333 protein-coding genes, 6 tRNA genes and 3 pseudogenes (1 of these 342 only partly in view) are annotated in these 364,954 nt (G+C 39.4%); 123 read left to right on the top strand and 219 right to left on the bottom strand.

Translation table 11 applies throughout. The annotated features are described in order from the left end of the window. Positions 1–79: 79 nt before the first annotated feature. Entirely contained in the window at positions 80–940 is an 861-nt protein-coding gene (locus EHQ47_RS07310) for a flagellar hook-basal body protein (RefSeq protein WP_135569832.1), read from the bottom strand. Positions 941–1,052: 112 nt separating this feature from the next. Here EHQ47_RS07310 and EHQ47_RS07305 point away from each other — a divergent pair, with 112 nt between their 5' ends. The 5 genes from EHQ47_RS07305 to EHQ47_RS07285 are packed head-to-tail and all read left to right on the top strand — an operon-like array spanning position 1,053 to position 6,474. Then, positions 1,053–1,421 (top strand): RNA recognition motif domain-containing protein, encoded by a 369-nt coding sequence (locus EHQ47_RS07305; RefSeq protein WP_135600463.1) that lies wholly within the window; start codon positions 1,053–1,055, stop codon positions 1,419–1,421. After that, the gene (locus EHQ47_RS07300) at positions 1,422–2,624 is read left to right on the top strand and encodes an ATP-grasp domain-containing protein (RefSeq protein WP_135776876.1); all 1,203 of its coding nucleotides are present in this window, start codon (positions 1,422–1,424) and stop codon (positions 2,622–2,624) included. Next, on the top strand, positions 2,621–3,229 hold the full coding sequence (locus tag EHQ47_RS07295) for a class I SAM-dependent methyltransferase (protein WP_135776875.1): 609 nt from the start codon (positions 2,621–2,623) through the stop codon (positions 3,227–3,229). The genes EHQ47_RS07300 and EHQ47_RS07295 overlap by 4 nt, the downstream gene beginning before the upstream one ends. Further along, positions 3,229–4,110: a class I SAM-dependent methyltransferase gene (locus tag EHQ47_RS07290; protein ID WP_135776874.1), complete on the top strand. Its 882-nt coding sequence runs from the start codon at positions 3,229–3,231 to the stop codon at positions 4,108–4,110. The genes EHQ47_RS07295 and EHQ47_RS07290 overlap by 1 nt, the downstream gene beginning before the upstream one ends. A gap of 9 nt (positions 4,111–4,119) precedes the next feature. Beyond that, positions 4,120–6,474, top strand: a complete 2,355-nt coding sequence (locus EHQ47_RS07285) for a YhjD/YihY/BrkB family envelope integrity protein (protein ID WP_135776873.1) — start codon at positions 4,120–4,122, stop codon at positions 6,472–6,474. 82 nt (positions 6,475–6,556) lie between these two features. On the opposite strand, the gene EHQ47_RS07280 is transcribed toward EHQ47_RS07285, so the two are convergent. The 14 genes from EHQ47_RS07280 to rimP all read right to left on the bottom strand — a co-directional run bounded on the left by EHQ47_RS07280 (position 6,557) and on the right by rimP (position 21,076). Continuing rightward, positions 6,557–7,039: a rod-binding protein gene (locus EHQ47_RS07280; RefSeq protein ID WP_135749693.1), complete on the bottom strand. Its 483-nt coding sequence runs from the start codon at positions 7,037–7,039 to the stop codon at positions 6,557–6,559. Positions 7,040–7,074: 35 nt separating this feature from the next. Continuing rightward, entirely contained in the window at positions 7,075–8,211 is a 1,137-nt protein-coding gene (locus EHQ47_RS07275) for a flagellar basal body P-ring protein FlgI (protein WP_244290249.1), read from the bottom strand. A gap of 14 nt (positions 8,212–8,225) precedes the next feature. Then, positions 8,226–8,984 carry a flagellar basal body L-ring protein FlgH gene (locus EHQ47_RS07270; RefSeq protein ID WP_244290248.1) on the bottom strand — a complete coding sequence of 253 codons (759 nt, stop codon included), beginning with the start codon at positions 8,982–8,984 and terminating at the stop codon, positions 8,226–8,228. 6 nt (positions 8,985–8,990) lie between these two features. After that, positions 8,991–9,941, bottom strand: coding sequence for a flagellar basal body P-ring formation chaperone FlgA (gene flgA, locus EHQ47_RS07265; protein WP_135776871.1), 951 nt, complete (start codon positions 9,939–9,941; stop codon positions 8,991–8,993). Then, positions 9,941–10,738: a flagellar basal-body rod protein FlgG gene (flgG, locus tag EHQ47_RS07260; RefSeq protein WP_100790205.1), complete on the bottom strand. Its 798-nt coding sequence runs from the start codon at positions 10,736–10,738 to the stop codon at positions 9,941–9,943. Before flgG ends, flgA begins: the two co-directional genes overlap by 1 nt. 72 nt (positions 10,739–10,810) lie before the next feature. Continuing rightward, entirely contained in the window at positions 10,811–11,254 is a 444-nt protein-coding gene (gene dut / locus EHQ47_RS07255; RefSeq protein WP_135749696.1) for a dUTP diphosphatase, read from the bottom strand. Between the two features lie 142 nt (positions 11,255–11,396). Continuing rightward, the gene (locus EHQ47_RS07250) at positions 11,397–12,683 is read right to left on the bottom strand and encodes a M16 family metallopeptidase (protein WP_135749697.1); all 1,287 of its coding nucleotides are present in this window, start codon (positions 12,681–12,683) and stop codon (positions 11,397–11,399) included. A gap of 37 nt (positions 12,684–12,720) precedes the next feature. After that, the gene (gene pnp / locus EHQ47_RS07245; protein ID WP_135749698.1) at positions 12,721–14,811 is read right to left on the bottom strand and encodes a polyribonucleotide nucleotidyltransferase; all 2,091 of its coding nucleotides are present in this window, start codon (positions 14,809–14,811) and stop codon (positions 12,721–12,723) included. 5 nt (positions 14,812–14,816) lie between these two features. Beyond that, positions 14,817–15,083 (bottom strand): 30S ribosomal protein S15, encoded by a 267-nt coding sequence (gene rpsO / locus EHQ47_RS07240; protein ID WP_100742754.1) that lies wholly within the window; start codon positions 15,081–15,083, stop codon positions 14,817–14,819. A gap of 26 nt (positions 15,084–15,109) precedes the next feature. Continuing rightward, positions 15,110–16,039 (bottom strand): tRNA pseudouridine(55) synthase TruB, encoded by a 930-nt coding sequence (gene truB, locus EHQ47_RS07235; protein ID WP_135776870.1) that lies wholly within the window; start codon positions 16,037–16,039, stop codon positions 15,110–15,112. A gap of 22 nt (positions 16,040–16,061) precedes the next feature. Continuing rightward, positions 16,062–16,493, bottom strand: a complete 432-nt coding sequence (rbfA, locus tag EHQ47_RS07230; RefSeq protein ID WP_135749700.1) for a 30S ribosome-binding factor RbfA — start codon at positions 16,491–16,493, stop codon at positions 16,062–16,064. A 10-nt stretch (positions 16,494–16,503) separates the two neighbouring features. After that, positions 16,504–19,170 (bottom strand): translation initiation factor IF-2, encoded by a 2,667-nt coding sequence (infB, locus tag EHQ47_RS07225; protein ID WP_135776869.1) that lies wholly within the window; start codon positions 19,168–19,170, stop codon positions 16,504–16,506. Positions 19,171–19,185: 15 nt separating this feature from the next. After that, a complete protein-coding gene (gene nusA / locus EHQ47_RS07220) occupies positions 19,186–20,583 on the bottom strand; it encodes a transcription termination factor NusA (protein ID WP_135749702.1) in 1,398 nt (465 codons plus the stop codon). Between the two features lie 4 nt (positions 20,584–20,587). Next, complete coding sequence (gene rimP / locus EHQ47_RS07215; protein WP_243401270.1) at positions 20,588–21,076, bottom strand: ribosome maturation factor RimP; 489 nt, start codon at positions 21,074–21,076, stop codon at positions 20,588–20,590. 48 nt (positions 21,077–21,124) lie between these two features. Here rimP and EHQ47_RS07210 point away from each other — a divergent pair, with 48 nt between their 5' ends. The 3 genes from EHQ47_RS07210 to EHQ47_RS07200 are packed head-to-tail and all read left to right on the top strand — an operon-like array spanning position 21,125 to position 24,418. Beyond that, positions 21,125–22,315, top strand: a complete 1,191-nt coding sequence (locus tag EHQ47_RS07210; protein ID WP_244290247.1) for an LIC_12708 family protein — start codon at positions 21,125–21,127, stop codon at positions 22,313–22,315. Continuing rightward, positions 22,316–23,806: an NAD(P)H-hydrate epimerase gene (locus tag EHQ47_RS07205; RefSeq protein ID WP_135776868.1), complete on the top strand. Its 1,491-nt coding sequence runs from the start codon at positions 22,316–22,318 to the stop codon at positions 23,804–23,806. Then, positions 23,807–24,418 (top strand): hypothetical protein, encoded by a 612-nt coding sequence (locus EHQ47_RS07200; protein WP_135749704.1) that lies wholly within the window; start codon positions 23,807–23,809, stop codon positions 24,416–24,418. Positions 24,419–24,515: 97 nt separating this feature from the next. Here EHQ47_RS07200 and EHQ47_RS07195 read toward each other — a convergent pair whose 3' ends face one another. The 5 genes from EHQ47_RS07195 to EHQ47_RS07175 all read right to left on the bottom strand — a co-directional run bounded on the left by EHQ47_RS07195 (position 24,516) and on the right by EHQ47_RS07175 (position 27,969). Then, complete coding sequence (locus EHQ47_RS07195; RefSeq protein ID WP_135749705.1) at positions 24,516–24,935, bottom strand: DUF1398 domain-containing protein; 420 nt, start codon at positions 24,933–24,935, stop codon at positions 24,516–24,518. 10 nt (positions 24,936–24,945) lie between these two features. Next, the gene (locus tag EHQ47_RS07190; RefSeq protein WP_135749996.1) at positions 24,946–25,416 is read right to left on the bottom strand and encodes a MarR family winged helix-turn-helix transcriptional regulator; all 471 of its coding nucleotides are present in this window, start codon (positions 25,414–25,416) and stop codon (positions 24,946–24,948) included. 649 nt (positions 25,417–26,065) lie between these two features. Beyond that, positions 26,066–26,806, bottom strand: coding sequence for a UDP-galactose-lipid carrier transferase (locus tag EHQ47_RS07185; protein WP_135748514.1), 741 nt, complete (start codon positions 26,804–26,806; stop codon positions 26,066–26,068). Beyond that, entirely contained in the window at positions 26,803–27,564 is a 762-nt protein-coding gene (locus EHQ47_RS07180; protein WP_135776867.1) for a polyphosphate kinase 2 family protein, read from the bottom strand. Before EHQ47_RS07180 ends, EHQ47_RS07185 begins: the two co-directional genes overlap by 4 nt. Positions 27,565–27,612: 48 nt before the next feature. Next, a complete protein-coding gene (locus EHQ47_RS07175) occupies positions 27,613–27,969 on the bottom strand; it encodes an HIT family protein (protein ID WP_135748526.1) in 357 nt (118 codons plus the stop codon). A 32-nt stretch (positions 27,970–28,001) separates the two neighbouring features. Here EHQ47_RS07175 and EHQ47_RS07170 point away from each other — a divergent pair, with 32 nt between their 5' ends. Together EHQ47_RS07170 and EHQ47_RS07165 are read left to right on the top strand one after the other, a co-directional pair. Beyond that, on the top strand, positions 28,002–28,844 hold the full coding sequence (locus EHQ47_RS07170) for a hypothetical protein (protein WP_135776866.1): 843 nt from the start codon (positions 28,002–28,004) through the stop codon (positions 28,842–28,844). Between the two features lie 19 nt (positions 28,845–28,863). Further along, positions 28,864–28,938, top strand: a tRNA-Arg gene (locus EHQ47_RS07165). Positions 28,939–29,691: 753 nt separating this feature from the next. Here EHQ47_RS07165 and EHQ47_RS07160 read toward each other — a convergent pair. Next, positions 29,692–30,864 (bottom strand): Kelch repeat-containing protein, encoded by a 1,173-nt coding sequence (locus EHQ47_RS07160; RefSeq protein WP_135776865.1) that lies wholly within the window; start codon positions 30,862–30,864, stop codon positions 29,692–29,694. Positions 30,865–31,190: 326 nt separating this feature from the next. Here EHQ47_RS07160 and EHQ47_RS07155 point away from each other — a divergent pair, with 326 nt between their 5' ends. Together EHQ47_RS07155 and EHQ47_RS07150 are read left to right on the top strand one after the other, a co-directional pair. Next, positions 31,191–32,180 carry a PAS domain-containing protein gene (locus EHQ47_RS07155; RefSeq protein ID WP_135776864.1) on the top strand — a complete coding sequence of 330 codons (990 nt, stop codon included), beginning with the start codon at positions 31,191–31,193 and terminating at the stop codon, positions 32,178–32,180. Between the two features lie 100 nt (positions 32,181–32,280). After that, a complete protein-coding gene (locus EHQ47_RS07150) occupies positions 32,281–33,096 on the top strand; it encodes a PhzF family phenazine biosynthesis protein (RefSeq protein WP_135776863.1) in 816 nt (271 codons plus the stop codon). Between the two features lie 96 nt (positions 33,097–33,192). Here EHQ47_RS07150 and EHQ47_RS07145 read toward each other — a convergent pair whose 3' ends face one another. From EHQ47_RS07145 to EHQ47_RS07135, 3 genes are all read right to left on the bottom strand, one after another. Next, positions 33,193–34,995, bottom strand: a complete 1,803-nt coding sequence (locus tag EHQ47_RS07145; protein WP_135776862.1) for a methyl-accepting chemotaxis protein — start codon at positions 34,993–34,995, stop codon at positions 33,193–33,195. A gap of 75 nt (positions 34,996–35,070) precedes the next feature. After that, on the bottom strand, positions 35,071–37,239 hold the full coding sequence (locus EHQ47_RS07140; protein ID WP_135776861.1) for a CHASE2 domain-containing protein: 2,169 nt from the start codon (positions 37,237–37,239) through the stop codon (positions 35,071–35,073). Continuing rightward, on the bottom strand, positions 37,236–38,462 hold the full coding sequence (locus EHQ47_RS07135) for a M48 family metalloprotease (protein WP_135748522.1): 1,227 nt from the start codon (positions 38,460–38,462) through the stop codon (positions 37,236–37,238). The genes EHQ47_RS07140 and EHQ47_RS07135 overlap by 4 nt, the downstream gene beginning before the upstream one ends. A 100-nt stretch (positions 38,463–38,562) precedes the next feature. Between EHQ47_RS07135 and EHQ47_RS07130 the strand changes: the two genes are divergently transcribed. Genes EHQ47_RS07130 through EHQ47_RS07120 form a run of 3 tightly spaced genes read left to right on the top strand, consistent with a single transcriptional unit; the run spans position 38,563 to position 44,241 of the window. Next, positions 38,563–40,098, top strand: coding sequence for a hypothetical protein (locus EHQ47_RS07130; RefSeq protein WP_135776860.1), 1,536 nt, complete (start codon positions 38,563–38,565; stop codon positions 40,096–40,098). A gap of 19 nt (positions 40,099–40,117) precedes the next feature. Next, positions 40,118–41,584 carry an OmpP1/FadL family transporter gene (locus tag EHQ47_RS07125; RefSeq protein WP_135776859.1) on the top strand — a complete coding sequence of 489 codons (1,467 nt, stop codon included), beginning with the start codon at positions 40,118–40,120 and terminating at the stop codon, positions 41,582–41,584. 47 nt (positions 41,585–41,631) lie between these two features. Beyond that, positions 41,632–44,241, top strand: coding sequence for a PAS domain-containing sensor histidine kinase (locus EHQ47_RS07120; RefSeq protein WP_135776858.1), 2,610 nt, complete (start codon positions 41,632–41,634; stop codon positions 44,239–44,241). Position 44,242: 1 nt separating this feature from the next. Here the strand turns inward: EHQ47_RS07120 and EHQ47_RS07115 are convergent, their stop codons facing one another. From EHQ47_RS07115 to EHQ47_RS07105, 3 genes are read right to left on the bottom strand one after another with little or no spacing between them, the layout of a single operon-like run. After that, a complete protein-coding gene (locus EHQ47_RS07115; RefSeq protein ID WP_135748406.1) occupies positions 44,243–45,133 on the bottom strand; it encodes a patatin-like phospholipase family protein in 891 nt (296 codons plus the stop codon). 1 nt (position 45,134) lies between these two features. Continuing rightward, positions 45,135–46,385 (bottom strand): C40 family peptidase, encoded by a 1,251-nt coding sequence (locus EHQ47_RS07110; RefSeq protein WP_135776857.1) that lies wholly within the window; start codon positions 46,383–46,385, stop codon positions 45,135–45,137. 15 nt (positions 46,386–46,400) lie between these two features. Further along, entirely contained in the window at positions 46,401–48,311 is a 1,911-nt protein-coding gene (locus tag EHQ47_RS07105; RefSeq protein ID WP_244290244.1) for a patatin-like phospholipase family protein, read from the bottom strand. A 139-nt stretch (positions 48,312–48,450) separates the two neighbouring features. On the opposite strand from EHQ47_RS07105, the gene ruvA reads away from it, so the two are divergent. After that, the gene (ruvA, locus tag EHQ47_RS07100) at positions 48,451–49,050 is read left to right on the top strand and encodes a Holliday junction branch migration protein RuvA (RefSeq protein ID WP_135748408.1); all 600 of its coding nucleotides are present in this window, start codon (positions 48,451–48,453) and stop codon (positions 49,048–49,050) included. Between the two features lies 1 nt (position 49,051). On the opposite strand, the gene EHQ47_RS07095 is transcribed toward ruvA, so the two are convergent. Further along, entirely contained in the window at positions 49,052–49,684 is a 633-nt protein-coding gene (locus EHQ47_RS07095; RefSeq protein ID WP_135748409.1) for a hypothetical protein, read from the bottom strand. After that, entirely contained in the window at positions 49,684–51,228 is a 1,545-nt protein-coding gene (locus EHQ47_RS07090) for a restriction endonuclease (RefSeq protein ID WP_135748410.1), read from the bottom strand. Before EHQ47_RS07090 ends, EHQ47_RS07095 begins: the two co-directional genes overlap by 1 nt. On the opposite strand from EHQ47_RS07090, the gene EHQ47_RS07085 reads away from it, so the two are divergent. Genes EHQ47_RS07085 through EHQ47_RS07065 form a run of 5 tightly spaced genes read left to right on the top strand, consistent with a single transcriptional unit; the run spans position 51,222 to position 54,710 of the window. Further along, complete coding sequence (locus EHQ47_RS07085; RefSeq protein ID WP_135748411.1) at positions 51,222–51,830, top strand: ABC transporter permease; 609 nt, start codon at positions 51,222–51,224, stop codon at positions 51,828–51,830. The two genes, EHQ47_RS07090 and EHQ47_RS07085, sit on opposite strands and share 7 nt — an antisense overlap. Then, positions 51,830–52,501, top strand: a complete 672-nt coding sequence (locus tag EHQ47_RS07080) for an ABC transporter ATP-binding protein (RefSeq protein ID WP_004789028.1) — start codon at positions 51,830–51,832, stop codon at positions 52,499–52,501. Before EHQ47_RS07085 ends, EHQ47_RS07080 begins: the two co-directional genes overlap by 1 nt. Before the next feature lie 2 nt (positions 52,502–52,503). After that, positions 52,504–53,400 carry an ROK family protein gene (locus EHQ47_RS07075; RefSeq protein ID WP_135776888.1) on the top strand — a complete coding sequence of 299 codons (897 nt, stop codon included), beginning with the start codon at positions 52,504–52,506 and terminating at the stop codon, positions 53,398–53,400. 1 nt (position 53,401) lies between these two features. Beyond that, the gene (locus EHQ47_RS07070) at positions 53,402–53,746 is read left to right on the top strand and encodes a histidine triad nucleotide-binding protein (protein WP_135776856.1); all 345 of its coding nucleotides are present in this window, start codon (positions 53,402–53,404) and stop codon (positions 53,744–53,746) included. A 10-nt stretch (positions 53,747–53,756) separates the two neighbouring features. Beyond that, entirely contained in the window at positions 53,757–54,710 is a 954-nt protein-coding gene (locus EHQ47_RS07065; protein ID WP_135776855.1) for a lysylphosphatidylglycerol synthase transmembrane domain-containing protein, read from the top strand. A 68-nt stretch (positions 54,711–54,778) separates the two neighbouring features. Here the strand turns inward: EHQ47_RS07065 and EHQ47_RS07060 are convergent, their stop codons facing one another. Both EHQ47_RS07060 and EHQ47_RS19815 read right to left on the bottom strand, forming a co-directional pair. Then, positions 54,779–55,240 carry a VOC family protein gene (locus EHQ47_RS07060; protein WP_004788496.1) on the bottom strand — a complete coding sequence of 154 codons (462 nt, stop codon included), beginning with the start codon at positions 55,238–55,240 and terminating at the stop codon, positions 54,779–54,781. A 172-nt stretch (positions 55,241–55,412) separates the two neighbouring features. Beyond that, positions 55,413–55,646, bottom strand: coding sequence for a YbjN domain-containing protein (locus EHQ47_RS19815; RefSeq protein WP_279638201.1), 234 nt, complete (start codon positions 55,644–55,646; stop codon positions 55,413–55,415). 150 nt (positions 55,647–55,796) lie between these two features. Between EHQ47_RS19815 and EHQ47_RS07050 the strand changes: the two genes are divergently transcribed. Then, positions 55,797–56,117 carry a YkvA family protein gene (locus EHQ47_RS07050; protein ID WP_135747884.1) on the top strand — a complete coding sequence of 107 codons (321 nt, stop codon included), beginning with the start codon at positions 55,797–55,799 and terminating at the stop codon, positions 56,115–56,117. Between the two features lie 21 nt (positions 56,118–56,138). Here the strand turns inward: EHQ47_RS07050 and EHQ47_RS07045 are convergent, their stop codons facing one another. The 5 genes from EHQ47_RS07045 to EHQ47_RS19805 all read right to left on the bottom strand — a co-directional run bounded on the left by EHQ47_RS07045 (position 56,139) and on the right by EHQ47_RS19805 (position 63,689). Continuing rightward, positions 56,139–59,300 carry an efflux RND transporter permease subunit gene (locus EHQ47_RS07045; protein ID WP_135776854.1) on the bottom strand — a complete coding sequence of 1,054 codons (3,162 nt, stop codon included), beginning with the start codon at positions 59,298–59,300 and terminating at the stop codon, positions 56,139–56,141. Positions 59,301–59,534: 234 nt separating this feature from the next. Next, positions 59,535–62,255 carry a PAS domain S-box protein gene (locus EHQ47_RS07040; RefSeq protein WP_135747882.1) on the bottom strand — a complete coding sequence of 907 codons (2,721 nt, stop codon included), beginning with the start codon at positions 62,253–62,255 and terminating at the stop codon, positions 59,535–59,537. Between the two features lie 21 nt (positions 62,256–62,276). Then, on the bottom strand, positions 62,277–62,846 hold the full coding sequence (locus tag EHQ47_RS07035) for a Tll0287-like domain-containing protein (RefSeq protein ID WP_167483271.1): 570 nt from the start codon (positions 62,844–62,846) through the stop codon (positions 62,277–62,279). Positions 62,847–62,873: 27 nt separating this feature from the next. Next, complete coding sequence (locus EHQ47_RS19810) at positions 62,874–63,134, bottom strand: sensor histidine kinase (protein WP_279638202.1); 261 nt, start codon at positions 63,132–63,134, stop codon at positions 62,874–62,876. 132 nt (positions 63,135–63,266) lie between these two features. Next, positions 63,267–63,689 (bottom strand): hypothetical protein, encoded by a 423-nt coding sequence (locus EHQ47_RS19805; protein ID WP_244290242.1) that lies wholly within the window; start codon positions 63,687–63,689, stop codon positions 63,267–63,269. Between the two features lie 109 nt (positions 63,690–63,798). Here EHQ47_RS19805 and argC point away from each other — a divergent pair, with 109 nt between their 5' ends. After that, a complete protein-coding gene (gene argC, locus EHQ47_RS07025) occupies positions 63,799–64,821 on the top strand; it encodes an N-acetyl-gamma-glutamyl-phosphate reductase (protein WP_135747881.1) in 1,023 nt (340 codons plus the stop codon). After that, complete coding sequence (locus EHQ47_RS07020) at positions 64,808–65,404, top strand: phosphorylase family protein (RefSeq protein ID WP_135747880.1); 597 nt, start codon at positions 64,808–64,810, stop codon at positions 65,402–65,404. Before argC ends, EHQ47_RS07020 begins: the two co-directional genes overlap by 14 nt. Here EHQ47_RS07020 and EHQ47_RS07015 read toward each other — a convergent pair. Further along, positions 65,390–66,001, bottom strand: coding sequence for a glutathione S-transferase family protein (locus tag EHQ47_RS07015; protein ID WP_135747879.1), 612 nt, complete (start codon positions 65,999–66,001; stop codon positions 65,390–65,392). The genes EHQ47_RS07020 and EHQ47_RS07015 overlap by 15 nt on opposite strands. A gap of 53 nt (positions 66,002–66,054) precedes the next feature. Then, on the bottom strand, positions 66,055–67,215 hold the full coding sequence (locus EHQ47_RS07010; protein WP_135747878.1) for a deoxyguanosinetriphosphate triphosphohydrolase: 1,161 nt from the start codon (positions 67,213–67,215) through the stop codon (positions 66,055–66,057). Positions 67,216–67,264: 49 nt separating this feature from the next. Between EHQ47_RS07010 and EHQ47_RS07005 the strand changes: the two genes are divergently transcribed. The 6 genes from EHQ47_RS07005 (at position 67,265) to EHQ47_RS06980 (ending at position 72,490) form a co-directional block, all read left to right on the top strand. Continuing rightward, positions 67,265–67,885, top strand: coding sequence for a DedA family protein (locus tag EHQ47_RS07005; RefSeq protein WP_135747877.1), 621 nt, complete (start codon positions 67,265–67,267; stop codon positions 67,883–67,885). Then, positions 67,886–68,368 carry an LIC11661 family lipoprotein gene (locus EHQ47_RS07000; RefSeq protein WP_135776853.1) on the top strand — a complete coding sequence of 161 codons (483 nt, stop codon included), beginning with the start codon at positions 67,886–67,888 and terminating at the stop codon, positions 68,366–68,368. Between the two features lie 171 nt (positions 68,369–68,539). Then, entirely contained in the window at positions 68,540–69,442 is a 903-nt protein-coding gene (locus EHQ47_RS06995) for a TRAP transporter TatT component family protein (RefSeq protein WP_135747875.1), read from the top strand. A 22-nt stretch (positions 69,443–69,464) separates the two neighbouring features. Next, positions 69,465–70,472 (top strand): TRAP transporter substrate-binding protein DctP, encoded by a 1,008-nt coding sequence (gene dctP / locus EHQ47_RS06990; RefSeq protein WP_135747874.1) that lies wholly within the window; start codon positions 69,465–69,467, stop codon positions 70,470–70,472. 21 nt (positions 70,473–70,493) lie between these two features. Further along, positions 70,494–71,189: a TRAP transporter small permease gene (locus EHQ47_RS06985; protein WP_135747873.1), complete on the top strand. Its 696-nt coding sequence runs from the start codon at positions 70,494–70,496 to the stop codon at positions 71,187–71,189. Beyond that, positions 71,189–72,490: a TRAP transporter large permease gene (locus EHQ47_RS06980; protein ID WP_135747872.1), complete on the top strand. Its 1,302-nt coding sequence runs from the start codon at positions 71,189–71,191 to the stop codon at positions 72,488–72,490. The genes EHQ47_RS06985 and EHQ47_RS06980 overlap by 1 nt, the downstream gene beginning before the upstream one ends. Positions 72,491–72,599: 109 nt before the next feature. Here EHQ47_RS06980 and EHQ47_RS06975 read toward each other — a convergent pair whose 3' ends face one another. From EHQ47_RS06975 to fliS, 3 genes are read right to left on the bottom strand one after another with little or no spacing between them, the layout of a single operon-like run. Beyond that, the gene (locus EHQ47_RS06975) at positions 72,600–73,127 is read right to left on the bottom strand and encodes a DnaJ domain-containing protein (RefSeq protein ID WP_135776852.1); all 528 of its coding nucleotides are present in this window, start codon (positions 73,125–73,127) and stop codon (positions 72,600–72,602) included. Beyond that, the gene (locus EHQ47_RS06970; protein ID WP_135747870.1) at positions 73,106–73,519 is read right to left on the bottom strand and encodes a flagellar protein FlgN; all 414 of its coding nucleotides are present in this window, start codon (positions 73,517–73,519) and stop codon (positions 73,106–73,108) included. The genes EHQ47_RS06975 and EHQ47_RS06970 overlap by 22 nt, the downstream gene beginning before the upstream one ends. 18 nt (positions 73,520–73,537) lie before the next feature. After that, the gene (gene fliS, locus EHQ47_RS06965) at positions 73,538–73,984 is read right to left on the bottom strand and encodes a flagellar export chaperone FliS (protein WP_135747869.1); all 447 of its coding nucleotides are present in this window, start codon (positions 73,982–73,984) and stop codon (positions 73,538–73,540) included. 77 nt (positions 73,985–74,061) lie between these two features. Between fliS and purN the strand changes: the two genes are divergently transcribed. From purN to fsa, 5 genes are read left to right on the top strand one after another with little or no spacing between them, the layout of a single operon-like run. Further along, positions 74,062–74,676 (top strand): phosphoribosylglycinamide formyltransferase, encoded by a 615-nt coding sequence (gene purN, locus EHQ47_RS06960; RefSeq protein WP_135747868.1) that lies wholly within the window; start codon positions 74,062–74,064, stop codon positions 74,674–74,676. Then, a complete protein-coding gene (purH, locus tag EHQ47_RS06955) occupies positions 74,673–76,214 on the top strand; it encodes a bifunctional phosphoribosylaminoimidazolecarboxamide formyltransferase/IMP cyclohydrolase (RefSeq protein WP_135776851.1) in 1,542 nt (513 codons plus the stop codon). Before purN ends, purH begins: the two co-directional genes overlap by 4 nt. Further along, a complete protein-coding gene (locus EHQ47_RS06950; protein WP_135776850.1) occupies positions 76,214–76,930 on the top strand; it encodes a hypothetical protein in 717 nt (238 codons plus the stop codon). The genes purH and EHQ47_RS06950 overlap by 1 nt, the downstream gene beginning before the upstream one ends. Before the next feature lie 43 nt (positions 76,931–76,973). Beyond that, positions 76,974–77,645 (top strand): hypothetical protein, encoded by a 672-nt coding sequence (locus EHQ47_RS06945; protein WP_208727401.1) that lies wholly within the window; start codon positions 76,974–76,976, stop codon positions 77,643–77,645. A 51-nt stretch (positions 77,646–77,696) separates the two neighbouring features. Next, a complete protein-coding gene (gene fsa / locus EHQ47_RS06940; RefSeq protein ID WP_100742700.1) occupies positions 77,697–78,341 on the top strand; it encodes a fructose-6-phosphate aldolase in 645 nt (214 codons plus the stop codon). A gap of 4 nt (positions 78,342–78,345) precedes the next feature. Here fsa and EHQ47_RS06935 read toward each other — a convergent pair whose 3' ends face one another. Genes EHQ47_RS06935 through EHQ47_RS06925 form a run of 3 tightly spaced genes read right to left on the bottom strand, consistent with a single transcriptional unit; the run spans position 78,346 to position 80,685 of the window. Continuing rightward, positions 78,346–78,837 carry an HPP family protein gene (locus EHQ47_RS06935; protein ID WP_425269565.1) on the bottom strand — a complete coding sequence of 164 codons (492 nt, stop codon included), beginning with the start codon at positions 78,835–78,837 and terminating at the stop codon, positions 78,346–78,348. A 22-nt stretch (positions 78,838–78,859) separates the two neighbouring features. Further along, complete coding sequence (locus EHQ47_RS06930; protein WP_135776849.1) at positions 78,860–79,885, bottom strand: DUF1574 domain-containing protein; 1,026 nt, start codon at positions 79,883–79,885, stop codon at positions 78,860–78,862. Positions 79,886–79,941: 56 nt separating this feature from the next. Next, entirely contained in the window at positions 79,942–80,685 is a 744-nt protein-coding gene (locus tag EHQ47_RS06925) for a pseudouridine synthase (protein ID WP_135693075.1), read from the bottom strand. 49 nt (positions 80,686–80,734) lie between these two features. Between EHQ47_RS06925 and lipA the strand changes: the two genes are divergently transcribed. Both lipA and EHQ47_RS06915 read left to right on the top strand, forming a co-directional pair. Further along, a complete protein-coding gene (gene lipA, locus EHQ47_RS06920; RefSeq protein ID WP_208727400.1) occupies positions 80,735–81,640 on the top strand; it encodes a lipoyl synthase in 906 nt (301 codons plus the stop codon). 19 nt (positions 81,641–81,659) lie between these two features. Then, positions 81,660–81,956, top strand: coding sequence for a hypothetical protein (locus EHQ47_RS06915; protein ID WP_135776847.1), 297 nt, complete (start codon positions 81,660–81,662; stop codon positions 81,954–81,956). Positions 81,957–82,045: 89 nt separating this feature from the next. On the opposite strand, the gene EHQ47_RS06910 is transcribed toward EHQ47_RS06915, so the two are convergent. Then, positions 82,046–83,227 carry a lipoprotein LipL45 gene (locus EHQ47_RS06910; protein WP_135693072.1) on the bottom strand — a complete coding sequence of 394 codons (1,182 nt, stop codon included), beginning with the start codon at positions 83,225–83,227 and terminating at the stop codon, positions 82,046–82,048. A 257-nt stretch (positions 83,228–83,484) separates the two neighbouring features. On the opposite strand from EHQ47_RS06910, the gene EHQ47_RS06905 reads away from it, so the two are divergent. Together EHQ47_RS06905 and EHQ47_RS06900 are read left to right on the top strand one after the other, a co-directional pair. Further along, complete coding sequence (locus EHQ47_RS06905; RefSeq protein ID WP_135776846.1) at positions 83,485–84,807, top strand: radical SAM protein; 1,323 nt, start codon at positions 83,485–83,487, stop codon at positions 84,805–84,807. 36 nt (positions 84,808–84,843) lie between these two features. After that, complete coding sequence (locus EHQ47_RS06900; RefSeq protein ID WP_135776845.1) at positions 84,844–86,919, top strand: PP2C family protein-serine/threonine phosphatase; 2,076 nt, start codon at positions 84,844–84,846, stop codon at positions 86,917–86,919. Positions 86,920–86,939: 20 nt separating this feature from the next. Here the strand turns inward: EHQ47_RS06900 and EHQ47_RS06895 are convergent, their stop codons facing one another. The 3 genes from EHQ47_RS06895 to EHQ47_RS06890 are packed head-to-tail and all read right to left on the bottom strand — an operon-like array spanning position 86,940 to position 88,818. Beyond that, positions 86,940–87,365: a hypothetical protein gene (locus tag EHQ47_RS06895; protein ID WP_135746684.1), complete on the bottom strand. Its 426-nt coding sequence runs from the start codon at positions 87,363–87,365 to the stop codon at positions 86,940–86,942. 49 nt (positions 87,366–87,414) lie between these two features. Continuing rightward, entirely contained in the window at positions 87,415–87,570 is a 156-nt protein-coding gene (locus tag EHQ47_RS19680; protein ID WP_020777551.1) for a hypothetical protein, read from the bottom strand. 54 nt (positions 87,571–87,624) lie between these two features. Further along, the gene (locus tag EHQ47_RS06890; RefSeq protein ID WP_135776844.1) at positions 87,625–88,818 is read right to left on the bottom strand and encodes an aminotransferase-like domain-containing protein; all 1,194 of its coding nucleotides are present in this window, start codon (positions 88,816–88,818) and stop codon (positions 87,625–87,627) included. Between the two features lie 70 nt (positions 88,819–88,888). Between EHQ47_RS06890 and EHQ47_RS06885 the strand changes: the two genes are divergently transcribed. Both EHQ47_RS06885 and EHQ47_RS06880 read left to right on the top strand, forming a co-directional pair. Beyond that, entirely contained in the window at positions 88,889–90,295 is a 1,407-nt protein-coding gene (locus tag EHQ47_RS06885; protein WP_135776843.1) for an aminotransferase-like domain-containing protein, read from the top strand. Positions 90,296–90,346: 51 nt separating this feature from the next. Continuing rightward, positions 90,347–90,604, top strand: coding sequence for a hypothetical protein (locus EHQ47_RS06880; protein WP_004788896.1), 258 nt, complete (start codon positions 90,347–90,349; stop codon positions 90,602–90,604). Between the two features lie 7 nt (positions 90,605–90,611). Here EHQ47_RS06880 and EHQ47_RS06875 read toward each other — a convergent pair. Next, positions 90,612–90,684: transfer RNA gene (locus EHQ47_RS06875), tRNA-Phe, on the bottom strand. Positions 90,685–90,754: 70 nt separating this feature from the next. Between EHQ47_RS06875 and EHQ47_RS06870 the strand changes: the two genes are divergently transcribed. The 6 genes from EHQ47_RS06870 (at position 90,755) to EHQ47_RS06845 (ending at position 95,890) form a co-directional block, all read left to right on the top strand. After that, positions 90,755–91,693 carry an alpha/beta fold hydrolase gene (locus EHQ47_RS06870; protein WP_135776842.1) on the top strand — a complete coding sequence of 313 codons (939 nt, stop codon included), beginning with the start codon at positions 90,755–90,757 and terminating at the stop codon, positions 91,691–91,693. Positions 91,694–91,776: 83 nt separating this feature from the next. Beyond that, positions 91,777–92,397 (top strand): dephospho-CoA kinase, encoded by a 621-nt coding sequence (gene coaE, locus EHQ47_RS06865; protein WP_135776841.1) that lies wholly within the window; start codon positions 91,777–91,779, stop codon positions 92,395–92,397. Next, positions 92,394–93,176: an SPOR domain-containing protein gene (locus tag EHQ47_RS06860; protein WP_135776840.1), complete on the top strand. Its 783-nt coding sequence runs from the start codon at positions 92,394–92,396 to the stop codon at positions 93,174–93,176. The genes coaE and EHQ47_RS06860 overlap by 4 nt, the downstream gene beginning before the upstream one ends. Positions 93,177–93,309: 133 nt before the next feature. Next, positions 93,310–93,717 (top strand): DUF2452 domain-containing protein, encoded by a 408-nt coding sequence (locus EHQ47_RS06855; RefSeq protein ID WP_135776839.1) that lies wholly within the window; start codon positions 93,310–93,312, stop codon positions 93,715–93,717. 12 nt (positions 93,718–93,729) lie between these two features. Further along, positions 93,730–94,440 carry a VanW family protein gene (locus tag EHQ47_RS06850; RefSeq protein ID WP_135776838.1) on the top strand — a complete coding sequence of 237 codons (711 nt, stop codon included), beginning with the start codon at positions 93,730–93,732 and terminating at the stop codon, positions 94,438–94,440. Further along, on the top strand, positions 94,397–95,890 hold the full coding sequence (locus tag EHQ47_RS06845; protein WP_135776837.1) for a hypothetical protein: 1,494 nt from the start codon (positions 94,397–94,399) through the stop codon (positions 95,888–95,890). The genes EHQ47_RS06850 and EHQ47_RS06845 overlap by 44 nt, the downstream gene beginning before the upstream one ends. On the opposite strand, the gene EHQ47_RS06840 is transcribed toward EHQ47_RS06845, so the two are convergent. Then, a complete protein-coding gene (locus tag EHQ47_RS06840; protein ID WP_135776836.1) occupies positions 95,865–96,623 on the bottom strand; it encodes an SH3 domain-containing protein in 759 nt (252 codons plus the stop codon). The genes EHQ47_RS06845 and EHQ47_RS06840 overlap by 26 nt on opposite strands. Before the next feature lie 107 nt (positions 96,624–96,730). Beyond that, on the bottom strand, positions 96,731–97,132 hold the full coding sequence (locus EHQ47_RS06835) for a YidB family protein (RefSeq protein ID WP_135776835.1): 402 nt from the start codon (positions 97,130–97,132) through the stop codon (positions 96,731–96,733). Between the two features lie 281 nt (positions 97,133–97,413). Here EHQ47_RS06835 and EHQ47_RS06830 point away from each other — a divergent pair, with 281 nt between their 5' ends. Then, positions 97,414–99,189 carry an FG-GAP and VCBS repeat-containing protein gene (locus EHQ47_RS06830; protein WP_331254009.1) on the top strand — a complete coding sequence of 592 codons (1,776 nt, stop codon included), beginning with the start codon at positions 97,414–97,416 and terminating at the stop codon, positions 99,187–99,189. A 123-nt stretch (positions 99,190–99,312) separates the two neighbouring features. On the opposite strand, the gene EHQ47_RS06825 is transcribed toward EHQ47_RS06830, so the two are convergent. The 3 genes from EHQ47_RS06825 to EHQ47_RS06815 form a co-directional block, all read right to left on the bottom strand. Continuing rightward, on the bottom strand, positions 99,313–99,774 hold the full coding sequence (locus tag EHQ47_RS06825; protein WP_135776833.1) for a VOC family protein: 462 nt from the start codon (positions 99,772–99,774) through the stop codon (positions 99,313–99,315). Positions 99,775–99,863: 89 nt separating this feature from the next. Then, entirely contained in the window at positions 99,864–100,685 is an 822-nt protein-coding gene (locus EHQ47_RS06820) for an AraC family transcriptional regulator (protein WP_135776832.1), read from the bottom strand. Between the two features lie 58 nt (positions 100,686–100,743). Next, on the bottom strand, positions 100,744–100,968 hold the full coding sequence (locus EHQ47_RS06815; RefSeq protein WP_167483270.1) for a hypothetical protein: 225 nt from the start codon (positions 100,966–100,968) through the stop codon (positions 100,744–100,746). Positions 100,969–101,168: 200 nt separating this feature from the next. Between EHQ47_RS06815 and EHQ47_RS06810 the strand changes: the two genes are divergently transcribed. The 4 genes and pseudogenes from EHQ47_RS06810 (at position 101,169) to EHQ47_RS06795 (ending at position 103,908) form a co-directional block, all read left to right on the top strand. Continuing rightward, positions 101,169–101,603, top strand: coding sequence for a hypothetical protein (locus EHQ47_RS06810; protein WP_135776830.1), 435 nt, complete (start codon positions 101,169–101,171; stop codon positions 101,601–101,603). Continuing rightward, positions 101,603–102,550 (top strand): hypothetical protein, encoded by a 948-nt coding sequence (locus EHQ47_RS06805; RefSeq protein WP_135776829.1) that lies wholly within the window; start codon positions 101,603–101,605, stop codon positions 102,548–102,550. The genes EHQ47_RS06810 and EHQ47_RS06805 overlap by 1 nt, the downstream gene beginning before the upstream one ends. 95 nt (positions 102,551–102,645) lie before the next feature. Continuing rightward, positions 102,646–102,959, top strand: a pseudogene (gene len / locus EHQ47_RS06800) (Len family endostatin-like outer membrane lipoprotein); the annotation flags it as partial. 106 nt (positions 102,960–103,065) lie between these two features. Then, positions 103,066–103,908, top strand: coding sequence for a hypothetical protein (locus EHQ47_RS06795; protein ID WP_135776828.1), 843 nt, complete (start codon positions 103,066–103,068; stop codon positions 103,906–103,908). A gap of 54 nt (positions 103,909–103,962) precedes the next feature. On the opposite strand, the gene EHQ47_RS06790 is transcribed toward EHQ47_RS06795, so the two are convergent. From EHQ47_RS06790 to EHQ47_RS06755, 8 genes are all read right to left on the bottom strand, one after another. Further along, complete coding sequence (locus tag EHQ47_RS06790) at positions 103,963–104,700, bottom strand: hypothetical protein (RefSeq protein ID WP_135776827.1); 738 nt, start codon at positions 104,698–104,700, stop codon at positions 103,963–103,965. 2 nt (positions 104,701–104,702) lie between these two features. Then, a complete protein-coding gene (locus tag EHQ47_RS06785; protein WP_135776826.1) occupies positions 104,703–105,431 on the bottom strand; it encodes a hypothetical protein in 729 nt (242 codons plus the stop codon). A gap of 143 nt (positions 105,432–105,574) precedes the next feature. Continuing rightward, positions 105,575–106,060: an Lcl C-terminal domain-containing protein gene (locus tag EHQ47_RS06780; protein ID WP_167483269.1), complete on the bottom strand. Its 486-nt coding sequence runs from the start codon at positions 106,058–106,060 to the stop codon at positions 105,575–105,577. A gap of 147 nt (positions 106,061–106,207) precedes the next feature. After that, complete coding sequence (locus tag EHQ47_RS06775; RefSeq protein WP_167483268.1) at positions 106,208–106,861, bottom strand: hypothetical protein; 654 nt, start codon at positions 106,859–106,861, stop codon at positions 106,208–106,210. A 92-nt stretch (positions 106,862–106,953) separates the two neighbouring features. Continuing rightward, entirely contained in the window at positions 106,954–107,562 is a 609-nt protein-coding gene (locus EHQ47_RS06770) for a hypothetical protein (protein ID WP_135776823.1), read from the bottom strand. A 230-nt stretch (positions 107,563–107,792) separates the two neighbouring features. Next, on the bottom strand, positions 107,793–108,167 hold the full coding sequence (locus EHQ47_RS06765; RefSeq protein ID WP_135776822.1) for a hypothetical protein: 375 nt from the start codon (positions 108,165–108,167) through the stop codon (positions 107,793–107,795). Continuing rightward, a complete protein-coding gene (locus EHQ47_RS06760) occupies positions 108,160–108,378 on the bottom strand; it encodes a hypothetical protein (protein ID WP_135776821.1) in 219 nt (72 codons plus the stop codon). The genes EHQ47_RS06765 and EHQ47_RS06760 overlap by 8 nt, the downstream gene beginning before the upstream one ends. A gap of 352 nt (positions 108,379–108,730) precedes the next feature. Continuing rightward, positions 108,731–108,812: transfer RNA gene (locus EHQ47_RS06755), tRNA-Leu, on the bottom strand. A 118-nt stretch (positions 108,813–108,930) separates the two neighbouring features. On the opposite strand from EHQ47_RS06755, the gene EHQ47_RS06750 reads away from it, so the two are divergent. The 3 genes from EHQ47_RS06750 to EHQ47_RS06740 all read left to right on the top strand — a co-directional run bounded on the left by EHQ47_RS06750 (position 108,931) and on the right by EHQ47_RS06740 (position 111,037). After that, a complete protein-coding gene (locus EHQ47_RS06750) occupies positions 108,931–109,353 on the top strand; it encodes a cyclic nucleotide-binding domain-containing protein (protein ID WP_135747998.1) in 423 nt (140 codons plus the stop codon). Beyond that, positions 109,350–109,853, top strand: coding sequence for a Crp/Fnr family transcriptional regulator (locus EHQ47_RS06745; protein ID WP_135747997.1), 504 nt, complete (start codon positions 109,350–109,352; stop codon positions 109,851–109,853). Before EHQ47_RS06750 ends, EHQ47_RS06745 begins: the two co-directional genes overlap by 4 nt. Positions 109,854–109,942: 89 nt before the next feature. Beyond that, on the top strand, positions 109,943–111,037 hold the full coding sequence (locus tag EHQ47_RS06740) for a PilZ domain-containing protein (RefSeq protein WP_135776820.1): 1,095 nt from the start codon (positions 109,943–109,945) through the stop codon (positions 111,035–111,037). On the opposite strand, the gene EHQ47_RS06735 is transcribed toward EHQ47_RS06740, so the two are convergent. Both EHQ47_RS06735 and EHQ47_RS06730 read right to left on the bottom strand, forming a co-directional pair. Continuing rightward, positions 111,020–111,724 carry an IspD/TarI family cytidylyltransferase gene (locus EHQ47_RS06735; protein WP_135776819.1) on the bottom strand — a complete coding sequence of 235 codons (705 nt, stop codon included), beginning with the start codon at positions 111,722–111,724 and terminating at the stop codon, positions 111,020–111,022. The genes EHQ47_RS06740 and EHQ47_RS06735 overlap by 18 nt on opposite strands. A 4-nt stretch (positions 111,725–111,728) precedes the next feature. After that, positions 111,729–112,997, bottom strand: a complete 1,269-nt coding sequence (locus EHQ47_RS06730; protein ID WP_135776818.1) for a diaminopimelate decarboxylase — start codon at positions 112,995–112,997, stop codon at positions 111,729–111,731. A gap of 57 nt (positions 112,998–113,054) precedes the next feature. On the opposite strand from EHQ47_RS06730, the gene EHQ47_RS06725 reads away from it, so the two are divergent. The 5 genes from EHQ47_RS06725 to EHQ47_RS06705 are packed head-to-tail and all read left to right on the top strand — an operon-like array spanning position 113,055 to position 119,435. After that, positions 113,055–114,125 carry a zinc dependent phospholipase C family protein gene (locus EHQ47_RS06725; RefSeq protein ID WP_135693051.1) on the top strand — a complete coding sequence of 357 codons (1,071 nt, stop codon included), beginning with the start codon at positions 113,055–113,057 and terminating at the stop codon, positions 114,123–114,125. A 26-nt stretch (positions 114,126–114,151) separates the two neighbouring features. Next, the gene (locus EHQ47_RS06720; RefSeq protein WP_135776817.1) at positions 114,152–116,704 is read left to right on the top strand and encodes a penicillin-binding protein 1A; all 2,553 of its coding nucleotides are present in this window, start codon (positions 114,152–114,154) and stop codon (positions 116,702–116,704) included. Positions 116,705–116,763: 59 nt separating this feature from the next. Continuing rightward, the gene (locus EHQ47_RS06715) at positions 116,764–117,168 is read left to right on the top strand and encodes a bactofilin family protein (protein WP_002974102.1); all 405 of its coding nucleotides are present in this window, start codon (positions 116,764–116,766) and stop codon (positions 117,166–117,168) included. Between the two features lie 17 nt (positions 117,169–117,185). Further along, positions 117,186–118,310, top strand: coding sequence for a M23 family metallopeptidase (locus EHQ47_RS06710; RefSeq protein WP_167482918.1), 1,125 nt, complete (start codon positions 117,186–117,188; stop codon positions 118,308–118,310). A gap of 15 nt (positions 118,311–118,325) precedes the next feature. Further along, positions 118,326–119,435, top strand: coding sequence for an alpha/beta hydrolase (locus EHQ47_RS06705; protein ID WP_135747991.1), 1,110 nt, complete (start codon positions 118,326–118,328; stop codon positions 119,433–119,435). Position 119,436: 1 nt separating this feature from the next. Here EHQ47_RS06705 and EHQ47_RS06700 read toward each other — a convergent pair whose 3' ends face one another. After that, the gene (locus tag EHQ47_RS06700) at positions 119,437–121,191 is read right to left on the bottom strand and encodes a transglutaminase-like domain-containing protein (RefSeq protein WP_135747990.1); all 1,755 of its coding nucleotides are present in this window, start codon (positions 121,189–121,191) and stop codon (positions 119,437–119,439) included. 49 nt (positions 121,192–121,240) lie between these two features. Between EHQ47_RS06700 and EHQ47_RS06695 the strand changes: the two genes are divergently transcribed. Then, a complete protein-coding gene (locus EHQ47_RS06695) occupies positions 121,241–122,014 on the top strand; it encodes a helix-turn-helix transcriptional regulator (RefSeq protein ID WP_135747989.1) in 774 nt (257 codons plus the stop codon). Positions 122,015–122,091: 77 nt separating this feature from the next. Here EHQ47_RS06695 and EHQ47_RS06690 read toward each other — a convergent pair whose 3' ends face one another. From EHQ47_RS06690 to EHQ47_RS06680, 3 genes are all read right to left on the bottom strand, one after another. Then, positions 122,092–122,631 (bottom strand): Mpo1 family 2-hydroxy fatty acid dioxygenase, encoded by a 540-nt coding sequence (locus tag EHQ47_RS06690; RefSeq protein WP_135747988.1) that lies wholly within the window; start codon positions 122,629–122,631, stop codon positions 122,092–122,094. A 90-nt stretch (positions 122,632–122,721) separates the two neighbouring features. Next, a complete protein-coding gene (locus EHQ47_RS06685) occupies positions 122,722–124,446 on the bottom strand; it encodes a 4-alpha-glucanotransferase (RefSeq protein ID WP_135776816.1) in 1,725 nt (574 codons plus the stop codon). Positions 124,447–124,450: 4 nt separating this feature from the next. Next, positions 124,451–125,515 (bottom strand): class I fructose-bisphosphate aldolase, encoded by a 1,065-nt coding sequence (locus tag EHQ47_RS06680; protein WP_135570025.1) that lies wholly within the window; start codon positions 125,513–125,515, stop codon positions 124,451–124,453. A 128-nt stretch (positions 125,516–125,643) separates the two neighbouring features. Here EHQ47_RS06680 and EHQ47_RS06675 point away from each other — a divergent pair, with 128 nt between their 5' ends. From EHQ47_RS06675 to EHQ47_RS06665, 3 genes are all read left to right on the top strand, one after another. Continuing rightward, the gene (locus tag EHQ47_RS06675) at positions 125,644–126,507 is read left to right on the top strand and encodes a sensor histidine kinase (RefSeq protein ID WP_135747986.1); all 864 of its coding nucleotides are present in this window, start codon (positions 125,644–125,646) and stop codon (positions 126,505–126,507) included. Then, positions 126,504–127,187: a response regulator transcription factor gene (locus EHQ47_RS06670; protein ID WP_135747985.1), complete on the top strand. Its 684-nt coding sequence runs from the start codon at positions 126,504–126,506 to the stop codon at positions 127,185–127,187. Before EHQ47_RS06675 ends, EHQ47_RS06670 begins: the two co-directional genes overlap by 4 nt. Positions 127,188–127,248: 61 nt before the next feature. Next, positions 127,249–127,962, top strand: a complete 714-nt coding sequence (locus EHQ47_RS06665) for a hypothetical protein (protein ID WP_244290252.1) — start codon at positions 127,249–127,251, stop codon at positions 127,960–127,962. On the opposite strand, the gene EHQ47_RS06660 is transcribed toward EHQ47_RS06665, so the two are convergent. After that, entirely contained in the window at positions 127,959–129,698 is a 1,740-nt protein-coding gene (locus EHQ47_RS06660) for a PP2C family protein-serine/threonine phosphatase (protein ID WP_135747983.1), read from the bottom strand. The genes EHQ47_RS06665 and EHQ47_RS06660 overlap by 4 nt on opposite strands. Before the next feature lie 361 nt (positions 129,699–130,059). Here EHQ47_RS06660 and glnA point away from each other — a divergent pair, with 361 nt between their 5' ends. The 3 genes from glnA (at position 130,060) to EHQ47_RS06645 (ending at position 132,020) form a co-directional block, all read left to right on the top strand. Beyond that, positions 130,060–131,520 carry a type I glutamate--ammonia ligase gene (glnA, locus tag EHQ47_RS06655; RefSeq protein ID WP_004789053.1) on the top strand — a complete coding sequence of 487 codons (1,461 nt, stop codon included), beginning with the start codon at positions 130,060–130,062 and terminating at the stop codon, positions 131,518–131,520. Positions 131,521–131,633: 113 nt separating this feature from the next. Then, a tRNA-Met gene (locus tag EHQ47_RS06650) sits at positions 131,634–131,710 on the top strand. Positions 131,711–131,729: 19 nt separating this feature from the next. After that, positions 131,730–132,020 carry a Cys-rich protein gene (locus EHQ47_RS06645; RefSeq protein WP_135747982.1) on the top strand — a complete coding sequence of 97 codons (291 nt, stop codon included), beginning with the start codon at positions 131,730–131,732 and terminating at the stop codon, positions 132,018–132,020. A 117-nt stretch (positions 132,021–132,137) separates the two neighbouring features. On the opposite strand, the gene EHQ47_RS06640 is transcribed toward EHQ47_RS06645, so the two are convergent. Continuing rightward, on the bottom strand, positions 132,138–134,921 hold the full coding sequence (locus EHQ47_RS06640) for a chromosome segregation SMC family protein (protein WP_135776814.1): 2,784 nt from the start codon (positions 134,919–134,921) through the stop codon (positions 132,138–132,140). Positions 134,922–135,000: 79 nt separating this feature from the next. Here EHQ47_RS06640 and EHQ47_RS06635 point away from each other — a divergent pair, with 79 nt between their 5' ends. Then, positions 135,001–136,932: a motility associated factor glycosyltransferase family protein gene (locus tag EHQ47_RS06635; RefSeq protein ID WP_135776813.1), complete on the top strand. Its 1,932-nt coding sequence runs from the start codon at positions 135,001–135,003 to the stop codon at positions 136,930–136,932. Here the strand turns inward: EHQ47_RS06635 and EHQ47_RS06630 are convergent. Genes EHQ47_RS06630 through EHQ47_RS06610 form a run of 5 tightly spaced genes read right to left on the bottom strand, consistent with a single transcriptional unit; the run spans position 136,896 to position 142,992 of the window. Then, positions 136,896–137,525: a hypothetical protein gene (locus tag EHQ47_RS06630; RefSeq protein ID WP_135776812.1), complete on the bottom strand. Its 630-nt coding sequence runs from the start codon at positions 137,523–137,525 to the stop codon at positions 136,896–136,898. The genes EHQ47_RS06635 and EHQ47_RS06630 overlap by 37 nt on opposite strands. Next, positions 137,515–138,135: a glycerol-3-phosphate 1-O-acyltransferase PlsY gene (gene plsY / locus EHQ47_RS06625; protein ID WP_135747978.1), complete on the bottom strand. Its 621-nt coding sequence runs from the start codon at positions 138,133–138,135 to the stop codon at positions 137,515–137,517. The genes EHQ47_RS06630 and plsY overlap by 11 nt, the downstream gene beginning before the upstream one ends. Further along, positions 138,132–139,484, bottom strand: a complete 1,353-nt coding sequence (der, locus tag EHQ47_RS06620) for a ribosome biogenesis GTPase Der (protein ID WP_135747977.1) — start codon at positions 139,482–139,484, stop codon at positions 138,132–138,134. The genes plsY and der overlap by 4 nt, the downstream gene beginning before the upstream one ends. Beyond that, positions 139,481–139,969 (bottom strand): SsrA-binding protein SmpB, encoded by a 489-nt coding sequence (gene smpB / locus EHQ47_RS06615; protein ID WP_002974168.1) that lies wholly within the window; start codon positions 139,967–139,969, stop codon positions 139,481–139,483. The genes der and smpB overlap by 4 nt, the downstream gene beginning before the upstream one ends. Positions 139,970–139,974: 5 nt before the next feature. Next, positions 139,975–142,992: an AAA family ATPase gene (locus EHQ47_RS06610; RefSeq protein WP_135776887.1), complete on the bottom strand. Its 3,018-nt coding sequence runs from the start codon at positions 142,990–142,992 to the stop codon at positions 139,975–139,977. An 81-nt stretch (positions 142,993–143,073) separates the two neighbouring features. On the opposite strand from EHQ47_RS06610, the gene EHQ47_RS06605 reads away from it, so the two are divergent. From EHQ47_RS06605 to pdxH, 3 genes are read left to right on the top strand one after another with little or no spacing between them, the layout of a single operon-like run. Further along, the gene (locus EHQ47_RS06605; RefSeq protein ID WP_208727399.1) at positions 143,074–144,171 is read left to right on the top strand and encodes a pyridoxal phosphate-dependent aminotransferase; all 1,098 of its coding nucleotides are present in this window, start codon (positions 143,074–143,076) and stop codon (positions 144,169–144,171) included. 43 nt (positions 144,172–144,214) lie between these two features. After that, positions 144,215–145,063 (top strand): prepilin peptidase, encoded by an 849-nt coding sequence (locus tag EHQ47_RS06600; RefSeq protein ID WP_135776811.1) that lies wholly within the window; start codon positions 144,215–144,217, stop codon positions 145,061–145,063. Continuing rightward, positions 145,056–145,694 carry a pyridoxamine 5'-phosphate oxidase gene (gene pdxH, locus EHQ47_RS06595; RefSeq protein ID WP_208727407.1) on the top strand — a complete coding sequence of 213 codons (639 nt, stop codon included), beginning with the start codon at positions 145,056–145,058 and terminating at the stop codon, positions 145,692–145,694. The genes EHQ47_RS06600 and pdxH overlap by 8 nt, the downstream gene beginning before the upstream one ends. 158 nt (positions 145,695–145,852) lie before the next feature. Here pdxH and EHQ47_RS06590 read toward each other — a convergent pair whose 3' ends face one another. Then, complete coding sequence (locus tag EHQ47_RS06590) at positions 145,853–147,061, bottom strand: bifunctional 3,4-dihydroxy-2-butanone-4-phosphate synthase/GTP cyclohydrolase II (RefSeq protein ID WP_135693030.1); 1,209 nt, start codon at positions 147,059–147,061, stop codon at positions 145,853–145,855. 118 nt (positions 147,062–147,179) lie between these two features. Here EHQ47_RS06590 and EHQ47_RS06585 point away from each other — a divergent pair, with 118 nt between their 5' ends. Continuing rightward, positions 147,180–147,560 carry an STAS domain-containing protein gene (locus tag EHQ47_RS06585; protein ID WP_135693029.1) on the top strand — a complete coding sequence of 127 codons (381 nt, stop codon included), beginning with the start codon at positions 147,180–147,182 and terminating at the stop codon, positions 147,558–147,560. On the opposite strand, the gene EHQ47_RS06580 is transcribed toward EHQ47_RS06585, so the two are convergent. From EHQ47_RS06580 to rplM, 18 genes and pseudogenes are all read right to left on the bottom strand, one after another. Continuing rightward, positions 147,557–148,165 (bottom strand): riboflavin synthase, encoded by a 609-nt coding sequence (locus EHQ47_RS06580; protein WP_135747974.1) that lies wholly within the window; start codon positions 148,163–148,165, stop codon positions 147,557–147,559. The genes EHQ47_RS06585 and EHQ47_RS06580 overlap by 4 nt on opposite strands. Positions 148,166–148,168: 3 nt before the next feature. Beyond that, positions 148,169–149,410: a dihydrofolate reductase family protein gene (locus tag EHQ47_RS06575; RefSeq protein WP_135776810.1), complete on the bottom strand. Its 1,242-nt coding sequence runs from the start codon at positions 149,408–149,410 to the stop codon at positions 148,169–148,171. 10 nt (positions 149,411–149,420) lie between these two features. After that, positions 149,421–150,359, bottom strand: a complete 939-nt coding sequence (gene secF, locus EHQ47_RS06570) for a protein translocase subunit SecF (protein ID WP_135776809.1) — start codon at positions 150,357–150,359, stop codon at positions 149,421–149,423. After that, positions 150,352–152,286: a protein translocase subunit SecD gene (gene secD, locus EHQ47_RS06565; RefSeq protein ID WP_135776808.1), complete on the bottom strand. Its 1,935-nt coding sequence runs from the start codon at positions 152,284–152,286 to the stop codon at positions 150,352–150,354. Before secD ends, secF begins: the two co-directional genes overlap by 8 nt. Positions 152,287–152,307: 21 nt before the next feature. Then, the gene (locus EHQ47_RS06560) at positions 152,308–152,946 is read right to left on the bottom strand and encodes an SRP-less Sec system protein (protein WP_135776807.1); all 639 of its coding nucleotides are present in this window, start codon (positions 152,944–152,946) and stop codon (positions 152,308–152,310) included. A 1-nt stretch (position 152,947) separates the two neighbouring features. Continuing rightward, positions 152,948–153,271 (bottom strand): preprotein translocase subunit YajC, encoded by a 324-nt coding sequence (gene yajC / locus EHQ47_RS06555; protein WP_004789187.1) that lies wholly within the window; start codon positions 153,269–153,271, stop codon positions 152,948–152,950. 26 nt (positions 153,272–153,297) lie between these two features. Then, the gene (trpD, locus tag EHQ47_RS06550; RefSeq protein WP_135776806.1) at positions 153,298–154,326 is read right to left on the bottom strand and encodes an anthranilate phosphoribosyltransferase; all 1,029 of its coding nucleotides are present in this window, start codon (positions 154,324–154,326) and stop codon (positions 153,298–153,300) included. Then, positions 154,307–155,053, bottom strand: a complete 747-nt coding sequence (gene pgsA / locus EHQ47_RS06545) for a CDP-diacylglycerol--glycerol-3-phosphate 3-phosphatidyltransferase (RefSeq protein WP_135776805.1) — start codon at positions 155,051–155,053, stop codon at positions 154,307–154,309. The genes trpD and pgsA overlap by 20 nt, the downstream gene beginning before the upstream one ends. After that, positions 155,053–156,399 (bottom strand): MiaB/RimO family radical SAM methylthiotransferase, encoded by a 1,347-nt coding sequence (locus tag EHQ47_RS06540; RefSeq protein ID WP_135776804.1) that lies wholly within the window; start codon positions 156,397–156,399, stop codon positions 155,053–155,055. The genes pgsA and EHQ47_RS06540 overlap by 1 nt, the downstream gene beginning before the upstream one ends. Beyond that, positions 156,399–157,499, bottom strand: a complete 1,101-nt coding sequence (locus tag EHQ47_RS06535) for a helix-turn-helix domain-containing protein (RefSeq protein WP_135693020.1) — start codon at positions 157,497–157,499, stop codon at positions 156,399–156,401. The genes EHQ47_RS06540 and EHQ47_RS06535 overlap by 1 nt, the downstream gene beginning before the upstream one ends. A gap of 18 nt (positions 157,500–157,517) precedes the next feature. After that, entirely contained in the window at positions 157,518–158,219 is a 702-nt protein-coding gene (locus EHQ47_RS06530; protein WP_135693019.1) for a LolA family protein, read from the bottom strand. 40 nt (positions 158,220–158,259) lie between these two features. After that, positions 158,260–160,086: pseudogene (locus EHQ47_RS19960) on the bottom strand (DNA translocase FtsK); the annotation flags it as partial. Between the two features lie 26 nt (positions 160,087–160,112). Further along, positions 160,113–161,250 (bottom strand): annotated as a pseudogene (locus EHQ47_RS19955) (DNA translocase FtsK 4TM domain-containing protein); the annotation flags it as partial. Between the two features lie 76 nt (positions 161,251–161,326). Next, positions 161,327–161,824: a YajQ family cyclic di-GMP-binding protein gene (locus EHQ47_RS06520; protein ID WP_135747965.1), complete on the bottom strand. Its 498-nt coding sequence runs from the start codon at positions 161,822–161,824 to the stop codon at positions 161,327–161,329. A 29-nt stretch (positions 161,825–161,853) separates the two neighbouring features. Next, positions 161,854–164,613, bottom strand: a complete 2,760-nt coding sequence (gene alaS / locus EHQ47_RS06515) for an alanine--tRNA ligase (RefSeq protein ID WP_167483267.1) — start codon at positions 164,611–164,613, stop codon at positions 161,854–161,856. Between the two features lie 49 nt (positions 164,614–164,662). Continuing rightward, entirely contained in the window at positions 164,663–165,868 is a 1,206-nt protein-coding gene (locus tag EHQ47_RS06510; protein ID WP_135776801.1) for an MFS transporter, read from the bottom strand. Between the two features lie 69 nt (positions 165,869–165,937). Beyond that, complete coding sequence (gene rpsI, locus EHQ47_RS06505; protein WP_135747963.1) at positions 165,938–166,333, bottom strand: 30S ribosomal protein S9; 396 nt, start codon at positions 166,331–166,333, stop codon at positions 165,938–165,940. A 1-nt stretch (position 166,334) separates the two neighbouring features. Further along, on the bottom strand, positions 166,335–166,787 hold the full coding sequence (rplM, locus tag EHQ47_RS06500; RefSeq protein WP_002973943.1) for a 50S ribosomal protein L13: 453 nt from the start codon (positions 166,785–166,787) through the stop codon (positions 166,335–166,337). A gap of 77 nt (positions 166,788–166,864) precedes the next feature. Between rplM and thiL the strand changes: the two genes are divergently transcribed. Beyond that, entirely contained in the window at positions 166,865–167,773 is a 909-nt protein-coding gene (thiL, locus tag EHQ47_RS06495; protein WP_135776800.1) for a thiamine-phosphate kinase, read from the top strand. Here the strand turns inward: thiL and EHQ47_RS06490 are convergent. Beyond that, positions 167,752–169,026 carry a response regulator gene (locus tag EHQ47_RS06490; protein WP_135776799.1) on the bottom strand — a complete coding sequence of 425 codons (1,275 nt, stop codon included), beginning with the start codon at positions 169,024–169,026 and terminating at the stop codon, positions 167,752–167,754. The two genes, thiL and EHQ47_RS06490, sit on opposite strands and share 22 nt — an antisense overlap. 64 nt (positions 169,027–169,090) lie before the next feature. Next, on the bottom strand, positions 169,091–170,572 hold the full coding sequence (gene pcnB, locus EHQ47_RS06485) for a polynucleotide adenylyltransferase PcnB (RefSeq protein ID WP_135747960.1): 1,482 nt from the start codon (positions 170,570–170,572) through the stop codon (positions 169,091–169,093). 67 nt (positions 170,573–170,639) lie between these two features. On the opposite strand from pcnB, the gene EHQ47_RS06480 reads away from it, so the two are divergent. Further along, positions 170,640–171,641: a M23 family metallopeptidase gene (locus EHQ47_RS06480; protein WP_135747959.1), complete on the top strand. Its 1,002-nt coding sequence runs from the start codon at positions 170,640–170,642 to the stop codon at positions 171,639–171,641. Positions 171,642–171,718: 77 nt separating this feature from the next. Here the strand turns inward: EHQ47_RS06480 and EHQ47_RS06475 are convergent, their stop codons facing one another. Continuing rightward, complete coding sequence (locus EHQ47_RS06475) at positions 171,719–172,165, bottom strand: DoxX family protein (RefSeq protein WP_135747958.1); 447 nt, start codon at positions 172,163–172,165, stop codon at positions 171,719–171,721. Positions 172,166–172,302: 137 nt separating this feature from the next. Here EHQ47_RS06475 and EHQ47_RS06470 point away from each other — a divergent pair, with 137 nt between their 5' ends. Both EHQ47_RS06470 and EHQ47_RS06465 read left to right on the top strand, forming a co-directional pair. Next, positions 172,303–173,229 carry a prolipoprotein diacylglyceryl transferase gene (locus tag EHQ47_RS06470; protein ID WP_135776798.1) on the top strand — a complete coding sequence of 309 codons (927 nt, stop codon included), beginning with the start codon at positions 172,303–172,305 and terminating at the stop codon, positions 173,227–173,229. Continuing rightward, positions 173,226–174,056, top strand: a complete 831-nt coding sequence (locus EHQ47_RS06465) for a crotonase/enoyl-CoA hydratase family protein (RefSeq protein ID WP_135776797.1) — start codon at positions 173,226–173,228, stop codon at positions 174,054–174,056. The genes EHQ47_RS06470 and EHQ47_RS06465 overlap by 4 nt, the downstream gene beginning before the upstream one ends. Before the next feature lie 7 nt (positions 174,057–174,063). Here the strand turns inward: EHQ47_RS06465 and EHQ47_RS19675 are convergent, their stop codons facing one another. Beyond that, positions 174,064–174,219 carry a hypothetical protein gene (locus tag EHQ47_RS19675; protein ID WP_167483266.1) on the bottom strand — a complete coding sequence of 52 codons (156 nt, stop codon included), beginning with the start codon at positions 174,217–174,219 and terminating at the stop codon, positions 174,064–174,066. 79 nt (positions 174,220–174,298) lie between these two features. On the opposite strand from EHQ47_RS19675, the gene EHQ47_RS06460 reads away from it, so the two are divergent. Both EHQ47_RS06460 and EHQ47_RS06455 read left to right on the top strand, forming a co-directional pair. After that, the gene (locus EHQ47_RS06460) at positions 174,299–175,150 is read left to right on the top strand and encodes a tetratricopeptide repeat protein (protein ID WP_135747955.1); all 852 of its coding nucleotides are present in this window, start codon (positions 174,299–174,301) and stop codon (positions 175,148–175,150) included. Then, on the top strand, positions 175,135–176,961 hold the full coding sequence (locus tag EHQ47_RS06455) for an AAA domain-containing protein (protein WP_135776796.1): 1,827 nt from the start codon (positions 175,135–175,137) through the stop codon (positions 176,959–176,961). Before EHQ47_RS06460 ends, EHQ47_RS06455 begins: the two co-directional genes overlap by 16 nt. A gap of 77 nt (positions 176,962–177,038) precedes the next feature. Here the strand turns inward: EHQ47_RS06455 and EHQ47_RS06450 are convergent, their stop codons facing one another. Both EHQ47_RS06450 and EHQ47_RS06445 read right to left on the bottom strand, forming a co-directional pair. After that, positions 177,039–177,692: an adenylate/guanylate cyclase domain-containing protein gene (locus EHQ47_RS06450; protein ID WP_135776795.1), complete on the bottom strand. Its 654-nt coding sequence runs from the start codon at positions 177,690–177,692 to the stop codon at positions 177,039–177,041. A gap of 31 nt (positions 177,693–177,723) precedes the next feature. Then, a complete protein-coding gene (locus EHQ47_RS06445) occupies positions 177,724–178,317 on the bottom strand; it encodes a TetR/AcrR family transcriptional regulator (protein WP_135747952.1) in 594 nt (197 codons plus the stop codon). A gap of 184 nt (positions 178,318–178,501) precedes the next feature. Here EHQ47_RS06445 and EHQ47_RS06440 point away from each other — a divergent pair, with 184 nt between their 5' ends. Beyond that, positions 178,502–178,891 carry a DoxX family protein gene (locus EHQ47_RS06440; protein ID WP_135747582.1) on the top strand — a complete coding sequence of 130 codons (390 nt, stop codon included), beginning with the start codon at positions 178,502–178,504 and terminating at the stop codon, positions 178,889–178,891. Positions 178,892–179,055: 164 nt separating this feature from the next. Here EHQ47_RS06440 and EHQ47_RS06435 read toward each other — a convergent pair whose 3' ends face one another. The 13 genes from EHQ47_RS06435 to rlmN all read right to left on the bottom strand — a co-directional run bounded on the left by EHQ47_RS06435 (position 179,056) and on the right by rlmN (position 193,851). Then, a complete protein-coding gene (locus tag EHQ47_RS06435) occupies positions 179,056–179,625 on the bottom strand; it encodes a hypothetical protein (protein ID WP_135747581.1) in 570 nt (189 codons plus the stop codon). Further along, positions 179,622–180,077: a MarR family winged helix-turn-helix transcriptional regulator gene (locus tag EHQ47_RS06430; protein WP_244290241.1), complete on the bottom strand. Its 456-nt coding sequence runs from the start codon at positions 180,075–180,077 to the stop codon at positions 179,622–179,624. Before EHQ47_RS06430 ends, EHQ47_RS06435 begins: the two co-directional genes overlap by 4 nt. A 256-nt stretch (positions 180,078–180,333) precedes the next feature. Then, a complete protein-coding gene (locus tag EHQ47_RS06425) occupies positions 180,334–180,849 on the bottom strand; it encodes an Lsa16 family lipoprotein adhesin (protein ID WP_135747587.1) in 516 nt (171 codons plus the stop codon). A 10-nt stretch (positions 180,850–180,859) separates the two neighbouring features. Beyond that, positions 180,860–182,110, bottom strand: a complete 1,251-nt coding sequence (locus EHQ47_RS06420) for a hypothetical protein (protein WP_135747579.1) — start codon at positions 182,108–182,110, stop codon at positions 180,860–180,862. Between the two features lie 8 nt (positions 182,111–182,118). Further along, entirely contained in the window at positions 182,119–182,706 is a 588-nt protein-coding gene (locus EHQ47_RS06415) for a c-type cytochrome (RefSeq protein WP_135743962.1), read from the bottom strand. After that, positions 182,703–183,269, bottom strand: a complete 567-nt coding sequence (locus EHQ47_RS06410; protein ID WP_135776793.1) for a DUF3341 domain-containing protein — start codon at positions 183,267–183,269, stop codon at positions 182,703–182,705. The genes EHQ47_RS06415 and EHQ47_RS06410 overlap by 4 nt, the downstream gene beginning before the upstream one ends. 1 nt (position 183,270) lies before the next feature. Further along, positions 183,271–184,644, bottom strand: a complete 1,374-nt coding sequence (gene nrfD, locus EHQ47_RS06405) for an NrfD/PsrC family molybdoenzyme membrane anchor subunit (RefSeq protein ID WP_002974485.1) — start codon at positions 184,642–184,644, stop codon at positions 183,271–183,273. A gap of 20 nt (positions 184,645–184,664) precedes the next feature. Then, complete coding sequence (locus EHQ47_RS06400) at positions 184,665–187,793, bottom strand: TAT-variant-translocated molybdopterin oxidoreductase (protein ID WP_208727404.1); 3,129 nt, start codon at positions 187,791–187,793, stop codon at positions 184,665–184,667. A gap of 24 nt (positions 187,794–187,817) precedes the next feature. Then, positions 187,818–188,330, bottom strand: coding sequence for a cytochrome c3 family protein (locus EHQ47_RS06395; protein ID WP_081581578.1), 513 nt, complete (start codon positions 188,328–188,330; stop codon positions 187,818–187,820). A gap of 261 nt (positions 188,331–188,591) precedes the next feature. After that, on the bottom strand, positions 188,592–190,592 hold the full coding sequence (locus tag EHQ47_RS06390; RefSeq protein ID WP_135776791.1) for a methyl-accepting chemotaxis protein: 2,001 nt from the start codon (positions 190,590–190,592) through the stop codon (positions 188,592–188,594). A gap of 226 nt (positions 190,593–190,818) precedes the next feature. After that, the gene (locus EHQ47_RS06385; protein WP_135776790.1) at positions 190,819–192,525 is read right to left on the bottom strand and encodes an ArnT family glycosyltransferase; all 1,707 of its coding nucleotides are present in this window, start codon (positions 192,523–192,525) and stop codon (positions 190,819–190,821) included. Further along, positions 192,522–192,806 (bottom strand): Cys-rich protein, encoded by a 285-nt coding sequence (locus tag EHQ47_RS06380; RefSeq protein WP_135747574.1) that lies wholly within the window; start codon positions 192,804–192,806, stop codon positions 192,522–192,524. The genes EHQ47_RS06385 and EHQ47_RS06380 overlap by 4 nt, the downstream gene beginning before the upstream one ends. Further along, on the bottom strand, positions 192,793–193,851 hold the full coding sequence (gene rlmN, locus EHQ47_RS06375) for a 23S rRNA (adenine(2503)-C(2))-methyltransferase RlmN (protein WP_135747573.1): 1,059 nt from the start codon (positions 193,849–193,851) through the stop codon (positions 192,793–192,795). Before rlmN ends, EHQ47_RS06380 begins: the two co-directional genes overlap by 14 nt. Before the next feature lie 214 nt (positions 193,852–194,065). Between rlmN and EHQ47_RS06370 the strand changes: the two genes are divergently transcribed. Continuing rightward, positions 194,066–195,385, top strand: a complete 1,320-nt coding sequence (locus EHQ47_RS06370) for a sterol desaturase family protein (protein ID WP_135747572.1) — start codon at positions 194,066–194,068, stop codon at positions 195,383–195,385. Here the strand turns inward: EHQ47_RS06370 and EHQ47_RS06365 are convergent. Both EHQ47_RS06365 and EHQ47_RS06360 read right to left on the bottom strand, forming a co-directional pair. Continuing rightward, entirely contained in the window at positions 195,382–197,364 is a 1,983-nt protein-coding gene (locus EHQ47_RS06365; RefSeq protein ID WP_135747571.1) for an LTA synthase family protein, read from the bottom strand. The two genes, EHQ47_RS06370 and EHQ47_RS06365, sit on opposite strands and share 4 nt — an antisense overlap. Positions 197,365–197,435: 71 nt before the next feature. Continuing rightward, positions 197,436–198,671, bottom strand: coding sequence for a PQQ-dependent sugar dehydrogenase (locus tag EHQ47_RS06360; RefSeq protein ID WP_135747570.1), 1,236 nt, complete (start codon positions 198,669–198,671; stop codon positions 197,436–197,438). A gap of 72 nt (positions 198,672–198,743) precedes the next feature. On the opposite strand from EHQ47_RS06360, the gene EHQ47_RS06355 reads away from it, so the two are divergent. Further along, positions 198,744–199,046, top strand: coding sequence for a transmembrane 220 family protein (locus tag EHQ47_RS06355; RefSeq protein ID WP_167483265.1), 303 nt, complete (start codon positions 198,744–198,746; stop codon positions 199,044–199,046). A 99-nt stretch (positions 199,047–199,145) separates the two neighbouring features. On the opposite strand, the gene sufB is transcribed toward EHQ47_RS06355, so the two are convergent. The 4 genes from sufB to EHQ47_RS06335 all read right to left on the bottom strand — a co-directional run bounded on the left by sufB (position 199,146) and on the right by EHQ47_RS06335 (position 205,473). Next, the gene (sufB, locus tag EHQ47_RS06350; protein WP_135747568.1) at positions 199,146–200,540 is read right to left on the bottom strand and encodes a Fe-S cluster assembly protein SufB; all 1,395 of its coding nucleotides are present in this window, start codon (positions 200,538–200,540) and stop codon (positions 199,146–199,148) included. A gap of 35 nt (positions 200,541–200,575) precedes the next feature. Beyond that, positions 200,576–201,169, bottom strand: a complete 594-nt coding sequence (locus tag EHQ47_RS06345; RefSeq protein ID WP_002973954.1) for a peroxiredoxin — start codon at positions 201,167–201,169, stop codon at positions 200,576–200,578. A gap of 35 nt (positions 201,170–201,204) precedes the next feature. Further along, positions 201,205–202,713: an ATP-binding cassette domain-containing protein gene (locus EHQ47_RS06340; RefSeq protein ID WP_135747567.1), complete on the bottom strand. Its 1,509-nt coding sequence runs from the start codon at positions 202,711–202,713 to the stop codon at positions 201,205–201,207. Positions 202,714–202,890: 177 nt separating this feature from the next. After that, positions 202,891–205,473, bottom strand: coding sequence for a hypothetical protein (locus EHQ47_RS06335; protein WP_135747566.1), 2,583 nt, complete (start codon positions 205,471–205,473; stop codon positions 202,891–202,893). Between the two features lie 162 nt (positions 205,474–205,635). Between EHQ47_RS06335 and EHQ47_RS06330 the strand changes: the two genes are divergently transcribed. Continuing rightward, on the top strand, positions 205,636–206,040 hold the full coding sequence (locus EHQ47_RS06330; RefSeq protein ID WP_002973585.1) for a PaaI family thioesterase: 405 nt from the start codon (positions 205,636–205,638) through the stop codon (positions 206,038–206,040). A gap of 4 nt (positions 206,041–206,044) precedes the next feature. Then, a tRNA-Leu gene (locus EHQ47_RS06325) sits at positions 206,045–206,131 on the top strand. 8 nt (positions 206,132–206,139) lie between these two features. Here EHQ47_RS06325 and EHQ47_RS06320 read toward each other — a convergent pair. Genes EHQ47_RS06320 through EHQ47_RS06290 form a run of 7 tightly spaced genes read right to left on the bottom strand, consistent with a single transcriptional unit; the run spans position 206,140 to position 213,577 of the window. Next, positions 206,140–206,913: a hypothetical protein gene (locus EHQ47_RS06320; protein ID WP_135747565.1), complete on the bottom strand. Its 774-nt coding sequence runs from the start codon at positions 206,911–206,913 to the stop codon at positions 206,140–206,142. Positions 206,914–206,928: 15 nt separating this feature from the next. Next, a complete protein-coding gene (locus EHQ47_RS06315; RefSeq protein ID WP_425269560.1) occupies positions 206,929–208,278 on the bottom strand; it encodes an N-acetylmuramoyl-L-alanine amidase in 1,350 nt (449 codons plus the stop codon). Positions 208,279–208,320: 42 nt separating this feature from the next. Beyond that, entirely contained in the window at positions 208,321–209,073 is a 753-nt protein-coding gene (locus EHQ47_RS06310) for a hypothetical protein (protein WP_135747564.1), read from the bottom strand. Positions 209,074–209,131: 58 nt separating this feature from the next. Beyond that, a complete protein-coding gene (locus tag EHQ47_RS06305) occupies positions 209,132–209,791 on the bottom strand; it encodes an O-methyltransferase (protein ID WP_135776789.1) in 660 nt (219 codons plus the stop codon). After that, positions 209,788–210,627: an MBL fold metallo-hydrolase gene (locus EHQ47_RS06300; protein WP_135692985.1), complete on the bottom strand. Its 840-nt coding sequence runs from the start codon at positions 210,625–210,627 to the stop codon at positions 209,788–209,790. Before EHQ47_RS06300 ends, EHQ47_RS06305 begins: the two co-directional genes overlap by 4 nt. Further along, positions 210,627–212,030: a M16 family metallopeptidase gene (locus tag EHQ47_RS06295; RefSeq protein ID WP_135747561.1), complete on the bottom strand. Its 1,404-nt coding sequence runs from the start codon at positions 212,028–212,030 to the stop codon at positions 210,627–210,629. The genes EHQ47_RS06300 and EHQ47_RS06295 overlap by 1 nt, the downstream gene beginning before the upstream one ends. Beyond that, positions 212,027–213,577 (bottom strand): M16 family metallopeptidase, encoded by a 1,551-nt coding sequence (locus EHQ47_RS06290; RefSeq protein WP_135776788.1) that lies wholly within the window; start codon positions 213,575–213,577, stop codon positions 212,027–212,029. Before EHQ47_RS06290 ends, EHQ47_RS06295 begins: the two co-directional genes overlap by 4 nt. Positions 213,578–213,598: 21 nt before the next feature. Between EHQ47_RS06290 and EHQ47_RS06285 the strand changes: the two genes are divergently transcribed. Further along, positions 213,599–214,282, top strand: a complete 684-nt coding sequence (locus EHQ47_RS06285; RefSeq protein WP_135747559.1) for a hypothetical protein — start codon at positions 213,599–213,601, stop codon at positions 214,280–214,282. Continuing rightward, positions 214,283–214,711 (top strand): lipoprotein, encoded by a 429-nt coding sequence (locus EHQ47_RS06280; protein WP_135747558.1) that lies wholly within the window; start codon positions 214,283–214,285, stop codon positions 214,709–214,711. A gap of 14 nt (positions 214,712–214,725) precedes the next feature. Here the strand turns inward: EHQ47_RS06280 and mpl17 are convergent, their stop codons facing one another. The 9 genes from mpl17 to EHQ47_RS06235 form a co-directional block, all read right to left on the bottom strand. Continuing rightward, positions 214,726–215,154: a cell surface protein MPL17 gene (gene mpl17 / locus EHQ47_RS06275; RefSeq protein WP_135776787.1), complete on the bottom strand. Its 429-nt coding sequence runs from the start codon at positions 215,152–215,154 to the stop codon at positions 214,726–214,728. Between the two features lie 13 nt (positions 215,155–215,167). Continuing rightward, a complete protein-coding gene (locus EHQ47_RS06270) occupies positions 215,168–216,325 on the bottom strand; it encodes a DNA methyltransferase (RefSeq protein WP_135747556.1) in 1,158 nt (385 codons plus the stop codon). 77 nt (positions 216,326–216,402) lie between these two features. After that, positions 216,403–217,359 carry an RluA family pseudouridine synthase gene (locus tag EHQ47_RS06265; RefSeq protein WP_135776883.1) on the bottom strand — a complete coding sequence of 319 codons (957 nt, stop codon included), beginning with the start codon at positions 217,357–217,359 and terminating at the stop codon, positions 216,403–216,405. Position 217,360: 1 nt separating this feature from the next. Further along, positions 217,361–218,587, bottom strand: a complete 1,227-nt coding sequence (locus EHQ47_RS06260) for a PilZ domain-containing protein (RefSeq protein WP_135776786.1) — start codon at positions 218,585–218,587, stop codon at positions 217,361–217,363. A 2-nt stretch (positions 218,588–218,589) separates the two neighbouring features. After that, positions 218,590–220,842, bottom strand: a complete 2,253-nt coding sequence (locus EHQ47_RS06255) for an alpha-hydroxy-acid oxidizing protein (protein WP_135776785.1) — start codon at positions 220,840–220,842, stop codon at positions 218,590–218,592. Then, positions 220,839–221,981 carry a tRNA 2-thiouridine(34) synthase MnmA gene (gene mnmA / locus EHQ47_RS06250; RefSeq protein WP_135776784.1) on the bottom strand — a complete coding sequence of 381 codons (1,143 nt, stop codon included), beginning with the start codon at positions 221,979–221,981 and terminating at the stop codon, positions 220,839–220,841. Before mnmA ends, EHQ47_RS06255 begins: the two co-directional genes overlap by 4 nt. Before the next feature lies 1 nt (position 221,982). After that, the gene (locus EHQ47_RS06245) at positions 221,983–222,864 is read right to left on the bottom strand and encodes a hypothetical protein (protein ID WP_135747552.1); all 882 of its coding nucleotides are present in this window, start codon (positions 222,862–222,864) and stop codon (positions 221,983–221,985) included. After that, complete coding sequence (locus EHQ47_RS06240; protein ID WP_135692974.1) at positions 222,828–223,055, bottom strand: hypothetical protein; 228 nt, start codon at positions 223,053–223,055, stop codon at positions 222,828–222,830. Before EHQ47_RS06240 ends, EHQ47_RS06245 begins: the two co-directional genes overlap by 37 nt. A 22-nt stretch (positions 223,056–223,077) precedes the next feature. Beyond that, positions 223,078–224,139 (bottom strand): sensor domain-containing diguanylate cyclase, encoded by a 1,062-nt coding sequence (locus EHQ47_RS06235; RefSeq protein ID WP_004789018.1) that lies wholly within the window; start codon positions 224,137–224,139, stop codon positions 223,078–223,080. Between the two features lie 167 nt (positions 224,140–224,306). On the opposite strand from EHQ47_RS06235, the gene EHQ47_RS06230 reads away from it, so the two are divergent. Further along, a tRNA-Met gene (locus tag EHQ47_RS06230) sits at positions 224,307–224,379 on the top strand. Between the two features lie 6 nt (positions 224,380–224,385). Here the strand turns inward: EHQ47_RS06230 and EHQ47_RS06225 are convergent. The 3 genes from EHQ47_RS06225 to EHQ47_RS06215 are packed head-to-tail and all read right to left on the bottom strand — an operon-like array spanning position 224,386 to position 226,662. Beyond that, on the bottom strand, positions 224,386–225,177 hold the full coding sequence (locus tag EHQ47_RS06225) for a pyrroline-5-carboxylate reductase family protein (RefSeq protein ID WP_135747551.1): 792 nt from the start codon (positions 225,175–225,177) through the stop codon (positions 224,386–224,388). Further along, positions 225,158–225,856: a YggS family pyridoxal phosphate-dependent enzyme gene (locus EHQ47_RS06220; RefSeq protein ID WP_135747550.1), complete on the bottom strand. Its 699-nt coding sequence runs from the start codon at positions 225,854–225,856 to the stop codon at positions 225,158–225,160. Before EHQ47_RS06220 ends, EHQ47_RS06225 begins: the two co-directional genes overlap by 20 nt. A gap of 2 nt (positions 225,857–225,858) precedes the next feature. Further along, on the bottom strand, positions 225,859–226,662 hold the full coding sequence (locus EHQ47_RS06215) for a hypothetical protein (protein ID WP_135747549.1): 804 nt from the start codon (positions 226,660–226,662) through the stop codon (positions 225,859–225,861). A 69-nt stretch (positions 226,663–226,731) separates the two neighbouring features. On the opposite strand from EHQ47_RS06215, the gene EHQ47_RS06210 reads away from it, so the two are divergent. The 3 genes from EHQ47_RS06210 to nadE are packed head-to-tail and all read left to right on the top strand — an operon-like array spanning position 226,732 to position 230,689. Then, positions 226,732–227,481, top strand: a complete 750-nt coding sequence (locus EHQ47_RS06210) for a flagellar filament outer layer protein FlaA (RefSeq protein WP_135747548.1) — start codon at positions 226,732–226,734, stop codon at positions 227,479–227,481. Continuing rightward, positions 227,482–228,759: a 3-deoxy-D-manno-octulosonic acid transferase gene (locus EHQ47_RS06205; protein WP_135747547.1), complete on the top strand. Its 1,278-nt coding sequence runs from the start codon at positions 227,482–227,484 to the stop codon at positions 228,757–228,759. Continuing rightward, on the top strand, positions 228,746–230,689 hold the full coding sequence (gene nadE / locus EHQ47_RS06200; protein ID WP_135747546.1) for an NAD(+) synthase: 1,944 nt from the start codon (positions 228,746–228,748) through the stop codon (positions 230,687–230,689). Before EHQ47_RS06205 ends, nadE begins: the two co-directional genes overlap by 14 nt. On the opposite strand, the gene EHQ47_RS06195 is transcribed toward nadE, so the two are convergent. Then, entirely contained in the window at positions 230,686–231,381 is a 696-nt protein-coding gene (locus EHQ47_RS06195; RefSeq protein ID WP_135747545.1) for an LIC_20245 family lipoprotein, read from the bottom strand. The two genes, nadE and EHQ47_RS06195, sit on opposite strands and share 4 nt — an antisense overlap. 42 nt (positions 231,382–231,423) lie before the next feature. Here EHQ47_RS06195 and EHQ47_RS06190 point away from each other — a divergent pair, with 42 nt between their 5' ends. The 7 genes from EHQ47_RS06190 (at position 231,424) to EHQ47_RS06160 (ending at position 236,595) form a co-directional block, all read left to right on the top strand. Then, positions 231,424–232,164: an LIC11073 family putative lipoprotein gene (locus EHQ47_RS06190; RefSeq protein WP_135747544.1), complete on the top strand. Its 741-nt coding sequence runs from the start codon at positions 231,424–231,426 to the stop codon at positions 232,162–232,164. Then, positions 232,154–232,876, top strand: coding sequence for a 16S rRNA (cytidine(1402)-2'-O)-methyltransferase (gene rsmI / locus EHQ47_RS06185; RefSeq protein ID WP_135747543.1), 723 nt, complete (start codon positions 232,154–232,156; stop codon positions 232,874–232,876). Before EHQ47_RS06190 ends, rsmI begins: the two co-directional genes overlap by 11 nt. Positions 232,877–232,897: 21 nt before the next feature. Continuing rightward, positions 232,898–233,224, top strand: coding sequence for a flagellar biosynthesis anti-sigma factor FlgM (locus EHQ47_RS06180; RefSeq protein ID WP_135692963.1), 327 nt, complete (start codon positions 232,898–232,900; stop codon positions 233,222–233,224). Between the two features lie 83 nt (positions 233,225–233,307). Next, positions 233,308–234,474 (top strand): iron-containing alcohol dehydrogenase, encoded by a 1,167-nt coding sequence (locus tag EHQ47_RS06175; protein ID WP_004789281.1) that lies wholly within the window; start codon positions 233,308–233,310, stop codon positions 234,472–234,474. A 6-nt stretch (positions 234,475–234,480) separates the two neighbouring features. Then, complete coding sequence (locus EHQ47_RS06170) at positions 234,481–234,726, top strand: hypothetical protein (protein WP_020777849.1); 246 nt, start codon at positions 234,481–234,483, stop codon at positions 234,724–234,726. Then, positions 234,723–235,901, top strand: a complete 1,179-nt coding sequence (locus EHQ47_RS06165) for a FliG C-terminal domain-containing protein (RefSeq protein ID WP_208727398.1) — start codon at positions 234,723–234,725, stop codon at positions 235,899–235,901. The genes EHQ47_RS06170 and EHQ47_RS06165 overlap by 4 nt, the downstream gene beginning before the upstream one ends. Positions 235,902–235,965: 64 nt before the next feature. Then, positions 235,966–236,595 (top strand): hypothetical protein, encoded by a 630-nt coding sequence (locus EHQ47_RS06160; protein ID WP_244290238.1) that lies wholly within the window; start codon positions 235,966–235,968, stop codon positions 236,593–236,595. Positions 236,596–236,806: 211 nt separating this feature from the next. Here the strand turns inward: EHQ47_RS06160 and glpK are convergent, their stop codons facing one another. Beyond that, positions 236,807–238,303, bottom strand: a complete 1,497-nt coding sequence (glpK, locus tag EHQ47_RS06155; RefSeq protein ID WP_135776782.1) for a glycerol kinase GlpK — start codon at positions 238,301–238,303, stop codon at positions 236,807–236,809. 1 nt (position 238,304) lies between these two features. Further along, positions 238,305–239,261 carry an MBL fold metallo-hydrolase gene (locus EHQ47_RS06150; RefSeq protein WP_135747273.1) on the bottom strand — a complete coding sequence of 319 codons (957 nt, stop codon included), beginning with the start codon at positions 239,259–239,261 and terminating at the stop codon, positions 238,305–238,307. An 85-nt stretch (positions 239,262–239,346) separates the two neighbouring features. On the opposite strand from EHQ47_RS06150, the gene EHQ47_RS06145 reads away from it, so the two are divergent. Then, complete coding sequence (locus tag EHQ47_RS06145) at positions 239,347–239,664, top strand: STAS domain-containing protein (protein ID WP_135747272.1); 318 nt, start codon at positions 239,347–239,349, stop codon at positions 239,662–239,664. Between the two features lie 2 nt (positions 239,665–239,666). Here EHQ47_RS06145 and EHQ47_RS06140 read toward each other — a convergent pair whose 3' ends face one another. From EHQ47_RS06140 to EHQ47_RS06095, 10 genes are all read right to left on the bottom strand, one after another. Next, on the bottom strand, positions 239,667–240,422 hold the full coding sequence (locus EHQ47_RS06140; RefSeq protein WP_135747271.1) for a CDP-alcohol phosphatidyltransferase family protein: 756 nt from the start codon (positions 240,420–240,422) through the stop codon (positions 239,667–239,669). Beyond that, complete coding sequence (gene tsaD, locus EHQ47_RS06135; protein ID WP_135747270.1) at positions 240,419–241,444, bottom strand: tRNA (adenosine(37)-N6)-threonylcarbamoyltransferase complex transferase subunit TsaD; 1,026 nt, start codon at positions 241,442–241,444, stop codon at positions 240,419–240,421. The genes EHQ47_RS06140 and tsaD overlap by 4 nt, the downstream gene beginning before the upstream one ends. Beyond that, positions 241,444–242,808 carry a S41 family peptidase gene (locus EHQ47_RS06130; protein ID WP_208727403.1) on the bottom strand — a complete coding sequence of 455 codons (1,365 nt, stop codon included), beginning with the start codon at positions 242,806–242,808 and terminating at the stop codon, positions 241,444–241,446. Before EHQ47_RS06130 ends, tsaD begins: the two co-directional genes overlap by 1 nt. A gap of 1 nt (position 242,809) precedes the next feature. Further along, positions 242,810–243,100 carry an LA_1448 family UV-C exposure upregulated protein gene (locus EHQ47_RS06125; protein ID WP_208721724.1) on the bottom strand — a complete coding sequence of 97 codons (291 nt, stop codon included), beginning with the start codon at positions 243,098–243,100 and terminating at the stop codon, positions 242,810–242,812. A gap of 36 nt (positions 243,101–243,136) precedes the next feature. Continuing rightward, the gene (gene lexA, locus EHQ47_RS06120) at positions 243,137–243,745 is read right to left on the bottom strand and encodes a transcriptional repressor LexA (protein WP_135776781.1); all 609 of its coding nucleotides are present in this window, start codon (positions 243,743–243,745) and stop codon (positions 243,137–243,139) included. Between the two features lie 50 nt (positions 243,746–243,795). Next, on the bottom strand, positions 243,796–244,977 hold the full coding sequence (locus EHQ47_RS06115) for an efflux RND transporter periplasmic adaptor subunit (RefSeq protein WP_135747267.1): 1,182 nt from the start codon (positions 244,975–244,977) through the stop codon (positions 243,796–243,798). Between the two features lie 6 nt (positions 244,978–244,983). Then, positions 244,984–246,309 carry a TolC family protein gene (locus EHQ47_RS06110; RefSeq protein WP_135747266.1) on the bottom strand — a complete coding sequence of 442 codons (1,326 nt, stop codon included), beginning with the start codon at positions 246,307–246,309 and terminating at the stop codon, positions 244,984–244,986. Further along, entirely contained in the window at positions 246,306–246,929 is a 624-nt protein-coding gene (locus EHQ47_RS06105; protein WP_135692950.1) for an inorganic pyrophosphatase, read from the bottom strand. Before EHQ47_RS06105 ends, EHQ47_RS06110 begins: the two co-directional genes overlap by 4 nt. Next, complete coding sequence (locus tag EHQ47_RS06100) at positions 246,930–250,226, bottom strand: efflux RND transporter permease subunit (protein WP_135747265.1); 3,297 nt, start codon at positions 250,224–250,226, stop codon at positions 246,930–246,932. 76 nt (positions 250,227–250,302) lie between these two features. Then, positions 250,303–250,629, bottom strand: coding sequence for a hypothetical protein (locus EHQ47_RS06095; RefSeq protein WP_135692948.1), 327 nt, complete (start codon positions 250,627–250,629; stop codon positions 250,303–250,305). A 152-nt stretch (positions 250,630–250,781) separates the two neighbouring features. On the opposite strand from EHQ47_RS06095, the gene EHQ47_RS06090 reads away from it, so the two are divergent. Together EHQ47_RS06090 and recJ are read left to right on the top strand one after the other, a co-directional pair. Next, entirely contained in the window at positions 250,782–251,102 is a 321-nt protein-coding gene (locus EHQ47_RS06090) for a bactofilin family protein (RefSeq protein WP_135692947.1), read from the top strand. Next, positions 251,090–253,060, top strand: a complete 1,971-nt coding sequence (gene recJ, locus EHQ47_RS06085; RefSeq protein WP_135776780.1) for a single-stranded-DNA-specific exonuclease RecJ — start codon at positions 251,090–251,092, stop codon at positions 253,058–253,060. The genes EHQ47_RS06090 and recJ overlap by 13 nt, the downstream gene beginning before the upstream one ends. Positions 253,061–253,152: 92 nt before the next feature. Here the strand turns inward: recJ and EHQ47_RS06080 are convergent, their stop codons facing one another. The 23 genes from EHQ47_RS06080 to EHQ47_RS05970 all read right to left on the bottom strand — a co-directional run bounded on the left by EHQ47_RS06080 (position 253,153) and on the right by EHQ47_RS05970 (position 274,493). After that, positions 253,153–253,686, bottom strand: a complete 534-nt coding sequence (locus tag EHQ47_RS06080; RefSeq protein WP_135776779.1) for a cupin domain-containing protein — start codon at positions 253,684–253,686, stop codon at positions 253,153–253,155. Positions 253,687–253,786: 100 nt separating this feature from the next. Continuing rightward, on the bottom strand, positions 253,787–255,229 hold the full coding sequence (locus tag EHQ47_RS06075) for an NADH-quinone oxidoreductase subunit N (protein WP_135747262.1): 1,443 nt from the start codon (positions 255,227–255,229) through the stop codon (positions 253,787–253,789). Between the two features lie 3 nt (positions 255,230–255,232). Further along, positions 255,233–256,972, bottom strand: a complete 1,740-nt coding sequence (locus tag EHQ47_RS06070; protein WP_135747261.1) for a complex I subunit 4 family protein — start codon at positions 256,970–256,972, stop codon at positions 255,233–255,235. 1 nt (position 256,973) lies between these two features. After that, positions 256,974–258,902, bottom strand: coding sequence for an NADH-quinone oxidoreductase subunit L (nuoL, locus tag EHQ47_RS06065; protein WP_135776778.1), 1,929 nt, complete (start codon positions 258,900–258,902; stop codon positions 256,974–256,976). Positions 258,903–258,906: 4 nt separating this feature from the next. Continuing rightward, positions 258,907–259,227, bottom strand: coding sequence for an NADH-quinone oxidoreductase subunit NuoK (gene nuoK / locus EHQ47_RS06060; protein ID WP_100742534.1), 321 nt, complete (start codon positions 259,225–259,227; stop codon positions 258,907–258,909). Continuing rightward, a complete protein-coding gene (locus tag EHQ47_RS06055) occupies positions 259,224–259,841 on the bottom strand; it encodes an NADH-quinone oxidoreductase subunit J family protein (RefSeq protein WP_135776777.1) in 618 nt (205 codons plus the stop codon). The genes nuoK and EHQ47_RS06055 overlap by 4 nt, the downstream gene beginning before the upstream one ends. After that, complete coding sequence (gene nuoH / locus EHQ47_RS06050; protein WP_135692939.1) at positions 259,820–260,890, bottom strand: NADH-quinone oxidoreductase subunit NuoH; 1,071 nt, start codon at positions 260,888–260,890, stop codon at positions 259,820–259,822. The genes EHQ47_RS06055 and nuoH overlap by 22 nt, the downstream gene beginning before the upstream one ends. Before the next feature lie 16 nt (positions 260,891–260,906). Next, a complete protein-coding gene (gene nuoF / locus EHQ47_RS06045; protein ID WP_135747257.1) occupies positions 260,907–262,178 on the bottom strand; it encodes an NADH-quinone oxidoreductase subunit NuoF in 1,272 nt (423 codons plus the stop codon). Position 262,179: 1 nt separating this feature from the next. Continuing rightward, the gene (locus EHQ47_RS06040; protein ID WP_135692937.1) at positions 262,180–262,668 is read right to left on the bottom strand and encodes an NADH-quinone oxidoreductase subunit NuoE family protein; all 489 of its coding nucleotides are present in this window, start codon (positions 262,666–262,668) and stop codon (positions 262,180–262,182) included. After that, positions 262,668–263,888: an NADH-quinone oxidoreductase subunit D gene (locus EHQ47_RS06035; protein ID WP_196795764.1), complete on the bottom strand. Its 1,221-nt coding sequence runs from the start codon at positions 263,886–263,888 to the stop codon at positions 262,668–262,670. Before EHQ47_RS06035 ends, EHQ47_RS06040 begins: the two co-directional genes overlap by 1 nt. Positions 263,889–263,904: 16 nt before the next feature. Next, positions 263,905–264,426 carry an NADH-quinone oxidoreductase subunit C gene (locus EHQ47_RS06030; RefSeq protein ID WP_135747256.1) on the bottom strand — a complete coding sequence of 174 codons (522 nt, stop codon included), beginning with the start codon at positions 264,424–264,426 and terminating at the stop codon, positions 263,905–263,907. After that, on the bottom strand, positions 264,423–264,983 hold the full coding sequence (locus EHQ47_RS06025) for an NADH-quinone oxidoreductase subunit B (RefSeq protein WP_135692935.1): 561 nt from the start codon (positions 264,981–264,983) through the stop codon (positions 264,423–264,425). Before EHQ47_RS06025 ends, EHQ47_RS06030 begins: the two co-directional genes overlap by 4 nt. Continuing rightward, a complete protein-coding gene (locus tag EHQ47_RS06020; protein WP_002981657.1) occupies positions 264,974–265,351 on the bottom strand; it encodes an NADH-quinone oxidoreductase subunit A in 378 nt (125 codons plus the stop codon). The genes EHQ47_RS06025 and EHQ47_RS06020 overlap by 10 nt, the downstream gene beginning before the upstream one ends. A gap of 115 nt (positions 265,352–265,466) precedes the next feature. Beyond that, a complete protein-coding gene (locus tag EHQ47_RS06015; protein ID WP_135747255.1) occupies positions 265,467–266,726 on the bottom strand; it encodes a replication-associated recombination protein A in 1,260 nt (419 codons plus the stop codon). Position 266,727: 1 nt separating this feature from the next. Continuing rightward, on the bottom strand, positions 266,728–266,949 hold the full coding sequence (locus tag EHQ47_RS06010) for a hypothetical protein (protein ID WP_135747254.1): 222 nt from the start codon (positions 266,947–266,949) through the stop codon (positions 266,728–266,730). Beyond that, positions 266,950–267,555 (bottom strand): YqaA family protein, encoded by a 606-nt coding sequence (locus tag EHQ47_RS06005; protein WP_244290237.1) that lies wholly within the window; start codon positions 267,553–267,555, stop codon positions 266,950–266,952. Positions 267,556–267,583: 28 nt separating this feature from the next. Beyond that, entirely contained in the window at positions 267,584–268,150 is a 567-nt protein-coding gene (pth, locus tag EHQ47_RS06000) for an aminoacyl-tRNA hydrolase (protein WP_135747253.1), read from the bottom strand. Next, positions 268,147–269,682 carry a (R)-citramalate synthase CimA gene (gene cimA, locus EHQ47_RS05995; protein ID WP_135747252.1) on the bottom strand — a complete coding sequence of 512 codons (1,536 nt, stop codon included), beginning with the start codon at positions 269,680–269,682 and terminating at the stop codon, positions 268,147–268,149. Before cimA ends, pth begins: the two co-directional genes overlap by 4 nt. Then, positions 269,679–269,954, bottom strand: a complete 276-nt coding sequence (locus EHQ47_RS05990) for a Smr/MutS family protein (RefSeq protein ID WP_004788326.1) — start codon at positions 269,952–269,954, stop codon at positions 269,679–269,681. Before EHQ47_RS05990 ends, cimA begins: the two co-directional genes overlap by 4 nt. Positions 269,955–269,975: 21 nt before the next feature. Further along, complete coding sequence (locus tag EHQ47_RS05985; protein ID WP_100717340.1) at positions 269,976–270,392, bottom strand: response regulator; 417 nt, start codon at positions 270,390–270,392, stop codon at positions 269,976–269,978. Next, entirely contained in the window at positions 270,389–273,121 is a 2,733-nt protein-coding gene (locus tag EHQ47_RS05980) for a sensor histidine kinase (RefSeq protein ID WP_135776776.1), read from the bottom strand. The genes EHQ47_RS05985 and EHQ47_RS05980 overlap by 4 nt, the downstream gene beginning before the upstream one ends. 20 nt (positions 273,122–273,141) lie before the next feature. Further along, a complete protein-coding gene (mutY, locus tag EHQ47_RS05975) occupies positions 273,142–274,212 on the bottom strand; it encodes an A/G-specific adenine glycosylase (protein WP_135776775.1) in 1,071 nt (356 codons plus the stop codon). Beyond that, entirely contained in the window at positions 274,209–274,493 is a 285-nt protein-coding gene (locus EHQ47_RS05970) for a hypothetical protein (RefSeq protein WP_004788885.1), read from the bottom strand. The genes mutY and EHQ47_RS05970 overlap by 4 nt, the downstream gene beginning before the upstream one ends. Positions 274,494–274,632: 139 nt before the next feature. On the opposite strand from EHQ47_RS05970, the gene ispG reads away from it, so the two are divergent. The 3 genes from ispG to EHQ47_RS05955 are packed head-to-tail and all read left to right on the top strand — an operon-like array spanning position 274,633 to position 279,638. Then, complete coding sequence (gene ispG, locus EHQ47_RS05965) at positions 274,633–276,678, top strand: (E)-4-hydroxy-3-methylbut-2-enyl-diphosphate synthase (RefSeq protein ID WP_135776774.1); 2,046 nt, start codon at positions 274,633–274,635, stop codon at positions 276,676–276,678. A 42-nt stretch (positions 276,679–276,720) separates the two neighbouring features. Beyond that, on the top strand, positions 276,721–278,406 hold the full coding sequence (locus EHQ47_RS05960; RefSeq protein ID WP_135747248.1) for a DUF2339 domain-containing protein: 1,686 nt from the start codon (positions 276,721–276,723) through the stop codon (positions 278,404–278,406). Continuing rightward, positions 278,403–279,638: a hypothetical protein gene (locus EHQ47_RS05955; protein ID WP_135776773.1), complete on the top strand. Its 1,236-nt coding sequence runs from the start codon at positions 278,403–278,405 to the stop codon at positions 279,636–279,638. The genes EHQ47_RS05960 and EHQ47_RS05955 overlap by 4 nt, the downstream gene beginning before the upstream one ends. A 70-nt stretch (positions 279,639–279,708) precedes the next feature. On the opposite strand, the gene EHQ47_RS05950 is transcribed toward EHQ47_RS05955, so the two are convergent. Together EHQ47_RS05950 and EHQ47_RS05945 are read right to left on the bottom strand one after the other, a co-directional pair. Further along, positions 279,709–280,797, bottom strand: coding sequence for an alkane 1-monooxygenase (locus tag EHQ47_RS05950; RefSeq protein WP_135776772.1), 1,089 nt, complete (start codon positions 280,795–280,797; stop codon positions 279,709–279,711). Between the two features lie 12 nt (positions 280,798–280,809). Next, positions 280,810–281,313, bottom strand: coding sequence for a TetR/AcrR family transcriptional regulator (locus EHQ47_RS05945; RefSeq protein ID WP_135776881.1), 504 nt, complete (start codon positions 281,311–281,313; stop codon positions 280,810–280,812). A gap of 559 nt (positions 281,314–281,872) precedes the next feature. On the opposite strand from EHQ47_RS05945, the gene EHQ47_RS05940 reads away from it, so the two are divergent. After that, the gene (locus EHQ47_RS05940; protein WP_135776771.1) at positions 281,873–282,328 is read left to right on the top strand and encodes a DUF1499 domain-containing protein; all 456 of its coding nucleotides are present in this window, start codon (positions 281,873–281,875) and stop codon (positions 282,326–282,328) included. 44 nt (positions 282,329–282,372) lie between these two features. Here the strand turns inward: EHQ47_RS05940 and carB are convergent, their stop codons facing one another. The 12 genes from carB to EHQ47_RS05880 all read right to left on the bottom strand — a co-directional run bounded on the left by carB (position 282,373) and on the right by EHQ47_RS05880 (position 306,185). Next, positions 282,373–285,693 (bottom strand): carbamoyl-phosphate synthase large subunit, encoded by a 3,321-nt coding sequence (gene carB, locus EHQ47_RS05935; protein ID WP_135750002.1) that lies wholly within the window; start codon positions 285,691–285,693, stop codon positions 282,373–282,375. Positions 285,694–285,715: 22 nt separating this feature from the next. Then, complete coding sequence (locus EHQ47_RS05930) at positions 285,716–287,974, bottom strand: sulfatase family protein (protein WP_135776880.1); 2,259 nt, start codon at positions 287,972–287,974, stop codon at positions 285,716–285,718. A 41-nt stretch (positions 287,975–288,015) separates the two neighbouring features. After that, positions 288,016–293,616: an alpha-2-macroglobulin family protein gene (locus EHQ47_RS05925; protein ID WP_135776770.1), complete on the bottom strand. Its 5,601-nt coding sequence runs from the start codon at positions 293,614–293,616 to the stop codon at positions 288,016–288,018. A gap of 175 nt (positions 293,617–293,791) precedes the next feature. Beyond that, positions 293,792–295,051 carry a porin gene (locus EHQ47_RS05920; protein WP_135776769.1) on the bottom strand — a complete coding sequence of 420 codons (1,260 nt, stop codon included), beginning with the start codon at positions 295,049–295,051 and terminating at the stop codon, positions 293,792–293,794. 125 nt (positions 295,052–295,176) lie between these two features. Further along, complete coding sequence (locus tag EHQ47_RS05915) at positions 295,177–295,860, bottom strand: response regulator (protein ID WP_135776768.1); 684 nt, start codon at positions 295,858–295,860, stop codon at positions 295,177–295,179. A gap of 15 nt (positions 295,861–295,875) precedes the next feature. Continuing rightward, on the bottom strand, positions 295,876–298,449 hold the full coding sequence (locus EHQ47_RS05910; protein ID WP_135750003.1) for a sensor histidine kinase: 2,574 nt from the start codon (positions 298,447–298,449) through the stop codon (positions 295,876–295,878). After that, entirely contained in the window at positions 298,442–299,020 is a 579-nt protein-coding gene (locus EHQ47_RS05905; protein ID WP_135748580.1) for a potassium-transporting ATPase subunit C, read from the bottom strand. The genes EHQ47_RS05910 and EHQ47_RS05905 overlap by 8 nt, the downstream gene beginning before the upstream one ends. Continuing rightward, the gene (kdpB, locus tag EHQ47_RS05900; protein WP_135776767.1) at positions 299,017–301,071 is read right to left on the bottom strand and encodes a potassium-transporting ATPase subunit KdpB; all 2,055 of its coding nucleotides are present in this window, start codon (positions 301,069–301,071) and stop codon (positions 299,017–299,019) included. Before kdpB ends, EHQ47_RS05905 begins: the two co-directional genes overlap by 4 nt. Before the next feature lie 9 nt (positions 301,072–301,080). Continuing rightward, positions 301,081–302,718 carry a potassium-transporting ATPase subunit KdpA gene (gene kdpA / locus EHQ47_RS05895; protein ID WP_135776766.1) on the bottom strand — a complete coding sequence of 546 codons (1,638 nt, stop codon included), beginning with the start codon at positions 302,716–302,718 and terminating at the stop codon, positions 301,081–301,083. Positions 302,719–302,796: 78 nt separating this feature from the next. Next, positions 302,797–303,594, bottom strand: a complete 798-nt coding sequence (locus tag EHQ47_RS05890) for a hypothetical protein (protein WP_135776765.1) — start codon at positions 303,592–303,594, stop codon at positions 302,797–302,799. A gap of 3 nt (positions 303,595–303,597) precedes the next feature. Continuing rightward, on the bottom strand, positions 303,598–304,719 hold the full coding sequence (locus tag EHQ47_RS05885; protein ID WP_135776764.1) for an LIC10775 family protein: 1,122 nt from the start codon (positions 304,717–304,719) through the stop codon (positions 303,598–303,600). A gap of 2 nt (positions 304,720–304,721) precedes the next feature. Continuing rightward, positions 304,722–306,185 carry a hypothetical protein gene (locus EHQ47_RS05880; RefSeq protein ID WP_135776763.1) on the bottom strand — a complete coding sequence of 488 codons (1,464 nt, stop codon included), beginning with the start codon at positions 306,183–306,185 and terminating at the stop codon, positions 304,722–304,724. 92 nt (positions 306,186–306,277) lie between these two features. Between EHQ47_RS05880 and EHQ47_RS05875 the strand changes: the two genes are divergently transcribed. Continuing rightward, on the top strand, positions 306,278–306,547 hold the full coding sequence (locus EHQ47_RS05875) for a hypothetical protein (protein WP_135748574.1): 270 nt from the start codon (positions 306,278–306,280) through the stop codon (positions 306,545–306,547). A gap of 15 nt (positions 306,548–306,562) precedes the next feature. On the opposite strand, the gene EHQ47_RS05870 is transcribed toward EHQ47_RS05875, so the two are convergent. The 3 genes from EHQ47_RS05870 to guaB are packed head-to-tail and all read right to left on the bottom strand — an operon-like array spanning position 306,563 to position 309,557. Beyond that, a complete protein-coding gene (locus tag EHQ47_RS05870; RefSeq protein WP_135776762.1) occupies positions 306,563–307,243 on the bottom strand; it encodes a 16S rRNA (uracil(1498)-N(3))-methyltransferase in 681 nt (226 codons plus the stop codon). Between the two features lie 4 nt (positions 307,244–307,247). Next, positions 307,248–308,021 (bottom strand): outer membrane lipoprotein-sorting protein, encoded by a 774-nt coding sequence (locus EHQ47_RS05865; protein ID WP_135748572.1) that lies wholly within the window; start codon positions 308,019–308,021, stop codon positions 307,248–307,250. A gap of 9 nt (positions 308,022–308,030) precedes the next feature. Then, positions 308,031–309,557, bottom strand: coding sequence for an IMP dehydrogenase (guaB, locus tag EHQ47_RS05860; RefSeq protein WP_135748571.1), 1,527 nt, complete (start codon positions 309,555–309,557; stop codon positions 308,031–308,033). A 97-nt stretch (positions 309,558–309,654) separates the two neighbouring features. Here guaB and EHQ47_RS05855 point away from each other — a divergent pair, with 97 nt between their 5' ends. Then, complete coding sequence (locus tag EHQ47_RS05855) at positions 309,655–310,812, top strand: DUF1577 domain-containing protein (RefSeq protein ID WP_135748570.1); 1,158 nt, start codon at positions 309,655–309,657, stop codon at positions 310,810–310,812. 1 nt (position 310,813) lies between these two features. Here EHQ47_RS05855 and EHQ47_RS05850 read toward each other — a convergent pair whose 3' ends face one another. The 3 genes from EHQ47_RS05850 to EHQ47_RS19670 all read right to left on the bottom strand — a co-directional run bounded on the left by EHQ47_RS05850 (position 310,814) and on the right by EHQ47_RS19670 (position 314,412). After that, entirely contained in the window at positions 310,814–312,751 is a 1,938-nt protein-coding gene (locus EHQ47_RS05850; RefSeq protein WP_135748569.1) for a B12-binding domain-containing radical SAM protein, read from the bottom strand. A gap of 45 nt (positions 312,752–312,796) precedes the next feature. Next, positions 312,797–314,056, bottom strand: a complete 1,260-nt coding sequence (locus EHQ47_RS05845; RefSeq protein WP_135748568.1) for an EAL domain-containing protein — start codon at positions 314,054–314,056, stop codon at positions 312,797–312,799. Between the two features lie 191 nt (positions 314,057–314,247). After that, positions 314,248–314,412 carry a hypothetical protein gene (locus EHQ47_RS19670; protein ID WP_002981258.1) on the bottom strand — a complete coding sequence of 55 codons (165 nt, stop codon included), beginning with the start codon at positions 314,410–314,412 and terminating at the stop codon, positions 314,248–314,250. Between the two features lie 79 nt (positions 314,413–314,491). Between EHQ47_RS19670 and tmk the strand changes: the two genes are divergently transcribed. Beyond that, complete coding sequence (gene tmk / locus EHQ47_RS05840; RefSeq protein ID WP_135776761.1) at positions 314,492–315,097, top strand: dTMP kinase; 606 nt, start codon at positions 314,492–314,494, stop codon at positions 315,095–315,097. Here tmk and EHQ47_RS05835 read toward each other — a convergent pair. From EHQ47_RS05835 to EHQ47_RS05795, 9 genes are all read right to left on the bottom strand, one after another. Continuing rightward, positions 315,094–315,981, bottom strand: a complete 888-nt coding sequence (locus tag EHQ47_RS05835) for a class I SAM-dependent methyltransferase (protein ID WP_135748566.1) — start codon at positions 315,979–315,981, stop codon at positions 315,094–315,096. The two genes, tmk and EHQ47_RS05835, sit on opposite strands and share 4 nt — an antisense overlap. Positions 315,982–315,988: 7 nt before the next feature. Further along, positions 315,989–316,843 carry a metal ABC transporter permease gene (locus tag EHQ47_RS05830; protein WP_135748588.1) on the bottom strand — a complete coding sequence of 285 codons (855 nt, stop codon included), beginning with the start codon at positions 316,841–316,843 and terminating at the stop codon, positions 315,989–315,991. After that, positions 316,836–317,549 (bottom strand): metal ABC transporter ATP-binding protein, encoded by a 714-nt coding sequence (locus EHQ47_RS05825; RefSeq protein WP_135748565.1) that lies wholly within the window; start codon positions 317,547–317,549, stop codon positions 316,836–316,838. The genes EHQ47_RS05830 and EHQ47_RS05825 overlap by 8 nt, the downstream gene beginning before the upstream one ends. After that, positions 317,527–318,462, bottom strand: coding sequence for a metal ABC transporter substrate-binding protein (locus EHQ47_RS05820; RefSeq protein WP_135748564.1), 936 nt, complete (start codon positions 318,460–318,462; stop codon positions 317,527–317,529). Before EHQ47_RS05820 ends, EHQ47_RS05825 begins: the two co-directional genes overlap by 23 nt. Positions 318,463–318,488: 26 nt before the next feature. Beyond that, positions 318,489–319,844 (bottom strand): TonB-dependent receptor, encoded by a 1,356-nt coding sequence (locus EHQ47_RS05815; protein WP_135748563.1) that lies wholly within the window; start codon positions 319,842–319,844, stop codon positions 318,489–318,491. 22 nt (positions 319,845–319,866) lie between these two features. Next, the gene (locus EHQ47_RS05810) at positions 319,867–320,622 is read right to left on the bottom strand and encodes a hypothetical protein (RefSeq protein ID WP_135748562.1); all 756 of its coding nucleotides are present in this window, start codon (positions 320,620–320,622) and stop codon (positions 319,867–319,869) included. Positions 320,623–320,675: 53 nt separating this feature from the next. After that, positions 320,676–321,632, bottom strand: coding sequence for an amidohydrolase family protein (locus tag EHQ47_RS05805; protein WP_135748587.1), 957 nt, complete (start codon positions 321,630–321,632; stop codon positions 320,676–320,678). A gap of 43 nt (positions 321,633–321,675) precedes the next feature. Next, positions 321,676–323,433 carry an acyl-CoA dehydrogenase family protein gene (locus EHQ47_RS05800; RefSeq protein ID WP_135776760.1) on the bottom strand — a complete coding sequence of 586 codons (1,758 nt, stop codon included), beginning with the start codon at positions 323,431–323,433 and terminating at the stop codon, positions 321,676–321,678. 126 nt (positions 323,434–323,559) lie between these two features. After that, the gene (locus EHQ47_RS05795) at positions 323,560–325,098 is read right to left on the bottom strand and encodes a methyl-accepting chemotaxis protein (RefSeq protein WP_135776759.1); all 1,539 of its coding nucleotides are present in this window, start codon (positions 325,096–325,098) and stop codon (positions 323,560–323,562) included. Positions 325,099–325,266: 168 nt separating this feature from the next. Between EHQ47_RS05795 and zigA the strand changes: the two genes are divergently transcribed. Both zigA and EHQ47_RS05785 read left to right on the top strand, forming a co-directional pair. Continuing rightward, positions 325,267–326,508 carry a zinc metallochaperone GTPase ZigA gene (zigA, locus tag EHQ47_RS05790; RefSeq protein ID WP_135776758.1) on the top strand — a complete coding sequence of 414 codons (1,242 nt, stop codon included), beginning with the start codon at positions 325,267–325,269 and terminating at the stop codon, positions 326,506–326,508. Continuing rightward, entirely contained in the window at positions 326,505–327,056 is a 552-nt protein-coding gene (locus EHQ47_RS05785) for a hypothetical protein (protein ID WP_135748558.1), read from the top strand. The genes zigA and EHQ47_RS05785 overlap by 4 nt, the downstream gene beginning before the upstream one ends. Here the strand turns inward: EHQ47_RS05785 and EHQ47_RS05780 are convergent. The 6 genes from EHQ47_RS05780 to EHQ47_RS05755 form a co-directional block, all read right to left on the bottom strand. After that, a complete protein-coding gene (locus tag EHQ47_RS05780) occupies positions 327,046–327,852 on the bottom strand; it encodes a type II CAAX endopeptidase family protein (RefSeq protein WP_135776757.1) in 807 nt (268 codons plus the stop codon). The genes EHQ47_RS05785 and EHQ47_RS05780 overlap by 11 nt on opposite strands. A gap of 48 nt (positions 327,853–327,900) precedes the next feature. Next, positions 327,901–329,463: a HEAT repeat domain-containing protein gene (locus tag EHQ47_RS05775; protein WP_135776756.1), complete on the bottom strand. Its 1,563-nt coding sequence runs from the start codon at positions 329,461–329,463 to the stop codon at positions 327,901–327,903. A 110-nt stretch (positions 329,464–329,573) separates the two neighbouring features. Continuing rightward, a complete protein-coding gene (locus EHQ47_RS05770; protein ID WP_135776755.1) occupies positions 329,574–331,088 on the bottom strand; it encodes a di-heme oxidoreductase family protein in 1,515 nt (504 codons plus the stop codon). 26 nt (positions 331,089–331,114) lie between these two features. Then, positions 331,115–332,944 carry an RCC1 domain-containing protein gene (locus EHQ47_RS05765; RefSeq protein WP_135776754.1) on the bottom strand — a complete coding sequence of 610 codons (1,830 nt, stop codon included), beginning with the start codon at positions 332,942–332,944 and terminating at the stop codon, positions 331,115–331,117. 177 nt (positions 332,945–333,121) lie between these two features. Beyond that, a complete protein-coding gene (locus tag EHQ47_RS05760; RefSeq protein ID WP_135748554.1) occupies positions 333,122–333,799 on the bottom strand; it encodes a hypothetical protein in 678 nt (225 codons plus the stop codon). An 11-nt stretch (positions 333,800–333,810) separates the two neighbouring features. Then, positions 333,811–335,106, bottom strand: a complete 1,296-nt coding sequence (locus EHQ47_RS05755; protein WP_135748553.1) for a hypothetical protein — start codon at positions 335,104–335,106, stop codon at positions 333,811–333,813. Positions 335,107–335,334: 228 nt separating this feature from the next. On the opposite strand from EHQ47_RS05755, the gene EHQ47_RS05750 reads away from it, so the two are divergent. From EHQ47_RS05750 to EHQ47_RS05730, 5 genes are read left to right on the top strand one after another with little or no spacing between them, the layout of a single operon-like run. Continuing rightward, complete coding sequence (locus EHQ47_RS05750) at positions 335,335–336,627, top strand: imelysin family protein (protein WP_135776753.1); 1,293 nt, start codon at positions 335,335–335,337, stop codon at positions 336,625–336,627. Between the two features lie 14 nt (positions 336,628–336,641). Continuing rightward, positions 336,642–338,168, top strand: coding sequence for a di-heme oxidoreductase family protein (locus EHQ47_RS05745; protein ID WP_135776752.1), 1,527 nt, complete (start codon positions 336,642–336,644; stop codon positions 338,166–338,168). Next, complete coding sequence (locus EHQ47_RS05740) at positions 338,165–339,301, top strand: imelysin family protein (RefSeq protein WP_135748550.1); 1,137 nt, start codon at positions 338,165–338,167, stop codon at positions 339,299–339,301. The genes EHQ47_RS05745 and EHQ47_RS05740 overlap by 4 nt, the downstream gene beginning before the upstream one ends. After that, complete coding sequence (locus EHQ47_RS05735; protein WP_135776751.1) at positions 339,288–340,613, top strand: HTTM domain-containing protein; 1,326 nt, start codon at positions 339,288–339,290, stop codon at positions 340,611–340,613. The genes EHQ47_RS05740 and EHQ47_RS05735 overlap by 14 nt, the downstream gene beginning before the upstream one ends. Next, the gene (locus EHQ47_RS05730) at positions 340,610–342,991 is read left to right on the top strand and encodes a TonB-dependent receptor family protein (RefSeq protein WP_135776750.1); all 2,382 of its coding nucleotides are present in this window, start codon (positions 340,610–340,612) and stop codon (positions 342,989–342,991) included. The genes EHQ47_RS05735 and EHQ47_RS05730 overlap by 4 nt, the downstream gene beginning before the upstream one ends. On the opposite strand, the gene EHQ47_RS05725 is transcribed toward EHQ47_RS05730, so the two are convergent. The 3 genes from EHQ47_RS05725 to EHQ47_RS05715 form a co-directional block, all read right to left on the bottom strand. Further along, positions 342,958–343,941 (bottom strand): LBF_1199 family protein, encoded by a 984-nt coding sequence (locus EHQ47_RS05725; protein WP_135776749.1) that lies wholly within the window; start codon positions 343,939–343,941, stop codon positions 342,958–342,960. The two genes, EHQ47_RS05730 and EHQ47_RS05725, sit on opposite strands and share 34 nt — an antisense overlap. A gap of 154 nt (positions 343,942–344,095) precedes the next feature. Next, positions 344,096–344,986 carry an LBF_1199 family protein gene (locus EHQ47_RS05720; RefSeq protein WP_135750004.1) on the bottom strand — a complete coding sequence of 297 codons (891 nt, stop codon included), beginning with the start codon at positions 344,984–344,986 and terminating at the stop codon, positions 344,096–344,098. A gap of 65 nt (positions 344,987–345,051) precedes the next feature. After that, complete coding sequence (locus tag EHQ47_RS05715; protein WP_238838366.1) at positions 345,052–346,317, bottom strand: NHL repeat-containing protein; 1,266 nt, start codon at positions 346,315–346,317, stop codon at positions 345,052–345,054. A gap of 228 nt (positions 346,318–346,545) precedes the next feature. Here EHQ47_RS05715 and EHQ47_RS05710 point away from each other — a divergent pair, with 228 nt between their 5' ends. Continuing rightward, positions 346,546–347,319 carry a helix-turn-helix domain-containing protein gene (locus tag EHQ47_RS05710; protein WP_135776747.1) on the top strand — a complete coding sequence of 258 codons (774 nt, stop codon included), beginning with the start codon at positions 346,546–346,548 and terminating at the stop codon, positions 347,317–347,319. Between the two features lie 83 nt (positions 347,320–347,402). Beyond that, positions 347,403–347,711 (top strand): antibiotic biosynthesis monooxygenase, encoded by a 309-nt coding sequence (locus EHQ47_RS05705; RefSeq protein WP_135776746.1) that lies wholly within the window; start codon positions 347,403–347,405, stop codon positions 347,709–347,711. Positions 347,712–347,722: 11 nt separating this feature from the next. Here EHQ47_RS05705 and EHQ47_RS05700 read toward each other — a convergent pair whose 3' ends face one another. The 4 genes from EHQ47_RS05700 to EHQ47_RS05685 all read right to left on the bottom strand — a co-directional run bounded on the left by EHQ47_RS05700 (position 347,723) and on the right by EHQ47_RS05685 (position 352,309). Next, the gene (locus tag EHQ47_RS05700) at positions 347,723–348,430 is read right to left on the bottom strand and encodes a LytR/AlgR family response regulator transcription factor (RefSeq protein WP_135776745.1); all 708 of its coding nucleotides are present in this window, start codon (positions 348,428–348,430) and stop codon (positions 347,723–347,725) included. A gap of 16 nt (positions 348,431–348,446) precedes the next feature. Beyond that, on the bottom strand, positions 348,447–349,346 hold the full coding sequence (locus EHQ47_RS05695; protein WP_135747157.1) for a hypothetical protein: 900 nt from the start codon (positions 349,344–349,346) through the stop codon (positions 348,447–348,449). Between the two features lie 90 nt (positions 349,347–349,436). Further along, on the bottom strand, positions 349,437–351,248 hold the full coding sequence (locus tag EHQ47_RS05690; protein WP_135750005.1) for a 7TM diverse intracellular signaling domain-containing protein: 1,812 nt from the start codon (positions 351,246–351,248) through the stop codon (positions 349,437–349,439). Positions 351,249–351,373: 125 nt separating this feature from the next. Beyond that, positions 351,374–352,309 (bottom strand): MBL fold metallo-hydrolase, encoded by a 936-nt coding sequence (locus EHQ47_RS05685; protein ID WP_135776744.1) that lies wholly within the window; start codon positions 352,307–352,309, stop codon positions 351,374–351,376. A gap of 393 nt (positions 352,310–352,702) precedes the next feature. On the opposite strand from EHQ47_RS05685, the gene EHQ47_RS05680 reads away from it, so the two are divergent. After that, on the top strand, positions 352,703–355,183 hold the full coding sequence (locus EHQ47_RS05680) for a SpoIIE family protein phosphatase (RefSeq protein ID WP_135776743.1): 2,481 nt from the start codon (positions 352,703–352,705) through the stop codon (positions 355,181–355,183). A 114-nt stretch (positions 355,184–355,297) separates the two neighbouring features. Next, positions 355,298–355,711: an ester cyclase gene (locus tag EHQ47_RS05675; protein ID WP_135748940.1), complete on the top strand. Its 414-nt coding sequence runs from the start codon at positions 355,298–355,300 to the stop codon at positions 355,709–355,711. A gap of 437 nt (positions 355,712–356,148) precedes the next feature. Here EHQ47_RS05675 and leuD read toward each other — a convergent pair whose 3' ends face one another. Continuing rightward, positions 356,149–356,775 (bottom strand): 3-isopropylmalate dehydratase small subunit, encoded by a 627-nt coding sequence (gene leuD / locus EHQ47_RS05670; protein WP_135748939.1) that lies wholly within the window; start codon positions 356,773–356,775, stop codon positions 356,149–356,151. After that, positions 356,772–358,175 (bottom strand): 3-isopropylmalate dehydratase large subunit, encoded by a 1,404-nt coding sequence (gene leuC, locus EHQ47_RS05665; RefSeq protein WP_135748938.1) that lies wholly within the window; start codon positions 358,173–358,175, stop codon positions 356,772–356,774. The genes leuD and leuC overlap by 4 nt, the downstream gene beginning before the upstream one ends. A gap of 92 nt (positions 358,176–358,267) precedes the next feature. Here leuC and EHQ47_RS05660 point away from each other — a divergent pair, with 92 nt between their 5' ends. Continuing rightward, positions 358,268–359,167, top strand: a complete 900-nt coding sequence (locus EHQ47_RS05660; RefSeq protein WP_135750006.1) for a LysR family transcriptional regulator — start codon at positions 358,268–358,270, stop codon at positions 359,165–359,167. A gap of 112 nt (positions 359,168–359,279) precedes the next feature. On the opposite strand, the gene EHQ47_RS05655 is transcribed toward EHQ47_RS05660, so the two are convergent. Beyond that, positions 359,280–360,599 (bottom strand): LA_0442/LA_0875 N-terminal domain-containing protein, encoded by a 1,320-nt coding sequence (locus EHQ47_RS05655; protein ID WP_135747778.1) that lies wholly within the window; start codon positions 360,597–360,599, stop codon positions 359,280–359,282. A gap of 263 nt (positions 360,600–360,862) precedes the next feature. On the opposite strand from EHQ47_RS05655, the gene EHQ47_RS05650 reads away from it, so the two are divergent. The 5 genes from EHQ47_RS05650 to EHQ47_RS05630 form a co-directional block, all read left to right on the top strand. Further along, a complete protein-coding gene (locus EHQ47_RS05650; RefSeq protein ID WP_135747777.1) occupies positions 360,863–361,420 on the top strand; it encodes a hypothetical protein in 558 nt (185 codons plus the stop codon). 83 nt (positions 361,421–361,503) lie between these two features. Continuing rightward, the gene (locus tag EHQ47_RS05645) at positions 361,504–362,742 is read left to right on the top strand and encodes an adenylate/guanylate cyclase domain-containing protein (protein WP_135747776.1); all 1,239 of its coding nucleotides are present in this window, start codon (positions 361,504–361,506) and stop codon (positions 362,740–362,742) included. Between the two features lie 334 nt (positions 362,743–363,076). After that, positions 363,077–364,417 carry a hypothetical protein gene (locus tag EHQ47_RS05640; protein ID WP_135776742.1) on the top strand — a complete coding sequence of 447 codons (1,341 nt, stop codon included), beginning with the start codon at positions 363,077–363,079 and terminating at the stop codon, positions 364,415–364,417. 32 nt (positions 364,418–364,449) lie between these two features. Then, complete coding sequence (locus EHQ47_RS05635) at positions 364,450–364,653, top strand: hypothetical protein (protein WP_135776741.1); 204 nt, start codon at positions 364,450–364,452, stop codon at positions 364,651–364,653. Between the two features lie 14 nt (positions 364,654–364,667). After that, on the top strand, positions 364,668–364,954 hold the 5' portion of the coding sequence (locus EHQ47_RS05630) for a TfoX/Sxy family protein (protein ID WP_244290234.1). The gene runs 139 nt beyond the window's last position; 287 of the gene's 426 nt are visible here — the first part of the coding sequence; its start codon is at positions 364,668–364,670; the stop codon falls past the right edge of the window.

The raw sequence follows: 364,954 nt of genomic DNA, 5'->3' as shown, positions 1-364,954 counted from the left end.
CATAAAGGCAGTTGGGATGGATAGATTAGTGACAGCTCAGAGGGAAGGAGTTGTGCCGAATGTATCTAGGATATAAAAACTATCGCATAATTTCGAATAGGCGACCGAGCAAACTGTCTTGGGTTTGCATGGTTTTGGAGTTTGCTTCGTAAGCGCGGTTCACTTCAATCATGTCGACCATCTCTGTCACAACAGATACATTCGAAGCCTCTAAGTAACCTTGTAAGACTTGTGGGGCAAGAAGTTCTGGAAAGGCAGTGGGTTCGCCGGATTCAGGAGTGTCGGAATAAAACGAGTCCCCTTCTTTGTCTAGGTGGCGTGGGTTTTCGACCGTGCGGATTTTTAATTTATCGAGTAGGACTGGGTCTTCGAATCTGTTTTCACTAAAATTGGTTCCGTCTTTGGGAGCGGTTCCGAGTTTGGCATTGATATAAATTTCCCCATTTTCTTTCACAAGGAAATTTCCTTGGTTCACTTGGATGGGACCTTTTTCGCCGAGAAGAGGAAACCCTTGGGGAGTCACCACAAACCCGTTTTTATCCAAAACAAAACTCCCGCTCCGCGTGAGGCGTTCTCCCCGGTTGGTAAGGACGGAAAAGAAGGCAGGTTTTTCCATTCCGGGTTGGTCTTGTACCATAAGGTCAAAAATATTATCAGTTTTTTTCACAGCCCCTTGTTCGAAGCGAGTGTACACTTCGTTGACCTCGGCACCAAACCCCAGTTTACCGACAACTGGCGAAGTATCAAAGGAACCCATAGGAGTTTTTCCAATCCCATCTTCGGAATAACGATGGAGTAACATTTCGGGAAAGGTTTTGAAGACTGTGGTATCTTTTTTAAATGCAGTTTTATCCACATTGGCCAAATTGTTGGCGACCACATCCATTCTCACTTGTTGGGAAATCATCCCATTGGCACCAGTATAGAGTCCTCGTAACATAACGTTCCTACCTATATTTTCTTTCGACAAGATCCGCCAATTCCCCAAGAGAAAATGCGACATAGTCAAAAAAGAGTTGAAGTTTTCACGAAAATTCATAGAAAAGAAGGACATGAAGTTATCCATTGGAAACCTCCCCCAGTCGCTCACCGAAGAAGCCTTAGAAAAACTTCTTTCTGCTCATGGAAAAGTGGAACACCTCCAAATCAAACGAGACAAAATCACCAAGGTATCCTTGGGTTATGGAACGGCTGATATGGCGGATGCTGATGCAACCAAAGCAATTTCTGCTCTCAACGGAAAAGAAATCGAAGGTAAGGCCATTGTCCTCGTCAACCAGGAAGAACTGACCAAATCGCAAAATGAAGCCGCGAAAAAGAAAGGAAGTCCTGCCGTTTCCAAACCTACTTTTGGCAGAAACCAAACTTCAGGTGGTGGGAATACAGGAGTCCAAAGAAGAGGCGGGTCGCGCGGTTCATAGATGAGACAGCTGACCGGCAGTTATCTCTCTATTGGAGCCGGAGAGAACCAAATCCCACTCATCCGAGCGGCAAAAGCCAGGGGACTCAAAGTGATCTCTGTTGATACAAATCCAGAGGCCCCGGGTCTTGTGGAATCAGACATTCGCATATTAGAATCTACTCATGAGTATAGAAAAATCCTTCATGCCATGAGTCGTGTCCCTCTTCCTTTCAAACTGATGGGAGTGGGTTCCAGATCCTTTGGAAAAGCCGTTTATACAGTTTCTTATTTAGCAGAAAAATTAAAACTCCGAGGGAACCCTCGTGATACAGTGAATTTGTTTTTGGACAAAGAAAGGTTCAAAACTGCCGTTTCGAAATTTGGAATCCCTCTTCCCGCTTCTCTCCAATCCAGTTTACAAACGAAAGCCAAAGAAAAAAAAATAGAGCTCAAGTTTCCCCTCATCGCCAAACCCAAAGAAGGTTCTGGGAAAAAAGGAATTACTGTATTCGAATCGGAAGCAGAGTTTAAAAAATTCACTCGTTTGAAAACAAGTGAAGGTTATCTTTTGGAACCTCTGATTTCTGGGGATGAAGTTACCGTCCTTGGTTTTGTCATTGCCAGACGATTTTATTTGATCTCCCTCACAGACAAAATTACCACAGGGAAACCTAACTTTATTGAGGTGGCCCATGTGGCCCCCTCCCAACATATCGATTTGGCAGGGGAAATCAAAATGATCTGCCAAGCAGTTGTCACAGCAACAAAACTAAAAACGGGACCTTTCGTTGCTGAATTTAAAATCACAAAAAATAAAGAATGCCTTCTAATCGAATCGGCTCCTGAAGTGGGTGGAGAATTTTTGGCAGATGTTCTTATCCCCGAACACTACGGATATAAATACTTTAATGATTTACTTTCCGTGACCATTGGCGAAAAAACAAGGCCTGGTTTTTTAAAAAAAGCAAAAGATGGGTTCACCAAATCGGCATTAGTTTTTACCCTCCCCCCGGAACGCCAAAAAAAGATGGGAGAACCTTTGACCTTAGAACCAAACCCAGGTGAAACCATCTTTTTCCAAAAACAATTGGTCCCAACCGCTGCGACTCTCGATAAATTAGAAGGAAATCACAAACGAACCCAGGTGTTTGGAATCTCAACTAAACTACCTATTTCCACCAAAGATTGGTTAGATTCCATTTTCCAAAGAATCAATTCATGAAAAATGTCTGGGATGAACACTATGAAAGACCAAAGTCAAAATTGGCCTTTCCAGATGAAAATTTGGTCCGCCTTTTATCTAGGATCCAACCAAAAAATAGAAATGCACTGGACTTTGGCTGTGGATCCGGAAGGCATTCTTATCTTTTACAAAATGAATGTTATTTTGTCACTGGTTGCGACAATTCAAAAACCACCATTGATCTGTTAAATGAAGGGAATTCACCGATTCGTTTCCTCCACACTCCAGGCACAGACCTCCCATTTTCTCCAAAAGAATTTGGGCTCATCTTAAGTTGGGGAGTTTTCCATTACAACCAAAGAGAAGAGGCAAAAAAGCTTCTCTCCTCTTTATATGAATCCTTGGACACTGGGGGGTATCTATTGGGTTCGATCCGCGCGGATGGGGATACCCATCTGGGTCTAACACAAGGAAAAATGAATTTAACTGATTTAAGCGGCGGTTATGCGGAAACCTATTCCCTTGAAGATTTAAAATCATTTTTATCCATTTTTTCCAAAGTTTCAATTGGTTATTCGGAAAGAACGCCACTGGGAAAACTAGAAGAACGAATTTGTCACTGGTTTTTTCTCGCTGAAAAATAATGAATCCTCTCCCTTCTTTGACCGAAATATGCCCTCTTGACCAAACAAATGATTGGGAACCACTTTATACAACAACCGGTAAATATGCAGGTTTATCCATTGTAGAATGTAAACATTGCAAACTCCAAGCCCTTTACCCAAGACCCAACCAAAAAGAACTTTATACCAAAGACTACTACCAAGGCAAAGCAGAGTATACATACATCGATGAAAGGGATCATAAAAAATTCTTTCAGTATGTATGGAAAGCTAGGATTCGCAATATCAAAAGGTTCGTAAAGTCAGGAAACTTTTTAGACATTGGATCCTCATTTGGGGGATTTTTAGAATCGGCGAAGAAGGAAGGTTTTTCTGTGCAAGGTGTAGAAATTTCTGAGTATGCTTCCCGTTATGCGAATGAAAATGGAATCCCGACTTTCCAAGGGGATTTACTGGATGCACAATTTCCAAACGAATATTTCCATGTGATCACGATGGTAGAAGTGATCGAACATATAGAAAATCCAAATTTGTTTTTTAAAGAAATCACTCGGATTCTAAAACCGGGAGGACTTCTCCTCCTGCAAACTGCCAATTTTGATGGATGGCAAGCCAAAACAGAGGGCCCAAACTATCACTACTATATGCCTGGCCATGTTTTTTATTACTCCGATACCATCTTAAAAAAAATATTGACGAACCTTGGATTTAGTCGTTTTGTATCGTACTTCGGAGTGGATTTTCCCTTATATGCCAAACTACAAAAATCAAGAGGATCTTTTCAAAAATGGGAAGATTACTTCCAATGGTTTCGCATTACGTTCTACCATTTTAAGTCAAAATGGAAACGAAATGGATTTCCCATCACTTCCAGTTACGTTTTGTACGCTTTTAAAAAATAGGTAACCCCAATGAATGACACCACCCAACCATCTTTGTTTGTACGACTCACTACGATTCCAGAAGAAAAAGGTTGGAAAACAAAACTCATTTTAGGGATTCGAGTTCTCCTTGTCTCCATCCACCGGTTTATGAAAGATGATTGCCTCATCATTGGATCAAGTCTTGCTTATACAACCATAGTCACTCTGATCCCAACACTCACAGTAGCCCTTGCCCTCATCACTGTTGCTTCGGGAATTCAAACAAGACAAGGGGAAATGGTAGATGAAATCAATGCCTACCTACTCCGAAATAATATTCAGTTTGATATCACACCATATCTCGAAACTTTAACAGATATCATTTCCACCGCTTCTCAAATTGGAGCCGTTGGATTTGTTGTTTTTATTTTTTCCGCTACAGCAGTGTTGCGGTCTTTAGAAAAAGCCTTCCATATCATTTGGAAAATTGACCTTCACAGAAATTTTATTAATAAGTTTGTATTTTATTTCTTTTTAATTTCTTTTGGGCCTCTTCTATTTGTTGTCGGAAAAAATATCACAGATAAAATTTCTGATTCAGTTCGCCCTCCCCACCTCAAATCCATTGTTTCCACCAAACATGGAGTCCTATGGGTGGCAGGAGAAAAAGGAAATATTGGAAGTATCACAGAACTAAATAAATCCGTATCCTTTATTCCAAATTCCAGTATTGATTTTGAAAACATGCTATGTATTGATTTTGATACTGTGGAAACAGGAACCTGTAAAAGGCCAGAGATCTCAAAAGAAAATTTTTTCCGGATTCGCAGTGTGGGGAATGCCCTATTTTCCATATCGGAAGAAGGAAGTTTCCTTTATTCCAATGATTTAGGAAAAACATGGAAACTTCACTCACTCAAAGGAATCGCCGTCTCAGATTTTGGAGCCATTGATTATGATACTTTGTTTATCCTAACAAAGGATACACGAACCCTTCGTTATGAAATTGGAAAAACGTTAAAAGAAATCAAAAGATTCACAGATCCTGCCATCACTCCCATTCGGATTCGTTTTTTTTCTGACAAAGATGGATTCATTTTGGATCGAGAAGGAAGGCTTTGGAAAACCAGTGACGGAGGGATCACTTTTTTCCCACAGGAAATCTCGCCTAAACCTTTAAATGACATTGCCTTTCTCAATCGCAATGTTGGGTTTTTAGTGGGCGATAGTGGTGCTGTATTCAAAACCGTGGACGGAGGGTATACTTGGACAGACCTCAGTCATAGAAAGTATTCTTACGAACGCATTTGGGTATTTGCCTCTCCTAAAAAACAAGATTATGATGTTTATATCCTCACTTCCATTGGTGACATTCTTTTGTCGGAAGATGAGGGTGAAAACTGGTCCACGGCTTATAGAGGAAAAGCCGGGATGATTTTGGATATGGTCCTCCTTTCCAAAAAAACAAAAGAGGCGACAGAAACTGTAACAGAGGGATCAGAACCTCTGCTAGAAGAAACAGTGGAAATTGAAACCGAACCGGAAGTTAACTCCCAAAGCGAAAGTATGTTAGGTTTAGTCGGTGTTGGTGAATTCAATAAAATCATTCGAGTGGAAGAAGATTCGAAAGGCCAAACCATTTGGAAAAAATACCAAGGGGGAAAAAGATTCTTCTCTCTTTATTCCATTTTTCAAATTCTCCTACCTCTCCTTGCTCTTTGGCTTTTCTTTTTGTTAATTTTTAATATTATCCCCAACACAAAAGTTCCGATCAAAGCATCTTCCATTGGAGCGGCGGTGACAGGAATCATTCTCATCATTTTCTTTTGGGGGTTTATCAATATCTATCTAACCTCTTTCACGGAAAAAACGATGATTGTGTATAAGGCTCTAGCGGCAATCCCCATTGCCCTTCTTGCCATTTATTCCATCTCACTGATCATCCTGTATGGTGCAGAAGTTACTGCTACTTTACAATTCCCTGACAGGTACATCCTTCCCAAACATCCGTTCGATGACATAGATAGCAATTTGTCTTATGAATTTTACAAAACCATCCAGGTGTTGGCTCTTACCTATGACCACCAATCCAAACAGGGAGAACTCATCAAACTTTCTGGGATACGGAAAGCGCTTCTTATGCCAGAAAAAGATTTAACTACCATTTTAGAAAAGTTAAACGAGGCAAAACTAATAGAGACAACGGAAGACAAACGAGTTGCCCCAGTCAAACTAAAAGAACAGATTGATCTGGTTGCCTTATACGAACAAACTTCCAGTTTTAAAATTGGGGCACCGAAAGAACTCAATCAGATTTCACCGAAACTAAATGAAAGCCTAAATGTGTTGGAAGAGAAACTAAAAGAAGAACTTAAAAAAATCTCATTTAAAGATTTGGTTTAAATAAAACCAAATCAAACGAATGAATTTATTTTATTTAGTTATTTTCTGAGTTTTTGAGAAAGACTGACTTTAGAAATTCGCTTTAAAAATAAGGATTTTTTTTCACCGGTGGAAGAGATGCAGACATCTGTTTGTAGATCTCTTCTGCAAGTCCCATGGATTCGTTTTGGGAAATGTTTTTTGCATACTCATCGTATAACATGTCCTCAAAAATTTCTTCCGCATAACCACCATCAATGAGTTTTTCTTTGTGAATGGTGTTTTTCATTTCCTTTAACATCATCTTCACAAATACAGACTCAAATTCTACGGACGCATCATATAGTTTTTTTCTGTAAGGATCTTCTTTGATTTCCTCACGAATGTTTTGTGGGACTTTGAGCGAAGAAGAACTTACCTTACCCATAATTTCTTCGTGGTTTTCTAGTAGATTCTGAAAATCAGACACCCCATCCTTCTTAGATGGTTTCATCTCGTCCGCATAGGATTTCATCCGGGTGAGAATGGATTCATCTTGGGAGCGGCTCAAACGATTCGAATAGTCTTGGATTTTATGAATGTCCATATTATGTCTTCTAAACTTATCGGCAGATTTCCCAATTACTGAATCACAAGTTCTGCTTTTAAGGCCCCTTGTTTCTTTAAAGCTTCTAGAATCGAAATAATGTCCCGGGTGGAGGCTCCCACCTTGTTCAGAGCTCCCACCACATCCGAAACTTGGGTGGTTTCTTTGAGAACAAAAACAGACTCGCCTTTTCCTTCTTCTTGGATGGGAAAAAAATACCGAGCCTTGTCTCTACTGGCAATTTGAATGGTCAGGCCTTGTTGGGAAATGGCCACCTCATCAATGGCGATATTAGCTCCCATCACGATCGTCCCTGTTCTTTCGTTGATCACCACACGGGCCACAGGCGAAGAATTGATCGTTAGATTTTCTAACTTAGCAAGAAAGGCCAAATCCAGTTTGGGTTCCCCAGTTGCCATTTCTCCGGTGGAAGTTTGGCCAGATGTTTTTAGAGGAAGGGGAACAAGGACCTCAGTAGGAGAAACCACTTCCGGAACCACAGCAAGTTCGGCGGTAATGGCATCCACTATGGCACCCATCGTTGTATAATCTTTTTCGAGAAGTGTGAGTTTGACTGATTTTGTCACAGGGGCATTGGGAACCGATTTTTCCAAAATCGCACCCATAGGGACAAGAGCGGTATTGGATCCTGATTTTTTATCTGCCCCACCTCGTTTTTTCTCTTTTCCACCAAATGCGAGTACGCCGGATGCAACGGCAATGGTTTCTCCATTCCCTGCTTTCAATGGAGATTGCAGAAGCACTCCCCCTTCCAAAGAACGTGCATCCCCCAAAGAAGAAACTAAAACATCAATTTTATCCCCTTCTTTCAAGTTGACCGGAACATTGGCTGTAATGAGAACAGAAGCTGTATTTTTGGCATCTCTTAGGTTCTTTTTGGTATTCACACCAAGACCTGCCAGGTAATTTTGTAAGGCCTCTTCTGTGAGAGGATTTTTTGTATCTCCAGTTCCATTAAGACCAACCACAAGCCCAAACCCTGTGAGTTGGTTTTCGCGAACCGCATCAATTCGCACCAAATCTTTGAGTCTTGTTTCAACTGCAAAACTTGGAAGAGTTCCCAAAAGAAAAACGACAACTGCCACCAGTGGTTTTGAGAAAAATCGGAAAGTTTCTTTTTTAAACTCTAGGTAAGTTTGATTTTGATTCATGGATAACATTCTATTTACTCACTTTCACCTAAGAGTCGTTTGATATTTTTCAAAATGATTTCTTGTTTTTCTGGCTCCGATAGTTCTGCTTTTTCAGTGACAGTTCCATCGGGGTTTGTGATCCGTTTCATTTGGATGTTCGGATTTGTGAGTTCTTTAGGATTTAAGGTTCCTTGGTATTCCACTCTTAGGTTGGCAATCAGATCACTGGAAATAAACCGATTTTTGTCTAAATCTTCTGGAGAAATGGTTCCCGACAAACGAAGGTTAATTCTTTCTTCCGATAAATTAAATACCTTACTTCCCTCTAGTTCCAAATTTCCCGTTCCTGGATCAATCCCTGTGACAAGGACTGCCATCACACCCACCACTTTGCCTTGGGATTTGGACTTACCAACTTTGGAACGCATGTATGTGGAATTCGAGTTATAAGCAGGAAGGTCAGGAACTAACTTTTTATCGGGAACCGTTTTGATATCGTTATCAAAAGTCGCTTTGTATTCGGACTCATATTCGACTCGAAGCCCATTTTTCAAAACTACCTTTACCACTGTTCCTGGTTGGATGGTTTTGGGATAAGAATACGGATCTTTGTCTTTCCATAAGGAATCCGCGGCAAAAAGAGTGAGGCTCGTAAAAGTCAATATGCTAAGAATTGTGAACTCACTAGAGAAGATCAGGATTTTTTTACCAATTGATGACGTAATTAAGGAATTCACTTTAGCATCTCTCTTCCCAGTTAATTTTGAATTGGGATTTATCTTTACATTCATACAATCTTATATCTCTTCCAGAAGGCAGATCCCTTCATTTTGGACTCTAGCTTTAATGATTTTTTGGGAAGCTAGATTGAGAACAGGGATTTCATCTCCCTTATTTCCTGATGCCAATGCCCTTGTTTTGATTTTTAAGAATAAATTCCCAGTGGTATAAACAAGTTGTACTTCTTGTCCCCTTTCAATGGTATGTAAGGTTCTCACTTGTTTTTTTTCAATGGTAGTGTCACTGGCGAGTGCTCCAAGGGCGGTTTTTCCAACAGGACTTTCTTCCACATACTCGCGGTTATGATCAGCGGTAAAAAAAGAGCGAAGTTCTACATCTTCTTCTGTGAGCACAGTTTTTGCTGGGATTTCTTTTGTTGTAAAGTAAGCCTTTTTCTTTTCTTCAATCAAAAAAGGAACCGATTCCGAATGGATCAGCTTTCCCTCAAAATAATAATCCAATGGAAAAAGCCGTTTCCCCCCGTGGAGGGTGCGACCTGTATTTCGCCAAACGAGTTTCGTTCCTGAAATCGTAAGGATAGATTCTTTTTCGGAACTCAACCGAAACAAATCTCCTTCTTCACCAATTGTCTGTTCTACGGATTCTTTCAAATCCTTCCAAAGAGAACGTTCCAATTCTTTCTTTGGAACTGTAGCGGTTTTCGGAAGTAATATCCCCTCTTTTCCCATCACTTCAAAGGAAACAGATTCACCTGTTTCTTTTGTTTCTGAACGATAACGAGAATTCAAAACATCTACTAATTGTTCTGGTGTCAGAACTTTGGGTGATTGTAAATTTTGGAAGAGTACTGGGTTCCAATTTCCTTTCCAGTTGGTAAAATCAGAAAGACGAATCTCCCCTGCACCCACAATGGTTTTGGGTTTTAAGTAGAGTCGAAAGTCTTTCCCACTTGCCGAGGTGGGCAAAGTGAAACCTAAACTAAAAAGAAAAAGTACCCAAACTTTCATTAACGTTTTAATCCAATCGCCGTAGAAAGCATGTTATCCGAGGTTTGGATGGTTTTGGAATTGGATTCGTAAGCCCTTTGTGCCACAATCATATTCACCATCTCTTCTACGATCTTTACGTTACTCATCTCCAAAAACCCTTGTAAAACACTTCCGTATCCCTCTTGCGAAGGCATCCCTGGAATTTCTGGGCCGGATGCCACAGTTTCACGAAACAAGTTTTTCCCCACGGCTTGGAGACCTGCCGGGTTTACAAACCGGTAAAGTTCCAATTGGCCAATGGTGGTTGGTCGAATGTCGTTACCGATTTTTACTGTCACTTCTCCCTCTTCAGAAACCATTAGGGTATTGAGGATGGCATTTTCAGGTAAGATGATCGGTGGTTCGAGTAAGTAACCGTTAGAGGTGACCACTTGTTGGTTCGAATCAATTTTGAAAGATCCGTCTCTTGAGTAAGAGAAAGTGCCATCGGGCATTTGGATTTTGAAAAAAGCCATCTCTCCGGTTAGAGCAAGGTCTAGTTTATTTCCAGTGGCTTGGAAAGATCCAATTTCGAATAACTTCTGTGTGGCGGCGACTTTCACCCCGTGGCCCACATTCACACCAGTAGGAATTTCGGAAACAGAGGTGGCTGGAGTTCCCGCAAGCACTTGATGTTGGTACACTAAATCTTCGAAGTCCACACGATTCTTTTTAAAACCAGTGGTGTTTACGTTGGCAAGGTTATTGGCCACCGTATCAATATGGAATTGTTGGGCAATCATCCCGGTAGCACCGGTCCAAAGGGATCGCATCATAAAAAGGCACCTCTACAGCTTCCTATCGGTAGAGTTTAAAAAAAGCTAAGTGTCTTTTTTTCTAATTATGTCTTATTTTCCCGTGCTTCCAAACCCGCCGGCTCCCCTTTCTGTGGCTGAAAGTTCTGCCACAACCTGGATGGGAAGTTGGGCAACTGAGTGAAGGACCATTTGGGCCACCCGAGTACCCGGCTCCAAAACAAAGTCGGCACCACTTAAGTTTAAAAGTGGGATGAGAATTTCGCCCCGGTAGTCCGAGTCGATGGTTCCGGGACTATTCGGCATCACAATTCGGTTCTTGGTAGAAAATCCACTCCTTGGTCGAATCTGGCCTTCATATCCTTCGGGAATGGCCATCGCAAGACCTGTCGGAACAAAGACCACCTCGCCTTTGGGAAGGATGAGGTTATCTTTTAGACAAGCAGATAAATCCATCCCTGCGGCCCCTTGGGTTTTGTATTCAGGGATGACTGCTCCCTCTTTTAAAATCTGAATGTGGATTTCAGGTAATTTCATTTTGTCCTTTGTATGCGTCGTTTTCTTTCTATTGGTTCCAGGCCAGAAGGTTCCTTACGCAAGATCCTATCTGCTTCGCATCTTCTTTGCGAAGTTTGTTTTTTTCAAGTCTTCATTCTGGCTTCTTTCCGGCCTTTTTCACCTAACCGCCAAACTGGACGGGGATTTTGGCAAACTGAGATTCTGACATATCGCCTACACAAGACAGATGGACTTTTTTCAAATCAAACAACTGCTTGGCGGTTTCATTAATTTCCTCTAAGGTTACCGACTTGATGGATTTCATTCGGTCTTCCAAAGAAAAATACTTACCATAATAAATTTCTTGGAGACCAATATTATTCATTCGGTTCTCGGGAAGTTCGTATCCTATGGCAATCGAACCCATTTGGTTCGATTTTGCATCGGCAAGTTCCGATTTTGAAAAACCATTTTTTCTGATACTTTCGAGTTCCTTTAGAATGAGTTCCACACAACGTGCTGCCTTTTCTTTGGAAGTGGCAGAAGAGATGGAAAATAATCCCGTTGTTTTGTAATAGGAAGGAAAACTATAAATGCTATAACAAAGCCCTTCTTTTTCTCTGATGTTTTGGAAAAGACGAGATGCCATTCCCCCACCAAGAATGGTAGAGATGAGTTGGGTGACAGTCACGGTTCGGTAATCCCGTTTGTTTCCATTCACACCAAGCATGATATGGAACTGTTCGATTTTACGACGTTCCAAATGCTTCGAATAACTTTTTTTAGGTGCTGGAATGATAAGTTCTGTCGGATTTTTTCCCTTAGGGTTTTCAAAAGAAAAATATTTGTTGGTTAAGTCCAAAATTTTTTCCCAAGTGAAATTTCCAGAAACGGAAATCACCATATTTTTTGGAAAATAATGTTTTTCAAAAAAAGTGCGGATGGATTTTTCACTCACTCCAGTGACTGATTTTTTGGTTCCAATGATATCACGGCCGTAAGGTGACTTTCCAAAGATATTACGAAAATAATAATCATAAACAAAGTCATCGGGAGCGTCTTCGTAAGAACGCATTTCTTCCATAATGACACCCTTTTCCGTATGGATGTCTTCTTTGCGAAAGAGAGGACGAAATAACATGTCGGAAAGAATATCAAAAGCAAGTTCTGCTTGGTCTTTGATCGCGACCACGTAGTACTGTGTGTATTCACGACCAGTCGATCCATTTAGAATTCCACCGACTCGTTCAATTGACTCAGCAATTACTTTACTCGTTCTACGTTCAGTATCCTTAAAGAGCATATGCTCTAAAAAGTGAAAGTATCCATGTTCGGAATTGGTTTCGGCAAGACTGCCTTGTTTCAAAAAAACACCCACCCCCATAGAGGATGCGTGTTTCATAGGTTGAAAGAGAACCGTTAACCCATTGGGTAAAACGGTCCGTTTGCATTCGATGACGGATGCCATTGGTTTTACTCCCCCCAAACAGTCGTTTGGGGACTGTTTAGTTGTCTAAAAGGACATCCTTACGAGAAAGGTCGATTTTTCCCATTTTATCAACGGAAATCACCTTTACTTGAATTTTGTCCCCTTCGGAAACAATATCACGAACCGATTGCACTCGTTTCACATCTAGTTTAGAGATATGGCAGAGTCCTTCCTTGCCTGGAAGGATTTCCACAAAAGCACCAAAGTCTGCAATTCGTTTGATGACACCATCGTAGATTTTTCCTACTTCGATTTCTTCAAAGATACCATCGATCATGGCGATGGCTTTTGCTTTAGACTCTTCACTTGGTGAAGCAATGGTCACTTTACCCGTGTCATCCACAGAAATTTCTGATCCAGATTGTTCGATGATCGCACGGATCATTTTACCACCTGGGCCAATGAGTTCTCCAATTCGATCTTTTGGAATTTGTTTTTGAGTGATGCGCGGTGCATTTTGGCTCAAATTACCTTTCACAGAAGAAATGGATTTATTCATCTCACCAAGGATATGATCACGGCCTACTTCTGCTTGTTCGATGGCTTTTTGTAAAACTTCGAGTCCAAGTCCGTTGACTTTTAGATCCATTTGGAAAGCAGTGATCCCTTTTTTGGTTCCTGCGAGTTTGAAATCCATATCCCCAAAATGATCTTCGATACCAGCGATATCAGAAAGAACCGCAAAGCGACCTTTTTCATCACTGAAAAGACCCATCGCAATTCCTGATACGGGACCAGAAATCGGAACTCCCCCAGCCATAAGGGCTAAGGTTCCCGAACAAACGGAAGCCATTGAGGAAGATCCATTGGATTCTAAAATTTCAGAAACAAGTCGAATCACATAAGGAAAGTCAGTTTGCGTAGGAAGGACTTTTTTAATCGCACGTTCTGCTAGGTTTCCATGACCAATTTCACGTCGGCCAGGACCTGAATTACGTCGCACCTCTCCCACAGAGAAAGCTGGGAAATTGTAGTGCAACATAAAGTTCTTCTCTTTCGAACCTTCCAAAGTTTCGTATCTTTGGTTGTCGGAAGTGGTTCCAAGAGTCATGACCCCAAGAGATTGGGTTTGTCCTCTGGTAAACACTGCCGAACCATGAGGTCCAGGAAGCACATCAATCTCACATGAAATTTGACGAATTTCATCGGTTTTACGACCGTCAAAACGAATTCCTTCGCCTAGCACAAGTTCGCGGACCACTTCGTATTCTAATTCATGTAAAAAATGTTTGATGTCTTTTGATTTGTCTTCTGGAGCGAGTAGAGTTTTAAAATGTTCTACTGTTTCTTTGTTAATGGCTTTGATGTCATCGTTACGTTTTGCTTTGTCGGCATTTTTGTTAGCAGCAGTCAAACGGTCGAATGCGAACTCACGGATTTTTGCATGGAGTTCTTTATCAGGAGCTTTTAAAACAACTTCCTTTTTGACAGTTCCATTTTTCTTAGCCAACTCTTCTTGCATTGCCACAGCCACTTTCAACTGTTCTTGGGCAAAACGAAGGGCTGCCATCATATCTTCTTTGGAGATTTCGTTTGCTTCCCCTTCGATCATGACGATGGCATCTTTGGTTCCAGCAACTACCAAATCCAAATCGGATTTTGTGATTTCTTCGTTGGTTGGATTTAAGATAAACTCACCACCAATTCGACCAATACGAGCACCAGCAATGGGACCCGCAAAAGGAATCGAAGAAACAGAAAGTGCCGCCGAAGCTGCGTTAATCGCATGGCCTTGGACAGAAACTTGTTTGTCTGCTGATAATACTTGTACGAGAAGTTGTACTTCCGAGAAGTAACCTTCAGGGAACATTGGGCGAATCGGACGATCTAAAATTCGAGAAAGGAGAACTTCATGTTCTGCCGGTTTTGCTTCTCTTTTGAAGTAACCGCCTGGAAAACGACCTACTGAGTAAGCTTTCTCCGTGTATTCGCAAGTGAGAGGGAAAAAATCTTGTCCTTCTTTTGGTTCGTCAGCTGCACAAACAGTCGCAAGCAAGACCAAATTTCCGGTTTTGTATACAACCGACCCGTGAGCTTGTTTCGCCCACTTGCCGGTCTCAATGGTGATAGAGTCTCTACCCCAAGAACCAGTGAACTCTGTAGCCATAGGAATTACTTCCTAAGGCCGAGTTTTTCAATCAGCTTTTTATAACTTTCAACGTTGGATTTTTTCAAATATTCCAACAAACTCTTCCTCTGGTTCACCATTGCGATTAGACCGCGGCGAGAGTGAAAGTCCTTCTTATTCGCTTTGAAATGCTCAGTAAGGTCTTTGATTCGAGAGTCGAGAAGAGCGATTTGTACTTCTGCAGAACCTGTGTCGTTTGGTTTGCTACCGAATGTAGCAATGATCTGCTGTTTTTGTTCTTTTGTGATCATACTGGTGTCCAGATTTTAATACGGACTCATTTAGAAAACATAATTTTTGCAGCAGGGTCAAAAAATACTTTTCTGTACCGGTAAGGAATGTGGTCCGGTTTCCCTTCGTAATCACACCAAGCAAGGATGGTATCCTCGTCTGCGTCGAGAATGTAAAACCCGTTTTCGACGGGCTTCGGGAGTTTGTCCCAGATGTATCCCCCGTGGATGACTGCTTTTTTCTCTGCATCGTCCACAATGCGGGTGGGAAGTGGGAACACTTCTTTCCAATTTCTGAGGTCATGGGGGGAAATTTGGTCAAGAGTTTTCACATCTTTCAAATCGTAATCCCCGATGGATTCACGGACAAGTCTTTGGAGGGACAGTGGGATTCCCCACTTCTCTGAAAGGTCGAGGATGATTTTCCGAATGTAGGTTCCAGAACTCACATGGATTCGAAACGAAAATCCCAATTTGGTCTTTTGGACAGCTGCCACTTGGTGGATCGAGATTGGCCTTTCCTTTTCTTCTACCACCGAACCTTCCCGGACTAAATCCGACTGGCGTTTTCCTCCCACTTTCAGGGCGGAAATTTTCGGTGCTTTTTGCGAAGTGAGAGCGGTGAGTCGATTCAGTTCCTCTTCTAGACGACTAATCGGAAATTCGGATTCAAAACGAGGTAGGATCGTCTCCCTTTCATCCACTTCCACCACCCCATCCGGATCTCCCGAATCGGTTTTAAGGCCGACGATCACTTCAGCAAAATAAGATTTGTCTTTTCCTAAAAACACTTGGGAAAAGGCGGTGTAATCCCCACAAGGTAAAATGAGTAAACCTTCGGCAAACCGGTCCAAGGTTCCTGTATGGCCCACGGATCTTTGATTTAACAATCGTTTGGTTTTTAATACTAAATCAGAACTTGTGATCCCTGGTGGTTTGTAGACAAATAAAAATCCAGAACGATAGGGTTTCGACATAGGAATATCCACCTATACAATGTTACTTGCTATCTGGATTTGATTCAGAATCGTCCTCAGAACCAGTATCTTCTGCAGATTCTTCTGGATGGAGTTCTTCGAATAAAGTTTTGGGTTTGGATTCATCAATCAAACGATTCACTTCCAAACTTTTGATGTAGTTATTATCCCAGACAAATGTAAATCTTGGATTGGTATGAAGACGAAGATTTTTTCCCACAAAAGAGGAAAGAAAACCAGCACAAGAAACAAGTCCTTGTGTGAGTTTTTTTCTTTCATTGTTATTACAAAGAGCCGTGAAATACACTTTTGCGTATTGAAGGTCTTCACTGATCTCAATCCGATGGAAACTTGGTAAAAAGACCCGAGGGTCTTTTACCTTGCCTTCCAAAATCGCAGTGGAGATTTGGCGAATGATCTCCGATTCGAGTTTTTTCATTCGAATGGGATTCATTTAAGCCGCCTTACAGTTTACGAGCAATCTCTCGGATCTCGTATGCTTCGATTTCATCACCCACAGAAAAGTCGTTGAAACCATCGAGTAAGATACCGCACTCAAATCCAGTAAGAACATCAGCCACATCGTCTTTCATACGTTTGAGGTTTTTGATCTTACCTTCCCAAGTGATTTCACCAGACTCGCTCGAGATGACCCGAACATAAGCTTGTTTTGTGACCTTACCGGATTTCACCATACAACCTGCGATGTTACCCACTTTAGAAATTTTGAATACGTCTCGGATTTCAACTTTACCGATTACGTTTTCTACTTTTTCAGGTTCGAGCATTCCTTCCATGGAAGCTTTCACTTCGTTTACCACATCATAGATGATGCTGTAGTATTTGATTTCTACTTTCTCTTTCTCTGCAAGTGAAACTGTTTTTGGATTCGCACGAGTATGGAAACCAATCACAATTGCGTTCGATGCCGATGCCAAAATGATATCGGAATCTACAATGGCTCCCGTTCCCGCATGGATTACATTCAAACGAACATCAGCAGTCGAAAGTTTTTCGAGGGCTTCTTTGACCGCTTCTGTCGATCCACGAACGTCCGCTTTGATGATGACTTTGAGTTCTTTGAGAGCACCTTGTTTGATGATCTCACTCATGTTATCAAGAGTCACTCGCGTGGCCGCATTTTTCGATTGGCCAAGTCTCTCATAATCTTGACGGCTATGAGAAATAGTTCGTGCTTCTTTGTCGTCAATCACCACATCAAATGGCGCTCCTGCATCTGGAACCCCATCGAGACCTGTCACAAGGGCTGGAAAAGATGGACCCGCTTCACGGATGGAATGACCAAGATCGTCATACATAGCTCGGACACGACCGGCATGAACTCCAGCAACAAAAGCATCTCCTACACGAAGTGTTCCGTTTTGGATGAGAACCGTTGCGACAGCACCACGACCTGGATCGAGTTTTGCTTCGACAATGGTTCCTTTTGCTTTTCGTTTTGGATTGGCTTTATGATCCAAAAGTTCAGCTTGGATGATGAGCATCTCAAGTAATTTATCAATTCCAATATTACCCTTAGCAGAAATATCACAGAAGATAGTAGTTCCACCCCATTCTTCCGGTTGTAATCCGTAGTTGGAAAGTTCTTGTCTCACCTTTTCTGGGTTAGCCGCAGGTAAATCAATTTTGTTTACCGCAACAATGATAGGAACTTCCGCTTCTTTGGCGTGGTTGATGGCTTCAATCGTTTGAGGCATCACCCCATCGTCTGCAGCAACCACTAACACAACAATGTCGGTTACGGAAGCACCACGTGCTCTCATGGAAGTGAAGGCTTCGTGACCAGGAGTATCAAGGAAGGCAATTTTTCCGCGTTCCGTTTCTACTTGGTAAGCACCAATGTGCTGAGTGATTCCACCCGATTCTCCTTCTGCCACTCGAGAAGATCGAATGGTATCAAGAAGTTTTGTTTTACCGTGGTCAACGTGACCCATGATAGTCACCACTGGAGGACGAGTGATATAGTCTTCCGGTGCATCCTTTTCTTCTTCGATGACAGTTTCATCGTAAAGGGAAACAATCTTCACCTTACAACCGTAATCATCTGCAAGGATGGATGCCGTTTCTGCATCGATCACATTATTGATGGTCACCATCATCCCCATTTTCATGAGTTTACTGATGACTTCACCAGGTTTTAAATTCAGTTTTTTGGCAATTTCCCCAACTTGGATATTTTCCAAGATGGAGATTTCTTTAGGAACAGCAGCAAGGGCTGCAGCTTGCGCCTTTTGTTTGCGGAAGGATTGTTTGAAAAACTTAGTGTTTTCGTTTTCTACCCTACCGCCCTTTTCTTTATCGAATACTTTCTTTTTGGCGCCACCAGGACCGCCGGCTCCTGGAAGTCCACCCGGTGCACCAAAAGGAGCATCTCCAGGGGGTCTTCCCGCACCTGGGCCACCTTGACCAATGGGTCTTGCACCACGATTTCCTTGGTATCCACCACCTGAACCACCTTGGCCGGGACCACGATTTCCCTGATAACCGCCACCCTGTCCTGGGCCGCGATTTCCTTGGTATCCACCACCTGGGCCGCCTTGGCCGGGACCACGATTTCCCTGATAACCGCCACCCTGTCCTGGGCCGCGATTTCCTTGGTATCCACCACCTTGACCTTCGGGTCTTTGGGGGCGTGGTGTTGTCGGTCTGGAGACAATCGGGTTACGATCTTCTTTTCTAAAATAACCTTGGTTTCCTCCCCCTTGGCCAGAACCGCCGCCTTGACGATCTTGGCGGTAGTTAGGAGAAGAAGTATCCCCTGAGAGAATGGATTCCGGTTTGCGATCCATAGGAGGTCTCTCTCTTTCTGGTTGTGGCTCCGGTTTACGATCCGGACGAGACACAATGGGAGATGCTTGGGAAGGAGCTTGTGGACCGGAACCGAGTCCCTGTCTTTTGGCTTCCTCACGAATGAGTTCATTCAAATCCTTTTTTTTGTCCGAAGTTGATGCAGAAGGTTTTACTTCCTGTGCACCAGCTTGTGGGCCAGTAGTGGATTCTTTTTTCTCATCTGCAGGTGCCGCTTTTTTCTTGATGACAAGCTTTTTCTTGGTTTTGTCACCACTGGCTCCCTGCTGGAGGGTTTCTTTAATCGATTTTTGCTCTTCCATATTATGCCTTAAAACTTAACCCTCTTCTACCCATTCGATAGATTCACGAAGCAGACGCAAAATTTGTTCTGCTGTCGTTTTCCCGATTCCGGAAATTTTCGAAAGTTCCTCTTGGCTGAACTCGAGAAGGGTTTCCACGTTTTTGATCCCGCCGGCTTCGAGAAGGCCAACGATCCTTGGGGTGAGACCAGGAACTTCGGAAAGCGGAGTGTATCCGGAATCTTCTTCTTCCTCGTCCCCGGCTTCGCTGTATTGGTCGTCTGATTCTTCCATTGCTTCTTGTTGGGCGTTGAAAAGTCGATCCAGTTTTTCGCGAGCTTCCGGTGATGCTAGTTCTTGGTTGTATTGGGATACAGTTTTGATGTCGATTTTGAAACCGGAAAGTTGGGATACAAGTTTTACGTTGGATCCGTTGATTCCGATGGCTAGAGAAAGAGATTCATCGGGAACGATGACAAGAGCATCCCCTCTTTTTCTATCCACATGCACTTCTACTGGTTTTGCAGGAGAGATGGCATTGGCAATAAATACGCTTGGTTCATCCGAGTGAAGGACGATATCGATTCTTTCGTTTCCAAGTTCGCGAACGATGGCTTGGATCCGAACACCCTTCATCCCCACACAAGCTCCCACAGGGTCTACGTCAGACTTACTAGTGGTGACTACCACCTTCGTTCTGTAAGATGGGATACGAGCTACATCACGAATTTCGACAATTCCGTCATACACTTCCGGAATTTCCATTTCGAAGAGTTTTTTCACAAAGTCACCCGAAGCACGAGAGAGTGTGATGACAGGCATTGGTTCGCGAGGTCTAAGTTCCACACGAGAGATAATGGCTTTGAGACGATCCCCTTGGCGGTATTTTTCCCCAGGGTTTTGGTCCTTTTTCAACATGATCCCTTCTACCTTACCTAGGTCGATGGACATGATGTCTTTTTTCCAACGTTGGAAATACCCGTGAGTGAGTTCGCCTTCTTTGGATTTATACTCTTGGTAGAGTAATTCCTTTTCCATATCGCGAAGACGTTGGAACACCATTTGTTTGGCTTGGCTGGAAAGTACCCGAGAAAGGTCTTGTGGTTTTTCAAACACACGCATTTGGGTTCCCACTTGTGCAGCAGGATCCAATTTGAGAGCCTCTTCTAAAGAGATCTCTAGAGGGTTTGTTGTTTTCTCTTCTACCACGTCCCGTAAGACGGAGATGATGATTTCGTTTTTGTTGTCCGACCCAAAGTCTACTTGGCAACGGTCGTCAGTTTCAGCTTCTAAACCGACTTTTTTGCGATAGGCTGCGAGAAGGGAGTCTCGGATGACACCGAGTACGAGTTCTCTATCAAGAGATTTATCCTGACAGAATTGTTGGATGGCTTCGAATAGCCCAGTTTCTTTCGTTGCTTGTTTTGTCGCCATAGTCTTAAATTTCTAAATACAAATTTCCCTTTCGTATTTCTGCGATGGGCATAGATACCGATTTTTGGTTCTTTTTGTGTCGAGTTTTACGATCGTAAAGCGTAAGCTCAACTGAATCCCCCGAAACCGGTCCCAAACGATACAATCGTTTGTCCCATTTTCCTGCTTCCAGCGGCACTTCTAATTTGACTAGAAGTCCTTGGAAACGAATTAAATCCTCCGGCAGACGCAAAACACGTTCTGCTCCCGCTGAGGAGACTTGGAGAGTGAAATCAAATTCCTCTCCCCATAAATCCAGCTCCTCTTTGAGTCTCCTAGACACAGTCTCACAGTCTTCCAAACTAGCCGAGCCAGTTTTATCTGTGAGATGATCCAGTTCAATCTCAATGAGGGCGTGGTTCTTCCGATTCTGTACTTGGAGCGAAAAAAGCGCTAGAGGTGGAGCGAGAACACGTAAAGTAAGTTCTCTGATGTTTTCCTCGGTATATACCAAACCATTTCCAAAAGATCCCAAAAGGGATCTGTATAAGAGACCCAGCCCATGTTAAAATTTAACATGTCTACTGTCAAGTTAGGAAAAGCGAGTTGTCCTGTAAATAAAAAATTAGGGAATGGATGTTGCACCATGCGAATCCTTTATCTCATCCTCACCCTAGTCCTTTCTGTTTCCTGCCTTCGTTTCCGCGTGGAAAACTTAAAAGAGGAAATCCTCTTCCGCATCCCTCTTGGGCAAACCAACGAGAGTTTTGAAGGCGTTGTGGTGAACCAAGTACTCACCAACGTTCCCCTCACCATCCCTAACTCCTCCAATATTAGCGCAATGGCGGACAATAAACAAGCCGTAATCAAACTTTTTGACAGGAATGGAAGGCTTGATGCCACTCTTGGAAACCCTGATTTCAAACCCAATTCAGGAATCCCTCACTATCCGTTCCGATTTGGTGGGATTGGGATTGTTGCCATGAACGAAGATGGGGATCTGATTGTGCAAAATAGAATTTCGACAAAGGGAATGGAACTTCCCCAAGGCGGGGAAAATCTATACAAAACGTACAGTGGTGCCTTCTCCACACAAGGAGCAACGGTTCTACCCTCTTTTCTCGTACAAATCTCTCAAAAAGGTGTCGTGAAATTTATGTTAGGGGCATCGGGTAAAAATACAGAACCCTTCCGTTACATTGAATTCATCCTCCCCGGCGAAGGCGAAAAATTATTCGTTTACCACCGTATAGCAGAAGAAATGCGACTTTCTTATTTTGAAGAGGGAGAACTCAAAGGGAATTTAAAAGAATCAGGGCTTGATGTATTTGCAAGTAATGATGCAAAAGATTATGATATCACCCTCGACAAACTCCTCCCTCACCCAGAAGGAGAGTATGTTCTAGGATCATTTAGTTATTATTCCAAAAAAGACAAACGGTTTAAGTTCCGAAGGATCTTTCGGTTTGTATTTGATTCGAAAAGTTCTGAATTTTTAAAAGAAATCCAAGACCCTTCTGAGATTTTATTTTCCATCCGAAACAATGGAGAATTTTATATTTGGGAAACAGAAGACGGTGGGAATGCGGCAAGGCTTCAAGTCCATGACAAAGAAGGAAACCATATCAATAACAAACGAATTCCTTTTTCTAGCCCACGCGGACAGTGGAGAGAAACCTATACAGATGCTTTTGATAATATTTATTCGGTTCGGATTCGTGCAGGGGCCTTGGAAGTCTATCGTTGGATCTAAATGAAACACCAACCCTTATTCACAAATAAAGAATCCAAATCCTTAGATTCTCTTGCCATAAAAGAATTAGGGTTTCACGAAGAGACTCTAATGGGAATGGCTGCCCTTTCTGTTTTTCATGCCAATGAAGATTTATGGAAAACAGCAGAATCCATTTGGATCCTTTGTGGAACGGGAGGAAATGGAGGAGATGGGTATGCCCTCGCCCATATCCTTTACCAAGAAGGTTTTCCCGTTCGCTGTTTTTCCACAGCACCAAACAAATCAGAGGCGGGAAAGTTCTATGAAGCATTGGTTTCCAAATCACTCGGCGTCACCAGTAACTTAGAAGATTTTTATAAAGAATGGGAAGAGGCAAAAGAAGATTCCGTCCTTATTGTGGATGCCCTTCTAGGAACAGGATTTCAAGGGAAACTTTCCAAAGAACTAGTGGAACTCATTGAAACCATCAATGACTCCGAGGTATTTTTTTACAGGTTGTCGCTTGATACAGCGAGCGGGTGGGATCCAAATTCTCTTGGAAAACCAGGGGAGACGAATGTATTTGTTTATGCGGATTCCATTGAAGAACTAGGAACAAGGAAATGGGAGAACGTAGGTTTTATTTATGAAAAAGATTCGATTATTCCTAGATATTACGAATCCATTGGATTCCCCATCAAAACCCACCTAAACAAAGCTATATTTTCCAATCGTTATTATTTAGAACCGAACCCAGAATCGGCAATCCAAGCCCTAAAAAGAAAAAACAAGGACCATAAATACAGTGCTGGTTCTGCCATTTTTTATGGTGGAGAAACTGGAATGGAAGGCGCCATTTTACTTTCTGAAAATGCCTTTTTAAGGCTCGGTGGAGGGATTAGTAAAATATTTTCCCCGTCTCCGCAAATTTGCTCCCTTGTTTTAAAAGAAGATCTTTCCAAAATGACAAAAACTTCTTCCTTTTCGGATACCACCAGCGATCCCTTTTTTATCAAAACAAAAACTCTGGTTGTAGGCCCCGGACTCACAAAGTTTCCGAAAGATTTGGAAGGATGGACTCTCCCCGAAGATAAAAAACTGATTTTGGATGCCGGTGCCATTCCTAGTTTTGGAACCAAACTTCCCAAAGGGAATCAAATCTTACTCACTCCTCATGTAGGAGAACTGAATCGAATGACTGGTAAAACTCACAATTCTGTCCAGGCAGCCTACGATACGTTAGTCGATTATTGTCCACAAAACAATGTGTATGTGTTACTGAAATCCTTTGTGAGCCTTCTTGTTTGCCCCGATGGTTCCTCTTATATTTGGGAGTCACCCAATCCCAAACTTGCTACGATGGGAACGGGAGATTTATTATCCGGAATTTTGGCTAGATATCTCAGTTTGGATTTTGACATTCCCAACTCCGTTCACCTGGCTCTTTCCTTTTTGGATCACTCCAAACAATTGGAAGAACCTTATCCTTCTGCCCACCAAATTCTAAAGTCTCTTGTGGAGTTAGTATAAATGGGAAAAGGATACCATTCTCGTTCCCCGGAAGAATTCAGAGAATACCTCAAACAAATCGGGGATAAAAATAAAAAAACTAGATGGAGGCAGATTGTTCTCCTGATTGATTTAGTCCTTGTTGTTTTGATATTTTATATTGGGTTTCGGGCTTTAAATCCAGGCAGTTTCCAAAATCGCACCCAGTCCGACAAACAGGTTGTAGACGGATACCCAACGTATTTAAGTCTTTCCCGTGAAGAAGATGAAAAGTTCCAAGGTTATTTTTTATTCATCGAAAATAATACAAAAAACCAAATCCAGTTTCCAAACCCCAAGTGGAAATCAGAATTTCGAATCAAAACAAAACAAGGGGTTTTGTGTTTCCAAGAGGAAATCTTTTGGGAGAATCGAACCATTCCTCCCAATGCCAATGGTTTTTTATACCATTCTGTTTCCAAAGAAAAATGGAAGTCCCTTGTATCCGATTGTCGCAAAGAAATTTTTGATGAAGATGCTTCTATCTTTCGTTCCAAGTTTCGCTCTTTGGACTTAGGTTTTTATTCACAAGTGCTTCTCCATTCAGAGGACAGAACTTATACGTTTCAAATCAAACAGAAACCGTATCGGTGAAAATGAAATATATGAATTTCAAGATATTCTTAAGGAACTAGAAACGACAACTCCCCGCAGACAAGTATTGTTCGAAGCTCCATATCTTTTTAAATCATTATCTCTCGACTGTCACCGCAGGATATTCTTCCAGATAACTTTCACCGTTCACACCATAATAAACTACCTTACGACTTGCGAAATCAACATCGTAACCAATCACCCCTGCTTCCCAAGCTGATTTTAGAAATTCAGGGAAACTGCTTCGACCTTCCTGGTCAGTGCGAAGAGCGGTGATGAGTGCGTCCCGATCAAATTTTGCAATCTCAAAAACGCCACTAACAAGAGGAGTTCCTTGTTGGACCACAGAACCTTCTTTCATTTGGTAGACAGCTTGGCAAGCCGGTAGTGACCAACGGTTACTTTGAACACCTGCACTGCGAAGTACTTCTGCAAGTACAGGAAAGCCGCCGACTTTCGGACGAATGGACATGGCAAATTTTTGCGCTTCTGTTAATTTTGTTGTTAGGTTGGTCATTGAAATCTCCTCATTCGATTGGGTTTAAGTTTAGTTTATGTAATGCGGCAAGTTTCAAAAGAGACTTTCGAAGTTGGTCTTTCTCTGCCGCAGATAATAAAGAGAAAAAACTGGAATCGTTTTCATCTGCGATTTCTGAGAGTTTTGGAACTAGTCTTTTAGCCTTTGGGGTGAGTTTGATTTCTTGGTAACGCCTGTCTTCACTTGCTTCTTCGCGGATCACAAGGTCTTTGTTTAAAAGTCTATCGATGAGTTTGGAAACAGCACCCCGACTGAGGCCTGTGATTTCTGCGATGGTACTAGGCGAAGTGGTGGTTTTGTAAGAATACATTTCCCGAAGGATCACCCATTCGGCTACGGTCACATCCAAACTGGCAAGTTTCCTTGCAAACGAATGGGAAACCGCATTGGAAACCACACGCAAATGATATCCCAGGTGGGATTTTAAGTGGCTTGGTTCTAGATTTTGTTTTTTCAGCATAATCGCAATTTAGTTTCCTAGTAAACTATTGTCAAGGAAATTGATTTGGTTTTATTAAATTCAGAACCTTTTTTTGGTGTAAATATTGTGTTTTTTGCCGAGATATGGCAAATGGAATTTTAACTTTAATCGTTCTATAAAAATCTCCGAGTATTCATTCGAATACGAATATAACAATTGTTTTACAAATAAATTACGAAAGACTCAAGCACAACATTTCATTTAACTCATGTAAGTGGCACTTCGAACTAAAAATCCTTACCGATGAACAAATCGTTCAAACATAACAAATCAAAATCAACCAATTCTTTAAAAAAATATTGATAAGGTAACTAAAGTTATCAAATTTTGCTATAATGAAAAGGTTAACGGCCGCTTATCTCATCTTATTATTATTATTGAATTTGGTTTATTGCAATAAACCAAAAAAGGAAGACCAAACGCAGGAAAGACGAGGAGAATCCTTTCTTAATTGTTATTTAGTCAAAACGCGAGAATTTACCGATAAAACAGATGCAGATATTTTCCAAGAGTGTTTGATCTGTTATGCGAAAATTTGCAACATTCCACATCTCTTATAGTTTTTTAAAATAAGAATACAAGGATTCAATATAAAATTCAATTTCGATTACAACTACTTATATATCTATTATTCCAATTCCTCTTGCAAACGATAAGCCACCGTTTCTAAAACCATTTTCCGTGCGAAGTATTTATCATTTGCTGGAACCAAAAACCAAGGAGCTTTGGGAGCATCGGTTTTGGCAAACATTTGGTTGGCTGCTTCTTCATAGAGGGTCCATTTGTCACGATTACGCCAGTCTTCGTCTGTGAGTTTCCAACGTTTGAGTGGATCGTTTTTTCTGGTTTCGAATCGAAGTAATTGTTCTTCCGAATCAATGTGTAACCAAAATTTGATGACGATGGTTCCGAAACTCACCAGTTGTTCTTCGAAGAGTAAAATTTCTTCATAAGCCCTAGACCACTCCGATTCAGTTGCAAACCCTTCCACTCGTTCCACAAGAACTCGACCATAATAGGACCGGTCAAAAATTCCAACATGGCCCTTTTTTGGAATTCGATTCCAAAAACGCCAAAGGTAATGGTGTTGGATCTCTTCTGCGTTAGGTGCAGAAATGTTATGCACCTCAAATAATCGTGGGTCAATTTCTTGAGTGAGCCTTCGGATCGCCCCCCCCTTTCCTGCCGCATCCCAACCTTCGAAAACAAAAAGTATGGGTCTGTCTTTTGCCTTTGAAAGAAAAGTGAGTTCCCGAATTCTATTTTTCAAAACTTTCATCTTCGTTTGGTACTCGTCAGGTGATAGATTTTGTTTCATATCTAACTGTTGCAAGTGAAGGATACGATTTTGCAATGAATTTGATTTCATGGAATGAGCTCCATACCGTGATTGATAGACTGTAAGGCACTTCTTGAATCAAATTCTAAGATCCTCTCCAAACGTTCCAAAATTGCCTCAAAAACGAGAAGTTTTGTGTCGTCTTTTTTATCACAGGAAATGATTTGCCAAGGAGAATCAATGGTTCTGGAAGAACTTAAAATAGAATCAAAAATATCGAAGTAACGGTTGTAATGTTCCCCTTGGTCTTTGTCAAACCGAGACAATTCCCATTCCTTTTTTTTCTTTCTAGAATCTTCTAATCTTTTCTTTTGATCTTTTTTAGAAATATGCAAAAAGAATTTGTGAACGATAATTTTATCTTTCGAAAGAATTCTTTCCGTATTCAAAATGGATAACAATCGGTGATCATATTCGGCTAAGTTTATTTTTTTTTCAGAACGCAAATAAGCCAGACGACTGTAGTATGTATTGAGATAAAACAAAAACTCCCCATACCTGGGAACCACTCTCCAAAAATTCCAAAGAAAAGGATAACCTCTATCTTCAGATTGGTCTACATAAGGAGAGTATACTTTAAACTTCCTTGGATCCAAACGAATGGTCAATGATTGTAAAATCGAACCTTTGCCTGTGGAAGCAAAACCTTCGATGAGAAAGATATGAGCGATTTGTTGTTTGGCACTCTCTCTTTGTAAAAGAAAAAAACGTTCCTGTAAATCAGTCAGATCGCTAATCGAATATTTAGGAACTTGGTTGGTTGGATGTCTTTCTAAAACCACAACCAAGGATTGTAAGTAAGATTTGTAAAAAACCTATTCTTTTTTAGTAGTTTTTTACATGGGCCGAGGAAATCCAGGGCCTGTGGCTTTTGCGATATGATCGATTCCTTTCTCTTGGTTTTCATACCTAGGGATCAAATGTACGTGTAAGTGAGGAACTTTTTCCGCAATGGCCACAATGTACATTTTTTCAGGTTCCTGTTTCTTTAAGATCTCTGTGGCTTTGTAAAGAGCCCGTCCATAATTTTCAAACTCAGACAAAGACAATCCAAACCAAGATTCCAGATGTCTGCTATGTTCCATGTACAAATACCCTTCTAGGTTTTGGTCCGCTTTTCTTAGGATCCAATCTTCATTTTGAAAAAGGATTTGGCTTTCATTTTTATGGGCTTCACAGATAGGACAGGTCATCATTCTTCCCAAATTGGCCGATAGGTAAAGGGATGAGAATCTATTTTTTAATCTTCCTTGTCTTCGTCACAATGGGTGCCAGGTCCATTTTTGCCCAAACGAAGGGAGATTCGCAAGAGCCTTTCACTGACTTGGTATATTCTCTCTCTGAAGTTGTTTTTTCAAACCCATTCCGCAAAGAGGAAACAGAAATTCGCAAACGAATATTGGAAGCCAATGCTTCTGAGGTGAGAGAACTTCGCATCCAATTAAAAAACCTACTTCGTTCTGAATCCATAACGAAAACCGATGCCAAAGAAAAAACCAAAAAGTTGAATTCGTTTGTGACTTCCCTAGAAAGTCTCCCCAGTTTAGGCGGTTTTCTTTGGAAAGAAGAAACAGGAACAGTATACCAATGGGGGGATTGGTCGGATTTTTATGAAGATGGATTTACGAAAGACAAACTCAGACTCGAAGGACAGATCCCTTCCTTTGTCTACGACCGTGGCACTGTTTATTTTTTTGTCAAAAACCCTCCCGGCTCTCTTCCCGCTGAATTTGGATTTTTAGGTTGGGAATCCCACTTCTATGCTTTTGGTGACGAAGGTTCTTTGCGGTATACCAATGATTTTCACTTGGATCCTTCCGAACGTCTTGGTGATTTTCGAAAAGCCTTTGATTCCATTCGCAAAAAATTCCCCGGCTCGCAAATCATTACTGCCAATGACCTAACGATCTTTATCGTTCCTGGTGAACCCAAACCTATTTACTATGTATTTTTATTCCTGCGGTTGTTTCTGATTGGCTGGACCCTTCTCCTTTCCATCTACATCATTCGGATGAGCCTTTCTCATCCAAAAAATCATTTGCCCGAACACAGGGTCCCCCTATCCTGACATTACATCCCGTCACCATGCCCTGGTAGTTCAACGGATAGAACATCGGTCTTCGGAACCGACAGTGGGGGTTCGATTCCCTCCTGGGGCACCAGTTCAATCATCACTTCAAAATCCATCTAACAAAACAAAGCTGGGAATCGAACAGTTTTGCGATCAGAAATGAGAACGACCCATAGGGAGTGAAAATTTCTGTCCCGTAGCCAGGATGGCGAAGGGAGAGCAAAACCGTGCCTCGGAGCGCAGACAACACGGGATGTGTTGGCAGTGGAGAGGGCGATTCCCTCCTGGGGCACCAGTTCAATCATCACTTCAAAATCCATCTAACAGAACAAAGCTGGGAATCGAACAGAACGTGGGGGCGAGTCCCGAAGGCTAAAACTAGGAATTCTCGCTTCTCTTCCGGTTGGCGACCAATGTATCAGCGTTTGTCGGGACCAGGCTACTTCGGGGTCCGCTTACGCTCCCGTCCTTCCGACCAAGCCCGCCGTATCCTTCTCGCTTTGGGGAAGAGTAGCAGAAAAACTATTCCAAAGTCTTTACACATTTCATAAATTCAAATTTTGTTTTTATGAAACGATTCAAGAACTAATATCAATTTTCCATTGTCGGTAATTTAGAGAGGGAAACACCAATCGGATCTAAAAGTTCTGGAAGAGTATATTTAGTTCTATTCAAAACAAAATTGTATGCAGTCCAGGGAAAGAGCAAAATAAATGAGGCATGTTCAACTGGCAATAAGTATTCTTCTTTAGAAAAAAGCTGAGCATTTACAGAAACGCTAATTTCAGAAACAATCCCTGACTCATAAGATACTTATCATTTCCAATGGTTTTGAAAAACACCACTATAGTTGACCATTCAAATAAACAAAGGAACCATTTGTCTTTCCTTCACAACTTCGGATCTGCCCCGATTGATTTTCACCACCGCAAGCGATGATGGAATTTCCCAATGGCTCAAAAACAAATAAAACCCTTGGAATTTGTAGCTGGTAAGTTTCTTTGGTTACAACCCCTGAGTTTGAAACCTTATAACAATCCATTGGTTCTATGTAAGAACTGTTTTCAAATCTGCCACCACCGCAAATGATTACATTTGCATTTATCTTTACAGAACCATGCCCTCCGCGAGTTTCACCCATATTTCCAATGACAGTAAAGTTCCCTGTTCCAAAATCATAAATTTCCAGAGAATTGGAATAGGAATAAACTCCGTTTGCATCAAAGGAATATCCTCCCGTAAACAAAACCCGATTGTTCTCCAATAAATTTGCAGTATGATTGGAACGTCCAATAGACATTGATTGGCCCACAAGTGAAAAGGTGTTGGTGGTAGGATCGAAAAGTTCTGCAGATGACAAAGTTGTGTTTAGCCCATCGCCACCCACAATTAATACTTTTCCATTTTGCAACAAGGTAGCCGAATGCCTTCTCCGAGCTACATTCATATCACCAATTGATTCAAAAGAATTTGTATTTGGATGAAAAATTTCTACCGACTTCAACTTTTCAGATTGTTTTCCGAAACCACCTGTAACTAAAACTCTACCATCATTTAAAACTGTAGCAGTATGGTATGTTCTCGGTACATTCATTGGTGAAATCATCTGGAACGAAAGGTTCGAAGGATCAAATATTTCTGAGTCAGAAAGAATGAACCGACCGTCATAACCACCAACAATTAAAACCTTTCCATTTTGCAAAAGGACAACTTCATGTTGGACTCTCGGATGATTCATAACTCCCAGATAGGAAACTTGGTATTCTGTTAATCTGTAAACATTGGATGTTGCATACGATCTTTGACTGTTCCCACCAAATAAGAATGCTTCAGTTTCAGAATACTTTATGGATTGTTGTTGTTTTAAACCAAATGGAGAAAAGTAATCAAAAAGAAAAAATATCCCTAATAATTCTTTTCCAACCTCTCCTTCTTTTTCCTTTTCCAGAAACAAAACACATTGGTCCAAAAATACGAAACAAATGAAAAACAAAAAAACCAGTCTAAATCGCTTCATATTTTTTATCTAAAATCTTTTGAATCATAAAAAACAATTCTTCTATTCAAAAAAAATCTCAGGTATACTCCAAACACAAATCAAATATCATCACATAACTCTCGATTGGCGATCTTTTTTTTATAAAATCGAAAAGATATTTTCATCAAATTCAATCAGAAAGAAATTAGGACGGACCTATCCTTAGGCAAAATCAAAAAAATCAAATTTTCAGAAAACTGAATCATGAACGATTCATTTTAGAACCATATCCACTCACTTGCAGATGATACGATTAGCCATTTTCTGATTTACGTTCCCGACAGAACTGAAACTTTGTAATAAAAATGATTCCCAATCATCCAGTCAATTATGCGCAAATGGTATTAGATAATTCCACAGACGCCATATTACTAATGGGAACCAATTATTCTGTACTAGCCTTCAATCAAAATCTAGAAGAGACCATCCAAGCATACTCTGGAAAGATTCTAAAAACTGGAGATGACTATCGAAACTTTGTCACGAGATCCGACAAAGAAGTATTTTTTGATCTCTTCCAAACTGCTGTTCGTGGAGAAAGTGTTACCATTGAAAGACTTGCCAGTCTGAACCAAATTTCCATTTGGTATGAATACAAAATGACTCCCACTTATGATAAGGACAAAAATCTTTTAGGAGTCTGTTTACGTGCAAAGAACATTGATGCAAAAAAGAAAATGGAAATTGCACTTTCCGAAAGTGAACAGAAGTTTCGCAATCTAATAGAATCAGCACCAAATGCCATACTCATCGTCGACTCAAAAGGAAAAATCATTCACTGCAATCTAGAAACAGAAAATACCTTTGGTTATCCAAAAGAAGAACTCATCAACCAAACGGTAGAACTCCTCGTACCCTTTCAGCACAGAGGCGGTCATGACCGTATGATCGAAGGATATTTCCAATCGCCTAAACCGATGCGAATCGGTAAAGATCAGGTGACAACGGCACTGAAAAAAGATAGAACCGAAATTTTAGTGGAAGTGAGTTTAAATAGTTTTGTTGTCAACCAAACAAGTTACGTGTCCGCAATCATTGTGGACATCACAGAAAAAGTATTGGCAGAGAGAAAAATCAAAAAACAAATTCACGAATTAAAAGAAATTGCAAGAATCCAATCACATGAAATCAGAAGCCCTCTTTCGAATATCCTTGGTCTTGTGAATCTTTTGGAATCGGGAATGCCTGAGGAAACAACAAAAGAAATTTATTCACACTTAAAAAAGTCAGCAACAGATTTAGATACTTTCATTTGCGATATTGTCAAAAGAACTGCCATAAGCCTTTCCCAATAGACAAATTTCATAGTATTCAAAGAACAAATCGACAACTGTATACTTTCAAATTATGTAACTGTATACTTTTTTAATTTTGGCTTTCTGATAGAATCGATTCATGAACCAAAGCCTATTGATTGTAGATGCATTTACGAATTCTTTATTTTCAGGTAATCCTGCGGCAGTGTTAGTGCTTTCTGAGTGGCCCGAAGACAAGTGGATGCAAAATATCGCAAAGGAAAATAATCTTTCAGAAACCTCCTTTCTTGTTAAGGAAGGAAGTGATTATCGAATCCGTTGGTTCACACCTCTTGTCGAAGTTGATCTTTGTGGGCATGCAACTTTAGCAGCTGCTTATGTTTTGAAAAATCATTATGAAGAAAGACGAAATCAATTTCAGTTTTTATCAAAATCGGGGCCACTCCCCATAGTGATCAAAGAAAATTTGATTTATCTCAATTTTCCAACCTACCCAATATTCCATAAAAGCATAACGATCGATCCCAAAGAAATAAACTCCATCCTCGGAAAAGAACCCGATGAAATTTGGGAAGGAAAGGATACCATCTTTGTTTATCAATCAAAATCAGATTTGGAAAGTTTAGTTCCCGATTTTTCGAAATTAACCAAAATACAAACAAACAGAGGTTATATTGCAGTTTGGATCAATGATTCTGGTTTAGAAAACACAGATTATGAATTTCGATTTTTTGGGCCAGGCCTTGGAATACCGGAAGACCCTGCTACGGGTTCAGCCCATTGTAGCCTAGCTCCCTTTGTGGCCGAGAGGTTAAAAAAGAAAAATTTTAAGTCCTTACAAAAATCAAGCAGAGGAGCAGAATTTTTTATCGAACTCCAAAAGGAACGAGTTTTCATTGGTGGGTCTGCCGTTTTGTATCTTCAAGGTAAAATCAAAAGCCCATTTGACAAATAGAATGCGCAAGCGATTGCAGCGGAAATCCTTTTGCAGAGCAAAAGATTGGAGCGTAAAGCGCAGTCGCCGTTAGGCGATGCGCCCCCATTCGAAAATTTAAATTTGGAAAAAACCAATATCTCGTTTTAGATTGTTTGCTTGGTCCGAAAGGGTAGAACAAAGTTTGTCAATCTCACCCACAAATTGGTTCAGATACTCTGTTCCTTCCGATATGGATGCAATGCTATGGGACAACTCAAATGAAGTACGTGCCTGTTCTTCTGTATTTTGTTCTATCTCCAGTGCAGAGCGCGTTAAATTTCCAAAACCTTCCTTTACATCTTTTGCAATAAACATCTGTTTTTTGGTCATTTCAGAAGATACCTTGATGAGTTGGACTGTTGTTTCCACTGCCGTGCCGATTTGGGAAAATGTTTTTTCTGTATTGGAGACAGCGGACCTTCCCGACTTGGAGGCTTCGTATGCTTTTTCTACTGCTTCTAAAATGCGTTTTGTATTCTGAAGTGTTTGTTCACCAAGTTTTGAAATTTCGCTGGCCACTACAGCAAAGCCACGCCCAGCTTCACCTGCTCGGGCCGCTTCGATGGAAGCATTGAGAGATAAAAGTCCAATTTTATCGGAAATATCACTGATGACTTGGATCACATCTGCTGTATGTTCAACACTAGTTTCAATATCTTCCATAGCGGATAAAGTTGAGTGTAAGGCATTTTGACCAGAACGAATTTCTTCTTCCATTTTTTTAGTTTCCGCTTCTGTTCGTTCCATTGAAGAATGAACATCGACTAATACAGATTCCATTTCAATTAACGATTGGAGTGAAGCATGAGTGATTTCATTTTGTGTTTTTGCACTAGTTGCCGTGGAGCGAATGCTTGCCGACATTTCTTCGACTCCGGCTGACATCTGTTCTGTTGAGGATGCCTGTTCCATCATTGCCTGTGCCAACCCTTGTGTTTGAGATGCAATCACTTTTGAATCCTTACTCACTCGTTCTGCTTCACTGATAACACCTGCCGTGATCTTTCGAATACTTTCTATAAAAGAATTAAGGGACAAACTTCCTAATCCCAGTTCATCAGTAGAAATCATAGCGACAGTATTACGAAGGTCTCCTGTGGCAAGACCCTCATAACGTTTTACCATTTGGTCAGTATTAAACTTTAATGCCCGAACAAACAAAGATGTCAAAATATATATTGCGGTACAAATGAACAAAGCAAGTAAACCAATTGTAATACCTGTATTTTGTAATCGAATGATTCCAGTGACTTGGGTACCAAGTAAGTATCCAAGGGTAGTCACACTCATACTAAAAACAGCAAACATTGTGAAAAATACTCTCGGAAAAATTCCAATTTGAGGAATTTCTTTTAACGACAGAGGTAAATCTTTTAAAACAGGTTGTGATAAAACAGGGGCAAGCCTTAACTCAGTTAGAAAAAAATGAGAAACACCTAATACTGGATAAATGATAACAGGCAAAACTGCATAAGGAATTAGTTCAACAAGAGTTGGAGTAAAAAAAAGAAAAGTGATAAGGGCTGCAAAAGGAATTCCAAGAGACCACTGCACAAGAAAATAACCGGAATTATTTCTCGGAAATTTTAGGAGTCGAATTTTTATTTCCTGTTTTTCTTCGGTTGTCTTTTTTAAAAAATTTTCCGGAATGGTTTCGGTAATTAAATTTCGCAGACGAAAAAAACGAATGGTCGGAACAATATAGGAAATTGTAAGGGAAATCGAGGCACCGAGGACAACATACACCGCCTTCTCAAAGTTATACTCTCCGCCAGAAACAATAAACAAAACAGCAATTGGCACGGCTAAAATTGAAGTTAACAATTCTAAACCCAATGTCAATTTCCAACAAATCGATGTGATTTCCCTTTTCCCCATTTTGTTTTTTCCTTTTCATAACTAGTTCTATTCTTTGTATTTTTTTATTTATAGAATTTAAGTAAAAATAAATATTTATTTTGAAGTTCGAGTATACACACCATTCCAGTCGACAGGTGGCGGGTTTTTAAACAAAGACTGACAACGCTCAATCAGAAGTTGGCTTGGAACATCTTTTTTACCATAAATTTCGGAAACTTTTTCAAAAGAACGAATCGCATTTTCCCAATTTCGATTTAGGTAAAACTGAAAACCCTCTTCATATTTTTTTTCGGCTTCAAGAACTTGGGACGAAAGATCTGAAAGAAAACAAACTAAACTATAAATTTTTACAGGCGTTTCTTTTCCTTTGACACGAATCCAGTCCAAAAACCGAAAGTGGAATTCTTGATTGCAAACGGCTTCGATACTTTCTGAAACCAAAATGGAAACTCCGTAATCTTTTGCAGCTGCTTCTAAACGAGCACTAAGGTTTACCGTATCTCCCATCATAGTATAAGAAGCAAGGCTATCCGTTCCCATAAAACCAACCTTAGCTGGTCCACAGTTCAGTCCGATACGAAAGCTCATATTTCTGGCTGTTTCCGTATAATCCATTTTTTGTTTCCAAGTGGACCTGAGAATTTCTAATTCAGAAACCATTTCAAGAGCCGTTTTGCAAGCAAGCCTTGGGTGTTCTTTATTTTGAATGGGTGCACCGAATATTCCAACGATTGCATCTCCAATGTATTTATCCAGGGTTCCCGAATTGGATTTTAAGATTTTTGTCATTGCGGAAAGATATTCATTCAGTAATCTTGCGAGGTCACTGGCGCTTAACTCCTCACTGATTGAAGAAAACCCAGCAACATCAGAAAAAAAGGCAGTGATCTCCCACTCCCCTCCTTTTTTTAAAGAATCCATGTTTTCCAATGCTTCACTGACAACACCTGGATCGACTAAATTACGAAGGATACTGTTAAACTTTCTTTTTTCTTTTCCTTCTGTGTAAGTGAGATAAGCAAAACCTAACAAGTACGATACAGGAAATCCAATGACAAAAGAAGAAATTGGTAAAACCAAATCAATTCTATACAAAAAGTAAAATAAACCAAAAAAAACAGATATTGCAAGAATTGGATAAATATTTTTCAGCAAATGCCATTGGTTGATAAAAAGAACAAGAACTCCAATCATCAGTATAAACAAAGTAAAACCAATTCCAAAAACTTCCGGGAGTTCACCTAACATATGTCCTTCGATTAGATTGGAGGCAAAAACAGCCTGACCGATTACACCGGGGAAAAGTCCGTAGGGGGTGACAACATCATCATGAGTGGAAGCCGCAGAGGTTCCAATTAAAACTATTTTATTTTCGAATACGGAGGGAGGGACAAGGAGTTGGTTCGGATCTTCGACTTCACTTGTATTGAGTTGGTTTAAAGATTCAATGATCCCTGCTGCAGAATAACGCGGGATATTTCGAAGTTCCTCCTCAGTATAAAAATAAGCTCTGACCAAACCATCTTTTCCCAATGGAATTTTTCGTATTGTATCGGCTTTTTGGATCAAAAACCTGCCATTTTTCCATTCCGTATGATACGGTTCAAGTGAGGCAAATGCTTGTAAGGCGAGAGTTGGGAAAAAATAATTTTTCCAACGAATGAATGGAGTAAACCGGCGAAGGATTCCATCGCTATCGGGAATTACATTCACTACATGGATCATAGGCGAAGTTTCGCCGACTTGGCCAATGGGAAAAGATGCATTTTCATAACGGGGAAAAGGGGAATCATCTGGCAAAGGAACATTAAATTTTTGCACCAAAGTCTCTTCACCTAACCTTGGAATGACGATTCCGCCATCACGGAAATTGGCAGCATGCGAAATTTCTCCCAAGTTTATGTTAGCAGCAACCAAAGCTTCATCATAGTCAGACCTTTCCGTAAACAAAATATCGATGATGGTAACTTTTGGTGGAGTGATGAGTTTGGTATAACCAATGAGTGTGGGATAAATATTTCGTTTCCATGGCCACTGCCCTAACTCTGGGTGGTCTGCATACTTGGCGATACTTTGTTCATCAATGTCAATGATAACAATATCTTTGGAAAAACGATGATGCGAAGGAAGTAAATGAAATAATAAATCAGATAACTTTCTGTCTAAAATTTGCGAAATACCAATTAACGACAATAAGGCGATGATGATTGTAGGAACAATGACCATCAAAAAAAACGGCAACAGAATTTTTTTTTGTTTCATGGTTTTAGTTTGGACTTAAATTCACTCCAACGGTCTTTTGGAATCGATCCATTTTCAATCCCAATAGTGGATTCATAAAATACTAGTTTTGCAATTCGAATCGTGGTATCAGGGTGAGTTTTTTTGAAAGATTCGGTTCCTTCTGACTTGGACAAAGTGTTCAGATAATTGGATAACCCAACTGGTGAGTAACCAGACTGGCTTGTTAAACCAACGGCTGCTTCATCTGCTTCCAATTCCAATTTCATATCTCGCCCGGTTTCAAAAAATTGTTTTTCTAATTCATCCAAAACCTGGCTAGTGGTTGCATTCACAACCTCACCACCGGGCGGAGACAAAAGCCCAGAAAGAATATCCAAAAATACATTTGATTGTTTGAATTCTCCATTGTGAAAGAGTACAATGTGTCCCATTTCATGTGCGATGATTCCTGCAAGTTCCGATTCTGATTGGATTTTTTTTAAACTAGCAGTGGTGATAAAAATAAAACCCCCAGGACAGGCATAGGCATTGATTTGTGAGGATTCAATGACACCAACCCGAAAACTCAAATCTTTTCGAGAAGAAACTACTGCCAGTCTTTGGACCACTCCATTTAAGTATCCTGTTAATTCCGTATCCCGCACTAAGGGATATTTTTTGAGTAATCTAGCCGCAAGAGAACGTCCAAGTTTGACCTCAGCCTTTGTTTCTTTTGCCACTTCTAATTCAGAAGAAAAGAATAGATTCCCGAGCCCAGTGGAATTTTCAACTTTTGGATCAATTGGTAAAGAATGGAGTGTGGGAGATTCAGACGGAACCGATTCAAGCCAACGCAATGATTCAAAGTCATATAGATCCCCTTCTCCCCGCAGTCTCATCTTTTGTGTTTCAGAAAGTCCCCTGGCTGCCGCCGTCTTCGTAAAGTCAGACGCTCTTTGCCTTGCAACTACGGCCTCCGATGAATTGGATGTAATGCCCAATTTGATTTGGTTTCCTGGAGGGAGTGGAGAAACAAATAACTTTGATACCCAACCCAATTGGTCACGGGCCCGCACCTGAACAAAAAGTCCTTGTTCGCTGATAGGAGATAGTACTTCTCCCATCACCAACGCAGAACCCTCTGCACTTAGTTTGGGTTGAGAAAGAAGTTTCGCCTTTGTGCTTTGTACGTATACATTGCCCTTCGCGACAAGCGATTGTGCTAAAAAAAGAAACAAAACGGTTTGAGATAGTGCTCTCATTCAAGAAATTATCAATTTGGTTGAATCCTTTGGAAACTCTTTTTTTACTTGAAGACTTTAGAATTGACATTTCCTTTCCCACTCATGAAATGAATGCGTAATGAATCATCTATTTCTAATATTCTTTCTTCTTTTTTTTACTTTCGTTGGTTGTAAAAAAGAAAAAGATGAAAGTAATTCCTTGGAAGCTTTGGTGTCTCGCTTTCTTGTTAGAAACTTACTAAACTCCAATATCAATTCCGAGTTACCTTCCAATTTAAGTGTCGCAGTTCCAAGATCCATTCGCAAACCTTCCTCAGGTCTAGGAGCTTCCCTTCGAAAAGTACCAAAATCAATTCGTTCTATTTCAGCATCCAAAGGAATTGCCCAAGATACTTTTGATTATGGATTTACAGGCCAAGCCTTTCTGACAGAAGGCACGTCGATAGTTTCAGAAATTTTAAGAGATTCCAAAAGAGATTTAGTCCTTATCAGTGGTGCATACTCCATTGCAAAAGCAAGTCCAGGTGTTTGTTTACCTGGTGGTGCCTCTACCATCAGAATCACTCAATCAATGGAAGATGATTTTTTATCTGGAATCGAACGACTCGGACTAAGCCCTGACGAAGCACGAGGAGAACTTGTTAGTTTACAAAATGAAGGGATCCTCCCCTTTATTGGGCAAGCAGTTCCTAGCCCTGCCATGGTCTATCGAAACCTGTCGAATAACGAGTATGATATGGAGATTGAATATTCTTTTGCCGATTCCATTGGAACTCCCCAACCCTGCCCGGCAAACAATCAGTTTCAAAAAAGCATTAAATTTAAATCGGACAAATCAAAAATCTTTAGTTCGATCACCCGGTCTTTGAAAATTTTTGGAATATCACTGAGTGTGGAAGCATCCATCACATACATCACATTGGCAGGAAAAAAAGACAAAGCCATCCTCAATATCAAACAAGTGACAAGCGGCTCTGGTAGCACAGATAAATCTACCACAAGATTCACTTTCGAAGAATGTGACAATGATACAAATGCCAACGCAAACAATTGTGTAACCTTAAGTTATAGCAATGTTTATGATACAAGTTCCGGCGATAAAATTACAACTTCTGTCAAAGGGAAATCAAATGATTATGGGGGTTATGTAACCACCGAATACATAGACAATGCCAACCAAGAAGAATATTACCTAGAAGAAACCTACGATGCCAACGGAGATACTGCGTATTTTGCCGTTGATTATTACGATATTGGAAACGCCACCAATGATTACGAAGAGTTAGGTTACTTTGATTATGATCTTTATGGACAGTTTTATGAGATAGGGGCAAATGCTTATCAATTTGAATGGGATGCCTATGTCGATTTTTTCATTGCATTACCGGGTGGCAATATCGGAGTGGATGCTGGTTTTGTCGAATATGATGCTTACGTAATCATGCCTAATGGAATCAATCCGAATGTTTATCCTGACGAATACATTGGATGGGGAGAGTTCTTCAACAATGTCAATAGTGGCGGCCCAGTTTATTATATAGATTTTTATGGCACAGCAGACCAAATACCATCTGCGGATGTTTGGCGCTACTATATTGATGCTAGTGGCAATGAACAATACACTTTAGTGGCAAATACAGTAGTACAAATTTAAAAATAAATTAAAATCAAATATGTTAAAATTCAAACTCTTTAGAAATTCTATTCTCCCAATTTGTTTTTTGATTCTTTTCCCAAGTTTAGTTTTTGGGTCCGAACCATTTCATAATATCCAAGGATTTTATGGAGAAAGGGCAGCGGGACTTGGAGGAGCGTTTACAGCCATCGCCGATGATCCTTCCGGTGCCTATTATAATCCGGCTGGACTTGGATTTACTTATAATGATGGAATTTCCATCTCTGCCAGTAATTTTAAAGATGTAAAAAGAAGTTATATCAATATCGATACACCGGGACAAGTTTACAACCAAACCCACCAAGGATTTGATCCAAACTTCATAGGTTTATTAAAAAACTTTGATCGATGGAAATTTGCATTTTCCATTGTGAATACTTATAACTACTCATATAACCGAGTGGACCAAGTGAACTATCCTCTTGTTTCTCCATCTATCAACTCAACAAGAAACTATACAAAGGAAAAATACAACCAACTCCTAGTGGGCCCTAGTGCTGCTTATTTACTTTCCGACAAACTCTCGATTGGTGCCACTCTCTATTATATGAATGATACAAAAGAAGTATCAAGAACCCAATTCCAACAGTTTTCAGATTTAAGTTATGTAATGCGATCTTACGTAGATAACCGAAGGACTTCAGGAATTATGCCGGTTCTTGGAATCCAATACCAACCCATCCAAAAACTATCTTTGGGCCTAAGTTACAGAAGAATCTTTGTGATGGGAGGAAATCGACTTTACAACGAAGTGTATGCGGATTCTACAAGAAGGCCCGGTTCTTCTGCGATTGATTTCATTGAAGGAACTGGAGATGGTGCCTCTTCCATCGAAGCCGGAGTTCTCACTCAAAAACCAAAACTCACAACGTCAATCCCCCAAACATCTGAGTTACGATTTGGAATCGCCTTCTTCCCTACTTCTCGTTTTTTGGCTTCTTTTGATATGATTTATACAACTGGATACAAATCAAAACGAAACCAAGATGAAATCAGTGCCTTTGGTAGACGAGTCACATATACAATCAACGATACAGAAGTTAGAGAATTAACGAGAGCGTCCACCACCAACTTCGCTGCGGGAATGGAATACTACCTAGCTGACACATTTTCTGTGTTAGCCGGAATTTATACCAACGAACCAAACACCAAACCAATTTCTTGGACAGAATCAGCGGTTGACCTTTACCTTCAAAATACATACGGAAACCAATTACAAATGAATTCCGGAGATGCAAGTGTCATTTATAAAGTCGCAAGATCGGGAACGAACCCAAGAAACGAGTATTCCAGAAACAAAGGTTTAAGTTTAGGGTTTTCATGGGTTACTTCAAAATCATCAGTATCCGTCACATATATCAGAGAAGTTGGATATGGAAATTCTCGTATTGATCCAAATTCCCTATCACAATCTTTTGAATACAGTGCTCACTCTGTTTACATTATGGTTAGTTCAAGAAATTAATTTATATTTTACTTGTCCTTATCGATCCACATCCTATATTTCTGTAGATGGGATTGGAACTGACAGACCAAAGACTGATCAATACCATTTTAGAGCAGTCGGTAAATGCAATTGTCATTTCCGATTTAGAAGGAAACCTTCAATTTGTAAACCAGGCATTTCTTTCTCTATGGGGATATGACAATATAGACGAAATCCTCGGAAAAAATGCCCTCACATTCACCGATGACAAAGAAAAATCAGAACTCATTTTATCTGAAATCCTTACCAAATCCCAATGGACAGGAGAATTACGAGCCAAAAGAAAAGATGGATCAACTTTTGAAATCGCTGTCTCTGCTTATAGCTCCAAAGACAAACAGGGAAAAATTACTCATTTACTCGCTAGTTTTTCGGACCAAACCAAAACAAAAGAATTAGAACGTTATGCAAAAGAGAGAGAAATCTATTTTTCGCAAATTTTAGATTCAATTTCTGACTTAGTTTTTTGTAAGGACAAAAATTATACTGTCACTTATGTAAACAAAGCCTGTGCCGATTTTTATGGGGTCACAAAACAAACATTAATTGGGATCAAAGATGTTACCTATAACGATGAAGAATTTACAAAGGCATATCACCAAGAAGACAAAAAAGTATTTGAAACTGGAACCACTAGTTATGTAAGAAGAGAACCGAATGTTGGACCAGATGGTATCACTAGAATTCTGGAAACTGTTAAAAACCCTATCCTCGATGCAAAAGGAAACATAAATGAAATTGTTGGTGTATCCAGAGACATTACAGAAACTCAAGTTTTAGAAGATCGTTTGCAATTGGTAACAGAACTTACCTCAGATTATATTTATACAGCAAAAATTGAAAATGGCGAAGTGGTTGCGGAGTGGAGTTCAAAAGAACTACGGACAACTTCAGGTTATTCCATTGAAGAAATAACCAAATTAGGTGGTTGGTTCAATCTCATCTTAAAAGAAGACCTAACAAATATTGCAGAGAGAATGACAAAAATTTTGAAAGGAGAAACGGGTGTGGTGGAATACCGTATCCGTACAAAATCCGGAAAAATCAAATGGTTACGCGATTACACTCGCCCTATCAAAGATGAAACGGGGAAAGTCACTTCGATCATCGGTGCAGCAAAAGACATCACTTCAGAAAAAGAAACAGAATTAAAATATTTGGTCAGTAGCCAAAGATATCACGCGGCAATGGAATCCGCTTTAGAAGCCATTTACTTTTTAGAAACATCAAAAGACAAAGAAGGAGAAATCATTGATTTTATCATTTCTGATGTAAATCAGAAAGCAGAAGAACAACTGGGAAAAAAAAAAGAGGAATTGATTGGAAAGGGAATTTGCCAACTATTTCCGGTAAACAGAGAGAATGGATTCTTTGAAGATTATAAAAAAGTAGTTAAAACAAAAATTCCGATGGAACAAGAATTCCAAATTCCAGGAAACTATGCTGCCCCAGGTTATTACTTTCACCAGGTAATACCAACTAACGATGGAATTGTGATACAAACGAGAGATATTTCTGATAGAAAGAGAATGGAAGAGTTACTTCTTCGAACAAACCGTCTAGCCAAAGTAGGTAGTTTTGATTATGATTTAACCAATGGGCAGATTACCCTCTCAAAAGTTGCCACCGAAATTTTAGTCCAAACTTCAAACCATTTGTATTCTGTAGATTTAAGTTTTTTTGGAACCAAAGAATTTATAAAAATATTAAAAGAAAAAGAAATTCACTGCATCAAAACAAAAGAAACCTTTGATTTGGAATGTTTAGTCGAAGCAGGTTCTGGAAATGAATTCTGGATTCGAATCATTGCTACACCCAAATTCATAGAGGATCATTGTATTGGATTTTATGGAGCCATCCAAAACATCCAAGACCAAAAATTAGTCCAAAACTCTCTATTTGAAAAAGAAAACCTCCTTCTTACCAAAAACAGAGAACTTGAATCTTTAGTCCAGATTACAAAAAAACAAAATGAAAGATTGAAGGAATACACGTATATTACATCGCATAACTTGCGTGCACCGATCACCAATCTCATCAGTTTGACAGAAATGTTAAAGGAAAATCCTTCCAACCCAGAATTACTTGGGTTTATCGAATCCTCATCTTATCAATTGGATCAAATCATACGAAATCTTAATGAACTTTTGAATATTGAAAGGGATACTAAAGAACTTCCGAGATCAAAAATTTTAATAAAAGAAAGTATCGATGCACAAATTTTACTCTTAAAGAATGGAGCCAACCGAGAAATCGAATTTACCAACCAAGTTCCAGAGGGAATCCAACTTCTAGGATTCCAAGCTTATTTTGATAGTATTGTGAATAATATCCTCACCAACGCAATCAAATATGCCAATCCAAACCAAGTTTGTAAAATTAGAATTTCTTTTCAGGATACAAAAGAATTTTTAAGAATTGGAATTAGTGATAATGGTCCAGGAATTGACACCAAAAGACATGGCCAAAAATTATTCAATATGAACTTTCGATTGCGCCAAGACATAGAAGGAAAAGGAATGGGCCTATTTCTCTCTAAACACCAAATTGAAGCCATGAATGGGTCCATTGAATTAGAAAGTGAACTTGGGAATGGATCCACCTTCTATCTCAAATTTCCGAAACCACAAATTTGAATTAAGATTTTTTTGTAAAAAAATCTTTCGCATCTTCGTAACCTTGTTTTAACAAAAGTTCTGCCTGATCTTTTTTAAAATTCAAAATACTTACTAAACCTAACATTTGTTTTGGTGCGATTACAGAAATTTTTGCATTTTTAAATTCGGTTCGTAAACCTAATAAAAAATTTTCAATGGGAGTAAGTCCCTTCATGACTGCTTTTCTATACTCTAAACCTTGTTCGACACTTCTATATGAGCCAAGAAGATACAATTCAAATAATCTTTCCAAAGCTTCATCTTTTGTTTTGGGTGCATCCATCACTCGCATGCCACCAACTGGTGAAAGTAAAACCACGACAATTTCTGAAGCTTCATGTGTGAGGGCGGGTAGGATGGGAGTGTTCGCCATCACTCCTCCGTCCCAATAAGGTTCTCCATCAATGATCTGCCATGGAAATATCATCGGAATGGCAGAGGAGGCAAGTATATGTTCAATTTGTAAGTTAGGATTTTCAAAAAACTTAAGTTCGGAACTAAGAATATTGACCGCAGAAATAATCACTTTCGTTTTGGATTCATTGAGTTTTGTGAAATCTAAATTTTCATGAATGAATTTTTTTAAGGGATAGGTTTCCACGAGTGGATAGTATTTTTTTCGAAAAAAACCTTTTAACATATTCCAAATCGAATAACGCATGATATTTTTTTGGTTTAGCCGAAGCCATAATTCAGACAATCGACTAGAATTCATTCCGGATCCAATGGCACAGGCATTGATGGCACCAACGGAGGTTCCACAAATGATATCTGGTTTCCAGTGAATTTCTTCTAAATACCGCAAAACCCCTGCCTGGTAGGCTCCTCTTGCTCCTCCCCCAGACAATACGAGTGCTCTTTTTTTTCCCATCCTATTTCCCTACCGTAAAAATATCTCGACCTGTCACATACCTCTCCTTCCACCATTTTTCATTTAAGGATTGGATCACCACACCTCTGCTAGTTGATGCATGAATAAAATGATCATTGTCCAAAACCATTCCCACATGAGTAATTTTACTTGTGTTTGGTGATGCGGAGAAAAATACTAAATTTCCAATTTGTTGCCGATCCCTGGAAACAGACTTTCCAATCTGTGCTTGGTCTCTGGCAGACCTTGGGATCATCCTCTCATTCATTCCAATTTTTGGATCGGTAAGAATCGACTTGGTCAAACCAGAACAGTCAACACCTCTTTTCGAATACCCACCGTAAAGATAGGGTGTTCCAATCCACTGGCGACCCACTGGATCCACTAACTTACGTTTCTCCTTATCACCGCTGCCTACTTGTGGCAAAGTGACTGTTTGTTCTTCTAAAAAAATAAGATTGGGATCGAGTTTAGGACGTTCTTTTGTGACCCATTCTCCTTGTTCATTCCAAATGATTTCTGTTCGTCTTTCAGATGTTTGAAAGTTTTCTTTTGCCATTTGTTTGGAACTCAACTGAATGGAATCTGTTTTGACTGTCTCCCAATATGTTTCCTCAATCTTTCCTAAAGAAAGTGAATGCCAGTCTTTAAAAAACTTTGATTTTTTCTCTTCACTTAAATTTTCAAATTGTTTCGGAAGAATTGGTTCCAAACGTTTGAGAGTGAGAAAAGAATTAGATTCTTTTTTTTGTGATAAAACCACCAATCTTCCTGCTACAAGAACGGAGGCACCACTCCATTGTTTGGATTTAGCAAGTCTTAAGATTTCGAAAACTGTTTCTTCAGAAACTTTGGAAAGGGCCATCTCTTTAAAAAACTTACCCAAGTAAGGAATGTCTTTTTTGTTTGGTTTGGCTGTGATAAAGTAAGGAATCAATTCCTCTGTTTCTTCCCAATTCAAACCATAATCTTTTAAAATGACAAACCTTTCGACCTCGACTGCAAATTCAGAAGCGGGCATTGACTCAAATGCTGCCCAAACTCGTAAGGATTTTACTATTTCTTTGATGGAAGCTTCGTTGGCACGGTCTCCCAAACGTTTGCGTATTTCATTACGAATCAGAAGGGATTCTTGTTTATTATAAACGGATTCCACTAAGGAATCTAAGTTTTGAGCCCAAAGGGAAGGTCTTTGTCCAAAAATAAAAAAACAAAGAAGAAAAACCGTAAGAAAGTAACGATGCAAAGACATACTTTCTATGATAACCTAAAGAATTGATTGTAAAGTAGGATTTAAAAATTTCTCCCGACTCCTAATGATTTTATCAACGGAGGATACATATCCCAGTTCAATGAGACGTTCATAAGCAAACCAATCTAAAAGTCCAAAGTTATTCGTTGGAATTTGCAAAAACAAATCTGATATCTTTTCTGTTTGTCGGATCCGGTCCCTACTCGAAGCCAAGATTGATCGAATGATAATGTCCCCAATGGGTGGAAACTTGGGTCTTAAAATTTCATTAAAGTTGATTAAGTTTGTCATTTGGGTCAAAGGATTTGTCATCACACCAGGATTTGTTTTATCAAAATAAGCAGATAATTCCTTGTCTTGGTCAGGATAAATATCACCAAAAACATCTACAGAAATGATCTTTCCTACACCTCGTTCTTTCAGGGCAATTCCTGGAACATTGTCAAGCACTCCTCCATCGACATACACAACTCCCTCATCAATAAAAGGAGGGACCACTCCGGGAATGGATGTACTTGCTCGAATTGCCTTCCATAAATCACCTTTGTCAAAGACATGAATTTCTGAATGTGATAAATCAGTTGCGATGGCAAAATACGGAATCCATAAATCTTCTATTTGGATGGATCCAAAAAATTGCCGAATGGCTTCCGTATATTTTTTACCTGTGGTCAGTGATAAAACAGGAATTGTATATTCATTTAACAAGTCTTTGGAGATCCAAAAGGCCTTTGCTTTTTCTTCACTACCTTTACTTGTTTCACCCATCGCAATGAGAGCAGAAAAAATAGCTCCAGCGCTCGTACCGGAAACCATATCAATAGGAATTTTGTTTTCTTCTAAGGCCCGCAAAACACCTAAGTGGGCAAATCCTTTGGCACCCCCACCTCCCAATGCCAGACCAATGGATTTTCCAAGTAAACCCCTTCCCAATCTTTCCCAGGTATCCAAGCGGTCAAAATGCACATGGTAATGCCGTTGGAACTTTCTTTTTTGTAAATGTTTGATGGTCCCTGGAACCACATCCACTGCATTCGGTTGGAGAAGGACGAGAATTTGGTTTCTTTCTTTGATTTGTTTTTTATCGAGAAGAGATTCTAACTGAATGCAGTTTGGGTCAGCCGTTGCCTCTTTGATGAATAAAATGGAATCAGACTGACGAAGAGCCCTCTCCGACCAAGTCGTGAATTCTTTTTTGTCTTCTAAGAGGTAAAAAACAAAATCATATTCTGCTTCCATTTGAGAAAAAAAACGGATGATCCAAGGTTCTCTGTCTTTTTCATCTAACGACTGCAATTCGCTTGTTCGATCGAAAAAAACCTTTTCATCAATAACACAAAAAGATCCGTACCTTAGGAATACGAGACCAATTTTATGAATGATTTCATCTAAGTAATTTTTTGGAAGAGCTGTTAAAATAGAAAAGGTTCGAGAAAGCGGAACAAATTCCTGGTTTTCTTTTTTTGCATTCGCCAAACGTTCCGCGATGATTTTTGTGATTTGTAAAAGACTCTCTGGGTATTTGAGTAAAATGGACAAAGCCACATCTCTTGGAACTCGAAGGAGTTCAGAATCGCGAATTGCTTTCACTGTAGCGGATCGTCTTTCTCCAGTGAACAAACTCAGTTCTCCAATGATATCAAGTCGTTTGAATTCACCTACGTCGCGAATGGACCCGTCGACACCTCGTTTTTCATAACGAAGTTTGCCTGCAGCTAAAATATATAAATCATTCCCTTCTGAATTTTCTTCGAATAAGATCTCTCCCCCTACTAAAAATTCCCGAACTGTTTGGTCCTTCATTTCCCGAAGAACCGTATGCGGTAAATTTTTAAATAAATCTGCCAAAGTGAGATACTGTGCCAGACTAGGATTTTTTGATAACCGAATTCGTTTCACCTCATTGGTTTTACAAGATGGATGCAAAAATTCAACCTCCTTTTCTTTGTAAAACCAGGCAAAAGAGAATCTCTATAACCCGGATGTCCCTTGTATCTGGGATGGAAAACAAAAGAGTTGTCGCCAGAGAGATGGATTCCTAGAATTTGGAAGCGGAACCGATACGATGATTGCAAGTTTACGTGGGAAATTAATTCAATTAGAAATGGATCACCTGGTCCTTGATGTAGCAGGTGTCGGATATGAAATTCATATTCCCTTTCCCTTACATTTAGAATGTAAGGAAAAAATGAAAGAGGAGATTTTTTTACATATCTTTCATTCCATCACAGACAGAGGAGAACGTTTGTTTGGATTTTCCACAAGAAAAGACAGGGAACTTTTCCAACTCATCAAATCTTTGCATGGAATTGGAGAACTCACTGCCTTAAAAATTTTATCTTTTTTTCAAGCGGACGATTTGTACAAAATTGCCAAAGAAGATGACAGAAAAACTTTGGAAAAAATTCCGAAAGTGAAGGGAAAAACTTCTGAAAAAATTCTTTTCGAAATCAAACAGAACTTAAAAAAACTAGAAACTTTCCTGAGTGATGAATCAACAAAAACAGATCCAGAAGACAGAGAAACGGATCTGGCAACTCTTGCCCTCATTCAACTTGGATTTGATGAAAAAACGGCCACAAAACAAGTGTCCGATGTCAAAAAAGTAAATCCACTCGCAACCGCATCAGAGATAGTCAAACAAGTAATTACTGGAACCAGATAATTCAAAACATTCGGAGGAGATACCAATGTCCCTCCACTTTGATAAAACTTGGATTAATTAAATACCGTTCTAGTTTTGGATTTTCCTCAAACCGAAATTTAACCTCTACCTCTTCAATAGAACTTACATAAATATCAACTGTTACTTGTTTGGCGAAAGAAAATACATCACGGACAGTCAAATTTCCGAAACTTCCTTTTTTTTGATCCAACTTCTCTTGGTCAAAATAATAAACCTGAAAGTATCCGTATGGATCGTTTAGGTCATTTTTCACTTCCTCGACAGACCAATACCCTTTGGCATCAACATACAAACCTTTGGTCGGATGAATGAGAGAGATGAGGTGGTGGAATTTCCTTTCACAAAGATCAGAAAGTAAAATTCTTAATTCGGAAAAAACAACAGTTTGGTCAAATTTGGAAAACGAAGATCCATAAATTTTACCTAACACCATAGGTATGGGACAAATGAGTTCTTTCTTTTCTGGATTTGTAGAAACATTGAGATCTTTGGTTTCTTTTTGCGGATTGGATTTTCCATTACTTGGTTCGGATCCACTTGTTTGGATTTGGCAATGATTGAAAACAAATAAGAATAAAACAAAAAAAGAAATACGTAGGTTTTGAAATTTCATCACATTGTTTTGTTGAGAAGGTCCTCGAACAGATCCCCACTGTACATCTCAAGGGCACCGTTACTTGCTGCGATGATTTTTTTCCCACCTTCTGTGACATCAAAATTACCAATCACATAACCTTTGGTGGCACCCAACTCTTCCATTTGGTTTGTCATCTCTCGCAAAAAAACATCCGAAACTTTTGCATCTTTCCATTTGCGGACACGGAAAAGTGCTCTTTTGTTTACGTCTTCTTTGGAAGAGGCAAGTAAATTCACACCATCGGCTTCAGGGTTCGACATTTCTTTTGTGACTCGATACCCCATACTCATGACCATACGAGTGGCTTGGTTTTTAAAATTGGTCCCAGGAAGGCTAATGAACTTTTCAAATTTATCGAGACCGAGCATATCCAATTTGGATGTTAGTTTTTTTCCCGCATCATCCACCATCCCTTTGATATTGAAAGGTTTAGAAGAACGCATTCCACTTAGTTCAAAGTATCTAGAGTTAGGAAATAAGTTTACAGATAATAAATTGAGTTCCCGCGAAAGATCATATTCATGAGTTAATGATTCAACAGTTCCTGTTCCCCGCTCCAATCTATATTTTAAATTGGCAAGAGCCACAACGTCGGGATCATCCAACCGTTCTGCCTCCGCTTCAATCAAATATTCGGATGCATCATCAAGTCTTCCCATATACACAGTAATCATTGCAAAGTGAATGCTTGTTTCTATGATTTCACTTGGCCAAGCATTGAGCCTTGCCATTTCCAAACACAAACGACCATACTTCAATGCCTCTGGAAAGTTTTGCATGAGGATGGCTTCTGTCATTAAAAACTGAAAGAGGGTAAAACGCACAAACTCATCTTCGATCTGTTCGCTGATGGCCACAGCCGTTTTCACGGCATCTTTATGTTTGTTCTCCCGAGAAAGAGATAAGGCATATAAAAATCCCGAAACAGGAGACTTCTCTAGTTTGTATGCCTTTTCAAAGTATTCCCTTTCCTTTCCCCCACCTGTCACACCGGAGATCACACCACGTGCAATGAAGTAAGAGGAGAGATTGATTTTTTCTTCCGGGATTCTTGAGAAAAAATGGTCTGCAATTTTAAATTCTTTTTGTCCTAGGGCCATAAACCCCAACCGAAGGCAGGCAATGGGATTCGAACGGTCTGCCTGGAGGGTATCTAAATAATGAAAAAAAGCCTCTTCAAAAAAATCCTTGGTATAATAGATTTCAGCGATTCGGTTTGAAACCGTTACGGAATCGATTTCTTTTGTATACCGGTTGTTTTTTTTAATGATTTCGAGGTGTTTGGCTTCGTTTAAGGGGTCATTCTCCATGGCATAGATTTTTGCCATAACATAGTGGCCATAGGGGTTTTGGTGGTCCTCTTCCAGCTTTTCTCGAACGAGGGCCCGAGCATCCAAGAAATTCCCGAGAGTGGCAAGACTTAAGGCCTTGGCATAACTATCCCTTCTTTGCCCTACAATGAAGGTCAAAAGAAACCCGAGCATAATCACAGCTGCTCCCACAAAGATAAAAAATGCCAAATTCGCTTACTTCCTATTTTCCTATTTTAGTTGGTAAAAAAGAGTCTTACGTCAATTCTGTCCTGGAAGTGATACAACTCACCTACATTTCGTTTGCTCTTCGACTTCTCTTCCGGGATCGACTCTACTCGGCGGCCTATGGCCTCGTCGGTGCCCTCGTTTTTACATTCTTTTTACTCACTATCCGGATTCACTTCCATCTGTATGGAGGTGTGTCCCTTACTAGTATCGTTTCCTTTGACCAATCTCCGCAGATTCTTTTTTATTCCACGAGTTTTGCGCTGATGGCTCTCTTTTTCTTTCATTGCCTTCACGGTCTTGGTGACATTGGAGTGATGATGGCCATAGGAGGAAACCGATTGGGTTGTATCTGGCTCCACTCTTTGTCCTTATTTTTCCTATTTTTACCAAGTTTCCTAATGGCGATCCTGATAAATCTTGCTTACTTAAATCCACCAGCAGACTTCGGGTTCATTAACGAAATCAAATCCGTTTTTTCTTGTTTGGTTCTCTTTATCACATTAGGACTTCTTGTTTCTGTTCCCGCCATCGGGATCAGCTCTTTCATTGATCCTTACAAATCCATCCGGAGACAAAAATAATGTTACTCCGTGTTCACAATTTGACCAAACGATTTGGCAAAGAAGAAGCTGTCAGTTCCGTGAGTTTTGATGTGAACCAAGGAGACTATGTTGCCATCATTGGACCATCCGGTTCCGGCAAAACCACCTTACTCTCGATGCTCACTGGAATGCTCTCACCGACAGAAGGTGACATCCTGTATGACCAAATCAAACTTTCGCAAATATCAAAACAAGAACTGGCGGAAATCCGAGCTCGTGACCTAGGACTCGTTTTTCAATTTTCCGAACTTGTCGGAAACCTGACAATCAGGGAAAACATCCTTTTGCCAGCTCTCTTTACTCGTAAATTTTCGAATGATGACTATATTCGTAAATGCGATTATTTGATCGAACATTTAAAGTTAGGTGACATACAAAATTCCCTTCCTCGTACTTTGTCGGGAGGACAAATCCAAAAAGCGGCAATTGCTCGGTCACTCATCAACGATCCAGCCATCCTATTTGCGGACGAACCTTCTGGAGATTTGGATCCAGAAAATAGTTATTTGGTCCAACTCCTATTAAATGAATACAACAAACGAAATCATTCCATTATCCTTGTTACACATGATATGAAACTTGCCTTCGATGCCCAAACTGTTTATGAAATGAAACAAGGGAAATTCGACCAAGTCATTAAGGGAGAATGAGTTTGCGAAATGCCATCGGGGTGGATATCGGTGGAGGGAGTATCAAAGTAAGCCTCTTTGAAGAAACGGGAAAAGAACTAAAGTCCCTTGTTTCCCCCACACCAGAACATTTAGACAACCAAAGTTTTTTAGAAATTTTAAAAGATACCATTCGTCCGCTAATACCCGATGCAATTGGAATTGGTGTTGGATCTCCTGGCCCCATAAACAATGAACAAGGGATTATGATATCCAGTGCCAATCTGCAAGGCCTAAAAAACTTACCGATAGGAGAAGAACTCAAAAAAGAATTTTCCCTTCCTGTTTGGTATGAAAATGATGCGAACTGCGCAGCACTTGGTGAGGCCTACTTCGGTGTTTATAAAGATACAGAATCACAACTCATCATTACTCTTGGAACTGGCGTAGGTGGTGGTTTTGTAGATAAAGGAGTTCTTTATTCCGGTTATTTAGGCAACGGAATTGAAATTGGCCATACAACATCTGTCATCGGTGGTGCTCTTTGCGGTTGCGGGGTTCATGGATGTGTTGAAAGTTATTTTTCTACACGTGGTTTTTTAAACCGTTATGTAGAAAAGTCCAAGCAAACCTTGGAAAATGCAGAAACATTTTTCCGACTGGTTCGGGAGAAAAATCCAATTGCCCATGAAATTTTACATTTTGGAACCTTGGCACTAGCTCATGCGGTTCGTGGAGCGATTCATTTGCTTAACCCAGAAGCAGTGGTCTTTGTGGGTGGAATCACAAAATCCTATGATTTATTTGGTAAAGTGTTGGAATCCGAAATTAGATCCAATATCTTTCCCGTGTTAAACGATCGACTCAAAATTGGTGCCGGAGGAAGTTTATCCGGAGCTTTAGGCGCTGCATCGCTCGTGTTTTCAAAGGAGAAAGTATAATATGGAAAATTGTCTTTTCTGTAAAATTGCAAGTGGGGAAATCCCAACCAAAAAGGAATATGAATCAGAAAACATTTTAGTGTTTCATGATATTACTCCGCAAGCCCCCTTCCATGTACTCATCATCCCGAAAGTTCATATTTCTAGTATGAACCAAATTGGAGATTTGAATCCAGATATCATAAAAGAAATTTTTCTAACCATCCCCAAACTGGCCCACCAAAATGGAATTTCAGAAAAGGGATATCGTTTAGTAAACAACTGTGGAGATTTTGGCGGACAAACCGTCCAACATATCCACTTCCACATGTTAGGTGGTCGTCATATGCAGTGGCCACCGGGTTAATTAGGAGAATATGAGAAAATTATTATTTGGAATTTTAGTTTCAGGCATTGCGGTCTATTTTCTTTCTAAGAATTTTGACCTTGCTGAATTTGAACGTTTAGAAGGGAAAATCAACTGGTGGATTTTTCCATTGTTATTTTTATCCAATCTTTTGGCTTTTGTTCCCTTTTCGATTCGCTGGTATTATCTTTTAGAAAAAAAGATTAGTTTTGCGAAAGCATTTACCACTGCCATCATCGGTGTTGGCCTAAATATGGTTCTTCCTGCAAGAGGTGGAGATCTTGTTCGTCTCATTATGAACAAACGAGATACAGAACTTCCACTTACCCATCTATTCAGTCGTATCTTTTTAGAGAAGGTGATGGATTTGGGTTCTGTCGTTGTGATTGGTGCTGCTGCCCTCTTTTACATGGGACTTGGCCAATCCAAAAACTTAAGCCTTCTTTTGATTTCCGCACTTGTCATTTTTGGAATGATTGTTGGGCTCATCGTTGTTCGTTACTTTTTAGATCCCTTACGCAGTTTTATCAAAAAACTATTTGGCTTTGTCGGCAAACACGAGCTATACGAAGACAAACTAGACCATCATTTAGTCGAATTTTCATCATTTCTAAAAGGCGATAAATTACTGAAACCAGTCCTCTATTCAATTCCTACTTGGATATTTGGTTATGCTGTCTCCTATTTACTTGCCGGATTACTAATTGGTATGCCTCTAAGTTTTCCAGAAGCTCTACTCTTTATGTTTTTAGGAGGGATGGGTGTTGCCATTCCTTCGGCTCCATCAGGGATCGGAGTATTTCATGCCGCCATCATATCGGGATTTATTATTTTAGGAAGAGATCCGGGAGAAGGACTTGTGTATGCGACAGTGGTCCACCTAACACAATTTATCATCACAACTAGTCTTGCTCTTTTTGCATACTTGTATTGGAGATGGACTCACAAAAAAATCCAAAACTAAATTGGATTCCTTTTTTTGCTCTGGCAACCATTGAAGTTTGCACTTCACAATTGCCAGAGTGATATGAATTAACCTAATGCTTTGATCACATCTTCTGGAGCTTGGACGAGTTCAACAAGTACCCCTTCACTACAGAGTGGAAATTCTTCATTTCCCTTCGGGTGGATGAAACAAACATTGTATCCAGCTGCCCCTTTACGAATCCCACCGGGAGTGAATCGAACTCCTTGTTTTGTCAAATAATCAACACATTCTTCCAATTTATCAATCCAAAGACCGATATGATTGAGTTTTGGGTCGTGCACTTTTGGACTTTTGTTTGGGTCAATGGGTTGCATCAAATCAATCTCAACTTTGAAAGGACCATTTCCCATGGACAAAATATCCTCATCCACATTTTCTTTTTCACTTTTATAATCAGACACTTTTGTGAGTCCCATCACATCGACCCAAAACTTGGATAATTTTTCTTTTGACTCACCGCCAATGGCGACTTGTTGGATTCCTAATACTTTGAAAGGGCGGGACATACTTTACCTCAATTGTCTTAATTTATAAAAAATTCGTATTACCTTTCCATATTCTCTCAAAGACCATTCAGTGAAAATTATTTTTCTAGATAGTTTAGGTGATTTCTTTTACTTAAAAATCTTCCAATTTCCAATGATTTATCGGATCATGAATTATATGCAATCCAACAATTCATTCCGCAAGAATGAGCGAGGTGGTAAATTGCGAGTTAAGAATCTGAAATTTCTGCAAAAATTCACGAATTGCTTCTTCGCTAACTCCACCACTATAATCAAAATCACTTTCGATAATAAGTCTCACATCAGTATCTAGGTAACTACGGGAGTATCTCATTTTCTGATTCCAACGATTTGCTAAATTAATTTTGTTTGGTTTATCAGAATTGAATGATGAATCAATTTGCATTGAAGTATCATTAGAAAACATAAGACCAACCTTTTTTCAAGAAATCACTATGGTTTTTCTGCTTTGGATTATGCAATTTTAAGTAGAAACAAAAAAAAATCATAGATATTCTAAAAGAAAAAATGGGAAAATCAGTGGAATAATGTCGCTATGAAAGAAAACGAAAGAATAGAATTTATCAAAACCAATTTCTGGAAAAAAATAAAAGAAACAGGAAAAAAAATACCTTTTGTGAAAGATGTCATCGCAATGTATTACTGTTTATTGGATGACAATACTTCACTAACAGCCAAAGCTTCCATCGCTTTTGCTTTGTTATATTTTATTTCTCCAATTGATGCGATTCCAGATGTGATTTTGGCCTTAGGATATACCGATGATGCCGGAGTGATCGCAAGCACTCTTCTTCTCATCAAATCCCAACTAAAACCGGAGCATTATACAAAGGCAAATGAATCTTTATCAGACTAAATGCCTTTGTTTCATAACAAACTAACGTTTTCCCAAAAGCCGAGCAAATGATATCTTTGAAAAGATATGTTTAAAATCTTCTTTGATTCGGTATAAAACAGGAACAAATACCAATGTCACTCCAGTTGCAAAAAACAATCCCCATCCAAACGCAAGTGAAAGTGGTTGCACAAATGGATCCAAAGTAGGAATCCCGTAAGCACTTGGCACAAGCCCAATCACAGTACTGATTGTTGTTAAAAAGATAGGTCGCAAACGGATGGCACCACCGTTGATAATGGCATCCTCGATCGACATCCCTTGCAAACGGAGTTCCTCAATAAAGGTAATGAGGATTAATGTATTTGCAACAATCGATCCGCTGAGAGCCACTATTGCTAAAGTACTCATAAAACTTAATGGCATTCCATGTGTCATCAGTGCAAAAAGTACACCTACGATTCCGAAAGGAATGGACCCAATGATAACCGTTGTTGTTCCAATGGAATTAAAATATACAATAAAGATTCCAAAGATGACAGCAACAGCAAGTAACATCGATATACCTAAATCTCGAAAAGACTTTCCTGCATCTTCCTGTTCACCACCAAAGATAACTGAGTAACTATCTTTTGTATATTTATCAACATTTACTAAATTCTTAAGTTGTCTGTTCACAAATAAAGAAGTTGTTTTATCCGTATCAACCGAAGCTTCGAGTCGTACCACTCGTTGTAAGTCTTGCCTATTGATCATGGAGTAATCACGATCCTTTGCAAAATAGGCAACCTGGTTCAATGGGATCAGTCTCCGGTTCCTATTTTCAACCTTTACCAAATTCAAACTTGAAACTGACTGTCTTTCTGCTTCAGGAAAACGAACAAGGATATTAATTTTATCTTCTCCTTTGCTAATCGTAGAAGCAACCTCACCGTTAAATGCAGTACGAACGGATCTTGCGATGTCCCTAGCACTGACATCAGTTCGTCCAGCAATTTCATCTTTCACAAAAAAACGATATTCTTCCTTTCCTAATTCTAAATCGATTCGAATGTCAGAAACACCGTCCATTTGTTTCAATTCTTTAATATATAAATCTGCAATCTCTTGAATGACAGCAAAGTCAGCACCACGGATTTCCAAACTCACAGGTTTTCCAACAGGAGGGCCTTTAATCTTTGCATTTACATCATAAATCATTTCTTTTGGAAAATTGCCAGATACCTTATTTTCCTGAATGTATTCACGAATCTTTTTAACAAGGACCCTCGCATCTTCCCATTCGTTTCTATCCGCTGCAGTCACAAGTTTCATTGTTAGGTGTGATCTATGAACTTCCTGACCAGGTTTTGGATCGGTAATTGGATTTTCATGAATTCCAATTCGACTTCGTAAATGTACAAAATCTTTTCCAGCCATTTTCGTAACCACAGGTTCTATCTTTTCAATGGTTTCTAAGTTCTTTTGAAGAGTTGTTCCAATTGGCATCCAAATCTTAATTTCAATGTCCTCTTCACTTCCAGAAGGAAACATCACAAAAGGTAAAAATCTTCCAGCAAGAAACAATGTGAAGAAGAAGATAAAGGTAAATATGGATAGAACAAAAACCCTATGTTTTAATGCAAAAGTCATCGTTCGTTTGTATCCAGAAATCACATACCCAAAGATACCTTCTTTTTCTTCAATGGATTCATCCTTTTTAATTTGGTCCTTAAAGTTTTTTGGCAAAAATTTGTTCAACCAGTTCGGCAAAAATACAAGAGCAAAAAGAAGTGAACTTGCCAGTGTCACAAGGACCACCGCAGGAATTCCTAAAATAAATTTTCCAATGACCCCACTCATAAAGAGTAATGGAAAAAATGCGGCTGAAATCACAAGAAAGGATACTAGAAGTGGAACCAATACATCTTTAAAGGTTTGTAAGATGGCATCCCTTCTATCCAATCCTTCTTGCATCAATCGATATGTATTTTCCGCTACAACGATAGAGTTATCTACCATCATACCAAGAACCATTACCATTCCAAAAATGGTGATTGTATTGATCGTAAACCCAAATTGTTTTAAAAAGATAAAGGCAATAAGAAAGATAAAGATAATTGCCACACTAATCATAATACTTAAGCGCATACCTAAGATAAAGATAAGTGACAACAATACTAGGACAAGGCCCGTCTCAAAATTTAAAATCAAATCACCAAGTTGACGGCGAACGTCCCTGCTTTTATCATCATAGATTTTTGTTTCAATCTCAGGAAAGTCACCTTCCATGGAAGAAACTACTGTTTTTACAGTGTCAGCAGTAGTAATGATATCTGCTTGGTCAGTTTTCCAAACACGTAGGATGATACTGTTTTTACCGTTTAACTTTTCGTAGGTTTTTTCTTCTTCAAATCCATCAAAGACTTTTGCCACATCTTTTAAAACAGTCGCAAACCCAAATTCGTTTCCTAACATCGGAACAGAAAGCATATCCTTTGCTTCTTCAAAATCTCCACGAGTTCGAAGAAGGTATTCGGTTCCGTTCACTTTCAACCGACCAGATGGAATATTGATATTTCGTGAACCCAAAGCATTGAGAACGGTATTTAGCCCAACCTCTTTTGCATTGAGAGCTTTGGGATTTACTTCCACGAGAAATTCACGATTTCTATATCCAATTTTTTCGATCTCAGCAATTTCCTTAATTTGAAAAAAACGATCTTCAAAGGCTTTTGCAGTGTCACGTAACTTACGATAGTCGGAAGTCGAATCCTTGGATTCTTCTTTTACTGAAAGTGCTAAACTGATAACTTCTTGTTTTTCAGTTGTGATTTCTCGCACCTTGGGTTTTTGTGCGTTATCCGGCAATCGAACGGAATCAACGGCATCCTTGACATCATCTAAAACTTTTTTAGTATTCTTTGTCCCCTCTACGATGAAGATCATGATCACACTTACGTTTTCCAAGTTATAACTTCGAATTTTATCTATCTTGGCAACGGCTCGTAATTTTTTTTCGATCGGAATGGCTACTAAACGTTCAATTTCTTCCGGGGTGGCACCTGGAAGAGGAGCCTCGACAACGATTTTATCAAGTGCCACATTCGGAAAAGCTTCCCTGTGCATTGAGAGTAAACGTGAAAGTCCTATTAAAACGAAAAGGACTAATATAAACTGAATGATAAGTGTTTTATCGGTAATGAATTTAGCAATGTTTTGCATTCGTTACTTCCCAAAAATTAAAATACTGACAAAAAAGTTGACTAACTGGTCAGTTTTTTATCTGGCACGGGAAAAACAACAGATTTTGATTGGGGAAATGGAATTTCGAAACTTTCGTTTTAAACCTAAGGGATTAAATTCCGTCTAACCCTTGCCATTTGGCTGATGGAAAAAAATACTAAATCATAAAATATGTTTAAAAATTTTGCAGTTTTTTTCAAGATTTGGATTGGTTTAACGGTCTAACCACCTGAGTACTGTCTGTTTTAAATTTTCCTTTTGGACAGGTTTACTGATATAGTCATTCATCCCAACCTCAAGGCATTTGTCTTTTTCACCGGCAATGATCCCGGCAGTCACAGCAATGATCGGTAAAGTTTTTCCCTTCGGGAGTTTTCTGATTTCTTTTGTTGCGTCATATCCATTCATCACCGGCATTTGGATGTCCATCAAAATGAGGGATGGCATTTCTTCTTGGAACACTCGGACTGCTTCTTCCCCATTTTGCGCTTCCAAAATTTTTACTTCGGGGAGGATTCGTTTGATAAAGTTTTTCATCAAACCTAGGTTGACTGGATTGTCTTCCACAACAAGAATCTTGTTGGTCCCTGAAACCGAAGAAGGTCTGGTTCCCTGTCTCACGTTCAACTCTTTCGATTCTGTTTCGAGTGCACTTAGCTTCGGATCAAATTGCGGAATTCTTAACGCAATATCAAAATAAAATTCGCTGCCTTGGTTGAGTTTGCTTTTTAATTTTAGATCCGACTGCATCAGAGCTAACAATTGTTTGCAGATTGCAAGCCCAAGTCCTGTTCCACCAAATTTTCTCGTTGTAGAAAAATCTTCCTGCGTAAAGGAATCAAATATTTTTTCTTGGCTATCGTCAGCAATTCCAATCCCAGTATCCTTTACTGAAATTCTTAGTTTCACCAAATCGGAACTGGATTCTTCCAATCTTCTTACATTACATTCAACGACTCCAGTTTCGGTAAACTTAATTGCATTCCCAAGTAAGTTCAAAATCACTTGGCGCAAACGATTGGAATCAAACATCAAAACTTGCGGAATTTTTTCATCTATATGAAACTGAATGTCTAAACCTTTCATCATGGCTTGAATATTCACAATTTTGATTGCTTCCAAGACCATTTTTTTTAAGTTATTCGGTTCTTCTGCCAGTTGTAACTTCCCCGCTTCTGCTTTGGAAAAATCCAAAATATCATTTACAATATTAAGCAAAGCATTTGCGGACTGTTTCACTATTTGTGCATATTCATTATAAGATGAATTTTCCAATGTTTCCGCAAGTAAATCGGAATAACCAATAATCCCATTGAGAGGAGTTCTGATTTCGTGACTCATGTTTGCCAAAAATTCGGATTTGGCACTATAGGCTTTTTCAGCAAACTCTTTTGCGGCCTTTAACTCTAGTTTGGTTTCGTAAGCTTCTGTGATATCTCGAGTGAACATCAAAATTCCACCGATGCCACCACCCAATTGTTTCCAAGGCCGAATCTCCCATTGGATCACCTGGTCTTTTCCCCAACCTGGTGGCCTCCAAACATCTTCATCGCGTTTTAAAATTTCTCCACGTAGGCCGCGTGAGTGGATGTCTTTCCATTCCTGGCTAATATTTGGAAAAATTTCATAATGGCTTTTTCCGATGATTTCTTCCTTTGTCAGTGGGATTTTATAATCCTCTATCCACCTTTGGCTAAGAGCCACATAACGCATTTCTTGGTCTAACATGGCAACGGCGGCAGGTGCATGTTCTACAAAAGACCATAAAATTGCCGTTTGTGCCGCAAGAGCCATTTCCCATTTTTTTCGTTCATTGATGTCTTGGATGATTCCATAAATTTTGATAATTTTTCCGTTCTCATATTCGGCACGGCCAATGGTTCGAATCCAAGTATGGTTTCCTTTGGCAGTTACCATCTCAAGTTCTAAATCATATTCTTTTCCTTCTGCCAAAAGAGAAGACACTGCTTCCGAAATTTTTCGATTACTTTCTTCAGACTGGAAAAATTGAATTCCACCTTCTACACTAGGATTGTAATCATCCGGTACTTCATGAATTTTTTTAGTAACGTTTGTCCAACTCGCTTTATTGGTTTTTAAATCCAAATCCCAGCCACCGATTTTTGCAAGGCCCGCCACTTGGTCGAGTAATCGAGATACATTCTGCAAATCTGTTTCTGCCTGTAAAGACTCAGAGATATCTAAGATTTGAGAAAGATAATAAACAGGATTTCCTAAATGATCCCGAATGATGGATTTATTTAACACTGCCCAAATCAATCGTTTGTCTTTGGTAATATATCGTTTTTTAATTTGAAAACTTTGGATCGACCCACGATTGAGTTTTTCTAAATAAGAAAGTTCTAATTCTAAATCTTCTGGGTGGGTAATGTCTGAGATTGACTTTGTTTTTAGTTCTTCCGCAGGATAACCAAGCCATTGGCAAAAAATTGGATTCACCTCAATGAGTTCACCATGGGGATTTTCAATCTTCATTCCAATACTTGAGTTTCGAAAGGAAGAAGAAAATAAATCTCGAGATAATTCAGCAGATTGTAAAATATACGGATTCGGATTATTTGCCCCTTCTAAGGTCGTATCTAATACAAGAAGGATGTATTTTTTCCCTGATTCGCTAAATTCCTTGGGATAAATTCGAAAAGGAAAACCAGCACTATTATTAGGATCGAAACAAATACGACCGATGACCGATTCTTTTTTCCCAAGGACTGTGTCCAAACGAAATCCGGAATGAGTCAGAATGCATTCGGCAGGAAATGAATGGCCTTCCTCTATTCCCATTGACTTGGAAGCCACTGGACTTGGATAAACAATTCCCGTGGCACTGTCCCAAACCAAAAACCCATGCAAACCAAATTCTAAAACAAGTTCACATAACTCTTGCTTGTTGGCAATAAAGGTAATTGGGTTCATTTTATCTTTTATTGAATTCGTTTACTTAGGAAATTTCACAGAAAAAAGTCCTCTTAAATCCCCCAGTCGGTATCCTTTTGCAAGATCACCGGGGTATTCTTTTTCCAAAACATCCAAGGTTTCTTTTTTGATGTCTAAGTTTGGTTCCCCATGGCATTGAAGGCAAAGACCTCCAACGAGAACGGGAATGTATACCGTCACAGAAGTATCCGACGTGATGGTTTTCTTTGGAAATACACCTGCCGTTGTTTTTAATTTTTCTATTTCTAAAAAAATATCTTTTTCTTCTTTTGAGAGTGCATTGGAAGGATTTCTAGGTTTGTTTGTGATCCTTCGTAACTCAACTCCATGTTTTTTACCTAATTGGTTTGTAAATCCGACGGCATTTATTTTACAAAACGGGATGGCTTGTTTTGTCCCTCCTTCTGCAATCGCAGTCGTGAGTTTTTGAACCAAATTAGTTTTGGCTTCATCCGTAATGGCAATTGCTAAGTTTTCATAATCGATTGTCTTGGTTTGACAACTAAAACCAAAAAAGATAGCTCCCATCAAAAATGCGGTCCGAAGATTTAAGGATTTGATTGTAATCATATAAAGCAAAATTTTAATCAGTGCGTATCATTCTGCAACTGGTAAAATCACAGAGAAAGTTGTTTTCCCAGGTAGAGATTCAAATTGGATCCTTCCGTTTTGATTTTTAATGATTTCTTTTGATACAGAAAGTCCAAGTCCAAACCCCTCTCCCTGGTCTTTTGTTGTAAAGAATGGTTGGAAAATTTGGTTTTGGAGAGAATCGGGAATTCCCGGACCATTGTCGGTAATGGCAACTTCTACTTCCGAATCGCTATCAAACTGACTCTTACTTTGACTTCTCCCGATTGGGGACTTGTAGCTTGGATGGCATTCGATACCAACAAATTAGCTTTTTCCATAGTTTTAAATTTAAGCCATAAATATACAAAGTCCCATTCTTTAATGTCTTCTTTTCTTAGTCCTTCAAAACTTCTATAGTCAACTCCGATGTCGATGCACCGATCTGCTAAAAAAATGAGATCTGCTTTTGGTAAAAAAGAAAATGGAGAAAAAAATTGCATTTTGGATAGGAGTGGCAACCAGTTCTTTCGGATGACTCAGAATGGTTAAATAAAACCCAGAAAGAATGATCAAAAAATCTAAGATCAAAAAACTAATGACTGATAGGTTTCCTAATTCTGAGACCAGTTTGTTGCGTATTTTATACTTAGCAAAAAAAGAAGAAGATAAAAAGTAAACCCCAACAAAACAAACAACCCAAAACGGAGGTTTTGCCAAATTCAGAAAAGTAGCAATCACTCCTATCCAGCCAATCACCATCCGAATGGAAATCAGGATCAAAAGTCCCTTGGACTTCATCTGATTCGAAAATTGCAAAAGAAGAGCGGCCGATGTCAGCATAACTAGGGACAAATCAATAGATCCTATGTTTTGATAAAATCAAGCCAATTCTAAAAAGAGCCATTTGACAGCACGTACCAATCCTCAAATCTTGACCTTGGTTCCCTCTATGAAACAAACAAAGATTGCAATCATTGGTGCCGGTGGTCTTACCGGGAAAGAACTTACTAAACTTTTGGCCCACCATCCAGGTTTTGAGTTGGTGCATGTCACATCAAACCAAGTAAATGGCAAACACATCCGCGAAGTTTTCCCTGACTTAAGCCATTTGCCTAATTTAGAATTTCATAAACATGAAGCACCTGTTCCTAAAGATGCGGGAATTGTGCTTGCCACTCCTAATGAAGTTTCTTTAGAGAAGGCTCCAGAGTTTTTGGGAGAAGGAAGAAAGGTAATCGACCTTTCAGGAACCTTCCGTCTCCACAACCAAAGTAAATTTGAAAAAGCTTACCAATTCCCTCATACAAAATTCTCATTGATGGACCAAGTGGTCTTTGGTTTGCCGGAACTCTTCAGAGAAAAACTAAAAAACGCAAACTTTGTTTCGAATCCTGGTTGTTATGCGACTTCTGCGATTCTACCGATTGCCCTCCTTGGAAATCTTAGAAAGGAAATCCAAGGTCCTGTGATTGTGGATGCAAAATCGGGTGTCAGCGGTGCCGGTGGTCGAACTGAAGAAATCAAATTTGCTTATACCAATGTGTATGAAAATTTTCGAGCTTATAAAATTTTAACCCACCAACATGAACCAGAAATGGAAGAATATGGATTTGTCGGATCGGATGAAAAAGAAATTCATTTTACTCCCCACCTACTTCCCATTTACAGAGGAATTCTTTCTAGCATTTACCTTACCTTTCCAAAAGGAATCAGCATAGAACAGGTAAAAGAAAAATTCCAGACCGCAACAGAGAAAGAACCTTTTGTCAGATTGTACCAAACTCCAGAAGAAGTAGAAATTAGAAAGGTGCAAAATACAAACTTTTTAGATTTAGGTTTTCGTATCAAAGGGAACACTCTCGTCATCATCTCCGCACTCGACAACTTAGTCAAAGGGGCAGCAGGCCAAGCCTTACAAAATTTAAACTTGATGTATGGTTATCCTGAAACAGAGGGACTTGTTACCCTTTAATCCTAAACAAACACTTGTTACGGGAGCTTTTGTTGGAGAAATAGATCTCTTAAAAGCTTCTGGACAGTTCCCTCATTTAGATGTGATGGGCATTGGAAATTTAGAAGCGGCAGTCCAACTTTCAGAGTATCTTTCTAAAAACGGTAATATCCGTCATATGGTTTTTTTTGGATCTTGCGGGGCTTACGAATGGAGTGGAATCAGAATCGGATCCTTTATTTCACCAAACAGAGTGTATTCGAAAGAAATTTCCCATGCCCTGAAGATATCCAAACAAATTCCAGAATCTCCCGAGTTTTACGAGCTGACTCCAGACAAATCCTTACAAACCGCAGCATGCAATGCACCTACAACCATCACTCTAATCGATTTAAAACATCCACCCGAAGAATCGTGGAAAAATCTAGAAATTGAAAATCTAGAATTGTTTGGAATTTCTAAAGTTGCCAATAAATTTTCTGTAACCGTAACAGCCTATTTAGCCGTGACCAATCTTGTAGGGCCAAATGGATCTAGTGATTGGGCCAAAAATTGGAAACCTCTCTCCCACTCTTTACAAAATAAATTTCTATTCGTTTCCTAAAACTTCCCTGACGGTTTCATTCACTAACACTCGTTTGATCCAATTTTCAACGGGAGGCGGAAGTTTAGTTTCCATCATATCTATATTTTTGATAAAAGGAGCATAAAGAATCTCTAAAAATCCAAATTTGTTTTCGTGAAGATACTCGTTTGTTTCTAAAATCCCTTCTAAAATATCCAAATGCCTTCCGATTCGTTTGGAAGAATCTTTCATCCGATTTGTATCCCATTTTTCAGGTGGAACAAATTTTTTAGAAAAATATATTACACTTCCTGGAAAACAGAACTCTGACTCACAACGATTGATGGCTTGATTCAGAAGAGCTCTGGACTTCAAGTCTTCCGAAAAAAAAGGATTCGTAAATGAATGTTTTTCTTCTAAATAACGAATGATAGCCGATGATTCTGCGAGTAAAAAATCATCATCCTTCAATACGGGAACTTTCCCATAAGGATTAATCTGCAAAAATGGTCTTTTCCTATTTTCTAGTTTGTCCAAAGCAATCGTTATGGTTTCATAAGGAAGATTTCTATATCGCAAATAGATATGTACACGCATACTATAAGTGGAACGGGGATGAGCATATAACTGATACATTCAAATTTCTCCAAAATTTAAAAATTGAGAACAGATGCGATGATTCCACTCCATTAGTAAGGAAACCAGAGAATCCCTTCTCGTTTTAACTTCTCAATGGCGTACCGGTCCGTCATTCCAGCAATGTAGTCACAAATGACTCGTGCTCTTCCTTCTTCTTCTTCTCGGTTCCGATACGATTCGGGGATGGACTCAGGATGGGATTCAAAATGTTTAAATAACAAAAATATTGTTTCCTTTCCCCTTTCGCTCATTCGGGATACTTCTGGGTGACGGTACAGTTTGCGAAACAAAAAGGATTTGAGTTCTTTAAATTCATTTTGGAACTCCGGAGAAAATTGAACCAATTTTTTTTGCGTTTGAAATGCGATGGAAACGTCTTCCCTGGAAGAGATCGAAAACTTTTGTAATCGTTCTTCAATGTTATCAATCAAATCCGATACCATCAAGTTGAGTAAAACTCTTCCTGCCGACCTTGAAAAAGAATCAATATCGAAGGAACTAATTTTAGGAAGTGCGTCTTCCATTCGTTTCCAAATCTCCAGTTCCTTTACATCGGCAAGTTCCAAAAGTCCACTTTCTAATCCATCTTCTAAATCATGTGCACTGTATGTAATTTCATCAGAACTATCCACTACCATCGCTTCCAGAGAAGGCCCTAAGTCTCTCCGAACATCGAGTAGTTCAGAGGATTCGTAATCACCTCCGTGTTTCATAATCCCAAGTAGAGTTTCACCACAAAGATTGAGTCCAGGAAATTCAGGATACCGGCGTTCTAATTTCTGAACAACACGTAACGACTGTTTGTTGTGTTCAAACCCACCTTGCCCTCGCATAAGTTCTGAAAGTGCTTCTTGGCCGGCATGACCAAAAGGTGAATGCCCTAAATCATGAGCTAAGGCAATGGTTTCACTCAAATCTTCATTTAACCCAAGAACTTTGGAAATGGTTTTAGAAATCCCTGCCACTTCTAATGTATGGGTGAGTCGATTTCGAAAATGATCCCCTTCCGAGTAGACAAAAACTTGAGTTTTGTATTCCAATCGTTTGAACGCATGGGAATGAATGATACGATCTTTATCTCTTTGAAAAGGAAGTCTGTAAGGATGTTCCGGTTCGAAGTGCTCTCTTTCTCCCGGATTTTTACTCCGAACAGCATAAGGGGCAAGGATTTTTTCTTCTTCTTCTAGGAGCCAGTTTCTCCCTTTCTTCATAAATCTCTTTCCTTTTTCAACGAAACCATAAAATCAGTATAAATCCCTCATGGACTTTCTACAAACTCTAGTTTCCATTTTTATGCAATACGGTTATTTTGCCGTTTTTGGAATTCTGATCCTTTGTGGATTTGGACTTCCGGTTCCAGAAGACATTTCCCTGACTGCTGGTGGTGTCATCTCCGGTTTGGGTTATGCCAATGTACATATCATGTTCCTTGTGGGGATGGCGGGTGTTCTCCTGGGTGACGCCTTTGTCTTTTGGCTCGGGAGTTATTACGGTGAAAAGGCACTCACCCTTCCCATTTTGAGAACCGTCCTTCACCCCGAACGATTTGACAAAGTCCGCGAACAGTTCAAAAAATATGGACGTTGGGTGGTCTTTTTTGGGCGTTTTATGCCTGGACTTAGAATGCCGATTTTCTTCACCGCGGGTACTTCCAAACAAATTAGTTTCATTCGTTTTTTCCTAACGGATGGGTTTGCAGCCCTTATCTCGGTTCCTATTTGGGTCTATTTGGGGTATTACGGGGCCCATAATTTTGATGAATTGATGGGCTGGGTTCGCAATGGACAAACCATCATTTTGGTTCTCGTCGGTGTCAGCATTGCCGGACTGGCCTTCTATTGGTGGCGGAGGAAACACCGCGAATCCAGAGGCGAAAAATAGATGAACACTGCTCTCTTTTTATTTCGTTTTTCTACCTTTATTTTCTTTGGTTTATTTGTGTTTGGTTGCACAAATTACTCCACAACGGCCTCTGTTCAGGCCCCACCCACCTTGATTTCCATCACGAACAATGGAAATTCTAATTTTACCATCAAGGTAAGAGCCCAAAACCCGGAATTTATCTTCCAAGGTTATCGCATTTACTCAGGTGCCACGGAAAATTTGGCCCAAAACCCAGCTGATCTCAATCTGGGAGAGTCTTGCATCTTAGCCCAATCGACGATTGTCCAACCTGTCGATTATATCTTCGAAATCGATCCCTCCACAAATCCCAATACGGCGGGAGTATCTTGTCGCATTTTTGCCACCCTTACACCTGGAACTTACATCGCAATGCGGACCTTGGGGCTCTCTGTAAATTTACAGAATAGCACCAGTTCGTATAAGGTTTCCATGTCTTCCAACGCTCTTATTGTCCCTTAAAATAAAACTTTCTTGCATTTAAGTCAAATGCATGTATTTTTTTCCGGAATCATGGGAAATCTTTGTGCTTTTTTTAGAATTTTTCTAAAATTATGCTCCAAAGTCCAAACATGAGGATACAAATAGAAAGGGATGTCAAAATCCCAAATATCTTTTGGAGGATGATACAAAATGTACCAAACGAAACATTGGTCAAAATTCGCAGTGGCGGCACTCGTTTTCGTTTCCGTCGTTGCTTGCGGAAAATCAAGACAAGTAAAAATCTCTGACTCGAACGTAGAGCGAGCAACCAGCCCAGCAAAACTTCCGGCTGACCTCGAAAAACTCTGGAAAAACCGCCAAAACGAACAAGACCTGAGACAAGCTCTTGTTGGTTTAGAAAAGTTTGCTTTAGAGAACCCTCAATACTCTGACGTAAAGGTGTTACTCTGCCGAGGAAACTATCTTTTAAGTGACGGACATCTTTGGCTAAAACTTACAGGTGATGCCGATGCAGACGAAAAAGTAAAAGAGGAATCCATTCAGTATTACGATGCTGCCGTGACTTGGTGTGAAGCAGCTTTAGCAGCGAATCCAAAATTCCGAGATAAAGTAGTCAAAGAAAAATTAGAAATCGAAAAGGCTTTGGATGTTCTTGGACCACAAGATATCGATGCTCTCTATTGGAGATACGCATCCCTTGCTAAATGGTCAAGAATGGTAGGGTTTACAACGCTTCTTTCTAACCGTTCAAAATTCTCCGCAATGATCAACCGTGCGAAAGAAATTGAAAAAGCTATGGGCAAAGAATACTTCTACTCTGCAACACTCAGGTATGATGCAGCAAGTAACGCTCTTTCTCCCACTGGAGATAAAAAACTAGCGGACAAATTGTTCGAAGAAGCTATTGCAAAACACCCAAACTACTTTGCAGTTCGTGTATTGTATGCAGAAAGCCGCCTCAAAGGAAATGAAGACAAATTCAAAAAACAATTAGAATTTGTGCTTAAAGGCAAAGCTGCTTCTCTTCCAGAAATTGAAGCAGATCAAATTGTAGAACAACGTAAAGCTAAGAAATTACTCGACGAACTATAATCAAGTTTACTAGGAGAACTAGATGTTTTTAAGACAATTAAAGTATTTAGTTTGTGTAAGTATCACCCTCACCATCAGTGGGGGTTTATTTGCTCAAACAACCGTTAAATTAGCAACCGTTGCACCGGAAGGATCTCCATGGGCAAACGAACTTGCGAAAATCAAAAAGAAAATTGAGTCGGAATCACAAGGCCAAATTAAATTCAAAATTTACCCTGGTGGACAAATGGGTGGAGAAAACGAAATCCTCCAACAAGTGATCCGCGGGAAACTGCAAGGTGCTGGTCTCACAGCAGGGGCTCTTGCAAACACTGTCAAAGAATTAAACGTATTAGAAATCCCATACTTATTTAACTCTTATGCACAAGCGGACTGTGTTCTTGATGACCACTTACAAGAAGACTTTCGCAAACTCTTTGAAGCAAAAGGACTCATCTTTGTGACTTGGGCAGAAAATGGATACCGTTCTATTGGAACAAAATCCGCTCCGGTCAAAACACCAGATGACCTAAAAGGTATTAAAATCAGAATCCAAGAATCTCCAGTTCATATTGCGTATTGGAAACAATTGGGTGTGAGTGGAATTCCGATTGCCATCCCAGAAGTTCTTCCTTCCCTTCAAACAGGTGTGGTAGAAGGATTTGACAACACTCCTCTTTTTACTTTGGCAGCAGAATGGCAAACAGCGATTAAATATTTCACTTTAACGCGCCATATCTACCAACCAGCAGCCATCCTTTATTCCAAAAAGTTTTGGGACACTCTCAATGATGACCAAAAGAAAACTCTTATGGGAGAAGGTAACAAACTTGCTCCAGGGGCAAGACAAGCAGTTCGTTCCATTGAAAAGAACATGATTGCCACTTTGAAAAAAGCAGATGTTCAAGTTTACGAACCTTCTAACGCTGATTTGGCGGGATTTAAAGCAGCAGCAAATGCCGTTTCTGGCCAAGTAGTAGGTAAAATTGGAGGTCAGTCCAAAATGATCTTCGACAAAATCCAAAAAGCAAAAGCAGCTTGTGGCGGATAAGTTAAGGAAGGATATAGATACATGAAATTCGTCGAACGAATTCTAAATACTTTGAGTTTCGGCGAGAAATGGGCGGGAGGAATTTGTTTCCTTCTGCTCACTCTTCTCATGATTGCTGACGTTTCCAAACGAGAGGTAATCGATAAAGTTTTCAGTTGGGTAATGGATGTCACAGAAGCCTATCCCAATACCAGTGTTGCCGGTTTTGTTGGGGACTGGAGTGTTTACATCGCAGAATCCATTCATGGTGGAACTTCAGGGTTTTTAGAGTGGTTAGGCCTTGGTGGAATCATTTGGGCACAAAAACTGTCCCTCTATTTTATGTTATGGGGTGGTCTTTTCGGATCAGCACTTGCCAGTGCGAAGGGTTCGCACCTACGTCCAGAAATTGCAGATAAAGTACTACCAAAGGCGATTCTACATTACGTAAAAATCATCGAACAGTGGGTGATTGCCTTATTCTTTTTATTTCTAGCTTACTTATCAGTCATTTATGTTCTAGAAAGTATCAGCTTAGATGAAGTAAATCCTGTAACAGAAATTCATCTATGGAAAGTCCAAATGATATTTCCTTACATATTTCTCTCTATGGGTTTTAGACATCTCTGTTATGGAATTTTTCCGGCACTCATTCCTTCTGACATCAATGAAGCCACTGAGGCTTTGGAACTTGCGGAAAAAGAACTTTCCGAATCGAATTCACGGGGGAATCACTAATGGGTTCTTGGGGAATACTCCTACTCTTACTCGCTTTAATTTTACTCAGACAACCATTGATTGTACTGATGGGTGCCATCACGGTCTATTGTTATTACTTTTTACCAGATCCACCTCTTGAATCTTTACAAGAACTCAATAGCATCATTGGAGATTTGTTCTTTGCTGGTGATAAAGAAATTCTTCTAGCAATTCCTCTTTTCATCATCGCAGGAAATTTGATGACCCATGGAAGTATTGCTAGGCGACTCATTCGGATTGCCCAAGCGATGACTGCTCCCATTCCTGCAGGACTTGCCATTGCAGGGGTATTTTCTTGTGGGATCTTTGCAGCCATTTCTGGATCTTCACCGGTGACACTCATTGCCATTGGTGGGCTCATGTACCCTTCTCTTACCAAAGCCGGATACCCAACTCAGTTTTCTATGGGTCTACTTGCCTCAGGAGGAACTCTAGGGATCATCATTCCACCAAGTATTCCAATGATCGTATATGCGATTATGGTGGGAGTTTCTGTGACGGATCTTTTCATTGCAGGGATCGGACCTGGAATTTTACTCATGTCACTCCTCATGATCTACTCCGTGTTACGTGCGGGAAATGTGGGTCGAGGAAAATGGGACTGGGCAGAAATCCGAGTCGCATGGAAAGAAGGAGTTCTTGCCCTTCTTATGCCTGTGGTCATTCTCGGAGGAATTTATTCTGGATTCTTCACAGCAACAGAATCAGCTGCCATCGCAGTGTTTTATGCCATCCTTGTGGAAGTGTTCATTCATAAAGAACTGAGTTTTCCTAAGATTCCAAAAATTATGGCAGAAAGTGCAGAGATGTTAGGGATTCTATTCCTCATCTTAATCCTTGCAGTCAGTTTGAACAAGTTCATGATCGAAAACGAAATTCCACAAAACCTTGTGGCAACAATGTCTGAACTCATTTCAAGCCCTGTGACTTTCCTCATTGGTGTGAACGTTTTGTTACTCATCGTGGGAATGTTTATGGATATTATGAGTGCAATCCTCGTTCTTGCACCTCTACTGGCACCAATGGCAGTCAACTACGGAATCAATCCAGTTCACTTCGGAATCATTATGATTGTGAACTTGGAAATTGGTTACCTAACACCACCGGTGGGTGTAAACCTATTTGTGGCATCGGGAATCTTCAAACAACCGTTAGGGAAGGTCATCCAATCAGTAGCCCCTATTGTGGGACTATTTCTCATTGGTCTGATCCTTATTAGTTGGATTCCAGACATTTCTTTAGGATTATTGGGTAGTGAAGCGGCAGCACCGACACCTTAAGATTTTAAAAAAGATACAGAGGTAATTTGATTCAGCGAAGAAATGAACGATTCGCAATCAAAGAGGCCTTATTTCGAAAACGCCGGAGAGTATTTCTCTGGCTTTTTTTTTAACTCCACCAAACGCGAAGTCGATCTAAGGAATCTTTGGCATCATTTGCCCAAAGGCTAGATGGATGTTTTTTTACTATCTCTGCATAAACAGAAAGAACTGGTTCTAAGTCCTTTCGCAACTGCACAAGTTCTTTATTCAAACTTTCTGAAAGTTCAATGGGATGGAGATTCCGTTTTTCATAATAACGTAAAATGGCCTCCGTTTCTTTTTCTTTGGCCAATTTGTATTCATGAAAGACAGGGTCTTTGGAAGGTTTTGTTATGGGTGGAACTTCCGAATCTCCACAAACCTCACCACTCACCAAGTGTGAAAAATCATCCTCTGGATGGATGAGGAGATGGTCTTTTAAGGATTCGTAATGTTTGTTTAACTCCAAAAACATCACATCACTCGTAAATTCACCGGAATCTGGATGGTATTTTTTGGCGAGTTTATGATAGGATTCTTTGAGTTCTGATTCGGTAAATCCGGCACTAAGGCCTAAAAAATTGAGGGAATCATTTAACAGTAATTTTTTGTCCATGAGAGGCCGGAGGACTGGATCAAATGCGATTTCAATCGTCGTTTGATACTGAATTCCCAATATTCTTTTTTACTCTCATTCATTTCAAAGACAAGCAATTCTTGCACTTTTTGTTGGAGGTTTCTTGCTTCATCTAACTTTGCAAAGACAGTTTCTGAAATGGCAATTTCTTCTTCCGTATAAACTTCCATCTCTTGCCTTTCCCAAAGTTCCCGGTCGACTGCTTCTAGTTTTCTAATAATGATTTCATTTTTAAATTCAATTTTCACAGCAGAATCGGCATCACGATAGGAAAGCAGTTCTTCTTCCCGTTTTAAATTGGCAATCAGTGATTCCAAATATTGGATTTTTTTTTGCAGAAGTTGTTTGGTATTATGTTTGGATGAAACCATAAATTTATCAGTATTCAATTAACCGGTGATGGAAATCCCAGTAGGACGGTTGCCCGGAGCTATGTTTGGATTGGGAGTGTCTTTTTTTTCTAACTCTTCCCAAGAGATTTTTAACTCAATTAGGATTTTGATACACTCTTCAATGATGGCCTTATCCTTACGCATATTGGCTTCTAACAATCTTTTCTTCAAATAAACATATAATGACAGAAGATTATTTGCTACTTCTTTCCCCTCTTCCATATTGAGAGAGAGCAAAAGTTCTGTAATGATGTCTTGGGTTTTGATGATATTGTTATTCACAACATCATACTTTCGGGGAGTCATATTGTCTTTGGCCACACCAAGGAATCGGATGGCTCCGTCAAAAAGCATCACGATCAGTTTGATTTGGCTAACGGTAGATATCTCATTGGCTTTGTATTCATTGTAAGCAGAGGCACCGGTTTTTCTCGCAAGCGACATTTTTTTCTCCTGAGTATTCCCATCGACCAAAAAGGATACTTGCTTAATGACCCAAGTGAATATTCTTAGAATATCACATGGGAAAAATAAAACGTGTCGTTTTTTTGGCCTCGGGAAGAGGGTCCAATTTTACCGCTTCTGTCGAGTACATTCGTAAAAAAAAGCTAAAGTCCGACCTGGTAGCCCTTGTGACAGACAACCCGGAAGCAAAGGCTCTGGGGATTGCCAAATCCTTTGGAATTCCCACAAAAGTCATTCCCTACTCCAGTTATCCCCAAAAGGCCGACTACCATAAAGATCTGCTGGGGGAAGTGGAAACCTACTCTCCAGATTTAATTGTGGCCTGCGGCTATATGCGAATTCTGAAACCAGAATTTGTGCGCCGGTTCCATAACCAAATCATCAATGTACATCCAAGTCTCCTCCCCGCCTTCCCTGGACTCGATTCCCAAAAACAAGCCCTGGACTACGGGGTCAAGGTTGCAGGTTGTACGGTTCACTTTGTGGAAGAAGGTGTGGATACGGGTCCCATCATTTTGCAAAAAGCGATTGCCATTGCCCCCGAATGGAATGAAAAAGAACTATCCCTTGCAATCCTTGCGGAAGAACATAAAATCCTTCCGCTCGCTATACAACTGTTTTGTGAAGATAAATTAAAAATCAAAGAACGAAAGGTAGAAATCCTAAAATGATCGAAATCAAACGAGCACTCGTATCCGTATCCGATAAAGCCGGAATTACAGAAATCTGTTCCTTCCTCGCCAAAAACGGAGTGGAAATTCTTTCCACAGGCGGAACTTATGATGCCCTCTCCAAAGCGGGAATTCCGGTGAAAAAAGTAGATGAGTTTACCGGTTTTCCAGAGATCCTCCACGGCCGAGTGAAAACCCTCCATCCGAAAATTCATGGTGGCCTTCTTGGTGACACAACAAACCCAGACCATGTCAAACAAATGGAAAGTAATGGAATTGTTCCCATCACCCTTGTGATTGTGAACCTTTACCCTTTTGTCAAAACAGTCATGAAACCAGACGTAACCCTTGAAGATGCAATCGAAAACATCGACATCGGTGGACCGTCTATGCTTCGTTCGGCGGCAAAAAATCATAAAAACGTAGTAGTTCTGACTGACCCTAAAGATTATGAATCCTTTCAAGCCGAGTTTACGGCAAATAAAGGAAAAGTATCCCGGGAAACCGCCTTTCAATACGCAGCCAAAGTATTTTCAGAAACTGCATCTTATGATTCTGCCATCTCCACTTTCTTTAATAAAAAGTTGGATATCAAATACCCTGATAAAATCACTTTTGCCTTTAATAAAAAACAAAAACTTAGATACGGTGAAAACCCACACCAAGACGCTGCGTTTTATGAACCGCTATTCATCAAATCACAGTTTGAAGCCTTACAAGGAAAAGAACTCTCCTTCAATAATATGTTGGATTTTGATGCGGCTTTTCATGTGGCAAGCCTGCTTCCCAAAAATGCAGTTTCGATCGTAAAACATTTAAACCCATGTGGGATTGCATTTGGCGAAAACGTTCTCGAATCCTTTGAACTTGCGAGAAAAACAGATCCTATTTCTGCCTTCGGTGGAATCATTGGAATCCATGGGCGAGTGGAAAAAGATGCGGCTGAAGAAATCACAAAGAACTTTGTGGAAGGTGTGATTGCAGAAAGTTTTTCCGATGAAGCACTCGAAATTTTTGGAAAAAAACCTAATATCCGTTTGATTCCTATTGCTAAGTTTGACGAAGCATTGGATGAACTTGATTTACGTTCCCTCCACCACGGACTTCTCATCCAAAATCGTGATTATGATTTGATTACAAAAGACAAACTAAAAGTGGTCTCTAAAAAACAACCAACCGCAGATGATTTAGAAGGATTGATGTTTGCTTGGAACTGTGTGAAGTTTATCAAATCCAATGCCATTGTTTACACCGACCAAAACTCAACTCTTGGAATTGGTGCAGGACAAATGTCTCGTGTGGACTCGGTGGAGCTTGGTGCGATGAAAGCCCAAAAAGTAGGACTTTCGGTTGTAGGATCTTATGTGGGAAGTGATGCGTTTTTTCCTTTCCGTGATGGAATTGATTCCATTGCCAAAGTGGGCGCAAAAGCCATCATCCAACCAGGTGGATCCATCCGTGATGAAGAAGTCATCCAAGCCGCTGACGAACATGGACTGATTATGGTCTTCACTGGAATGAGGCATTTTCGTCACTAATGGAATTTTTTCTTTTCCTCCTATTTCTCACCTTCTTTTGTTTGGTGACTGCGGTATTTGTTTATTATGTAAAGATTCTATTCTTTTCTAAAAAAACCAATTACCGTAGGGAAGAACTAACAGACATTCGGGGAGATGTGTTCCGCATCTGCCTGGATATTTTGGAATCAGGGGGAAATTTAATCTATGGGTCTGGGGCCTTTTTCGGAAGTGCCCTTTTTGTTTGGCTTTGGTCTCTTCTCGGGTCAGCCCTTGGAGATAAGGGGCCCGGGCCATTTGAACATATCTTTCATATGCCCATTTTCTTTTTGGCAGTTTTCTTTTCCTTTCCCTTCTTAAAAGAGGCTTACCGGGGAGAACGTTCTTTGGCACTCGCCAAACCCGCCCTTTCTGGCCTGGCATTAGGGAATTTGGCTGCGGGCGCAGTACACTACGGTCTCGACCGTGACCTTTTCTTTTTGTTTTACCTACTCCTAGTTTTTTTACAAATCCCAGTCCTTATTTTCCTTTGGAACAGGGAACCTATCTTTGGTATGAGTTTTGAGGAAAGTAGCTCTTCCTATTCCTATGAGTCAGACGATGACTGGGGTGCACCTTCCACTACCACAGGTCAGGGTGAAGAAGATGTTTGGGAAGAAGAAGAGGAAGGACCGTTTACCAATGAGGTTGACGATTTTGGATTGGGAGATGACCCCTTCCAGGATGATTTTAAGTAAGAAACAGGTTCTCTTTTTTGAAATTTTGACCGATAGGAATCATATGAAGAAATATCTGGTTTTCCTTCTTTTTCTAGTCCCTGGACTTCTTAGCGCCCAAACAGAAATTCCGAATAGTTTGGATGGATTTGCGGAAGCTTCCTGGGGGATGACCTTTGAATCCATCCGCGAAAAGTTTTTGTCTATGGCAACCAACCCGGAATCGAAGGAAAAGATCGAACTCTTAAATGAAAAAAAAGAGGAAAGCCTTCTCATCAAACGAAATGGAATCTTCTATCTCTATCGTTTTTATAAAACTCCAGAATTATTAAAGGAAGTTCGCCCTAAACGAGAAGGAGCGCCTGAATCAGATCCTTCCATCGATGGACAAACGGAATTTCGCGAAAATGGAATTCTCTTCTCCGTTGGAGTGACTTTCAATCTTGTCCCTTCTGAAAAAATAAAAGAGAAGATGGAAAAGAAATACGGGAAACCCAGAAAAGAAGCCATAGGGGATGATAAGGTTTCTGGAGCCGCCATTTGGGAACTTGTCGAAAGACGTGAGAACCCTCCTCGTGGTGGATTTGCCGTAGTATGGAGAGAAGGTTATAAAAAAGCTCCTTACACACGTCGAATTGATTACTTTTCAGCCAACTTAAAAGAGGTAATCGCTAAGGATTATGTCGATTTCTTCAGCGTTCAAGAAACAAAAACCTTGCGGGATTTAATCCCGTAGTTACCCTGTCTCGTGAGGCTTGGTTCTTCCAAGCCATCCAGACGAGGCAAAATGAATTTATTTTTAGACACAGCCAACATTGACGAAATCAAAAAAGTCCATGAACTTGGCCTCCTAGACGGGATCACCACAAACCCATCCATCATCGCAAAATCCGGCCGTAAGTTCACGGAAGTCATCAAAGAAATTTGTAGTTTTGTAAAGGGTCCTGTGAGTGCAGAAGTCCTTGCAACCGACGCTCCTACAATGATCAAAGAAGGTTTAGAGCTTTCTAAAATTGCAGAAAACGTTGTGGTCAAAGTTCCTCTCATTCCAGAAGGAATCAAAGCAGTAAAAGCGTTCTCTGACCAAGGAATCCAAACCAACGTAACCTTATGTTTCACTGCCAACCAAGCTTTACTTGCGGCCAAAGCTGGTGCCAGTTTCATCTCCCCTTTCGTGGGTCGTTTGGATGATATTGGATATGATGGATTGGAACTCATTTCTGAGATCCGAGACATTTATGACAACTATGGAATCGAAACACAAATCCTTGCAGCATCGGTTCGCCATCCCATCCACTTCAAAGAAGTAGCACTTCGTGGGGCAGATTGTGTGACCCTACCATATTCTGTATTTGAAATGCTTTTCAAACACCCACTCACTGATAGTGGTCTTGCGAAGTTTGTTGAAGATTCAAAAAAACTAAACTGGTAAAAACTTAAAACCACACCACCGGATACTTTCGGTGGTGGACCAAATTATTCACTACGAGTGCATTCACGAGTAGGATCATCACCCCAATCAAAACCGGAAACAAAATAAAGTCAATTCCCACTCCTCCAAGAACTCCAATCATTGCAGTTGCACCACCTGGCGGGTGTAAGGTGTGAGTTAAATACATCACAAAAATCGAAAGTCCTACAGAAAACCCAATGGTAAAAAAATTGGTTCCGAGAGTGGCCACAAGGATCACAGCAATGGTAGCAGAGATCAAATGCCCTCCAATCAAATTTCGGGGTTGGGAAAGAGGAGCATCCGGTACTGCAAAAAGTAACACTGCCGTAGCTCCAAACGAACCAATGAGAAGAGAATGTCCTGATAAGTTTGTAATGGCAAGGATGGACCAGATGGAAACAGTGCTACTAATCAAACTCCAAATCGCAAACCGAAGGGACCGTTTGGGACGATCCGCTCGAAGAGGGGCTTTAATTTTATAGGGTATATTCTTAAATCTACTTTTCAGCGTAACTTACCCAAATATCTTTTATTTGGTCTACAAAACAAAATGCAGATTGGTGTGAGGCATCATTAAATAAATCGCAAGTGCCTTCTTTGTTCCAATTTAAAGTATGAGCTCCATAGGAATTTGCCAAAATTTCCATCGGCTCCCACCAAACTTCTTTTATATGAAACCTTTCATAATATTTATAATAATCGCCATACACCTTTGGCCAAAGAACTAAAGTTTTGATATTATTTTTGCGAGTGAGATCTAAAAAAGCTTCTACATAAGGTTTTTGGGATTCTCCCAAAGAATAGGTGCTCATATACAAACTTCCAATACGAACTGTGTCTTTTCTGATTTTTTCAATTGGATTGGCCTGAACACCATACATTAGATACTCACCTTTACTGAGGTTGATGAGTTGGAACTCTTGGTTGTATCGTGGATTGTATTCTTTTAATTTTCCCTGTTTGAGGCGAGAACTGAATAAAGATAAATTCAATTCCATACTACGAATTACAAAGAGTTTATCCAAAAAATAAGTCCATTTTTCTTTGAGAGGGATGTCTTTCCATACGATATCCAAACATTCTTTGTTACAACCCATTCGAAGAAATGGGGAAAGAATAAAACCTTTATTATCATCGAAAGCTTCTGGACTAAGAGAAAGAATGACAAACTCAGGAGTGACACCCTTTTCCAATAATTCTTTTAATTGGATATAGGAATTCATGGGAATTCCTTGTGGGCTGCTGAAATTATAAAGAGTCCAAGTTTTCTTATAAGGATCTGGAATTCCTAATTCAGAAAAAGGATAGGATCGAGAGTCACCAAAAACAAGGGCGAGTTTTTTTTCTTGAGCCTCCTTGTCCGCGAGTAACCGATCGGCCAGTATCTTTCTTTGGTAATAAAAAACAGAATTCCCGGCCTGAAGGAAATCATGATGGAAGACAGGCAAAAGAAAAATTTTATCTACAAGAAAGATAAAAAGAAACAGAATCACAGGATAAAATAAAAACGGTTTTGATTTCAAAAAAACAAATCCCCTAACCTCACAATTTTAAGAGCGGATTGGATTCTTCAACTAAATTAAGCAGTTGGTTTTCCAAGAACCTGTTCTTCGGTCACAACTTTATATTTCCCTTCATCCAGAACAAAATCGCGTAAATCCAATTTTCCGATCCGAATCCGATAAAGATCGAGAACCACCATTTCCTTAGCCTTGCACATTCTTCGAATTTGTCGTTTTTTCCCTTCTTTTAGGATGATGCTTAGGTAACTAGTGAAACCTGGGGCTGTTTTTTCGGGGACTACATTAGCAGGTTTTACAGACAGAGCCCTAAGGGTATCACCACCTTCCCTTACACCTAACATAAACTCATCGGCAATGGCCTTCCAAGCTACGGGTTGTTTCAAACTGATGATATATTCTTTATCTATTTTGTTTCTTGGGTGTGTGACTTTTTGGATAAAATCTCCATCAATGGATAAAAGCAAAAGCCCGCGAGAATCCAAATCCAAACGACCGGCATAATTGTATTTTTGAAAACCTTCTGGAAGAAGGGAAAAAATAGTATTTTCGTGGAATTTGTCTTCGTGAGAAGTTAAGTAACCAGCAGGTTTATTGAAAGCAATGATTTTGGGTCGTTTGGTCGACTCCTCTTCCATTTGCACTGCTTTGCCATCAAAACTCACCGAATCCTCTAGAGAAACCTGAAACGAAAGGTCTGTGATGGTACTTCCATTGACTTTGATTCTTCCAGAGAGAACCAACTCTTCTACTTTCCGACGGGAACCGAGACCTAATTTGGCTAGAAATGCGTTGATCCTCATGATTTTCCATTTTACAAAGTGGCCTCATTTCAAAAAGTCTAAAGAAGGTATGAATCCACTAAAAAAGAAACCTCGCTCTAAAAATATCAGCCCCCGGGTGGACCTTCCTTCCTGGATGAAAGTGAGAGTGAGTTTTCCCACAGAAGGGGATGCCCTATCCAAAGTGCGAGAAGAGGTCGAATCCAAAAAACTACATACAGTTTGCGAATCCGCGAGTTGCCCGAACCTCAACCACTGCTGGAACCGCAGGACTGCGACCTATATGTTGTCAGGGGATATTTGTACAAGGCGATGCCAGTATTGTGATGTTGCCTTTGGAAAACCAAATCCCCTCGATTTAGAAGAACCGGAACGAGTGGCAAGATCCGTAGCAGAACTGGAATTACGACATGTGGTGCTTACCGCTGTCAACCGTGACGATCTCAAAGATGGGGGAGCAGGTCACTTTGCAGAAACCATAACCAAAATCAAAACCTATCGTCCGACTTGTTCGATCGAAGTGTTGATCCCCGATTTTAAAGCCAAAGAGGAATCCTTACAAATTCTATATGCGGCAAAACCCAATATCATCAATCATAACATTGAAACGGTGGAGCGACTTTTCCCTACCATCACACCACAGAAAAACTACAAACGTTCACTTGAGGTTCTAGCTCACATTGCAAAACACGGTTTCCTTACAAAAAGTGGACTCATTTTAGGACTTGGGGAAAGGGAAGAAGATGTAAAACAATGTTTGGAAGATCTTTTTCAACATGGAGTTCGGATGCTTACCATTGGCCAATACCTTCAACCCGGCCCCACCCACTACCCTGTGCAAGAATTTATAAAACCCGAAGCTTTTGAATTTTGGAAGGAATTTGCATACCGAACTGGATTCAAAACAGTAGCCTCCGGCCCACTCGTTCGGTCTTCCTACCATGCAGAGGAATATTTTTCAGACGAAGCAAACTGATTGGTCCGAAACATAAAGTATGGACCAGGAACAATTGGAGGCGTTTAGGGAGGAACTTGCCAAAACTTTCTTTTTCTCCATCTTAAAAGACCTAAGCGAAATCGGAGAAACCTTAACTGACTTTGAAGTAAAAGTCCTCATCCAAAAAGCCTTATCTCATTTGCCTGATTTACAAGTAGAATGGGGAGAAATGGATCGATTTGGAAATAGCACCTTACTTGTGAAATACGAATCCAACTTACTATTAATTGAAGCAAGTCCACTCATCAGTGCCATCCGTATTCTTTGGAACGAATACAAATCCAAAGACAATTGATCAGCGTTTAAATAACAAAAAATAATGTACATAAAAAAAGCCTGAAGATTTTTTCTCCAGGCTTCTTTTCTACGTAAGGGTTGGTTTAATTAGAATTTAGATTTTTGTTGAAGGTCGTAAATGACTTCTTCTACATTGTCCATATCAATTCTCTTAACACCATTTTCAGTGTGAACAATCAACTGTCCGTTTTCTTGGTTGATGATCGCTCCAATCACTGTTTTTCCGTCTACTAGAACGATTTTTTCAATTCTTTCGTAGTAGTTTACGATGTCTTTTTTAGACTTAAATTCTTTAGGTTGGTTAGCCAAAGAATCTTCGAATTTTTTCTTCTCTTCTTCCTGGCGTTTTGCAACTTCACCTTCAATTGCATGTCTCTTAGCATCAATTTCTTGTTTTTTCAACTCATCTAACTTTTCAGTTTGAGCTGTTTCGCTAAGTTTTGCAATTTCTTCTGCAGTTTTTTTATCAACTGTTACGATGGTTTTGATTTCTTGCTCTTCGTTCTTAGTGAGTTTTGCATTTTCAACAACCAACTTTTCTTTTTCAGAAGTTTTGAAAGCTTTGTTCAAGTCCAAAGTTTGGATGTCAGCAGCCTTTGCAAGATCAGCAGATTTTGCAGATTGAGTGGATGCTTGGTCTTTCTCTAGGATGACTTCTGCTTTTGCAAGAGACTCTTGGAGTTTTTTCAAGTCAGCATTTCCAGAGATTTCTTCTGTAGAAAGTTTTTCTAGAGCAGGAACACGTGGAGCAAATGCAACCGCACCTTCAACTACTTTTACTTTCGCAGGTTTTCCCTCTGCAGCTTCTACGATAAAAGACGTTCCTCGCACACCCGCAATCGCAGTTGGTGTTACGACAGTAAAGTTGTCTTCTTTCTTAGCTTTGTTGACTTTCGCAAATACCTTTCCTGAAACCAGAGCAATTTGAGTGTCTGTAGTTCCAGAATTGTCTTGGGAGAGTTTCGCAAAGTCAATCGCGGACTTAGGAGAGATACGAATGCTCGATCCATCCGCAAATTGGATGTCTACTTTTCCATTGTCGCCTGTGACTACGTTATCCCCGGATTTCAGAAGGGCACCAAGCTGTGCTTTTTCTTCTGTTTGGTCTGCGTGTTGGATTTTTGAATCTCCGACCGCAAATACGACTACCGCAGATAAATCTGCTGGTTTTTTTGGTGCTTCAGACACTTCTGCATCTGGTTTCTTACAAACTGTAAGACCAGTGAAAAGAAGTGCTAGACCCATTATGGTTAGTTTCGATGCTTTCATATCGTCCTGTCCCTTAGTGAAATTCAACTTTCGTTACTCTAATCAACAAACTGAGGGTTTAGAAATTCCCAGCTTTTTTGTATTTTTTTCTAGAATGAAAAAAATTTCATTAGTTCGGAAAAAAAATAATTTAGTGACCGGATTTGTAAACGAATATTCAGTATTTTTCCCTGAATCGGGGCATTTTCAAGGGAAAAGAAGGGGTTTTCCTTTGAAAATCGCTTTGTCTAAGATACAGGAAGAAAAAAACTCCCATTATGGCTGAAACCTCTACGCTGAACCAAAGACCCGCCTCCTCCATCAAACTCCTGGAAGAAATGGAAAGGTTGTACAAAGACCTACCAATGGAAGCCATTGTCAAACAAGACATCCTAAGACAGGGCATTCACTTTTTACCCGAATCCTTTCAAGTGAAAGATCCTTATAAATCCAAAGACTACTTTATCTTTTCCTTCGACCATATCCCGCTTGCTGACTTAAAAGACGGGGCCGATACCAAAGCACCCGAAGAAATCAAAATTTCAGGTGGTCATTTTGGTCTTTTAAAAACAGTGATCTCCACTAGAAACAACCCGAACTCTCCTTATAAAATGAAATCAAAGGAAGGAATTCCCACTTTGTTTCTAGAAGAAACAGAGATTGGGAGCGCTGAGTATCCTCCTATCCCTTCTTGGTACAGACACAAAACCAAATCAGGAAAGTTACCGGGAGAGGTAGCACCTGTGATTGAATGGGGTTATCTTTTGTATCTCACCGTATTTCGAAACTGCCAATACTTTGGAAAAGATGAGGAATGCGCATACTGTGACATCAACCACAACTACCGCCAACAAAAAGGGGCAGGTCGACCTTACACGGGTGTGAAAGATGTGGAAGATATTTTAGAAGTCCTTTCTTGGGTGGATGCGGAAGATCAAATTGCTAAGGTGTATACCATTACTGGTGGATCAGTCCTCACCAACCTCAAGAAAAAATCAGAAGTTGATTTTTACCTCCAGTATCCAGAGGCAATTGAAGCAAGATTCCCCAAACGTTGGATGGGAAAACTGGTGGCCCAAGCCTTTGAAAAAGAAGACTGCCAAAAGTTTAAAGATGCAGGGATCCAAATTTATCACCCTAACTATGAAGTTTGGGACAAGGCTCTCTTTGAAAAAATCTGTCCTGGAAAGTCTAGTTGGATTGGTTATGAAAATTGGATTCGAAGGGTTGTGGATTCTGCAGAAGTCTTTGGTCCCGAGAATGTAATTCCTAACTTTGTGGGCGGAGTGGAACTTTCCGAACCATGGGGATTTAAAACTGTCGCTGAAGCCATCACTTCCACAAAACAAGGTTTAGACTTTTTTATGTCGAAAGGAATTGTTCCGAGATTCACCGCATGGTGTCCAGAACCATATACGACTCTTGGCCAACAAGCAGGCCCACCGCTTGTGTATTTTTGTGAATTATTACGGGCTTGGAAAGAAACCTTCGAACACTATGGCCTCCCCACTCCTCCAGGATACGGGGAACCTGGTCCAGGAAAGGCTGTATTTTCTGTTTCCGCTTTTATGGATGTGATAGGATATTCTGGACGAAATTAGTTCTATCCTGTACAAAGAAAAAACTAAAATCCGTTTATGCGAAAACAAATTCTACTAACGGGAGTTTTTTCTCTCCTGGTTTTGCAGTTAGCCTGTCTGAATCCGGAACAGGAAGAACCACACCGGTTCCGCCAAGGGGTTCTCGATTTAAGGGAACTTACTTTCAAAGAAGATACCATTGTAGACTTACAAGGGGAATGGGAATTGTATTATGGTGATTTCCATTATCCCCCCTTTCACGGAGAAAAACCACTCACAGGATATCTGGCCATCCCTAGTTCTTGGCAAGATGAGGAATTTGGTGGGGAAGAGTTACCAAGGACAGGACATGTCACCTTACGCGCGTTCATTTATATCAGTAAACAAACCGTAGGACAAGAATTAAGAATTTATATCCCCGATGTTGCTTCCTCCTATCGTTTTTTTGCCAATGGGATTTTGATTGGCGGACAGGGAAAACCGGGGATCAACCAATTTGATGATACGCCAAGAATCAAATCCAAGTATTATACACTGATCCCTGACAATGAAGTCATCGAACTTGTGTTTCATATCGCCAACTATGATAACAACTTCGGAGGGTTTTGGGCCATTCCGAGCCTTGGAAATAAAAATGCTTTGGACCGGGAGAAGATGCTCGCTAATGCACGTGAACTTTTTTTGCTCGGAGCACTTGTTCTCATTGGTCTTTATCATTTCGGATTGTACTTTTACAAAAGAAAAGAAACTTCTATATTTTACTTTGCTGTCTTTTGTTTTTTACTGGGGATTCGGCTAGCCTTTACAGGTGAAAGGTATGTTTTAGAACTCTTTCCTAGCCTTCATTGGCCCACTGCATTTCGAATCGAGTTTGCTTCTTTTTATTTTGCTGTTCCCACCTTCTTACTTTTTATCTATTCCCTATTTCCCAAAGAATCCAATCCAAAATATGTACGTTCTGTACTCATCGCAAGCACTGCTTTTTCTTTTACGTTATTTTTACCGATATCCGTGTTTACGATTTTATTGTATGGATTCCAAGTGTTGGCATTTTTTACCATCGGCTATGTCATCCATATCAACTTTAAAGCAGTATTTAACAAAAGGCCCAATTCCAAATTATTCTTTTTAGGACTTCTTATTTTAGCATTTTCTGTTGCCTTTGATATTTTGCGCCACAGTGTAAACAACCGAGGGATTGGTCTGACACCTTATGCCCTACTCTGTTTTATTTTTATCCAATCTCTGATTCTTTCGAGTCGGATTGCCAATGCTTTTATCCGAGCAGAGGAACTAGCGGAAAGTTTAAAGATTAGCAATGAATCACTTCTTGCTGTCACAGAAAATTTGGAACAAATTGTTTCGGAAAGAACGTTTCAATTAAACTCTTCTTTGAATCGAATCAAAAAAGACCTCCTTCTTGCCAAAAAAATCCAACAAAAGATCCTACCAGAAGATGGAATCAAATTTGAACATCTGAAGATCCATCTTTATTTCCAACCGCAAGGGGAAGTGGGTGGAGATTTTTATGATATCTTCGAATTGGATAATGGAACGGTTCGTTTTTTTGTCGCTGATGCAACAGGGCACGGAATCCAAGCGGCATTGTATACGATGGCCATTAAATCCGAATATGAAGCCATCAAACGTTTTATCACCAAAACAGATGATTTAATGAACCATCTCAATCAAAAGATTCAGAATAAGTTCTCTGGTCTTAAAATTGTTTTTTCTGGATTTTTATTAGATATAGATACGAAAACAAAAACCGTCTACTATTCGTCAGCGGGTCACCCCAACCAAATCTTTCAATCCTCGGGGGAACAAATTATTTTGGATCGTACAGGAAATATCATTGGTCTCAAAAAAGACCAACCTTATACACAAAAACAATTCCAAATGGCAATGGGAGATAGGATTTTACTTTTTACCGACGGGATGTTGGAACAAAAAAATGAAACTAGAGAAGAGTTTGGAATGGAACGAATCCAAAAGATTCTTGTGGATTACTCAGAGAAAGAATCGGAAAGAGTGCTTGCCGAACTTGTCATCCAACTTTTCCTCTTCCAAGGGAGAGAAGAACAAGAGGATGACCAAACGATGGTTCTTATCGAATGGGAAAAAACTTCATAAAACCTTTTCCCAAACTTTCTTTATTTTTTTAAGAATAAATTATCCACACCGTTTTTTTCAAATTCCGTATCATACTTTTCTGCTTCTTTGGCGACCTTGTTTTCATAATCTTCCGGGCTCAGTGCTTCCAAATCTTTTGCAGATACTTTTTGTTCCAAATCTCTTTGGGCAAGTTCTGTAGAAAGATCTGTCCAGAATATATCATCGTTATAAGGTTCGATATAAGACTCAAATACTTCCTGAAAATATTCTTCTGAGATGGTATAAAGTCCGTTTTCAGAAACGATGGGATTTTCTTTTTCTGCAGAAAGTTTTTTTAAGATGGATTGGATGAATTCGTCCACAGATGGATCTGTTTCTTCATGGGGGGAATTACTCACCCATTCGAATACAGCAAGAGCATTCAAAAGGTGTTTTGTTTCTTGGGGATTTAGTTCTAAATTCATGATTACCTACTTTGTTTCCATAGAAGTGAAAATCCTTAGTCTAGGCAAATCAAAGAATGACCGTGGACCTGTTTTCCTTATAGTTTTGATAGATCTGGTCGACCAGTAGGCGAAAGGTAGGATCTTCTTTCAGGACCTCTAGTTTTTCTTCCAAACTCAAAACAGAAAATTTAGGATACAAAGCTTTTGTGACAGCAGGCTTCATACCTAATAAGTAAACAAACGGATAGTAGTGTCAAGAAAAAACACTAAACGTATGTCACGTATTTATGTCTCGATACACTTTAGTGATTCGTTTGACTCCAAGTTCCAAGTCTTCATTTTCCAAAAAACTAAAGTTCATTCGAAAATACGAGGATGAACGGCTCGCAGGAGAAAACTCAGATCCAGGGACCATCGCCACACCGCTTGTAAGACAACGTTCCATAAGCTCTTTGGAAGAAACTTTCGGATATTCTACCCAAAGGAACATTCCTCCTTCGGGAATACTAAACCGAGCTTCTGGAAGATTTTCTTTCAAAAGAGAAACCAATGTTTCTTTTTTATCGGAATAAAATTTTTGAATGGAATGCAGATGACCCTTCCAATCCAAAACATTCAAAAGTTTAGAAACGACCACTTGTGAAAATTGGTTGGAATTCAAATCGTTTCCTTGTTTGATCGCAGTAAAAAGAGATCGGTATACCTCTGGCACAACCGCCCAACCCAACCGAAACCCAGGAGATAAAATTTTAGAAAAACTTCCAAGAATAAATGTTAGGTCACTTCGTTTTCGAAAAGAACTGACGGAAGGATAAACAATTCCACTAAAATCCAAATACCGATAAGCTTCGTCTTCAAGGAGGATGATTTCATTATCATCTAGAATTTTTGCAATTTGTTTTCTTTTTTCCAAAGACCAAGTGTAAGTGGAAGGATTTTGGTAGGATGGGTTAATATAAAAAACATGGATTTTGTTTTGAGATATAATTTCTTCCAACAAATACAAATTGGGTCCATCGGGTTCGATGGGAACACTAAAAAAATTTGGATTGTATGGAGAAAATGCCTGCAATGCACCCAAATACACAGGGTCTTCCAATAAAACATTGGTATCGGAATCCATAAACATTTTTCCTAAAATATCAAGCCCTTGTTGGGAGCCGTGAGTGATGGTGATGGATTCGGGCGATGCACAAGAAACATCGGTTAGCCTATTTGAAATTTCTGTTCGTAGTGGTAGGTATCCTGAAGAATCACCATATTGAAACGCTGTCGAAATATTTTCTTTTACCACAGACTCCATCACTGTGTTTAAAACCTCTTTCGGAAGTAAGTTAGGGTTAGGAAGTCCTCCTGCAAAAGAAAGAATATCCGAATTTTCAACGGTCAGTTTTAAAATTTCACGAATGACCGAAGTGCGAACAAAAGAAGTTCGTTTAGCAGAAAAAATACTTGGCATTTCCGTTTTCATAGTATCAGAATATCAAACATAGAGACAACTGTCCATATACAGTTAGTTCAATCTATTAGTATACAGTTTCATGACAAAATACAAACAATTAGCCACTAGTCTTAAAACTGAAATTAAGTCGGGGTATTATTCCGAAGGAGAAAGGATTCCTTCCCTTAGAGAAATCCAAAGTTTAAAGTCTTGTAGCCTCACCACTGCCAAAGAGGCCTATCGAATTTTAGAAGAGGAAGGTTATATCTTTGTAGTTCCCCAATCAGGATACTTTGTACATCCCAATATTGGCACAGTCATCTCTGGACCACAAAATGAATTTTATCCAGCAGTAGAAGCGGATGATCGGATCCAACAAATTATGAATACAGTGATGGATCCCAAACTGATCTCTTTTGGTGCCGCCATTCCTTCTGATTTTTATCTTCCACTCGGTGCCCTTACCTCTTCTTTTAAAAAAGCACTTAGATACAAAGAAATTTTTACCTATGGTGACTTACAAGGAAATCTTGGTTTACGAGAATGGATTAGCAAACGCACTTCCATCCAAGGGTATAGAGCAAACACAGAACAAATCCAAATCACAAGCGGATGTACAGAAGCCATTACCTTTTCCTTACTGAGTACAACAGAACCGGGGGATACAGTGATTGTTCCTTCTCCCATTTACGTTGGATTATTTCAAATTTTAGAAGTGCTCAGGCTAAAAGTTGTAGAAATTCCCTATAGAAAAGAAGAAGGGATCTCTTGCGATGAATATGAAAAGTTAATCAAACGACACAAACCAAAAGTATTTTTATTTTCAGCTAACTTCAATAATCCGAATGGAATTCTTTTGAGTGATTTGACAAAACAAAACCTTGCAAAAATTTCTTATTTGTATGGGATTCATTTAGTAGAAGATGATATTTATGGAGATTTATATTTTTCAGGCACAAGACCCAAACCTTTAGTGAGTTATTTTCCCACAGAACCCAAAGGTCCCAAATCTTATCTTTGTTCTTCGTTTTCTAAAACCATTGCTCCTGGACTTCGGATGGGTTGGGTGGCATCCAAAACGGGAATTCGTGAATTGAGTAAACAAACAAGAGCTTATAAAATTTCAGAAAACAACCCGACTCAAATGGCAGTCCTACAATTTTTAAAATTACAAACCTACGAAAGGCATCTCAAATTTTTACGTTCGGAATACCAAAAACTCACTGATGAGTATATGAAACTTTTATCCTTCCATAGTGCCGAAACACTTGAGATTCAAAAACCTGATGGAGGATTTGTATTATGGATCAAATCACCGTTAGATGGTGACAAATTACTAAGTGAATCTAAAAAAATAGGAATGGCCATTGCTCCAGGATCTCTTTTTGGGCTTTCCAAACATTGGGACAAACATTTTCGAATCAACGTATCCGTAGGTCTTTCACCGAAGATTCGAGAAAAACTAATACAATTCTCCAAGTTATTCTTAAAAAAACGAAAACAATGAATTTTTTAGTTTTTGGTTGCCAGAAGAGGAATCAAAAACAAGGTCTATACTATGTCAGAAAACACACGCAAGTATTTGGAAACTTCTCAAATCATTCCTTCCAAAGGGATGTCTTACACAATGTATGAAATTGAAGGCCAAGATACAATTTTAAGAATGCTCACCTTTATCCCAGACAATGATGAGATTCATATTTATCCCAAACCACCGGTAAAAAAACTCTATAAGCCGGAACTCTGCAAAAAAGTAGAGGAAAACGAATTTTTGGGACTTTGGACGATGGGAGAAGAAAGAAAGGTTGGAAATTAGGCAACCGTGGCCCCGGACAGAATCGAACTGCCGACACGAGGATTTTCAGTCCTCTGCTCTACCGACTGAGCTACAGGGCCTTCGGTTACGACCAAGGTATTTTTTCTGATCCCTCTGTCAACGATCCTTTATATTTTTTGTGAGGACACTATGAAAGTTCATTGGAAACCATTTACCACCTTAATCCTTTTTTTATTCCTGCAAATACATTGTGCTGCCACTCTTCACAAAACAGGAATTAGTTTAGAGCGTTACAGATCCGAACTGGAAACCAAATCCGTTTTGGTAGAAGGATTACAATGGAAGTATACAGAAAAAACGGGAACAACAGAAACCATTCTCGCTGTACATGGATTTGGCGGAGACAAGGACCATTGGACCAGATTTTCTAGACACCTCCCTAAAGAATTTTCTGTCATAACACCCGACCTTCCTGGTTTTGGGGAATCAGACAAACCTGAAGGCCTAAACTATACCCAAGAAGCACAGGCGGACAGGCTCTACCAATTTACAGAAATACTAGGATTAAAAAAATTTCATATCGCAGGAAATTCAATGGGTGGCGGGATTGCAGGAATATTTGCAGCCAAATACCCGAAGAAGGTAAAATCATTAATCCTCTTTGACAATGCCGGAATCAAAAGTCCGACTCCAAGCGAAATGCAAACCATCGAGTTATCTGGAAAACCAAGCCCACTACTTGTCACAAGTCCCGAAGACTTTGACAGGCTTCTTGCTTTTACCTTTGTCAAACCACCTTATCTTCCCGGTTTTTTAAAAACATACTTTGCTAACAAATCTTTTGCGAACAGGGAATGGAATGCCTCCATCCTAAAACAAATTAGAAAGGAAGGGTATTTTTTAGAAAAAAAACTAATCGAAATCCAATCTCCCACTCTTGCCATCTGGGGTAAGGAAGACAAAGTCATTCATTATACGGTGATGGATGTTTTAAAACAAAAACTAAAACCCCGCTTTGAATCTGTCCTTTTAGAGAATATGGGGCATGCTCCTATGATTGAAGACCCGAAATTGTCCGCCAAACTGGTACAAGACTGGATTTTAAACCTGAACCAATCGCCAAAATAACTTACCAAATACTTTAGTATTTTTTTTCCAAATTAGGATAAAAAAATACTTGTACTTTCACGGGTTTTTTATGTTATAAACCCGTGACTCCAAAACATAACAATAAAACACTGATTGGAATTACCGGATCGATTGGTTCGGGAAAGTCCACTGTCCTTGCTATGTTTGGTGAGTTAGGGGCAGAAACGATTAGCTCTGATGCCATCGCACGTACTTTTACAGAACCAACTAGTCACGTCATTAAGGAACTCGTTCAAATTTTTGGTGATGTTATCCTAGATACAAACGGAGCACCCATCCGTACAAAAATTGCGGAACTTGCTTTCTCCGATAAAACAAAACTACAAGCTCTGAATGAACTCCTCCACCCCTTGGTTCGCAAAAGTTTTTTAGAATTTTTAAATTCTAGAAAAGAAGGAAGTATTGTTGCCTGGGAAGTTCCCCTTCTATTCGAAACCGATGCTCATACCATCTGTGACTTTACAGTGACTGTGGCAGTAAGTCCAGAAGTGGCATGGGAAAGAGTCAAAAGCCGCGGTGGTATGGACTATGAAGATTTCCAAAAAAGAAACCACTCTCAAATGGATTTAGAGAAAAAAAAGTCTCTCTCTGATTTTGTCGTAATTAACGATAATCAAAGGGAGAAGTTAAAAGAACAAATTGTCATCATCGATTCAGAAATCAAAAAAAGGATAAAAAAATGAAAGAAAGAGTATTTTACGTAATCAACCTAGATAAACAAAGAATTGGTGTTTTATCCCTCTTTCTTTTTGCACTTTTCTTTTCTATTTTTTTCCTTGGGGTTTCTGTAGGGCGAGGGAAACAAGAAGAGGCACAAACTCTTCAAAAAAAGAGTGAACTGACTCAAACGAACCCAGAGACAACGGAGACCGCAATCCCTGCGCCAGTGGCAACAAACGGTGCAGAGGCACAAGTTGGAACGAATGCAGCCTCTTCTCTTGTCCAAGGAACCAAATCCAAAGAACAAACAATCGCTTCTCAAGAAATTCCTATGGCTGATGTTGGAAACCATCCCTACTTTGTAGAAACTTCTACCGCTAAAGATGAGGAAGAAGAGAAAAAACAACAAATTGTTGATTTGACAAAACGTAGAGAAAAACAAGTGGTTAGTGCAAAAGAAGAAAGATTCAAAAACTTGGCTCCCACTTCTAAGCCATCCAAATCACAAAAACTTTCTTCGCAAACGACTGTCTCAAACAAAACAGATGGGAAACAGTTTACCATCCAACTGGCTGCTTTCACTAGCAGACAGTCTGCAGAAACTTTTTTATCACAACTAAAGGCAGATAACCATGGTAAGTTGCCGGCTAAGTCTTTTATCGTTGTAAAAAATGGATTCTTTGTGGTACAAATGGGAAAATCCAAAGACAAGGGATCTCTTTCCAAAGTTCTTTCAAAAACTTCCATGCCAAAAGATATCAAATCCAAGGCGATGGTTGTGAGTTACCAACCGTTATCATAAAAATAGAGATCGTCAAAAACCTTGGCCTTCGGCTTTCCTAAAAATCTTAGGAGGGCCTTTTTCTACCCTACTGCATACCTCCCAAGAGAAATGAATTGCCAATTCGTAAGTTCACGATTGTCTAATCCTTAGAATGGAAACAGAGGAAACTCCCCATCATAGTCTTACCTATGGAACCAGTAGGCTTGCACCTAAAATCAGTCTTGTCGACCGGGCTAAAGAAATTGAATTGGCGGAAGAATCTGTCCAACTCCATTTGCATGGAAAACTGGAAGTCATTGCAGGACAAATCCGTCGCCTAAAAGAAGAAGCTGAGCTGATTTTAAAACGTGCGGAAAAGGACATTGAACTTCACAAAGCACGTTGCCAGTTCGAAAAAAAACCAGGCCAAACCATTCATTTATATGAAAAAGAAAATGGTTCTTATTTTTCTCTCCTTTCTCCCAAAGATTGGGGAAACCATCCTCCACATTCCTACAAAGGTTCATATATTATGAATCCAGATAGAAGTTTTACAGAAGTTTTTTTAGATTCCCAATAATAACACCTAACTTTGATTCCACTCATAAAAATAAAAATCAAAGTGATCCTCAGGTGGTTTGGAATTTTTTTGCAAGGAGGTCCTTTTCGATTTGGATTAAAACCATATAACAGTAGTAGAACCTTTTGGTCCGAAGAATCGAAACTGACACTTCCTATACTTCCTTCTCCGCTCAAAGAAGGAAAACTCCATAACCTTCAAATCGCCGTTACACGAATGAACAACCGAGTTCTGTATCCAGGGAAAATTTTTTCTTTTTGGTATGAAATGGGAGAACCAACAATCAAAAAAGGATTCAAAGAAGGAAGGGTGATCCGTAGAGGAGAAGTCAGTTCAGAAATTGCAGGTGGCCTTTGTCAATTGTCAGGAATTATTTATTATTTATCCTTAGAGCTTGGTTTAGAAATTTTAGAACGTTTCCCCCACTCCCGCGATTTATACAATGAGGACACAAGGTTTACACCTCTGGGAACGGATGCATCCGTTGTATACCCAACAAAAGATTTACGTATCAAAAACACTTTCTCTTTTCCTCTGCACTTTTCTTGGAATTTGAACGAATCTGAACTTACATTTCGAATCCAATCGCCTTTACCCATCAAACGTAAAAAATTATATTTTAAACAAACAGATAAAAATGGATTTTCGAATGTCCAAGTTTTTGTAGATTCAGAAACAAATGGCAAACCCATTCTTTGCTCCTCCGATGATTACAAAATATAAAAAACCAGGTTTTGTTTTATTTATTTTTCTTTTGATTGTTTCGTTACAACTAGCAGTGCAACTGAGTTCTCCATTTGCTTACGGGGCCGATGGATATTATTATGCAGCCCAAGTCAATTCCTATGTAACCAAAGGTAGGTTTTTTAGTCCCGATTCCTCCCCCATTCTATATGGACTGGTTTTATTTTCCAAACTGGGAACAAACATCGTCATCACAAACAAAGTTTTTGTTTCTTTACTCGTTGGGTTTTTGTTTTTAGCAGGGTATAGATTGGCAATCTCACTCAGCCAGAATTTTTACCTATCTATCCTTTTTGGACTCGTTCTTGTCTCTTCTTCCTATATTCCCCATTTTAGTTTTAACTTTATTAAAAACCTAGGTGGGATTGTTTTTTTTATCTTATTTTTAACAGAACTTTGGATTTTAGAAAAACAAGAGAACAAAGCCAAACAAATCCATTATTTACGACTGGCCCTATGTTTTGTTTTGGTTTTTCTTAGCCATAAAATCACAGCAGGAATTTCCTTTTTCCTTTTGTTGCCTTTCGTATGGAGACAAGTTCCCCTTTCCAAACGCAATCGTATCCTCATCCTTTTGGGACTACCTCTTTGTTTGGTTGGAGTTAGTTTTTTATTTCCCAATGTATTGCACTGGAAGGACATAAAAACTGTTTTACTAGAAGATTTAGAATTCCAATTCCTTTCTCCGTTTTATAAGTACTCGCGGATTTTTCCCGAATTTCTATGGGAACAAATTCTTTTCTTTTTCTCACCTTTGTTATATTGGATCACTAGATCAAAATTAGACAAAGAATCAAAAGCTTTTTACGATAAGGTTGTTGTCTTATTTTTTCTCCTTTCACTGCCTATCTTTAGTTATACGGCCTTTAGTTTTCCATTTCGTTTGTTTCTTTTGATTTTTATTCCAGCAAACCTACTGCTACTCCCAACTCTTTCAAAAATCAAATCGAAATCTGCCATAGGCATTTCGTGTTTATTTTTATTTTTTTACCAATGGTTCACAATGAACCGAGAAAAAGATTTTAACAACCAAGACTATAAACTCTATTCAATTCTCCTTCCCTTATTCCAAATTCCAAAAGAATCGCTTATCATCGTGCACCAAGGTTTTGATTATTTTATTTGTTACAATAAGGCAGGAGATGCGTTTCATTTTTTGCCAGAAGAGAAACACAAAAATAGAACTATTTATCGAATCGCATATGGAGTATCCGCATCTGAATATAAAAAGTATCTTCCTCTCGGAACTAAAATTCAATATTTACCTGGATTTTATTCTGTTTTAGAAGAAGACAGCTGGCAGGAGTTTTTAAAACAACTTCCTGCCGAATCAAAAAAAAGAATTTTGAATTGGAAAAATCCACATACACATCGAACGAATACGATGTTACGAAATGAATCCTTTAAGGAGAAGAATAAGAAGATTTAGCAAAAGCATATTCGCTTTTACAAATTTCCTCTTTTTCCTTTTTCTCATACAATAACAAAAGATTGTCACCACAAACCGCAAAGTAAATGTCCTCTTTTCCAGCTACTGGATAAGTACTTAACGAAACCAAATATTCGTCAGAATCGGTATATTCAAAATAAGCATTATTGTAGGCGGTTCTTTCTTCCTCTGTTTGCGGAAATTGGATAAAAACCGAAGGACGAATCAACCTAGATTTTGTATCGAAAACTAAGTGGTCGGCATATACATCAAACACACCTTCTAACTTTTCGTTGATACCGGAATACGAATTAAATTTTCGATAAACGAAACTTTCTCCATCAAATTCGATTGTATCTGTACATTCCATCCTATCAGGCATTTTACAGAAAACAAAATTTCCCTGCACCGCCGCAATCATGGCATCTCGTGATTCGACTTTGGTTTGTGAAAGATAACCACCGAAGACCCAACCAGTGATTTCCTTAGATTGAACCTTATACCAGTAAGCCGTTAGTCCATCAATGTCCATATCATTTTCGGATCGTTCCAAAACCTTTACTTCATCACCTAGTTTTAGTTTCCCCACTTTTTCTCCAGCTAAACTAGGAGTTTTTCTCGCATTGAGGACAGTGGCAGAAATAAAAGCATTTTTACCCACTTCAATGGTTGGAGACTTTTTACATTGAAACAAAAAAAGGCAGGTAAAAAAGATTAGAAACAGTTTCTTCATGAAGGAAAGATTGGCTCTGGTGAGAAATTTTGGCAAGAAAAAATGTAGTTTCCTTTAGAAAGAATACCACCTAACTTTTCATAGGCGATATATTTCCTATACCAAAATTATTTGGTAAATAAGGATGCCAGAGAAGATAGTTGAGAAGTTATATCCCCACTTGGCTCTTTTCCATCAGGAGAAAGTTTATCAATCACCATTGGCAATAAATTTCCGATGAGTCCTGCTGTAGCTTCTGAATCTAAACCCACTTTTTTCGCAAGTTCTTGTACAGACTCACTCCCTAAAACCTTCATCACTTCGGTAGAGCCAATGTTTACATTTTCCCCAGTTCCGACCCAGGATGTTGCGGCTTCTGCAAATCCTTTGTCTTTGAACTTTTGGACAATTCCGGAAACTCCGCCATTGTCTTCTATGATCTTTTGGATTCCGGATACAACTTGAGGATTGTTTTGGACTAGCTCCACTGCCTGAGCTGCGACGGCTTTCAAACTTTCAAAAAAACTCATAGCTAGGATTTTGCCCGAAGAAATAAAAAAAGAAAAGATATTTTTAAAAAAACCAGAAGGAGAAGTGTCTGCGTTCTCTTTATTTTTCTTTTAGAATTCCAATAATTTATTGCATTCCCTTTCCCTAAACCGAAACATCAATCCAATGTTAGTTGTATTGTGTCATGAAACTTAGAACAGCCAATCAATTTCTGAACTTGCGACTATTGACACTCGGAATCTCTTTTTTTCTGCTTAATTGTTGGGCAAATCCCCTCACTCATCCACCAATTGAATGTTTGATGAAACTTTCCAATTCGTTCTGTCCGGATAAAAATCCTTTCAGGCGTTGGTCACCTGCACAGTATTTACTCCTCCTTCCTGAATCCTCTGTCACAATCTCTAACTTAACCAACCATTCGATTGTTGAAACTGGATTTGTTGTTGGAACAGCACCCCTTGGTGTCACCTTTGTAAATGTTGGAATAGATAATGCACCACCGACCCAAGTGCCTGTAATCAATGGAACTTGGAGATATGGCCTACCAGCAAAAGCCATTACGGGAACTTTTTGGACTTATGGTAGCCTTCATACTATCTATGCGCACATTCCTTATGAAAGAACCAATACGATCCAAGTCCGAATGGGAACCAACCATGATACTGATGGAGATGGGTATCCTGATTTGATTGTGTCGGCGAGTGTTGCTGCTGGAACACAAGGTTACGGATATGTATTCACCACAAACCCAAATACAAAACAACTCAATACGACGCCAAACACAAGTTTAACGGATGGAATCACGGGTACTTACTTCGGAAGCCAAATCAGTTCTGGTGATTTTAATGGTGATGGTTATGCCGATTTAATTATCGGTAGCCAGGCCTATGCTGGTATCATTGCATTTGGTGGAAGAGTGCTCCTTTTCTATAGTAAAGGTCAATCGGGGATACCTTCTATAAATCTAAACACAGGAGGGGTTGCAGATTCAATACTCTCTGGTATTACTAATGGTGGTAGACTGGGGAGCATAGTAAAAAGTGCTGATCTTAACCGTGATGGATTTGACGATGTAATACTTGCATCTCCTTGGAATGACGATGTATTTGTCTTTTATAGCCAGGGAACAAGTGGAATTAATTCACAAAATACAAACTCTGCGAACCTAACTTATAAGCCTGCTGCAGGCGACAATTTTGGAACTCAAGCTACTTACGGGGATATCAATGCGGATGGTTATTTAGACCTCATCGTAGGTGCAGGAACTTACTCTTCCAATTTGGGAAGAGTTTACATTTATATATCCAACCAAGGATTCCTTCCGAATCAACCGCAGCAATACCTAACTCCGAACTTGACAGATCCTTCTCCCGGTTGTGCCAATGCCGGTGGATGCAGATTTGGTAGTTCATTTGTCTTAGATTATTTTAATTCCGACAATTGTATCGATCTTGCTGTGGGAGCGCCCACCTTCAATTCCAATCAAGGAATTGTATTTGTATATCACTCTACTTGTGATCCCATAAGTCCCTATCCGAATCAACCAGTGGCAACACTTATCGGACCACCTACAACCAGCTGTAATGCCAATAATTGTTCTTTTGGAGGAAACCTAGCCTCCGGCGACACTAACGGGGATGGAATTCCTGATCTACTGATTGGAGCCACGGGCGCTAGTGCAGGAATCGGTGACGTTTATCTAGTGTTAAATGACCCAATCACAGGATTTCGCAATATGAACCTAAGTGCTGGGGGATCTGCCGATAGTCTTTTTTCAGGATCAGTCACTGCGAGTAATTTCTCAATGGGACTCAGATTCCAAGACACCAATGCGGATGGACTCCAAGACGTCGTCATCTCAGAACCATTGACCACCAATCGAGTGTATACTTTTCATAGCATTCGTGGGACCATTCCCGCAAGCCAAAACTTAAATGGAACGGGTGTGACAAACCAAACGCTGAGCCCACCCGCGGGAACTTCTTTGGGAAATTCGATTGCAGAGTTGAAAATCAAGGCGGAAAGTTATCTGTGGGCTTTGGTAACTAAAACGAAAGTATATTTTGGGTTTATATAGTTAAAAATCATTTAGATTGTTTCCCTTGCCGCCTCGCCATCGTTTGGTGGATCAAAACCCGAATGCACATGCGACTGAGCTTTACGTTCCAATCGCTGACGGAGGCTTCCAACCAAACAATCTCTAATTCTTGGAATGTAAACCCATCCGGTTTCCCTCTGAATCAACGACCAGAGCATAGTATCCCATTTCTGGATCAATCAAGGTTTTTTGCAAAAGGATTTTCCCACCACTTTTCTCTACTCGGTCCAAAGCTGGTTGCAAGTCGTGACCAAGATTCAAATATACCAATACGCCATTTTTTGTCGGAATATAATCTTTGCCTTTTACAAGGACAACATTGACTGAACCGACGTTTGCCGGTAAAACACCCATTTCCGTATCACCCATTGTCATTCTTTCTATAGAAACACTAAGAATAGCCTTATAAAACGCAACTGCTCTAGTTAAATCAGATACAGGGATTTCCACGATTGATATTGTATTTTCCAAACTTTTACCTTCCACTTTCTCATTCAATGCACCAGGCAGACTTTCTTCTTTACAAGTAGCCACTTCCAAACCTAAAAAAAAGATAACAATCATCACGATGTATTTTTTTATTCATTTCCATTCCTTTATATTGTATTACGATACAATATAAAGCTGCCTACAAATTGTAAAAAAGCGACAATTCAGTCTTTTTTGTAAAATAATACAGATAACAAGGTTTTTTCATCATAAATAAACAGTTTTGGCCTTAAACCTGTAAATTCTTTAAAATCCTTAATAAAATGAGCCTGGTCAAAATAGTTAGCTTCATAAGCAATATCAGTTAATTTTTCAGACTGCCGGTGAATCATCATCTTTAACGCTGCTTGCATCCTTATAATTCTTTCTAATTTTTTTGGACTAAGGCCAATTTGTTTTTTGAATTTTCGTTCTAATTGACGTCTACTTACATTTTCATCACTCAAAATTGAACCAATGGTATCATTACCTTTCGAATGCAAAATGGTATCGATGGTAATTTTTAGGATTCGATCCGTAGTGATTTGCTCTTTTAGTTTTTTACTAAAAAAATCTTCAATGACCTGAATGCGTGCCATAGTATCGCAAGCCTTACGAATTTGATTCTCTAATTCTTTTGCAGTATCAAATCCAAACAATTGATCAAGAGGAGTTTCCCGGTTCGCATAATGATCCAACGGATTTTCAAAAAAATTGGCAATCCCATATGGATAAAATCTAACAGAAAAAGTATTTACTGAACCTGTGGGTTTTATAAAAAAAGGTTCCGTGATTTGGCCTATCAAACAAGCCCAAGGCTGAATTACAAAATCTTTATCATTTGTAAAACGTTGAATAGGATCTCCAAAATTAAATGCCAATTCCATACAACCATCAGGTACAATGCGCTGTTTGGAATAATGAGACGAATCCTCTACAATCAAAGTCCAAAAACATTTTACCAAAGAACTCAATTCAGGTGATGGAGGAAATGTTTCGTAGTTCAAATTAATTTCTCCTTAAGGCAATTTTCTATTTCTTAAAGTATTTCCTTTAGAAAAACCATTACATCATCCCACAAGACAAAATAACTCCATCCCACTGGACTTTACAAGCAGCCGATTCATTATTATTTAGGATATTACAAGCCTGAAATAATTTCATAGCTTCAGAACAAGACCTTGATCCAACACCTGAATCCTCAGGTGACTTACATCCAATCGCAGCCACAAAGTTTAACAGGACCAATACAATTCCAAACAAATAAATCTTTGGACCTTGAAAGTGCATACGTTTGATTATTTTCAAAATCAGCATTTAATCATAATATAAAAAAATACTAAGACACTGTCAATGATTCCAACAAAAGAAAAACATCCTAAAACCACAAACTACGGAGCAGTCCGTTAGGTGACAAAAAAATGATCAACTGCCTAAAAAATAAATCATCGACTGAAATTAAAAAAACTAATCAATAGCAAAAAAGAAGAATGAACCAACCAAAACCCATCCAAACCACAATGTTTTTGTTAGTTTGTCTTTTTGCATGCAGACTTCCGATTGACAACCCAAACACAAGTCTTACCATCTCCAAAAAAGAAACGGAAAACAAAATCGCAGCATACACAGCAATCAAAACCTTAAGTTGTCAGTTCGAAGGATACCAATCTTATTTCTTTTCAGAACTAGGAAATGACGAAGACCCAAGACCAGACTACAATAACAAAAGCATATACTATGAAAAAAGAGCTGTCAGTGCTTGTTTACGAAGTATTCTTGCAATCCCCTGCCCTGCATTCCCCAAAAACACTACGCAGGCGGTCTCAGAAATGCTCATTCATATTGCCACCAATCGGAAATTAAACTGCACGTTCAAAGTGGCATTATTTTTCGAATTCGAAAAACCGTTTTATGGAAACTTTTAATGTTTAAATACCGCAGCCAAAATATTTTGTTCTATTTCTTCTCTCTTCTTTGGATCGCAAACGATTCCATTTTCAAAGTTTTATTTCCCGGCTGGATCACTGGAAAAATTTCTGACTTGATTGGCCTTACTTTTACACCACTCATCTTGACTGGAATTTTCTCTCTATTGACTAAAAAAATAAATCCAACCATTCTATTTTGGTTTTCTGTCTTTCTTACAAATCTTATTTTCATTTGGATCAACCTTTCCCAAGAATCGAACAATCAATTCTATTCGTTGATTGGTTCAAACGAATCGTTAAATTTAGCAGATAAATCCGATTTGTTTTTGTTACCCATTGTGATTCTTAGTCTTTATATTTTCAATCGAACACGCATCTTTTTTCAAAACTCAACCTTAAAGAAATTTTGTATTTTAGTATTGCCATGCCTTGCCCTACTCAACACTTCCTTTCCACATGGAAGATCAAACCTTCAGGATATCTTTCTTCTACTTGGCTCTGCTCATAACAAAATCATCCAACTAGAACCAAAGGAAACTGAAATTACCACGAATGAATTTGTCTTTAAATTCAAATTTATTGGAAAAAACAATGAAATTAGTCCCGTCTCAGTTGAAATTCCAAATGAAAATGAAATTGGAATTGAGCCCTGTCCGAACCCATCAGATCCGACAAAAGAAAATGGGAATGGTATATCCACATATGATGAAAGTAATAAAGGTAAATTTCAAAACTATCGCATTGACTTTTCTAAGGATAAAAATTTTGAAACCATCGAAAAAACTTCTGATTGTACCGATTCAGAATGTACAATCGATTTACAATCTCTAAGTTCCGGATTGTATTTTTGGAATGTCCGCACAAGATACTTATATCGTTCTGGTTGCCAGTTGTATTTAGAAAACTTCTTAGTCTACCAAGAGATCCATTCTTTTCGGAAATAAAGATTTCGTATAAAAAGCGAAAGGATTAAAATTTGTTACCAATCCTTTGGCGCCTCGCTATCGTTTGGTAAAGAAAAAATCCACTTGATTATACGACCGCTGCGACTCCTTGCACTACTAGGTTTCATATTTATCATACGGTGGGTGGCTTGGAGTTGGTAGAATCAAAGGAGCAGATGCAATTTGTAATGGTGATACCAATCGAGTAAAAAGAAAAACCTATAAGGCTATGATTTCTGTTCCTGGAGTGAGAGAAATCACTGGCAGTCCAACCGGTACACCGACTTACACGGACTGGGTACTGAAAGCTAATACTTTTTATTCTAATAGTACAGATCCTACCAATACGACAGGTTCGACAACAACCGCCAACAGGATCTTCCGTGATTCTAATGTGACGATGACTTTATAAAAGACTAAGGCTTCCTTTGATAACGAAGAAGGAGTTTTAGTCTTTTTTAGCTTTCTTTTTATCTTTGATTTAGATTGTCCTTTTGTAAAATTATGTAATTTGTATGAAAGCCACTCTTCCCTTCCTTTTTCTATTCTTATCTTTACAACTTCCCATCACGGCTGCTTGTGAGTTCCCATATTTTTACACAACTGCTGACGACCTGGAAATCAAAGAAGAACCAAAACATGATTCTAAAACCACAAAGACGATTTCGAGATTAAAATTTGGACGTTGTATCGAAAAAAGCAAAACGGAAAATTTTCCAAATCAACCTTACTTTTACCAAGTTCGGTATGAAGATGCAACTGAGGGATGGGTTGATTCAACGAAAATTTTCTTCATCAAGGAGCCAGTTGGAACAGAATCATTTCACAAGAAAAAAGCAGAAGTCACCGTTTCCAATATCCGACGGGATCCTCCAAGACCAACAGAATTTGTAATTTCTTTCGATGAAACAAAACAGCTTCTCTTTGCTAGAGGGACGTTTTATTTTTCCGATGGAGGTGATGGATTTTTATTTGTTTGGAAAATTGTGGAGGGAGATACCAAACTCATTCATACAACGGGAAATTACGCACAAGTGTATTTAAAAGAGAATCGATTGATAGAAGTTTGGCCAAACAACTCCATTACCATTTATGATTTTAAAACAGATAATGGAAGGGATATACTCGCTAAATATTTGTCTGGCAAATATTCTTCGTATCGAACCATGGAGCAATTATCCTATTTATCAACTTATAATGAGATGAGAGCCTTGGGTTTTCCAAACGACTCAATACCAAAAACCATCTTTGACCTAAAGAATTCTCGATTCACTTTAGAAGTTTACTCAAAAACAAACCTACTCTTGAAGGCACTGAGCTACACCTTTGAGGATGGAACCATCAAACCGATGGAATGAAGGTGAATTTCTCGAATCTGTTTCACTCCACTTACGTCTTTAAAATCAGTTTCTTTAAGGAGAATCGTATTCAAATACATCCACGATTACCTTACGACCATTCTTCTTGAAATACAAGTTCTCTAACTTTTTCATATCATTAGCGGTGCGGCCTTTGATTTTTTTAAAACCAAAATGTTCCACACCTTTAAGATCAAGGAGGCAATTATACGCTTTAGGAGACAATTCAAGATACTTTACGTGCAAGTCCTTAATCCGAATGTTTGATTGGAAAAATTCGCAAAAACTCTCATCGCTAAATTTCTTCTGGGGACCTTGGATACTCAATTCTTCGATATATGCAAATCTCTTCAGACAGTTCAGATCCTCATCATTAATATTTGTATTCGCAAATCCAAGATTGTTATGAAATTGATTTTTTTCACTCAGATGGCAAAATACGCCATTCTTTAAAGTAACATCCTTGAGACTTAATAGTTTCATTTGACTAAGATTACATTGATCTAGCTGATTAAAAAAAGATTCAGAAATCTTATTATTTTCTATCATCAAATTTCTAAGATTAGGTAAAGTGCAAATCTTCTGCAAATCTCCATCAATTATTTTGGTATTTGGATATGCTGTCACATAGGAATGGATTCCCTTGTGAGAATTTATTTCTACATCATATCCTCTCACTTGCAAATCACCTACAATAGGTGTATAATCCGATGTCTGTTTCACTTCTACTTTTTGTGTAGTATTACATTGAGCAAAAGCTACATAAGTAATTATAAATATTAAATATTTCATATTCATTTCTTTGAAAATACTGGAAAGGCTATACTTTCTGGAATTTCCCATCTGTAAGTATCTTTAATAAACAAGTCAGAATTCTTAATATCATTCGGATTCACTATCGATTCATTAATATTACTATGACCCGTATCCTTCACAATCCAATCACTTCCAGGGCCATCTCGGTGAATGGAAATGGTATGTCCGCTACTAATGCGAATCATCACAGAATTAGAAGTGGTTGTCTGCATAGCTTCTGCGATTTTCGCATATGCCTGGTCTCTTGTGATATTGGGATTTGTATCTTTAAACGTATCCCTATGCCATTCTTTTCCACTTTGGTTTGCATAAGAATTCATGATAGTATCGTTACCTTTAACATACATCACATCACCTGGTTTGATTTCAATACTATCCTTATGTTTTTTAATAAAATCAACAAAATTATCAGGAACTGCTGATCCGAATTCTTTTCGGCAAGTAGCCCATAGGGAAGCAGCTTGGCACCATTTCATCACGATTTCTGAACTAGGGATACTTGCATCAATATTCAGCTCCTTTCTTATGGAATCAGCCATTGTGATTGCTTCGCCATTGGTCGCACTTTGGAAAAATTTGGTACCAGGTCCTGAATTTGTTGCAAAATCTCTTGCAGAATCGCCAGCGCCAATCCTGAATTCGCCTGTTTCTGGATTTTGGTAAATCGGAAGTTCCACTTTTTTGGTGGTCTCCGGGATCGTGTCCACTATTGAGTTCTTTCTTTTACTAAGCTATTTTCAACTTAAGTTTCATAAAACGGCAAATATTTTTTAAAAAATTGCGAATTTCAAACGAAGTGTATTCTTTGAGCCATCGACTAGTTGGTATCAGTAATTGTTCATCGATTCACCTACGCGCAGCAGGTAGTTTTCTCTTCTCGGTAACCTTCTACTTTGCCCTTGCAAAAGAATAAACAATCTCTAGAATCTCTACTGAATGCACCTAACACCGTATACATCATATATCCGTTTAGCCGTACTAGGTGTGCTTGGATAGCCATGACCAGTATAAGTATACAAATAATAATACTATCTTGACCCGCTGGTGTTGAAGACCAGTAGTATGAACTATCCTTATCCCATGATTTTGTAATCTTAGATCTATTGGCTGATTTTAGCTCTTCAATTGTTGGAAGGCGCATACCGATACTTTTACATTTCTTTTTTGCATCTATAAAACCAAAGAATCCCTGATATGCTGACCATTTTGGAACGATAACCGACTGGATAGGCTCCTCTGATAAGACAGAGGGATTTTCAACAGTTTTTGTCGTTGTACAAGAGAAGATAAAAAAAAGAATTTGGATGTGTGTAATTGAAATCAGAAGTTTCATCATATCATTTTAGCAAATTTACAACGATAGTCAATTTGCTTTTGATTAGATAGTAAAACCGTTCGAAAGGAAATCTTGAGATCATCCGAATCTCGGCATATGTCATATCAGGACATTTATACTATTTTTGATCGTTTATAAAAAATTGTCTTATCTTTCGTAGCCAACAGGATCTATGATTTGCGCTTCCAACTTACGATTATATTTTTTTTCATATTTTTTTACCCACTCGCCCATTTCATCTTCAGAAACACTATTCCAGTTTTGGAGTGTAACTCGTCTAAGTGAGGGAAAATTCAAGATACAATTTAATCCATTTGTAGCTAAAGTTGAATTATTTAACTGGATACCCAATAGTTGTGGCATCTGTTTGGAAAAATTACAAAATGATTCTTCGCTAATATTTGCCCGGTCAGGAATTGCAATATATTTCAATAATTTAAGCTTTGAAATACATTCTAAGTCAGAATTGGTAAAAACTATTCCAGATAGTGCAAGTGTTAACTGTTTATTTGTAAAAGTGGAAACTAAATTACATAATTCATTTTTATTTATCGTTAAATTAATTACTGCAAGCTCAGCTATATTTGACTTAGAACAAGCAAAACTTGCATCCGCAGAAAATGATCTTACTTTTGTTCGTTTAAATGCAAGGGAAGTAAGGTTTGGCTGAGAACATATTCGAATTAAATCTCCATCGGAATAATCGGTTTTTTCATTAATATCCACTGACTCTAAATGCGCGTTTTTTTTGTACCCATATCCATTTATTACATAGTTTTTTGACTCCAAATACTTTGCCAAATCTGATTCATTTTCGATAATTTGCGAAGTCTTACAATTGTATAAGCTAATTACGAGTATGATTAAAGTAACATAGAAGTTGTTCATTAGCATTATTTACCTTTTTTGATATAGTCAAATGTGTAAGGAGGCTTATCCCAGTATGGATTTCTAGTATCCGGCGATTCTTTTGATAGAAAAGAATCTTTTAAATTCTCTGGATCGAACTTTGTTCCATTCGCTTTTGATGCCGGATCAATCACAGTGTAAGTTTTCCCGTCTGGATTCCTTTGCAAGGATATTGTATGACCCTTTCCCTTTCCATCATCTTTTACACGCAGCGTAATAGCTTCTGGCCGATTTTCTGCTAAAAAATCACCGATAATTTTGTATCCACTTTGTCTGTCTCCTTGCGGCAAGGTTCCACTTTCTGGTAGTCTTACCATTTTTCCATCTGAATACTTCTTTATAACATCTGAAGTATTCAGTGTCATATTTTCCTTGTTTATCAGATCGTTGTCCGCAACTTCTTTGATAAATTTATCGAAGTCAGGAATTTTATCTCCCATAGTTCGCTTCAGCATGCCCCAATTTGCAAATGCAACGCACCATTTGCTTCTTAGAACCTCGGCTGAACTAGGTGAGTTGATGGCATTGTCTATATTTGTGGCCGTGATTAGAGACGGCTCAATCGCGCCTTGATAGGCATCAAACTTTGCCATTCGTTCATAAAAGCCGGGATTCTTATGTTGCCACATAGCACTAATTGCATCAATTTCCGCTTTATTTTCTTTCAGCTTGCTTGCTAGAAAATCGTCAGCAGCTTTTTGACGCTCCGCAGGATCTGGATGCTTAACCTCTAGAGTTAACCTTTCTCCTGGTGTGACTGTTGTGAGTTCGGTGAGTCGATTTTGAACAATAAAAGATTATTTACTATCAGTAAGAATTTTATTTAATCGGAATTAGATTTACGGCTATCCCTGCCAATACCTAGGCCGGCAATAAAAGTAATTACACCAGTAATCATTGACGACCCGATTTCCGTTTTACCCTCTATTACAAAGTAAATTCCAATTCCCAGTATCGTTAGGAAAATTATAATTAAAAAAATAGTTAAAATTAAATTTCTTACCTCTCCTCTTTCATTTGATTCAAGAACCTTTAAGGAATATTCTAAATTGTTTTTACTTTCTGATTGCCTTAGTTCGAGTTCTTTCTCTTTAACTGTTTTATCGTTATGAGAAATGTTATCAAGAGTCTCAAGAAACTTCGGTATGTAATCGACGATATCTTTCCTAGTTTTATCTTTTGATGGTAATTCAGCCATGATTTCTTAACGCATTAATCACATTCATAACTGAATCATTGAAACCACCAGAAGAAAGCCCATGCCTTCTCCTAAATTCTTCCCTCGATTCTTTTTGGAAATACAACTCTCCATTTTCCTTAACTCCAAGGCCAACGATCAAATCTGAATCATAATCCGTATTTAAATTGTTTACACTTTTAAGCAAACGGCTATTAGCTACACGAATCATTTTATTATTCATGCTTAAATGTTAGACTCTGAAAATTTCGTGTCAACTATTTATGGCTCAAATTACACCGAGTTAGGATGTCAATTTGGAACGGAATGATATTTCATTTTGCAAATGATCGAATTAAAGTATAATTTCAACTTTGCTTCGGGACTTGTCTCTTTCGCTGCAAACACTTCCTTTAGTTTGCCACGCTTCGAGGCACGGCGAGCGCTCGGCGTTTGCCATCCAAGGCAAACTTGCACCCACTATGACTCTCTATGGGTCGTCACAGTGGGTGGTCGCGTCACTGTTCAAGTCCCTCGGGTTTCTATTGATTTGAATGTTATAATTGTTTTAGGAAAGGTTGTTATGCGGGCGGAGGGACTTGAACCCCCACGCCTCTCGGCGCCAGAACCTAAATCTGGTGCGTCTGCCAATTTCGCCACGCCCGCATTGTGGTTGTATAAGCAGGTTTTTGTACTAGGGAAATCTGTCTAGTGAGATTTTGCGATTCACTTGCCTTTGTTTTGAATTTTTATTCTCATGTCAGATACCAATAGGACAACTCCCATGAACATTCTGGAATTTATGCAAAATATCTCTACGCAAGTCTATTTGCGGGGGGATGTGATCTTTCGCGAAGGAGATCCCCATGATGGTAGTATGTATTGTGTCATGAGTGGGATGTTTGCCGTCACCAAACGACTGCCAGATGGAAGCCAAGAAATTATCAAAGGGTTAGGGCCTGGAGAATTTTTTGGAGAACTTTCGCTTCTGACAAGAAGGCCGAGAGCCATGACCATCAGTGTGGTATCAACCAACGCAAGGGTAGGAATTTTACGAGACGACCAATTCGAAAAATTAGCCCGCATCAATACGCATTTTTTATTCCAACTCACAAAAAGTACAGTAGAGAAACTCCATCGAGCGGAAGCAAGGCTCACAGAGCTCGACAAATTATTAGAAGAAATCAAAAAGGATGAAGAAAAATGAACGTGGACCACTTACGAAAGTACATTACGGAAGTGCGGATCGATCACTTCTCCGAAGGGACCAAGGTTTTTTCTGAAGGGGAAGACTGCAATGGACAGATGTTTTTTGTTTTTGCAGGCAAACTCCAAGTTTTCAAACGAAAAGCAAGTGGGGAAAACCAATATGTTCGCGATATCAATCCCGGAGAGTTCTTTGGAGAAATGGCCTTGGTCTTTCCATCTCCCAGGGCTGCCACTGTGATCGCTTCTGCTGAAGATACCAAAGTCGGAACCATCACAAAAGATATCTTTTTGGCCATGGGAAAAGAAAGCCCTGGATTTCTTTCTGTCATTTTGCATAGCATCATCGGTCGCCTAACATCTGTAGAGGATTTAATTTCCGAAAGACAAGAAGAATTGCATATTCTGATTAACGGAATGCCTTCCCTACAGATGGAAAAGTCTACCACAGAATCTGTCATTACCAATGAGGACAAAACACAAGATCTGGACAGTCCTTAAGAAAAAGAACTAGGGGAGATACGAAGCCTCCCTTGCTTTCTTTTTAAAAATAAGTTGACTAAATCCCTAAAATCGAATTTGATTTGCGGGTGACTTTGCGGTTCTTCAACTACCCCATCCCCGTTCTTTTGGTAACTCTTGGCTTTTTTGCTGTCCCTTTTTTAAACATATTGATCACGGCATCTCTTTACGACCTAGACCTGGATCATTTTGGAATGATTCTTTCGAGAATTCAGCCACTACAATATGTTCTTTCTTGCCTCAGTGCCATCATCGCCTACGGTCTAGTGACTAAGAAAAAATTTGGCTATTATCTCTTCCTTTGTTTTACCTTCCTTATACTTACATATAACGTTTGGATGGTTTTATCTGTCACCCTCGGCAAAAAGATTTTTCTTGCCGGTATTCGGATCCATACTTCGGACATTATTTGGAATATGGCAACAACCACTCTTCTACTCGGAATTGTGTTTTATTTTTTACGCCGAGAAATTGCGGCACCCTATCTAAGTGGAAAACGCCGAGGTTGGAGAACCAAATACAGAGAAACCCACCCAGTTCCTTTTCATTGGACCAATTCTGATGGAGAACGAGAAGGTGACGGACAAACCATCAATATTTCTCGGAACGGAATCCTCATTCCCATTCCCAAACATCATTTTTTAAAAGTGGGAGATCCAATCAATCTGCTCTTAAAATTAGAAAAAGAAAATAGAGAGCCTGTTTCCATTTCGGTACAAGCAAAAATTGTTCGCATTGATAAGGAAAGTGATGGTTCCGAAATTGCGGGTGTTCAACTTTATTTTCCAATCAACCAAAAAGATGAAAAACAAATCTACGAAGCCTTTCTTGCACGGGTCTTCGCTCCGAGATATCCTGTTTCCAATCCTGTCAATTTTTCGAGTAAAGACAATCGAATCTGCCAAGGCACCCTTCTCAATGTTTCTTTGGAAGGACTGTACATAGGTACTAGTTCGGTTTTAGAACAAGATCAAATTTGTAATGTCAAAATCCAAACAAGATCAGGTGAAATTTCAGTCGGTGGTGTGGTTCGTTGGTCCAACCCACAAGGCAAATATGGAAAACCAAGTGGATTCGGGATTCAAATTGATACCATTGAAAATAAAAACCTATTTCGCATTTGGATTTGGAAACAACGTTTTAAATTATTCCACGGAAGGTAAATCTTCCCAAAACAAAGATTCAGCAAGTTCAGCATCCCCTGGACTTGTGACTTTGATATTGTGAAAATCAGTTTCGACAATCCCTACCCTACGGCTGCCCATCCAAGTACAAAGATCTGTCGGATGTTTTTTGAGATCAGGATCCAATCCTTCTGCCAATAGTTCTTGGAGCATAAACCCAGCAACGGACTGAGGAGTTTTTACGGAATATACTTCTTCCCTTTTTAAAGGTTCATCAGTATAGTTCCGATGGATTCGAACTCGGACCAAACTTTCTGTTGACTTGGCCACAATACTGGCTCCACCAAAAATTTTTGTTTGTTCCACTAATTGATACAATTCGTTTTGTTTGAAGTTGGGTCTTGCTACGTCATGGATGAAAAAAATATCCTTTGTATCATAGGATATGGATTGGAGTCCACATAACGTAGACAGATGGCGACTTTCCCCACCAGGGACAATCCGATCATTCCCTTCCAATAAATCATCCAACTCTTTTTCCGTTGCCAGAATCCAATCGGGGTGAGAAACGACAGTGATGGATTTGATCAGTCCAAACTTTCGGAATCGTTTGACTGAATGCCTAAGGAGAGACTCTCCTCTTACTTTTAAAAACTGTTTGGGAACTTCCGTTCCCATCCGTGTTCCTGTCCCACCCGCAAGTAGGACAACATACAAATTGTTCATTCGATCATTCTACAACAAGGATTTCATTGCGAAAGATTTCAAGAACTGGTTCTTTTTTACGAATCAGTTTTGTTTCTCCGTTTGTGCGAAGTAAAACCTCTGCCGTTTCAGGAAAACTATTGTAGTTCTTTGTGGACATTCCCGCACAATACGCGCCAACAGCTTCCATCACAACGTAGTCACCCACTTCGGCTTCTCCCATGAGTCTTGTGATAGGTTCTCCCCCTTCTTTTTGGGTAAAAACATCTCCAGATTCACAACAGTGACCCACCACCACATATTCTTCGTTAGATTTAGGAACTCCCCCATCTTTTTTTACTGTGACAAGAGGGTGTCTTGCACCGTATAACGAAGGTCTTGTGTTGGAATCCATACCTGCATCGAGTTTCATAAAACGAAAACCTTTAGGGCCAGTGTCCACTAGGTCGTCTACGGTTGTGAGAAGTGACCCACAAAGTGCAACGAGATAAGTTCCCGGTTCAATTTCTAAAATGAGTTTTCTTCCGTGTTTTGCGGCAAATTCTTCAAATTGAGGTTTTACAGGAGCACCAATCTTTTGTAAGTCGGTAGATTTTTCATCTTCCATCCTCCCCACTTTGTAACCACCACCAAGACTCACAACAGTGACCGTTGGGAAAGCCTCAGCATATTCTAAAGTGTATTTGGCCACAGCCTTCCAAACTTCAGGGTCACTTCCCGAACCAATATGAGTGTGGACTTTTTCCACTATGATTTTGTATTTTTCTACGATGGCTTTGACTTCTGGGAGTTTTTCATGCCAAATTCCAAAAGAAGAAGTGACTCCTCCTACATCGGTTTTTTTGGTATGGCCCGACCCAAGACCAGGATTGAAACGAATGGAAACTGATTTTCCAGGGAAGGTCTTTCCAAAGGCTTCGAGTTGGCGAAGGGAACAAGCATTGAACTTTACCCCTTTTCCTATCAGTTCTGCAAAAGCTTTGGGAAACTCTTGGGAGGTAAGCATGATGGATTCTGGTTTGAATCCAAAGTGGAGGGCCCGCACTACTTCATGTTCTGAGGAAGCATCAATCAGGATGCCTTTCTTTTTCATGATCTGAAGGATATTGGAATTGGGATTTGCCTTCATGGCATAACGGACTTGTAAGCCGAAAGCATTCGGGAATGCCAAGGCCTCGTCACATTTTTGTTCAATTTCTTTCTCGGAATAGACAAAGAGTGGCGTGCCGAATTCATTTGCTAAAGACCGTACTTGGTCTTCTTTCAAAAACTTTAGTTTTTCGATTGATGTCATAGGATTTAAGATAAACCTTTCAATAGGTTCCATTCCATAAAGTCAAAAAAGTAGAAAATGGCAGGAAAGATTACACATATTGAAGCACTCTCCCAAGTGAAAAAACATTTGGAACATGGAAACGCAACCCAACGTAGAATGGCTGCATTACTTTCGCGTCCCGATGTTGCTTCTTATGCCAACCTAGGTGCCGTGGCTCCCGATATCTTTTACTTCTATCATGTGTTACAACCCAAAAGAACAAAGAAGGCAGCTTTCTTCGGAGACCTTGCCCACCACCACCGAGTTGCCGAACTAGTATTAAGTTTTCTCGACCAAGTCCACGATACGGAAATGGGACTCTATAGAGATCGTTTTCTTGCGTTCACACTAGGCTATATCTGCCACTGCGTAGTCGACATCCAAACCCATCCTTATATTTTTTACATCTCCGGGGATTACTATAACAACGATAAGAAGATCTCTTACCAGGCACAAGTCAACCACATGAAAGTTGAGTTTGGTTTAGATACCCTTCTCATCAATCATCGTTGGGGAATGAGTGCAAGGGAATACGATTTCCCCCAATACATCGATATCCGCCACCGAACAGTAGGAATTAAAAACAAAATGGATCCTGTGCTTTGGAATTTTTGGTTACAATCCATCAAAGAAACCTTTCCCTTGGAGTTTGCTTCCTCCTATTTGGGTTCCGAAAAAAAAATCATTCCCGGTGATATCTTAAACGAATCCTATTTGGGATTTTACCGGTTTACTTCTACCTTAGATTCGAGAAGTACACTCATGCGCGGGCTTGTCAGCGTAGTGGATACGCTGACCTTTCATAAATACAATGCCAGTGTTCTTATGTTGCCAGCTTTAGAAAATATCAATCCCAAGATTATGAATGATGAAAAACGGGAATGGTTTTATCCAGCCGACCCGAAACGTAAGTTCAACGACTCTTTTATTGAACTTTTGAACCAAGCAAGCCAGGCCTGCAAAGAAATTTTAACGAGAGCCTACGAATATAGTTTTTCTCCGGAAAGCAGATCGAAAATTCTGGAATCTCTCGGTGGTTACAATTTGGATACCGGTCTCCGTTACCACGGAATCGACCATATGAAGGAATTTTCTCCACTCGTTTGATTTGGATTTAAAGTTAAGGGAAATGTATGAAACAAGAACCCGTTGGGCTCTTTGAAAAGTATTTTATCATTTGGTTTCGAATTGTTACAGAAAGGATTTGGACCGGAGACAAAAGATTAAGAAACACCGCCATAGCAATTTTTGCCTTTGGAGCCTTGAATGTTTTTTTACTCACAGGTTCCATTAAAGATTTTTTTAAACTAAAAGAAGCTGCTGTTTATGATATCCCGTCCACCTTATATGGATTAAATGACAAAGGGGAATACGAACCCATTGCCGAATATTATAAATTCTCAAGAATTCCTGTTCGATTAGAACAATTAAAACCAGAAGAGAATGCGCTTTCTGCAGACAATCGCCACAAGGTCATCCAATGTTTTTTATCCACTGAGGATAACTCTTTTTATTCACACAATGGAATTGATTTAAAAGGGATTGCTCGCGCTTTTGTTGTGAACATTATGGCGGGCCGAGTCAAAGAAGGTGCCTCCACCATCACCCAACAAGTGGCACGTCTTAAATTTTTATCCATAGAAAGATCGATCGCGAGAAAAGCGCGTGAAGCTTGGCTTGCCATTTTACTCGAACTGGTTTACCCTAAAGATAAAATTTTAGAAGTGTATTTAAATGAAATTCCACTGGGACACGGAACCATTGGAGTTGGAGCAGCGTCCCGATTTTATTTTCGAAAAGAAGTCCAAGATGTAACTTGGGGTGAAGCTGCCATTCTTGCCAGTCTTACCACAAGACCCACCCAGTTTAGTCCCATCGTCAATCCTGTATCCAGTTTAAACAAAGTGCGAGTCGTATTTCGTAAGTTAGTTGAAAATGGAAGGATGTCTGTTGCTGACGCAGAAAAAGAATATGCCGCACTCGACGAATATTATACCAATTTAAATCGTTCTCCGAATGACTCAGCTTTTTCTGACAGATTAAACCGTTTTCCGTATGTAACAGAATACATTCGCAAAAATTTAATCCGATCCATTGGTTCTGGGCGTTTGTACAATGGGGGACTTAAAATTTATTCCACCATCCAAATCCGCCACCAAGAAGAAGCAGAAAAAGCCCTTCTCCCTGCCCTGCAAAGACAAACTTTGGAATCCAACCAAAGAGCGTTTCGAAATATCGATGCCTTTGATGATTTGTATGGAAGTGGGTATTCTCTCATTGCTGATTTGTATGACCTTCCTGATTTTAAATTCCATATCTCCCGAACAGAACGTACGTTTTCTTCCGCTTACCAAGAAGACTTACGCGATGAATTTTATGCCTTAAACTTGTTAACTGGAGACGATTTTTTAGGTGATTTGATTGATAAAAACTACACTTCGCAAACAACAAAGGACCATCTCCTTCCAGTAGAAGGTTCACTCATTGCGATTCGTCCAGAAACTGGATACATTACTGCCTTAGTTGGTGGATCAGGATTTCGTTCTGACAACCAACAGATCCGTCCTTTCCAAGCCTTCCGCCAACCGGGTTCAGCCTTCAAACCCATTCTTTATGCAGCAGCCATGGATTATTCTGGCAAAAACCCTGATCCAGAAAAAAATGTAACACCCGCTACACTGTTTGCAGACTCCCCTCTCCAATATTTGATGGAAGATGGCGATGAATGGGCTCCTGAAAACTACAGTAGTGAATACTCTGGTTTTATTTTGTTACGAAAAGCTTTAGAACAATCCAAAAACTCGGTAGCAGTTCGGGTTTTAGAACAAGTGGGACTTTCCCACCTAATGGATAGTTTGCGAGGACTTTTACAATTACCTGGCAGAGACATCCCATATAATTTCAGCGTTTCTCTTGGTTCCTTTGAACTCACTCCATATGAACTCACACGAGCCTATGCTGCCCTTGCCTCCGGTGGCAAAACAGTCAATCCCATCTCTGTTTTGTATGTAGAAGACAATGCAGGAAAGATTATCAAAGATTTTCGAAAAGACTTCGAAGATGAGGATCGCAAACAAATCATCTCGAAGGAAGCTGCCTTTCTCATCACCTCCATGATGCGAGACGTTGTGGAAGAAGGAACGGGACGTGGGGTTTTGTCTTATGGACTAAACCGTAAAGCTTATGGAAAAACAGGAACTACCAATAACTTTCGAGATGCATGGTTTGTCGGCTACACCCCAGAACTTGTGACTTCTGTCTGGTTTGGGTATGATGTGGGAACCATTTCTCTCGGTCGAGGGATGACCGGCGGAAAACTAGCCGCACCTGTTTGGGGTCGGTTTATGGCAAGAGCCCTTGATCGGGAACCCGCTATCGATTTTCCTTGGCTTTCTGAAGTAAAAGTCACGAAAAAGACCGTTTGCCGTATGTCGGGAAAACTCCCGAGCGGACAATGTCACGACCTCTTTGAAGAGTATTTCATCCCACAAACGGCTCCGAAAGAGGTTTGTAACGACCACGGCTCTTCTTGGAATGTAGTGGAATCAAGGCCGAACCTCCCTTCGACCCCAACCGTACAGACAGAAAAGAAAAAGTCGGAAAAAATTGAGAAACAACCCAGTTCATCCAAACCGCCGAAACGAAAAAAATCAGTCTTTAGCGGGGATGAGGAAATCGACTACTAAAAAGGCTTGTCAAGAAGACCGAAAATTTTGATTCTCACAGAAGGGGAAAAGGAGCAGGAATGGCAATAGGTAAGGATTCCATCAATAGCGTTATCGGACCAGGGTCGATATTTGAAGGTAAGTTTTATATCGCAGGTTCACTTAGAATCGATGGAAAATTCGAAGGTGATATCAAAACAGAAGACGCACTTGTCATCGGTGAAACCGGTAAAGTAAAAACAAACATTAGCGCAAGAGAAGTCATTGTATCTGGAACCCTCATCGGAAACATCAAAGCCGAAAACGAGGTAAAACTCGAAGGTACAGGACGTATGTTAGGTGATATCACTGCTCCATACTTAGAACTTCAAAAAGGTGTAGTAGCAAAAGGAAATATTACAATCACCGGCGGTCAGAAAAAAGACGTTCGTAAGATTGTAGAAGAATCCTTTGGCGGTATCAAATCTTTAGACACTAAGGATTAACCAATCCCTATTAGCACATGCTACTTCGATCTCCCGAAAAGTCTACGATCGGTAAGCATGTGTTACGCTGGGGAAACATTAACGTCATCCAAGTTTCTCCCGGTAAGTATTTTTACAACCTCCAGTCACAATCCAGTGTTCTTCATGGAACGATTGATCTCAACCGGAAACGGTATCGGATCCTCCCACTACTCGCTTCTTCCTTTATCTTAGCATTCTTTTTATCAATCATCGTCGACAAACAAACTTATGAAGAAAGTTTAATGGAAAAAGAATTCCTTAGTATGTCCACTGAGGTAGAAGAAAACGATATCAAAGACAAAGAGGCAAAACTTGCCGATGCCAAATACTTACAAGAAACAGAAGATAAAAAAATGGCCATCCTTCGTTCCGCCGATTTGGATGCTTTAGCAGATAACAAAAACAAAAAATTAAAAGTCACCCAATACAAAGTCAAAAAGAACGAAACACTTTCTGATATTGCACGAAGATTTAAAGTGTCAGCAGAATCCATTGCGGGAAGTTCAGGAATTAACCCAGAAGTATCGATCCTCCCAGGCCAAATCCTAAACATACCCAACAAACAAGGATTAGTTTACAAGTTAAAAAAAGGCGATACTCTTGCCAAAGTGGCTGACTATTACAAAGTAAAAATTGATGATATTTATTCTGAAAACCAATTAGATGATTATGATTTATTTAAATCAGGGCAAAAGGTATTCCTTCCAGGAGCAGTGATTCCAGAAACAGGACCTGTTTGGAGAATTCCCGTTGTTTCTAAAGTCATTACTTCAGGTTGGGGAACTCGTTCCTACCCTCAATATAAATTCCATATGGCCCTCGACTTACGTGCCAATTACGAATCTGTGTATGCAGCGAGAAAAGGAAAAGTCACCTACTCTGGTTGGATGGGTGGTTATGGAAATGCGATCATCCTCACACATGATGATAATTACCAAACCTTATACGCTCACAATTCGAAACTCTTTGTCAAAGAAGGTGATTATGTGAGTGCTGGGAAAGTCATCTCTCGTTCGGGTTGCACAGGATATTGTTTTGGCCCCCACCTCCATTTCGAAGTCATCAAAGATGGAAAAAACGTAAACCCAACAAAAATCATCAAAGGATTTTCCTATAAATAAACTGGATTAAAGATCATGAACATAACCAAACAAAACAAAAAACATTCAACTTTCCTAATATTCTTTTCTTTCTTATTTTTAATAAACTTACTTGTTTCCTGTTCCCCAAAAATCGGAGAACAAATCAACAAACGAATTGTTGATCCTTTTGATGAAACAAAAATTCTCAATGTTCATTTTGTCACCACTCGCAGAGAAATGTCAGTCAAAGACAATTGTGACAGCGCAAGTTTTGGATTTATCACCGACATCAACCCCCATTATGGAATTTGTTTGGTTAACATCCCATCCAAACATATCATTGGAGATATTTCTTTCGATAACGCCCAAGACAAAAACCAGTTCTTTCAATTCAAAGGTCGTATCAATACAGATGATAAAGAATTTTTAAACAAAATCAAATCTTCGACTTCTGAAGAAGTTTTGGTATTTGTGCACGGTTTCAATGTCAATTTTGATGAAGCAGTGCTTCGCGCCGGACAAATTAAATACGATCTAAAGTTTCCGGGAGAGGTGGTTGTTTATTCTTGGCCCGCAGGAGCGGATGCAGGAATCCTCGGACAAGTGATGGTAAAATCGACTTACGATTTAAACTTTACAGAAGCCAAAATCAACAGAGAACCCTTTTCTAAGTTCTTAACCGATATCACAGGTCTTGGAAAAAAAATTCATTTAGTCGTTCATAGTATGGGCCACCAAGTGGTTTTACCTTCCGTGGCATCAATCGCAAAACAAGGGAAAAGTAAATTTTTATCAGAGCTCATTTTGAATGCTCCCGACTTTGATAAAAATGAATTTGAATCCATCCTTTCTGATTTAACCAAATCCTCCGAAAGAATTACTCTTTATTGTTCTCCAGGGGACAATGCCCTTGTTGCTTCCCAAAAAGTCAACGGAGCCCCTCGTGCGGGAATGTGTTTTAAGTATTCTGGTGTGGATGTGATCAATGTGAATGAAGTGGATGATCCTGTTTTGGGTGTGGGTGGACTTGGTCATGGATATTATTCGTCAAGACCCATCCTTACTGACATCTATCAAGTGTTAATGGGTGTATCTGTTGAACGAAGACTATTTATCCGAAAATCTGGTCCCAAAAACGGGGAGAACTTTGTCCTTAGAAAATAATTTAAGGAACTACCAGATCCTCTCCAGAGTTTAAGGCACGGATTGTTTTTGGAACTATCACTTTCTCATCCGTGTTTTCTATCCCTTTTTCGGTATCCATCTTTGCCACAACTAGTTTGAATTTTATCTTTTTTGCAAGGCCCAATTGGTCCTTTGACAATTGTACAAGCCTATCGCCGCCAACGATTTTTGGATGACTTGTGCCTGATAGTCCCGCAAAGACAACATGCCTTGCATATGTGATTCCCGGTTTGGATTTAGGTGGTGCCAGTGGCTCCATAGGAATCCATCCAAGGCCTTCCACCCATACTTCCACAAATTTATGATTGAATGTAATTTCCTTAGAGGACTCCGTAGGAAGATAGTTCCAAACCAACCTCGAAGGAATTCCCATACCGCGTAACAATGCCATGGTGACATAGGAATGTTCCGTACAACCTCCATTATTTTTTTCTATCACTTTCGGTGCCGATTCAAAACTTCCTGACTGATAAGGGATGGAGGAAACATATTCCTGGGTTTTAGTTAATATTTGTTTTAAATTGGTCTCATTTCGGAAAATTGTTTTTCTTTTTTCCAAAACAACATCTGAATCCATCTTTAAAAACCAATCATCCATCAAAAAACTTTCCAACCTTTCTCTATTTTGATTTTTGCCCAATGTTAATTTTGGGTCTAAATTCCAATGAATTTTATAACGAGTGAGTAAAGCACTATACACTTTTATCTCTTTTGTATCACCTGCTTTGAGTGGAGGGAGGGTAAGAACCAAGGACCTGTTTCCAAAATCGTCGGTTTCTAAGATGGAAGCTGCATCAAACTCCTCTTCGGATAATCTTTGGGAACTTATATTTTGTTTGGGAAGGACAAACTGGTATTTTGTTTCCGGCACATCAGAGAGAGCCGTTAAAGAAAACTTGTATTCAATTTTGTTTTGGATGGGAGAAAATCGGTAAGCTCTAGAGCCATCTGCTACTTCGATAGGAGAATCCAAAGGCAAAATAGAATTTTCAAACACCATCCATTCACCATAAGTCTTTGTGATGGGATCAAAGATGAGAAAATGATTTTCTGATAAAGTTACCAATTTAAAAAGAGCCCTATGATTGACTGGGATTTTCCATTCCTTAGAATTTCTGGGATCTTTTGGTGAAAAAACTTGAACGGTATTTCCCCAATAAGAAGAGATAAGTAAAATTTCTTTTTCACTTCGTTTGGTCATTCTTTGCACAGAAGAAAAAGGGAGCGGAATTTTTGATTCCAACTCACCAGAATCCAATCCATACACTTCCAATTGGTCTGCGACCAACTTATAAATTTTGTTTTCTAAACAAACAATGTCCTGCCATGACTTTCCGTTGTTTGGCCAAGGAAGTTTTCTCTTCACAAGAAATGTTTTTGCATCTAAATCCCAGAGAGTTTTTGTGGTTTGGACCAAAATTCTCCCAGAACACTCTGCCCAACCTGTCACCTTCCCACCATCCCAATCTATTTTTTTAGATTCCCCTGAATCTAAATTCCAAACAAGGAGGGAGTTTTGTTTGGTAACATCCTTAGTTTGGAGTAACAACCTACCCTCTGTATATAAAATGGATTCAAATAATTCAACTGATTCGGATTCGGGGAATATTGGGTTTGTTTTCCAATTGTACTTCGAACGAAGTTCCGTCCAAAAAATGGGAACCTCCCTTTCAGGACTTGCGAATAATGAAAAAAGGAAAGATAAGAAAACTAAAATCAAAAAAGTTTTTTTCATTCGATATTCCTTGCCTTTTTCAGAATGGTTCTTAGAATTTTTCTAGTATATGGATTCAAAAAGAAAAGGAAGTCTTTTTTATTTTGGAGAACGAATTCTCTTAGGAACTTCAGGCATCGTCACAGAACCACATTCTCATTATGCAGTTTCCATTTTGGTTTCACTTGGTTCCTCCTTTGGTTTGCGTACAAAATCCAATGAAGTCATCAAATCCCAAGGGATCATCATTCCTCCCAATTATTACCATAAATTGGAGGCAGAAAATGCAGAAATGCTCATCATCCAATTAGATCCCAAATCAGATGAATACAAAAAAATTTTAATGGAAGACCATCCTAAAACCATTGATGATGAAACAAGGACCAAAATACAAATAATCGCAGAACCATTGTTTAGTGACGCACTCACCTGTGACTCAGCGCGCACTGTGTACAATCAAATCCTTTCTTTACTAGGCTCAGAAACGATTTCCAAAAAATACGACAACCGCATTGAGATGGCAATCCGAAGGATCAAAGAAAAAATGCCAAACCCAGTAACCTTATCCGAACTTTCGGAAATTTCAGAAATTTCCACCGATAGGTTTATGCATTTATTTAAAGAAAATATGGGAATTCCACTTAGGCAGTATTTGTTATGGCAAAGGCTTCATATTGCAGCAAAACTATTGCAAGGTGGTGAAAATCTTACCACTGCCTCCCATGCCGCAGGATTCAGTGACCAGGCTCATTTATCCAGAACCTTCAAAAAGATGTTTGGAGTGAAACCATCATTATTTTTAGGAAGTCAGTCGTTAAGTAAGGTATGTTTTTGCGAAGATTAGAATAGGATCGCAAAAGAGATTTAGAGAAACAAGTTCACCTTCATCTTTTTTGCGAATCCTGTTTTATATTTTAAAACCTAAGCAGGTTTATGCGAAAAGTCTTTCCAAACACCTTTTTGTTTTAGTTCTGCCTCGACTGCATTTTTTAAATCCAATCGGTATCCAAGTTCAAAAAACACATCTGCTACAACGAACAGAGGTGCCGATACCAAAGCTTGGAACAAGTTATCAAAAAGGGCAGGCCTACTCTTTTCGAACACAAAGTGTCCATAAAACTGTGCTCCCCAACCGATCACTTGGCCAAGACCAAAAATTGTCCACGCCGTATTTGCTGGAAGTTGCAAAGTAATCCATTCAGAAGTGACATACAGTCCTCCAAAAATCAAGGTAGCAACAAAAGCAAACAAAACATCCAAAGTATAGTAGTAACCAAGCACAGCCAATGTAAACACTAGGGATGCCGATACGTGAAAACCACTGTACTCAAAAAGGGAAAAACGGCTGAGCACAACAAACAAGGTGAAGGTGATTGTGGGAACACCAAGCACATGGATCAAAACATTACGTTTTTCCTGATGGTAAGCGGAATAAAACGCCATTTCTTTTGCAAATCTCAAGGGAGACCTCCGGGTGTAAAAACCCATGTTACCAGAATCGGACCCATCCGACTTGAACGAATCTGTCAGAATTCGAAAAATTCTAAAAAATTAAGAATTTCTTCCGGAATCGAGAAGGAGCTTGCGGAGGGAGAAGTTACGTTTGAAATCAGAGGCAAATTCCTCAATGAGAATGGGAAACCGGTACGTCCAATTGGAGTGGTCAGGAGTTCCCGGAAGATTGATGCGGTGGGTTTCTGGATTTTCTAAAACACTAGGAACCCCCACTGCCAAATCCTGAAACAACTGGATGGAAAAAATGCTACTTGTCTGGAAGACAAATTCGAGAAGGCCGATAAGTGCCGCGTCCTCTGTTTCCGGTCTTGGTTTTCCTAAACGATCGAAGAAAAATTGGAGTTTGGATTCCATATCTCCTTCTTTTTTCCACCATTCCATCACCAAACTTGTGTCATGTGTTGATAAAACAGAAATAGCATTTTCTCTATACAATTCTTCAGGGATAAACTCACCAGTTGTAAAAGACCTTGTCCAACGAACCACATCGATTCCAATCATTTGCCTTTCAAACAAAGAATCTCTAATGAAGGAAGGAACAGAACCCAAATCTTCTGCACAAGGGATCATCGAAGAAAAGGATTCAAAAATTTCCAAAATCTTTTCTCCCGCCTCCCTCCAATGTTTTTCCTCTTCTGCAATATGAAGTTCCGACAATGGGTATAATTTTGCCTTAATCTCTTCTTCCAAATCCTGGTATCCAGGTTCTTTCCAAAAATCCCAATAAAAAATATAATGACCTGGCATGAATTCATGAATCAGACCTAAATTTTCAAAATGTTTAGGATCCAATCCTTCTTTAATAAATTCATCAGTCGCAATTCCAAATTGCGGATGGAACCAACCATGAAGGGCCGTATGATCTGCCTCTGGGATGGCCCAAATACGATACATTCCAATCACATGGTCAATGCGATAGAGATGAAAAAAATGTTCCAAATAGGACAAACGATCCTTCCACCAAGAATAGTTTGTTTTCTCCAATGTTTCCCAATTCAGAACCGGAAATCCCCAAGTTTGACCAGTTTTTGAAAAATCATCTGGAGGAGCACCGGCTTGTAAATTCATTATAAAAAATTCAGGATGTTCCCAAACATCACAAGAATTTCGGGAAGTCAGGATGGGCATATCACCCTTTAAATACACACCCACATCTTCATAATGGGTTTTTACTTCAGATAACTGGTCATAGGCGATCTTTTGCAGATAAACCCAGAAGAGAGCTTCCTCTCTTTTCTCTGAGAATATATATTCTTTGGAATGGTTTGGATCTTGGAATTTTTTAGGCCATTCCCACCAACCTTTGCCTTCAAATTCCTCATACAATAATCGAAAAGCTGCATAGGAATAACACCAGGGATGTTTTTCCAAAAAGTAAGTAGCCTCATTCATAGCTTCTTTTTGATTTTCTGAATATAACTTACGAATGATTTCTAATTTTAGATTACGAATGCGAATGGGATGATTCTTTAAGAATTGTATCTCACGTTTGCGAGATTTTGTATGAATGCCTAGTTTGTATAAGGAGATATAAAGAGGATCAATGGCAAAAGCCGAGATAGCACTGTAAGGTGAGTATCCAAACCCTGTATCATTTAAAGGTAATAATTGGATGATGCTAAAACCCACATCTTTTGCCCAATCACAAAGTGGGTATAAACTATAAATGTCTCCACATTCAAAAGAATGTTCAGAAACAATGGAGGGCAGAGATACAAGTACCCCCGCCCTTCTTTTTTTTACATTTCGAAAAAATTCCAAGTCTTTAAGCGACTGTGATTTCTTTCGATAGATATACGTCTTGGATGGCGTTGAGCAATGCAACCCCTTCCTTCATTGGTTTTTGGAACGCTTTTCTTCCAGAGATAAGACCCATTCCACCAGCACGTTTGTTGATGACGGCTGTTTTGATCGCATCTTGTAAATCATTTTCACCTGATGCACCACCAGAGTTGATAAGTCCAGCTCTTCCCATATAACAATTTGCTACTTGGTAACGAGTGAGGTCAATGGGGTGGTCAGAAGTAAGATCCGTGTAGATACGTTTGTCTGTTTTACCATAAGAAGATTCTTGGTTTAACACATTGTATCCACCATTGTTTTCAGGTAACTTTTGTTTGATGATATCAGCTTGGATTGTCACACCTAAGTGGTTAGCTTGTCCTGTTAAGTCAGCAGAAACATGGTAGTCTTTGTCTTTTTTGAACGCATTGTTTCTTACATAACACCAAAGGATGGTTGCCATTCCTAATTCGTGAGCCATTTGAAAGATTTTAGAAATTTCAACGATTTCACGACCTGAATCAGCGGAACCAAAATAAATGGTAGCCCCAATCGCAACACAACCTTGGTCATAAGCTTGTTTTACTGTTGCAAATAGGATTTGTTCACTTTTGTTTGGGTAAGTGAGAAGTTCATTGTGATTGATTTTCAAAATGAAAGGAATTTTGTGAGCATACTTTCTTGCAACGGATCCAAGAACTCCTAGAGTTGTTGCCACTCCATTACAACCACCTTCGATAGCCAATTTGATGATGTTTTCACCGTCAAAGTAAATCGGGTTTTTTGCAAATGAGGCACCAGCAGAATGTTCAATTCCTTGGTCAACCGGAAGGATGGAAACATAACCCGTTCCACCGAGACGGCCACTTCCGAGAAGGGTTTGGATGCTGCGAAGCACAGGTACAGACCTGTCTGTGGGAGCAAAAATTCTATCAACCCAGTCAGAGCCAGGTACGTGGATTAGTTCTTTAGCGATTTTTGGGGATTTGAATCCAAGTAAGGATTCTGCGTCGTTTCCAAGATGTTTCGAGATTTCGTCGAAGTTCAAAGTTGTTCTCCTAAAAAATAAATTCTCGGGTTCTTCCAATGTGACAACATCTTTTTTTGCTCGTCGTCCATCCCCTTGGCCCTAACTTGCATCGAGAGGCAAATTTGAGAGGATCAGCACAATTTCGAATGTTTTTTTCCCTGGCCTGGTTATCCCTCACACTTTCATTGGGAGTGTGGTGGTGGATTTTGGGATTTCGCCAAGCAAAGACCATTTCGGAAATTTCTATCAGCGACGCAAGGCAAGTCGAACTCAACCGAGTCAATCGGATGTTGCAACTGGAAGGATCCTTTTTTCTTTCTATGCTCACTCTCGGTGGAGTGACTCTGGCGATTCTTTCTTATCGAGATCATAAACGTTCTAAACTCATTTCAGATTTTTTTTCCACTGTCACTCACGAAATGAAAACTCCCATTGCCAGCTTACAGTTGCAAATCGAAGTTCTTTTAGAAAATACGAAAGAACCAGAACTAAAGAAAAAATTAGAAAAAATTTGGAAAGAAAACCAACGCATTGAATCCCAAATGGGAAATGCATTTTATCTCGCAAGCCTAATGCAGGGAGAATCCTTATATATGGAACCCCTCACGATTTCTGATTTATGTGAATCCTATTCCCATCATGAACCAGATTTAACTTGGAATGTTTTGATTCCCCAAAACACAAAAGTGTACATTGATAAAAAAGCTTTTTTTGCGATGTTAAAAAACCTAAGTGAAAATGCAAAACGCCATGGAAAAGCAAAAACAATCAAACTCACAGTGACAAAAGATCTTAAAGATATTTCTTTTCTTTTAGAAGATGATGGTGCCGGTTTTAGTGGGAATAAAAAAAATCTGACATTACCATTCCTACGTCATTCCAAAACCAGTGGAAGTGGGATTGGATTGTATATCGTAAAAAAACTAATCGAAAAAATGAAAGGTTCTCTTGAGTTTCCGAACAGTTCGTCCGGATTCCAAGTAAAACTGAACTTAAAAGAGGTTTCATGAAACCAAGAATTTTGCTTGTAGAAGATGACGAGGGTCTCGGTGAAACCTTAAAAGAAAGATTGGAACAAGACCGGTACCGGGTGCAGTGGGCAAAAACGGTTTCCGAAGCAGAAACATTATTTTCTCCAAACCAATTTGATTTGGTCGTTCTTGATTTACGACTTCCTGATGGAAATGGATTCCAATTGGCAGAAGTTTTTTTATCCAAAGAAAAAGACCTCCCCTTCTTATTTTTAACAGCACAAGCAGGTGCCCAAGAGAGACTTCGTGGGTTCGAACTTGGTGCAGCCGAGTTCATTCCCAAACCATTCCATTTAAAAGAATTCCTCATCCGACTGGAACGGGTGGTGGCCCAGACTCGCCCTCATTTTGGACAAAAATGGAAAATGGACCAAACAGAAATCCACTTGGATTCCTTCCTTGTGAAAAGGGAAGATGGGTCTTCCGTTTTACTTTCCAAAAGGGACTGTGCTCTTTTGGCCCTCCTCCTTTCTGATGTGAGAAAGGTCTTTAGTCGTTCCGAAATTTTAGACAATATCGTAGGTGAGGAAAGTTTTCCCACAGAAAGGACTATCGACAATGCCATCGTGAGGCTTCGGGATGCTCTGGGGGAAGAATCCATCCGCAATGTGCGAGGTGTGGGTTACCAATGGGTGGCAGAAGTCTTCCCTCTAAAATAAGAATCCCATTAGGGAATCTGTCCGATTTACCGATACTTTTAGGGTGAAACAAGGATTTGTCATTTCAATCGCACTCGTTCTATCCTTGTTTTCCCATTCCCTTGGTGCTTGGGAAACCGATATCGATTACAACTACGAATACGAAAAAAATGGACCTTATACCAAGTTTTCCGATTGGGTGCCTTACAAACTCCATAAATGGGAACCAAAGTATTTGGAAGATTTTTATGAGTTGTACAATCTCAAACAACATTACAACGATAATGAAATCAGAAAAAATATCTATTGGTTAAAAATTGCTTTAGGGAAACGATTTCGTCACCCCAAACATTCTTTGTGTGAAACCAAAACAGAAAAAGAATATTATAAATATCGAAACTTGATGTTTATGCACATCAACATCCAAATCATGCGTTCTTACATGAGACTTGCCTCCAAATTTGACAAACGCCATGTGTATTTTTATAATCTAGATTTTGCACATGAACTCAAAGAAAGTTTTGGAGTGGCAGAAGCATTTTACAAAGAAGCCATTCCTTACTGGGAAAAAGCCAAAGAATATGCAGACAAAGCCAATGAAGTGCCTGTTGATTTGGATTTAGGAACCATTGAAACAGAACGATATGAAATTGTGACTGGGAAATTGGACTTTGGACATATCATAGAGAACCATTTGGAAAGGCTCGATGGAAAAAAGAAAATTGTTTCGGAATATCTCGCGAAGTATCCAGAAGCAGATGCCAAAGCACTCGATCTCGCAGATAGAGAAAATTAAAATTCCATAAACAAAACAGCGATGTCATCATGAATGATTCGTTCTTTGTCAATGAGACAATTGGCGATCATTTTTTTGAGTAAGGTATCGGTTGTATCAGAAACGGAAATCATCTCAGAGAGTTCTTGTAAAAAAACATCAAGACCAATATAACCACCGGCCTCTTCTTCTAATTCATAAATTCCATCAGAATACAAAAGCAAACGATCTCCCGCTTCGAATGTTTTGGAAATGGTTTTCCCTTCCCAATGGTCTAGTAAAAGGATCGGATACATTTCATCTTTTACAAGTTTCATCACACGTTCATCATGTTTCCAAAATACAACCGGTGGATGGCCTGCAAAACTAAACTCTACCCTTCTTTCCTTTGGATAAAGACGAAGGACACAAGCTGAGATATGGTGTTTGAATACAATGGTTTTTAGCTCCAAATGCATAGCCGATAAAATGGCAGATGGACTGGATTCTAATTTGGAATGTTTTTTAAACGATACGGCAGCAATCCCAGAAACAAGAGCTGAAGAAATCCCATGACCTGAAATATCACCGAAAAAAATATCGATACATTCTTCGCTAAGTCTTTCGTATAAAATCAGGTCACCACCAATTTCATCGTATGGCAAAAACCGGGATTGGATTTTTACATTTTGAATTTCACCAAAATCTTTGGCAACCCATGCCTCTTGGGTTAATTTAGCCAGCGCCAAATCTTCTTTGACATCAGAATAAAACCTTTGTAGGATTTTTTCTTTTTTCATCAGTTTGATTTCATTTTTAGCACGAACTAACCCTTGCGAAATAAAACCAGCGACTAAACCTAACAATTGTTTTGTTTCTTCTGACCAATTTCCAACTTGTTCATAAGTAGTAATTCCTAAAATCCCAATCACACTCCCCTCGTCACGTAAACCGACAACAAGGATAGAACGCACTTCTGCTCGTTTAAAAAGATCCAAATGCCAAGGTTCATCCACCATCAACTGAGTATCGGCAATATGGATCACTCCATCAGAGGCGAGAATCCCTAGCCGTTCTGGATTCATTTTGGCAATGGGAAGTTTTGTACCTACGGAAAACAAAGAAGGGATGCCATCTAACACCCATTCATGGGTCACTGATAAAAATTGTTTATCCGATGATATTTCAGCCGCAAACACTCGGTCCGCACGAGAGTATTTACCTAATTCCTCCAAGGCAAACTGGATGGCATCGGAGACAAATTCTGCTTTGGTATGAACAAAGGTTTTGGATACCTCTGTGACAATTTGGGAAAATCGTAACAGACCAGAAAGTTTGACTTCGGACTCACGAATGGAAGAGATTTCGATTTGTTGGCCCCAAATCCGTAGCAGGTGTCCATCCTCCACCTGCCCATGGGAGTTCATCAAAAATACCCTTTGGTTGCCATCCGACAATTCAACAATGTATTCGTAATTTTCTAATTGGTATGTGCTTTCAATGAATTTGCGAAGTAAAAAAACACTCTTCAGAGTGACAAGATCCTTCAGATACTTTCCCACAACCTCATGGACTGAATTGTATCCATAAAACTTAGCCATCGCCAAATTACTTTCCCGGATCACACTGTGGTTCCAAACATATTCCATCTGTTCTTCCAAGGAAAGAGAAATGGGCATAGGAATGTCCAATTCATAACACCAGATGGCATCTTTGGAAAGGTGGATAAAGCTCTCTAAATGTTGGTAACGACCATAATCGGGTTTTCGAGAACTCATCTAGATTCTAACCTTTATGAGTCTTCGGTCACTGCCACAAAAAAAACATAACTTGTTCGGAATCTGAAAATTTTCTGATTTCTCTTCGAAAATTACCCGATTCCGTTGACCAAAATCCCCCATTTGGAGATAGTATTTCGAAATGGCGGAAGCTTAAATTAGGCAAATTTGCCGAAATTATAAGCAAAAAGTTTTCATTTTGTGCAATTCGTTTAGGTACTAGGCGTGATTTTTAACTCACATTGCTTAGAAACTCCACGAAACCCTTATATTTAGGTCGAAATGCCTTGGTATAAATCTTGCATCTTAATGGACAACAGATTACAACAATCAGACCGACCTCTGAAAGAAGGAGAATCAAATGCAGTTCGCAACCCCAAAATTTACTTCCGGAAAGGAAGTGGTTGAGTATGCCAAAAAAAATGGAGTCATTTTCTACGACTTCCGCTTCACGGATATCAAAGGAATGTGGCACCACGTTTCGTATTATGTGAATTCAGTTGATGAAGATACGTTCAAAGGAATTCCTTTTGATGGATCTTCCATTGCTCGTTGGCAGCCAATCAATGCTTCTGACATGCAACTACACCCAGAAATTTCTACGGCTTTTTTGGATCCGTTCACTGCTGACAAAACGCTTGTTATGTTCTGCGATGTCTGGGATATTTACAAAAAACAATACTATGAAAAATGCCCGCGTTCTATTGCGAAAAAAGCATTAGAGTTCATGAACAAATCCGGAATTGCAGACACTGCCTACTTCGGTCCAGAAAATGAATTCTTCGTTTTTGACAGTTTACGAGTTCGTGATGAAATTAACTGCCAATACTATGAATTAGATTCTAACGAAGGGATCTGGAATACTCACTCTGAAATTCCAGGAACAAACAACACAGGAAAAATCAACTTCAACTCTGGACACCGTCCTGGAACAAAAGGTGGATACTTCCCAGTGGCTCCTATTGACTCCCAAGTGGACCTCCGTGCTGAATTTGTAAAAACTCTAGAAGCAATCGGAATGGAAACTTTTGTGGTTCACCATGAAGTAGCACAAGCACAAGGAGAAATTGGTGTTAAGTTTGGAACTTTGATTGAGGCTGCTGACAACGTTCAAAAGCTAAAATACATCGTGAAGATGGTGGCTCATAAACACGGAAAAACTGCTACATTTATGCCAAAACCACTTTTTGGTGATAACGGTAACGGTATGCACGTTCATATCTCTCTTTGGAAAGGTGGAAAAAACCTTTTTGCTGGAGACAAATACCAAGGTCTTTCTGACTTCGCATTCAACTATGTTGGTGGAGTTTTGAAATATGCAAGAGCTTGCGCTGCGTTCACTAATGCATCTACAAACTCTTACAAACGACTCATTCCTGGATTCGAAGCTCCGTCTATCTTAGCATACTCTGCTCAGAACCGTTCTGCTTCTTGCCGTATTCCTTTTGTTAGCGGCGAAAAAGCAAAACGTGTGGAATTCAGATTTCCAGATTCAACAGCTAACCCATATTTGGCGTTTGCATCACTCCTTATGGCTGGTATGGCTGGTGTTGCTGAAAAAATCGATCCGGGTCCTGCGCGTGAAGAAGATCTTTTTGAACTTTCATTGGATGAAATCCGCGAAAAAGGAATTCGCCAAATGCCTCACACACTTCGTGAAGCAATGGAAGAGATGCTTGCTCAAAGAGAAATTTTCAAACAAGGTGATGTGTTTACAGAAAACTTTCTACAAACATACCAACACTACAAGTTTGAAACAGAAATTTGGCCATGGGAAGGTCGCCCTCACCCATACGAATTCCTCACTACTTACTCTTGTTAAGAGAAAAGGCCCCGGCAACCGTCGGGGCTTTTTTTTGTTTACCAATCTGATTCTCTCCAAAAAATGACAAAAGAACTAAAGATTTAGTTCAACCAAACGATCTAAGGTGATAGGGCGAGGTAGCTCAGATGGTTAGAGCACAGGATTCATAACCCTGAGGTCACGGGTTCGACTCCCGTCTTCGCTACCAAAGATCGAGAGGAAAAGGTATGAAAAAAACAAATCGTTTGTTTTCAATTCTGGCTCTGGTGTTATTCACTGGAACCCTCCAAGCAGCTGACTTTCCTAAGTGTAAAGAAGCTTGTGATAAGTTTTACAGCTGTACAGTGCAAGTGAACCCAAATGCTTCTGAAGAACAAAAAAGCACGCTGAAACGTGGTTGCGAATTCAACTGTAACCGTCCCAAATACTACAATAAAATTGCCGGTTGTCTCACGAGCGGTGATTCTTGCAAAGCATTCTCTACTTGCATTATGAAAGAAATGCAAGGCAACAAATAATAGTAAACATAACTCTGTAGGAAACATAAACAAAGACGACTACAATCCGTAGCGTCTTTGTTTTTTTATGTACTTTCGAAATTCTTTCTGAATGGGAGAGACACTTAAAGAACCGACCTAGTTGTCGGTTCCTGTCTTTTGCGTGATTTGTTTGGAAAGAGATTTTGCTTCATCCAAACGAAGTGAGAGGATCTTTGAGATTCCTGGTTCTTCGTTGGTAACCCCGAAGATGGCATTGGCTCTAGAGATCGTGGACTGTGCGTGGGAAACCACAATGAACTGTGTTTTGTCTTTGAACCGGTCAAGAATTTGACAGAACCTTAGTTTATTGGCCTCATCCAGTGCTGCATCAATCTCATCTAGAAAACAGAATGGACTTGGTTTGACCATGTAGATGGCAAAAAGAAGTGCAATCGCTGTGAGAGATTTTTCCCCACCAGATAACAATCGTAAGTTTTGAACATGTTTTCCTGGAGGTTCTGCCATAATCTCAACCCCAGAATTAAGAGAGTCCTCTTTTTCCGTAAGTTCGAGAGTCGCCCTTCCCCCATTGAAAAGAGTCGAAAAGGTTTCCTGGAAGTTTTGTTTGATTTTTTCAAACGTTTCTTGGAAAAGTTTTTCCGACTCTTCGTTGATTCGTTTTAAAACTTCTTCGATGTCTTTTTTTGAACTTTCGATATCTATCTTTTGTTTCAAATTGTGTTCGTAGATTTCTTTGATGTTACGATACTCTTCAATCGCAAGTGGGTTGATGGAACCAAGAAGTTGGATCTCGGACTTTGCCGATCTTAATCTTCTTTCCTCTGCCTTTTGGTCCAGTTCCAGACTCCCTCGTTCTGTTTCTAATTCAGAATCGGTGAGGGAATAATCATTGTACAATTCTTCCACAAGGGAATCAATTTGTACTTTCAGTGCAGAACTGGTTCTTTCTTTTTCAGAAAGTAAAGGGAGAAGGTTTTGGAACACTTCTTGGTTTTTTGTGATATTGGATTTGATTCCTGAGATTTCTTCTACAAGAGTTTGTAAGGTTTCCTTTTCGGATTCCAAAATTCGACTCATCGAAAGAAATTCTTGGTAAGATTCTTCGATTTCTTTTTCTAGAACTTCGACTTCTTTCTCCAAACTATCTTTTTTATCGCGAATGACAGACTCTTGTTCCTTGGCCCCTAAAATTCGTTTTTCAATTTCACCAATCCTTTCATCAAGGACAGCAATTTCTTTTTGTTGGTTTTCTAAACGAGAATTGGATTCGAGAAGTTTTTTCTCCAGTTCCACAATTTGGGTTCTTGTTTCTTCCCAATGGCTTCTGTGCAAAATAATATTACTTTGGTGATCCCGAATTCCTCGTGTTAGGTTTTCATTTTCTAAAATTAAATCTTCGATTTCTTGGTCGATGGATTCTTTTTTGGAGAGGATCCCGTCTTTATCAAAAAGTAAGTTTCTAAAATCATCCTCTCTTTTTAAAAAGGAAGTTAATTTTTCGGAATAACGATCGAGTTTGATTTCACGTAAGTCAGAAATCCCATCCTTCAAATTCGATGATCCCAACTGATTTAAAGCCGATTCTAATTTGTTTCGGTAAAGTTCTAAATCAGAAAGAAGATCGGCTTTGTCAGCATTACGAATTTCTTCTCCTTCTCTCGATTCCCTTTTTTTATTTTCTAACTCTTGGATGAGTTCGAAGATAACTGTTTTTTGTTTGTCTCGAAGGGTGATATGGCGTTTTTCATTTTCCTGAATCCTACCTTCTTTTTCTTCAATAGACTTTTCTTCTTCTTTGATAGAAAGTTCTAAGGAAACCCGTTTCGATTCCAAAGTTTGAATCTCATCTTGTAAAGTGGATTGGATCTCTCTTTGGCGTTCGTTTTCCAGTTCTATCGCCCGTTTTTCCACTTCGAGTTTGATTGTGGCTTGGTTTTCTGTTTCCAAAGCCGAAAGGATTTCTCCAATCCGAAGTTCATACTCCAAAATAAAGGTTTTGTTTTTGGCTATTTTTTCTTTTTGGATTTGGCTCTTAGAAAGATGATCAAATAACTTTTTATCGATTTCTGCAATTTCCTTTTCTTTCGCCTCTTTGGTGGTTTCCTTTTCAGAAATCAAATTGGTTTCGTTTTGGATGAGAGATAGAATCGATTTGTTTTTTTCTCGGATCTCAAGTAGTTCTTCATCCGATTTTTTCATTCGACGTTTGAAGTCTCTGAGTTTTAAAAATCTTAGGTTTTTGTCAGACTCATCCAAATCGGATTTGAGTTTGAAATACTGTTCGGCTTTTTCCGATTGTTTTTCTTTGACTTCTAGGTCTTTGACCATAGAGTTCATAATGTCTTGGATGCGCAGTAGGTTTTGGTTGGTATCATCCAACTTCTTTGTGGCTTCTTTCCTATCTAGTTTGAACCGAGAAACACCTGCTGCTTCTTCAAAGATGGCCCTTCTTTCTTCTGGTTTAGAATTGAGGATTTGGTCCACTCGACCTTGTTCTAAAATACTATAACTAGATTTACCAATTCCTGTATCGAGAAGGGTTTTTTCGATATCCTTTCTTGTGGTTCTGATATCATTGAGGTAATATTCGTTTTCCCCATCAGGGTACAAACGACGAGTGATTTTTACTGATGGAAAATCAATGTTGAAAAAATGGTCATCGTTATCAAAGAGAATGGAAACTTCGGAAAATCCTGCCGCTCGCCTACTCTCTGTTCCGTGGAAGATGACATCGTCCATCTTTTCCCCACGGAGTCCCTTGGCACTTTTTTCTCCAAAGACCCATTTGACTGAATCGACGATATTTGATTTCCCCGAACCATTCGGCCCGACGACAGCAGTAAAACCGGGATCAAACGTAATCTCCGTCTCATCTGCAAATGTTTTAAATCCAACAATACTTAGGCTCTTTAAGTGCATATATGTTTCGCCGTTCGATTCCTTAAGTTTCCCAGTTGACACCGCTTGGGAGACATAAGAAAAAACCTTAGATAGTATTATGTCCCAAATTATCGATCCGATTTCCAGTGAAATTTTTGAAAGAAAGCCTTACTTGCAAAATTATTTCAGAAACTTCTCATCCGAGAACCTTTGGGAATTGGGATCAGCCAAGAAACCAGGGGAATATTATGTCTCATTAAATGGGGAACCACTATCCTCTTCCTTCTCCCCCCTAACACAAGCCATTCGACTTTTAGATTCTTATTCCTTACGAGCAACCGATATTGTGATTTTGTTTGGACTTGGAAATCCCCACCTCATCCAAAAGATCAGTGAAACTTTGACCCCAGGCCAAATCCTCATTCTCATCGGAGATGATGAAACGTTAATCCCTGTTATTTGGGAAAAAATTTTAATCCCTGTTTTACAAGTCCCAGGTAGGCATCTGTTTTCAGGAGATGCATTTTTTCCCTTGTTTTTTAACTATTTGGAGTCCCTACCCATTGAACGAGTGAGTGGACTGAAGGTCATTCGTAACCCAACCGATACCAATAGAAACCCAGTCTTTCGCGAATTAGAAGAAAAAACCCAAACCGTGTTTTCTGCAAAGATGAGTGACCTACTCACCAAGTTTGAATTTGAAAGGTTATGGATTAAAAACTCTATTTGGAATTTGGTACATGTAGGAAAAGAAACACCTCTTCGTCATCCCATCTCTTCTTTAAAGGATAAATTCAAAGGTCTTACCGCCGTACTCGTGTCAGCTGGTCCTAGTTTACGAAAAAATCTCCCTTGGTTACAATCTGTCAGAGACAAAGTATTTGTTTTATCTTGCGATACTTCTCTAAAAGTTCTTATCAAAGCAGGAATCGAAGCAGACGGGGTTGTCACACTGGATGCTCAAACCAACTCCTTTTTTCATTTTATGGGAGAGTCGCTGACCAGGATTCCCCTCTTTGCGGATCTTGTCAGTTCTCCTACACTTCTCAGGGAACCTATGTTTCATTCTGTTGTACATTCTGTGACCGCTAAATACCAAGTGGATGCGGAAGGTTCACTGGTTCGGGAAGTCACTGCGGGAGGAGAACTCGCCGAACAGGTATTTCGTGAAGTGGGAGATATCCAATCCGGGGGATCTGTGGCTACCACTGCCTTTGATATGTTGCGCTTTATGGGATTTACCTCTGTGTATTTTCTTGGCCAAGACTTGGCCTATTCTGGAAGAGAGATCCATTCCACGGGAACTCATCATAATGAAAAATGGCTCACATTAATTGGTCGAAAGAATAGTTTAGAGCGGATCAATGAAGTCATCATTCGGAAAAGGGAAACTCGTTTTGTTCCAAGAGCTGGGGGAAAAGGATCTGTCCTTACCGATTATGTTTTGGATTTGTACAGACACTGGTTTGAAGAGTCAGCAAGTTCAGTCAGTGAAATGCAACTTTTCAACGTAAACGAAGATGGGGCAGAAATAACGGGAATCCAAACCCTTTCTCCTGAAAAAGCCAAGGAGAATTTAATTGGGACTCCAAACCATAACTACCCTTGGAGAGAACTTTCCATTTGGAAATTAGATTCTATGAAGGAAAGTGGAATCGAAAAAACAATCGTAAACCAATCGCCACCGTCCAAGGCAAAAAAGGAAAATACAAAAAGACAAATAGAAGTTACGTCTTACTTACTCCCAAATGGTTCAGAAAACCTATACAGAAGGATCCAAAAAGATTTAGAATTTATGGAAGATGGTTTGGAAAAGTTTGAAGAAAAAATACCAACCCAAATCTTTCAAGAATCGGACATTTGGATTTGGATGCGGGAACAGTCTTATTTAAGAAGGATGGTGCGGAAAACGGAAATCTATATTTTACGTCACAAGGATTTGGAACTGTTACGCAAAAACCAACTCATGATCCAATCTATCAAAAAAGAAATCCGATATTTAAAACGAAGTCTTTATCCAATGATGGATTCATTTCCAGAAAAAGGATGAAAAACAGAATTGTCTTCAAACTCAGGAAAATAATCAAAAAATAATTTTTGCGATACCACGCGGTAAGCACATGGATTTTTATCCGCATAACCTTCTGTATATGGAAGTGCTGGCAATTGGTGGAAATTGATTCTTTCTTCAAAGTTGATAAAATCACGACGGCCCAGTTCAGGTCGTAACTCTAAAACGGTTTCTTTCAGCAGATTCCAGTCCAATTTAAAACTCATCCTAGCCCCGCGAAACGCTGGGGACCTTTCGAGTAAATTCACCAAACGTTTTACTGGACAATCCATATGATAGTATTTGGTTACATAAACTTTGACAAACCTTGCCGCAAGTCCCATCGGCTCCCAAATGAGCTCCGATTCCCTAGTTTCCGATTCTTCTTTTTTAATTTCACTGAGAACGATGTGTAACTCAGGAATGGATTGTCTACCTGTCATAATCAAGGAAGACTCTTCCATTCCAAACTCTCCATAATACAACCATTTGTAGAAGTCCTGGATTTCTGCTTCCGGATGGTCTTCTACAAACTTAGTCAGAAGAAAAAGTTTTTCTTTGTTAGTGAGAATCGATTCGCGTTCAGTTTGCATTCTGTGTTGCTCGAAGTTCTTTGCCTAACACCAAACGTTTGATGTTTTCTCTATGGGAATAGGAAATGAGGAAAAAAGTAGCAACTAACACAAAAAAGATGACTGGTTGGTATTCGGAATCAGGAATGAGTTTTGTGGTTCCAAAATACCAAATGGGCATGGAAAGAGTAGCCAAGATGGACCCTAGAGAAACAAATCCAGAAATTTTATAGACAATAAAAAAGATCACAACTGCACAAACTGTAACAATGGGAACAAGGGTCATATACACCCCAAGAGCCGTGGCTACCCCTTTTCCTCCTTTGAAATGGAGAAAAGGAGTGAATGTATGGCCAAGGATGGCAACAGATCCAAGTAAAATTTCTGTGGTTGTGAGTGAATAAGGAGACTCGATATAGGATGCGGCAACGACAGGAATGGCACCTTTCAGGGCATCCAAAAAGAGGGCGATGATTCCATACTTCCAGCCAATGACCCGGCCGACGTTGGTGGCACCGATGTTACGGCTACCGTGTTCGCGGATGTCAATCCCCCGCACTTGTTTGGCCAGGAGAAACCCGACCGGAATGCCACCCAAAAGGTAGCTCAATAGGACTGCGGCAAGTATCATTCCTTGCCCTCCTTACCCTCGTTTCTATTCCGAAGTTCGATCTCAACGGCTAGGCCATCCAGTCCGAACTCCGCTACTATACTCTTTCGGTAAAAGCTTAGAATATTTGACGGAAAGAGTTTCGTATCGTTAACAAAGAAAAGTATTTTAAAAGGAATCTGGGACACTTGCGTGGCGTAATACACCTTCGGAGGTCGATTGGATGCCTTCTGCACCTTATTTTTGCCCCCCCACTTGCTTAACCAGTCATTTAGGGCACGGGTGGTCAGCTTTTTCTGGGACTTTTCATAGAGAGCAATCACCGATTCTAGGAGTTTATGGGTGCGGAGTTTTTCCTTGGCAGAGAGGGAAATGAGAGGGCGTTCCTTCAAAATGGAAAGTTTGGCCTCCATCCGGTCTTTGTAGTGTTTCCAAGAATTGGATTCTTTTTCTGGAACCAGATCCCATTTGTTCACAGCCACAATCATCGGTTTTCCGAGTTCTTGGATTTCACCAAAGATCTTTTTATCAAATTCACCGAGCCCCTTCATGGCATCCACAAGGAGGACTACCACATCGGCTTCTCCCAAACTATGAAGGGTACGTTTATAAGAATAGAATTCCAAACTTTCCCCTGTTTTGGATTTTCTTCGAATCCCGGCAGTATCAATGATTTCTAATTTTTGGTTTTGAAAATAAAACTGATCCGAAACTGAATCCCTTGTGGTTCCTGGGACATCACTCACAACGGCCCTTTTGTAACCGAGAAAGGTATTCAGAAGTGACGACTTACCCGAGTTAGGTTTCCCAATGATGGCAATTTTACAATACGGGTCTTCCGGCATTTTGATTTTGTCTGGAAGAAAAAAATTAATCTTTTGATACAGGAGATCAAAATTCCTTCGACCCAGGGCCGAGATCGGAAGAAGTTCGTTGAGTCCCAGTTTGTAAAATGGTTCCAGATCATATTCGTCTTGTTCGGTATCCACTTTATTGATAAGAGTTAAAACCATCTTATCTTTTAGAATTTCGTCTTTTTTAAATAATTCGATGAGTCTGTGATCATATTTACGTAAGTCTTTATGATCGATCACATGGAGGATAAGATCCGAATTTCGCAAATGTTCAAAAGCAATTTCAATGATTTCCTTCGAGATTTCGTCGATATTTTCAATATCAAGACCAGGTGTATCGGACAAAGTGAACGGAATTTTAAATTCTGATCTTTCGACAGTCTTTTGTAAAACGTCCCGAGTCACACCGGCAGTATTTTCTGTGATGGCACTTTGTGCGCGGAGAATGGCGTTGAATAGTGTGGATTTACCCACATTTTGTCTACCAACAATGGTGACCACTGGAAGTCCTTTCATTTGCGTAGGTGTTCCTTCATGGCTCTTTCCATATCGATTTTGGCTTCCTTTTTTTGAATGTCGTCACGTTTGTCGTAAAGTTTTTTTGGTTTGGCTAATGCGACATCTATCTTCACCAAACGGTTGTTTTTAAAGAAACAACGAGTGGCAACAAGAACAAGTCCCTTCTCTTTGATGGACCTATCAATTTTTTCAATTTCTTTTGCTTTTAAGAGGAGTTTGCGAGGCCGAATTTCAGGATGGTTCGCATAACCCCCGTTTTTGTAAGGTGGGATTTGAAAGTTTTCTAAAAACACTTCCCCGTTTCTCACTTTGGCAAAACAATCGGTAAGATTTCCCTTTTTTTCTCGAAGGGATTTTACCTCAGACCCTGTGAGTACAACACCAGCCTCGAACGAATCTAATAGTTCGAAATTGAACTTTGCCTTTTTATTGATTAAAGGATCGGTCCCGCGAGGTTTGTCGTCTTTTTTGGTTTTTCCCATAGTCATTATTGCCTAAGCGAATGGTGAATTTGCACGAGTCGTGCAATTTCTGCCCCAATCAAATTCGGCATAGAGTAAAAGTTGTCTGCCGTAATCTGCAGGGAGTCGTGGAACACATGTTCCGCAATGTAGCGAGACCCAAGTCCCACCCCTAAAAATACATAATTTTTCTCCTGGTTTTTCAGTACAGCTTCTTTCAACTTTCTCGTATCAAAAGACGCCAGTTCATCTTCGATATAAGTTTTGGCCCTTTGGCCTCGGAAGTCAGAAAGGATCACAATGATCTTGGTTTGGGCATCAGGCGAAAAAAACCGCTCCGAATTGGAGAGAACTTGGTATTCAGGAATGCTGTCCCCGTGCCAATTTTTACAAAGAGCTGTGAAAACCTCTTCCTCTTTGTCCGCAGTGTAGTCTTCTTCCGCTGACTTTAAGTTAAAAATATCCACAGTGTCTTTGGAGTTTTTGATATCACAAAAAGTATGAACACTCGTTTTGATATCATGTTCGTTTAAGATATGCAAACTCACAAGAAGAGCTGAAAGCATCGCGATCGAATATTCAAAGTTAAAGATCCTGCGGCATTTGGAAACAAGGAAGGTAACTTCTACACCTTTGAGTTTTTCATCATTCTTTTCAATTGTGGTTTTATCGAAGATTTTTGTATCTCCCCTTCCACTTTTGTACGAAATGTATTTCCTTGCATCCACCCTGGAACCTTCGTTTTTGTACATCCGGTGGATGTCAATTTCTGGATCAAAGAGTTGTTCTAAATTGAGTTCTACTTCTTCCAGTTCTTTTCCGAACACAGATTTAAATTCTTCAAGACCTACCATAATGGAATAATCCCAAAGAAGACGGCGTTTCTTTAAAAATTGTTTATAGAGTTCGTCGGTGCGGTAACCCCAAGCACCACCTCCCCCTTGTGGTTCTCCTTGGCCTTGGTTCCCTTGCGTATCTTGCCCATACCAAGCATCGGGACCTTCTTTGGTTCCGCCACCAGTTTCTGGAGTATTGATCTCAATCCCCCTTTTGGTTTCGGCTCCAGAGTTGAGTTTTTTAGCAACGCCTGTTAGTGGGTCCCGTTTGTGGAGTTCCGGATCCCACCAATTTTTACGATTTAGTCCAGACTCAACGGTAAACGTTTTTTTTTTCTCTTCGATTTCCTCGAAGAGTGTTGAGACGACTTCCACACCGGAAAGAAATCCTTCAAGGAGGCGTTCGAGTTCCTTTCTTTCTTTTGGATCCGCAATTTGGTTCGTATAATAAATCTTTCCACCACGAATGGCAATGTCTTTTACATCTGTTTGGTTGTGGCGATAGATATGGTTTTTCCATTTTAAAAGATTTGCGATTCCAAATCGGTAAGGCATTAGATTTGCCGATCCAATGGTGCGTTTTTCTGCCAATTCCTTGGCTTTGAGATGAAAACGTGCCAAGGAACGAGGAAGAACCCCTTCTGGTAGATAGAATTCTAAAATCTCTTCTAGAACTTTAACATCTTCTAGTTCAGGAAAAAGAATAGGAGTGAAGCGGTTACGAAAGGCACGAGAAATTGTTGTTACTGATTTAGAAGCACGAAATGACTTCATTCCAAACACGATGGATTTTTCTGTGAGTTGGATGGGAAGGTATTCCCCGGACTCTGGTGGCAAAGTTAGGGAACGCGCATCGTCAGTTAACATATTCATCTTTTCAACGAGCTCCGCACCGGCAGATTCAAGTCCTGAGATGAGAATGATATGACCTTTCCGAATAGAACGTGTTAGGGGACCATCTACCCAAGTCACACTTTCAATATTTCCCTCTTCGGTTGGTTTTAAAGCGCCCACAACATCAGAGGTATGCATTCCCTTCGATAACATAACAGACTCAAGTTCAATTCCTGTAAGTTCCGTAAAGAGTGGCAAAAATTCTTGAGGGTCCTGGTCTTCTCTATATTCAATTAAAATGTTTTCTTTGGCTTGGATGGCAGTGAATACTTGGTCGAGAAATTGTAAGATGGGTTCTGGTGTTGGGTAAGTCGATAGAAGAGAGATTGTCTTTTTTTCGTCCCAGGTTTTTATTTCTTTGTCATTCCAAAAGATGGTAGAACTTTGTACATAACCTTTGGTCGGAACAAGTTTCACTGATCCACCAAACTCCGATTCAATGAGTTCTCTTTGTTTGGCTTTATCTTCTTTTTTGCGGAACGGTTCTTCAAATAAGTAGAGTGCTTCTCTTGCCGCGACTGTTTTGTCTTTGGCACCGAATAAAACCAAACGGTTACAATACTTTTGTAAAGTTCGTAAGTTGAAATGGTATTTTTCTAAATCACCTTTTCCAATTTCCCCTGCTTTGATCCGAGCTTCTGATTCCAAACTAATCCGAATGATTTGTTTTAAAACATCTTCTCCAAGCATGGGATAGAGTTTTTTTAAGATAAAAAACATTTCGTCTGGCGAATACGGATCTACATACACTACGGCAAAATGTTTGGTGATATCAAAAGGAAGGGGTTTTCTTCCTTCAAATCCTTCACTGGGGTTTTGGGTTCCGATAAACCAAAATCCTGTTTTTCCATTCACCCTTTCCCCACTTCCTTCCAAAAGATCCAAGTAGTTCGATTCATAAACAGAAGAAAAACGTTTGATGATGTTTGGTGCACAAAGGTTCATCTCATCAGCGACAAAACTAAGTCCTTCTGACAAAGCATTGGTGAGAGGGCCGTTCGACCAAGTGAATCCTTTTCCATCCAGAAGGATGCGGTAAGATCCAATTAAGTCTTCAGGAAGTGTGTCTTCATTGAAACTAAATCGAAGGGTGGGTTGTTTGCGTAGAGAGTTAATATAATAGATAAGTGCGTTTTTTCCAACACCCGCATCACCGACAAGAAGGACGGGAATCCCTTCGAGCATGGGGTATAGAATTTTTTGTAAGGTTTGTTTGACCGAGTCAGTTTCGACAAGGCTAGAGGGGAAAACGGGAAACTTCTCTGAGTGCGGGAGGACCGGCACTTTCACATCAGCGATGGTAACAAATTCCATATCCTTCAGATTTCTATCCATTTCCTAGGTGTAAACCAAATTCTATTGACCCGTACCTCCCCAAAAAACCATGATGATTTCATGGATTTCGCAAATAGAATGTATGGGATTGATTCCTCCCCCATCCGCAAGGCTTTCGAGCTCGCACGGACTATCCAAAACCCGATCAATTTGAGTATCGGCCAACCACATTTCCCTTGCCCACCTAACATCATTGAGGCCTTAACAAAAGCGGCACGTGATGGAAAAACTTCTTATACCCTAACCGGCGGGATTCCTGAATTAAAATCGGCAATGGCTGAGAAATACAGAACCCAAAACAAAATTTCTTATGCCCATGAAGACAGAATCCTTGTTACCTCGGGAATCTCTTCTGCCTTATTTTTATTATTCAATGCACTCGTGAACGAAGGTGACGAATGTTTGGTCATCTCCCCTTACTTTTTAATGTATCCGGCGATGTTAAAATTTTATGGTGGGAAAGTAGTTCCACTAAAGGAAAGTTTTAAACCAGCAGACTTAGAATCTTTAAAATCTAGAAAATTCAAACTAATCATTTTTTCAAACCCATCGAACCCAACAGGAAAGGTTCTTTCCAAAGAACAACTAAGAGCCCTTGCCAATTTAGCGGAAAGCACAGGTGCTTATCTCATCAGTGATGAAATTTATGAACTCTTTGATTATGATAATGAGTTTTTTTCGATTGGCTCTGAGTATGAAAAAACAATCACTCTTACTGGTTTTTCCAAAACCTATAATATGACCGGGCTTAGGCTTGCCACCATCCTTGCCGAAGACAAAGTTATCAAAGCTCTCACCACCTTACAGCAGTATACTGTTGTTTGTACCCCTTCCATTACCCAATGGGCAGGAATCGAAGCACTCAAAACAGATATGACGGCTTATATCCAAGACTATAAAGAAAAACGTGACTTTGTTTATGATTCTTTGAAAGATTACTACCCGATCCAAAAATCCGGTGGTGCTTTTTATTCCTTTTTCCAAGTCCCAGTGACAGATGAAGAATTCATCCAAAGGGCTGTCAAAAAAGATCTGATCCTTGTTCCTGGATTTATCTTTTGTGACCAAAAGAATTTTGTAAGACTTTCCTTTGCCACCGAATGGGATACTTTGAAACGAGGGATGAAGGCCTTACAGGAACTTTCTAAGGAAAGTTAAACTCCGTCCTTCAGATTAAACGAAAGGAAATACATTGGATTTTATGGAAGAATCGATTTGGTTATCACTTTGGACCCTCTCGACCTATGGAATCCTATTTTTTTTTGGCGGGGCCTTAGCTAGTTTTTATACAACCCTTGGGGAACGAATCTTACTTTATTGTTATGGCAAAAAAAGAAAGGAAGCAAAGGGCTTTCAACGTTGGAAAATCATTTTTTCCAAACCAAGTCACTGTCCGTCTTGCGGGCATTTGGTGACAAAAACTAATCTCATCCCTATTTTCGGTTGGTTTTTGACAAAAGGAAAATGTAAGTCTTGCGAAACAGAACTACCCAAACTCTACCCTCTTTCTGAATTTCTTTTTGGTCTCATGGCGATCTTTGTGTATTTTGTTTCGGAAGATATCTTTGGTGCCCTCTTCCTCCTTTTTTTGTTTGGGCACTTACTTATCTCCATGATGACAGATGTCGCCAAATTTTCTCTGGATTACGAAAACCTTCCCTTCGTCATAGGTTTTGGTTTTCTTTCCAACTATTTCTTGTTTGGTGAATCATTCAACTTAGAAACCTTATGGGTGTTTTTAGGATTTCTATCCTTTTACTTAATCATTTACCTTCTATTTCGTGGGGGTACTGGCCTGGGTGATGTGCTTTTTTCCCCCATTTTTGCTGCCATTGCCGGAAATCCCTTTTGGATTTTATACTTTAATTCAGCATACCTACTAGCTGTAGGTTTTAGTTTTCTTTTACGAAAAAAAGGAGATTCTTTAAAGGGAAAAAAAATTCCTATGGGTCTTTATTTTTCCCTCGGATTATTTTTAACTTATTTTGCAAAGTTACTAGTCCACTACTACAACTGGGAGGGATTTCCGATCTATGGAACCATTGAATGAATTACCACATATGAGAAAACTCTACACTCGCTCTGTTCTTTCGGAAGAAACTGCGGGTTCTGATCCCTTAAAATTATTTAGTCTTTGGTTTTCGGAAGCAAAAGAAGAAGGAGAAGCCGAACCCAATGCTATGAGCCTGGCCACGGTAGACAAAACAGGCCAACCATCGGTGCGGATTGTTTTACTCAAAGGCCTGATCCGTGACGAGTTCCAGTTTTTTACCAATTATGATTCCGATAAAGGTAGAGACATTGCCGACAATCACTTCGTGGCTCTTAATTTCTTTTGGCCGAAACTGGAAAGACAAATCCGTATTGAGGGAAAAGCAAGCCGCATTGCAAAAGAAGAATCAGAAACTTATTTTGCAGTCAGGCCCAGAGAATCGCAAATCGGAGCGCACACATCAAATCAAAGTTCGGTGGTGCCATCCCGTGAATTTTTAGAAGAAAAATTTGCCAAACTTACCAAAGAGTGGGAAGGAAAAGAAATTCCGAAACCAGAAAATTGGGGTGGGTATTCGGTATCTCCTACCAAAATCGAATTTTGGCAAGGAAGGGTCGGAAGGTTACATGATAGGATATCTTTCGAAAGATTAGAATCGGGTTGGAAACGATCGAGACTATCTCCTTAACGTTGGATAAGGAAATAGGAATACTTATTTGCCAATAAGGGAAAAGTTTTTGTTCTTAGTCTAAAACGACTAAAGAAGAAACTATTTTTTTACAACCATCGCCATTATGGATTTTTAATGGTGATGGCCGATTCAAAGCCCTTGGATCTAATTCAATTTCAACCGTGGAGATTGAGTAAATGTCCTAACTTTGTTTTTTTTGTCTGCAGGTAACGAGTGTTTTCTTCCACGGGATCAATCTCAATCGGAACTCTTTCCGTTACGTGCAGATTGTAACCCTCAAGGCCCACAATCTTACGTGGGTTATTGGTGATGAGTTTCATTTGTTTCACCCCAATATCTCGTAAAATCTGCGCCCCAATTCCGTATTCACGTAAGTCAGGTGCAAATCCCAATTTTTCATTGGCTTCCACTGTATCAAGCCCACCCTCTTGTAAAGAATAGGCTTTGAGTTTATTGATGATTCCAATCCCACGCCCTTCTTGGCGCATATAAAGTAGAACTCCCGTACCTTCTTTTTCAATCATACGAAGGGCATTATGGAGTTGAGGTCCGCAGTCGCAGCGTTGGGATGAAAAAATATCTCCCGTCAAACATTCACTATGAACGCGCACGAGCACCGGTTTTTTGGGATCAATTTCCCCTTTCACCAATGCCATATGAATTTTATCATCAATTTGAGTGGAATAAGCTTTGATTTTAAAATCACCAAACTCCGTTGGTAAACTCGCTTCTACTTCCAAATGGATTAATTTTTCTTTATGCCTTCTGTAACGAATTAAATCTTCGATTGTATAAATATTAAGGCCATGAGTTTTTGCAAATTTTTCCAAATCTGGAATTCTTGCCATCGATCCATCATCATTCATAATCTCACAAATGACACCACTTGGGTAAAGACCAGCTAACTTTGCTAAGTCGACTGCTGCTTCCGTATGGCCGGCCCTTCGTAAAACTCCACCCGTCACCGCTTGTAAAGGAAACATATGACCAGGGCGCATCAAATCTTCTGATTTTGTTTTGGGATCAAGGAGTGCTTCCACCGTTTTGGCTCTGTCAGGTGCCGAGATACCAGTTGTTGTTCCATGTTTGGCGTCCACAGAAACAGTAAAGGCTGTTCCGTGTTTATCTCCCAAGGAAAGATCATCCACCATCTTTCCGAGACCAAGTGTTTGTAATCTTTCTCTTTCCATCGGGACACAAATGAGTCCGCGACCGTGAGTTGCCATAAAGTTGATTTTGTCTTTGTCTGCAAATTGGGAAGCACAGACCAAATCTCCTTCGTTTTCTCTGTCTTCAGAGTCGACGAGAATGATCATTTTGCCTTGGCGGATTTCTTCGATTGCTTCTTCGATCGGACGTATCATGGGGAAAGGCCTCTATATACTAAAACTCTGAAAGCCGTTCCGAATTAAAGAAGATTCCCAAAGAAAGTCATTGATTTTTCCCCTTTCTTTTGTCTAAATATTCCGGATCGGAGGCCAAGTGGAACTGAAACTAAACGCAACAGGAAAGATCAAAACCATTGAAATTGCTGGAAAATTCGATATAGAATCTACGGAGGAATTTGAGTCGATCTTTGCAAAACTCATTGAACCAAACCCAAGTATTGTTTCCATCGATATGAGCCGCCTCGACTATATCGATTCCTCTGGAATTGGTTCCCTGATCAAAAGTCTCAATTCACTCAAAAACAAAAAAGGCAAACTCATCCTTGTCGGAATGAAACCGATGATCATGAACGTATTCAAATTAGCAAAATTAGATATGTTTTTTGAAATTATGAACGAAATGGATTTTCGAGCCAAATACATTTCCGATGACGATACCGATTCCGAAATCGACGATCTATTGAAACGAAACTAAGATCCAGACCTTTGTTCCAAATAGTTTTCAATGTATTTTGCTAGTACATCCACTTCTACATTCAACTTTTGGTCTTTTTTCCAAGTGTTTGCATTGGTTTTTTCCATTGTCTCTGGAATGAGGATGAGTTGGATGTTTCCATCTTTCACATCTACCACAGTAAGGCTGATTCCATCCAAGGTCACAGATCCTTTTTTGACAAAATAACGTTGTAGATCTTTGGGAATCTCTACCCAAAACTCTTCCACTTCCGCTTCAATTTGTTTTCGGGTGATTACTTTTGCCATTCCATCCACATGGCCTTGGACCATATGACCACCAAACCTTTGTCCCAGTGCCATCGCTCGTTCCAAATTGACTGGCGAACCCTCCCCTAACCTAGACAAGTTGGTAAGCTCAAGTGATTTAAATGATGCATAAAATTTAAATAAATTGCCCAAGTCACTAAACTCGGTGACCGTCATACAAGCACCATTGATGGCAATGGAATCTCCTATTTTTAAATCAGGGTTTTCCCATTCAGTTTCAATTGTGAATTGAATTCCCGAATCAATTGGTTCGATTTTGATTACTTTTCCGAGGGTTTCAACAAGACCGGTAAACATAAATTAGATGCTCCTTTGTGGTTTTCTGATAAATATACGGTTTGATCCGACTTGGTATTCAGAAATCAGTGGTTCATTATGATAGACAAAAGGAATTCCATTTGGAATGGATTTTTTTTCATTTCGAATCTCCAAAACCCGATCTTCCTCTGAAAGTTCATTTTGTAGAAAGTTTGGGAAAAAACTACCGGCTTCACATAACAAAGTATTGATACCGAGTTCTCCAAGAATTTCTAAAAACTTATCACCTTCATCGTAATAAATCAAAATTCCTTCATAAGGAGAAAGGATTTTGATTTGTTCTTCTAATTCTTTTGCAATAGGTTTTGAATCGTCCTCTGTTAGAATAAAAAAAATACATTTTTTGACTCCAAACTTTTCGGTCAGTTCCCTTTGTTTTGCAAAAAAAGTCTCAGAAGGTAGCCTGTTCTCATCCAAACAAAAGATACGAAATGGTTGGTAAACTTCTTCCTCTAGACGATGTAACTTTTCCGAATCTTTTGTGTATGATAATAAGGAAGAGATGAGTCCAGCACCGGCTTCAAAAAAAGGTTCTAATTCTGTAACCCGGATTCCTGGTTTTTGCGTAAGAACCATTTCTTCTGTAATTCGAAAATGAAGTGATGGAGAATCAACAAAAACGGTTCCGGGACCCACTGCAATTGCATCCATTTTGGCGCGGAAAACTTGTAAATAAAGATCCATCTCTTCTGAACTCACACGTTCCTTTCTTTTTTCTTTTGAAGCATAATTTCCTTCGATCGATGTGGCCGCTTTGATCCAAACCCAAGGGCGCCCTGTTTTGATTCGATGTAAAAAACCCTGTAAAAAAGGAAGGGATACTTTTGCAAGCATGGGATCTAGAGTTACAGAAATGCCTGACTCTGCATATTTTTCCCAATCTCCAGAAGACACTAAGGGATTGGGATCCTTCCATCCGAGTTTAATTTCTTTCGGTTTTTTTTCGATCACCAAATCTCGACAAGGTGGTGTTTTTCCAAAATGTGTACAGGGTTCTAAACTAACGGAAAGAACTTGGTTTTCACTTACATGCGGATAACGAGAATATAGTTCCCTCTCCGCATGGTTACCGCCAAATTTTTGAGTATGTGCACTGGCAAGAATGGAACCTGTTTCATCCGTTAAGACGGCAGAGACAGGAGGATTGGCTCCGGTTTTTCCCATTGCCAAAAACCCAAGTAGGGAATGCAGAGAATAAGTTTCCTTCCGTTTCTCTGCATCCATAGAATCTTTGTTATGCGAATCGTTTTTTCCTGAGTTGGTCGTAGATCTCAGAAATAGGCGCTGCAATATAGATAGAAGAATAGGTTCCGACAATCACACCAAAAAGAAGAACAAAAGCAAAATCATACAATTCCACTGCCCCACCCACAATGATCGCCACAACAGAAATCATAGTTGTAAAGGAAGTATTGATGGTTCTACCCAAGGTTTGTGTGATCGAAACATTGATGATATTGGAAAGTGCTAAGTTGTCTTTACCATGTGCATTCTCTCTAATCCGGTCAAATACCACAATTTTATCGTTAATGGAATAACCAAGGAGAGTAAGAAGTGCCGCAATGATAGGAACACTTGGTTTGATTTGTAAAAATCCAATAAGTGCCAAAGTCATAAGAATATCATGAACAAGTGCAATGGAAGAAGCCAAAGCAAACTTAAACTGAGAACGAATACTCAAATACAAAAGAATGATGGCAAGTGTTGTGAGAAGGAGTGTGATTCCCACTTCTGTCAACTCACCACCAACAACCGCACCGACTTGGTCTGCCGAAAGAACTTTTTCTTTAGGGAGTTTGTATTCGTATCTTAGAAGTTGCACAAAACGATCAATTGCAGAAGTAGAAGACTCTCGATTTGCTTCTGGAATTTCTTTGTACAAAGTTTCAATGGTATCAAGTGATCCAAGCCCGATGTCCAATTGGTAAATATTCTTTTCTTTTTCCAAAAGGATTACAACGGCTTCAATGTTTTTGGATTGGAAATATCCATCCAGATCACTTCGAGATTTGTCAGCCGGAAGTTCCACGACAGTACGAAGACCACCGTTAAAATCAAGTGAGTGAGCAAACCCACCATACTTTCCAAAGGTGACCGCAAACCCAAAAACAATCGCTAAAAACGAAAAACTAAGAGTGAAGTATTTATACTTTGTGAAATTGATATTACGCATTTGTAGTCTCCTTTTTTCCAAAGAAGAAAGGTCTTAAATTTAAATGATGAACACCGATTCGGTTCACAGTTAGCTCCATAAATAATCTGGAGAGGAAAAGAGAGGTGAATAAAGTTGTGACAATCCCCCAACAAAGAGTGATCGCAAAACCTTTGATTGGTCCGTTACCAAGTCGAATCATTAAAATCCCCGCAATCAGTGTAGTTACGTTCGCATCCATAATGGTCCAAAATGCGTTTTCAAAACCACGTGTGACTGCAATCGAAAGTGCCCTACCCTCTTCTATCTCTTCTCTGATCCTTTCATAAATGATTACGTTCGCATCCACGGCCATACCTGCCGTCAAAATGATCCCTGCAATACCAGGAAGAGTCAAAGTAAAGTCCATCAGAGTGAGAAGTGCTGCAAGAATAATCAAGTTCACAAGAAGTGACAAGTCTGCAATAAATCCACCTAACCTATAATAGAAGATCATATAAACCATTACTAGGAAAAATCCTATAGCAACGGCTTTTACACCCACTTCGATGGATTCAATTCCAAGAGTTGGTCCAATGAATCGCATCTCCAAAACAGAAAGTGGAATGGGAAGTGCTCCTTCCGAAATTACGTTGGCTAATCGAATGGCTTCTTGTTCCGAAAAACTTCCAGAAATTTCTGCCCGACCACCAGCGATAGGGTCATTGATGACTGGATTGGAGATCACTTTATCTCCCCAAACAATTGCTAAGTTACGTCCACGGTTTTGTGAAGTAAGATCAAAAAACTTTTCAGCTCCGTTGGGAGTGAGAGTAAAACTAACCATCCATCCATAAGAGTTTGAGTTATACGATGGTTGGGCATTGGTCATATCATTGCCAGACAAAGCAATTTTACGCTCCAAAACCACAAAACTTCGAGGTAAAAGTGCAGACTTTGCTGCATTTCCACGTGCCCACATTGCATATACTTTAAAGTCTTTCGGGATATTGTATTTTTTTTCTAGACCTTCTAAAAACTCATCTTGGGCTTTTTTTCCCGCTTTGTTTTTTACAAGTTCTTGGAATAAGAAAATATCAGTGTTTTCTCTTTTTCCTAAATCCATCATACGACGTTCATTGTCTGCAATTTGGCTTTTATATAGGAAAGGAGTTGGTTCTTCCAAACGATATTCTACCGTTTCAGTGTTTTGTAGAATTTCTAAAATGGCTGCAGAATTGGATACACCTGGAAGAGAAACTTCAATTGCATCTTGTTCTTTTTGGATACGAACTTGTGGCTCTGTTAGGTTTTGAGTCGTCAGACGATTGTCAATGATCATCTTCGCTTTTTCTAATTCTACAATTTTACGCATGGGAGAAAGATCAAAACTAGATTCAATTTCAGCAAGTCTTGACTTTGCTTTTTCTTTATCCTCTGGTTTTGTCGCCGGGTTACTGAGTGTTAGGTTCAGTTCCGTTAATTCTTTTGCGTAAAGGTCTTTGAGTTTAGAAGTATAATCATCAAAGTCACCTTTGAGGACCACTCTCATCCCTCCCTGTAAATCAAGACCCAACTTAATGGATAAAGATTTACCACCACGAATTGTTTCTTCAATCCATGTAGGTTCTAGTTTGTTTTTGGATTCACTGACAAGCGATTGATTTTCTTGGGAGATTTGGTTGATCTTTGCAGAAGTAATGAATCGTCCTTTGACTGTATAAAAAGGATTTTCTTTAGGAGGAAGGGCGCCTTGTGGTTCAATGGTCCAACCAGAAGTTTTGCCATAATCTTTTGCCCAACGATCAAAAAGTGCATTTACCAATTCTTTTTGATTTGCCTCAGGAAGAGAGTAAACATCTTCTCTCACAACAATCTTTAACGTACGATCGGCGAAGTTCGGATACAAAATGGTAAAGGAAACCGCCAGAATCAAAAAAGGAAGAATCAATAGTCGATACGATTGCAAGTTAGTTTGCTCCTAAAATTATTATCTTCTATAAGAACGACTGCTAGATCCCGGGCGAGCGGATCTAAGTCTATAAAACGCAAAGAGAATGATAATCCCAAGGATCATCATTGCTTTTTTATATTTAGCAAAAAAATCAGAGAAATTAAAAAGAGATTTTCCAGTTTCTTTGTTGGAAGAGAGGTTTGTTTCAACACTTCCACTTTCTGTTTTTCCCATTTTTAAATCCGAAGCAAAACCAGGAAGTCCAGTTGGTTCCACGGAAACATTCGAATCCATCCACATACCGTTACTCACCACTTCCTCTTCTTCCACCACAACGAGTGGTTTGTCTAAGCCAGAAAGGGATTTATCTGTTACAGGAACAGTTGTATTCGAATTAGGATTGGAAACTAAGTTTGTATTTTGAGGAAGAGTCTCCCCAGTGAGTTGGTTTTGTTTGGATTTCTTTTTCGATTTCTTCTTTTTACCAGTAGCGGTTCCGGTTGTAGTCACAACATTTGTTTGTTTTTTGGTTGTGGTTACATTGGTTTCTTCTTTGGGTTTGGTGGTTGTCGATTTAGGTTTATCATTTACCTTATCTAAAAAATCCAAACCCTCCTGTGCGAGGAGGGAAGCCGAAAAACAAAGTGTTACGGTAATTAAGAAGAGTTTCTTCATCTTAGGCTTTCTTCTTCAGAATAGCGCTAGTTTCAAAAGTTACGTTTGTGTTCGCAGCAACACTGAGAACGACTGTTTCGTTATTGTCTTTGAACTCTACGATCTTTCCATGAAGGCCACTATTTGTGACTACGTTGTCCCCTTTTTGAAGGTTCGTGATCATCTCTTTTCTTTTTTTCTCTTCTTTTTTGTTTGGAAGAATCACAAGAAAGTACATAGCAACTAACATGATCGGAATGATGATGAGTGACTGGAGAGACGACTTTGCACCTTCTTCTTGGGCAAGGATGAGGATTTCTGGTGTTAAAAAGTTAAAATTGAGCATAGCTATTTATCCAATGTTTACAGGCCTTATCTTAAATTCAATGTTTCACGAACGAATCGGAGAACTTTTTTCTCAAGGAGTGCCGCTTTGGCAGTTTCGTATCCTGTTCGTATATCCTTTGTGGCTCCTAGCAAAAACATAGCGACGCCCGCATTGAGAGCCACCATAGAAGTGCCCCCGGTGGATTCGCTTGGATCCAGAACCGCCCGAAATAAGGACTCTGCCCCCTCTTTCGAAGAAGAGAACACCGTATTTCTGTCCAATTCCTTGGAATTTAGGCCAAGTTCTTTCGGGTCAAAGGAGAGTTCCATGGTATCCTTTCCATCAAAATAGGCAAAATCCGTTTCTTCAAAGATGGAAAATTCATCCAGTCCATCTCGTGAATGGCAGACAATGGCCCGTTTGGAGCCAAGCCTTCCTAAAATTTCCGCCATCGGCAAACAAAGAGATTTATCGTAAACCCCGACCATTTGGTGAGATGGGGCGAAAGGATTGGAAAGAGGTCCAATCAAATTGAAAAAAGTGCGAAAACCCAAGGCAGTACGAACAGGACCTGCGTATTTCATGGCTGGGTGCCATGCGGGAGCAAACAAAAATACAAATCCTGTGCGTAAGAATTCTGATTCAGAATCTGCTGTGGATTGGTCTAGTTTGTATCCCAGTCCCGATAAAATATCAGAACTTCCGGAAAGAGAGGAAACCGAACGATTCCCGTGTTTGGCAACTTTGAATCCAAGGCTTGCTAGAGTGAGAGCCGAAAGAGTCGAAACATTCAAAGTTCCCTTTCCATCTCCCCCTGTCCCACAAGTATCCAAAAAATCAAAATCAAACTTTTTTGAAGGTTTGATGGCATGGTTACGCATCGCCCGAACAAATCCGTACAGTTCGTCCGTTGTTTCTCCCTTCATTTTCATGGCAGTGAGAAAAGAAGCAAGGACTGGCTCTGGAACTTTTCCGTCCATGACCTCACTTAAAAAAAGTTCGGCATGGTCATCCACAAGGTGGTGTCCAGAAACAACTTGTCCGAGTATTTCTTTAACTGTTGGCGCGGTCATAAAAAATCCTTTTAAGGTTTGCGAAAGTTAACAACTGATAATTGGTCACAATATAACGAAGCCCAGAAATGACAGTGATGAATGTTGTGAATAACATTCCAAAATAAGGAACAAAAGATGCAATGGAATCAAAGAAGTCTGTAAAACTCAAAGACTCTGTGGTTTTGGCCAAGGTATAAAACTCATTTGCATGTTGTGATGCCACTTCAAAGGTGGAATACCCAGAAAGTTTTCCCATTGCATAAGTTTCGTTGATCATAGCCCTTCTTTTTCCAGAGATGAGCATAAACACAACAAGGATCATTAAGATGGCTCCCATCTGAAAGGCAGTTTTTACTTTTCCCATCATGGTAGTGCGTAGGCTTTGGCCGGAACGAACGGCAATGTAACGTAAAAAAGTAATGAGCATATCACGCCCAATGATAAGCACCACCATCCAAACCTCAATGGGTTCGTGGATGAATAAAAAAGTAACAAAACATCCAATGACTAAAAACTTATCAGCGAGGGGATCGAGAAATTTTCCAAACTCGGTTTGTTGGTTCCACTTACGAGCTAAATACCCATCGACAAGATCCGTGAGAGAGGCAAGAGCAAAGAGGACAAAGGCAAAAATTTGGTATTCCCATTCCTTTTGGAACAGGGCAAAAATAAAAAAAGGAAGTGCAAGCACCCGAAGAACAGTTAGCAGGTTCGGGATATTCGCAATGGTTTTCCAATCTTCCACTAAACCACCCAAGTCCCCGACATATCGAGTTCATAAAAAGAGTCCACTCTTACCTGACCAAACTGGCCAACCTTCAGACCTTCTTCTTCTACATAAACCACTTCATCAATTTCTGGTGCATCTTGGAAACGGCGGACAATAGCCCCCTTCTCCAAAACTTCATCCACAACGGCCGGGTATAATTTTCCAATTCGATTTTGGTGGATGGATTTTAAAGTCCCAAGATAGGCATCCCGCACAAGATTCACACGGCGAGCAATCTCTTTGTCTTTGAGTTGCCCATCCATTGTTGCACCTTTCGTTCCTTCTTGTGGAGAATAAGGAAATAAATTTACCTTTTCTGGTTTTACATCTTCCACAAACCGAATGATTTCTTCTACGTCTTCCATCGTTTCCCCAGGGAAACCCAAAATAAAGGAAGTTCGAATTTCCAAATCGGACCTTAGGTCCCTTGCCTTTTGGAAAAGAGATTTGAAATAAGAATATTCACCCGTGCGGTTCATAGATTTTAAAACGGATTTGGAAACATGTTGCAAAGGGCTTTCCAAATACGGGGCAATTTTAGGAATTTCACCGTAAAGATCGAGTAACTTTTCTGTTTTTTTATCCGGATACAAATAAAGGAGACGAAGAAGTTCCACACCATCCACATCCGCAACAGAACGAACCAAATCCAGAAGTTTGTCCGTATCCTTTCCATAAAACACAGTATCTTGGGAAACAAGACAGATCTCTTTGGATCCCGCTTTTACTGCTAGTTTCGTTTGCGATAATACATCAGTAATATCTGTATCACGATACTTTCCACGTAAGTTGGGAATGATACAGAAGTGACAACCACGGTTGCAACCATCAGAAATTTTTACATAAGAGTATGGTTTGGAATAGTTTTCAATTCCCTTACTTGTGGTGAGTCTTTCCAGTAAGTCTTCGTTGAATTCGGAAAGGTCTTTAAAATCTAGGGGAAAACTTTTCCTTAGGATCTCACCGGCTTTGTCATATTTTCCCGTTCCAAAATGTAGGTCCACTTCCGGAAGGTCGTCGGAAATTTCTTTTCCTGCCCGTTCAGCAAAACAACCAACAACAACTAACTTTTGTTTACTTTTCTTTTTGATGTCAATGGAATCCAAGATGGTTTGGATGGTTTCTTTGGTGGCATCTTGGATAAAGGTACAAGTATTCACCAAGTGGAAGTCACTGGCTTCGGGGCCAGCCGCAGGAAGGAGACCTTCTTTCAAAAGCGACTGGTGCATGGCCATCGAATCGACGGTATTTTTAGGACAACCGAGAGTCGTGATAAAAAACGACTTCGGTGTCTCTTCCGTTTTTTCTTTTAGCTTTGGCATTACTCGCCTAACTCTCCAATGATGGACTGAGTGGAATCATAAGGATTTGGTTTGCGAATGAAGATTTTTTTGACGAGTTTTCCAGGTTTTCCAAGGACCGAACGTTCTTTTCCGTTTTGGACCATTTCCACGGCACCACCGTCACCCACTTTGATTTCCAGGCGATCACGAGCTTCAAGGTGTTTCACTTCCCCGGCAGAAACAAGTCCTCTTTCCCCCATTTGACCATCTAACACAAATTCTACGTAACTTGGTTTCGAGAAAAATAAAGTGACTTGGATGGGAACATCACCCACTGGAGATTTTACAGCAGCCCCTTCTCTTTCTTCTTTCAGTGTCACAAGAACTTTGGCCGATTTTTCAGTCACAGCTTGGGTGACTACACGGATATCACGACGAAGAGAAGACAATTCCTCGATGCGATAGGAAAGGATGGTTTCCTCTCCTTCTGCTGTTTGGAAAAAATATACATTTTTTTCAGGGAAAATATTAAATCCAAGGTTTGCTTTCCCATTGGAAACACCTTTGATAAACATCTTACATTGTTGGTTGTTCACACTGAAACTCACACCACGGTCTTCTGTTAATATAAAAGGTACACTGGCGTTCTCAGGAACACTTTGAGAAACAAAATTGATTCCAGAAGGAATGTCTGAACTTGCTACTGTCTCGACGGTCGAACCAACTTCTGCGGTTTCTTCATCCATTGATCCAGAATTGGAATCTTCAAAACTAATATAGATGATATAAGCCGAGATCACAAAAAGAAAAATGGAAACAAGGCTAATGATTTTATTTCGATCTAAGTTTAAAGGTGTAGTCGTCGGTCTTGTGAGTTCTTCCAAAGGAGCTTGAGATTCTTCAATTTGTTCCCCACGATAAAGGTTGAGTAACATAGCAGCATCTAACTTTAGATAACTTGCATAGTTTTTTAAAAACCCTAGAGCAAAGGTCTCTGCTGGAAATTGAGAATAATCTTCTGTTTCCAAAGCAATGATGTATTTGGCTGCGATATTTGTTTCTTTCGCTACATCTTTGACAGATAGTTTTTTATCTTCTCTTGCTTCTCGAATGATTTGACCGACTCGTTTAGTGTTCAAAATGATATCCTCTTTAGCTTAGTTCTCGGAGACAAGTGGGTTGTTGACAATCTTCGCGTTCCCGCTCATGTGAAAATTGAAAACCCCGTCTTGGATTTCTTCAGAAAAATTAATATTGGAAAATGAAATGGTGGTAACTTTCCCACGACCATCAGTGGCCACTGCTTTTTTGATTAAGTAAGATTCGGAATCCACAAAAAGTTTCATCTTCTCAAACCCACCAATCTTTTCTCTTTGGTCAAGGTCTAACACAAAGTATTTGGTAACATCACCCATCGAACGAGGTTGTTCAATGGTATCAAATTTATAATGGTATTTACGAAAGAGGCGATTGAGTCCATCAGGACTGTTTGTTGTAAAGATGGGACCTGAAGTATTTTTACGGTCGAGGGTTAAATCTTGTTTTCCCACAGCACCTAACCTCTTGATAAAGATATGAAGCGTTTTTCCATCGGATACAATTTCGTCCCCTTCCGGTTCTGCGAAGTTGTATCTAATTTTTCCGGGACGTTTGTAAAAACATTTCCCGCGCATCTGTTTTTCCTTTTTGTTGTCTTCTGTTTTGATGAGAAAATCAGCCGAATAGGAATTGATATCACTAAAGTTTTTCTTTATCTTTTTCACCACTTCGGAGGGTGAATGCCAATTGTGAGCCGGACTTGTTTGGGCACCAAGAGAAACTCCCAAGACAAGTAACAAAGATCCGATCCATACTTTCATAGATTCCCAGTTTTTCAGACAAACTTCTCTTGTCGATGATTTACGCTGAACGCAGGATTTCCCGGGGTTTGGCCCCGATTTGTGGGGAAACATACCCCCGCATTTCCATAAGTTCCATAAGCCTTGCGGCTTTGTTGTAACCGATTCTCATCCTTCTTTGTAAGTAACTGGCGCTGGCTTTTTTTTCGGTGACCACGATATTCCAAGCCTCATCAAAAAGTTCTTCATCTTCGTCAGAGGCCATTTCGATATTCGTTTCATCGTCCCAGTTCATTTCCACATACGCTGGAGCACCCTGTTTTTTGGCCTCTTCCACGATGGACTCAATTTCTTTCTCTTCGATAAAAGGAGCTTGGATTCGAAGAAGGTCGCTAGAAGTCGGAGACCGGTATAAAAAGTCCCCTTTTCCAAGGAGGGTCTCGGCCCCACTCGTATCCAGAATGGTTCTAGAGTCCGTTTTTTGAGCCACTTGGAAGGCCACCCTTGCCGGACAGTTCGCTTTGATGACACCGGTGATCACATCCACAGAAGGCCTTTGGGTTGCCATCACCAAATGGATTCCGACCGCTCTTGCTTTTTGAGAGATACGTTGGATCTGTTCTTCCAGATCTTTTCCGGAAACCATCATAAGGTCGGCAAGTTCGTCGATAAAGATCACAATGTACGGTAGTTTTTGAAATCCCTTGGCATGGGCATATTCATCCACCTTCTCATTGAAACTTTTGAAATCCCTACTTTTCAATTGGGAGATCATTTGGTAACGACTCTCCATTTCTTGGATGGCCCAGGAGAGTGCCTTCGTTGCTTTTTTAGGATCGGTGATGACCGGCATAAGTAAATGTGGGATTCCTTCATAAAGTGTCATCTCCACCATCTTTGGATCGATCATAATAAAACGCACTTCTTCCGGGGAACGAGTGCAGATCAGGCTTGTGATCATTGCATTGATACTCACCGACTTACCAGAACCAGTCGTTCCCGCCACAAGTAAGTGAGGGAGTTTGGCGATATCAATCATCACGAGTTTTCCCGATATATCTTTTCCAATACAAATCGAAAGGTCTTTCGCTTTGTGTTGGAGGATGGTATCCTTTAAAATCTCAGATAAAAATACATCTTCCCGAATTCGGTTCGGAACCTCAATTCCAATCGACGCCTTACCAGGGATAGGTGCCACAATCCGAATGTTTTTCACTTCCAAGTAAGCCCTGATTTCATCCGAAAGGGAAACAATTCGGTTGAGTTTGATTCCATTCGGAATGGTAATCTCATAACGAGTGATGATTGGTCCCCTTTCTTTTGTGACAACCTTGGACTCAATCCCAAAATGCCCAGTGGACTCTTCAATTTTACGAGAGATGAGATCAAGCTCCGAATCATTTTTCATGATATTGGCCACAGGAACTTGGTGAGAAGAAAGAAGCCTTGGAGAAATATAATACTTTCCTTTTTTTAGTTTTGGTTTGGGGACCATAGAACCAAACATCAGTTCCTGTTGTTCTTCTTTCGGAGCCAGTTTTTTCTTTCCGAAATTTCCAGAACTTAGGTTAGAACGAACCAATGGAGAACTCTCTTCCACAGCCAAGGTTTCGAGAGTTTCCTCTTCATAAACGTCGGTATTCTCCTCACCCTCTTCTTCGGAAGATTCATCTTCTTCCTCATCGTTTGATTCCCAACCTGTTTCTTCCACAAGAGACAAACGAAGCGATTCCGGAATATGAATGGCCTCGGAAGCCATGTTTCCTTCTTCTTTTGGATGAACCAAAGAACTTGTTTCGGACAAAGTTTCTTCCGCATCCGAATCCTCAGATGTTTCTTCGTCAAAATCTTCTTCTTCCTCATAGGCAAAGGAAGAAAGACCTGAGGATGCAAGAATTTGTGTATCTCTACCAAATGAAGGTTTTATGGGGTCTAGTTTCGGAAGTTCTAAACTTTCAAGTCCCTGAGCCTCATCCAGTTTTGGTTTCCACTTAGTTTCAGGAAATTGGAAAAGGATTTTCGATTCTCTAGAACTTTCGATTTCTTCCAATTCCGTAACTGTTCGCCGATGATCCGTTAGTTTTAATTTAGAAATCAAAATTTCATTTTTTTCAAATTCAGCAAAAGAATCCAATTTGGATTCTTGTTTTTGGAATCGAAATACTTTTCCTGATTCGTCAAAAAATCCTTCAAAATGAGTAGTGTTGCGGTAGCGAACGGATGGAGTTTTTTTCGAATTCTGTTTTGTCGGACTAAAATTTTCTCTCCCAAAACTTTCCCGATCTTCCTGTCTAGATGGATTTGTATAACCAGATTTTGGGAGGGCCGATCCTCGATTCTCCTCTGCTACTACATTCCAGAAATGATTCGCGATATCTTCTTTGGTTTCTTCCTCTGTTTGAACAGCAAACCATTGTTTGCTGCGAATTTCGGAAGCCGGGCCTCGGCGAGTCGAAACCACCGATTCTAAAAATGAAGGTAATTTCAAGTGAGGAAGATCCTTTCTTCCTCCCATCATTCGGTAAATTCCATTGGAATAACGATTTATAACATCAAAGGTAAAAGACCAAGCCCCATCTTCGAGCCAAATCACGGCAAAATATAAGTATAAAAAGAAAACAACAAGGATACGTCCCGTCTCTCCAAAGAGATAAGAAAAAACCCAAGAGAAAAAATGACCAAGGATTCCACCACTATCTCCTACATGACCAAGAGGGGTTTCGAGTAAGTTCAAACTGACAGTCGTTGCCACAAGAAATAAGGGGAAAAATAGTGCTTTGCCGAGTCTGTCAAATTCAGGATTTCGAAGAGATAGAACACCTAACATCAAAACAAAACCTGCGAGTAAAAAAGAGGACTTTCCTAAAATGTATAATAAGGTGAAGGCAATGTAATGCCCAAGCCTTCCAAACCAATTGAAAAGCGATCCGTCCTCTCCTTCCTGAAAGGAAAAGAGAGAAAGAAGTAAAAAAACACCGGAAAATACTAATAGATACGGAAGGAAGTCTTTGCGTGGCAAAGTCCATCCCCATACGGATTTTTTAGGGTCCATACCGGAAATATCGGCCGGTTTTGAGACATAGGCAGAAAAAAAATGGAAGCCGGAAGACTTTCCTTAAACCAAAATTCTAACCCTTAAAATTGGTAAAATTGGCATCAAAGTTGAAATTGGCATTGCGAATCGCAGCCATTACCTCTTGCAAATCGTCCTTTTTTTTGCCCACAACCCGAACCGAATCCCCTTGGATGGAAGCCTGAACTTTCAGTTTCTGGTCTTTGATGAGAGTGGTGATTTGTTTGGTCTGTTCTTTGTCCAAACCATTCTGAATCTTTACCTTTTGGCGGACCGTTTGGCCCGTGGCTGGTTCAATTTTGGAGTCAAAATCAAATGCCTTCAAACTAATGCCCCGTTTGGCCATTTTGGTAGTCAGGACATCAATCACTTGTTTCAGTTTGATATCATTTTCAGAAGTTAAAACCAAACTATCTTCTGTTAATTTGATTTCTGAGTTGGACCCTTTAAAATCAAACCTAGTTTGGATTTCTGTCATGGCCTGGGCCACTGCGTTTTGTATTTCCGGTCTTTCGATTTTGGATACAATGTCAAATGATGGATCTTGCGCCATAGTTTACTCCTTACTAACTTTTATCTCTGTTATCCTAATTTCTTTTTGGAAAGTTCCAAGGCAAATTCCAAAGCGGCCCCAAGGTTTTCTGGTTTTTTACCACCACCTTGTGCCATATCAGGTCTTCCCCCACCTTTTCCATCTAACATCACTAAGGTTTCTTTTAATAAATCCCCACAGTGGATCCCTCTTTCATTCAAAACCTTATTACACATAAAAACGAGAGTACTCGCCTCCCCGTCGCTTGTTCCAAACAAACAAAGAACTTCCGGTTCTTTGGCTTTGAGGCTATCGGCTAAATCCTTTAAAGATTTTGCATCCACGGCTTCAAATACTTCGGTCACTACTTTTCCTTTTGGAAGTGAATGTGCCTTTTGTAGAAGACCGTCCACAAGTTCCGGATTCATTTGAAAACTCAATTGTTCCTTTTTCTTTTTTGCTTTGAAAAGGGCACTAGACTTTTCTTCGAGTTCCGTCTCCAAACTTTCCCGAAGTTTTCGTAAATGTTCTACAGCAGTGTTCCCTTCTTTCACAAAAAGACTTTGTAAATCTTCTGGAGCAGGCACCACTGTGGTAATTCCATACTCCTTCAAATCACCAAAGGTTTCTTTGGCCGACAAGTTATGTGTTTCTACTTTTGCTGCGAGGGTTTGGAACTGGGACAAAAAGTATTCAATGACCGAATCCCCACAAATGGCTTCAACCCTTCGGTTTCCTGCCCCAGGACTTCCTTCTTTGATGATGGCAAAGTATCCAATTTCTTTTGTGTTCGAAACATGGGTTCCCCCACAGAATTCTTTGGATTTATCCCCCATAGAAATCACTCGAACAGAACTTCCATATTTTTCATCAAACATGGACAAGGCGCCCGATTGTTTTGCGGTATCGATGTCTAACACTTCTGTTTTGACAGAAATTTTGGCATTCACTGCCTCATTCACATCTCTTTCAATAGAGACAATTTCCTCTTCCGAAAGTGCTTTTGGATGGGAAAAATCAAATCGCAAATAGTCCGAGGACACAACGGACCCTTTTTGCGCCACATGAGTTCCTAGGATGCGACGGAGGGCCCCATTTAACAAGTGTGTGCCGGAGTGATGATTGGCTAAATTTTGACGCCGAGTGGTGTCAATCTCTGCCTCAATGGTTTCTCCAACAGAGATTTTTCCTTTGAGAATGATTCCGAGATGTAAAAAAGTTTCGTTTTCTTTTTGCGTGTCTTGGACTTGGAACTGGAATCCTTCTTTTTTGAGATAACCCCAATCACCAATCTGACCACCACCTTCTGCATAAAAGGGAGTTTTATCTAAAACCACAACGGCTTCCGATCCTTGGTTTGCCTCGGATACGGACTTCCCATCTACAAAAAGATATAAAACCTTTGCCGGTGTTTTAAATTCCGTATATCCTAAAAACTCTGTTTTGAGTTCTGGACTGGCGCTAAGACCCGTTAGGTATTGGATTTTTTTTCCTTTCCAACTCGCACGAGAAAGATCACGGTCTTTTTCAAGTTCCTCTTCAAATCCCTTGTCATCAAAACCAAAACCTCGGTCTTCCACAAGTTCCTTGGTCATTTCTCTTGGGAACCCGTAGGTGGAATACAAACGAAACCCTTCTTTTCCAGTAACAACCGTTTGGTTGTTCGATTTCAAGTGATTCAAAAGAGATTCCAATTCTTCCAAACCCACTTCCAAAGTATGAAGGAAGAGTTCTTCTTCTTTTTTTAAGATGGACTCAATGTCTTTTGCTTTGTCTTTTAGTTCCGGATACCGTACGGAATATAAATCGCGGAGTGTCCCCACTAGTTTGTATAAAAAAGGTTCGTGGATTCCTAGTTTTCTTGCAAATAACGAAGCCCGACGAATGAGCCTACGAATGACATAACCACGTCCCGTACGGTCAGGAAAAATCCCATCCCCGAGCGAAAAGAATACGGAACGGGAATGATCGGTGATCACTCGGAATGCTTGTTTGGTCGATTCGTCGTAAGTTTTTCCAGAAAGTGTTTCAATTTTACCAATGATGGATTTTAATTCATCGGTATCATAAACGGAATCTACCTCTTGCAAAAGCATGGCCACACGTTCGAGTCCAGATCCTGTATCAATTCCTGTTTGTTTTAAAGGAAGGAGTTCTCCCGAAACTGTTTGGTTAAATTGATTGAATACTAAATTCCAATATTCTAAATAACGATCACAATCACATCCAGGTTTGCAGTCTGGATTGTTTCCACAATTTGGGCCGCCTTTTTCTGGGCCTCGGTCTAAATACAATTCCGAACAAGGACCACAGGCTCCACTGTCTCCGGCAGGACCCCAAAAATTATCCTTTTTTCCAAGCCTTACAATTCGTTCTTCGGGAATCCCGGCTTCCATCCAAATTTTTTTGGCTTCATCATCATCTAGGTAAATGGTGACCCAGATTTTTTCTTTTGGGATATGTAAATGATTTAATGAAAAATCTAACGCGTATTCGATGGCTTCTTTTTTGAAATAATCACCAAAGGAGAAATTCCCAAGCATTTCAAAAAATGTACAATGTCTTTCGGTTTTACCTACCACTTCCAAATCGGTGGTACGAACACATTTTTGAACGGAGGCAGCTCTTGTGTAGGGTAACTCCACTGCTCCTGTAAACAAAGGTTTGAACTGGACCATTCCGGCGGTTGTGAATAAAAGTGTTGGATCCCCCTTGGGGATAAGGCTTGAGGAAGGCACAATCGTGTGGCCTTTCCCCTTGAAGTAACTAGTATACAACTCTGCAATTTCGCGGACAGTTTTCGACATCATACACTTACAGCGAAATCGGGTTTGCCTCCTAGGGCAAGGAAATTAGAAGTTAACTCTGCCTTAATTCCCGGTATTGGAGAAAAGAAAACAAGGCAAAACAAAGAAACATCCCACCTAAAATCCCAAAAGTCCAATGGGAACCAATGGTATCAGCCAGAAGGGCCGATAGAAAACCAGAGACCGCTGGTGTGAACTGAAAACAAACTGTATAAAGAGAAAGGATTCTTCCCCGAAGTCTATCTTCTGCACGTTTTTGTAAAATGGCAGGAAGGAGACTCGAAAGAACTCCCCCCGAAACTCCAAAACAAAACAAAAAGAAGGAAGTGGCTTCTGGTTTCCCAAAAGGAACAAAACCCAAAAAGAAAAAAGACGATAAGCTAAAAACAATCAACAACACAAGTCCCTTTCTTTCCAGATGGTGAAAGAGAATGGTGAGGATCCCACCGAGAAATAATCCAGGCCCTAAAAAGACAAGGACGGTTCCCCGTGCGAGTTCCCCGAGGCCCAGTTCATTTCGTACATATTTCGGAAGTATGACTTGGATGGGACCAAGGGCTAACATACTGAGGATCGCCATATACATCACTTGTCTGGAAACAGAATCTACTTTTAGAAAATCTAAAACGACCTTCAGATTTGCCGAAAAAGAAGGAATTTTTCCCAGTTTGGAAACACCCGAACCAAGGTTTGGATGATGAATTTTTAATTCGTATCTTAACATGGAAAAGGCGAGCATAGAAAAAAAATGAAAAGAGGCCAAAACCAAAAATAAAGATGAATAACCACCTTCTTCCCGAAACCAACCCACAGCAAGAGGACTCATCCCGAAAGCAAAAATCAAAAGTAAATTTCCCGCAATGGTATGAAAAACAAGGCGATGTGATTCCATCACTTCCCTTAAAATTGCCATTCTTCCCGGGAGAACCGTTGTCATTCCTATCCCATTCACAAATGCCAAAGGTAATAACAGGAAAGGAAAACTTATAAAAAATTCAGTAAAGGCACCTAACAAAAATGAGGAGATCAAAAGGAAAAATTGAAAACTCACCACCACCCATTTTTTAGAAAAATGATCGAGTAAGTAACCTGTGTATAAAAAGAAAATGGGAAACGGTAAAAAGAGGAAAAAGAAAACAATCCCTGAGAAACCTTTTACTGTATCCAAGGTTTGGCAAAAAATAACGATCGAATATAAAAAACAACTACTGGCAAAGGTACCAATTGCAAAGGCAAAATAAAATATGATTTGGTTCAATTGACACCTACCTAAAAAAAAAGCCTCCCGAATAGGAGGCTTTGATCGGAAAAAAAGAGGATTTTCCGATTAACGTTTAGAGAACTGAGTTCCTCTACGAGCTTTGCGTAAACCGTATTTTTTACGTTCTACCATACGGCTATCTCGAGTGAGAAATCCTTCTTTTTTCAAAGTAGGTTTTAATGACTCATTGAAAGCCACAAGCGCACGTGCGACTGCGTGACGGATGGCTCCCACTTGGCCAACCACTCCACCACCAGTTACATTCAGTGCAATGTCATACTTGTCGCGAGCTTCTAAAACAAAAAGTGGCTCAAGTGCACGGCGAACTAAGTGTTCTCCGTTTTTAATGTAATCTTTTACATCTTTATGGTTTACTGTGATTTTTCCAGTTCCAGATGCGATTTTTGCACGTGCAACGGATGTTTTGCGTCGGCCTACTGCCCAAACTGCTTTTTGCGCCATATTATTTCAACTCCAGTTTTAGGGGCTTTTGAGCTCCCAAGTTGTGGTCATTACCTGCGAATACGCGGCAATTTCTCAACATTTGATCACCTAACTTCGATTTAGGTAACATTCCTTTGACTGCTTCCATGATCACTCTTTCTGGATTCTCTTGGATGAGTTTGTGGAAAGCGATGGCAGTCATACCACCTGGGTAACGTGAGTGGTGGTAGTAAATTTTTTGTTCTCTTTTGCGACCTGTCACAGCCACTTTAGAAGCATTAACGATAATGATATTATCACCACAATCCTGGTTAGGAGTGAAGGTAGATTTGTGTTTTCCGCGAAGGCGGGAAGCTACTTGACTTGCCAATCTTCCGAGAGTCTTATCAGTTGCGTCCACAACAAACCACTGTTTTTGTACGGCTTCTTTTGCAATAGAAGGGGTCTTGTGGGCTTTAGACAATAGTTCCATAAGTACGAGATTTTCCTCTTTTATGTCAGGATTTTCGGTTTTCACACCGGGTCAAACAAATTTATTGGGATTTAACTTTGAAAGAATCCGAAATTATACGAACTCTATTTGGGACAACCCCTCCCCCTGAGGACGATTGTTACTTCTTGGCCCCAAACCGTCTTGTCACCACGGACTCACTCTCCGAAGGAACTCATTTCCTTCACCAGTGGTCTTCACCGCAAATTTTGGCAAAAAAACTCGTGGAAGTCAATGTTTCGGACATCGTTGCTTCTGGAGGAAAACCCAACGAATGTTTTCTAAACCTCGGTCTCTCTTCCGTTTCTAGAAAAAAAGATTGGATTAGAGGATTTTCGAAAGAACTCCGAAAATCCTTAGACCAATATGGAATGAAACTTGCGGGAGGCGACACCTTTTCCTCACCTACCACTCAACTGGCACTCACAGTTGTCGGCACAGTGGACAAACCTTGGTTACGTTCGGGTGGGAAATTCGGTGATTACCTGTATCTCACAGGAACCTTGGGCTTAAGTCAACTGGGCTACAAAACCCTTAAAAAAAAATCAAAAGACAAAACTTATAAGGAAGCAGTAGAACGCCATCTATCACCTAAGTCTCGATACGCGATCTTAAACAAACTAAAAGATTTTAAAATTCATGCATGTATGGACATTACTGATGGACTCATCCAAGACAGCGAACGGTTGGCTCTCAGTTCTAAGGGAAGGTTAAACATCCAAATCGAATCGGTTCCCCTCCACCCACTCGCCGTCCAAGAACTTGGAATTGACTTGTGTTTGGGATCTGGGGAAGAATTAGAACTTTTGTTTTTATCACCAGAAATTTTGCCAACAAAACTTGCCGGTATTCCTGTGACGATGATAGGAAAATTTGAAAAAGGAAAACCGGGAGTTTTATTCCAAAAAGAAGGGAAACGTTACCTCCCCAAAACAAGAGGGTACCTTCACTTTTCAGAAGAGGAATAAGGAAGGAAAATCTTAAATTCAACTTTTGTTTCTTTCACATCACTTGTATGATCAATTAAATTTAATGCAGAGATGGAACCACCAAAACGGATGATGGTCTGCATCACAAAACTCAAACCAATTCCGAAATCCAAAGAACCATGTTTTTCATATATATTTTTGTTTAACCTAAAAAATGGTTCAAATATCAAATCCAGATACTCATTCGGAATTCCATTTTTTGCAAACTGTTCATCACCAAGAGAATTTACAATCGACAAATAAATCCCGTCAGAATCCAAATTTAACATGGCATAAATTTTACTGGAACTTTGAGAAAAACGCATCGCATTTAACAAAAGTTCGTGAATTACTTTGCGAAAAAAAACTTTGTTCAGTAATATTTTTTTAGAACCAAGTTCTTTGAATTTATATTCCGGGACTAATAATGTTTGGTCTCTTAATGCTAAAATCGGTTTCAACTCATCTTTCAAACTTAACATTTCATTAAAAATTACGAATGGAGAAACAAGTTGTAATTCAATTCGATCAAAAATTACATCCTCAATCTCAGTAAAACGATCCAAAACTTTTTTTGAATACAAAGCGTTTTCTTCCAAAATGCTGAGGATATCAGCATCTAAAATGACACCTCCTCCTTCCGCTTTTGGCATCGCTTTGATTAAGTCAATGAGTTGCGTGAGGACTCCAAATCCAGCACCTTGTGCCAAACTAGTTCGCAATCCATAAAACAAATTTTTGTGCATTTCTTGGGAGTTTAGATCTCCCTTTTTGATCCGACTATTTTTATAAGCATACCAATCTAAAAGTTTCTCGAGAGATAAAATTTTTTCGCGTTCATATTCAGAGTATTCATAATCATTTTCTTTATTAGAAAGTTGGTATTTAATTCTTGATATGAGTTCATCGGGAATCACCGGTTTAATGATATATTCCTGAACATGTTCCTTCATCACTTCGATAATGAGTTTAGGATCCTCCGTTGATGTAATCACAACGACTGGGATATGTTTATTGATTTTTCGGATTTCTCTAACAAACTCCAACCCATTTCCATCTGGCAATTGAAGGTCTGTTAACACTATGTTTTCGGTATGAAGGTGGTTTTCTGCTAAGTATTCTAAGGCCGTTTTGATCTCAGTAAAACTTGTCACCTCCATTCCATGTTTATGGAGTATTCCACTATAGAGTAAAGATATAGTAGGATCGTCTTCGAGGAGTAAAACTTTTGTTAAAGGCTTTTGTTTTCCCATCCAAACATTTGACGAAAGAATAGGAAAAAAGGCAAGGATTTGGGGTCCTTACCTTTTTTGTTTACTAGGTATTTTCTGATTCTGATTCAGAATTCAAAGAATCTACATTGGATCGAGGTTGGTCATTTTTCTCAAACTGATTTCCCTCTGCACCATTGTTCTGGTTTTGGTTCTGAGAACCACCACCCCTTCTGTCCCGGTGTTTCTTTCGTGGCGGTCTTTTTTTGTTTGGTTCTTTTTTGCGGTTTTGTTGGCCGAACTGATGGCTATCAGGTTTAGGTCTTTGTCGCAAAGAGATTTCCCAAAAGAATGCCGTTTGTACTGCAGATTCGTTTCCTTCCGAAATGGCTACGATTTTATAAACCATAAACGCATCGTAGAAGTAGTCCTTCTTTTTAAAGAAAGAGTTTTGTCTTTCTTTTTCATCATCAGTGACTTGGAAACGAGGTTGGCTGATAAAAATCTTTACCAAATTATCCTGTTCCCGTTTCGGAATTCCCATTCGTTCAAAAACTGACTGAAGACTTTCTTTGATGTTATGTGCTAAATGGCCTCGATCATTTTCATAAAGGTCTTTGATGAGATCATAGAAAATTAACGAGTAAAAGATAGCAGGTGTCATCTCTTCTCTTGCGGAGAGGAGTTTGTCAGTGACTGCCAATCTTTTCCCAAGTGGAGTTTCCATAAAATGTTCACGCCACTCTGGATCGGTTTTCTTTAGTTTATCAGTTGGTTCTTTAAAAAGAACATCGAGCAAATGATTCTCAGCAAGGCCTTCGAAGATAATCGAAGTTTTCCAAGTGCGAAACATTTTGTTATATTCTTCCAAAAGTCTTGCTGTGGAAGATTTTTCGAGTTCCAAACGGTTCTTTTTGATTGCCAGTTTGGTTTTTTTCTCGATGTCGAGTCCCAGTAAAACAGAAAACTTAACCGCTCGTAACATACGAACCGGATCTTCTTTGAAGGAAATATCTGGATCACCGATGACCCTAACGATTTTCTTTTGAATGTCTTCGAACCCACCAACGTAATCCAAGATGGAATCGTTTTTAGGATCGTAAAACAAGGAGTTGATGGTAAAGTCGCGTCTAGCCGCGTCTTCCTTTGCTGTACCGAAGGAATTGTCCCGTTTGATGAGATAATCGTTTTCTGCTTTGTGTTTTTCCAAACGATGTTCCGGTAGTGATCGGAACGTCGATACTTCAATAATTTTGCCTTTAAAAATGATATGTACAATTTTAAATCGTTTTCCGATGATTCGGCAGTTATTGAAGATCCTTTTGATTTGGTTTGGAGTCGCACTTGTGACTATATCAAAGTCTTTTGGGCGTTTGCCCATAAGCAGATCTCTGACCCCTCCACCGACTAAATAGGCCTTGTAACGAAACTTGTTCAATCGATTGATGATTTTGATGGCATCTTCATCGATATTGGCCCTGCGTATGGAGTGAGTTTCTCGATAGTATCTCTTTCCCTCGGGGTACATCAAAAAGGAATCGACAGAGTCGGCTTTCTTTCTGAAAAGAGAAGTGAGAAATTTAAACATATTGGATTCATCCACTTTCCCCTGAAAAATGGCTTGGGCAAGGAAAAAATTGGCTGAATAACGAACATTGGCAGAAACTTACGTCACAACAGCCTACGAAAGGCTCCAAATTGCACATTTACGCTGGAAAAAACGTGCGGGGAAGTGGATTTCCCGTAGCCGGGAAAAGGTAAGCTTTGTCCTAATTCCCAATGATGAAAAACCTCTAGCACAAATTGAAATTTCAGTCGGAATGCTCGGTTTTTTATCGGGCCTTGCCCTATCTCTGGTTCTCCTTTCCTTTGGACTTCTGGTCTACTTTTCATTTTTCTTTGATCGCAATCTTTCTTTGGAGAAAAAAACGGAGACCCAACTGGTATCCTTTCTCTTTTATGACCTTCTTTCCCAAGATTTAACAGATTCAGTAGAGGAACTTGAGTCTACAACGGAATCTCTCAACCTACTTGCCTGGGAGGAAATCCCAGAAAAGGAAATGATCACCCAAGATTATCTTCTCAAAGAAGAGTATCGTAAAGATGCAAGCGAACTCGATTCGAATCTTTTATTATTCCAACAAGTGGTCACCACCTACACTCAGTTTGGTGTAAGACTAGGAAACCTTGTCCCTAACTTCCAAAATGCCATTGATTATCTTTCGATGCGAGAAAGTATATTTTATTCCATGCCAAGGGGTAGACCTTTAAAACCAGGAGTGGGAGTTGTGACTTCAACTTTTGGGTATCGTAGTGATCCCTTTGGAATATTACCTGTAGGAGAATACCACTCAGGAATTGATTTTGCGGCCGGCGAAGGAACACCTATCTATGCGACGGGCCCCGGAATCATTGCGGTGGATACTGCTGTGGGTGGGCTTGGAAAATCAGTTCGTATCAACCATGAAAATGGATTTTTCACTTTGTATGGGCATTGTTCTCTTATTTTAGTGAATCCTGGGGACCGGGTCAAACGAGGGGATAAAATTGCCCTTGTGGGCCAAACGGGAAAAGCAACGGGAGCTCACGTCCACTATGAAGTGCGAATTGGTTTGGATGCTCCTCTTGATCCAGAGGAATACATTAACTTAGATTAAAGTTTGGTTCGAACCCTTGTTTGTTGGAACTCCAACAGAGACAAAGGCCGAACCAGTTCGAATATAAATTCTTTTGTTTAGAATTTTCCGATTAAGTTAAAATCAACGGAATACACACCAGCCCCACCAAGTACGAGAGCGATGAGAAGTCCTGCTGCGAGAATATGAAACTCGTATCCTTCGCCTTTTTGGTTTCCATTCCAATTGATAAAAAATCCATTTTGTCTATGAGCAAGCACTGCTGCACCAATCATGATGATGGCAATGGAAGCTGCTGCAAATTTGGTTAAAAAACCTACGAGAAGTAAAACAGGTCCAAAGGATTCACCAAGGATGATGAGAACCGCCAAAATTCCAGGGAACTTCAACTGCCCTGTAAAAAATCCGTAAGTTCCTTTGAATCCGTAACCACCAAACCAACCGAGTAGTTTTTGGCCGCCGTGTGGGAAAATCACAACAAAGGCTGTGATGCGTAAGATTAGAGGGACAATGTCCCCGGATGTGGAAAAAAGTGTATCGAACATTTGGTTCTCCTTAAGTCAATACTAGATAGTTTAATATTAAACTATCTAGAGTCAAGGTATTTTTTTATTAAATTTCCGAGATTCGGAAGTTTTAAATTCTCCTTTCCCCTTTAAGCCTAAATTTTACCCTTTCCCCTATGTTAGATCGAATTCCGATTCCGAATCCCTTTGGTTGGGAGGGTTTGTCCACTTTCAGCCTTCTTATGATGTTAGCCTTTCTTGTCGGTTCTTACCTTCTCCCGAAGGAACTCGAACGCAAAAAATTAGATCCGAGTCATTCGGATTGGTTGATTTTTCTTGGGATTTTGGGCACTTTAGTCGGTGCCAAAATTTTCTTTATCTTTGAAATTTGGGACCAAGTGTTCATTGATGTTCCCGGTTATGATGGAAAGTATTCTTATCCGTTAACCCATTGGAATGGATTCCCTGGACACCCAGGCCTTTGGTCCTCTCTTTTTAGCGGTGGTGGCCTCGTATTCTTTGGGGGTCTTCTTTTTGGATGGCTCTTCATCACTCTTTACTTTCGCCATCACAAACTAGACATCGGTGCTTATTATGATGCGGTGATTCCTGCGATTAGCATGGGTTATGCGATTGGACGACTCGGGTGTTTTGTGAGTGGGGATGGATGTTATGGTTTTGCCACAGATGTAAGGATTCCCTTTTTTGTTTTTGATTTCCATGGCGCTCACCCGTCCGGTGTACCGGTTTGGAACACTCCAGTGATGGAATCCATTATGGCATTCGGATACTTTGCCTACTTCCAATTTTGGGCCAGATACCAAAACTTCCGCAAATGGAGTATTGGTGCTCAGTTTCTCATCATCCACGGATTTGCAAGACTCATCATCGAGTTTTTACGTGTGAACAAAGCGGTGATCCCTTTTATTGATCCACCTACTCTTGTGAACATTCCTGATGCCAATGGAAACCCAAGTTTTTTAACCGGTTACTATTGGCATGGATTTTCACAGTCCCAATATATCTCCATAGCACTTATTCTCTTTGGTGTGTATTTGATGGTTTCCAAAAAACTCTGGTTAAAGGAAGAAACAAAAGTATGAACCCTTCTCCATTTTTCGAAATTGAAAAAAGAAAAAACGTAGCCATTCTTTGGTTGAATCGTCCCGAAAAAAGAAATGCTATGAACTGGCCTTTCTGGCGTGATCTTCCCGATATGGTGGACCGAATCAATGCAGACCCGCAAATTCATTGTTTTGTGATCGCAGCCAAAGGAAAATCTTTCTCCACAGGTCTTGATTTAGAAGAGTTTTTCCAAGAGTTCAAACCTGTGGTACAGGGAGAACTTGCGGATGGTAGGGAAAAACTTTACCAACTCATTCTTACAATGCAAAAAGGAATCAATGCCGTTTACAATTCCAAAAAACCATCCATTGCACTTGTCCAAAAACATTGTATTGGTGGAGGACTGGATCTAGTTTCTGCATGTGACATTCGTTATGCGTCTGAAGATGCCGTATTTTCCTTACGAGAATCCAAAGTAGCCATTGTGGCTGATATGGGATCTTTACAAAGACTTCCTCATTTGATTGGAAATGCACATACAAGAGAACTTGCCCTAACAGGAAAAGACATCAGTGCAGAAGAAGCTTTTCAAATGGGACTTGTGACAAAGGTCACAAAGGACTTTGATTCTTTACTGCAAGTTGGACTCAAAACAGCAGAAGAAATTGCAGAGAACCCAACCATCGTCATCCGAGGGGTCAAACAAGTGTTAAACCACGGAATTGGAAAAACCATCGAAGAAGGACTAGACTATGTAGCTGTTTGGAATGCAAGTATGCTAGACTCCAAAGACTTCCGTTCGGCAATTGGTGGGTTTATGGAAAGAAAACGACCGGTTTACAATCCAGAAACCCGGGTAGACTAATTTCCAATTAACAGTAGATGTCGAGTAACCTTTCGCTTTTTGCCGCTGGACCTACTTTTTCCTCGACGGCCAACTTCATGAGTTTTTCGTTGAGTTGGTTTTGTGCCTGGAAAATTTCCTTCGGCAAATTGACGACAGGGTTTACAGGTATAGATGGAACCATAAAGGACCTCCTTTTACAATCTTTACTCCCTATTCTACCCATCGACCAACGCGATATTTTCTGAAGTAAAAAACAACGTATGAGTTCTTTTTTTTCACTGATCCGCGAAGCCAAACTTTTGGAAGAAGAAAAGGAATTCACACGGGCATTTAATGTTTATGCCGAAAGCGAATCACACACAAAAAACGAATCGGCCCTCATCAAAATCAAAGCGAAAAAAGCCTGGTGTCTGTATGCAGTGGGAAATCCAAGAGAAACTGAATCCCTTTTTCAGGATATCATTCAAAACTATCCCTCTCATCCCTTAAGTATCACCGTTTACTCGCGTTATCTGATCAAATTAAAAAAATTTAAATCGGCAAAGGTTTTACTCCAAAAAAGTATTCTTCAGTTTCCCTCCTATTTGGAAAACTACCTACTCCTTGCTTCCCTCTTAAAGGATATGGAACGTTCCGAAGAAGCAATTGAGGTTTTAAAAAAAGCGCTTTCCCAAGAACATTTAAGTAACGGCCGTGGGATCGATCGAAAAGACATTTGGGCGGAACTTGGATCTTTGTATTTTTCTCGTGGGGATTTTAATTCGGCTCTTGCTTCCTTAAAAAAATCTTTAAAAATGGTGGAACCAGAAGAGTTCCTTCATTACGATTTGCTGGCTCTTTGTTATTTGGAAGCAGAAGATCCAGAAAATGCACTAACATCAATTAGAACCCATATCCAATACTGCAAAGAGATTGATCCAGAGACACTCATCATTTTAGCAAGGGCTCATTGCCGAGCGGGTAAATTGGAAGAAGCTGCCAACAATTTAATCCAAGCTTATTCGATCGAAGATTCTTTGTATTTAAAGGCTGCCGACTTTATTGATTTTGCACCGCTACTGAGAAATGGATTTTTTACAACCTTGGAGAATATTGAATGGGAAGAACCATAAAACAAGAGTTTGGTTCATTAGAAGAAGAAATTCTATATGTAAAATCAATCCTAACCAAAGAACGTGAGTATGAACGTTCTTTATTTTTAGAAAAAGGGGAAGAAACCAAAGCGATCAAATCTGCAGAATTGGAAGACCTTCATTTTGTTGTTGGGAATACATGGAGGGCAGAATTCAAAATTTCCCCTTCTTTAAAAGCCAAAGAATGGTTAAAACAAGGGATTCCTGTTCTTATAAAAGGAAATTCCGAATCCATCTTTGGAAATATTTACAAGGCAACCGATACAAAACTAATCGTCCAAATACGTGGAGACTATGAGTGGGAAGACAATGAATTTCAAATTTCAAAGTGGTTCCAAGAATCCACTTATGATTTGTATAACGAAATCATTTCCAAAGTAATCGAAGATAAAGAAAGTTTTTCACATAAAAAACTCAGCTGGATTTTAGGATTTGGACTCGGTGACAAACCCAATCCTCCCAAAACGGGACAAACTACAACCCCTCTCGAACGAATTTTTCAAATTGCAGATTACGGGATGATATTCGGTCCACCTGGAACAGGAAAGACCACCTTACTCATGCAAGCTGTAGAAAAAATCAAAGAAAAAAAACAATCCGTTTTAACACTTTGTCCCACAAACTTTGCATGCGATTACATTGTAGAACTTGCTTTAAAAAAAGGAATTCGAGTCATCCGATTGGGTAACTCTACCAAAATCAAAGAAGAAATCCTACCCTACCATATTGACAATCTCATCCAAGAACATCCAGACCAAAAACAAATCCACAACTGGCAAACAGAACTAAAGGCCATCCAGAAAAAAGCTAATTCCTGGAAACGAAATTTTGGAAAAGAAGAAAGGGAAGAAAGAAAGGCACAAAGAAAAGAAGCCAAGTTTTTACTTTCCACGATTAGGGAAGCTGAATCAAACATTAGAATGAAGTTACTCGACAGTGCAGAACTCATTGTATCTACTTTTTCTGGATTTGGAAATGAATTCAAAAAAGGGAGAGAGTTTGATTATGTTTTTGTAGATGAAGCCACTCAAAGTTTAGATCCTGGATGTTACCTTGCCATGTATGTTGGAAAAAAAACTTTTTTCTTTGGTGATCCCAAACAACTTGGTGCCAGTTTCTCTTACCCAGACCATAATGCCTTACATAGTTTTTTAGAAAAGGCCATCGCCTTTGATTCCGGGGATCGGGTGATCTTTTTAGAAAAACAATTCCGAATGAAACCGGAAATCCTCGGTTTTCCCAATGGGACCTATTATGAAAATAAAATTTTAACTCATCCCGATGCAAACTGGAATCACAATATAGACATCTCCCCTATATTAGGAAATAATCCGCCGATCTTATGGATTGATACGGCAGGCAGTGATTCAGAAGAAGAAACCGAAGGGGAGGAGCCAAGTTTTTTTAACCATACAGAAATCCAATTAGTAGAAACCTTGTATCGTTTAGGAATACCAAAAGAACAATCAACTGTCATCTCACCTTACAGAGGCCAGGTGGAAAAACTCGTCAAATTGTCTTCGGGACGTTGGTTTACCCAAACCATTGACTCTTTCCAAGGAAGAGAGTCGGAAATTGTGATCCTAAGTTTAGTTAGATCCAATCGTGATGGCGAGGTTGGGTTTTTACTAAACCCCAAACGTTTGAATGTGGCTTTAACACGTGCGAAATCTCATTTGATCCTAATTGGAGATTCTGGAACCCTCTGCCAAACTAAAGAATTCCAAGACCTCTATTCTTATATTGAATCTGTGGGTGAAATTCGTTCGATTTATGAATTTATGGAATAAAGTTCCCGATTGAATTTGATTCCCCTGTTACAAACATATTAAATTTCAAATCTTATTTGTTTGTTTTCTATCTCGAATTATAATACTACCCATTTGGGTTCTTCTAAAGTATAAACCAAACGAAAGGCTCCATCGGAACCAGGTGGGATTTCTGAGATGGATTCAAAATCAAAGTCAGTGGTTTCGTCAGCATTTTCTTTGACAGCATTTGTGACTAAAATCTCCCAAGCTTTGGCAGTATCTTCACCTAACTTGGATGCTGCGTTCACTTCTGCACCAAAAACATCGGTATCTCCAATCTTTAGGATTTTGCCATACCCAAGTCCGACACAAAGTAAAATTTGTTCTTCGGCAGTTCGACCTTCATTATAACGTTTACAGGCTTTCTGCATTTGGATGGCACACTGAATGGCTTTGTTGGTATTGCGAAAAAGAACCATCAGGCTATCCCCTTCGTCTTTCATCAGAATTCCATCAAATTCATCCAGAACAGGAATAAGGATTCTTTGTGATTCATAGATGGTTTGTAAAAAATGAATGATTCCAAATTTGGCAACCCCACGAGAAAATCCAGAGAGATCCGTAAACATCACACACCAGGTTTCTCCAAACAGATCCCAAATTCGTTTGTCGATGATTTCTTGGTTGGAACCAGGGTTCAAACGTTCTTCTAAAAGTTTTTCTAATCGTTCTTCAGATGCAGAGGTGGCAATGGTGCGTTTTTGACCCATGGATGCGAGTATAACACTTTCGTTATGAATGTCAATGGCAATGGCTTAGTAAATGATCTCGAAAAGAAAGATACAAAGAATCATAAACCTTTCTATCATTCATTACTTTTCCCATGGCAAAGGTTGCTTCTTGAAAAGTGACGATAAACTCTGCAAGTTTCATTGTGTCTGTTTTTGCTTTTAAAATCTTTTTCTTTTTTGCAATGTCCAAGTGAGTTTTTGTGTTTTGGATCCACTGGGACAAAAGATCCTTTGCTTTCTTTTGAAATTCTGGATCTATTGCGGACATTTCTTGGCCCAAGTTGTTCAATGGACAACCCCTCGAAACAAACTCATCTGGCCACTCTTCAAATGTCTTTTTAAATGTAAGAATGATTCCTTCCACGGGATCATCATAGTTTTGCAAAGGCAAAATCCACCGATCCAAAATTCCTTTGGATAGAAACTCATCGATGATGGCATAACCCACATGGTTTTTCGTTGGGAAGTGGTAAAAGAAAGCACCAATGGTTAAGTTTGCTTTTTGTGCAATTTCACGAACCCCCACACCCTGAAATCCATTTTGGTAAATCAGAACGAATGCAGATTCAATGATCAGTTTACGAGTTTCCTCTTGTTTTCCCATTCCTCATTCGTTCCTTTTTTCTCATAAAACGGAATCAACTCCCCCAAGAGAACACCAATTTGTCCGGTAGTCCGCCAACTGTTTCGGGAATTCTCGTTTCTATTTATATTGATTATAAATTCTATTGACAACATATCACTGGATATGTTTTTCTGACCAGACCGATTTTTTAGCAGGTAATTTTATGAACGAAATAAACCAATCCCCAACCTACCTTTGGGTGGGACGAATTCTCAGTGGTCTTGTGGTAACTTTTCTCCTCTTTGATGCGGGTGGAAAATTAGCAAAAATTGAACCAGTCCTAAAAAGTATGGAGGAACTTGGTCTTCCCTCATCGAGCGCTACGACCATAGGAATCCTTCTTCTTGTGATCACAGTGATGTATGCCATTCCGCAAACGGCAACCCTGGGAGCACTTCTACTCACTGGATATTTAGGCGGTGCTGTTGCCATCCACCTGCGTGTGGGAAATCCACTTTTCAGCCATACTCTTTTTCCGGTGTATGTAGGAATTCTACTTTGGGTGGGTCTTGCGTTAAGAAACCCAAAAGTAAAAGATCTATTTTGGTTTTGATAGAACAAACAAATTGTTCTGCCTTAGGAAACATAAACCTATTCCCTACGCAATTGTTTTAGCGAGGATATATTTATGTTTCCGGGTAACACTTACCGAGTATTCATTTTATTGATATAAAGCTAAAAATTTCAAAACAAACTATATCATTTCGATGAGTTCTTTTATCCATCGATCTTTAAAATTTTTACAACTAGTGGAATCATCAATATCGAAATTCCAATATAAATGGATACCCGGAAGTAATTCAGAAGGACCCACTTCCGAATTTCATTGGAAATCTCAAGAGAATAGTCACTTACAGTATTTGCCAAAGACTGGAACCTGATGATCTTTTCTGCAAAATATATCAGAGTCCAAACTCGGACAGCCATATGAAGGATGAAGAGAAAAAGTAAATAGTTACCAATCCCGTCGATCGGATAACAAAACAAGAGAGATATTAAAAATATGATTTCATGGATTGAATGAAACGAAATCCAAAAGTATTTCAAATTAGCAGATTTAAACTCTGTATTTAGTATTTGGAAATTGGGGGAACTCCCCTTAGCCCAACGGGGAACAAAAATAAGAGTTTCAAAAATCTGGGCCCCATTCATCAAAAAATAGACTAGTAAGTTTATAAATAATGAGTATTTAGCGAGGGCTAATGAATGATCGGAGACCAAAGAAGTTATATCTTGTATCCCGATCATTGCGGTGATTAGAAAAGATTTTATTACAACTAAACTCATAGTTCATTTTTTCCCTGTAAATTTTTAGAGATTCTCTCCATAATTCCGATGGCTGATTCAAAATATCGATGAACCACTTCTAAGTCCCGACTTGTAAAACTAGAAATCAAAAGGTCAGTATCTTTTTGTAATTTTTTAAAGATCGGTGCAAACAATTGGTTTGCTTTTTCTAAATTAGGAACAATCATCACCTTTCGTCTATCCACCTGTAAAAATTTCCGTTTTACTAATTTATTTTTCTCTAACCGGTCAATCACACCGGTAATGGCTCCTGTCGTAAGGCCAGAAATCTTTGCCAATTCTCCGGCACTCATCTCACCATTTTCAATCAGGTATCCCAAATATTTATGATCTGTTCCCGAAAGACCGGCCTTTTTTGCAATGGCCTCATGCATGTTCAGAGCCGTTTCAAAGTATTTACGTGTGGTTATTTTGAAATTTGAAGTTTCCATTGGTTCCAAGTTCAACTATATCTTAATGACTATATATCTTAGTAACTAAGATATATAAATACAGCAAACACAAATTTTTCTTTTTAAGGAAAATTGATTTGGATGGGACTACGGGATTTAAAAAGAAACGTACGTTTTGGGCTTTCTATTAGATTCAATAAAAAAGACCCTTGGTTTCCCTTGGGTCTTTTTATAAAGATCTGATCGATGATAGATCCAGGATCTAGTCCCGAATACAAAATCAAACAGTAGAATCTTAGTTTTGTTTTAACATGTTTTTGTTTGTGTAAGGAACTTCTTCCAAACCTTTCGTAAGATCAGAAAGTGGGATCTTATCTTTCGGAAGATCTTTTAAGCTACCATACTCAAATCCACGTGGATAATGTTCTTTGTCTGTTGGGCTGTAAAATGGGTTATACTCTTTTACTAGGCCTTTGGAATATCTCCAAACACTAACTTCTGGATCTTGGCTCACAACAAAACAACGAGGGCTCATATAACCTTCGTTTTTCGCCGTTTGCACTTTTACAAAATACTTCGGAGCCCAAACGTTGTGGTTACGAGCATCAAATATTTTCACTACTGTTCCTGCAGGAACAAATTCCACTACTTTTGAATTAGAATCTGCTTCTGAATACAAAGGAACTGTAAAATCCAAACTTGCTTTGTTTGTTTTGGCATCACAATTTTTATGCCAAGTGACTTCCGCATTTTTGGAACAAGCTATGAAACTTGCTCCCACAATCATGAGTAATACAATTTTGTTTTTCAATTCCATTCTCCTATTGGTGGTGGTGGAGGCACTCATCCAAACGAGGGTCTCCAACCGGAACTAAGCTGTGTTTTTCCAACTTTTTGAAGATAAAGAATCCGAAGATTCCTACCACACCCACTGTTCCACCGAATGCTAAAACAAAGTGAAGGATAGAAAACTTTTCGAAGTTTGCAGGGAAAACCAACCAGAATAGTTCAAAGAACTGAGTGACTAGAATCCAAGCTGCCAATTTCCAAAGGAAATCAATGTCTCTTTTGTTGGGACGATTGAGAAGAAGAAGGAATGGAATCACGAACTTCACAAAAGGAAGTGCGAGAGTTGTATATCCCCATCCGCCAGTCATACGCATTTCGTAGAAGAAAGTTTCTTCTGGAATGTTTGCATACCAAATGAGCATAAATTGAGAGAACCCAACATAAGCCCAAAAAGTTGTCATACCCAAAAGGAATTTTGCAATGTCATGGTAATGGTTTTCGTTGACTGCTTCACCAAGGTATCCGTTTTTCTTCAAAATTGCGATGACAATTAAGTAAGAAGCAAGGGAAGTTTGGAAAGCACCTGCAAATGCATACACACCAAACATAGTAGAAAACCAGTGCGGAGTGAGTGACATGAGAAGGTCAAATGCCATAAAACACCAAGAAAGTGCAAAGAAGAGAATAAATCCCCCAGAGATCTTTGCCAAAGTTTTGGTTGTATCCACAACCTTATCTTTGTCCTGACCCACTGACTTTCCATGAAAGATGTAAGCAAATACTGACCAAATACCAATGAAAGCCACACATCGAATGATGAAAGCTGTTGGGTTTAGGTAACCTGATTTGTGGTGGATGAGGTGGTCGTTTTCACGAACTGTTGCATCCGCCCATTCATAAAGGTCATGCATTCCAAAAATTACACCCACAAGCAAAAGACCTGCGATTGGTGTAAAAAGTCCGTAAGTTTCAAAAAGTCGTCTAACAGTGACAGACCAATGAGATCCCGTTAAGTGTTGGATTGCTGTAAAAAAGATTCCTGTGATGGCAAGACCCACAACAAAGTAAGTTCCAATGAGTAAAACATGGTAACCTAAATTTGTATGATGGAAATGACCAGCTTCGTCCATATGACGAGATGTTTCATGACCAAATCCGAGGAAAGCGATGAGAAAACTCACCACTCCCACTCCGATCATAGCAATGAGGGCATTACGAAGAGTAACTGGCAGTTGGAACTGCAGTAATTTTTCGTCTAGTTTCGCTGCTTTTGTAGAGCTCATAATTTCCCCTAGTTCGCCTTTTTATTTTGAACTTCATATTCTTGAAGTTTTCGGATGTAAGCAATGAGCTTCCATCTGTCTTCTGGTTCGATTTGGTAAGCATAACTTCCCATGAGACCACGACCCATCGTGATGATATGATAGATTTGTCCATCAGACCAACCTTTGATTTTATCAGACACAACAGAAGGAGGTGATTGTTGGAACCTTGGAGCAGGTCCGACAACCGTTCCATTCCCAAGACCCCTTACCCCATGGCAAGGTGTGCAGTAGGTTTGGTAACGTTTTTCACCAATCATTAAGTCACCTAAGTTTGCTTTGGCGATTGGATTTTTTAATCCTTTGTCTGCGCCTGGCAATGTGTCAGGAGTTGCCTCTGCTGCATATGGGTATGGAAAATATCCTACAGGGATTGCGCCTTTGGGTGGAATCCGAGAAGCAGATCCATTTGTTGCAAAAGAATCAGCTTCTTGTGACTCACGCGCAGGAGAATCATACATACTAGGAAAGTATTCATAAACGGGAGTTTTGTAATCGCAATTCACGAGAACAAGGAGTCCCGCAAGTGCTAAAACTCTAAAGATGTTTTGTTTCATTTTTGGTTCTCCGGTTTTACCACGGTTACTTCCGATCCACCAAGGCCTTTTACGAAAGAAACCACTTCTGATTCGTTATAACCTTTTGCAGATTTTGGAATCCAAAGTCCGAATCTGTGAGATGTCAAATCCGGGTGAAGGATTCTTCGGGTGGCTTTGGGAATACCGCTTAAAAAACATAGTGTCGCAACAGTGTAAATCCCTGCAGAAAATACTGTTAATTCAAAGATGATTGGCACATAGGCAAACCATGCATTGAGAGATTTTCCAGAGATATTGAGAGGCCAGTCATAGGCATGAGTAAGATACTGAAAAAGAATCCCAATCGTGCATCCAAAAATCCCTGCAAAGAAAGTGATCCAAGGAAGTCCAGATCTTGGAGTTCCCATCGCTTCATCGATCCCGTGAACAGGATAAGGAAGGATACAATCAAATCCTTGGTAGTCTTTTTCTTTGGCTTTTTCAGCCGCATGCATGATAGCTTCCGGAGTCTCGAAAATTCCGAGAACTCCTTCATCCATTTCTTTATATTTGTGAAACTGTTCTAATTTTGGAAGATACATACTAGTGGTGTGCTCCTTCTTTCTGTGGCATCACTGTTTTTACTTCTGCAATCGCAATCACTGGCATAATTCGGCACCAGAGAAGGAAGAGAGTAAAGAAGATACCGAAAGTTCCGATTAACATCGCGTAGTCGAAAAGTGTCGGTGTATACATGGCCCAGCTGGATGGTAAAAAGTCTCGGTTCAGAGTCATCATGATCACAAAACGTTCAAACCACATACCTACGTTTACCACAAGGGAAGCCACAAACATCACAGGGATGTTGTAACGAAGTTTGCGGAACCAGAACACCTGCGGTGACAATACGTTACAGGAGATCATGATAAAGTATGCCCAACCGTAAGGACCAAAAGCTCTATTCCAGAATGCGAACACTTCGTATTCATTTCCAGAATACCAAGCGATAAAGAATTCTGTTCCGTAAGCAAGACCAACGATAAGACCTGTTACCATCATGATTTTATTCATGTTGTCCAAGTGTTTCATCGTGATGTAGTTCTTGAGATTGAACACTTCACGAGCAATGACCATCAGTGTTACCACCATCGCAAATCCGGAGAAAATCGCTCCGGCAACAAAGTATGGAGGGAAGATGGTCGTGTGCCAACCAGGAAGGATGGAAACAGCGAAGTCGAAGGATACAATGGTGTGAACCGAAAGAACGAGTGGAGTGGAAAGAGCTGCGAGAATCATGGAAACGATTTCCAAATGAGACCAAGATCTAGCCGAACCCACCCAACCGAAAGCAAGAACGTTGTATAAGTTCTTTCTCCAGGTTTCGGTGGCACGGTCACGGAGTGTTGCAAGGTCAGGAATGAGTCCTAAATACCAGAACACCATGGAGATGGAAAGGTAGGTTGATACCGCAAACGTATCCCAAATCAGTGGGGAACGGAAGTTCACCCAAAGTGGACCTCTTTCGTTTGGATAAGGAAACAACCAAAATCCGAGCCAAGGACGACCTACGTGAAGGATGAGGTTCGATGCCGCAACGAGTACGGCAAAGATGGTCATCGCTTCTGCAGCGCGGTTAATCCCTGTTCTCCAACCTTGACGGAAAAGAAATAGAACCGCAGAAATCAAAGTTCCTGCGTGACCGATACCGATCCAAAATACGAAGTTGACTACGAAAAATCCCCAACCTACCGGGTTATTGATCCCGAGTAGGTAAAGACCTTCATAAAACAAATAACCGATGATGGCTACGTCGATCAGGGTGATCGTAAGAACCAAAAGAAAGGTATTCCACCAAAGTTTGGTAGGGAAATCTTCGTTTGGTTTTGCGATATCAACGGTTACATCTTTAAGCGACTTCCCGCCTGTTACCAGGTCGGGGATATCTAATTTATCTCGAACTGCTTGTGCTAATGACATTCCCTTTGTGTTCTCCCCTGTTAAACGTCGTTTCGAACGCGAGTCATATAGCTGACAGCAGGTCCGATGTTTAGGTATTCCAGAAGTTTGTAAGACCTAGGGTCTTTCAAGAGCTTCGCTACTTTTGATTCAGGATCATTTACGTTACCGAACACAATGGAATTAGAAGAACATGTTTGTTCACATGCTGCTTTTACTTCTCCATCACGTAATGTTCTTCCTTCGTTTTTCGCTGCGATTTTTTTCTCAGCAACTCGAGAAGCACAGAAGTTACATTTTTCCATAACCCCACGAGACCGAACGGTAACATCTGGATTAAGGCCTAAGTTTCTTGGAGGGCGAGCCTTAAATGTAGGTGTTGCTTCCCCGAGAAGGTTGTGTTCATTCCAATGTTCTAACCAGTTAAAACGACGCACTTTGTAAGGGCAGTTGTTAGAGCAGTAACGAGTTCCCACACAACGGTTGTAAACCATATCATTGGTTCCTTCCGAACTGTGAACAGTCGCAGCTACTGGACAAACTGTCTCACAAGGAGCATTGTCACAATGTTGGCACATGAGTGGTTGGTGCGCAATTTCGAGTGATTCTGGTTTTTCAGGATCACCGATGTAGTAACGGTCAATCCGAAGCCAATGCATCTCACGACCCATTCTCACTTCGTCACGTCCTACCATTGGCACGTTGTTTTCAATATTACATGCAACTACGCAAGCACCGCAACCAGAACAAGAAGTAAGGTCCACTGCCATTCCCCATTTGTATCCTGGGTAGGCAAATTGGCTTCCTGGTTGGTCGGAAGGAGCGTTGGCTCCTTGAGCTCTTTGTAATTTTCCATCGATTAGGATTTTTGGAATCTCTGGTTCAGGAATTCCTGCACCAGGATTTTTTGCATAATCTTGGAGTTTTGCAGAAATGATAAGAGGTCTTTCTTTCCACTCAACACCCATCATCACACCAGGACTCATCATATGGTGATCTTGTGTGGTAGCGAGTTTGTATTTCTTTCCTGTAGGAGAAAGAGTGATGGAAAGTCCAGAATAAACGAGTGATCCGTTTACTTCTGTTGCAAGAAGGTTTGCATTTTTCCCTACTCCGTTTCCAATCTCACCGACGTTTGTTCTTCCGTAACCAAGAGCAATTCCCACTGCTTCTGGATGGAGGCCTGGTTGGACGAGAGCCGGAAGTTCAAATGATTTACCGCCAACAGTGACCGTAACAACATCATTTAACTTAATTCCCGACGAACGAGAGTATTGTGGGCTAATAGCAACATAATTGTCCCAAGTCACTTTCGATACTGGATCTGGAAGTTCTTGGAGTTGCGAGTTGTTTGCTCTTTCACCAGAACCGAGTGCGGTGCTTTCGTAAAGAGAAACAGTAAGACCTGACTTGGAAGGTGCAAGAGGAGCGATGGTTCCGCGGAACGAACGTCCAGACTTGTCAGCTTTTGGATTTCCAGAAACTAACACACCTTTTCTGAGTAAGTCTTCCCAGTTAGTTTTTTTAGAGTATTTTGCTTTTAGATAGTCGTATAACGAACTTGCACCAAGGAGAGATCCACCAGCCCAAGTGATGAGCATGTCTTCAAACGCTTTGGATTGGAAGATCGGTCGGATGGTTGGTTGTTGGATTGCAACAATTCCCGCTACCGATTCATTATCACCCCAAGACTCAAGGAAGTGCGACACTGGAGCAAGCCAGTTCGAAGCAAGTGCTGTTTCATCCACTCGGTCAGAAACTTGTACTACTTGTGCTGCTTCATGAAGGAGTTTTTTCCACTCATCTCCGTTTGGCGCTTGGTAGACTGGGTTCACACCAAAAAGAATGACCACACCGGCCTTTCTTTCTTTTAAGTCTTTTGCGAGTGTTTTTAAATTCTCTGCGTAATTAGAACGTCCTTCTTTCAAAGGGTTTCCCGCATCGATGGTTTTTCCATCGTTACCGAGTATGCTGTTTAACATGTTCACTGCGATTTGTAAATCAACAGCGTCTTCCGTAAGAGCATTCGAACCACCAGCAACAACAAGGGACTCTCCCTTTGCTGACGCAAGAGCCTTCGCTGTGCGTAAAACCACTTCTTTGGAAATTCCCAGTTCCGCTGCAGAAGATTCTACATTGATTCCAGAAACTCCTGTGGCTCCACCCACTCCCAAATCAGAAAGCGCTTTTGCAATCACAAGAGCAAACTTTCTTTGGTCACCTGGTTTTAGTGGCACTCTTTGGTCAGCGTTGGAACCCGTCATAGACGGATGTGTTTCTGCCGCAATGAAAGCATTGAAGGATTTTACACCTTTGTCTTGTAAGTCTCTTCTTTTAGAGAAGTCATTGTGGTAGTTTGTGTGATTTAAAAAGTCACTATCGATGGAAAGGATTACTTTTGCTTTGTCGAAATGATAGTTTGGTAAAACTGCCTTTCCGTAAGATTTTTCTTGAGCAATTGTGATCGCATCATCAGAAGAAGCAAATGCTACTTCGATATGTTTTCCACCACCAACCGATTTTAAGAATTCAGAAATGAATTCAGAAGTGGCAGGAGAAGAAAGAGGTTTTGTGACAACAATGGTTTTTCCTTTGTTGGCGTTTAATTTCTCTTTTACATCTTTGTCCAAAACAAACCAGTCGCTAGACTTAGCAGATCCATTCACCACTTGTTGTGGTTCTTTGGCACGGTCTGCATCATAAAGATCAAAAATGGAAGCTTGTCCTGAAGCACAAAGAGCACCTTCCGAAATAGGATGGCTTGGATTTCCTTCGAGTTTCAAAGGTCGTCCGTCTTTTGCTCTCACAACAATACCACAACCAACAGAACATCCACCGCATACGGAAGCGTAGTGGTAAGAGTGTCCATGTTTTACGAAGTCATATTGCTCTACTTCGTTGTTGTCTGGGTTCTTGATGGTGAGGTTCACATATGGAACAATTTTTTCAGCAGGTTTTTGGATACAACCAACAGTTGTCATCACAACTGAGGCACCCATAAACTTTAAAAAAGTTTTTCTATCAAAATCACCCTTTTTGATTTTTGCAATCAGGGGATCTGGAGATTTATAGAACTCTTGCTTTTGCAATTCACGTTCGCGAGAAGTTCCGCGAAGTTCATAAGATTGCCAAAGCGATTTTTTTTCTTTTTGGAAACTATGGTCTTTCATCATAAATTATTACTTGTCTCCCGATTATCTGTGGCACGTAGAACAATCGTTAGGAGCATTGTTCTCTCTATGGCAATCGACACAAAATCCCATGTTGAGGGACTTGGACTGTCTAACCTTTACCATCTCTGCCATGTTACCGTGGCATGTGGAACAATCGACACCGCGTTGTACGTGTCGTGAATGGTTAAAGTATACGAAGTCTGGTTGGTCATGAACCTTTACCCAGGATACCGGAGTATTGCTATCGTATTGTTCTTTGAGCCACTTAACATGTTCTTGGTTGCCCGCTACGTTACCTGCTCCATGGCAGTTCATACAAGTGGAACTTGGGGGAACTGTGGCATGGGCCGAATTCTCAACACCAGTATGGCAATACTTACAGTCGATTTTGTTATCGCCAGCATGTATCTTATGGTTGAAGGGGATGGGCTGGTCGGGTGAATAGCCCACATAACGGCTAGGTGAAAAAATCAAATATGCTAGTGCTGCAATTGCAACGATAGGCACAGAGATCTTGAGTATTTTTATATTCATTCGCAGATTTCCTGAATCCGTTTACACTGTCTTCTGACAAGGAAAGGTAAAATCAGAAAAAAAGCAAGTATGTAAGGGTTTTGGATGCGAAAAAACATGAAAAGAGACATAATCGTAAATTTTCTATGAACTTTCTTAATTGAAACCGAGTCTCAATTAATTAGCAAAATACCAACGAACACTCGTTATCTTTTTCAAAAAAGACCGATCTCCATTCTGATCGGCCTTAGACTAAGGAAAGGCGGTTCTGGCCGAGGCCCTTTAGTTTTTTACGATGGTAAACCGTTTTGTAATCGCTCGAAGGGTGTCGGCCGCATGGGAGAGTTTCTGCGAGGAGGAAGCCACCTGGTCAGATCCTGTGGCGATGTGCATGGTTTCATTATTGATCCCAATCACCGACTGAGAAATTTGTTCAATGGCTCGTTTTTGTTCCTCAATGGCCCCACGAATCGATTCGGATTCGAGTCCCACTTCGGTGGACCTTGCATCCACTTCCTGGTTATAGTTCAATTGGGCTTTGGTGGCTTCCGATAACCGCTTCATCACACTTTCCACTTCGGCTATGTCTCTAATGATGAGATTGAGGAGTTCTACCGAAGAACGTATCCCTTTGGCCCCCTCTTCCAATTCTTTGCTATTTTTTCCAATCATGTCCTCGATGGCTTGGATGGAATGAGCCGTTTTGTCGGAAAGTTTGGAGATCTCCTCGGCCACAATGGCAAACCCACGGCCCGCCTCTCCGGCTCTTGCCGCTTCAATCGCAGCATTCAGTGCGAGTAAACTTGTTTGGTCCGAAATTTCGTCAATGATCCCAATCACTTCTTTCATTTCAGAAGAAGATTCCAAAATGACATTAATCACTTCCTTCATTTGGTTGAGTGATTCCCCACCTAGTTTGGCTTGTTTGGTTATGTTTTCGGTATTGGCAAGAGCCGCTTTGGTATCCTTTTCAATTTGGATGGCACCTTGGGATAATTCTAAAATCTTTTCATTGAATTCGATGATATTGTTATGTTGTTTGGAAGTAGATGTTGCAGTTGTTTCCATACTGGCAGCTACTTCTTCTGTGGTAGCTGAAATTTCTTCGGCGGATGCCGCGGTTCCTTGGGCCATATCTGAAAAACTAGAAGAGGAATCACGTAAACCTTCGGCAGAAGAAGCAATCTCTTCTGCGACTGTTTGGATTTCTCCTAGAGAATTTCGGATGCTTTTGACAAAACCATCTAGGGCTAAATTCATTCGGCCAATCTCATCGTGGTTGGTAAGAGTAAATGATTCAGTTAAATCTCCCTTTGCCATTTGGTCCAAAATGACAACAGAGTTTTCCAAAGGTAGAAGACGTTTTTTGAGAAACCGAAACACTCCCAAAACCACAAGAGCTGTAATCAATACCACAACGACTACGGCAAAAATCGCCACTTGGATGAATCCTGAATTCATATCGGATTTGGGAAGAACCACTCCGATGATGGTATTCCATTCTTCCAATCGTTTGATGAGAAAAGCAAAGTCCTTTCCATTTTCCGTATACTCGAAATAGGCTCCGTCTTTGGCTTCTAAGATGGGGCGACCTTCTGGAATTTTACTTAGGTCTAATTTTAAAATTTTAGATTTATCGGGGCCAGCAAACACAACTCCTTTGGTGGTGATGGCAGTGATATATCCATTAGCACCAACATGGATCCCTTCTCCCATTCGTTTGGAAACAAGTTCTAAGTTTAAAGCGATCCAAAGAATGCCTATCAGCTTTCCATTGTCTTCGATGGGAAAAGAAACAAGACTTACCGGCAAACCAGTGATAGGTGACTCTTGGACAGAACCAATCAAATATTGCTTTTTGAGAGCCACAACAACATGGTCCCCTGTTTTGGATTCTTCCAATTGGTATCCAATGGACCTAGGAATCCCAGCGGCAAAAATTTTAGCGTTTTGGATGGGCTCCGATAAAAAGATATTTTCGTATTCTCCATTTGCTTCTTGCATAATACCAACAAGAAAGTCTGTTGCAAATTTAGATTTTCCCGATTGGAAAGATTCTTTGATTTCTCTTTGTTTGGAAAGAATGCCTGCAATACGAAGTTGTGATTTATAATAATTGGAAAGTTCAGCCCCTGCACTTTTGCCGGCGTTTTCCATTTCTCCTCGGTAAACTTTCAGGAGAAGTCCCCAATTCAAATACAAAATGAGAGCCGATACAACAGTGGATAAAACTAAAATGGAAATAAATGTATAGAGACCAAGAATGTATTTTAAACTCTTCATATACCCTGTATGTGACGTGTTTTGGTGAAATTTTTAAGAGGGAAACGAAGGATTTATTGAAATTAATTTCCAAACTGACAAGCTTCTTTTTTGTTTCGTTTGAAAACAATGTTCAGTTAGGATGAATCCGCAATGGATGTTTTGGTGGCACAAAAAGGGCAAAAAAAAAGGCCCTGATTCTGACATCGAAGGGCCCTAAAAACCAGACTTACACAATTTAGCCTAGTTATACTTTCGAATTTTTAGAAGATTTCCCCTGAATTTTTTTTAGCCAAACCAAAGAAATTTTCTTTGTGACAAGGCTCCTTGTCTCTTTTTTCAAAAAACCGACCGTGGGAGTGGCCACTTTGAAGGATTCCCTTTCCAGAACCGGCTCAACCGTGTATTCCTTTCCGGCAAATTCTTCTAATTGGCTTAGTTTTTCCGAAGGTAGGATGAGTAGCCTTTCTGGTTTTTCCGACCAAAGTCGGTCCAATTTGTCTTTATCATAGACGTTGCGGAAGTTTCTCTCTGCATAAAACCCGTAAGACCTTTTGGAATTGGACAACCAAAATGTATACACAACCGGTTCGTTTGGCTCCAACTCTTTGATTTTGGCACCAAACTCTTTTGCTGGTTGGTAACTTGTGAGGAGTGGATAAAACTGTAAACTAATGGAGCTAAAAAACAAAGTAGCACCAACGAGTGTGACAAGCACTTCCAAAGGAATGAGTTGGGCCAGTAACAAAATCAGTAAAATTCCAATGGCACCGAATACATAATACACGATACCTACATCTGCCACAAAAACCGGAATGAGAAAATACCCCACGAGATAGACAAGTCCTGCAATGAGAAAAGAAGGACGAAGTCTTTCTACACTCGAACGGAATAAACTTTCTTCGGCAATCTTTCCAAAATAAAGAGCAGCCCCCGGAAGCACCCAATACGTGTACTGCGGGAGTGGAAATCTAGAAAAAGAAATCAAAAACAAAAAGAGAAATACCCAAAACGGAATCACAAAGTCGATGTTTTTGTATTCGTTCGAACGGATTTTCCGAAGTATTTCTTTCCATCCAAGGGATTTGATATAATTATAAGTGCGAAAGGCAATGTAAATGATCATGGGCACCACTCCACTAAAGAAAGCCCATGAAAAAGATTTATAAAAGTAAAATGGATCGAACTTCACATCATACATTTCTTTGTAGAAACGACCAAAGGATTGGATCCACAAAAAGAAAGATGGCCCATAGGAATTAAAACTTTTGTATAATAGAACACACCAAAAAGCCGGGAGGGACGCAAGAACGAGAATTCCTGTTGGCACTCGCATCGATAGAAGTAACTTCCAATCCCTTCGAAATAGAATATCCCCACCAATAGACAAAGCAGGAATGACCACAGAAATGGGACCTTTGGTGATAAATCCCATAGACATCATCAGATACATTAAGTAAAAATAGTTAGGATTTTTCTTTCTTCCTAAATAATAAAAATGATACGTAAACACCAAATAGGCGGTAAGATATACATCGATTTTTGGATCCACAACCATCGCATAAAATCCAGGTGCCAAAAGATAAGCAAAAGAGGCCAAATAACCTTGTCTTTCTTTTCCACCTGTTAAAATGGTAATGCGATAAATGGAATAAACGGAAAGTAAACTGAGTAAAATAGCCGGAATTCGGAAGGCAATATTACTGATTCCAAAAAGAGAAAACGAAGTTGCAATGGTCCAAAAGGTTAAGATGGGTTTATCTAAGTATCTTCTACCATTGTCAAATAAAGTAAAAAAATCTCCAGATAACACGAGTTCACGGCTAATACTTGCATACTGCGAACTATCAATGTCAATCACATCCAAAGGCAGAGTGAACAAAACAGGAAGGGCTGCCAGGAGCAGTAAAATTCGATAAAAAATTCTTTCGGATGTGTTAAGTGTTTCTTTCATTCTAAGGTACCAATTTGGATTAGGCATTGTCCAAATCCTTTACAGGAATTGGGTTCTTGGTCATAACATTGTAAAATATCACTATTATGAGTGGTGCATCCATCCATACATTGGATCCTACCTGTGCGTTTCACATCAGGTGCTAAAGTGAGTTTTAGTTCTTCTTCTGTACAAGAGATAAAAACTTCACAAGCCGCTTGGCATTTTTTTTCGACTATATCTTGGCAGTTTGTTACCAATAGGACCAACGCAAAAGTTAAAATCCAATTACCTAGTTTCACTTCGTATTCCTTTTAACGCTAACATTCCGCAAGCACCATTGATGTCCCGACCAGGACTTCTGCGATTGAGGATGGGAGCTGTTGTTTTAGCTTTGAGATGCATAACAAAATCTTTGACTTCATCATCTGTGGGTCTACGCCATCCAGTAAAATCTGTATTGAGAGGGATGACATTGATTTTGCATTTGTTTACAGAACGAGAAATTTTGGCGAGTCGTTCCGCATTGTCACGACCCATATTCACTTCCGGGATCATTACATATTCAAAGGTAATGGCTCGGTCCAGTTCCTTAGTGAATCGTTTTGCTGATTCGATCAGTTTCTCTAACGGATGTTTGTCGTTTACATCCATCACAGATGAACGTGAGTTGGGGTTTGGATGGTTGAGAGAAATCGCAAAATTGAAAGGTTCTTTGTTTTCGATAAATCGATTGATCCCTGTGGTGACACCGGCCGTGGAAATGGTAATTCGAAGTGCTCCAAGGCCAAATCCATCTTGGTCTCTGAGGATATGGGCCGCTTTCATCACAGAAAAATAATTGTGCATGGGTTCACCCATTCCCATAAAAACGATATTGGTGGCACGGTCGCCAACAAGCCGTTCCACTTGCAATACTTGATCTAGGATTTGCCAAGTATGGAGATTGCCCTTGTATTCCAAAAGTCCTGTTGCACAGAATTTACAATTGAGAGTACAACCAATTTGGGAAGAGATACAGATGGTCTTTCGTCCCCCATCACCGGAAGGAATCCAAACCGCTTCGATTTCTTTGTTTTCACCTACATAAAAAGTGAATTTCCGAGTCCCATCTTCTTTGGAGGCAAGGTCTCGACCCAGTTCAATTTCTGGAAAGGAAGTATGTTGTTTTAGTTTTTCACGGACTTCTTTGGATAAGGTGGTAAACTGATCCAAATTCGTATAACGACTCTTATAAATGCCTGTATAAATTTGTGCCGCTCGGTATTTTTCCAAACCCAAAGAAACACAGATTTCTTCTAGTTCTTTTTTGGTTTTCCCTTTGAGAACCGGTATTTCCTCTTTCATTTGTTTGGATTTCCCACCTTTAGCCAATCTTTTCGTTGCCCCCCGACGGGACAAGAAATTACAGCAATTCTTTTAGACATACCTTAGATTCTTTCCTGAAACAAGTCTAAATTGAAATTCAAAAGAAACCTATTCGAAAAATGGTTCTGTCAAATGGACATTGACTTACACACTGTGATTCAAAAGCCTAGTATCTAGTGAGGGAAATTTACGAATGAATAGCGACGCCTTTATGGAATATGCCTTTATCGTCATGGTCGCACTGATAGGAATCGAAATCTTTGTTTCCTACATCAAAGGCAAACAATACTACCGATTAAACGTTCTCATTGCCGATGTAAGTACGGGTGTGATCTTTGCACTGATTGGAGTGGTCATCCTCCTGGGAGCACTCTATGTTTACGACAAAGTAGAGACAAATTTTTCGCTCTCCGCCTTAGGTTACCATTTTTTTCCTTTGGAAAGTCCGTTTCAATTCTCCCCTAGTTTTTCTGTGAACTGGCCGGCTCTTGGTGCTTGGACTTTTGCTGTTGTTTTTGCTGATTTTGTTTATTACTGGTTCCACAGGCATTGCCACGAAATCAATTTGTTTTGGGCCACACATGTCACCCACCATTCCACACAAGAAATGAATTTATCTGTAGCGTTTCGTGGAAATGGATTACAAAGAATATTCGAATATCTTTATTTTCTATCCATGGCCCTTCTTGGAATTCCTTGGGAGATGTTTTTACTGAGCCATAGAATTCTAAAAGTGTATCAGTTTGTGGTTCATACTCGTTTTGTGGGTAAACTAGGAATTTTCGAACAGTTTATGGTGACTCCTTCGAACCATAGAGTCCACCACGGGGTGCAAAAAAAATACATCGACCGTAACCACGGCGGTATCTTTATCATTTGGGACCGGATGTTTGGATCCTTTGAATGGGAAACGGAAGAACCAATCTATGGATTGACAAAACCTGTTAATTCCTTCAATCCCATCACTGTCAACTTACACGTGTTCAAGGATATGTTTTTTCAAATTCTGGAGTGTAAATCTTTTGGTGATGTTTTTAAAACCATCTTTGGACCTCCTGGTTGGAAACCAAGTTATCTCATCACAAGTGGCGACGAAGCACCAGAGCCAACAAAAATTCTAAAATATGATCCCAAACCTCCCATGGGTGTGATGATCTATGTGGCACTCCAAGCAGCAGTTCTTATGGCTGTGGGTCTTGTGATTTGGAAAGTTGCCAAAATCAATTTGGAAAAAGACATGGTGACTCTTGGAATTTTATCTGTTGTAATCATCTTTAGTTTGTTTTCGATTGATCGAACGATGGAGATGAAACGATGGTCAAGAAGAACAGAAGTGGTAAGAAACGTATTGTTTATCTTAGCCTTTGTGGCGGCTTTAGTTTATTCCAATATTCCTAATATTGAAATTTTTGCCATCCCACTGATCGGTCTCTCGTTTGTATCCCTTGTTTGGATTGTCATCAAACGAAAGACTTTTTTTGATCTCAGTAATATTTCGAATACTTGGTATTAGTTTTTTATCTCTTTTAAAACGGACTCCGAAGGGAACAATTGGTTCGACTTCAGGAGTTCGTCTCCTAAATTTAAAAACGCCTTTGTTTTATCCCCATGTTTTTTGCATAAGTTGACATCCTTGTAACAAAGCCCCAAATCCACAAACGGGGACTTAATGGTTTTGGTTTCCCCTTGTCCGCCAGACACAGATTGGTAATACAAAAAATCATCTTCAATCCATCCAAAGATATTCCCATAAGCAAAATAAGCAGAGGATCCTTTTACTTTTCTCAAATCGCGGCCCATCACACTAAAGTAAACTTCTCTTTCCATAAACCCAAGGATAGTGGGAATCAAATCCAGTTGGGAAGTGATGTCTTCTCTTAGTTCTGGTTTGATTTTTCCAGGAGCATAAATGAGTAGAGGAACATTTCTATCTTCGTAGTAGTTGAGAAACCGGTGGTGGCTATGATCAGAAACAAAAAAGAAAACCGTATCCTTAAAGTAAGGTGCTTTTTTTGCTTTTTCCATATATTCGTTCAAAGCAAAATCCGCATAATGCAAAACATTTAAGTATTCACTGTCTTGTGTAGTGGACTCAAACAAACGATACTTTTCCTCAGGAACTTTGTAAGGATAATGAGTGGTTCCTGTATGGATGACTGATACGATCGGTTTTTCTGGTTTTACATTCAGAAGACGTTTGTGCATGGCATCGAGTGATGCTTCATCCAAATAACTCCAAGGCCCCGTTTTGTATTCAGGATTTTTTTCTAACTCATTTTTTCCGACCAGAGTATCAAAACCCCAATGATACATGATACTTCCTTTGTTATTAAAACTAAGGTCAGTTCCCGTTACAAATAAAGTTTCATACCCGATGGTTTTGGCAATATTCCCAAGGCCAGAAAAACGATTGAGAATTTGTGGAGTGCGAACTGCTGTTAGGCCCGGCCTATCAGGAATTCCACCCATCAATGCCATAAGACCGTTTGTTGTCCTTCCCCCACTGGCAAAAAAGTTTTTAAAAAACATTCCTTGGCGGATCAGTTGGTTGAAGTAAGGAGTGACAACCTTCCCATCCACTTTTCCCGTTCCAATGATATCAATGAACTTTCCAGTCCAACCTTCGAGAACCACAACAACTATATGTGGCAAAGGTTTTGTTGAAGTAACTGTTGTTTTACGAAGGAGTGGATATTCTTCACTCACAAAGTTTGCGCCGGGATAAGCCACTTCTTTTTGGACAATGGCACTTGCCTCGGTTAACTTCATAAAATGGCGGTCATCCACTTTGGTCATCTTTAAGTCTGTGATGACAGTAAAACCCGGATTTAGAACCAAATCATTGATAATGGTTTCTTTGGTAATGATGGCATCACTGGTACGAAGTGGGCTTGTTTGAACACCCCCACGGATTCCAAGAACAAGAAGAGCCAGCACCACAAGGAATTGGAGACCAGCCCATTTATAATGTAAGTTTACATGGGAATAAGGGAACTTGGATTGGATTTTATAAATTCCAAACCCAATGGCAGAAATCACAAGAATTCCTAGTAAAAATAGGAAAGGATTTTGGGAAAAAGCAGATCCAACAAGTGGCAACATCTCAAACCCAAGATAAGCAAAGGCTTCGTATCCCAAATGTTTGTTTCCGTTTTCATAATAGATCAAATCTGCGATGAGAAGAAAAAGAAGCAGGATGATAAAAATAACAGGTAAGGTTCGCCAAACTGCTCTGTATATTTTATTACGATTAAAAAAATGCAAACTCGAATAAAGCAAACTGACGCCGAGTAACACACACAAGACGGAAATATCAAAACGCGCGCCTTTTAGGAAGGCTTTTAATAGAATCCAAGTTGATTTATCATGAATCCTGTAGGAATACATGGTAAAAAAAGCGACACGGTAGATGGTAAGAAATACGATTCCAAGGCCCGCAAGGAGCAAATGGAACCGAATGTAAAACGGCAATTTAGAAAATAGTTTTTTCATAAATAAAACTTAAAGAAACTTCCATAAAACTAAAAAAGATAAATCAATTGAAACACTGTCTGATCCAATGATTACGGTTTTACCATTTTGTAAATGGTTCCTGATTGGTAATCTGCCACAAAAATTTCTCCCTCATTGTCCCGACCAAACGTAGGAATGAGTAAGTTCCATTTTCCAAGAGCAATCGTTTCTGTGATCTTTGTATTTTCTCCAGGTTTTGGCACAGCGATGGCCCAAATTTTACCTTGGATAAAATCTCCAAACACATACATTCCCTTTAAATCCGGAATGGCAGATCCAGTATAAACATACCCACCTGTGATGGATTGTCCTTCGTCTCTTCCATATTCATAAAATGGCGGTTGGTAAAGGACCGTATTACAGCCGTCAGTAAAACAATGGAATCCTTCTGTTTGGTTCCACCCATAGTTTTTTCCGGATAAAATGATATCCACTTCTTCATAAGCATCTTGTCCCACATCTGCTACAAGCAAACGCCCGTCAGGTGAAAAACTCATCCGCCAAGGATTTCGAATTCCGTAAGCATAAGTCTCTGGGGCAAAACCCACCTTTCCCACAAAAGGATTGTCCGTAGGAATGGAATATGGTTTTTTTAAGGTTACATCTGGCGTAGGACTAATTCTTAAAATAGAACCAAGAAGAGTGTTTGGATTTTGTCCGTTGTTTTTGGGATCCGCTCTCCAACCTCCATCCCCAAGCCCTATGTACAAATGTCCATCAGGGCCAAAGGCCAATTGTCCCCCATTGTGATTGGGATAGGGTTGTTCCACTTGCAATAACACTCGTTCGCTAGTTAGTTTCATGGAATCAAAATCGGTAGGGTTTTCCACTTCCCATTCGGAAACAATGGTGACATCTTTTCCCGCAATGGACTTTACATAGTTTGTATATAACTTTGGTTGTTTGGGAAATTTAGGATGGAAGGTGAGACCAAGTAAACCCTCTTCGCTGTCTGTGATCACAGGGAATTTTGCAAGCACACGGCTTGTCTTTTTTTCTCTGTGAAAAAGAATCATATTTCCCGCCTTTTCAAGGGCAAATAAAAAAGGACTGTCCCCCGGTGGGAACTGGATGTCTGTAGGTTCTTTTACTTTTACCACTTCTTGTAAGGAAACGGTCACTTGTTTGCGCTTTGCATCAACACCGATAAAAAGTGGTTTGGATCCGAGCACCTGGCCATCGGTTTCATACTTTTTATTGTAATTTTTTAAGATACTACGGCCTATATCATCACAAGAGACAGACATAGACAAAAAAGAAAATAAGACAAAGGTTTGGATTTTCATTCTACTTAAGGTTCCCTCAATAAGATAATTGGCTTGGATTTCTCTCCGCAATCAAAAAACTTAACCGCATCTATGAAACTCTTTCGAATCCTTTCTGTTCCTCTTTTCCTCTACTTTGCCTATTTACAATTGAACGACCCGGATCCTTACCTTTGGTTTCCCATTTATGCGTTTGTGGCCTTGATTGCCCTTGCCAGTTTGTTTCGTCCAGTTCCCAAGTTTGTGGGATGGATTCTGATTCCGATTTATCTCGTTTTGTCAGGGTATTATTTTTCGCAAACTCCCTACTTTGGCATGGAAGTGGAAGAGGTGAGAGAATTTTTGGGATTACTGATTGCCAGTGCAGCCGTAGCACTTCTTATTTTTAAGAAATAAAAACCATAGAGAATCAAACTGCCACCGCTAGTGCAACCATTGTGGCAGAACCGGGACGAAATAGAAAAAAGAATCTTCTAGAAAATGAATGGCCGAAATTTATGTTTCGGCAATCACCTTTCCATCTTCCAAAATCATTTTGATGAGTTTTGTCATCTCAACAGAATATTCCACATCTAAGTGTTTGGTGACCCCTTCACAAAATCCATTGATGATGAGTAACTTTGCATCATCTTCATTCATACCTCGGGATTGAAGATAAAACAATTGGTCGTCATCAATTTTAGAGACAGTGGCTTCGTAGTTTAAAGTTCCCTCTTCCCCTGATACATCATTGTAAGGATAGGCATGAGACTGAGAACGGTTGTCCATCATCAGTCCATCACATTTGATATGGCTGTAAGATCCTTTGCTAGATGGTTCAAATTTGACAAGTCCTCGATAGGAATTGATTCCTCCATCGAGGGCCACACCTTTCGCTAAAATATTGGAACGAGTGTTTTTACCGACATGGATGATCCGAGCCCCCGTATCTTGCACTTGCCCACTTCCGGCAAAGGCCAAAGACAAAACATCACCCGTAGAATGGTCACCTTGTAAAATGATCCCTGGGTATTTGATGGTATTGGCACCAATATTACAATCGGTCCAAGTGATATGAGCGGCTTCTTCGCAGATCCCTCGTTTCACAGTCCAATTGTACATATTCTTTTTCCAATTTTGAATGGTGGTATAAAAGATTTTAGAATTCTTTTTGGCTACGAGCTCTACCACTGCCGTGTGGAAGTTGGTCCCCTTATCTTGGACAGAGGTACAACCTTCGCTGTATTCCAAATGAGCTCCTTCGTCTGCAATGAGAAGTGTGCGTTCATATTGTCCAGAACTAGCAGCCGTTACTTTAAAATATGCCTGAAGAGGCATGGGAGTTTTGACTCCCTTAGGAATGTAAGCAAAAGATCCACCGCTAAAAACAGCGGAGTTTAGTGCCGAAAACTTATTATCACCAATGGTGACTACAGTTCCCAAATATTCCCGAACCAGTTCTGGGTATTCACGGATGGCGGTATCAATGTCACAGAAAAGAATTCCTAAATCAGTGAGTTCTTTTTTGACATTGGCATAAATGGTTTCGGAATCGTTCATGGTTTCGATTCCGGCAAGGTACTTCCTTTCGTGTTCGGGAATTCCCAATTTTTCAAAACTACGTAGGATTTCGGGATCCACTTCGTCCCAAGATTTTTTCTTTTTTTGGTTGGAACCTACGTAATGCACATAGTCATCAATATTGATCTGAAACTGCGGAATGAATCCCCAAGTTGGCATGGGTTTCTGTTCATAAACTTCAAAAGCCTTTAAACGAAATTCAGATAACCAACTTGGTTCATTTTTAATATGGGAAATCGATTCAACAACCTTACGAGTGAGCCCTTTTGGAAAATTATCAGGTTTGTAAAATCCTAAGGAAACCTTGTCTAAGTCGGTTGTTGATTCCATTGTTTCTCCCTTCTCTACTTGTAGAGAATACTAAATTAATTTACAGAAGCGAAGTAAGCCTTGGATCCTGTAGGATCTGCTTTCATCGTTTTCTTTCCTTCGTCCCAATTCGCAGGGCAAACTTCACCGTGTTTTTCCACAAATTGGAAAGCTTTGATGAGGCGAACTGCTTCTTCAATGTTACGTCCCACAGGAAGGTCGTTAACAGTTGCTTGGCGAATGATTCCCGCTGGATCGATGATAAAAGTTCCGCGAAGCGCAACTCCTGCATCTGGACCAGACTCGATGAGAACTCCAAAAGACTTTGCAATTTCTTTTGTTTTGTCAGCGATGAGTGGGTATTTGATCTCTCCAATACCACCTTCTTTTCTGGCAGTTTTTTTCCAAGCTAAGTGTGAAAATTCGCTATCAACAGAAACTCCCAAAACTTCAGCTCCGATCTTTTTAAAATCTTCGAGTTTTGCATCGTATTCAATAATTTCTGTCGGACAAACAAATGTAAAATCGAGCGGATAGAAAAACAGTACCACCCATTTTCCTTTGTAATCAGACAATTTGATTTCTTTAAAACTGTCCCCGATCACTGCAGTTGCTTTAAAATCTGGGGCATGTGATGTCACTTGTGGCATAAAGTCACTCCTTAGAATTATTCTAAGTACAATCCTTAGATTCTGTCTAGATGTTTTTGAACGAGCGACAGGTTTTCCAAACACCATTCTTCCTTGGCCAATGTTTCCACAAATCTCCGGTCATGACTGACCACCACAAGAGCAGAACTGAGTGTCGTTAAAGATGATTCTAAAGCTTCCAAAGATTTGAGATCCAAATGGTTGGTTGGTTCGTCTAATAGAATTACTTCCGGGCTCTCTTCCAGATGCAGTGCGAGGAAAAGTTTTTTCCCTTCTCCTGGACTGAGAGATTCTGATTCAGAAAATCGTTTTGGGTCGCTCCCAAGCCTATGAATTCCCGAAAGCACTTTGGCCTTTTTCTCATCCGCAAAGTTTTGAAATTCCAAAAGTAAAACAGCCAATTCCTTTTTTGAAAATTCCTGAGGAAGATACAAATAAGAAATTCCTTTCTCTTGGAAGGTTTGGACCAAATGCCGAAGGAGAGTTGACTTTCCCGATCCATTTGCCCCTGTGATAGCGATCTTTGCCTCCGGAAGTATTTCCAAAGGATTCGACAAAGTAAAAGACAAATGATCCAAATGAAGTTTTTTATCATCAAACCAATATAAGGTGTTTCTTTTCGAACAAGAGGCCTTCCAAACAATTCCTAAATTTTCTTTTTCCGGGAGTGTTTCCCAAAATTCTTTTTCTCTTAGTAACGAATGTTCTGTTCTTCTTTCGATTTGATTTTTCAATCGCCCTGCTTGGCCATCTTTACCAGTCACTCTCGCTAAGTTCTTTTTTTGACGGCCGTCATGGTCATGAAGATCAAGTCCCTTCTTTGATCTATGTTTATGAGAGAGACTTGCTTCTTCCCTTCTTCGTTTCAGTTCGGCATCCAGTTTTTTACGTTCCGTCTTTGCGATTTCCCAATTGTGAATTCTTTCTTCTGCTTCTCTTTGCATTTCTTTTTTGCCTTCGGAATAATTTCCTGGCCGCTGTGAGAAGAACTTTTTTTCTAAAAATACACAAGAGGTAACGATCTCATCTAACAAAGACCTATCGTGGCTAATGAGTATCCCAATACCTTTGTAAAACAAAATGGCATTTCGAATGATTTGCTCAGTTTTTGAATCGAGATGATTTGTAGGTTCATCTAAAATCAATACATGCGAATTTTTTGACAAAGCCATTGCCAAAAGAATCCTTCGTTTTTCACCAAAACTAAGATACTCATAATCTTCTACCGATTGGATCGTAATGGCAAGGAGGTTCTTCCAAAATCCGGACTCTTTGGTATCATCGTAAAGAAAATCAGTTAGTTCCTTCTCTGAAACTTCTGTTCCTTGCGAGATCGAACAAACAAATTCGTTTCCCAAAACACTGCCTTTGTCGGGAAGGATCTCTTTAGCAATGATTTTGGCTAGAGTAGATTTTCCACTTCCGTTTTTTCCGACAATACCAGTCCAACCTTTCGAAAAATGAAGGTTTATGTTTTGGAACAAAGGTTCCGACTGCGATTCGTATTGGTACGTTAGGTTTTGAATGATAATATGATCGGACATGCGACAAGCTCCTGTATTTTCCAAGGGGAAATAGATAAGCAAGCCTTGTCCTAAGGATTAGGAACAGAGTGGATTTGAAATTTAGTTTTTGCTTACCTATTTTTGGTTTCGCAATCTCATCGGAGTATACCTCTACTTTGTTTGTTAGACTCTGAAAAATGGAAAAGTTGTCAAGAGTTAGTTACCTTTGGCCATCAAGAATTTTTCCATAAACTCAGTAATGTCCCTGATGTTCCGATTGATCATTTTCCTTAACTCTGGTGGAATATTTTGTGACTTAATGACTCGGTAGTAGTTCAAAGCATTTTTTAACATCTTACGACGGGCAAACTCTTGTGCCTTCATTAACATCGGTTTGTATTTATAATATGAGTATTCCATAATCGAATAATTCTTCGACAAACGGAATGCATGTGGTATTTTTCCAAAGTCATAAGTAAGTGTTAAAAAGGGAGCATCATCTGCTTCGGGGGGTTTGAGTTCCAAAACCCCGTGGATGATTTTTTCTGGTTCCTCTTCTGTGGCTTTTTCCGCCATCTCGTCCAGAGGGATAGGAGATTCTTCATCAGCAATTTCCCCCAAATTTCCATCAACAATTTCAATTTCGGGAGCTTCTGCATCTTCAATCGAAGGCCCTTCTCCTGGGACACCAGCCTCTTCTTTTAGTTTACGATCCCGAAAGACTTCATCTGCATCAGGAAGACCAATCTTTAAATCTTCACTTGTTAATGGTCGATTGGTGAGCTCAACTTGGATTGGTAAATCCGTTTCGATGATGGTTTCTGATTTATTGGAATCGGTTGGCTCTTTGGGCTCAGGTTTTGGCTTAATTAATTGATCAGTTTGGGGATCAACTGGGTCTGGGAGTTCTAATTCCTGACGTAGAGCATCTGTAGTAGTCTCCAACCAATTGGGCTCTTCCTCTAACGAACGTTCACTGGGATGAAGTGATGGTTCCTTTTCATCCCTACGTAAATCGTTTGGATCCGGAAGGCCAATTGGTTCTAAATCAGAAAAATCAGGAAGTTTTAATCCAGGTTGGTCAGGGAAGTATGGTTTTAGTAAATCATTAAGAGAGGCTTCCTCTCCTTTGGCTTCAAGTTCCTTTGCTTTTTTTTCAATCTTCTTTAAAGCTTGGTTTTTTAGAAAATCTTCCCGCTCCTGGAAACGGTCTTTTTTTCGTCGGTCTTCTCCCGAACGTCTATCTTTTCTTCCTGCAATATTAGTTCGTCGATCAGCATTTTTTCTTCTTTCTTCCCCTGACCTACGATCAACAAGAGGAAGATCCTTAAACTGTTTCCAATCATTAGAGAAAAAAGTATCTTCGGGAAGATCTAACTCTGATACATCTTTTTTAGAAATTTGATCAGCAAGCGCTTGTAAGTCGAGAGGTTGGTTGGGACCACCAGTATATCCAGGACTTCCCGATCCACCAGATATACCCGGTGTCCCTGGTTGGCCTTGTTGATCTGGAGGAACATAAAATGGACCCACAATTCCAGAGCCGGGAGGTGCCATTGGAAAACCAGGGGCAGCACCTGCAAGCCCACCGGTCGTCAAACCTTGGTTTAATGATTGTAAAAGTTGGTCCTGGTTTTGTATTGCTTTTTGGTCAACTCCAGGTCCTCCGGGCGTTGATTGTAAAAACTGATAGACTATGGGGTGAACAAGTTGGTTACCCCCGGCAACAGTTTGGTTCACTTGCGGAGTCGATAGTGAATTCTCTTGTCCGCGTTTATCTCCTGCACCTGGTTTTTCTAATGAACTTGGTGGGAGCGGAGGTGGTGGCAGTTGTGATGTCGGTTGGGGTAAGGGTTGGTTCGCTTGGGGAAAATTCGGCGGGGGACTACTCTGTGCAAACTGAATGGCACGAGCTATGGACTCCGCAAATAGTTCCGAAACTTCTTTTAAGGCACTGACAAGATCACCTAAGTCTTTGTCGGCCTTCGGCCCTTGACCAGGTTTCGGTTCTTTTTTCTTTTGTTTCTCTTTCCCAGAAGGATCTGATTTTTCATCACCCTTACCTGGCTCTCCTCCCTTTCCCTGCGAAGGATTGTCTTCTAAAAACTCTTCTAGATCCTGGATGTTTTTTTTGATTTTTTCTTTGATCTCTTGGTCAGGGATTCGGTTCCCCGTCCTTTCAAAAATCTCAATGGCTTCTTCCACCTGCTCGGCTTCCACAAGTGCTTCCGCATTGAGAAGTGGCCTTCGGTGAAAACTATACTTCGAGTTTTTTGAAATGATATCATCAGCAGAGAAACTGATATCTGGAGTATCTCGTCTTGGTCTCTCACCAGAAGAAGAGGATGGAGTTTCACCCCCGTCTTCACCAAAGTCACCTAACGGGAGATCGCTGATGTCTTTTGGAGCTTTTTGTTTCTCACGGCGTTTCTTTCCTGGTTTTGTATCTTTCCCACCGCCACCACCGCCTTCTCCCCCAAAATTTTCTTCATCATCCGATTCTAAATCTGATAACCTTTCGGAAAGAGGTTTGGGTTTGGACTTAGGTTCTTTGGGATCTGTTTGAAAATTTAATTCTTCACCACGCCCGCCACGAGATGTCCTTTCTTGTTTTGAGGACTTTGGCCTGGATTCTTTTTTTGGTTCTTCTTCTAAGGAAGTTTCTCTCTGTTGTTTCCGCCTTTTTTGACGTGGACTCAAATCTCCTGATGGCCTGGCTCCCCCCTCGCTACCAGCGATATCATTGAGGTCGGCACCAGTGCCAGAGAGACCGAGTAACATCATGAGGGTGGTTAACATAAAAGGGTTCTACTCTATATTTTCGAGGTTTACTATGCTGTAACTTAAGGTAGACTCAAAGAATATTCAATTTCTCAGCATTTTACGCAAGTCTTTAGGCCAAAATGACCGCAAGTTCTTTTTCTGCTTGACACAAGAGAAATTCTTGCGTTCCATGGTGGCATGAAATCCGTTGCGAAAAAAAATCTCAGCTTTGCCTCCTCACCGGACAATGCAGACGGGTTGCAGCTAAAAATCACTTTCGACGAAGACACAAAAACTGCCTTCGGTGATTACACCTGCCCCGAAAAATACCAGGGTTTACCGGATCAAATCCACCCAGGTATTATTTCTACCATCTTAGACGAAATCATGGTCAAGATCAACGAAGCGATGAATTTCGAAACCACTACAGGTGAATTGACGATTCGATTCTTACAACCTGCAAAGGTAAACGAACCCCTCCACTTACGTGGTTGGTTTGTGAAAAAGAATAAAAAAATCATAGAAAACCGTGCTGAAATAGAAAATGAGATCGGCAAAATAGTGGCCCGCGGAAAAGGTAAATATATCGAAGCTGAAGACTGATTATGCCGATGTGGTGGAATTGGTAGACGCAGTGGATTCAAAATCCACCGATGGTAACATCATGCCGGTTCGATTCCGGCCATCGGTACCAACAGTAATTTAGTTCGAATTCTTCTCGCAAGCCTTTAGATAAAAATCCTCTTCGATTCTGTCTATGGCTTGTAAGACAAGGAAAATCTCCTCTTCTTTCATCTCATCAAAGATCTCTCTTCCTTCTTTTAAAATGGAAACACCTAGAGAAATTCCTTTCCGATCTTCTTCTGTGTAAAGACCACCCTTCGATTCCATCTTCACAAGAATATCTTCCATGATCAAAATGATCTTTCGAATGAGTTCTGCATTCGAAAACACTTTGAAAAGTGCACCAATGTCCTTTCGAAAGGCATCTGCTTTTTCTTTTTCCACCTTTGCGATTAGAAATTCCATCGCAAACTCGGAACCTAGTAATCCAATTTGATTTTCATGACGGTCAAGCTCCATCACAAGTTCCTCTTCAAACTGATGTGCCGTCACATAAGAATGTAAGGCAGCAAGACCCGCTTTGAGTGCCATTGGAAAGTGTTTTCCAAATCGGAAGATAGACATGGCCAAGTTTCCAAGAATCCCCCAAATTTTTGTAGGATGGTTAACAAAGCCAGATAACGCATCAAAGGCGGAGTCTAATTCCTTTCGTTTGGAATACTCAGGATAAAGATATTCTAAAAAAAAATGTAATAATTGGTCAATTTTAGAGCGGGAAATGGAACTAAATTCGGGGTAAAGTTTCAAATTTTCAGGAGAGTATCTTTTCTCTAGAGATGACTGGTACATTAAGATCAACTCTTGGAAAAGGGGGTGATCTAGAACTTTTGAAGATTCTTTTTTTGGTTTCATGGGAAAAACTGTTACTTATAAAACTTCATCAAAATAATTCTCATATCGTTCCCAGTTTACTTTTTTACCTTTCGGATTGTATGGGAGTGAAGGGATTTTTTTGACATCCAGACCAACAAACAGGGAATAAATGCCCACTGCCAAAGAAATTGCAGTTTCTTTTTTATTTTGGGTCAAGTATTTGACATCACGACTTCGGTTTACATATCCAATTTCAATGAAGGCACAAAGGGCATTGGTGTATGTTGGCAAACTATATGTAGAAATGTAAGGTTTTTGGATGGGACCAAGTTCAGGATAAGGAGAGTCCTTTTCTTTTAATAAAACAGGGAGGCCATACTGGACAAAACGCATTAGTTCCTTTGTCACAAAATGGTTGTCGCCACCAAATCCCTCTCTTCCACCTTCCCTTCTCCACTCTTCTTTTTTTCCTTTTTCCCTTTCCCAAAACTTTCCCGTTTCAGAAAAGGTTTCATGGTCTGTTGCGTAAGGCCCTGGTTTTCCAATTTGTTTTTCCCAATTGGGATCATCGGCGTAATGCCAACTAACCATATTTTGGCGGTAACCTTCAAATTTTGTAAGATCCGTATCCTTTCCATTTTTTTTAGGCCAATACCCATGAAAATAAATCCATGTGTCAGCTATGGCATTTTCTAATTTCGTCCAACCGGATTGGAAAATAAGCCATTCGGACCAAGGACTATTCGTAAAACTATTCGCTGAACTTTTTTTATCGGAGATTTTTTTTAATTTTGAAAATGTTTTATAACCAGGAGTGAGAACCGCACCCATCCCACCCGTTTGTCCTTTACTGGCAGGATTTAAATGTAAGGACAAAACAAGTTGAGGTTTTAGTTCATTGATTTTGGATAGTCTACCTTTTCGCCTTACACCTGTTTTTTGGTCTGGGAAATCATATAACCTATAGGCAGAATTGGGATCATCAGAGTTTGGGTCATCATCAAACGACGACTCACGAGTGAGTTTACTTTCAAAAATCACTCGTTGGAAATCTGATTTTTTAGAGAAACGTTTGAGATATTCTTCAAATTCTTTCCAACCAGCTTCAGTCTCAGTTAGTTTTAAGACTCGGTGGACTTCTTTTGCTAAGTCAAGAACCACTTTTCTTTCCGTAACATTCCCGTGTTCGGTCCCTTGTTTGTATGTTTCTAAATAAGTTTGAGTGACACTATCGTATTTGTCTCCATGTTGTGCCTTGGGGTCTTTGGCAAGACCTCCATGGCCAGGATCTACTACGATCCGAAAGACAGGAACAGCTTCCAAGGAAAAGGAAATAAATACAATATAGAGAATTGATAAAGATTTTTTTAAGTTATGAAAAGACAAAAAGACCACGATGGTCATTCTCCGCTCACCTGGGAACGGAGAAAAGAAAAAGTTTATAAACTATTTTGCGTTTTGCGATTGGCTAAAGATTTGGTTTCTATTATCACTTAAGTCTTTTCCGTATTTATCGGAAATGGCTTTTTTATCCGCTTCTGCTTCTTTGAAGTCGGAAAGGATTTTAATTCCATAATCTTTTGCAATTCGGTAATGTACGATGGCATCGTAAAACCTGTCATCCCGCGACATATCTGTAGCCAAACCCATCTGTCCATAAGCAATCCTCAGTTTCTGTTGTGCTTCTGCAATCTCTCTGTATGGGATGATGGCTTTTGATCCTTCTCCAGAAGTTTCAACAAGTTGCGATTGTTCCTGGTTTGTAATTAAATCGGCACATTCAGCAAGAAGGTTTTGAGTTTTCGTATCGTAATTTTTTGAAAATTTTCCAAGAAGTGAGGATATGTCTTTTTCCAAAGCGACCATTGCTTTTCCAGAGGCAATATAAGCACGACGATAATAATAACGCAGAACCACTTGGTAATCTTTTTTGATTTTTTCAAAAGCGGTTTTTGAATCAGGAACTTCATCTCCGAAGTTAGCAGTAACAATCGTTAGAAGTTTTATGGCATTAATGACTCTATCTTTGTTATTTTCCGAAATGTTTTTGTACTGTTTGCGTTCTAAATTATTACCTTGGTCCAGTTTATCGAGTTCCTCAAAGGACTCTTTTCCTTTTTCAGGCCCCCCTGACTCTTGGGCAAAAACTGAGAAACTAAAGATACAAAACAAAAGGAAGATGAAACTATTTTTTAACACGAAACTTGCTCTCCTTAAACCAAGGAGCAGAATACACGGAAAAGAGGAGGTTTGACTACTATTTTTTATCCTTTTGAAAAAAGAGTAATCCATCACCAACAGGATACAAAGTATAACCTAAAACTTGGGATTTCACCTCATTCCAAAGAGCCATCACCGCTAAATCAGAAGGTTTCTTTGGATCGGGAGAAAGGACCCTTCCATGCCACAACATATTATCGAATAAAAAATAAGACCCTGGTTTTGCTTCTTTCCAGAGAATTCGAAAGATATCAGGGTAGGTGATTTTATCACAATCCACAAAAAAAAGATCTGATCCTACCCACTCCGAATATTCATTTTCTAAATAATCCATCACAGAGTCCGTCACTCGTTTAACATGGATTTGTTCTAAAATTCCCATTTTTTGGGCATATCCGTCCATCAGATCAGCTTGTTCTTTATGACGATCCACAGTCACAAATCTTGTCTCTGGTGAACCCACGGCCATCCAAAGAGTAGAATAACCAAGCCCAGTTCCTAATTCCAAAATTTGTTTGGGCCTCACGAGAGAAACCAAATGAGATAAAACAGCACCGGTGGCAGCAGTGACAATGGGGATATTTTTTTCTTTGGCATACGTTTCCATTTCAGCAAACACAGGGTTTGGTTTGTACACCAAACTCGAATCAATATAAGATTCAAGTTCTGGAATGTAAATGCTCGGTCTAGGTTTCATGATTTGGGTGGTAAAAAAAGAGAAACTCTATCTTTTAAAATAGGAGGAGTCTTTTTGCGGACAAGATCGTTTAACTCACGATAACTATATCGTTTGGAAGGATGGATGAGAACAATGGCTTCGTTTTCAAATGCAGAAGCGTTGGCCACAATTTCGTCAAAATGAGTATGGCCCCATTCCCGAGCTCGGTCCACATCTCTTTTTTCACAATAGTAAGTACATTCCATAAAGAGAATTTTGCTTTTGCGAACATCTTCATTTTCTAAAACGTATTCTATTTTTGTGTCTCCTGAAAAGGAAACCAAAGGGACAGAAATTTCTTCTGTGGGATCTTCACCCAAATCTTTTTTGTTTCGAATTTCTTCGGAACTAAGGCTTGTCCATTCTTTCTTTAATTTTCGTTTGGTTTCATACACAGTATAACCTTGTGAAGGAACCCGATGAAAACTTTGCCAAGGTTTAAAAAAATATCCAGGTTTTAATTCAACCCTGTCACCAAAATCCAAACCGATCAGTTCACATTCATAATCAAAATCTTCAATTTCAGAATATAGTTTTAGAATTTGAGACATTTTGGGTTCTAAAGATTTTGGAAGATAAATTTTAGGTACGGGGAGTTTTCTTAGACTTCTTTGGGATACGTAATAAGGAATCCCACAGGAATGATCCAGATGGGCATGAGATAACAATATCTTTCCTATATGAATTTTATCAGGATTGATAAATCCAAAATCAAACATAAAATCAAGGGAAGGACAAATGATGGATGTCCGAATTCCACCTTCAGACAAACCTTCAAATTTGATTCCCTTGTATTCAAAACTAGCTGTTAACATCAATCTTCCGGTTGTATCACCTTTATTGTTTCCCCAAAAGATGACTCTAAAACCTTAGGGCCAACAACGGTTACAATCAATTTGTCTGATTGAAAATACAATTTGCCTGCTCGTTTTAAATCAGAAAGTGTCAAACGATCAATTTCTTTCCTAAAATTTTGTAAGTATCCATCTGGCATTTTATGATCACGCCTTCGTACTTCGCTGGCAAGAGTCCTTTTATCATCTTCAAACTGAAATACAAACTGATTGATGATGGCGTTCTTTGCTCGAACTAGTTCTTCTTCTGTCAGCGAATCAATGAGTTTGGGTTGAATGAGTTCTCGCATAAGGGATAAAACTTCTTTGGCTGACTCAGTTTTAGTCATCGCAAAGAATTGAATGGTTCCATAATTTTCCTGAAATTCGGTATTACTACCTGCAGAATAAGCAAGGCCCCGATTGTTTCGGATTTCTCTCATATAATAAGAGTTAAACCCACCTGCCCCGATGATATAATTCAAAACTTGAATGGCATAAAAATCAGGGTGGTTGTGTTCAGGAAGAACCCCCATCATTGAAATGAAAGTCTGGTTGAGATCTTTTACGACAAGTCGGATGTTTTTTCCTTCTTTTTTTACGTTTTCAGAAAGACCTGTTGGGGTAATCACTTCTGCGTTTTTATTTTCAACACTAGGACCTAAATTAGAAAAAAAACTTTCAAACGATTTGAGATCATAATCTCCCGTCACAAGAAATCTTCGTTTGGGTTCTTTTAAAATTTCGGATTGGAATTCGGTAAGATCACTTAGTTTCACCGCTTCCAAGGAAGAAATTTGCATGGAAGTTCCAGCTATGGTTCCCCGAAACAAAGATTCCTTTGCCTTCCTAGAACCAAGAGCAGTAGGATTGTCATTTCTCCTTTTGATCTCTTCTGTGAGTTTCCCTTTGGTAGTCACAATTAAGGACTCATCCAAGTTGGGAGAATCGAAAAATGACTGAATGATGGGAAGCACTTCTTTCTCAGTCGATTTTAAATAAGCAAAACTAAATATTGTTTTTTCATAATCGATTGAAACAGAAAAGGATGCTCCATAAAACTCCAAAGTTTCTAGGAACTTTTCTTTTGGGTAAGTTTTTGATCCCGACAATTCCCAACTATCTTCCAGAAGTTTTGTGATCTCTACCGCCCGTTTGCCTAAATTTTTCCTACCATGGTAAACATAGATATCCGCATAGACTATGGGAAACTCTCCATTTTTTAAAGAAAAAACTTCAACTCCTGATGATTGTTTTATGGAAGTGATTTCCGGAACTTCAAACTCCAAGGGTTTGAATTGTAAATCTCGCACAAAATCCCCCATCTCACGAGCCGAGAGACTAAAAAAACTAATTCCAATTAAAAGTAGATAAATACGTTTCATTCTGATTTTTTCCTTACGTCTTCCAATACACCGATCACGACTTTATCTTTGGTTAAATATGTAGGGACAAGCGTTTGGATATCTGCCGACGATGTTTTCATAATGGTCGAATATTGATTGAATAAACCCGCCCAATCACCATATAACAGCTGATAATAACTTAGCAGATCAGCAATACTTGCATTTTCATCCAAGGTTTTGATAAAATCGGAAACCATTTGATTTTTGACTTTCTCTAATTCTTCTTTCGGAACACCGGTTTCTTGGATTTTGAAAAGTTCTTCCCAAATGATTTTTTCAATGACTTCAGGTTTTGCACCCTCATTCGGTTTAATAAAAAACACAAAATAATTTTTATATCGTTCTCCTGGATAACCATTCGCAGCTCCAATGCTCAGAGCTAACTTTTCTTCCAATACAAGTCGTTTGTATAACCTAGATCCAGTTCCCGAAGTGAGGACAGTGGACAATACATCAAACGAGGAATTGTCTTTATGCGGATATGGAGGTTTTAAAAACCCCATCATCATTTGGCTTCCTGATGGATGGTAAACTTTGAATCGTTTTTCACCAGGAAAAGATTTTTCTTCCACCTTTTGGATTGGTCTTGGTTTCCCTGGTTTTAGGTCAGAAAAATACTTACGGATGATGGACTCCGTTTCTGCAAAATCAAATTGGCCAACAACAGAAATCACCATTCGGTCTGGAGTATAATGCTTTTGAAAAAAAGCCTTAGTATCTTCAATTTTTAAAAAAGGAAGACCTGTAGAATATCCAATTACTGGCTTTCTGTAAGGATGACTTTCAAAAGCGATTGAAAAAAACTTTTCTCTAAGGACACCAGCCCCACTATCGTCAGTTCGCATCCGACGTTCTTCAATCACAACATCTCTTTCGGTATAATATTCACGTAAGATTGGATGTTTCAAACGATCGGATTCAATTTTTGCCCAAACTTCGATTCGGTTGTTAGGAAGTTGGATTTGGTAGTTGGTGACATCCTGCGAAGTGTATGCGTTGAATCCCACTTCCCCATTTTGTTCATAAATATAAGAATCTTCGTTTTTTACAATGAACTCATCTTGTAATTGGATGAGTTTTTTTAATCGGCGCTCTAAGGTTTCTTTTTCCTCTTCTAAAGAACGTGGAATGGTTTCGCCACGAGTTGTCAAATCACGAATTTTTAGTTTGAGGTCATCAAGTTCCGTTCCCCAAACTTCGATTTGTTTTTGGTATTTTTCTTCTTTTTCGTAGTTTGTGGTACCAACTGTTTTTGTTCCTTTGAAAAGCATATGTTCCAAAAGGTGGGCGGTTCCTGCTTCCTCAGGGGTTTCATCCACAGCTCCAACCAGAAATTTAATGTACAAAGCAACAGTAGGAGAAGTTCCTCTCTTCATCATCACAACAGTCAGCCCATTGTCCAAACGAACGGTTTTTATCTTGTCTCGAAACTGTGATTCAGAGGTTCCAAAAAATTGGTCCTGGGAAAAAAGGGGCAAAAATTGTAGGAAAAAACAAAGGAAAAAGATTCGTAATTTCGACATCATCTACTAGTCTTGAAGTTGGAAATGGTTCGTAAACTTCTAATTTTAAGTCTCCTATGTTCGTGTCGCCTCTTTACCATCGCCGATCCCAGTTATGTGGAACGAGCTCTCCAAAATGAAAGTGACGAAGGTTTTATTTCTCGAGAATTTTTTCAAATCAAAGTGGAAATTCCGGTAACGTATAAAGAGGTCTCAGGGATTGCCCGTCGGAATGATTGCAAACAAAGAGCTTTTGTGGAAAGAGAGCGACTGGCTCTGCCCTTCCTCATACAAATCCAAAGACAAAAACACAGATTCGGCGAAGGCTTTGATGAATACTCAAAATCTTTGGAAGGAAAGGACAGGCAAGCTCGGCTCATCGCCAATGCACCACAAATGACTTCCGCAACTGGTGCCACTTCCGCTACTCAAGTGACACCGACTACTTCCGCTACAAATTCGCAGACGATCCAAGGACAAACCGCTACAAATTCACTGCAGACACAATCCTCCGGACAGAGCCTAGGCGAAGTTAAAGGGAATCCCCAAATGCAAAAAGAGAACACAATCGAAAACATTCATAACTTCGCTTGGTTCTTTGATGGCCTTGTTCTTTATAAAGAAGATTATTCTGATCGCACAAAATGTGCTTTCCTATTCCGAAATATCCAACCTAAATTAATGGAACGTGTGGAGAAAACTCCGCTTTTAGAACCTAGGAAACTGTAAATGAACAAAACTTTATCAAGGATGATCCTTTCTTTCGCAATTCTTGTTTTCGTTTGGAGTTGTAAATCCAAAGAAACAAAAGAAGTCTCACAAACCAAAGATACTGAAAACGAAGTAATTTTAGAATTTACGAAAGCAAAGGAAGGATTTCTTTCTGAATCCTTATTCCAAGTTGCTGTATCTAGTGTTCTTCCCTCCGAATCAGAACGAACCGAAGAAGCAAAAACAATTGCCGAACAAAAGTCTCTGAACTTATTAAAAACATATACGATCCCTAATCTCTCTGAGAAGGGAAGAAAGGAACTCCGCGATATTTCCAAAGAAGGTAAGATTGTCGATAAAAACGTTTCTGTTGGAGGGAGGTATTTTTTCTTATACCAAATTCAAAAATCCAACTTGAAACGCCTGGTAACCAAAGACTTAGAATAAAGTTCTAATATTTGTTAAATGGAGAATGATTTGTTCACCTTAGCGGGGATACAAATGTTTTTCACAAAGTTACAATAAAACAATTTCGCATCCAACTGTAACTTCCCCTTTCCTTCCACTTGGAAGGTCAAGGGTTTTACAAATTCAAAGTATTCAGTTTTTTTGTGATGGATTGGCCCTTTTAGTTTTAAGTCTGCATTCAAAACCTTTAGTCCATCTGTGCCTGACAAAAAAATACGGTGAGGTGCTTCCATCTGGAACCCAAAGTCTTTTGGTAAAAACAATTCCAACTCATACTTGCCAGCGGATTTCTGTTTGATCGAAATTTCTATTGGATGTGAATCCAAAGGATCGGCACTGAGTCCAGATCCTAAATGATTACTAACAACGAAAAACAAAGTTACCAAAAAAGAAAAGAGAACCAAAAAACGAATTTGTTTCATACAATGATTAGACTTATAAAACCTTTCGTAAAACCACACAGCGATTGGAATTTGTCCCTTTTTCGTTGTTAGAAACCTGCCAACAATTGGATAGTTTTGTGAAACTTTGGGTATGGACATATGTTTTATTCCAGACAAGACCAGTCCCTTCCGCCATCCGTACCACATCTTCATCCAAATAAAGAATGGAATTTCCTTTTTTGACTTCACCTACTTCCATTACCATATAGGAACCTTTTTTTAGAACCCTTGCTGATTCCTTTAAAGTTGAACGAATGAATGCATTCCAATCACTGAGATTGCTAAAGATACTTAGTTTTCTATCTTTCGATTTTTGAATGTCAAGAAACCAGTGACGTAACCAGTTGTCACCTTCATAGTCCACCTTATCAAGAAAAGGCGGAGAAGTCACAATCAAATCGACTGATTCTGATTCTACATTAGGTACCGAGTTCGCTGAATTCAGTGAATACAAATTGTTTTTTGAAAATTCATGATAAAACGGAGGAATGGGAAGAGCCAAATCCCGTTTCATTTTTTGATAAATTCGAGGTTTGATTGGCCTGTATTCCGGGGTTTGCCCACGTTTGACATTGTTTTTCGCCTGTGCTTCCGGTGGGATGGAAACTTGTGGAAAAGTATAAACAGAAAAAAATCCAGTGCTATGCCCATGCAAACGAGATAATGCAATCAGTGAAATAAACTTCATCTCTACTGACAAATCTTCTGCCATATATTTTTTCAGATTTTTAATTTCTTTGAGAGTGCGCGGATGAAAAAAAGGAAGTAAGTTTATATCAAAAGGTTCATCTTCAACTTCCTTATCCAAATCCAAAGAATTCAACTTTTTTTCCAAGTCTTCTAGTTTAGGAACATATTGTCTCGCACTCGCAAGAAAAATAGACAACGGATGAATATCATTATGAACTGCCACATGACCTTCAATATTTGCTTGAATGGCCGTAGTTCCCCTTCCACCAAACGGATCGTAGACGACCCTATTTTTCTTTTTTAAGAATTCCTTCATAAAAAAAGAAGGAAGTTCCGGCTTAAATGATGCTCTATAACTTACGGTATGATGAATTGGATGTCCTTGGCGTTGTTTTGCTGTCCAAAACTCACCAAATACAATTTTATCGGAATCCTTTAATAGTCTGCCTGCTCCTGCCATCCTTTGCAAAAGCCTCCTCTCTCTTTATAGAAAGATCGGAGGAAAGGCGAATCTTAAATTGGATTTTTTATTGAAAGCTATGGGACATAGTCTTCATAATTTGGGAAGAAGGTTCGAATTTCTTTTAAAGGATTTGACCGCACTTTGATCTTTTCACCAGTCCGATCATCCAGATAACTTATGCTATGCGCATGTAAAATTTGCCTTTCTGCTCCAAGTTCTTCTAATAAAGAAGGTGAAAGTCCCGATTGGACAAAATCCAAAAACATAGTTTCTCGTGGACCATACAATTTATCCCCAAGAATCGGATAACCGAGGTAAAGGAGACTCACTCGAATTTGATGGATTCTACCTGTTACTGGCCGCACAAGCACCAAACTTACGTTTTGTGAATCAGAAAATTCTAAGGGAATCAATTCAGTAGAAACAAATTTTGAATCGGAAAACTCTTCCAGAGAAAACTTCATTTTTTTTCGGATTGCTGAATCTATATTTTTCCCAAGAAAACCATCTAAAAACATTGGTTTAGGAAATTTTCCCCGAACCACAGCCAGGTATTCTTTTTTCACTTCTCTCTTTTCAAATTTCTTTTGGAGCCAAGTGCGACTCTCTTCAGATTTTGCAAAAATCACAATCCCTGAGGTCTCACGGTCCAACCTATGTACAGGGATCACTAGAGGATAGATTTCTTCCAAAAGATTCAATAGAGTTCTTGTACGGTATCTTCCAGCCGGGTGCATGGGTAGGTTTCCTGGTTTATCGATAAAAAGGAATTCTTCGGTTTCTTTTAAAACCGTATAACCAGTATCTACTTCTGGCTCCTGTATCCGGCCAGGGATGGGTTCGTAAACAACACTGTCCCCTTCCTGGAGTACAAGTTCCGCACTTGCCACATTTCCTCTGACTTGGATGCGGCCCATATCCAATAAATATTGCCATTCATCCTGACTATGGTATGGGAATTTCGTGGTAAGGAAAGCAAGGACCGTTTTTCCCGTATATGGATAACGGATCAATGATTGGTAAGAAGACACTTTAAGATTCGGGGCTTGGTTCTTCGGAAGTGAGTTCGGAATCCATGGCACCACCAAAAGGATCATCCGGTTCATCCACAGTGCCAATCACAGAACTTGTATCCTCTTTGTTTTCATCTCCAATATCAGCATTGGACTCTTGTGCTTCCATTGGTGTTTCAACTGCTGGAGATTCTTCCTTTTCTACATTTAGGAAGGCTTCCAAAACCTCTACGTCTTTTTCTGTTAGGTTGTAGAACTGGCAACCAACCCGAAAATTGGTTTCTTGGTTACGGATGTTTTTGATGATCCCGCGGATGGTAACTCTTTTTCCACTTTCCAAATTTAAATCAAAAAGTATGGTTCCGTTTAGAGTGACTGATCTAGAAAATGATCTGGATGGTGCATGGATGAAACTAATACCACCCATACTTAAATCCATTACCTGACAAACATCACGTGATTCTTGGAAAACTCCCGTGCTTATGATATCGCGACTCACTGCATTTGCAAATGTTTGAATTTGTTTATAAATTTCAAAGTCGAGTGGTTTTTCTGATAAAACTTGTACATATCCAAGATGTACATAACCTTTGTATTTGATTGGGACACAAATTTCAGAAGTATAGGTGTCAGGAATTTTAGAACTATCGAAAATTCTTAAGTATTCATCAAAAGGAAAAAAATCTGCGGAAGCAGAAGATTTCTCCTTACGATCGATTATAAAAATATCCTTATCGTAGTGGTGCATGAGTCGCAGTCGATTGTCCATACGACCAGCAAAGAAGATAGAGGATAAAGGAAATGCTTTTGTGAGTTTGGCTCGGTATGCAAGAAGGATTGCGTCTACTTTTTTATCATCAAAACCAATTGCTTTGGATACGTCATTGACGTTGATGATATTGGAAACCACCATCCCAGATTGGATTTGGCTTGTATCAACCCTTGAGCTCTGTCTCGAAGCAGGAGTAATTTGTATTTTAACAGGAGTTAATATCTCAACTCCGTTTCCGTCACCACCAGCAACAATAAAATGAGCCAAAAACTTACTGCCATTATGGACAACAGTAAGGATCCGATCCCTACTTGGAAATTTTAGATTGGTGTTGATGATGAGAGCTTTATTTTTTAAGGCAATGATCTTTACTGGATATTCTTTTTCTGAATTGATAATGTATGCAGGGAGTTTACCGAATAAAGCGGTAATTACCTTTAAAATACCTTCGGGATCTTTGATTTCCTTATCCATAATCAACCGTGAAGTTTATGAAGCAACATCGTTCGCTTGATGTCCACCAAAGTTTTGGCTCCGGTAACACTCATAGATTGTTTTAGTTCTTCCGAATATTTTTGTAAAAGAAAACGAATCCCGGCTTCCTCACCACCAACAAGCGAAATGGCAACAGGCCTTCCGAGAAGGACAAGATCTGCGCCTAAAGCCAACATTTTAAAAACATCCATTCCCGAACGAATGCCTCCATCCACTAACAAAGGAATTTTTCCCTTAACTGCTTCTGCAATTTTAGGTAGAACCCTTGCTGTTCCGGGCATTCCATCCAAAACCCTTCCTCCATGATTCGAAACCACGATGGCAGAAAATCCACCTTCCAAAGCTAGTTTCGCATCTTCTGGGTTCATAATGCCTTTGAGGATAAACGGTAATTTTGTTTTTTCTTTGAGTTTGATCAAACGTTCCAAAGGTCTTGTGATACTTGATAAGTTCTTTTGTACCATTGTTTTAAAATTTACGGCATCAATGTCCATTCCTAAAGCGAACACTCCGTCCGCTTCAGCTTCTAAAAACCGGTCAAGTAACATGGATTCATCTTCTCTAGGTTTACAGATTAAAATTCCTTTTCCAGATGCTTTTTTCAAAGCTTCCAACATGATTTTATATTTATCTGGAGAAGCACCATCACCAAGCCAAGCGAGACTTCCATTTTGAACAAAGGAACGAACCACAAGATTGGCATAATCTGCGTCTGTCATCACAAAGTTCATGTTGGTTCCCACCCCTGTCATGGGAGCAGCCATAATCGGTGTTTTTAAATCATAACCTAAAAACTGAGTTTGGATTTCAGGAAATACATGGTCCCGAATGTAACCAGGTACTATCGAATATTCGGAAAGAGCAACGCTGTTGTCATGGAAGGTTTCCATACGGCCCACTCCACCCATACCCGGAATCCCAGAGGCACAATTGCTACCGTCACATTGTTTGCAAACCCAACAAATATCTTTTCCAAACCGAATTCGTGCTTGGTCGCCTATTTCCTTTTCGGTAATCGAAAATTGTTCATCCACTTCAAATCGAATTGTTTGTTTTACCTTTTCAAAAACAAGATTCGCTTCTTTCAAATTTTCAGCTACAATGATTACATGCCCCGACTTATCAATATTATTTGTAGGTTCTTTAATGATATCACCAGGTTTGGATTGGATAAAAACCTCAGACACACCGTCGATTTTTTTAGTTTCTTCTACTCCACCAATCGAAACTAGTTTTCCAGGTTTTGAAAGTAACGAACGTTCGATGGACACTCTCGACAAAACAGGATCCAAATTATCCGGAGTTTCACCTAGAGATATCAACAGTGCAGCTCTGTTTAAGTTCACCCCTGTGGATAAAGGATAAGTAAATGCCGACATAAAGCCACCAGAGAGCCTTGCTGCGATTTCTCCAATTTTGACTCCGTCCTTTGTAACCTTAATGTCTCCCTTACCTGCCCCAAGATGGATTCCAAGTGCTCGCATCCCACCGGCCATCACCCGTTCCACTTCATCCAAAACTTCTTTGGACATCGCAGAAGGCATGTTATGCCCTACTTCAATAAAATAAGGTTCCCGTTCGATGATCCTGTCGGCAATCCCCGTCATTCGAATTTGACCTTGGAAAGCCAAAGCATCCACAGAAAGTTCAGGACCTTCCATATATTCTTCTAAAATCAATTCACCTGTAGGACAAAATCTTTTGGCATGACGAAATGCAGTTGGAAGGTCATCTTTATGATTTACCTTAATGACCCCACGAGCACCCATATTGTCAGCCGGTTTCATCACTAGAGGAAAAGTCAATGAATCCAGAGCATCTTTAGCATCCTGTAAAGACCAAACAGCTGCAAAACGAGGGATTGGCATTCCAAACTCTTTTAATCTTTGGCGCATCTTTACTTTGTTAGATGCTGCTTCTGCATCTACAAATCGGATTCCCGGAAGTTGTAAAGCGGAAGCCACAGCAGCAACCGTCATACTCGCATCGGTTCCAGCAGTAATCACCCCATGAATTTGGGAGTTTTGCGCAAATTTTTTAGATTCCCGAACCATTCCTTCAACGTCCTTTGTGGACATGACAATGGCTTCATCCGCAATTTGAAAACCAATCGAAGATGGATTCATATCGGCAACAACTGTATGGAGTCGCATGGTTTTTGCAGTTTGGATGATGGGGACCTGTAACAATCCCCCGCCGATAATGAGAATAGTTTTGCCTTCTACCGATTTCAAATGGTAACGCTCTCTGCCTCTAAAAGAAAATTTGTTTTTACCTTTCTTGTGATAGAACCTTTTTGAATGATCCCTCCTGCGAGTAGATAATCACCATTTGTATCATAAAAGGTGGCCGACTGTCCCGGAGTTACACTTTTTACATCTTCTAAAAATTCAACTTTCCAGGTATCACCAAGAGCAGTCACCTTACAGTGAACAGGTGCACTTCTGTATCGGATTTGGACTCTCATTTCTTTTGATTCACCCACTTCCATAGGAGATAAGGCTTGGTAAGTAACTTCTTCTAAAATAAAAGATTCGGAAACAGTTTCCTCTTCTTCTCCAAGGACAACAGTTCCATCATCTTCAATGGATAAAACATAAAGTGGATTTTTCCATGCAATCCCAAGTCCCTTTCTTTGACCGATGGTAAACCCTTCTTTTCCTTGGTGTTTGCCAATGATTTGTCCAGATGCTAATTTAAAAAAACCAGGAGTGAATTCCATTCCCTTCTTCTTTAAAAAAGTTCTATAATCATTTTCTGGAATAAAACAAATTTCTTGTGATTCCGGTTTTTCAGCCACTGGGAGGCCCATTCGTTTTGCAATTTCACGCACCTGTGCTTTGTCCATTTCACCAAGTGGAAAAACTGTATTTTTAATATTTTCTTGGGACAAACCGTACAAATAGTACGCTTGATTTTTTTTCATGTCCACTGCGTTTCGAATTGCATATCGTCCATCTACTTCTATAACACGAGCATAATGACCAGTAGCAATTTTTTCGATTCCCAATGTTTTTGCTTGTTCAAAAAGAGCACCAAACTTCACAAAGGTGTTACATTCTACACAAGGGTTTGGTGTCCTTCCATCTTTATAATCATTAATAAAACGTTCGATGACTCGTTCCCCAAACACCTTTTCCATTTTGATTACATAAAACGGAATGTTTAAAGAAAGACCAACATCGCGGGCATCTCGAATGTCTTCGGGAGAACAACAGGATTTTTTAGTGGTATCGCAGGCTGGTGCTTCATATTCCCAAGTACGTAGGTTGACACCGATCACATCGTAACCTGCTTCCATCAGAAGCCCTGCGGCTACAGCGCTATCTACCCCACCACTCATCGCCACTATGATTTTTTCTTTTTCTTTCACCTTAGTTTTTGGAATGAACAATTCCTACACGCCCCCGAGTGAAGTCCCAAAACAAGGGACGAGTCCGGAGGATGTCGAGTCCGATCACCCAAACCTCTTCCCTATCCTTGTCCCCCGGCAAAAGGAAATTCTCAAGTGAAATTCCTGTGAGATATTGGACTTGTTTGTATTCTTCCCGAATCCCTGATATAGTCACTAAATAGAAAGGAGATGCCGATTCCATATGGTTTGCCGTTTTGATTCTATTTCCTGCAAGAAAAACCTTCTTTTCTCCAAGAAACAGGTCATTCGGGCCTTCGGGTAAAAGGTTTAAGGAAGCTCCTGTGTCTATCTCTGCAAAGGATCTGCGTCCTTCAGGATATTCAAATTCTAGATAAAGATTCTTCCCTTTCTTTTTTGTATTCAGAAATTTAAAATCAGTAGAAAGATAAGCATCCGGATGTTCACAGAATGGGGAATCCTTGGGAAACCGTTTTAACTCTTCTCCCAACCAGAAAATACAATTCTCCGAAAAAAAATCGATTCCGAGAAGCCCCGGCATGGACTTGGGTAAAATTCCCTTCATATTCTTTAGCGTAAAACTTTGTCCACCGAGAGCGAAAGTTGAACTTTCTTCTGTACCGCCCGATTCATAAAAACTCAATTCCGATCCAGTATCCCACAAAAAAGAGTTTGTACCCTGGTCCGATTTGATTCCCGAAAGCAGAAGGTGAGTTCCTGTATCGATGATTTTGATACTGGTATGAGGAGGTAAAGTTTTAGATTTAGGAAACTGGTATGAAACTGGAGTTTGGCGGGAAGGAATGGGCCCTCTGAGACAGGCCCCAAAATAAAATAAAAATAGAACTACACTAACTTTTTGATACAACGAGAGTTTGTACATCTTGTATAGTCTACGATACAATCCCTGTATTCAATTCCTGTATTTTCATCTTTTGTCTTGTATTCGATAAAACAAGAGTATGGTTGGAAATCATACGAAGAAAGACCCAAAGCTCGATTGCGAATGGATTCATAAACATCAGAAGGAACCGATGGGGAAAGATCGTTGAGTAGGTATGCTGGCTCTGCCATACTTTACCCATCGGCAAATTTCCTAATCTTTATAACAAATTGTGCGGTTTCTACCAGAATGTTTTGCCTGGTAGAGTGCTTTGTCAGCCCTTTCGATCAAATCCTTATTGTTTCGATCGGTCGGTCGGAAACTAGAAACCCCCACAGACAAAGTCACTTTTAGATCCGACCCATCATTTGGATTTTTGACCACCATGGATTCAACAGCTTTACGGATTTCTTCACCCTTGGCCATGGCTTCTTCTTCTGAAGCTCCAGGCATTACCAAACAAAACTCTTCCCCACCATACCTAGCTGGGATATGGTGTCTTTGGCCTGCATTGATCAGTTGTTTTGCGACTTCAATGAGAACCACATCACCCGCTTGGTGGCCATAAGTATCGTTAAAACTTTTGAAATGGTCTACATCTGTAAAAAGTAAACACAACTTAGTTCCTTTTTTGCGACAACGTTCCATTTCTTCTTTGAGTTTGGTCTGGAAGTAGTGATGGATTTTTAAACCTGTCATCATGTCAACTGTTGCCAGTTCATACAACCTAGCGTTGTCCACAGCAATCCCCGCAAGGTTTGCAAGAGTGGTCATAAATTCTTTTTCATCTTCCAAAAACTCTTCGGAAGTCATCTTGTCCCCAAGAACGAGTAGTCCATTGACTTTGCCCTTAGCATTGAGTGGAACAAGGATCTCTGCTCCCATCTTACGGAGGTAAGTAATATCAGGAATAGATTTTAAAGAATCCATTTGGAGGATTTGGTCCATGGTAATGGCTTTGGGTTTTTCTTCAAAATAATGAATGAGAGGGCTATCGATTTTTACTTCGTAGTTTTGTTCCTCGGCACTTAATTCAAATCCTTTGATGGACTGGGGCTCCAACTTAAAAAGTCCTAAATCAATTTCAGGCTCTAAGTACATTGCGGCATGTAATGTTTGTAGCTGCGCCAAACAGATGTTAAGAATTGCATCAATTAAGTATTTATAGTCTAACGTGGAATTCAGGGCACGAGAGATTTCCAGTAGTTGTTTTTGGTCGTAGATTTTTTTTTCGTAATGCTCAAAAACGATATCAGTGTTTTCTTTAAAAGACAAAACGCACCGCCAGAATTCTGTATAAGATAGGAATCATTCGTCTTTTTTGACTACTGTAAAGTAAGATTTTGGCGGAAATCGATAAATTTACAACCAGTAGAAAATAGCAAAGTTTTCATAATGTTTACGTTGACAATTTACCAATCTTTAAAATAATGGTTTTATACCGCGCGGTGGAGCAGCTGGTAGCTCGTTGGGCTCATAACCCAAAGGCCACAGGTTCGAATCCTGTCCGCGCAACCGTTATTATCCTTTCCCTAATTCCTTACTTCTCTCCGTCGCTCGTTTGATTGCATCTCTAACGGCGGTTGAGAATCCACCCCTTTCCAAAGCATCCAAACCATGGATGGTTGTTCCCCCGGGAGATGTCACCCAATTTCTCACTTCCATGGGATGAAGGTTTGTATTTTCCCTTCGCAAATTCCTGAAATACACAAGAGTGCCTTCAATGGTTTCCATTGCCAAAGACAAGGATTCTTCATAACTCAAACCCTCTTGCAACCCTCCCTCAGCCATTGCCTGCAAAAATGTGAGAACATAGGCAGGACCTGATCCAGAAAGCCCTGTGACCGCATCCATCAGTGATTCTTTGGCAACACGGATTCCTCTTCCCATTCCATCAAACAATCGTTCTACGAGAGAAACTGAAGTGTCGTCACAAAAATACGCAAAGGCTCCTCGTTCAGAAACTAGAGGAAGATTGGGCATCACTCGGACAGAATTTGATCCCTTTGGTGCGACTTCCGCCATTTGCGAATGAGAAATTCCAGCAGCAATGGAAACAAAGGTAGCTGGCTTTGAAAATTCTTTTAAGACAGGAACAACTAAATTGGGTTTTACTGCGATCACAATCACATCCGTAACTTCGGAAATGGCAGAAAGAGTTCCCAGAAGATTCACTCCTGACACAGGAGATTCTTTTACGTTGGGATCAAACCCGTATACCTTGGTACCTTTTCCGACAAGGGCCGTTGCAATGGCTCCTCCCATCTTTCCAAGGCCCACAACTCCAACAGCTTCAAATGGTTTCTTTTGCATAATCCCTCTCTCCAAAAATCTTTGAACCAACCCTTAAATAGTCGGCTCCTAATTCACAGGCGATTTCATAATCCCCGCTCATTCCCATAGATAACTTTTTATCTGGAAAATATGTATCACGTAATTCTGCAAATAGCGAAAACACTTCCCTGGTTTCTCGCAAATCTCCGCTAGAGGGTCCCATTCCCATAAACCCCTCCCAAAGACAAAATTCATTTTGGTAACCGATCATTGTATCTTTCATGGAACGAAGAGTTTCAAAACTAAGTCCATGTTTGGTATCCTCTCCCGTGAGATTGACTTGGATCAAATATCGAATCTGTTTTTTTTCTTTTTCGGCACGTTTGAGAAGTTCCGTTAAGGAAGAAATGGATCCAACCCCATGGGTAAAAGAGAATATTCCAAATAACTTTCGTAAGGTCCCTGATTGGACGGGACCAATATGGTGTAAATTGACTGATGTGGCTGCTTCGGGAAACTCTTCTCTTAGTTTTGTAAATTTGGAAATGGCTTCCGGAATGTAATTTTCACCAAATTCACGAATTCCTTGCAAATAGGCCTCTTTCACCACTTCGTAAGGTTTGGTTTTGGACACGGCAATGAGAACGGGAGATTTGTTTGGGAACAAATCTTTAAGAGAAGATTGGATGGAGCGATAAGAAGAACCGTAATCGGACACGATTACTTAGCTAAGGCTTTTTCCAAAGACTCAATTCGGCGTTCGATTTCTACAAATCGTTTTTCGTTTCGGTCATTTTGGCTAGAGAGTTTCTGTTCCACAGTCCGCATCCGAACTTCCATAGAAGAAGATCCAGATTCTTCCGATGTTCTTTTTGTGGATTTCTGTGAATCGGCTAACTTTTGTGATTTGGTACTTTGTTTTTTAGAAGTCGCAGAACGGTTCTTTTGGTTACGAAGAGAAGCCACTTGTTTTTCTTTTTTGGAAACTTTGGACTTCGTCTGTTTTGTCGGTTTTACCGAATCTTCTACGTCGACTTTCGGCTGTTTGGTTGTGGAAGTCGGTTCCATTGTATCCGAGAGTGATTCTTCTTTTTTAGAAGTTTTCTTTAATTTTTTTGTTTCTTCTTTCGGAGAAAAGGATTCTTCTACTTGATCCAACTTCTCTTGTAAACGAGACGATGGATCTACTTTTTCTTTGGATTTGGTGGAAGCCGCTACGGAAACAGAACGAGGTCTTTCAGACTCAGGTTCCATATCTTCTAAACTCGGAAGTTCCGGGAGTTTGGACCTGTCCTCAGGACTATCTTTTGTTTCTGATTTTGCAAAATTTTCTTTGGGTGCAGGAATCCCCGGGTTTTCTCTTTCGATTTCCCGGTCCACCATCTCTACTTCACGGTTTTTTCCGATGGTTTGGAGTTTTTGGTAAATTTCGTTTCTATAGATAAATGCGAAAATGAACGATGAAAGAAGTAGGACCACTAGAATGGCAGTTGTGAGTATTTTCAAATTGTCGCGGCGGCCCATGACGTGCGGATTCCTTTCCTTTGATAAGAATAGAGTACACGTTTTTGGGTTTTCGAAAAGTGAGAAATCATGAACTTTGCAAAAAAAATCACAATCGGTTTGGGTTTCCTACTCATGATTTCCGGTCTTTTGTCTCTTCCGAGGCCTCATGATCCCGATGAATTGGGCCGAGTCCAAATTTTAAAATCCGCTCTCAGCATCGATACAAGTTACCTTCTTTTTCTTGTGGAAGACTTTGAAGGAGAAAGGCCTTGGGATTTTTACCGAGTGGATTCCTTTTTGACCCTCACACAGTTTACAGCTTCCATTCCAAAATCAGAGGCATTTTTGTTAGAGACAAACATTCTCAAAGAGTCGGGGTATCCGAACCTCCAAAACCAAACCAGTTTTCTTGTGCAAAGTTATGTAGAGAATCCAAGACTTGACCATTGGGAAATTCGACCCAAAGAACCAATTCTTATGCCACTAGGTATGCCCATCCAAGGAATTCTTTGGGTGTATTCTGAAGGCCATCATATCAATTTGAGTATGGGGCTTTCGCAAAAAAAATCCAAAGATTTGTATTTTGATTTAGGGACTTTGAATTTTGTGGGTTGGAGAAGATTAGAATTTACCATCAATCTTCCCAAAGAAAACACTAGGCTCATCCAATCCATGTCCTTTCCTATTTCTTTTGCCTCCTTTCGACTCAAAAGTTTAGCTTCACAAAAGAAAGGAGAGTTTCATTTATACTTTGACAATTTGAGTTTTGTCATTGATAAAAGAACTTTCATCTACCCTGGTTCGGAAGTCAACGATACCTGGGGTAACAAACGCTAAATGGTATATTTTTTTTATAACATCCTGGTTTTCAAAATTGATTGGATTTTAAAATTTTTATCCTTATTTGTGAAACAAATAAGAGAAGAATTAGAAAAAAGAAATCGTTCTCTTCAGCAAATTTTTTCCAAATCGGCAGATGGGAAATTTGTGATTTGGCTCCATGCAGCAAGTGTAGGTGAACTCGATCAGGCCAAGGCTCTAACAGAAACCATCCGAAAAAAAAATAAAAATGTTTTTATCATCCAATCGGTATTTTCCTCTTCTGTAAAAGAATCTTCCTTTCAAGATCCATTGGCCGATGTGTATTTTTATCTTCCTTTGGATAGAGCCCATGCCTACGACCAAATATTTTCTCATTTCCAACCCAAAGTCCTTTTTATAATGGCTTGGGACACTTGGCCCAATCTTTTAAAAAAGGCAAACCAGATGGGAACAAAGTCCTATCTATCGTGTGCTAGTTTGTCGTCAGGCTCCTCTCGAAAAAATCCACTCATTCGTTCTCTAACAAAAGCTTCCTTTCGTTATCTTACGGGAATTTACCCAAGCCATGAACTGATGGCAAAAGAATTCGAAGGTCTTGTAACAGAAACAACCGACTTCCAAGTATTAGGTGACACAAGATTTGAATCTGTTTTGAACAAATTAGAAAACAAATCTCCAAACCCTACTTTTACCAATTTTCTTTTAGAACAAAAAGACTTTTTATCCAAAAACAAACCCGTCATTCTAGGTTCCACTTATGGAATTTGCGAAGAACATTTTATTACCTATTTAAAAAAACACAAAGATGAGTCTTTTTATTGGATTTTTCCTCATAAATGGGAAAAAACTCGAATGAAGGATTTCATTTCAAATTTGGAACAATACGGGTCTGTGGAAGTGTTTTCGAAACGAAATCCGGGCGATCCTTTGCCTAAATTCCTTCTTTTTGATCTTATGGGAATTTTGGCATTTGCATACCGCTATGGAAGTTTTGCTTATGTGGGTGGCGCTTGGTTACACCGAGTTCATAATACCATAGAACCTGCTGCTCTTGGCCTTCCCGTCATCACTGGGCCAAAAATCTATAATGCACCAGAAGCAATCGTCATGCGAGAGTTAGGCGGACTCTTTCAAACCGAGACAGAATCTGAATTTATTGAAAAAATTCACTTACTCACAACGGACCAAACCTTAAGAGAAAAGATGGGAAATGGGAATCGAAACTTTGTTGTAGAAAACAGAGGTGCGTCGGATAAGATTTATAACCGAGTTTTCTCCAATGCCCAAAATTAAAATTGCCGCCGTTACATTGAATACGACTCCCCTCGATTTTTTGGGGAACTATGAGGCCATTAAAAAGGCAATAGAGAGTCCTGAAGCAAAGGAAGCAGACTGCATTCTTTTTCCTGAGCTTTCTATTTCAGGATACGGATGCGAGGATGCTTTTTACAAACCTTATGTTTGGACTCGTTCCGAAGAAATCATTGAAAAACTAAAAACGATTTCGAAAAACCAAATCATCCTTGTTGGTCTTCCTGTATTTGTAGGTTCCTATTTGTATAACTGTATGGCAGTGCTTTTTGGTGGAAAGGTAACTGCTTTGATTCCTAAACTCAATTTAGCAAATACAGGCGTACACTATGAACGAAGATGGTTTCACTCCGAGTCTGAATTTTTAAATAAAACTATTTCTTTTGCTTCTGACGAAGTTCCTTTTGGGCATTTTATATTCCATACGGCGCATTGGAAGTTTGGAGTGGAGATTTGCGAAGACAGTTGGTCCGTCCAAAAACCTTCATCCTTCTATTCTCTTCAGGGAATCGATGTTTTATTTTCCCCAGGTGCTTCCCATTTTGCCATAGGGAAACAAAAAATACGCAGGCAAATTTTTACAGAATCCAGTAGAAACCAGTGTAACCTCCAAGTGTTCACAAACCTCACTGGAAATGAATCAGGAAGGATCATCTTTGAAGGAGGAGCCATTTTTGCTTCCGCTGGTAATTTGGTCAAAGAAGGCCCAAGGCTTTCCTTCTCTCCTTTCCAGGTAACTTCTTATGTGTTTGATCCAATGGAACTTCGTGCAGCCAAAGCGAGGTCATTTCGAAGTCCAAAACCCAAGGAAGGGAATCGAGAGATACCATCCATCCACCTAGAATCTTTGTTTGATGAAAAAAATCAAAAAACCCATGGATTTTCAATTTTAGATAAAAGAAAAGAAATTCTTTCAGAGGAAGAATTGCCCTCTCTCCATCTCAGTGAGTATGAAGAGTTTACGAAAGCAGTTTGTCTTGGTCTTTATGATTATTTGCGAAAATCAAAAACAAAAGGATTCACTCTTTCTTTATCGGGAGGAGCCGACAGTGCCACCTGTGCTCTACTCGTACATACAATGAAAGAAATCGCCAAACGAGAAAATGGCGATTCCATCTTTGGTTCCCTTGGAATTGATGAAAAACAACTTCTTGTAACCATTTACCAAAAAACAGAAAACAATTCTATTCTCACAGAGGAAATTGCAAAAACTCTAAGTGAAGAACTTGGTTATCGTTTTTATTCCATTACAATTGATTCTGCCGTATCTACTTCTGTCCAATTGATTGAATCCGTACTCGGAAAAACATTAAATTGGAAAGAACATGATTTAGCTTTACAAAACATCCAAGCAAGGGTTCGGTCTCCTCTTGTTTGGTTACTTGCCAATCTGGAAGGACATTTGTTAATATCAACGGGAAACCGAAGTGAAGCGGCTGTTGGATATACAACCATGGATGGAGATTCTTCCGGTTCCATTGCTCCACTAGCAGGAGTTAGTAAAGAATTTTTATTAGACTTTTTGGATGATATCCAAAATGGAAACAACCGTTTGATTTCACCAAAAGAATCCATTCGAGTTTTACGAAATACAAAACCAACCGCAGAACTCAAACCTCTCTCGGAACACCAAGAAGATGAAAAAGACTTAATGCCTTATCCCATCTTACAATCCATTGAAGAGAAACTTGTGTATCAAAGTTTACGGGAAGAAAATTGTTTTGAAATGTTAAAACAAGAATTCCCTTGGGAATCTGGAGAAACCCTCTTAGGTTATATTAAAAAATTTAAAAAATTATTTATGGTCTCACAATGGAAACGAGAGAGGCTCCCTCCCTCATTCCATTTGGATGTATATGGCCTGGATCCAAAATCCAGTTACCGATACCCCATCCTATCAGGTGAAACTTAACCCGGCGGAGGAAGGCCCGCTTTTTCGAAAGCACCTGCTGCCTCTTTTTCCACCTGTTCGTTTTGGTATTGGATGTTTTTCAAGATCTCTTGGAATTTTTTATCCATCTCGGGATCATCTCCACCTTGAGATTCAATTAGGTAGTTAATGATTTCCAATCGATCCTTTCCTTGTTTTCGAACATGGTTATAATATAAGGCAACGTCCGTAGCATTTGGATTTCCGCCAAACACAGAGTTTGTGGCTCTTGAGAGTTTTTGATTAAATTCAGCTGCCTTTTTTTTCTCTTCGGCAGTGGTTCGTTTCGGAATCAAATCATTATCGGGAAATTGTTCTCGCAGTTCCTCAAAAGCCTGCATGGCCTCTGGAGGATAGGGTTTCCCTGTTTGTGGATTGATGGGAATTTCACCCGATTCTGATCCTGTTAGATTCCCATCTTCTTCATAACGCATCCCACCTGCATTGTAGTAGTCGGAATCGAAGATAGAACCTGCATCTTCCCCACGTACCCCCAAACGATTGGTTCCTTTCGGGTTGTTACTTCCACCCCCAAATAGGGCTAGGGCCTGAGACCCTCTTTCTTTTTTACGACGAGCCTCTTCTTCATCCTCTCCACCCATAACAAGTAAGATGAGAAAAAAAAGCCCAATCAGTGCGATAGAGACAAAGAGTAATTTTTTTTGGATTCCCATAGATTGAATTCCTGAAAACTTGGAAGGGAAACGAGAAATAGAATGCGTTTTCCCTCTTTACATCCAATTTACTTAGTCGGCATATCTTTTCTCTCTTTTTTTCACTGCGGGATCAATACAGATACGCCCGTTGCTCCCTTTGTGTTTTTGGTTCCACCCAATGTGCCACAGATCCTTTCGGTTGTGGCGGTCAATAGCAACATTACCAACGATTACCAAACTGATTTTTTCAATTATAATGCAGACCCAAGACCTGAATTTATCTTACGTTATTTTGTGACCAACAGAGAACCGCAATTTTTGGGTTACAATCTCTATGTGACAACGGCCTTCCCGGGAATCATTCAAACCATCCAAGGAGAATGGCTAGAAGATGGGGTCCAACCTAGTTTTCCTCACCTCCCCTATGAAGCCTCCACTTCCTCAAGTAAGGTAGTGACCAAAAGGATCCGGTTTGCGGTTCCTCCGCCTGGGGCAGAATTCTTTCAAAAATGCCAAATTTACAATTTTACCATGCGGTCGATGCTTACGGGAGGGCTTATCTCCAACCCTTCCACGGCGGTGAGCACCTGTGCCATCCCCAACCGAGTGAATGATATCCAAACACTTTGTGCCACGGGAGCAGGTTGTAATACCAGCACCTGCGCCAATCCAACTTGCGGGACTCCGAGTGCCTGTGCACTCGGAACGGCCTGTAACCCCTGCACCAAAGGAAATAATGAACTTGGGTGCACTTGTCCAGCCGGCCAATCTCCCCCAGGATGCCAATACGTTGGCCCATAAACGGGAAGCTGGTTCTCTCTATGTCGTGGCCACACCCATCGGAAACTTGGGCGACATCACACTACGAGCCTTGGAGATCTTTAAAGAAGTGGACCTAGTCCTTTGCGAATCAGCCAAAGAAACTAGGTCCCTATTTTCCAAATTAGAAATCACAACACCGGTCCTTGCCCTTTATAAAGATAGTTCGGAAACTCCATTTGCCAATGTCCTAGACCAACTCAAAGCCGGGAAATCCATGGCCCTGGTTTCGGATGCCGGAACTCCAGGTGTTTCGGATCCAGGAAGCCAAATGGTGCGCATTGCTCGCGAAAAAGGAATTCGAATCGTTCCTGTCCCCGGTGCTTCTGCCCTTACGGCTCTTTTGTCTGTTTCTGGGTTTCAGGTCAATCCCACATATTTTTTAGGGTTCCTCTCTGAAAAACCGAGTAAAAAACGCCGAGAATTAGAAAGAGCCTCTGAGATCGATGGACTTGTGGTTTTTTATGAATCCGTCCACAAACTCCCGAGACTCTACCCTATGCTCGAAGACCTATTTCCGGAAACGGAAGTGCTTGTGGGAAGGGAGTTGACAAAGACCTTTGAAGAGGTACTTTACTATGCAAATCCTAGGGAATTGGCAAAAGATCCGCCAAACGCCAAAGGAGAGTTTGTTTTTCTCTTAAACCATCGAAAAAAAACACTTAAGGGAAATTCGGATTCCTCCGATATGTGATGTAGGAAGAGGACTAAATATATGAACGTCGACAAAGTAGGACGAGTTGGTGGTTACGGATACGAACCAAAAAAAACTCAAGGGCCCAAGGAAACGGAAGCACAAGCTCCGGTAGATACAATTTCCATTTCTGACGCTGCTAAAAAAATTGCATCGGAAGCAAAACTTCAAGCAGAAGTAAAACAAATCGCAAAACAAATCGTACAAGCTCCTCCAGAAGAAGATCGTACGGAAAAAATCAAAGCGATCAAAGAACGATTGAAAAACGGCGACTACGACAATCTCTCTACTGAGATGTTGGATAAAATCTCCGACCAAATCGCGTCAACTTTCCTCGGACAACAGTAAAAAGGACGGGTGGTGAGGGATCCTTTTTTATTGTCCTCTCCGAGGATTTCTCTAACTCCGCCGAATCATAATTAGGGGATCGTATGCCAGTTCTCCCCGAATGGATCAATTTTCAATTTCCTCCAAAAATTCACTTCGAAATCGATTGTGGATACAAACTCGGATCTTTTGTCAAAAACATTGGGTCTCGAGTGGTTCTGATCACAACACAGAAAGAACTAGAAAACGCCGAAGAACTCTCCATCATCAAAACTAGTCTCGAAAAACACGCAGAAGGTGTGATCATCTATGATGACATCGTGGACCGAGTTCATTTTAAAGATTTAGATTCCTGTGCCCACTTCCTTAGAATTTCCAATGCTGATTGTGTAGTGGCTTACGGTTCCTTTGAATCAGTAAACGCGGGTAAGGCGGCATCCCTTCTTGCTACCAATGATTTATTTGCAGAAGAGCTCCTCATCGGTAAAAAACAACCCAAGAAAAAAGGCCTTCCTTTAATTGTGGTTCCGACAAAACCCCTACTCGGAAATGAATGTTCTCCTTTCTTTTCGATTGTGGATGATAAAGATAAAAATAGAAAGTACTTTGCTCATGAGTGGGCGTTTCCAGAACTCATTGTCTCTGATCCAAAAATTGGAGCTGGAATGTCTAGTTCGGAAACTGCCAAAACGGGGATCTCTATTTTGTCAGCGGCCGTAGATAGTATCCTTTCTAAATATGCCAATGAGATCACTTCTTCCACAGCTCTTCGTTCTATTGAACTTATCTCCAAAAACATTGTTCCTGCCATTCGGGAACCAAGAAACCTTGGACCGAAAAACTCCATTTATGCGGCAAGTTTACTTGCAGGGATTGCGCAGTCGACAAGTAGCCTTGGACTTTGTTATGCATTGTCATTGGCAGTAACAACCGTTACAAATCTTGATATCTTTCAAAGTATGTCGATCCTTCTCCCTCACGTAATGGAATACAACCTCACCTCTTCTGCTGGTAAGTATGTAATGATCGCAAGGGCTCTGGATGAAGACGTTACCAATATCTCCGTGATTGAAGCGGCCATCAAAGCGGTAGAAGGAATTCGTAAAATTTATTTAGAACTTCGCATTCCCCAAAGGTTGTCCGAATACGAAGTGAAAAAAATCGACCTTCCAGGGATTGCTACCTTGGCAGCAACTTATTCGTTTCTTGATTGTCTTCCTAGAGAACTTCCTAAAAATGAAATCGAAACCATCCTAGTGGCTGCGTTTTAGGTTCCCTTGATCCAACTAACGGAATTCGAAAAAAAACTTTTAGAAACCTTTGCCCTAAGTGATCGCGATGCGAGACGATTGTTACGAGTCATCCAAGACCTTTCGATTGTTGTGGGGATGGACCATGAAGAGATTTACGACTTCATGCGGTTTGGGGTCGAAAATGAGTTGGAAATTTTAAAAACAGATTATAATTGGGAACACTTTCGGATTCGAATTCAGAAAAAACTAAAAAAATCCCCACCCCTTTGATTTATAGACAAGGAAACAATTACCACTTCTTTTTAGCAAACGCCGACTCGGTGGCACGGTTTCAAACATCCATCGCACCCTTTTATCCGATCCCGAAAAAAAAGATTCCGGAACTTCCTTCTGTGACAACAGAACCCATTCTCTTTCCACAATTTGTATATGAACTGCACTACAATAGGCAATCCTTTGTTTCCAAATCTGTGGTCACACCGACTTACATGGGTAGCACGAAAGTTCCCTGGGATGAGGAATCCAAATCAAAACCAGGGTTTTCTTCTTTAACCAAAACAATAGGTGCTATTTGCAATTCTCCCTTCTTTTTATATCGAGGGAAACGGGATCAGTTCCAAGCGACAAAGTATCTATCCCTCAGGGACATCATAAACCCAGAACTTTCTGAAGATTCGGTACGAGAAAAAATTGAAGTATTGTATATTGATGTAAAAAGTAAAACCTATCTCTTTCGATTAGTCTCCATTCTTTTTTCAGGAAACCCAAAAGAAGAAGAAACCATTGTTTCTAATTTGTTTCGCCATGAACCCGAATTTGCCAAATTCTTAAACAAACAGATGTTTACTGTTGAAATGATTCCCATGATACATGGAAACTTTTTACAAGAGATCCTACGTGACCATGATGAAAGGTATATCAAATACATCCTTCCCAGTCTTTCCAAACCAGTATTCGATGTGATTCGGTCTTCTATCTCCAAAAATAAAATGAAACAGATTTTAGAGGGACCAACAAAAAAACCACCAGAAGGCGAAGATTTGATTTCTCTCATTGAGACGGAACTTTACAAACGGTTTGCAAGAAATATTTATTATGAAGAAGGATCCATCTTTACATACCGGGAAAAGGGAGAAGAAGAACAAAAGGAAGAAGTTCTCTTTTCCAATGCAGAAAAGTTTCAATTTTTTATCGATGGAAGTTTTCTTCTCTTTTATGGAAGGACGGCCACAAAACTTTTTTTCAAAACAAATGATTGGATGGAGAGTTTACGATTTGATTTCTTTTTATCACGAAAAGAAATCGAAACAAAAGAATTTCATAGGCTTCCCCCCGACCTACTCATTGAAATACCGTATTACCCAACAGGGATTTTTCTTGTAGGGGGAGGGATCACCAAAGAAAGGAAACCATTCGAATTTTCTCTCCTTTGGTTTGATTACTAAAATTTAATTTGAACCAATTCCTTTTTCTCTGGACTCAAATCTTTCTTTAGATCTACACTAAGACATGGACCAGGTGATCAAACCAATTCGAAACAGAAAACGTCTCCCATTTCTTCTAAGTAGTTTGTTATTTGCCAGTTACTACGTTGTGTTTTATCTAATTCCTTCACCACCAAACGAAGTAAGTCAATTATCCAAATGGATTTTGGATTGGAAAATTTACCTACAAATCGCCGATGAGATTTTAATCTTTGCAGTTCTTGCGTTCATTCCTTCAATTTATCAATTAGCAAATCCTTGGAGAAAAGAAGAACCACCCGCTGCTCTTTTTGCTTCTGGTTTGATTTTCCTTCTGGTTCTGCCAATGTTTGTCCTTGTCGATTTACTCATTGGCCGATTGGTTTATCCCGTGAATGTTTATCCTCTTGGAGAAGAGACGATTGTGTTTCTTCTTAGTTTGCAAGTAGGAACCATGCATATGATCTCACTCGTTTTGGCACTAGCCATTCTTTTATACAGCATTTCTTTTCGGAAACGAAAAGGAAGTGGATTGATTTTTGCCTTTGGAATTTTTACATTTGGATTCCAAATTCTTGCAAGTTATTCATGGATCCTTTCGCCAGAGCTTTTATTGGTTTGCCAACTCAGTTTTCCGATTTGGTTGGTGTTTGTTCAATCAGTAGAACAAGTTTGATTTATTTCATTGAATGTTTTGTAAATAAGGATGAATTGGTTTTTCATTTGCGAAATCAAATTTTGAATGATTCTTTTTATTTTCTGAATTTATATAAAATAGGAAACAAAGATAAAAAGCGGTAACGATTTTTTTATTTTGCAAATATGTTCTTTATAAATTAAAATATAAATCAATTACCGCATCTTTTACTTAAGGTACGATTCCCACTTTAGTTCCCCGTTTTCACCCGAGTGATGGCCCAATTCCATTTATCAATTTCTTCTTTTCTTTCAGGCTCTTTCATCTTAGGCAGAAACTGAGTGGTTTTGGTTTCTTCTTTGCGAAGGCTGGCGACCGATTTAAAAAATCCACGTTCGAGACCAGCAAGGTAAGCGGCACCAAGCACCGTTGTGTCGACATTCTGCGGACGAATGACTTTGGTTCCGAGAATGTCTGCTTGGAATTGCATAAGCCAAGCATTCGAAGTCGCTCCCCCATCCACACGTAAAAACTTCAAAGGTTTTCCCGTTTCTTTTTCCATTGCATTGGCAAGCTCATACGACTGTAAGGCGATGGCTTTGAGGGCTGCTCTTGTGATCTGTGCAGGCGTTGTGTCACGAGAGAGACCAAAGATAGCACCACGAGCTTCTTGGTCCCAATGCGGAGCACCCAGTCCAGCAAAAGCAGGGACAAAAACCAAATCATCTTTTGTTTTGATGGCCTTCACCAATTTTTCAGAATCTTTGGAGTATTTGAAAAATTCTAAGTTGTCACGAAGGAACTGCACCACTGCTCCTCCGATAAATACAGATCCTTCCAAACAATAGACAGTTTTTCCTTCAGGACCGAGTGCCAATGTGGTGATGAGTCCTTGGTTTGAAATTCTAAATTCATCCCCTACATTGAAGAGTAAAAAACATCCGGTTCCATAAGTGTTTTTTGCTTCTCCAGGTTCTGTACACAATTGGCCAAAGAGAGCCCCTTGTTGGTCTCCCACTAGGGAAGAAATTGGAATTCCATCGGGAAGAGATTTTACACTAGTTGTGAATCCAAATAAATTTCGAGAGTTGAATGCTTTCGGAAGCATAGACATTGGGACTCGCAAAATTTCACAAAGTTCCTCATCCCACTCTTTGGTTTGGATATTAAAAAGCAGAGTTCTTGAGGCATTGGTATGATCGGTTTTATGTTCTTTGTGACCTGTGAGTTTATATAAAAGCCAAGTGTCGATGGTTCCAAATAACAAATCGCCCTTCTCTGCTCTGGCACGAGCACCTTTTACGTTATCAAGAATCCATTGGATTTTGGTTCCAGAAAAATATGCATCCAAAACAAGACCTGTTTTGTTTCGAAAATTGGATTCGAGACTTTGTTTTTTTAAGTCCTTACAAATATCTGAAGTTCTTCGACATTGCCAGACGATAGCGTTATACACTGGTTTGCCGGTCTTTTTATCCCAAACCACTGATGTTTCTCTTTGGTTGGTGATTCCAATGGCAACAGCATCCTTTGGATTTAAGTTTCCATTTTTAATGGCTTGCCCAATCAGTTTTTGCGTTTTGGCCCAGATCTCTTCTGGATCATGTTCTACCCAACCTGGTTTTGGATAGTATTGTTTGAATTCTTGGTAAGCAGAAGAAATGACTTTTCCTTTATCGTTAAAACAAAACGTTCTGATTCCGGTAGTACCTGCATCAATTCCAATGATATAATTTTTTTTTGCCATCTTAAACCTCTATTTCCAAACCTTCATAAGCCATAATGATTTCTAATTTTCCATGGGGATCAAACATCTCTTTGTATTTGAGAGCTCGTAAGTATACTAAATCCAATTTCTCATCATCATAAGAAGGATCATGATGGAACATCACAAGTTTTTTAACCTTCGCACGAAGGGCAATGTCAGTAGCAATGGATGCCGAACTATGACCCCAGTCGATTTTCTGAAGTGATTCTTCAAAAGTATATTGTGTATCAAAAACAAGTACGTCTGCATCCCTGAAATAATCAATATAGGTATCGATATTTTCCATTTCTTCCAAATTGAATTCTGCATCGGAAGCAAAGATGATTGCCTTTCCCTCTTCCATAAACCGGTAAGAAAAACTTCCACCTGGATGTCTTACAGCTTTGCTAAAAGCTTGGATATGGGGCCCGAGAGAGATTGTTTCCCCTTCTTCAATATACTGAAAAGTTTTGTTGGCAGCGTAATGATCAAACGAAACTGGAAAATGAGTGAATACAAATTGGTGTTCTAATCTTTTTTCAGCATCGTTCATACAAGAAATAAATTCAAAATGATTGCCTGGTAAAAATAGAGGAACAAAAAAAGGAATTCCTTGGATATGATCCCAATGTGTATGAGTTAAGATCCAGTAAGCATGGCCTGTACCCTTTCCAAATTCGGAGGCCATTATTTGATTGCCAAGTTCACGTAACCCCGTTCCCCCATCGATGATGATTAAGTTGCCTTCTTTATCTCGAATTTCAACGCAGGTCGTATTACCACCGTAAGTTGATGATGAAGAAAAACTTAAAGAATTCAGGAAACTATGGATACTTTGTTCGTTTTGAATGTCCGTGGGACTTGCCAAAGAAAGAATTTTTTCGATTTTGTGTTTAACACTTTCAGGCCGAATGGGTGAACCTATGGATCCGCGGACACCCCAAAACTTGATTTTCATTGCTCTTTTTCTAGAGTCCTTTTTTGAAAAATCAAACGTTTTTTGATTGTATTTGGTTCTTTCAGATGTTGTCTTAACTGAAGTTATGTTTCAGTATGAAATCAACCGAGAGAATGACAAAGCCATAGTCCTTTTGAAAGGGTCCTTGTCCCTTCGAGACACACCCAAACTGAAAGCGGACATCAAAACCTTGATTGATACAGAAGATGTCAAGGAACTCGTTTTAGATTTTAAAAACTTAAGTTATCTAGATTCCTCCGGGATCGGAATCCTTCTCCATACTTACACTTGGACTAAGGAAAAGAAAAAACAAGTTCGTATCATCCATCTTTCCGAGGAAGTTAAAACAATCTTTACCGTAGCCAACCTTCTGGATATTTTCCAACTCAAAGAATCAGAGTAAACCTACACCCGATAGTCCTGGATGGTTTGGATGAGAAAAGATACAATTCCAGAAAATACATAAAATCCAACCGCACCATACATCACATAAGGCCAACGATAAAATCCAATGGCAAGTAGCAGAAGTCCTAAACCAAGAAGACTAATCCCTAATTTTTTCCAAGAGAAAAGTCCTCGGATAGCCACTTGTGGTTTGCTGTATCTTAATGTGGAAACCATAAGAAGTGCAGTGAATACAAAAAATACCACTGCGATCCACACAGGAACTTGAGACACAGAGAACACCAAAGGAAAAATTCCAATCACAACCCCAGCCACTGGAGACGGAAGTCCATTAAATGATTTGGGATCATGTGCCACATTAAAACGTGCTAACCTGTATGCAGCACAAATGGGATAAAGAGCAGCGATGAACATTCCTAATGGAAAATAATCAGGTTTATCAAAGATATCCAATTTGATATCGTAAAAGAACATTTTGTACGATAAAAATCCTGGTGCAATTCCAAAAGTTGTTAAGTCGGCAAGGCTATCTAGGTCAGCTCCTAATTCACTTGTACAATTCAAAGCACGAGCAGCCATTCCGTCAAAACCATCGAATAACGCAGCTAAGATGATAAACACTCCAGCAAGTGAATAAAGTTCATGAGAATTTGCCTGAGATGGATTGGTCTCTGCCACAAGAAGCATAGAGACAAATCCTAAAGTTAAATTACCCAGCGTAAGTGTATTCGGAATCCAAGTTAATTTTAGTTTCATAATATTTGTTCAAAGTTTCGTTTTGGGCTTACCTTGAAGTCGAGCCCTACAAAAGATTTTTGTTTCCAAAGGTGGTATCCAAGACATGCCACCATCGCTCCGTTATCTGTGCAGTAAATTTTTTTGCCAGGATAAAATAGGTCAAACCGAGACCTTTCCTTTTCTTTCTCCAAATTTTCCCGAAGGGTTCCGTTGGCGAGAACCCCACCCGCTGCCACAACTGTCCGAATTCCCGTTTTTTGGATGGCCTTTCGAATGTTCCGAGTGACAAGCTCAAAGGCTGTCTTTTGAAAGTAATAAGAAATTTTTTCAATAGGAGGGTCGGTTCGATTTGCCTTCAAAAAATATAAAACCGCTGTTTTTAGGCCACTATAGGAAAAACGAATCCGATCTTCTCCATCTTCCTTTAAAAGTTTTGGAAAGGGGTTTGGTTCCCCTTTTGTGGGTTGGTAGGCGTTGGCCCTAGCTTCCAGATAAGGTCCACCAGGATAAGGTAGATTCAAAACAGCACTCACCTTATCAAAAGCTTCACCAAGCGAATCATCCTGGGTATCGACAAGGATTTGCAGATCACCAAATCCTTTGTAGAGGTAAATCGAAGAATTTCCTCCCGAAAGAAGAACTCCAAGCCAAGGAAAGGGAGGGAGCTCCCTTTCTAAGCCAATCACAGCCAAATGTGCTTCCAAGTGGTTTACTGCCACAATGGGAATTCCATAAACTAGAGAAATACAACGTGCCAGTTGTGCTCCTATCATTAGCGACCCAACTAACCCAGGATAGCTGGTAACAGCCACATATTCTAAATCCGAATAAGATACACCTGCTTCTTCCATGGAGACCGCAAGAAGAGAATTGATTTTTTCTAAATGAGCTCTGGAAGCAATTTCAGGAACCACTCCCCGGTAAGGGGAATGGGAATCAATTTGGCTATAAATTTTTAAGGAAAGTAATTCCTTTCCATCCCGAACTATGGCAATGGAAGTTTCATCACAACTGGATTCGATCCCTAACCCGTAGGCCATTATTTCAAAACACGAATGGCTTCCGCAAGTTGTGTATCCAAATCCAATCGCGGTTTGGAATGGGAAGAACCAGCTCGCATTTCGTTAAAAAGAAAAATACGAATCACAGAATCAGAAATGATTAGATTTTCCTTTTTTAAAATCGCAGAAAAATCGTTCAGTGCAGCGTCGTTATATTCTGTATGTGTTTCTAAAAATGGACGAATTAAATTTTTCTTATACAATTTTTCCAAAGCATACTTTTCATCTTCACTCGCTGCTATAGGATTCACAACATAATCAGGAGTGATCCCTTTTCCATGAATGGAAATTCCAGAAGGTGTGTAGTATTTTTGAATGGTGATGGCAACCCCAGTTCCTCCTGAAAGTGGAAAAATAGACTGCACACTTCCTTTACCAAAACTTTGGGTTCCAACTACCACAGCACGTTTGTTATCTTTTAATGCACCAGCTAAAATCTCTGAAGCACTAGCCGAACCCCCATTTACCAAAATAGCAATGGGAATCTCCAAAAACTTTTTTTCTTTTTTATCAGCTTTATAACTTTTTACTAGAACTCCACCTCGTCCCTTTACGGACACAATGTCCGCATCTGGAGGTAAAAAGATATCCGCAAGGTCAATGGCTAAATCCAAAAGACCACCTGGATTCATACGAAGATCAATCACTAGTTTTTTGGCACCTGCTTCTTTCATGGCAGTCACAGCCGAAGCAAATTCTTTAGTTGTAGTTTCTTTTCCCATAAACTGAACCAATTTGATATAACCAGTTTCTGTTTCTGGAAGGTAATGTGACCTGACATATCGAATTTGAATGAGTTCTCGAACCAAATTGACAACAAATGGATCCTTGATTCCTTTTCTTTCAATCTTCATGGAAATAGAAGAACCAACTTCCCCACGCATCATAGCAATTGATTCCGATAAAGAAACAGACTTCGTACTTTTACCGTTGATTTCTATGATTTTGTCTTGGGGTTGGAGTCCGGCCTTCCAAGCCGGTGTGCCTTCGATGGGTGCTACGATGATAAATGCGTTTTCTTGGAAACTGATCTCAACTCCGATCCCACCGAAACTACCTTTGGTTTCATTTTGTAATTCACCAAATTCATCTGTGTCCAAAAATCGTGTATGTGGGTCGCCTAAACTCTGTAAGGCCCCAAGAATGGCACCTGTATAGATTTTTTTCTCTTCTTGTGGGTCTACATAATCGTTTTCGATATAGGAAACGACTTCATGTAAAATCTGTAAGTATTTTTCTCCATCAGTGGATATAGCTTTTACTTTTTCAGTGCTAACAAAAAAAACAACCGCCACCAAACAGAAGGTAACGACAGCCCAAATCAGGCGTTCCGAAACTTTGATTTTATTCATTTCCATAAATTGACTCGTATAGGTCTTTGTTTTCTTTTTTTAACATTTCTTTTGCTTCAGGGATGGACAACCGATACACATCGCAAGCTTCTTCAAAGAGAGCCATATCCGTTGGTGTAGGTCGTTTGGTATCTGCCATAAGTCCTGTTTGGATTCGGTTTTGGGCAAACCTCTCTAAAACACGTTTTAGGTCATAAGCAGAGATATCTTGTTTTTTGGGAGCGCAAGAAAGGATAAGGGATAAAATCAGAAGACTGGGCAGAAAGAAGAGATGTTTCGACATCCCTTCTAAACTCATGCCCAACCAAGCTTTGGTCAATCAGTAAATACGATAAAGACCGATTAGTTTTCCAATTATCGTAGCCTTTTTGGTACGGATTGGTTTTAATTTTGCATTTCTTGGTTCTAGGCGAATCATATCTGTTTCTTTATAAAAGACCTTGAGGGTGGCCTCGTTTTCAATCATGGCCACAACGATTTCGCCGTTCCTAGCTGTATCTTTTTTCTGGATGATGGCGATGTCCCCATCGCTAATCCCAGCTTCTACCATAGAATCTCCTTTGACCCGAAGGGCAAAGGTGCCTGGTTTTTCAGCCATTCCATCGGGAACAGCAATGTATTCCTCAATGTTTTCTTCTGCCAGGATGGGAGAACCTGCAGCGACTTGCCCGAGGAGAGGAATCCCGGAAGCTCTGACGAGGAGAGCTTCGTCCGCATTTCCTTTCAAAAGTTCAATGGCACGACTTTGGTTTTTGGAAGTCCGAATATAACCTTTTTTTTCAATGGCCTTGAGATGGTCATAGGCGCCTTTGGCAGTGATTCCAAATTGGTCGCCCATTTCACGAATGGTGGGAGGGAAACCCTTCTCGCGAACTGTGTCCGAAATGAATTGAAGGACTTGTTCCTGTTTTTCCGTGAGATCTTTCATACTAAACAGATAACTAGGAAATGGGCGTTATGTCAACAAAAAACTAGGAGTTATAATTTTAAATATTCACTTTTTAAAACAAAACTTCCTTCTTCCACAATGGCCTCACCTGATTCGACACCATTTGTGATTTCCACCCAATTGTCATAGGTTTTGCCAACCCCAATTTTTTTTGCGGAAAAGGATCCATCACTGTTACGAACAAAGATAAAATTTTCCCCTTCAATTTTATGAATACAATCTGCAGGGATCACTTTTGCCTTGTTAACCGAAGATTCTACCATTGCACCAACAACAGTTGCAGTTACACTTTGTCCTGGGCGTAATCTTCCTTTTGAGTTTCTTACTTCCAAACGAATTTCTGCTGTTTTTTTGATTGGATCAATCACATCTCCCACATGGGAAACCACAGCTTTTAAAGAGTCATCCTTCGAACCAATAGGGATTACCTTTGCTTCATTTCCCATTCGAATGGATGCCAAATCTTTTTCATATACCTCTAAGTTGATCCAAAGAACACTTAAGTCCGCAACCGTAAAAAGATTATCTCGAGCATTTACCGCTTGGCCAATGATTGCTTCTCTTTCTGTAACTGTTCCAGAAATGGGAGTTCGAATGTATAAATTTTTAGAATTATATTTCCCAGCTTCTAAATTCGCAATTTCGACTTCGTTGAGACCAAGATTTTCAAGTGCGTTTCGAGATGTTTCCATTTCAGCTTTCACTGATTTGTAATCCATTAAGGACATTTCATATTCTTTTGCAGACGTTACTTTTCTTTCGTATAAGTCTTTGGCCCTGTCCGCTTGTACTTTTAAAGCTTCAAGTCTTGCTCTTGCTTTTAGATAATTTGCTTCTGTGGTTCCCAGTTCCACAGATTGAATGGAGGCAAGAGCTGTACTTTTTTTTACATGTTCTCCTTCTTTCACAAACACCTGTACAATTCGTCCGCTGACACGAGATCCAACCTTTGCCACGCTGTTCATATCATAGGAAACAGTTCCTGGTAGTTGTAGTTCTTCTTCCAATGCCTTCTCTTCTAGATACACAACGGAAAAAGGATGGTTCTTTTGAATTTCCTGAGAGATAACGAATTTTGACTTATCTTCGGTTAAGGCCTCTGTTTTTTTACCAGACCCAAAGAACTTGGTATATCCAAAGTAAGCCAAACTTCCAACGAGTACAAGTATACTCAAAGAGCGAATATTTTTAAAATTGAATTCAGTTTTCATATAAGTTTAAAACTCCGAGCTATCCATCTTTCCGATAGAAGCTTTGTATCCTTCCAAAGCATTGTAATAGAGATAAATGATTTCATAATAACTACGAAGGACACTGAGATAGTTTTTCTCAGCTTCCAAAAAAGTTACTAAATTGGATGCACCTCGAATGTAAGCAAGCCTTGACTTCTCTTGTACCTCTTTGTTTTTTTCCAAGAGCCCCATTTTTTGGTAATCCAATAGTTGCGATTCCCGAGCCTGCAATTCTTTGATGGCTGCTGAAATTTCGGAAAGGATTTCGTTCCGTTTTGCATCCACATCAAATCCTAACTTTTTATAAGATTCTTCTGACTTTAAGATTTCCCCTTGTTTGCGATCAAATATAGGAAGTGGAGTAGCGGCATAAATTCCGGTAACATTTTCATTTCCTTTGTTTAAAAATTCGACACCCAAGGTTAAAGGTGGAATGATCTCTCGTTTTTTTAATTCGATATTCATTCGTTCCCTTTGTTGGCGAATTTTTAAAGCCACCAAATCAGGTCTTTCTTCAATGTCAAAATCGTTCAAATCAATCCCAAATTCACGTGTGGAAATAAATTCTAATCTTCCTTTGATACTCAATGGCGAATTTAAATCCGAAATCCCAATCAATACCCTAAGGTTTTTTACCACTTGGGCCCGAAGGATTCTCGCATTTCGGTATTCTCGTTCAATTTGAACACGTTCCAATGCCAAACGATCATATTCTAAAAAAGAAATATCACCTTTTTCTGCTCTGAGTTTGGTTAAGTCCAAAAGGTCTTGGTAGTTTTCCAAAAACTCTTTTTGGTAGTTGATTTGTTCCGTCACATACAGATAAGTCCAAAAGTTTTGCCTTAGTCGTAATCGGAACAAACGATCGAAGTCGCGAAAACTTGCAATCGTTGCCAAAAACTCTTGTTTGGCGACTTTTTCACGTTGAGGAATCACCCCACTCATATCAAATGGTTGGTTATAAATAAGTGAAGTTTCTGGTTTTCCTGTTGCGGCATTGGCAGAAGCTCCCATAAATTGTTGCTGCATGTTGATTATGGGATTATAATACAAACTAGCAGTAATGATATCACCACGAGCCATTCCAATATTCTGTTTTTCACGTAAATAAAGAGGATTGCTTGTGACAGCAAAGGTTTCCAATTCCTCTAAGTTCCATTTTTCTTTGGAATCTTGGGCACGGGAATCTTCCCCTAAAAAAAACAATTCATCTTTAGAATGAAGTTCATACACCGCCTTTTCTTTTGGAAAAACAGTGTATGAATGAATTCCCAAAAGGAATACAACCAAAAACTTCGTTATCGATTTCATACAGTTACAAATTTCTTTATATAATCTTCGATTCCATACTGAATCACTTTGATGGCTTCATTTCGATCGTAAACTTCAGCAATTTCTACAGTTCCTGTAGAAGGAGAATTTGGATCTAGTTTGTAAGTTAAAAAGTAATGGTGAAGTTTGTTGATAAGAGCTTTGGGAACCTCAGAAATGTCTTTGATTTGACCGAACACTTCGTCCCCTTTTAAAACAGCGACAATTTTGTCATCAGCCTCTCCCTTATCAATCATCCGAAGTCCACCAATAGGAATCACTGTAAGAATCATATTTCCGTGAGTAATGGGATTCACACTGAGAACACAAATGTCGATAGGATCGCCGTCTCCAATGATATCAGGTCTTCCCACCACATCCGAACAATGTTTGCCAGATGCTTCACCAGAATACGTTCTGGGAATGAATCCGTAAAGAGTCGGCGAACGGTTGCTATACTTTTGAGGTCTGTCCACACGGATAAAACCAGAAGCTTTATCAATTTCATATTTGACTGTGTCTTGCGGTGTGAGTTCGATAAATACATCCAACTCATCTGGTGCTTTTGGTCCAAGTTCCAATCCATGCCAAGGGTGTGCTACGTAATAATTAGGTTTCATTTAAGTCCTCTTTTTTTTAGATTTCTGATTTTGTTTATTTGTTTTGGAATCATCTTCCGTTTGTGATTCGTGATGATCCGGTTCGTAATGATGCGAATGTCCATGGGAATCGTGAATTTCAGATGCTTTGTATTTTTTCATCTCTTCTACAAAGTATTCATTCATCTTACGTTCCCTTTCCATCTGGCGAATTTCTTGTCTTTGTGCTAGTTTGACTAAAAATTCGAAAGCAATGGGAAGAAGAAAACGAGATAAGATGGTCGCCACAAGAACCCCACCCATTACCACCGTTGCCAGTGGTCTTTGCACTTCTGCTCCCGCACTGGAAGCAATGGCCATTGGCAAAAATCCAATGATGGCTACAAGCTCTGTGGTCGCTACAGCACGAAGAGTGTATACAGCAGCTTCCACCACAGCTTTCGAAGGATCTCGGGTGACTTTCAATTGGTCTTTGAGTGCTGATGCGTATACAACCCCGTTTAACACCGATATACCGGCAGCCGCAATGAATCCAACACCTGCCGGAATGGAAAAGGGAAGGCCGCGGAGCACAAGGGAAAGGATTCCACCGGAAAGTGATAACGGCACTAAAATAAAAACTCCCAATGCATAGTAAACACTTCCAAAGGCGATAAATAACATCGCAAAAATAATGGCACCTGCAATGGGAATCACGATGGCTAGCCTGTTCTTCGCACGAGTGAAGTTTTCAAACTGGCCACCCCAATCCACATAATACCCTTGAGGAAGTCCTGATTCAATCGACTCAGTAGCCGCTTGGACATCATTCACAAATCCAATCATATCTCGTCCACGAACGTTCACTTCCACAAGGATCCTTCGTTTTAGACCTTCGTGATAAAGTGCGGCTGGACCTTCTGTCATCATAATATCTGTGACTTGTCCAAGAGGAACCGTTCCACCAAGTTCAGTCATTACGGGAACGTTTTCAATGACACCAATGTCTGTTACGTCAGCATCCAAACGAACAATGAGATCAAATCGTTTGTAACCTTCGTAAACTTTTCCTGCATTGGCACCCACCCGAAGTGTTTCAATGGTAGTGAGAATTTCTTCTGCACGAACTCCATAGCGGGCCATGTTTCCACGATTCATTTTAATTTCGAGAAGTGGTAAACCTAAAAGTTTTTGGACTCGTAAGTCAGCAGCTCCCTGGATTTTTTTGATTTTGGATGCATAATTGTCTGCAATGGATTTGAGTGTTTTTAAATCATCACCATAAATTTTAATCACAATATCTGCTTTGGAACCGGATAACAATGCGTTCACGCGGTTTTCAATCGGTTGTGATAAACTAATGTAGGAAGAAGGAACATTGTTGTTCACAGAGTTTTTCATGAGCTCCATCAGCTCTTCCCTGTCATGTGCTGAAACCCATTCTTTTCGGGGTTTCAATTTCACCATCATCTCCCCTTCTTCCGACCCAATGGGTTCTGCCGCAGACTCACCCCGGCCTTGCCTCGAAACCACACTCACTGCTTCTGGAAATTTCAAAATCACCTTTTCCATTTCCAAATTCAAATCACGAGAGTGATTGATGGCAGTAGAAGGCAATCGTTTGATATCGATCGCAATTTCTCCTTCATCAATCCTTGGTAAAAATTCGGAACCAAGAGTGGATGCGAGCATAAAGGATAACAAAACAACTCCAATCCCCGCATAAGTGAATTGGCGTTTGAACTTCATCCCATAAGTCAGAACTTCCGCATATTTAGTTTGAAACTTTTCCCAAAATGCAGACTCGTGCAAAATTGGTTTTTTATAAATATAGGACATGAGGGCTGGGAAAGTGGTAATGGAATAAAGGAGGGCAGCACCTAACGCAAATGCTACGGTAATTGCCATCGGACGGAACATCCTACCTTCCACACCTTCGAGTGTCATGAGTGGTAAATAAACGAGTAAAATAATTCCCACACTAAATGCGGAAGCCCTGACTACTTTGATACAAGACTCCATGATCACTTCTTCCATTCCATCTTCCATGTCTTGGGCTGAAGTTTTCGAAAGTAGGAAACTCTTACGCAGTAAAAATCCATGAAGTGTGGATTCTAACATCACGATGGAACCATCCACTAAAAGACCAAAGTCGAGAGCACCGAGAGACATCAAGTTTCCGACAATCCCAAAGGCATTCATAAGAATTGTGGCCACCATCATAGAAACTGGAATCGCAAGTGCAACGGCAAAGGCACCCTTCACCGTTCCTAAGGTTAGAATCAAACAAACAAGTACAATGATAGCTGCTTCCACCAAATTGGTAAATACTGTGGAAAGAGTTCGACCAATGAATTCCGACCGGTCATAATACACTTGGATCTTCATCCCTTGGGGAAGACGAGATTCAATTTCTTTCATTTTTTCTTTGACTCGACTCACCACTTGGAGGGAGTTACTACCGAGTAACATCATCGCAGTCCCACCCACAACTTCGCGTTTGCCGTTCATTGTGCTTAGTCCAAAACGAAGTGCTGGTCCCGTTTCTACTCTTGCAATTTGACCCAGTGTCAAAGGAATCCCATCTCTTGAAGTTCGAACAGAAAGTCTTGCAATGTCATCAATGGACTTAAATTGGCTTTCGCCTCGAATCACAAATTGTTCTTCGCCTTTTTGGATGTACCCACCACCTAAGTTGACATTGGCACCTTCCAGAGCTTCTGTGATATGAGAAAGTGTTAAATTATGAGATAACAGGCGTTTGGGGTCAATTTTGATTTGAAACTGTTTGGCATCTCCCCCTACCACGTTCACATCAATGATCCCTTTCACAGAACGAAGTTGTCTTGCCACTTCCCATTCCATCACCGTTCTTAGTTCTTCCGGAGAATGGCTTTCCGATACTAGAGCAAATTCATAAATATCACCAAGACCTGTGGCTATCGGAGAAAGTTCCGGTCTTCCATATGATTTGGGGATAAAGTTCTCTGCTTGTTTGAGCCTTTCATTCACAAGTTGCCTTGCAAAATAAATATCTGTTCCATCTTCAAAGATAACGGTTACAGAACTGACACCCGTTCTTGAAATGGAACGAATCTCTGTGACCTTGGGCATCCCGTTAAACTCAAGTTCAATGGGATAGGTGATAAATTGTTCTACTTCTAAAGGAGAAAGACCAGGAACCGAAGTCACTGCCGACACCTGAACGTTTGTCACATCAGGAATGGCATCGATCGAAAGATGAAGCGCATTGTAAAAACCAACAACGGTAAGCGCTACTGTCAAAACGAGTACGGTTGCTCGTTTGTGAATGGAAAACTGAATGATTTTTTCTAACATAATTCCTTATTCAAATTGAATACACCCCCAAAACCTGTATCGGTTTGGGGACTTATGACTAATCTACATGCAACGATTAAGCCAAAACAGGAGGTGGGAGGTAAAGAAAGTGAAATAAGATAAGAATTTCATGAAAAAAAGCAGGTTCTGTCGAAATTGCCGACCAACGAATGACTGAAACTTTCACGGGGGACTCTTCTCTGCGAGAAGGAACCAGTTTCAAAACTTGGTTGGATTCTTTAGAGGAAGTCAGAACACGAGTCGTTTCTTCCAACTCGTAAGATTGGTATTGAAAATCCAGATCTTCGAGAGGAGAAACAAACCGGTCGTCGACCAGATTCAGATTGATGAAAACCGCTAAAAGTAGGATGAACCCTGACTTCCAGAAGCGCCTAATTTTCACTGTTTTTTCCTATTCTTGAGACCCAGGTTCAAGAATCGACCTAGAGACTCAAGTGAAAACCCCGGAAATATGAACTTTTTTCCATTTCCTTTTGATGACAAATACTTGTGTAGTTGCCAAAACACGTGAGTCAAACAAGACTATCCCTACCGATGAAAGACGAATCTATAGACACCATCATTAGCGACGACATTACGTTTCGCGGAACCCTTTCCTTCAACCAAACACTAAAAATCAAAGGTCAGTTCAAAGGCACAATCACTTCTCAAGGCAAACTCATCATTGATGAAACAGGTGACGTAGAAGCCGATGTGGAAGTAGGAAGCCTTGTGGTGCAAGGAAACCTAAAAGGAAACGTTGATGCAAAAGAAAAGGTAGAACTGAAAAAAAATGGTAAGGTCGTTGGAGATATCAAAACACCGGGACTCGAAGTAGAATTCGGTTCCAAAATTATTGGCAATTGCATCATGTAACCAAGGTTCACTTCGGGCCATTACTTTCCGAAGTTCGAACCAAAGTTGATTCCAAACGCCCCCTCTTACGTTACTTAGTCGATAAAAGAGAGGGCCTTCGCAACATTCACCCCAAAGAACTGCTAAGTTCTGACTTTTCTTGTTTGCATTCCCCCTTCTCCCTTCCCGATCTTTCTATGGCAGTAGAACTACTTCTCTCATTTGTGAAAGATGGAAAAAAAATCCTCCTCTATGGTGATAGGGATTCTGATGGAGTGAGTTCCACTTGTTTACTAGCATTCTTTTTAAAATCCCATCCAAGCTTTTCTTCCATCAATTTAGAAGTGATGGTTTCTTCCGAAAGTGATCCTTACGGACTTTGTAAAGAAGCCCTCGTAAAAATAAAAAAAGCAAAACCTGACCTTCTTGTGACACTGGACTTTGGCTCAAGCCAGGCCGATGAAATCGAAGAACTTACGAATACAGGAATTAAGGTAATTGTTCTTGACCACCATGAAGTTCCCGTTCGTATCCCAACAAACTGTGCTTTGGTGAATCCGAGAAGGACAGACTCCCTATACCCTGAAAAAAAAATCTGCACGGCAGTGCTTTCCTTTAAATTAGTATCTGCCATTTTATTCCGACAAAGTGATGAATTTGGAAAAGTTTATAAAAAAATTGAGTTTAAAGAAGAAACCGGACAAAACCAAATCACTTATTTTCAGAATGGAATCAAACTGACAAATGAAACTTTCACCTCACTATCATTAGATGAAAGTTCAATATCCCCTTACCCGGAGGACTTTGCCACGAAGGTCCCAGTGGATGAAGAAAGAAAACTTTTCTTTTACCAATGTTCCAAGATCCCTGAGTTTTTTTCTGGATTAGAAGAAGAAACAGACCTTGCCGGAATTGGAACCATTACCGATATGATGCCCCTTGTGGGTGAAAATAGGCATTTTGTCAAACTTGCCTTAAACTCGCTTACCAAACTCTATGTTGGTGATAAAAAAAGAAAAGGTTTATCGGAACTATTAAAAGAACTGAAACTAAGCCCCCAAGGTGTGACCACAAAAGATTTAGGTTGGTCGATAGGCCCCGTCCTAAATTCGGCAGGCCGAATGGGAAAAACGGAAGAAGCTGTTTCTTTATTATTATCGGAAACAACTACAGAGGCAAAAACAAAGGCCAAACAACTCCTTTCCATCAATGAAGAAAGAAAAGAAAGAACCAAACGCAATATGGACCGCGTCGAACGTTATTTTCTAAGAAAACCAGAAAGAACCTCGCACGAACTTGTGTTTTGTTATGAACCAGATATGGAACCTGGGGTCAGCGGAATTGTAGCCACAAGGATGGTGGATACTTATAAAAAACCTGCCATTTTTCTTGCACCTGACAATGGTGATGCGAGAGGAAGCATTCGTTCCTATGGCCCCGAAAATGTATTAGAACTATTAGAATCTCTCGCCGACCATTTTCTACACTTCGGTGGGCACCCGGAAGCGGGAGGGTTTTCTATCAAAATCGATCAAATCCCGGCCTTTGAATCGGCATTGTATACGGCTGCTAAAAATTGGCTTTCTGTTGACAAAGATAAACCAAATGTCCATTCCATTGATACGGATTTTACTGTTCTCGCCGAAGAAATCGGAGAAAGGTTACTCAAGGAATGGAAAGACCTCGAACCCTTTGGCCAAGGAAATCCAGATATCAAACTTGCGATTAAAAATGCAAAGGCAATCCACCTAACTCCACTCAGTGGAGGAAAACATGTTCGATTCCATTTGATTGGGAGTGGTTCCTTAAAGTATATGATTTGGAACAAGGGTGAAGAATTCCAAAAGTTTATGTCAGAACATGGAAGTTTTGATTTGGTAGGAAGTTTGGAAGAGAATTTTTACCAAGGAAGGACCACTCTTCAATTTATCGTCGAGTGGTTTGGAATCACGGCAGAGAACCCTGCTGTATCAATCTAAAAAAAAAATAAGCAAACGATTAGAAACTCTCTAAGGTTTCTTTTTTTTTGCAAGTTGGAATCCCTTCAAAAGAGAAGAGATTCTTTCCTCCATCAAACATTGATTAAAACTTTTGATTCATCCACATAAACAGGAGTCCATCCTGAATTGTCTTTAAAATAACGAACTGCTTTGATTCTTAAGTTTTTGTCGAGGGTAAACCAGTGGTTGGTATTGGCAGGGATCGAAATGAAATCACCTTTACTCACATGTACTTCGAATCTTTCTCCATCAATGATGAATCCGAAAATCCCACTTCCATCTATGATATAACGGACTTCTTCATCCGTATGGATATGAAGTTTGTCAAATTTTGCTAACATGTCTTGGATTCCAGGAACTTCGTCATGCAGGACAACAAGATCATTGGCCTTATAACCATGTTCTTTCTTTAGTTGGTCAAATCGATATTCCAATCCGGAGAGGACTTCTGCTTTTTCCGCATCATTTAAGCCCTTTTGAGCAAGGATGAGATCCAAAGTTTCAGGTGTTTTATAGAATTCATAAACGAGTCCCTTGGCACCAAGGAAATCTTTCATTGCTACAGGATCCTTTAGAGTTTCTGTCTTTCTTAGAATGGTTGCCATGCGAATTACCTACTTATGGACAAGCCTCTAGATCCCTTTGCACGAATCAATTCGTTTTTCGCTATCCTAGAAGTATTTCTGCTATAGCAGATTTAACGACCTATAACAGTGCGCCTGGTTGGAAAAAGACCCAACCCACTGTAAAAAACAAACTCAAAAGAAATACCAAAAATCCTAGGGTTGGCATATTCGGAAGGTCACGAACACCTGCCACAGCTCCCGTCTCTTGTTTCATATAGGATTGGATGGTGATTTTCATGTAGTAGTAGAAGGCCACACAAGAGTTTGCCACTGCCCCAAAAAGAAGGAAACGATTGAATAATAAATCCGATTCTGCAATTTTTTGCAAAAGGAAAAGTTTGGTCCAAAATCCAATGAGGGGCGGAAAGCCAGCAAATGCTAAAAAGATAATGGAAAGAGAAAGAGCTGTTAACGGATGTTCTGCGCTCAAATGGGCAATCCCATTGACGGTCACTTCATGTTTGCCTTGTTCCAAATAGGAAATGATGGCAAAAGCAGCTAAATTTAATAAAGAATAAGAAAATAGATAATACAAGGCTTCGAGGCCCGCCCCACAAGCAATCCCTGCCACAATATATCCAGCATGAGAAATTGAAGAGTAAGCTAACATTCGTTTGAGATTCTCTTGTTTGAGAGCTACAATATTTCCCCAAGTCATGGAAACAAGGGCAATCACTCCCATTAAAACCTTCCATGAATCTCCCATCTCCCCTACAGGGATATGATTGAATAATACAATCATTAGCCCAAGTGCCGATGCCTTTCCCGCACTTGCCATAAAACCAGTTATGGGTGTTTGTGCACCTTCATACACATCAGGTGTCCAGGAATGAAATGGAACAAGAGCCGCTTTAAAAGACACTCCCACCAAAAAAAGTCCAAATCCTAACTTTGAAAAATTGGATTCATATCCTTTTAGAAACAACCCACGCAGTGCTCCGTCTAGGTTTGTGGTTCCTGAACCACCATATAAAAAAGCAATTCCTAGTAACATAAACCCAGAACTAAAGGTTCCGAGTAAAAAGTATTTCATGGCACTTTCTAAAGAAGACACAGAAGAACGAGCCATTCCGATCATCACATAGAGAGCAAGGGAAAGGATTTCTAATCCAACAAAGATGACAATAAAATCATATCCAGAAGTAAGAAACATCATCCCTGACAAACAAAAAAGAAGAAGGGGAAAAAACTCAGGAAACAATGTTTTGTGTTGTGCAAGAAATGGTGGAGCAATGAGTAAAGTGATAAGACCCGCAATCAAATAAATTGCACTCAGCCAAACCGTAAGGGGACTTAGGGAGATCTGTGATCCAAAAAATTTGCCATACCCAGGAGATCCTGTTGTATGATACAGAGCATACATAGCGCCAAGAATTCCTAGAACCGAAAGTATCCATAGTGGTTTGGAATCATCCTCTTTCGGAACAAGAAACTGAACAACCAGAGAAAGTAAAGCCACTCCACATAAAATCAACATGGGAGAGATTGCTATTAAATCATTTGAGGAAGGAGTATATGACATGGGTTAGTTTCCTATTTTCTCTTTTTGGATTGGTTCCAAGTCAAAATCAGACTCAATGGACTTTTCTAAATTTTCCAAGTTTTCGTTCAAATTCGGTTTGTTTTCTTTCACAGAAAGAAAAGTAGGAAGTGCATACTTCGATTGAAAAGACCCCAACCTTTCTTCAAAAGACAAAGGTTCTTTTCCTAAACTTGAATAATCAGAAAACTGCCGACTTACATTTCCACCCAGGAAATCTTTTTGAATGTCCTTTCTTTCTGTTATGGATTGTACGGATGCTGAATTCAAATATACATTGGAGGAAGATTGTAAAATTTCTAAAAATGGTTTTGGATAAATTCCAATCCAAAAGATAAAAAGAACCAAAGGAGATAAAATTCCCACTTCTCTAAATGTTAGATCTTTATATGGTTTTGCTTGGATGGTTTTACTCACACCAAATAGGAAACGTTTTACAAACCAGAGTAAATAAAGAGCTCCAAGAACCACACCTGTTGCGGCAATGCCACCGAGCCAAATATTGGATTTGATGGCTCCCATAAGGATGAGAAACTCACCCACAAATCCATTGGTTCCCGGAAGACCCACAGAAGATAGAACCGCTATGAGAAAAAAAGTAGAAAACACAGGCATCTGACCTGCAAGTCCACCGAACTCGGCAATGTTTCTTGTATGAGCTCTTTCATAAATCATCCCGATCATAAGAAAGATCATCCCAGTGGATACACCATGAGATACCATTTGTAACATCCCACCCACAACTCCTTCGTTTGTAAAAGAGAAGAGACCCAAGATACAAAATCCCAAATGAGAAAGGGAACTATAAGCAATGATACGTTTGATATCTGTTTGGACAAGGGCAGCCATTGAACCGTACACAATACCGATGACAGCAAGGATTTGGACCCAATTTTGAGAAAGTAAACTTGGTTCTGGAAAAAAAGGAATACAAAACCGAATGAAACCATAAGCCCCGATTTTGAGTAATACACCTGCCAAGTCCACCGAACCAACAGTAGGCGCCTGTGTATGGACATCCGGCATCCAAGTATGGAAAGGGAAAAGTGGGATTTTGATCGCAAATGCTAGAAAAAAACTAAAAAACAAAAACCATTGCAAGGGTTCGGAATACATTCCAAGACTTGCTGTCGACAAGGACTCAATCGATGTTTTTCCTGTTTTGAAATAAAGGGTGAGTATACCACCTAACATAAACAAGGAACCGGCCATAGAAAATAAAAAGTATTTTAAAGCAGCTTTGGTTCTTTCTTCCCCACCCCAAATTCCAATCATCAGAACCATCGGTAATACCATAAGTTCCCAAAAAACATAATAAAGGACAAGGTTACCGGCAGCAAAAACCCCAAGGACTGCTGTTTCCAAAACAAGTAAACAAATATGGAACTCTTTGATTTTTTTAGGAATATTGGACCAAGAGGCAATACTCGAAAGAAAAAACATAAAGGCAGTTAAGGCAAATAAAAGAAGGGAAATCCCATCAAGACCTACATGGTAGTCAACACTGAGTTTGCCAGAAAGAATCCAATCAGGAATCCAATGCACAAATTGTAATCCTGACTTAGTGGAATCAAAAAAGAAAAAGAGCCCTACGGAGAGGATGGTTGTAAATGCAGACGAAAGTGCCGAGATGACAACAACTGCCCCTACTCGTTTTTGGAATACAATGAGTAAAGAGGATAGAATTGGTAAAAAGATAATGATCGATAAAATTTGTTCCGGCACCTTACACCCCCCTCGTTAATAGATACACTAAAATACAAAATGTACCAATGACAACATACAAGGCGTAATCGCCAATAAATCCTGATTGGAGCCTTCGTAAACCATTGGCAATCACACCAAAACTCCCACCAATTCCCAAAAAGAATCGATCGAGGATCTTGGTATCAAAAAAGAAAGCCACTCCTCTTGATAAAAAAAGAAAGGGCCTCACAAATAGAAAATCATAGATTTCATCGATATAGTATTTATGAAAAAGGATCTTTCGAAATCCTGTATGTTCTTCCAAAATCGGACTTGGTTTTCTTTGGTAGAGAAAAAAAGCGAGGATTAGTCCAATGGTGGCAATACAGACAGAAAACCCAGCTAATGAAAGTTCTACGTCATGAACCAGAGTCTTGTGTTCCGCTAAAGTTCCCTGAAGAGAAGCCAATTCATACCCTTTTGACAATACAGGAGCAAAAAATCTTTCTAACGCATCAATATGTAAAAAGAAATGTGGGGTCTGTAAAAAACCGGCAACCACGGCACCTGTCGCAAGAATCACAAGTGGCAAGGTCATTGTCCAAGGAGATTCATGAACTTTGTGATGTGAGTCCGTGTTGTCTTTTCCAAAGAATACAACAAAGACAAGTCGGAACATATAAAACGAAGTGAAAAAGGCAGCTACAATGCCCATTGTCCAAAGGATAGAACCAAACGCACCGTAGGTGTAGGCCTTTTCTAAAATTAAATCTTTTGAGAAAAATCCAGAGAAAGGAAAAAATCCTGCAATGGCAAGAGTTCCCAGTAAAAAAGTAAAAGATGTAATTTTGATTTTTCCGAAAAGTCCACCCATATGTTTGATGTTTTGTTCGTGGTGGAGGGCGTGAATCACTGAACCTGCACCAAGAAACAATAAGGCTTTAAAAAAGGCATGTGTCATTAAGTGGAAAAGTCCTGCCACATAACTCATACTACCCATGGCAAGAAACATAAATCCAAGTTGTGAAACTGTTGAGTAAGCTAGAATTTTTTTGATATCGTTTTGCAAAGTTCCAATGGTGGCGGCAAAAAGTGCGGTCACTGCCCCAATGATGGCGATGAAAAGAGAAGTTTCCGGTGCGAGTAAAAATACAAAGTTAAGTCTAGCAATGAGAAATATCCCCGCCGTTACCATTGTCGCCGCATGGATGAGAGCAGAAACCGGCGTGGGTCCTGCCATCGCATCAGGCAACCAAACATACAAGGGAATTTGAGCTGACTTACCCATAGCTGCAACAAAGAAAAAAAGTGCTACAATATTTGCATAATTTGCAAACTCACTCATCTCACTTAAATTGGTTTGGAGTTGTAAGTATTGTAAACTACCACCTAACCAAAACAAGAATCCCGTGCCTAAAATAAAACCAACGTCACCAATTCGGTTTAGGATGAATGCTTTCATCCCCGCTTCGGCTGCAGAACTTTTATCGTAGTCAAACCCAATCAGTAAATAAGAAGATAAACCAACTCCTTCCCAACCAAGAAAGGTAAGCACTAGGTTGTCACTTAATACCAAGTTTAACATACAAAATATGAATAAATTCAAATAGGCAAAAAATCGGTTATATCCCGCATTCCCTTTCATATAACCCATCGAGTACAAATGGATGAGAGATCCAATACCTGTGATGATCAGAGTCATATAAAGAGAGAGTTGGTCGATTTGGTAACCAAAAGAAGATTTAAAATTACCGACAACGATCCAGTCAAAAACAGGAACCAAGTGTGGTGCCGTTCTTTCCATTGGCCGAAATTCGTTAAACGCACCTAAGGTGATAAGAAAAGGAATGAACACAGCCAAGGTCCCAATGGCACCGGCAAACCGATGAGGGATCCGATCTTTTAAAAGACCGTTGTGTAAAAAACCAAGAAGAGGAAGAAGGACAACTAACGGGAATAAATCTAACATAGGATTACCATCTCATCGATTGGAGTTCATCCACATTGGTGGATTTTTTATGCCTGAAAATGGCAATCACAAGTGCCAGCCCCACAGCCGCTTCTGCCGCAGCAATTGCCATCACAAAGAAAACAATGGTTTCCCCGGAGATATGGGAAAGGGCTTTGGAAAAGGTAACAAAAACTAAATTCACTGAATTTAAAATGAGTTCCACTGACATAAAGATGATGACGATGTTTCTTCGGATGAGGACTCCAAGAACACCAATGGAAAATAAAATTCCAGCAAGGCCTAATATGTAGGAAACAGGAATGTCATTAATGAATTGGTTCATAAAACGTTGTCCTTGGTTTGTTCTACTTCCGTGAGTCTTTTTTTGGCAAGGATCACTGCCCCGAGAACTGCCACGAGAAGTAAGATAGAGATCATTTCAAAAGGAAGTAAATAGTCCAAATAAGTCGAAGCACCGACAGTGGCCACATTCCCTTTTGCATTGATTGTCCCTGTCCCTTGGATGGGAAAGGAATACTCGGAAAGTTCATATCCTTTTCCTTTTTGGTCTGAATGAGGAACTCCAGTTGTGAGTGCACTATACAACAAAAAGAAAAAACCTAAAGCAAACACGGAAAGTAAAACCAAACGGATTGGATGTTTTCTATACCGAGACAAAGTTTCTGCTCTTTGAGAAAGTAACATCAAAACAAAAACAATGAGAACCATAATGGCTCCGGCGTATACTAACACCTGCATGGTGGCGATAAACAAAGCCCCCAAAATTCCATAGATTCCTGCGAGTGCAAAGAATGTAAAAACAAGAGATACTGCCGAAACCACAGGATTTTTTTGGAAGATGACACTAAGGGCAGTCACCACAGTCACTGTTCCAAAAAAAATAAATAATAAAAAAGAAGGAGAAGATTCTATGTTCATATAAATAATTTCATCCATCCTTCTTTCCAATAAACAGTGTAAATGGCCGCAAACATCACTGCAAAAAGTCCCCAAGGGATCATTTTTTTCCAACCCAGTTTCATCAGTTGGTCATAACGAAAACGAGGGAGGGTCCAACGAACCCAAATAAACAAAAAGGCAAAGAACAAAACTTTTAAAATGAAAAACCCAAGTCCATAAAATGCTTGGTAGGGAGAACCGGCACCCAATTGAAACGGAACATTGTATCCACCAAAAAAGAGTAAGGTGGTAAGACAAGACATGGTGATCATATTCATGTATTCGGCTAAAAAGAAAAGGGCAAACTTAAAAGCCCCATATTCTGTATGAAAACCTACAACCAACTCCGATTCCGCTTCCGCAAGGTCAAAGGGAAGTCGATTGGTTTCGGCAAACATCGCAGTCACATAAATAAAAAAGGCAACAAACCCCGGGGGAGACAAAATATTCCACATTTCTTTTTGGGAATCACTTATGTCTGTTAGTTTGAGCGATCCAGTCATAATCACAATCACAACAATGGAAAGTCCCATAGGAAGTTCGTAACTAATCATCTGAGCCGTAGAACGAACCCCACCGAGTAACGAGTATTTGTTGTTACTGGACCAACCTGCAATCATAATCCCATACACAGAAAGGGAAGAGATGGCAAGCATGTACAATACCCCTGAATCGGGATTGGCAATTTGTAAATCAATCGTTGTCACACCAGTAAGAGCGGCAAGCCACTCCGGTGCCGGAAGACTTCCCCCAAAAGGAATCACAGCCCAGGCCATAATGGCACAAGTCATGGAGATGGTGGGAGCCAAAAGATACATCCCTTTGGATACGTTTTTTGGGAAAATTTCTTCTTTAGCGATGAATTTGATTCCGTCAGCAAGAGGTTGGAATAGTCCAAAAATTCCGGCACGGTTGGGACCCGGACGATCCTGGATAAAACCAGCAAACTTACGTTCGGCGAGTGTGTAATAGGCCACACCCGTTAAAATGATAAAAAATAATGAGAGGATTTTAATTCCCCAAGCAAGTATTAGAGCCCAGTCCATATTGTTTCGATGACCTTTAGTGAGAGTTGCTCACTTCCTTTTTCAATCGAGCAGAGAACTCCCCTTTAAACTTTGTCATCGTAGGACGGACTGCCATAACACAAGCATCCGCTAACGGACAGATGGTGGTTCCACCTTCCATATTCCTAGACAAAGAAAAAATGAGTTCTACATCTTTTTCTGTTCCTTCTCCGACTTTAATTTTATGGAGAAGGTCTTTTACCCAATGTGTACCTTCACGACAAGGTGTACATTGCCCACAAGATTCATGTGAATAAAACTCTGCCAATCGGTATGTGGTTTCCACAAGATCTGCAGATTCGGAAAGAATAATGACTGCCCCGGAACCTAACATGGATTTGAGGGAAGCTATGGATTCATAATCCATAGTGGCAGTCATGGCCTCTTCTGCTGTGAGAATGGGAGAAGAACTTCCTCCCGGAATCACTGCTTTGAGGGTTCCATCGTTTTTAATCCCACCACAGATATCGTAAATGAGTTCTTTCATGGGAGTTCCCATTTCGACTTCATAAATCCCTGGTTTTTTCACATGTCCGCTGACAGCAAAAAGTCTGGTTCCTGGTGATTTTTCAGTTCCGATTTTTTTGTATTCTTCTCCCGTCATACGAATGATATGCGGAACATTACAAAATGTTTCCACATTGTTCACAACGGTAGGACATGCATAAAGACCAGATACAGCTGGAAAAGGAGGTTTTAATCTTGGATGGCCCCTCCTTCCCTCAAGGGAATTGATGAGAGCTGATTCTTCCCCGCAGATATAAGCACCTGCTCCGGAATACACAGCCAAATCAAAATCATAACCAAGGCCTAAGATATTTTTTCCAAGAAGGCCAGCTTTGTATGCTTCTTCGACTGCTTCTTCGACGATACGAATCCCTTTATGGAACTCACCTCGAATGTAAATATAACCTTGGTGGGAGTCGATTGCTTTGGCAGCAATGACCATCCCTTCAATCAGCATATGTGGGAATTTTTCGATTAAAAGTCGGTCTTTAAAGGTTCCCGGTTCCCCTTCGTCCCCATTACAAATTAAGTATTTGGGTTTGTCGGTTTTTGGAATAAAGCCCCATTTGTTTCCGGTAGGAAAACCGGCACCACCACGACCACGAAGGCCGGAGTTTTTCACATCGTTTACGATTTGTTCGGCGGTCATTTCAGTCAGTGCCTTTTTTTGGCTTTCGTATCCGCCGACAGACCGGTAATGGTTTAATGTATGAGAATCAGCGGCACCAACATGTGTTGTGAGAAGAGTTTTTAATCCCATTTTATACCTGCTTTTCCAATTCGGAAAGTATGGCTTCGATAGATTCCGGTGTTAGGTTTTCATAATATTTGTCATTGATTTGAGCCACTGGACCAAACCCACAAGCACCAAGGCACTGCACTTCATCCACTGTAAATTTTTTATCACTTGTGGTTTCACCCGGCTCAATCCCTAACTTGGAACATACATGTTCTGTGATGGAATCGGAACCAGCAAGGTAACAAGAGATATTTCCACAAATTTGAATGTGCAACTTTCCCACTGGTTTTTTGTTGTACATGGTGTAAAAAGTAGCAACCCCATGCACATGAGCAAGGGATACCGGATCACCAATCCGATCTGCAATGTATTGCATCCCTTCCTGGTCCACAAAACCTTTGTCAGCTTGTAATAAAAAAAGACATGGCAAAATTAACGAACGTTTGCTCGGAAACTGAGGAATCAACCTCTGGAATCGTTTTTCTGAATCTTGTGAAAATTGATAAGCCATTAACAATCCAACTCCCCTGCAATGACATTGAGTGAAGACATGGTGGCAATGGTATCCGCAAGTAAGCCCCCTTTGACAAGTTCAGGGAACGCTTGGTAATACCAAAAACAAGGACGTCTGACATGCACTCTCCAAGGAGATTTTTCACCTTCTGATACCACATAAAAACCAAGTTCACCGTTGGCAGCCTCAGTCGACATATAGTATTCTCCCGGAGGAACCTTCACTCCGTGCATAATGATTTTAAAATGGTAAATGAGTTCTTCCATATTGTGATACACACGATCTTTCGGTGGAAGGAAAGTGTGAGGAACATCCGCATGATATGGTCCTTCTGGAATTCCATCGATCAGTTGTTCGATGATGCGCATGGACTGACGCATTTCTTCCATACGAACCAGAGTTCTGTCGAGGGCCGATCCATCTTCTCCCACAGGGATATCAAAATCGACTTTGTCATAGAACATATAAGGATCATCTTTTCTTACATCCCAAGGAACACCGGCCGCACGAAGGTTCGGACCAGAAAATCCGTAGGCAATGGCACGTTCTGCTGAGAGGCCGCCAATCCCTGCGGTCCTTTCATTAAAAATTTTATTCCGAATGAGAAGGTCTTGGAATTCATCCAAGGCAGGTTTTAAACCTTTGATGATGGTTTTGATTTCGGATTGGAATTCGGGATAAATATCACGTTCCATTCCACCCACACGACAGAATGTTGTAGTGAGCCTAGCGCCCGTTAACTTTTCTAAAATTTGATAAATATTTTCTCTATGATGGAATAAATGGAGTAATCCAGAAAAAGCACCAAGGTCCACACCCATAATTCCATTACAAATGATATGATCCATGATCCGAGAAAGTTCCGAAATGATCATTCTTACATAAGTAACACGATCGGGAACTTGGATCTGCATCATTTTTTCAACGGTTAGGATCCAACCAATATTATTGAGTGGAGTAGATACATAGTTCATACGATCTGTACAAACTAAGAACTGATTGTAATCGTAACGTTCTCCTAATTTTTCAAAACAACGATGGACGTAACCAATGACGGATTCTGTGTCCACAACTCGTTCTCCATCAATTTGGATTACGTTTTGTAAAATTCCATGTGTGGCGGGGTGGCTGGGTCCTAAGTTAACCAGTAAATGGCCTTCCGGTAGGTCTTTGAATTTTTGACCAAAGTGTTCGGCTGTTTTTTCGTACATTACCATAATGATTTCCTACCGCCTAACTGGCAATATCCTCGTTCACATGAATGGTGAGTAAATCTTCAATGAGATAATCTTGGCCTGGTCCCTCTAACGGATAATCTTTACGAAGTGGATGTCCAATAAAGTTATCAGGCATAATGAGCCTTTCCATTTGAGGATGGTTCGAAAAGGGAATTCCCATCAGGTCATACACTTCTCTCTCAGGCCAATTGGCTGCAGGAAAAATACCGACAAGGCTTGGAACCTCTTCCCCTTCTCCCACGGGAACTCGGAGTTGCAAACGGAAATGTTTGTTTTTAGGCGAACGAAGTAAGTAAACCACTTCGAACCTTGGTTCCCTTTTTCCCAGCCAGTCGACGGAGGTAAGATCATTCAAATAAGTGAATGCAAATTCCGGATGATCCTTTAGCGCCTGTACAACGGTGGGAAGGGATTCCTTTTTGATCGTAAAATAAAGTAAATTGGTGTTTATGTCCCTTTGCGGGAGTAAAACTTCAGGAAACCGCGAGTTTAAGTATTCGGTAATTGTTTCTTTCATGCCACTACGAGAGGTTTGTTGCGTTCGTTGATTTCTTGGATTTTTCGCATGACTTCTTGGCGTCTCGCTTCTAATCCTTGGTTTTGTACTTTCTTTTGGAGTTTGACTAGGGCATCCAGGAGAGCTTCTGGACGCGGAGGGCAACCAGGAACATAAACGTCCACAGGAAGGATTCGGTCAACACCTTGTAACACACCGTAGGTGTGAAACATACCACCAGAAGAGGCACAAGCACCTACAGAAATTACAAATTTAGGTTCTGCCAATTGGTCGTATATCTGACGTAAGACGGGAGCCATTTTATAAGTGATGGTTCCAAGAACCAAAATCATATCTGCTTGGCGTGGAGAAAAAGACGGACGTTCTGCTCCAAAACGAGCAATGTCATAATCGGCACAAGAGGTACTCATGTATTCGATTCCACAACAAGCAGTTGCAAAAGGATAAGGCCATAGAGAAAAACTTTGTCCCCATTGGACAACATTGTCCAAAGTAGCAACTTGGAACATATCGCCAAACATCTCACCCGGTTTGGATAGTGTTTCTGTTAATCCCATTCCAGAGCTCCCTTTTTCCATATATAGTATAGACCCACAACAAGTATGAGTAAAAAGAAAAACATCTCCACGAGGAAGAAAGTTCCAAGACCTGCTTCTTTAAAACTAATTAAGTTCACTGCCCAAGGATAAAGGAAGACAGCTTCAATATCGAAGAGAATAAAAAGAACGGCCACAAGATAAAACTTAATATTAAAAAGTCCTCTTGCATCACCATAATACGTAACCCCACATTCAAAGGTATCTTGGGGTTTTGATTTTTTCTTCGGATTGATGAGGAAGGCAAGGGTCAGGATCAGAGCGGAGAAACCGACTCCGAGCAAAAGTTGTAGAAGGATTGGCGCAAAACTATCTGGTGCAGAACCCATGTATGAAAATGCTCTCACGACTAGGTTCGCTTGTCAAGATGAGAATGATTTTCCCCTTTGTTTTCGTGTTAATTTCGATCGTTTGTAATTTTTGTGGCCGATTTGAGATAAATTCTCAATACCGGTCTCCCCAGAGACGCTTCAATTGTTCCCTAACATTCTTTTCCATTCCCTGGTTCGTAGGTTCATAGAACTGTGGAATCTCCGGATAAAAATTGGTTGGGAAGTAACGTTCTTTCAGGAAATGATCAGGGAAATCATGAGGGTATTTGTAGTCTTTCCCCGCCCCTTCCTTCTTATGGGTGGCTGTGGGAGCATTGCGTAAGTGATTTGGAATTTGAAACTCTCGTTTCCTTTCCCGAACTAGTTGTAAGGCTTTATCAATTGCCAAATAACTAGCATTAGACTTAGGTGCAGAGGCAAGAAACGTTGTACATTGCCCGAGGGGAATGCGACCTTCCGGCATCCCAACTCGTTCCACGGCCTGCCAAGTGGCAATTGCAAGCGGAAGGGCATGAACACTGGCGTTTCCCACATCCTCACTGGCAAAAATCACAAGCCTTCTTGCGATAAAAAGCGGGTCCTCTCCCCCTTCGATCATAAGTGCCAAATAAAAAAGAGCGGCATCGGGATCACTCCCACGAAGGGATTTGATAAAAGCAGAAATGATATCATAATGACTTTCACTGTTTTTATCATAAAAAATTACATTTTCACCCAAAATTTCAGCTAACTTAGATTCGTCGATACTTCCCGTGTCTTCTGTAAAACTTAAAATTCGTTCCAGATACCCAAGGAGTTTTCTCGCATCTCCTGAACTTCTACGAAAGAGTTCTTTTTTTAAGTCCGGAGGAAATTTTCCTTTGTGATTTAGTTTTGTAAGGCAAGTTTCAAAAATAGAATTTTCTTCTTCTTCTGACAAAGTTGTGAGTCGGTAAACTAACATCCGAGAGAGAAGAGCTTTATTGACCCGAAAACTTGGATTTTCTGTTGTTGCTGCTATTAAAATAATTTCACCTTCCTCCACAGCGGAAAGAAGGGCATCTTGTTGGGAGGAAGAAAAACGGTGGATCTCATCTAAAAATAAAACTATGGTTCCCTGACGTTTGGCTTCATCCAAAACCTCTCGCACTTCTTTCACACCACTGGTCACACAACTCAAATAACGTTTTTGCAAACTCCAACCTTGGCTTAAAAGATGAGCCAAAGTTGTTTTTCCCGTACCTGGAGGTCCATATAACAAAATTGAGGTGGGTTTTGAAATTGCCCTAAGTGATTGCACCACTTGGGTTTGCCCTACAAATTCAGACCAGTTTTTTGGTCGAACAGCATGGGCCAAAGGAACTTGTTTGTTTTGAGAAAAAAGAGAATCCAATTTAAGTATTTTCCAATTCTTTTTTGACTGCCATATAACAATTGTATATGGTCTCATTACAAACATCACATCCGGAATTACAACAGATGAGAGACCTTTCTGAAACTTTCCCTTCTACCAAATTTTTAACAAAGGCAGCAGTTCTGTCTGGCAAAAAGAAAAACCTTGTCTTTTCTAAAATGACTTCATCCACTGTTTTTGGGAACAAACGTTCGTCCGACATCTATCCTCCCGTGATCCATCCAAGATACATGGCATAAAAGTAAACAGTGACCCTAACAAATCGAAAAAGAGAGCCGAGTAAAAATAGCGAATAACGCATCTTAAATGTACCCACCGTATAAGCCATCCAAGAATAAGGGATGGGAGTGAGGGCACTTAAAACCACGGCACCAAATCCATATTTACGAAGATAAGGAAGGAGTTTGTCTTCGTAATGTAAAACCATCTGCCGACCCAAATGAAACTTAGGAATAAGATACAATCCAACAAAGTATGCTAAGGATCCCCCAAGGATACTCCCAAAAGACATAGAGAGAATGGTTTTTAAAGGATCCATTTCTCCCGTGATGGCAAGCATTAGAAAAGCATCGGGAGGAACAAAAGCAGGCAAACTATCAGAAAGAATCATTCCTACAAAAAGGCCTAAATACCCAAAGATACGAACAAAGTGTTCGCTAAATCCGAGAAGTTCCTTTCGAAAGAAAAAAGCAAGTCCAAATACAATCGCCAACACAATTACAATCGATAGAATGGTTTGAAAGATAAGACTACGAAGGTTGATAGAAGTTTCTTTGTCTTTTGTCATAAAATGTGATCTATGGTACATTCACCTTGTTTTGTTAAGAGTGATCCACCTAACCTCCATTTTCTTTTCGGATTAAATTGCGATTGGTTTTGACCCAATCTTCAATTTTAGTAACTGATTCTTTGATGAGAGCATCCAAATTGTTTCTTTCCTCTACATTAAAATTTTGTAAAACAAAATCAGCTACTTCCATTCCACCTTTTTCGGGTTTACCAACTCCAAACCGCAACCGGTGGAATTCTTGCGAACCTAGTTTTGCCACGATATCTTTTAGTCCGTTGTGGCCAGCCGTTCCGCCGCCAATTTTATTTTTTATCTTACCAAAAGGTAGGTCCACTTCATCCTGAACGACTAAAATTTGGGAGGGAGGAATTTTATACAAATTGGCAAGAGTTTGGGTGGCTTTTCCAGAAAGATTCATAAACTCTAAAGGTTTCAAAAGATGGACTTTGTCTCCGTCCAGAGTATGAGTTGATTCCATATATTTTTTAGAATCTTTGAAAGACACACCGAAACTACTTGCAAGAGCATCCATGATCATAAAACCAATGTTATGGCGAGTGTTTTTATATTTATCCCCTGGATTCCCAAGGCCCACAATGAGAAAATGAATCATACGTTTCCGAGTAAAATATGTAACAATCGTTCTGTGGCCTTCACAGCGGCCACTTGTTGGTCAGAGTCAATGCCAATGGTGCGTATGGGATGAGTTTCACCTTCCACTTTCCAAGTGATGACAGTTTCAACTAATGCATTGGTATTTCCTCCGGGAGGAATCCGAACTTCATAGTCATAGAGTTTTGGGATTTGGATTTTTAATTCTTTTAAAATTTTACCAAGGGCATTCATAAACGCATCGTAACCGCCGTCCCCTTCTCCCTTTGCCGCGTAATCCTTTCCTTGGAAATTCACCTTGACTTCGGCTTTTGGTTTGACCCCGATCCCACTTGTCACGGTGCAAGTCTCAATGCGAAAACTTGCTTCCAAATTTTCACCAGTGATATCGGAGATGATATAAGGAAGGTCTTCCTTGGTGACGGTTTTATTTTGGTCACCAAGTTCAATCACTCGTTCCAAAACTTTTTTTTCAATTTCGGGGGAAAGAACCATACCCAACTGTTTTAAATTTTCAGTAATGCTGGCTTTACCAGCTAACTTCCCTAATGCGTAAACTCTAGATCGTCCAAACCTTTCTGGCAAAATGGGATTGGCATACAAATTTCCTTTTTTATCCCCATCGGCATGAACTCCAGCGGTTTGTGTGAATACATCCTCACCAACGATGGGTCGGTTATCCGAAATACGTTTACCCGAAAAAACCGCCACAAGCCTTGAAGCATTGGTGATTTCTTTTTCCACTATGGAAGTTTTAAATTTTGTTTTGTCATGGATTGCTGTGACAACAGCTTCTAAAGGAGAATTTCCGGCACGTTCGCCAAGTCCATTCACAGCCACATGGAGCCCACGAACACCGGCACTCACTGCTTCTAAACAGTTAGCAACTGCTAAATCATAATCATTATGTCCGTGGAATTCAAACCAGAGTTTTGGGAACTCTTTTACAAGATCGGCAATGGCTGTCCGAACTTCAAAGGGAGACAAAACACCAAGAGTATCAGCCAAATAAAATTTTTGAATCGGAAACTTGGATACAACGTTCAAGTATTCTAATACATAATCCCTGGAATGGGTGTATCCATTGGACCAGTCTTCTAAATAAACGTTTACCGCGATTCCAGAAGCAGCGGCATATTCCACAGTTTTCTGGATGTCTAAAAAATGTTCTCTTGGGGTCTTTCGAAGTTGATTTGTTAGGTGATTGAGCGATCCCTTTGTGAGAAGATTAAGAACCCGAACCCCAGTACCTTTCATCCATTCGACAGTTTTGTCATAATCAACAAATCCTAAAATTTCAATTCGATCGTGTAGGCCTTCAGACTTGGCCCATTCCACAATTTTTTTGACAGCTTCGAATTCACCTGGAGAAACACGAGCGCTGGCGATTTCCACTCGGTTTGTTTTTAGATCCATTAACAGATGTTTTGTGATATTTAGCTTTTGTTGCCAAGAAAATGAAACACCGTTGGTTTGTTCCCCATCTCGCAGTGTTACGTCGAGGATTTCTATACTAGAGTTTGGTTCGGTCATGATTTCAATCGGTTGATGTATTCTTTGGAGGGGGCAAGAATTTCCACAATCGTTGCACCCGGGTTTGACCGAAACATCGGATCGGTCTCCACTAGTTTCAGAAAACCGCAAGACTCTACGTAGTCAATCGCCATTCGCCGAAGAATTCCCTCTCCAATCCCATGAAGGATTTCCACATAGGTCTCCCCATCCATAAAGGCATCATGGAGCTCTCGTTCTAACTTGATACGAGCTTCTTCAAATCGGAGTTTGCGGATGTAGATGGTACGCACCTTACGTCCAGAAAAATGGACTTAGGTCAAATTGCAACAGAAACGAACTGCATCTAGCAATTCTCTAGTATTCCAAGGTTTGGAGAAAATGGCGTAGGTTTTTGCTTCTTCTTTCACACGGTTGATGGCATCACGATCCGCATGGCCTGAAATCAGAATGGATTTGATATGTGGGTATTTTTGGTGGACCTGGATGAGAAATTCGTCTCCACGCATTCCAGGCATCAACCAATCGGAAAGGATGAGAATGACTTCCACTCCAGAACTGCAAAGGTCATCGATCACTTCCATGGCCTCTTCTGGATTTTGGGCTGTTTCGTACGTATAACCACCACCGATTTCCCGTTTTAGTTCTTGTACGAGGGAAAGAAGAAGGATCGGCTCATCATCTACGCATAGGATTGCGTTTTTTTCAGTTTGTAGCTGCGTAATATTCAATCTCTTTCCCCTTCGATTACCTTTGGTAAGTACACCCTAAACTCAGTCCCTTGATCATCTGACGAAAATTCAATTGTACCTTTCATTTTTTCTACGATTTGTTTACAAATGTCAAGCCCAAGCCCAATCCCTTCGCCATGTTTTTTTGTAGTAAAAAAAGGTAAAAAAATCTTATCACGAATCTCTGGGACGATCCCTTTTCCTGTATCTTGAATGGAAGTGATGACCATATCCTCATTCGAAAAAACAGAGATGGTTAGTTTTCCACGGTATTCCATTGCTTGTAATGCATTGTTAATGATATTGATCCATACTTGATTGAGTTTGTCTCTTTCCGCCAAACAATAATCAGTTGTTTTATATAATTTTGTAACTTCTACATCATTTTTAATCTTTGTTTGGTATAAAGTGAGGATTGAATCTAATTCAGTTGGAATATGAACATTCTGAAAATTTGTTTCTGTTTCTAATCGATCTGTATAAAGATAATGTTTGAGTGCATTCACTACATGGGAAGCTTTTTCAGTGGCGGTCTGAATTACGTAAGCCAATCGATACAAACTTCCTAAAATCAAAACATTTTGTAAAATGATTCCTGACTTTGGTCTTTTTAGAACTTTTAAGATTGGTTCGTCCAGTTGGAGGATTCCCAATGAAGTAAGATCTTCCATCACTTCTTCTGGATTTTCTATTTGATGAGAATTTAATATTCCGATTCTTTCTTTTTTTTCCGTACGATTGAGTAGTCCCGCATGACGAGATCCAAACGATACACCGAGATTCAGAAAAAAATGAAAATCCTCTTTTTCTGTGGCATCCAAAGATTCCAAAAAATCAGGTAAACTTGTTATATCATTTTTTAAAATTTCTGACATTGAGTGGACACTGGAGGTGATCGCACCGAGAGGAGTGTTAAGTTCATGAGTGATCCCTGCGGCAAATTGCCCGAGCGCTGCCAATTTTTCACTCTGCAAAAGTTGTGTTTGCGTTTTATGTAAATCGATTAAGATTTTTTCTTTTGTTTCGATCATCTCGACTAAACTGCGATTACTTTCGATAAGAGCTTCTGTTCTTAGGACAATTTTTTCTTCCAAATTGGAATTGGTTTCCATCACCAATCTTTGGCTTTCTTCCACTCGTTCAAAACTTTGTCTGAGCTCCGAAGACATAAACCGAAAAGCCTCAGAAAGATCTTTAAGCTCAGCAATCATACTTTCGCCTACTGGATAATTCCAATCCCCTTTTGCTAAGGATTTGGAAGCTTTCGCAAAAGATAGAACTGGTCTTGTTACAAATTCAGAAATGACCGCTGCCAAAATTAAACTGAGTAAAATTGCCCATGCAAACACCATCGCTGATTCACTATTCCCCGTAAACACTCCGCTTAAATAAAATGAATAAGGAAATAAAGTGATGAGATATGTTTTTTCTTTGAGTTGTGGGTGCGAATAAATCGTAACCATAGCATTCCAGTTTTCACGAGAAAGTGGCTTTTTGGTCACAACGGCAAAACTGAAACGTTTTTCCGAAGCAGTAATTTCGTTTTCTAATTTTTTGAGTTCGACTCTTACAACTTCTAATACCCTGGATTTGTTGGCTTCAGAGGAAAGTGAAGCCAAAGGATTCAAATGGGCATCTAGTAAAAAAACCTTACCTTGCGGATTCACTTTCGATCCATCGAGCACTTCCACAAGTTTACTTTGTTCGTAGTGTTTTTCGGATTTGTTTGGGATCTCAGAGAAATAACGATCCAAACTTAAATTGATATTTTTTGACCACTGCCGATGAAGGACCTCAACCATTTGGAATGCTGTTTGTTCTGCATTTTTTAAGGTAACATAAGAAGTAATTCCAACTAGAACCAGCACCAAACAAACAAAAGGTGTCACAATAAATAATTGTAAGGAAATTCCTGTTTTTAAATCAGATTCTTTGTCGGTTTTTTTTTGTCCATTAGGTCCAGAAATCCAAATCCAAGGTGGATCGGACAAAGTGACTTCTTTGACTTGCCCCGGAACTTCAGCCCAAAAAAAACCCAACCTTCTGACGAGTGGAAAACTAACGAACATCACGAAAGGAGCCAAAATCCAAGTGATCCCAGTGGTAAACAAAAGAGCTGAACTAACAGTGTGATAGGAAATTTCAGAACCAAATTGTTCCGAACATAAGTATCCCCATAAAAATGGTTCGAGAAATAAAAAAAGAAGAACAAAGAAAAAATAATAAAACCAAACTCTCACCTTACGAAAATCAGGTGACTTTCCTATCATCTGATAGGACAACCAAAAGAGTGTAGGATTGATAAAATATCCAGGCAACCAGTCCCATAAAAATTCTGGTGGCACTCCTTCAATTAAGTCAGAGAGTCCATAGGCAAATGGAACGGCAAGAAGAGCCGGATAACCAAAAAAATTCAAACAAAGGAAAACCGAAAGATCCTTGAGACTTTCTAGTGTTTGGGCCCCAGGGATTAAAACGATAGAACTTCCCAAATAACCAGTGAGGAAGATGGATACAAAGGTAATGACAAACCAATAAAAACTTGTCAGATTCCAATTCCAAACTTCTCGAGAGATTCGAAAGTTTTTTCCATTCCGGAAAGTAAAACCTGCAAATGCAAAGATCGAAAGAATAGAACCTAATAAAAAAGAAAACCGCCCCCAAACCTCAAGAATTGGCAAAGGGATATTTGCGATTACATGTTCGATCCAAACAATGATCTCGAGCATAGCCCGTGAATGGTATCGAATTATGATTCTAAGTAAAGCAAAAACTTTTTTACTTTCGAAGCGAGTGAGGAGGGAAATTCAGTATCCAGACTGGAAAGAGTGACCCACTTACTTTCTACACCGAATTTCTTTGTCAATTTTTCGATTTCTCCCCTCACTGGCAATGGATAGGTCAAAACGGAAAAATCCAACTTATGGTGGGTGATGGTATGTTTGAATGTACCGATTGTCTTTGGGTCTTTTACGATTTCTTTCAGAGCAAGAAAAAAAGGACTTGGGGCATAGGCTTCTTCAGGAATATCACCGACCATTCCATAAGGAAGATGGAACATTTCTTTTAAAAACCGCGTTTTGGGTTCACGAACGAGTAAGATTTGTTTTTGGTTCGAAAGAACAAAAATCTCTGAAAAAAGTTGGATTTGTTTTTTCTCTTTTTTTCTAAGTGGGATTTCTGCAGTTTTTTGGTGGATTCTTGCAAAACAAAATTCACTGAGTGGGCATAACAAACATTTAGGTGATTCCGGCAAACATAGGGTAGCACCTAATTCCATTAAAGCTTGGTTGTGGTCACCCGGATGTTCTGAATTTAAAAAGAGATCCGCTTTCTCTTGTAAGTCACGATCGGCTTTAGGCCCTAAAATATTTTCAGTATATCCGTAGTAACGGGACAAAACTCGTTTCACATTTCCATCTAACACGGCTAAAGGTAAATCGTAGGCTATCGAAAGTATGGCCCTTGCTGTATAATTTCCAATTCCTGGGAGTTTCAAAACAGAGTTCAGATCTTTTGGAAAAGACCCATTGTAATTTTGAACAAGAAAGATTGCCGCCTTTCTCAAATTCCGGGCCCGACTATAGTAACCAAGTCCTTTCCAAAAAGCCAATACCTCCTCTTCTTCCGCAGAAGCCAATGATTCTGGATTTGGGAAACGTTTGATAAAAGAATCGTACAAAGGCAACATCGCATTAACACGAGTTTGCTGAAGCATCACTTCAGAAATCCAAATAGGGTATGCTTGTTTTTTCTTTCGAAAGGGTAAGTCCCTTTTATGGACTTGGTACCAATCGTATAATTTTTTCTGAGGATTCAAATTTCTGAATCTTGAATGCTATAACGAAGGAAGGTATTACAACTTCCCTCTTCTGTATATCTTACAAGATCATAATCCAAACGAGTGGAACGGAAGAATTTAGAATGAGCTAATCTTTCTCGTATTTCTTGACGGATATGGTCACGAGCTTCTTGGCGTTTGTCATAATAGGCTGGTGACAGAATTTCACTTTTGTAGGACAAACTTCCTTCGCGGTAGATCGCCACAGTGACCTGCACCCGGTATTTTCGCTGTAAACCTTGTTTTACTTCCGTATTCATCGTATCAAAAAGCCCGGTATTCTTCCTAAATAGATTTTCGGTCCAGGGAGGTTGGAAATTGAAACCCACAGATTTTTTTCATACTGCTTGCCCAAAATTTCGAATTTAATTTCCTAGATAATGAGAACATAAGATTCAAATGAGCACCAAATATAACGAATCGCCATTTTTCTATAAAAGACGTCCTACCCGGGAAGTGATGGTGGGTGGTGTAGGAATTGGTGGGAAAAACCCAATCCGCATCCAATCCATGATTACATCTAACACAAGAGATACGGAAGCAAGTATCAAACAAATTTCCGATTTAGAAAAAGCTGGATCCGAAATCGTTCGCCTAACAGTACCTAGTCAAGCAGATGCAGACAATTTACCAAATATACGCAAGAGAATGAAAGAACTGGGACTAAAAGTTCCTTTGGTTGCAGACATTCATTTTACACCCCAAGTGGCATTAAAATGTGTTGAGTGGGTGGAAAAAGTTAGAATCAATCCTGGCAATTTTGCAGACAAAAAAAAATTTGAAATCATTGAATATACGGATAAAGACTACAACGAAGAGTTAGAAAGAATTGAAGAAGTGTTTACTCCTCTTGTCCTTCGCGCCAAAGAATTGGGTGTGGCTATGCGAATTGGGACTAACCACGGGAGTCTTTCTGACCGCATTATGAACCGGTTTGGTGACACTCCACTCGGAATGGTGGAATCTGCATTGGAATTTATACGAATAGCGGAAAGAAACTCTTATCGAGACATTGTTGTATCCATGAAAGCTTCCAATCCACAGGTGATGATCCAAGCCTATCGTATGTTAGTTTCCAGGTTTTATGATTTGGGAATGGACTACCCCCTTCATTTGGGTGTGACAGAAGCGGGCGACGGTAAAGACGGAAGGATTAAATCTTCCATTGGAATTGGAAGTTTACTCGCAGATGGACTTGGTGACACCATCCGCGTATCACTTACTGAAGATGCCATATATGAAATCCCTGTGGCAAAAGAATTGGTACGAAAATACAACGATTTTTTCGATCAAAGTAACAAAACCCCCTCCGTATCCGATCCAGGTTCAGAATCACAACTCAAAGAAAAGGAAATACTTTATTCCGAATTTCGTGATCCATTCCAATATTCAAGATTCTATTCCAAAGAATTGGCTTTTGGGGAAACCAAAATTGGAGACAACTCTCCTGTTCGCATTGAAACATGTTTTCCTTTTTTTGGATCGGAATCAGCAGAAGAGGTTCTACATCTCATCCAAAGAGGTTCTAAGTCCGGTCGAATCCCTGAACTCATTCATTTCAAAATCAATTCAGAAATGGATCTAATCTCCCTTGGAACTAACGTCAAACGAGGATCATTCCCGCTTCCAGTTTCGGTGGAACTTTCGAAAGAACTAACTTATCAATATGATAGTTTAGCAGAAGACATTTACCGTTTCCAAAAGTGGGTCATTAATCCAAGTTTATTCTTTCAAGAATCGGAAGAGTCATGGGAAGATCTTCTGGATTTTGTCACTCGTTATGCAAAAGACAAACGAAGTGTAGAATGGAGTATAGAATCAGAAAACATTCATTTAATAGAAAAAATTGTAAAAGAATCGAAAAAACGAAAGATAAAAAATCTTCTTTTTTCTGTAAAAAATGGAGACCTCTTAACCGTCAGAAAATTGGCTTACCAATTACGAGAATCCGACTACCCGATTGTCCTTGTCCATCACTCAGAAGACAAAGAAGAACTTTTATATGAATCCTCCATTCATGTCGGAGGAAGTTTGTTGGATGGGATCGGTGATGTGATTCGATTGTCTTACGGCGATGGAGAACCAGAAGAGTCACTTCATCTGAGTTTTGATATTTTACAAGCCACAAGGCTTCGGCTCACCAAAACAGAATATATCTCTTGCCCATCTTGCGGACGAACGATGTTTGATTTACAGTCCACAACAGCAATGATCAAACAAAAAACAGGACATCTGAAAGGTGTAAAAATAGCTGTGATGGGTTGTATTGTCAATGGTCCAGGAGAAATGGCCGATGCCGACTTTGGCTATGTTGGTGCTGGGATCGGTAAGGTTCATCTCTACAAAGGGAAAGAAATTGTAAAAAAAGGAGTCTCCGAAACGGAAGCCGCAGACCTACTCATTGACCTCATTCGTGAAAATGGAATGTGGAATGATCCAGAATAAAAAGTAGTTCCCCTCTTTCTGCGAATATGAACCATTTCCTCCGTGGAAGAAAAAGAAACCAAAGAAATCCTGACTAGGATTCAATCGATGGAGAGGGAACTTTCTTTTTTAAAAGAAAGAGTTTTATCCCTCTCCCAAACCCAAACTCCTAAGGAATCTCCCCGCAGTATCTCGGATCCAATTCCTACAGTAGACCACCAAACAGAGATTCCATTAAACGAAGGCCCAAACTGGTTTGTCCAATGGATTGGAGAAAACCTATTTGTAAAACTAGGAGTGTTTTCTTTATTACTGGCATCCATCTGGTTTTTCTATTTAGCCATAGAAGAATATTGGATCAACGAATCGGTGCGGATTTGGATTGGACTTTTATTGGCCATCCCAGTATTAATTTATGGATTCAGAGTTCGAAATTCAAGGCCTTACCTTTCACCTAGTCTTATGGGTCTTGGAATTGCGGTTTTGTTTTCTGCCTACTATTCAGGGTATTTGTGGTACGATTTGTATTCAACTGAAACCTGTTTTGTTGGTTTGTTAATCCTTAGCTTAATAACAGTCGCAATCGCTCATTCACAAAAAAGTGAAGTGTTATTTGGATTTGCCTCTCTTGGTGCATTTTTAGTTCCCTTACTTTTGTCCACAGGACAAAACTCCTACCCGTTTTTATTTACCTATTTGTTACTTTGGAATGTCTTATTCTTTTGGGTAAGAAAAGATACAAACTGGAAAGTAATTCCACTTCTTTTACTAGCAGCAAATCATCTAATCTTCGTTGGATGGGCAGATAAAAACTTAGTAGATGCTAAGCCGTTTTTTCCAATTGTTTTCCAACTCGGTGTTTTCCTTTTATTTCTCTTAAGAGAATTTCAAACTTTAGAAACAACCAAACTGAAGGAACCAATTCTCACAATCACTGCAATAGGGTTTACGTTGGGACTTGGATTTGTTCAGTCTTTTTGGGTATTTTCCGTTTTTTATCCAATCGCAAAACCATTTTTACTCACCTTATTACTCATCCTATTTTATGGCCTCTATGAACGATCCATAAGAAGAACAGTTTTGAGTTTAGATAAGAAAAAACTATATGATGTCATTGGATTATTTGGTCTTCCATTCATTGTCAGTCTAATCGTGATAGGAACCTCAGGAAAACTTTTAGCTTTTAGCCTCATTAGTTTCGCTTTTCTTGTGACCATAACATCTACCTACTCCAAACAACTTTATATGTATTGGGCTGCCTTCCCAGTTTGGTTTTTTGCATTGTTCTATATTTTTGCCTTCACCTATCGCTCGCAAAATGAAATACCATTTTTGAATGGTCGATTTTTAGTATTTGCGACAGGTTCGATTTATTTAGTTCTTTCTTATCTCTATAGTAGAAAGTTTTCCGAGTTCTCCAAACTCTTCTTATATGCCGCATATCCATATTGGTTACTTGGCACATTCGTTGAAATATATCTTGGATTCCCAGAAGAGAAAAAATTATTCCTCTACACACTGAGTTTAATCGTGTATGGTTTGATCGCATTATCAACTGGATTCCTAAAAAAAATCCAATCTCTCAAGTATGTTGGATTTGGCTCATTATCTTTAGTCATCATAAAATTCTATTTATATGATTTTTGGAATTTGAGCTTAGGTTATCGAATTCTCGCCGGATTATTCTTAGGAGTAACTCTGATCGTAACAGGTACGTTATACAATCACTTCAAAAAGGAAACAAAATGAAACTTCAATACTTAATTTCCATCTTATTCTTTATTTCAACGACAACACAGGTTATGAGTAGGCCTCTTGCCGTACAAAACTTCAAATACAAAAAAGATTTAAAAATTTCAGGGAACCTTTCTCCAAATGGAATTGTAAAACTAACGTTAGATGAAGATATTTACAAACATTCGTTTTACGGAGACTTAAGAATCACTTACAATGGAGAGATTGTTCCCTACTATATTCAAAATGCAGAAGAAATTGCAAAAAACACGGAAAAAGTAAAACCTGAACTTTTATTTTCAAAAAAAGATGAAATGGAAATCTATGTATTGGAACTTCCCAAATTACCAGAGGGTATGAATTATACAAAACTATCTGTTTCTAGTGCGTATGATTACGAAACATCCATTACATTAAAATTAGGTGATAATCCTGATCAATTCGTAGATTCAAAAACTGTTTTTCTTTATAAATATGGAAATCAGTCTTCTGGAGAAATTGATTTAAGTGGAACAAAACATCGATTTTTACGATTAGAGGCAGAACCAGGCTCTGATTTAAAATTTCCAAATGCCACCAGGGCAAAACAGAACAAAAACTTATACTGGGAAAAATCGCACGCAGTCACAAACCCAGTGCTTGCAGAAAATCATTGTAAGTTTTTATTCCTAAACGAATCACAATCTGCATTCCAAATTTTAAAATTAGAATTTGAAGAAACAAATTGGGAACGTAGAATCACCGTTCGCGGGAAAATTAACAAAAAAGAATGGGAAACTGTATTTGAAGGAACTGTAAGCCATAACAAAGAAGATGGAGTTTTTTCAGAAATCCCACTTTCCAGAACAATCAATTCTGAATTTGAAATTGAAGTTTACGATGGCGAAAATGAAACTCTTCACCTAACGAATGCAATTACAGTGCAACCACTAGAAGAAATTTATTTTTTTGCAAACCAGGACGGAACAAAGGAAGGTTATTCACTTTATTATGGGAACCCTTACCAATGGCCCGCAGATTTTGATCCTTACTCCTATCCATCGGGAGATGAAATTAAAAATAACGAACCAAAATCAGCAAACCTTCTCGACGAATCAGAAAACCCTGACTTTGGTTTTAGTATTCTTTATCCACCTATGTCTGGATACATTGCCTCAGGACTATTTTACGTCGGAATTGCTGCGTTATTGTATTTGTTATTTTCGATTCTAAAATCAAAAAGGTCAGTATTACTCGAAACAGAATGAATTCTCACTGAACCCGTAAAGTTTTTCTTTGCGGGTTCATTTCCTTCTGAAGGAGTCTTCCAACTAATCTTTATTGTTTCAATTGATTCTTTAATTCCCAAGATTCTAAAATAGGATTCATCATTTGAAACCAAAGCGGAGGAACCAAAGCAACAAGAATCATCAATTCATAACCAAATGGCAATTGAGGAGCTTCTTCAAAATGGCGAAGGGCTTGGTATCTTCTACCGGCATTTGCATGATGGTCGGAATGTCTTTGTAAATGGAATAAAAATGCATTGGATACAAAATAATTTTGATTCCATGAATGAATGGGTAACACTTTTTCAAATTTACCAGGGCTTACTTCCTTTCGGTTTAACCCATAATGTTCAATGTAATTTGTAAGTTCCAAAAGTGAAAATGCAATCAATGATTGTAATAACAGAAACCCAAGAATATCCCAACGAATTGTACTCTGGGAATATAAAGAACCAAATCCGATCATAGAAATCAAAAATAGAGCTGTGATCACAAAATACCAAATCATCTCATTTCGATAATGAAATGAAACTAGTCCCAACTTTTTTAAACGTTTTGATTCTAATTCCCAAGCTGATTGATAAGCCCCTATGACAGTCTGAGGATAAAACTGATAGAAGGACTGATTCTTTTTTGAGGATGCGGGATCATTTGGAGTCGAAACATTTGTATGATGACCTCGGTTGTGTTCTATATAAAAGTGCATATAACAAACTGTCATATAAATTAATTTTGCCAAAAACTGTTCGTAACGAGTTTTTTTATGACCTAGTTCATGCCCTACAGTAATCCCAATTCCTCCCGTTACGATCCCAACTGAAATGGCAAATAAACAAAACTCAAACGTAGTATGTGGATAGGCAGCGATTCGATAAACCGACCAAACTACAAAACTTAGTTGAACATAAGCCCACACTTGCGTTAAATACCGGAAATAAGAATCGTTTTGTAACTTTAAAAAATTAGTTTCTTCCGGATTCGAATTGTCTTTTCCCCAAACAAAATCTAACAATGGTAAAATGACAAACACAGTCAGTGGAACGATTAAATAAGAAACACCACCCACCTCTTCGGCCAGAATCACTAAAATCGGCAAAATAAAACAAAGTAAAAAACTAAGTCTTTTGGTGAGTGTCATAAATTTATCTCCTTAATCTTTGCTTTGAAACAATACCATTAGGTTCTCCAAACCTTCAAAAAGTTCTGGCCAGTTAGTATCTTCTGTTGCGTTATTTTTCAAAAATAAAGCTCCCAAAAAAAATGACAGAAATGCCTTTCCACTATTTGTTTTTGCATTGGTTGGAAAGAATCGATCCAAAGCCGTTCGATACGAAGTAAATGAATCTTCCACTAGTTGCATAAGTTCACTTGATTCACTCAAGTGTCGCTTAACATCCACTGCCAGAAACATTAGGTTGATAAAATGCCCTTCGCGTTTCGCAACAAAAGCCATAATATCAGCAAGCCCCGTGTGACTTTCTGAAAGTTCCGTAATCTCTTTTTCATCGATAGCAACGAGTTGTTTTACCATGGACTCAAAGAGAATCTCTTTCGTTGGAAAGTAATGGTAAAGAGTTCCCGTTGAAACACCAAGTTCCTTTGATAATTCACGCATCGAAACAGAGGAGACCCCTTTTGTCACAAAAATGGGCATACACTTTGCCAAAAGTTCAGCTCGGTAAAGATCGTGATCGACTATCTTAGGCATAAAAGAGAGATCCTTTTATATCTAACGATTGTTTTATAAAAATACTTTTACCATACTTTGTCCATCTTTTTTTCTCAATTCCTTTAGATTTCCACAGTTTGCGAATATATTTCATTTAGTTTCGGTCCTTCCCTCAGCCAAACGACATCAAAGTCAGATTCTAGGCGGAATACTCCCAAGTACGAAGCACTAAAAAGAAAGTTCAAGCTAGAAACCGGAGCCAAAATACATAGGAAAGGGAATTCTGAATCTTAAAAAACGCTGTTGGGAGCCAACCTTGGCAGGTAGGAAGGGGTGATATTTGGAGGGATTTTCCTTCGGAAACGGGGTTTCCATTGGGACAGTCTGTATTTGATTTGGAAACTGACTTTCCTTTGAAACCGGTGTTCTTTTGCAAGTGAGTGCAAAAAGTAACTCACTTATCTTTTATACCCACTCGCTTTTTTCCCCAATGAAAGAAAGGAACAGTCCAATACAAAGAAACTCGCTTTAGGAACCGAAGCCAATGAATCAAAAACTCCGAATCATTCTCTCGCCCCTTTTTGTCTTTTTTTTCCTTTTTGTCGGATGCACAGGAACAAGACCAAACTACTTAGGAATCAAAACGGACAAACTCAACAATTGCCCTGCGACCCCCAATTGCATCACTAGTTTTGCTGATCCTTCGGACACTGTTCACTACCGAAGCCCAGTCACTTACAAAAAACCTTTAGTTGAAGCTTATAAAATTCTGAAGGAAAGGTTAGAACAATCTCCACGGACCAAAATCATCCAGGAAAATTCCAATTACATTTATACTGAATTTACTTCTCTCATCATGAGATATGTTGATGATGTAGAATTCTATTTTGATGAAAAAAATAAACTTCTTCACTTTCGGTCAGCATCCAGATTGGGAAAATCAGATTTGGGCGTGAATCGAAAACGAATCGAATCATTGCTAAAGGATTTGGATATCTAACAAAAAAACAAACATTCGTTAGAAAATCCAAATCCATTTAAGTATTAATTATTTTTGTGTTTCGCGTGAATTTCTTGAAGGGAATTCACGGAAAAACCCTTATCCTTCATTTCCACCAAACCATGAATGAGTGCCTTTGCTGCTTGTGCAGTTGTCAAACATGGAACTTTGTATTTAATTGCTGCTTGTCGGATCGTAAACGCATTCTCACGCGTAACTCTCGACAAAGGAGTATTAATGATCAGATGAATTTTCTTTTCCTTGATATAATCAATCACATTCGGGAAATAACCATCGTAGATTTTATTAATTTTACTAGATAGAATTCCATTATCAGAAAGGAATTTATGTGTTCCTTCTGTTGCAATGATATTATATCCTAAGTTTGATAATGACCGAATTGATTCTAATAATTCTTTTTTAGTTTTATCATTGATGGTCACAAAAACAGTTCCATGTTTAGGAGGTTCTTCACCTGCCATAATCTGAGCTTTGACAAAGGCTTCCCCTTTTGTCGTAGCAACACCCATTACTTCTCCGGTAGACCTCATCTCTGGACCAAGGATTGTATCAACTCCAGGGAATTTACTAAATGGTAATACAGCTTCTTTCACAGTAATCATTGGAGCGGAAAAACGTTTTCCCAATTTAAATGATGCCAATGGTTCACCTAACATCAATCGAACAGCAATTTTAACAACAGGGATACCGATTGATTTCGCAACGAAAGGAACTGTTCGTGAAGCACGAGGGTTAACTTCTAGGACATAAAGAGTTTCTTCTTTAATGGCATATTGAACGTTGATTAAACCTTTTACATTTAACTCCAAAGCCAAACGATAAGTCGCTTCTTCAATTTCCTGTAACATACGTTGAGAAATGGACTGCGGAGGCAACACACAAGCTGAGTCACCCGAGTGAATTCCCGCTTCTTCAATATGTTCCATTATACCTGCAATGAATACATCTTTGCCATCGCACAAGGCATCCACATCCACTTCAATCGCATCTTGTAAAAATGAATCTACTAGAAGCGGTCTATCTTCCGATACCTCTTCTGCTTCTTCCATATATTTATCTAGTTCCAATTCTTCATTAACGATGAGCATGGCTCTTCCACCCAAAACATAGGATGGCCTTACAAGAACCGGATAACCAATTTTCCTTGCGATCTCTCTTGCTTTATCTTTAGAAGCAGCAATTCCGTTATCAGGCGATTTTAGGTTTAGCTTTTCTAAAACTTCGGCAAATCGTTTGCGATCTTCTGCCCTATCAATGGAATCAGGGCTTGTTCCCATAATGGGAACTCCTCTTTTTTCCAATGACTTTGCTAATTTCAGCGGAGTTTGACCACCTAACTGAACAATCACACCATCTGGTTTTTCTTTTTTGAAAATTGCCATTACATCTTCAAGACTTAATGGTTCAAAATACAACCTGTCGGATGTATCGTAATCTGTAGAAACTGTTTCTGGATTGGAATTTACCATGATTGACTCCACTCCTGCCTCTTGCAATGAGAAGGAAGCATGGCAACAACAATAATCAAACTCAATTCCTTGTCCGATTCTGTTTGGTCCACCACCAAGAATCATCACTTTCTTTTTCGAAGTGACATCAGCTTCATCCTCTTCGTCATAAGAAGAATACATATAAGGTGTAAATGCTTCGAATTCACCTGCACAAGTATCAATTCTCTTATACACTGGATGGATATTTTTTTCTTCTAAGTATTTTTCGATGACCTCTTCTTCTTCTCGAAGGGTTTTTTCTACTTTGGCCTTTGTGATTTCGATCGCTGCACCACTTCGAACTTGCGCAAGAATTTGTTCCTCTTTAGAAAGGAAAGCAAGTTGGCGATTAGAAAAACCAGATCTTTTCATTTCTTCAATGATGGCTTTTCCTTCTTTTCGGAATTTATTTTCCAATTGATATAACTCTTCGAATTGGTAAAGGAACCAAGGATCAATTTTACAAATGTCGAAAATTTCTTCGACACTCATTCCAAAATCAAAGGCCATCTTCACATAGAAAATACGTTTGTCTGTAGGTCGTTTTACCTTTGCCGTTAACCAAGTTTTTCTTTCTTCTTTCGGAACAGACTCCCATTCCAAAAGTTCTTTTAAATAACCATCACTTCCAAATCCAAAACGATCAGTTTCCAGTGATCTGAGTGCTTTTTGAAAACTTTCTTTGAAGTTACGCCCAATGGCCATTGCTTCTCCAACGGCCTTCATCTGAACACCTAACGTTGGGTCGGAACCAGGGAATTTTTCGAATGCAAATCTAGGGATTTTTGTTACTACATAATCGATGGATGGTTCAAAACTAGCTGGCGTTACACGAGTAATATCATTCCTAATTTCATCTAAGGTAAATCCGATGGAAAGAAGTGCTGCAATTTTTGCGATCGGAAATCCTGTTGCTTTTGATGCCAAAGCAGAAGACCTAGAAACTCGTGGGTTCATCTCAATGACAATGACATCCCCATTTTCTGGATTCACCGCAAATTGGATATTAGAACCACCCGTTTCTACTCCAATTTCTCGAATGATATCAATCGACATATCACGAAGTTTTTGATACTCTCTGTCACTCAAAGTTTGTTGAGGGGCAACGGTAATCGAGTCACCAGTGTGAACACCCATAGGATCCAAATTTTCAATGGAACATATAATAACAACATTGTCTGCGAGGTCTCTCATAACCTCTAACTCAAACTCTTTCCATCCCATCACAGACTCTTCAACTAATACCTGCGAGATGGGGGAAGCAGATAGTCCTTTTTGTGTTATCTCTTCAAACTCCGCTTCATCATAACAAGTTCCTCCACCAGTTCCACCTAGGGTAAATGCTGGCCGAATGATGATCGGATAACCAATCACATCTTTTGCTTTCCTTGCCGCCTCCATGTCGGATACCATAAAGGATTTTGCAACTCGGATACCCAGTTTTTCCATTGCGAGTTTAAATAGTTCCCGATCTTCTGCTTTTCGAATGGCATCAACTTTTGCACCTATAAGTTCTACATTGTATTTTTCTAATACACCTTCACGATGAAGGGCGAGTGCCAAGTTGAGTGCTGTCTGACCACCTACGGTTGGTAAGATGGCATCTGGTTTTTCTTTTTTGATGATTTTTTCTAAAACTGGAACAGTCAGTGGTTCAATGTATGTTGCATCAGCAAGATCAGGATCCGTCATAATTGTAGCTGGATTGGAATTTACGAGGATCACTCGTATCCCTTTTTCCCTCAGTGCTTTCGTTGCTTGTGTTCCAGAGTAGTCAAATTCACATGCCTGCCCGATGACGATAGGTCCGGATCCGATGATCAAAATTGATTTTAAGTCGTTACGTTGCGGCATAGTTTCCTCTTTTTTTTCCTATTTAATTTTCATTGATATCAGATAAAGAACTTGGTATTAAATACTCTCCTGCGAGAGATGCATCTTCCCACTTTACCACCATTTGATACAACATGTCTTTCATTTTTATGGCCATGGGGTGGTTCGGATAAAGATTCTTTGTATTGAAAGGATCTTTTTTTCGATCATAGAACTCAAAAAGCACACCTTGGCGTGTGGGAATATAAATGAGTTTGTAATCAGAATTTTGTAAAGATCTATGTTTTGAAAAAGCAATGGTTTCTCTATACATTGGATCAGTGATCATAATTTGGTAATCTTCTTCAGGAACCACTTGGTGCAGGGATAATATATTCGGATAAGGGATTCTTTGTTTTTGAAAAAAATGATCCCCTGCATCAGAAAACCAAATTCCCGTTTCTGCATAAACCATTCGATCCTCAGCCCAATTAGACTTTCCAAGGACAGGCAACAAAGATCTCCCAGGAAACTCCTGTTTGGTGGAGATTTCAAAATAATCCATTAATGTTGGATAAATATCTACACTCGAGGTAATTCCGAAAAATTGATGATCTGGCTTTTTATGATTTGTCGATTTCGGAAATTTTATGATCAGAGGTACATGAGTCACTGCCTCCCCGCGTAAATGTTCTCCATGTCCTTGCCCATGTACATCTTCATACAAAGCTTCTCCGTGGTCTGCTGTCAGTATGATGATGGATTCATCATAGATTCCTTTTTCTTTTAATTCGGAAATGATATCTCCAAACTCAGAATCAAAAGCAAAAACAGCACTATCAAACAACCCACGAATCTGTTTTGTTTCTTCTTCGTTCGGAGTACTAGAATTAGTTGGATCTACAAATTTTAAATATTTATACTTACCATAATAATTTGGATCGGTAAAAGTTTTATAATAAGGATAGGCCGGGGTATAAGGAAAATGAATCACACTCGAAAAATAAGTTACAGAAAATGCCTGATTGCCTTCTCGTTTTAAAACTGATTGGAACCGATCAAAGATGCGACTCCCATCTCCCCAAGTAGACAATCCATCCATTTCTTCCAAATACATCCCACCTGAAAACCATGACCCAGTGAGAAAAGGCATAAGAAACAGTTGTGATTCGGCAGTTCGTTGCACCGTCATAATGCGAGCATTGAAGTTCGGAGCAAGTACCTCATCAAATCCAAAGTTGGCTCTAGGGAATATATCAGCAGCAAAACTTCCTATCGCATAACTTCGATATCCAATCTCCTTTAACTTTTGTTGGATGGTAGAAAAGGCTGAAGACCCAATCCTTTGTTTTTCCTCCGGTGACGGAAACATATCACGGACTTTGTGGCTCATTGCATATTGTCCGGTTAATAAATCCGCCCAACTAGGGAAAGTGCGAGGAATGGTGGTATGATGGTCATGGAACACAAAACTATCGTTAGCAAATAAATCGATATTCGGTGTGATACTTTTCTCTTCGAGTTTAAGCCCAATTTTATCATAACGAAGAGAGTCTGCTGCAATAATAAAAACAGGTGGCTTCCCTTTCGCTTCAGGGCGCGTAACCCCTTCAATCCTTATCCAGATACTGGGGATCAAATAAAGAAAAAGAAAAAAGAGGGAAAAAAATCCGTAAGTCTTAATATGGATTCTCTGGTAATGTTTGCCTTGCCAAAAAAGAATCACAAAATAAAGAATCCCTACCATATAATAGCCAGATGTATGTACGAGTCCCAGAACTAACACATGTAATATTGCAAAAAAACTTTCTTTGTTTTTATGAAGGTAAATTTGTTTCAAGAGAACTAAAAGAAATCCCAAAATAAGAATTCCCAAAACAAAACTAAAGTAAGTAGGACTTGTGTGATCAGTGAGAAAATACAGAAATGGAGCAAAGGAAGGATATCGAAAGAAAAAGAACTCACCATAAATTTGTGGGAAACTTACCATCGAATGGAACAAGGCAAAACATTCGATCATTACTACCCAAGTAGATAAGATATACCAAGAAACATCCGAATGTTTTAGAAAATGGTATGTTAGATATACAAGAGAAAAGAGAGTCAGGTGTAAAAAGAAAGAAACGGAAAATACTTTAAAAGTGGTAGAAAGATATACCCCAAAAAAAGCACCTAAGTATTGTTTCAGGAAGTCTCCAACATCCACTCCCATGATGGTAAAACTTGTATTAAAGATTAGAAAAAATAGATAAAAAAAAACGGTAAACCAAAAGGCAATTTTAAGGATTCTGATGGGGAAAAGAGGGGCTTGGTTCGGACCCATTAGAGTCATAATTCCAGGCCCTCTTTATCCGTAAACTTTTCCTAGTCCAGATTTTCCGAAATCCTCACAGTTTCATTCGGCCACTCCGCATGGGTCTCCGGCGAATACATTGCCTCCACCCGAGTGGAAGGCATTTGGAATGTCCCAACATGGTTCAATCGGAAGCTGTGTTCTAGGGTATGTGTTCCTTTAGGAAGATATTCAAAATACGCTCTGTACTGAGACAAAGTTTTCTCCTCAAAACTCAAATAATAGGAAGAATCCCCTGGTTTCCCATCTTGGCTGATGATTGACTCCCGACCGAACCCTCGGCCCAAAGGTAAGGATCCTGGTGGGATCGGATCTTCCACCACCACCCAGGTTTTATCAGAATCTGCTTGGATTTCAATTTTGACTCGGATTGTATCTCCTTTTGATAGAACTCCGGCTTTTGCCACTTGCAAAGGTTCCCAAGTTCGTTTCAAACGATAACCACTAGAAATGGGTGCTTTCAAAGGAAGGATGGATTTTACAGACCATTCCACCCATGGTTTGCCTTTTCCATCATAACTGACAGCAACCGATTCAGGATTCGTTCCGATATTTTGGGACACCGTTTGTTTTCCGTTAGGTTCAAGGCTAAATGATTCTTTGGATGATTGGATATTAAGTTTTCCACCAGTCACTTTTTCTGATTCCAAAAGTTTACTCACACGATCAAAAACCAAAATGGAATATGCATTCCCAAGTGTGGTATCGTAACTTCCTTTTTTTTGCATTTTAACAAAGGCTTTGATAAGACGTGGCATATCTTTTTTATAACTTGGTTCGGAGAAAGACCATAATAAAAGTTTAGCCATTGTATAATCACGACTACCCAAAATCCACCAAGGATTGGTGAAACCAGAAGCTGCCACGATGAGTTCCGATCCTTGAATATTGAGTCGAGATCGTAGTGTACTTGTCAGGCGAGATTTAACCGAACTATCTCCTCCATTTACCCTTCCCCAAATTTCTGATAGATCAATGAGAGAGGCAGTTGGTAAAAATTCCAAACCTTCAAAGATTGGTCTTACCTGTTCCCATTCAAAAGTTTGGTATCTCGTCAATGCTTCCCAAACAATGATCTTTCTCACAATGGAATCGGCGCCAAATTTATATCTCTCACCTTTCACACGCCCTTCTAAATATCCTTGTAAACCCGCAATCATCCTTGCCAAAGTTTCTTCAGGAATTTTTTTGTTGGCTAATTGCGCTGATGTTAATACATAAGCCGTCAAAATTTCGCTTCCATATTCCATACGAGCAAAGTATTTTACGAGTCCATCGTAATCTAAAAATGAATTTAAATCGGAGAATACATCATTCCACATTGATTCGGATTTGAGACCAATGGCTTTTGAAACACGTTGTTCCATACAATAGTAAGGATAGTTCTGGAAATAAGTTTGAATTCCTGAAAGACTTGTTAAAATTGTTGGCGAGGCCTTCCAGACCATTTTACCAGAGTTTGGTTGTGATCCTTCTGGAACTTGAACCGATTCTTTAATTGGTGTTTCATATAAAAAGAGACCCGCTTGGTATACTCTTTCTTTGTCTACCGGCAGGACAGTTTGTTCCACAGATAATTGGTCAAGGACCGTTCCATTCGGAGAAGAAACTTCCAAATGAAACTTACGTTTGGTCGTATTATCAGGAACATTTAAATCCCAAACTACAACTTTGGTTTCTCCAGAACCCAAAATCGCAGATTTTGTTTCTAAATCTTCTTTTGATTCCGCTCCACTTTTTAAATCTGTGACAGACAAACGTAACCTTAGTTGTTCTTTACTTTCCCCGGCATTACGAAGGGTCACTTCGTGTCGAAGGGTATCACCTAACCGAACCACAGGTGGTATTCCAGAAAACGATTGGATTTTTTGGGTAGTTTGGATTTTGGCCATTCCAGTTCCGAACTCTTTGACCCCCGATGTCGCAACGGCAACAATTCGAAAACTAGTCAGGGAATCATTTAGGGGAAAACTAAACTTAAGTTTTCCATCCTTTCCAACAATTGCCTTTCCCTTCCAATACACTAAGGTATCAAAAAGAGAACGAGTGGACTGTTTTCCGCCCCCTCCTCCTTCCGGTTTTGCTTTTAGACCAAAATGGCGTTTTCCTATGATCTGTGATTGGGCGGTTGAAGTTCCCACTGAATGGGGTCTTGTTCCCATCATCACATCCAGTAAATTCCATGTGGGATTTGGTGAAAGTTCAAGAAGTGCTTCATCCACTACCGCAAGTATGACTTCGGTAGATTCGGTAGGAATTTTTCCTTCCGCCGTTTTGATTTCTAATTCCACATTGGCAGTTTCTCTTACCTGATAAAATTTTTTCTCAGGGTTCACAGATACGGACAAAGTGTACGGTTTTGACCCCACCTTTAACATAGTAAGACCTAAACGGTAACCTGGCTTTGCTAAATCTACGAGTCCTGTGGGTTTAGGATCACCTACACGTCCCCTAACAAGTAATACCGATACAAAAACATTAGGAGCATATTCCTTTTTGATTGGAATGGAAATCACAGGTTCTTTTCCCGAAACTTGTGTGACAAAGTAATCAAGAACACCTTCTCTTTCTAAACTCACAAGAGCTGTTGCTTCTCTAAAAGGAGATCGAATTTGAACTTTAATCGTTTCCCCTACATCAACCAAACGTTTTTCAGGTAAAATGTCCATACGATTGTGGTCACTGACATCAAACCATGCTTCTTGTTTGGAACTCACCCAAACACTATATCCGGAATTGGTAATATTGCCGTTTGTATCTTTCGTTTCTGCAAGAAATACAATATCACCTACTGATGGAGATTTTCCTTCACAAATGAGAATTCCCTTAGAATCGGTTTTACCTTCGCAAAATTCTCCTAGTTTGGTTACTTCTTCATAATGTTCGTATGCATAAAATCCACCAACTAAACGTTTTCGATTGGAATAAAATTCTCTTTTGTAAGCGGTGACTTTTATTTTTTGTGAAGTTAGGATTTTATCTTTTGAATCGAGAGCCACTAACTGTAGTTTTACGTTGTCTTCTGTAAATAACCAACCATCTGGCAATATTCCAAGATGAACTTCTGCTGGAGAGACAGGGAAACTTCTGGATACAGTTTGAATTTCTCCGGAAGGATCCGCATATTCCATTTCTACTTGGAATTTTCCGTAACCGGGAATTGGTTTTAAACCACTAAAGGTATATTGTAAAAATCCCTTTTCATCAGTTTTGAGTGCAGTCGATAAAACGGTTGGTTTTGTTTCCTCAACTTCTTCTTCTTCATAACCACTCACTTTCCATTTTCCTTCTTTTAAGGTTTCTGGTGAAAAAGAAAAAGCTGAGTATTCTTCTTTGGGAGAATAAAAACTTGGGACCACTTGTGAACGTATTTTCACAGGAAAGTGAGATGCCCCACCTCCAGAAAGATATTCCAATCCAAATAAAACTTTAGACTCTTTTGGAGAGACTAACTCCTGTTTTTCGCCTGAAAGTTGAATATTCCCTTTGACCACCGGAAGACGAAACTCTTCCACCCGAAACTGTGTGATTGTTTCCCCATAACTTGCATCTTCATTGGAATAGGGATAATAAACAATGTACGTTCCATGTTTTGCAGTTTTTGGAATTTTAAATTCGGATTCTGCTTGTCCAGGAAACGACCAAACCAGTGGCAAAGGATAAGACTCTCCTGAACCTTCATGTTTGATGATCACCTGTTCTGGATTGTCTTTGGGATCTGCTGCGATGAGTCCTTTATTTCCAAATCCTCGACGAACATGTTTTAGGTGAACAGTTTCTCCTTTTTTAAACAATGTCCGATCAAGAACGATGGATTTAATTTCTTTGGAATGACCTGTTGTGACACTGGGTAGCTGGTAACGCCAACTTTCAATCCCTTTGTCCCAAGTGCTTGAGGTAAAACTAATATCATCATTCTTTTGAACAAAAATGGTAAGTCCAGAGCCTAACTCATGATAACCGCAATAAGGAACCTCTTGAAAATTTAAATTCCCAAAAAGCATTGTTCCATCTTTTCCTGTGATACCTGCACCACGTAAGTTTCCCTTACAATCTAAGATTTTAATTTGTACACCAGCTTCTGGTAGACCTTGGTCGAGGTTTGTCACCCAAACAAGACTAGTATCTTTTCCCCATTTAAAATGTGCCGAAAGGTTTGTGACAAGAGCTGCACTCGAAACATACATCTTTCCCTTTTTTTCAAGAAGGTTATTCCCGAGGACATCACTGGCAAGTTCAACCACATAAAAACCTGGAGTTTCCAAAGGAATTCCCACAACTTCCATTGGTTTTTTCCCATTCGGTTTCGGAAGTACAAAAGAGGAGATACCAGTGTTAGTTGATGGATTTTGAAATACAGACTGTTCTCTTTCTCTAGTTGCTAAAACTTGAAACCATTTTTGGATTTCCAAAATATCCATCGTCTTTTGAGTTTTCCCACCAACACCGAGAGAAATTGATTTTAAAGGTAAATTTGCTTCTAAATTTCGGAGAGTGACAGGTAACGCAGGTTTGGCTTTCGATTCTAAAATTCCAAATTTGGCACCAAACTTTGCAAGAGGCGGAAACTCATCTGTTTTAAACTTCAATGGAAAGGATGCTTGGTTTGATAAACTCCTGTTTGTTTCATCCTCAAGTTCGGGCAAACGAATTTCAAATTCGGTATTTTCTGGAAATGGCCCAGGAAAACTTACCCATTCATAAAACTCATTTCCTTTCTCAGCAATGGGAGACATGGGAAATTCTTTTCCATCTTTAGAAACAAGTTTAATTTTTTGTAAACTGGACCTGGATACAGCCGAACTAAATGAAAGCGAAACGGGAAGGATGGGAATACAATCTGCTTTTGCATTCACTCTCTCACAACTAAACCGAACAGAAAATACAGGTCTTACCGTAAAAGATAGAACTTCTTCTTCACGGATTTCACCACCCCAAACAGACTTAGTTCCCTTACCTAGTACTAATTGAATTTGTTTATCCGGCAAAAAAGTTTGTTTGGATTTTAATAGAACCGTTTCCTCTTTGTCTGCATCTCCGGTGGATTTTAAAATTGATTTTCTGTCTGAACCTGTGATGAGAACAATTGGAATTCGGTTTCCTAATTCCTCAGATCGAAAGTATACATATTTTTGAAAGGAACTTAGGTCTGGTTTCGCATCCAAATGCAAAACAAAAATTTGATCTTCCGTAATAGAAGATCCTTGGTAGGGAGAAGAGTATAAAACAGAAGGTCCACCCGTATGAAATGAAAATTTACGTTCGCCTTGGACTACTTCACCACTTAAAGTTTTTGTTCCGTCTTTTAGTTGGAAGGAACATTCCACTCCACCGGGAAGTTCTTTTTCATATTCATAAACCCAGGTTGTAGAATCCAAAAATCGGCTTGTACCTTGCAGTGGACAGTTGACTTGGAAGATGTCCACTTTGGGTCGGATGTCGCCAAGGGCAACCATAGGTTTGGTAAACCGAACGGTCACCTGTTTGGGTTGTTTGACAAATCCACTCGGCGTGAAAAATTCTATCGAAGCTGGTTGGGTTTGGCTGAAATCAGACTGAACCAAACCTAAAAAAAGGAGAAAAAGGACAGGATAACGAAACCGAAAGAACATGGAGAGAATCTAGGAAAAGGAATCGGTTTGGAAAGAAAAAAAAGAAAATCAGGGATACTAACCCCTCCCTGCGGGTATCATAAGGAGAAACATCTATGAACAGAATTTAGACCCAAAATGAGCCGGAAAGGTTCGGTTTTTCTCCTTATCTCTCTAAAAAAACTTTTACAATTTCTTAAAATTTGATGGAAAATGCTACGACGAAAAAATCCTCTTTTTTGGAAGTGGATGTATCGCGATAGGCAAATACAGAATCAGCAGACCTTCGATATACATATTCAAATCGAAGTAAACCTGGATCATATGAAAGGATATCAAAAGTCGTTGTATACCCGTTAGACATAAATCCATTCCGAGTTCCAGTATTCACCATCACTTGGAGTGGATCGTAAAAACGTTCCACCCGGAAACTCAATCGATATTCTGGTGTTAATAAAAAACTTGCCCAGATGGTACCATGATACCATTGACGATACGCGTTTGATGTTGTTTCACGATACTCACCTAAACTTGGATCATAAGTAGCCAACCACGGTTCATATATGTAACTTTGTTTCGCTTTCTGGGCGCCAATATCAAACTGGCCTACCAATTTAAATCGATCGGTTACAGTCCATTCAAAAATACTATTGTTGTAGTATCTCATTTGTTTTCTTTCGAAGTTAGGTGCTTCATTACCGACAAATTGATTTAGTGTTAGAGTAAAATGCTGATTAAAAATATACTTCAACTGACTTCCAAATGATTTATCTTTATTATTATCAGTAATGTTTTGCCAGCCATTTAAGATTTGTATCTGCCCACTTAATTTGTCTGTGAATTGATGTGACAATCGAACTCCCGATGAATAATATGGAACGTAATCTAAGGCATAGGCCCGTGTATAGTTTGTATTATTTTGGGAGATCCAAGATTCATAACCAATATTTCCAAAAAAAATACCTAAGTCGACCCAAGTATCTTTTCCAATTTTGAATCCAGTATATGCCTCTTGTATATTCCTAACAGACATTTGATTAGAATACTTTTCGGTAGATAGTTCTCCCGCATAATTTGCGTTCACCGATGTTCCCCAATGAAAAGCTAGTCTTCCTCTGTATTTATTTTCTTCTACTTTTGCTTCCAAATAAGCTAGATTGATATTAAATTCGTTGTTTCGAACTCCTTGGGTGGTAAAATTTCTTTCGGTATCTTTTGGAAGGTTTCTATTATACAAATAATAGGAGTCTATAAAACCACCTAACTGCACAGAATTAGGTAAATAAATTGTTTTAGGAACAGATTCTATTTTCTCCTTTTTATCGCTTAAAATCAATTCCTCTGCGTGGATCTGAGAAAAAACAGTCAATACACAAATCGTTAATGAAAGAAAGGTTCTAAAAACTTTGGAATTTCTCCAAAAGAAGTTGGGAAAAAAATTTAATTGATCTAACATATAAGATCAATTTAGCATTTTTAAAACTGTCTTACAATGTTTGGTGAATTATGATTCTGGATTTTGCCTTAAGAAATTATTAAGATAAAATTTTTTCCATCCGATTCGAAAATTTTAGATTTTGGCTATTGATTTACCCAGCGATATCCCACGCCAGGCTCGGTAATTAAAAACCTGGGGTCACTAGGAGAATCTTCAATTTTTTTACGAAGTTGGGTAATATGTACTCTTAATGAATTCATTTCATTTAGCGCTTGGTCTCCCCAAATCTTTTTAATCAGAACGTCATGAGTAATAACTTTCCCTGCATTTTTAATTAAAAAGGTAAGGATCTGAAATTCCGTTGGAGTCAACCGAACCTGAGTCTGATTTTTAATGACTTGATAGTTTACAAAATCAACAACCAAACCTTCTTTTTCCCAATTGGTCGGTGTTTCTTCGATGGGTAACCTACGCAAAGCAGTTCGAATCCTTGCGAGAAGTTCTCCCATACTAAATGGTTTTGTAATATAATCATCTGCGCCTGAATCAAGTAAGGCGATCTTATCTTCCTCAGAACTCATCACAGACAAAACGATAAAAGGAACTTCTGAAAATGTACGAACATCCCTTATGACCTCAAGACCAGAACCATCAGGGAGTTGTAAATCAAGTAAAACTAATTTTGGAGAATGAAGAGCGATGGATTCTGTGGCTTCTTTTTTGGACACTGCCTCAACTGTCTTATACCCTTTTGCCTCCAGGGCAATCCGTAACATTTTTCTGATTGCACCGTCATCATCGACTAAAAGTATCAAATCCTTTGCCATATACGTTTTTTCTAACTAAGAAATAGGTATGTCAATGAGAAACCTTGCACCTCCTTCACTCCGGTTCGCAGCTTCAATGTTTCCACCATGCAACTCAACAATCGACTTGGTTATAGCAAGACCCAGTCCAGTTCCAATTTTGCCAGATGATTCCCCTCTGTAAAACTTCTGAAAAATCCTTGAAGAATCAAGTGGAAGGCCATTGCCGTTATCTTCTATTATCCACTGAATTGAGCTTTCGGTTTTTGCGAGTGATATCCAAACAGTTGAACCTTTTGGAGTATACATGCAAGCGTTATAGAGTAAATTAAAAATAGCATGAGAAAAAAGCACTCTGTCTAGCTCAATGGGTGAATCCAACTCATTTAATTGAATCTTTATCGTATGATTTATTTTGTTTTTCCCCAAATACGAAATCGAATCGTGTATAATTTCAGATGGATACACCTTTTCTCTTTTCAAAGTCAAATATCCGGATTCAATGCGACTAATATCCAAAAGATTTCCCAATAACAAATTCAAGACCAATGAACTTTCTTGGATCTCTTCAATTAGATTTTTTCTAGCATTTATATCTGCATCAATATCTGGATCAAGGAGGGCGGATGCCGAACCCTGAATGGATGTCAGCGGAGTTTTTAATTCATGTGATAATGAATTAAAAATCAGATTGTATAATTTTTCTGATTCTTTTATTAAAAAATTTTTTCTAGAATCTTCTGAAAGAATATCACGATCCAGAGCCAATGCGACTTGGTTCGCTACAGTATTCAGAAGTATTTCTTTTTCCAAACTTGGTTCTTCATATGAAATAACGTTAATAACACCAGTGATGCCACCAGGGGAAACTAGAGGATAAAATGTAGCGTTGGCAAGAGATAATGTTTCGGTATATTTTCCTGCAGGTTTTCCATTTTTGATCGTCCATGTCGCAACGGCTAAATCTTTCGTATCCTCAATAACGGGAGAAAACTCACCACCTTGGTAAAAATGCAGTTTTACGGGAAAAGGAAAAATTCGCTTAAAAAACAAATCACCTGTTTTTATAATTTCCGATGCGGTTGAGGTTTTAGATAAATTTTGAGTGAGCTCATAAAGAAATGATAGTTTTTCTTCTCTTGACCTGAGTTTTAATTCATTTTTTTTAAGCCTCGCCGTTAAACCTCCATTAATAAGCGCAATCAACATAAAAATAACAAACATCAAGGCATCTTCTAACTTCGAAATGTAAAAAGTATAAAGAGGTGGAATGAACAAAAAATTCCAAAATGAAGCAGATAGAATCGCTGCAAGTAATACAGGCCCACGACTAAAAAACATTCCAAGGACTGCCACATAAAACAAATACAGGATTGAAATTGTCCAGTATCCAATATAGGAAATTAAAAATTGGTTGCACAAGGTAACAAGTGATGTTAATGCAAACACAGAGATATATTGTCGAATCCCCGAAGAAGGGATTAATTTTTTATAAAAATCAAAATGAAATGTTTGATCATCCAAATAAGGGACAATAATGATTTCTACATCCCGAAGGTGTTTGATGATTTTAGATGAAATATTTTTTTGAAATAATTCTCCGAAAAAACTTTTTTTAGACCCTCCGATTAGCAAACGATTGATTCTTTTTTCTCTTGCAACTGTTACAATTCCCACCACTGGATCAGATTCAAAGGAATGTACAACTTCTGCGCCGAGTTCTTTTGCAAATCGAATATGAGAACGAATGAAATTTGCTGCTTCTACACTTTTGTCCTCTTCGTTTTCCGAAAAAAAAGCATACAACTCTGAATTTCTCTCTAATGCCAATCTTTTTGCATATCGAAGTAAGGTTTTAGAATTTGGACTCGCAGAGATAGCAACTAAAATCCGTTCTCTACCTTGTGGCATTCGTTTCTCTACATACTTTGCCGTATACGACAACGACAATTCTCTCAGATAAGTTAAATTCTCTTTTTTAAAAAAATTCTCTTTGGCAGAAATTATTTTTTCAGGAATGTAAACTTTTCCTTCAGACAATCTCTTTAGCAACTCATCTGGGATAATATCAATTAATACCAGTTCGTCTGCTCTTTCAAGAATACTATCGGGAATCGTCTCTTTGACTGGGCTTTGAATGATTTTTTCGATAGAGTCCACTTGACTTTCCAAATGTTGTACATTGACAGTGGACAAAACATTTATTCCTGCATCTAAGAGTAAAAAAACATCCTGATACCTTTTTTTATTAATCGAACCAGGGATATTGGTATGAGCAAGTTCATCAACCAATACATAACTTGGTTTTTCTTTTAAGATAGTTTCGACATCCATCTCTTCCCATACCTTTCCCCTATATTCAATTTTTTTAAGAGGAACGCAGTCAAGACCCTCGACCAGAGCCTTCGTATCATCTCTTCCATGAGTTTCAACGATACCGATTTTTACATCTTCCCCATCATCTTTTAAATGATGAGCTTCGGTTAACATCGTGTAGGTTTTACCAACACCAGGTGACATTCCAAAATATACTTTTAGAATGCCTGTTTTCTTTGTTTCTTCTTGATTCGCTAACGAAAGAAAATCTTCCGGGCGTTTTCCTTCATTCATGGGTCATTTGTTTCCAAGATAGATTTAGTTTTGTGACATTTACACGGTCTCGACCCATCATTCCCCATATTGGATATTCGATGTTTTGTTGGATCAACTCATTTATAACATCAAGAGGAACCTTAGAAACCCGGTGAAGAAATTCAGCCTGTTCACGGGCACAACCGACGGAAATATGTGGATCTAGTCCAGAACCCGAACTATACAATAGTTCGGAACAAACTGTATGGCGAATTCCCAAACGATCCAATTCAAGTTTTCTTTCGTTTATCATCGTTTGTAATTCCAAACTAGAAGGACTCAAATTAGAAGCTCCACTCGGTATCTTTCCATAATCTGCAGCACTTGGCCGATACCGAAACATAGAATTTGAATTTAACTTTTGAGATAGAAGCTCTGAACCAACCACTTTTCCATCTAACCGAATCAAACTTCCGTTTGCTTTCTCTAAAAAAAACAATTTTGTTATACCAGTTATAGTAAGTGGATAAAGGAACCCAAACGCAAACAAGGATATAAACAAAAACCGAATCACAATTTCCCATTGGCTCGAGATTTCGTTCTTCTTCATAAATAACCTCCAGAAATAATTGAATCAATGAGTTTGATTCCTAAAAATGGGAAGATCATTCCCCCACCCCCATAGATCAAAAAATTTCTTAATAAAGCCGAATCGGGTGATTTAGGAACATATTTAACTCCACGAAGAGATAGTGGAATGAGGGCCGGGATGACAAGTGCATTAAAAATCACGGCAGATAAAATGGCATGATCTGGGCTAGATAAATGCATGATATTCAGTGGAGCCAAAGGCAAAAACAAAGCTGGAAGGATGGCAAAGTATTTTGCAATATCATTGGCGATACTAAACGTAGTGAGTGCTCCCCTTGTCATCAGCAGTTGTTTGCCAATTTCAACAATCTCAATGAGTTTACTCGGATTACTATCCAAATCGATCATGTTACCAGCTTCCCTTGCGGTTTGGGTACCAGTATTCATGGCGACACCGACATCTGATTGTGCAAGGGCTGGCGCGTCATTTGTTCCATCACCAATCATTGCCACCAAATATCCGTTTGCTTGTTCTTCTCTGATCCGTTTTAATTTTGCTTCAGGTGTGGCTTCTGCAATAAAATCATCCACACCTGCTTCGGCAGCAATAGCTGCCGCGGTTAATGGATTGTCACCAGTGATCATCACAGTCCGAATCCCCATTCTCCTTAAAGTAGCGAACCTTTCTTTGAGTCCACCCTTTACAATATCTTTCAATTCAATGATACCAAGGAGTTTATTTCCCTCTGCTACTAAAATCGGAGTACTACCTTTTTTTGAAACTTCATCCGATATGATCTGTATCATTTGAGGAATGGTTCCCCCAAGGCTTTCTACATGTTTTCGAATAGAATCATAAGCCCCTTTACGAATGTTACGAATCTGATTTCCGTTTTCAAAAATCTCAACTCCACTCATTCTTGTTGATGCCGAAAAAGGAATCCAACGGATATCCAAAGAATTTAAATTTCTTTCACGAATCGCATACTTTTGTTTGGCGAGAACAACAATTGACCTTCCCTCTGGAGTTTCGTCGGAAAGTGATGACAACTGACTTGCGTCAGCCAACTCTTCCTCCGTAACACCGACAGAAGGATAAAATTTATGTGCCTCTCTATTTCCCAATGTAATGGTCCCTGTTTTGTCTAAGAGCAATACATGGATGTCACCAGCGGCTTCCACTGCCTTTCCACTTTTGGCAATGACATTACAACGAATTAACCTTTCCATCCCAGAAATTCCGATCGCACTGAGAAGGGCGGCAATAGTTGTGGGAATCAAACAAACAAATAAAGCAAGCCAAACAGAAAAACGGAAATTCCAATTTTGACCGATTTGATTTCCTACAAAATTAGCAATGGGAATCATAGAAAGGACTGCCAATAAAAAGAGAATTGTCAGCACAAAAAGTAGAATGCCTAAGGCAATTTCATTCGGAGTTTTTTGCCTTGTAGCTCCTTCAATCATAGTGATCATTTTATCGATAAAACTCTCACCAGGTTTTGTTGTGATCTTAATATATAAATGATCTGAGATGACTCGAGTTCCTCCTGTGACAGCTGACCTATCCCCACCACTTTCACGAATGACCGGTGCAGATTCTCCCGTCACTGCAGATTCATCCACACTGGCAATTCCAGAAACTACGTCACCATCACCAGGGACGATATCACCTGCTTTCACAAAAACGAGGTCGCCAACTTTTAATTCATTGGAAATGATTTCTGAAAAATTTTCATCTCCAATCGATTCCACTTTTTTAGAAATCGTTTTTGATCTTGTCTTTCGTAAACTATCTGCTCTTGCCTTACCTCTTCCCTCGGCAACACTCTCAGCAAAGTTTGCAAAAAACAATGTGAGTAAAAGCCAAAAAAAGATAGAAAGTTCATTTTGGAGTGGAATCCCCGAACCTAAGTAATACAAAATTTGTATCATTAATAAGAATGTACCGATCCATACAGTAGCCATCACAGGATTTGCAAAGGCATACTTAGGAGAAAACTTTTGAATGGCACCATTCAAGGATACTCCCAAAAGTTCTTGAAAAATTATATTTTTAGATTTTAACATATGTTCCTCTTAAAAGAATATCCCCTTACTAATCAGTAGTTGTTCTAAGATTGGCCCTAGTGCCAAAACAGGAAAAAAGGAAAGGCCGCAAACGATAAGTATTACGGAAAAAAGTAAAACTCCAAAAAGTGGAGTATCCAATTTAAAGTTTCCATCGAAGGACATTGTGGTGACTTTTCCACCTAAACTCCCGCCAACCAAGATGACAGCATAAATGACACTAAACCTCCCCACTAACATAGAGAAACCTAAGGATAAGTTTCCCCATAAAGTATCTGCGGAGAAACCGGCAAAGGCAGAACCGTTATTACCTGCAGCAGAACTATAAGCATAAAGAATTTGAGATAATGCATGAGGACCTTTTGCCGTATAACCTGATTCCAGGAAGATGGTCATAGCAGTACCAATAAGAATACAAACTGTAGGGGATAAAATTCCAAACAAAGTCCATTTAATTTCATAACTTCCAATTTTTTTCCCAAAGTATTCCGGAGTCCTACCTGTCATCAGACCAGACAAAAATACGGTAAGTATTAAAAACAAAAACATTCCATACATTCCCGTACCCACACCACCAAAAATAATCTCACCTAACATCATCTGGAAAATAGCAATACCACCAGCTAACGGAGAATAACTGTCATGCATGGAGTTCACAGAACCGTTGGAGGCGGCGGTAGTTGTTGATAACCAAAGAGAGGATTCTGTTAAACTAAATCGGAACTCTTTTCCTTCCAAGTTTCCGGGAAAATTCCATTCCGATATATAAACAGCTGCAAATCCCAGAACTAAAAATGACAACATCACAAAGAATATCACCCAGACATGCCGAAAGGAATTTGTGATTTTCCCATATAAAAATACACAAGATGCAGGCAAAAAAAGGATCGAAAACATTTGGATAAAGTTAGAAATAGGAGTTGGATTTTCAAAAGGGTGAGCACTATTCACACCAAAAAAACCACCTCCATTCGTCCCAATTTGTTTGATCGCAATTTGTGAAGCAGCAGGACCCATCGGTATCGTTTCTGAAACTCCATCCAACCCCAAACTCAAAACAGGTTCCTGAAACGATTGTATGACACCTTGGCCAATGAGAAGAATGGCAACAAAAAAGGAGATGGGAAGAAGGATATAAAATGCAGAACGGTATAAGTCCTGCCAAAAATTTCCAAATCGATTGGTTTTCGCAGATACAATTGATCGACTAACAAAAGCCAATACGGAAATACCTACACCAGCACTGAGAAAATTCTGAGGAGTTAAACCGACCATTTGCGAAAAATTGCTTAGTTGGCTTTCACCAGAATATGCCTGCCAGTTAGTATTTGTGATAAAAGATATTGTGGTATTTAAGGCAAGATCCCAATCCATCCCCATAATTCTTAAGGGGTTAAAGGGTAAATAATTTTGAAATTTCAAAATTAAAAACAGGATAACAGCTCCAACAAAATGAAACAAAACGAGGCTATTTAAATATTGTTTCGGTGTTTGGGAAGGTGGTGTACCTGAAAAAAGAAACTTGAATGTTATTTGTTCAAAAGGTAACGACTTAGCATTCAAAATAAATGCCATGTAGTAACCAACAAAAGGTGAAACAAGTATCAGAAACCCAAGGTAAAAAGGGAAATAGAGTAATTCAACCATAAAGAAATTTTCTCATGGTTCTATCTTATAGTAAATGCCTCAGAGCTTAAGGGAAAAAGAAATCACATTAAGAAAAAATTAAGATTCTTTTTCTCCTAAAACCGGAAAATAAACCACAACTGCCCAAACTAAAATTAAAAACAAAAAAAACAAAACGGAATAAATTCCTTTTGTGAACATCTCTGCATCCAGTGGACCTCGCCAAACCAAAAAAAGTGAATCCTTTGCCCATGGCAACTCGGACACATCCCAGATGGGTTCCTTTAGGAGAAGACCTCCGGAAAACAATCCGGAAAGGTTACACTGAATATCATCTTTCGAATAACAAATAGCATATAACGGAGGTTTGATGTCTTTACCAGAAATTGACAGAATTCGTTTGTATTGGAACCGAATGACCGGACCATACACGGCACCTCCCGATCTGCGCCGAACCAGGAGTGGTGAACGAAACTCTCCCTTTTCCACATCATCCAAATAAAAATCTCTTAAAAATATATAACGGTATCCAATGTTTGTAGAAACTTCTTCAGGAAGAACATCTGCCTTGGCAGTCACCCCTAAACCATAACCAATTGAATCTCCCAAAAACAAAATAGAATTCCCACCAGCAAGTAAGGATAAAAAAATAGAGATCAGGATTTTTAGACCAGTGCGTTTGGATAAAATGATTCCCAAAAACAAAATTGGTAAAAATAAAACTAACAGTATCCAAACAGAAACAGAAAGAGGGAAAAAAGCACCTAACGGAAGCAATAATAAGCCAAAACCCAAAATAAAGGAAAGCCCGGTTAAAAAAATAAAAAACAATGGTGCAGGTTCGCCGTTTGGTTCCGGTTTCTTTCTGTTTTGATTTTCGACAAACCCAACAAACATTCCTTACTCCTTTACAACAAACGTACTTCGAATGGTTTGCCAATAGAGTTCAGCTGTTTCTTTTTCTCGTTTAGGATAAGACAAGGAAAGAAAATAACCACGAGGTGCATTATAAAGATAATACTCTTTCATCTCCATTGCAACTGAATTTCCAATTTCATCCACCTCTGTCCATTCGCTCAGATACTCAGATTGGTTTTCTATTCTTTTAAATCCTAATTTTCTAATTTGGGTGGGAGAGAGAGAACGCATAGAGTCCCAAAAACGAAAATAGTTTTTTGTATTTCGCAGAGGTCTTGATTTATCAAAACTAGAACCAATGGAGAGGAGAATTTTTGGAAGATTTTTCTTTTTTTTGCCAGATGTTTGGAGAATGAAGGCTTCCTCCCATTCTGTTTGGCCTTCGGGTAAATAGTTAGAAAGAAACTGAACAAAACGAACCATCCGATAGATTGAATCTCTGTTTTCACCATAAATCCCCAATCGGTCTCCATAAAGGCCCTCATAACGTAGCTTAGATGGAAGTCGAACACGATAACGAAATGACTCTGATTCCAATACCAAGTCTTCTATTTTTTTGGAATCTCCCACATAACAACCATAAGGGTCACTCACTAAATCAAGAGGAATGGTTTGGTCCGACCATTCATTGGCGGCGCGATTGGTAATTTCATTGGAACGAATAAGCCAATTTGGGAAAAATCCAGGTTCTTTTTCTTGTTTCAAACGATAACAAAGATGAATTCCTTTCCCTAAAAATACGGCTTCTTTTTCTTTACGAACCTCGTATAAAGCTTCCAATTCTTTGGCTGCGATATCAGCTTCCTCTGCTACCGGAAATTCTTTATAATATTCATCATCAATGAGAAAGCGCATTTTTCCAGCAGGAGTGACTAAATAGTTTCGTCCCAGTGAGTCTTTCTTTTTGACTGTTCCTTGTTTGTTTTTGAATTCTGATAAAAAACGAAAAAAACTCCGACTCTCCTCTTCTTCCGCATCAGGAATCCAAGGTTTTTGTAATAAGGGATCCACAATGATTTTGGATGATTGTGAATGAAGAGAAATAAATTGAAAAATAAGAAAAATAAAAACAAAATAAAAAAGAGAGTCTCTCTCCCTTATCATGTTTATACCTGAAATTTAGATTGGATGAAATTCAGTGCCATGGTAAAGATTTTTGAAAAATCTCTTTTATGACCTTCATCGTTTACTCGAGACAAAATTCCTTTTAATATAGTTTGCACTTGTGTATAATTTGGAACTTCGAAAAAAGCCTTTTGGATATGAGGCCAAGCCATCTTCACCATCTGCATAAACTCAGGACTTCCTTTTTTGAATTCCTGGATCATTCTGTCTAATGTCAGTTTGACGATTTGGAAGTTTTTGATTTTTTTTACAATGCCACTTAAAACATCACGACTCAAATCAGATTTTGAACTCATCATTTGGAAAAGTGAGTTCCAATCTACAACTTCGTTTTTTTGTTCTTTAAGCACTTGAGTGCGAAGAGATACCACTGCCTTTTCAAATTCAGAAAGTCCACGTAACCAATTCTGGTATCCTACTTGGTCTGACTTCGTTTGGAAATTAGTGATGGTTTGGACTATGTCCATAAATTCTTTTACACCAAAAGCATCTAACTTTGCTTTGTTGGGATTAACTGGAACAACCGGTTCAGATTCTTCAAAATCAACATCGATGTCCTGTGAAAAATCTAAAGATTCTTCTTCACTGGAACTAGAAGAAGGAGAAGAAGATGAGTCAGATTCTTCGAATTCTAAATCTTCGATTTCGTATTCTTCTGATGAATTTGATTGTTGATTGGATTGATTTGTTTCTTGGATCGGATTGTCTTTAGGATCGGGACCAATTCTTACTTCTAGGAGTTCTCCCGTCAATGTGTCTCCAAAAGTTTCCACAATTTCCAAAAGAATGGATTTGTCTTTTTCTGGAATGAGGGATTGTTTTTTGGCAACAGGTGTGGGAGGTGCATTTGCAATGGCCAATGCATCGGTCAAAGAAACAGGCTCTTTCTCCGACTCGGCACTTGCAGGCATGGCAAGAGCTGCTTTGGCCGACTCCGCCATAAGGCCTTTGGGTTCAATGATCTCTCCCGTAACTGGGTTTTCAAGAACCATCAGAATCCCTTTTTGTGCGAATACAAAATCTTTTGGATGAGTGACCTGGAGTCGTTCGACAATCTCTTCTGCCACAGATGAAAAACTAGGAGCTGGCGCATTCGTCAGTTTGTCCAATTCTTGTGTTTTCAGTTTTTCTTGTACTTTATTTAAGACTTCTATAAAATTTGTATTGAGGTAGGCAGAAACCTCATTCTGTGGAACACCTAACATCGTGGCAAATTGGGGAAGGTGTTCAAAAAACTGATCCGTCTTTTTGATATTCCCTGTCATGTAGGATTTGATTTGTTTGGCCACTTCTTCTACTTTGGCCGGGTCCATTTTACGGCTTTTTAGAAGTTTTTTGAAAATATCAATATGAGCGTGGAAATAGGATAAGAACTCACCGTATGCGGTAAATTCGAACTCTCCGTGCGCTTTTTTTTCTAAAACCTTTTTAGGACCGTCTGACATATAGGATCTCATCCAATGCATAGGAAAAGTCACAAGGGTCAAGATTTTTACGAACCGATTGACGAAATGCTGGGAGAACGGAGTTTAGGAATATGAATCGTTTTTTTGTTTTGGCTGTATTGTGTTTTGTCATGATCTTCTCTACATCTTGTCAAAAGAGAGAAGACAAAACGGTGGAAAGGAACTTAATGACTTTCCTAATTACTTGTACGGGTGGAAGTTTAGAAGCTTGTAATGCAGGTTGTGCCGGAAAATACCCTGACGTTACAGGAGACAATTACCCAGCCGCTTCGGCTTGTTTTACTGCTTGTTCTACCAACTGCAATCTTTCCACAACCCTTCTTTTACTCACCAATAAGTAGAAAGATTCTTTTGATCTAAGTTCCGTACACAAGGAAACTTGCGGCCACAATGCCTGCGGTTTCTGTACGGAGAACCCCACCAGGAAGAGTGAGTCTTGGGATTTTGTTTTCTTCCATCCAACTTTCTTCCTCTGCATGAAATCCTCCCTCAGGACCTACTACCGGAATTTTTCCAATGAGTTTGTTTGCTTGAAAAATTTCTGACCTATTTGGGTGTAAGACCACCAAACTATCTTTATGTGATTTCATCCACTCAGAAGCAGGTTCAATCGAAAGAGAAAGTAATTCAGTTTGTTTGGACTGAGCGGCTGCCTCTTTTACTATTTTTTCGGCACGTTCTAAATTAAATTCTTTGCGAATGGAATGGCGAAACACCAAAAAAACAACCGCATCAAGGCCGATCTCTGTGACCTTTTGTAAAAAGAAATCAAAACGGTTCCCTTTCGGAAGGGCAATGGCGATAGTTTTGTGTTCTGTTTTTTTCGGAATATGGGTTTCACTTAGAAACTTTAGTTCTTTGGAGAGCGGAGAAAACTGATAGTTATACAATCCACCAATCCCATCCCGAAATTGGATGACAGCATCTTCCTTACTGAGTCTTAAAGCACGAAGGTGGGCCATCTCATCATTTGATAGAACAATGGATGGTTTTGGTATAAATCCAGTTCGAAAAAGGATAAGCCCAGGATCTAACAAAGGTTTAGCGACTCAAATTATCAACTGCGAACAAAGAAACATCAGGATTTACTGATTTATCCACTTCTTGGATTTCCCAAACCGTAATGCTACCTGTGTTCAAATCTAACATCTCTAGCCGAGAAGCTTTTTGAATTTCTTCCACCTTTCCCGAAACTTCTTTCACCTTCACAGGACCATACTTCAAGTTCAATGTTTTGAATAAAATTCCGTCTCGATCGTGAAAGTCCACGCGGTAAGGTTTGAGATCCTTTTTCCCAATGAGTAATACTAATTTTTTATAAAAATAAGGTAAGATGGGTTTCAAAGAAACTCGGTAATAAACTTCTCCACCAATTTCCAAATCAGTATTCACTAACGGGTTGTAATTGGCCTGATAAGAGTATCCAGAAAGATCGACGTAAAAAAAACCAGTCCCCATCAGAGATTCATATTTTTCATCATCTGTTTTTCGAAAGAGTTTGGCACTGAGGACATTGAAGAAAAAAACATTTTCTCCTTCGTCCTTAGTCAAAAGTTTGGATTCAAGCCCTCTTCCCTTTCGATCAAAAAGAAGGAGAGCATCCTCACCATTAAAAAACCGATTGATCTTCCAAGTTTCCGAAGTTCCGTTTCTGCGAATGAGAACGTAAGTTCCTTTGACAAGGCCTTTTCCGAAATCCATTTCTCGGTCAAGTCTAGCCAAAAGTTCCTGTGCCGACAAACTCGAATCAGGTGCCCCTTGCGCATCTACCGAAACGAAACTAAAAAAGAATATGAAGATCCAAAGGTATCTCATTAAAAATTGTTATTCCGCCCTCATGGAAGGTTTAGTGTAAGAATACAAACCATGCACACTACCTTGTGCTTGGGCCGATTCTGTTCTTCTTTCAAAACGAAGTTTTCCTTCTCGTAAAGCTTTGTGTAAGTCGGGAATATTTCTAAACCCCATATCTTGGAAACTTTGTCTGAGTCCTTGCACAAGATAAGGAATGAGATTTAGGACTGATCCTTTGTCCACAACATATCCAGATACACCTTGGGCAACTTTGATCTTTTGTGATTCAGAGAAATACCGTTTGTCCCCACCCTTACTCATCGCCTCCAAACTAGCCATTCCCCGATATTTCTTTAGACGAATTCCATTTTCATAAAAATACTCACCCGGTGCTTCTTTTGTTCCTGCAAACATGGAACCCATCATACACATAGAGGCTCCAATCGCGAGTGCATTGGCAATGTCCCCAATATTGGAAATTCCACCATCAGCAATTACCGGAACTCCATGTTCCCTAGCATACTCAGCAGTTTTAAATACGGCAGTTGCTTGTGCACGACCCACTGCCATTGTATCTTGAGTGATACAAATAGATCCAGGTCCCATTCCAATCCGAAGACCATCGGCACCAGCTGCAATGAGGTTTGCTGCTTGTGCTTTTGTGACCACGTTTCCACCAATTACATCGATGTTTGGAAAGTTAGATTTGATCCATTGGATCATTTCCATTTGGTAACTTGAGTTTCCTTGCGCTGAATCAATGATGATCGCATCCACCCCTACTTCGGCAAGTGCTGCCATACGATCACGTGACTCTGGTAAGGTGGAAAGAGCGGCACCCACTCGTAGTCTCTTTTGGTCATCTTTGGAAGATTGAGGAAATTCTTTATTTTTTTTCAGGTCACTGCGGCAAATCAGAGCCACAAGTTTTCCTTGTTTGTCTACAATCGGTAATTTCCCTTTTTTACTCGTACGAAGGATGTTATTTGCTTCTTGTAAACTAATTCCAACATTTGCAGTGATAAGCTCCGTTGTCATCACCTTCCCGAGTTTAATGTCACGGTCTCTTTCAAAATCCACATCTCGGTTGGTCACAATACCAACTAACTTTGTACTGGCGGTTCCATCTTCAGTGATGGGAATTCCACTGAATCCATATTTTTCCTTAACTGCATCTAAATCTGCAAGTGTATGTTCAGGAGAAAGAAGGATCGGGTCTTTGATAAATCCATTTTCGTATCGTTTTACTTTGCGAACTAAATCAACTTGTTCATCAATACTATTGTTATAATGTATAATTCCGATTCCACCCATAAGAGCTTGTGCAATTGCCATTTCTGACTCAGTAACAGTGTCCATAGGAGAACTCATGAGAGGTCTTTTGAGTGAAATGTTTTTGGAAAGTTTGGTTTCGAGTTCTACATCGCTTGGGTTAAAATCGATGTATCCGGGTAAAACCAAAAAGTCCCGATACGTGAGTCCCATGTTGACCGAGAAGAGCTCTTGTCCACTGACTCCATCGAAAAGCTCGGATCCTGGTAGGGGTTGATTTGACATAATTATCCTTCCTTTTTCTACTTTAGGTAAGAAAACTCTCCTTGCAAGAGAATTTCAGGAGAAATTCGTCCGATAATAGTAAGTAACACGACCTTTTATGGAAACACTAGAAAGAAGTAAGCGATCTTTGGATGTTTTTTCTGACAAAGAAAAAAAACTCCATGTTTTGACGAAATTTTTATTAAACCAGGAATTGAGTCTAAAAGACAATATCCATTCTGGCGAAAGTTGTTTTTTAAAAAAAGTCTCTGCGGATGGGAACAAGGTCCTTGTGAGCGTTCGCCCCACCATGACCTTATCCGTGGGCCAAAAAATCACTCTCTATAAAATTTTAGGCCGTTACCTGCATCTGGAATGTACGGTAGAACAAGAAAAAGGGGAATCGCAGTACGTCCTTCATTTAGATAAAATTGCCATCGCAAAAAAAGATAGGGAAAGTTCAAGGATTCCTGTCCCACCTGGGTCTGCCTGGATCACCAACGTGGTTTCCAGTAAGGCAAAAATTGAAACCGATATGTTTCACGTCCCAACGGCAGTCAAAGTGAACTTCCAGGACTATGAAACCAAACTCAAAAACTCGGTGGATTTTATTAAAATTTCCACTTTTAACTCCAGCGAAGACTCAGAAATCATCCGCCAAATCAAAAAAACAAAAAAGGGTTTGTTGTTAGAAGATGCCACCGATCGCAAATCCTATGAAACAGCACCCAACGAAGACTTTTTGGTTTTTTCAGAAGAAATCGAAGAAGATATTGATAAAGAAATCAATAACAAACGAAACCAAAAAATCAAATCAGAACTCATCCTTCCCATTCTCTATTTAACTGATGAAGAAGAATCCATTCCGATTGGATACATCCAAATGCAAAGCAAAACAGAAACCTTTGATTTGCTGAAAGCCATGGAGATGAAAACTTTATGTTTTGAAATGGTAGATCGGATTCGCCATTCGAATATGATCAAGTCGGACGGGAAATTTCCAGTGATTGATATTTCGGAAGGTGGACTCAAAGTGATTGTTGACCACCCTGATTTGATTCAAAGTTTACCAAAACTTTCAGGATTCCAGTTTGATATATTTTTTAGAATGCAATCCCCTCTTACGGCATTTGGGACAATCAAAACCATTACAAAAAATGAAGAAGGCCACCTAACGGTTGGCTTAGCGATTGCGGGACATTCTTCTCGTTCCGGTGAGAAAAAAAGATTTTTGGAAAACGTGGAATTCTTTCGAAAACAAAATCACAAATCCTAATTTAGAGTTCTCCGTAACCTAAAACTTCTATAGACCATCTTTCTTCTAATTTTCTAGATGAAAAGGTAATGGTCTCTGGATCCATATTTTGTTTTAAAAATTCGAAATCCTTTGGATCAACTTCTTCTCCATCCACCAAATAAAAAGATTCTCCTGAGAGATCCAAACTTTTGATTTTACTTGTAGGGAGTTTTTCATAAATCAAATAGGCACTAGATTCCAGTTCTTTATCTCGCCAATTCTTTAGTTCCAACTTTTGTCCATCGATCACAAAGACCAATCGGTGTTGGAGGTTTTCTCCCCGATGCGCCAAAGTTCTGGATAAATAAGAATTTCGTTTGGACTCTAGTGTCGAAACAAGATTTGTCACTTCCTTTGGTTTCGGAACAGAGACCAACGGAATCACAAAGTCGATGGTTGCAAAAGGTTCGGAACTAATTCGTTCTTTGATGAAGGTTTGGATCAAAGAAAGATCCTTTCCCAAGTTTTGTGAATGGAACCAAACACTGTGATGGCGACTCCCCGACCAATCCTTTGCCTTTGCAAATGAATTCTTTGACCCAGAACTAAAAAACCGAATTTCTGAACTAAAAAATTCCAGATCCATTCTGTCATTTTTTCCAGGATCTGGTGCACATAAGAATGGTCTTGGGAATTCATCCAGTCGTCTTTCGAGTAAATCTTCTGCAAAGTACAAAGACTCTGTTAAGTCCCTCTGACTAAAGGTCGGAGTTTCAATGATCCGGTAAGGCGGTGTTGGCATAAAAGAAAGTCCTTCTTTTTCTGCATCCCGGCGCATGGCAGTCCCTGGCAAAACGGACAATGGAAAGGCTTGGACCCATTCCCCAAGACCATGTTCTAAAAAGAAATGAATTCCTCTTTCCACATCATCCGGTTTGTCACCAGGAAGACCAATGATAAGATCAAGAAGTAATTCCATTCCTTCACCAGCTAACATCTTTGCAACTTCTGCTACTTTGTGTGGGCTACCGTATCGTTTCACACGTTTCAAAGTTTCTTCGTTTACGGATTGAAGCCCTAGTTCCACTCGAGTGAATCCCGCCTTACGAAGTTTAGTTGCAATTTTAGGTGTCACACCTTCTGAACGTAATTCGGCAAACATAGACATCTGGCCATCGGAGTTCACTTCCGCAATGGCATCTAAAAAGTTTTCGAAACCAGGTCTATGGTTGAAAGTTGGATCTAAAAAAACAAGTTCCCTTGCTCCTTTTTCCTTTAAGTCAGAAATCAATCGAATGGTTTCTGGAATGTCAAGAGTCCGAAGATTTTGGGAAGACTTAGGATAAAAACAATATGTACACTGCGATTTACAACCGCGAACCGTTTCCAAATATGTGGAACGTCTGGGATCTACTTGTAAATGGCCAGTGGTATAGGGCGAAGGAAAGTCCGTGAGAGGGAAATTTGCCGCTGCCTGTTTTCCAAAGGAAGTGAGTGTTCCGTTTTCTTTCCGATAGGCCACATTTTCGAGTCCATCCAAAGATGATTGGGATAGGATGGTTCGCATAAGGTTCCGAAAGCTATGTTCGGCTTCTCCCGACACAGCGATATCATAACCTGCCTCCCCCAAAACATAAGGGTTGTCTTCATTGACCTCTGGCCCACCTATAAGGATTTTTGTTTCTGGATTTCGTTTTTTAACTTCTTTGGCTATGTAAAGGCTACGTTCCGTGTTCCATAAATAAAGAGAGAGGCCTAAAAAATCAGGTCCTTCTTTGACGATCCTTTCAATGAGTTCAAGGTCTCCCAAAGAATCCGTATCTTCCGGGGGAATGACAAAGGGTTGGATGCCTAAAACGGGATCTTCTTTGGACTCAAGACAACTTGCCAAACTAGCAGCTGCTAGGGGAACATTTCCCGTGGCTGCATAGTAGGAAGGAGGAGGCACTGGTAATTGCAAAAATTGTATTTTTGCCATATTGATTGTCATCATCTCCCAAGAGAGGGATTTTCGCAAAACCTTTCAGGACCTTGAAACCACCACATCGATGAATAAAATCAAATTTTCCGAAAGATTTCTAGCGAATGTCCGTAACATCATTCGTTCGGAAATATCATGGTACATTTGGGAGAGAGTCCAAGCATCCCGACTGGTTTTGGATTTATGCAAATGTTCAAAAAAATATGGGCGAAAGGACCAGTTTTTTCCAAGAAAGGAATAATCTGGTTCCATATTCCCCGTTTTGTCACGAGAATAATTGGGAGAAACCTGGAATCCAAGTGGGTTTGTGATGTACATCCTAAAAAAATCCCCATCTCCAAAAACATTGGTTTCAAATCCACCCTTCCATTCCCAAATTCCATTTTCTTCGGTAAATCCCATCATGATTTCAGACAATTTATCTTTCCAAATGGTCTCCCATTCGATTTGACGATTCATCTCAGATTGTTTGCGTGCATGAAAGTATTCTAAGGATGATTGCATTTCGGTTCTATAATCAAATCGTTTTGCAAACAGTGGTTCGGGTTTGGCAAAATAAAAACCTTGGATGTATCTTGCCCCATAATTTAAAGCATTGTAAAGTTCATCTTCCGATTCAATTCCTTCAAAAAGTAAACTACTCCCCAAAGACTCACCTAGCTTAGATAAGTTGAGTAAAATTTCTTTGAAGTTTCTGGAGAATGTTGACCTTCTTAACATCTGTAAGTCGACCTTGATGATCTCCGGATGGAAGAGCCCGATTCGATCTAAATTACTGGCCTCAGATCCGGCATCATCCACAGCAATGGAGAATCCTTCTTGACGATATAAATTCAGAACGGGGCGTAATAATTCTAAATTATGTGGAAATCTTTCTTCCGTAATCTCAATGACAATTCGTTCTGGATCCACTCCAACTTCTCTCACCATCTGAATGGTTTGTGGAAGGGTTGTTTCCATTTGTAATAACGCATGGTACATTACGTTCGGTGAAATGTTTAAAAACAACTTCGTTTCAGCAGGAGCTTCTTTTGCAAATTTTTGTAAGGCCGAAAAACGAATCTCTTCATCAACTTTCTTTTTTAAGAAAAAAATTTCATCATAACCAAAAGTCTGGGATAAAAAGAATTCGCCGAGGCTTATCAGTCCTTCCGGTGTGGAAAGACGACCAAGGAGTTCATAACCGTAAATGCCAGTGGATTCTGACGAAAGGATGGGTTGGAAAACAGGGACAAGGGTTCCGCCTGACAACCATTCTTTCCAATCGCGCAGAAGCTGATGACTTTCTCTTTCTGTAATCATAGATGGATACAGTCATTTAATGCAAGATCGGTACCAATAAGCATTGTAGGGAATTTTACTGCAAATTGCTCAAAGAAGAGGCAAGAGGGAAAAAGTGCTGGAGAAAAAAGCTAATTTTGCTTATTAATTAAGCGGAATGGTAAAAAAAAACCACCCAAGTTGCCCGGGGTGGTCCTTATTTTGAGTAGAAATTATTTAATATCTCTAGCTCTAGTTTTGAATGACTCATCCAATTTTGGTTTTTTGGAAGGTTTTGGTTCTTCCACAACTGGCGTTTGTTTAACTTCTTCAGAGGCACAGTTAATCATAAATACAGCCAAAAAAGCAATGATCAGCATAGACGAAATTTTTTTCATGTTTTTGCTCCTTAGACTAAATTGCCGAGTTTAGTAAATAAGTCGAGGAAAAAACGACCATTCTTAAAATGGAGGGGATATGCCCCAAAATAATCAGTTCTTTGTCTTTGAAGGGATCGATGGATCCGGGAAAACCACCGTCTCTCGAATGGTATCGGAAGTACTTTTAACAAAATCCATTCCAAATCTATGGCATAGAGAGCCAACAGACAGTGTGCACGGAAAAAAAATCAGAGAGTTCCTACAAGGAAAACTCAAACTAACAAAAGAAGAACAAATTGAAACCTTTATTGCTGATCGTGAGTGTTCTGTGAATGAGGTCATCTTACCAACGTTAAAGAGTGGTAAATCAATTGTACAAGATCGTTATTATTTTTCCACTGCCGCTTACCAAGGTAGAGATGAAGAACATGCAGCCGACATCTTATATAAAAATGAAGATAGAGGATTTCCTGAACCCAACCGAGTTTATTTTTTAGACCTATCACCAGAAGAAGCACAAGAACGTAGAACAAGCCGAGGTGGGAAAGCAGAAGTTTTTGATGTCGATTCGGAACAGACCCGCATCTACCAAAACTATTTGGCAATTTTACCAGAGTCTACAATCTTTGTGGATGCTACAGCGGAACTTGAGGAAGTGGTGGTCTTCTGTGTTGAGGATATATTAAAATCACTCGAAGGTTAACCCACCTTCCTCACCATATACACCATCATATCACCTAACTGAAACCATTTTACAAGTTGGTCCATCACACGTTTCCGGAGTTTGAAAAATAAACTTGCTCCGGCACGTGAGGTCATTCCGCTTCCATAGGTAAAAGAAACTGGTTTCTCAAAACCCAAACTCAGTAGTAATTTTTTTAATCCTTTATAAGAGTAATAATATAGATGTTCAGGGACATTGAGATAGCGCCAATTTTTCCCGCCCAGTTTCGCAAGGAACCCATAACGACAGGTGGATAAGATCAACACCCCGCCAGGTTTTAAATGTTTTTGAATCTTTTCTAAGGTTTCCTTAGGTTTGTGAAGGTGTTCGATGGTCGCCCAAAGTGTGATGACATCGAATTGTTTTTGGAACTGATTGTCCCAATCCAAAAAGTTCTCTTGGAAGATATTGAGTTTTAAGGTTTCTCTCGCAAATCGTACAGGACCATCGGCAATTTCAATTCCAAAGGCGTCGTAACCACGATCTTTTTGGTATGCCACAAAGTAACCGGCCGCACATCCAATGTCCAAAGAGGAAAGTTTTTCACCTGGTAACAAAAAAGAATTACGTTCCTTCTCCCAAGAAAAAAAATCCAAATCCTTTAGATTGAGTTGGAAGACCCTTGAGATCTCTCTTCGAAGTTTATCTGAATAATAATTGTCATACCCTCGTTCTGTCCTTTGGGTAAAATAAGAATCGTCGTAATACTTTTTTACCGCTAAAAAATCCGGTTGGGGATTTACTTGGACTAACCCACAACGAACACAAGAGACAATGGAAAAAGATTCACCCAGAGGGCTTTCTTTTGTAAAAATGGGACGGAAACGATTTTCACCGCAACTATTACAAGGGATTAGTTCCACATAGTATCTATCGGACAGATTTGGAAAAAACGGAAGTGATTAGAAACCGAAGAAGATGGAGAAAAAATGCAAGTCCACAGAGTACAAGGATGATACTTGAGGAAGTGGGAAAATAGATCAACTCTCCGTTTCTTTCAATTCCCACAAGGGAAATTAAAAAACCAGATATTGTTGCAAATACTGAAAACAAAACACAAACAACAGTTAATAGTTTTAAGGATCGAATGATAGGTAACAGGGCAAATACAGGTAAAATGAGATGGGCAATGCTATAAAAAGTTCCGAGTAAATTAACTGCAACGGTAAGAGAGGCTGCCAAAATGATATAAAACAAAAGATCAAAGGGAAGAGGATTTCCCACTTGGATTTTGTATTCATCCCGATCAAAACTAATAAAAAGAAAACGTCTGAAAAAACTGAGATAAAGAATAAAAAAGAAGATAGCGATGTAAATCCCAAAGGAATCGGCCCTTACTTGTGAAGTTAAAATATCACCAAAAAAAGCAGCCATCAAATGATTTTGAACATTCCCACCAAGGGCCAACATGAATTGTGAAGCGGCAGAAAAGAATACAAATAGAATTCCAAGAATGACCTCTTCTTTCATCCCTCTTAGTTTTCTGACATACAATAGTGGAAAAACTAAAACAGAAGAGAAAAGAATAGGAAAAATTTCTCCCGGCCATTCCATAAACAAGGATAAGGCGACAGAAAAAGTAACCGCTTGGGACAATGTGACACCAAAAAAAGTCATACCACGGAGTACGATTAATATTCCGAGAACTGATAAAAGGGCACCAACAAGGCTACCGACAAGGATTTGTGGTAAAAATAAAGTCCAACTAGAAAGTATATTAGTCATGGTGGTGGCAGTTTGGTGGCCTTTCTCCACTGGAGATATTGTAGAGTTTTCCTTCGTCTATTTCAAAAATTTCATCAAATCCAAATCCCCAATCATGTTCTAAACTATGAGTGATAAAAAATAAGGACCGATTCCCTTCTTTTAGGTATTCGGACAAAACAGTTTGAAAAAGTTCTCTCGCATTATGGTCCAAAGAATCCATTGGTTCATCTAAAAAAATCAAATTGGCTTTGGTAAGAAGGGAACGAAGAATTAAAACTTTTTGTAACTGTCCCCCACTACAAAGTGAGATTTGTTTTTTTAAATAAGAACTAACACCCGTTCTTTCAATGAGTGCCAAATCTTCCGTTGAAAATTTCTTTTTTGGTAAAAAACTAAGGCCAATATTTTTTGGCATCAAAAGTACATCTTCCACCCGCAAAGGAAATTCTAAGGACATACGTTTGGCTTGGGGAACATAAGAAGTAGTAAATGTTTTGGAAAACGAGATAGAACCAGAGAGTGGAGGTAAAAGTTCTGTTAATGTACGAAAGAGTGTGGTTTTTCCTGCACCATTTCCACCGACAAGAGCGTAGGTTTTTCCGGAATGAATTTGTAAATTGATCTCGGAAACCACAGGGAATTCCTTGCGATATCCGACAGAAAGAGCATCAGTATGAATCAATGAAACGGAAGTTTCTAGATTATTTGGTTTTATCGCTTGCATCACGTATTTTTTGTAACATCAATCGCAGGGTATCTTCGTAAGTGAGAGCCTCTGGACTTCCTCCGACAGAAACGGGTAAAGTGACAACCACACTCCCTGGAACCTTCGAAGATACATACTCAGCATACTTTGGATTGTGGTAAGGACCAATCAAGATAATTTTTATCTTTTCTGCGGTCATATAACTAATCACCTGATCCATATAACGAACAGAAGGTGGAACTCCAGGCCTTTCCTCTATGGTTAAGTTGGCGTTAAATTTAAACCTAGAAGCCAAATATACAAATTGGTCATGAAAAACGGCCACCTTCAAACCAAAATACGGTTCCATTTTTTTCATCTCTTCTTTTGTGAGTTGGATGAGTCTTTTTTTGAAGGTATTAAAATTTCCTTCGTAGTATTCTCCGTTCAAAGGATCCACACGAGTGAGGGCATTTTTTATATTTTGCGCCATCTGGATGGCATTGATGGGATCATTCCAATAATGGGGATTCCCGTAGATATGCATATCTCCCATAGAACGATCCATCATCACAGTTGGTTCTCCAAGGATCTTCACACCAAAGGAAGTGTCACAATACCCTGGTTGGCCTTTTTGGATTTTAATATTACGGGATTGTTGTTGGAGATAAGGAATCCAACCAATTTCTAAATCAAGACCAATCACACAAAGAACATCCGCTTCGCTGAGTTTGACAAGGAAGTCGGGTCTAGTCATCACAAAATGAGGGTCATCTGTTCCTCGAATCATTCCAGAAACTTCGGCCCTATCACCTGCTATTTGTTCGGCGATGTATTTGATATCAGGAAGGCTTGTGACAAGGGAAACTTTTGCAAATAAAGGTGTGCCAACAAAAAGAAAAAATAATAAAATAAATACGTATCGATTGACAATCTTAGAAGTAAAATACATTGGATTTAGAACCCCTCTTCTTTTTCTTAATAACTATGTGCTGGATGAGAACCTAAAACAGCAACTGTTTGGATATAAAAACGATACTCTCTGACTTCTTCGTTTGTTGCTTTCGAATAATCTTGAATGTATCTTCTTTCCACAGAACCTCTCACCTTTCCAAATTCTGAACTATGAAAGGTCATTTGGAATGACTGTGCCTCAATGGCATTTTTTGCTGGGTCACCATTTTGATCGACAAGAGACTTATCTGTAAAATAATCATAACGAAAACCAATAGACCATAATTGGTGGAATTTAAAATCCAAAAATGCATAGGCCCCCCACTGGTCTTTGGTAGGAGCCTTCGTTTTTTGAAAGGTGATTGGATCGAGATTGGAAGGGAAAATCTCCTGTTGGTACCAACCTTCTCCCATTAACATAATTTCACTTAGATTAGACCTGTTCCAACGAAGCACAGCATCCATCCCATACAAAAGCCTTTGGTTTTTCCTTTCCGTTGTGGGTTCAAATCGAATTCCAGAAAATCCAAATTGGGTTCCCCAGTTGTTACCAAAATAATAAAAATGTTTTAAATGGGCATACAACAGTGGATTGTTTTTTTGAATTCCACCATCATGAGAATGTCCCCACTTCCTTCCATTTGTAGCACCTAATACAAGTTCTTGCGTAATCCATTTCCAAGGAAAAAGAATGCTAAACTCGGCTCCCGTATCAATGGCCGATTCCCATCCAATGAATTTTTCGTGAACAATAGGAGTCATGGTGAAGGCACGGTCATGGGCGTGGATTTTATTCAAACGACCCACATCGATAAACATCTGTCCTGCTTTGAGTGAGGTATTAAAAGGTAAAAAAGGAAATTGAACCCAAGCCTCATGGACTTCAAAAAAATACTTACCATTTTCACCATGAGCGGCACCAATAAAATTAGCACGCATCCATTGGTCCACAGCACCGTTAAACCCAAATTCAGCGGTGCGAATGTCTAATTGGTTGTCGATTCGTTCGCCCGTTCCTCTCGGTTTGTTTCTGTCCCAAGCACCAACAATATCAATGGCAGCATAAGCATCCATCATAAGATTTTGTGCAGAACGATTGATTTGTTGGTTGGATTGAACTGGAGAGGTAATCCCTCGACTTCCTTCCGTTCCCTTTTCTCGTTTTTCTTGGTCTAATAAATCTTTTTCTAAATCAGCTTCCCAATCAGAATTCGATTCTTTTGATTTAGCAGAAGATTCCGTATTCTTTTTGTTAGCTGGTTCTTTGTCAGACAATTCCTTTTCCCATTCCGGGACTTCCGCAAAAAGAATCACCGAAAAAAGAAGGGAGAGGAACATTCCCCCCTTTTTGATTTTTGAAAAACGAAAGTTTGGTTTCACGTTAGTTCTTTCTTATGAGTTTTTACTGAAAGGAACCTGCAGTTCCTATGACAGTAGAATAAATGGTAATTGATTTTATGACTGCTTTATTGATTTTTAAACCAACACGGTCTCCTGTAAAGCCTGTAATCACAGCATCCTCTTGTTCAAATTCATACGAAGAACGATTTACCGAATTACAAGGGATGGACCAGCCAAAAATATGTGCATTCGCATTTTCTTTATGCACTTCGATACAAACTGTCTTTTCAATTCCTACAGAGGAGCTCCAAGCAATACTTGGTGTGGTCACAAAAGCTGAAGGAGTGGATCCGTTCAACCACTGACTTTGTGTTGGAGAAAACTGAACTCCTGGACCAGCAAAACTAGAGGTGGATTGGAGCAAAGCATCCACAAAAGAATCTCCTTGGTTCATCACATAGGTAATTTCAATTCCTGCTTTTGAATCGTTCCCTGAAGAGGAAAGGCTGGATGCATTGGTTACGATGGTAGAAGCAGCACTTGTACCTTGGATTCCTGCGTTGAACGTAACCCCGCTGGAGGTAAAACCAAATGCACGTAATACAGAGGTTGGATCACCGGAACAACCGGAAAATAAATAACGAGTTCCATTTCCTGCTGATCCGGAAACAGCAGAAGACCCACAACCAGGGGAAGCAAACAAGGCAACGAGTAAAGCATCAGTGTTATCTTTTTTATCACGGGACTGAAACAGTTCCGCACAATTCAAAACAGAGAGAGTGAAAACAGAAAATAGGAAAAAACGAGTTAATTTCATAAATACCTCTGTTGACCTATTATTTGCAACGCTGTTGCAAATGCAACCCCGTTTCATTTAAAAAATAAGTTTTCTGCGTTCTGGTAGAGAATTTTTTGTTTGGCCAGATCACTGATGGGTAAATCCAAAACCTTAGTGATGGGATGATTTAGGTTGTAGGGAATGTTTGGGAAATCAGATCCAAAGTAAATTTGGTCCTGGTAAGTCTCCAAATAGGAAACGGCGGCATCCACTTCCTCCACCTTCCCTGTCGCAAGAAAATCCACAAAAACCATTGTGGTATCAAGAGCCAGGTTTGGATAATTAGAAAGTAACGAAGCATAGGCGGAGATTTCATGAGCTCCCATATGAGCGACTATGATTTTTAATTTAGGATAGGTTTCAAGAAAGGGTTTAAAAAACTGGATACCCGTAAACTCACCAGGAAGAGGAGCCGTCCCTGTATGAATGAGGATCGGAATTTGTTTTTCCAACAGATATAGAAATGTTTCGGCAAGTTCAGGGAGATTTAAATTGAGTTTGGAAACTTCACAGTGGAGTTTGAATCCTTGGAATTTATACTCTTCCACTGCCTGTTTCACATAGGCAAGGACTCCCTCTTCTGGATAAAACGTTCCAAAGGGAACAGCTCCTTCCCAATTTTGATAATTGTCATAAGTCCAATCATTTAGTGAGGAAGCCATTCCTGCTTTATGAGCATAATTTAAAGTAGTAAATCGTTTGATCCCATTATGGTGGAGCCTTTCCACTCTTTCTTTTTCTGGCAGTCGGTATCCGATGGCCCAGTTCACATTATCAAACCAGCGCCAAATGAGTTTCATCACCGTCTCTGGAAAAAAATGAGTGTGGATATCGAAGATATAAGGAATTCCTAAATCACGAATGCGACTTAAATGATCGGGAGCTTCGGAATCTAAAATGGGAGGGAAATTTTCTCCCCTCCACGAAAATGGAGAAGAGAGGCGAATGTCAGGTTGATTGGAAGATTTTACACCTTCCCCTTCTTCCATAAAACAAGCGTAACAAGGAAGAAGGGGATTTGTATCGACTGGTTTATGCAGTGACTGGTGCTTTTTTCTTTCCACGAATTTTGGTTAGGTTTGCCGCAAGGATCGCTGAACTATCAAGGATGTAGGCATCCGTGATCGACTTACGATAGTTTCTTCTTTCTACCTTAGAACGACCAATGCTTCTTTCGAGTAACAAACTATTGTGGAAACGAGCCGCAGACTCTACCACTTCAAAAGCCAATTCTTCCCGAAGAGGAGTAGAATCTATTTCTGCAAATTCAGCCACAACCGATTCAAATTGTTTGAATAGATCGTTTAGTCCTTGGCTTGCTGCAAACGTAGCCATTTCCGATTTTAAGTATTCACGGTAAATTCCTGTTTCTGTCATTCCAGAAACAATCCCACCAATACAAGCTACCGTTTGGAGTTGTGTGGTTCCTTCGTAGATATTAGTGATACGAACATCACGATAAAGTCTTGCTACATCATAATCTTCTGTATAACCAGATCCACCGTGGATTTGCATAGCATCATAGGCAACAAGGTTGGCCATTTCTGTGATGTAGTATTTAGAAAGTGGAGTAAACAGGGAGGCAAGTTTTTCCCATTTTTTGAAAGATTCATCTTTTTTAATGTCTTTCTCCGAAAGGCCATTCATCTTTCCTCGTTCTTCTTTCCAACGATATTGGTCTACGGCAAAACTTGCTTCGTATAAAATACAACGCATAGCCGCCACTTCTCGTTCCATTCGTTCCAACATCTTTTTCACTGCAGTGATGTTGTTGATGGTTTTACCAAACTGAACTCTTTCTTCTGCGTATTTTTTTCCTTCGAAATAAGCAGCAGTCGCAATCCCCATCGCTTGGGCCGCAATGTTCAGACGAGCTTGGTTCATCATGGCCATAGAGTATTTGATAAGCCCTTTGCCTTCATCACCGATAAGAATTCCTGGAGAGTTTTCAAAAACAACTTCGCAAGTAGGAGAACAGTGAAGTCCCATTTTCTTTTCGATGGAAGCCACAAATACATCTTTCGAGTGCACTAAAAAGAAAGAAAGCCCACGAGCCCCACTGGTTGTGGTTCCTGTTCTTGCAAGTGTGAGAATGATGGAAGGTGCAGATCCAAAACCACAAGCATGGGTAATGAAACGTTTGGTTCCTGTGATCTTCCAAGTTCCGTCTTCACCTTTCACCGCTTTGGTTTGTAAATTAGGAAGGTCAGATCCGTAGTTTGGTTCGGTGAGAGCCATCGCCCCACAAAGTTCACCAGCTGCCATTTTTGGAACAAATTCATGGATCATTTCATCTGTTCCGAATCGTTCTACTGTTTCTGCCAGGTTCATACAACCAAGAGTGATGGCAAGAGATCCGTCCCCGCGCGATACACATTCAGATAACATCGATTGTACGACAGATGGCAATCCCAATCCACCGTAATGTCTATGGATTCCATATGGAAGAAGTCCCGCCGATTTGATTTTTTCAACGACATCTAACATAGGTTTGGGGAAAGTAACTTGGCCGTCTTTGTATTTGAGGCCTTCTTCATCCATTTGTTTGGAAACTTGGGAAATATCATTTCCCGCAATATCTCCACCTGCTTCTAAAGTAGAACGGTAAAATTCAATGGCGTCTTCATAGTTTCCAGGAGCGAACGCGAGTTCTTCCTTTCCCGATTTTTGGTATTCTGCAAAGTCTTCAAAACCTTGTTCGTATTGGTCAACTACCTCGTTCCAAGGAGTAAGGGAATCAAAATGATCAATTAGGTCATCGTTATCGTTAAAATAGTTATTGGATATCATACAGTCGGCTCCTTAAGCAGGACTTTCACTCAAAGATCAAAGAGGGGAAAAGAATTACAAATAGTTTTCCCCTCTCACAACCTGAACGAAACGGACAGCCGTTAAGTTAATGGTGTTAGACAAGGATCACTTGATCCGGTTGGCCAAACTTTGGATGTCTTCGATATGTTCGGAAAGCACTCTGGTATTTTCCGCCACCACTTGGATGGCATCTTCGATACTTTGGGCCGCCCGCATCACTTCCTGATTTCCAAGAGATTGTTCTTTGGCAATGGTTTCTAATTGGGAAGACAATTCTTTGAGTTCTTTTTGAGAATTCAAAACACGAGCATTTAACCTTTGCAAGTCGACAAACTTTTCATTAAAGCTAATCACCTTATTTTGGATTTGGTTCATTTCATTTTTTTGATTCAAAGCCATTTCATTGGCTTCTTTTGCCGAGGAATTTCCTTTCAGTAAATCTGATTTGGACTTAAGAATGGTTTTGGAAATGATACTTGCATTAGAGGCCGAATTTTCAGCAAGTTTGGCAACCTCTTGGGCAACAACGGCAAACCCACGTCCATGTTCGCCTGCCCTTGCGGCTTCGATGGAAGCATTGAGCGCCAGTAAGTTGGTTTGGTCTGCAATTTCTTTCATGATTTGGTTGACATCTTCTACTTTTTGGAAACTGGAACTCACTTCATTTAAAATGGAGTTTAAGTTTTCCATCGAATGAGTCACTAAATTACTAAACTTAGATGATTCATTGATTTGGCCTGAAATTGAATCGATCTCCACTCGCACTGATTTGACAATACCTTCTAAGGTTTGGCTTTCTTCATTTAATGTTTCGATTCGATTGTATTGGTCTTTGACAAAGGAAAAAGAGTTTTCTGTGGATTGTGCAATTTCCGTTAAAGAAGCAGAGATTTCTTCTATGGAAGCGGCTTGGTTTTGAACAAGGCCATTCAAATCATTGGCAAAAATTTTCAGTGAAGAAACAGATTCATTTAAACTTTCTCCTGTTTCTACCATTGCTTCTTTTTGTTTTTCCATTACTTTGGAATGTGTCTCCGAAGTATTTTTTCCAAGGATGGCTTCATCTCGAATGGAGATAAGAAGTCCTACCATTTTTGCAATGGTAACTGTTGCCATCACCAGGAAAAAAACTTTTACAATCTCTACAGGTAAAGAAATGGAATAAGCCAATTTATGAGTATCGTTTCGATCAACAAATTCCATTCCGGCGATTCCCGCTAACACGAGAGAACCAATTTGTACAAGAGTCAAAAGACCACCAATCACATAGGTTTGCCTCGAAGAAAAAAGAAATCCCGAATATAACAGAATAAAAAATGAAATGATATAGTTCACTCCATCTTTCAAAGCAGAAGAGGCAATGTCCAAATCAATGATACTTTGTCCGAGAGTATTGGAACCAATGAGAAGGATATCAATGAGAACAAACCAAAAGGCATGTGGATCTTTTCTTTTTTTTAAAAGTAAGAACTGAGTGAAGGCCACAACTCCATAAAAGAAAGTCGTGATAAGCATCATGATGAGTTGGTCTCTGTGGAGAGAACCAAGACTCCCAAGGATTCCTAAGATAAAAATAACAAGTAAAGTAGAACGGATGGAATTAATCGTTTTGGTAGCTTTTAGGTAATACGGATCCAATTGCATTTCTAAAGAATTTGAACTTAATTCATAAAAAGCAAGGATTTCCCTAAAATACGGAGAAATACTGAGAAAAACTCAAACCGAAAACAGATGCAACAAAATTGCGTTTACCCTTGACAGAATTTCCCTTTCAAAACAAATGCAACTATATTGCATTAAGGAAATTCATCCATGATAGAAAAAATCCCCGTGACCGTCCTCTCCGGTTTTTTAGGAGCCGGTAAAACCACACTACTCAACCACATCCTATCCAACCGAGAAGGACTTCGAGTGGCAGTCATCGTCAATGATATGAGTGAAGTGAATATTGATGCGAGGCTTGTGGCAAATGGCGGAAGTCTCAGTCGCACCAATGAGAAGTTAGTGGAGATGTCCAATGGTTGTATTTGTTGCACCCTTCGGGAAGATTTGCTGGTTGAGATCACCAAACTTGCCAAAGAGGGAAAATTTGATTCCATCCTAATTGAATCCACCGGAATTTCGGAACCCCTTCCTATCGCAGAGACATTTACCTTTGAAGATGAAACAGGAGTTAGTTTGTCTGATTTGGTCACTCTGGATTCGATGATTACAGTTGTTGATGCGGTAAATTTTTTAAAAGACTTTCAAAGCCTAGAATCCTTAAGAGAACGAGAATTAGGTGCCGGAGAGGGAGATGACCGGGACATCGTCGATTTACTAGTAGACCAAGTGGAATTTTGCAATACCATCATTGTCAATAAAATCAGTTTGTTATCGGATGAAAAAAAGAATCGGCTCCTTACCATCTTACGTTCGCTGAATGCAGATGCCGAAATTATACCCACTGATTACAGTAAAGTTCCACTCACGAAGGTTTTAAACACGGGAAGGTTTGATTTTGAAAAAGCAAGCCAGTCTCCCTTATGGTTAAAAGAACTTCGGGGAGAACATGTTCCCGAAACAGAAGAATATGGAATCAAAAGTTTTGTGTATGGAAATAGACGCCCCGTCCATCCAGAACGATTTTACAAATGGTTACATTCCGAAAAACCGGGAGTGGTTCGTGCCAAAGGATTTGTATGGCTTGCCAGTAAAATGGATTGGGTGGTGTTGTATTCCCAAGCGGGAAACTTATCTTCCTACAAACCGGAAGGGTATTGGTGGGCCAGTATTCCTGATGAAGAAATCCCAGATGATCCCGAAGTATTTAAAAATTTGCAAGCACATTGGTTGGAACCTTGGGGAGATAGGCGCCAAGAGATTGTCCTCATTGGTCGGGATATGGATGAAAAGAAACTACGTGCCTCTCTCGACAAATGCCTGCTAAGTGACAAAGAATACAAGGAAGGACCCGATGTTTGGGCAAAGTTCGAAGACCCTTTTCCAGATTGGGATGCGATGATTGCAGAGTCTGAAATTAAGTCACAAGAGCAAGAAGAATCAAACGTATGAAAGTATATTTAGGAGATATGCCGGTAGAACTTACCGGCAAAAGACCGAAGAATGGATCTAAATGGAAGGAAGATTTTCAATTAACACCTGTTTTAAATACAGATTCAAAATTTCCAAACTTAAGACGGAGAAGAGGTGTTTTTTTTATCTCAACCTTACCAAACGTAAGATCCTTTGCTTGTTCTACTCAAGTTTTAGATTTGGAACTAGAAATCAAAAAAAGGAAAATTTCAGCAAAAATCATCCATCTTGCTTCCGATGGTAAAGATTCTTGGAATGAAATTAAAAAACTTCATCCCCAATTAAAGGCTCATGGTTATAGCTTAAAAGACTGTGACCAAAATGAGATAAATATCTTAAAAACAATGTTAGGTGTCGGTGTTGTCAGTTCTAATCGCTTAGCTCATGGTCTCTTTGTGATAAAAGATGGAATGATTATTTCCAGTTTAATTCCAAAACAACAATACGGGACCCCGAATATCAAAAGATTTTTAAACAAATTACAAAGTTCAAAGCATTTCCACAAAATAGGAAAATTCACTCTATGATCTGGCGATTCACCTTGGATAGATGTCTCCATCCCGTCAATCCAAGGACAAACACTGCAAATACAACGAGTAAAAACCCAGTGATGTTCATTGTGTTTGGTTCAATGGAGTCGGAAGTAAATACGATATCAATGGTTCCATGAAAAAGAGCCACCATCAGGATACTTCCTCTTGTGGAATTATAAATCCAGGTCAAAAGAATGGCACCTGTAAACAAAGACATAAACCATCCGAAAATTCCAAACACATCCATTGCCATAAAACCGGGACGATATAAAAAAAGAGGAGCATGCCATAAGGCCCATAAAAACGTCAGGATGACTGTCGAAGACAAAGCGTTCCATTTTTTTTGTAACTTTGGTAAGGCATACCCTCTCCATCCAGTTTCTTCCCCAAATCCGTATACAATGACACTGTATAAAAAGAAAGAGACAAAACCAAACTCTGGAAATTCAGAGCTTACTCCCAATCCATCAAAACTAAATTTTGAGTTGTTGAAATAATTGATAACGGTTGCGAAAACAAGAAGGACAAAAGGACTAAAGATCGCTATGAAATACCAAAACCAATTAACCTTCCATTGAAACATTCGGGAAAGTAAATTTTTTACACCACTGTTGCCATGTTCTAGTTTGTTTAAAATAAACGTAGCGGTCAAAGGACCAAGCGCTCCCCAAGCATGATGGAAGGGCAACACTGGTAAAAAATGAATCCCGAATTTCGGCAAATACAAAGGAAGCCAAATGGTCCAAGAGATAAGGTATGCCAAAAAAAAATACAACGTTAACGATTTCAAATCATCTTTCCTAAAATCCTAAATGATAAACAAATTATCTCGAAATTATTAATTCTTTTTGGCCCATTCATTCCATTCTTTGGCTGTACGAAATTTTTCTCCCGTCACAGCCGTGAGAGCATAATAACTAAGTTTGCGTTTTTCCGCATCATCACCATTGGCATAAGTTAACAAAAGAGGAATGGATTTTTTATCTTTTCGTTTGGCAATCTCTTCCATTGCTGGCCTGTATACTTCGGCATTTTTTGATTTGGTTGCTTCCTCTATCACAAGCCTAGCTTCTTCTGTGGGAATGAGTGCAATCGTGGAAAGAATTTGCGGAGCCATTTTTGGTCTATCAGCTAACAGACTTTTGAGTTTGGGAAGACTTGTTGGATCTGCGATAGAACCAAGTGCTTCCAAAGCATATACCATTAGTTTGGCATCTCCTAAATCAAGGGCTTTGATGAGATCTGGCACTGCTTCTTTGGCCCCTAGGATTCCGAGGGCCCAAGCAGAACCATAAGGTCCTTCAGGTGCGCCCGATAACAAAACTTTTCGAAGCACCGGAACAGAAGCTTTGTCTCCAATCCAACCAAGAGCTTCTGCAAAACTATCCCGCTCCGGTGTAGATGATTTTTCTAATAATTCTTCGATACGAATTCGTCCTTCCCTATATCGTTGTCTGCCAACAATCTTTGCCGCACTTCCCCAATTTTTATTATCCTTTCCATTTAACAGACCAAAGGCTAACTTGGCTGCTTCTTTCGAAGGGATCGAACAAAGTACATCCGTAACATACAGTTTCGTTTCCGCATTATCAGAACTTAAGGATTGAAACACTTTTGTAATCACAGAAGGATTTCCAATTTCAATGAGTGCCATGGAAGCATTTTCTTTTCCTTTTCTATAAGGAAGATTCAGTGCATTTACAAGAACTTCATTGGCATTTTTTGCTTTGATTCTACCAAGTGCCAAATAAGCAGCGGCAAGAGTTGGCGATTCATCTTGGATTTTTGTCAGACTTAACAAATAAGACTCAGAAGAAGAAATTTTTAATTTCCCTAGTGCCATCGCATAAGTTTTGTCTTTTTCCCTATCTTTGTTTTTTAATGCCAAATTTAAAATCTGTGGTCCCATTGCCTTGGCTCCTATTTGCACCAAAGCATCTACAACTTGCAAACGAAGGGTAGGATTATTATCATCTAACAAAGGATAAATTCGATTTCCCACAGAGGGATCTTTCATACGAGTGAGGGCATCCAAATAAACATCTTTCGGATTTTCAGAATCCGACCACATCAAATTGGCAATGGCCGTAGACGATGATTTGTCTTTTAAATCACCGAGAGCAATGGCGGCTCCTGCACGAACACCTGGTTCTTTATCTGATAAAAGTTTTTTTAATTTTGGAATGGCAGAACGGACTTCCCGACTCCCCAACTGGATTGTTGCTTGGGACCTTGTAAAAGGATCAGAAGAATTAAGAGCTTCCAAAAGTGATTCTGTTGGCTGTTCTTCTGACACTGATTCCATGACAGGATTTGTATCCTCTTTTGTAGGAACCGGATCACAATTCAAAAAGAGGGTCAGGGTGAAAAAAAAAGAAAGAAAAATCCAAGTCTTTTGCATGCCAGACAAATTTAGAAATGGAAAACCTAACCTTCAAGTGTTAATTCGAAAGAAAAGTGTAAATTTTAAGGTTTGCACTTTTCTTTTTCTCTTAATTCCTTGGATTCGTTTTATAATGATAACAAAAATCGAATCATACTAGCACGTTCCGATACATTCAGAGCTAAAAAATAATTTTTACTTTTTTCTGCTTCCCCACCATGCCAAAGGATCGCTTCATCCAAAGTTTTTGCTCTCCCGTCGTGTAAATAACGAGCCCTTCCGTTTACTGTTCCAAAAAGCCCGATCCCCCAAAGTGGAGCCGTTCTCCACTCCGTTTCAGTTGCTTCACCATCAGATTTTCCATCACTTAATGCCTCACCCATATCATGTAAAAGAAGGTCAGTATAGGGACGAATGGTTTGGTTGCTTAGTTGGGCAAACGGAGTTTGATTTCCCGTTACTAACTTTTCCGTATGACATTTGTTACATCCTGCAAGGAAAAAATGTTTTTTACCATTTAAAATTGTGGCCGTATTTGGATTACGGCGGACTGGTACAGCAACTAATTGCATATACTTAGTAATGGCGATGATTTTATCTTCTGAAATCTCTGGGTTACCACCACCTGTTGCACCAGCACAAGAGGTCTGAGAGAAAGAACAATTTTCAGAACTTAACATGGGACTTGTGATTCCTATATCACCAGAAAAGGCGGCTGAATTTTGGCGTTTGAGACTGGGAGCATTTGCTTTCCATCCAAACCTACCAAGAGACTTTCCACTCCCAGAAAGATCCCAAATCCAATTGGGCCTTCCGGAAATTCCATCTCCATCCAAATCCAGTGGATCAGAACGGCTAAGGATATTTTCCTCTGGAACCGACTCCAAAAGACCAAGCCCTATGACCTGTTGTGTCAACCGAACAGATGTTTTGTGATTTGGGTGAAAGGGACCATAACCAAGTCCACTAAATACTAAATTTGGTTTTCTGAGAGAATAAGAGCTACCATCCAAGTATTTTCCATCGATGGTATCATATTCAAAATGTACGCTCCCTTCTGGAGTTATACCGGCAACTGCATTCGGTTGGAACTGAGTTCCATAAACTGGCTCAGGATCATTTCCTTTTGCACCAACACCTAACCTTACCAAGGTGAAAACCAAAGGATCTCCATCATCTTCCACTGCTCTTCCATTTCCAACATGGCATCCCAAACAAGAATTGGTATGAAAAAAAGGTCCAAGCCCATCTCTGTCAGGCAGACTGGAAGAAAAACCGGCAGTCCATGGAACTTCAAATACTGCTTGGCCCACAGTAAATTCGGAGATTGTACTCAATGGTGAATTTTTTCCGAACTGTAGAAAGGCGCGTGCATCTGTCACAAAACTTGTCATCGCCTTTCCACCTGAAAGTTCCTCTCCTTCTTCATAATCCCAAGAGTTTCGATTGGTTTGAACCAACCCAAGTAAGGCCAAACAGGAACCATCTTCACATAACTTTTTTTCTTTCTCACATCCCATAACAGATGAAGAACTAACAAAGTCAGATAAACCCACTCCCGTTGGACATGTATTTGATTCTACAAATGCACATCCAAAATAGAAAGAAAATGAAAGAAAGGATAGAATTAAAAATTTAATCATTTGCACCAAAAGAAATTAAACATCAATTAATCGGGAATGGTAAGAAAAATTGGTGTTGTGGCGGCCCAAGTTTCTTGGAGATCGGCACGACCGATGGAACCTTTAAAGTTCCAACCCCAACCATACAAAGATCCTGACTTTAAAATTGCAAAATTATGAAGCGCTCCACATCCAAAGTATTGGATGTCCCGAACACCAACAACGATGTCTCCCGGAGTATACAACTTTGCCGGAGTGGTAAGGCCTGTTCCCAAATTTCCACTGGAATTAGCTCCCCAACCTTTTACCGTTCCGTCACTTAGAATGGCAAAACTTTGTGTTCCGTTTGCCCATACAGAAACCACATTGTATAGCCCTGTCACAAGTGTTGGGGTTGGAACAGGAGATGGAGACCCAGTCCCACCAATCCCTAATTGCCCACTGGCAGCAAGTCCCCAAGAATATACAGTCCCATCTGTTTTCAGTGCAAGGATATGATCTCTACCATTGGCAATATGAACTATCCCCGATAAGGAAGAGACTTTTTTAGGAGTTGAGTTTACTTCTGTTGAAGTGCCAACCGCTCCATCTCCTAAATTCCCATACTGGTCTCTACCCCAAACATACACGTCACCTGACTTTGTTAAGGCTGCAGAATGTTCTGCTCCTGCAATCACTTGGATCACATCATTTGGAAGACCAGTCACGTTCACCGGGTTTGCTGAATAAGTTCCAGTTCCACCAAATCCATTTCCTAATTGGCCAACAGAGTTTAATCCAAAACTAACAACCGTTCCATCAGACTTTAATACCAATGCATGGTCGTAACCATAAACACCCATTACGGCATTGGTAATTCCCGGAACTTTTCTTGGAGGATTTCTAGGCCCAGCATCAGCAGCTGCCGCTTGTAAGTCTCCGGTATTTCCCATACCCAATTGGCCACTGCTATTGGCTCCCCAAGTCCAAACAGATCCGTCTTCTGTGATTGCAAGAGAATTGTTCTGATTGAATCCAATGGATGCGACACTAGAAATAGTTGAAAGTTTCGTGATAGTCGGATTGGTAAGATCACCTGTAGAAGTTCCGGTTCCTAATTGTCCAAAATTATTTCTTCCCCAGGTGTATAGGTTTCCATTCACCACATAACCAGAGTGAGAACCTCCAGCCGCAATTCGATTTCCAAAATATGTTAGAATTGTTTTTTTAGCAGAAACACCTGCTTCATTTGTACAATGGATTTGGATTTTGTTTGCACCAAGTACTGGTTTGACGGAAAGAGAAGAAGTGACCTCCCCTTTACCAACATTGAAATTATTTTTTTCTGTTTTGTTTTGTAAAACTTGGCAAGTTAAAGAATCAGAAGTTTTTACATTCAAAGTTAGATCATAGGTTTTGACGATGCTTCCATCTTTGGGAGAAAGGATTTCAAATTTCGATCCGACTTGGCGATCGTTGGCAAGAGCTACGAGAAAAATTTTGTCAGTCAAATGAGAGACATCTTCAATGGAAGGTTCTAAGTTTTCACTAGAAGAGAGCTTAAACGATCCAAGTAGTTTCCCACTAGAATCCTTTACTAAAATCTCATAGGTACCGGAGCCTAATGATAGTTGCCAACCTCCTGTTTCCGAAGTATTGGCAAGAGAACGTGAGGTAGAGGCTCGAAGGTTGGCCGAAGTGGCAATCTCCAAACTAGCATTGGAAATGGGACTTCCGGCCCCATCGGTAAGAGTCCCTGAAATGGTGGAAAGGTTTAGGCTAAAACCAAGTAAAGCAAGAGCACTCGGGTCAACCTCTTTCGATTTGCACTGAGCTACAAAAGTTAAGCTGAGACAAACAAACAAGATGGATCTGAGGAAATTTCTGTTTTTGTTCATAGAATCTGTTCTCCAAAGAGGGTCGACCAAGTACTGATACCGAGTCTCAAATTCATCTATTTTTTGAACGTCGTTCCTGTCAAGCACAGAGAGAAATTTCACATCGAAGGGAGCAGATAAAAAAAAAAGAGGACGGGCTGTCCTCTTTTTAGAATTCATTTTGGTTAGGAGAGAGATTTATGAGTTCGGAACTTGGTTTCTCACCTCTTTTAGATTTGTGAGTTCTTTCTTCCAAAGTTTTAAATCATTTTCTGCTGAAACCTTTACATCACCAGAAGGATGTTTGTTTTCCATCCAATACTCAACCATTTGGATTCTAGATTCCAATTCGTTGATCTTAAAATCGAAATAAGCTTTTTGGGTTTTGGCAGAAGGTCTTTCTGTAGCACCTGGTTCTTCTGATGATGGTTTCTCTGACCATTTTTCTTTGGAAATGGAAGCTGAAATACTGGCATCCATTGCTGTGAATGAATCCAACATTTCCAAATGTTCCTTCTCTTCTGACTCGGTCATTCGTGATCTGATTTCACGAGGAATGTAGAAATTTTTTGGATATTTGGCCGCAAAATCCCTCCATTCTTCTTTGATCTCTTCTTTACGATTTGGTTTTTTCTCCAAAGCAAACGGCCAAAGTACCTCAGCCTGTGCCAATTCCAATTCTTCTGGATTGGGAGCGTCGGCAAACTCCGGATCGTCAAACAACGACTTGGCGTGACTTTCCGAACTTCCGAAATCGGAATCGGTGACTTCTACTTGTTTGTTTGTTTTATGAGCGGAAAATTTCCACACCACAAAAGCAAACACTACCAAAAGAAATCCACAAACCGAAATGATACCTATAAACCGCTTACTCATCGTTTAACCTCTTATGTAAAGATAGAAATTACCCAAGAAATTGCCTGACCAAAGATGTTCTCTGTCAGGAATTTTTTCAAGTCCACTGGGTTTCTGTTGAGTGAGTCATAATACCACGCAGTGTATTCACTTACTTGTGGGATTGCATATCCATAACGAGTGTTAATTGCTTTGATCAACTCGTTAGCAAATAGTGAATGTCCATACATATTTGGGTGAACACCATCTAAACCGAAAACACCTGGTTGGTTAGGAAGCGGCCAATTTGCTCTCGCGTTTCCAGGAGACCAACCAGATTCGCTACGAATCGGTCTTCCGTTTTCTTTTAAATCATCAAAAATCACGCGCAAATCAGCAACAGCAAATCTCATAGTTGCAGCTTGTGCTTTGATTTCGTTGTTCAACATATTAAGGAAGGTAGAAATTGTTGAGATCTCATTTGCATCCAATACTTGGTTTGGATCAGAAACAGAGTTTCTAAAGAATGCTTTGAGTCCTGTATAGTTAGCACGTCCATTTGGATCGTTATATTTTTCAAGGAAGGCAATCGCTGTTACGTTTGGAACTGTAAAGAGAACTCCCCCTTGTAAACTTCCCATAGCAGACATTCTGCGGAAAAATTCACGGATATCTCTTTTGAATCTAGTTTCATCCAAACAATCTGTGGATGTATGGAGGGCAGTACAAAGAACATGGTTAGCACCAGCAGAACCAAATAGGAAAGTAGGTTTAACTTTTTCCATTACTTGGGCTTGTGTGCCAGCATCACGAAGACCAAACCTGTGGAACTTGTCTGGTTCTTTACAATCTGCGACTGTTACCCAACGGTATGTATACCAATACCACTTCGCCCAGTACCATTCTTTTTCTTGTTTGGTGGCAGTGATGTCTTCACATTTACCGGAAGTTTTTAAGAGACTAGTATACTCTGCTCCCGTAATCCCTGCGTGAGTGGGAAGAGAAACAGTGGACTGATTGCCCCCAATGATACTCTCCGCAATACAGAAAATACCGCAGTCCCATTTCAGAACATCTTCTAAGTTAACGAAAGGTCCTTTCAAAACATTGTAAGAAACGGAAGCACCTGCTTGTTTGCTCACAAGGACAGGATAAGCCCAATCTTGTGTTTTTTTCTCTACGGTGACCCCGAAGAAACCTTGGCTCAGGGAATCCCCTACGACTCCCACACGTTGGAACATTTGACTTTGTGTCTGCGCAGAAAGTGATCCTGCGAAAACCAAGGACAATGCCAATCCTAGAATTCTATTTGTGTTCATATTTCCTCCCAATCGGAACATTTTTAACATATTTTGAACAATTGCCACATAATTAAGGCTTTTTGAACAAGTGTCAAATAATTTATTTCCGAACCGTTGAGATTTTTTGAACAAAGTTCATCGAATGATCAGAAGTTAGCACTCTGATAAATATCAACCCAAGGGAAAAATAAAACCATTTGCTCTCAAGACTGGCTTTACGAACGTTGTTTAATTGACAATGAGAACTAATCTCATTTTCAAGGAGAGAACCCTACTATGAAGTCGATGCGAAATCTTACTTTCGTACTTTCACTTGGCCTTGTGCTAAATTATTGTACTCCCGAATCTGAAAATTCGGAAGCCGGACTTTTGGCTGCTCTTGCTCTTGCAGGCAGTGCGCCAAACCAAGCTGCATTTTTGGAAACCTATTCCCAAATTGCTTTCCAAAACTATAGCGATGCTCATACGGATGTGGTTGCCTTCAGACAAAAGGTGACAACTTTTGCTGCAAAAGCATCCCCTACCCTAACTGAACTCAATGAATTAAAAACTTACTGGAGAAAGGCAAGACGGAGTTACTTACAAACGGAGATCTTCCGTTTTAGCCAAGGCCCCATTGACAATCCTAGCCTTACTGGAGGGGTAGAACTAGAACCTCTCATGAATGCTTGGCCTTTGGATGAGGGTTATATCGATACAGTGGTCTTAACAGGCACTATCACAAAACAAGGATTAATTGATGCAAATGAAGGAGATTGTTCTGGTGGAACCTGTCCTGATGGAGATACAGCAAAAAACATTTCTGTCGGTTGGCATGCCATCGAATATCTGTTATGGGGTGCGGATGCAGCAAATAACTTCACTCCGGGAAATTCCATCACCCAAACCAACTTCACCACTGCCAATGGAGCAGGAAATGCTGCGGCAAAACGATCCGCCTATCTACTGTTTGCCACAGAAATTCTGGAAGCTCACCTCCTTCAGTTGAAAAATGCATGGGATCCTTCTTTATCTAATTCCTATGTAACCAAATTCAAAACAAGTTCCACTTCTTTTGAGAATATCCTTCGCGGAATTGCTCGTTTTTCTGGTGGAGAATGGGGTGGAGAAAGGATGACGGGAGTCTTCGGTGGAGAACAGGAAGAAGAACACTCTTGTTTTTCAGACAATACAAAAGCTGACTTTTATTACGATGCCAAAGGACTTGATAACCTTTATAATGGTTCTTATACAGGTTCAAAAACCATCACAGGATATGGACTCAAAAACTTACTTGGTGGTGAATCCAGTTATATTGGCGAACGAATTGGTACAGCCGAACTATTCTGTTTGAATGAATTCACAGAAGATGTTTCCCAAAACCAAGCTTGTAATAGTTCCATCATTTCCAGTCGTTTCGATCGGATGATTGCCACAGTCAATGTATCTGGTTCAGCAACTGAAAATGCAGACTATAACATCTTTCGCTATCAAATCCAACCAGCAGTACAAGAAATAGCAAAAGCAATGCAAAGAGCAGCTGCAAACTACGGAGTCTCCATTGGAGATGATGGATTAGTTCTCGAATAAACCAAAATATAAAAATGAAATCAAAACACCTTATCCTACTGACAAGTATCATCTTAATTTTTTCTTGTAAAAAAAAATCAAACGATGATGAAACCAATGCTCTTATACTTGCCGCACTTATATCTTCTCCTCAATGTTCTGCCGGAGATCTTTTAAACGATCCTTGCGAACAGTTCAGTGGTGGAGACACCACAACATTTGATTCTACTGAGTCTGCTTTTGATTTAGAAGCAGCCAATGTGGTGGATTCCAAAAGATCCATCGATTTCCAAGATGGAAACGCTAACTTCAATCGCACCTGGCTACCTTCTGGAAACTCTTCAGTTGCAGGACTTGGTCCTGTGTTTAACAACCGTTCTTGCCAAGGTTGTCATGTCAAAGATGGACGTGGAAGACCACCAGCAGACGGAACTAGTTTATCATCGATGCTCATTCGATTGAGTATTGCCGGTACCAATCCTACAACTGGTGGCCCAGTCGCTATGACCAATTTTGGAACCCAATTGAATACAGAAGGAATTTTGGAGTTTGGATCGGGAACACAAATCCCAAAAGAAGGAACTGTCACCATTACTTATACGGAAGAACCAGGAAGTTTTCCCGATGGAGAAACGTATTCACTTCGTAAGCCAAGTTATACGATCACTTGGAACGTGGGAGGAGGAGCGACACAAATCAATGTCGCAAATCCTGGCCAACCCTATCACCCAACTAGTAACCCATCAGGTTCTTATTTTATCTCTCCAAGGACAGCACCAATGGTTCCCGGACTTGGACTTTTGGAAGCCATTCCCGAAGCCACCATACGTTCGTTTGCTGATGTTTCCGATTCCAACGGAGATGGAATTTCAGGTAAACCCAATCTTGTTTGGGACACAACCCAAGCAAAATCATTCTTAGGACGGTTTGGATGGAAAGCAAACCAACCCAACTTAAACCACCAAAATGCCAGTGCTTTCCTCGGTGATATCGGCCTCACAACTCCAGTGTTTCCTTCGGAAAATTGTGCCACAGGACAAACACTTTGTTCTGCCAGTCCGACAGGAAATGGAACCAATCCAGAAATTTCCAGTGATCGTTTGGCGCGTGTGACTTTCTATACAAGTTTAGTCAGTGTTCCTGGACGTAGAGGTTGGAAAACGGAAGATGTCAGAAAAGGAAAAGAATTATTTATACAAATTGGATGTTCTTCTTGCCATATCCCAAGAATCAAAACAGGAGACCACTCTATCCAAGAAGTAGCAAACCAAGAAATACGACCATACACTGATTTACTATTGCATGACATGGGAGATGGCCTCAGCGATTCTAGATCCGATTTTTTAGCAACAGGAAATGAATGGAGGACCACTCCTCTTTGGGGACTTGGCCTTATCGAAAGAGTCAATGGCCACGAACTTTTATTACATGATGGTAGAGCAAGAGGTATTCAGGAAGCAATTCTTTGGCATGGCGGTGAAGCGGAACAAAGTAAAAATAATTACAAAGTTTTACCAAAAGAATCTAGAACCAAAATCATTAGTTTTCTTAAATCATTATGAAGCGAATTAAAAGTTTTCCAAAGTTTTTTATATATGGGTTCTATATATTTTTATTTAATTGTGGAATCCAATCAGATGGTGCTTCCAAAAAAGCACAAATTTTAGGTTTGGTTGATAGTTATTTAAAAACCTATACAACTTCTAGTTTGCTTCTGGATATTTCTAATAACTTAATTATCCCCAAGTATACAAACTTAGATAACAAAGTATTGGCCTTACAATCTGCTGCGACCACTTACGTCGCCACAACAGATACCACAAACCTAAACCTTGTTAAAAATGCTTGGATCGAGGCAGATTTAGCCTACCGGCAAATTGAATGGGCCTATTTTGGACCAGCATACATCCCCTATAATGTATATCTGTATTTAGATAGTTTTTCAAAATCTTTCCCGATTGATCCAACATCCATAGAATCAAAAATTACATCCAACTTAGCTCCGAATGGTCTTCGAGTGGATGGATTGGATGCAGTAGAATATCTCCTTTTTAAAGACAATGCCACAACCACCAACACAGCGTTTGGTGATGCAAACAGGAAAACCTACTTAACCAAACTGATCCAAGACATCAAAACACAAACAGGGTTACTTATTTTCCATTGGGATAAATCAAGAAGTTCATCTTTTTATTACTCTTTTACCAATGCAGGGAAAGGAAGCCGGGAGTATCCAAATACAAAAGATGGACTAACCGAACTGACAAACCAAATGGTATTTTTTTGCAATACCATGGTTGATATCAAAATTGCAGAACCATCAGGATTAAGGGTTACAAATTTAGGTGTCAAAGATATTACGAAAGTAGAAACACCATACGCAAATTTATCTTTAGATTCTTTATTACAAAATCTCCAAGGTTTTTCTGATATTGGGGATGCCGGTTTGTATAAATTTTTAGCCCTAAGAAGTGACACTGTGGTTCCGAGATTACAAGAACAAATCAAAATCACTACCGCTTCTGTAAATTCTGTAAAAACAAAATACGGAACCCTACAGAATGCAATCACTACAGGAAACCAAGACGTTGAACTGATGCTAGGTGATTTTAAAAGGCTACGAGTGCTCATTAGTACTGAACTCATCAGTGCACTTGGCGGAACCATTGGAGTTAGTTCAAATGACGGTGACTAAATATTTATCCAAACCTGTTCCTTCATTATCCCTCCATTTTTTTCGCATTGGGTATGGTTTTGCAACGACCATCTTAATCATTCGATATTTTTATTTTGGATGGATTCATTCTTATTTTATTAAACCAACATTTTTTTTTAAACACTTTGGTTGGGAATGGATCCACCCACTACCGCCCATATTTACTTATCTATTGTTTGTCATTTTACTTTTTTCTGCCCTTGGGATTTTCTTGGGGTACTTTTTAAGATTCAATCTGTTCGTTTTTACGATTGGTTTCACTTGGTTTCATTTTTCAGATGCAACAATCTACTTAAATCATTATTATTTAATATCCTTACTTGGCTTTTTACTTTGGTTATCTCCTGTTACCAAATCCAATCTACCTATCCTTCAATGGAAAGAATGGATACCAAATGTAGATCCGATACCTAAATTGTGGTTATATACTTTTCGAATTCAAATGGGGCTTGTTTATTTTTTTGGAGGAGTTGCCAAACTCCAACCAGATTGGCTGTTTGAAGCTCTGCCTTTAAAATTATGGTTGTACCAATCGGAAGGAAAATTGCCAATCATTGATCCCATCCTTGGACTCCCGGTCACTGCATTTGTTTTTTCTTGGATTGGATTACTATTTGATTTATCAATCCCCTTCCTTTTGTGTACAAAACGATTTCGTTTTTATGCATGGCTTGTTGTATTATTTTTCCACTCCTTCACATCGTTTCTGTTTCCCATTGGAATCTTTCCCATTGTGATGAGTCTTTCTTCTCTGATATTTTTTGAACCAAATTGGCCTAAAACATTTCTAACAAAATTTCTGAAGCTGAATATAGAAAACGATATTTCTAAATCTTCCGTAATACCCCAAAAAAGAGAAACACAATTTGGATTTAAAGAATATCTGCTCATCACCTATCTCACATTACAGATTACAATTCCTTTCCGACATATTTTTTACCCTGGACAAGTCATTTGGACAGAGGAAGCAATCAAATTTTCATGGCAAGTGATGGTAGCAGACAAAGTTGGCCGAGTCGTCTTTTTTGTTCAGAACAAACCAATCGATCCCAAAGAAGAACTAACCGAATACCAATACAGAATGATGACCATCCAACCAGAACATATCTTGCAGTATGCCAAACATTTGCAAAAAAAAGGGATGGAACTCACCGGTGCCAAAGACGTACCAGTGTATGTTCAATCGGATGTATCAATCAATGGGAAACCGGCTAGGCCGCTTTTTCCACCTAACGAAGATTTAACAAAAATCAATGTAAATTTTTTCCCTTTAAAAGGACTCCTTCGATGAATTTTTATCAATTACGCACAATTTTATTTTTATATCTGATCTTCACTTGGAACTTTGCCATTTTTTCTCAAAACAATACGGAAGAGCAAGAATCAAAACCTCAAAAAAATGAGGGGATTCATGTCATTGGTAACAAAAAAGAAGACTTAAAAAAAATTCCAGGTTCCGCCTACATCATTGATAAAAAGTATTTAGAAGAGGCCTCACCCACTGATCCCATGGAGGCTTTACGAAGATCTCCAGGTGCCAGTGTTCGTTTCCAAGATGCGGCTGGACTCACACCAAATATTGGTTTTCGAGGTGTGAGCAATGAAGAATCCAGAAAAACTTTAATTTTAGAAGATGGAATCCTTACCTCACTCTCACCTTATGGTCAACCAGAAAGTTATTACTCTCCATCCATCGAAAGAATGGAACGAATTGAAATCATCAAAGGTTCAGGTTCCATTTTATTTGGACCAAACACAATCGGTGGGATCGTAAACTTTGTCACCAAACGTCCGCCAGTCGAATCAACTTTTTATACAAAAAATGTGGGTGGAGAAAACGGATACCTATCCACTTACAATTCTTATGGAAAAAGTTTTGGATCCAGTGCATTCGAAGTATCTTTACTTAGAAAACAAGGAAATGGATTTCGTAATTACCAAAATTTTGATGTGACTGAAGGTAACGTAAAATGGATTCAAGATTGGAACGAAAATCATAGTACGACGATTAAGTTAGGATATCATGTCCAAAATGCACAGTCAACTTATCTAGGTCTTTCACAAGGGCTCTTCCGGATGGATCCTAAAATCAATCCAGCCGAATATGATGAAAAACAATTAAACCGAGGCCAATCAGTTATTTCCCACAATTGGAAATTATCTGATGAACATACACTCATTATACGGGGATACTTTTCGCAAGCAGAACGAAACTGGGTCAGACAAGATTTTTTATCTGGGAAATCTGCAACAGGTGGTTATCTAAATGCTCCACTAGATACACTTCGCACGTATTCTCCTGGGATCATCGGGAATCGACCAGGTGATACAATTTATATGCGTGAATCGTATATTAGCCGAGATCAATCTTTTATGGTGGGAGGGGTGGAAACAAAACTAGAATCTAAGTTTTCTACGTTCGGACTCAAACATGAAACAGACCTTGGTGTTAGAGTCCATGGTGAAAATAATTTAACTCAAACCAATGTAAAAAAAACCGACGATCCTTTAGGTTATCTTTCTAAAGCAATCATCCAAGAAGAATCTCTTTTAACAAATTTGGCACAACCTTCTTTACCAAACTTCAATCTCAATCGACAAGAAAGGAAGATAGAAGCTTTTTCTACTTACTTTCAAGACAGAATCCAAATCTCAGAAAACTGGAAACTCATTCCAGGTGTACGTTATGAAGAAGTGAGACAAAAAGCCATTACGACAAGAAGACAAGCGACCCAAGAAGATTACAGACTTGGAGCCGTTTTGCCAAATGATGTTTCCGTGAATCGTAGAAGTTCCAGCGAATCAAGGACTCATATCATCCTACCTGGGCTTGGGATTACCTATGATATTACAAAAAAGTTTATTTGGTTTTCAGGTGCTCACAAAGGATTTTCACCTCCTACGTTTGGAACCTCCTTTAGTCCCCAAGGAAACGATTATCGCCTAAAACCAGAAACATCTACAAATTATGAAACTGGAATCAGAGGAGATATCACTTCCTATCTTTATACAGAACTTGTTGGATATAAGATGTATTTTCGCGACCAAATCATTAACGTAAATGAAGTTGGCGGTGAAAACGGAATAAGACCAGCAAACACTGGTTACTCAACACACACTGGAGGGGAATCTGTCATTGTCTGGGATCCGGCAAAAATGCAAAAGTCAGAATGGAGAGTTCCTATCGAGTTTATTTATTCTCGTATTGAAGCAAAGTCGAGAAGTTTCAATCCATTCCCAGTTTCCCAAACAAGCGACGGAAAGGAGACAATTGAAATTTTGCCTGCTTATACCACCAACAACTACCAGTACATTCCAACAGACACAACGGGAAATTATTTGCCTTATGTGCCAAAAGAGACAATCACTACTGCTGTTAGTGTTTCTTCTCCCCAAGGATATTATGGTCGATTGGAATACCAATACATTGGGAAACAATATTCCGATTTACTCAACACCAAGGATGAATCAGAAGATGGCAATAAAGGAGTCATACCCAAGGTAGAATTATGGAATACTAGTTTAGGGTATCGATCCCCAGATAAATGGTCTGTGTTTATCAATGCAAAAAACATTCAGGACAAACAATATGTATCGGGACGTTTACCAACAGGAATTCAACCAGGACCCTTCCGTCAGATCAATGTTGGGTTCACTTTGGAGTTGTAAACTTCCGCAACATCCAATACATTTGATTGCGGATAATTGACAGGACAAGAAAGGATAGAGGAAAATTTAGTTTCGATTTTTCCATTTGAATCAGACAATCCAACAAATTGACAGATGATATCCATTTCTTGTTCATCAACTATCACTTCTCGTATCATTAAATATTCAATAAAATCGAGTCGATCCGAAACATCAGCGATAAATAGTCCGTCTCTGAGTATGTCCGTCAATCGATTGACATTTCTTCGACTTGGAGTTTTTTCTCTTTCTTCTTTCGGAGAGAATTCTCGTAACTTCGCATTGGCATACTCTTCCCACCTATGAATTGTTTTGAGATTATTTTCTAATTGAAACAAAAATCCAGGAACTGATTCCTTTTTATCAAAAACAACTAACATCCGCAAGTATTGGTATAAATTTGGATTACGATACAAAAGACGTTTGCAATGAATGGAATCAATTTTTTCAAAAATACGAAGAAATGAGTCTGTATTTTGATCTCCAGACTCTGCGATTGAAGATTCAAAATACTCTTCCCATTGTTTAGCATTTAGGTTACTGAGTAAGTTCAATTGAAATGTTACGTCCTTTTCAACCATAGGTTCATTCAGCAACAATTCTAAACTTTTCTCTGAACTAATGATTTTTGCCCAAATAGAAAAATAATAATCAGGAGTGATATTTCCCGTTTTAATGTATTTTCCAAATCCATAATACACAGCCTTACAAATCAAATTGACAGGCATGGCGGAATGGTTGATTAACTCCTTTAAAACGTCTTCTTCCCGGAGAATCCAACAATAACTACAAAAATACTCTACGAGTTCATCTACTTCAAAAAGGATTTCTAAATATTCATGAAGATTTGGTGTCGTTAAAAGAAATTCAAACGATTCCTTAGCATGTTGGGGTGAGCTCTTTTTCCAAAAATCATAAACCAAAACTTCCATTCAATCCCCCCTAAACCCTCACATACCAGGTGACGAAAGAAAAAGAAGAGTTTTTAAAAAAGATACTTTGAATTAGAAGAAAAAAAAGAAATTTTCTAAAAAATGGAAAATTCGAGTAAAAACCAATCAATTGGAATGGTTTTAAATTCTAAGGTTAAAAGTATTTTCCCACCCGATCATAGTTTGCAAGTGCCGAAAGGATAGTCGTTTCCTCCCAATCATCAAGAACAGCCCCATTTCCACTCAAGTAAGCCAAAACATCCGGACGGTCCGGAGAAGGGAGTTTTTTTAATTCTCGCAGAACAAGAGATAAACGATCGGGATTCCTTTTATTCGGTGCAAGTTTCCCTTCTGATTGAAAATCAAATTGTTCACGCAATTGTTGGCAAAATGTTTCCCAAATATGTATGGAATCCAAAATCGACTCCAATCGAATTCGATTTTCTTTTTCTTTAGGAGATTGTTCAGCTATTTTTTTTTTGCCAGATACCATCATCATTCTTAAGTAATAATACAGTGTATGACTATTCAAAAGTATTTTTCTAATTTCATTTTCTCTAAGATTAGAAAAAATACCAAGCAAGGCTTGCATTGTCATATTATTTTGTTCTAATATATCAAAATAAGCTTCCCATGTTTGTGGATCTAAATTTGACAATAGATGAATTTTTAGAGTTGGATCTCGGTCCATTTCCTCTGCAAGAGATAAAATTCGCAAACTTTGTGCAGAATCAAAAAGAGATCTAATTTGTAAAAAGTAAGAATTGGAATCAAAATTTCCGGTTAAAAATTGTTTTCCATATCCAAAATAAATAAACTTCATTAGAAGTTCTGGTGTTAGGTTTTCGTCATTTAAGAAACGTCGTGAACCTTCTTCGGAACGAAGAAGCCAAAGGTATTCGAAAACCAAATCACAAAACTCTTCTTCTGCCATCATATGGTCAGCTAAAGATTTTAAGTCGGTTCCCTGTTCTACAGATTGAAAGAAATCTAATAATTCATTTGGAGATGCATTTTTCCAAAATTCAGATGCTTTCCATCGCATACCAATTTATAGATGTTAAAAACTAAGTGTCAATTGAAATTTAGAAAGATTCAAGTTTCAGTATATTAATACACATTCCAGTAACTACTTCGTAACAAATTGCCACAGATCTTCCCATTAGTGCCCGGATCAATGACGAATATTTGATTTTCTGTATGTGGTATTGTATATATTTTTCCGTTAGGTGACAAAACTGCATCACCCCATTTGTTTCCACCGGCAATACCTGAATTGTACGTTGTGGAAACAAACGTATCTGGATCAAATGCAATGAAATCGGTGATATCAGCAGGTATTGTATAGATCCTTCCATCGGCTGCCAGAATGCCACCCCTCCATTTTGCCGAAGCGACGACAGGAGAAACCCATAAATTCAAAACATCAGAATTGGGATCAATGATCAAAAATTCGGTATCGTTGGAAGGAATACCGAATATTTTTCCGTTAGGTGCAAGGACTCCGTGCCTCCACTTTCCAAGACCGGTTTTTGGACTTGGGATCACATAACTTTTTTCAGAAAAAGGATCCAATACAAAAATATAATCGATATCGACTGGAAAGGCATAAATTTTACCATTGGGGGCCAGGACAGCACCTTCCCACATATTCGTAAGAGTAAGCGGAGAAGGAATCGTCCGAATAGCATCCGTTTGTGGGTTAATCACAAGAATTTTTTTGGAACTCATAGGAATTCCATAAATCAATCCATTGGGTGCAAGCACTCCCCCTCTCCATTTCCCAAGCCCCAATTCTGGAGAAGGTAAAAAATAAGTTCGGTTGTTGAATGGATCAACCACAAGAATGGAATCAGCATCCCTCGGTATAAAATAAATTTTTCCATTGGGAGCATAAACACCTCCTTCCCATTGAGCTGCGCCTGTTGCCCCTGTAGCCATAGTAGAGGTTTCATTTGTCAAAGGATTGATCACGAGAACATCGGATTGATTGTATGGCGCTGAATATATTTTTTGGTTATCGCTAAGAACTCCACCTAACCACTTTGCTGTGCCTGCATAAGGAGGAGTAAAACTACTGAAGGAAACTCCCGTTGACCCAAGTGAGATTTGTTTTCGAATCTCTTCTGAAACATATTTCCATCGCCTGGGTTGGATGATGGCCAGTGGATCCATTTCACAGATGGACCGATTCGGTGCCCGAGAACCACAGAACTCTCGATCGTCGTCCACAAGGATCCTTGCTAAGTAAAGATCTCGAAAGGATTCCGATTTAGGATCACAACCATTCTCTAAATTTGGAAATTTGCAGGATAAAAATAAGGAGCCAACGAAACATCCAAAGAAAAATAAAACTGTTGTTAGAGATGGTTTCAATTTGGTCGGACTCTTTTGGAGATAAAAATAAGAAGGCACAGATAAATTGTCAAACGAAAGAAATTTCCAAGGTCTTATGCCGAATCATTCGATAGATTCTATTTTGTTATGGAAACTTATGTTCACTTGCACTGGATTCGCTTGCGTAGAACCACGTAAAATCTTCTTGTCATCTGGGGAGAAAAATTCTAACCTTTGAAAGGATCGTTTGCACTCCCATTGCTAAGAATGAAGATATTTACCTATTTTCCGACCGCTGTTTTACTTCCCTTTGTGCAAAAATATCTCATCATCGAATCAAAAGATGGGAATGAAAATCGTATCTTACCTAACCCAAACTTAGTTTTATCCTTTCAACTACGAGGGAACCTTCGTTCATTCGAATCAAATTCGGTTTATGATTTGCCTCGGCAAGGGATTGCAGGCCTCAGAAAAACGGCAAGAAAGATCCTCTATCCAGAAAATTCATCTGCCTTGTTAGTCATTCTTTCGGGAATCGGTGCATCAGTTTTTTTCGGAGAACCTATTTCTGAATTTTCTGGAAAAACGATCGGTTTAAAAAATCTCATTTCCAATCGTTTGTTAGAAACTTTGGAAGAACAATTATTTTTTGCAAAGTCAAATGAAGAATGTATTCTGTTAGTTGAAAATTTTTTAATTCAAATCAAAAAAAACAGAAGAATTGATCCAAGTATTAACACAACTCTTCAGAAAATTAATTTGTCAAAAGGACAAATTAAAATGAACGATATCAAACAAGGATTACCCATTAGTCTCGATTCACTTGAAAAAAAATTCAAAGATACAATTGGAACCACTCCAAAACAATATGCGAACCTTCTTCGAATTCACACTCTGATCAGGTCATATTCAAAAGAAACCAATTTGACAAATCTTGCTCAAGAAGCTGGTTATTTTGACCAGTCGCATTTTAATAAAGAATTCAAACTTTTCACAGGAGAATCACCAAAACTTTTTTTCCAACAACCGCAAAATTGGTAATCCAACCCCTTTTCTGATTTTTTACAAGTTTAGAAATCCAATTCCCTGTAATATAAAGGATACAATCCAAATCAGAGGAAACCATGAACCAAATTCTAATCGATCGATTCCAATTGCCTATTGAATCCAAAGTAGCATTTTTAGAAAGAGCCAAAATCAATCGTGATTTTATCAAATCTTTAGAAGGATTTTGTGAAGATCAGGTGTTTATCCGAGAGGAAAACGGGATGATCCAATTTGTGACCATTGCCATCTGGAAAGACAAACAATGTTTAGAGAGAGCAAAGGAAATGGTCTTCTTAGAATACAAAAAACAAGGATTTGTAATGCCAGATTTTTTAAAAACCAACTCGATCAAAATTGAACGAGGTATCTACGAAAGGATGGAATAAACTTCAAATTCTTAACCCTTCCAATGGAACGATAACTTGGATTTTAATTCCTTATAAAACTCTCTACCCATTTTGAGTTTGGTTCCAGTTTTTAATTCCACATGGTAAGAACCTCCTGCGGAAGTAATAATGGTTTTGATATGTTTTTCATTCACAATGAACGATCTATGGATTCTGGAAAAATATGTCGGTAAAACCTTTAATAGAGATTCAAGACTTTTGTTGTGTACGATCATCTCTCCATTTTTTTGATAAACTTTAACTCGTTTGTCAAAGGATTGTACATACAGAATGTCCTTAATTGCAACTAACGACAAACTGTGATCTTGTTTTACACCAAGATACTTTGTTTTTGTTTGCCCATTGTTAGTTTGAAACTTACCTAGTGCTTTCGTAATTCTTTCTTTATGAATTGGTTTGGGCACAAAATCGAGAACGCCATACTCAAAAGCTTGGATTGCTTCTGCCGTATTTCCCGAAGTGATGATCGTCAAAAAAGAGGCAGCAGAAGTTTCTTTTAGCAATTCAAAACCGATGTCACCATCCAAATTTAGATCCAAAAACAAAAGATCAATTTCATTTTCCTGAATGAAACATTGAGAACCAATCAGAGTTTTTTCAATACGTAAGGACGAAATCCTAGATCCAAGAACTTCACGCAAAATACGCTCCAATCCTCTTGCCGCTACAGTTTCGTCCTCTACGATTAAAATTCTCAAAACCTAAAACCTGCTTCTAATACTGTTCCAGTCGATATTGAACATTTGATAAATTGACAAATACTCCTACCATTGCTTGATAAGAATTTAGTGTACGCATTGAAAATTGGTCAGCCTTTAAAAACTCTCGATAATAATCAACTTCCGCCTTAATTCCAAAATAACGTCCCAAATAAATATTAAGACCAGCACCCAATCCTACAATACTCCCAATTCCACTTGTGATTTGATTGCTATAAACAAATCTATCATGTGAATTTCCTGAATGGGCTTCGCCTGTAAAGGAAACAACACCTGCCCTTGCCGCAAGATATGGATCAAAAAAGTTTTTTGGAATGGGATGGTAGGTAGCAAGGAAACTCATCGAATTTCCCCGATAAATCGTTCGCTCTCTTGGAAAAGGATCCACATATTCTTTGTAATATGATAAACCCGGGATTACATCTTGTCTTTTTGCTTTCATAGAATTTTGCATGACAGTAAATCCAAGCCCAATTTTTTCTTTCCATCCATATTCAAAATCAAACTGAGAAGCAACACCAGGAGTGTATGTAGGTTTAAAATACAATCCAGGTTGGTCATTTCGAATCAATCCTTGAGGGTAATAATCCTGGCTTACTTCTTTTGTTACAATCTTATATTGTAAAGTGCTATCATAGTTTTTTTCATGGCTAATAAAAGATCCACTGGGTGCAAGTGTCCCTCCTCCCATAAAACTGATCAAAAAAGCTCCTTCATAAAAACCAGGCGGATATTTTAGTTTTGCATAATATTTTTCTAATTCTGAATTGGTCTTTGTTGTTTCCTCTGGAACTTGAGTGATAAGAGGTTTATCATCTTTTTTATTCACAGGATCTGCAAAACTAATATTTGCAGCAAACAGAAGAGAGGTGATTGTTAATATTTTTGTATTCATCTTTTTATCCTTTTGGTTAAGATAATGAAGATAAAAAAAATTGCAAAGATACTGGAGCGAAACGCACTATATCGGTGCCAGTGGCACTGTTTATTCCATTAGTGTGATTGTATTTTCCCAACCTCCCATTACGACCTTGGAATTAAAATCCCACTTATTTGGAAAGGCCTCCTGCAACCTGGACTTTATGTATTTGATCCCTGTTCCTAATGAATCCGATTTTGTTGTTGGTAAACCATCATTGAACAAAATGTATTTGGTTTTGTTTTTATCTTTCTTTTTCTTTAGAGTAAACGTTCCCGAATTTTTTCCTTGGTAACCGTGGGTCACACCGTTTTCCACTAATGTCAATAAAACAATAGGTGGAATTATATCTTTAGAACTCACACCTTCTGTTTTGAATTCAAATTTCGATTCTTTCCGTAAACTCATGATTTCTAAGTAACGTTTACATATTCCAACTTCTTCGTTTATGGAAATAGTTTTTCGATTAGTTAATTTTAAAATGGCTCTCAATTCATCAGACAAAGCAGTTAATAATTGTTTTGCCGTTTCTGGGTCTTCATCCAACCAAATGATGGTCGCATTGATTGAATTTAGTAAAAAATGCGGATGTATGTTGTTTTTTAATAATTCCACCTCTAACCTAGAAGAAACAAGTTTTGCATCTTGCAATTTGGCCTTGTATGTGACCATCCGTCTTTCTGCTTTGTTCTTTTCGGAATTAGCAAGTTTGATTTTATAAGCAAGACCCAAAGATAACAAACACATCTCGATCGCAGAACCTGCTTGTAAGCCATATTCGGTCACAATGTTTGCAGGTAATATTCCAAATCCTTTTAGAGAATAGATCCCTACACCAAATAGAAGTGCCACCCACGCGATTAAAAAATACCTTGCCGGTTTGTATCCCTTGTCCCAGCAAACAACAGCTACAAGAAAAACCGATACGGCAAAAGACATGACTAAGGATGCTAATAAATAAATATTCACATAATAGGAAAAGATGAAAGAGGATAACATTAGAAATAACATCATCCCCATTAAGATAAAAATAATTTTATCCCAAGTAGGAGTATTTTTTTTTGTATTTAAAAAACTCCTTGTGAATTGAAGACCCCAAAATAAAGAAAAACCTCCCACAAAGGGTAAACTTACGTTTGCCCAATACGGCGAATTTGGCCAAAAAATCTGAAACGCCAAACCATTCAATACTGATTGTGACAATCCATATAAACTAATGTACAAAAGGTAATACAAATACCCTAAATCCCGTAACATAAACAAAAGGATTAAATTATAAATGACGAGAACGAATAAAATTCCATAATAAATCCCAAGAGATAAATTTTCTTTTTCTTTGAGTTTTAGAAATCGTTCATGCGAATACAAAGTGATGGGAAATTGTACCGTCCCTTCACTTTCGAACCGAAAATAATATATATTACTTTTTTTAGTTTGGAGTTTGACTGGGAAAATAAAACTTTTTTCTTCTAAAGGCCTTTGAGAAAATACATAAGAATCTCCAGTTACCGTTTGTTTCCAGGTTTTATCTTTTTGTTCATAAAAATCTATTTTATCCAACAAAGGATAGGAAACATGAATGAACCAATCACGTTCATTTGCTTCATTTTGTACTTCGAACCGAACCCAATATATATTTTTTGTAAAACCGAAATTGGGGGACAGAGACTTACTCTCATTAAAACGATTTGATTTTCGCACTTCCTCAAAAGTTAAATTTTCATTCGGCGGAAGTGTTAGAATTTCCATATGAAAACCTAACGGATACTCACCGACCCCGCTTTTCAAAATAGTGGAATACCGGGACTGTGAAGGTGACGCCAAGAGAGGACTAACACCAATAAAAAGAAAAACCAAACCTGCCAAAAGTCGAAACATTGCTGACAAAGTTTGGTTTTATTAATATTTCATGTAAAGTAAAAGTTTAATATTCTTTAATTTCTATATTAAATTCATAGTTTAATTTCCATTAGGGGGCCAAACAATGACCAAAAGACTGATTCTTATTTTTGATTAAGAATTCTTTCCTGGTGGCCTGGATACACAAACTTTGGTTTGTTTGTCTCTGCCAATTTTTTCAAAAATTCTAAACTTTTACGGTTGAGTTTTGCATCAGTGGTAAATGCCCCTGGAACAACAGATTCTTTCCAACCCCATTCCGTATGACAAGAATCACCCAGAATCAAATGAGAACCATCTTTCGTCGGGATAAAAAAAGCCAAACTACCAGGGGTATGACCTGGAACAGCGATGACAAAAAAACTTTGGTCTCCAAAAAAATCCAAAACTCTAATTTGATTTTTTTTTAAATCAAGTTGAAGCAAGTTTGGATTTTCTCCTAACAAACGATTCGTGGAACCTTGTACAAATAAATTAATAAACTGGTGCGTTGTCACTTCCCCAGGCCCAACATAAAATGGAACAGATCGATCCAATTCATAAGCACCCAACACATGATCCAAATGCAAATGAGTATAAAAAACTCCCTTTAGATCAATTTTGTTTTTAGAAAGATACACATTTGTTGTTTCGTAAACTTTTAAGCGCTTCAAGTTCATCTGAGATTCCACAATGGAACTTACGTAAGCTCCTGCCTCACCCTTAGAGAAGCTTTCTCCTATCCCTGAATCAATCAAATACGTTCCGTATATAGGATGTTTGATGACATAAAAGTATATAGAAATAGGTTCTAAACGATCCTTTAATCCAGCCATCTTAGCCTTTGGATCATCCAGATCCAAAAGTCCAGCAAGAGAAGCTTCCCAATCAGCCACTTTGACAACTTTCAATTCCACCCAATGTTTCGGTTGTGGAGAAAGAGGAACACTTTCAGTGATTTTGTCAGATGTGTAGGGTTTTACTTGATGCGAAGTTACCTGACAAAATAGAGTCAGAAGAGAAATAAGGACAGAAAAAATAGAACCTAGATGTTGAAACAAATTTTGACTCCTTCTTTATATTTCACGTATAATTAATTTAAAAATTAATTACCAATTTCAATGAAACTTTTGTAAAAGCTCTTAACCTTTTTCCTGTCAAATTCTAACCAAAGTTCTTAACAACTCAACTAAAAAACGAAAATCCAAAGACTCCCAAAGTTCGGTATCGATTCATCTATCTGCAAAGACAAATTCAGAAGAAAACAAATTTAGGAAATAATATATTTAATAATAATAGATTTGAAGTCAGTCCAATTCCGCCAAGTTTTCAACAAATGGAAAATTTGCTGATTCAGGTGGATTGGGAATCAGAAACAACAAGCCATTTGAATTCAGGAAACCTTTAGAGCTTTTCTTGACTTTTCTTCTGACACCTGGTTTATTTGGCATCGAATGGCCCAATTTTTAACATTTGTTCGCTCCTTGTTTCAATCTCCAGCTAACGTAGAACTCCGCTACCAAAGGTATTACGTCGCAACCAACTCCATTTATGTTTTAGCCGGTCTCATCCACTTTGCTTTCATTTTTTTCTTTAGTGCTGTTGGCACTTTGGAAATGGCACTCTTTAATCTAGGAAGTGTGATTTGGTTTGCGTTTACAATCTGGATCAACCGCAAAAAATATTTATTCACTTCTTTGTATCTTTGTTTTTCAGAGGTCTTTCTCCATGCTTTAGCGGCAACGTATTTTTTTGGATGGGGGGCAGGTTACCAGTATTATATGATGCTTTTTGCAACGGGTATCTTTCTCCTACCTCCTGGAAAAAACTTTCTCAAATTTGGAAGTATTGTCATCGGTTGTTTACTCTTTGCTTCTACTTATTATTATTCAATGTCGTATCCGCCAATTTACCATTGGACACCGAATTTTCTTGCACTCATCAATGTATCCAACATCATATTCTCTACTCTATTTCATGCAGGTTTTGCTTATTACTTTACCCTGGCAGCAAACATTGCTGAGGATTCTTTAGAAATAGAAAACAAAGCCCAAACCGCATTTTTCCAAAACATATCTCATGAATTAAGAACCCCTCTTACATTAATTGCAGGACCTTCTGAATCTGCGCTAAAGCGTTCAGAAGGCCTATCTCCTTCAGAAGTGAAAGTCATCGTAAACCAATCAAGACGTCTCACTCGTTTGGTGAACCAACTTCTTGATTTACAAAAAATTACATCAGGTAGAATGGAACTTCGAAAAATTTCACTTCCGTTAGGTGATTTTTTAATTCAAATTTCCGAAAATTTTACAGCTTACGTAAAAAGAAAAAATATAAGTTTCGAACTCGCATTATGTGAAGAAACTTTATTTGTCAATGTAGACCCTGAACAAATTGACAAATGTATTTTCAATTACCTTTCTAACTCGATTAAATTTACAGGAGAGGGTGGAAAGATCCGGTTGGAATTACAAAGAAAAGAAAACGAAGCCATTGTTTCTGTTCGAGATTCTGGGATTGGAATGGAAGAAAGCCAAATCCGAAGATTGTTTTCTCGATTTGGAATCAGCGAAGCATCACTCACAAGGGAACAAGAAGGAACAGGTTTAGGCCTGGCCTTAGTAAAGGAATTAGTGGAACTCCATGGGGGAAAAGTTGGTGTAGAAAGCGAACTGGGCAAAGGTTCACATTTTTATTTTACTTTGCCTTTATGCGAAAATCACAATATAGAACAACAAACAAATATCCAACGTTACTTCCCTACCCGACATGAATATATACCAGAAGAGGTAACACATCCACCAATATTTCCAGAAACAATCAATACCAAAAACAACATTAAACTACTGATAGTCGAAGATAATCCCGATTTACGCTCTTATTTAGGATCAATTTTAACTCGAGTAGGTTTTCATGTTTTGGTTGCGGCAGATGGTTTGGCGGGACTCGAAACTGTATTATCCGAATCTCCAGATTTAGTCATTACCGACTTAATGATGCCAAACTTAAGTGGACTTGATTTAATTCGTGAAATCCGAAAAAAAGAACACCTCCACTCTCTTCCGATCATTTTACTCACTGCCAAAGCAGACGAAACCACAAGAAAAGAAGTTCATGGAGAAGGAGCAGATATTTATTTATCCAAACCATTTTTAGAATCAGAACTTTTGAGTGTGATTCGAAATGCGTTACGTTTAAAGGAAAAAGAATTTTATCTCAGGGAAGAACTAACCCGTGGTATCCGAATTCAAAAAAAACTTTTGCCTGAGTTACAATATGATCATACTTTGATCTCTACCGAATTAAAATTCCTGCCTAGTGATGGAATTGCAGGTGATTACTACATTGTACAAGAATTAGGTGAAGGAAAAACTTTTTTATTCCTAGCGGATGTTTCAGGACATGGTTTTGCAGCAGGTATGATATCTGCAATGTTACACTTTGTACTACAACTTCCAGATACACCTAAAAACAACCCCTCTGCCTGTTTGGAATGTCTAAACACTTATTTATTTGGAAACACAGCCGGTTTATTTGTCACTGCTGTTGCCGTAGTTTTAGATTCGAAACATCACAAAATAATTTGGTCTAAAGCAGGCCATGAAGATATTTATTTCGGGTCAAAAGATAAAGTTTCGCCTTTGGTAGGCAAAGGAAAACCTCTAGGGATCCTTCCTAAATGGGAAGGAGAAAATAACGAAGTTAATTTTTCGTTAGGTGATAAACTATTTTTATTTTCTGATGGGATCTTTGATGTTCGCTCTAAAAACCAAACTTTGTTTAGAGATTCTGGATTTTTGGAATGGAGCAAACAAAAAGAACTTTGGAAAGAAAAATCTTCTCTTGAAATTTTAACAAAAATGGCAAAAGAACACCAAAGTTCAGAGAAATTCGAGGATGATGTGACTCTTCTCTCAGTCGAATTTTTGAAATAAATGAAAAAGTTTAAACCATCCATTCGAATGGCCTAGCCCAGAAGAAGGTTTATACAAATGGCAAATGCGCAGATTTTTGATTGAATCCACTTAATTGGTTGGAAAGTATTATCTATGGACGTTTTAGAAAAAAACAAAAACATCGTTAAACGATTCAACAAAGAAGTCATTCAAAACTGCAATGAAGTTAGCTTTAAAGAACTAATGCACGTAAACTTCGTCAATCGTTCCGCACCTGAAAATGCAAATGATTCGAATGCAATGTGGAATACGTTCAGTTCGGTGTTAAAACCTGCCTTTCCCGATCTAACCGTAGAAATTTATGAACAAGTTGCCGAAGGAGATAAGGTGACAACACGTAAAGCCATCACAGGAACTCACGAAGGAGTTCTCATGGGGATTGCTCCCACTCAGAAAAAAATTAGAATTGATGTCATTGATATTGTACGTTTGCAAGAAGGTAAATATATCGAACACTGGGGGCTCAATACATTACAAACAGTTCTCGCCGAACTAAGGTCAGCATAAAACCAGCCATACCAAAAGGTGAAAAGTTTTCGAATAAAAACTTGGTTTTTGGGAAAGACTTTGCCTAAACGAAAGACTTGTGGTAGATAAAAATCGCCCTGCTTCCCACGAGCCACTCCCCTCCACCCTAACTCGGGCGGGGGTTTGTGGATTGACGTCCAGATTATGTCCCATTAACTCCTTCTCCCTTTCTAAAAATTTTGTGATTCTGCGCACAGGTAAAACTTTCCTTTTGGAATTCCCTCCCCCTCCTTACGATGGATCGACAACCTCTTCAGGGCGAGTCCCGAAAGATTTTATCATGATACAAATTTCGTTTTGACCACGATACAAAATAGTTTCCTTGGGGCCTGAGCTATCCAGGGCTTCGGTCGCAAAGCGACCGCTACGCGCCCTTTCTAGCCTCTCGCATGAACTAACATACCAATCCAATGTGATTACCAATACACTTCCAAAAAAGATTTTTCTTTTCTACGGATCTGTTCAAATTCCAAGATCTCTTTTGAATTTTTTAGAGTGATATCGATATCATCCCAACCGTTTCGAATCCGATTGATAGAAGCAAAATCCAAATGGAAGTGGAATGTTTGGTCTCCTGCTTGGACTTCCAAATTTTCTAAATTGATTCGAATTTGAGATCCCAAATTTTTTGAAACCCATTCATTGATAAAGTGGATTTCTTCTTCTTTCAAACGAACAAGAGCAATCCCATTCTTTGCCGAATTGATAGAAAATATATCAGCAAAAGAAGGAGCCAAAATCGCACGGAACCCAAAATCAGAAAGTGCCCAAGGTGCATGTTCTCTACTCGAACCGCAACCGAAGTTTTTTCCAGCGATGAGCACACTTGCATTTTTAAATTCTTCCTGGTTCAAAACAAATTCAGGATTAGGAATCTTTCCTTCTAAATCTAAATACCTCCAATCAAAAAATAAATGTTTTCCAAAACCTTTTTTATCGATCAATTTCATAAATTGTTTTGGAAGTATTTGGTCCGTATCAATATCCTCTCTTGGGATTGACACAGGAACTCCTGTATGGATTGTCCATTTTTTTGAATTCATTTTAATTTCCTCACATCTATCAATTTTCCCGCTACTGCGGCTGCTGCTGCCATCGAAGGACTCACTAAATGAGTTCTTCCTCCTCTGCCCTGTCTTCCTTCGAAATTACGATTGGAAGTGGATGCACATCTTTCTCCCGGTTTTAATACATCATCATTCATCGCAAGACAAAGGGAACAACCAGGCTCTCTCCATTCAAATCCAGCTTCTTTGAAAATTTGATCCAAACCTTCTCGTTCTGCCTGACGTTTGACTGAACCTGAACCTGGAACCACCAAAGCTTGCACTTTTGGATGGACTTTTTTTCCTTTCGCAACTTCTGCTGCTGATCGTAAGTCTTCTATCCTTGCATTGGTACAAGATCCAATGAACACCTTATCGATGTTAATCTCTGACATAGGGGTTCCCGGTTTTAAATCCATATATTCCAAGGTGTTCTCTGCCGTTTCTCTGGCCCGTTTCTCTTGGAATTCATATGGACCTGGAACAACTCCTGTGATGGGTAAAGTCTGAGATGGATTGGTTCCCCACGTGACCTGGGGTTCTATATTAGAAATATCTAATTCAATCATCTCATCAAAAACTGCATCTTTATCTGTAAAAAATGTCTTCCAGTATTCGACTGCCTCTTCAAAACTTTTTCCTTTAGGGACTAACTTTCTATCTTTCAAATAATCAAAGGTGATTTGGTCTGGAGCAATGAGACTTGCCCTTGCGCCAGCTTCGATACTCATATTACAAAGTGTCATTCGACCTTCCATAGATAGAGAACGAATCCATTCACCTGAATATTCTAAAGTGTAACCCCTTCCACCTGCAGTTCCCATCTTGGATATGAGTGCAAGAACTACATCTTTTGCAGTGATTCCAAAACCAGGTGTACCAACAAATCGAACTAACATCGATTTTGTTTTTGCTTGTTTTAAGGTTTGTGTCGCAAGCACATGTTCTACTTCACTGGTACCGATTCCAAAAGCCAATGCACCAAAGGCTCCATGCGTTGCTGTATGAGAATCTCCGCATACGATGACAGATCCAGGAGTGGTAAATCCTAATTCAGGACCAACTACATGTACGATCCCTTGTTCGGGATCTTCTGGACCAAACAAACGGATTCCAAAATCTTTGCAATTTTTCTCCATTGTATCAATCTGCAATCGGGAGACAGGTCCTGCAGCATCTCTGTTTTTACGATCTCTTGTGGAAACATTATGATCCACAACTCCAAAGGTAAGATCCTTCCTTCTCACATCTCTATTCTTCGTTCTTAATCCTTCGAATGCTTGGGCAGAAGTCACTTCATGGAGGATATGACGATCCACATATAAAATTGTTTCAGAATCTGCATTCTCTAAGATCCGATGACTTTCCCAAATTTTGTCGTATAGAGTTTGTCTCATATTTCCCTCTTGGTAATAAAGATATCAAATTAATTGATATAATGCAAATAAATTGGTTTTATAAAATATATAACTAAAAGTTATAAGTAAATATGGAATTCAGACAGATCGTTTATTTTCTAGAAATTGCAGATTCAGGTACTTTCCAAAAAGCGGCAACGAGGTTGGGATTAACACAACCTGCACTCTCCAAACAAATTTTTCTTTTGGAAAAGGAATTAGGAGTCGCAGTTTTGGAAAGAGGAGGAAGGTCTGTTCGACTAACACACGAAGGTGAAAGATTCTATCAGTATTCAGTGCGAATGAAAGAATTATGGGAAGAAATACAAATTGGTTTTACTAAGGAAAAGGAACTAAAAGGTAACTTTTCTATTTCGGCAGGGGGAACAGTTTCTGCGTGGATCCTACCTCAAACCTTAAAGGAAATTTTAATAAAAAGACCAGGACTTTCTCTTTCTGTAAGAGAAGGAGATGCCAAGGAGACTAAGGATGCTGTATTAAAGGGAGAAGTAGACCTTGGGATTTTGACTGGCCCCATTTCTGAGCCTAACCTGAATATTCTGGAATTTTTATCTGATAAAATCTTTCCTGTGGCAGCAAAGGACCATCCAATCTTTCTTAAAAAGAAAATTAAAATCGAAGATCTAAAAAAACAATCCTTTGTATTTTTCCATCCAGGCTCTGCTCTTAGAAAGGCAGTGGAGAAGAAGATCAAATCTTTTTCGAAAGAATTTGGATCTAATATTGCTATGGAATTAAGAAGTGTAGAATCTGTTATCAAATCATTGGAAGCAGGACTTGGAATCGGTTTTTTATCAGAGTATTCCATTAACACCAAACTGCAAAAAATTAAATTTGCAGAATGGAACACAGAAAGAAAATTTTATCTCTGTTATCGCAAAAAATCTGGACCAGCACTTGCCATGCTCGCGGAAGAAATTTTAAGGGCCGCAGAAAAATGGAGAGTCGAAAGAGAAACCTTTTCCAATTAACAAGAAAAAGTGACCAAATTTATATTCTATTAAAATCTCCAATCAGTGAAAATATTTGATTCAGTTTGAATCCTTGTTTGGATTGATAAATTATCCAAACAAGTTTGTGATTTCAAAAGTTAAAACGATAATTGGCGCCTACTTGAACATAACTCAAGATCGTCTTCGAATCATATAAGATTGGAATTAAGATTTGAGGTCCATACACTTTTAGAAAGATATCAGACGGATCCGAATTTCCTCCTCCTTCGTTTTCTGTGATATAACCTGACTGCAATTTGTTATTTAGAGTCATGTTGCTCGCTTCCAGAAATAAACTGAAGTCACCTTTGATCTTCGTGGAGAATTTCACATTCACTTCAGTTCCTGTCGATTTCCATTGATAGTCCAAACCAAATTGGCTATATCGAAAAGGAGAGGAATCCAATCGAAATTCGTTGCTTCGAAGCGAAGATGGGCCCTGCATATCTAAATGTAAAATCTGTCCTTGTAAGGTGAACCTTTCCAAAAATTTCCATTCAAACCTAATTCCAAAACTATAACCTTTGAGTGAATTGCTTGTGTCCCGATAACTCACTCGATTGGGATTGATCCCGGTTGCGGTAATCCCTCCGAGACTATCTACTTCTAGATTGGTCTTTGTCCAAATTCGCTCCACCCCACCTAGAATTTGCAGGTCTAACAAAGAATGAGGATAAGGTGTAAAACCGACCCTTGAAGAAACTTTTTGGAATTTTGTTTCTCCGTTTCCGAGAAGAACATTTGCTGTATTGTCTGAACTGGAAGAAGAGCCACCCCCTCCACCGTAAGACAGTGTCTGAAATCCACCGACATCCAAATTGCCCTTTGCTTCCGTTCCTCGGAATTCAAAGGTAAACCGGTTCCATGCATAGAACAAACGTGCGGTAACGTTATGATTTTTGGTTTTGTATGGGGTAGATAACATTTCTGCTTGACCACCACCAAATAGAACACCGGCAACCTGAATGGTTTGAAAGAAAGGACGGAGTTCCGATTGGCTTTCTCCGTTTCCCACCCCAAAGGAACCTTCTAGATAATGACGTTTCGCATTGGAAAGTTGTTCCTCTCTCTTTTTTTGTTTATCTTCCTTAGCTTTAAGATTTTCTTCTTCTAGTTTTTGTTTCTCTGCGAGTTCTTTTTCTTCTTTGATTTTCTTATCCTTCTCCGAAACTTGAGGTTCGATTTTTGGAGAAGAGGATTCAGTCTTTTTCGCAAAGGAAACTTTTCGGATTACCGATTTCGAAAGAACTTTTGTGTTACCGTCTGCGAGTTTGATCGTCACAGAATCTTTGTCTTGGGCTAAGATGGAACCTTCCCATTTTTCTCCCGACTTGAGTAGAATCGTTTCACTATGAAGAGATAAATTTGTGAAAAGAAAGATTGGAAATAGTAAAGGAACAATTTTTTTCATAACTTTTGCCAGTTCAAAACTAGTATCGGAGAATTTTAACAGGTCTCTTAAATTCTGCAATTCGATTAAACAAATTAGGGATGAATTTATAAAGAAAAAGATTTTTTCAAAGAAACAGAATGATTCTAGAAAATCAATGTTACAAAGCGGCAAGGAAAGTATGTAAGTAACAATTGATCAAAAAATAAAACAACAGTTTGCATAAAGATTCTTTCCTTCACAAAGTGCTTGCGAGAAACCATCCTCATCATAAAAATCAGCGAATGCGCAAGAAACTTTGGATTTTCGTATTTATTCTCAGCATTCTCTTTTCATTGGGAGCTGAAGTCATTGCAGGGCTTGGTGGGTTTGCCAGCGCCTTTTCTTCTATCGAATTGGGATCAGGCTCACTGCCTGCTGCGCGAGTCGGAGGTCCATTCATCCTGACAATCCTTCTTGTATTCCTCTTCCTTGTTGTGCTGTCATTTTTTTCCTTACTCACTGCCTCTGGAATATTGGGACTAATCAAAGGGTTATTTCTGGGAGTGACATTAGGCCTGTTAGTTGACTATATCGTCATCCGAGGGAAAATCGAACCAGGTAATCCTGCCATCATACGCCTTTGGGCAGGGAGAGGTGCCGCATTTATGTTCGTGTTTGTGCTCTGGGTTGGAATCCTCAATCCCTTAGTATCCCAATTCGGCAAAAATCCCATCGAAGTTTTCAGCGCAAAAGATATTGTTGGGATTTTTTCTACTACTGGGATTTTTGTCTGCGCTTTCTTTGCTTGTATCGGTGTCATTCGGTTTTACTGGACACGCGGGAAGAAGGCCAAGGTCTGATCATTCTAAATCCAACATATATAATTTGCAGATTCATAAGAAACCAAATGGTATTTTTACCTTTTTCACGTTGGAGATATAAAATGAAAAAATCAATCGTAGATGAAATTTTAATCTCGAGAGAGATGAAAAACGAAAAAACTGTAGCAGTCGTTAGATTTGTAATCTTCTCTATCGCCTCCCTTTTGGATTATTTATCATATTTCCAAGTGATCAACTATACGATTGTCACACCCACTCTCATCACTCTCTTATTGGACACTTTAGTTTTTGTATTCGCAGGGATTGTGCTTCTTTTCCTAAACTTATATTCATATAAACCTTATTTGAAATTTTTTACGATCACATTAGATTATTTCATTATTGGTCTAATGTTATTTTTTGATCCAACAATACAAAGAGGCCAAGGTGTTATCTATTTTATCGCGATGATTAGTGCGATTTTCGTTTACCAATTCAACCTACTCAGACATTCAAAAATAGGTACAATTTATGGTGCTTTTTTAGCCTTTGTTTTTCTTCTCGTGATTTCACTTGGATTAGGTGAAGGATATCCCGTCGATTTTTTTCCCATGATGATAGGACTCGGGATGATACTTGCCATTGGTTATGTAACAACAGTTTCTAATATTGAAATGGTCAAAGAGGCAAATGCAAAACAGATGATGGAAAGATACCTTCCCTCACAGTTAGTCAGCGAATTTTACAAAAACAAAGCACAATTAGAACCTGGTGGAGAAAGCAAAGAAGTAACAATTCTTTTTTCTGACATTCGGTCTTTTACCAAATTTTCAGAAAATCGATCAGCAGAAGAAGTTGTACAGTTTTTAAATGAATATCTATCTCGTATGACTGATGTCATATTTCAATTTAATGGTACAATTGATAAATTTATTGGTGATGCTATCATGACCATATTTGGTGCTCCATTCAAACAGGATGATGATGCACTACGGGCCGTTAAATCCGCGGTGGCAATGATTCATGAATTAGAAAAGTTAAACCAAAAGATGATGCATCCACAAGATAAATTACATATGGGAATTGGAATCCATACAGGAGACGCAATCGTTGGCAATATTGGCTCCGACCGTAGATTGGATTATACTGTCATCGGGGACAATGTAAACTTAGCATCTAGGATTGAAGGATTAACCAAACATTATAATTGCCCGATTTTAATATCAGAGACCACCTACAAACAAATAGAAGGCAAATATTCACTAGATGATGGTTTTGAAATTAGAGAAATTGATAAAGTCATCGTCAAAGGAAAATCCAAACCAATCACAGTGTATGAAGTGATTTGTTTGGATATGTAAGCATAATAGCTACTTAACAGCTCAAAATAGAACAATGTATACAAATTCTTCTTTTCCTAGTAGAGAAGAAGTAAACCACCACCGCCAAAACAACAAAACAATTGATATGTGAAAAGTATCCACCAAACATGACTTTAGAATAATCTCTGAGGCGTTTCAATCATCAACCTCTGCAAACCCTTTGAAAAAAAGAAGAAAGATTTCAATGTTAATCAAATTCTATCAGACCAACAGAAACAACTAAGACAAAAACCAAAACGTAATTCCGCACTATCAACTTTTCCAAATCTTAAGATCATTAGCGAGAAAGAAAAAGAGGATTTAATTCAAACAAGTGAATATACAAAAATCACCGCCTTCAAATCCCCTTTCACTCACCAGAGGCACAAAAAATATCATTGAACTTTTTGGAAGAAGTAAATCTATAACTAATTTAATGATCAACTTCTGGCAACACAAGACGAAAATTCGCATCCTAAAATTCTGGATTAAATTTTGCTATTTCGCATTTTTTTTTGGAGCTATACTACTAATCTCAAACCAAAAAGCACTACCTGTCATTTCATGGATGAATGTATATGGGGTGGAAGAATATAAGGACCTAGATTTTCCAAGTTATCTCAAATTTTTAAAGGAATTGATGATACCAATTCCAATCAATCTAACAATTTTAGAATATCTAAGCGTTAAGGTATTCGGTGATACTAGAATAGTTACAGAATGGATATACCAAGCAAGTTTTGTTACCTTATTTTCAATCCCCATTCTATTTCGCAGAAAAAACATTCTTAAACTTATTATCAGCTTCATATTCTCTGCCACTTTTTTTTACGCATCCTTAAGAATTCACAAGGGCAATCCTCAATCATACGATATAATATTCCCTTTACTTTTATGCATCACCATACTTATTTGCAAAAACTTAGAAACTCAAAAAGAAATATCCCATTTAAAATTACTACTATTGGGTTTCCTACTATCAATGTTGGATATGCTTAGACCATTTGGTATTTTAATAGCATTGTTAATTTGTCTTTTCGTAGTTTACATTCTAAAACAAAAAAAATATAAAATCTCAAGTTACGTAATTCCATTTTTACCATTAGTTTTTATCACCTTACCATTTCACTACCACCTATATACACACCATAAACAATTAACGATGACAAATCATTCTGGTTTCAATATTCAAAGAGCCTGGCCACAGGTAATGCCTAAACGAAACTTAGTTGAAGTAGATGCAAAACCAACAAGGGAAGGACGTTGGCCAAACATAAACACCGCCGAACACCGAGATAACAGCAATTACCTACTTTCCTGCATTATACATCATATAAAAAAACATCCACAGGACAGCATAAAACATATCATCAAAAATATTTATAACTTCATTACTTTTAAATATACTCTTTTAAATTATCAACCGGAAGGTTTTATAAAATATTGTTTCTATACGCTACGTTTTCTTTGTTTTATTTATTTATTCAGCCAATTGTTGAAACTTATAAAAAACCGATCGAAGCCACTAATCATAAATACAGAATTTCTTGTATTGTTTTTGATTTTATTTCAGTTATTCATATTTTCATTAACTGAAAGTGGAGAAACAATTCGGTTCACTATTGGTTTATTGCCTTTGCTTTCAATATTCCCTAGATTCAAATATAAAAAATAACGCCAACTTTTTTCTCTTATCAAAACCTACCCATGAGCAACTCCACGTTTGGCCTAACTCGGATGGGTGGGTTTGTAGATACATACGTGAATGAAGGCATATACGTTACGACTTCATTGCCAAAACAATTCCGACTCACTGACACGGTGGTTTTCCCTGGAACAATAGGGAATCACCTTTCCCTTGCCCAAACCACCTTTGAATTCACTTTCTTATACAAAGAAAAAAACACATAACTTTCTTCATGAATTTGATTCCTTTTTTTTTATATAAGTTTACATTTCTAGAAATTCATCTTATATCTTTCAAACATATGGCTATTAATGATAAATTATTGGATCGTGTTCGGAAGTTAATGGAAGGACAGACGGATGTGGTAGAGAAAAAAATGTTTGGCGGTTTATGTTTTATGGTAAACGGGAAAATGTGCGTCTGTATTAGAACTGATGAAATCATGTGCAGAATTGATCCTGAAGCCGTTGAATCAATTCTATCGAAGAAAAAAGCTCGCCCAATGATCCATAACGGACACCTGAT

Origin of the sequence: Leptospira bourretii (assembly GCF_004770145.1) — a bacterium.
Taxonomy (GTDB): domain Bacteria; phylum Spirochaetota; class Leptospiria; order Leptospirales; family Leptospiraceae; genus Leptospira_A; species Leptospira_A bourretii.
Note: the sequence above shows the minus strand (reverse complement) of the source record. Positions and strands in the feature narration are given on the sequence as shown.

Bases quoted from the DNA above. Each gene is read 5' to 3' on its own strand.
- EHQ47_RS06490 (WP_135776799.1), bottom strand. From the start codon at position 169,026: ATGGGAAAACAAAAGCCTTTAACAAAAGTTTTACTCCTCGAAGACGAT.
- EHQ47_RS06795 (WP_135776828.1), top strand. From the start codon at position 103,066: ATGAAAGCCACTCTTCCCTTCCTTTTTCTATTCTTATCTTTACAACTT.
- EHQ47_RS05695 (WP_135747157.1), bottom strand. From the start codon at position 349,346: ATGAATACAAAAATATTAACAATCACCTCTCTTCTGTTTGCTGCAAAT.
- EHQ47_RS06440 (WP_135747582.1), top strand. From the start codon at position 178,502: ATGAACGAAATAAACCAATCCCCAACCTACCTTTGGGTGGGACGAATT.
- EHQ47_RS07290 (WP_135776874.1), top strand. From the start codon at position 3,229: ATGAATCCTCTCCCTTCTTTGACCGAAATATGCCCTCTTGACCAAACA.
- EHQ47_RS06580 (WP_135747974.1), bottom strand. From the start codon at position 148,165: ATGTTTACCGGTCTTGTTGAAACCCTCGGAAAAGTAATCAAAATCGAA.
- dctP (WP_135747874.1), top strand. From the start codon at position 69,465: ATGTTTTTAAGACAATTAAAGTATTTAGTTTGTGTAAGTATCACCCTC.
- tsaD (WP_135747270.1), bottom strand. From the start codon at position 241,444: ATGGCCTACGGGTTAGGGATCGAATCCAGTTGTGATGAAACTTCCATT.
- EHQ47_RS05865 (WP_135748572.1), bottom strand. From the start codon at position 308,021: ATGAGATACCTTTGGATCTTCATATTCTTTTTTAGTTTCGTTTCGGTA.
- EHQ47_RS05735 (WP_135776751.1), top strand. From the start codon at position 339,288: ATGACGGTGACTAAATATTTATCCAAACCTGTTCCTTCATTATCCCTC.
- EHQ47_RS05645 (WP_135747776.1), top strand. From the start codon at position 361,504: ATGAAAAAATCAATCGTAGATGAAATTTTAATCTCGAGAGAGATGAAA.
- EHQ47_RS06860 (WP_135776840.1), top strand. From the start codon at position 92,394: ATGAAAGAAAGAGTATTTTACGTAATCAACCTAGATAAACAAAGAATT.
- EHQ47_RS07005 (WP_135747877.1), top strand. From the start codon at position 67,265: ATGGACTTTCTACAAACTCTAGTTTCCATTTTTATGCAATACGGTTAT.
- nadE (WP_135747546.1), top strand. From the start codon at position 228,746: ATGCCCAAAATTAAAATTGCCGCCGTTACATTGAATACGACTCCCCTC.
- EHQ47_RS07175 (WP_135748526.1), bottom strand. From the start codon at position 27,969: ATGACCTGTCCTATCTGTGAAGCCCATAAAAATGAAAGCCAAATCCTT.
- EHQ47_RS05820 (WP_135748564.1), bottom strand. From the start codon at position 318,462: ATGTATTTTACTTCTAAGATTGTCAATCGATACGTATTTATTTTATTA.
- EHQ47_RS19680 (WP_020777551.1), bottom strand. From the start codon at position 87,570: ATGAAGCCTGCTGTCACAAAAGCTTTGTATCCTAAATTTTCTGTTTTG.
- EHQ47_RS05920 (WP_135776769.1), bottom strand. From the start codon at position 295,051: ATGTTAGATCAATTAAATTTTTTTCCCAACTTCTTTTGGAGAAATTCC.
- EHQ47_RS07080 (WP_004789028.1), top strand. From the start codon at position 51,830: ATGTTACTCCGTGTTCACAATTTGACCAAACGATTTGGCAAAGAAGAA.
- EHQ47_RS05905 (WP_135748580.1), bottom strand. From the start codon at position 299,020: ATGAAGAAGAACGAAATCTCGAGCCAATGGGAAATTGTGATTCGGTTT.
- pcnB (WP_135747960.1), bottom strand. From the start codon at position 170,572: ATGTTTAAATTTCTCACTTCTCTTTTCAGAAAGAAAGCCGACTCTGTC.
- EHQ47_RS05680 (WP_135776743.1), top strand. From the start codon at position 352,703: ATGGCCCAATTTTTAACATTTGTTCGCTCCTTGTTTCAATCTCCAGCT.
- EHQ47_RS07205 (WP_135776868.1), top strand. From the start codon at position 22,316: ATGAAACACCAACCCTTATTCACAAATAAAGAATCCAAATCCTTAGAT.
- EHQ47_RS06400 (WP_208727404.1), bottom strand. From the start codon at position 187,793: ATGAAAGACCATAGTTTCCAAAAAGAAAAAAAATCGCTTTGGCAATCT.
- EHQ47_RS07295 (WP_135776875.1), top strand. From the start codon at position 2,621: ATGAAAAATGTCTGGGATGAACACTATGAAAGACCAAAGTCAAAATTG.
- EHQ47_RS05940 (WP_135776771.1), top strand. From the start codon at position 281,873: ATGAATCAAAAACTCCGAATCATTCTCTCGCCCCTTTTTGTCTTTTTT.
- EHQ47_RS05720 (WP_135750004.1), bottom strand. From the start codon at position 344,986: ATGCGATGGAAAGCATCTGAATTTTGGAAAAATGCATCTCCAAATGAA.
- EHQ47_RS07280 (WP_135749693.1), bottom strand. From the start codon at position 7,039: ATGGACATTCATAAAATCCAAGACTATTCGAATCGTTTGAGCCGCTCC.
- EHQ47_RS06360 (WP_135747570.1), bottom strand. From the start codon at position 198,671: ATGAAAATCCAAACCTTTGTCTTATTTTCTTTTTTGTCTATGTCTGTC.
- EHQ47_RS07085 (WP_135748411.1), top strand. From the start codon at position 51,222: ATGCCAAATTCGCTTACTTCCTATTTTCCTATTTTAGTTGGTAAAAAA.
- EHQ47_RS06720 (WP_135776817.1), top strand. From the start codon at position 114,152: ATGAAACAAGAACCCGTTGGGCTCTTTGAAAAGTATTTTATCATTTGG.
- EHQ47_RS06770 (WP_135776823.1), bottom strand. From the start codon at position 107,562: ATGGCAAAGTTTGATGCCTATCAAGGCGCGATTGAGCCGTCTCTAATC.
- EHQ47_RS06145 (WP_135747272.1), top strand. From the start codon at position 239,347: ATGTTTCAGTATGAAATCAACCGAGAGAATGACAAAGCCATAGTCCTT.
- EHQ47_RS06125 (WP_208721724.1), bottom strand. From the start codon at position 243,100: ATGTCGAAACATCTCTTCTTTCTGCCCAGTCTTCTGATTTTATCCCTT.
- trpD (WP_135776806.1), bottom strand. From the start codon at position 154,326: ATGACCGCGCCAACAGTTAAAGAAATACTCGGACAAGTTGTTTCTGGA.
- EHQ47_RS07010 (WP_135747878.1), bottom strand. From the start codon at position 67,215: ATGAAGAAAGGGAGAAACTGGCTCCTAGAAGAAGAAGAAAAAATCCTT.
- EHQ47_RS06705 (WP_135747991.1), top strand. From the start codon at position 118,326: ATGAACATAACCAAACAAAACAAAAAACATTCAACTTTCCTAATATTC.
- EHQ47_RS06030 (WP_135747256.1), bottom strand. From the start codon at position 264,426: ATGAAAGAAACAATTACCGAATACTTAAACTCGCGGTTTCCTGAAGTT.
- EHQ47_RS06215 (WP_135747549.1), bottom strand. From the start codon at position 226,662: ATGGGCCGCCGCGACAATTTGAAAATACTCACAACTGCCATTCTAGTG.
- EHQ47_RS07110 (WP_135776857.1), bottom strand. From the start codon at position 46,385: ATGTCTTTGCATCGTTACTTTCTTACGGTTTTTCTTCTTTGTTTTTTT.
- kdpA (WP_135776766.1), bottom strand. From the start codon at position 302,718: ATGGTTGAATTACTCTATTTCCCTTTTTACCTTGGGTTTCTGATACTT.
- EHQ47_RS06195 (WP_135747545.1), bottom strand. From the start codon at position 231,381: ATGGGAATCCAAAAAAAATTACTCTTTGTCTCTATCGCACTGATTGGG.
- EHQ47_RS05970 (WP_004788885.1), bottom strand. From the start codon at position 274,493: ATGAATACGGAAGTAAAACAAGGTTTACAGCGAAAATACCGGGTGCAG.
- nusA (WP_135749702.1), bottom strand. From the start codon at position 20,583: ATGGCGACAAAACAAGCAACGAAAGAAACTGGGCTATTCGAAGCCATC.
- EHQ47_RS06415 (WP_135743962.1), bottom strand. From the start codon at position 182,706: ATGAAACAAAACATCTTTAGAGTTTTAGCACTTGCGGGACTCCTTGTT.
- EHQ47_RS05925 (WP_135776770.1), bottom strand. From the start codon at position 293,616: ATGTTCTTTCGGTTTCGTTATCCTGTCCTTTTTCTCCTTTTTTTAGGT.
- EHQ47_RS05910 (WP_135750003.1), bottom strand. From the start codon at position 298,449: ATGAATGAAGGAAAACGCCCGGAAGATTTTCTTTCGTTAGCGAATCAA.
- EHQ47_RS06815 (WP_167483270.1), bottom strand. From the start codon at position 100,968: ATGCACTTTCAAGGTCCAAAGATTTATTTGTTTGGAATTGTATTGGTC.
- EHQ47_RS06270 (WP_135747556.1), bottom strand. From the start codon at position 216,325: ATGGCAGGAGCAGGCAGACTATTAAAGGATTCCGATAAAATTGTATTT.
- nuoH (WP_135692939.1), bottom strand. From the start codon at position 260,890: ATGGACTGGGCTCTAATACTTGCTTGGGGAATTAAAATCCTCTCATTA.
- EHQ47_RS05795 (WP_135776759.1), bottom strand. From the start codon at position 325,098: ATGCAATTGGATCCGTATTACCTAAAAGCTACCAAAACGATTAATTCC.
- EHQ47_RS05845 (WP_135748568.1), bottom strand. From the start codon at position 314,056: ATGATTACAGAAAGAGAAAGTCATCAGCTTCTGCGCGATTGGAAAGAA.
- EHQ47_RS06020 (WP_002981657.1), bottom strand. From the start codon at position 265,351: ATGGGTTCTGCACCAGATAGTTTTGCGCCAATCCTTCTACAACTTTTG.
- leuC (WP_135748938.1), bottom strand. From the start codon at position 358,175: ATGAGACAAACTCTATACGACAAAATTTGGGAAAGTCATCGGATCTTA.
- EHQ47_RS06915 (WP_135776847.1), top strand. From the start codon at position 81,660: ATGGACCAGGAACAATTGGAGGCGTTTAGGGAGGAACTTGCCAAAACT.
- EHQ47_RS07270 (WP_244290248.1), bottom strand. From the start codon at position 8,984: ATGAATGTAAAGATAAATCCCAATTCAAAATTAACTGGGAAGAGAGAT.
- EHQ47_RS05690 (WP_135750005.1), bottom strand. From the start codon at position 351,248: ATGTTTCGACTTTTGGCAGGTTTGGTTTTTCTTTTTATTGGTGTTAGT.
- EHQ47_RS06910 (WP_135693072.1), bottom strand. From the start codon at position 83,227: ATGAAAGCATCGAAACTAACCATAATGGGTCTAGCACTTCTTTTCACT.
- fsa (WP_100742700.1), top strand. From the start codon at position 77,697: ATGAATTTATTTTTAGACACAGCCAACATTGACGAAATCAAAAAAGTC.
- EHQ47_RS07070 (WP_135776856.1), top strand. From the start codon at position 53,402: ATGGAAAATTGTCTTTTCTGTAAAATTGCAAGTGGGGAAATCCCAACC.
- EHQ47_RS06330 (WP_002973585.1), top strand. From the start codon at position 205,636: ATGAAATCCGTTGCGAAAAAAAATCTCAGCTTTGCCTCCTCACCGGAC.
- EHQ47_RS06355 (WP_167483265.1), top strand. From the start codon at position 198,744: ATGAAACTCTTTCGAATCCTTTCTGTTCCTCTTTTCCTCTACTTTGCC.
- EHQ47_RS06660 (WP_135747983.1), bottom strand. From the start codon at position 129,698: ATGAGTTCTCGAAAACCCGATTATGGTCGTTACCAACATTTAGAGAGC.
- EHQ47_RS05955 (WP_135776773.1), top strand. From the start codon at position 278,403: ATGAAACTTCAATACTTAATTTCCATCTTATTCTTTATTTCAACGACA.
- EHQ47_RS06885 (WP_135776843.1), top strand. From the start codon at position 88,889: ATGACAAAATACAAACAATTAGCCACTAGTCTTAAAACTGAAATTAAG.
- EHQ47_RS06730 (WP_135776818.1), bottom strand. From the start codon at position 112,997: ATGACATCAATCGAAAAACTAAAGTTTTTGAAAGAAGACCAAGTACGG.
- EHQ47_RS07040 (WP_135747882.1), bottom strand. From the start codon at position 62,255: ATGAACCCAATTACCTTTATTGCCAACAAGCAAGAGTTATGTGAACTT.
- cimA (WP_135747252.1), bottom strand. From the start codon at position 269,682: ATGACCGAACCAAACTCTAGTATAGAAATCCTCGACGTAACACTGCGA.
- EHQ47_RS06905 (WP_135776846.1), top strand. From the start codon at position 83,485: ATGGCTGAAACCTCTACGCTGAACCAAAGACCCGCCTCCTCCATCAAA.
- flgA (WP_135776871.1), bottom strand. From the start codon at position 9,941: ATGAAAGTTTGGGTACTTTTTCTTTTTAGTTTAGGTTTCACTTTGCCC.
- glnA (WP_004789053.1), top strand. From the start codon at position 130,060: ATGCAGTTCGCAACCCCAAAATTTACTTCCGGAAAGGAAGTGGTTGAG.
- EHQ47_RS06980 (WP_135747872.1), top strand. From the start codon at position 71,189: ATGGGTTCTTGGGGAATACTCCTACTCTTACTCGCTTTAATTTTACTC.
- EHQ47_RS05770 (WP_135776755.1), bottom strand. From the start codon at position 331,088: ATGATTAAATTTTTAATTCTATCCTTTCTTTCATTTTCTTTCTATTTT.
- EHQ47_RS06640 (WP_135776814.1), bottom strand. From the start codon at position 134,921: ATGCACTTAAAGAGCCTAAGTATTGTTGGATTTAAAACATTTGCAGAT.
- EHQ47_RS06750 (WP_135747998.1), top strand. From the start codon at position 108,931: ATGAACATTCTGGAATTTATGCAAAATATCTCTACGCAAGTCTATTTG.
- EHQ47_RS05725 (WP_135776749.1), bottom strand. From the start codon at position 343,941: ATGGAAGTTTTGGTTTATGATTTTTGGAAAAAGAGCTCACCCCAACAT.
- EHQ47_RS07300 (WP_135776876.1), top strand. From the start codon at position 1,422: ATGAGACAGCTGACCGGCAGTTATCTCTCTATTGGAGCCGGAGAGAAC.
- EHQ47_RS05805 (WP_135748587.1), bottom strand. From the start codon at position 321,632: ATGGAAGAAGGGGAAGGTGTAAAATCTTCCAATCAACCTGACATTCGC.
- EHQ47_RS07170 (WP_135776866.1), top strand. From the start codon at position 28,002: ATGAGAATCTATTTTTTAATCTTCCTTGTCTTCGTCACAATGGGTGCC.
- pth (WP_135747253.1), bottom strand. From the start codon at position 268,150: ATGATTCATTTTCTCATTGTGGGCCTTGGGAATCCAGGGGATAAATAT.
- EHQ47_RS05915 (WP_135776768.1), bottom strand. From the start codon at position 295,860: ATGGCAAAGGATTTGATACTTTTAGTCGATGATGACGGTGCAATCAGA.
- EHQ47_RS06590 (WP_135693030.1), bottom strand. From the start codon at position 147,061: ATGATACGTCCGATCGAAGAAGCAATCGAAGAAATCCGCCAAGGCAAA.
- EHQ47_RS07305 (WP_135600463.1), top strand. From the start codon at position 1,053: ATGAAGTTATCCATTGGAAACCTCCCCCAGTCGCTCACCGAAGAAGCC.
- purH (WP_135776851.1), top strand. From the start codon at position 74,673: ATGATCGAAATCAAACGAGCACTCGTATCCGTATCCGATAAAGCCGGA.
- EHQ47_RS06150 (WP_135747273.1), bottom strand. From the start codon at position 239,261: ATGAAAATCAAGTTTTGGGGTGTCCGCGGATCCATAGGTTCACCCATT.
- EHQ47_RS06110 (WP_135747266.1), bottom strand. From the start codon at position 246,309: ATGAAATCGATAACGAAGTTTTTGGTTGTATTCCTTTTGGGAATTCAT.
- truB (WP_135776870.1), bottom strand. From the start codon at position 16,039: ATGTCGAAACCCTATCGTTCTGGATTTTTATTTGTCTACAAACCACCA.
- EHQ47_RS05765 (WP_135776754.1), bottom strand. From the start codon at position 332,944: ATGAACAAAAACAGAAATTTCCTCAGATCCATCTTGTTTGTTTGTCTC.
- EHQ47_RS06710 (WP_167482918.1), top strand. From the start codon at position 117,186: ATGCTACTTCGATCTCCCGAAAAGTCTACGATCGGTAAGCATGTGTTA.
- sufB (WP_135747568.1), bottom strand. From the start codon at position 200,540: ATGGAATCAACAACCGACTTAGACAAGGTTTCCTTAGGATTTTACAAA.
- ruvA (WP_135748408.1), top strand. From the start codon at position 48,451: ATGATTGCAAGTTTACGTGGGAAATTAATTCAATTAGAAATGGATCAC.
- EHQ47_RS06760 (WP_135776821.1), bottom strand. From the start codon at position 108,378: ATGATTCGTGTAGCTAATAGCCGTTTGCTTAAAAGTGTAAACAATTTA.
- EHQ47_RS06210 (WP_135747548.1), top strand. From the start codon at position 226,732: ATGAACTTTGCAAAAAAAATCACAATCGGTTTGGGTTTCCTACTCATG.
- EHQ47_RS06450 (WP_135776795.1), bottom strand. From the start codon at position 177,692: ATGGGTCAAAAACGCACCATTGCCACCTCTGCATCTGAAGAACGATTA.
- EHQ47_RS06970 (WP_135747870.1), bottom strand. From the start codon at position 73,519: ATGGTTTCATCCAAACATAATACCAAACAACTTCTGCAAAAAAAAATC.
- EHQ47_RS06205 (WP_135747547.1), top strand. From the start codon at position 227,482: ATGGTATATTTTTTTTATAACATCCTGGTTTTCAAAATTGATTGGATT.
- EHQ47_RS06260 (WP_135776786.1), bottom strand. From the start codon at position 218,587: ATGGATAAGGAAATCAAAGATCCCGAAGGTATTTTAAAGGTAATTACC.
- lipA (WP_208727400.1), top strand. From the start codon at position 80,735: ATGAATCCACTAAAAAAGAAACCTCGCTCTAAAAATATCAGCCCCCGG.
- EHQ47_RS06290 (WP_135776788.1), bottom strand. From the start codon at position 213,577: ATGATGTCGAAATTACGAATCTTTTTCCTTTGTTTTTTCCTACAATTT.
- EHQ47_RS07190 (WP_135749996.1), bottom strand. From the start codon at position 25,416: ATGCTGAAAAAACAAAATCTAGAACCAAGCCACTTAAAATCCCACCTG.
- EHQ47_RS05830 (WP_135748588.1), bottom strand. From the start codon at position 316,843: ATGACTAATATACTTTCTAGTTGGACTTTATTTTTACCACAAATCCTT.
- EHQ47_RS06530 (WP_135693019.1), bottom strand. From the start codon at position 158,219: ATGAAAGTATGGATCGGATCTTTGTTACTTGTCTTGGGAGTTTCTCTT.
- EHQ47_RS06280 (WP_135747558.1), top strand. From the start codon at position 214,283: ATGAACAAAACTTTATCAAGGATGATCCTTTCTTTCGCAATTCTTGTT.
- EHQ47_RS19815 (WP_279638201.1), bottom strand. From the start codon at position 55,646: ATGCAAATTGATTCATCATTCAATTCTGATAAACCAAACAAAATTAAT.
- nuoK (WP_100742534.1), bottom strand. From the start codon at position 259,227: ATGAACCAATTCATTAATGACATTCCTGTTTCCTACATATTAGGCCTT.
- EHQ47_RS06285 (WP_135747559.1), top strand. From the start codon at position 213,599: ATGGTTCGTAAACTTCTAATTTTAAGTCTCCTATGTTCGTGTCGCCTC.
- EHQ47_RS06810 (WP_135776830.1), top strand. From the start codon at position 101,169: ATGAACCAACCAAAACCCATCCAAACCACAATGTTTTTGTTAGTTTGT.
- EHQ47_RS06365 (WP_135747571.1), bottom strand. From the start codon at position 197,364: ATGAAAAAACTATTTTCTAAATTGCCGTTTTACATTCGGTTCCATTTG.
- EHQ47_RS06445 (WP_135747952.1), bottom strand. From the start codon at position 178,317: ATGGGAAAACAAGAGGAAACTCGTAAACTGATCATTGAATCTGCATTC.
- EHQ47_RS06835 (WP_135776835.1), bottom strand. From the start codon at position 97,132: ATGAGTTTTTTTGAAAGTTTGAAAGCCGTCGCAGCTCAGGCAGTGGAG.
- EHQ47_RS05775 (WP_135776756.1), bottom strand. From the start codon at position 329,463: ATGCAAAAGACTTGGATTTTTCTTTCTTTTTTTTTCACCCTGACCCTC.
- leuD (WP_135748939.1), bottom strand. From the start codon at position 356,775: ATGAATTCAAAAAAATGGACAATCCATACAGGAGTTCCTGTGTCAATC.
- EHQ47_RS06295 (WP_135747561.1), bottom strand. From the start codon at position 212,030: ATGAAACGTATTTATCTACTTTTAATTGGAATTAGTTTTTTTAGTCTC.
- EHQ47_RS05740 (WP_135748550.1), top strand. From the start codon at position 338,165: ATGAAGCGAATTAAAAGTTTTCCAAAGTTTTTTATATATGGGTTCTAT.
- EHQ47_RS05710 (WP_135776747.1), top strand. From the start codon at position 346,546: ATGAAGATATTTACCTATTTTCCGACCGCTGTTTTACTTCCCTTTGTG.
- EHQ47_RS07120 (WP_135776858.1), top strand. From the start codon at position 41,632: ATGGGATTGGAACTGACAGACCAAAGACTGATCAATACCATTTTAGAG.
- EHQ47_RS07125 (WP_135776859.1), top strand. From the start codon at position 40,118: ATGTTAAAATTCAAACTCTTTAGAAATTCTATTCTCCCAATTTGTTTT.
- flgG (WP_100790205.1), bottom strand. From the start codon at position 10,738: ATGATGCGATCCCTTTGGACCGGTGCTACCGGGATGATTGCCCAACAA.
- alaS (WP_167483267.1), bottom strand. From the start codon at position 164,613: ATGATGTCGAAAACTGTCCGCGAAATTGCAGAGTTGTATACTAGTTAC.
- EHQ47_RS06840 (WP_135776836.1), bottom strand. From the start codon at position 96,623: ATGAAGAAACTGTTTCTAATCTTTTTTACCTGCCTTTTTTTGTTTCAA.
- EHQ47_RS06395 (WP_081581578.1), bottom strand. From the start codon at position 188,330: ATGAATATAAAAATACTCAAGATCTCTGTGCCTATCGTTGCAATTGCA.
- EHQ47_RS19675 (WP_167483266.1), bottom strand. From the start codon at position 174,219: ATGGTTCCATCTATACCTGTAAACCCTGTCGTCAATTTGCCGAAGGAA.
- EHQ47_RS06520 (WP_135747965.1), bottom strand. From the start codon at position 161,824: ATGGCGCAAGATCCATCATTTGACATTGTATCCAAAATCGAAAGACCG.
- EHQ47_RS06225 (WP_135747551.1), bottom strand. From the start codon at position 225,177: ATGCAAAAGAAACCATTTGAAGCTGTTGGAGTTGTGGGCCTTGGAAAG.
- EHQ47_RS07130 (WP_135776860.1), top strand. From the start codon at position 38,563: ATGAATCATCTATTTCTAATATTCTTTCTTCTTTTTTTTACTTTCGTT.
- EHQ47_RS07035 (WP_167483271.1), bottom strand. From the start codon at position 62,846: ATGATTACAATCAAATCCTTAAATCTTCGGACCGCATTTTTGATGGGA.
- argC (WP_135747881.1), top strand. From the start codon at position 63,799: ATGAAACAAACAAAGATTGCAATCATTGGTGCCGGTGGTCTTACCGGG.
- EHQ47_RS06700 (WP_135747990.1), bottom strand. From the start codon at position 121,191: ATGAAAAAAACTTTTTTGATTTTAGTTTTCTTATCTTTCCTTTTTTCA.
- EHQ47_RS05635 (WP_135776741.1), top strand. From the start codon at position 364,450: ATGAGCAACTCCACGTTTGGCCTAACTCGGATGGGTGGGTTTGTAGAT.
- EHQ47_RS07015 (WP_135747879.1), bottom strand. From the start codon at position 66,001: ATGTATCAGTTATATGCTCATCCCCGTTCCACTTATAGTATGCGTGTA.
- rplM (WP_002973943.1), bottom strand. From the start codon at position 166,787: ATGGAACTATTGTCTAAAGCCCACAAGACCCCTTCTATTGCAAAAGAA.
- EHQ47_RS06475 (WP_135747958.1), bottom strand. From the start codon at position 172,165: ATGTTCGATACACTTTTTTCCACATCCGGGGACATTGTCCCTCTAATC.
- EHQ47_RS06855 (WP_135776839.1), top strand. From the start codon at position 93,310: ATGGAAACAGAGGAAACTCCCCATCATAGTCTTACCTATGGAACCAGT.
- EHQ47_RS06455 (WP_135776796.1), top strand. From the start codon at position 175,135: ATGGGAAGAACCATAAAACAAGAGTTTGGTTCATTAGAAGAAGAAATT.
- EHQ47_RS06390 (WP_135776791.1), bottom strand. From the start codon at position 190,592: ATGAAGAGTTTAAAATACATTCTTGGTCTCTATACATTTATTTCCATT.
- EHQ47_RS06075 (WP_135747262.1), bottom strand. From the start codon at position 255,229: ATGTCATATACTCCTTCCTCAAATGATTTAATAGCAATCTCTCCCATG.
- carB (WP_135750002.1), bottom strand. From the start codon at position 285,693: ATGCCGCAACGTAACGACTTAAAATCAATTTTGATCATCGGATCCGGA.
- EHQ47_RS07185 (WP_135748514.1), bottom strand. From the start codon at position 26,806: ATGAAATCAAATTCATTGCAAAATCGTATCCTTCACTTGCAACAGTTA.
- der (WP_135747977.1), bottom strand. From the start codon at position 139,484: ATGAAAGGACTTCCAGTGGTCACCATTGTTGGTAGACAAAATGTGGGT.
- rpsI (WP_135747963.1), bottom strand. From the start codon at position 166,333: ATGGCGCAAAAAGCAGTTTGGGCAGTAGGCCGACGCAAAACATCCGTT.
- EHQ47_RS06040 (WP_135692937.1), bottom strand. From the start codon at position 262,668: ATGGCTTATCAATTTTCACAAGATTCAGAAAAACGATTCCAGAGGTTG.
- EHQ47_RS05750 (WP_135776753.1), top strand. From the start codon at position 335,335: ATGAAGTCGATGCGAAATCTTACTTTCGTACTTTCACTTGGCCTTGTG.
- EHQ47_RS06610 (WP_135776887.1), bottom strand. From the start codon at position 142,992: ATGGAATTTGTTACCATCGCTGATGTGAAAGTGCCGGTCCTCCCGCAC.
- EHQ47_RS06345 (WP_002973954.1), bottom strand. From the start codon at position 201,169: ATGCCACAAGTGACATCACATGCCCCAGATTTTAAAGCAACTGCAGTG.
- EHQ47_RS07115 (WP_135748406.1), bottom strand. From the start codon at position 45,133: ATGGGAAAAAAAAGAGCACTCGTATTGTCTGGGGGAGGAGCAAGAGGA.
- lexA (WP_135776781.1), bottom strand. From the start codon at position 243,745: ATGAAAGATCTCACGGAAAAACAGGAACAAGTCCTTCAATTCATTTCG.
- EHQ47_RS05650 (WP_135747777.1), top strand. From the start codon at position 360,863: ATGCGCAAGAAACTTTGGATTTTCGTATTTATTCTCAGCATTCTCTTT.
- pnp (WP_135749698.1), bottom strand. From the start codon at position 14,811: ATGGCTACAGAGTTCACTGGTTCTTGGGGTAGAGACTCTATCACCATT.
- EHQ47_RS06695 (WP_135747989.1), top strand. From the start codon at position 121,241: ATGGATTCAAAAAGAAAAGGAAGTCTTTTTTATTTTGGAGAACGAATT.
- EHQ47_RS07155 (WP_135776864.1), top strand. From the start codon at position 31,191: ATGATTCCCAATCATCCAGTCAATTATGCGCAAATGGTATTAGATAAT.
- EHQ47_RS07200 (WP_135749704.1), top strand. From the start codon at position 23,807: ATGGGAAAAGGATACCATTCTCGTTCCCCGGAAGAATTCAGAGAATAC.
- EHQ47_RS06735 (WP_135776819.1), bottom strand. From the start codon at position 111,724: ATGAACAATTTGTATGTTGTCCTACTTGCGGGTGGGACAGGAACACGG.
- EHQ47_RS06180 (WP_135692963.1), top strand. From the start codon at position 232,898: ATGAACGTCGACAAAGTAGGACGAGTTGGTGGTTACGGATACGAACCA.
- EHQ47_RS06670 (WP_135747985.1), top strand. From the start codon at position 126,504: ATGAAACCAAGAATTTTGCTTGTAGAAGATGACGAGGGTCTCGGTGAA.
- EHQ47_RS06675 (WP_135747986.1), top strand. From the start codon at position 125,644: ATGTTTTTTTCCCTGGCCTGGTTATCCCTCACACTTTCATTGGGAGTG.
- EHQ47_RS06945 (WP_208727401.1), top strand. From the start codon at position 76,974: ATGAAGAAATATCTGGTTTTCCTTCTTTTTCTAGTCCCTGGACTTCTT.
- zigA (WP_135776758.1), top strand. From the start codon at position 325,267: ATGATAGAAAAAATCCCCGTGACCGTCCTCTCCGGTTTTTTAGGAGCC.
- EHQ47_RS05880 (WP_135776763.1), bottom strand. From the start codon at position 306,185: ATGTCAGACGGTCCTAAAAAGGTTTTAGAAAAAAAAGCGCACGGAGAG.
- EHQ47_RS06540 (WP_135776804.1), bottom strand. From the start codon at position 156,399: ATGCCAAAGCTAAAAGAAAAAACGGAAGAGACACCGAAGTCGTTTTTT.
- EHQ47_RS06140 (WP_135747271.1), bottom strand. From the start codon at position 240,422: ATGAAACTAAAATTAACTTGGATTCCGAATACACTTACGCTGGGTAAT.
- EHQ47_RS06115 (WP_135747267.1), bottom strand. From the start codon at position 244,977: ATGAAAACTGAATTCAATTTTAAAAATATTCGCTCTTTGAGTATACTT.
- EHQ47_RS06845 (WP_135776837.1), top strand. From the start codon at position 94,397: ATGGCAAACCCATTCTTTGCTCCTCCGATGATTACAAAATATAAAAAA.
- EHQ47_RS07285 (WP_135776873.1), top strand. From the start codon at position 4,120: ATGAATGACACCACCCAACCATCTTTGTTTGTACGACTCACTACGATT.
- EHQ47_RS06035 (WP_196795764.1), bottom strand. From the start codon at position 263,888: ATGGTAATGTACGAAAAAACAGCCGAACACTTTGGTCAAAAATTCAAA.
- EHQ47_RS06245 (WP_135747552.1), bottom strand. From the start codon at position 222,864: ATGTACAAACTCTCGTTGTATCAAAAAGTTAGTGTAGTTCTATTTTTA.
- EHQ47_RS06315 (WP_425269560.1), bottom strand. From the start codon at position 208,278: ATGACCATCGTGGTCTTTTTGTCTTTTCATAACTTAAAAAAATCTTTA.
- fliS (WP_135747869.1), bottom strand. From the start codon at position 73,984: ATGTCGCTTGCGAGAAAAACCGGTGCCTCTGCTTACAATGAATACAAA.
- EHQ47_RS07195 (WP_135749705.1), bottom strand. From the start codon at position 24,935: ATGACCAACCTAACAACAAAATTAACAGAAGCGCAAAAATTTGCCATG.
- dut (WP_135749696.1), bottom strand. From the start codon at position 11,254: ATGAAATTACCTGAAATCCACATTCAGATTTTAAAAGAGGGAGCAGTC.
- nuoF (WP_135747257.1), bottom strand. From the start codon at position 262,178: ATGGGATTAAAAACTCTTCTCACAACACATGTTGGTGCCGCTGATTCT.
- EHQ47_RS06080 (WP_135776779.1), bottom strand. From the start codon at position 253,686: ATGGCAACCATTCTAAGAAAGACAGAAACTCTAAAGGATCCTGTAGCA.
- EHQ47_RS05825 (WP_135748565.1), bottom strand. From the start codon at position 317,549: ATGCAAGCGATAAAACCAAATAATCTAGAAACTTCCGTTTCATTGATT.
- EHQ47_RS05945 (WP_135776881.1), bottom strand. From the start codon at position 281,313: ATGCCCATTTTTGTGACAAAAGGGGTCTCCTCTGTTTCGATGCGTGAA.
- nuoL (WP_135776778.1), bottom strand. From the start codon at position 258,902: ATGTTAGATTTATTCCCGTTAGTTGTCCTTCTTCCTCTTCTTGGTTTT.
- EHQ47_RS06825 (WP_135776833.1), bottom strand. From the start codon at position 99,774: ATGATTGTTATCTTTTTTTTAGGTTTGGAAGTGGCTACTTGTAAAGAA.
- rbfA (WP_135749700.1), bottom strand. From the start codon at position 16,493: ATGAATCCCATTCGAATGAAAAAACTCGAATCGGAGATCATTCGCCAA.
- EHQ47_RS06560 (WP_135776807.1), bottom strand. From the start codon at position 152,946: ATGAAGAAACTCTTCTTAATTACCGTAACACTTTGTTTTTCGGCTTCC.
- EHQ47_RS06605 (WP_208727399.1), top strand. From the start codon at position 143,074: ATGGATTTCGCAAATAGAATGTATGGGATTGATTCCTCCCCCATCCGC.
- ispG (WP_135776774.1), top strand. From the start codon at position 274,633: ATGAGCACCAAATATAACGAATCGCCATTTTTCTATAAAAGACGTCCT.
- EHQ47_RS06175 (WP_004789281.1), top strand. From the start codon at position 233,308: ATGCCAGTTCTCCCCGAATGGATCAATTTTCAATTTCCTCCAAAAATT.
- EHQ47_RS06780 (WP_167483269.1), bottom strand. From the start codon at position 106,060: ATGATGAAACTTCTGATTTCAATTACACACATCCAAATTCTTTTTTTT.
- EHQ47_RS06335 (WP_135747566.1), bottom strand. From the start codon at position 205,473: ATGTTAACCACCCTCATGATGTTACTCGGTCTCTCTGGCACTGGTGCC.
- EHQ47_RS05660 (WP_135750006.1), top strand. From the start codon at position 358,268: ATGGAATTCAGACAGATCGTTTATTTTCTAGAAATTGCAGATTCAGGT.
- yajC (WP_004789187.1), bottom strand. From the start codon at position 153,271: ATGCTCAATTTTAACTTTTTAACACCAGAAATCCTCATCCTTGCCCAA.
- EHQ47_RS05745 (WP_135776752.1), top strand. From the start codon at position 336,642: ATGAAATCAAAACACCTTATCCTACTGACAAGTATCATCTTAATTTTT.
- EHQ47_RS05810 (WP_135748562.1), bottom strand. From the start codon at position 320,622: ATGAAATTAACTCGTTTTTTCCTATTTTCTGTTTTCACTCTCTCTGTT.
- EHQ47_RS06300 (WP_135692985.1), bottom strand. From the start codon at position 210,627: ATGTTAACAGCTAGTTTTGAATACAAGGGAATCAAATTTGAAGGTTTG.
- EHQ47_RS05850 (WP_135748569.1), bottom strand. From the start codon at position 312,751: ATGGCAAAAATACAATTTTTGCAATTACCAGTGCCTCCTCCTTCCTAC.
- EHQ47_RS06465 (WP_135776797.1), top strand. From the start codon at position 173,226: ATGAACCCTTCTCCATTTTTCGAAATTGAAAAAAGAAAAAACGTAGCC.
- EHQ47_RS06240 (WP_135692974.1), bottom strand. From the start codon at position 223,055: ATGGCAGAGCCAGCATACCTACTCAACGATCTTTCCCCATCGGTTCCT.
- EHQ47_RS07275 (WP_244290249.1), bottom strand. From the start codon at position 8,211: ATGAATCAAAATCAAACTTACCTAGAGTTTAAAAAAGAAACTTTCCGA.
- smpB (WP_002974168.1), bottom strand. From the start codon at position 139,969: ATGGGAAAAACCAAAAAAGACGACAAACCTCGCGGGACCGATCCTTTA.
- EHQ47_RS06370 (WP_135747572.1), top strand. From the start codon at position 194,066: ATGAATAGCGACGCCTTTATGGAATATGCCTTTATCGTCATGGTCGCA.
- EHQ47_RS05890 (WP_135776765.1), bottom strand. From the start codon at position 303,594: ATGTTTGTTGGGTTTGTCGAAAATCAAAACAGAAAGAAACCGGAACCA.
- EHQ47_RS05760 (WP_135748554.1), bottom strand. From the start codon at position 333,799: ATGAGTAAGCGGTTTATAGGTATCATTTCGGTTTGTGGATTTCTTTTG.
- EHQ47_RS07150 (WP_135776863.1), top strand. From the start codon at position 32,281: ATGAACCAAAGCCTATTGATTGTAGATGCATTTACGAATTCTTTATTT.
- EHQ47_RS06575 (WP_135776810.1), bottom strand. From the start codon at position 149,410: ATGGATGCAGAGAAACGGAAGGAAACTTATTCTCTGCATTCCCTACTT.
- EHQ47_RS06600 (WP_135776811.1), top strand. From the start codon at position 144,215: ATGGAAGAATCGATTTGGTTATCACTTTGGACCCTCTCGACCTATGGA.
- EHQ47_RS06055 (WP_135776777.1), bottom strand. From the start codon at position 259,841: ATGGATGAAATTATTTATATGAACATAGAATCTTCTCCTTCTTTTTTA.
- kdpB (WP_135776767.1), bottom strand. From the start codon at position 301,071: ATGTTAAAATCTAAAAATATAATTTTTCAAGAACTTTTGGGAGTATCC.
- purN (WP_135747868.1), top strand. From the start codon at position 74,062: ATGGGAAAAATAAAACGTGTCGTTTTTTTGGCCTCGGGAAGAGGGTCC.
- EHQ47_RS07045 (WP_135776854.1), bottom strand. From the start codon at position 59,300: ATGCAAAACATTGCTAAATTCATTACCGATAAAACACTTATCATTCAG.
- mpl17 (WP_135776787.1), bottom strand. From the start codon at position 215,154: ATGAAACAAATTCGTTTTTTGGTTCTCTTTTCTTTTTTGGTAACTTTG.
- EHQ47_RS06435 (WP_135747581.1), bottom strand. From the start codon at position 179,625: ATGAGTTTAGTTGTAATAAAATCTTTTCTAATCACCGCAATGATCGGG.
- EHQ47_RS05755 (WP_135748553.1), bottom strand. From the start codon at position 335,106: ATGTTAAAAATGTTCCGATTGGGAGGAAATATGAACACAAATAGAATT.
- nrfD (WP_002974485.1), bottom strand. From the start codon at position 184,644: ATGTCATTAGCACAAGCAGTTCGAGATAAATTAGATATCCCCGACCTG.
- EHQ47_RS07310 (WP_135569832.1), bottom strand. From the start codon at position 940: ATGTTACGAGGACTCTATACTGGTGCCAATGGGATGATTTCCCAACAA.
- EHQ47_RS06385 (WP_135776790.1), bottom strand. From the start codon at position 192,525: ATGAAAGAAACACTTAACACATCCGAAAGAATTTTTTATCGAATTTTA.
- EHQ47_RS06645 (WP_135747982.1), top strand. From the start codon at position 131,730: ATGAAAAAAACAAATCGTTTGTTTTCAATTCTGGCTCTGGTGTTATTC.
- glpK (WP_135776782.1), bottom strand. From the start codon at position 238,303: ATGGCAAAAAAAAATTATATCATTGGAATTGATGCAGGTACTACCGGA.
- EHQ47_RS05930 (WP_135776880.1), bottom strand. From the start codon at position 287,974: ATGGGTCCGAACCAAGCCCCTCTTTTCCCCATCAGAATCCTTAAAATT.
- EHQ47_RS05785 (WP_135748558.1), top strand. From the start codon at position 326,505: ATGAAAGTATATTTAGGAGATATGCCGGTAGAACTTACCGGCAAAAGA.
- EHQ47_RS06870 (WP_135776842.1), top strand. From the start codon at position 90,755: ATGAAAGTTCATTGGAAACCATTTACCACCTTAATCCTTTTTTTATTC.
- infB (WP_135776869.1), bottom strand. From the start codon at position 19,170: ATGGAAGAGCAAAAATCGATTAAAGAAACCCTCCAGCAGGGAGCCAGT.
- EHQ47_RS07065 (WP_135776855.1), top strand. From the start codon at position 53,757: ATGAGAAAATTATTATTTGGAATTTTAGTTTCAGGCATTGCGGTCTAT.
- EHQ47_RS06925 (WP_135693075.1), bottom strand. From the start codon at position 80,685: ATGAGGATCAACGCATTTCTAGCCAAATTAGGTCTCGGTTCCCGTCGG.
- EHQ47_RS05855 (WP_135748570.1), top strand. From the start codon at position 309,655: ATGGAAACACTAGAAAGAAGTAAGCGATCTTTGGATGTTTTTTCTGAC.
- EHQ47_RS06880 (WP_004788896.1), top strand. From the start codon at position 90,347: ATGTCAGAAAACACACGCAAGTATTTGGAAACTTCTCAAATCATTCCT.
- EHQ47_RS07250 (WP_135749697.1), bottom strand. From the start codon at position 12,683: ATGGCATCCGTCATCGAATGCAAACGGACCGTTTTACCCAATGGGTTA.
- EHQ47_RS07050 (WP_135747884.1), top strand. From the start codon at position 55,797: ATGAAAGAAAACGAAAGAATAGAATTTATCAAAACCAATTTCTGGAAA.
- EHQ47_RS06635 (WP_135776813.1), top strand. From the start codon at position 135,001: ATGTCCCAAATTATCGATCCGATTTCCAGTGAAATTTTTGAAAGAAAG.
- EHQ47_RS06025 (WP_135692935.1), bottom strand. From the start codon at position 264,983: ATGGGATTAACAGAAACACTATCCAAACCGGGTGAGATGTTTGGCGAT.
- guaB (WP_135748571.1), bottom strand. From the start codon at position 309,557: ATGTCAAATCAACCCCTACCAGGATCCGAGCTTTTCGATGGAGTCAGT.
- EHQ47_RS06725 (WP_135693051.1), top strand. From the start codon at position 113,055: ATGGCAGGAAAGATTACACATATTGAAGCACTCTCCCAAGTGAAAAAA.
- EHQ47_RS06420 (WP_135747579.1), bottom strand. From the start codon at position 182,110: ATGAGCTCTACAAAAGCAGCGAAACTAGACGAAAAATTACTGCAGTTC.
- EHQ47_RS05885 (WP_135776764.1), bottom strand. From the start codon at position 304,719: ATGATAAGGGAGAGAGACTCTCTTTTTTATTTTGTTTTTATTTTTCTT.
- EHQ47_RS06745 (WP_135747997.1), top strand. From the start codon at position 109,350: ATGAACGTGGACCACTTACGAAAGTACATTACGGAAGTGCGGATCGAT.
- EHQ47_RS05655 (WP_135747778.1), bottom strand. From the start codon at position 360,599: ATGAAAAAAATTGTTCCTTTACTATTTCCAATCTTTCTTTTCACAAAT.
- tmk (WP_135776761.1), top strand. From the start codon at position 314,492: ATGCCCCAAAATAATCAGTTCTTTGTCTTTGAAGGGATCGATGGATCC.
- EHQ47_RS07160 (WP_135776865.1), bottom strand. From the start codon at position 30,864: ATGAAGCGATTTAGACTGGTTTTTTTGTTTTTCATTTGTTTCGTATTT.
- EHQ47_RS05800 (WP_135776760.1), bottom strand. From the start codon at position 323,433: ATGATATCCAATAACTATTTTAACGATAACGATGACCTAATTGATCAT.
- EHQ47_RS06320 (WP_135747565.1), bottom strand. From the start codon at position 206,913: ATGAAACCAAAAAAAGAATCTTCAAAAGTTCTAGATCACCCCCTTTTC.
- EHQ47_RS06410 (WP_135776793.1), bottom strand. From the start codon at position 183,269: ATGTATCTTCCAAAATTAGAACAGTTTCACAAATATAAAGAAATGGAT.
- EHQ47_RS07140 (WP_135776861.1), bottom strand. From the start codon at position 37,239: ATGAAACAAAAAAAAATTCTGTTGCCGTTTTTTTTGATGGTCATTGTT.
- EHQ47_RS06190 (WP_135747544.1), top strand. From the start codon at position 231,424: ATGCGTTTTCCCTCTTTACATCCAATTTACTTAGTCGGCATATCTTTT.
- plsY (WP_135747978.1), bottom strand. From the start codon at position 138,135: ATGATACTTGCCGCAGTCCTATTGAGCTACCTTTTGGGTGGCATTCCG.
- EHQ47_RS19670 (WP_002981258.1), bottom strand. From the start codon at position 314,412: ATGAAAAAAATTTCGTCTATGCTGATCATTGCTTTTTTGGCTGTATTT.
- EHQ47_RS06160 (WP_244290238.1), top strand. From the start codon at position 235,966: ATGGACCAGGTGATCAAACCAATTCGAAACAGAAAACGTCTCCCATTT.
- EHQ47_RS07145 (WP_135776862.1), bottom strand. From the start codon at position 34,995: ATGGGGAAAAGGGAAATCACATCGATTTGTTGGAAATTGACATTGGGT.
- EHQ47_RS06010 (WP_135747254.1), bottom strand. From the start codon at position 266,949: ATGTCGGACGAACGTTTGTTCCCAAAAACAGTGGATGAAGTCATTTTA.
- EHQ47_RS06995 (WP_135747875.1), top strand. From the start codon at position 68,540: ATGTACCAAACGAAACATTGGTCAAAATTCGCAGTGGCGGCACTCGTT.
- secF (WP_135776809.1), bottom strand. From the start codon at position 150,359: ATGCGTAATATCAATTTCACAAAGTATAAATACTTCACTCTTAGTTTT.
- EHQ47_RS06470 (WP_135776798.1), top strand. From the start codon at position 172,303: ATGTTAGATCGAATTCCGATTCCGAATCCCTTTGGTTGGGAGGGTTTG.
- EHQ47_RS06090 (WP_135692947.1), top strand. From the start codon at position 250,782: ATGAAAGACGAATCTATAGACACCATCATTAGCGACGACATTACGTTT.
- EHQ47_RS05980 (WP_135776776.1), bottom strand. From the start codon at position 273,121: ATGCTCGAGATCATTGTTTGGATCGAACATGTAATCGCAAATATCCCT.
- EHQ47_RS06985 (WP_135747873.1), top strand. From the start codon at position 70,494: ATGAAATTCGTCGAACGAATTCTAAATACTTTGAGTTTCGGCGAGAAA.
- EHQ47_RS06805 (WP_135776829.1), top strand. From the start codon at position 101,603: ATGTTTAAATACCGCAGCCAAAATATTTTGTTCTATTTCTTCTCTCTT.
- EHQ47_RS05675 (WP_135748940.1), top strand. From the start codon at position 355,298: ATGGACGTTTTAGAAAAAAACAAAAACATCGTTAAACGATTCAACAAA.
- EHQ47_RS06105 (WP_135692950.1), bottom strand. From the start codon at position 246,929: ATGAAACCTAATTATTACGTAGCACACCCTTGGCATGGATTGGAACTT.
- EHQ47_RS06895 (WP_135746684.1), bottom strand. From the start codon at position 87,365: ATGAATTTAGAACTAAATCCCCAAGAAACAAAACACCTTTTGAATGCT.
- EHQ47_RS06715 (WP_002974102.1), top strand. From the start codon at position 116,764: ATGGCAATAGGTAAGGATTCCATCAATAGCGTTATCGGACCAGGGTCG.
- EHQ47_RS06430 (WP_244290241.1), bottom strand. From the start codon at position 180,077: ATGGAAACTTCAAATTTCAAAATAACCACACGTAAATACTTTGAAACG.
- EHQ47_RS19805 (WP_244290242.1), bottom strand. From the start codon at position 63,689: ATGCTGACATCGGCCGCTCTTCTTTTGCAATTTTCGAATCAGATGAAG.
- EHQ47_RS07135 (WP_135748522.1), bottom strand. From the start codon at position 38,462: ATGAGAGCACTATCTCAAACCGTTTTGTTTCTTTTTTTAGCACAATCG.
- EHQ47_RS07000 (WP_135776853.1), top strand. From the start codon at position 67,886: ATGAACACTGCTCTCTTTTTATTTCGTTTTTCTACCTTTATTTTCTTT.
- EHQ47_RS05875 (WP_135748574.1), top strand. From the start codon at position 306,278: ATGAATCGTTTTTTTGTTTTGGCTGTATTGTGTTTTGTCATGATCTTC.
- EHQ47_RS07060 (WP_004788496.1), bottom strand. From the start codon at position 55,240: ATGTCCCGCCCTTTCAAAGTATTAGGAATCCAACAAGTCGCCATTGGC.
- EHQ47_RS07210 (WP_244290247.1), top strand. From the start codon at position 21,125: ATGTTAAAATTTAACATGTCTACTGTCAAGTTAGGAAAAGCGAGTTGT.
- EHQ47_RS07095 (WP_135748409.1), bottom strand. From the start codon at position 49,684: ATGAAATTTCAAAACCTACGTATTTCTTTTTTTGTTTTATTCTTATTT.
- EHQ47_RS05730 (WP_135776750.1), top strand. From the start codon at position 340,610: ATGAATTTTTATCAATTACGCACAATTTTATTTTTATATCTGATCTTC.
- EHQ47_RS06305 (WP_135776789.1), bottom strand. From the start codon at position 209,791: ATGAAACCTAGACCGAGCATTTACATTCCAGAACTTGAATCTTATATT.
- EHQ47_RS06790 (WP_135776827.1), bottom strand. From the start codon at position 104,700: ATGAAATATTTAATATTTATAATTACTTATGTAGCTTTTGCTCAATGT.
- EHQ47_RS06340 (WP_135747567.1), bottom strand. From the start codon at position 202,713: ATGTCCGATCATATTATCATTCAAAACCTAACGTACCAATACGAATCG.
- EHQ47_RS06460 (WP_135747955.1), top strand. From the start codon at position 174,299: ATGAGTTCTTTTTTTTCACTGATCCGCGAAGCCAAACTTTTGGAAGAA.
- EHQ47_RS06765 (WP_135776822.1), bottom strand. From the start codon at position 108,167: ATGGCTGAATTACCATCAAAAGATAAAACTAGGAAAGATATCGTCGAT.
- EHQ47_RS05705 (WP_135776746.1), top strand. From the start codon at position 347,403: ATGAACCAAATTCTAATCGATCGATTCCAATTGCCTATTGAATCCAAA.
- EHQ47_RS05950 (WP_135776772.1), bottom strand. From the start codon at position 280,797: ATGACACTCACCAAAAGACTTAGTTTTTTACTTTGTTTTATTTTGCCG.
- EHQ47_RS06890 (WP_135776844.1), bottom strand. From the start codon at position 88,818: ATGAAAACGGAAATGCCAAGTATTTTTTCTGCTAAACGAACTTCTTTT.
- rpsO (WP_100742754.1), bottom strand. From the start codon at position 15,083: ATGATCACAAAAGAACAAAAACAGCAGATCATTGCTACATTCGGTAGC.
- EHQ47_RS06830 (WP_331254009.1), top strand. From the start codon at position 97,414: ATGAAACTTTCCAATTCGTTCTGTCCGGATAAAAATCCTTTCAGGCGT.
- EHQ47_RS06630 (WP_135776812.1), bottom strand. From the start codon at position 137,525: ATGCAAACTGAACGCGAATCGATTCTCACTAACAAAGAAAAACTTTTT.
- EHQ47_RS06005 (WP_244290237.1), bottom strand. From the start codon at position 267,555: ATGTACCATAGATCACATTTTATGACAAAAGACAAAGAAACTTCTATC.
- EHQ47_RS06975 (WP_135776852.1), bottom strand. From the start codon at position 73,127: ATGGACAAAAAATTACTGTTAAATGATTCCCTCAATTTTTTAGGCCTT.
- EHQ47_RS06950 (WP_135776850.1), top strand. From the start codon at position 76,214: ATGGAATTTTTTCTTTTCCTCCTATTTCTCACCTTCTTTTGTTTGGTG.
- EHQ47_RS06100 (WP_135747265.1), bottom strand. From the start codon at position 250,226: ATGTTAGAAAAAATCATTCAGTTTTCCATTCACAAACGAGCAACCGTA.
- rlmN (WP_135747573.1), bottom strand. From the start codon at position 193,851: ATGAAAGAGGAAATACCGGTTCTCAAAGGGAAAACCAAAAAAGAACTA.
- EHQ47_RS06900 (WP_135776845.1), top strand. From the start codon at position 84,844: ATGCGAAAACAAATTCTACTAACGGGAGTTTTTTCTCTCCTGGTTTTG.